This window comes from Oceanobacillus sp. FSL K6-0127 (assembly GCF_037983385.1).
Taxonomy (GTDB): domain Bacteria; phylum Bacillota; class Bacilli; order Bacillales; family Amphibacillaceae; genus Oceanobacillus; species Oceanobacillus profundus.
Window position 1 is genome coordinate 1,730,143 of the sequence record NZ_CP150287.1, and the last position, 461,373, is coordinate 2,191,515.

The 461,373-nt window shown below is 37.6% G+C and carries 445 protein-coding genes, 16 tRNA genes, 3 rRNA genes, 1 other RNA gene, 5 pseudogenes, 9 riboswitches and 2 other annotated features (2 of these 481 cut by a window edge); of the genes and pseudogenes, 347 read left to right on the forward strand and 123 right to left on the reverse strand.

The genetic code is table 11. The features are described 5' to 3' along the window. From MHH64_RS08670 to MHH64_RS08780, 23 genes are all read left to right on the forward strand, one after another. Nucleotides 1-959, forward strand: a 16S ribosomal RNA gene (locus MHH64_RS08670) (it extends 603 nt beyond the left edge of the window). A 258-nt stretch (nt 960-1,217) separates the two neighbouring features. After that, nucleotides 1,218-4,136 (forward strand): 23S ribosomal RNA (locus tag MHH64_RS08675). A gap of 152 nt (nt 4,137-4,288) precedes the next feature. Then, nucleotides 4,289-4,404 (forward strand): 5S ribosomal RNA (rrf, locus tag MHH64_RS08680). The 16S, 23S and 5S rRNA genes sit together here with 14 tRNA genes alongside, the layout of an rRNA operon. Nucleotides 4,405-4,523: 119 nt before the next feature. Then, nucleotides 4,524-4,598 (forward strand) — tRNA-Asn (locus MHH64_RS08685). A 3-nt stretch (nt 4,599-4,601) separates the two neighbouring features. Further along, nucleotides 4,602-4,693 (forward strand) — tRNA-Ser (locus tag MHH64_RS08690). Between the two features lie 16 nt (nt 4,694-4,709). Then, a tRNA-Glu gene (locus MHH64_RS08695) sits at nt 4,710-4,784 on the forward strand. A gap of 4 nt (nt 4,785-4,788) precedes the next feature. Continuing rightward, nucleotides 4,789-4,864, forward strand: a tRNA-Val gene (locus MHH64_RS08700). Between the two features lie 28 nt (nt 4,865-4,892). Beyond that, a tRNA-Met gene (locus MHH64_RS08705) sits at nt 4,893-4,969 on the forward strand. 5 nt (nt 4,970-4,974) lie between these two features. After that, a tRNA-Asp gene (locus MHH64_RS08710) sits at nt 4,975-5,051 on the forward strand. A 19-nt stretch (nt 5,052-5,070) separates the two neighbouring features. Continuing rightward, nucleotides 5,071-5,146, forward strand: a tRNA-Phe gene (locus MHH64_RS08715). 17 nt (nt 5,147-5,163) lie between these two features. Then, nucleotides 5,164-5,248: transfer RNA gene (locus MHH64_RS08720), tRNA-Tyr, on the forward strand. A 14-nt stretch (nt 5,249-5,262) separates the two neighbouring features. Continuing rightward, a tRNA-Trp gene (locus tag MHH64_RS08725) sits at nt 5,263-5,336 on the forward strand. 14 nt (nt 5,337-5,350) lie between these two features. Beyond that, nucleotides 5,351-5,423: transfer RNA gene (locus MHH64_RS08730), tRNA-His, on the forward strand. A gap of 26 nt (nt 5,424-5,449) precedes the next feature. After that, a tRNA-Gln gene (locus MHH64_RS08735) sits at nt 5,450-5,524 on the forward strand. A 3-nt stretch (nt 5,525-5,527) separates the two neighbouring features. Further along, nucleotides 5,528-5,602, forward strand: a tRNA-Gly gene (locus MHH64_RS08740). Nucleotides 5,603-5,612: 10 nt separating this feature from the next. Next, nucleotides 5,613-5,686: transfer RNA gene (locus tag MHH64_RS08745), tRNA-Cys, on the forward strand. A 7-nt stretch (nt 5,687-5,693) separates the two neighbouring features. Further along, nucleotides 5,694-5,777, forward strand: a tRNA-Leu gene (locus MHH64_RS08750). 573 nt (nt 5,778-6,350) lie between these two features. After that, a complete protein-coding gene (locus MHH64_RS08755; RefSeq protein ID WP_339317260.1) occupies nt 6,351-6,953 on the forward strand; it encodes a peptidoglycan-binding domain-containing protein in 603 nt (200 codons plus the stop codon). A gap of 576 nt (nt 6,954-7,529) precedes the next feature. Then, on the forward strand, nt 7,530-8,003 hold the full coding sequence (locus MHH64_RS08760) for a VOC family protein (protein WP_095310043.1): 474 nt from the start codon (nt 7,530-7,532) through the stop codon (nt 8,001-8,003). Nucleotides 8,004-8,291: 288 nt separating this feature from the next. Further along, nucleotides 8,292-8,681 (forward strand): hypothetical protein, encoded by a 390-nt coding sequence (locus MHH64_RS08765; protein ID WP_095310041.1) that lies wholly within the window; start codon nt 8,292-8,294, stop codon nt 8,679-8,681. A gap of 909 nt (nt 8,682-9,590) precedes the next feature. Beyond that, nucleotides 9,591-10,283: a hypothetical protein gene (locus MHH64_RS08770; RefSeq protein ID WP_340003076.1), complete on the forward strand. Its 693-nt coding sequence runs from the start codon at nt 9,591-9,593 to the stop codon at nt 10,281-10,283. A 212-nt stretch (nt 10,284-10,495) separates the two neighbouring features. After that, nucleotides 10,496-11,080, forward strand: coding sequence for a GNAT family N-acetyltransferase (locus MHH64_RS08775; RefSeq protein WP_095310036.1), 585 nt, complete (start codon nt 10,496-10,498; stop codon nt 11,078-11,080). Nucleotides 11,081-11,317: 237 nt separating this feature from the next. Continuing rightward, nucleotides 11,318-12,109 carry a phosphotransferase gene (locus tag MHH64_RS08780; protein WP_095310034.1) on the forward strand — a complete coding sequence of 264 codons (792 nt, stop codon included), beginning with the start codon at nt 11,318-11,320 and terminating at the stop codon, nt 12,107-12,109. A gap of 304 nt (nt 12,110-12,413) precedes the next feature. On the opposite strand, the gene MHH64_RS08785 is transcribed toward MHH64_RS08780, so the two are convergent. The 3 genes from MHH64_RS08785 to MHH64_RS08795 form a co-directional block, all read right to left on the reverse strand. After that, on the reverse strand, nt 12,414-12,956 hold the full coding sequence (locus MHH64_RS08785) for a VUT family protein (RefSeq protein WP_118888613.1): 543 nt from the start codon (nt 12,954-12,956) through the stop codon (nt 12,414-12,416). Between the two features lie 2 nt (nt 12,957-12,958). Continuing rightward, nucleotides 12,959-13,618: a 7-cyano-7-deazaguanine synthase QueC gene (gene queC / locus MHH64_RS08790; RefSeq protein ID WP_095310030.1), complete on the reverse strand. Its 660-nt coding sequence runs from the start codon at nt 13,616-13,618 to the stop codon at nt 12,959-12,961. 578 nt (nt 13,619-14,196) lie between these two features. Further along, nucleotides 14,197-14,793, reverse strand: a complete 597-nt coding sequence (locus tag MHH64_RS08795) for a TetR family transcriptional regulator C-terminal domain-containing protein (protein ID WP_251661533.1) — start codon at nt 14,791-14,793, stop codon at nt 14,197-14,199. A gap of 91 nt (nt 14,794-14,884) precedes the next feature. Here MHH64_RS08795 and MHH64_RS08800 point away from each other — a divergent pair, with 91 nt between their 5' ends. The 5 genes from MHH64_RS08800 (at nt 14,885) to MHH64_RS08820 (ending at nt 19,627) form a co-directional block, all read left to right on the forward strand. Next, nucleotides 14,885-15,424, forward strand: a complete 540-nt coding sequence (locus tag MHH64_RS08800; RefSeq protein ID WP_095310026.1) for a hypothetical protein — start codon at nt 14,885-14,887, stop codon at nt 15,422-15,424. A gap of 178 nt (nt 15,425-15,602) precedes the next feature. After that, the gene (locus tag MHH64_RS08805) at nt 15,603-16,037 is read left to right on the forward strand and encodes an HXXEE domain-containing protein (protein ID WP_340003077.1); all 435 of its coding nucleotides are present in this window, start codon (nt 15,603-15,605) and stop codon (nt 16,035-16,037) included. Between the two features lie 177 nt (nt 16,038-16,214). Beyond that, nucleotides 16,215-16,595: a cupredoxin domain-containing protein gene (locus tag MHH64_RS08810; protein ID WP_340003078.1), complete on the forward strand. Its 381-nt coding sequence runs from the start codon at nt 16,215-16,217 to the stop codon at nt 16,593-16,595. A 581-nt stretch (nt 16,596-17,176) separates the two neighbouring features. Continuing rightward, on the forward strand, nt 17,177-18,298 hold the full coding sequence (locus MHH64_RS08815) for a winged helix-turn-helix domain-containing protein (protein WP_340003079.1): 1,122 nt from the start codon (nt 17,177-17,179) through the stop codon (nt 18,296-18,298). A 48-nt stretch (nt 18,299-18,346) separates the two neighbouring features. Next, a complete protein-coding gene (locus MHH64_RS08820; protein ID WP_340003080.1) occupies nt 18,347-19,627 on the forward strand; it encodes an MFS transporter in 1,281 nt (426 codons plus the stop codon). Nucleotides 19,628-20,256: 629 nt separating this feature from the next. Here MHH64_RS08820 and MHH64_RS08825 read toward each other — a convergent pair. After that, on the reverse strand, nt 20,257-20,670 hold the full coding sequence (locus MHH64_RS08825; RefSeq protein ID WP_251661526.1) for a helix-turn-helix transcriptional regulator: 414 nt from the start codon (nt 20,668-20,670) through the stop codon (nt 20,257-20,259). 323 nt (nt 20,671-20,993) lie between these two features. Then, nucleotides 20,994-21,272, reverse strand: coding sequence for a hypothetical protein (locus MHH64_RS08830; protein WP_340003081.1), 279 nt, complete (start codon nt 21,270-21,272; stop codon nt 20,994-20,996). A 306-nt stretch (nt 21,273-21,578) separates the two neighbouring features. Here MHH64_RS08830 and map (MHH64_RS08835) point away from each other — a divergent pair, with 306 nt between their 5' ends. From map (MHH64_RS08835) to MHH64_RS08905, 15 genes are all read left to right on the forward strand, one after another. Beyond that, the gene (gene map / locus MHH64_RS08835; protein ID WP_095310018.1) at nt 21,579-22,319 is read left to right on the forward strand and encodes a type I methionyl aminopeptidase; all 741 of its coding nucleotides are present in this window, start codon (nt 21,579-21,581) and stop codon (nt 22,317-22,319) included. A gap of 313 nt (nt 22,320-22,632) precedes the next feature. Beyond that, nucleotides 22,633-24,003: an FAD-dependent oxidoreductase gene (locus tag MHH64_RS08840; protein ID WP_340003082.1), complete on the forward strand. Its 1,371-nt coding sequence runs from the start codon at nt 22,633-22,635 to the stop codon at nt 24,001-24,003. 249 nt (nt 24,004-24,252) lie between these two features. Next, on the forward strand, nt 24,253-24,483 hold the full coding sequence (locus MHH64_RS08845) for a hypothetical protein (RefSeq protein WP_095310014.1): 231 nt from the start codon (nt 24,253-24,255) through the stop codon (nt 24,481-24,483). 155 nt (nt 24,484-24,638) lie between these two features. Beyond that, nucleotides 24,639-24,899, forward strand: a complete 261-nt coding sequence (locus MHH64_RS08850) for a hypothetical protein (RefSeq protein ID WP_340003083.1) — start codon at nt 24,639-24,641, stop codon at nt 24,897-24,899. Between the two features lie 288 nt (nt 24,900-25,187). Continuing rightward, a complete protein-coding gene (locus MHH64_RS08855) occupies nt 25,188-26,012 on the forward strand; it encodes a class I SAM-dependent methyltransferase (protein ID WP_340003084.1) in 825 nt (274 codons plus the stop codon). 315 nt (nt 26,013-26,327) lie between these two features. Beyond that, nucleotides 26,328-26,888, forward strand: coding sequence for a biotin transporter BioY (locus MHH64_RS08860; protein ID WP_095310008.1), 561 nt, complete (start codon nt 26,328-26,330; stop codon nt 26,886-26,888). A 7-nt stretch (nt 26,889-26,895) separates the two neighbouring features. Next, nucleotides 26,896-28,341 (forward strand): AMP-binding protein, encoded by a 1,446-nt coding sequence (locus MHH64_RS08865; protein ID WP_340003270.1) that lies wholly within the window; start codon nt 26,896-26,898, stop codon nt 28,339-28,341. Beyond that, a complete protein-coding gene (locus MHH64_RS08870; protein ID WP_340003085.1) occupies nt 28,338-29,432 on the forward strand; it encodes an acetyl-CoA C-acyltransferase in 1,095 nt (364 codons plus the stop codon). The genes MHH64_RS08865 and MHH64_RS08870 overlap by 4 nt, the downstream gene beginning before the upstream one ends. Continuing rightward, complete coding sequence (locus MHH64_RS08875) at nt 29,429-29,770, forward strand: hypothetical protein (RefSeq protein ID WP_095310002.1); 342 nt, start codon at nt 29,429-29,431, stop codon at nt 29,768-29,770. The genes MHH64_RS08870 and MHH64_RS08875 overlap by 4 nt, the downstream gene beginning before the upstream one ends. Next, nucleotides 29,737-30,111 carry a MaoC family dehydratase gene (locus tag MHH64_RS08880; RefSeq protein WP_340003086.1) on the forward strand — a complete coding sequence of 125 codons (375 nt, stop codon included), beginning with the start codon at nt 29,737-29,739 and terminating at the stop codon, nt 30,109-30,111. The genes MHH64_RS08875 and MHH64_RS08880 overlap by 34 nt, the downstream gene beginning before the upstream one ends. A 77-nt stretch (nt 30,112-30,188) precedes the next feature. After that, nucleotides 30,189-30,929 (forward strand): pirin family protein, encoded by a 741-nt coding sequence (locus tag MHH64_RS08885; RefSeq protein WP_303451142.1) that lies wholly within the window; start codon nt 30,189-30,191, stop codon nt 30,927-30,929. Nucleotides 30,930-30,973: 44 nt separating this feature from the next. Next, a complete protein-coding gene (locus MHH64_RS08890) occupies nt 30,974-31,252 on the forward strand; it encodes a hypothetical protein (RefSeq protein WP_095309996.1) in 279 nt (92 codons plus the stop codon). Between the two features lie 63 nt (nt 31,253-31,315). Next, complete coding sequence (locus MHH64_RS08895) at nt 31,316-31,999, forward strand: YitT family protein (protein WP_340003087.1); 684 nt, start codon at nt 31,316-31,318, stop codon at nt 31,997-31,999. Nucleotides 32,000-32,056: 57 nt separating this feature from the next. After that, a complete protein-coding gene (locus tag MHH64_RS08900; RefSeq protein ID WP_095309994.1) occupies nt 32,057-33,019 on the forward strand; it encodes a cation diffusion facilitator family transporter in 963 nt (320 codons plus the stop codon). A gap of 255 nt (nt 33,020-33,274) precedes the next feature. Continuing rightward, on the forward strand, nt 33,275-33,877 hold the full coding sequence (locus MHH64_RS08905) for a hypothetical protein (RefSeq protein WP_340003088.1): 603 nt from the start codon (nt 33,275-33,277) through the stop codon (nt 33,875-33,877). A 172-nt stretch (nt 33,878-34,049) separates the two neighbouring features. On the opposite strand, the gene MHH64_RS08910 is transcribed toward MHH64_RS08905, so the two are convergent. Further along, nucleotides 34,050-34,193 (reverse strand): hypothetical protein, encoded by a 144-nt coding sequence (locus MHH64_RS08910; protein ID WP_158586198.1) that lies wholly within the window; start codon nt 34,191-34,193, stop codon nt 34,050-34,052. Between the two features lie 205 nt (nt 34,194-34,398). On the opposite strand from MHH64_RS08910, the gene MHH64_RS08915 reads away from it, so the two are divergent. Next, nucleotides 34,399-35,853 (forward strand): SulP family inorganic anion transporter, encoded by a 1,455-nt coding sequence (locus MHH64_RS08915; protein ID WP_118888623.1) that lies wholly within the window; start codon nt 34,399-34,401, stop codon nt 35,851-35,853. A 33-nt stretch (nt 35,854-35,886) separates the two neighbouring features. After that, nucleotides 35,887-36,309 carry a universal stress protein gene (locus MHH64_RS08920; RefSeq protein ID WP_340003271.1) on the forward strand — a complete coding sequence of 141 codons (423 nt, stop codon included), beginning with the start codon at nt 35,887-35,889 and terminating at the stop codon, nt 36,307-36,309. Nucleotides 36,310-36,385: 76 nt separating this feature from the next. On the opposite strand, the gene MHH64_RS08925 is transcribed toward MHH64_RS08920, so the two are convergent. Together MHH64_RS08925 and MHH64_RS08930 are read right to left on the reverse strand one after the other, a co-directional pair. Continuing rightward, nucleotides 36,386-37,504, reverse strand: coding sequence for an FAD-dependent oxidoreductase (locus MHH64_RS08925; protein ID WP_340003089.1), 1,119 nt, complete (start codon nt 37,502-37,504; stop codon nt 36,386-36,388). A 1-nt stretch (nt 37,505) separates the two neighbouring features. Then, nucleotides 37,506-37,961, reverse strand: coding sequence for a DinB family protein (locus MHH64_RS08930; RefSeq protein WP_303451123.1), 456 nt, complete (start codon nt 37,959-37,961; stop codon nt 37,506-37,508). A 272-nt stretch (nt 37,962-38,233) separates the two neighbouring features. Here MHH64_RS08930 and MHH64_RS08935 point away from each other — a divergent pair, with 272 nt between their 5' ends. Next, nucleotides 38,234-38,794, forward strand: a complete 561-nt coding sequence (locus MHH64_RS08935) for a hypothetical protein (protein WP_340003090.1) — start codon at nt 38,234-38,236, stop codon at nt 38,792-38,794. Nucleotides 38,795-38,967: 173 nt separating this feature from the next. Then, nucleotides 38,968-39,897 carry a manganese-dependent inorganic pyrophosphatase gene (locus tag MHH64_RS08940; protein ID WP_340003091.1) on the forward strand — a complete coding sequence of 310 codons (930 nt, stop codon included), beginning with the start codon at nt 38,968-38,970 and terminating at the stop codon, nt 39,895-39,897. A gap of 108 nt (nt 39,898-40,005) precedes the next feature. On the opposite strand, the gene MHH64_RS08945 is transcribed toward MHH64_RS08940, so the two are convergent. Beyond that, nucleotides 40,006-40,206 carry a cold-shock protein gene (locus MHH64_RS08945; RefSeq protein ID WP_067724698.1) on the reverse strand — a complete coding sequence of 67 codons (201 nt, stop codon included), beginning with the start codon at nt 40,204-40,206 and terminating at the stop codon, nt 40,006-40,008. 306 nt (nt 40,207-40,512) lie between these two features. Here MHH64_RS08945 and MHH64_RS08950 point away from each other — a divergent pair, with 306 nt between their 5' ends. Next, on the forward strand, nt 40,513-40,665 hold the full coding sequence (locus MHH64_RS08950; protein ID WP_095309980.1) for a small acid-soluble spore protein P: 153 nt from the start codon (nt 40,513-40,515) through the stop codon (nt 40,663-40,665). Between the two features lie 132 nt (nt 40,666-40,797). Beyond that, nucleotides 40,798-41,175, forward strand: a complete 378-nt coding sequence (mscL, locus tag MHH64_RS08955) for a large conductance mechanosensitive channel protein MscL (protein ID WP_095309977.1) — start codon at nt 40,798-40,800, stop codon at nt 41,173-41,175. 10 nt (nt 41,176-41,185) lie between these two features. Here mscL and yidC read toward each other — a convergent pair whose 3' ends face one another. After that, nucleotides 41,186-42,001 carry a membrane protein insertase YidC gene (gene yidC / locus MHH64_RS08960; RefSeq protein ID WP_340003092.1) on the reverse strand — a complete coding sequence of 272 codons (816 nt, stop codon included), beginning with the start codon at nt 41,999-42,001 and terminating at the stop codon, nt 41,186-41,188. Beyond that, nucleotides 41,893-42,309, reverse strand: coding sequence for a hypothetical protein (locus MHH64_RS08965; protein WP_158586199.1), 417 nt, complete (start codon nt 42,307-42,309; stop codon nt 41,893-41,895). The genes yidC and MHH64_RS08965 overlap by 109 nt, the downstream gene beginning before the upstream one ends. 630 nt (nt 42,310-42,939) lie before the next feature. Between MHH64_RS08965 and MHH64_RS08970 the strand changes: the two genes are divergently transcribed. The 12 genes from MHH64_RS08970 to ade all read left to right on the forward strand — a co-directional run bounded on the left by MHH64_RS08970 (nt 42,940) and on the right by ade (nt 51,956). After that, the gene (locus tag MHH64_RS08970; RefSeq protein WP_118888626.1) at nt 42,940-43,923 is read left to right on the forward strand and encodes an ABC transporter ATP-binding protein; all 984 of its coding nucleotides are present in this window, start codon (nt 42,940-42,942) and stop codon (nt 43,921-43,923) included. After that, nucleotides 43,901-44,674: an ABC transporter permease gene (locus MHH64_RS08975; protein ID WP_095309968.1), complete on the forward strand. Its 774-nt coding sequence runs from the start codon at nt 43,901-43,903 to the stop codon at nt 44,672-44,674. Before MHH64_RS08970 ends, MHH64_RS08975 begins: the two co-directional genes overlap by 23 nt. A gap of 118 nt (nt 44,675-44,792) precedes the next feature. After that, nucleotides 44,793-45,215: a spore coat protein gene (locus MHH64_RS08980; RefSeq protein ID WP_095309964.1), complete on the forward strand. Its 423-nt coding sequence runs from the start codon at nt 44,793-44,795 to the stop codon at nt 45,213-45,215. A gap of 118 nt (nt 45,216-45,333) precedes the next feature. Beyond that, a complete protein-coding gene (locus MHH64_RS08985; protein ID WP_095309957.1) occupies nt 45,334-45,888 on the forward strand; it encodes a DUF1273 domain-containing protein in 555 nt (184 codons plus the stop codon). A 91-nt stretch (nt 45,889-45,979) separates the two neighbouring features. Beyond that, nucleotides 45,980-46,642, forward strand: a complete 663-nt coding sequence (locus MHH64_RS08990; protein ID WP_340003094.1) for an SIMPL domain-containing protein — start codon at nt 45,980-45,982, stop codon at nt 46,640-46,642. 567 nt (nt 46,643-47,209) lie between these two features. Further along, nucleotides 47,210-47,698, forward strand: coding sequence for a GNAT family N-acetyltransferase (locus MHH64_RS08995; protein WP_095309954.1), 489 nt, complete (start codon nt 47,210-47,212; stop codon nt 47,696-47,698). 28 nt (nt 47,699-47,726) lie between these two features. Then, a complete protein-coding gene (locus MHH64_RS09000) occupies nt 47,727-48,263 on the forward strand; it encodes a GNAT family N-acetyltransferase (protein WP_095309952.1) in 537 nt (178 codons plus the stop codon). 231 nt (nt 48,264-48,494) lie between these two features. Next, nucleotides 48,495-48,617 carry a hypothetical protein gene (locus MHH64_RS09005; RefSeq protein WP_303448680.1) on the forward strand — a complete coding sequence of 41 codons (123 nt, stop codon included), beginning with the start codon at nt 48,495-48,497 and terminating at the stop codon, nt 48,615-48,617. After that, nucleotides 48,614-48,793, forward strand: coding sequence for a hypothetical protein (locus MHH64_RS09010; RefSeq protein WP_340003095.1), 180 nt, complete (start codon nt 48,614-48,616; stop codon nt 48,791-48,793). The genes MHH64_RS09005 and MHH64_RS09010 overlap by 4 nt, the downstream gene beginning before the upstream one ends. After that, a complete protein-coding gene (locus MHH64_RS09015; RefSeq protein ID WP_340003096.1) occupies nt 48,793-49,281 on the forward strand; it encodes an 8-oxo-dGTP diphosphatase in 489 nt (162 codons plus the stop codon). Before MHH64_RS09010 ends, MHH64_RS09015 begins: the two co-directional genes overlap by 1 nt. 16 nt (nt 49,282-49,297) lie before the next feature. Beyond that, complete coding sequence (locus MHH64_RS09020) at nt 49,298-50,128, forward strand: GNAT family N-acetyltransferase (protein ID WP_340003097.1); 831 nt, start codon at nt 49,298-49,300, stop codon at nt 50,126-50,128. Nucleotides 50,129-50,213: 85 nt separating this feature from the next. Beyond that, nucleotides 50,214-51,956: an adenine deaminase gene (gene ade, locus MHH64_RS09025; RefSeq protein WP_340003098.1), complete on the forward strand. Its 1,743-nt coding sequence runs from the start codon at nt 50,214-50,216 to the stop codon at nt 51,954-51,956. Between the two features lie 61 nt (nt 51,957-52,017). On the opposite strand, the gene MHH64_RS09030 is transcribed toward ade, so the two are convergent. Next, a complete protein-coding gene (locus MHH64_RS09030; RefSeq protein WP_095309942.1) occupies nt 52,018-53,550 on the reverse strand; it encodes a DHA2 family efflux MFS transporter permease subunit in 1,533 nt (510 codons plus the stop codon). A 172-nt stretch (nt 53,551-53,722) separates the two neighbouring features. On the opposite strand from MHH64_RS09030, the gene MHH64_RS09035 reads away from it, so the two are divergent. Together MHH64_RS09035 and MHH64_RS09040 are read left to right on the forward strand one after the other, a co-directional pair. Further along, on the forward strand, nt 53,723-54,628 hold the full coding sequence (locus MHH64_RS09035; RefSeq protein WP_340003100.1) for a TetR/AcrR family transcriptional regulator: 906 nt from the start codon (nt 53,723-53,725) through the stop codon (nt 54,626-54,628). Between the two features lie 344 nt (nt 54,629-54,972). Continuing rightward, nucleotides 54,973-55,449, forward strand: coding sequence for a GNAT family N-acetyltransferase (locus tag MHH64_RS09040; RefSeq protein WP_303448667.1), 477 nt, complete (start codon nt 54,973-54,975; stop codon nt 55,447-55,449). Nucleotides 55,450-55,537: 88 nt separating this feature from the next. Here the strand turns inward: MHH64_RS09040 and MHH64_RS09045 are convergent, their stop codons facing one another. Continuing rightward, the gene (locus MHH64_RS09045) at nt 55,538-55,969 is read right to left on the reverse strand and encodes a DUF6376 family protein (protein ID WP_251660529.1); all 432 of its coding nucleotides are present in this window, start codon (nt 55,967-55,969) and stop codon (nt 55,538-55,540) included. Nucleotides 55,970-56,201: 232 nt separating this feature from the next. Here MHH64_RS09045 and MHH64_RS09050 point away from each other — a divergent pair, with 232 nt between their 5' ends. After that, nucleotides 56,202-56,762, forward strand: a complete 561-nt coding sequence (locus MHH64_RS09050) for an NADPH-dependent FMN reductase (RefSeq protein WP_340003101.1) — start codon at nt 56,202-56,204, stop codon at nt 56,760-56,762. Nucleotides 56,763-56,840: 78 nt separating this feature from the next. Here MHH64_RS09050 and MHH64_RS09055 read toward each other — a convergent pair whose 3' ends face one another. Together MHH64_RS09055 and pdxK are read right to left on the reverse strand one after the other, a co-directional pair. Beyond that, nucleotides 56,841-57,398 (reverse strand): YusW family protein, encoded by a 558-nt coding sequence (locus MHH64_RS09055; protein ID WP_303448663.1) that lies wholly within the window; start codon nt 57,396-57,398, stop codon nt 56,841-56,843. Between the two features lie 233 nt (nt 57,399-57,631). Then, nucleotides 57,632-58,444: a pyridoxine/pyridoxal/pyridoxamine kinase gene (pdxK, locus tag MHH64_RS09060; RefSeq protein ID WP_095309930.1), complete on the reverse strand. Its 813-nt coding sequence runs from the start codon at nt 58,442-58,444 to the stop codon at nt 57,632-57,634. A gap of 170 nt (nt 58,445-58,614) precedes the next feature. Between pdxK and MHH64_RS09065 the strand changes: the two genes are divergently transcribed. Beyond that, a complete protein-coding gene (locus tag MHH64_RS09065) occupies nt 58,615-59,139 on the forward strand; it encodes a nitroreductase family protein (protein ID WP_340003102.1) in 525 nt (174 codons plus the stop codon). A gap of 61 nt (nt 59,140-59,200) precedes the next feature. Here MHH64_RS09065 and MHH64_RS09070 read toward each other — a convergent pair whose 3' ends face one another. Continuing rightward, a complete protein-coding gene (locus MHH64_RS09070) occupies nt 59,201-59,464 on the reverse strand; it encodes a hypothetical protein (RefSeq protein WP_095309926.1) in 264 nt (87 codons plus the stop codon). A 175-nt stretch (nt 59,465-59,639) separates the two neighbouring features. Next, a riboswitch (Lysine riboswitch) is annotated at nt 59,640-59,817 on the forward strand. A gap of 108 nt (nt 59,818-59,925) precedes the next feature. Between MHH64_RS09070 and dapA the strand changes: the two genes are divergently transcribed. The 6 genes from dapA to cydC all read left to right on the forward strand — a co-directional run bounded on the left by dapA (nt 59,926) and on the right by cydC (nt 66,006). Then, a complete protein-coding gene (gene dapA, locus MHH64_RS09075) occupies nt 59,926-60,819 on the forward strand; it encodes a 4-hydroxy-tetrahydrodipicolinate synthase (protein WP_340003103.1) in 894 nt (297 codons plus the stop codon). A gap of 331 nt (nt 60,820-61,150) precedes the next feature. After that, nucleotides 61,151-61,585, forward strand: coding sequence for a universal stress protein (locus tag MHH64_RS09080; RefSeq protein ID WP_340003104.1), 435 nt, complete (start codon nt 61,151-61,153; stop codon nt 61,583-61,585). A 24-nt stretch (nt 61,586-61,609) separates the two neighbouring features. After that, on the forward strand, nt 61,610-61,840 hold the full coding sequence (locus tag MHH64_RS09085) for a PC4/YdbC family ssDNA-binding protein (RefSeq protein WP_095309920.1): 231 nt from the start codon (nt 61,610-61,612) through the stop codon (nt 61,838-61,840). 85 nt (nt 61,841-61,925) lie between these two features. Next, nucleotides 61,926-62,312, forward strand: a complete 387-nt coding sequence (locus MHH64_RS09090; protein WP_118888632.1) for a hypothetical protein — start codon at nt 61,926-61,928, stop codon at nt 62,310-62,312. A gap of 242 nt (nt 62,313-62,554) precedes the next feature. Next, the gene (gene cydD, locus MHH64_RS09095; RefSeq protein ID WP_340003105.1) at nt 62,555-64,288 is read left to right on the forward strand and encodes a thiol reductant ABC exporter subunit CydD; all 1,734 of its coding nucleotides are present in this window, start codon (nt 62,555-62,557) and stop codon (nt 64,286-64,288) included. Then, nucleotides 64,285-66,006, forward strand: coding sequence for a thiol reductant ABC exporter subunit CydC (gene cydC, locus MHH64_RS09100; RefSeq protein ID WP_340003106.1), 1,722 nt, complete (start codon nt 64,285-64,287; stop codon nt 66,004-66,006). Before cydD ends, cydC begins: the two co-directional genes overlap by 4 nt. Nucleotides 66,007-66,157: 151 nt before the next feature. Here cydC and MHH64_RS09105 read toward each other — a convergent pair whose 3' ends face one another. Both MHH64_RS09105 and MHH64_RS09110 read right to left on the reverse strand, forming a co-directional pair. Then, nucleotides 66,158-67,183 (reverse strand): cytochrome d ubiquinol oxidase subunit II, encoded by a 1,026-nt coding sequence (locus MHH64_RS09105; protein WP_340003107.1) that lies wholly within the window; start codon nt 67,181-67,183, stop codon nt 66,158-66,160. After that, the gene (locus MHH64_RS09110; protein ID WP_340003108.1) at nt 67,180-68,520 is read right to left on the reverse strand and encodes a cytochrome ubiquinol oxidase subunit I; all 1,341 of its coding nucleotides are present in this window, start codon (nt 68,518-68,520) and stop codon (nt 67,180-67,182) included. The genes MHH64_RS09105 and MHH64_RS09110 overlap by 4 nt, the downstream gene beginning before the upstream one ends. Before the next feature lie 376 nt (nt 68,521-68,896). On the opposite strand from MHH64_RS09110, the gene MHH64_RS09115 reads away from it, so the two are divergent. The 3 genes from MHH64_RS09115 (at nt 68,897) to MHH64_RS09125 (ending at nt 72,272) form a co-directional block, all read left to right on the forward strand. Beyond that, complete coding sequence (locus MHH64_RS09115; protein ID WP_251660539.1) at nt 68,897-69,406, forward strand: YfiT family bacillithiol transferase; 510 nt, start codon at nt 68,897-68,899, stop codon at nt 69,404-69,406. Between the two features lie 506 nt (nt 69,407-69,912). Further along, nucleotides 69,913-71,028 (forward strand): glutamate 5-kinase, encoded by a 1,116-nt coding sequence (proB, locus tag MHH64_RS09120; protein ID WP_095309906.1) that lies wholly within the window; start codon nt 69,913-69,915, stop codon nt 71,026-71,028. Beyond that, complete coding sequence (locus MHH64_RS09125; RefSeq protein ID WP_095309904.1) at nt 71,025-72,272, forward strand: glutamate-5-semialdehyde dehydrogenase; 1,248 nt, start codon at nt 71,025-71,027, stop codon at nt 72,270-72,272. The genes proB and MHH64_RS09125 overlap by 4 nt, the downstream gene beginning before the upstream one ends. A 298-nt stretch (nt 72,273-72,570) precedes the next feature. Here MHH64_RS09125 and MHH64_RS09130 read toward each other — a convergent pair whose 3' ends face one another. Then, complete coding sequence (locus MHH64_RS09130) at nt 72,571-72,696, reverse strand: hypothetical protein (protein WP_340003109.1); 126 nt, start codon at nt 72,694-72,696, stop codon at nt 72,571-72,573. A 25-nt stretch (nt 72,697-72,721) separates the two neighbouring features. After that, the gene (locus tag MHH64_RS09135; protein WP_340003110.1) at nt 72,722-73,300 is read right to left on the reverse strand and encodes an SCO family protein; all 579 of its coding nucleotides are present in this window, start codon (nt 73,298-73,300) and stop codon (nt 72,722-72,724) included. Nucleotides 73,301-73,577: 277 nt separating this feature from the next. Here MHH64_RS09135 and MHH64_RS09140 point away from each other — a divergent pair, with 277 nt between their 5' ends. From MHH64_RS09140 to MHH64_RS09205, 14 genes are all read left to right on the forward strand, one after another. Next, a complete protein-coding gene (locus MHH64_RS09140; RefSeq protein WP_340003111.1) occupies nt 73,578-75,224 on the forward strand; it encodes a sensor histidine kinase in 1,647 nt (548 codons plus the stop codon). Further along, nucleotides 75,217-75,936, forward strand: coding sequence for a response regulator (locus MHH64_RS09145; protein ID WP_340003112.1), 720 nt, complete (start codon nt 75,217-75,219; stop codon nt 75,934-75,936). The genes MHH64_RS09140 and MHH64_RS09145 overlap by 8 nt, the downstream gene beginning before the upstream one ends. 173 nt (nt 75,937-76,109) lie before the next feature. Further along, nucleotides 76,110-77,441: a citrate:proton symporter gene (locus MHH64_RS09150; protein WP_118888635.1), complete on the forward strand. Its 1,332-nt coding sequence runs from the start codon at nt 76,110-76,112 to the stop codon at nt 77,439-77,441. A 188-nt stretch (nt 77,442-77,629) separates the two neighbouring features. Next, complete coding sequence (locus MHH64_RS09155) at nt 77,630-77,887, forward strand: hypothetical protein (RefSeq protein WP_340003113.1); 258 nt, start codon at nt 77,630-77,632, stop codon at nt 77,885-77,887. A gap of 438 nt (nt 77,888-78,325) precedes the next feature. After that, nucleotides 78,326-78,679: a hypothetical protein gene (locus MHH64_RS09160; RefSeq protein ID WP_340003114.1), complete on the forward strand. Its 354-nt coding sequence runs from the start codon at nt 78,326-78,328 to the stop codon at nt 78,677-78,679. A gap of 98 nt (nt 78,680-78,777) precedes the next feature. Continuing rightward, nucleotides 78,778-78,954 (forward strand): hypothetical protein, encoded by a 177-nt coding sequence (locus MHH64_RS09165; RefSeq protein WP_168927275.1) that lies wholly within the window; start codon nt 78,778-78,780, stop codon nt 78,952-78,954. Nucleotides 78,955-79,613: 659 nt separating this feature from the next. Further along, entirely contained in the window at nt 79,614-79,823 is a 210-nt protein-coding gene (locus tag MHH64_RS09170; RefSeq protein ID WP_095309888.1) for a hypothetical protein, read from the forward strand. Between the two features lie 259 nt (nt 79,824-80,082). Beyond that, the gene (locus MHH64_RS09175; RefSeq protein ID WP_118888637.1) at nt 80,083-80,346 is read left to right on the forward strand and encodes a CPCC family cysteine-rich protein; all 264 of its coding nucleotides are present in this window, start codon (nt 80,083-80,085) and stop codon (nt 80,344-80,346) included. Nucleotides 80,347-80,553: 207 nt separating this feature from the next. Further along, nucleotides 80,554-80,652, forward strand: a riboswitch (purine riboswitch). A gap of 218 nt (nt 80,653-80,870) precedes the next feature. Continuing rightward, nucleotides 80,871-81,803, forward strand: coding sequence for a nucleoside hydrolase (locus tag MHH64_RS09180; RefSeq protein ID WP_340003115.1), 933 nt, complete (start codon nt 80,871-80,873; stop codon nt 81,801-81,803). Nucleotides 81,804-82,303: 500 nt separating this feature from the next. Further along, complete coding sequence (locus MHH64_RS09185) at nt 82,304-83,146, forward strand: MurR/RpiR family transcriptional regulator (protein WP_340003116.1); 843 nt, start codon at nt 82,304-82,306, stop codon at nt 83,144-83,146. A 64-nt stretch (nt 83,147-83,210) separates the two neighbouring features. Further along, on the forward strand, nt 83,211-84,335 hold the full coding sequence (locus MHH64_RS09190) for a M20 peptidase aminoacylase family protein (RefSeq protein ID WP_303448626.1): 1,125 nt from the start codon (nt 83,211-83,213) through the stop codon (nt 84,333-84,335). A 17-nt stretch (nt 84,336-84,352) separates the two neighbouring features. Continuing rightward, the gene (locus MHH64_RS09195; RefSeq protein WP_303448623.1) at nt 84,353-85,150 is read left to right on the forward strand and encodes a GNAT family N-acetyltransferase; all 798 of its coding nucleotides are present in this window, start codon (nt 84,353-84,355) and stop codon (nt 85,148-85,150) included. Nucleotides 85,151-85,228: 78 nt separating this feature from the next. Beyond that, nucleotides 85,229-86,344 (forward strand): o-succinylbenzoate synthase, encoded by a 1,116-nt coding sequence (gene menC, locus MHH64_RS09200; protein WP_340003117.1) that lies wholly within the window; start codon nt 85,229-85,231, stop codon nt 86,342-86,344. Nucleotides 86,345-86,440: 96 nt separating this feature from the next. After that, nucleotides 86,441-87,493: a hypothetical protein gene (locus MHH64_RS09205; RefSeq protein ID WP_303448620.1), complete on the forward strand. Its 1,053-nt coding sequence runs from the start codon at nt 86,441-86,443 to the stop codon at nt 87,491-87,493. Nucleotides 87,494-87,581: 88 nt separating this feature from the next. Here the strand turns inward: MHH64_RS09205 and MHH64_RS09210 are convergent, their stop codons facing one another. From MHH64_RS09210 to MHH64_RS09220, 3 genes are read right to left on the reverse strand one after another with little or no spacing between them, the layout of a single operon-like run. Beyond that, nucleotides 87,582-88,688 carry a 5-methyltetrahydropteroyltriglutamate--homocysteine S-methyltransferase gene (locus tag MHH64_RS09210; RefSeq protein WP_118888641.1) on the reverse strand — a complete coding sequence of 369 codons (1,107 nt, stop codon included), beginning with the start codon at nt 88,686-88,688 and terminating at the stop codon, nt 87,582-87,584. Between the two features lie 43 nt (nt 88,689-88,731). Beyond that, a complete protein-coding gene (locus MHH64_RS09215; protein WP_303448616.1) occupies nt 88,732-89,835 on the reverse strand; it encodes a 5-methyltetrahydropteroyltriglutamate--homocysteine S-methyltransferase in 1,104 nt (367 codons plus the stop codon). 21 nt (nt 89,836-89,856) lie between these two features. Then, nucleotides 89,857-90,609: a cyclase family protein gene (locus MHH64_RS09220; protein WP_340003118.1), complete on the reverse strand. Its 753-nt coding sequence runs from the start codon at nt 90,607-90,609 to the stop codon at nt 89,857-89,859. A gap of 99 nt (nt 90,610-90,708) precedes the next feature. Continuing rightward, nucleotides 90,709-90,811, reverse strand: a riboswitch (SAM riboswitch). A 180-nt stretch (nt 90,812-90,991) separates the two neighbouring features. Here MHH64_RS09220 and MHH64_RS09225 point away from each other — a divergent pair. The 10 genes from MHH64_RS09225 (at nt 90,992) to MHH64_RS09270 (ending at nt 100,365) form a co-directional block, all read left to right on the forward strand. Further along, on the forward strand, nt 90,992-91,921 hold the full coding sequence (locus MHH64_RS09225; protein WP_303448611.1) for an MBL fold metallo-hydrolase: 930 nt from the start codon (nt 90,992-90,994) through the stop codon (nt 91,919-91,921). Between the two features lie 71 nt (nt 91,922-91,992). Continuing rightward, the gene (locus tag MHH64_RS09230) at nt 91,993-92,730 is read left to right on the forward strand and encodes a CBS domain-containing protein (RefSeq protein WP_251660570.1); all 738 of its coding nucleotides are present in this window, start codon (nt 91,993-91,995) and stop codon (nt 92,728-92,730) included. A gap of 25 nt (nt 92,731-92,755) precedes the next feature. After that, nucleotides 92,756-93,370: a 3'-5' exonuclease gene (locus MHH64_RS09235; protein WP_340003119.1), complete on the forward strand. Its 615-nt coding sequence runs from the start codon at nt 92,756-92,758 to the stop codon at nt 93,368-93,370. Between the two features lie 169 nt (nt 93,371-93,539). Continuing rightward, nucleotides 93,540-95,144: an acyl-CoA synthetase gene (locus MHH64_RS09240; RefSeq protein WP_340003120.1), complete on the forward strand. Its 1,605-nt coding sequence runs from the start codon at nt 93,540-93,542 to the stop codon at nt 95,142-95,144. 67 nt (nt 95,145-95,211) lie between these two features. Further along, nucleotides 95,212-95,352 (forward strand): small, acid-soluble spore protein L, encoded by a 141-nt coding sequence (gene sspL, locus MHH64_RS09245; protein ID WP_095309871.1) that lies wholly within the window; start codon nt 95,212-95,214, stop codon nt 95,350-95,352. Between the two features lie 73 nt (nt 95,353-95,425). After that, a non-coding RNA gene (ssrS, locus tag MHH64_RS09250) (6S RNA) lies at nt 95,426-95,611 on the forward strand. Between the two features lie 152 nt (nt 95,612-95,763). Beyond that, nucleotides 95,764-96,135: a VOC family protein gene (locus MHH64_RS09255; protein WP_118888645.1), complete on the forward strand. Its 372-nt coding sequence runs from the start codon at nt 95,764-95,766 to the stop codon at nt 96,133-96,135. 138 nt (nt 96,136-96,273) lie between these two features. Continuing rightward, nucleotides 96,274-96,375: riboswitch (purine riboswitch) on the forward strand. Between the two features lie 127 nt (nt 96,376-96,502). Continuing rightward, on the forward strand, nt 96,503-97,090 hold the full coding sequence (locus tag MHH64_RS09260; protein ID WP_251660576.1) for a xanthine phosphoribosyltransferase: 588 nt from the start codon (nt 96,503-96,505) through the stop codon (nt 97,088-97,090). Further along, complete coding sequence (locus tag MHH64_RS09265) at nt 97,087-98,376, forward strand: nucleobase:cation symporter-2 family protein (protein ID WP_251660579.1); 1,290 nt, start codon at nt 97,087-97,089, stop codon at nt 98,374-98,376. Before MHH64_RS09260 ends, MHH64_RS09265 begins: the two co-directional genes overlap by 4 nt. 561 nt (nt 98,377-98,937) lie before the next feature. Next, the gene (locus MHH64_RS09270) at nt 98,938-100,365 is read left to right on the forward strand and encodes a DHA2 family efflux MFS transporter permease subunit (RefSeq protein WP_118888832.1); all 1,428 of its coding nucleotides are present in this window, start codon (nt 98,938-98,940) and stop codon (nt 100,363-100,365) included. A gap of 19 nt (nt 100,366-100,384) precedes the next feature. Here the strand turns inward: MHH64_RS09270 and MHH64_RS09275 are convergent, their stop codons facing one another. Next, nucleotides 100,385-101,347, reverse strand: a complete 963-nt coding sequence (locus MHH64_RS09275) for a multidrug resistance efflux transporter family protein (protein ID WP_340003121.1) — start codon at nt 101,345-101,347, stop codon at nt 100,385-100,387. A 183-nt stretch (nt 101,348-101,530) separates the two neighbouring features. Between MHH64_RS09275 and MHH64_RS09280 the strand changes: the two genes are divergently transcribed. From MHH64_RS09280 to MHH64_RS09370, 19 genes are all read left to right on the forward strand, one after another. After that, complete coding sequence (locus MHH64_RS09280; RefSeq protein ID WP_095309861.1) at nt 101,531-101,953, forward strand: hypothetical protein; 423 nt, start codon at nt 101,531-101,533, stop codon at nt 101,951-101,953. A 77-nt stretch (nt 101,954-102,030) separates the two neighbouring features. Beyond that, complete coding sequence (locus MHH64_RS09285; RefSeq protein WP_340003122.1) at nt 102,031-102,534, forward strand: DNA-deoxyinosine glycosylase; 504 nt, start codon at nt 102,031-102,033, stop codon at nt 102,532-102,534. A 578-nt stretch (nt 102,535-103,112) separates the two neighbouring features. Then, nucleotides 103,113-103,381: a binding site (T-box leader), on the forward strand. Between the two features lie 206 nt (nt 103,382-103,587). Next, entirely contained in the window at nt 103,588-104,427 is an 840-nt protein-coding gene (locus MHH64_RS09290; protein WP_339317219.1) for an S-adenosyl-l-methionine hydroxide adenosyltransferase family protein, read from the forward strand. Nucleotides 104,428-104,501: 74 nt separating this feature from the next. Continuing rightward, the gene (locus tag MHH64_RS09295) at nt 104,502-105,806 is read left to right on the forward strand and encodes a M20 family metallo-hydrolase (RefSeq protein WP_303448591.1); all 1,305 of its coding nucleotides are present in this window, start codon (nt 104,502-104,504) and stop codon (nt 105,804-105,806) included. 9 nt (nt 105,807-105,815) lie between these two features. Then, nucleotides 105,816-106,892: a sensor histidine kinase gene (locus MHH64_RS09300; RefSeq protein WP_340003123.1), complete on the forward strand. Its 1,077-nt coding sequence runs from the start codon at nt 105,816-105,818 to the stop codon at nt 106,890-106,892. Nucleotides 106,893-106,902: 10 nt separating this feature from the next. Beyond that, a complete protein-coding gene (locus MHH64_RS09305) occupies nt 106,903-107,538 on the forward strand; it encodes a response regulator transcription factor (RefSeq protein WP_340003124.1) in 636 nt (211 codons plus the stop codon). Nucleotides 107,539-107,651: 113 nt separating this feature from the next. Continuing rightward, nucleotides 107,652-108,458 (forward strand): cytochrome c oxidase assembly protein, encoded by an 807-nt coding sequence (locus tag MHH64_RS09310; RefSeq protein WP_303448588.1) that lies wholly within the window; start codon nt 107,652-107,654, stop codon nt 108,456-108,458. A 522-nt stretch (nt 108,459-108,980) separates the two neighbouring features. After that, nucleotides 108,981-109,913, forward strand: a complete 933-nt coding sequence (locus MHH64_RS09315) for an ABC transporter ATP-binding protein (RefSeq protein ID WP_303448586.1) — start codon at nt 108,981-108,983, stop codon at nt 109,911-109,913. Nucleotides 109,914-109,925: 12 nt separating this feature from the next. After that, nucleotides 109,926-111,197, forward strand: coding sequence for an ABC transporter permease (locus tag MHH64_RS09320; RefSeq protein WP_303448584.1), 1,272 nt, complete (start codon nt 109,926-109,928; stop codon nt 111,195-111,197). Then, nucleotides 111,194-112,294 (forward strand): ABC transporter permease, encoded by a 1,101-nt coding sequence (locus tag MHH64_RS09325; RefSeq protein WP_303448582.1) that lies wholly within the window; start codon nt 111,194-111,196, stop codon nt 112,292-112,294. The genes MHH64_RS09320 and MHH64_RS09325 overlap by 4 nt, the downstream gene beginning before the upstream one ends. Nucleotides 112,295-112,507: 213 nt before the next feature. Next, complete coding sequence (locus MHH64_RS09330) at nt 112,508-115,240, forward strand: GTP-binding protein (protein ID WP_303448580.1); 2,733 nt, start codon at nt 112,508-112,510, stop codon at nt 115,238-115,240. Nucleotides 115,241-115,531: 291 nt separating this feature from the next. Continuing rightward, nucleotides 115,532-116,491, forward strand: coding sequence for an alpha/beta hydrolase (locus tag MHH64_RS09335; RefSeq protein ID WP_095309839.1), 960 nt, complete (start codon nt 115,532-115,534; stop codon nt 116,489-116,491). A 188-nt stretch (nt 116,492-116,679) separates the two neighbouring features. Further along, nucleotides 116,680-117,720, forward strand: coding sequence for an N-acetyl-gamma-glutamyl-phosphate reductase (gene argC / locus MHH64_RS09340; RefSeq protein WP_340003125.1), 1,041 nt, complete (start codon nt 116,680-116,682; stop codon nt 117,718-117,720). Nucleotides 117,721-117,732: 12 nt separating this feature from the next. Continuing rightward, complete coding sequence (gene argJ, locus MHH64_RS09345; protein WP_303448574.1) at nt 117,733-118,953, forward strand: bifunctional glutamate N-acetyltransferase/amino-acid acetyltransferase ArgJ; 1,221 nt, start codon at nt 117,733-117,735, stop codon at nt 118,951-118,953. Between the two features lie 9 nt (nt 118,954-118,962). Beyond that, complete coding sequence (gene argB, locus MHH64_RS09350; RefSeq protein ID WP_095309834.1) at nt 118,963-119,769, forward strand: acetylglutamate kinase; 807 nt, start codon at nt 118,963-118,965, stop codon at nt 119,767-119,769. Beyond that, nucleotides 119,762-120,964, forward strand: a complete 1,203-nt coding sequence (locus MHH64_RS09355; protein WP_340003126.1) for an acetylornithine transaminase — start codon at nt 119,762-119,764, stop codon at nt 120,962-120,964. Before argB ends, MHH64_RS09355 begins: the two co-directional genes overlap by 8 nt. Continuing rightward, nucleotides 120,961-122,058, forward strand: coding sequence for a carbamoyl phosphate synthase small subunit (locus tag MHH64_RS09360; RefSeq protein WP_340003127.1), 1,098 nt, complete (start codon nt 120,961-120,963; stop codon nt 122,056-122,058). The genes MHH64_RS09355 and MHH64_RS09360 overlap by 4 nt, the downstream gene beginning before the upstream one ends. Continuing rightward, nucleotides 122,045-125,290 (forward strand): carbamoyl-phosphate synthase (glutamine-hydrolyzing) large subunit, encoded by a 3,246-nt coding sequence (carB, locus tag MHH64_RS09365; RefSeq protein ID WP_340003128.1) that lies wholly within the window; start codon nt 122,045-122,047, stop codon nt 125,288-125,290. Before MHH64_RS09360 ends, carB begins: the two co-directional genes overlap by 14 nt. Nucleotides 125,291-125,545: 255 nt before the next feature. Then, nucleotides 125,546-126,262 (forward strand): response regulator transcription factor, encoded by a 717-nt coding sequence (locus MHH64_RS09370; protein ID WP_095309824.1) that lies wholly within the window; start codon nt 125,546-125,548, stop codon nt 126,260-126,262. Here MHH64_RS09370 and MHH64_RS09375 read toward each other — a convergent pair. Beyond that, nucleotides 126,221-126,412, reverse strand: a complete 192-nt coding sequence (locus tag MHH64_RS09375; protein ID WP_340003129.1) for an anti-repressor SinI family protein — start codon at nt 126,410-126,412, stop codon at nt 126,221-126,223. The genes MHH64_RS09370 and MHH64_RS09375 overlap by 42 nt on opposite strands. Before the next feature lie 127 nt (nt 126,413-126,539). Here MHH64_RS09375 and MHH64_RS09380 point away from each other — a divergent pair, with 127 nt between their 5' ends. Next, nucleotides 126,540-131,747 carry an ATP-binding sensor histidine kinase gene (locus MHH64_RS09380; RefSeq protein ID WP_340003130.1) on the forward strand — a complete coding sequence of 1,736 codons (5,208 nt, stop codon included), beginning with the start codon at nt 126,540-126,542 and terminating at the stop codon, nt 131,745-131,747. A 59-nt stretch (nt 131,748-131,806) separates the two neighbouring features. Here MHH64_RS09380 and MHH64_RS09385 read toward each other — a convergent pair whose 3' ends face one another. Then, a complete protein-coding gene (locus MHH64_RS09385) occupies nt 131,807-133,810 on the reverse strand; it encodes a S9 family peptidase (RefSeq protein WP_251660605.1) in 2,004 nt (667 codons plus the stop codon). A gap of 207 nt (nt 133,811-134,017) precedes the next feature. Beyond that, nucleotides 134,018-134,893 carry a D-amino-acid transaminase gene (gene dat / locus MHH64_RS09390; protein ID WP_303448561.1) on the reverse strand — a complete coding sequence of 292 codons (876 nt, stop codon included), beginning with the start codon at nt 134,891-134,893 and terminating at the stop codon, nt 134,018-134,020. Between the two features lie 290 nt (nt 134,894-135,183). Here dat and MHH64_RS09395 point away from each other — a divergent pair. From MHH64_RS09395 to MHH64_RS09465, 15 genes are all read left to right on the forward strand, one after another. Continuing rightward, nucleotides 135,184-135,257 (forward strand) — tRNA-Gly (locus MHH64_RS09395). 153 nt (nt 135,258-135,410) lie between these two features. Continuing rightward, a complete protein-coding gene (locus MHH64_RS09400) occupies nt 135,411-137,114 on the forward strand; it encodes an ABC-ATPase domain-containing protein (RefSeq protein ID WP_340003131.1) in 1,704 nt (567 codons plus the stop codon). 16 nt (nt 137,115-137,130) lie between these two features. Then, nucleotides 137,131-138,267, forward strand: coding sequence for a tRNA epoxyqueuosine(34) reductase QueG (gene queG / locus MHH64_RS09405; protein WP_118888668.1), 1,137 nt, complete (start codon nt 137,131-137,133; stop codon nt 138,265-138,267). A gap of 74 nt (nt 138,268-138,341) precedes the next feature. Beyond that, nucleotides 138,342-139,193, forward strand: a complete 852-nt coding sequence (locus MHH64_RS09410; protein WP_095309812.1) for an amidase domain-containing protein — start codon at nt 138,342-138,344, stop codon at nt 139,191-139,193. Between the two features lie 201 nt (nt 139,194-139,394). Continuing rightward, on the forward strand, nt 139,395-139,868 hold the full coding sequence (gene trmL, locus MHH64_RS09415; RefSeq protein WP_340003132.1) for a tRNA (uridine(34)/cytosine(34)/5-carboxymethylaminomethyluridine(34)-2'-O)-methyltransferase TrmL: 474 nt from the start codon (nt 139,395-139,397) through the stop codon (nt 139,866-139,868). 522 nt (nt 139,869-140,390) lie between these two features. After that, nucleotides 140,391-143,258, forward strand: coding sequence for a 2-oxoglutarate dehydrogenase E1 component (locus MHH64_RS09420; protein ID WP_340003133.1), 2,868 nt, complete (start codon nt 140,391-140,393; stop codon nt 143,256-143,258). Further along, on the forward strand, nt 143,245-144,507 hold the full coding sequence (gene odhB / locus MHH64_RS09425) for a 2-oxoglutarate dehydrogenase complex dihydrolipoyllysine-residue succinyltransferase (protein WP_340003134.1): 1,263 nt from the start codon (nt 143,245-143,247) through the stop codon (nt 144,505-144,507). The genes MHH64_RS09420 and odhB overlap by 14 nt, the downstream gene beginning before the upstream one ends. A 301-nt stretch (nt 144,508-144,808) precedes the next feature. Then, a complete protein-coding gene (locus tag MHH64_RS09430) occupies nt 144,809-146,098 on the forward strand; it encodes an NCS2 family permease (RefSeq protein WP_095309804.1) in 1,290 nt (429 codons plus the stop codon). Nucleotides 146,099-146,325: 227 nt separating this feature from the next. Further along, entirely contained in the window at nt 146,326-147,513 is a 1,188-nt protein-coding gene (locus tag MHH64_RS09435) for a nucleoside transporter C-terminal domain-containing protein (RefSeq protein ID WP_340003272.1), read from the forward strand. Between the two features lie 426 nt (nt 147,514-147,939). Next, a complete protein-coding gene (locus MHH64_RS09440) occupies nt 147,940-148,692 on the forward strand; it encodes a DUF3888 domain-containing protein (protein WP_340003135.1) in 753 nt (250 codons plus the stop codon). A gap of 190 nt (nt 148,693-148,882) precedes the next feature. Beyond that, on the forward strand, nt 148,883-149,401 hold the full coding sequence (locus MHH64_RS09445; protein WP_251660616.1) for a DNA topology modulation protein: 519 nt from the start codon (nt 148,883-148,885) through the stop codon (nt 149,399-149,401). Between the two features lie 123 nt (nt 149,402-149,524). Continuing rightward, nucleotides 149,525-149,878 (forward strand): VOC family protein, encoded by a 354-nt coding sequence (locus MHH64_RS09450; protein WP_095309795.1) that lies wholly within the window; start codon nt 149,525-149,527, stop codon nt 149,876-149,878. A 138-nt stretch (nt 149,879-150,016) separates the two neighbouring features. Further along, nucleotides 150,017-150,994 (forward strand): aldo/keto reductase, encoded by a 978-nt coding sequence (locus MHH64_RS09455; protein ID WP_340003136.1) that lies wholly within the window; start codon nt 150,017-150,019, stop codon nt 150,992-150,994. Nucleotides 150,995-151,446: 452 nt separating this feature from the next. Beyond that, complete coding sequence (locus MHH64_RS09460) at nt 151,447-152,025, forward strand: AAA family ATPase (protein ID WP_340003137.1); 579 nt, start codon at nt 151,447-151,449, stop codon at nt 152,023-152,025. A gap of 337 nt (nt 152,026-152,362) precedes the next feature. Further along, nucleotides 152,363-152,785, forward strand: a complete 423-nt coding sequence (locus tag MHH64_RS09465; RefSeq protein ID WP_118888678.1) for a DUF1801 domain-containing protein — start codon at nt 152,363-152,365, stop codon at nt 152,783-152,785. A 570-nt stretch (nt 152,786-153,355) separates the two neighbouring features. Here MHH64_RS09465 and MHH64_RS09470 read toward each other — a convergent pair. After that, on the reverse strand, nt 153,356-154,726 hold the full coding sequence (locus MHH64_RS09470; RefSeq protein WP_340003138.1) for an MATE family efflux transporter: 1,371 nt from the start codon (nt 154,724-154,726) through the stop codon (nt 153,356-153,358). Nucleotides 154,727-154,845: 119 nt separating this feature from the next. Here MHH64_RS09470 and MHH64_RS09475 point away from each other — a divergent pair, with 119 nt between their 5' ends. Next, nucleotides 154,846-155,916, forward strand: coding sequence for an undecaprenyldiphospho-muramoylpentapeptide beta-N-acetylglucosaminyltransferase (locus MHH64_RS09475; protein ID WP_340003139.1), 1,071 nt, complete (start codon nt 154,846-154,848; stop codon nt 155,914-155,916). A gap of 56 nt (nt 155,917-155,972) precedes the next feature. Here MHH64_RS09475 and MHH64_RS09480 read toward each other — a convergent pair whose 3' ends face one another. The 3 genes from MHH64_RS09480 to MHH64_RS09490 are packed head-to-tail and all read right to left on the reverse strand — an operon-like array spanning nt 155,973 to nt 159,751. After that, nucleotides 155,973-157,127, reverse strand: coding sequence for a Ger(x)C family spore germination C-terminal domain-containing protein (locus tag MHH64_RS09480; protein WP_340003140.1), 1,155 nt, complete (start codon nt 157,125-157,127; stop codon nt 155,973-155,975). Then, the gene (locus MHH64_RS09485) at nt 157,124-158,239 is read right to left on the reverse strand and encodes a GerAB/ArcD/ProY family transporter (RefSeq protein WP_340003141.1); all 1,116 of its coding nucleotides are present in this window, start codon (nt 158,237-158,239) and stop codon (nt 157,124-157,126) included. The genes MHH64_RS09480 and MHH64_RS09485 overlap by 4 nt, the downstream gene beginning before the upstream one ends. 9 nt (nt 158,240-158,248) lie before the next feature. Continuing rightward, nucleotides 158,249-159,751 carry a spore germination protein gene (locus MHH64_RS09490; RefSeq protein ID WP_303448535.1) on the reverse strand — a complete coding sequence of 501 codons (1,503 nt, stop codon included), beginning with the start codon at nt 159,749-159,751 and terminating at the stop codon, nt 158,249-158,251. Nucleotides 159,752-159,931: 180 nt separating this feature from the next. On the opposite strand from MHH64_RS09490, the gene MHH64_RS09495 reads away from it, so the two are divergent. Next, on the forward strand, nt 159,932-161,356 hold the full coding sequence (locus tag MHH64_RS09495) for an SLC13 family permease (RefSeq protein ID WP_340003142.1): 1,425 nt from the start codon (nt 159,932-159,934) through the stop codon (nt 161,354-161,356). Between the two features lie 108 nt (nt 161,357-161,464). After that, nucleotides 161,465-162,484: a DUF3231 family protein gene (locus tag MHH64_RS09500; protein WP_095309772.1), complete on the forward strand. Its 1,020-nt coding sequence runs from the start codon at nt 161,465-161,467 to the stop codon at nt 162,482-162,484. 167 nt (nt 162,485-162,651) lie between these two features. Here MHH64_RS09500 and MHH64_RS09505 read toward each other — a convergent pair whose 3' ends face one another. Further along, on the reverse strand, nt 162,652-163,203 hold the full coding sequence (locus MHH64_RS09505; protein ID WP_095309769.1) for a carbonic anhydrase: 552 nt from the start codon (nt 163,201-163,203) through the stop codon (nt 162,652-162,654). A gap of 173 nt (nt 163,204-163,376) precedes the next feature. On the opposite strand from MHH64_RS09505, the gene MHH64_RS09510 reads away from it, so the two are divergent. Beyond that, nucleotides 163,377-163,613 carry a FeoC-like transcriptional regulator gene (locus tag MHH64_RS09510; RefSeq protein ID WP_095309766.1) on the forward strand — a complete coding sequence of 79 codons (237 nt, stop codon included), beginning with the start codon at nt 163,377-163,379 and terminating at the stop codon, nt 163,611-163,613. Nucleotides 163,614-163,743: 130 nt separating this feature from the next. Here the strand turns inward: MHH64_RS09510 and MHH64_RS09515 are convergent, their stop codons facing one another. Further along, nucleotides 163,744-164,547: a TIGR00266 family protein gene (locus tag MHH64_RS09515; RefSeq protein ID WP_251660634.1), complete on the reverse strand. Its 804-nt coding sequence runs from the start codon at nt 164,545-164,547 to the stop codon at nt 163,744-163,746. Nucleotides 164,548-165,087: 540 nt separating this feature from the next. Here MHH64_RS09515 and MHH64_RS09520 point away from each other — a divergent pair. The 6 genes from MHH64_RS09520 to MHH64_RS09545 all read left to right on the forward strand — a co-directional run bounded on the left by MHH64_RS09520 (nt 165,088) and on the right by MHH64_RS09545 (nt 172,941). Next, nucleotides 165,088-166,836: an ABC transporter transmembrane domain-containing protein gene (locus tag MHH64_RS09520; RefSeq protein ID WP_340003143.1), complete on the forward strand. Its 1,749-nt coding sequence runs from the start codon at nt 165,088-165,090 to the stop codon at nt 166,834-166,836. Continuing rightward, on the forward strand, nt 166,836-168,875 hold the full coding sequence (locus MHH64_RS09525; protein WP_118888685.1) for an ABC transporter ATP-binding protein: 2,040 nt from the start codon (nt 166,836-166,838) through the stop codon (nt 168,873-168,875). Before MHH64_RS09520 ends, MHH64_RS09525 begins: the two co-directional genes overlap by 1 nt. 401 nt (nt 168,876-169,276) lie before the next feature. Further along, nucleotides 169,277-170,098 (forward strand): serine protease, encoded by an 822-nt coding sequence (locus tag MHH64_RS09530; protein WP_118888686.1) that lies wholly within the window; start codon nt 169,277-169,279, stop codon nt 170,096-170,098. 68 nt (nt 170,099-170,166) lie between these two features. Further along, nucleotides 170,167-170,901, forward strand: coding sequence for a PRC-barrel domain-containing protein (locus tag MHH64_RS09535; RefSeq protein WP_118888687.1), 735 nt, complete (start codon nt 170,167-170,169; stop codon nt 170,899-170,901). 502 nt (nt 170,902-171,403) lie between these two features. Beyond that, on the forward strand, nt 171,404-172,135 hold the full coding sequence (gene sigI, locus MHH64_RS09540; protein WP_095309754.1) for an RNA polymerase sigma factor SigI: 732 nt from the start codon (nt 171,404-171,406) through the stop codon (nt 172,133-172,135). After that, on the forward strand, nt 172,132-172,941 hold the full coding sequence (locus tag MHH64_RS09545; protein WP_118888688.1) for an anti-sigma factor domain-containing protein: 810 nt from the start codon (nt 172,132-172,134) through the stop codon (nt 172,939-172,941). The genes sigI and MHH64_RS09545 overlap by 4 nt, the downstream gene beginning before the upstream one ends. Nucleotides 172,942-172,977: 36 nt before the next feature. Here MHH64_RS09545 and MHH64_RS09550 read toward each other — a convergent pair whose 3' ends face one another. Then, nucleotides 172,978-173,211: a YhdB family protein gene (locus MHH64_RS09550; RefSeq protein WP_095309750.1), complete on the reverse strand. Its 234-nt coding sequence runs from the start codon at nt 173,209-173,211 to the stop codon at nt 172,978-172,980. A gap of 182 nt (nt 173,212-173,393) precedes the next feature. On the opposite strand from MHH64_RS09550, the gene MHH64_RS09555 reads away from it, so the two are divergent. The 16 genes from MHH64_RS09555 (at nt 173,394) to MHH64_RS09630 (ending at nt 186,606) form a co-directional block, all read left to right on the forward strand. Further along, a complete protein-coding gene (locus MHH64_RS09555) occupies nt 173,394-173,999 on the forward strand; it encodes a YhcN/YlaJ family sporulation lipoprotein (protein ID WP_095309748.1) in 606 nt (201 codons plus the stop codon). Between the two features lie 173 nt (nt 174,000-174,172). After that, complete coding sequence (locus tag MHH64_RS09560) at nt 174,173-174,811, forward strand: class I SAM-dependent methyltransferase (protein WP_340003144.1); 639 nt, start codon at nt 174,173-174,175, stop codon at nt 174,809-174,811. 22 nt (nt 174,812-174,833) lie between these two features. Beyond that, nucleotides 174,834-175,295: an S-ribosylhomocysteine lyase gene (locus MHH64_RS09565; protein ID WP_303448511.1), complete on the forward strand. Its 462-nt coding sequence runs from the start codon at nt 174,834-174,836 to the stop codon at nt 175,293-175,295. A 33-nt stretch (nt 175,296-175,328) separates the two neighbouring features. Next, a complete protein-coding gene (locus tag MHH64_RS09570) occupies nt 175,329-176,249 on the forward strand; it encodes a cysteine synthase family protein (RefSeq protein WP_340003145.1) in 921 nt (306 codons plus the stop codon). Between the two features lie 19 nt (nt 176,250-176,268). Beyond that, nucleotides 176,269-177,423: a bifunctional cystathionine gamma-lyase/homocysteine desulfhydrase gene (locus MHH64_RS09575; protein ID WP_340003146.1), complete on the forward strand. Its 1,155-nt coding sequence runs from the start codon at nt 176,269-176,271 to the stop codon at nt 177,421-177,423. Between the two features lie 225 nt (nt 177,424-177,648). Next, a complete protein-coding gene (locus MHH64_RS09580; RefSeq protein ID WP_340003147.1) occupies nt 177,649-177,924 on the forward strand; it encodes a hypothetical protein in 276 nt (91 codons plus the stop codon). 140 nt (nt 177,925-178,064) lie between these two features. Beyond that, a complete protein-coding gene (locus MHH64_RS09585) occupies nt 178,065-178,469 on the forward strand; it encodes an HIT domain-containing protein (protein ID WP_303448502.1) in 405 nt (134 codons plus the stop codon). Nucleotides 178,470-178,976: 507 nt separating this feature from the next. Then, on the forward strand, nt 178,977-179,240 hold the full coding sequence (locus MHH64_RS09590) for a hypothetical protein (RefSeq protein ID WP_095309734.1): 264 nt from the start codon (nt 178,977-178,979) through the stop codon (nt 179,238-179,240). 187 nt (nt 179,241-179,427) lie between these two features. Then, nucleotides 179,428-179,474, forward strand: a riboswitch (PreQ1 riboswitch). An 88-nt stretch (nt 179,475-179,562) separates the two neighbouring features. Further along, complete coding sequence (queD, locus tag MHH64_RS09595) at nt 179,563-179,997, forward strand: 6-carboxytetrahydropterin synthase QueD (RefSeq protein ID WP_095309732.1); 435 nt, start codon at nt 179,563-179,565, stop codon at nt 179,995-179,997. Beyond that, nucleotides 179,994-180,719: a 7-carboxy-7-deazaguanine synthase QueE gene (gene queE, locus MHH64_RS09600; protein WP_095309730.1), complete on the forward strand. Its 726-nt coding sequence runs from the start codon at nt 179,994-179,996 to the stop codon at nt 180,717-180,719. Before queD ends, queE begins: the two co-directional genes overlap by 4 nt. Before the next feature lie 211 nt (nt 180,720-180,930). Further along, on the forward strand, nt 180,931-182,301 hold the full coding sequence (locus tag MHH64_RS09605) for a dipeptidase (protein WP_303448493.1): 1,371 nt from the start codon (nt 180,931-180,933) through the stop codon (nt 182,299-182,301). Nucleotides 182,302-182,393: 92 nt separating this feature from the next. After that, nucleotides 182,394-183,137 (forward strand): (S)-benzoin forming benzil reductase, encoded by a 744-nt coding sequence (locus MHH64_RS09610; RefSeq protein ID WP_095309726.1) that lies wholly within the window; start codon nt 182,394-182,396, stop codon nt 183,135-183,137. A 92-nt stretch (nt 183,138-183,229) separates the two neighbouring features. Then, a complete protein-coding gene (locus MHH64_RS09615) occupies nt 183,230-183,367 on the forward strand; it encodes a YjcZ family sporulation protein (RefSeq protein ID WP_095309724.1) in 138 nt (45 codons plus the stop codon). Between the two features lie 214 nt (nt 183,368-183,581). Next, nucleotides 183,582-184,667 carry a transposase gene (locus tag MHH64_RS09620; protein ID WP_340003148.1) on the forward strand — a complete coding sequence of 362 codons (1,086 nt, stop codon included), beginning with the start codon at nt 183,582-183,584 and terminating at the stop codon, nt 184,665-184,667. A 394-nt stretch (nt 184,668-185,061) separates the two neighbouring features. After that, nucleotides 185,062-185,817 (forward strand): type I methionyl aminopeptidase, encoded by a 756-nt coding sequence (gene map / locus MHH64_RS09625; protein WP_340003149.1) that lies wholly within the window; start codon nt 185,062-185,064, stop codon nt 185,815-185,817. 27 nt (nt 185,818-185,844) lie between these two features. Continuing rightward, nucleotides 185,845-186,606: a cobalamin-binding protein gene (locus MHH64_RS09630; protein WP_303448484.1), complete on the forward strand. Its 762-nt coding sequence runs from the start codon at nt 185,845-185,847 to the stop codon at nt 186,604-186,606. A 148-nt stretch (nt 186,607-186,754) separates the two neighbouring features. On the opposite strand, the gene nhaC is transcribed toward MHH64_RS09630, so the two are convergent. Beyond that, nucleotides 186,755-188,125, reverse strand: a complete 1,371-nt coding sequence (gene nhaC / locus MHH64_RS09635) for a Na+/H+ antiporter NhaC (protein WP_340003150.1) — start codon at nt 188,123-188,125, stop codon at nt 186,755-186,757. 578 nt (nt 188,126-188,703) lie between these two features. On the opposite strand from nhaC, the gene MHH64_RS09640 reads away from it, so the two are divergent. Together MHH64_RS09640 and MHH64_RS09645 are read left to right on the forward strand one after the other, a co-directional pair. Beyond that, nucleotides 188,704-189,429: an AzlC family ABC transporter permease gene (locus MHH64_RS09640; RefSeq protein ID WP_240033740.1), complete on the forward strand. Its 726-nt coding sequence runs from the start codon at nt 188,704-188,706 to the stop codon at nt 189,427-189,429. Next, on the forward strand, nt 189,426-189,719 hold the full coding sequence (locus MHH64_RS09645) for an AzlD domain-containing protein (RefSeq protein ID WP_118888694.1): 294 nt from the start codon (nt 189,426-189,428) through the stop codon (nt 189,717-189,719). The genes MHH64_RS09640 and MHH64_RS09645 overlap by 4 nt, the downstream gene beginning before the upstream one ends. Before the next feature lie 57 nt (nt 189,720-189,776). On the opposite strand, the gene MHH64_RS09650 is transcribed toward MHH64_RS09645, so the two are convergent. Further along, a complete protein-coding gene (locus MHH64_RS09650; protein ID WP_095309713.1) occupies nt 189,777-190,649 on the reverse strand; it encodes a cation diffusion facilitator family transporter in 873 nt (290 codons plus the stop codon). 428 nt (nt 190,650-191,077) lie between these two features. On the opposite strand from MHH64_RS09650, the gene MHH64_RS09655 reads away from it, so the two are divergent. Next, a complete protein-coding gene (locus MHH64_RS09655) occupies nt 191,078-191,311 on the forward strand; it encodes a hypothetical protein (protein ID WP_118888695.1) in 234 nt (77 codons plus the stop codon). Nucleotides 191,312-191,502: 191 nt separating this feature from the next. Continuing rightward, on the forward strand, nt 191,503-192,807 hold the full coding sequence (locus MHH64_RS09660) for an MFS transporter (protein WP_118888696.1): 1,305 nt from the start codon (nt 191,503-191,505) through the stop codon (nt 192,805-192,807). 153 nt (nt 192,808-192,960) lie between these two features. Here the strand turns inward: MHH64_RS09660 and MHH64_RS09665 are convergent, their stop codons facing one another. Then, entirely contained in the window at nt 192,961-193,875 is a 915-nt protein-coding gene (locus MHH64_RS09665) for a zinc dependent phospholipase C family protein (RefSeq protein WP_118888697.1), read from the reverse strand. 248 nt (nt 193,876-194,123) lie between these two features. Between MHH64_RS09665 and MHH64_RS09670 the strand changes: the two genes are divergently transcribed. The 4 genes from MHH64_RS09670 to MHH64_RS09685 all read left to right on the forward strand — a co-directional run bounded on the left by MHH64_RS09670 (nt 194,124) and on the right by MHH64_RS09685 (nt 198,495). After that, nucleotides 194,124-194,804, forward strand: a complete 681-nt coding sequence (locus MHH64_RS09670) for a FadR/GntR family transcriptional regulator (RefSeq protein WP_118888698.1) — start codon at nt 194,124-194,126, stop codon at nt 194,802-194,804. Between the two features lie 142 nt (nt 194,805-194,946). After that, complete coding sequence (gene ilvD, locus MHH64_RS09675) at nt 194,947-196,617, forward strand: dihydroxy-acid dehydratase (RefSeq protein WP_251660642.1); 1,671 nt, start codon at nt 194,947-194,949, stop codon at nt 196,615-196,617. Between the two features lie 158 nt (nt 196,618-196,775). Continuing rightward, nucleotides 196,776-198,161 (forward strand): class II fumarate hydratase, encoded by a 1,386-nt coding sequence (gene fumC, locus MHH64_RS09680; protein ID WP_340003151.1) that lies wholly within the window; start codon nt 196,776-196,778, stop codon nt 198,159-198,161. 136 nt (nt 198,162-198,297) lie between these two features. Beyond that, the gene (locus tag MHH64_RS09685) at nt 198,298-198,495 is read left to right on the forward strand and encodes an alpha/beta-type small acid-soluble spore protein (RefSeq protein ID WP_340003152.1); all 198 of its coding nucleotides are present in this window, start codon (nt 198,298-198,300) and stop codon (nt 198,493-198,495) included. Nucleotides 198,496-198,572: 77 nt separating this feature from the next. Here MHH64_RS09685 and ugpC read toward each other — a convergent pair whose 3' ends face one another. Continuing rightward, a complete protein-coding gene (gene ugpC / locus MHH64_RS09690; protein WP_340003153.1) occupies nt 198,573-199,670 on the reverse strand; it encodes a sn-glycerol-3-phosphate ABC transporter ATP-binding protein UgpC in 1,098 nt (365 codons plus the stop codon). A gap of 83 nt (nt 199,671-199,753) precedes the next feature. Then, entirely contained in the window at nt 199,754-200,653 is a 900-nt protein-coding gene (locus tag MHH64_RS09695) for a helix-turn-helix domain-containing protein (protein WP_340003154.1), read from the reverse strand. Nucleotides 200,654-200,811: 158 nt separating this feature from the next. Between MHH64_RS09695 and MHH64_RS09700 the strand changes: the two genes are divergently transcribed. Beyond that, entirely contained in the window at nt 200,812-201,168 is a 357-nt protein-coding gene (locus MHH64_RS09700) for a YlbF family regulator (RefSeq protein WP_095309693.1), read from the forward strand. A 106-nt stretch (nt 201,169-201,274) separates the two neighbouring features. Here MHH64_RS09700 and MHH64_RS09705 read toward each other — a convergent pair whose 3' ends face one another. Continuing rightward, the gene (locus MHH64_RS09705) at nt 201,275-201,460 is read right to left on the reverse strand and encodes a YhzD family protein (RefSeq protein WP_095309691.1); all 186 of its coding nucleotides are present in this window, start codon (nt 201,458-201,460) and stop codon (nt 201,275-201,277) included. 369 nt (nt 201,461-201,829) lie between these two features. On the opposite strand from MHH64_RS09705, the gene MHH64_RS09710 reads away from it, so the two are divergent. From MHH64_RS09710 to MHH64_RS09725, 4 genes are read left to right on the forward strand one after another with little or no spacing between them, the layout of a single operon-like run. Continuing rightward, nucleotides 201,830-202,039, forward strand: coding sequence for a helix-turn-helix transcriptional regulator (locus MHH64_RS09710; protein ID WP_095309685.1), 210 nt, complete (start codon nt 201,830-201,832; stop codon nt 202,037-202,039). Further along, on the forward strand, nt 202,032-202,349 hold the full coding sequence (locus MHH64_RS09715) for a DUF3796 domain-containing protein (RefSeq protein WP_251660647.1): 318 nt from the start codon (nt 202,032-202,034) through the stop codon (nt 202,347-202,349). The genes MHH64_RS09710 and MHH64_RS09715 overlap by 8 nt, the downstream gene beginning before the upstream one ends. A gap of 56 nt (nt 202,350-202,405) precedes the next feature. Next, nucleotides 202,406-203,305, forward strand: a complete 900-nt coding sequence (locus MHH64_RS09720) for an ABC transporter ATP-binding protein (protein ID WP_118888704.1) — start codon at nt 202,406-202,408, stop codon at nt 203,303-203,305. After that, a complete protein-coding gene (locus MHH64_RS09725; protein WP_340003156.1) occupies nt 203,298-204,551 on the forward strand; it encodes an ABC transporter permease in 1,254 nt (417 codons plus the stop codon). Before MHH64_RS09720 ends, MHH64_RS09725 begins: the two co-directional genes overlap by 8 nt. Before the next feature lie 63 nt (nt 204,552-204,614). Here the strand turns inward: MHH64_RS09725 and MHH64_RS09730 are convergent, their stop codons facing one another. After that, complete coding sequence (locus MHH64_RS09730; RefSeq protein WP_340003157.1) at nt 204,615-205,838, reverse strand: MFS transporter; 1,224 nt, start codon at nt 205,836-205,838, stop codon at nt 204,615-204,617. 112 nt (nt 205,839-205,950) lie between these two features. Between MHH64_RS09730 and MHH64_RS09735 the strand changes: the two genes are divergently transcribed. Beyond that, nucleotides 205,951-207,672 carry an ABC transporter substrate-binding protein gene (locus MHH64_RS09735; RefSeq protein WP_340003158.1) on the forward strand — a complete coding sequence of 574 codons (1,722 nt, stop codon included), beginning with the start codon at nt 205,951-205,953 and terminating at the stop codon, nt 207,670-207,672. Between the two features lie 69 nt (nt 207,673-207,741). On the opposite strand, the gene MHH64_RS09740 is transcribed toward MHH64_RS09735, so the two are convergent. Further along, nucleotides 207,742-209,787 carry a catalase gene (locus MHH64_RS09740; RefSeq protein WP_303448461.1) on the reverse strand — a complete coding sequence of 682 codons (2,046 nt, stop codon included), beginning with the start codon at nt 209,785-209,787 and terminating at the stop codon, nt 207,742-207,744. A gap of 158 nt (nt 209,788-209,945) precedes the next feature. Between MHH64_RS09740 and MHH64_RS09745 the strand changes: the two genes are divergently transcribed. The 8 genes from MHH64_RS09745 to MHH64_RS09780 all read left to right on the forward strand — a co-directional run bounded on the left by MHH64_RS09745 (nt 209,946) and on the right by MHH64_RS09780 (nt 217,821). Further along, nucleotides 209,946-210,158, forward strand: a complete 213-nt coding sequence (locus tag MHH64_RS09745) for a helix-turn-helix transcriptional regulator (RefSeq protein WP_095309670.1) — start codon at nt 209,946-209,948, stop codon at nt 210,156-210,158. After that, nucleotides 210,155-210,544, forward strand: a complete 390-nt coding sequence (locus tag MHH64_RS09750; protein WP_118888708.1) for a hypothetical protein — start codon at nt 210,155-210,157, stop codon at nt 210,542-210,544. The genes MHH64_RS09745 and MHH64_RS09750 overlap by 4 nt, the downstream gene beginning before the upstream one ends. 386 nt (nt 210,545-210,930) lie before the next feature. Further along, nucleotides 210,931-211,836: an aminoglycoside phosphotransferase family protein gene (locus MHH64_RS09755; protein WP_095309666.1), complete on the forward strand. Its 906-nt coding sequence runs from the start codon at nt 210,931-210,933 to the stop codon at nt 211,834-211,836. Between the two features lie 166 nt (nt 211,837-212,002). After that, nucleotides 212,003-212,242, forward strand: coding sequence for a hypothetical protein (locus tag MHH64_RS09760; protein ID WP_095309689.1), 240 nt, complete (start codon nt 212,003-212,005; stop codon nt 212,240-212,242). A gap of 151 nt (nt 212,243-212,393) precedes the next feature. After that, nucleotides 212,394-213,614, forward strand: a complete 1,221-nt coding sequence (locus MHH64_RS09765) for a DNA repair exonuclease (RefSeq protein ID WP_095309664.1) — start codon at nt 212,394-212,396, stop codon at nt 213,612-213,614. A gap of 5 nt (nt 213,615-213,619) precedes the next feature. Continuing rightward, nucleotides 213,620-216,568, forward strand: coding sequence for an AAA family ATPase (locus MHH64_RS09770; RefSeq protein WP_340003159.1), 2,949 nt, complete (start codon nt 213,620-213,622; stop codon nt 216,566-216,568). Between the two features lie 31 nt (nt 216,569-216,599). Then, nucleotides 216,600-217,547, forward strand: a complete 948-nt coding sequence (gene yhaM / locus MHH64_RS09775; RefSeq protein WP_251660665.1) for a 3'-5' exoribonuclease YhaM — start codon at nt 216,600-216,602, stop codon at nt 217,545-217,547. Between the two features lie 73 nt (nt 217,548-217,620). After that, nucleotides 217,621-217,821 carry a sporulation YhaL family protein gene (locus tag MHH64_RS09780; RefSeq protein WP_095309658.1) on the forward strand — a complete coding sequence of 67 codons (201 nt, stop codon included), beginning with the start codon at nt 217,621-217,623 and terminating at the stop codon, nt 217,819-217,821. Between the two features lie 61 nt (nt 217,822-217,882). Here MHH64_RS09780 and MHH64_RS09785 read toward each other — a convergent pair whose 3' ends face one another. After that, nucleotides 217,883-218,779, reverse strand: coding sequence for a peptidylprolyl isomerase (locus MHH64_RS09785; RefSeq protein WP_251660667.1), 897 nt, complete (start codon nt 218,777-218,779; stop codon nt 217,883-217,885). Nucleotides 218,780-218,977: 198 nt separating this feature from the next. Beyond that, a complete protein-coding gene (locus tag MHH64_RS09790; protein ID WP_095309655.1) occupies nt 218,978-219,163 on the reverse strand; it encodes a hypothetical protein in 186 nt (61 codons plus the stop codon). A gap of 376 nt (nt 219,164-219,539) precedes the next feature. On the opposite strand from MHH64_RS09790, the gene MHH64_RS09795 reads away from it, so the two are divergent. Further along, nucleotides 219,540-219,899 carry a DUF1878 family protein gene (locus tag MHH64_RS09795; protein ID WP_240033724.1) on the forward strand — a complete coding sequence of 120 codons (360 nt, stop codon included), beginning with the start codon at nt 219,540-219,542 and terminating at the stop codon, nt 219,897-219,899. Nucleotides 219,900-219,965: 66 nt separating this feature from the next. Here the strand turns inward: MHH64_RS09795 and MHH64_RS09800 are convergent, their stop codons facing one another. From MHH64_RS09800 to MHH64_RS09810, 3 genes are all read right to left on the reverse strand, one after another. After that, complete coding sequence (locus MHH64_RS09800) at nt 219,966-220,325, reverse strand: YtxH domain-containing protein (RefSeq protein WP_095309653.1); 360 nt, start codon at nt 220,323-220,325, stop codon at nt 219,966-219,968. A 270-nt stretch (nt 220,326-220,595) separates the two neighbouring features. Further along, a complete protein-coding gene (locus MHH64_RS09805) occupies nt 220,596-221,117 on the reverse strand; it encodes a tryptophan transporter (RefSeq protein WP_118888711.1) in 522 nt (173 codons plus the stop codon). A 266-nt stretch (nt 221,118-221,383) separates the two neighbouring features. Beyond that, a complete protein-coding gene (locus MHH64_RS09810; RefSeq protein ID WP_095309649.1) occupies nt 221,384-221,809 on the reverse strand; it encodes an HIT family protein in 426 nt (141 codons plus the stop codon). A gap of 677 nt (nt 221,810-222,486) precedes the next feature. On the opposite strand from MHH64_RS09810, the gene MHH64_RS09815 reads away from it, so the two are divergent. Together MHH64_RS09815 and MHH64_RS09820 are read left to right on the forward strand one after the other, a co-directional pair. Further along, on the forward strand, nt 222,487-223,233 hold the full coding sequence (locus tag MHH64_RS09815) for an ABC transporter ATP-binding protein (protein WP_095309647.1): 747 nt from the start codon (nt 222,487-222,489) through the stop codon (nt 223,231-223,233). After that, complete coding sequence (locus MHH64_RS09820) at nt 223,226-224,440, forward strand: ABC transporter permease (RefSeq protein ID WP_095309645.1); 1,215 nt, start codon at nt 223,226-223,228, stop codon at nt 224,438-224,440. Before MHH64_RS09815 ends, MHH64_RS09820 begins: the two co-directional genes overlap by 8 nt. A gap of 48 nt (nt 224,441-224,488) precedes the next feature. On the opposite strand, the gene MHH64_RS09825 is transcribed toward MHH64_RS09820, so the two are convergent. The 4 genes from MHH64_RS09825 to MHH64_RS09840 form a co-directional block, all read right to left on the reverse strand. Continuing rightward, nucleotides 224,489-225,670, reverse strand: coding sequence for a M20 family metallopeptidase (locus MHH64_RS09825; protein WP_118888712.1), 1,182 nt, complete (start codon nt 225,668-225,670; stop codon nt 224,489-224,491). 267 nt (nt 225,671-225,937) lie between these two features. Then, on the reverse strand, nt 225,938-226,780 hold the full coding sequence (locus MHH64_RS09830) for an aldo/keto reductase (RefSeq protein ID WP_095309641.1): 843 nt from the start codon (nt 226,778-226,780) through the stop codon (nt 225,938-225,940). 107 nt (nt 226,781-226,887) lie between these two features. Further along, nucleotides 226,888-228,114 (reverse strand): MFS transporter, encoded by a 1,227-nt coding sequence (locus MHH64_RS09835; RefSeq protein ID WP_095309638.1) that lies wholly within the window; start codon nt 228,112-228,114, stop codon nt 226,888-226,890. Between the two features lie 627 nt (nt 228,115-228,741). Then, nucleotides 228,742-229,176 carry a ferritin-like domain-containing protein gene (locus MHH64_RS09840; RefSeq protein WP_340003160.1) on the reverse strand — a complete coding sequence of 145 codons (435 nt, stop codon included), beginning with the start codon at nt 229,174-229,176 and terminating at the stop codon, nt 228,742-228,744. Between the two features lie 133 nt (nt 229,177-229,309). On the opposite strand from MHH64_RS09840, the gene MHH64_RS09845 reads away from it, so the two are divergent. From MHH64_RS09845 to MHH64_RS09870, 6 genes are all read left to right on the forward strand, one after another. After that, nucleotides 229,310-229,951 (forward strand): phosphatase PAP2 family protein, encoded by a 642-nt coding sequence (locus MHH64_RS09845; RefSeq protein ID WP_340003161.1) that lies wholly within the window; start codon nt 229,310-229,312, stop codon nt 229,949-229,951. 139 nt (nt 229,952-230,090) lie between these two features. Beyond that, on the forward strand, nt 230,091-230,867 hold the full coding sequence (liaF, locus tag MHH64_RS09850) for a cell wall-active antibiotics response protein LiaF (RefSeq protein WP_340003162.1): 777 nt from the start codon (nt 230,091-230,093) through the stop codon (nt 230,865-230,867). A 13-nt stretch (nt 230,868-230,880) separates the two neighbouring features. Further along, on the forward strand, nt 230,881-231,942 hold the full coding sequence (locus MHH64_RS09855) for a sensor histidine kinase (RefSeq protein ID WP_251661647.1): 1,062 nt from the start codon (nt 230,881-230,883) through the stop codon (nt 231,940-231,942). A 28-nt stretch (nt 231,943-231,970) separates the two neighbouring features. After that, complete coding sequence (locus MHH64_RS09860) at nt 231,971-232,597, forward strand: response regulator transcription factor (RefSeq protein WP_118888716.1); 627 nt, start codon at nt 231,971-231,973, stop codon at nt 232,595-232,597. Between the two features lie 301 nt (nt 232,598-232,898). Next, nucleotides 232,899-233,333 carry a disulfide oxidoreductase gene (locus MHH64_RS09865; protein WP_303448023.1) on the forward strand — a complete coding sequence of 145 codons (435 nt, stop codon included), beginning with the start codon at nt 232,899-232,901 and terminating at the stop codon, nt 233,331-233,333. A gap of 4 nt (nt 233,334-233,337) precedes the next feature. Next, nucleotides 233,338-233,817, forward strand: coding sequence for a thioredoxin family protein (locus MHH64_RS09870; protein WP_118888718.1), 480 nt, complete (start codon nt 233,338-233,340; stop codon nt 233,815-233,817). A gap of 114 nt (nt 233,818-233,931) precedes the next feature. Here the strand turns inward: MHH64_RS09870 and MHH64_RS09875 are convergent, their stop codons facing one another. After that, the gene (locus MHH64_RS09875; RefSeq protein WP_340003163.1) at nt 233,932-235,707 is read right to left on the reverse strand and encodes a dihydroorotate dehydrogenase; all 1,776 of its coding nucleotides are present in this window, start codon (nt 235,705-235,707) and stop codon (nt 233,932-233,934) included. Nucleotides 235,708-235,973: 266 nt separating this feature from the next. On the opposite strand from MHH64_RS09875, the gene MHH64_RS09880 reads away from it, so the two are divergent. Continuing rightward, nucleotides 235,974-236,348, forward strand: coding sequence for a YbaN family protein (locus tag MHH64_RS09880; RefSeq protein ID WP_240033726.1), 375 nt, complete (start codon nt 235,974-235,976; stop codon nt 236,346-236,348). A 90-nt stretch (nt 236,349-236,438) separates the two neighbouring features. On the opposite strand, the gene MHH64_RS09885 is transcribed toward MHH64_RS09880, so the two are convergent. Then, nucleotides 236,439-236,939 carry an antibiotic biosynthesis monooxygenase gene (locus MHH64_RS09885; RefSeq protein ID WP_340003164.1) on the reverse strand — a complete coding sequence of 167 codons (501 nt, stop codon included), beginning with the start codon at nt 236,937-236,939 and terminating at the stop codon, nt 236,439-236,441. A gap of 170 nt (nt 236,940-237,109) precedes the next feature. Between MHH64_RS09885 and MHH64_RS09890 the strand changes: the two genes are divergently transcribed. From MHH64_RS09890 to hemY, 4 genes are all read left to right on the forward strand, one after another. Beyond that, the gene (locus tag MHH64_RS09890; RefSeq protein WP_340003165.1) at nt 237,110-239,281 is read left to right on the forward strand and encodes a transglycosylase domain-containing protein; all 2,172 of its coding nucleotides are present in this window, start codon (nt 237,110-237,112) and stop codon (nt 239,279-239,281) included. 122 nt (nt 239,282-239,403) lie between these two features. Further along, on the forward strand, nt 239,404-240,438 hold the full coding sequence (hemE, locus tag MHH64_RS09895) for a uroporphyrinogen decarboxylase (protein ID WP_118888723.1): 1,035 nt from the start codon (nt 239,404-239,406) through the stop codon (nt 240,436-240,438). 303 nt (nt 240,439-240,741) lie between these two features. Then, nucleotides 240,742-241,677, forward strand: coding sequence for a ferrochelatase (gene hemH / locus MHH64_RS09900; RefSeq protein WP_118888724.1), 936 nt, complete (start codon nt 240,742-240,744; stop codon nt 241,675-241,677). After that, complete coding sequence (hemY, locus tag MHH64_RS09905) at nt 241,677-243,083, forward strand: protoporphyrinogen oxidase (RefSeq protein WP_340003167.1); 1,407 nt, start codon at nt 241,677-241,679, stop codon at nt 243,081-243,083. The genes hemH and hemY overlap by 1 nt, the downstream gene beginning before the upstream one ends. Before the next feature lie 241 nt (nt 243,084-243,324). Here the strand turns inward: hemY and MHH64_RS09910 are convergent, their stop codons facing one another. The 3 genes from MHH64_RS09910 to yhfH form a co-directional block, all read right to left on the reverse strand. Then, nucleotides 243,325-243,957 carry a GyrI-like domain-containing protein gene (locus MHH64_RS09910; protein ID WP_340003168.1) on the reverse strand — a complete coding sequence of 211 codons (633 nt, stop codon included), beginning with the start codon at nt 243,955-243,957 and terminating at the stop codon, nt 243,325-243,327. A 358-nt stretch (nt 243,958-244,315) separates the two neighbouring features. After that, nucleotides 244,316-246,127: an oligoendopeptidase F gene (pepF, locus tag MHH64_RS09915; protein WP_340003169.1), complete on the reverse strand. Its 1,812-nt coding sequence runs from the start codon at nt 246,125-246,127 to the stop codon at nt 244,316-244,318. A 222-nt stretch (nt 246,128-246,349) separates the two neighbouring features. Then, nucleotides 246,350-246,481: a protein YhfH gene (gene yhfH, locus MHH64_RS09920; protein ID WP_095309598.1), complete on the reverse strand. Its 132-nt coding sequence runs from the start codon at nt 246,479-246,481 to the stop codon at nt 246,350-246,352. Nucleotides 246,482-246,592: 111 nt separating this feature from the next. On the opposite strand from yhfH, the gene MHH64_RS09925 reads away from it, so the two are divergent. The 3 genes from MHH64_RS09925 (at nt 246,593) to MHH64_RS09935 (ending at nt 249,193) form a co-directional block, all read left to right on the forward strand. Next, nucleotides 246,593-247,324, forward strand: coding sequence for an MBL fold metallo-hydrolase (locus tag MHH64_RS09925; protein ID WP_251660506.1), 732 nt, complete (start codon nt 246,593-246,595; stop codon nt 247,322-247,324). Between the two features lie 81 nt (nt 247,325-247,405). Beyond that, nucleotides 247,406-248,401: a lipoate--protein ligase gene (locus MHH64_RS09930; RefSeq protein ID WP_340003170.1), complete on the forward strand. Its 996-nt coding sequence runs from the start codon at nt 247,406-247,408 to the stop codon at nt 248,399-248,401. Nucleotides 248,402-248,674: 273 nt separating this feature from the next. Continuing rightward, nucleotides 248,675-249,193, forward strand: coding sequence for a competence protein ComK (locus MHH64_RS09935; protein ID WP_095309592.1), 519 nt, complete (start codon nt 248,675-248,677; stop codon nt 249,191-249,193). Here MHH64_RS09935 and MHH64_RS09940 read toward each other — a convergent pair. Further along, nucleotides 249,141-249,530 (reverse strand): hypothetical protein, encoded by a 390-nt coding sequence (locus MHH64_RS09940; protein ID WP_118888730.1) that lies wholly within the window; start codon nt 249,528-249,530, stop codon nt 249,141-249,143. The genes MHH64_RS09935 and MHH64_RS09940 overlap by 53 nt on opposite strands. Before the next feature lie 305 nt (nt 249,531-249,835). Between MHH64_RS09940 and MHH64_RS09945 the strand changes: the two genes are divergently transcribed. The 7 genes from MHH64_RS09945 to MHH64_RS09975 all read left to right on the forward strand — a co-directional run bounded on the left by MHH64_RS09945 (nt 249,836) and on the right by MHH64_RS09975 (nt 261,934). Then, entirely contained in the window at nt 249,836-250,492 is a 657-nt protein-coding gene (locus tag MHH64_RS09945; protein WP_095309588.1) for a TVP38/TMEM64 family protein, read from the forward strand. A 53-nt stretch (nt 250,493-250,545) separates the two neighbouring features. Beyond that, nucleotides 250,546-251,103: a signal peptidase I gene (gene lepB, locus MHH64_RS09950; protein ID WP_095309586.1), complete on the forward strand. Its 558-nt coding sequence runs from the start codon at nt 250,546-250,548 to the stop codon at nt 251,101-251,103. A 551-nt stretch (nt 251,104-251,654) separates the two neighbouring features. Next, on the forward strand, nt 251,655-255,122 hold the full coding sequence (gene addB, locus MHH64_RS09955; RefSeq protein WP_340003171.1) for a helicase-exonuclease AddAB subunit AddB: 3,468 nt from the start codon (nt 251,655-251,657) through the stop codon (nt 255,120-255,122). A 102-nt stretch (nt 255,123-255,224) separates the two neighbouring features. Then, complete coding sequence (gene addA, locus MHH64_RS09960) at nt 255,225-258,947, forward strand: helicase-exonuclease AddAB subunit AddA (RefSeq protein ID WP_340003172.1); 3,723 nt, start codon at nt 255,225-255,227, stop codon at nt 258,945-258,947. Nucleotides 258,948-259,040: 93 nt separating this feature from the next. After that, the gene (locus tag MHH64_RS09965) at nt 259,041-260,219 is read left to right on the forward strand and encodes a DUF418 domain-containing protein (RefSeq protein ID WP_340003173.1); all 1,179 of its coding nucleotides are present in this window, start codon (nt 259,041-259,043) and stop codon (nt 260,217-260,219) included. A 3-nt stretch (nt 260,220-260,222) separates the two neighbouring features. Beyond that, entirely contained in the window at nt 260,223-261,425 is a 1,203-nt protein-coding gene (locus MHH64_RS09970) for a DUF2157 domain-containing protein (RefSeq protein ID WP_340003174.1), read from the forward strand. Nucleotides 261,426-261,427: 2 nt separating this feature from the next. Further along, nucleotides 261,428-261,934, forward strand: coding sequence for a GDYXXLXY domain-containing protein (locus MHH64_RS09975; RefSeq protein WP_303448007.1), 507 nt, complete (start codon nt 261,428-261,430; stop codon nt 261,932-261,934). Between the two features lie 68 nt (nt 261,935-262,002). On the opposite strand, the gene MHH64_RS09980 is transcribed toward MHH64_RS09975, so the two are convergent. Continuing rightward, on the reverse strand, nt 262,003-263,193 hold the full coding sequence (locus tag MHH64_RS09980) for an ornithine--oxo-acid transaminase (protein ID WP_118888736.1): 1,191 nt from the start codon (nt 263,191-263,193) through the stop codon (nt 262,003-262,005). Between the two features lie 221 nt (nt 263,194-263,414). On the opposite strand from MHH64_RS09980, the gene MHH64_RS09985 reads away from it, so the two are divergent. Both MHH64_RS09985 and MHH64_RS09990 read left to right on the forward strand, forming a co-directional pair. Further along, nucleotides 263,415-263,789, forward strand: coding sequence for a YisL family protein (locus MHH64_RS09985; protein WP_095309575.1), 375 nt, complete (start codon nt 263,415-263,417; stop codon nt 263,787-263,789). 168 nt (nt 263,790-263,957) lie between these two features. Next, the gene (locus MHH64_RS09990; protein ID WP_340003175.1) at nt 263,958-265,451 is read left to right on the forward strand and encodes an alpha-amylase family glycosyl hydrolase; all 1,494 of its coding nucleotides are present in this window, start codon (nt 263,958-263,960) and stop codon (nt 265,449-265,451) included. Between the two features lie 59 nt (nt 265,452-265,510). Here MHH64_RS09990 and MHH64_RS09995 read toward each other — a convergent pair whose 3' ends face one another. From MHH64_RS09995 to MHH64_RS10005, 3 genes are all read right to left on the reverse strand, one after another. After that, nucleotides 265,511-266,383, reverse strand: coding sequence for an SDR family oxidoreductase (locus MHH64_RS09995; RefSeq protein ID WP_118888738.1), 873 nt, complete (start codon nt 266,381-266,383; stop codon nt 265,511-265,513). Nucleotides 266,384-266,499: 116 nt separating this feature from the next. Beyond that, the gene (yppF, locus tag MHH64_RS10000; protein WP_095309567.1) at nt 266,500-266,697 is read right to left on the reverse strand and encodes a YppF family protein; all 198 of its coding nucleotides are present in this window, start codon (nt 266,695-266,697) and stop codon (nt 266,500-266,502) included. Nucleotides 266,698-267,029: 332 nt separating this feature from the next. Continuing rightward, nucleotides 267,030-267,896 (reverse strand): DegV family protein, encoded by an 867-nt coding sequence (locus MHH64_RS10005; RefSeq protein ID WP_095309565.1) that lies wholly within the window; start codon nt 267,894-267,896, stop codon nt 267,030-267,032. A 166-nt stretch (nt 267,897-268,062) separates the two neighbouring features. On the opposite strand from MHH64_RS10005, the gene MHH64_RS10010 reads away from it, so the two are divergent. Then, entirely contained in the window at nt 268,063-268,905 is an 843-nt protein-coding gene (locus MHH64_RS10010; protein WP_095309563.1) for a YitT family protein, read from the forward strand. Nucleotides 268,906-268,919: 14 nt separating this feature from the next. Continuing rightward, entirely contained in the window at nt 268,920-269,306 is a 387-nt protein-coding gene (locus MHH64_RS10015) for a hypothetical protein (RefSeq protein WP_095309561.1), read from the forward strand. Nucleotides 269,307-269,369: 63 nt separating this feature from the next. On the opposite strand, the gene MHH64_RS10020 is transcribed toward MHH64_RS10015, so the two are convergent. From MHH64_RS10020 to MHH64_RS10035, 4 genes are all read right to left on the reverse strand, one after another. Beyond that, nucleotides 269,370-269,633, reverse strand: coding sequence for a NifU N-terminal domain-containing protein (locus MHH64_RS10020; protein WP_095309559.1), 264 nt, complete (start codon nt 269,631-269,633; stop codon nt 269,370-269,372). Between the two features lie 219 nt (nt 269,634-269,852). Then, nucleotides 269,853-270,044 (reverse strand): DUF3813 family protein, encoded by a 192-nt coding sequence (locus MHH64_RS10025; protein ID WP_095309557.1) that lies wholly within the window; start codon nt 270,042-270,044, stop codon nt 269,853-269,855. Beyond that, nucleotides 270,045-270,194, reverse strand: a complete 150-nt coding sequence (locus MHH64_RS10030) for a hypothetical protein (protein ID WP_251660500.1) — start codon at nt 270,192-270,194, stop codon at nt 270,045-270,047. Between the two features lie 162 nt (nt 270,195-270,356). Then, nucleotides 270,357-271,193, reverse strand: a complete 837-nt coding sequence (locus MHH64_RS10035) for a Cof-type HAD-IIB family hydrolase (protein WP_095309555.1) — start codon at nt 271,191-271,193, stop codon at nt 270,357-270,359. A 138-nt stretch (nt 271,194-271,331) separates the two neighbouring features. Between MHH64_RS10035 and MHH64_RS10040 the strand changes: the two genes are divergently transcribed. Then, nucleotides 271,332-272,093 carry a prolyl oligopeptidase family serine peptidase gene (locus MHH64_RS10040; RefSeq protein WP_095309553.1) on the forward strand — a complete coding sequence of 254 codons (762 nt, stop codon included), beginning with the start codon at nt 271,332-271,334 and terminating at the stop codon, nt 272,091-272,093. Nucleotides 272,094-272,187: 94 nt separating this feature from the next. Further along, nucleotides 272,188-272,499, forward strand: coding sequence for a metal-sulfur cluster assembly factor (locus tag MHH64_RS10045; RefSeq protein WP_095309551.1), 312 nt, complete (start codon nt 272,188-272,190; stop codon nt 272,497-272,499). A gap of 355 nt (nt 272,500-272,854) precedes the next feature. Here the strand turns inward: MHH64_RS10045 and MHH64_RS10050 are convergent, their stop codons facing one another. Then, nucleotides 272,855-273,676 (reverse strand): undecaprenyl-diphosphate phosphatase, encoded by an 822-nt coding sequence (locus MHH64_RS10050; RefSeq protein WP_118888742.1) that lies wholly within the window; start codon nt 273,674-273,676, stop codon nt 272,855-272,857. Between the two features lie 99 nt (nt 273,677-273,775). Between MHH64_RS10050 and MHH64_RS10055 the strand changes: the two genes are divergently transcribed. Beyond that, nucleotides 273,776-274,096: a hypothetical protein gene (locus MHH64_RS10055; protein WP_095309547.1), complete on the forward strand. Its 321-nt coding sequence runs from the start codon at nt 273,776-273,778 to the stop codon at nt 274,094-274,096. Between the two features lie 49 nt (nt 274,097-274,145). Here the strand turns inward: MHH64_RS10055 and MHH64_RS10060 are convergent, their stop codons facing one another. Continuing rightward, entirely contained in the window at nt 274,146-274,322 is a 177-nt protein-coding gene (locus MHH64_RS10060; RefSeq protein WP_095309545.1) for a DUF2929 family protein, read from the reverse strand. 372 nt (nt 274,323-274,694) lie between these two features. On the opposite strand from MHH64_RS10060, the gene MHH64_RS10065 reads away from it, so the two are divergent. From MHH64_RS10065 to MHH64_RS10090, 6 genes are all read left to right on the forward strand, one after another. Continuing rightward, nucleotides 274,695-275,312, forward strand: a complete 618-nt coding sequence (locus MHH64_RS10065) for a hypothetical protein (protein WP_118888743.1) — start codon at nt 274,695-274,697, stop codon at nt 275,310-275,312. Between the two features lie 93 nt (nt 275,313-275,405). After that, complete coding sequence (locus MHH64_RS10070) at nt 275,406-276,362, forward strand: BMP family ABC transporter substrate-binding protein (RefSeq protein WP_340003176.1); 957 nt, start codon at nt 275,406-275,408, stop codon at nt 276,360-276,362. Between the two features lie 126 nt (nt 276,363-276,488). Further along, the gene (locus MHH64_RS10075) at nt 276,489-277,427 is read left to right on the forward strand and encodes a beta-ketoacyl-ACP synthase III (RefSeq protein ID WP_095309541.1); all 939 of its coding nucleotides are present in this window, start codon (nt 276,489-276,491) and stop codon (nt 277,425-277,427) included. 31 nt (nt 277,428-277,458) lie between these two features. Next, on the forward strand, nt 277,459-278,697 hold the full coding sequence (gene fabF / locus MHH64_RS10080; RefSeq protein ID WP_095309539.1) for a beta-ketoacyl-ACP synthase II: 1,239 nt from the start codon (nt 277,459-277,461) through the stop codon (nt 278,695-278,697). Nucleotides 278,698-279,023: 326 nt separating this feature from the next. Next, nucleotides 279,024-279,224: a hypothetical protein gene (locus tag MHH64_RS10085; RefSeq protein WP_095309537.1), complete on the forward strand. Its 201-nt coding sequence runs from the start codon at nt 279,024-279,026 to the stop codon at nt 279,222-279,224. Nucleotides 279,225-279,307: 83 nt separating this feature from the next. Then, on the forward strand, nt 279,308-280,069 hold the full coding sequence (locus MHH64_RS10090; protein WP_095309534.1) for a YjbA family protein: 762 nt from the start codon (nt 279,308-279,310) through the stop codon (nt 280,067-280,069). Between the two features lie 75 nt (nt 280,070-280,144). On the opposite strand, the gene trpS is transcribed toward MHH64_RS10090, so the two are convergent. Then, complete coding sequence (trpS, locus tag MHH64_RS10095; protein ID WP_095309531.1) at nt 280,145-281,134, reverse strand: tryptophan--tRNA ligase; 990 nt, start codon at nt 281,132-281,134, stop codon at nt 280,145-280,147. 69 nt (nt 281,135-281,203) lie between these two features. Further along, nucleotides 281,204-281,378 (reverse strand) — a binding site (T-box leader). Between the two features lie 1,304 nt (nt 281,379-282,682). Here trpS and MHH64_RS10100 point away from each other — a divergent pair. Further along, nucleotides 282,683-283,894, forward strand: coding sequence for a putative glycoside hydrolase (locus tag MHH64_RS10100; RefSeq protein ID WP_118888745.1), 1,212 nt, complete (start codon nt 282,683-282,685; stop codon nt 283,892-283,894). 110 nt (nt 283,895-284,004) lie between these two features. Further along, a complete protein-coding gene (locus MHH64_RS10105) occupies nt 284,005-284,598 on the forward strand; it encodes a GNAT family N-acetyltransferase (protein ID WP_095309502.1) in 594 nt (197 codons plus the stop codon). A gap of 108 nt (nt 284,599-284,706) precedes the next feature. Here the strand turns inward: MHH64_RS10105 and MHH64_RS10110 are convergent, their stop codons facing one another. Then, nucleotides 284,707-286,083, reverse strand: a complete 1,377-nt coding sequence (locus MHH64_RS10110; protein ID WP_340003177.1) for an ammonium transporter — start codon at nt 286,081-286,083, stop codon at nt 284,707-284,709. Nucleotides 286,084-286,413: 330 nt separating this feature from the next. Beyond that, the gene (locus MHH64_RS10115) at nt 286,414-286,755 is read right to left on the reverse strand and encodes a P-II family nitrogen regulator (RefSeq protein ID WP_095309498.1); all 342 of its coding nucleotides are present in this window, start codon (nt 286,753-286,755) and stop codon (nt 286,414-286,416) included. A gap of 381 nt (nt 286,756-287,136) precedes the next feature. On the opposite strand from MHH64_RS10115, the gene spxA reads away from it, so the two are divergent. The 6 genes from spxA (at nt 287,137) to pepF (MHH64_RS10145) (ending at nt 294,144) form a co-directional block, all read left to right on the forward strand. Further along, nucleotides 287,137-287,532 (forward strand): transcriptional regulator SpxA, encoded by a 396-nt coding sequence (spxA, locus tag MHH64_RS10120; RefSeq protein WP_095309496.1) that lies wholly within the window; start codon nt 287,137-287,139, stop codon nt 287,530-287,532. A gap of 346 nt (nt 287,533-287,878) precedes the next feature. Next, nucleotides 287,879-288,280 (forward strand): thiol-disulfide oxidoreductase DCC family protein, encoded by a 402-nt coding sequence (locus MHH64_RS10125; protein WP_340003178.1) that lies wholly within the window; start codon nt 287,879-287,881, stop codon nt 288,278-288,280. Nucleotides 288,281-288,737: 457 nt separating this feature from the next. Continuing rightward, complete coding sequence (gene mecA, locus MHH64_RS10130) at nt 288,738-289,430, forward strand: adaptor protein MecA (protein ID WP_095309492.1); 693 nt, start codon at nt 288,738-288,740, stop codon at nt 289,428-289,430. Between the two features lie 146 nt (nt 289,431-289,576). Then, nucleotides 289,577-290,869, forward strand: coding sequence for a DUF5068 domain-containing protein (locus MHH64_RS10135; protein WP_340003179.1), 1,293 nt, complete (start codon nt 289,577-289,579; stop codon nt 290,867-290,869). 175 nt (nt 290,870-291,044) lie between these two features. Further along, the gene (locus MHH64_RS10140) at nt 291,045-292,238 is read left to right on the forward strand and encodes a competence protein CoiA family protein (protein ID WP_340003180.1); all 1,194 of its coding nucleotides are present in this window, start codon (nt 291,045-291,047) and stop codon (nt 292,236-292,238) included. A 94-nt stretch (nt 292,239-292,332) separates the two neighbouring features. Next, nucleotides 292,333-294,144: an oligoendopeptidase F gene (gene pepF, locus MHH64_RS10145; RefSeq protein ID WP_340003181.1), complete on the forward strand. Its 1,812-nt coding sequence runs from the start codon at nt 292,333-292,335 to the stop codon at nt 294,142-294,144. A 47-nt stretch (nt 294,145-294,191) separates the two neighbouring features. Here pepF (MHH64_RS10145) and MHH64_RS10150 read toward each other — a convergent pair whose 3' ends face one another. From MHH64_RS10150 to MHH64_RS10165, 4 genes are all read right to left on the reverse strand, one after another. Beyond that, complete coding sequence (locus tag MHH64_RS10150; protein ID WP_095309486.1) at nt 294,192-294,377, reverse strand: hypothetical protein; 186 nt, start codon at nt 294,375-294,377, stop codon at nt 294,192-294,194. A gap of 385 nt (nt 294,378-294,762) precedes the next feature. Continuing rightward, a complete protein-coding gene (locus MHH64_RS10155) occupies nt 294,763-295,656 on the reverse strand; it encodes a ClpXP adapter SpxH family protein (RefSeq protein ID WP_095309484.1) in 894 nt (297 codons plus the stop codon). Nucleotides 295,657-295,674: 18 nt separating this feature from the next. Then, nucleotides 295,675-296,061: a globin gene (locus tag MHH64_RS10160; protein WP_095309482.1), complete on the reverse strand. Its 387-nt coding sequence runs from the start codon at nt 296,059-296,061 to the stop codon at nt 295,675-295,677. An 84-nt stretch (nt 296,062-296,145) separates the two neighbouring features. Then, nucleotides 296,146-296,718 carry a CYTH domain-containing protein gene (locus MHH64_RS10165; RefSeq protein ID WP_118888747.1) on the reverse strand — a complete coding sequence of 191 codons (573 nt, stop codon included), beginning with the start codon at nt 296,716-296,718 and terminating at the stop codon, nt 296,146-296,148. Nucleotides 296,719-296,945: 227 nt separating this feature from the next. On the opposite strand from MHH64_RS10165, the gene MHH64_RS10170 reads away from it, so the two are divergent. The 3 genes from MHH64_RS10170 (at nt 296,946) to MHH64_RS10180 (ending at nt 299,352) form a co-directional block, all read left to right on the forward strand. Next, nucleotides 296,946-297,554 (forward strand): GTP pyrophosphokinase family protein, encoded by a 609-nt coding sequence (locus MHH64_RS10170; RefSeq protein WP_118888748.1) that lies wholly within the window; start codon nt 296,946-296,948, stop codon nt 297,552-297,554. Between the two features lie 100 nt (nt 297,555-297,654). Continuing rightward, a complete protein-coding gene (locus tag MHH64_RS10175; protein WP_095309476.1) occupies nt 297,655-298,464 on the forward strand; it encodes an NAD kinase in 810 nt (269 codons plus the stop codon). A gap of 15 nt (nt 298,465-298,479) precedes the next feature. Further along, entirely contained in the window at nt 298,480-299,352 is an 873-nt protein-coding gene (locus tag MHH64_RS10180; RefSeq protein WP_340003182.1) for an RluA family pseudouridine synthase, read from the forward strand. A gap of 5 nt (nt 299,353-299,357) precedes the next feature. Here MHH64_RS10180 and prpE read toward each other — a convergent pair whose 3' ends face one another. Beyond that, nucleotides 299,358-300,098, reverse strand: a complete 741-nt coding sequence (gene prpE, locus MHH64_RS10185) for a bis(5'-nucleosyl)-tetraphosphatase PrpE (RefSeq protein ID WP_340003183.1) — start codon at nt 300,096-300,098, stop codon at nt 299,358-299,360. 293 nt (nt 300,099-300,391) lie between these two features. Between prpE and mgtE the strand changes: the two genes are divergently transcribed. Both mgtE and MHH64_RS10195 read left to right on the forward strand, forming a co-directional pair. Further along, nucleotides 300,392-301,777: a magnesium transporter gene (gene mgtE, locus MHH64_RS10190; RefSeq protein ID WP_095309527.1), complete on the forward strand. Its 1,386-nt coding sequence runs from the start codon at nt 300,392-300,394 to the stop codon at nt 301,775-301,777. 128 nt (nt 301,778-301,905) lie between these two features. Then, nucleotides 301,906-302,412, forward strand: coding sequence for a CotO family spore coat protein (locus tag MHH64_RS10195; RefSeq protein WP_095309470.1), 507 nt, complete (start codon nt 301,906-301,908; stop codon nt 302,410-302,412). A 50-nt stretch (nt 302,413-302,462) separates the two neighbouring features. Here MHH64_RS10195 and MHH64_RS10200 read toward each other — a convergent pair whose 3' ends face one another. Beyond that, a complete protein-coding gene (locus MHH64_RS10200) occupies nt 302,463-302,948 on the reverse strand; it encodes a CotY/CotZ family spore coat protein (protein WP_095309468.1) in 486 nt (161 codons plus the stop codon). A gap of 234 nt (nt 302,949-303,182) precedes the next feature. Between MHH64_RS10200 and MHH64_RS10205 the strand changes: the two genes are divergently transcribed. After that, nucleotides 303,183-303,434 carry a hypothetical protein gene (locus MHH64_RS10205; RefSeq protein WP_340003184.1) on the forward strand — a complete coding sequence of 84 codons (252 nt, stop codon included), beginning with the start codon at nt 303,183-303,185 and terminating at the stop codon, nt 303,432-303,434. 43 nt (nt 303,435-303,477) lie between these two features. Here MHH64_RS10205 and MHH64_RS10210 read toward each other — a convergent pair whose 3' ends face one another. The 6 genes from MHH64_RS10210 to MHH64_RS10235 form a co-directional block, all read right to left on the reverse strand. Further along, a complete protein-coding gene (locus tag MHH64_RS10210) occupies nt 303,478-304,185 on the reverse strand; it encodes a DUF421 domain-containing protein (protein WP_095309463.1) in 708 nt (235 codons plus the stop codon). Between the two features lie 195 nt (nt 304,186-304,380). Further along, nucleotides 304,381-304,803, reverse strand: a complete 423-nt coding sequence (locus MHH64_RS10215; RefSeq protein WP_095309461.1) for a GNAT family N-acetyltransferase — start codon at nt 304,801-304,803, stop codon at nt 304,381-304,383. Beyond that, on the reverse strand, nt 304,800-305,318 hold the full coding sequence (locus MHH64_RS10220) for a YjcG family protein (RefSeq protein WP_095309459.1): 519 nt from the start codon (nt 305,316-305,318) through the stop codon (nt 304,800-304,802). The genes MHH64_RS10215 and MHH64_RS10220 overlap by 4 nt, the downstream gene beginning before the upstream one ends. A gap of 95 nt (nt 305,319-305,413) precedes the next feature. Continuing rightward, nucleotides 305,414-306,139: an alpha/beta hydrolase-fold protein gene (locus tag MHH64_RS10225; protein WP_095309457.1), complete on the reverse strand. Its 726-nt coding sequence runs from the start codon at nt 306,137-306,139 to the stop codon at nt 305,414-305,416. Between the two features lie 137 nt (nt 306,140-306,276). Next, nucleotides 306,277-308,094 carry an ABC transporter ATP-binding protein gene (locus MHH64_RS10230; RefSeq protein ID WP_340003185.1) on the reverse strand — a complete coding sequence of 606 codons (1,818 nt, stop codon included), beginning with the start codon at nt 308,092-308,094 and terminating at the stop codon, nt 306,277-306,279. Beyond that, the gene (locus MHH64_RS10235; protein ID WP_340003186.1) at nt 308,084-309,814 is read right to left on the reverse strand and encodes an ABC transporter ATP-binding protein; all 1,731 of its coding nucleotides are present in this window, start codon (nt 309,812-309,814) and stop codon (nt 308,084-308,086) included. Before MHH64_RS10235 ends, MHH64_RS10230 begins: the two co-directional genes overlap by 11 nt. 251 nt (nt 309,815-310,065) lie before the next feature. Here MHH64_RS10235 and MHH64_RS10240 point away from each other — a divergent pair, with 251 nt between their 5' ends. The 10 genes from MHH64_RS10240 (at nt 310,066) to MHH64_RS10285 (ending at nt 321,114) form a co-directional block, all read left to right on the forward strand. Next, nucleotides 310,066-311,328 (forward strand): lactate racemase domain-containing protein, encoded by a 1,263-nt coding sequence (locus tag MHH64_RS10240; protein WP_340003187.1) that lies wholly within the window; start codon nt 310,066-310,068, stop codon nt 311,326-311,328. Between the two features lie 259 nt (nt 311,329-311,587). Then, the gene (locus tag MHH64_RS10245) at nt 311,588-312,595 is read left to right on the forward strand and encodes a TAXI family TRAP transporter solute-binding subunit (protein ID WP_118888753.1); all 1,008 of its coding nucleotides are present in this window, start codon (nt 311,588-311,590) and stop codon (nt 312,593-312,595) included. A gap of 32 nt (nt 312,596-312,627) precedes the next feature. Beyond that, the gene (locus tag MHH64_RS10250) at nt 312,628-314,616 is read left to right on the forward strand and encodes a TRAP transporter permease (protein WP_240033730.1); all 1,989 of its coding nucleotides are present in this window, start codon (nt 312,628-312,630) and stop codon (nt 314,614-314,616) included. A 21-nt stretch (nt 314,617-314,637) separates the two neighbouring features. Next, complete coding sequence (locus MHH64_RS10255) at nt 314,638-315,366, forward strand: FadR/GntR family transcriptional regulator (RefSeq protein ID WP_340003188.1); 729 nt, start codon at nt 314,638-314,640, stop codon at nt 315,364-315,366. 125 nt (nt 315,367-315,491) lie between these two features. Continuing rightward, entirely contained in the window at nt 315,492-316,229 is a 738-nt protein-coding gene (locus MHH64_RS10260; protein ID WP_340003189.1) for a FadR/GntR family transcriptional regulator, read from the forward strand. Next, the gene (locus MHH64_RS10265; protein ID WP_340003190.1) at nt 316,219-317,631 is read left to right on the forward strand and encodes an FAD-linked oxidase C-terminal domain-containing protein; all 1,413 of its coding nucleotides are present in this window, start codon (nt 316,219-316,221) and stop codon (nt 317,629-317,631) included. The genes MHH64_RS10260 and MHH64_RS10265 overlap by 11 nt, the downstream gene beginning before the upstream one ends. Next, on the forward strand, nt 317,624-318,904 hold the full coding sequence (locus tag MHH64_RS10270) for a (Fe-S)-binding protein (RefSeq protein ID WP_118888756.1): 1,281 nt from the start codon (nt 317,624-317,626) through the stop codon (nt 318,902-318,904). The genes MHH64_RS10265 and MHH64_RS10270 overlap by 8 nt, the downstream gene beginning before the upstream one ends. Before the next feature lie 239 nt (nt 318,905-319,143). Further along, on the forward strand, nt 319,144-319,596 hold the full coding sequence (locus MHH64_RS10275; protein WP_251660474.1) for a DUF4429 domain-containing protein: 453 nt from the start codon (nt 319,144-319,146) through the stop codon (nt 319,594-319,596). A gap of 777 nt (nt 319,597-320,373) precedes the next feature. Further along, nucleotides 320,374-320,772, forward strand: a complete 399-nt coding sequence (locus MHH64_RS10280; protein WP_303447981.1) for a MarR family transcriptional regulator — start codon at nt 320,374-320,376, stop codon at nt 320,770-320,772. Continuing rightward, entirely contained in the window at nt 320,773-321,114 is a 342-nt protein-coding gene (locus MHH64_RS10285; protein WP_303447980.1) for a DUF3147 family protein, read from the forward strand. Between the two features lie 80 nt (nt 321,115-321,194). Here MHH64_RS10285 and MHH64_RS10290 read toward each other — a convergent pair whose 3' ends face one another. Then, nucleotides 321,195-322,034 (reverse strand): tyrosine-type recombinase/integrase, encoded by an 840-nt coding sequence (locus tag MHH64_RS10290; RefSeq protein WP_340003191.1) that lies wholly within the window; start codon nt 322,032-322,034, stop codon nt 321,195-321,197. A 222-nt stretch (nt 322,035-322,256) separates the two neighbouring features. On the opposite strand from MHH64_RS10290, the gene MHH64_RS10295 reads away from it, so the two are divergent. From MHH64_RS10295 to MHH64_RS10355, 13 genes and pseudogenes are all read left to right on the forward strand, one after another. Next, nucleotides 322,257-322,688 carry a GNAT family N-acetyltransferase gene (locus MHH64_RS10295; RefSeq protein WP_303447978.1) on the forward strand — a complete coding sequence of 144 codons (432 nt, stop codon included), beginning with the start codon at nt 322,257-322,259 and terminating at the stop codon, nt 322,686-322,688. A 172-nt stretch (nt 322,689-322,860) separates the two neighbouring features. After that, a complete protein-coding gene (locus tag MHH64_RS10300) occupies nt 322,861-323,031 on the forward strand; it encodes a hypothetical protein (protein WP_303447977.1) in 171 nt (56 codons plus the stop codon). Nucleotides 323,032-323,043: 12 nt separating this feature from the next. Beyond that, a complete protein-coding gene (locus tag MHH64_RS10305) occupies nt 323,044-323,559 on the forward strand; it encodes a hypothetical protein (RefSeq protein WP_340003192.1) in 516 nt (171 codons plus the stop codon). Nucleotides 323,560-323,712: 153 nt separating this feature from the next. After that, a complete protein-coding gene (locus MHH64_RS10310) occupies nt 323,713-324,198 on the forward strand; it encodes a hypothetical protein (RefSeq protein ID WP_251660463.1) in 486 nt (161 codons plus the stop codon). Between the two features lie 121 nt (nt 324,199-324,319). Next, nucleotides 324,320-324,654: pseudogene (locus MHH64_RS10315) on the forward strand (alcohol dehydrogenase); the annotation flags it as partial. A 146-nt stretch (nt 324,655-324,800) separates the two neighbouring features. Further along, nucleotides 324,801-325,379 carry a glycerol-3-phosphate 1-O-acyltransferase PlsY gene (gene plsY / locus MHH64_RS10320; RefSeq protein WP_095309430.1) on the forward strand — a complete coding sequence of 193 codons (579 nt, stop codon included), beginning with the start codon at nt 324,801-324,803 and terminating at the stop codon, nt 325,377-325,379. A 406-nt stretch (nt 325,380-325,785) separates the two neighbouring features. Continuing rightward, nucleotides 325,786-327,039, forward strand: a complete 1,254-nt coding sequence (locus tag MHH64_RS10325; protein WP_340003193.1) for an aminopeptidase — start codon at nt 325,786-325,788, stop codon at nt 327,037-327,039. 261 nt (nt 327,040-327,300) lie between these two features. Next, complete coding sequence (locus tag MHH64_RS10330) at nt 327,301-327,606, forward strand: hypothetical protein (RefSeq protein ID WP_118888761.1); 306 nt, start codon at nt 327,301-327,303, stop codon at nt 327,604-327,606. Between the two features lie 430 nt (nt 327,607-328,036). Next, nucleotides 328,037-328,448, forward strand: a pseudogene (locus MHH64_RS10335) (NUDIX hydrolase). A 429-nt stretch (nt 328,449-328,877) separates the two neighbouring features. Beyond that, on the forward strand, nt 328,878-329,150 hold the full coding sequence (locus MHH64_RS10340; RefSeq protein ID WP_118888763.1) for a hypothetical protein: 273 nt from the start codon (nt 328,878-328,880) through the stop codon (nt 329,148-329,150). A 104-nt stretch (nt 329,151-329,254) separates the two neighbouring features. After that, nucleotides 329,255-329,596, forward strand: a complete 342-nt coding sequence (locus tag MHH64_RS10345) for a metalloregulator ArsR/SmtB family transcription factor (RefSeq protein WP_251660452.1) — start codon at nt 329,255-329,257, stop codon at nt 329,594-329,596. 22 nt (nt 329,597-329,618) lie between these two features. Then, the gene (locus MHH64_RS10350) at nt 329,619-330,131 is read left to right on the forward strand and encodes an SRPBCC domain-containing protein (protein WP_340003194.1); all 513 of its coding nucleotides are present in this window, start codon (nt 329,619-329,621) and stop codon (nt 330,129-330,131) included. Between the two features lie 169 nt (nt 330,132-330,300). Further along, nucleotides 330,301-331,110 carry a helix-turn-helix domain-containing protein gene (locus MHH64_RS10355; RefSeq protein WP_118888766.1) on the forward strand — a complete coding sequence of 270 codons (810 nt, stop codon included), beginning with the start codon at nt 330,301-330,303 and terminating at the stop codon, nt 331,108-331,110. Between the two features lie 18 nt (nt 331,111-331,128). On the opposite strand, the gene MHH64_RS10360 is transcribed toward MHH64_RS10355, so the two are convergent. After that, nucleotides 331,129-331,767, reverse strand: coding sequence for a GNAT family N-acetyltransferase (locus tag MHH64_RS10360; RefSeq protein ID WP_118888767.1), 639 nt, complete (start codon nt 331,765-331,767; stop codon nt 331,129-331,131). Nucleotides 331,768-332,050: 283 nt separating this feature from the next. Here MHH64_RS10360 and MHH64_RS10365 point away from each other — a divergent pair, with 283 nt between their 5' ends. Next, the gene (locus MHH64_RS10365) at nt 332,051-332,365 is read left to right on the forward strand and encodes a hypothetical protein (protein WP_118888768.1); all 315 of its coding nucleotides are present in this window, start codon (nt 332,051-332,053) and stop codon (nt 332,363-332,365) included. Between the two features lie 279 nt (nt 332,366-332,644). Here the strand turns inward: MHH64_RS10365 and MHH64_RS10370 are convergent. After that, nucleotides 332,645-332,717 (reverse strand) — tRNA-Val (locus tag MHH64_RS10370). A 342-nt stretch (nt 332,718-333,059) separates the two neighbouring features. Between MHH64_RS10370 and ectA the strand changes: the two genes are divergently transcribed. From ectA to MHH64_RS10390, 4 genes are all read left to right on the forward strand, one after another. Then, nucleotides 333,060-333,575 (forward strand): diaminobutyrate acetyltransferase, encoded by a 516-nt coding sequence (gene ectA / locus MHH64_RS10375; protein WP_118888770.1) that lies wholly within the window; start codon nt 333,060-333,062, stop codon nt 333,573-333,575. A gap of 41 nt (nt 333,576-333,616) precedes the next feature. Then, nucleotides 333,617-334,864, forward strand: a complete 1,248-nt coding sequence (ectB, locus tag MHH64_RS10380) for a diaminobutyrate--2-oxoglutarate transaminase (protein ID WP_095309519.1) — start codon at nt 333,617-333,619, stop codon at nt 334,862-334,864. Between the two features lie 26 nt (nt 334,865-334,890). Further along, entirely contained in the window at nt 334,891-335,277 is a 387-nt protein-coding gene (locus tag MHH64_RS10385) for an ectoine synthase (protein ID WP_095309412.1), read from the forward strand. 214 nt (nt 335,278-335,491) lie between these two features. Then, nucleotides 335,492-336,214, forward strand: coding sequence for a sulfite exporter TauE/SafE family protein (locus MHH64_RS10390; protein WP_095309410.1), 723 nt, complete (start codon nt 335,492-335,494; stop codon nt 336,212-336,214). Between the two features lie 91 nt (nt 336,215-336,305). On the opposite strand, the gene MHH64_RS10395 is transcribed toward MHH64_RS10390, so the two are convergent. After that, a complete protein-coding gene (locus tag MHH64_RS10395; RefSeq protein ID WP_095309407.1) occupies nt 336,306-337,118 on the reverse strand; it encodes an alpha/beta hydrolase in 813 nt (270 codons plus the stop codon). A 149-nt stretch (nt 337,119-337,267) separates the two neighbouring features. Here MHH64_RS10395 and MHH64_RS10400 point away from each other — a divergent pair, with 149 nt between their 5' ends. Beyond that, nucleotides 337,268-338,323: a M42 family metallopeptidase gene (locus MHH64_RS10400; RefSeq protein WP_340003195.1), complete on the forward strand. Its 1,056-nt coding sequence runs from the start codon at nt 337,268-337,270 to the stop codon at nt 338,321-338,323. A gap of 670 nt (nt 338,324-338,993) precedes the next feature. Here the strand turns inward: MHH64_RS10400 and MHH64_RS10405 are convergent. Then, entirely contained in the window at nt 338,994-339,350 is a 357-nt protein-coding gene (locus MHH64_RS10405; protein ID WP_340003196.1) for a DUF393 domain-containing protein, read from the reverse strand. A gap of 320 nt (nt 339,351-339,670) precedes the next feature. Here MHH64_RS10405 and MHH64_RS10410 point away from each other — a divergent pair, with 320 nt between their 5' ends. Then, on the forward strand, nt 339,671-340,204 hold the full coding sequence (locus MHH64_RS10410; protein ID WP_340003197.1) for a dihydrofolate reductase family protein: 534 nt from the start codon (nt 339,671-339,673) through the stop codon (nt 340,202-340,204). 473 nt (nt 340,205-340,677) lie between these two features. Here MHH64_RS10410 and MHH64_RS10415 read toward each other — a convergent pair whose 3' ends face one another. Together MHH64_RS10415 and MHH64_RS10420 are read right to left on the reverse strand one after the other, a co-directional pair. Then, nucleotides 340,678-341,154, reverse strand: coding sequence for an SRPBCC domain-containing protein (locus MHH64_RS10415; protein ID WP_095309392.1), 477 nt, complete (start codon nt 341,152-341,154; stop codon nt 340,678-340,680). 252 nt (nt 341,155-341,406) lie between these two features. Continuing rightward, a complete protein-coding gene (locus MHH64_RS10420; protein WP_095309391.1) occupies nt 341,407-342,054 on the reverse strand; it encodes a hemolysin III family protein in 648 nt (215 codons plus the stop codon). A gap of 136 nt (nt 342,055-342,190) precedes the next feature. Here MHH64_RS10420 and MHH64_RS10425 point away from each other — a divergent pair, with 136 nt between their 5' ends. The 4 genes from MHH64_RS10425 (at nt 342,191) to MHH64_RS10440 (ending at nt 344,835) form a co-directional block, all read left to right on the forward strand. Further along, nucleotides 342,191-342,784: a DUF1836 domain-containing protein gene (locus MHH64_RS10425; RefSeq protein ID WP_095309389.1), complete on the forward strand. Its 594-nt coding sequence runs from the start codon at nt 342,191-342,193 to the stop codon at nt 342,782-342,784. Then, complete coding sequence (locus MHH64_RS10430) at nt 342,774-343,754, forward strand: LLM class flavin-dependent oxidoreductase (protein ID WP_340003198.1); 981 nt, start codon at nt 342,774-342,776, stop codon at nt 343,752-343,754. The genes MHH64_RS10425 and MHH64_RS10430 overlap by 11 nt, the downstream gene beginning before the upstream one ends. Nucleotides 343,755-343,819: 65 nt before the next feature. Continuing rightward, entirely contained in the window at nt 343,820-344,089 is a 270-nt protein-coding gene (locus MHH64_RS10435) for a GlsB/YeaQ/YmgE family stress response membrane protein (RefSeq protein ID WP_095309385.1), read from the forward strand. Between the two features lie 134 nt (nt 344,090-344,223). Next, nucleotides 344,224-344,835, forward strand: a complete 612-nt coding sequence (locus MHH64_RS10440) for a DedA family protein (RefSeq protein ID WP_095309383.1) — start codon at nt 344,224-344,226, stop codon at nt 344,833-344,835. A gap of 74 nt (nt 344,836-344,909) precedes the next feature. Here MHH64_RS10440 and MHH64_RS10445 read toward each other — a convergent pair whose 3' ends face one another. Further along, nucleotides 344,910-345,092, reverse strand: coding sequence for a hypothetical protein (locus MHH64_RS10445; protein WP_340003199.1), 183 nt, complete (start codon nt 345,090-345,092; stop codon nt 344,910-344,912). 133 nt (nt 345,093-345,225) lie between these two features. Between MHH64_RS10445 and MHH64_RS10450 the strand changes: the two genes are divergently transcribed. The 5 genes from MHH64_RS10450 to MHH64_RS10470 all read left to right on the forward strand — a co-directional run bounded on the left by MHH64_RS10450 (nt 345,226) and on the right by MHH64_RS10470 (nt 348,838). Further along, the gene (locus MHH64_RS10450) at nt 345,226-345,576 is read left to right on the forward strand and encodes a flagellar basal body rod protein (protein WP_095309379.1); all 351 of its coding nucleotides are present in this window, start codon (nt 345,226-345,228) and stop codon (nt 345,574-345,576) included. A 69-nt stretch (nt 345,577-345,645) separates the two neighbouring features. Next, nucleotides 345,646-346,278, forward strand: a complete 633-nt coding sequence (locus tag MHH64_RS10455; protein WP_095309377.1) for a PspA/IM30 family protein — start codon at nt 345,646-345,648, stop codon at nt 346,276-346,278. Between the two features lie 157 nt (nt 346,279-346,435). After that, complete coding sequence (gene liaF / locus MHH64_RS10460) at nt 346,436-347,164, forward strand: cell wall-active antibiotics response protein LiaF (protein ID WP_118888774.1); 729 nt, start codon at nt 346,436-346,438, stop codon at nt 347,162-347,164. Next, on the forward strand, nt 347,161-348,213 hold the full coding sequence (locus tag MHH64_RS10465) for a sensor histidine kinase (protein WP_303447946.1): 1,053 nt from the start codon (nt 347,161-347,163) through the stop codon (nt 348,211-348,213). The genes liaF (MHH64_RS10460) and MHH64_RS10465 overlap by 4 nt, the downstream gene beginning before the upstream one ends. After that, the gene (locus MHH64_RS10470; protein WP_095309371.1) at nt 348,206-348,838 is read left to right on the forward strand and encodes a response regulator transcription factor; all 633 of its coding nucleotides are present in this window, start codon (nt 348,206-348,208) and stop codon (nt 348,836-348,838) included. Before MHH64_RS10465 ends, MHH64_RS10470 begins: the two co-directional genes overlap by 8 nt. Nucleotides 348,839-348,850: 12 nt before the next feature. Here MHH64_RS10470 and MHH64_RS10475 read toward each other — a convergent pair whose 3' ends face one another. Next, nucleotides 348,851-349,894: an aromatic acid exporter family protein gene (locus tag MHH64_RS10475; protein ID WP_118888776.1), complete on the reverse strand. Its 1,044-nt coding sequence runs from the start codon at nt 349,892-349,894 to the stop codon at nt 348,851-348,853. Between the two features lie 204 nt (nt 349,895-350,098). Here MHH64_RS10475 and MHH64_RS10480 point away from each other — a divergent pair. The 8 genes and pseudogenes from MHH64_RS10480 to MHH64_RS10515 form a co-directional block, all read left to right on the forward strand. Then, a pseudogene (locus MHH64_RS10480) lies at nt 350,099-350,179 on the forward strand (YhfH family protein); the annotation flags it as partial. Nucleotides 350,180-350,254: 75 nt separating this feature from the next. Continuing rightward, a complete protein-coding gene (locus MHH64_RS10485) occupies nt 350,255-350,389 on the forward strand; it encodes a hypothetical protein (protein WP_340003200.1) in 135 nt (44 codons plus the stop codon). Between the two features lie 109 nt (nt 350,390-350,498). Further along, nucleotides 350,499-351,176, forward strand: a pseudogene (locus MHH64_RS10490) (malate synthase A); the annotation flags it as partial. After that, nucleotides 351,176-352,453, forward strand: a complete 1,278-nt coding sequence (gene aceA / locus MHH64_RS10495) for an isocitrate lyase (RefSeq protein ID WP_340003273.1) — start codon at nt 351,176-351,178, stop codon at nt 352,451-352,453. The pseudogene MHH64_RS10490 and the gene aceA, both read left to right, overlap by 1 nt. Before the next feature lie 364 nt (nt 352,454-352,817). After that, a complete protein-coding gene (locus MHH64_RS10500; protein ID WP_340003201.1) occupies nt 352,818-354,086 on the forward strand; it encodes an NlpC/P60 family protein in 1,269 nt (422 codons plus the stop codon). A 283-nt stretch (nt 354,087-354,369) separates the two neighbouring features. Further along, nucleotides 354,370-355,869, forward strand: a complete 1,500-nt coding sequence (locus tag MHH64_RS10505; RefSeq protein ID WP_095309364.1) for a BCCT family transporter — start codon at nt 354,370-354,372, stop codon at nt 355,867-355,869. 387 nt (nt 355,870-356,256) lie between these two features. Continuing rightward, nucleotides 356,257-357,552 carry a hemolysin family protein gene (locus MHH64_RS10510; RefSeq protein WP_095309362.1) on the forward strand — a complete coding sequence of 432 codons (1,296 nt, stop codon included), beginning with the start codon at nt 356,257-356,259 and terminating at the stop codon, nt 357,550-357,552. A 158-nt stretch (nt 357,553-357,710) separates the two neighbouring features. Further along, the gene (locus tag MHH64_RS10515; RefSeq protein ID WP_118888779.1) at nt 357,711-358,517 is read left to right on the forward strand and encodes a VLRF1 family aeRF1-type release factor; all 807 of its coding nucleotides are present in this window, start codon (nt 357,711-357,713) and stop codon (nt 358,515-358,517) included. Nucleotides 358,518-358,625: 108 nt separating this feature from the next. On the opposite strand, the gene MHH64_RS10520 is transcribed toward MHH64_RS10515, so the two are convergent. The 7 genes from MHH64_RS10520 to MHH64_RS10550 all read right to left on the reverse strand — a co-directional run bounded on the left by MHH64_RS10520 (nt 358,626) and on the right by MHH64_RS10550 (nt 363,076). Next, complete coding sequence (locus MHH64_RS10520; protein WP_118888780.1) at nt 358,626-359,072, reverse strand: SH3 domain-containing protein; 447 nt, start codon at nt 359,070-359,072, stop codon at nt 358,626-358,628. A 196-nt stretch (nt 359,073-359,268) separates the two neighbouring features. Next, complete coding sequence (gene crcB / locus MHH64_RS10525) at nt 359,269-359,613, reverse strand: fluoride efflux transporter CrcB (RefSeq protein ID WP_118888781.1); 345 nt, start codon at nt 359,611-359,613, stop codon at nt 359,269-359,271. Further along, complete coding sequence (locus MHH64_RS10530; protein ID WP_316246651.1) at nt 359,610-360,014, reverse strand: CrcB family protein; 405 nt, start codon at nt 360,012-360,014, stop codon at nt 359,610-359,612. The genes crcB and MHH64_RS10530 overlap by 4 nt, the downstream gene beginning before the upstream one ends. Next, a complete protein-coding gene (locus MHH64_RS10535) occupies nt 359,990-360,403 on the reverse strand; it encodes a Fur family transcriptional regulator (protein WP_095309354.1) in 414 nt (137 codons plus the stop codon). The genes MHH64_RS10530 and MHH64_RS10535 overlap by 25 nt, the downstream gene beginning before the upstream one ends. Nucleotides 360,404-360,443: 40 nt before the next feature. After that, nucleotides 360,444-361,274 (reverse strand): metal ABC transporter permease, encoded by an 831-nt coding sequence (locus tag MHH64_RS10540; RefSeq protein WP_251660442.1) that lies wholly within the window; start codon nt 361,272-361,274, stop codon nt 360,444-360,446. 16 nt (nt 361,275-361,290) lie between these two features. Continuing rightward, nucleotides 361,291-362,046: a metal ABC transporter ATP-binding protein gene (locus tag MHH64_RS10545; RefSeq protein ID WP_095309350.1), complete on the reverse strand. Its 756-nt coding sequence runs from the start codon at nt 362,044-362,046 to the stop codon at nt 361,291-361,293. A 64-nt stretch (nt 362,047-362,110) separates the two neighbouring features. Further along, on the reverse strand, nt 362,111-363,076 hold the full coding sequence (locus MHH64_RS10550; RefSeq protein ID WP_340003202.1) for a zinc ABC transporter substrate-binding protein: 966 nt from the start codon (nt 363,074-363,076) through the stop codon (nt 362,111-362,113). Nucleotides 363,077-363,365: 289 nt separating this feature from the next. Here MHH64_RS10550 and MHH64_RS10555 point away from each other — a divergent pair, with 289 nt between their 5' ends. The 18 genes from MHH64_RS10555 to MHH64_RS10640 all read left to right on the forward strand — a co-directional run bounded on the left by MHH64_RS10555 (nt 363,366) and on the right by MHH64_RS10640 (nt 383,158). Further along, the gene (locus MHH64_RS10555; RefSeq protein WP_340003203.1) at nt 363,366-365,753 is read left to right on the forward strand and encodes a 3-hydroxyacyl-CoA dehydrogenase NAD-binding domain-containing protein; all 2,388 of its coding nucleotides are present in this window, start codon (nt 363,366-363,368) and stop codon (nt 365,751-365,753) included. A gap of 18 nt (nt 365,754-365,771) precedes the next feature. Then, complete coding sequence (locus MHH64_RS10560) at nt 365,772-366,947, forward strand: acetyl-CoA C-acetyltransferase (RefSeq protein ID WP_303447940.1); 1,176 nt, start codon at nt 365,772-365,774, stop codon at nt 366,945-366,947. Between the two features lie 174 nt (nt 366,948-367,121). Continuing rightward, entirely contained in the window at nt 367,122-368,906 is a 1,785-nt protein-coding gene (locus tag MHH64_RS10565; RefSeq protein ID WP_095309342.1) for an acyl-CoA dehydrogenase family protein, read from the forward strand. A gap of 272 nt (nt 368,907-369,178) precedes the next feature. Beyond that, entirely contained in the window at nt 369,179-369,652 is a 474-nt protein-coding gene (locus MHH64_RS10570) for a DinB family protein (RefSeq protein ID WP_340003204.1), read from the forward strand. Between the two features lie 169 nt (nt 369,653-369,821). After that, on the forward strand, nt 369,822-370,178 hold the full coding sequence (locus tag MHH64_RS10575; RefSeq protein ID WP_095309338.1) for an arsenate reductase family protein: 357 nt from the start codon (nt 369,822-369,824) through the stop codon (nt 370,176-370,178). Between the two features lie 103 nt (nt 370,179-370,281). Further along, complete coding sequence (gene gcvH, locus MHH64_RS10580; RefSeq protein ID WP_095309336.1) at nt 370,282-370,662, forward strand: glycine cleavage system protein GcvH; 381 nt, start codon at nt 370,282-370,284, stop codon at nt 370,660-370,662. A gap of 437 nt (nt 370,663-371,099) precedes the next feature. After that, on the forward strand, nt 371,100-371,456 hold the full coding sequence (locus MHH64_RS10585) for a toprim domain-containing protein (RefSeq protein ID WP_095309334.1): 357 nt from the start codon (nt 371,100-371,102) through the stop codon (nt 371,454-371,456). A gap of 74 nt (nt 371,457-371,530) precedes the next feature. Further along, entirely contained in the window at nt 371,531-371,845 is a 315-nt protein-coding gene (locus MHH64_RS10590) for a thioredoxin family protein (protein ID WP_303447937.1), read from the forward strand. Between the two features lie 216 nt (nt 371,846-372,061). Then, nucleotides 372,062-372,164, forward strand: a riboswitch (SAM riboswitch). A 147-nt stretch (nt 372,165-372,311) separates the two neighbouring features. Next, nucleotides 372,312-373,343 carry an ATP-binding cassette domain-containing protein gene (locus MHH64_RS10595; RefSeq protein ID WP_095309332.1) on the forward strand — a complete coding sequence of 344 codons (1,032 nt, stop codon included), beginning with the start codon at nt 372,312-372,314 and terminating at the stop codon, nt 373,341-373,343. Beyond that, nucleotides 373,333-374,001 carry a methionine ABC transporter permease gene (locus MHH64_RS10600; protein ID WP_095309330.1) on the forward strand — a complete coding sequence of 223 codons (669 nt, stop codon included), beginning with the start codon at nt 373,333-373,335 and terminating at the stop codon, nt 373,999-374,001. Before MHH64_RS10595 ends, MHH64_RS10600 begins: the two co-directional genes overlap by 11 nt. Before the next feature lie 69 nt (nt 374,002-374,070). Continuing rightward, entirely contained in the window at nt 374,071-374,928 is an 858-nt protein-coding gene (locus MHH64_RS10605) for a MetQ/NlpA family ABC transporter substrate-binding protein (RefSeq protein WP_095309328.1), read from the forward strand. 210 nt (nt 374,929-375,138) lie between these two features. Further along, nucleotides 375,139-375,309: a hypothetical protein gene (locus MHH64_RS10610; RefSeq protein WP_251660511.1), complete on the forward strand. Its 171-nt coding sequence runs from the start codon at nt 375,139-375,141 to the stop codon at nt 375,307-375,309. A 220-nt stretch (nt 375,310-375,529) separates the two neighbouring features. Beyond that, a complete protein-coding gene (sufC, locus tag MHH64_RS10615; RefSeq protein WP_340003205.1) occupies nt 375,530-376,315 on the forward strand; it encodes a Fe-S cluster assembly ATPase SufC in 786 nt (261 codons plus the stop codon). 16 nt (nt 376,316-376,331) lie between these two features. Continuing rightward, entirely contained in the window at nt 376,332-377,642 is a 1,311-nt protein-coding gene (gene sufD / locus MHH64_RS10620; protein ID WP_095309324.1) for a Fe-S cluster assembly protein SufD, read from the forward strand. Beyond that, nucleotides 377,642-378,862 (forward strand): cysteine desulfurase, encoded by a 1,221-nt coding sequence (locus MHH64_RS10625; protein WP_095309322.1) that lies wholly within the window; start codon nt 377,642-377,644, stop codon nt 378,860-378,862. The genes sufD and MHH64_RS10625 overlap by 1 nt, the downstream gene beginning before the upstream one ends. Continuing rightward, entirely contained in the window at nt 378,852-379,286 is a 435-nt protein-coding gene (sufU, locus tag MHH64_RS10630) for a Fe-S cluster assembly sulfur transfer protein SufU (protein WP_095309320.1), read from the forward strand. Before MHH64_RS10625 ends, sufU begins: the two co-directional genes overlap by 11 nt. 318 nt (nt 379,287-379,604) lie before the next feature. Beyond that, nucleotides 379,605-381,002 carry a Fe-S cluster assembly protein SufB gene (gene sufB / locus MHH64_RS10635; RefSeq protein ID WP_095309318.1) on the forward strand — a complete coding sequence of 466 codons (1,398 nt, stop codon included), beginning with the start codon at nt 379,605-379,607 and terminating at the stop codon, nt 381,000-381,002. A gap of 423 nt (nt 381,003-381,425) precedes the next feature. Further along, a riboswitch (glycine riboswitch) is annotated at nt 381,426-381,527 on the forward strand. Nucleotides 381,528-381,754: 227 nt separating this feature from the next. Further along, the gene (locus MHH64_RS10640) at nt 381,755-383,158 is read left to right on the forward strand and encodes an amino acid permease (protein ID WP_340003206.1); all 1,404 of its coding nucleotides are present in this window, start codon (nt 381,755-381,757) and stop codon (nt 383,156-383,158) included. Between the two features lie 343 nt (nt 383,159-383,501). Here the strand turns inward: MHH64_RS10640 and MHH64_RS10645 are convergent, their stop codons facing one another. After that, complete coding sequence (locus tag MHH64_RS10645) at nt 383,502-384,803, reverse strand: S8 family peptidase (protein ID WP_340003207.1); 1,302 nt, start codon at nt 384,801-384,803, stop codon at nt 383,502-383,504. 484 nt (nt 384,804-385,287) lie between these two features. On the opposite strand from MHH64_RS10645, the gene MHH64_RS10650 reads away from it, so the two are divergent. The 4 genes and pseudogenes from MHH64_RS10650 (at nt 385,288) to MHH64_RS10665 (ending at nt 389,044) form a co-directional block, all read left to right on the forward strand. Continuing rightward, nucleotides 385,288-385,671, forward strand: coding sequence for a MarR family transcriptional regulator (locus MHH64_RS10650; RefSeq protein WP_340003208.1), 384 nt, complete (start codon nt 385,288-385,290; stop codon nt 385,669-385,671). Between the two features lie 13 nt (nt 385,672-385,684). Next, a pseudogene (locus tag MHH64_RS10655) lies at nt 385,685-386,883 on the forward strand (MFS transporter). A 494-nt stretch (nt 386,884-387,377) separates the two neighbouring features. Beyond that, nucleotides 387,378-388,847 carry an alkaline phosphatase family protein gene (locus tag MHH64_RS10660; RefSeq protein ID WP_095309508.1) on the forward strand — a complete coding sequence of 490 codons (1,470 nt, stop codon included), beginning with the start codon at nt 387,378-387,380 and terminating at the stop codon, nt 388,845-388,847. A 20-nt stretch (nt 388,848-388,867) separates the two neighbouring features. After that, a complete protein-coding gene (locus tag MHH64_RS10665; RefSeq protein WP_187393130.1) occupies nt 388,868-389,044 on the forward strand; it encodes a hypothetical protein in 177 nt (58 codons plus the stop codon). Between the two features lie 114 nt (nt 389,045-389,158). Here the strand turns inward: MHH64_RS10665 and MHH64_RS10670 are convergent, their stop codons facing one another. Beyond that, nucleotides 389,159-390,760 (reverse strand): glutathione ABC transporter substrate-binding protein, encoded by a 1,602-nt coding sequence (locus tag MHH64_RS10670; RefSeq protein ID WP_095309310.1) that lies wholly within the window; start codon nt 390,758-390,760, stop codon nt 389,159-389,161. A gap of 194 nt (nt 390,761-390,954) precedes the next feature. Here MHH64_RS10670 and MHH64_RS10675 point away from each other — a divergent pair, with 194 nt between their 5' ends. From MHH64_RS10675 to MHH64_RS10715, 9 genes are all read left to right on the forward strand, one after another. Further along, nucleotides 390,955-392,076, forward strand: coding sequence for an amidohydrolase (locus tag MHH64_RS10675; RefSeq protein ID WP_095309308.1), 1,122 nt, complete (start codon nt 390,955-390,957; stop codon nt 392,074-392,076). 244 nt (nt 392,077-392,320) lie between these two features. After that, a complete protein-coding gene (locus MHH64_RS10680) occupies nt 392,321-393,256 on the forward strand; it encodes a DMT family transporter (protein WP_340003209.1) in 936 nt (311 codons plus the stop codon). A gap of 166 nt (nt 393,257-393,422) precedes the next feature. Further along, nucleotides 393,423-394,244, forward strand: coding sequence for a sulfite exporter TauE/SafE family protein (locus tag MHH64_RS10685; RefSeq protein ID WP_303447922.1), 822 nt, complete (start codon nt 393,423-393,425; stop codon nt 394,242-394,244). 12 nt (nt 394,245-394,256) lie between these two features. Beyond that, nucleotides 394,257-395,663, forward strand: coding sequence for a bifunctional UDP-sugar hydrolase/5'-nucleotidase (locus MHH64_RS10690; protein ID WP_303447921.1), 1,407 nt, complete (start codon nt 394,257-394,259; stop codon nt 395,661-395,663). Nucleotides 395,664-395,738: 75 nt separating this feature from the next. Next, entirely contained in the window at nt 395,739-396,047 is a 309-nt protein-coding gene (locus MHH64_RS10695; protein ID WP_095309296.1) for a DUF1805 domain-containing protein, read from the forward strand. A gap of 107 nt (nt 396,048-396,154) precedes the next feature. Further along, nucleotides 396,155-396,931, forward strand: coding sequence for a sporulation protein YunB (yunB, locus tag MHH64_RS10700; protein WP_240033736.1), 777 nt, complete (start codon nt 396,155-396,157; stop codon nt 396,929-396,931). 206 nt (nt 396,932-397,137) lie between these two features. Then, nucleotides 397,138-397,543, forward strand: a riboswitch (Lysine riboswitch). A gap of 175 nt (nt 397,544-397,718) precedes the next feature. Beyond that, nucleotides 397,719-399,275, forward strand: coding sequence for a Na+/H+ antiporter NhaC family protein (locus tag MHH64_RS10705; RefSeq protein ID WP_303447919.1), 1,557 nt, complete (start codon nt 397,719-397,721; stop codon nt 399,273-399,275). 376 nt (nt 399,276-399,651) lie between these two features. Next, the gene (locus tag MHH64_RS10710) at nt 399,652-401,175 is read left to right on the forward strand and encodes a sodium-dependent transporter (RefSeq protein WP_095309281.1); all 1,524 of its coding nucleotides are present in this window, start codon (nt 399,652-399,654) and stop codon (nt 401,173-401,175) included. After that, entirely contained in the window at nt 401,172-401,279 is a 108-nt protein-coding gene (locus MHH64_RS10715) for a methionine/alanine import family NSS transporter small subunit (protein ID WP_118888790.1), read from the forward strand. The genes MHH64_RS10710 and MHH64_RS10715 overlap by 4 nt, the downstream gene beginning before the upstream one ends. 72 nt (nt 401,280-401,351) lie before the next feature. Here the strand turns inward: MHH64_RS10715 and MHH64_RS10720 are convergent, their stop codons facing one another. Next, the gene (locus tag MHH64_RS10720) at nt 401,352-402,317 is read right to left on the reverse strand and encodes a M23 family metallopeptidase (RefSeq protein ID WP_285844997.1); all 966 of its coding nucleotides are present in this window, start codon (nt 402,315-402,317) and stop codon (nt 401,352-401,354) included. Between the two features lie 36 nt (nt 402,318-402,353). Continuing rightward, on the reverse strand, nt 402,354-402,914 hold the full coding sequence (locus tag MHH64_RS10725; protein WP_095309279.1) for a YhcN/YlaJ family sporulation lipoprotein: 561 nt from the start codon (nt 402,912-402,914) through the stop codon (nt 402,354-402,356). A 195-nt stretch (nt 402,915-403,109) separates the two neighbouring features. Between MHH64_RS10725 and MHH64_RS10730 the strand changes: the two genes are divergently transcribed. Next, nucleotides 403,110-403,385 (forward strand): YutD family protein, encoded by a 276-nt coding sequence (locus tag MHH64_RS10730; RefSeq protein ID WP_095309286.1) that lies wholly within the window; start codon nt 403,110-403,112, stop codon nt 403,383-403,385. Nucleotides 403,386-403,412: 27 nt separating this feature from the next. On the opposite strand, the gene MHH64_RS10735 is transcribed toward MHH64_RS10730, so the two are convergent. Together MHH64_RS10735 and MHH64_RS10740 are read right to left on the reverse strand one after the other, a co-directional pair. Then, nucleotides 403,413-403,682 carry a hypothetical protein gene (locus MHH64_RS10735; protein WP_095309277.1) on the reverse strand — a complete coding sequence of 90 codons (270 nt, stop codon included), beginning with the start codon at nt 403,680-403,682 and terminating at the stop codon, nt 403,413-403,415. Nucleotides 403,683-403,810: 128 nt separating this feature from the next. Next, nucleotides 403,811-405,253 carry an amidase gene (locus MHH64_RS10740; protein WP_340003210.1) on the reverse strand — a complete coding sequence of 481 codons (1,443 nt, stop codon included), beginning with the start codon at nt 405,251-405,253 and terminating at the stop codon, nt 403,811-403,813. A gap of 134 nt (nt 405,254-405,387) precedes the next feature. On the opposite strand from MHH64_RS10740, the gene MHH64_RS10745 reads away from it, so the two are divergent. Genes MHH64_RS10745 through MHH64_RS10755 form a run of 3 tightly spaced genes read left to right on the forward strand, consistent with a single transcriptional unit; the run spans nt 405,388 to nt 407,282 of the window. Then, nucleotides 405,388-405,825, forward strand: coding sequence for a DUF86 domain-containing protein (locus MHH64_RS10745; protein ID WP_251660433.1), 438 nt, complete (start codon nt 405,388-405,390; stop codon nt 405,823-405,825). Nucleotides 405,826-405,835: 10 nt separating this feature from the next. Beyond that, nucleotides 405,836-406,471 carry a DeoR family transcriptional regulator gene (locus MHH64_RS10750; protein ID WP_095309271.1) on the forward strand — a complete coding sequence of 212 codons (636 nt, stop codon included), beginning with the start codon at nt 405,836-405,838 and terminating at the stop codon, nt 406,469-406,471. A 40-nt stretch (nt 406,472-406,511) separates the two neighbouring features. Next, entirely contained in the window at nt 406,512-407,282 is a 771-nt protein-coding gene (locus tag MHH64_RS10755; protein ID WP_340003211.1) for a TIGR01457 family HAD-type hydrolase, read from the forward strand. 251 nt (nt 407,283-407,533) lie between these two features. Here MHH64_RS10755 and MHH64_RS10760 read toward each other — a convergent pair whose 3' ends face one another. Then, complete coding sequence (locus tag MHH64_RS10760) at nt 407,534-408,049, reverse strand: phosphatidylglycerophosphatase A (RefSeq protein ID WP_095309267.1); 516 nt, start codon at nt 408,047-408,049, stop codon at nt 407,534-407,536. A gap of 82 nt (nt 408,050-408,131) precedes the next feature. Here MHH64_RS10760 and MHH64_RS10765 point away from each other — a divergent pair, with 82 nt between their 5' ends. Next, nucleotides 408,132-409,100 (forward strand): hypothetical protein, encoded by a 969-nt coding sequence (locus tag MHH64_RS10765; protein WP_240033737.1) that lies wholly within the window; start codon nt 408,132-408,134, stop codon nt 409,098-409,100. 114 nt (nt 409,101-409,214) lie between these two features. Continuing rightward, entirely contained in the window at nt 409,215-410,180 is a 966-nt protein-coding gene (locus MHH64_RS10770; protein WP_118888792.1) for a D-glycerate dehydrogenase, read from the forward strand. Between the two features lie 38 nt (nt 410,181-410,218). Here MHH64_RS10770 and MHH64_RS10775 read toward each other — a convergent pair whose 3' ends face one another. Further along, complete coding sequence (locus MHH64_RS10775; RefSeq protein ID WP_095309261.1) at nt 410,219-410,443, reverse strand: NifU family protein; 225 nt, start codon at nt 410,441-410,443, stop codon at nt 410,219-410,221. Nucleotides 410,444-410,835: 392 nt separating this feature from the next. On the opposite strand from MHH64_RS10775, the gene MHH64_RS10780 reads away from it, so the two are divergent. The 3 genes from MHH64_RS10780 to MHH64_RS10790 all read left to right on the forward strand — a co-directional run bounded on the left by MHH64_RS10780 (nt 410,836) and on the right by MHH64_RS10790 (nt 412,467). Next, on the forward strand, nt 410,836-411,165 hold the full coding sequence (locus MHH64_RS10780; RefSeq protein ID WP_095309259.1) for a YuzD family protein: 330 nt from the start codon (nt 410,836-410,838) through the stop codon (nt 411,163-411,165). 15 nt (nt 411,166-411,180) lie between these two features. After that, nucleotides 411,181-412,047: a diaminopimelate epimerase gene (gene dapF, locus MHH64_RS10785; RefSeq protein ID WP_095309257.1), complete on the forward strand. Its 867-nt coding sequence runs from the start codon at nt 411,181-411,183 to the stop codon at nt 412,045-412,047. A 63-nt stretch (nt 412,048-412,110) separates the two neighbouring features. Then, complete coding sequence (locus MHH64_RS10790) at nt 412,111-412,467, forward strand: iron-sulfur cluster assembly accessory protein (protein WP_095309255.1); 357 nt, start codon at nt 412,111-412,113, stop codon at nt 412,465-412,467. Nucleotides 412,468-413,664: 1,197 nt separating this feature from the next. Here the strand turns inward: MHH64_RS10790 and MHH64_RS10795 are convergent. Continuing rightward, nucleotides 413,665-414,651, reverse strand: a complete 987-nt coding sequence (locus tag MHH64_RS10795; protein WP_118888793.1) for an NAD(P)/FAD-dependent oxidoreductase — start codon at nt 414,649-414,651, stop codon at nt 413,665-413,667. 481 nt (nt 414,652-415,132) lie between these two features. Between MHH64_RS10795 and MHH64_RS10800 the strand changes: the two genes are divergently transcribed. From MHH64_RS10800 to MHH64_RS10810, 3 genes are all read left to right on the forward strand, one after another. Further along, nucleotides 415,133-416,347 (forward strand): NAD(P)/FAD-dependent oxidoreductase, encoded by a 1,215-nt coding sequence (locus MHH64_RS10800; RefSeq protein ID WP_095309251.1) that lies wholly within the window; start codon nt 415,133-415,135, stop codon nt 416,345-416,347. Nucleotides 416,348-416,512: 165 nt separating this feature from the next. Continuing rightward, the gene (locus MHH64_RS10805; protein ID WP_095309249.1) at nt 416,513-416,824 is read left to right on the forward strand and encodes a YuiB family protein; all 312 of its coding nucleotides are present in this window, start codon (nt 416,513-416,515) and stop codon (nt 416,822-416,824) included. 161 nt (nt 416,825-416,985) lie between these two features. Further along, the gene (locus tag MHH64_RS10810) at nt 416,986-417,651 is read left to right on the forward strand and encodes a 3D domain-containing protein (protein WP_118888794.1); all 666 of its coding nucleotides are present in this window, start codon (nt 416,986-416,988) and stop codon (nt 417,649-417,651) included. An 81-nt stretch (nt 417,652-417,732) separates the two neighbouring features. Here MHH64_RS10810 and MHH64_RS10815 read toward each other — a convergent pair whose 3' ends face one another. The 3 genes from MHH64_RS10815 to deoD all read right to left on the reverse strand — a co-directional run bounded on the left by MHH64_RS10815 (nt 417,733) and on the right by deoD (nt 419,750). Then, nucleotides 417,733-418,209, reverse strand: coding sequence for a divergent PAP2 family protein (locus MHH64_RS10815; RefSeq protein WP_095309245.1), 477 nt, complete (start codon nt 418,207-418,209; stop codon nt 417,733-417,735). A 122-nt stretch (nt 418,210-418,331) separates the two neighbouring features. Continuing rightward, nucleotides 418,332-418,925: a biotin transporter BioY gene (locus MHH64_RS10820; RefSeq protein ID WP_303447905.1), complete on the reverse strand. Its 594-nt coding sequence runs from the start codon at nt 418,923-418,925 to the stop codon at nt 418,332-418,334. A gap of 117 nt (nt 418,926-419,042) precedes the next feature. Then, complete coding sequence (gene deoD / locus MHH64_RS10825; RefSeq protein ID WP_095309241.1) at nt 419,043-419,750, reverse strand: purine-nucleoside phosphorylase; 708 nt, start codon at nt 419,748-419,750, stop codon at nt 419,043-419,045. A 212-nt stretch (nt 419,751-419,962) separates the two neighbouring features. Here deoD and MHH64_RS10830 point away from each other — a divergent pair, with 212 nt between their 5' ends. Beyond that, nucleotides 419,963-420,226, forward strand: coding sequence for a phosphocarrier protein HPr (locus MHH64_RS10830; RefSeq protein ID WP_095309239.1), 264 nt, complete (start codon nt 419,963-419,965; stop codon nt 420,224-420,226). A gap of 81 nt (nt 420,227-420,307) precedes the next feature. On the opposite strand, the gene kapB is transcribed toward MHH64_RS10830, so the two are convergent. Further along, nucleotides 420,308-420,715, reverse strand: a complete 408-nt coding sequence (kapB, locus tag MHH64_RS10835) for a sporulation phosphorelay system protein KapB (RefSeq protein ID WP_095309237.1) — start codon at nt 420,713-420,715, stop codon at nt 420,308-420,310. A 119-nt stretch (nt 420,716-420,834) separates the two neighbouring features. Between kapB and MHH64_RS10840 the strand changes: the two genes are divergently transcribed. The 5 genes from MHH64_RS10840 to MHH64_RS10860 all read left to right on the forward strand — a co-directional run bounded on the left by MHH64_RS10840 (nt 420,835) and on the right by MHH64_RS10860 (nt 426,002). Further along, nucleotides 420,835-421,029: a hypothetical protein gene (locus MHH64_RS10840; RefSeq protein ID WP_095309234.1), complete on the forward strand. Its 195-nt coding sequence runs from the start codon at nt 420,835-420,837 to the stop codon at nt 421,027-421,029. Nucleotides 421,030-421,135: 106 nt separating this feature from the next. Then, nucleotides 421,136-421,717, forward strand: a complete 582-nt coding sequence (locus tag MHH64_RS10845; protein WP_095309232.1) for a superoxide dismutase family protein — start codon at nt 421,136-421,138, stop codon at nt 421,715-421,717. Nucleotides 421,718-422,047: 330 nt separating this feature from the next. Next, the gene (locus MHH64_RS10850) at nt 422,048-423,484 is read left to right on the forward strand and encodes a spore germination protein (protein ID WP_240033738.1); all 1,437 of its coding nucleotides are present in this window, start codon (nt 422,048-422,050) and stop codon (nt 423,482-423,484) included. Nucleotides 423,485-423,685: 201 nt separating this feature from the next. Further along, nucleotides 423,686-424,864, forward strand: a complete 1,179-nt coding sequence (locus tag MHH64_RS10855; protein ID WP_251661370.1) for a Ger(x)C family spore germination protein — start codon at nt 423,686-423,688, stop codon at nt 424,862-424,864. Nucleotides 424,865-424,901: 37 nt separating this feature from the next. Beyond that, on the forward strand, nt 424,902-426,002 hold the full coding sequence (locus MHH64_RS10860) for a GerAB/ArcD/ProY family transporter (protein ID WP_118888797.1): 1,101 nt from the start codon (nt 424,902-424,904) through the stop codon (nt 426,000-426,002). 200 nt (nt 426,003-426,202) lie between these two features. Here the strand turns inward: MHH64_RS10860 and MHH64_RS10865 are convergent, their stop codons facing one another. Next, nucleotides 426,203-427,381, reverse strand: coding sequence for a MalY/PatB family protein (locus tag MHH64_RS10865; RefSeq protein WP_340003212.1), 1,179 nt, complete (start codon nt 427,379-427,381; stop codon nt 426,203-426,205). Nucleotides 427,382-428,043: 662 nt separating this feature from the next. Here MHH64_RS10865 and MHH64_RS10870 point away from each other — a divergent pair. Together MHH64_RS10870 and MHH64_RS10875 are read left to right on the forward strand one after the other, a co-directional pair. After that, nucleotides 428,044-428,595, forward strand: a complete 552-nt coding sequence (locus MHH64_RS10870) for an RNA polymerase sigma factor (RefSeq protein ID WP_251661368.1) — start codon at nt 428,044-428,046, stop codon at nt 428,593-428,595. Continuing rightward, nucleotides 428,588-430,126 (forward strand): hypothetical protein, encoded by a 1,539-nt coding sequence (locus tag MHH64_RS10875; protein ID WP_340003213.1) that lies wholly within the window; start codon nt 428,588-428,590, stop codon nt 430,124-430,126. The genes MHH64_RS10870 and MHH64_RS10875 overlap by 8 nt, the downstream gene beginning before the upstream one ends. A gap of 56 nt (nt 430,127-430,182) precedes the next feature. Here the strand turns inward: MHH64_RS10875 and MHH64_RS10880 are convergent, their stop codons facing one another. The 4 genes from MHH64_RS10880 to MHH64_RS10895 all read right to left on the reverse strand — a co-directional run bounded on the left by MHH64_RS10880 (nt 430,183) and on the right by MHH64_RS10895 (nt 433,838). Further along, entirely contained in the window at nt 430,183-431,529 is a 1,347-nt protein-coding gene (locus tag MHH64_RS10880) for a glucose-6-phosphate isomerase (RefSeq protein WP_303447902.1), read from the reverse strand. A gap of 149 nt (nt 431,530-431,678) precedes the next feature. Further along, nucleotides 431,679-432,047 (reverse strand): S1 domain-containing post-transcriptional regulator GSP13, encoded by a 369-nt coding sequence (gene yugI, locus MHH64_RS10885; RefSeq protein WP_095309214.1) that lies wholly within the window; start codon nt 432,045-432,047, stop codon nt 431,679-431,681. 105 nt (nt 432,048-432,152) lie between these two features. Continuing rightward, nucleotides 432,153-433,151, reverse strand: a complete 999-nt coding sequence (locus tag MHH64_RS10890; protein WP_118888801.1) for a potassium channel family protein — start codon at nt 433,149-433,151, stop codon at nt 432,153-432,155. Nucleotides 433,152-433,283: 132 nt separating this feature from the next. Then, nucleotides 433,284-433,838: a thioredoxin family protein gene (locus MHH64_RS10895; protein WP_340003214.1), complete on the reverse strand. Its 555-nt coding sequence runs from the start codon at nt 433,836-433,838 to the stop codon at nt 433,284-433,286. A gap of 311 nt (nt 433,839-434,149) precedes the next feature. Between MHH64_RS10895 and MHH64_RS10900 the strand changes: the two genes are divergently transcribed. From MHH64_RS10900 to MHH64_RS10930, 7 genes are all read left to right on the forward strand, one after another. Next, a complete protein-coding gene (locus tag MHH64_RS10900; RefSeq protein ID WP_118888803.1) occupies nt 434,150-435,208 on the forward strand; it encodes a M20/M25/M40 family metallo-hydrolase in 1,059 nt (352 codons plus the stop codon). Between the two features lie 568 nt (nt 435,209-435,776). Beyond that, the gene (locus MHH64_RS10905; RefSeq protein ID WP_340003215.1) at nt 435,777-440,066 is read left to right on the forward strand and encodes a S8 family serine peptidase; all 4,290 of its coding nucleotides are present in this window, start codon (nt 435,777-435,779) and stop codon (nt 440,064-440,066) included. 214 nt (nt 440,067-440,280) lie between these two features. Next, nucleotides 440,281-440,427: riboswitch (FMN riboswitch) on the forward strand. A 150-nt stretch (nt 440,428-440,577) separates the two neighbouring features. Then, the gene (locus MHH64_RS10910) at nt 440,578-441,162 is read left to right on the forward strand and encodes an ECF transporter S component (protein WP_095309203.1); all 585 of its coding nucleotides are present in this window, start codon (nt 440,578-440,580) and stop codon (nt 441,160-441,162) included. 300 nt (nt 441,163-441,462) lie between these two features. After that, nucleotides 441,463-442,062, forward strand: coding sequence for a class I SAM-dependent methyltransferase (locus MHH64_RS10915; RefSeq protein WP_118888805.1), 600 nt, complete (start codon nt 441,463-441,465; stop codon nt 442,060-442,062). 126 nt (nt 442,063-442,188) lie between these two features. Then, nucleotides 442,189-442,611, forward strand: a complete 423-nt coding sequence (locus tag MHH64_RS10920; protein ID WP_118888806.1) for a VOC family protein — start codon at nt 442,189-442,191, stop codon at nt 442,609-442,611. A gap of 8 nt (nt 442,612-442,619) precedes the next feature. Then, nucleotides 442,620-443,402: a DNA alkylation repair protein gene (locus MHH64_RS10925; RefSeq protein WP_118888807.1), complete on the forward strand. Its 783-nt coding sequence runs from the start codon at nt 442,620-442,622 to the stop codon at nt 443,400-443,402. Between the two features lie 14 nt (nt 443,403-443,416). Continuing rightward, complete coding sequence (locus tag MHH64_RS10930; protein ID WP_118888808.1) at nt 443,417-444,004, forward strand: TetR/AcrR family transcriptional regulator; 588 nt, start codon at nt 443,417-443,419, stop codon at nt 444,002-444,004. A 147-nt stretch (nt 444,005-444,151) separates the two neighbouring features. On the opposite strand, the gene MHH64_RS10935 is transcribed toward MHH64_RS10930, so the two are convergent. Then, nucleotides 444,152-444,310 (reverse strand): hypothetical protein, encoded by a 159-nt coding sequence (locus MHH64_RS10935; RefSeq protein ID WP_168927280.1) that lies wholly within the window; start codon nt 444,308-444,310, stop codon nt 444,152-444,154. 184 nt (nt 444,311-444,494) lie between these two features. Between MHH64_RS10935 and MHH64_RS10940 the strand changes: the two genes are divergently transcribed. Further along, complete coding sequence (locus MHH64_RS10940; RefSeq protein WP_095309180.1) at nt 444,495-444,935, forward strand: cell wall hydrolase; 441 nt, start codon at nt 444,495-444,497, stop codon at nt 444,933-444,935. A gap of 106 nt (nt 444,936-445,041) precedes the next feature. Here the strand turns inward: MHH64_RS10940 and MHH64_RS10945 are convergent, their stop codons facing one another. Both MHH64_RS10945 and MHH64_RS10950 read right to left on the reverse strand, forming a co-directional pair. Next, the gene (locus tag MHH64_RS10945; RefSeq protein ID WP_118888809.1) at nt 445,042-445,395 is read right to left on the reverse strand and encodes a hypothetical protein; all 354 of its coding nucleotides are present in this window, start codon (nt 445,393-445,395) and stop codon (nt 445,042-445,044) included. A 131-nt stretch (nt 445,396-445,526) separates the two neighbouring features. Further along, on the reverse strand, nt 445,527-446,462 hold the full coding sequence (locus MHH64_RS10950; protein ID WP_118888810.1) for a 1,4-dihydroxy-2-naphthoate polyprenyltransferase: 936 nt from the start codon (nt 446,460-446,462) through the stop codon (nt 445,527-445,529). 272 nt (nt 446,463-446,734) lie between these two features. Between MHH64_RS10950 and MHH64_RS10955 the strand changes: the two genes are divergently transcribed. From MHH64_RS10955 to ytkD, 9 genes are all read left to right on the forward strand, one after another. Then, nucleotides 446,735-448,120 (forward strand): isochorismate synthase, encoded by a 1,386-nt coding sequence (locus MHH64_RS10955; protein ID WP_340003216.1) that lies wholly within the window; start codon nt 446,735-446,737, stop codon nt 448,118-448,120. A gap of 6 nt (nt 448,121-448,126) precedes the next feature. Then, nucleotides 448,127-449,881 (forward strand): 2-succinyl-5-enolpyruvyl-6-hydroxy-3-cyclohexene-1-carboxylic-acid synthase, encoded by a 1,755-nt coding sequence (gene menD / locus MHH64_RS10960; protein ID WP_340003217.1) that lies wholly within the window; start codon nt 448,127-448,129, stop codon nt 449,879-449,881. Between the two features lies 1 nt (nt 449,882). Continuing rightward, nucleotides 449,883-450,689 carry a 2-succinyl-6-hydroxy-2,4-cyclohexadiene-1-carboxylate synthase gene (gene menH, locus MHH64_RS10965; protein WP_340003218.1) on the forward strand — a complete coding sequence of 269 codons (807 nt, stop codon included), beginning with the start codon at nt 449,883-449,885 and terminating at the stop codon, nt 450,687-450,689. Nucleotides 450,690-450,900: 211 nt separating this feature from the next. After that, nucleotides 450,901-451,719, forward strand: coding sequence for a 1,4-dihydroxy-2-naphthoyl-CoA synthase (gene menB, locus MHH64_RS10970; RefSeq protein WP_340003219.1), 819 nt, complete (start codon nt 450,901-450,903; stop codon nt 451,717-451,719). Nucleotides 451,720-451,836: 117 nt separating this feature from the next. After that, entirely contained in the window at nt 451,837-453,276 is a 1,440-nt protein-coding gene (locus MHH64_RS10975) for an o-succinylbenzoate--CoA ligase (RefSeq protein WP_340003220.1), read from the forward strand. A 79-nt stretch (nt 453,277-453,355) separates the two neighbouring features. Continuing rightward, nucleotides 453,356-454,969, forward strand: coding sequence for a mechanosensitive ion channel (locus MHH64_RS10980; RefSeq protein ID WP_340003221.1), 1,614 nt, complete (start codon nt 453,356-453,358; stop codon nt 454,967-454,969). Nucleotides 454,970-455,064: 95 nt separating this feature from the next. Next, complete coding sequence (locus tag MHH64_RS10985; RefSeq protein ID WP_340003222.1) at nt 455,065-455,385, forward strand: hydrolase; 321 nt, start codon at nt 455,065-455,067, stop codon at nt 455,383-455,385. Nucleotides 455,386-455,539: 154 nt separating this feature from the next. Next, on the forward strand, nt 455,540-456,100 hold the full coding sequence (locus tag MHH64_RS10990) for a hypothetical protein (RefSeq protein ID WP_340003223.1): 561 nt from the start codon (nt 455,540-455,542) through the stop codon (nt 456,098-456,100). Between the two features lie 286 nt (nt 456,101-456,386). Beyond that, nucleotides 456,387-456,860: an RNA deprotection pyrophosphohydrolase gene (gene ytkD / locus MHH64_RS10995; protein ID WP_095309155.1), complete on the forward strand. Its 474-nt coding sequence runs from the start codon at nt 456,387-456,389 to the stop codon at nt 456,858-456,860. A gap of 184 nt (nt 456,861-457,044) precedes the next feature. On the opposite strand, the gene MHH64_RS11000 is transcribed toward ytkD, so the two are convergent. The 4 genes from MHH64_RS11000 to pckA all read right to left on the reverse strand — a co-directional run. Then, a complete protein-coding gene (locus tag MHH64_RS11000) occupies nt 457,045-457,845 on the reverse strand; it encodes an ABC transporter permease (protein ID WP_095309153.1) in 801 nt (266 codons plus the stop codon). After that, a complete protein-coding gene (locus MHH64_RS11005; RefSeq protein WP_118888818.1) occupies nt 457,838-458,635 on the reverse strand; it encodes an ABC transporter ATP-binding protein in 798 nt (265 codons plus the stop codon). The genes MHH64_RS11000 and MHH64_RS11005 overlap by 8 nt, the downstream gene beginning before the upstream one ends. 13 nt (nt 458,636-458,648) lie before the next feature. Beyond that, nucleotides 458,649-459,638, reverse strand: a complete 990-nt coding sequence (locus tag MHH64_RS11010) for an ABC transporter substrate-binding protein (RefSeq protein ID WP_340003224.1) — start codon at nt 459,636-459,638, stop codon at nt 458,649-458,651. A 399-nt stretch (nt 459,639-460,037) separates the two neighbouring features. Further along, nucleotides 460,038-461,373, reverse strand: partial view of a phosphoenolpyruvate carboxykinase (ATP) gene (gene pckA / locus MHH64_RS11015; RefSeq protein WP_340003225.1) — the 3' portion only. The gene runs 251 nt beyond the window's last position; the window shows 1,336 of its 1,587 coding nt (coding positions 252-1,587); the start codon falls outside the window, past its right edge; the stop codon is at nt 460,038-460,040.

Here is a 461,373-nt window from a genome sequence, read left to right on the forward strand (position 1 = left end):
GGCGGTCTTTTAAGTCTGATGTGAAAGCCCACGGCTTAACCGTGGAGGGTCATTGGAAACTGGAGGACTTGAGTACAGAAGAGGAGAGTGGAATTCCACGTGTAGCGGTGAAATGCGTAGAGATGTGGAGGAACACCAGTGGCGAAGGCGACTCTCTGGTCTGTAACTGACGCTGAGGAGCGAAAGCGTGGGTAGCGAACAGGATTAGATACCCTGGTAGTCCACGCCGTAAACGATGAGTGCTAGGTGTTAGGGGGTTTCCGCCCCTTAGTGCTGAAGTTAACGCATTAAGCACTCCGCCTGGGGAGTACGGCCGCAAGGCTGAAACTCAAAAGAATTGACGGGGGCCCGCACAAGCGGTGGAGCATGTGGTTTAATTCGAAGCAACGCGAAGAACCTTACCAGGTCTTGACATCCTCTGATACCTCTAGAGATAGAGTTTTCCCTTCGGGGACAGAGTGACAGGTGGTGCATGGTTGTCGTCAGCTCGTGTCGTGAGATGTTGGGTTAAGTCCCGCAACGAGCGCAACCCTTGATCTTAGTTGCCAGCATTCAGTTGGGCACTCTAAGGTGACTGCCGGTGACAAACCGGAGGAAGGTGGGGATGACGTCAAATCATCATGCCCCTTATGACCTGGGCTACACACGTGCTACAATGGATGGAACAAAGGGAAGCGAACCCGTGAGGTCAAGCCAATCCCATAAAACCATTCTCAGTTCGGATTGTAGGCTGCAACTCGCCTACATGAAGCCGGAATCGCTAGTAATCGCGGATCAGCATGCCGCGGTGAATACGTTCCCGGGCCTTGTACACACCGCCCGTCACACCACGAGAGTTGGTAACACCCGAAGTCGGTGAGGTAACCTTTTGGAGCCAGCCGCCGAAGGTGGGACTAATGATTGGGGTGAAGTCGTAACAAGGTAGCCGTATCGGAAGGTGCGGCTGGATCACCTCCTTTCTAAGGATTATTACGGAACCCTACCTTCGGGTAGGAAGGGCATACTGTGTTGTTTGGTTCAGTTTTGAGAGAGTAAAAAAGATCTCTCAAAGGATTGAAGGATCTTCTGTTAAAACCCGTCACGTCCTGTGACGAACACAGAAGTCACCACATCCTGTGGAAGCTTGTACCTTGAAAACTAAATAAGAGTAACAACGACATCAATATTTTTAAATAAAAGCAAGGCTAATAAATTAGTACGCTTATTTACTGTAACTTAGTTAAGTGAATAAGGGCGCACGGTGGATGCCTTGGCACTAGAAGCCGATGAAGGACGGGACTAACACCGATATGCCTCGGGGAGTTGTAAGTAAACTTTGATCCGGGGATTTCCGAATGGGGGAACCCACTGTTCGTAATGGAACAGTACATGCATCTGAATACATAGGGTGCATGAGGTAGACCCGGGGAACTGAAACATCTCAGTACCCGGAGGAAGAGAAAGAAAAATCGATTTCCTGAGTAGCGGCGAGCGAAACGGAAAGAGCCCAAACCAGAAAGCTTGCTTTCTGGGGTTGTAGGACACTCCACTCGGAGTTACCAAGGAATTCTTTAAATGAATCGACCTGGAAAGGTCAGCCACAGAAGGTAACAGCCCTGTAGTTGAAAAAGAATTCCCTCCGGAGTGTATCCTGAGTACGGCGGAACACGTGGAATTCCGTCGGAATCCGGGAGGACCATCTCCCAAGGCTAAATACTCTCTAGTGACCGATAGTGAACCAGTACCGTGAGGGAAAGGTGAAAAGCACCCCGGAAGGGGAGTGAAATAGAACCTGAAACCGTGTGCCTACAAGTAGTCGAAGCCCGTTAATGGGTAACGGCGTACCTTTTGTAGAATGGACCGGCGAGTTACGATCGTATGCAAGGTTAAGTGGAAGACACGGAGCCGCAGCGAAAGCGAGTCTGAATAGGGCGAATGAGTATGCGGTCGTAGACCCGAAACCGTGTGATCTACCCATGTCCAGGGTGAAGGTCAGGTAACACTGACTGGAGGCCCGAACCCACGTATGTTGAAAAATGCGGGGATGAGGTGTGGGTAGGGGTGAAATGCCAATCGAACACGGAGATAGCTGGTTCTCTCCGAAATAGCTTTAGGGCTAGCCTCAAGAAATAGAGTACTGGAGGTAGAGCACTGATTGGACTAGGGGCCCTCACCGGGTTACCGAATTCAGTCAAACTCCGAATGCCAGTTACTTTTACTTGGGAGTCAGACTATGGGTGATAAGGTTCATAGTCGAAAGGGAAACAGCCCAGACCGCCAGCTAAGGTCCCAAAGTATACGTTAAGTGGAAAAGGATGTGGAGTTGCCCAGACAACCAGGATGTTGGCTTAGAAGCAGCCATCATTTAAAGAGTGCGTAATAGCTCACTGGTCGAGTGACTCTGCGCCGAAAATGTACCGGGGCTAAACGTATCACCGAAGCTGCGGATTGTTCTTACGAACAATGGTAGGAGAGCGTTCTAAGTGCTGTGAAGTCAGACCGTGAGGACTGGTGGAGCGCTTAGAAGTGAGAATGCCGGTATGAGTAGCGAAAAAAGAGTGAGAATCTCTTTCACCGAATGCCTAAGGTTTCCTGAGGAAGGCTCGTCCTCTCAGGGTTAGTCGGGACCTAAGCCGAGGCCGAAAGGCGTAGGCGATGGACAACAGGTAGATATTCCTGTACCACCTCATGATTGTTTGAGCGATGGGGGGACGCAGTAGGATAAGGAATGCGCACTGATGGATATGTGCGCCCAAGCAGTGAGAAAGTCAGATAGGCAAATCCGTCTGGCAATTTCAAGCTGTGATGGGGAGGGAAATTTAGTACCGAAGTTCCGGATTTCACACTGCCAAGAAAAGCCTCTAGTTAGATCATAGGTGCCCGTACCGCAAACCGACACAGGTAGGCGAGGAGAGAATCCTAAGGTGAGCGGGAGAACTCTCGTTAAGGAACTCGGCAAAATGACCCCGTAACTTCGGGAGAAGGGGTGCTTCATTTACATGGAGCCGCAGTGAATAGGCCCAAGCGACTGTTTAGCAAAAACACAGGTCTCTGCGAAGCCGAAAGGCGAAGTATAGGGGCTGACACCTGCCCGGTGCTGGAAGGTTAAGGGGAAATGTTAGCCGCAAGGCGAAGCTTTGAACCGAAGCCCCAGTAAACGGCGGCCGTAACTATAACGGTCCTAAGGTAGCGAAATTCCTTGTCGGGTAAGTTCCGACCCGCACGAAAGGTGCAACGACTTGGGCACTGTCTCAACGAGAGACCCGGTGAAATTATACTATGCGTGAAGATGCGCATTACCCGCGACAGGACGGAAAGACCCCGTGGAGCTTTACTGTAGCCTGATATTGAATGTCTGTGCAGCTTGTACAGGATAGGTGGGAGCCTTGGAAACCGGAGCGCTAGCTTCGGTGGAGGCATCCGTGGGATACCACCCTGGCTGTATGGACATTCTAACCCAGGACCGTGATCCGGTTCGGAGACAGTGTCAGGCGGGCAGTTTGACTGGGGCGGTCGCCTCCCAAAAGGTAACGGAGGCGCCCAAAGGTTCCCTCAGAATGGTTGGAAATCATTCGTAGAGTGTAAAGGCACAAGGGAGCTTGACTGCGAGACCTACAAGTCGAGCAGGGACGAAAGTCGGGCTTAGTGATCCGGTGGTTCCGCATGGAAGGGCCATCGCTCAACGGATAAAAGCTACCCCGGGGATAACAGGCTTATCTCCCCCAAGAGTTCACATCGACGGGGAGGTTTGGCACCTCGATGTCGGCTCATCGCATCCTGGGGCTGTAGTCGGTCCCAAGGGTTGGGCTGTTCGCCCATTAAAGCGGTACGCGAGCTGGGTTCAGAACGTCGTGAGACAGTTCGGTCCCTATCCGTCGTGGGCGTTGGAAGTTTGAGAGGAGCTGTCCTTAGTACGAGAGGACCGGGATGGACACACCGCTGGTGTACCAGTTGTTCCGCCAGGAGCATCGCTGGGTAGCTACGTGTGGAAAGGATAAGTGCTGAAAGCATCTAAGCATGAAGCCCCCCTCAAGATGAGACTTCCCATCACTTCGAGTGAGTAAGATCCCTCAGAGACGATGAGGTTGATAGGTTCGGTGTGGAAGCGTGGTGACACGTGGAGCTTACGGATACTAATCGATCGAGGACTTAACTAAATTCTTTATTTGATGTCTTGTTTACTCTTATTTAGTTTTTAAGGTATAAACCTTATAAAAACCTAACTTTATACTTGATTTTTTTTCAAAAACGATTATAATATTGGTTGTCACTGATTTTCTTGAGGTTCACTTGGGTGATAATTATATTGTCTGGTAGCAATAGCGAAGAGGTCACACCTGTTCCCATGCCGAACACAGAAGTTAAGCTCTTCAGCGCCGATGGTAGTTGGGGCTTTGCCCCTGCAAGAGTAGGACGCCGCCAGGCAAGTAAATTCCTTACCATACAAGAGCTGTATGACAGGAATGAAGCTACTCTAAAATATCTCATTTGGTGGGACGAGCAATTTATGTTTGAAAAACCAAATAGATTTCATTTTGGATTATTCCACAGTAGCTCAGTGGTAGAGCAATCGGCTGTTAACCGATCGGTCGTAGGTTCGAATCCTACCTGTGGAGCCATACGGAGAGCTGTCCGAGTGGCCGAAGGAGCACGATTGGAAATCGTGTAGGCCGTTTACGCGGCCTCGAGGGTTCGAATCCCTCGCTCTCCGCCACTATTACATAAAATAAGGCCCGTTGGTCAAGCGGTTAAGACACCGCCCTTTCACGGCGGTAACACGGGTTCGAATCCCGTACGGGTCACCAATATGGAGGATTAGCTCAGCTGGGAGAGCACCTGCCTTACAAGCAGGGGGTCGCAGGTTCGAGCCCTGCATCCTCCACCATATTTCATCTTAATACTTTATTTCATACCGCGGGGTGGAGCAGTCTGGTAGCTCGTTGGGCTCATAACCCAAAGGTCGTAGGTTCAAATCCTGCCCCCGCAACCAAAAATGGTCCGGTAGTTCAGTTGGTTAGAATGCCTGCCTGTCACGCAGGAGGTCGCGGGTTCGAGTCCCGTCCGGACCGCCATTTAAAATATTTTAATTATGGCTCGGTAGCTCAGTCGGTAGAGCAACGGACTGAAAATCCGTGTGTCGGCGGTTCGATTCCGTCCCGAGCCACCATTTACTTCAATTTAGTTGGAGGGGTAGCGAAGTGGCTAAACGCGGCGGACTGTAAATCCGCTCCCTCAGGGTTCGGCAGTTCGAATCTGCCCCCCTCCACCATTTTAATAAATAATAGGGGTATAGTTTAACGGTAGAACTACGGTCTCCAAAACCGTCAATGTGGGTTCGATTCCTACTACCCCTGCCATTTACAATTATATGGCGGTCGTGGCGAAGTGGTTAACGCACCGGATTGTGGCTCCGGCACACGTGGGTTCGATCCCCATCGATCGCCCTCATATAATTAACAAATTTATTGATTGGGCCATAGCCAAGCGGTAAGGCATCGGGTTTTGATCCCGTGTACCCTAGGTTCGAATCCTAGTGGCCCAGCCATATGCGGAAGTAGTTCAGTGGTAGAACATCACCTTGCCAAGGTGGGGGTCGCGGGTTCGAATCCCGTCTTCCGCTCCATTTTATTTTTGGCGGTATAGCCAAGTGGTAAGGCAGAGGTCTGCAAAACCTTTATCACCGGTTCAAATCCGGTTACCGCCTCCATACCTATGCCGGTGTGGCGGAATTGGCAGACGCGCGGGACTCAAAATCCCGTGTCTTCACGGACGTGTCGGTTCGACCCCGACCACCGGTATCGATATTATGATTTAAGTAAATTACAAAAGGATTTTGGCTCCTAAACCTTTATATCTAAGGGTTTAGGAGTTTTTTTGTGGATTTTAGAATCTAATAGTAAAAAATCTTTGTTAGATTCAAGCAATAGAACGAGATAACTAGATGTTCTTGTATAATCTACCTGGTAAGCTACTATTAAGAAAAGCAACATTCGAATGATAGATAGGAGAGATAGCGGTTGGCAAATGTATGGCCATTTTGAGGTTTCATAGATAATATTATTGATAAAAATAAAAATAAGTACACAATAAAGTGTTTCACACATTTTTAATAGGGTATATGTAAAATATTCAATTAATTACCTCTTGGAATAAGAAGGCGAAGGAGGTGGTCGAGAGCGAAAGGAAAAAGGGAAATAGACCTATCGCTTGTGACCAAACTGGCCTCACCATGCACCATCTGTATGCAGACGTCGATACATCGGGATAATAGTGCGGGCTATCAGCTGAGGATAACAAAAGATATGACAAGGGATCGACTGTCGTATCTGCCTATGCGACTGCCGAAGTCTATATTATTTTAGGAGGAGATTATGTTGAAAAAGAAATGGTTAGCAGTAATACCTGCAGTTATGCTTGTAGCAGTGCAAGTTGTTCCCTTTCAAACTGTAGACGCAGCCTCGGAAAATGATTCGATTCAACTATCAGAATCAGAAATACCACCAGGATACGAAGCGATATTAAATTGGCCGCCTGAAGAACAGCCGATTGTCAAACAGGGTAGCCAAAGTTTTGAAGTTGAATTTATACAAGTGATGTTAAATCACTTTGGACATGAAACAGAAGTCGATGGAAATTTTGGCCCACATACAGACCAACAAGTCCGTGAATTACAAGCAGAGCATGGTTTAGTCCGGGACGGGATTGTCGGTGTTGATACATGGACACTACTACTTGACGAATATCAAGCAGAGTTGTTTACAGTAGAAACAGCGATTGCTTATGCAGAGGATGCCCTTGATAATGATGATTTAGTATTTAGTAGCGCTGGCGAGCTTCATGAGGACTCAGACGGCAACTTATTTTATTCTTTAAGAGCACAAAGTCAGGATTTTATTGATGACGGAGGTACTGGCACGGTTGGATTCTATGATGTTTTTCAAAATGGAGATGTTGTGGAATCGGAACCAAGATAGACATCGACTTAATAGATTGAATTTTTAATAGAAAGTCCCTGATTATATCTCTCGGGGCTTTGACAAAAGCTTTTTAAATCAGTGTTTTGATATAATCTACGACCCCGCACATTGGTATCTATCACTTAGGCTATCAAGGCTTTCAACGTTTATGTTGAGAGCCTTTTTTACGCAGTAATTATAAATAATGATCAGTTATTTGTAATGAACTTCAACAAGAGTTTAAGCTTGTCATCAATCATTTTCTCTTGATTCCTTGACCTGTAAAATGTCCCCATATTCCCTCGATAGGATTTAAAAAAGCAATAGGTATAAGCCTAGTCTCGTATTCTTTATCGTTAGCTGTGCAGAAGAGATGCATGTTCTTTTACATAATGCAGGTACGTGCTTTAATGCTTGGATTGCCTTATCGAAATCCCTATTAAAGGAGGGATTTACGCTAATATGTGAAGGAGGCATTCTTAGCCATTAATCTGTAACAGGTTAAGAGCCTTACTACTTAAACCGTCATTTTAACAAAATCCGGGGAGTGACAGCCACTTACAAAGGGAATTAGCTTATCAGGAGGGATTTATAATGACAGCAATTACACATATAGGTTTATCCGTTCCCGATATTGAGGCAGCTATCAAGTGGTATGGGGAGGTCTTGGGCTTTAAACTAATTGCTGGGCCATATACCTTTGTCTCAGAATTAGAAAAGGAACATAATATGACCAATGACTTATTGGGTAAAAACATCAAAAAAATGAGGAATGCGCATTTGGTTTCGCAGAATCAGGTTGGTCTCGAGCTTTTTGAATTTCAAGAACCAAAAATGGAAGAAAGAAGAAAGCAGGATTATCAAGGCTATTTTCATATTTGTTTAATAGCAGATGACTTGGAAAAACTTGCGGATAAAATTGCAAATTCAGGTGGGGAAAAGCGGAGTGAGATCTGGAATACATGGAAAGGGAAGCCTTATTATTTAGTTTATTGTGAAGATCCATTTGGAAATATTATTGAACTTTACAGTCATAGTACGGAGACTATGTATGCCAATAAGGAATAAACGTTACAGCAAATTTACTTGTATTTAGTAATTTTTAAGAATGAAAGATTATTAAGGGCGAGATTTGATTAGAACTCGCCTTTTTGTATGTAAAGGTTCTGATATTATGTCTAAGCTGTAATTTTTAAAAATATGACTTAAATGTAATGATAATATATGGTAAGATAACTTTGTGAAATGATGTACTTAATGCAACGGGCAGGTTAGTGTAAGGAGAATATTGGCTCTTTCTTATTGAAGTATAGGAGTAGGTTTGTTAAAGATTTATTTTGGATAAGAGGTTAAATTTTGGCTGTTTACGAATTTATCGCTTGTAATCAGAAACTAAAATCCTTTGAAGAAGCATTATCAGATGAAGAGATAAAGTCTTACAACGAACTACTTAAAATAGGATTTAAAGAGGAACAAATACAAATTCGTGTAATTGATCTAAGTAAAATAGATCGTAATAAGAAAGTATTTTTAATTAATCTCCCAGAGGAGCTTCAAAACAGTCCGTTGGTTATCGAGGAGGATTTCCATAATCCTTATGCTCGTTTTTTAACGGATAAGAAGTTTATTTATAAAGTAACAAATGCAGAAAAGGTAGTTTCCCATCTTGCAGCATATTTCGGGGATTTTCAGATACATGGAAGGAACTTGAGCTTTGGCGAGTATTACAAGATGACTATAGTGTAGATAGTTTTGAAGTTCCCAAAACAGTTATAAACTTGCATAACCTGAAATTGGAGAAATTAGAAGCATTTTATGAAAGAGCAGTACCTAATCAAATGGTACTTTTCAAAATTAAAATTGTGTTTAGTTAAGGGTATTAATGATATTGTTTAATCAACTAAATGGACTGTCCTAAAAGAAGGATATGCACTCTTTTTTTGTTGAATTTTTAGAGAGCAATAAGGGGATATAGATGACCTCTACTAAAATAATGTTACTGGGTATTGCACGGATGCTTGTTGCGTACTATGTACCACATAAAGCGGGTTTTAGAATAAGTGGCTATGAAATTTATCTATTGGTTTGGGATTTATTTTTGTAATAGTTGGTCTCATCAAAAAGGATAAGCAAGTAAATTCATAGATAAGTTACTAAAGTAGCTAATGCGATAGGTAATTCAATAAGAATGATAATATTGTATTAATGTTGGTTAAGAGGTGATTATATTAAATTTTTACGAATTATACTACCAGTACTTCCAATTCCATTCCTATTTCATTTTTATGAATATAATAGCCATTTGACGAGACAAGAGCCAGTTTTCCTATTCCCAGGATTCTTACTATTCATAATAATTGTTGGATTACAGCTAAGAAAGGTTAAACTACTTCGAATATTCCTATCAGTCATTTTTATGACCATCCTTTCATTGTTATTAAGTTATTTCTTTATATCTGATGACGGAGGCTGGTTTAAACCCTTTGGAAGAGATACTGTGGTTTTAGGTACTTCAGTAATTTATATTTTAGGGCAGGTTATAGTAATCTCGATCAGTAACTGGAAGACTACTGGAAAAAAGTAAAGTTATTCAACTAATAGGTAGCATAGTATGACTAAGAACTTGTAGAATTCACGTTAGAAATAGGAGGGAATATGAAATATAGAAAGATCGTTACCGTTTTAATAATTCTATTAATATTATGTTTTGGATTTTATCAATATATGGATAAACAACACTATGTAAGGTATATGTCTCATCAGTTATCAGGTGCTGTTTCGGGTATGTCTTCTGCTTTATATAATAACCAAATAATGTATGAAGAAATTCTTGATTCCAGAAGCATTACATTGGAGCAAATGGATATGATCTTGAGTTATAATGGTAGTTTCGGAGTAAAAGTTCGGGAATTAAAAATGATAGCGGTTAACTTTTTTGAACGTGCATCGGATGAGGAATTAAATTCCATAACTGCATTTACAGCGTCTGATATTAATTCATTTTTTTATGAAATACAGTGGGATATTGTCTATGAAGAAAAACTTGATAATTTATCAGATTTGACGACTATACTGAGTAAAAATGAAAGGATTAAATTGAATGAGGATGAACTAGAGCACATACATACTATCCAGGCATTAAATTCCTTATGGAGGGAGGCCCTGATTAATAATATAAATGGAATAAATCCAGATACAGGAACGGTAAATACTGATTTATTCTTCGACATATACCGTGAAAAAGGATTTATAAAGGATGATTGGATAAATCTACTAATAGATTTTGACTCAATTACAACGGAGTTTTTAGAAGAACACGAAAAATTTGAAGCAACGATTACGAAGTAAAAAAATTATCAGGTTGCCTTAAATTATGTATTAAACGATCTGGTGCACGAGATAAATAAGGCAACCAGAATGTGAAATTCTTTTTTTAAATAAACGGATTTTAAGCTATCGAGGCAGGTTTATTGTGTAGAACTATTTTTTATATAGGGTGTTATATTTTTCACTTCAATTATGAGGGTCTTAAATTCTGTATCGATGGGAGAAAATATAAAATGTTTATTCGTGAATATAAAGATACTGATGAAATCAGTTGGGTTCGATGTAGAACCCTATCATTTTTAAATACAGCCTACTTTGATAATGTGTTAAATAAAAAAGAAAAATACGAAAATCCTGCAATTGAATTAGTAGCCGAATTAAACGGACAAATTATCGGGCTCATTGATGTAGAGTATGAAAAGAAAGAAAAGACTGTCTGTTCAAGAGGACAAGGCTTAGGGGGGATGATTTGGCATGTTGCAGTACATCCAGACTACTATCGCCAAGGAATTGGAAAGCAACTTCTTCAAGAAGCAGAAAAGCGAGCTACTAATTTAGGATTAAATCGATTTGAAGCATGGACTCGAGATGATTGCTGGGTACGGAATTGGTATGAAAAAGTGCAGTTTAAAAAAGTCTATTCCTATTACCATATTTACTTCGAAGGATATGAAATGAAAAATCGAATTCAAAGTACCATACCTAATCTCCACCTAGTAAATACATTCGCTCACTATGTAGGAGAAGATATTGAGCAATTTGAATCAGACAACGAGCGAATTTATGAATGTGTTTGCTATGAAAAATATTTTAAGTGATTTTAAATAGCAAAGATAATTTTTCTATAGTTTATTTTAATTTATATAGTACTTTTTCAACTATAGCGTGCAAGAGTACAAAAACGATCCTAGAACAATCACCATGTTTAAAATCTTTATTTTGAATGTTGCGTTATTATTAAAGGTGGAGTTAATAAACGAAAGAGGTAGGACTATTGGAAATCAGGATTTGTTTTGAGAATGTCTAGTTGTCCCAATAATGGAGGGGGTTCTCAGGTGTCAAATTATGAAAACGAAGAAATGCTAACTGGAGGGAACGTCTCAAAAGTATATCGTTCAGGGGATACTGTTCGACGAGAATTAAAGCGAGAAAGCACTAAAACTCACAAGATATTAAAGCATTTGGAAAACAAAGGATTCAGCTATGCACCAACGTTTCTAGGTATTGATGAAAAAGGTAGAGAGATATTATCATTTATTGAAGGAGAAGCTGGCAACTATCCTTTAAAAAAATACATGTGGTCTAATGATGTTTTAAAGGAAATAGCGAAAATGCTTCGTCATTATCATGATGCCGTGAGTGATTTTTTAATTGAAGCGAGTTGGCAATCAATAGATAATACCCCCCAACCATTTGAGGTACTATGCCATAATGATTTTGCAATATACAACATTATTTTTAATCATAAAAGACCAGTAGGTATTATTGATTTTGACCTTGTTGGTCCTGGTCCAAAACTTTGGGACATAGCCTATACTCTTTACACGTGTATCCCATTAAGTAGATTTTACTATTCTGAAGCAGGTGAGGCAGTTCATTATAATTCCTCACTGCATGCCGATCGTATAAAACAAAGAATTACACTGTTTTTTGAATCCTATGGTGAAGGAATTGAGGAAGGTTATCTGGAAATGGTATTACTACGATTAGAGGGGTTATGTCAAACAATAAGAAGAAAAGCCAAAGAAGGCGATATTTCTTTTCAAAAAATGATAGAAGCAGGGCATCTTGAACATTATCATAATGATATTAAATTTATTCGTGAAAATGGAAAGGAGTGGATTTAAGAGGAATTTTTTTGAACTAACGAGGTTTCTTTAGCTTCATAAGAAATTGTTGTATGAATAAATAACGGTACTTCCTAAATGACAATGCAATTGACATCGATTTGTCTGTGCGTAATAGCTATATATTATCTGAAAAGAACTTTAATATTTTGATGGCAAAACAGCCTGAATTAGCTATTAAACATTGAGATAACAGCCCAAATGACGTAGCCAATTCATACGTCATTTGGGCAATTTCATTTTATATGATATGGCACCTCAAAATATATTCCTTTGAAACTCCTAACCCCCTGTTTACGTGAATTTAGCTTGCTGTTACCCTTCTTGCTCTCATCACATACACTTGATTTAGTGCCAGAGCTCCAATCAGCTGAATAACGGTTTTCGCAATTACCTGGCCTGTAATTGCTGCTGGAACGGCCCCCCAAGGGATAAAACCTGCACCTAGTGGACTTAATCCAACAATTACGAAAACAACGGAATCTAGTAATCCACCAACAATTCCGCTATAAAATACGCGCCATGCGATTGGCAGTTTTAACCTCGTATAAATCTCTGTATCTGCCGTTTCAGAAATAATAAAGGATAGGGCGGAAGCTGCAACAATCATTAATGTATCTCCCAGTAAAGAGGAGACCACACCGGATAATATCAATGCGGTAAGAATGAATAAATAGGTCTTTGCTCTTCCGTACTTGTTTTGCACCAAGTCACGAAAGATAAATGTCGCACCGATTAGAAATGTTCCCATAGGAATAATAAATATACCAATCTCTAAAGGCATCATTGCCGCAGTAATAACATTAGCCGTGACAATTGAAATTAAATAAAAGAATACACGTAACATATTTATTTCTCTCCCTTTTTCAGCAAGTATTGCTCTAACCCATTATTTCGAAGCTTGCAAGCTGGACATGCTCCACAGCCATCAGCCTTTACACCGTTATAGCAAGTCAGTGTCTTTTCCCGAATGACATTCAATACGCCTAACTCATCTGAAAGCCCCCAGACTTCCTCTTTATCCAACCACATTAGCGGTGTATGGATTACAAACGGTTCATCAATCGCCAGATTTAGCGTTACATTTAATGACTTGATAAAACTATCTCGACAATCTGGATAACCACTAAAATCCGTTTCACTAACCCCTGTCACTAAATGCTTAGCACCAACTTGTTTTGCCAACACACCAGCGAAGGATAGAAAAAGTAAATTTCTTCCTGGTACAAAAGTGTTTGGTAGCTCCGTTTCATCTCCATCAGCTACCTCAATATCGTTTCGCGTTAAGGCATTTGGTGCAAGTTGATGAAGCAGCGACATATCTAAAATATGATGTTTTACACCAACGTCTTCTGCAATCTCTTTCGCACATTCAATTTCTAATTTATGGCGTTGCCCATAATCAAACGTAACTGTTTCAACTTCTCTAAATTGTTCCATTGCCCAGAATAAACAGGTCGTGCTATCCTGTCCTCCGCTAAAGACAACAATGGCTTTATCTTTTTTCATGTAAAAACTCCTTTTAAAAAGAAAATACAGCACTAAGAAAGGCTGTTTTCTTAGTTTTTTTAAGAGGGTAGCTAAAAACCTCTTTTTATTCGTTTTAAAGATTATATTCTTCTCGGAATATGTATGACCATACCTTTGTATAACCTAGATTTTAAACAGGAAAGGACCAGTCGAAATACTTGTTTGTCTAATTCTTTTAACTCCTATATATGCCTATTTCCAGACATGAAAAAACCTCCCCGTATTTTTCAAAAACACTAAGAGAGGCTATAGCAAACTACGATTTTAACAAAAAAAGCCACATCCAATATGGACATGGCTAATCGTCAATGTATCCATAGTTTTTTATAGAGGGTATCAGCTATGAACCTCTTCCGATTCTGTGTTTCATTCCTAATTATCATAGCTGAGAAAGCGGAGGGTGTCAATATGGTTGGTTGAGGTGAGCACTATTAGTAGGGTGAAATTGCTAAAAAGCTGATGATACCTGGCGATAGCATTCGTTATCGTCGTAACAGTTCATCAGCTTTTTACGGTTTAGGCGGTATTGTAATAAATAAACTAACGAATTGAATAACTTATTTGCAAAGTGATTGAAGGTGATAGTTTAAAGTCTGGATCATTTTTTCTTGAGTAAGTTGCTTCGAATTCAATACGTGATGCATAGCCATACCGTCAACGATTGCATGAAGCCTGTTTACTTCCATATTGAGATCAAGTTCGTCCTTTGCAAATTGTAATAATTGCAAGGTCTCTATGACTTTCTTAAATCCTTGATGCATGTCGTTGTACATTTTATTGCTCAGTTCATGGAGGGTGTTATCGACAAGAACTTTTGCAGAAAAAGCCAGCCATACCTCCATTTCTATCTTTCGCTCATCATCGATGGGTAGAACTTCACACACACCATCTGCAATAAATTCCAACGATACCGGACCCTTTGGAAATTTTCTTGTTTTTACCCGTTGCTTGACACGAACTGAAACCAATTCCATGGAAAAGCGCAGCAATTCTGACTGTGATGCAAAATAGTGTCTTACCGCACCAACGGACAGTCCAGTAGTCTCGGCAATTTTCCTTACTGTTGCTTGTTCGATTCCCTCCTCTACAATGACTTTCCATGTAGCTTCTGCGATCTGAATTTTTCGTTTATAATGATCAACTATTTTTGGCATATATTTATTTTAACACACTTGTATTAAATAAACCATTCTGTTATTATTTTAATGCAAACGTATTAAATAAAATGTAGAGGAAGTGTTCCTGTTGATTGGTTGGTTGATTATAGCCTGTGAGATTGGATTTTGGGTGTTTGTTTTAGCTGGATTGACATCTAGATATATTTTTAAGAAAAAGCGATTGGGAACATTTTTACTCATTTGTTCACCAATTGTCGACCTCATATTGCTTATTGTAACTGTATTTGATTTGAAAAATGGAGCAGTTGCGACTATCTTCCATGGAATTGCTGCGATTTATATTGGAGTAAGTGTAGCCTTTGGCCATCAAATGATTAAATGGGCGGATGCGCGTTTTAGTTATCGATTCGGAAATGGTAATGAACCGATGAAAATAAAATATGGAAAAGCACATGCCAGAAAAGAACGGGAGGGATGGTATCGTCATTTGTTGTCCTGGTTAATCGGTGGGGGAATATTAGTGGGTATTATTCTTTATATCAACGATCATTCACAGACTCAAGTATTGTTACGTACCATACAGTTCTGGACGCTGGTTTTGGTCATTGATTTTATAATAAGTATCAGCTATACGTTATTCCCGAAAAAGCAAAAAGGCACAATGTAAAAAATATTTCGACTGAATTGTAAGAAAGCAGTACTTGGCTATTTGTTTTACAATTATGATTGCCGTTAATCCAATGAATAAAATTACTTTTAAAGGTGGATGTCTGTGGATATCAATCTATTAATTTGGTCCTTTTTAATCATCTTCATGCTTCATAATTTTGAAGAAATTATCCTGATTGAAAGATGGTAAAAAAACATACCCAGTTGTCCGTGAGCGAATACTTCCGTTCGTCAAAAGAGAGATCGATCAATTCGAAACAATGACTGCAGCTCGTTTTTCCTTGGTTGTGGGTATACTCTTTATTCTCGCATCTGCTTTAATAACAATAACAACCAATCAATCAATATTACTTATTCCTAGGGTAGGGATCAACATTATTTTTGCTTTAAATATCTTTATCTATCCCCTTCAGGCATTTGTATCAAAATGTTATGTTCCAGGATTATGGACAACAATATTACGTATTATTCCATATAACATCATCTTTTTTCACGAACTGTATCATCAAGAAATCTTTGATTTGACTACAAATTTAAAAGCTTTAGTGGTGATTATACTATTTATACCAGCCTTTATAATGAGTCATAAAATAGCGGAGAAGTGGGTTTGAATCGTATGGAATCATGTTAAAAGGGTTTATGTTAAGGTAATCAATAACATTAAGAAATCCATTTTAAATTTTATTGCTCTTTTTAAAATCCCTAAATACCATTCATGTTTCCTAAAATAAATATCCTAATAATTTGTAATAACTTGAAGAAAATAGTGTAAGGAAAGGAGGGATTATATGTCTATCAAAAAATCCTTAGCTGGATTACTTGCGTTAATGATGGTTATGTCTATTTCAGTGCCACTCCATGTGTTTGCAGCAAGCGGGGCTGGAACAGAGCCAATGGAGCCGGTAAATGAGATGATAGTCGAGTTGCACGATGATTTCTTTAATCCAGATGCGATTACGATTGCTAGTGGGGAATCGACAGAACTATTATTGGAAAATGTAGGTCAGAAGCAACATACCTTCACCGTGGAAAAGCTTGGTATTGACGCCGAGCTTCAGCCGGGAGAACAGAAAACCATTACCATAGAACCGCAAGAAGCCGGTACATACGAACTTATTTGTCGGTTTCATGAAAATGAAGGAATGGTTGGAGAAGTAATCATCAAATAATAAGCAGGATTAAATGATCTTACTTTTTGTTAATACACATTAATAAGCGATAGTCTAGCTTGAGAGCTATTCTATCGCTTTATTTTTTATGTCTTCTTTACCATACGTTTTCGATGCAAATTTGGGTTTAATTTCTGTGATTTAATTAGCGGCTATAATAAGACTAGTACCAGTAATCTTATTCATGTAAGCATCACATGTAAAAATAGGAGGGACAATATCATGCCAAAAAATGATTCGCTAATCGCTTCTTTTGTTGCAGTTGTAGACTTGAAAGCAATATCCCTGACAAATTGAGCATACTGTTAAGTAGATGATGGAATATAGTGTTTCTTTTTCAAAGGTTGTTGGAATATCGCTTTGAATAAAAATCTAGAAAGACGCCATATATCAGTTTATAATTGCTATTAAATTAGAATTTGAATATTATATTAATATTTTTTGTTAGAAAGTGAATTAAGTAAGGTTCTAGCTATATTACCAAGAAACCTAAGTTTAAAATATTGAGAATTCTAGCTAGTAGTTTCCTTCTATTACAAATTTCGGTAATAGAATAATGTATATATTTGGAGGGGGAAATGATGAGGTTTTTCGAGGAGAATTATTCCATAGCTTTTGATGGTACGAAAGTTACTTTACTGAGGAAGGAATTCTTTCTTCTAAAATATTTATATGATAATAGCGGGCGAGTTTTTTCCCGTAATGAACTGCTGGACGCTGTCTGGCCATTGGAGAATCCGACGGACCGTACGGTTGATGATCATATTTATAGACTTAGAAAAAGTTTATACCCTTTTCGTGAAAGTCTATCCATTAAAACAGTGAAAGGATTAGGTTATTATTTAAGATTAGAGGAAAAGGATAATGAATTATCGATACCTATTCCCGAAGAGATATCCCAGCAGGCAAACCAATTATTTGATACATATTATAAATACGGTCAAGGAAAAGCATTAAAAGAATGGATGACAAATAAGTCATTGGGCTTCCCGATAAATGAGAAACGAGAAATAGTACTTTTATGGCTTCGAAGTGATTTTGATTCACTCTTAAAAAAACTGGACACAACGGCGAATATCTTCTTCTCTTTACTGCTTTATGGATTTGTTGAAAGTAATGCAAATAAAGTAATTGAGATGTATGAGAAAATTCTTCAAAAGAATATTTTGAATGAAAATGAGCGAATGGATATAACTTGTTTCAGTTTGCCGATGTGGTATATGAAAATAAATAAACCGGAAATTTCTATGCAGCTTGTACAAAAAGAACTTAGTGCCATAAAAACTAGCGATCATGGGTTTTTACCATTCTTAAATATGATGAAAACGATTATTCTCTTTTATGAAAACAGGATGGAGGAAGTGGAAGAAGGACTTAACACGGCAGAAAATATGTTAGTACGTTTACCGTTTTTAAGAGAACAGGGTGCCCAGAAGGTAGTACAAGGGTTATTTCTTATAAAGAAAGGAAGGGAAAAGGAAGGGGAGAATACGATTAATGAAGGGATTCATATTATTCATCAATCAGGACACACTTCCTATTTTCTGTTAATTTATCAAATCCTGAATCTGTTATTTCCTAAAGCAGGCGCAAAGAAAGAACTGATCCATCATTATAGAAAAGAAGAAGCCAGCTATTACAGGAATACGAACTTAAACAAGTTAAAGACAGAGATTAAAAAACAAATTCGAGCCTATCTCTGATATTCCTCTGATATTCATCACTTATCCTGTACGAAGGAAGGTGATGAAATGGAAGATCAAACAGTTGAAAAAATGGCAATTTGGAAAAATCGTACGTATGTTATGTTATTCAGTTCATATGCTATCTCTACGTTCGGAAGTTTTTTCGATATGCTGGCTGTCATGTTGTTGTTTAGCTATGTGTGGCAATCGGAACCATGGATGATTGCACTTATACCTGTTGTATATGCTATTCCTTATGCTTTATTCAGCCAGTTTGCGGGCGTTTTAATTGACAGAAGTAAAAAGATTAGGATTATGCTCCTGGCTGATTTACTGACAGCACTTTTTACTTTTGCCCTTATTTTCATATCCAGTCCATGGGGTATGTTAGGAATTATTCTTTTACGCTCTTCAATTAATGTGGTCCACTTTCCTGCCCAGCAGGCACTTGTCAGGCAGGTAGTCCATCCAGATCTAATTTTAAAAGCTATCACATTAAACGGTACCGTTAATCAGTTATCAAAAGTAATTGGTCCTTTCCTCGGGGCTTCAATTGCTACAGCATTTTCACCAAGGATGAGTTTTATCGTTTATGTAGCTGCTCTTCTGGTTTCTGTATGTATTCTTTTATTTTTACGTCATGTGGACACGGACGAAGCCACAATTACACTTGAAGGAGAAAGGACTGAAAGCGATTCTTTCTGGAAAACATGGCGGGAAGGCTGGGTGATTATACTCCACTCAAAAGTATTAGTGACAAGCTTTTCTTTTTCGCTTATTGCGTTTATGTCCATCCAATTAGTAGATGCACAATTTGCTGTATTAACTCGAGAGCTTTATTCAGACAATCCTTCTGTTTTAGGCTGGCTGCTATCTACAGTAGGGGTTGGAGCGATAGGTATTATTATTTATTTGAATCAATTAAAAAATATCAGAAAATATGGCTGGTTCCTGGGCAGCTCGATACTTTTCATTGGTGCCGGTGTTTTTATAATGGGGATGCTATGGCCTGGGGTGAGTTATTGGTGGCTGATTGGAGCCTCGCTTATAATAGGTGTAGGAACTGGTATATTTAGTGTAGTTTTTAGTTATATATTACAAATGGAAAGTCCAGATGGAAAGGTAGGTCAGATGTCGGGAATGTACAATTCCCTGAACGGAATCATTTTACTGGTTGCCCCCATTACTGGTGGATTCCTTGTACAATTATTTGGGGTGTTCACTATTTTCCAAGTGATAGGAATGATTACAGCACTGATTGGGCTTTTTGGTATTGTGATGCAGAATGTGTTATGGGGAAGACGGGACACTGAAAAATCAAGTAAGGAAGAACGAGACATTGTTTAATTTCATATTATCTATATAATCATCTAATTTAGTTTTACCATGTCATATTGTATTATACCCGTAGAGTAGGTGATTTAAGGCAAGTTCAATGAGCAACAAACAATCTCCTCAGCAAAGTTTTTTTAAAGCCTAAAATCGGGTATCAATATATATCTATAGTCATACAATATAAAAAAGGCTTGGTGCTGTAACACCAAGCGGGTTTGTGCAGTAGCTTTTTAAAGGGCAGCTCACAAATCAGCGAAAAATAACCACACGAATTGCTAGCTGGGCGATATGGGTGGTTATTTTTTTTGGTGAAAAGACAGTACGGATACGATCAAAGAAGCAAATGACATACAGATGACCAAGCTTTCAAATACCGTCATTATCTCAGCCCCTTTCTTCTTGAATCAGAGGGATGAGCCACCAGGTAAAGTCCTGCACACATTAAATTTATCTAGAATCTTCAAATTGCTGTTGCTGCAATAAAACCACAGTGATTCAATTAGTTAATAAACCCCTGAAGTTTAATCATTAGAAACTTTTGCTTTGTTTTTATTTAGTTTAGTTAAACGTATGGTGAGGGTGACTTGTACTATTCCAAAAAAATAAAAAAAACGAGTTTTTTTACTCGTTCTATCTCCATCTCAGTCGGATTTTTTAATATATAAACACTCATGAATAGGTGGACAGCCTAATGCCAGCCAAATAGCAAAAAAAGTGTCCGCTCTTAACGTTTTTTCATTATTAAAGATCAAACTAAGGTTTGCCTTTTTAAGTCCAGTCCTTTTACAAATATCAACTTGTCTAATTTTCTTTTCTTTCGCAATGTCCTTAAATCGATTTTTAACTTCTAAACTATCCAAGCCCTCAGAATTTAGTACAGGGGACATTGCTTCAACATCCAATAATTTAGAAATGGCTGCTCCTTTTATAAAATCCTCAATTTTGGCTTCTGGAGTATCACTTCTCCCACGGAATGAATTATCTAAATTAATCCAGTCAATTACATTCTTTATCTTTTCATACGTTTCATCTTTCATTTCAATTTCTATTCTCATGTATAAAAACCTCTTTTCAAGTACATGATATTCAATAATTAAAGGCTTTAAAGGAGTTGTACCCTGTGTTTTGTAAAAATAATGATGATTTAAAGGAATATGTTGAAGACATATTAGATAAGGGAAGAAAAGGATGAATTCCATTTAACTATATGAGTGATTTTGTTTAACTATGCTAAACTTTTTTGATAAAAAATATAGCGAAATTGAAGATGATGACGTCTTTTATCATGAAATTTAAATTTTGTTTCCACTAGCCCCTGTTCTAAAAAACAAAAACAGAGGCTAGTGAATTTTGCTTAGTTTATTTAATAACAGCAATTTTATACCGAATTACTTTTGAATAGTCTAATCAAAAATAAGAAGAATAATCCGATTGTGACGCCTGTAATATCAAAACCAGCAATTTTTCGAAGCATCGGCTCAATAAATGTATAAGCGGTAAAAATCCCCGAAAGACCAAACACCATAATCGCAATCACCATGATGACATTTCTATTTTTTAAGTTTCTAAGTTCCTTTTTCAAATTTGCTGTTATAAAATACAATAAATGCAACACGAAAAGCTGATGACACCTGGCGATAGCGTTTGTTATTGCCATTAGATCCATCAGCTTCTTTTGGGATAATTCCGTTTTGAGGCGTACATAAAGAATCAAATTAAATGGAACGATCAAATGGCTAATAAAAGCTGCCTGAAATTAGACAGCTTTTATAATTATAATGACAGGAATGTTAAGTTTTTTTATAATTAAAGACATGAAATTGTATTTATCCTGACAACGAAGGTTATCTTAAGAGTGTTGTTTAACTTGTGTTCAACTATCGGCCACATTGAAAAAGAAAGGGCAGTTCCATTTCTGCTAAAATTTAAAATTATAAAATACTTAAAGAAGTGAGGATCCACGATGATTGCAAAGACGGAAGAGGATTTTAATGGACTAAAAGAAATTGGTAAAATTTGTGGAGCTATTCGAGATGAATTAGTTCAATGTACGAAACCTGGAATTACGACAAAAGAACTCGATGAAATTGCTGAGGAGATGTTTAAAAAGGCAGGAGCTCAATCTGCGCCAAAAGGAGAATACGATTTTCCAGGGATTACGTGCATTAGCATAAATGAAGAAGTAGCGCATGGGATTCCCAGTGAGCGGATCATACAAGAAGGGGATCTTGTAAATATTGATGTTTCAGGCTCTAAAAATGGATATTTCGCAGATACTGGTATTTCCTTTGTTGTTGGGAAGGGAGATAAAACTTTGCAGAAAATATGTGACGTTGCTAAAGAAGCATTCGACGCTGGACTTGAGAAGGCAAAACCGGGTTCGAAAAAAAGTGCTCTCGGAAAAGCTGTACATAATGTAGCGAAAAGGCATGGCTTAACTGTCATAAAAAATCTTACTGGGCATGGTGTTGGGCGCTCGATTCATGAAGCACCAGAACATATTTTCAATTACTTCTCTCGTTGGGATGACGAAATTTTACAAGATCGTATGGTAATTGCCTTTGAACCTTTTATCTCTACATTTGAAGAAGAAGTTTTTCAATCCGAAGATGGATGGACCTTCCTAACTGATGAAAGCTTTGTAGCTCAATACGAACATACGATTATTCTTACGAAGGAAGGACCGATTATTACTACATTGTAAGAACTTAATACAACACAATTGGCTCTCTGTTTCTTCTTTAGAAACTAATATGCCGATATAATTAGGAATATCCTGGATTAAGATAAAAGGCAGTGAATGAAATAGAGAATTTAAATGCAGGTGGTTTAGATTCTCTTATTGTAAACGATGTTAGCAAAGACAAAATTGATGATGTCTATGTGTCCGGCAGCATAGACGTGACATTCAAAAAAAATTTCTCATCACCACTTGTGAAATGATGAACAAAGTGATATAGTATATTTACGATGCGAATATGTGAAGTATTGAACAAACAATTGGAGGATGATGAATAATGAAAGTAGCAGTTATTGGATGTACACACGCTGGAACAGCAGCGATTAATAATATAGTGAACCTTTACCCAAACGCACAGATTGATGTTTTTGAAAAAAATGATAATGTTTCATTCCTTTCTTGCGGTATTGCTCTTTATGTAGGTGGTGTCGTGAAGGATCCGAATGGACTGTTTTACGCTTCTGTGGAGCATTTCGAGCGACTTGGTGTAAACATGCATATGAATCATGAAGTAACAGCCTGCAATCTAGATTGGAAACAAATCCAGGCAAGAGATATGAAAACAGATGAAACAAAAAGCTATAGTTATGATAAATTGATTATCGCTTCTGGTTCTTGGCCTGTAACACCGCCAATTCCAGGATCTGATTTAGAAAACGTATTGCTATGTAAGAACTTCGAACATGCAAAAGAGATCATTAAATGTTCTGAATCTGCTCGAAATGTTGTCGTTGTTGGTGCAGGATACATTGGTGTGGAACTCGTTGAAGCGTTTGAAGAAAACGGAAAAAACGTCACATTGATCGATAGTGAAGAAAGAATTCTAAATCGTTATTTAGATGACACATTCACTTCCCCTGTGGAAGCAAGCTTCAAACAGCGGGGCATTGAACTTGCTCTTAACCAAACAGTTTCCCAATTTGAAGGAACCGGGACTGTTAAAAAGGTAATCACGGACAAAGGAGAATATAACGCAGACTTAGTTGTAATGTGTGTTGGATTTAGACCGAATACAGGACTATTTAAAGGGCAAATAGAGATGTTGGATAATGGAGCAATTATCGTTGATTCGTATATGCGAACAAGTGTGCAAGATGTGTATGCTGCGGGTGATTGTTGTGCTGTGCCAAATAATGCAACAAAACAGCATAGCTATATTCCATTGGCAACGAATGCAGTAAGAATGGGTACACTTGTGGCTCATAATCTGTTGAATCCTATCTTGGAACATCCTGGAACACAAGGAACATCTGGATTGAAAATATACAATCATAACATTGCTTCAACAGGATTAACCGAAAGTGCTGCAAAATTAGCAGGATTATCTGTAGCAAGTGCCACTATGGAAGATAATTATCGTCCGGAATTCATGCCGGAAAATGCGGTGATCCAAATAAAGCTTGTGTATGAAACAGAAACACATCGTATTGTTGGGTCGCAAGTCATTTCTGATGCCGACTTTACGCAGGCAATCAACACGATAAGTGTTGGTATTGCCAACCATATGACGATTGAACAATTGGCATTAACCGATTTCTTTTTCCAGCCACATTACAATAAACCAGTAAATTTCCTAAATCAGGTAGCACTGAAAGCAATGGCTAAGGAAACTGAAAAGGTTAGGAAACAAGAACAAATATTAGTGTAAATACAAATCTAACCCGAGCATGCGAAGTCACTTTGCATGCTCGGGTTTTTATTTTTGAATATATTAAAAACTTTAAATATATGATAAGCTGAACAAAATACTGTGAAAAAGATGTACTTATAGTATATGGTGCGTTAATTAAAAAGGATTAACGCTAATTGACATAGAAGTTATTGTACGAACGGGGGAGGATAATTGAATATAGAAGATTGAAAGGAAAGTAATTCACAACAAAGGGAGGTATAAAAGGTGGACTTATTACTCTGGATAACTATTGGTTTCATAATAATCGGATTTGTTGTTCTTACTTCTATGAAAAAAGGTATGGAAAGTAAGCTCGCTTTTATAACAACAAGTATGGAAGACGAGGAAAGTTCAACAAAAGCTACATCCATAATTTGGTGGATAGTGAGTACCACAGCTTGGGGAATAGTGAGTATGATTCTTATTGTTTGGTGGTTTCATAATCACTTTGGATAACTGTTGGTTTCAAAAAGAACTTAAACAAATGGGTGCGATCCTATCCTATTTTGTTGAATATTTATAATCAATCAGACAGGTAATTTTAAACATCTTTTGATATTGCACCGTCTAATACGAAAAGGAGGCAAATTGACTGTAAAAGACTTATTTTCTTGATCATTCTTTTATTAATTACAGTTGGGTGCGGTCATGATGTTTCAGAACCTAAAATTACTCAAGCCAAAGCAGAAGCAATTGTTTTGCAACATCTTACTGAAGACCGAAACAAAGTCGAAATTAAAATAAAATCAGTGAGCAACAGTAGAGGAAAGTACATCGTTGAATGGGAAATCGATAAGAATTGTGAGTTTGGTGCTGTTCAAGTAGATGACCAAAGCGGTGAATTACTAGAAGCTGAGGAAACAAATTGTTAGGGTAAGGAAAATTTAAAGAAGATATTTTTTAACTAACATCTGTGGTATTACCAGCTAAAAGCAGAAAAAGACTTCAAGAACTGGGCACGATTGTGAAATAAACTTCTCTTTCCTACTTCAACTATACGGTGCTTTAACGAAAGATCGATTGACGTTCGATTATTGTACTAAATGGCAGGTTTGTTTTAACAAGGGGATTACTGTTTAGTGAATGACTATAATATTTGTCTAAAGTGCTTGAAATTATCTAGAAACAGAATAAGTCACTAAGTAATCTGGAGGTGGACAATGACATTTGTTGAGTTAAACAGTAAAACAACAACGTTTTTATCTAAATATAAGCTCTTCGAAACAGATAAAATACAACAAGTCCAACTGCAACACCGTTTGGATTTAATGGAAGCATTTGAAGTTAAAAAGGGAATGAGTGTACTAGAAATTGGCTTTGGACAGGGTGATACATCCGTAGCATTAGCAGATACAGTAGGAGATTATGGGAAAGTTATCGGCATTGATATTGCCAGTCGGGACTATGGAGCTCCGTTGACATTAGGACAAGCAACAGACGTAATCAAGAGTTCTGTATTGGGAGAGCGTATTACATTCCATTTTGAAGTGGATCTTGAATCATTTGAATCAAGTGAAATATTTGATGTGGCAGTGTTGTCTCATAGTTCCTGGTATTTTAAAAGACCTGAAGATTTACTCCGTTATTTTAAGAAATTGCGTAGAATGACGAAATGTATATGCTTAGCAGAGTGGGATCTTGACTTTACTCACATATCGCAGCGTGCCCATTTTTGTGCGGCTTCCATTCTAGCCTTGTACGCGAATTTTGTGGGAAATGATGGAAATGTACAAAACGTGTTTCATAAAGAACAAATTCGGAAGTTGCTTGAAAAGGCAGGTTTTCAAATCGTTAAACAAGGTATGGTCGATGCCTCGTATTTACAGGACGCACAGTGGGAAAAGAGTTATGCCAATAGCATTCGTAAAGAGTTCGCCAATGTCCCCTCGATGATTCAAACATTGGTTACCAGCTATTATGAACTGATGAATGTGTCAAATGAAAATGAGAAGTCATTAAACAGTTTCATTCTATATGCAAAGTAATTGGATGATTAAGGAACATTGCAACTAAAGACCAAATGAGCCTTATTTTCTTATTGTATTAATTGGTGCAAGAGTTGAAGATAAGATCAAACTGCAGCTATTGTGCTAAGGCGACAGGTTACTTGAAGAAATAGTTAAAATACAAACGTTGAAGATAGTGTAATTCAATATTTAACAAAGGAAAAGAATATATTAAAAGTTCACCATCGTAACGCTTATTTATAATGCATCAAAATTAGCAAGTGGTCGTATCAATTTACTAAAAATGATATTTATACTACACTATTGTTAACTTATAATCAGGAGTGGTTGACAATGGATGTAAGAAAACTTGTATATGTATCATTATTTGCAACAGTCATTGGGGTATTAGGGTTATTTCCTCCGATTCCATTGGGGTTTTCACCAGTTCCGATAACGCTGCAAACATTAGGTGTTATGCTTGCTGGAAGTGTGTTAGGTGCTCGTTTTGGACCCAAGTATGCTTCGTATAGTTTAATTTTATTTTTATTATTAGTTGCTACAGGACTGCCATTATTGTCAGGTGGCAGAGGCGGTCTGGGCGTGTTTGTTACACCCTCAGGTGGTTTTCTCATTGGCTGGGTTGCTGGTGCATTTATCATTGGCTACATATCCTATAAAATGAAAGAAACATCCTTATTTAAATTAATGGTAGCTAATCTTGTTGGCGGTATGTTGGTTATCTATTTGTTTGGGATACCGTTTCAGGCTTTTGTGATGGAAATCTCGATTGGGCAAGCAGCTCTCTTAAATTTGATCTATCTACCAGGTGATTTCACAAAAGTCATGATTGCTTCGTTACTAGCTATTAAATTACAGAAGCGTGTTCCGCTTTTAAAGGAGGTCAAAGCTTAAGTTGAAAGTGACGAGTACATATAAAAAACATAACGAATTATACCCTAATAAGCCTGCAATTATTACAGAACAAAAACATCTGACCTATGGGGAATGGTATGAATCCGTACAACGAACAGCAGCCGCTTTTTCGATGGAAGCGGGCACAACAAGAAGGGTTGCACTTTTTTTGCCAAATGATGACGTGTTTTTACAAGTATTTGCAGGTGCATGTGAGGCTGGCTGGGCTAGTATTATTGGTGATATGAGATGGAAAAAGAGAGAAATAGAAGCACGATTGAAACAAACGTCACCCGATTTCATTATAGCTGATAAAAAAATGAGAAAGATTCTGGCTGATTACCCTATCAAGGTTGTGTTTTCCGATGATTTGGCTCAATGGGTAAATAGTAAAAGTCTTCAAAAGGCAGATTTAGAAGAAAATGTCCCATTTTATATTGGATTTACTTCCGGCTCAACTGGAATGCCAAAAGCTTTTGTACGTTCGCATGCTTCGTGGATTGAGACATTTACATGCAATCGAGAAGATTTGGGGATGAATGGAAGTGAACACGTACTGATCCCTGGGTCATTTGTAAATTCAACGTTTCTTTATGGGGCAATAAGTACGCTCTTTGATGGTGGTACAGTTTATTTGCTGAAGAAATTTAATGCTCAATATCTGATGAGGACCATTGATATATATCCTATATCGACAGTTTATGTTGTTCCGACAATGATACAGGCAATGATAAATGAAGGATATCAAAGTGACAGAAAGGTGACCATTATTTCAACGGGGGCCAAGCTGTTGCCAAGTGTGAAGAAGGCGTTTCGAAAACAATTTCCCAGTGTGCTCATTCATGAATTTTATGGTGCGTCAGAGCTTAGTTTTGTTTCCCTTATAAAAGACGATGCGAATGAAAAATATGATACATCTGTTGGCAAAGCTTTTCATAACGTAGAGATTTGCATCATGAAGGAAGATGGTAAAAAAGCGGAAGTGGGAGAAGAAGGAATATTATATGTGATAAGCAATATGTTTTTTGATGGATACATTGATAATCCAGGCGAAACGAAAAAGGTTCTTCAAGGAGATTGGGCTACAGTGTATGATGTTGCCAAAATGGATGAAGATGGGTATATATACATTCTTGGTCGGAAAAATGACATGATTTTATATGGAGCGTACAACATTTATCCACAGGAAATAGAAAAGATGCTTAAAAGCCATCTTGGTGTAAAAGAGGCTGCAGTCATTGGAATCAGTGATGTGTATTGGGGAGAGAAGGTGGCTGCTTTTATCCAGGGCGATGTTTCGATCCAATCCTTAAAAAACTATTGTCTTAAAAACTTAGCGGCATACAAGATACCTAGAATTTGGAGGAAAATCGACTCTTTTCCGGAAACAGCTGGTGGCAAAGTTTCCCGTCAAGAATTGAAAAAGCGGTTCGAACAAGGTTTTTATGTATGAGAAATGCAGTGATTGTAAATGCGAAACGAACGGTAATTGGAAAGAAAAATGGTGTTTTGAAACACTATTCTCCAGAACAGTTAGCATCTTTTGTTATCCATGATCTTACAAAAGAACTTAACGAATCAGTTGATGATATCATTTTAGGAAATACGGTTGGTCCAGGTGGAAACCTTGGGCGACTTTCAGCATTGGAAAGTGGTCTGCCATACATGGTTCCAGGATTAACAGTTGATCGGCAATGTGGTTCCGGGCTAGAAGCAATCCGTCTTGCCTGTCATCTCATTCAGGGAGGCGCAGGCGATATCTATATTGCTGGTGGTGTGGAAAGTGTGAGCACGTCCCCCTTTAAAAGTCGAGCTCGTTTTTCGCCAGCGTATATCGGTGACCCTGATATGGGGATTGCAGCCGAGAATATTGCTGAAAAATACAGGATTACAAGAGAAATGCAGGATGAATTCGCGAATTTAAGCTATCAGCGATCACTTGATTCCCATGAAAAAGGATACTTTTCTGATGAGATGGTCCGGATTGCAGATATTTCGTTTAGAGATGAAGAATTAAAACCAGATTTGAATTATGAGCGGATGTTAAAGCGCGTGTCCCCCTGTTTTAAGAAGAATGGAACGGTAACAGCGGGCAATTCTTGTGGCGTTAATGATGGGGCGGCAGCTGTTCTAATTATGTCAGAAGATAAAGCAAAGGAGCTAAATCTGCAACCAATCCTTCGCTTTGTAGATAGCAGTGTAATCGGAGTCGATCCGAACTACCCTGCGTCAGGTCCGATTCCAGCCGTTTCGAAGCTCCTATTTAAAAATAAATTATCCATAGAAGACATTGATCTCATTGAACTAAATGAAGCATTTGCGGTGAAGGTTGCATTATTTGCTCAAGCGCTTTCGTTTTCGTATGACCGTATAAATCCAGAAGGCGGTGCGATTGCGTTAGGACATCCATACGGTGCATCAGGAGCGATTCTTGTGACAAGATTGTTTTATGAGGCACAAAGACTTGAGCCCAATTACTGCATTTCAACTATTGGAATTGGCGGTGGCCTTGGTATAGCGGTGCTCTGGGAGAGAATAATATGAAATCAAAAAGGGTTTGTGTGACGATTACTGAAAAAATGGTGGAAAGGTATGAAGCGATTTTTGGCAAACAAAAACAATTGCCACCGACTTTTCCGATGTTATTTTATAAGTATATCGAAGTACCATGGAAATACGAAGCAGAACCTATTCATCGAAAGCAAAAATGTGTTTGTCATTCTCAACTTATGATTGGCGAAAGTTACGAATGTGAAGTTTTGCTTGATCGAAAAGTGAGAAGAGGAATGAATACATTTTATACACAAACCCTTGTAGGTTTCGACTTAGAAGGAAAGGAGAGCTTTCGATGTGTATCCGAACTAATTGTAAGGTCATCTTAACAGAAGAAAAAGTAAAACAATATACGCTATTATCAGGTGATCAAAATCAAATTCATCATGATGAAAAGATTGCAAAGCAATACAAGTATAGGCAGCCGATTGCCCATGGAATGCTAATCATGGGTATTGGTGCTGCGCTTTGTTCTAGTCTTTTGGAAAGCAATGTGATGATTTCCGATTATGAGATGAATTTTCTGCAGCCAGTATATGTGAATGATGAACTGCAACTGATTGTAGAAGAGAAAAACGATTTACAATGGCTTGAAGTCAAGGGAACAGTCCAAGATGTACAGGTGGCACGAGGGAGAGTGCAATTTCAGAAGGCAGATAAGAATATATAATTGTTTCAGGTAGCTCTAAAATCGTTATAGTTTGCTATAATAATAGCAGAATGTATAAATGAAAAGGAGGGCTTTGGATGCTGCAAAAGTTATTCGCAGACAAACATAAACAGCCCTACAAAGGCTATTTCACAATAACTCGTGTGCATCCAGGCGATATTGTTGATCAAAAGTTTCATGATACTGCATTTGGTCCTTTAAGCGTTATTGATCATGCTGTTATGAAAAAAGGGTTAACGATAAAAATGCATGAGCATATGAACGATGAGATACTAAGTTATGTTTATAAGGGGACATCAAATCACAAAGACTCATCAGGGTTAGACGCTCCAATATTTCCTGGGAAACTTATGATGATGAATGCTGGTTCTAGCTTTTGGCATGAAGAGAAAGTAAAAAATGAAGACGTAGAGATGCTGCAAATTTTCGTGCGGCCGAGAGAAGCAGACCTGGAACCTAGAATTCAATTTCATGAGAAAGAGGTAGCTAATCGAAATTGGTATGTGATGGTAGGGCCAGAGGATAGTCAGACACCGTTGTATGTTAGAAATAATGTATATATTCTTGACGCACACCCAAAAAAGGGAGATGTCTTGGATATTCCTGTTTACCCAGAGCTCGTGCCTTTTTTATATGTACTAGATGGAGAAGTTGCAATCGATGATGTTCAGTTAAATCCGAAGGAAGCGGTAACAGACTTGGATAACCCACTTCCAGCCATTACAGCAATAGAAGACACGACTGTTGTTTTATTCTTTGTCGATATGGATGCAGCGATGACTATGTCTGGGACGATTAGTGGGAATGCAAGTAATTGATGAAGAAACTATATTCTATAAGAATTAATGAAAGGATAGGAAGTATGTTACAAAAAATGAAATCGTATAGTCAGCTTTTCATCGCAAAGAAATCGTTGAATACACTGTTAAAAACGAATCGTTACGAATCTGAAGCGCTCATGAGAAATTATCATACCATATTGGTGGAAAATAATCAGCTTCATGAGGATTTAACAAAAGGATCCGTCGAAGGCAAGAATAAGCTTTCCATACAGTTGATCGATTCTTTTATTAAGCTTCGTGACCATCGTCATGATGAAGATTTCTATACACAGGTAGCAAAGGAATGGGTAAAAAAGTAAAAAAAGATGAAGTAGCGCGGCTTTATATTTCGAGGAACAGACTCTACATTTGAAAAAAGGAGTATGGATATAAAGCATTTTTTATGGTCACAGATGGGGGAGGTTAAAATTAATTATCCACTTCGTTTAGCGTTTTATTTCATAGGTGTTATTGTGTTCAGTGCAGGTATTACATTAACAATTAATATGCAGCACTTGGGGATTCATCCGTGGGATGTGCTATGCGTCGCCTTTTTTGAAAAGGTGGGGCTATCGATTGGATCATGGAATATCATCATTTCTGCTGTATTAATCATAATAACCTGGATCATAGGTAAAAATTATATTAAGCTTGGTACGTTTTTGAATGCAATTTTAGTTGGTTTGTTTGTCGATCTGTATCGTTGGATGGATATTTTGCCAAACGCGACACATACATGGATTGATATTCTGTTCATCATTCTTGGTATTGTCATTATGGGATTTGGTGGTGGAATGTACAATGCGGCAGGCTTGGGGGCAGGACCAAGAGATGGCTTTATGCTTTCGATAGCAGAAAAGCTGGGAGCGCCGATTGGCAGGGTACGAATAATTACAGAGTGCAGTGTACTTGTTATTGGACTTTTAATTGGTGGACCAGTCTTTATTTTTACATTTATCTTTACGTTTATTCAAAGTCCAATCTTTCAATTTACATATTTAAGGCTTGGTAAGGTTGTGCTTCGACGGGATTATAAGCATCCGGAAAGAGCATCTAATGCAAAATAAATTCTCCTAATATAACAGGGCAACTATGGGTATAGCTATTTATATAGGAGGTATGTGATGGGTATTATTGAAAGATTGAAACAGGGAAATACATCATCAGGTATTGCTGCACTTGGAAATACGTTTCTTGCTGCTATCAAAGGTGTAGCTGCTGCGTTCAGTGGCAGTGGTACGATGTTTGCATCCGCAATGCATTCCTTAGCAGATGCGGTTAATCAAGGCTTTGTTTATTTTGGAAGTGTTCTTGCTGAATTGCCACCCTCGAAGCGTTTTCCAGCAGGATTTGGCCGTGTTATTAATATCTTTTGCATGATTGCCGTAGTTGTCGTTACGATAATGGCGTATGAAACAATTAAAGAAGGCTGGCATTTATTACAGCATCCAGCAGAATCAACGCACTTTTGGCTTAATCTAATTATTCTATTGGTTGCGTTATTGGTTGACGGGTTTATCTTGTATAAAGCAATGAAGGAAATCAGGATGGAGACTGGAGGCGACAAAGCTGTCGCTATCATTCCTTATGCATTTAAAAATGTAAATAAGGCTTCACCTGCAACAAGGCTTGTGTTTTATGAAGATTTGGTTGCTACGGCAGGTGCAGTATTAGCGATTATTGGGATTGTATTGGCGCAATTTTTCAGTATACTTGCCGCAGATGGAATAGCGTCTATGATTATAGGGATTCTAATGTTATATGTTGCCTTTCGGGTTGGCTATGATAACATGGTTGGTTTAATCGGTGTATCTGCTCCAGCGGAGATTCAGGATAAAATATATAACATCGTATTAAAAGATGAAGATGTCGTTGATATTAAACGGATACGAATGATACAAGAAGGCAGGCTTTATCATGTGGAAGGCACGGTTGAACTGAAAAAAGGACTAAGTTTAGATGAGGCGGATGATATTAAATATCGCTTAAGAGACGTTTTATTAAGGGAGCCAGAAGTTGCCGATGTTTTGTTAGGGATTGTCGAAACAGATGATATAAAGAATTGGAATCCAGAAGAAAAAAAATAGACATGTCCTGCATGTTTATTTTTTTTGCAATATAGAAAGCAAAGGCACACTCCTAAATGAATTAGATGCCAAGATACTGGAAATTTTATATAAAAGTTAAAAATTAATAACTTTTATTTATTGGAAATTTAATTTTAACAAAGGAAAGAATTCGATTTGGTAGGGATAAGCAAACTGATAATGATATTTACTATTCTGGAAATATATTTTAGCTATGCTAGAATGAAGGAAATAATTAAAGAGGGGGAGAGGTATGTGAATGTGGTTTATGATAGAGATAAGCTTACAGAAGAACTATATGGTATTCTAGACGATCTGTTATTCTTTGCTAAAGAACATTATCGAGTGCGCCTTTATAAGAAAATCGAATGGATGATCCTGCAACTTGGTATTCGTGAAGATTTTCAGGGCGGATTATTTAAATCATTTATCTGGATTGTTATTTTTTGCGATCGTGATGCAGATGGTTTAACAATATATCAGCATTATTTAAACAAAAGAAGGAATTGCTTGGAAGGTATCAATATAAAGCTGCGTAATGTTCTATTTAGCTGGCTTGAGCTGCGACCTGGTTTTTATCGTGTAACGGAAGCAGGCAACAGGAGTGGTAGTATCTTTATTTTTCAAGATGTGATTCATCAAAGGATAAGTGTTGTGTATTGTAATCACTATCCATCTCTGAAGAACGGGGATCTTATCAGTGGTTTGTTAATGCCATTTGGAGAAGACTTTTATTGTACGATCAGTAGTTCAATTGAGGTAAATACAGATACTCCAATACTATTGGATAAGGATTCTAAGCAAGCTGATATGAAATCGTTAAAAGAGTATATCAGGATAATGAAGCTCGCCTTATAACAGTTTTGGGGAATAATGAATTAACATTTGAAAAGTGTTGGATAATCGAGTGTTATTCAACGAAAGAATCGCAGTATTACCACAGGCATAATGATATTGGTTTTAATTAGAGTGTGCGGGTGGAAGAAGATAAAATCGAAAAACCAAAGAAATAAACACTTCTCTGGCTATCTCAAATGAAAAGCTCTGTGCTTTCTTCTAATGATTTTCTATCAACATCATAATCCTCAATGATATTCTCCATAAACCACCAGGTTAGAAGCATAGCAATTACAGTAACAAGCACAATGATAAGTATAACAACTTTACCCTTCATGGAAGACACCTCTTTCGTCTACAGATAGGTTATCAAATTCGTCATTACCTGTAAATATAAAATTCCGAACACGAAGAAATCACCCGTGTATACGCTAAATTATGACTTTGATAAGAAGCTTGTATTATGGTATGATAAGCTTTTGGAAAATGATAATCTAGGTAGTTTATAAGCAATAATATATAAAATAGAAAGAGGTAAAAAATTGAAAATTGAGCAATTAAAGCAAGAATGGTTTGGAAATGTGAAGGGTGATATTTTGTCTGGAATTGTTGTTGCACTTGCACTTATTCCAGAAGCAATCGCATTTTCGATTATTGCTGGTGTAGATCCAATGGTAGGTTTATACGCATCTTTTTGCATTGCGATTGTCATTGCCTTTGTTGGGGGAAGACCAGGCATGATATCAGCTGCAACAGGTGCGATGGCATTATTAATGGTAAACCTCGTAGCAGAGCATGGGCTGCAATATCTATTAGCAGCAACTATTTTAACAGGAATTATTCAAGTTGTTTTTGGGGTATGTAAATTAGCAAAAGCAATGAAATTTGTACCGCACTCCGTCATGATTGGTTTTGTTAATGCATTAGCTATCTTAATATTTGCAGCTCAGCTTGAGCACTTTGTCGGGGAAACATGGATTATGTATGCACTTGTTGGCTTAACGTTAGCAATCATTTATCTTTTTCCACGTTTTACAAAAGCAATACCTTCTACATTGGTGGCAATTGTAGTTGTGACTGCAATTGTGATATTCGGCAATGTTGATATTCGAACGGTTGGTGATATGGGGGCATTGACACAGCAATTGCCAGTCTTTCTGATTCCGTCTATTCCATTAACATTGGAAACATTAATGATTATTTTCCCATATTCTCTTGCATTGGCAATTGTTGGTTTATTAGAATCGCTTCTAACAGCGAATATTGTGGATGATATGACAGATACGGAAAGTGATAAGAATAGGGAAAGCCGCGGTCAAGGAATCGCAAATATCGTAACCGGATTTTTTGGCGGTATGGCTGGATGCGCGATGATTGGACAATCTGGTATCAATGTTAAATCAGGTGGAAGAGGTCGGTTATCGACATTTGTTGCTGGTGCATTTTTAATGTTTCTTATAGTCGTTTTGGGTGACCTTGTTGTTCAAATACCGATGGCAGCTTTGGCTGGGGTAATGGTGATGGTTTCCATTAGTACGTTTGATTGGTCTTCGGTACGCAATATTTTCAAAGTGCCAAGAACCGATGCGTTCGTAATGGTAGCAACGGTTATAATTGTTGTTGTAACGAATAATCTAGCCTTAGGAGTATTTGCAGGTGTAATATTAAGTGCAATCTTCTTTGCAGCGAAAATTTCGAAAGTAACGGTGACAGATAGTCTTGATGAGGCAGGAAATAAACGAATCTATCATGTAGTCGGACAATTGTTCTTTGCTTCTGTTAGTGACCTTCCAAAGCGGTTTAACTATGAAGATGCAGTTGAAAGTGTTGAAATAGATTTGCTGAATGCGCACTTATGGGATGATTCAGCAATAGCTGCATTGGATAAAATCGAATCAAAGTTTAAGGATGCTAACATTCGAGTTATGTATACTGGGCTAAACAAGGAAAGTATGCAGTTGAAAAACAAAATACATGGTATCTCTTCCGAATATTAAGCTGATTGTGCTATGATGGAAAAAACGGGGGTGGTGCGTTTGTTTAAACGAATTTTGCTAGCGGTTGATGGATCTGATCATTCCGTTCGCGCGGTAAAATATGCGATCGAACTGGCTGAAAAGTTTGATGGTGTCATTGAAACCGTTTATGTTGTAGACGAAAATACCGCTAAGAAAGATGTATTGTATGCTGCAAATAAGCTTGAAATTGAAGCGAAGCGGAAGGAAAAAATAAAACCGATTCGGAATTTATTGGAACAATCGAATGTTGTTTTTGGTACACACGTACTCCATGGAGAACCTGGCCCATGTATTGTTCAGTTTGCAGAAGAAAGAGAAGTTGATTGTGTGGTAATCGGAAGCCGCGGATTAAATCAAGTACAATCCTTTCTTTTGGGGAGCGTCAGCCACAAGGTTGCTAAACGAACAGCATGCCCGGTCTTGATTGTTAAATAATTATATTGAAAAACTGCCCTATCATGAGGGCAGTTTTTTGTTTATTGTTAGAAATAGGAAGGATTAAATACCCAACCTATTTAACAGCACCAGCTACTGGATAGTTGTCTAAATTAATTTCAGGCGGCTTCCCTAATGCCAGGCTTGCTAATTGGTTACCAATATAGGGTCCCATTGTTAACCCGGTAGAGCCTAGTCCATTGGCAAGCAGTAGCCTTTTAAAATTAGGCAGTTCCCCAATTACAGGTAGAAAACCAGGGGTAACTGGTCTAAAACCAACTCTTGTTTCTAATATGGTACTACTCTGTAAGCCAGGAGCTGCATCAATTGCTTTATTTAAAATTTCCTGTATGCCACCAGCAGTATTTCGATAATCAAATCCAGTGTCATCTTCGTATGTTGTACCAACCACAATTCGTCCACCATCAAATGCTAGCAAGTATTGGTTATTCGGAGGCATGACAACAGGCCATGTGGATGTATCCATATCAGGAACTGCTAAATGCATGATTTGCGCACGTTGTGGGGTAACTTGAAAAGTCACTCCAAGTGGTTCGATTAGTTCATTCATCCATGCACCTGTTGCTGCAATTACGCAATCTCCATCAATGTTTGTACCATTTACAGAAACTCCAGTAATTTCAAAGCCATTTCTAACAAGGCTCGCATTTCCAGTTATAAATTCAGCACCATTCTTTTTTGCAGCTCGAAGCAGCGCATCCCGTAGTTTGCGCCCATCGACTCTAGCTGCACCACTCACATGCACGGAACTATACGCTTCTGAAAGTAAAGGGAACATTGATGTAGTCTGTTTCGAATCAAGTAAGGTAATTTCACCAATTTCAGGGGCGGTCTCCCGGCGTTTAAGTGCTCGATCACGCATTGCAAGAAGCTTTTTTTCATCCGTATGGAGACTAATCGCACCGATTTGAGCATAACCAACGTCCTCTTCACCATCTTTTTGCAATTCATTGATTAACTTATGGTACATCCGCGCCCCGTTTTTCGCTAGATTATACCATGCTTTATTTCGGCGCTGGGAAAGCCAGGGGCAAACGATTCCCGCGGCGGCATCTGTTGCTTGCCCTTGATCATTTCGATCAATAACAATAACATTGACACTTTTTTGGGCGAGATGGTAGGCAGTGCTTGCCCCTAGTATTCCAGAGCCAATTATAATGCATTTCTTGACCATGTTACCCAGCTTTCACAACTTGGTGCATTGCTTTGATTTTTCCAATATGCTCTGCTTCATGATAAGCAAGCATGATTAACAAATCTCCATGTGTTTCGATGCTGCCAAACGGTACCTTAAACTTAACGTTGGATTTCCAAAATAAATCATCAAATTCATTTACACGATTTTGCTGATCTTCGAGTGCTTCAATTAATACATCAAGTGATGGTGCTTCTGAAGTCCAATCACTCGGCTTGGTACCCGAACTAAAAAGCTCTGCAAAAACCTTTGGAATATTTGTTGACTTTGCAGGATATCTAAATAAAAATTTCTCAGTTACAACAAGTGCATGTCCAATGTGCCAGCGAATCGTATTACTAAAGTATTCCGATTGGCGATCAATGGTAGATTCGTCTAGCTCTTTTATAAATGTCAGTAAAGAAGTTCTTGTTAAATTGAATTGTTTTCGTGACATATTTATCCCTCCAATAGTATTGATTATAATAGAAACAGCACTACTTTAACAATTATATGGATTTTATAAAGGAAATTGTAAACTTTTCAAGAATAATAAAAGAAGGGAGATGTTTTGATACAGATTTTTCAAGAATTCTTTTCCAATGACTTCCTTAAAATGGTGATATGTTACACGCATGAAAAATAAACAGGAAGCATAAGGAACGAAAGAAGCACTTGGATGGAGTGGAAAAACTGTATTTTATTAATTGCAACAAGGGGTGGCTTTTTTTGAAAAAGAGAAAACTGAAAATGGGTTGGTTTGGTTGGACGATGACTTGGGTCGTCGTAATTATAGTAATTGCATCTAGTCTCTTCTTTTTTAATGTATTCCATCTAGATATAAAGTCCCTATTCCAGGATGAGGATTTGGTTGGCTCAACTAATCAGAAGGATATTTCACAAGAGTCAATGGAAGAAATTGATCGGGTACGTGCTACCGTTGGGAGTGAAAATACGGAGATAAGCCGTTTTATTGCCACGATGCACGAGTTTTATAATAACACAACTGGATATGGTGGGATTAATAATCTGGATTGGGATGAGCAAAGGGGACAAGCAGAAACTGTCATCGATAAGATCGAACAGCTAAAAACAGAAGTTACAGATGAATCACTACTCGTGGATTTAAATCATATTGTTGATATAGCAAACCGTATATCGGATGAGCAAGATAGTGACATTGTTCGTGATTTGCATCGTTATTTTCATGATTTAGATATTGCACTGAATAATTACACAACCTTTGACCGAATCTGGAATGTAACGGAAACATTAAAAGACATAGAATAAGTCAAAAAATAACACATAGCGACAAAAAATATGGTACTCTAGTATTGGAAAACTTGATTGTTACCAAGAGTCTAGGTGGCAAACCTCAGTTGCACCTGTTTATGCAGTAAGAAAATATTGGACTTTCTTAACTGCCAAGAGAAAATTCACATTAAAGGAGTTATAAAAAAAGTATGACTAAACCATTCATTTTTGGACATCAGAATCCAGATACAGATACAATTTGCTCGGCTTTAGCTTTAGCGGATTTAAAAAATAAAATTGGCGAAGAAGCAATTCCGGTAAGACTTGGAGCCGTTAATAATGAAACGCAATTTGCATTAGATTATTTTGGTGTCAAAGCACCTGAACAGATTGAAAAAGTAGAAGACGGTGCGAAGGTTATCTTAGTGGACCATAACGAATTCCAGCAAAGTGTGGAAAACATTGAAAATGCGCATATTCTAGAAGTTGTCGATCACCATCGTGTCTCTAATTTTGAAACGAGAGAAGCATTATATTTTCGTGCAGAGCCAGTAGGCTGTACAGCTACGATTTTAAATAAGATGTATAAAGAAAAAGGTATTCCTGTTACAAAGGAAATTGCTGGTTTGCTTTTATCAGCGATCATCTCTGATTCTTTATTGCTAAAATCTCCAACCTGTACGGATGAAGATGTGCAAGCAGCACATGAGCTTGCAGAAATCGCAGAAGTGAACATTGAAACCTATGGTCTGAAAATGCTTCAAGCTGGAGCTGATCTAAGTGATAAGTCTGCACGTGACTTAATTACGATGGACGCTAAAGAATTTTCTATGGGTGAGGCAAAAGTCGAGATTGCTCAAGTAAATGCGGTTGACACGAGTGATATTTATAAAAGCCAGGACCAAATTGAAGCGGAAATAGAGAAGGTTGTAGAAGCGAAGGGATTGGATCTATTTCTATTTGTTGCAACGGATATTTTAAATAATGACTCCGAAGTACTTGCAATCGGTAGCGGGAAAGATAAAGTAGCATCTGGATTTGATGTAACATTTGCAGGAAACAATAGAGCAATGTTAAAAGGCGTCGTATCACGCAAGAAGCAAATTGTTACAACGTTAACAGACGAGTTTTTAAAATAAGTAATGGAAAGGGATCTCTGCTCCTATCTTAGGTTAGAGATCCTTTCTATTTAGTCGCATATAAAATAAAAAAGCTTTCCCAAATGGGAAAGCTTTTTTTATCAATACTTACGCTTTGTTAACGTTAGTAGCTTGTGGTCCACGGTTACCTTCTTCGATATCGAAAGTTACTGTTTGACCTTCTTCTAAAGTTTTGAATCCTTCGCCTTGAATTGCTGAGAAATGTACGAATACATCGTCTCCACCTTCAACTTCGATGAAACCGAAGCCTTTATCTGCGTTAAACCATTTTACTGAACCTGTGTTCATTAAAAAAACCTCCATGTGCATTTTGCACGTTTATTACTATTTTTGTTCAAGATACAACTCAAGACGAAATCACTAAAGAGATACTACTGTCTATCCTGTATTTCTCACGAACAACAATAATTATTTATATTATAGCATAGATTTCTTAAAAATATCCACTTTTTTTCAAAAAAGTTTTGAGGAGATTTATATTGTTACTTAAAGTACTGATATAGCAGTATTTTGCGTTGGTTTGCCAATTAAAAAATATGCATAATATCACACTTAAAATAGAAACTAAGAGAAAGGGGAAAGGAGTGATACATCATGGCAGGAAAACCAAAGGGACCAAAGCAGCAAGAGAAAGTGAACTTACCTAAAAGTCCAGTGCAGCCATATGGTGAGCCATTAAGTGGTTCTAAAAAGGATAAAAATGCAAATCATTCTAGACAAAATCATAATCCACACCATGGTTTATAATTGTTCTTCTTCTATTAAAAGAGCATAATCAGTTACGATTATTGCTCTTTTCCATTCTATCCCCTAAAATTATAATTGTGCTGCGAATTGATATTTAGTGGTATGTATACTTTTTAAAAGGAGAATTTATTAATGTGGAAGGATTTTAAAAAATTTGCTTTTCAAGGGAATATCTTTGACCTAGCTGTGGCAGTTGTAATTGGTTCAGCTTTTGGTGCAATTGTAACATCCTTTGTTGAGAATATTATTACGCCTCTCGTAGGAATTTTAGCAGGGGGTATTGATTTTACCGGATTAAGTATAACTGTTGGAAATGCGGAAGTATTATATGGCAATTTTATTCAATCCTTTGTTGATTTTTTGATTATTGCATTTGCAATCTTTATGGCAATCCGCGTCCTGTCTAAATTTAAAAAGAAAGAAGAAAAAGTTGTTGAAGAAGTAATCGATAAGCAAGAACAGCTGCTTACTGAGATTAGAGATCTATTAAAAGAACAAAACGTAAAATAAAACCTGCAGATTATGCTTCTGCAGGTTTTTCGCTGTTTTTATAAGAGTAGTACATTTTCTTAGCAATCAGTTGTTGCACAATCATGAATAGTCCACCAACTGCCCAGTATAGCGGCAATGCTGCTGGGGCATTTAACGAAATTACGCCGATCATGATTGGTGAGAGGAGCCCCATGATGGTCATCTGCTTTTTTGTTTTTGGGTCCATACCGAGTAGAGACACTTTGAACTGGAAATAGTAGATGACCACAGCCAGTATGGTTAGGATGATATCCGACTGCCCAAGATTAAACCAAAGAAAAGAGTGGGCTGCAATTTCAGGTGTTCGAAGAATCGCATAGTAAAATCCAATTAATATCGGAAACTGTATGATCATCGGTAAACATCCACCAAGTGAAGCTAATGGATTTACTTGGTGTTTTCCATAAAGCTGCATTAATTCCGCCTGCATTTTCTTCTGTTCGTCTAAATCCTGCTTGTTGCGGTACTTCACTTGTATTGCATCCATTTCAGGTTTTAATACATTCATTTTCTCTTTCATTGCAGTATTATTTTTAATTTGTTTTAGCATGATAGGCATCAATGCAAATCGAATAAATAGAGTCAATAGGATAATGGATAACCCGTAATTGTCATTGAAAAAACCGGCTAAACCCTTGATTAGTACAGAAAACGTATAGACGAAATAATGGTCAAACCAACCAGTGGAATTAGCGCTTATTGGCTCGGTTGTGCCTTGGCATCCAGCAAGTAATACAATTGATAAAAGCCCAAGTATGATGAAGCTATATTTTTTAATTTTGATGAATACAGAAGTTGTTTCCATTTTAGCCCTCCTAGATTTTTATAACGATAAAAAACTAGAGAAGAGCTGTCTTCTTCATTATCATCCGGTACCTCAATACGTTTCGTTCTATTGGTAATCCAATTACGTATATCCAGAGCTGTTGCCGTTAAGTCAGGTAAGGAAAGCAATTGAAATTGCAATGCATGTGATCTTCGAAGATACACATCTGTTTGATAAGTATTTGGTTGATTGTAAATTCGCAATGGAATGATGGAGAGCAATAAACCGATATAGAAATAGATTGGCGAGAACTCGTTAAATAATTCGGATAAGAGCTCGATAAGCATCTGTATTCACCCCCGTTCAAAAAGATAATATTAATACGTTTCAAAAGCGAGTTAGGTTTCACTTTTTCTTAAATAATGTCATTTAAGTTCTAGTAAAGTAACGTCTTGCTGATTTCGTACGATAAGTAAGATTGATTGATACCCAATTTCATGCCGTTCAGTCACCCATTAAGATGATGAGCGCCCCAAAAAAGGGCAAGCCAAGAGAATGGGTAACTCATAGAAGTGATCAGTGCCCCAAAAAAGAGAAAGCTAAGTAAATCGGTCACTCATCAAGGTGATGAGTGCCCCAAAAAAGAGAAAGCCAAGTAAATCGTTAACTCATCAAGGTGATGAGTGCCTCAAAAAAGAGAAAGCCAAGAGAATCGGTCACTCATCAAGGTGATGAGTGACCCAAAAAAGGGAAAGCCAAGTAAATCGGTCACTCATCAAGGTGATGAGAGCCCCAAAAAAGAGAAAGCCAAGTAAATCGGTCACTCATCAAATGAAGCAATTGCAATTAAACGAATCACTGCACTGCGTAATATGTGAATATCAGTCTTTAGACGTAGGTGATTTACAACTTCGGGTAGTGGATGCAGGGCCAATTCCTAATTAGAATGAAAATAGATTGAAGAAAGGATGAAATAAATGGAATCGATTATCGAAGTTCAGAATCTTAGGAAAACGTATAGAAAAAGAAGATCAAAAGAATATGTACACGCGGTCAGTGATATCTCTTTTAAAGTAAATCGAGGTGAAATTCTAGGCTTGCTAGGTCCAAATGGAGCGGGAAAAACGACGACAATTAAAATGATCTGCGGATTGCTGATACCTGATTCAGGTATGATTCGGATTAATGGAATTGATAATAAGGAGAAACGGCTGAAAGCATTACGGCATATCAGTGCAGTGCTTGAAGGGAATCGCAATCTATACTGGCGTTTGACTGTCAGGGAGAATTTGGAGTACTTTGCAGGAAATCGGGGAATGTCGCGGAAGGACGTCATTGATCAAGTTGAGGATCTGTTACTAAAATTCAATTTAAAGGGGAAGGAAAATGAACTTGTTAATCGACTTTCTAGAGGAATGCAGCAAAAGCTGGCAATAGCAGTGGCAATGCTGGCCGAAAGTGATGTTATTTTACTGGATGAGCCGACTCTTGGATTGGATGTTGAAACAGGCTATGAGGTACGAGAAATTTTAAAGGCGATTGTTCGGGATTACAATCGAACCATTATTATTAGCTCGCATGATATGGATGTTATTCAGGATATTTGTGAGCGCACAGTGATTATTAATCAAGGGAAAATTGTAACAGATGATCGAGTAGAAAACCTATTGAAATTATTTGAGATTCGCGCCTACACCATTACACTTGGTGACATTTTGAACAGTCAGCAACAACAATTACTTCTACAAAAATTTCCACAACATGACTATCAACAAGATACTTATCAATCCATTTTAAATATCGAATTAGCAAAAAGTGAAGGAATTTATGATTTATTCGATGTGCTCAAATTGAATAATACACCTGTAGAGGCAATTGATCGAAGAACCATTAATTTTGAACAAATCTTTATGAAAATTGTAAAGGGGGAAAAGCAGGATGCGTTGGCTCAATCTTCTTAAAGCAAATACAAAAAAGGAATATATTGAATTAAAGCGCTATTTACCAAATACAATTGCGATGCTGCTTACCTTTTACATTATTTTTGTCGGAATGTTTGCTGGAATTCAGCTAATTGGCGATCCAAGTACACAGGATAGCAACATCCAATATGCGATTGTAAATTATATTTTCTGGTTTTTATCCTTTATGGTTATCAATAGTATTGGCTATGAAATTATTAATGAGGCGATGAAAGGGACGTTGGAGCAGCTCTCGATGTCACCGATGGGAATGTGGCGTATTATGACGGTACGGCTAATTTCTACGACGTTCATAAATTTAGTTATTGTGATTGTGCTATTATATTTGTCGATGGCAACTGCGGGACAATGGCTGAATATCGATGTGATAACGATAGCTCCAATTTTATTGCTTACCGTGATTAGTATGTTTGGTGTAGGATTCATTATCGCAGGAATATCCATTATTCTAAAGCAGGTTCAAGCATTCTTACAAATCCTGCAATTTATTTTAATGGCACTAACCTTTATTCCCTTATCCGTGTCACCAGTTCTCGCTTTCTTACCTTTTGTGCAAGGGATTGACATGGTTCGTGAAGTGATGATCCATGGCGCTGCATTTAACCAGCTTCAAGTCGGAGATTTTATGATATTAGGATTTAATGCACTTTTTTATTTTGCAATAGGCATTGGGGTATTCTTATATTGTGAACGAGTTGCGATGAAGAAAGGATTAATGGCACATTATTAGTAGTAACAGAAAAGGCGTTTTCTTAGAAAAATTTCAGGAAATAGGTACATGTCTCATACAATCCGCGATTAACTAACATAGGTTAGAAGTGAACCAATAATAGAAAGGGGATTATTCAATGAGACATCGTCATGGACGTCATTGTGGTTGTAATTCTTGTAAAACAATTGTACATCCGACAAAGTATAATTGTGTTGATACTTTCTCACAAAGTACAGTTAACCATGTGCATCCTTCTCATACAACTGTTACAAACCATCATTTAGTTAAAAATAATCATTTCTTCCCGCACTCAACATCTTTTCAAAATACAACAAATAGTGTTGATGCATACGGTGGATCTTTCCAAGTTCCGGGCGGTCCGGGACAAGTAGCAGGAGCTATGTCACCAGGATATGGTCAAGGAGGCCAAGTTGCGGGAGCTATGTCACCGGGATATGGCCAAGGAGGCTATGGTCAAGGAGGCCAAGTAGCAGGATCTATGTCACCAGGATATGGGCATGGAAACCATAATTGTAAAAAGCCACAAAAATGGTGCTAACGAAAGAAAAGGGCTGGCAAATTATATGTTGCCAGCTTTTCCTTTTGACAAATTGGAAGGAAAGTAACTATCCTATTAATAAGTGTAAAGAAGGTATTTAAATGAGGTGTTCGTACATATGAAGATTTTAACCGTATCTGGATACAAACCAATGGAATTAAATATTTTTAAAGAAGATGATCCACGTATTACTTTTATAAAAGCAGCAATTGAAAAAAGGCTGATCGGCTTTATTGAAGAAGGCCTGGAATGGGTATTAATTTCTGGACAAATGGGTGTTGAATTATGGACAGCAGATTTAGTGCTCGAATTGAAGGAGATGTATGATATTAATATTGGTGTCTTTCCTCCATTTGAAAATCAGGATAACCGTTGGCCCGATTCTATAAAAGAAAAATACCAAGAATTAATGATGATTGCAGATTTTTATAAACCAATTTATCAAGGAGATTATAAAGGACCTTATCAATTCAAGGCCAAAAATATGTGGTTTGTGGACAAGAGTGATGGCTGTCTCCTTTTAATGGATGAAGAATATCCAGGAAGCAATCGATTCTTTTATGAAGCAGCAAAAAACGCAAATAAGGATTATCCTATTTTTACGATTACACCAGCAGATTTAGATGATGCTGTAGAGGAGATTCGAATGTCTGATCCTAACTACTGGGAGTAAGCATTGATAGTCAAATTAATTAAATTTAATCTTTTCCCTTTCCTTTGCATATTATCTATGGAAGCTAAAGATAATGAGGGGCGGGATAAGGATGTATTATTCGTATGGACCTCCATACAGACAGCCTGTTTCCAGGCAACAAGATCGTATGCTTATAGTGACTGGAAATGGTAGAGTTTCGGTTGAACCCGATATAGCGAGTATTCAGCTTGCTGTTATTACAGAGGATGAATCGTTAAGTAAGGCTCAACAGGACAATGCGCAAACAATGAATCAAGTTATTCAGTCGTTAGTAGATTTAGGTATACCAAGGGAAAATATCCGTACAACTTCATATCAAATATTCCCAAGGTATGATTTTGTAGATGGTGAGCAGTTATTACGCGGCTATGAGGTTACAAATCAGATTACGGTTCGTATTAGTCCGATTTCTGAGGTTGGAACAGTTATTGATACTGCAGTACAAAACGGTGTAAATCGGGTATCATCCATTCAATTTTCAGTTACGAATGTAGAAAACTATTACCAGCAAGCACTTACCCAAGCACTGGAAAATGCACAAGCAAAAGCTAGTACGATCGCGGAAAGCTTGCAAGTAGACCTTGATCTTACACCAATCAAAATAACGGAAGAAGTCTCAGAAACGCCTGCTACATTCAAAACAATGGCAGTTTCAGCAGAAAGCTTTTCTACACCAATTGAACCTGGTGAGGTTGGTATTAGGGCTGTTGTAGAAGCTCGATTTCATTACTAAGTAAAACAAGGGACTGAACGAACGTCCCTTGTTTAGCTGCTTTCACAGGTAGTTTATAATATCTTTATGAAATTGATTTCTATCCATAGTACAGATCTGGATCAAGATATACTAGTCATAAAGCTGAACAATTTCTGAATCTTCCAGGTTGTATGTAGTGGCTTTTTCCTTTGGAGTGACTTCATCCCGGGTATAAGCTATTATCTCTTTTAATGAGTTCTGATTCGGAGTTAATACTTTATTTACATTAATAGAGAAAATAGCATATAGTAATGCATTTACAGATGATTCTAATAAACATTCCCAATAATAGGTATTTTGAGATACATAGACGATATGAACTTCCTTTCTCTGCAGAGGTAATAGGTAACGGAAAAGCATTTGGAAAAAGGGAATAAAAAATAAAGAAAAATCGTTAATAGATTAAAGCATTGCAAACAGCTGCAATGCTTTTTGTATGTAAAAAATTGTGATTGCCTACTCCTTTTTAAATTAATTGATGATATAATGTTAGAAACTATTCGAATTAAGCAACAATTAAAAAGAGTGTTCAAAAGGATGAGTTTTATGGATTATTTGATTCGCAAAATGAAAAAGCGAGATATGAAGCAGGTGCAAGACGTTGCGAAAACAAGCTGGAGTGCCACTTACGAAGGGATTATTCCTATGGATATTCAAGAGCGCTTCCTAAAAACTGTTTACAGTAAGCAAAATTTAAAATGGCGTCTAAAAAACACTACCTTTTTTGTTGCTGAGATAAATCACCGAATAGTAGGGTTTGCTAATTTTTTTCAAGTTCCTGAAAGTGGGCGAGTAGAATTAGGAGCGATTTATATATATCCGGAGTATCAAGGGGCAGGAATTGGTACTGCGTTTTTAAGAGCCGGTATTGACCAATTTGGTTTGAGGGAACTTCATTTGAATGTGGAGAAAAATAACCAAATTGGAATGAATTTCTATCATGCTAAAGGATTCGAAGTGGTAGCTGAGTATGATGATAACTTAGAGGGGCACATGTTGAATACGGTTCGAATGGTATTGCGTCTAGGGAAATAACCTATCTAATTAAAGGGAGAGAGAAACAATGATGATAAGAAAAGCAACGATTGTTGATGCAGAAGATATTGCTAAAGTACATGTAGACAGCTGGAAGACAGCTTATAAGGGGATCTTACCTGACGAATTTTTAAATCGTTTATCCTATGAACAACGAACAATGCTTTGGGAGCGTAATACATTGGAACAGAATGTATACGTTGCGGAAAATGCTGAGGGCAAAGTTGTTGGTTTTTCTATCGGTGAAAAGGAAAGAACAGAAATGTATGACGGGTATGAAGGGGAACTTAATGCGATTTATATTTTAAAAGCATATCAGCGGCAAGGTATCGGAAAGTTGCTTATTCAACCTGTCGTGGAAGAATTGCTGCAAAAAGGAATAACTACAATGATTGTTAAGGTGATTGAAGAAAATCCATCAAGGGTTTTTTATGAATCATTAGGGGCGCATATTGTCGATCGTTTAGAAATCAAAATAGCTGGTGCGTTCATGCATGAAATTGTTTATGGATGGTCGGATTTGAAACAGTTGCAGAAGGTTGCTGAACGGGCGTATGAAAAGTGAATGGTTAACCTCTCTGTGTAATAATAGACGATAGAAGTTGTGCAAGCAGAAGTGAGATGTGATAATGATTGGTTTGTATGGAAACAGATGAATATTGAATCATGGATCGCAATTTAGGTGTTGCAGGTGCGGTTGCACTGATTTGGTAAACAGAAAAAGAAGAAAAAAAAGCGCTGCTCCTCTCTCTAAAACAGGAAGAGAGGAGCTGGTTGAGTAATCGGAGGGAAATAAATGATTTTACATACGGAAAAGTCAAGGGAAGGGGAAACGATTATTTTCCTGCATACAGCGCTACAGACAGGTGGAACGGAGCTTGCGGAACAAGCTGCTTATTTTCGTGGAAATATCAGGTGATTTTACCGAATTTATGTGGTCATGGTAAATCCGTTTCGGAAGCGTATGTGGATTATTTTAACGAATCTGCAAAGGTTTTGTTGGAGACGATGGATTATTTAGAAATCGACACTGCTCATGTTGCAGGCTGTTCACTAGGGGCACTCGTTGGTTTCAAAATGAAGGGAAATGAATAATGTTTAAATATACCATTTGTTTCATTAGACGGGGTGATGAACTATTAATGCTAAATCGAGAAAAGTCTATTTGGATGGGCAGGTGGAATGGTGTAGGAGGGAAAATCGAACCTGGGGAAACGCCAACTGATTGTATTTTACGTGAAGTGAGAGAGGAAACCGGAATCCTCTTATCAGTGGTTCAGTATAAAGGAACGGTTACATGGGGAGACAAGAGCCATTATTCAGGCGGCATGCACGCATTTATTGCAGAGGTGCCTAAAAATTATACTTATCAAACGCCATTCAAAACTGAAGAAGGAATATTAGACTGGAAAAAAATCGATTGGATTCTGCATCCCGAAAATACTGGCATAGCTAATCTGCACTATTATTTGTCGCAGATGCTAGAAGAAGAAAATACATATGAATATCGGTTTGCTTATGAAGGGGAAGACGTCATAGCATATAACGTTTTTCCGCTTGAAGAATATGTGCCAATAAGCTAGAAACATGGGGGAATATATGTTAACGACAAAACAATTACGTGATATCAAAGCGCTTCAGTATCTTTGTGAAGCAGACGATCAAATAACGTTAAAATTGAATTGGGATATGCTGCAAAATAGAGAGGCAAACGAAAAGAATGACTTTTTTTATTATGAAGATGAAGAACTGATTGCATTTTTAGGTTTGTATGGATTTGGGAATAAAGCAGAGATATGTGGAATGGTTAAGCCGGCGTATCGTAGGAAAGGTATATTTTCAAGGTTGCTTGATGAAGCACTTGCCATTTGTAAAAACCGGAAGTATAGAGAGATTTTATTGAATGCACCAGCTGCATCTGCAACAGCAAAGGAATTTTTAAAAACAATTAAATGTGACCATACATCAACAGAATATCAAATGAAGTGGTCGAATATGGACCTTCATGAAGACATAGAAGTTATAGTTAGACCTTCTCTATCAGAACAGGATTTTAAAACAGAAATACAATTAGATATAAGCTGTTTTAATTTCTTAGAAGACGAAGCAGTTGATTATAATCAGCGGATAAGGAGAGATGATAAACAGCGATTTTTTATCATTGAACATGAAAAGAGGTCCGTTGGAAAAATACGTATTTCTCATGAAGAGTCAGAAGCTTGGATTTATGGATTCGCTGTTTTTCCTGAATTTCAAGGAAAAGGAATTGGAAGAAGAGCTTTAAGGCAAGTAATAATGAATGAATATAGAAATGGTTACGATGTATTTCTAGATGTAGAAGCGAAAAATTCCAATGCGCTGAAATTATATGAATCCTGTGGCTTTCGAACATTTCAAGCGCAGGAATATTATACGTTGGGTACAAGTTGACGGTTCAATAATGAAAAAGCTATGATGGGGTTTAAATAGCTGTGACGAAAGAAGTATTTCCAGAACATGAATAGGAGTTGTTTTGATGAGCAATTCAGAAGCAATTAAAAAAAGAATAGCAGTAGCTGGCAAAAGAACTCCTGCCGATACCGTTATTAAAAATGCTGATATTCTAAATGTTTTTACAGGAGAAATGATGGATGGAGATATTGCGATTGTCGATGGCTATATTGCTGGAATTGGATCGTATGACGGAATGGAAGAAATAGATGCCAGTGGGAAAACAGTGGTACCAGGATTTATTGATGGTCACGTTCATATCGAAAGTACGATGCTCACTCCACGGGAATTTTCCAAGCTTTCGCTACAACATGGTGTAACGACAGTTATAACGGATCCACATGAGATTGCCAATGTTGCCGGAGCAGAAGGAATCCAGTTTTTTTTGAATGACGCCGAAGATCTGCCGATGGATATTTTCATCAATTTGCCATCCAGTGTACCGGCAACTATGTTTGAAAACAATGGTGCAACATTAGATGCGAAAGGTTTACAGCCCTTTTTGGCTCATCCAAATGTTCTGGGTCTTGCTGAGGTCATGGATTTTTCTTCTGTGAAAAATGGAGAGAAACAGATTATTAACAAGATAGCAATGGTTCAAGCGAATGGAGGAGTAATTGACGGACATGCAGCAGGAGTTGATAAGGAAGATTTAAACGTCTATATGGCTGCGGGAATTCGCACGGATCATGAAAGTGTAAGCAGTCAAGAAGGAAAAGCCCGTCTTGATTTAGGGATGTATCTAATGGTAAGAGAAGGTACTGTTGCCAAGGACTTAGAGGCATTACTTCCGATTATCACAGCACAAAATTCCAGAAGGTGTATGTTTGTAACAGATGATATATTGTTAGATGATCTTGTAGAGCAAGGAAGCATTGATCATATTGTCCGACTTGCAATGGAAAAGGGACTAGACCCGGCAATTGCGATTCAGATGGCAAGCTTGAATGCTGCTGAATATTTTGGTTTACGTCATATTGGAGCTGTTGCATCAGGATATCAGGCAGATTTTCTGCTGTTAGATGACTTACAGTCTGTCTCCATTCATCAAGTATATAAGGGTGGCAAGTGTGTTGTAGATAAGGGAGAAATTAATAAAGCATCATTTTCTGAGGTGCGATCAATTCAAAGCACGATGGCTTCTCTTCCCGCATTTCATACAAAAAAGCTAACGGAAAATGATTTAGAGTTTCCTCTTAAATCAACTGATTGTAATATTATCGAAATTATGCCGAACAGTATTGTGACGAAGCATTTAAAAGAAAGTGTACACGTAGAAAATGGATTGTTCGTTGCTTCAGCAAAAACTGATCATCTGAAGGTGGCTGTGATTGAAAGACATAAGGGTACCGGAAATGTTGGAATAGGGATTGTGAAAGGATTTCGATTGCAAAAAGGGGCAATTGCTACTTCAGTGGCACATGATTCTCACAATATTGTTGTTGTTGGAGTATCTGATAAGGAGATGCTTCGCGCGGTCGATGAAGTTTTAAAAACAAATGGTGGATTAGTAGTTGTAGATGGAAAAGAAGTGTTAGCTTCCTTATCTTTACCTGTTGGAGGATTGATGTCTAACACTACTTATGAAGATACTTACAAAACGCTACAAAAAATGAATGCTGCAACAAGCAAGTTAGGTGCAAGTGAATCATTTAATTTGTTTCTAACTCTATCTTTCTTAACCTTACCAGTAATACCTGAATTAAAGCTTACGGATCAGGGGTTATTCCATTTCGATTCCTTTTCCTTAATTGATATAGAAATTTAATGCATTAAAAATCCCTTGGAATTTAGTTGAATTTCAAGGGATTTTTTTGTTATATCAGTTATTATCCTGCAATTGCTTTATCCGCTTCCTTTTTCTTTACATTCCTTTTTTCAATCGTACCATCTGATTTAACACGACGAATAAAGAATGCCAGAACTAGTGCTACAGCTCCGATTATGGTGGAAACAAAGAAAGAAAAATTGATTCCATGAAGCATTGCTTCATTGATAATTTGTGCCTGTGCCTCTGCAATTGCTTGGTTAGATTGTGCTATACTAGAATCTATTGTTGCCATCGCATTTTCAGTTAATTCAAGTGCTTTTGCTTCTGTACGATTATTCATTAAGGTAACTAATAATGCAGCACCAATTGCACCAGAAACCTGTTGAAGCGTATTATTCATTGCAGTCCCGTGTGGGTTTGCTTCCATGGGTAACTGATTTAATCCATTTGTCATGACTGGCATCATTACCATAGACATTCCAAAGCTACGGAAAGTAAATAAAAGCATGAGACTCACATAGGACATTTCCATATCTAGTTGACTGAAGAAAAAGGTCGTTGTTACGACAATAATTAGCCCTATAATGGCAAGCGTTCTTGCTCCGTATTTATCAAAAAGACGGCCGGTGATCGGGGACATGAATCCCATTACGACTGCTCCAGGAAGCATGAGTAATCCAGCGTCCATTGGAGAAAAACCACGAATGGTTTGAATATAAATCGGTACTAATATCATCGCAGAGAACATTGCCATGGATAAAACAATGGAGATTGCTGATGATAATGCGAACATTGGATATTTGAATATCCGGAATTCGAGCATTGGGTCATCCATTCGAAGCTGACGAAGTATCAAGGCAATTAAAGCTATGATACCGACGATAATTGTGCTGTATACAAGTGGGTGATCCCATCCCTTGTCACCAGCTGAACTGAAGCCGTATAATAGTCCGCCAAAGCCGAAACTAGATAAAACAATGGAAAATACATCGAGCTTTATATGACGCTGTGGTGTAATATTTTTCAGTTTGAAAATGGAATAAATTAAGGTAAAGACAGCAAAAGGTAATACAATGTCGAACAGCATTCTCCAACTGTAGTGTTCAACAATCCAGCCAGAAAGTGTTGGCCCGATTGCTGGTGCCACAAACATAACCATTCCAAAGATACCCATCGCAGTACCTCTTTTTTCGATTGGAAAGGCAGTTAGCATGATATTCATTAACAATGGCATCATCATCGCTGATCCTGCTGCTTGAATCATTCTTGCAGTAAGAAGTATACCGAATGTTGGAGACAAGCTTGCAAGCAATGTGCCTATCGTAAACAATGTCATTGCAGTCAAAAATAGACTGCGATTCGTAAAACGTTGAATAAAAAATGCACTCGCAGGAATTAGAATTCCGTTAATAAGCATGTATCCTGTAGACAACCATTGGACAGCTGTAGGATTTACTTGAAATTCATCCATAATAGATGGCAGAGCAATATTTAACAGGGTTTCATTTAAGATGGAAACAAAGGCGCCGATAAATAAAATTGCAATCATACCATATGGAGGTTTATGTTGAATAGGATTTATTTCACTCATTATTCCTAATCCTTCTTTCTATAATTAAATAGTCCTGCATTTAGGACAAAGTATATTCTATACTCACAGTCTAATAATATCAAGTATATAATTTATTTTCTATGTAAAAATTGATATAACAAGTTTAAAAGGCTATATTATAACTAGACGACTATTATAAAAAGGTGATTAAATGAACCGTAAGAAAAAGCAAATTATAGATGCTGCACATCGTTTGTTTATTGAAAAAGGATTTGTAGCAACATCAATTCAAGATATTTTAGATGAAGCGGAAATTGCAAAGGGGACGTTTTATAATTACTTTACTTCAAAAAATGAATGCTTAATGGCAATATTGGAATTTGTATATGAAGAAACGAACCAAAAAAGAAATGAGATTGCGCATGGGAAAAATATAAATGATGAGAAGGTTTTAGCTGAACAAATAGCTATTCGGATGGATACGAATCGCAAGCATAGCATGATGGCGCTTTTTTCTTCGATATCGCTTTTGGATGATGAAGATTTACAAGCATTCATTGGAAAGCAACACAGAAGGGAATTACAATGGGTTGCAAAAAGACTAAAAGAGGTTAATGGAACGGATACAGAACGCTTTGCATTGGATCATGCTGTCATTCTTTTGGGGACTATCCATCACGCCGTTCATCTTTTGAAAATCAATGAGAATAAAGAAATAACGCCAAGAAAAGTGATACAATTTGCTATCGATTCTATAAAGCCCATTGTGAAAGGACACTCCCAGGAAGTGCTTTTTCATGCGGATATGATTTCAAACGTTTCAGAAGATATAGGTGAGAATATCATGTCTTTAAAAATACAAACAATTTCTCAGTTAGAGACATTACTTAAAGAAGTAAACAAACGAGAAGGGAATCATACAAAGAAAGGTGAATATCTGCAATTTTTAATCGGTGAATTAGAAATGGAAAAACCACGACTCTTTTTAGTAGAAAGTGTTCTCATGTCTTTGTCAAAAATAGTTGATGAACGAGAAGTAATTGGCAATGAACGACAAGTCTTCCAGCTGCTATGGACTTTCATTGAAAAAATTAAAGAAGCAGAAGCGGAAAAATAACTTCTTTATGTGAAATAATTAGATTAGTTTAATTATGTTGATTCAAAGGAATGATAATGATATAGGATTAAAATCGACTACTGTAAGGGAGATGCATATGAGCAGATTACTACGAAGACTTATTCGATATGGTCCGATTCTTTATCCAATCATTAGAAAACTGTGGAAAAATCGGAAAGCTAAAAGAAACTATAATTAATTGTTGTAGAGGTGGTTCAAATTGGGCCGCCTCTAAAATATTAATGGAGAGCTGGCTATCATTTTTTAGACAATCATCAATTCTCCTTGTTATAATTAAGTATATATTGGGATAATACATACCGCAGAAAAAGCGAGGAAATGACATGCAATATACGATAAGGAACATGACAGAAACGTATGCGATTGAGGTTCTTTGCTGGAAATATGAACGACCATATAATTTCTATAATCAAGTATTAACAAGTCATGCAATTATGGAATTGACGGGAAATAAATACTATGTTGTCTTTGACCAATACGATGTGTTGATAGGATTTTTCTGTGTTGGAGCTTCTGCTAAGGTGCCTGCTGGCTATCCACATGGTGCATATCAAGAAGCTTGTGTAGATGTGGGATTAGGTATGAAGCCAGCATTTACTGGAAAAGGGCTTGGCTTTTCGTTTTTTTCAGCTATTCTTGATTTTGTAGCAGAAAACTATGAAGGAATAGATATAAGACTAACCGTTGCTACCTTTAATAAACGAGCCATTCGTCTTTATGAAAAAGCGGGCTTTGTTGAACAAACTAAATTTCAAAGTGAGCGGGCCGAGTTTAGTACCATGATCAAGCGGATAGTCTAGCTGGGGAAATTTTATTTCTTTGGCATAAGACCAGATGAAAAATAAACCGGCTATGAACGCAGGCGATGCATCATAACCGATTCATATATTAAAATCCAAGGTCTTCGATTTGATTTTGGAGTTCAGTAATCGTTTCAATCGTTTGGAATAATTCCGATTCCTCTAGCTTCTCAACAGCTACTTCTCCATTTTGAATAACATTTGATGTAATGTCCAAGAGTTGTTGATTTTTTTCTGTGAAATTTTGATGCAGACCTTCTGCGAGTTCAGGAACATCTATGGCATTAAAATCAGCAATGGATTCCTCTAAGGCTATGAAATGACTTTTCAAATCTTCTTGTACTGCCGGGTCGGAAACTGCTTGATCTACAAGTCCTGGAACCTCTTCTGTAAAGCTGCTCAATTCATTTAAATACTCCGTTGCCTCTGTTGCATAGTCCAATGTATTATTCGTCTCCTCAATGAAGGAACAACCGGAAAGTACGGTCGATATTAATAAAAGCATTATTAATTTTTTCATATGAATCTCCTTTCAACTAGATTTATTTTAGCCTATTTTCTACAATAATTAAACATTACATTTTGTAAACGCTCTATTTTCATATCTGAAATAACAATTATTTTGAGTGAAAGCTGAAAGTGAGTTCGAGAAGTCACATTACTTGAATATATGACCTGAATTTGATAAACATATAGTTATGTAATTAAAGTATTACAATAAGATACGTAACTATAGATGGAGGAATTATAGAATGAAAATTGTTGCGATGGTAGGAAGTAACCGTAAAGAGTCCTATAACATGAAGCTTGTTCAATTCATGCAGAATAGATATGCAGGAAAAGTTGATATTGAAATTTTACCGATTGATCAGCTGCCGATGTATAACGAAGATGACGAACTAAATCCGCCAGAGGTTGTAAAAGAAATCCGTGCGAAAATAATGACAAGTGATGGAATCTTATTTGCAACTCCAGAATACAATGGCTCTATTTCTGGAATGCTAAAAAATGCAATTGATTGGTTTTCTCGTGTAGAAAAAGTAATGGTGAAAAAGCCAGCAATGATTGTTGGAGCTTCAATGGGGGCGTTAGGTACAGTGAAAGCACAACTGCATTTACGTCAAATTTTGAATGCGCCAGGAGTAGCAACATTGACATTGCCTGGAAATGAAGTTTTTGTTGGCTCTGTTCATGAAAAAATTGACGCACAAGGGAATCTGACAAATGAGCCAACAGTTCAATTTATTGATTCCGTTGTAACGAATTTTGTTAGCTGGACTGAAAGTTTTAAAGTAACTGCTGATGTAAAATAATGATTAATAGTAAACTCCGCTGCTTGTATCGTATACAAAACAGCGGAGTTTTTAGTTGAAGCTTATGCTGCAAATGGTTTACTGTTGATATTCGACTTCCGTACCACCAGCATACTCGATGTCTAGTTCAACATTCTGCGCGTCAGTTGGGATATTGAAAGCTTCAAGGACAGTACTTAGAACCTCTTCCTTTGGCGTATTTTCATCAAAGTCAAAAGTAGAGAAGATGCTATCAAGCTCTTGCATCGCTTCATCGCCTCGTAATTGAATTCCTTGTGTTTCATTTCGATAGGATGCTTCCGTTTCGTTCGTATCCTGCTCATATTCTACTTCGACAATATCTTCTGTTCCTTCGAAATCTGCTTCTAAATCAAAGCTAGTAAACGCGTAATCGGATTCCGTATCTGTTGTTACATTATCACTGTCATTCGTTGCATTATTATCTGTCGCTGAACCACTGTCTGTATTGCCATTATTTTGATCGTTAGAAGCATTATCTTGATCGTTTGTGGCGTTGTTTTCCGTCTCTCCCGCATTATTATCCGCTGGAGGATTTGTATCTTCTTCCGTAGTTCCACATGCTGCAATAAGAAAGGCTAATGTTGTTATTGTTATTAGTACCATAAACTTTTTCATGGTGCTCACTCCTATCTAATAGTTTATACCACTATATTGCCCAAAAGCCTAAAAACTAAACGATGTAATAGCATTTTGTATCTTTTCACCTATGGTAAGAATCTTAATTGTAGATTCGAATGATAGAACTAGAATATTCTAAGTAATTTGTATCAGGAAGTGATTGTGAATTCTAATGCTTATTAAAAGCCTTGAAAATCGAATGCAGTCGTTTCCAAGGCTTGTTCTAATATTTATTTGTTGTTTGTTACTTTGTTGTAGGCACCATGCATAACTGGGCCAACATATTCATTTAGCTTCCAACCATTAGCAATTGCTGCAGTAACAAAATCCTTAGCAGCAAATACAGATTCCTTTACACTTTTGCCATTTGCTAGATTTGCTGTGATTGCTGCAGCAAATGTACATCCAGCTCCATGATTATATGTGGTATCGACTTTTTCTTTTTCAAGTATTTCAAAGTCTGTACCATCATAAAATAAATCAATCGCTTTTTCATGATCCAGCGCCTTGCCGCCTTTAATGACAACATTCTTGGCACCGAGCTCGTGGATTTTTAATGCAGCTTGTTTCATATCTTCAATTGATTTTAAGGGCTTAGTCTGTGCTAATTGACTAGCTTCAAATAAGTTAGGTGTTGTAACGAGTGCGCGCGGAAGAAGATATTCACGCATTGCGTCTGTATTTTCCGGCTGTAATACTTCATCTTCGCCTTTACAAACCATAACTGGATCTAGTACGAAATTATTAATTTTATATGCATCGATTTTTTCTGCACCAAGCTTAATGATATCAACCGAGCCTAACATACCGGATTTCATCGCGTCTACTCCGACGGATAGAATCGTGTCTAATTGTCTGTTTACAAGATCCAGGTCAATTGGTGTTACGTGATGATTCCATCCCTCTGGATTCATTGTAACGATGCAGGTTAATGCAGTCATACCATATACATCATGCTCCTGAAACGTTTTTAAATCAGCAGCGATACCTGCACCTCCACTTGTGTCCGAACCTGCAAGTGTTAACGTTTTTTTCATTGTCATTGATAGAACCTCCTCTAGAATGCTAATTTTTATTATAGCACTTTTGAAGGGTCTGTCACTAAACACATACTCATGGATTGTTAAAAATAACTTGACGTTTGGTGGTCTAAATCATATTAGTTTGATATGATTAATACAGAAAATAAGAATAAAGGGAGAGAGGTTGTACGATGGATGTTTTTCAAGCGATACAAGAAAGGCGCGAAATTACTGCGTATGTTAACCGTTGCATTCCGAATGAAGTACTAGAAAAAGTCGTGGATGCAGGTTATTATGCACCATCAGGAAATAATCTTCCGTCAAAGTCGTTAATTGTAGTAAGGAATCGTTCTACCTTGGACAGTCTTGCTGCAACAACACCTTATATGAAATGGTTAAAAGAGGCACAGGCGGCGATTGTCGTTACGGGAAAGCCCCAAACAAGTAAATACTGGCTGCAGGATGCATCAATTGCTTGTGCGTTTATTTGGCTCGAAGCAGTTGAGGTTGGGCTTGGTGCAGCGTTTGGAGCGGTTTATCATTCCGAGGATGAGAACGAATCCATCGATAGGGAAAATCATGTGCGAAAGCTGCTTAGCATTCCGGAAGAACACCGTATTGTCGCTATTTTGGGAATGGGGTATCCTCAAGAAGCATTAAAACCGAAAAAACACCTAGCAAGAGAAGAAATTGTACATTATGATACATTTAGCTAAAATGCATGAAACTGTTCTCTAAACATAAGTTTGGACAACAGTTTCTTTGCTTAACATGCAACTATGACTTCCCGTGATTTTGATCTTGATATAGCATATCTATCTTTTTTTGCAAGTCTGTTATTTGCTGCTGCATCAATAGAATCTGCTGATCCATCTGTATCTTTTCCTGATTTACTTGTAGTTCCACTTCTTTTTCTTGTTCGTATGTGATAAAGGAACCAATAACTGCCAAATTACTTCCAATGGTACTAATTAAACCACCTACTAGAATTAGCTTATCACCGAAATTTGCAGGGAGGTCACGATATGAATTTCGCTCCATCTTAATTACCTCCTCAGAATTAAGTTATGTAATAGCGTATGTTTTGTTCGCTTATCCTGCCCATCATTTTGAAAGTAATGCTGTTCTTTTCTTGTGGTTCAAATGCTTGTTTTCTAGATATATCCCTGTTATAATACACATAATAATTAAATACTTTCTTATTTTAGATTTGTAAAGTAAGGGTAGAGGTGCAAAGACCATTAATACTTACATGGAGGAGAATGAGCTCTGAAGAAATGTGAGGAAAGGGGGATTTGCCGAAGTGGAAGAAGACTCATCTTCTGAAGCTGGGCCTGTTATCAAATAGATACGGGACTGTCATATAGGAAACTATATGGAGGGCTATCAAGCTTAGAACGGTAAATAATGTTCTATAAGCGGCAGCGAGCTCTCTCTCGTTGCTGCTTTTTAATTTGGTCCTAAAGCATCAATAAAATATTGGATGAAAAGGGTGTATTGATATGAATTTTGGTAATGTATTAACAGCAATGGTTACTCCGTTTAATGAGGCGGGAGAAATTGATTTTGAACGAACAAAGGGGTTAGTTAATTACTTGATAGCAAACGGTACAGAAGGTTTAGTTGTTGCTGGGACAACGGGGGAATCACCAACACTCTCTAATAATGAAAAAGTGAAGTTATTTCAAACAGTTGCAGAAGAAGTAAATGGAAGGATTCCTGTTATTGCGGGAACTGGTACGAATAATACAAGAGCATCTATTGAATTAACGAAAGAGGCAGCGGCTACAGGTGTTGACGGGATTATGCTTGTTGTTCCTTACTATAATAAACCGTCACAAGAAGGCATGTATCAGCATTTTAAATCGATTGCAGAAAGTACAGCACTTCCTGTCATGCTTTATAATATTCCAGGTAGAAGTGTGGTAAACATGGAATTAGAAACGATTGTTCGACTTTCTGGAATCCCAAACATTGTTTCACTAAAAGAAGCTAGTGGGGATTTAGATAAGGTTTCGGAGATTATAAGCCATACTTCTGATAATTTTACTGTTTACAGCGGGGATGATAGTCTGACATTGCCGACACTTGCTGTAGGTGGAACTGGGGTTATTTCTGTAGCATCACACATATTAGGTAATGAGATGCAAGAGATGGTAAAGCTTTTTCAGAATGGTGATGTAGCTAATGCCAGTGCTATACACCGACATATTTTGCCAGTAATGAAAGCATTGTTTTCAGCTCCAAGCCCTACCCCAGTAAAAGAAGCACTGAACCATATTGGAGTACCAGTTGGTGGTGTTCGTCTACCACTTGTACCATTGACGGAGTCAGAAAGAGCGTCTATTTGTAAACTAGTAGCGGCCTATGAAGTGAAAAACGCAATCGGATATTAAGTTAGAGAAAAGGAGTAAGCAGTGAAGCTTATTCCTTTTTTTGATACCAGGGAATGCTGTGGATAAATACCTTATGACACGATAACGAAGACTTACCGACTTGGGAAGACATAGATTAGTAGCACTTATACCCTGGAGTGAATCACCTGCGCAGGAATGTTCGATAAGTCGAACCTACTCCAAAATATGGGGCGCAGTCCGTACATCAGTGTCAACTTAACAAATATGAAGTCTGACGAAAGCCATTAAAAAATTAACCTCTCTAGACGTATCCATGTATAATAAATTAAGTGGATTAAGTAGCTAACCTTTAATAAAGTGAGGAATGCAAATGAATCGAAAAATTCTCGTATCGTATGATGGTTCAAATCGTAGTAAAAAGGCGATTAAAGAGGCAAAGAATCAGGCGTCAATTACAGAAAAAGCAGAAGTACATGTTATTTCTGTTGTGACACCGGGAATTAAAAGTAACGAGACAGCTATTGCAGGCAACATATCCATGGCAGATGCAGAATTTCTTTTACCGGAACTACATCAAATCAAGAAGGAAATGGAAGCATTAGGAATTGTTACGATAACGGAAATTCGGACGGACTTTTCACAGCGCAACCCGGGGAGAGCGATTTGTGAATATGCTTTAGCTAACGAAATAGATTTGATCATTGTAGGCAATCGGGGGCTTAGTAATATAAAAAGTCTTCTGTTAGGTAGTGTGAGCAATACGATTGTACAGAACGCCAAGTGCCCTGTTTTGATTGTTAAATAGAATGAAGCATAAAGGAGTATGAATATGGCTGAATTAAATTATAAAATTGTAGAAACAATTGCTGTTATTTCGGAGTCGCCAAAAGGATGGACAAAGGAATTGAATGTGATCAGCTGGAATGGTCGCCCACCAAAATATGATTTACGAGACTGGGCACCTGGTAAGGAAAAGATGGGTAAAGGTGTTACTTTAACAGAAGAAGAGATTGTCCAATTGAAGAAAGCATTGGCAAATTTAAACGCGCTTTCGGAATAGAACGATTATCTAAATTACTGACTTTGGGAGATGGCTGATGATTTGGATAAATTGTAATAAAGACAAATGAAAAGTGGGAGATAAAATGAGAGAAATCGTTATTACTCTTGCGGAAATTGTAAATAATATTCATGACATCCTTACAGACATGTTCGGTCTACATATGACAGATAAAGAACTCCATTTTTGGATTATGGGCTTTATGGGAATGACGATTTTCTTCTTTGTCTATATCTTTTTCAAGCTATTGGAAAAGCTTAAATGGAGTACGACGATATTTTCCTTTATCTATACGTTCACCATTATGGTTGTTATCGTTTTTGCAATTGAATTGCAGCAAGCAATTACGAATCGGGGAAACATGGAGTTTGCAGATGCAGTAATGGGACTATGGGGCTTTTTTGTCATGTTTTTCATTTATGCTGTAATTGCATGCGTTATTTACTTTGCTATAAAATTTATTAAGAAGTAGCTGACTGCCCAACAAAGTGAGACTATGCGATCGCTCGTTTTGTTGGGCAGTTTTTACGTGAATTCTACTTCCTCTTTTGGAGACGGTGAAAATTCTCTAACGTAAGGAGCAAGGTTAATTTTATCACCCTTAAAATCGACAACTATGTTAACACCCTAGCTATCCGTTTACTTCGGTATTTTAAATCATGTATACTTATGTGAAGATGTTCACTAAAATAGCTTTCGTTAGGGGGAGAATCAATGAATAGATTGAAGAATATAGCAGCAGAACAGAAAGGAAAGCTCATACTTTTTATTGTGCTTGCGATTCTTTCTGCGTTTGCTATTATCGGTCAAGGTTATTTATTTGTGATAATCATTGATCGTATTTTCCTAAAAGGCTATTCATTTTCAGAAATTAGCCCGTTAATTATAGGCTTAATCGTAGCGCTTTTTTTACGGACAGGACTAAATTATTTGAATGGAAGAGCAGGAGCAAGAATGGCTACTCTTGCTAAAAGAGAGCTGCGCAGGCTGTTTGTACATACATTTTCAAGAAATTCAATGCAAGCTTCATTGGAAGGACAGTCTGGCCAAAAGGTTGGGCTCCTATTGGATACGGTTGATGAAATAGATTCTTATTTTAGCAGCTATATTCCACAAATTATTCAATCAACGATTGTACCGCTTTTCATCCTTGTTGTTATTTTAATGGAACATATGGCAACAGGAATTATTATCCTAGTTACCGCACCATTTATTCCTATATTTATGATAATTATTGGCTTTAATACGAAAGACAAATCCGAACAGCAGCTAGATAAGATGAATGCGTTCTCCGGTACGTTTCTTGATACGCTGCAAGGGTTAACAACATTGAAATTATTTGGACGGTCTAAAGAGCAGGAGAAAACCATTCAAAAAAGCAGCTTAGATTTCCGTGATGCAACGATGGAAGTGCTTAAAATTGCATTTACGAATTCTCTGGCTTTAGAGTTTATTTCTATGCTAAGCATTGGGCTTATCGCGTTAGAAGTTGCTGTTCGAATGATTATTTTTCAAGATATCACGTTTTTTACTGGCTTTTTAATGCTTATTCTTGCTCCAGAGTTTTACACGAAATTAAAGGAGCTAGGAAATTCATTTCATACGGGACGGACGAGCATGGCGGCAGCGAATAAATTAGATATAGAGCTTTCTGCACTCGAAGATGATGAGACACGATGGGGAGAACTACCCTTGGCGAAAAATAAGCCAGTCCATATTAAAGTGGATGAAGCAGGATTTTCTTACAAGGAAGGCGGTTTTGCATTAAAGCATATTAATTTAGAACTCGAAGCTTTTGAGCAGATTGCGATTATCGGAAAAACGGGATCAGGAAAAACGACATTATTGCATATGCTAGCAGGGCTAGTCCCGCTAACGGAGGGAATGATTCAAGTAAATGAAACTTCCTTAAAGCAATACAGAGAGAAGGATTGGTTTGACCAATTAAGTTATATTTCACAGAATCCGTATATATTCTCAGGTACGATTGCAGAGAATATTGCAATTGGTTCTACAAAAAGCGCATATCAAGAAGAAATTATCAAAGCAGCTGAAAAGGCAGGGATTAATGATTTAGTGGATTCGCTTGAACATGGATATGACACGTTAATCGGTGAAGGAGGAAGAGGCCTTTCTGGTGGGGAGAAACAGCGAATAGCGCTAGCCAGAGCATTTCTCAAACGCCCATCTGTCATTCTTTTTGATGAGCCGACGACAGGGCTGGATTTGCAAACGGAACAAATTCTTCAGAAATCAATGGAGGAACTAGGAAAACATTCGACAGTTATTACGGTTGCTCACCGCCTTCATACGATTCAAAAGGCTGATAAAATCGTCCTTTTAGATAACGGTGAAATTAAGGCAGCAGGAACACATGATGAGTTACTAACAACGGTAGAAGCCTATCGGAATATGGTGACTGTACAGCAGGGAGGGATGACTAAATGAAGGGATTACGTTCTGTCATCAAGATCGTGTTGCAGGAAAAAAAAGATGTCATTTTTTCAATTGCTTGTGGATTTCTAGCTGGAGTAACTGCCGTCGGGCTATTCTCATCGAGTGGTTATTTAATTTCCAAGGGAGCCTTAGTGCCACCGATCTATTCCTTGATGGTACTTGTTGCGATCGTTAAGCTACTCGGAATAATATCGGCATTAAGTCGATATGGTGAAAGATATTTTTCACATCGAGCGACTTTTACAATGCTAAGTAATTTGCGTGTTTCGTTTTATAAAAAAATGGAGCCACTCGCACCAACTATTTTTCAAAGTCATCGCAGTGGAGACTTACTAGCAAGAATCGTTGGCGATGTAGAATCGCTGCAAAATTACTTTTTACGTGTTTTTTACCCACCGATAGTGCTTGTTCTTGTATTTCTTGTTACCATTCTTTTCACGGCTTATTTTTCCATTGAAGCAGCCTTGCTTCTGCTACTTGGATTATTATTAACCACTTTGGTTGTTCCGTTAGTCATCGGCATGAAGCAACGGAAAATCGATAATCGTGTTAGGAGTGAGCGAGGCAATTTATCAACGGAAGTAACAGAATTCCTGTACGGATTTCGTGATTTAAAAATATATCAGCAAGTAGATGACAAAGAGGAAGCATTATTAAAATCAGCTGATACGTATTTGTTGGAGCAGGAGCGGGAAAATGTGCATCGTTTATTTAGTGAATCGGCAAATACGTTTCTATCCCTACTTGTTTCCGTATCCGTGCTAACGGTAAGTGCATATTTCGTATCCGTACAGCAACTAGATGGTTTGTTTCTTGCCATGCTTGTGATGATATCCTTAACACTGTTTGAAAATACTTCTCCGATGGCGGCTTTTCCAAGCTATCTTCAAGAAAGTCGTCAGGCAGTAACAAGGCTAGATGAGGTAATGGAGAGGAAAGGAAATGAGGATGATTCGTTCGAAACGCTGCAAATTAAACGGGCTCCTTCCATTACTTTTCATGATGTGTCCTTTGCTTTTCCGACAGAATCACGTGATACATTAAAAGATCTAACGTTTCATTTACCTGCTGGTTCGAAAACGGCAATTGTCGGTCCAAGTGGGTCCGGGAAGTCTACCATTATGCAGCTTTTACTGAAATTGTACCAGGTACGAGATGGTGCTATTTCACTTAATGATCAATCGGTAGCCGATCTAAAAGCTGAGAGCATTTGGGAGCATGCGAATGTTATGCTTCAGTCGAACCATTTTTTCTATGGAACAATTCGAGATAACTTAGCGATTTCTCAGGATGGATTAGCTGACAGAGAGATGGAAGACATTCTGTTTCACGTACAGTTAAATCATTTTGGTTTGGATGATCAAGTTTTAGAAAAGGGAGAGAATCTTTCAGGCGGCGAAAAGCAGCGATTAGCACTGGCGCGAATACTGCTAAAACAAGCACCATTATGGCTGCTGGATGAACCAACCTCGTCCATCGATGCATTAACAGAGGAACAGCTATATAAACGGCTATTTGAAGTAGCTGAAAATGATACAGTCGTTTTAATTAGTCACCGTTTAACAGGGCTTGAGAAAATGGATCAAATTATTGTCATGGATCAAGGGGAAATTGCAGAAGCTGGCACCTTTGAAGAATTGATGAAAAGTAAAGGTTATTTTTATCAAATGAAGAAAATCGAACAAAGTGTCTTTTTGGCAGATCTGTAAAAAGAAAAAGAAGCTGACGGAGAAGATTAGTCCTCGTCAGCTTCTTTTGTTACAGGTTTATCCTTACCGGCTCCCCAAAATGCAACCGCAATCGCAATTAGAATAATGAGAATGGGAGCGACAAAGATTAGAAAATCATGAAACATTTAGCTCACTCCTTCTTATTCTTGATTCCTTGTACATAATTTTTATCGAACAGAAATAGCCGTAATAATAAATACAAGGAGGGAAGCAATAAGGCTAGGCCAAGAATAAACACGAATACTAATGAAATTGCCATCGCCGTATTAGTGAACCCTTCATAAATGGTAAGATGCGGGTAAAGCAAGTACGGATAATGGGAAACTCCATACGCGAAAAATGCCAGTGCAAATTGACCGACAAGCAGCCAGAATGCCATACCGTAGTTTCTTCTTTTCCAGATGAGCCATACTGTTGCAAACCATAATACAAAGGAAAGTGCAAACATCCACCACAAATCCATAATCCGTTCAAAGTGGGCTTCATTGTGAGAGCTTAATTCATAAACAATGCCACTAGCAGTAATAATCAATGGTAAAGCCCACCCAAGTGCGTATTTCCGCATCAAATCAGTTGCTTTTGTATCACCAGTTTTATATGCGTACCACGTAAGGAAGACAGCGGATATATATAAAACAGCAACAATGCTTAATGCCACAATAGACCAGGTTAATGGGCTAGTAAATAGAGCTGCGTAATCAAGCACTGGGTTATCGTTCACGATGGATACGAACCCACCCTCAGAGATGGTTAAGACAATCGACAATGAAGCTGGAATTAACAGTCCGGAAGCTCCATACATAAAGGCATATCCTTTATGACCTCGTGCTCCATACGATTCAAACGCATAATAAGAGCCTCGGATTGCCAGCAATACTAGCGCAATACTTCCTGGAATCAGTAAAATTGTTCCGAAGTAATATGCCGATTGTGGAAAGAACCCAACAATCCCAACGAAAAAGAAAACAAAAAATACATTCGTTACTTCCCAGACAGGAGATAGATAACGCTGAATAATTTTAGATAAAATATGTTGCTTACCAGTTATAATGCTTTGGGCGTTAAAAAACCCTGCACCATAGTCGATCGAGCCGACAATGACATATCCAAATAAAAATAACCAGAGTACGGAAATTCCTAGAACTTCTAAACTCATTCAGAATCACCACCTTGCTGTTTGGCGATCGCCTTTTCAATCGGATCGTTTTTAAACATTCGTCTTAGCACGACAACCGTACCAACACCTAAAACGAAATATAATCCTACGAAAAGGATAAACATATGGCCAACATAATCACTTGATGTTGCTGCTTGATCAACCGTCATGATTCCTCTGAGTATCCAAGGTTGACGACCAACTTCCGCCATCCACCAGCCAGCTTCAATTCCTAAGAATGACAATGGCCCACCAAGGACAATAAGTGATCGGTACCATGCTGTCTTAACGAAAGACCAGCCTCGTTTTGCTCCAACCCAATAGACGAATGAGAGAGCCAGCATGAACATACCGATTGTAACCATTAAATCAAAATAATAATGGATAATTAACGGTGGCTGTTCTTCTGCTGGAAATTGATCTAATCCAATTACTTCTGCATTTGGATAACCATGCGCAAGAATACTTAATCCAAATGGAATTTGCAGCGCGTAATTCACTTCCTGATTTTCATCAAGCATTCCATAAAGAATGAGTGGTGCAGCTTCCTCAGTTTCAAAATGCCATTCAGCTGCAGCTAGTTTCTCAGGCTGATATTCTGCCAAGTACTTTCCAGACAGGTCTCCAATTAACACAGTTGCAATGGAAAAGATAAGTCCGATTTTCATCGTCATAAACAAAGCTTTTTTGTGGTATTCATGTTTCGAACCTTTAAGCAATCTGAATGCAGCAATGGCTGCCAGCATAAATGCAACGGTCATATAAGCAGTAGCAAGTACGTGGGACACTTTCGTCGGCATTGCTGCAGTAAACATTGCTGCAATCGGATTTGCATTTACAAGTTGTCCATTCATAATGTCAAAACCTGCTGGGGCATTCATAAAGGCGTTGACAATCGTAATGAAGACAGCAGACATACCACCTCCAAGTGCAACCGGGATCAATAATAGTAAGTGTTTACGAGGGTTATCAAAACGATCCCATGTATACAAATAAATCCCTAAGAATATTGCTTCAAAGAAGAAAGCAAAAACTTCCATAAATAATGGCAATGCGATGATATTACCAGCAAGCTCCATAAAGTTAGGCCACAATAGTGATAATTGTAAACCAATTGCAGTTCCTGTCACGACACCTACGGCAACCGTCACGACAAACCCTTTTGCCCATCGTCTAGCCATCAGCATATAGTGCATATCGTTCTTCTTGATTCCAACCCATTGTGCAATCATGATCATGAGGGGCACCCCTACACCGATGGTTGCATAGATAATGTGAAACGAAAGGGTTAAAAGGGTTAATAATCTACTGGCAAATACCGGATCATCAAATAACAACGCAGATCCTCCTCCTTAATTTCACAAATAAACCACCTAAGATTAGGCTCTACTTAGATATGTAAAGGCACATCTAAGTTCATTCTAACGTGTTGACGTACCTAATTGGATATTAGATATGACAATATTTCAAACGGGAAATGAATTAATTGTGAACTCTTTAACAATCTTATAATAAATCGAGAAAATGACAACCAATATGTATTTTCCCCAAAAAAATCGTTGTTAATCTATATTTAATTGGAAAGGTATTTCTTGAAAAAGAGGACCATTTCTATGGAAAGCGTTTACTAGAGGGATTAGATAGATATGTTAAAATAAAAAGAGGATGATCTAATCAAATTAAAAATAACGAATAAAGGAAAGGGGATTAAAAATGGATGTCAAATATCCAATAGGGAAATTACAGGTTCCTGAAAAAGTAACATTAGAAAATACACATGAATGGCTAAAAGAAATTGAAACTTACACGATCCGTTTAAGGAAAGCTGTTGACTCATTAAGTAATGAGGAACTCAGCAGACAATATCGTGATGGCAGCTGGACAGTTCGTCAGCTTGTTCATCATATTGCAGATTCCCAGTTGAATATGTATCAACGTTTGAAGCTTGCTTTAACAGATGAAAATCCCACAGTACCAAATTTTGATCAAGACAAGTGGGCTATTCAACCGGATACAAAACTTCCTATAGAAAGTTCCATTAAAATGCTAGAAGGCATAAATGAACGCATCGTATCTTTAGGGAATAATTTAACTGAAGAGCAATTAAATCTGGCGTTTACTCACCAAAAAAACGGTAAAATCACGGTTGCAACAAAAGTTGCAAAATTAGCTTGGCACGAAGAGCACCACTTAGCCCATATAAAAATCGCTTTAGCAGAATAATACATTATATATGGAATTGGCTTATCGAGCTACGATAAGCCAATTCTTTAAAAGTGGGCTTAATTTTTTATTCATCCAGTAGAATCTTCTAGCTGTCTTTTTTTAGTATTATCGAGCAACACGTCCTTTACTTTCATAATAACCTTCATCAAATTAAAAATTACCAATAAAAAGAACTGAATATTTTACCTATTGACAACGGGATTTTTTCTCGCCATAATAGAAATCAATATATTGAACGTTAATAAAGGACTAGTATGCGGTACTTGCTATGAAAGAGAGCGGAATTTAGAAGCTGAAAGATTCCGTCATAGACAACCTGCAGAACCTACCTTTAGAGTCCCATGCCAATACATGGGCGCATTTCCAGCGTTATGGATGAAGTGGAATGTGCATACATTCAAGTAATGGTGGTACCGCGGAAGAGAGCTCTTTCGTCCTTATAATATAGGGCGATTGGGCTTTTTTGTGTACATAAGGAAATACGTTTAATGGAGGTAATCGAAATGCGTAAGCAACGAATCGTAGTCAAAATTGGCAGTAGCTCCCTAACAAATGATAAGGGTGAAATCGATCAGCAAAAACTAAATGATCATATTCACGCGCTGGCTGCGCTTCGAGAAGCAAACCATGAAGTTATTCTTGTATCTTCAGGTGCTGTTGCAGCTGGCTTTAGAAGGCTTGGTTATTCATCAAGACCCGTCACCTTAAAAGGAAAGCAGGCTGCTGCTGCTGTTGGGCAAAGCTTATTGATTCAAACTTATATGGAAAAATTCAGTGTCTATGGAATAACGGCGGCACAGCTACTATTAACGCGGGATGATTTTTCAAATCGAGAACGTTACCGGAATGCTTATGCAACCATGACAGAGCTGCTGGAAAGAGGTATTCTTCCAATCATAAATGAAAATGATACTGTGTCAATTGAAGAATTGACATTCGGTGATAATGATATGTTATCAGCTTTAGTTAGTGGGTTTATCCATGCGGATCAGCTCATTATTTTAACAGATATTAATGGAATCTATAGTGGGAATCCAAGAACGAATTCTTCGGCGGTAAAATATGATTTCCTGGATGAGATTCCAAATGAAATGATCGAAGCTGCAGGAACGAGCGGTTCAAAAGTTGGAACAGGTGGCATGAAATCGAAGCTAATGGCCGCTAAAACGGCAACAATGATAGGTGTTCCTGTCTTTATCGGTCATGGAAATGGCCATGATAAACTCCTTCAAGTGTTGCAAGGAAGCGGAGATGGTACGTATATTGCCGGTCATGCTAAGGAGCACATAAATACACGGAAACAATGGATAGCAATTCACTCCGAATCAATGGGTAAGCTTTATGTTGATAAAGGGGCAGAAGAAGCAATATCCCATCACGGTAGTAGTCTGCTTTCAGCTGGAGTACTAAGAATAAGCGGGACATTTGAAAAGGGTGATGTCGTCCAGGTTTATGGAATACATGAATTACTTGGCAAGGGAGAAATATGCTGTTCGTCCGTTGAATTACAAAAGGCAATTGAAGATCATATGGAAAATGAACGCATCACGCCATCTATAGAAGCCATCCACCGTGATGGCTGGGTGAGTGTACAAAAAATTGGGGAGGAACTGTCATGAGTGAAGTTATTCAAAAAGGGAAGGTTGCTAAGAAAACAAGTTATTTGATGACTGGAGTTACAACAAAAGAGAAAAACGAAGCATTAGCTTTGATAGCAGAGCAATTAATAATGGATCAGGAAATGATTCTTATTGAGAATAAAATAGATTTAGCAACAGGAAAAGAAAAGGGTCTGTCGGAATCTGTATTAGACCGGATTATGCTGAATCAAGAGCGTATTGAAGGAATTGCTGCTGCAATCCATCAAGTAATTGACCTCCATGATCCGATCGGTGAAATCTTAGAAACGATCAACAAGGAAAACGGACTCAACATAGAGAAAAAGCGAGTACCTATTGGAGTCATAGGTATCATTTATGAAGCTAGACCGAATGTGACAGTAGATGCCGCAACACTTACGTTAAAAACTGGTAATGCAGTTATTTTGCGAGGGAGCTCATCAGCTAAACATTCGAATATTGCATTAGTCAGATCAATTCATCGTGCGTTGGAGAATAGTGCTCTTCCAAAGAATGCTGTCCAATTAATTGAGGATACAAGCAGAGAAACAGCAGGAGAGTTGTTTCGTTTGAATGATTACTTGGATGTATTAATTCCTAGAGGCGGAAAAAACCTGATCGATACGGTTGTGCGTGAAGCTACAGTTCCAGTAATTGAAACAGGCGCTGGAAATTGTCATATCTTTATTGATAGGACAGCTGAGAAAGAAATGGCAGAGCAAATTGTACTGAATGCAAAGCTGCAGCGTCCCTCTGTGTGTAATGCGATCGAGTCTCTATTAATCGATGCTAATTGGTTCAATCAACATGGTAGTGACCTAATGAAAAAACTAGAGGATAACGGTGTACAAATTTATGCTGACGAGCTTGTTCGAAAAGTTATTCCAACTGCTATCGAAGCAACAGAGGAAGATTGGTCGAGCGAATACCTTGGACTTTCCATTAGTATTAAGGTAGTGGATTCGGTTGAGGAAGCAATCGGGCATATTAATCAATATGGAACGAGACATTCAGAGTCGATCATTACGGAGAACACTGCACATGCCGAAATGTTCCTGCAGCATGTCGATGCAGCGGCCGTTTACCATAATGCCTCAACCCGATTTACCGATGGATTTGAATTTGGATATGGAGCCGAAATTGGAATCAGTACACAAAAGTTACATGCTAGGGGTCCGATGGGACTTGCGGCATTAACATCAAGTAAGTTTCAAATTAAAGGTAGTGGTCAAATTAGAAATTAACACTGTCCATGTAAAGGGGCTGTTCCGTGCTGGAGCAGCCCTTCCTATTACTCGAATTATTGAATGGATGAAGAATGCTGTTTGAATTGGATTATCCAGCGCTTTCTTCTGACAATTATAAGGACGATGAACGGTTGGTATTTCATTTTGTAAAGGCTGAATAATTTCTTCCTTAAATCGCTCGTAGTGAACATTGCCACCAGGCTCAGACATCCGTTTTTCTGTTTTCATTTCAAAGGGAAGGAAAAGTCATCCATATGAAAAAGGGTACAATCGAACTTTGAGGCAAGTTGTTTTCCTAATGTCGTTTTTCCGCTTCCGCATCGTCCATCAATGGCATTGATTTTGGTTTATCTGTATGATCTAATTTTTCGAGTGTGCTATATAGTGTTGAATAGATTGCCTTGTATTCACTGGTCGGCAACTCATTTCAACTCCTTATATATGTGCTATTCCTTGGTTACAGCTCTCAAATCTCCTACGATAATATCAATTTCACTTGAGCTTATACCATCATACCCTTTAATAACCTCTCCCTCAGGATTAACAAGAAAGAATCTAGTCCCATGCATGACTTGATTATCTCCTTCTAGTGGTTCTTTGACCAAATTTTTAAAGGATTTGATTGATAATTCTTTGATTGTTTGAAAGTCATATCCAGTTAAAAATGACCAGTTTCCAAAATCTGCCTGATAACGCTCGCCATATTCCTTCAGAACCTCTGGTGTGTCATAATCGGGATCAACTGAAAAAGATACAAGCTGGACATCGAGGTTTTCGTCCTTCATTCTGGATTGCAACTCAGCCATATTTGCTGTCATTGGAAGACAAACAGTCGTACAATTCGTAAAAATAAAATCGGCTATCCACCATTGACCTTCCAAGTCTTTAAGGCCTAAGCTCTCATTATCTTGTGTTGTGAATTGAAAATCATCTACTTTTTCCGACATGTTTGTTTCAATAGCTTCTGAACTACAGCCGATAAGAATGAAAGCTAATAGTATATGTAGCAGGAGTATTTTCTTCATTTGAATGTCCCCTTTTATTTATGCTTCTTTTCGAACGATCAATCTATTATGTATGTAGCGCTATATAACATTATATCACGAATTAAGTGTTGGCGATTCAGTGAAACCATTGTGAACGATTTCTCGCTGGAGAATCAAAGAATTTGAAAATTTCAGAGGCATAACAGCCAAGTTTGATTTTATAGTAGCTGGTTAGTATTCTTAAAATAATGTGTTTTATGAAGAATGTTATAGTGGAGAAACAGTATATAAGGAAATTTCAAAAGGAGCGGGGAAAATGCGGAAGTCATCAGAGAAACAAAACATCCGCCCAAGAATAAGGATTAAGCTAAAAGCAAAAATGATTGCATTAATAAGTATCTTAATTGTAGGGGTTTTTATCATTTTCGCATTATTCCTTGAGAACTTTATTGAGGATACGATGGAAGAACAGATTGGGAAAAGAGCGCTCGGTGTTGCCACAAGTGTCGCAAACATCCCTGAATTGAGGGAAGCTTTTCAATTGGAAAATCCGGCAGCTGTCATTCAGGATATTGTTGCCCCCATTCGGAAGGGAACAGAGGCAGAATTTATTGTAGTTGGAAATACAGAGAGTGTTCGTTATTCACACCCCAGTACAAATCACATCGGAAAAAGAATGGTTGGAGACGATAATGAACGGGCCCTGAAAGATGGAGAGTCCTACGTTTCTGTTGAAGAGGGGTCGCTCGGATTATCCATTCGGGGAAAAGCGCCAGTTTTCTCTGATGAAGGAGAAATTATCGGAGTTGTATCGGTTGGATTCTTAAATGATGATATACAGAAAGTGATTGCAGATCAGAATCATTCGCTTTGGATTACCTTATTTCTTATAATATTGCTCGGTGTTCTTGGAGCTATTTTTATTTCACATTATATCAAAAAATTACTGTCCAATATGGAGCCGGAAGAAATATCACAATTAATGATCGAAAAGGAAGCTATCTTGCAATCAACACATGAAGGGATAATTGCTGTTAATAATAATGGGCACATTACAATGATGAATGCTCAAGCCCAGCAACTTTTATTTAAACAACGAGTAGGGGAAAAGGATTACAGTGGAAAGTTAATTCAAGAGATAATCCCTTCTTTAAATATACAAGATTTTCTACATCATAATAGAAGCTTCTATGACAGAGAAGCGATTCTTGGTGAAAAAGTGGTACTAATAAACCAAACCCCGATGTATAACAAGGAAACAATTATTGGAACCGTTCTGACATTTCGTGAAAAAACAGAGCTAGAAGGTGTTATCCATGAGTTATCGAGGGTAAAGCAGTATGCAAATACGCAACGTGCACAAACACATGAATTTTCCAATAAGCTTTATACCATTCTTGGTCTCCTGCAGCTGAATCAGAATCAGGAAGCAATTGAATTTATTAAAAAAGAAAGTAAACTAAGGCAAAAATGGCAGCGTTTTTTGACAGATAATATTGCAGATCCACTTATTCACGCCATTCTTCAAGGGAAATTCAATCAAGCGAATGAGCTTGGTGTGAACATGTCGATCCATCCAGATAGTCAGCTTTCCTATCGCTTTTCGGAAGAGGAAAAAGATGTATTATTAACTGCACTTGGGAATTTAATCGAAAATGCTATCGAAGCAGTGAAAGATCAAAAGCCTAATAATCGTAATGTATCCATTTTGTTTACAGATATTGGAGAAGATGTGTTAGTGGAAGTAGAAGATTCCGGCCCGGGTATTGCTGAATCAGATATTCCATGGATTTTCGAGCAAGGCTTTTCGACAAAGAATGGAACCCATCGAGGAATTGGATTAGCTTTAACGTATCAAGCAGTCCAACGGATTGAGGGTCAATTAATTCTAGAAGAAGGTGACCTGGGAGGCGCCTGTTTTATCATGATCATACCAAAGAAAGGGGAAGATACAGATGCATGAAGCTTATCGTGTCTTAATCGTGGAAGATGATTTTCGCATTGCAAATATAAATCGCCAATTTGTTGAAAAAGTAGACGGATTTATCGTAAGTGATACGGTAAGGACAGGGGAAGAAGCATTGGCATTCCTTAGTGAAGGTAATGAACTTCCGGATATTGTTCTTTTGGATATCTATATTCCGGATGTAGAGGACTTAAATTTATTCTGGGAGATCAGAAGCACATATAAAGAAATAGATATTATTGTTATCACAGCCGCAAAAGAAGTAGAGACAATTCAAGAAGTAGTTCGTGGCGGTGTGTTTGACTATATTATCAAACCAGTTGATGTGACTCGATTTGAGCAAATGTTAACGAGGTATAAAGAAAGAAGGCATTTACTATCATCTGTAAAGGAAATGGAACAAGGAGATATAGATGCAATGTTTTGGTCAAAGCCAGCTACAATACCAAAAAAACAGCGTGCTGGTCTGCCAAAAGGGATTGATGCGATTACGTTAAAGGAAATTACAAGCTTGTTGAAAACCGAACAATCTGGGGGGGTTACGGCTGTTGAGCTTAGCAAACAAATTGGGACGAGTCGTTCAACAGCAAGACGATATTTAGAGTATTTAGTCAGTATAGATCAGGTTGAAACAAGACTGAAATATGGGACTGTAGGAAGACCAGAGCGAAGATATTTCCCTTGTGAAACTTATGAACAAAATGATTAATATGAAAATTAGACCGTTTATGATAAGAAACTTCCTTCCTAAATTCATTTATGTTACTTTTTTCAATAAGTAAAAAATACACACTATTTTTACTTATACGTTTTGCTAACGCTTACATAAAGGGTATGGGAGATAAGATGATGTATTGCGTTTAGTTAGGAAGGGGAATTAGAGTGAGTTTAAGTATAATAGGTTTTTTGACGATTTTAATTATTGTGGTACTACTGATCAGCAATAAAGTAACACCAATTGTAGCCATGGTGCTCGTGCCATTAATCGGTGCGCTTATTGCAGGCTTTGGATTTTCAGAGATTGGAGACTTTTTCACAGAAGGTGCATTAACCGTAATTGAAGTTGCGATCATGTTTATTTTCGCTATTTTGTTTTTTGGCGTCATGCAAGATGCGGGACTTTTTGATCCTTTAATTCAAAATATGATACGACTTACAAGAGGAAACGTTATTACAGTTAGTATTGGTACAGTTTTTGTGGCAGCAATTGCACATCTGGATGGTTCTGGAGCTTCTACATTTTTAATTACAATTCCAGCACTTTTACCGTTGTATAAGCATTTGAAAATGAACCCGTATTTGCTTTTACTATTAATTGGTGGAAGTGCCAGTATTATGAATATGGTTCCATGGGCAGGTCCCTTAGGACGTACAGCTTCTGTACTGAATATGGATGTCACCGAGCTTTGGAGACCATTGATACCAATTCAAATTAGTGGTCTTGTGTTGATGATTGCTTTAGCCGCTTTCCTTGGAGTTATGGAAAAGCGAAGAATAAGCAAGCATTATGGACTGGTCAGTGCGAAAGAATCTGCAGCCGCAATTGAAAGAATAAATGGTGATTCGTCTTCTGCAAAAGATGAGGAGTCATTGACCAGACCTAAATTACTTTGGGTAAATGCGATTCTTTTTCTTGCCGTAATTGGCGTACTTGTATGGGGAATTATTCCAGCAGGCTTTGCATTTATGATTGGGCTTAGTATTGCCTTGCCGCTTAATTATCCAAATATGAAACAGCAATCGGAAAGAATACGCAGTCATGCACCTGGTGCTTTAATGATGGCAACGATAATTCTCGCAGCAGGCTCCTTCTTAGGTATTCTTACCGGAACTGGAATGCTGAATTCGATTGCAGAGGATCTTGTTACAATTATTCCAGCATTTATTGCACCATATCTGCACTTAATTATCGGATTTTTCGGAGTACCATTTGATTTACTGTTAAGCACGGATGCTTACTACTTTGCTTTATTGCCAGTTGTTGATCAAATTGCTACTGGATTTGGAATTGAATCACTTTCTACAGCATATTCCATGGTAATTGGTAATATTGTAGGTACCTTTGTTAGTCCATTTTCACCTGCACTTTGGCTCGCATTAGGCTTGGCAGGCCTTGAAATGGGAAAACATATCCGTTATTCTCTTTTATGGATGTGGGGACTAAGTATTGTACTTTTAATTATTGCTGTATTAATTGGTGTTATTGCAGTTTAATAGATTGTATCGATTAAATAAGGCGGAGCCCATTATTAAGTGGGCTTCGTTTTTTGCAGCAAGTGAAGTTACAAAAAATCAACAAAGCGGTAGAGAATAACAAGCGTTAAAGAAAATACTATATAATAGATTTGAAGTATTTATTAATTTTTTTGCTATTCAAGTGTGGTACGAATTAAGGAGGGCACATGGTGGTAAGTGCAGGAATGATTGTTCTTATTGGTGTTGTATGTCTGATTGCTATTGTATTGATTTTGTATGGAATGAAACAGGAAGAAGACAAACAAAAGAAGTATGAAGAAGCTGGAGAAGAGGCCGCAAGTGAATTAGAACGATCGCTTGAGTACGAGACAAAATCGCTAAAATCCAATTTGCCTTCACTCATTTGGATTTATGTGGTTACAATTAGCTTGTCATTATTTGCATTAGTATTATATATTTTTTAGTTCGAGTAAGGACAGCTATTAAGGTCAATCAGGTGGCGAGATGTATCAGCTAGTACAATAATTCTATCAATCATTATAGAATCCCCTGGTTGTATTTCCATTAGTTGTGATTCTGGCTGAATTCGTTTTTGGGTGTCCCGTGTTTTTCGTGATTAATTTTATCAAAGTTGTTTGCTAAATTTTTTAACTGCCTTTCTAATTTATATAGTGATCTCATATAGCCATATAAGTTAAAAGATATAACCCATCATTGCGATACATTCTATTTAGAAGGTAAACAATACGTGCTGGTAAAGAAATAAAAGAGATTACACTTGAGAATTTATTTCTTTAACGAAAAATATGTGATAAAAACTTTTTCAAACCTAAATATGGGCAAAAAGACTGGAAGAAAAAAGCTGGAGTAAATTATAATAATCAATAAGGAGCTGAATTTAGATGAAAACTTATACATGTCCAATTTGCGGATACGATGGGGTAGAAGATGAAACACCATACGAAGAGAATACCAATGCTCCTTCTTATGAAATATGCCCTTGTTGTCGTTTTCAATATGGGTACAGCGAAGATCATGATGTAGATTTAGGATATATTGTCACTCCAGATGAAATGAAAGAAGCCGCTTTTCAATTATATCGAAAACAGTGGATTGAAAAAGGTGCAGTAGTCGGTCACCCAGAAATCTATCCAAAAGCATTACAAGAAGATGGGAAAGTAAAACAAGAGATAGTCGTTAAACAATTAAAACGTTTAAATCTACCATTAGATAACCTCGCATTTCTTGATTTATAAAGACTAAGAAATAACTTCTCTATGAAGCAATACTTGATGGAATAAGATATGTTATAATAAACACAGAATATTTTAATTGTTAAAAAGGAGTGTTCTAGGTGAAAAAATACCAAAGACGTTCTGTTTATATTTCAATTGTAACACTTGCTTTCTTCTTAGTATTATCTTTAATGACACACCGTTGGGGATTCTTCTTATGGAGTTTATTACCTGTTTTTATAGTTTTGATGACTACGTTTACCCCAAAGATTGACACCGGAAATAATGAAAAATAAAGAAATCTTAGTAAACGAACTGCTGCTCTAATAAAAGGAGTAAAATATTACAACAAGAAAGAAAAAGACAATGAAAGCAAAAGGAAAAGCGCAATTTAGAAATGAGGGCGTTTTTAATAATTTTATCTGAGTGCACAAAAGGGAAGAAAGGTATGAACTCCCTTTAAGGAATTTACAATTTTAGTCATCCGTAAGTCAACCACCATAATAGCATATGCATAAGCCACTGCATGAGAAATGTCATACAAGTATGATATAAATTATAGCATATCACCTAATGCCACCCACATCGCTTCTTCGAAATCCTCATGGAATGCCATGGTAGTCCATCCATTTTTAGTTTTAGCTCTTGGTCTCTGTATTGGAAGATCGTCTAATATTTATTGCTGTAGATTATTTTTTGATTAAGTTATTTCAGAAAAAGAAATGAAAATATATAGTTACTAATTTTTACTTAATTAACTGGTGTAATTGTTCAATAAGAGCAGCCTCCTATTGTGCTATATGTCTGGATAGTTTAGTAAGATACCTTCCATCTGTTTAATTGTGTTTCAGCTCATGTTATAATGAGCATCTTAAGAGAATTACGACTTTTACTTTTAATAGAACGGATGCCAATAAAGCCTCCGCCTATCGATAAAATATGGAGGTGTAAGAGAATGAATAAACGATGGACGATTGATAAAATTAAAGAATTTGTTGAGAGCAATTCAGAAAGTAAGTTGCTAACGACGGAATATCACGGTTTTTCTCAAAAGTTACTATTGAAATGTGCATGTGGCAGTAACTTTGAAAAAACATTTAAGAAATTTAAAAATAATAACCAACGTAATTGTGATGTTTGTCAACCTCCAAATGCGTCACGCTAAACATATTGCTGCGAATAAATGAAGTTCCGATTTCTTTTAAAGAGAAGCCGGAACTTATTTCGGTTCTGGATTTTTATAGTATGGTTTGTACTCCAACTTATAATGAAAGAATTGAGTAAGTGAGCTCATCAAATGATGGTACATAACAGAGGCGTTAGTTCAAAAAGAAGTTATGATTAAGACCTACCGCAAAAGGGCGCGATTCCAGTGTAAAATAAAAGCTGTTATTATTACTGATTAACTTATTGAAGGTGATTAGATGAAATTTATTTGTCCCTGTTGTGGTTATAAAACATTAGATGATGAACCCCCTGGAACATATGCTATTTGTGAGATTTGTTTTTGGGAAGATGATGCGGTTCAATATAATGATCCTGATTATGAAGGTGGTGCAAATACGCCTTCTTTAAGGGAAGCACAGAGAAATTACATTGAATTTGGGGCATGTGAGAAAAGGTGTATTGAATTTGTAAGAAAACCAAACGAAAAAGATATGAAAGATCAAAATTGGAAACCACTATAACTTAATTTATAGCTATTCAACAAAAGGGCGCTTATCTTAGAATAGGGATAGGTGCCCTATCTTTGTTCTTGCGATTGTTCTAGAATGGTAGAGGATAGATCCGTGCAAGGAAAGCATTAGATTCAAAAAATGTGACCATTCTTGTTGAAATGGTACGATGATGTTCCCGATTTCCCTTATTATGTTATAGTAAAAGTAATAAAAGCTGAAGCTATAGATGATAAATATTAAGATCTGGGGATAGGGTCCAATAGTTTCTACCATGTTGCTGTAAATGGCTTGACTACGATATAAGTGTTAAATGTTAGAAACGATTGATTCTTCCTTTTGTATTTTACACATGCTTTAGTCAATGCTCTGGTAGCTATCGGAGCATTTTTTATATTATAAGATGTTATCATTAGCAGTGACGCGTCAGGCAAATGGGAAACAAAGAGTCATTTTATCCCGAGTGTTCAACAACAAAACAGTCCGGTAATCTCCAAGCAATTTTAAAAATTAATCATGAAGGGATTGAAAAAATTATGAATAGAAAGATTTACTTTAATCATGATGGCGGAGTTGATGATCTCGTTTCGCTATTTTTATTACTAAAAATGGATACGGTTGAACTCACAGGTGTTTCGGTCATTCCAGCAGATTGTTATTTAGAGCCAGCAATGTTTGCGAGCCGTAAAATTATTGATCGCTTTGGTTACGGCGGTCTTGATGTAGCAGCATCAAATTCTCGTGGGAAAAATCCTTTTCCGAAAGACTGGCGTATGCACGCATTTTATGTTGATGCTCTGCCGGTTTTAAATGAATCTGGAAAAGTTGTAACACCGGTGGCGGAAAAGCCAGCACATCTTCATTTAATAGATACGGTTTTAGCAACTGAAGATAAAACAACTTTATTATTTACAGGACCGCTCACTGACCTTGCTCGTGCATTAGATGAAGCTCCTGAAATTGAAGAGAAAATTGAAAAGCTTGTTTGGATGGGTGGTACATTCCGTGAAGCAGGAAACGTACATGAGCCTGAACATGATGGAACAGCGGAATGGAACGTGTTTTGGGACCCTGAAGCAGCCGCTCGTGTATGGGATACCAGCATAGAAATTGATTTAGTGGCGCTTGAAAGTACAAACCAAGTACCGCTAACCTTAGATGTGCGTGAGCGTTGGGCTAAAGAACGCAAATACCTGGGTGTTGATTTTCTTGGACAATGTTATGCGATGGTACCACCACTTGTCCACTTTTCAACGAACTCTACATACTATTTGTGGGATGTGTTAACGACCGCATTTGTTGGAAATCGTGATCTTGTGAAAGTACAAACCATTAACAGCATAGTGCACGCTGATGGTCCAAGCCAAGGCCGTACAGTTGAAACTGCTGATGGACGACCTGTTAATGTCGTTTATGATGTAAATCGCAATGCATTCTTTGATTATATGACTGAATTAGCAAAAAAGTAATAGAGGGGACTTCTGGATGTAGGCAAAAAACGAGCTATTATTGATACCGATACATCTTGGTGATGGTACGATTGCTTTAAGATGCTCTGTTTTTGCACTACAACAATAATCGAAAAAAGAAGCAAGTTCCAAACAACGGCCATTAGCGCAAAAAGCACTATTTCTTTAATAAGATTTTCCGCAACTATCAACGTTTTAATAGAGCAACCAAGAGCCTAATTTCTCAATATTAATACTGAGAAATTAGGCTCTTAATGATGGGAATTTCCTTCTGCTGTAAACACACATTTCCTGACACTGCCAAAAGGTCGTGCAAAATATTGTCTAAATTAAGTGCAAACTAACGTCAGCTGCCTGAAGCAATATAGTCTTTTTAAAATCAAATACAGGGTGACATACATTCGAAAATATGATAGTATAAATTAACTGAAAAAAGGAATTACTTCTTTTCTTTTGATAAATAAAGGAATTCCTTTATTCGCTGAATAATGAGGGATTATATGGAAAATATATACCAAAAAGTTTATGAACAAAAAAATACATTTACGAACAGTTTACAGAAGATTGCATCATATATCTTAGAGAATCCCAGGTTGTTTGCAGTTTCTTCTGCCACGGAAGCTGGAAAACAAATTGGAGTTAGTGAAACAACTATCATACGATTTTGTAAACAACTTGGATATAAAGGATATAAGGAACTTCAAGAGGAGGTTCAAAATATCCTATTACAAAGGAGTTCATTATCTGATTATGTAGAAGATAAAAAGGTTGATGGCGGAACAGAGAATTCCATTAAACAATTAATGGCGAGTGATGCAGGAAACATTCAAAAAATGATGCAGCAGCTGTCAGAGGAAAGTCTCTCAACAGCTGTAACGAAATTAACAAATGCAGATCGTGTTATTGTTGCTGGAGTTCGTTCCTCTCATGCACTAGCAAGCTGGTTTTCGTATTCACTCGACTTAATCCACGGAAATACAAGGATGTATAATCCTGGCACAGATGATATTCTATTGAGGCTAAGTGAGCTCACTGAGAAAAGTGTGTTTGTAGGATTTTCTTTTCATCGCTATGCTGTAGATACGATTAATATTGCTAAGCATGCTAAGGATAAGGGAGCGTTTGTAATTGGAATTACAGATTCAAGCTTTTCTCCAATTACAGCATATTGCGATTTAGTATTAAATGTGCAACTGTCTGGTAAATCAACATTAGATGCAGCACCAGCAGTGATGTCATTGTCAAACAGTATCATTGCTTCAATATCACTTGAAAATAACGAAAAAGTTAAGCAAAGAGTGGAATTGTTTGATTCTATAAATGGAAAAGATTTTTTTGACTGATAAGAACAGCTTTCTTATTTTGTACGACGCCAAGTTTTTTAAGCTTAGATGGGAGTTAATTAAAATGAACGCAACATTGAAAAAAATAAATCCATTATTAGAGGATATATTTAATCATTTACACGAACATCCAGAGATTAGCTGGGAAGAAAGGAAGACTACGGATTATATTGAACGGTTGTTTCAAGGGAAAAACTGCACGATTAAACGTTTTGAAGATTCGACGGGATTAGTAATTGATATAGGTAGTGGCAGTCCTGTTATTGCCCTCAGAGCAGATATTGATGCCTTATGGCAGGAAGTGAACGGGACATTCCAAGCAAACCACTCTTGCGGACATGATGCCCATATGACGATTGTCATTGGTGCTCTCCTTACAATCTTAGAAGAAAAGAAACAGTTTAAAGGAACGTTTCGGTTTATTTTTCAACCGGCAGAGGAGAAAGGCAATGGTGCGTTAGCTTTTGTGGACAAGGGTATTGTTGACGATGTGGATTATTTGTATGGAATGCATTTGAGACCGATAGAGGAGTTGGGATATGGACAATTTGCTCCGGCTATTGAGCACGGTGCAGCTAAGTTTATCCAAGGCCATATAAAAGGGCATGATGCACACGGAGCAAGACCACATTTAAATGCAAATGCCATTCAGGTTGGTACGGAATTTTTTCAAGCAATAAATAGCATTCATGTGAATCCAATGATTCCTCACTCTGCTAAAATGACTGCATTTCATGCAGGTGGAAAAAGCTCAAACATAATTCCCGGAAATGCTAGTTTTTCAATTGATGTTAGGGCTCAGAATAATGAGGTGATGGAAGAAATCACAGAAAAAATTTATCGCATTGCTTCATCGCTAGCACAGCTTCATGACGTGGAAATTGACTTGTCAGTTGGTGCAAATGTGGCCGCTGCGGTGCTTGATCAGGATGCAATATCTTTTATGAGACAGGCAATAGTTGAATGTGCGGGAGATGAGAATTTATCCCCGGTTATTACAACAACAGGTGGCGATGATTTTCATTTCTATACGATTAAACGCCCAGCTTTAAAAGCAACAATGCTGGCAGTTGGCTGCGATTTGGTGCCAGGTTTGCATCATCCTGAGATGACCTTTAATCATAACGCTATTCCAAAAGCAGTTGAAATTATAACATGCGCCTTATATAAAACAATGGAATCATTATAGTAGAAGGAGTCATTCTTGTGGTAAAAGGTAAACTCGAAATTAGGAAATTAACGACGCTGGATGAATTAAGAGAAGTTCAGAAGTTAGAAGAAACAGTTTGGCATATGTCGGCGATCCCGTTGCATCAAACATATACAGCATTAACGAATGGCGGCATTATTTTAGGCGCCTATGATTCCGAAAAGCTAATTGGTTTTCTATATAGCTTTGCAGGATTTGATGGGAAAAATGCTTACCTATGCTCTCATATGATGGGAATACTTCCAGCGTATAGGAAAGATGGAATCGGAAGAAAGCTAAAACTGAAGCAAGCAGTATTGGCAAGGGAAATGGGCTATGAAGTAATAACATGGACATTCGATCCATTGGAAAGTGTAAACGCCTATTTAAACTTGCATAAGCTTGGTGCCAAAGGAGTTTATTTTAAAGAAAATCACTACGGTGAACTAGGCGATGAGTTTAGCCAAGGCCTGCCATCTGATCGTTTTCAAATTATATGGGATATCAGTCAAACCTGCGAAGAGAAGGAAACCATATCAGTTGATGCAGTAAATATATTATTACAAATGGACTCTGAGCGTAAGCCTGTTCTAACAGACAATTATCATGCTAATGATAGTATGGAATGGGATATGTGGCTGGTTGCAATTCCAGCAAATTTTCAAAGTCTGAAAGAGGAAAACTTTAATCTTGCAAAAGAGTGGAGATTGACAACGCAAGAGCTCTTTCGAAGACTCTTCCAACATGGCTATCAAGCTTCCGACTTTATTCATTATGCTGAAGACTATAATTATTATGTTTTTCGCAAACAGTAAGTATTAAAGCAGGTAGAAGAGGTAAAGCTTTTCTGCCTGTACGATGAAAAGTTATGAATTTAAACAGGAGGATATACAATGACAATACCTATAAAACAGTTAAAAATACATAAATTGAATATGCGTTTAAAAGATCCTTTTACAACAAGCTTTGGTACCTTTCAGGATAAGGAATTTTTTATTACAGAGCTCATTGATGAAGACGGAAATCGCGGGTATGGGGAGTCTGTTGCATTTTCAAGTCCTTGGTACAGTGAAGAAACGGTAAAAACCAACTTGCATGTCATGGAAGACTTTCTTATTCCGATTTTAAAAGATAATCAAATTAGCCATCCGGAACAAGTATCTGATTTATTCCATCCAATTAAGCGTAATAATATGGCAAAGTCTGCATTAGAGGGAGCGGTTTGGGATCTGTATGCAAAACGAGAAAAACTCACCTTAGCTGCAGCTCTAGGTGGAGAAAGAAAACAAATTGATGTTGGAATCAGTATTGGAATCCAACCTACAGTAGATGATTTAATTCAAACGATTCAACACTTTGTTGATGCCGGCTACAAACGAATAAAAATAAAAATTAAGCCGGGTTGGGATGTAGAGGTACTTCGTGAGGTTCGCAAGCATTTTCCGGATACACCAATTATGGCAGATGCAAATTCAGCGTATACGATTGATGATATTGAACATTTACAAAAGTTAGATGATCTCAATTTAATGATGATTGAACAGCCATTGGAGCATGATGATATTGTAGACCATGCGAAGCTTCAAGCGGTTATGAAAACACCAATATGTTTAGATGAGAGTATCCATTCACTTGAAGATACGAGAAAAGCCTACGAGCTTGGCAGCTGTAAAATTATTAACATAAAAATTGGACGAGTCGGTGGATTAACCGAAGCGAAACGAATTCATGATTTTTGTATGGATAAAGGTATCGACGTTTGGTGCGGTGGAATGCTTGAAGCTGGTGTAGGCAGGGCGCATAATGTTGCATTAACAACATTAGCACAATTCGTGTTACCAGGAGATACAGCTGGTTCATCAAGATATTGGGAAAGAGACATTATTAAGCCGGAAGTAGTTGTAGAGAATGGACTGATAAATGTTCCAGATCAGCCTGGAATTGGCTATGATATCGACGAGAAAGCGATGGATGAATTTACGGAATGGGCAAGAGTCTATCATTTTTAATAAAATACGGTGTTATATAGAGGAGCGCATTGTAAGCTCTCCTCTTTTACAAGATAAAAATTCATAATATTATGATATATCGAAGGGGATTTACATATGAAAAAGAGTCTTCAGGTTGCTGGAGCTTATGTTGGATTAATTGTGGGAGCAGGGTTTGCTTCTGGTCAGGAAGTCATGCAGTTTTTTACAAGCTTTGGAATCTATAGTGTAATTGGAACCATCATCGCAGGGTTACTCTTTGCATTTCTAGGAATGCATGTGCTTCAGTTAGGAACTTATTATCAAACAGCATCACATCGTGAAGTAATTTATAAAATATGTGGAAGATATTTTGGCTTTGCAATCGATCTATTAATTACATTCTTTCTGTTTGGTGTTGCAGTTGTCATGATTGCAGGTAGCGGATCGATATTTGAACAACAATTCGGTATTCCTCCACTTGTTGGGAACTTAATCATGACTGTAGCTGTCATTGTTACACTTTGTTTGAATGTAAATAAAGTTATTGCGGTAATTAGTAGTATAACGCCTTATTTATTGGTATTAATATTTATTATTACAGGATATTCTTTATTTACGAGTGATGCAAGCTTTAGTCAGTTAAATGCATTGGCAGAAGCGCAGCCTGCTTCAGCCCCTAACTTTATTATAGGAGCATTGCTCTATGTTTCGTATAATCTTGCAGCAGGATTTGCTATGCTGGCCGTCATTGGCGGCACGATGAAGGATAGAAAAACTGCTGGCTGGGGTGGAATTCTTGGTGGAATCGGACTTGGGTTATTACTATTTCTAATTAATTTGAGTTTATTTATGAATATCGGGTCTATTCAAGAAGCAGATATGCCTACATTAGTACTGGCGACAGAGGTATCGCCAATTGTTGGTATCTTAATGGCAATTGCTTTATTAGGGATGATTTTCAACACAGCAGTAGGTATGCTTTATGCTTTTACTGCACGACTTGTGCCGCAGAATACGAGAACGTTTAAAGGAGCCGTTGTTATCATAGGTTTACTAGCTTTTGGTGTAAGCTTTATTGGCTTTACGACACTTGTAGGGACCGTTTATCCAATTACCGGATATTTAGGCTTTGTTTTAATTATTGCGGTTATTATATCTTGGGTTAGATTAAGAAAAGCACAATCATAAATGAGAAAAACGAACAGCAATTGCATGCTGTTCGTTTTTTTAGAAAACTTGGTATTCACCAAGTTTGGGCGATGCCAAGTCTACATGATTATTTCCAAATCTCTTTCGATAACTCAACAATATATTTCAATTTTGTCCATTGCTCATCCTCTGTTAGCTTATTCCCGTGATGCGTGGAAGCAAATCCACACTGTGGGCTTAAAGCAATTTGCTCTAATGGCACAAATCGTGATGCAGCTTCAATTCGCTTTTTGATCACTTCTTTATCTTCTAGCTCACCAAATTTTGATGTAATCGCGCCAATAACAACTTGTGCTCCACCTTTTGGAACATGTTTCAACGGTTCGAAGGTTCCAGAACGCTCATCGTCATATTCAAGGAAAAAGCCGTCCACTTTCTCTTTCGCAAAAAGAATCGGAGCAACTTCAGCATAACTGCCTTGGAATGCCCAGCTAGAACGATAGTTTCCGCGACATAGATGTGTTGTTACAATTAAATCCTCTGGTTTGTCTTCGAGTACACCATTTACAATACGAACTGCTAAATCGATTAATTGCTCTCTTGAATAGCCGCCAGTATCGATTAATTTAAAGTCAGAAGATGAAAGTCCAGCAATGTACACATCGTCTAGTTGTAAGTAACGCACACCAGCATCATAGAATGCTTTTACAGCATCTCGGTATGCTTGTGTAATATCGTTGGCATATTCCTCAATATCTGGATAAATTTCTGGGTTTCGTATCCCAACTTCAAATAGCTGGTTTGGACTTGGAATCGTTTGTTTCGGAACCGCACGGTCACCAACAATTTCCTTAAATTCAATAAAGTCCTTAATAAACGGATGATCGGCATTAAAGGAAATTTTCCCGGTGTTACGCACATGATATCGGTCTGTTTCTACGCCATCGAATTGATAGCCTTTTTCGGTGTTGTAGCCTTCAATCCCATTTAAATGCTCAAGAAAATCAAGATGCCACCAGCTGCGACGGAATTCACCGTCGGTTACTGCTTCTAATCCGACTTCAATCTGTTTATCAACAATACGTTTGATTTCCTTTGTTTCGACTTCACGTAATTCTGCTGCAGTGATTTTGCCTGTTTTAAAATCTTCTCTTGCCTGATGTAGGTTCTCTGGACGTAATAAACTTCCTACGTGATCTGCTTTGAATGGCGCTTTTACTAGCGTTTGTGTCATGATCTATTCCTTCTTTCTTTTATTTTAATAGTAGGTAGGAAAATTATCCCCAAATCTCTTTTGAAATGTCTACGATAAATTTCAGTTTATTCCATTGTTCTTCCTCTGTTAGCTTGTTACCATGATGGGTTGACGCGAATCCACACTGCGGACTTAAAGCTATTTGCTCCAACGGTACATAGTTAGCAGCTTCCTGAATGCGTGCTTTCAATGCCTCTTTATCTTCAAGCTCACCAAATTTAGATGTTACAGCGCCAATGACTACTTGTGCACCGCCCTCTGGGATATACTTCAAGGGCTCAAAGGTTCCAGAACGGTCATCATCATATTCTAAGAAAAAGCCATCTACTTTTTCTTTTGCGAATAATGTTGGTGCAATTTTTGCGTAGCTTCCTTCAAACGCCCAGGTAGATTGATAGTTTCCGCGACATAGATGTGTTGTTACAACTAAATCCTCTGGTTTATCTTCTAGCACTCCATTAGCAACACGAAGCGCTAAATCGATTAAATATTCTCTTGTTAATTTACTATCATTAAATGGAATCGTATCAGAGCTCAATCCTGCAATATAGACATCATCTAATTGCAGGTAACGACAGCCAGCATCGTAAAATGCTTTTATCGCATCACGGTAAGCGACGATAATATCATGTGCATATTCCTCAATGTCTGGATAGACATCTGCATTCCGAATCCCAGCATTGAATAACTGATTTGGACTTGGAATCGTTTGTTTTGCGACAGCCCTGTCACCAACAATTTCTTTAAACTCAATAAAATCTTTGATGAATGGATGGTCTGGGTTAAATGCTATTTTTCCAACATTGCGCACGTCGTATTTTTCCGTTTCCACGTCCACAAATTTAAATCCATGATCTGGTACATAGCCTTCAATACCAATAAAATGCTCTAAGAAATCTGTATGCCAAAATCTTCTGCGAAACTCCCCATCGGTTACAGCCTGAAGGCCAACTTCAATTTGTTTATCAACCACTCGCTTAATTTCCTCTGTCTCAATCGTACGAAGCTCACTTGCCGGAATAGCTCCTTCTTTAAAATCCTTTCTCGCTTTATGAACCCTTTCCGGTCGTAATAAACTTCCTACGTGATCTGCTTTAAATGGTGCTTTAATTAATGTTTTCGTCATGAAAATCCCTCCATATTTTTATTAAGGTAATATTGCAAAAGATCTTACTGGGAATCCAGTTGCTTTTTCTGGTTTGGCAACGATATTAAAGATATAAGCACCTTTTGTTGGTACTTTATCTAAATTGGTTAGAAGCTCGATTTGGTATGTATCTTGCTCCAGCACATAATACTCGCCAATGAGTGAGCCATTCTTTCGGACATCGATGGAGGAATCTGTATCAAATGTTTCATGACCGACAGCATTTACGTTTCTTTCTTCAAATAAAAATCGCAATGCGTCAATTCCCCATCCAGGCAAGTGACTATTACCAGCTTCGTCCTTATTTTCAAAAGCAGTTTTATCTGGCCAACGTTTACTCCAGTCGGTTCGTAACGCTACAAATGTACTTGCTTCAATCTCACCATTTATTGCTTCAAATGCTAGAATATCTTCTTTCGATAAGGTGAAGTCATTATTTTCTAAAGCTTCCTTTGACTTATCGATCACCACAAGCGGTAAAACAAGTTCCTTTAATTCAAGCTCTTCAAGATAACGTTGATCCTGTACAAAATGAATTGGTGCATCAATGTGTGTGCCGTATTGTCCAGGAAAGGTAAATCGTTGTGCGAAAAAGCCATCATCATGTGTGAAAAGTGTTTTGAATTCGGCATCGTCAAATGCTGCGAAATGTGGTGAGTTTGGCCCGAATGCGTGCGTGAGGTCTACCCAATTTTTCTTTTTCAGTAACGCAATTGCCTGTTGTAATTCTGTTCCTGCTTGAACCGTTGCCATTTAATCCCCTCCAGTAGTTTTTTAAAACTTCTTTAAAGAAAAGAAAAAACCTCTTCTTAAAAATAAGAAGAGGTTAGGCACCGTATCGTCTAATATCTCTTCTTATCTTCAAGCAATCATTGCTTCTGGAATTGGCACAGTACTTAAAAAGTCTGTTGCCGAGGTATCATAGGGCCAGTCCCTCCACCTCTCTGGATAAGAAAGTTTTTTGTATGAAATTAATAATTAGAATACTCCATACGATTCTGAATGTCAACCATTAAAATTAAGAATATTACATGTAGCGTGAAAAAAATTGCAAAAGTTAGAGATTCTTGCAATCTAACTGATCAACGCTAAAATTAATAGTATAGAAGGAGCTTTGTACAATGGGGATGATATTTTGTTAGTTAATGTAAGTGAGGGTATAGAAAAGCTAGTCGTTCGTTTTCCAGGAGGAATGCAAGAGGTAAATAGCTATCTTGTCAAAGGAGAGAATGGCTATACCGTTATTGATACAGGGATTTATTCAGAGGAAGCAATTGCGACTTGGGAAGCGCTATTTGATACTGGTGTTGAAGTGAAAAAGGTTGTTTTAACACATACACATCAGGACCATATTGGTCTAGCGAGATGGTTTCAGGAGAAAAAGGGAGTTCCCGTTTACACATCGAAACTCGGGTATAAGGAAATGCTGAAACATCGTGATAAGAAGAGAATTAAAGAAAATCTTGCTGATTTGCTTCATATGCATGGTGGGCCGAATTTGCCTGGCAGAATAGGTAATGATTCCTTTATCTATGAATTTGAACCAGATGGATTCTTTGATGAAACTGATACCATCCTGTTAGGGAATCAGTGTTTTGAGGTTGTTTGGACACCGGGTCATGCTCCGGATCACTATTGCTTTTATCAAAAAGACAGGAAGCTAATGCTAATTGGCGACCATATTTTAAATAAGATTTCTCCTGTAATCGGTTTGTGGACAGGGGAGGAATTCAATCCATTAAACGATTATTTTGCATCCGTTGAGCGGATGCAGCATTATCCGACAGCATTAGCCTTACCAGGGCATGGTGAGAATATCCATCGCTTGAGTGAACGTGTACAAACATTGATTCAAGGACATGAGCGTCGGTTAAATGAGGTTGAAAGCATTGTGAAAGCAGAGACTTTGACAGCAGCCGAAGTGTGTGAAAAAATTTATGGCAGCCTAAAATTTAGTCACTTTGTTAGCCCATTTATGGCGACTTTAACAAGACTAATATACTTAGAGTCTATGGATAAGATACACCGATTTTATGATAATGAGAAAGTTTATTTTCAGCATTAACCAGTCGTAATATTTGAGTGTACGAAATCACTGGTATGTAGAAGAGAGAAAAAGAATAAGGAGGGCGGAAAGTGAATCGTGTTAACAATCCGATACTAAAACAAAATGAAACTGTCGTGCATCGAAACTCAGATCGTTTTTTGACGGCGTTCAATCGAATCGAAAAGGGCTTAAAAGCTTTGCTTATTAAGAAAGAAATGGGGTTTTCAAGAGCTGTTAAAGTCCTGGGTAAATCAAATGCGTTGATAAAACAGTTTCAAGATGACCTGCTTGAATTTGCTGAGTTACGAAATGCTATTGTACATAACAAGACGGATCTCATGTATACTATTGCAGAGCCACATGATTCCGTTGTAGAACGGATAGAAGCAATTGAAATTGAACTTTTAAAGCCTAGAAAAGTAGACCCGCTTTTTATTCGTAAGGTCGTATGCTTTCAAGAAACCGAGCCATTATCGAATGTACTAGAAGTCGTTAATAAGCAAGGGATTACGAAGTTTCCAGTATACAGTGGTAATGTGTTTCAGGGGTTAATTACGCATAAAGGAATTACAAAATGGTTTTCGAAAGGTATCGAAAATCGATTAACCTCTCTATTAGATGCAAGATTAGTAGAGGTCTTGGAATGTGAAAAAAGGGATAACTTTAGATTCATATCAAAGGAGACATCTGTATATGAAGCAAAGGAAATTTTTAAGGAGCAAATTGGAAAAGGCAATCGATTGGAAGCATTATTGATTACAAAGGAAGGAAGCTCCAGTGGAGGACTAGTTGGGATTGTTACCAATTGGGATATTATGGAGATTTGAGTATGCAATACGAAAGGGGACAGCTATGGAGTTTGTAGCAATAGACTTTGAAACTGCTAATGAAAAACGTTTTAGTCCTTGTGCGGTTGGTTTAGTAGTAGCCAATGAGCATGGCATAATAGATGAATTCTACAGCCTTATCAATCCATTAATGGAATTTAAATCATTCAATACGTATATTCATGGGATTACTGAGCATGATGTTGCTGATGCTCCTACATTTGCAGAGGTTTGGCCGACATTGCGGAATTACTTAAACGACCACCTAACAATCGCACATAATGCAAGCTTTGATATGAGTGTGATTCGCAATACACTTGATTATTACAAGCTCTCATATCCTGACATGGACTACCTTTGTACCGTAAATATCGCTAAAAAGCTTTGGCCGGAATTGGAGAACCATAAATTAAACACACTTGCGAACTATCATAACCTTCAGTTTGAACATCACCACGCACTAGAAGACGCTAGAGTCGCTGCGCAAGTGATGATTCAAGCATTACGGGATACCAAAACAAACTCTCTTGACCGTTTTTTAGAAAAGTGCAGCATGACAAATGGAAAAATTTATGACCGTGGCTATTATCCGCCAAAAATGAAACGTGTAAAAGGAAGTACAAGACTATATTTAAAGTAAATTAAAAATGCTAGAATATCTGCAATGATTGTTCTAGCATTTTTTTATGCTTACGAATAAATATACTTGAATGAGTACTGCAACTTGCTATCTTTAATTAACTGAATTAAAATAATAGATAGAATATTCAACAGGCTTGCCATCATGATACCATTGAGGGAGTGGTAGGATGAATACCAATACAAATGTACAAACTGATTTGGATAAATTGCTGCAAAGAGCAAGAAGAAACACATTAGGAGATTTATTAGCTCGTACGAGAGAAAGAACCCCGACTAAATTTGCATTCGCTTATCAAAACAAACGGTTAACCTATGAAGAGCTTGATAACATTGTTAATCAGACAGCACATGCATTTTTAGCAGATGGCATGAAAAAGGGAGATATGATTACGGTCATGTCTAAAAACAGCCTTGATTTTGTTGTAGTAAATTATGCGCTTGCACGAATTGGAGCGGTTATGATTCCAATCAACTATATGCTTAATCGAGAAGATGTGCAGTATATTGTAGAGCATGCTGATGTTAATGGTTTTATTGCTTCAGAGGAATACGCAGGCTTACTCGATCACTCTGTTGGCAAACAGAATATTAAATACCGTTATCTGATGGATATAACCCTTCCTTATAATGATGAAAATAAAGGATGGAAGCCATTATCCCAAGCACAAGAAGGGATGTCCACTCAATTAATGGATGCAGATATTCTTGATGATGATCTCGTGCAAGTTTTATATACAAGTGGAACGGAATCAAGGCCTAAAGGAGTCATGCTTACACATAAAAGCCTTATTAGTGAATACCTCAGCAGTATTGTAGATGGTAAAATGGGGACGGAAGATATCGCAATCCATGCATTGCCGTTATATCATAGTGCACAACTGCATGTTTTTTTGGGGCCGAGCGTTTACCTAGGATCTAGTGGGATTATTCTAGGATCAGCAAGCCCGGAATTAATTTTAAGGACAATTGAGGAAGAAAAAGCAACACAGCTATTTTGTCCCCCAACTGTATGGATTGGATTATTACGCCATCCAGATTTTGATAAGCGTGATTTAAGCTCCCTTGAAAAGTGCTATTACGGTGCAGCCATAATGCCAATGGAAATTTTAAAGGAGCTCTCGGTACGTTTACCAAGCGCAAAGTTTTGGAACTTTTATGGTCAGACAGAAGTTGCGCCCCTTGCCACCGCACTTCAACCAGAAGATCAGTTACGGAAGTTGGGTTCAGCAGGCAAAGCGACATTAAATGTCCAGACGAAAATTGTAGATGAAGCAGATAAGGAGGTACCGCGCGGCGAGGTGGGAGAAATTGTCCACCGTACACCGCATGCCATGAAAGGTTATCTACACGAACCAGAAAAAACGGCAGAGGCATTTCGAAACGGCTGGTTTCATAGTGGTGATCTAGGTGTAATGGATGAGGAAGGCTATATTACAATTGTAGATCGCAAAAAAGACATGATAAATACTGGTGGAGTGAATGTTTCTTCCAGAGAAATTGAGGAAATCATTTATCAGTTAGAAGGGGTTTCAGAGGTCGCTGTAATTAGTATACCGGACGCTTATTGGATTGAAGCGGTGACAGCGATTGTTGTTCCAAAAGAAGGAGCAGAAGTAACAAAAGAAAGGGTAATTCAATTTTGTACAGACAAATTGGCGAAATACAAAGTTCCGAAGTATGTTGAGATTACGGACGAACTACCGAAAAATCCTAGTGGGAAAGTGCTGAAGCGTTCCTTGAGAGATAAATATGAAGGATTGGCAGCACAATAAAGGATTAGCCAAATTGTTCGTATACAATGAAACGAATTTGAAACACTAAATCTTGGAGGTGTTTCAAATGGCAAATAAAAATGAAAATTGGAGTAAGAAACGCGTTAATTCAAGTTTGAATCCACAAGGATATTCAGAAGACATAGCTGATCAGGAGCCGAAATCACAACTGGAGCAGCGTGCAAAGAAGAAAAATACAAAGATATAAGTTAATTTACACCTTGCATAAAATGGTAAGTTCTTACCATTGAATTTTTCCGTGAGAAGATGTAATATATAAATACAAGCTACAATGTTCGTATTTAATTAAGTTTTAACCTCTAATGAATGTATAGGGAGTTTTACATCGAAATTGGAATGTCGCGCCGCCAAAGAAGCGGAAGACAGGAAGGTTTCTGCGAACACCCACTTTGCGAAGTGGTGGTTTAAAACTTTTTATTACAAAATACGGCAATTGTGGCCTGTATACATAGAATATTATAGACCGACTTCCGCAATGGTAGTCGGTCTTTTGGTTGTGTGATAAGGTTAGCTTTAACAAATTGATTAAAAATCGGTATTATTCTAAGCTGATAAAAAAGGATAAGATAGAATTACTAATAAATCGAGGTGAAAACCGATGACTTTTCATTATGAAACGATTGATCATGTTCAATTAGCTGCACCTCCTGGCAGCGAAGAAGAAGCACGTATCTTTTATGTAAAAATATTAGGTTTTAGAGAGGTAGAAAAACCGGAATTGTTGAAAGCGAATGGTGGGGTTTGGTTTCAGGCTGGGACGATAAATATCCATATTGGTATTGAAAAGCCATTTGTTCCTGCGCAGAAGGCGCATCCAGCAATCTTAGTCAAAAATATTGAAAAACTAAAAGAATATTTAAATGAAAATCAAGTGGATTTCATAGTTGATTATAAACTGCCGAGTGCAAATCGTTTTTATCTATCCGATCCGTTTGGAAATCGTATTGAATTTTTAGAGTGGGAAAAATAGAATTATTTTACATGGGGGCAACATGATTTAAAAATATCTCTAAATTGTGCGAATGGTTTTATTTTTAAATTTGACTTGTAATAAGCGACTCACATGCTATACTTATAACAATCTAGTAGTGGTGCTATTAGTAGCATTTACAAATTGAATATGTTTTTTCATATAATAACAGGAATATGGCCTGTAAGTTTCTACCGGTTTACCGTAAATAAACCGACTATGAAAAGTAACGTAACAAATTGGGAACTCTTATTTGTGTGAGTCCATTTTGTTCTATTTCGAATTCGAAAGCTCGAGGTTTGCTTTTATCATAGTTATGGTAGAAAGCAGGCTTCCGGGCTTTTTTAAATTGTTAGGAGGACAAAAAATGGATTTATTGGAGCAAAAAATAAGAGATGAAGGAAATGTATTATCCGATACAGTTTTGAAGGTGGATTCATTCTTAAACCATCAAATCGATCCCAAGCTAATGCAGGCAATTGGGGAAGAATATGCAGCTCGATTTCGTGATAGTGGGATTACAAAAATTCTAACACTCGAATCTTCTGGGATTGCACCGGCAACAATGGCAGGTCTAGCACTCGGGGTACCGGTTATCTTCGCTAGAAAGCGCAAGTCATTGACCTTGATAAATGAATTATATTCAGCACAAGTATATTCATTCACGAAAAAAGAAACAAACAAAATTTCAGTGTCTAAAGACTATATTTCAGAGAACGATGTTGTCTTAATTATCGATGATTTCCTTGCAAATGGACAGGCGGTTTCAGGTCTGCTTGAGATTGTGGAGCAGTCAGGTGCAAAGCTTGCAGGAGTTGGAATTGTCATTGAAAAAGGATTTCAAGAAGGCGGGAAGCAAATTCGCGAGCGTGGTATTCGTGTAGAGTCGTTAGCAATTATCTCGTCTCTGGAAAATGGGAAGACAACCTTTGAGAAGGAGGCAGTTCCGAAATGAAAACTGCAGCATTAGGATTTCAACACGTTCTAGCAATGTATGCTGGTGCAATATTAGTTCCGCTTATTGTCGGAGATGCTCTAGGGCTAACGTCAGAACAGCTAACATATCTTGTTGCAATTGATATTTTAATGTGTGGGGTTGCTACGATTTTACAGGTCGTTAATAACCGTTTCTTTGGAATTGGGCTGCCTGTCGTTCTTGGCTGTACATTCACAGCGGTTGGACCAATGATTGCAATCGGTGGACAATATGGCATCTCAGCTATCTATGGAGCAATTATTGTGACAGGTATTGTCGTTGTGTTAATCAGCGGATTCTTTGGTAGTCTGGTACGTTTTTTCCCACCAGTTGTGACGGGTACAGTGGTTACGATAATTGGTATCACATTAATTCCTGTCGCTATTAATAATTTGGGTGGTGGCCAAGGTGCAAGTGACTTTGGATCGATTGCCAATATTTCTTTAGGTTTTGGAACGTTATTATTTATTATTTTATTGTATCGTTTTGCGACTGGTTTTTTAAGATCAATTTCTATTCTTATTGGTCTAATTGTCGGTACAGCTGTTGCTATGTTTATGGGAAAAGTAAATTTTTCAGCAGTAGCGGAAGCTTCCTATTTCCACATGGTAGAACCGTTTTACTTTGGCACACCGACATTTGAATGGTCTGCAATTTTAACGATGATTCTAGTTGCTATTGTATCTCTAGTTGAATCGACTGGTGTTTATTTTGCATTAGGAGATATTACTGAAAGAAAGCTAACGGAAAAAGATCTTTCAAAAGGATATCGCGCAGAAGGAATTGCTATCTTCCTCGGTGGAGTTTTTAACGCATTTCAATATACCGCCTTTTCTCAAAACGTTGGGCTGATTCAAATGACTGGTGTAAAAACGAGAAAAGTCATCTTTGTTGCCGGAGGTATGTTAATTGCTTTAGGGTTTGTGCCTAAAATTGCAGCATTGACAACGATAATTCCAACTGCAGTCTTAGGTGGGGCAATGGTAGCGATGTTCGGAATGGTTATTTCCCAGGGCATAAAAATGCTAAGCAGTGTTATATCGGATTCTCCGGAAAATTCAATGATTATTGCTTGTTCAGTTGGAATGGGGCTTGGTGTTACAGTTGTTCCGGAATTGTTCGCTCAATTACCATCTAGTATTCAAATTTTAACGAGTAACGGAATTGTTGCTGGTAGTGTAACAGCAATCGCACTAAATATTGTATTCCATATGCTGCCAACAAGAAAAACACATACCGTTTTAAAAGAACAAAAAGCTTCGTAAAATACATGTGCTTAATCCATGTTGCATTATTATACAAAACGCATAGATACTAAAGTCTATGCGTTTTGTTATTGAATCATTTTTTATATAAACTGTGGATTAGTGTATTTAAATGGATTGTGCGTCTACCCGCTCCGGAAATATACTTCGCTTTCCGTGGGGAGCTGGTGAGCCTCCTTGTGCTGTCGCACTGCGTAGTCTCACCGATGCTCTTCTTCCCACAGGAGTCTACGTATATTTCCTCCGCTAGTATATGCTCACCAATTATTACTTGTGGAATTAATAAAAACGATATCGATGCGATCCCGGACGGCGATTGTTCCACAGATTAAGCAAATAATCACTAGTTTGGAGTTTCTTTCAACTACGAAGAAATTACTATTTTGAAATAAACCAATGTACAGTAAGAGAGCGCGACTTTAATTGATAAATGAATATTTGGAAAACCGCCCCTGTTCGCACCCCTAAGTTTCAATAATAGACATTGTCCTCATACTCCCATATAATTCATTATAAACGATAGAAAATGATTCGAGATACGAAGTAAGGGGAGTGTGGCGTCTGAAGAATAATAACATCGAAAATATAGACAAGCTGAATAAATTTCCTATTGTTGCTATACTAATAACCGGAGCGTTTTTGGCAATTTTAAATCAAACATTATTGGCGACGGCGATTCCCCATATTATGCATGATTTGAATTTAACAGAGAACACCGCACAGTGGCTGACAACGATATTTATGCTAGTGAATGGAATTATGATTCCAATCACAGCTTTTTTAATTGAAACATTTACAACTCGCAGGCTATTTTTAACCGCAATGATCACATTTGCCGTGGGGACATTGATATGCGCCATTGCTCCAACCTTCATGCTCTTAATGATAGGGCGTATCATACAGGCTGCCGGTGCTGGTATTATGATGCCTTTGATGATGACAATATTTCTGCTAATCTTTCCAATTGAAAAACGTGGTACAGCGATGGGGACAGTAGGACTGGTAATTGGATTTGCACCTGCACTTGGACCAGTAATTTCAGGTTGGTTGGTCGAGCATTATCCATGGCGTGCTTTATTCTATTTGGTGCTGCCCCTTTCGGTTATAAATATCGTAATCGCATATTTTGTTATGAAAAATGTAACGAAACGAACCTTCCCAAAAGTAGATATCCTTTCTATTATTCTATCAACCTTAGGTTTTGGAGGATTACTTTATGGTTTTAGTAGTGCTGGGAGCTATGGTTGGACGAGTATAGCAGTTGTTAGTAGTCTTGTCATTGGAACTATTACACTTACTGGTTTTATTCTGCGACAATTCAAGCTGAAGCAACCTATTCTTGAGTTCCGGATTTTTAAAAATAAAATTTTTACATTGACAACCATTATCGGAATGATTGCTTTTATTGGACTGATTGCATCGGAGACGATTTTGCCAATCTACATGCAAAACATGGCTGGATTTTCAGCCTTGGAATCAGGGCTTATGATATTGCCTGGAGCTTTATTAATGGGATTTATGTCGCCGATTAATGGGAGGATTTTTGATAAAGTTGGTGCGAGGTATCTGCTGATTATTGGTTTAACCTTGTTAACCGTTACATCTTTTTTATATACAAGGTTAACTGAAGAAACGACGTTATCTTATCTCACGGTTGTGTTTGCAATACGAATGCTGGGAATATCGATGATAATGATGCCTGCGACAACGGCTGGGCTCAACCAATTACCGACTCGTCTGATTCCGCATGGCTCAGCAATGACGAATACGATGAGACAGGTAGCAGCGTCAGTAGGGACTGCAATTTTAGTGACAATCATGACTGCTTCTGCCCTTCGTACAGGAGAAAAGGCACTCCCAATGGAAATGATTCACGGTGTGAATGTTTCCTTTTATGTTGCGACTGTATTATCATTAGTCGCTCTAATACTATCCTTTTTCATCAAAGGGACAAGCCCTTCTAAAGATAGTAAAAGAATATCTGCATAGTAACAAATCTGGCATTCGTCTAAGGGTTTTGACGAATGCCAGATTTTTTAATAACTACAAGACTTTTGCGATTTCCAAGCGCAGAGACGATACTGTGCAGGATCATTCCAATGATTACAAACCCCATTCCTATAAAAGAAACAATACTTGGTAATGGGGCACTTAGAATAATGATTTCACCAATTAGTGCAAAGACAACCTCACCTGATTGAGTAGCTTCAACTCCAGCCATTTTTTGATTATCCTGCTGAACTATTTCCGTAGCGTAGAAAAATAAAGCAGTCGCAATAATTCCAGAAGATATCGCTACAACAAATGTTTGGATTATCTGACTTGAATTTGGTAATCCATGTGCTGTAAATCCATAAATCGAAAGAACAATCCAAAAAGGCAAGGAAGCGAGTGTCATACCGAGTATTCGCTGAAAGGTGTTTAATTCTCCGTTTACAACTTGCATCATTTTACGGTTGCCTAGTGGGTATGCAAATGCCGAAATGATTAAGGGAATAACGCAAAGCAAAACACTTATCAAAGGTACAGAAGAAGCATGTTCGAATTGCATAATGAATACCCCAGCCAAAATAATAAGGGATATAAAAATACTCTGAATCGGGATTTTTTGCTTTATTTTGTTGTTTAAAAATGGCACAAGTAAAGAACCAGCAATTATCGTCAGCTGAAATGTCGCTGCTACAAGCCAGCCGGGACCATAAATAGTTGCAAAAGTAAGGGGAGCATAAAATAATCCGAAGCCGACAGTACTCCACATAAACCAAGGAACGGGCCTAGCTATCATATGTTTGATTACAGGCTTGATATTTCGTTGATACCCTACAATTAAAATTAGAATAGGCAGCATAAAGAAAAATCGAAGCGTAGCACTCCAAACCCAGCTGCCGCCATCTAACTCCATGGAACGATTAAGTATAAAGGTAACGGAAAAAAACAATGCAGCCAAAATCCCAATTAAAATTGCTTTCAACCAAATCACTCCAATTAATAAACAATAATTACAATAATCATATCAGACATCAATTTAATTTGAATAACTTTTTTAAATTTTTTTAAATTTAATGTGTGACTAGGTAAAAAGTATTGAAATTGCAGGTTTTTTTGAAGCTTATGTCGAATTGTATACATATAGAAAGAAACGGGAGTGTGTCTGATGGAAACTTTACCAACTTGGTTTTGGGTGTGCTATTATATCTTTTTAATCCTAACATTAATTAGTGGCGTTATAAACTGGGTAAGGCAAGTATATAGTCCGTTAGCTGCCATAACAATCATATTCTCGCTCCTTGCTCCCCTTGTTGGATTTGTATACAGTATCGGAAGGTCAGAGGGACTGAACGAAATTCAATATGTACTGGAACAGTTTAAAACAAGAGATACGTTGTCTGTGTTCATTATTTTAGTACATGTTTATTTCGTCGTTTGGTGGTTTTTATTTTTGGATACTTGGAAATGGATAAAGAAGGTTCCATTTAATAAAATATTGGAAGGTAAAGCTGTCATAATGGAAAAAATGAAAAAAAGAAGTAAACAAATGAAAACAACAACGAATCATGAAGAAATAGAAAAGAAATGATCTACTGAGATTTCTAAAATGTGCAGTAGATTATAGAAGTAGGTTATACTTGGTATAATGATACTGGAGTGGGTGTAATGACAAAAAGACTGAATTCTTTTCCGCCGATAATACCAAAGGAGCCTAAAGTTCTTATTCTTGGTTCCATGCCGGGGAAAATTTCATTAGAAAAAGGCGAATACTACGGAAATGCCCGAAACCACTTTTGGCCAATTCTATTTAAATTGTTTAAGGTTGAACCTATAGAGGAATATGAAAAAAAAGTAGCATTCGTAAAAGAACGGGGAATTGCATTATGGGATTCGATTGGTTCCTGTTATCGAGAAGGAAGCTTGGATTCGAATATAATGGATGAGAATCCAAATGATATTACTGGGCTGTTAGACAAGTATCCAACGATACGTTTAATTGCATGTAATGGAACCAAGTCATATAATACATTTAAGAAAAATTTTAATTCAGAAGATCTTGGAGCGATTCGTATTATAAAATTACCGTCCACGAGCCCTATCCCGGGAAGGTATACGAAATCGTTTGAAGGAAAAGTAGTGTCTTGGAGTGAAATTTTAAATCATATCTAAGTACACTTCGTAATAAGATTGATAATGGGTCTTAAAGAGAAGTTTAGGTGAATCGAGTCGTAAGGGGGGACTTACGACTCGGACGGTTTCTTACAAGGTAGAGGTGGCCCTGACTAGGGTACGAAAAAAAGCAATTATCCTGAGCGATTGAATCGTCAGGATGATTACTTTTTTTCATGGCTGTTCACAATTAACAAGACGAGCGTAGCAAATGCGAACATTAACTCAAGCACTTTGTCAATTGGTATCACAGGCTTCAACCCCTTTCGTTAGGGTTTAAGCCACCATGTAAAAAAGTTGAACTTTTTTACTGCTTCTGCCTAAGCATACTCTGCAAGACCTATCTATTAGATTATACTATACAAATATTATAAAAAGTTTAAATTATTTAAAAATGATAACAATTTCCTAGAAATTAACAGCTATTTATGAGTACATAGTAGAAGTGAATGTTTATCATCTAGGTCTTGTTAAGGACAATATAAGGCAATTGGAATAAGCTTTCAATGGTTGTTTTTTTATAATCGCTTGATTTATTAAAAAATTATCCGTATAATGAATTTAATTTCGTAATAAATTAAAAAACGTTGATGGGGAAAAGTAAGATTTCCATTTTTTCAAAGAGAGCTCCAGCAGCTGAGAAGGAGCAAAAAAAGAAATCTGAACAATGGCCTCGGAGTTTCGTAGCTGAAACGATTGTTATAGAAGTAGGTTCCGGCGAGATTTGGTACTCGTTATCCATACCACAGTATAAAGAGCGGTTTAGCTTTTCGTACTTGATGAGGCTGTATGTGTGAGCATACGGTGAAGTAAGGTGGTACCACGTTCATTCAACCACGTCCTTACCGTTTATTCGGTAATGACGTGGTTTTTTAATGCGCAAATAGGAAAGTATAATGCACTTAGGAACTCGCTTAAAAGCTTGCAATCCAAAATATAAGGAATTCTAAGAAAGCAACGAACTTTTTCCAAGAATCCCTTTAACGAATGACAAGTTTTCTATTAAAAAAGTGAATAATTAAGCGTATAAACGATAAAATGGAGGGTCAGAGAATGAGCAAAAATTTAGTGTTGCAAACAGATTTTGGAGTAAGTGACGGGGCAGTAAGTGCAATGAATGGAGTAGCTATATCCGTTGATCCAGCTATTCGTATTTTTGATCTGACACATGATATTCCGCAATACAATATATGGGAAGCATCCTATCGTTTGTACCAAACGATTAGTTATTGGCCAAAGGAGACTGTGTTTATTTCCGTTGTCGATCCAGGAGTCGGAACAGATCGGATGAGTGTTGTTGTAAAAACGAAGGAAGGTCAATATATTGTAACCCCGAATAATGGAACCCTAACCCATATAAAACATAGCATTGGAATCTCAGAAGCACGAGTAATTGATGAAAAAATAAACCGGCTCCCGAACTCTGGAGAATCCTATACGTTCCATGGGCGAGATGTATATGCATATACTGGAGCAAGGCTCGCTGCAGGTGTTATTTCCTTTGAAGAGGTTGGTCCGAGTGTTGCTGCCCACGAAATAATTGAATTACCAAGGACAAAAGCTAGAATTAAGGATGATACAATTAAAGGAAATATTGATATTCTTGATGTTCGTTTTGGTAACCTATGGACGAATATTAATCGTGAACTTTTTATCGAAGCAGGAATTCAATATGGTGATACATTAGAAGTATCCATTCAAAACAATACACGACATATATATAAAAATATGATGCGATTTGGGCGTTCGTTTGCAGATAGTCGATTAGGCGAGCCGATTGTGTTTGTGAATTCATTAGATAAATTAGGGGTAGCTATTAATCAAGGTTCCTTCGCTAAAGCGTACCATATTGAGACCGGCGCAAATTGGATGATTAGCTTTCGTAAAGTTTAAACTACAAGTTGTTTGTGAATTTTCAAATGAATGTTTTTCTGATATGTTGTAAAAGAAAAAGGAGATGTTAAACGTTGACTAAAAATCTATCATTACAGGAACAATTGCTTGAGCAATATGATAAAAGCTATGAAGGACATGGAATATCGGGTGAACGAATCGCTCATCGTTTAAGTGAACTGTCAAAAATTGGCCTAACCGCCGATAATGGTTCCAACCGCCCAGGTTTTTCTTTAGCAGAAAAGCAAGCGAAGGAATTAATCAAAACATGGATGCTAAAGGCTGGACTTTCAGTTTCGGAGGATGGAGCTGGAAATGTGTTTGGCAGATTAACTGGTGAGGAAGATCATCTGCCGGCTATCATGAGTGGATCTCATGTTGATAGTGTTCCAAATGGTGGTCATTTTGATGGACCGCTTGGTGTTTTAGCTGCGCTTGAAGTGGTAGAAGCTTGGAAGGAAATTGACTATCGCCCAAGAAAGCCATTTGAGGTTGCTATTTTTACAGATGAAGAAGGCTCCCGATTTAACAATGGATTAAATGGTAGTGAAGCATTGATTGGGAAAGCGAATGTAGAGGAGAAAATAGAACTGCAGGATGAAGAAGGAAGAAGCTTTGCAGAGGTTTTACAGGATGTAGGATTATCTGTTCAAGGTTATGCAGAAGCGGGTCGGCAATTAGATGAAATCGAGTTGTTTGTGGAAGTACATATAGAACAAGGAAAACGATTAGAAAAGGAAGAGCTTCCATGTGGAATTGTTACAGGGATTGCGGGCCCATGCTGGCTTGAATTTACGTTTGATGGAGATGCAGGGCATGCAGGCAATACACCAATGGATGACCGGAGGGATGCGTTAGTTGCTGCAAGTGAATTTGTGATGAAAGTCAATAAATTGCCAAGACAAATAAATGATTCTGCAGTGGCTACCATAGGTAAACTACTGGTTGAACCAAACGGGGTAAATGTTATTCCTGGAAAAGTAACCCTCTATGTTGACATTCGGGATATATACAAAGAAACACGTGATGAGCTAGTAAATTGTGTTCTATCACTAAGTAAGGAAATTGCAGATACGTATCATATTCAAGTGAACCATGAAGAAAAAGTCCGTGTTCATCCGGTTCCGATTGCAGAAGATATTCAACAAGTTTTAGAACAAGCGTTATTGGAGCATGGAATTTCACCCTATAAATTACCAAGTGGGGCAGGTCATGATGCAATGATCCTAGGCGAAAAAATACCTGTAGCCATGATTTTTACACAAAGTAAAAATGGAATTAGTCATAATCCTGCTGAATGGTCGTCTTTAAGTGACTGTGTACAAACAGTTCAAGTGCTCAAAACATTTGTGGAAAGCTTGCAGCATGACAGAAGGTAGACTTGCTTAATGGACATTTTTTGGCTGCGTTTTGTACTGTTTGGCCTGATATGGATTATGATGATTTTGTTCGATAGTATTAATACTGCATATAGTATAGGACTCTTTGCCTTAGCACTTGCATTATACTTTTTGATGTCTCTTCATAAAGGATTGTTTTTCTTATTTATCTGTCTCTCTTTTATAATTGGAATACATAGCTTTCTTTATGTCGATACGGTGATGCTCACGATTGTATTGTACGGTTATTGTTTAGCAGATGCAGCGGTTCGTTTAAAGCGAAGGGAATTGATCTTGTATCTATTATTTACGATTGTCGTATCGGCCATCCCCATTTTTAAGCTTGATATGTTTGATGTGCGCTTTGCGCTCGTATATCTCCTATTCTCCATGCTGCTGTTTTTATTAAATCGCCTTATTTTGGAGCGGAATGAGCAATGGGAAATTTATGATCAGTTATTGGGAGAATATCGTAAATTGAAACGTATGAACCTGAAGGCAGAAGGCCATGCACGGCTAGAGGAACGGACTAAAATTGCCCGAGATATTCATGACTCTGTTGGACACCGGTTAACGGCTCTAATTATGAAATTAGAAATGCTCACTATTGAAAAAAAGGATAATAGCTTTAGCGAGCTTAAACAGATGGCGAAGGAAAGTCTAGACGAAACAAGGCATGCTGTTAAAGCATTAAAATCAGAAGAAAACGAAGGGATTGCAACCGTTGTTCATCTAATTCGAAAATTAGAGGCAGAAAGCCATATTCTAGTTCAATTTACAATGAAGCAAGGGGTATTATCGATCCCGCTTTCGAATGAAAAAAGTGTCGTTCTATACCGTGTTATCCAAGAAGCTTTAACGAATGCAATGAGACATGCCCAGTCAAGAGAAGTAAAAATTACGCTCGGAAAAACAGCAACAGAAGATATATCATTTGAAATTAGGAATGCTGTCTTTGAGCCAAAACCATTTCAGTTTGGATTTGGACTTTCAAGTATGAAAAATCGAGTGGAAGAAGTTGGGGGAAAGCTAACAGTATATCAAACGGAAAAGCATTTTATCGTATCGGGTATGATCCCAGGTTAGGAGGGGTATGATGTGGAATATTTTATTAGTTGAGGACCAGACGATTGTTCGTCAAGGGTTAAAGGTTATTTTAGAACAAGACGAAAGGTTCAACGTATCACATCAAGCAGAAAATGGACAGCAGGCAGTAAGAATAATGGAAAAGCATTTAATCGATTTTATTTTGATGGATGTGCGGATGCCTGTCATGAATGGAATTGAAGCAACGCGAATTATAAAAAAACGTTGGCCAGATGTGAAGATTTTAATTTTAACAACGTTTAATGATGATGAATATGCGGTGCAAGCCCTAAGAGAAGGAGCAAATGGTTTTTTATTAAAAACCTCTGAACCTGCAAAATTAATCGATGCTGTACACAGCTGTATGAGTGGTGGATTAACGATTCATGATGAAGTGGCAGCAAAGGTAATGCCGCGGCTATTGCAGACAAGTGAAAAACCGAAGCTTGATATTAATTTTTCAGAGAGAGAACTTGCGATAACAAAACTCGTCGGTGAAGGTAGAACAAATAAGGAAATTGCGGATGTTTTATATCTTTCGATTGGTACAGTTAAAAACCATTTGACCTTGATTTTACAGAAAGCAGGTTTACGGGACCGAACCCAACTTGCGATTTATGCGGTAACACATGGGATTACGGATTAATAGAAATAGAGAGCCTAAAATAGTGTCATGAGATTGTTATAACTCTCCTGACTTGTTAGCTATCATCTACTTTATAATTTAGGGTAGGGCGAACGAGAAAGGTGGGGTTATGGATGCTTGATATTATTCTGGATGAATTTCATTTTTCTACGTTGTGGAATGGTGGAATCTTTTTATTTACAATGTTTGCAGCAATTATTTATTTTTTTCTTTTGCCTACTTCAAAGAAACATAGATGGTGGAAGTCGCTTGCTTTTGTAGTAGGACTAATTGTTATTTTTATTGCTAGTGCTAGTCCATTAAATGTTACGGGTAGAATTAAGTTTAGCACGCATAGCTTGCAGTTGGTTTTATTACTGCTTATTGCTCCACCGCTTCTCATTGCAGGATTTAAAACGGAAATATTAAAGCGGATGAAATCAATTGGAGGCATTAAGAAAGTAATTGTAATGCTTACGCAGCCTATTGTAGCTACAGTTTTATTTCAAGTCGTTTTTTACAGTTATCACATTCCATTCATTTTTAATTTCGCAAGACTTGATCTTTATTTAAATTATTTCTTTTTACTTGCACTTTTTCTTTCAGCTGTATTGCTCTGGATTCCGCTTCTTTCATCAAATCAGTTGTCCCGTGGACAAAAGTGGAAGTATTCATTCGTGAATATCGTATTGCTAGCCCCATTTAGTATGATTTTATTCTTTGCAAAGACTGGACTGTATGCGATTTATTCGGATATTAACTTGTTCATGTCTGCACTTGCTCTTTGCTTACCTGATTTAACAGATGTTCCTCCTGAATTCTTTACCTCACTTCTGCCTTTTGATCCAGTTCATGAGCAATGGCTTGGAGCATTATATTTCTTTGGTGGCATTTTGATCAGCTTTACGATTGTTACTTTTCTGTCAACTAAAAGGATTTAATGAAGGGATCCGCTTAAGAACGCTTAAGTGGATCTCTTTTTTTATGCGTAACAACATACGATGCCCCCTGCGTAATACGGATACTCTGAAAAATGATAGTTCAAGCGTGTGCCTTGTGTTTCAGTAATGGGTATTGCACTAATCATATTTATCGCAATAATGATAAATCTCGTATTACCCTAAACAATAAGTCCGAAATTAAAAGGCAAACCGAGAGAAAGGCTGTCTCGGTCGAATAAAACGGAAAAACAAGCAGAATCAACCGAGAGAATGTTTATCACGGTCTATATAAAAAGAACTCGAGAAGAAACCGACCGAGAAGGAGGCCAAACTAGAAGTTTCTCGTTACCAGTTAGCAAGTACCATCCATAATTGCATATTACAGCGCGTTTCTCACAACCACGAATGAACCCGATATTTAAAGAGTGACTTAAGTCATTTTATTATTTTCCTATTTCATGACCTCAGACAGTATATTCCCTCCCATAAATTTCGTAAACTAAATTTATGGGAGGGATTTGCATGCTGGAATTAGTGGATTTGTCGAAGAAATTTAAACAAATGGATGCTGTGAAAAATTTAAATATGTTTATTGAAAAGGGAGAGATTGTTGGGTTGCTTGGGCCGAATGGTGCAGGGAAATCAACAGCCATTTCCATGTTGTCTTCCTTAGTTGAACCGACAAATGGTGATGTTCGTTTTCATAATAAAAGTATAATAAAGCATCCTGCACCACTCCGAAAAGTAATTGGAGTAGTACCGCAGGAAATCGCGTTGTATGAAGATTTAACGGCAGAAGAAAATATGCAATTTTTCGGAAGGATCTACCGCCTTAGAGGTGTGCAGTTAAAAAATAAAACAGATGAGGTGCTTGAGCAAATCGGGCTAACCGATCGCCGAAAAGATATTGTAAAAACATTTTCAGGCGGAATGAAACGAAGGTTGAACATTGGTGTAGCGATGTTGCATGATCCGGAAATAATTATTATGGATGAGCCGACCGTTGGGATTGATCCGCAGTCTCGAAACTATATTCTAGAAACGGTAAAAAGATTGAATGAAGAAAAGCAGATGACCGTTTTATATACAAGCCATTATATGGAAGAAGTAGAGTTTCTCTGTGATCGAATTTACATTATGGATCAAGGAAATCTTATCGCTTCAGGGACAAAAGATGAGATTAAGCGAATTCTCTCTGCAGAAAAGACGATATCTATTAAAGCGGACCGTTGGAATGATGCGTTTATTGAAGAACTAAAGCAGAATCCAACGATAAATCGTGTAACTATGGGAGAAAAGGAAATAACCATTATTGTCCCAAGAGAAGTCAACCTATTTTCTAAGATTATTCGAATGGCAGAGAATGCGGAGCTTGAGTTGAATTCTGTCGATGTACAGACACCAACACTTGAAGACGTGTTTCTACATCTTACTGGAAGAGCTTTGCGAGATTAGGAGCTGGGATAAATGATAAGTCAAATTGTTAAAAAACAAGCGTTATTATTATGGAGAAACCCTGTTCAAATCCTCCTGTTGGTTGGGCTGCCAATCATCTTAATTGCTATTCTAAGTACAGCGCTTGGCAGCATGATGATGAGTGGGGGAGCATCGAATATTAATATGAAAATAGCATTTGTGGAGCATGGAGATGAGGATGAAGAAATTCAGCGGTTTCTAGGGGATTTGGAAAATAGAGGAGTGCCTCCAAAAGTTGTTGAAGAAATCGAAGCTGGAATCGAGCAGCTCTCACCTGTACAAATTTTAAAGGACTCGGTTTTGGGAAGTGGAGAGGTGAGTGAGTTTATTGAAATTCATGAAGTGAAGCCTTCAGCACTAACTGATATATGGAATGATAATTCTTATACGTCTGTTATAGAAGTCCCAGAGAACTTCACCTATGAATCGTTAGAATACATGGTCCTCGATAATAAATCTCAGGCGGTACTTGAAATTTCACAAAATGATGATCATCAAATTGGTCCAATGATTGTAAATGACATCGTAGAACAATTTCAAGAGCAGCTCACATTGGGCACGTTTTTACAAAAAAATGGAATTGACCAACAAGCTATTCAATTGGAGGAAGGAATGTTAACTGGTGAGGTTCTAACATTGAATCAGAAAAAACCAATCGGATCGCAGGAATATTATGCAGTTGGTATGACGGTGATGAACGTGCTCTTTATAGCGTCAACAATTGGAACGATTGCCTTTATGGAAAAAAAGATCCATGTATTTGATCGGATCATTTTAGGGAATATCTCGCGGTGGGAATATTTTATAGGTGTATTAATTTCTGGTACATTATTCAGTTTTATCCATTTGCTGATTGTCTACGGATTTTCTTGGGTTGTCTATGGTGTCAGGTGGCCAGACCTGCTTTCCTTTTTTACGGTAACCGCGTCTCTTGCAATTGCAGTAGGTGGTATCGCGGTATTGCTTACGGCAATTAGCTATCGATTTAATTCAGAAGCGATCACGAATTTCTTCGCTGGTATCGTTGTAACTATGATGGCGGTATTAGGCGGAAGCTTCTTTCCAATTGGGGATTCGTCTGCCTTTTTTCGATCACTAGGGAACTTAACACCAAACGGTGCTGGAATGTCTTCCTACTTAATGATTTTACGAGGTGATGGGCTTTCTGAAATAAGTCATCATATCCTATTTCTCGTTTTGTTTGCAATCACATCGATTATCATCGCTGCAATTAGTTTTCCTAAAAGGGGGGCATCCGTATGATTGGAATCCTGCAAGCAAAATTTAAGATGTTTTTAAGAAATCCTTGGACGTTTGTGCTTTTTACCGGAATGTCAATTGGCTTCGCACTTATATTGGGCGGCAGTGGTCTGTCAACCATACGTGTTCCAATCTATGCGGAGGATGAAGCGATGCAGCAGTCATTCATTAGTGAAAAGCTGGAGGAGTCAGATGCATTCATATTTTCTTGGATGACAGAGGAGGAATTAAAAGACGAAATCTCAAATGGCAGAGCGGAGATGGGTGTTATTCTTTTAGAGGATGACTACCGCTTTATCGTTGGGGTGGATTCTCCTAATCGTTCAATGCTAGAACAAACGGTTAGAGCTGCGTATGTAGAGATGCTGCAACAGGAAAATATTTTAGCAGCTGCTGATGCAGATAAAGAAGTCGTTTTAGAAAACTTACAAAAAACAATGGCTTCGCCTGTATTCGAAATTCATCAAAGCAGCTTCAGAAACTCCGATGCATTTGTCTATGATAATACGTTTCATAGGTTATTTGGATTTACTTTGTTTTTCGTCATTTATACAATTTCCTACAATGTACTGCCTATATTAGTTGAGAAGAAAGACGGCTTATGGGATAGAATGATCTTATCGCCAGTAAAGAAATGGGAAATGTACGTTGCCAATTTAATTTATAGTTTTTTTGAAGGCTATTTACAAGTCCTCATTATCTTTCTCATTTTCCGCTATTGGGTAGGAGTTGACTTCCATGGCAGGTTTTTAGAAACGTTGCTCGTTCTTATTCCGTATGTGTTTTCAATTGTTGCATTATCGATTTTCATAACGGCATTGGTGAAAAACGCACAGCAATTTAACGCAATCATTCCAATTATCTCCGTGAGTATGGCGATGATTGGTGGTGCTTATTGGCCAATTGAAATTGTCGAATCTGAGTTTCTGCTTGCATTATCGAAAATTAATCCGCTCACTTACGGTATGGAAATTTTAAATGGAATTGCTGTTTATGGTTATCCTTTAGAGCAAGTATTGTTTCCAATCAGTATTTTACTTTTAATGGGAGTTGTCCTGATGGGAGTGGGGATTCACTTGATGGAAAGGCGTCATGTTTAGTTGGATAGGAAGCAGGAAGTTTGTCGCATGCAAGGTTGAAATTGTTTTCAGTCTATAGTCTCTAATACCCCTCAAATTTTGAGAACAATTACGAATAATATAGTATGAACTGTAATAAGAATAAATAGTTAGATTCCGAGTATTATGTGCTCGGAATCTAATTCATGTACTTCTATAAGAGGTTGTTCAATAAAAATAGTACGGGGGATAAAGATGACATTAGAGAAGCAACTAATTAATAAGTGCTATTATAAAACACTTACGGAGGGCAGTGAAAATGAGCATCCAATAAAGGTTTTGGGAGAATTGTCTATTCTTGAGCAACAGAAGGAAGTGAACGATTTATCCTATATCCGCTTTGCTCAGGGAGAGGTATATTTTCAAAATAAAGATTACGAAACAGCGATTTTTAAATGGGGAAATATTCATAATGAGCTAATGCCATGGGCGCAGAAAAATATTGCGGATGCAAATTTCGAACTGGATTTTCTTGAAATTGCGGAGGAATATTATAAACTTGTTGAAACCGATTCGGATGATTTAAAAGTGGAAGTGCTCTTGCAACTATTTTCATTATACATACAACGTGACAAACTTGAAATGGCAGCTGATTCAATAAAGAACGCAGTTGAATTAAACCCGGATTACCCGAATGTAACCGATATGGCGCGTACATTCTTTGAGGAACAAAAAGACTTTGCGAGCGGAGTTGAGTTAGCTGTAGCTGAAGCGATCCGAACAGAGTCTCTATTTTGGTTTGAGGTTTTGGAGGAGTATGTGAAAGATGGGCATACAACAGCAATAGCACCAGCGTATTTTCGGGAATTATTAATGACCTTGTATTTGGTCAATCAAGTGCGTTTCGAAAGTCTCGTTGCAGCGCTTTGGGACAGTTACAAACAGAATGATTTGTATTTCCAATGGCTGAAGGAAATTAACTATCTTCTGTTAGATATAAATCCAAGACGATCCTTGAATTGGCAAGAGCTTTCGAAGCAATATAAAGAAGCGTATCTGGAATTAATGAATGGTACTTATTTAATAAAGGAATTGTCTGATTATATACCTTTCCACTTAACCAATTGGATGAAAATAGCTACTGGTTCTGATATACTGGCAGCTTCATCGGCTGTGTTAGCATGGAATGAGCTGTTTCCTTTATTGATGGAGGATTCGGTAGTAAGTGAGGCTGAAGGCTTGGTAAGCCAGTCTTATAATAGCAAGCGTATGGGTGATATATTCCTTATTTTCGAATCCATTCGGAAGTGGGCGAATGGTAAGGACTTATCCATAGGAGAACGTGCAGAATCGATAATAGATGAGCTGCTTGATTCAAATAACTTTCACCTACTGGTTACAGGTAACGATGCATCCGGAAAAGCATCCATTGTAAATGGATTGCTTGGCAAGGAGATGACTGTAGCTTCCATCACCTCCACTGTCTTATTTAAACATGACGATCAAGAAGAAATTCATGTCATTACAGACCAAGAAGGAAAAAGAAAACTTGAGCTAGATGATTTCATGCAGATTGCAGAGAATGAACAGACACATATTCGCTGTAAAATGCCAATACCGTTATTGGATAAAAATAAACTTGCTTTAATTGATACACCGGTACTTGCCGATCAAAGAAAATCAAAAAAGGATGTAATTCCCTATCTTTATTTAGCGGATAGTCTATTGTTTGTTTTAAATAGCGATTCCATTTTGACTTATAATGAAATAGAGACGGTCGTCAAAATTAGGGAGCGTGTACCAGAGCTGCCGATTCATTTTCTCTTGCATAACATGGAGCAAAGCACGAACAAACTGGAGTCAGTGGAATGGATGGAGAAAACAACATCCTGGCTTCATACGTATTTTCCAAATGCTAAGATCCTCTCCTTCTCGCAATTTGAAGAGCATAGTAGCCAATTAGAAGCATTTATTCAATCCATTATGAATGGCTACAGCTTGGATGAGGGAAGCGAACGTAAAATTCTTTATTATAGTAAGCAATTGATTAAATTGCTGCCTAAAAAACGACTAGAATTGGAAAATAGCATTATAAATACAATAAAATGGAATGAAGAGATGATCACGAAGCTAGATGGTGCAGTTAATCAATTACGTGATACGGAAGAGGAAAAAACGCAGATTATTAAAAGAGATTATACTAAGATAGTGAATAAAGCAAGACAGGATTTGATGACAAGCATCCCTGATTTGCTGAAAGATTGCGCAGAATTAATTAAGGAAGACACAAATCTTGAAAATATACATGTGAAGCTAAATGATGAAATGAATAACCGGATTAATAAACATATTGATGAAACAGTCTTGCCTAAGTTACATGAAGAAATTCAAATATGGATTGCGAGTAGTGAAGGAGAATTCAGTGACTGTTGGGCATTATTAAATGAAACGAGCGTGAGTTTTAATCAGTTATATGAGGAAGAAAAGCTAAGTTTGGCCTGTGATTTTAAAGTGTTAGATGATTGGCGCCGTGATTTGGATCGCATGACGATGCGTAATGTACAATTGGAAAAGTTCGATATCATTAAAGGTTCTGCCTCATCGCAGTTATTTATGAAAAGTGCAGGAAAATTACTCGGCGCCATTTCACAAAATAAAGGAACGCTGCAAAATAAGTTTAAACAAAGCATTAAAAATAAGGATTACACAAAAGATGCACAATCAATTACAAATACGTTCATGCAGCAATTCGAGTTTTTTGGAAAAACACTGGAACGAGATATTACGATATTTTTCACAAACCCTTTTGACGAGCTGAATAGAGCGATAGAAGAAAACCAACAGGAGATTAAAGCTAATGAGGAGTCGCTTCATGATATGCGAAAAAATCCCGAGGTATATACCGATCCGCTTACACTATTTGAATTAAATATTCGTCAATATGAATGGATGAATCATTCGGATGAAAAAGTAGTTGAATATCGTTAAGCTTTTTATGCATTAAACATAACGCATGGGATTTCCAATGTTGGATATCTTATGCGTTATTTTGCCTATTCATAGTGTTGCAGCTCATGAAACAGGCTATTATCAATCTGGATATTTACAAACTATAAGACGCAAAACCGAAGGTGTACCAATATATGGTTATTCCATTACGAGAATTTTCTAGTATAATAGTCTTATAGTGCCTATTCAAAAAGGAGGATATATATTACAAAGTGAATTTCCATCCTTGTTTTGAACTTGTATATAGATAGAATCGAAAGGAGCGTTCGTGTGAAGTGGAAGAAACATTGGAAGAAAATTGTAACAGGAATCATTGTGATTCTGTTGATTATAGATGCTCTGGCAGGTTTATTCTTTTATAATCTGGCCATTGAACGAAATGTAAAAGATTTTTTAAATGGCAATGCGGACTTGGAAGTTTCTGCGGATACGATGGATGTTTTGCTTGCTGGGGATTGGCGTGATTGGTCGCGTGAGCAGGATTTTGAAATATGGGAAATGGAATCCCATGATGACCTGTCCTTGAAAGGCTATTATTTAGAGGCAAAGAAACCAACCAATAAAACAGTAGTATTTGCTCATGGCTACCTTGGTCTCGCAACGGACATGTCCTTATTTGGAGAATACTATTATGAAGAACTTGGCTATAATATGTTTACGCCAGATTTACGAGGTCACGGAGAAAGCGAAGGCGACTATATTGGATTTGGCTGGCATGATCGAATGGATTTAGTTGACTGGATTGATAGAATCATTGCAGAACTTGGAACGGATACTGAAATCGTCCTTCATGGCATTTCCATGGGGGCAGCTGCGGTATTGATGGCTAGTGGGGAAGAGCTCCCGAGTAATGTCAAGGCAATTGTTGCCGATAGTCCATATACGTCAGTGAATGATTTATTTGCCTATCAGCTTGACCGGATGTTTCACTTACCTGCATTTCCGATATTGCCAGCGACCAGCCTTGTTACGAATATAAGAGCTGGTTACACATTAAAAGAAGCTTCCGCGCTGGAGCAGGTGCGAAAAGCAGAGATTCCTATCCTTTATATTCATGGAAAAAGTGATACCTTTGTACCAACAAGAATGACGAAAGATCTATATGAAAATACAAATAGTGATGCTGAGATTCATCTTTATGATGATGCAAATCATGGGGAGTCTTTTGTTAAACATCGAGATTCATATATTGCAGTATTAAATTCATTTTTAGATCAATATATTCCATAAAAAAGAGGTTCTTCATAACGAGGACCTCTTTTTTTATGCATTCTATATACGTTTAATATAAAAAGATTTAAGGTATTTATAAAAATAAATGTATATTTATTAATATTTTTTTATAAATATACTTGCATAAAGATCGCGGTATAACTATAATAATGAATAATTCAAACTATATGAAGGAGCGGAATTAATTGAAGAAAGTAGCAATTATTGGTGGAACAGGTTATGGAGCAATTGAGTTAATCAGGCTGTTGCAGTTGCATGAAAAAATACATGTAAAGAAAGTTATTTCCCATTCTCAGCATGGAGATTCGCTTGCTTCCATTTATCCACATTTGACGGATTTTATTGAAGAACCAATGGATGAGCTGCAAATTGATAAACTCGAAGAAGAAGTTGATATTGTGTTTTTTGCAACACCAGCTGGGGTGGCTAAAGATATTCTGCCACAGTTATTTAATTCAAAATTACAATGTATTGATCTTTCGGGTGATTTGCGTTTAAGTTCTCCAACGGAATATGAAACTTGGTACGGAAAAGAAGCTGCTCCACAGGAATTACTGGACCAAGCGGTTTATGGCTTATCTGAGCTTTATGCGGAAGAAATTAAACAGGCAAGCGTTATCTCTAACCCTGGATGTTTTCCAACATCGGCTTTGCTCGGCTTAGCGCCAGCACTGGAGCATCAGATTATATCACCACAAGGAATTAGTATTGATGGAAAGACCGGCATATCCGGTGCAGGAAGAACACCGACAGCTAAAACACATTTTTCAGAGACAAATGAAAATGTTACACCGTATAAAATCGGACAGCATCAGCATATTCCGGAAATTGAACAGTACCTATCGGATAAAGCAAAGACGCCAATTGCCGTAGCTTTTGCAACACATCTTATTCCTATGACAAGAGGCTTAATTTGTACCATGTATGGGCAATTGGTGAAGGAGACAACAACAGAAGAATTGCTTGAAATCTATCAATCTTATTACGAAAACAATCCATTTGTAAGAATACGAGAAGCGGGAGTTTTTCCTGCGACAAAGGATGTGTATGCAAGTAATTTTTGCGATATTGGAATTCATGTGGATGAGCGCAGTAATCAAATTATTATCGCTGCAGCAATTGATAATTTGGTTAAGGGAGCTGCAGGGCAAGCAATCCAAAATGCGAATTTGATGAATGGCTGGGAAGAGACAATGGGATTACACACAATACCTGTTTATCCATAGGAGGCGGAAAATATGACAATTACAATAGAAAGCAAGCTGCACGTATTAAAAAACGGGCATGTTACAAGTCCAAAAGGGTTTACAGCAGGTGGTGTACATTGTGGCCTTCGCAAAACAAAGCTGGATTTCGGATGGATTCATTCAGATAATCCAGCTGCAGCTGCTGGTGTGTATACCTTAAACTCCTTCCAGGCAGCTCCATTAAAGGTGACGAAAGAAAGCATTGAAAAAGAGCAGCTTATTCAAACGATAGTTGTTAATTCGGCAAATGCTAATGCTTGCACGGGAGAGCAGGGGTATAAGGATGCACTGGAAACACAGCGTAAAACAGCAGAAAAAATGGGAGTTGCGACACGTCATGTTGCTGTAGCATCAACTGGAGTTATAGGCGTACCACTGCCAATGGAAAAAATGAAAGCTGGCATTGAATTGATGGATAATCAGCATAGCCCGGAGAAGTTCGAACAAGCGATTTTAACCACGGATACCGTAACAAAACATATTGCCGTTCAATTGGAAATAGATGGTCAAAAAATAACGATTGGTGGAGCGGCAAAGGGATCAGGAATGATCCATCCGAACATGGCGACGATGCTTTCATTTATTACGACAGATGCTGCTGTGGAAGCTGCTAGTTTACAAGAGGCACTGCGTGAAGTGACGGATCAGTCATTTAACATGATTACAGTCGACGGAGATTGCAGTACCAATGATATGGTATTAGTGCTCGCGAATGGCAAGCAAAATAACAATCTACTGAATGACCTTCACCCAGAGTGGCAATTATTTAAACAGGCGCTGCAATTTGTCAGTAAAGAGCTCGCAAAGATGATTGCTCGAGACGGAGAGGGTGCAACGAAGCTCATTGAAGTTCAAGTCAGTGGAGCTTCAACGGCAACAGCAGCCGGTCAGGTAGCAAAAGCAATTATTTCTTCTAATCTTGTAAAAGCAGCCGTTTATGGGGCAGACCCGAATTGGGGGCGAATTGTTTGTGCGATTGGCTACAGTGAACAGCCACTCGACCCGCAAAAGGTATGTGTCTCCTTAGGTGATATCGAGGTAGTAAGGAACGGGCTCCCAATAGATTTTGATGAAGCAGAAGGAGAACTCTATCTTGGCAATGAAACGGTCGTTTTAAAAATTGACTTGCAAAATGGACCACATGAAGCAACAGCATGGGGCTGTGATTTAACGTATGACTACGTCAAAATAAATGCTTCTTATCGAACGTGAGGTGTAGTAATGAATATTCTTGTTTTGAAAATGGGTGGCAGTGTATTAGCGAAGCTTCCGGACTCCTTTTATGAAACGGTTGTAGCTTTAAAGAAACAGAACATATGTGAGCCGGTTATTGTTCATGGTGGTGGTCCAGAAATTAATCAAGCATTAAAAGAACTTCATGTTGAGAGTAAATTTGTGGATGGTTTACGTGTAACGACGAAGGAAGTATTGGATGTTGCTGAGATGGTAATGAGCGGTTCGATTAATAAGAAAATCGTAGCTAATTTGCAAAAACAAGGTGGTACAGCAATTGGCATGAGCGGTGTCGATTGTAAGCTTCTGCAGGCGGAGCCTATTGATGCGGCAGGGAAGTTCGGCTTAGTCGGTCAGGTAAAAGAAGTAAATGTGTCGTGGCTTGAAACAATCATGGAGCATGGAGCGATTCCAGTTATTTCACCGATTAGTATCGATGCAGCTGGTGAGCGTTTAAATATTAATGGGGATATGGCAGCAGCAGCCGTTGCCGAAGCATTAAAAGCAAAGCTAGCGTTAATCAGTGATATTCCGGGAGTAATGGAGAACATATCTGGAAAAGAGATCGTACATGGGCAATTAACGAAAGTCGAGATTGAAGAAAAAATTGCTTCGGGAGTTATTTATGGTGGGATGATTCCTAAAGTTCTCTCTGCCTTAAAGGGTTTATCTGGAGGAATCAAGGAGTCAGTTATTTTAAATGGCTTAGCACCAGAAGATATCAAAAAGTATATCGAAGGAAAACAAGCAGGAACGAAAGTAGTCATGAAAAAGGAGGAAGAGCAACATGTCTGAAGCTATGATTCAACAAACAAACCATTCTGTAATGCATACATATCAACGCTTTCCACTATCAATTGCAAAGGGGAAGGGAAGTTATGTCTGGGATCAAGATGGAAATAAATATTTAGATTATACTTCTGGCATTGCGACGTGTAATTTAGGGCATGTTCCGGATTCCGTTCATCAAAAGTTAAGTAATCAGCTTGATAATCTATGGCACTGCTCGAACTTATATGAAATTCCAACGCAAAATGAGCTTGCAGCGTTGTTAACAGAAAACAGCTGCTTTGATCGTGTGTTTTTTTGCAATAGTGGAGCAGAAGCAAACGAGGCAGCTATTAAATTTGCTAAAAAATACGCAAAGGATAAAGGTTACACCGAGCGTACGGAAATTGTCACATTCCATCAATCGTTTCACGGTCGTACTGGGTCGACGATGGCGGCAACTGCACAGGAAAAAATCCATCAAGGATTTACTCCCTTAACACCAGGATTCAGATATTTAACGCTAAACGAGGATAAAGCACTTGAATCCGTGAATAATGGAACAACTGCAGCTGTTTTACTTGAGCTTATTCAAGGAGAAGGCGGTATAAATGCAGTAGAACAAGTCTGGATTGAAAAGCTATCTGCACGTTGTAAGGAAGCCGACATTTTATTAATGGTGGATGAGGTGCAAACTGGCGCAGGTCGTACAGGAACGTTATTTGCTTATGAGCAGTTTGGGATTGAACCAGACGTCATGACATCAGCTAAAGGACTTGGATCTGGTTTCCCAATTGGAGCGATGTTAGCGAAAAAAGAATGTGCTAGTACATTTAGTCCAGGGACACATGGTAGCACATTTGGGGGGAATCCATTAGCAGCAACTGCTGGTATTGCAACAATAGAAACGATACTTAAACAAAATATTTTAGAACAGGTTAAAGTGAATAGCAGCTGGCTGCAAGAACAGTTGGAAGCATTGCAAGCGAAAGAAGAAGTAATGGTTAGTGTGAAAGGAATTGGATTTTTAATTGGTGTTGAATTAAAGGAAGAGGCTAACTTTTTTATTAAAGCATTCCATGAAAAGGGAATTCTCGTTTTATCTGCTGGTTCGCACGTATTGCGTATTTTACCTCCATTAACAACGACAAAAGCAGAATTGACCCAATTTATCGAAGTATTTAAAGAGGTACTAGTAGAGATGAAGGGAACTACAGTATGACAAAGGGCTATCTCATTCTGGAAACTGGTGAAGAATTTGTTGGAGACTGGATAGGCACTGAACAGGAGGTTAGTGGAGAGGTTGTTTTTAATACGAGTATGACCGGATATCAGGAAATGATGACAGACCCTTCCTATGCAGGACAACTGCTCACCTTTTGTTATCCAATGATAGGGAATTATGGCATGAATGCTTATGATGATGAGAGTCAAGGATTGGCCGTTTCTGCTGTTATTGTTAGTGACATGTGTGAAGAACCAAGTCATTATCAAGCAATGACTTCTTTTTCCGAGAGATTAAAGGCTGCCAGTATTCCTGGGTTAATGAATGTGGATACCCGCGCATTGGTTGGCGTCATACGGAAAAATAAAACGGTCAACGGAAAAATCATTTCGGAAAAACAAAAGAATGCACATGAAATGAACTGGGAAGCGCCAGATTGGCTAGCGGTTATAGAACAAGTTTCTGTTAAGAAACCGATTTCTTATGGAAGTGGACAGCATCACATTGTGTTGGTGGATTATGGCTATAAGAAATCAATTCTCGATCAATTGCTTGCTCTAGGCTGTAAAGTGACAATCGTTCCCTTCGATACACCATTTGAAAAAATAAAGGAAATCGAGCCAGATGGGGTTTTACTTAGTAATGGACCTGGAGATCCGCTAGCATTGGCGCGATATTTTCCGGACATAAAGCGTATAACTAAAAACTACCCAACCCTTGGAATCTGTCTAGGACATCAGCTTCTAGCATTAGCCTATGGTGGAAAAACAAAGAAGATGCAATACGGTCATCGTGGAGGGAATCATCCAGTTAAAGATATGCAAACAGGGAAAGTGTGGATGACGTCACAAAATCATGGCTATGTCGTAGAGAAGGATAGTCTTTCCAAGCAAAACTTTGATATCTGGTTTCAGAATGTGAATGATCATTCGCTGGAAGGGATAAAACATCGGCAACTTCCGGTTCAATCTGTACAGTTTCATCCGGAGGCTCACCCTGGACCAAGTGACACAGCTTATATTTTTCTGGAATTTATTCAACAAGCAGCAGCTAATAGACAGAAGGGGGCAATTATTTATGCCGAAGCGTAAAGCAATAAACAAAGTAATGGTGATAGGATCTGGTCCCATTGTGATCGGTCAGGCGGCCGAGTTTGATTACGCAGGCACACAAGCATGTTTAGCTTTAAAAGAAGAAGGAATTGAAGTTATTTTAGTAAATAATAATCCTGCAACGATTATGACAGACGACGGGGTTGCAGATCGTGTCTATTTAGAACCACTCGATGTAGGTACATTGGAGAAAATTATTGCAAAAGAACAGCCAGATGGTTTAATTGGTAGTCTTGGTGGGCAAACGGGTTTGAATTTAACGGTTGAATTGTCTGATAAGGGAATTCTTGATAACTATCATGTGGAGCTATTAGGCACTTCGGTTTCTTCCATTAAGAACGGAGAAGATCGGGAATTATTTCGCAGGTTAATGATTGATATACAGGAGCCGATTGCAGACTCAAAAATCATTCAATCGGTTGAGGAAGGTCTAAGTTTTATCGAGGAAATTGGATTTCCGGTTATTTTACGTCCTGCCTATACACTTGGTGGTGAAGGCGGAGGATTCGCCTATCATAAGGGAGAGTTTGTGAGTTTGCTGAAACAAGGCCTTGCATTAAGCCCGATCCATCAAGTGCTTGTTGAAAAAAGCATTAAAGGATGGAAAGAAATAGAGTACGAAGTAATGCGCGATGAAAATGACACCTGTGTTATCGTATGTAATATGGAAAATTTTGATCCAGTTGGTGTTCATACGGGAGATTCGATTGTGGTAGCACCTTCTCAGACGCTCTCAGATGTGCAATATCAAATGCTTCGTACTGCATCATTAAAGGTTATCCGGGCACTTGATGTTGTCGGAGGGTGCAATATACAATTCGCACTCCATCCAACATCTAATGAATATATCATTATTGAGGTTAATCCAAGGGTTAGCAGATCTTCTGCATTAGCTTCGAAGGCCACTGGTTATCCCATTGCTCGGATTGCTGCTAAATGTGCGATTGGCTACACACTTGATGAAATTTTAAACCCGATAACAGGAAGTACATATGCCTCTTTCGAACCCGCATTAGATTACATCGTTGTAAAGCTTCCCCGCTTTCCATTTGATAAGTTTACGGAGGCGGATCGAACACTCGGTACACAAATGAAGGCTACAGGTGAGGTAATGGCAATTGATCGTTCGTTTGAAGGGGCACTTCATAAAGCAATTCGGTCACTGGAATTGAACTTATATAGTTTACATTTTCCTGGTATGGATCAGAAAAATATACAAGAACTTCTAGACCTGATTGAGATTCCTAATGACCTTCGGCTATTTGCTATCGCGGAAGCATTTAAACGAAAGATTTCAACCGAAACAATTATGGAATTAACGAAAATTGATTATTGGTTCCTGCAAAAGATAAAGCGAATCATTGATTATGAGCAAGTGTTAGTAGCATATCAATTAGCAACGATTCCAGTAGATGTGCTAAAAAAAGCAAAGCAATTGAATATGAGTGATCATCGAATTGCGGAATTACTCGGCACAACCCCGAAGGAATTAAGGGAAAAATATAAAGTGAATGGTATGCAGCCTGTTTATAAATTAGTGGACACGTGTGCAGGGGAGTTTGATGCAGTTACTCCATACTACTACTCCACTTGGCATGGTCATGATGAGGTCCTGACAACTGCTAACAAAAAGAAAATACTTGTTCTAGGTTCTGGCCCAATCCGAATTGGGCAAGGTGTTGAATTTGATTATTGTTCCGTTCATGCTACGTTAGCATTAAAGAAAATCGGCTATGAAGCAGTTGTAATGAACAATAATCCAGAAACAGTGAGTACAGATTACTCTGTGGCAGACCGTTTATATTTTGACCCGTTAGCATTGGAAGATGTGCTTGCTGTCATTGAAAAAGAGCAAGTAGCAGGGGTGCTTATTCAGTTTGGTGGTCAAACAGCTATTAATCTGGCAAATGATTTGAAAGATGAGGGTGTCCATATACTTGGAACATTACCAGAACATATTGACCAGATGGAAGACAGGGAACAATTTTATAACTTTTTGAATGAATTAAGAATACCCCATATTGCAGGACGAATTGTACATGAATTGGATGAACTTCCATCCCTAGTTCATGAACTAGGATTTCCAGTGCTGATTCGACCTTCCTACGTTATTGGCGGTCAGTCAATGTTTATTTGCTATAGCGAGAAAGAATTGTATCAATATACCTCAAGAATTCAACAGGATACGAATGATCGTTGCTGGCCGTTGTTAATTGATCAATACTTACCTGGCTTAGAATGTGAAGTTGATGTTGTAAGTGATGGCAAAGAGGTTGTGATACCAGGAATTGTGGAGCATATTGAGAAGGCAGGTATTCACTCTGGTGATAGCATAGGTGTATTTCCGCCTGTCACCTTAAGCGATAAGACGAAGGAAGCTATCGTGGAAATTGTCCAAAAGATTAGTAGTAATTTACCGGTTATCGGAATGATGAATATTCAATTTGTAATTCATCAGGATACGATTTATGTATTGGAAGTTAATCCACGATCGTCCAGAACGGTTCCAATCATAAGTAAAGTAACTGGTGTCCCAATGGTTGAATGGGCAGTAAGATCGCAACTGGGTATACCTCTAACGGAAATTACAGATGAAGTTAATTTAATGAAGGAACCAGAATATTATACGATCAAAGCTCCTGTATTTTCTGCAAGTAAGCTAAAGGGTGTAGACCATGTGCTTGGACCAGAAATGAAGTCAACAGGAGAAATTATCGGAATAGGATATGATAAAAAAGAAGCATTAAAAAAGACAATGATACGTACACATCACCTAGAAGAACTAACAAAGCCGTTCCAATTATTTGTCTCGATCTCAGATCGGTTAAAACAAGAGAGTCTTCCCATCATTCGTGAATTCTCTGATCGTGGTGCTATTATTACGGCAACAGAAGGGACGGCTAAGGTTATTGAAGAAAATGGAATGGTAACAAAAAGAATTGTCAAAAGCAAAAAAGATATTCTAAATCATTGGCAAGATAATCCACCGCATATTGTACTGAACATCCCGAATCAAGGAAGGGAAAAAGAGAAAATTGGCTTTTTAATTCGTGAATTATCGGTACGCTTTCAAGTTCCGTATTTTACGAGTCTTGAAACGTTAAATGTATTTGCAGGCGGGTTAAATCAAGCTTTACATGAAAAAGAGATATTATCTTTACAGGAGTATTTGAGTGAAAGTTTCCGACCGGAAAAAAATATAACAAAGTAAAGTTAGGGCAAGCAGTTGGTTCCTGAATGTGGGACCGACTGTATTTTTTTGACATGGAAAAGTATAAACAGTTATAAAAAATCGCTCTAACGAATGTCAAGTTTTCTAATTAAATGTGAAGTGATTTATCCATATTTTTACCTATTTATCTGTTGTGAAGGATAAATTTGTAGTATAATAGTTATGTTATTTTCAAATAGTTGTGAATTGTAGTAACTCTTTTAGAGCATTAACGATGAATGGAGGCGTACGTTCATGGCTAGTGAACGGATTTTACTTGTTGACGATGATACAGATATGCAAATGGTACTAAAACTGTATCTTGAAAAAAGTGGATATGTTATTTTTACAGCAGAAGATGGTATTCAAGCGATTGCTGTAATTGAGGATAAAAACCCAGAATTGATTATTTTAGATGTTATGATGCCAAACCTTGATGGCTTTGAACTATTACCAATCATTCGCAAACATACAGATGTACCAGTCCTTTTGTTTAGTTCAATCGACGACGACATGAATAAAGTGCTTGGTCTTGGAATAGGTGCGGATGATTATTTACCTAAAACAACGAGTATGCCTGTGATGATTGCGAAGATAAAGGCTCATTTAAGGCGCAGTCGAGCAGTTGAAGCGAAGGTAAGGCCAGTAGAAAAAACAAATTCCGCTATCATTAGCTATCCTGGACTTGAAATTAATTTGACAAGTGCAGTAGTTAAGGTGAACGGATCAATTGTGAAACTATCAGCAAAAGAATATCAACTATTATGTATTCTGGCACAAAATCCAGAGCGTATTTATACAGTGGATAAATTATTTGAACTCATTTGGGGTGAAGAAAGTCTAGGAGACTTTCGAACTGTCATGGTACATTTAAGTAAATTACGAAAAAAAATCGAAAAAAATCCAGATGAACCACAGTATATTCACACATTACGTGGGATCGGTTACAAATTCGCTGATCTTGCTCACTAAAGGTTTTTCCTCTTCTATCGCTAAATGTTTAAGCAGTTGACGCACTTCTGAAGGACTTAATCCTATATATTTTGCTTGTTTCATTAAATTAATCCAATCCTGGTCATACACGTTAGAATGATTTGACGGTAACTGTACATTATTTTCCAATGAAGACCCTCCTTGCACTTTATATAAACAGAATAATAGCAAGAGTATAAATTGCGTTAAAGATTAGTTGAAGTTTCCTTTAAGTTTTCTTAAATACCCCCTTAACTATAAAGGAGCGTGGATTACCATGTTTGAACTGCCTGGTTATCGGATTTTAAATGTACTGATAGACAATGAATCTTGGATTCTATATAAAGCTATTTCACTAAAAGATGAAAAAGTTGTCGCGATAAAGGCAGAAAAAAACCGTTCGAGAGTTGAAATTTCACATGATTTTTATATTGCAAAGGATTTAAATAGTGAGTATATTTTACGTCCACTTCATATAGAGAAATATGGAGAAGAAATGTATATCATCACAGAACCCATACAAGGTGAAACGTTAGAGACGAGAATAGAAAGAACAGCGGGTCCTTTTGATGTAAGGAGCTTTCTTAAGATTGCAGCCAAATTAGCTGGTGTTGTTTCACATTTACATCAAGCACATATTATACATAAAGCTTTAAAACCTCAAAATATTGTTCTTCAACCGAGATTACATGAAGTAAAATTAACCGGATTTCATCACGCGACAACATTTTCAAAAGAAATACAGCATACAAATGGTAGTCCATATCAATTTAGAGAGCTAATCACATATATGTCTCCAGAACAGACTGGAAGAATGAATCGTGCGTTAGATTATCGTACAGATCTTTATTCTTTAGGGATTATTTATTATGAGATGATAACTGGAAGACTGCCATTCTCATCAGAACACCCTGCTGAACTCATCCACGCGCATCTAGCGAAACTGCCAGAAAGTCCGCGTTCAGTTAATTCAGCAATCCCAGAACCAATTTCTGCTATTATCCTACGATTGTTAGAAAAAGCTCCTGCGTACCGTTATCAGCATGCGAAACGACTAAAAGATGACTTAGAAAAATGTCTAAAACAGCTGGATGAAACTGGTGATATACAAAATATTGAATTAAGTGATCAACGATCTGAGCGTATTTACGAAAAATCAAGAAGATTATATGGTCGTGCACAAACCATCGAGCAATTAATCAAAAGCTTTTATCGTGTTCAAAAAGGAAGAACAGAACTGGTGCTTATCCCTGGTCCGTCCGGTGTAGGAAAAACATCTGTTGTTCATGAGCTGCATAAGCCATTGGTAAAGGAAAAAGGATATTTCATTTCGGGGAAGTTTGAACAATTAGAAAAACAAATTCCTTATGCTCCAATTGTATATGCATTCCAAGGGCTGCTCCGTCAGATTGTATCAGAAGGTAAATCTAGTATGGAGCAGTGGGGGAGAAGATTAACGGAATCGTTAGGACCCTCTGCAAGCGTAATTGCGAATTTTATTCCGGAGCTTCGCTGGTTAATTGGGGAAAATGGCGAGGTTCCAGATTTGCCCCCACAAGGAGTTCATAATCGTTTTCGGCATGCGATCAGAAGCTTTGTGCGTGTATTTGCAACAAAAGAACATCCACTTGTATTATTTTTAGATGATTTGCAATGGGCTGATGAGGCAACATTGGATTTACTTGATTATCTAGTAAGCAATCCGGATGATCTGTATGTGTTAATTATTGCTGCATATCGAGACAATGAAGTTCATGTCGGGCATCCATTTGAAATCATGTTAAACAAGCTGCAGAAAAGGGATGTCGGCATTACCTTTATACGAATAGCGACATTACTTGCTCAGCATGTTCGTGAATGGGTTAGGGAGGCGTTTTCGTTAGGGGAGGATGACATAGACTTTCTTGTGTCATTTATTTATCGAATTACGCGAGGGAATCCGTTTTTCATCGTCCAAGTAATTCAAACACTTCTAGATGAAAAGGTAATTGAATTCCGAATGGAAAAGAGTGAATGGATACTCAACAGGGATGCAGTAAAGCAGATGCCGATGTCAGACTCGATTATTGATTTCGTATTAAAAAGTATTGGGAGATTACCAAAAGAGACGATTGCCATTTTACAATTGGCTTCCTGCTTTGGAAATCGATTTAACCTCAAGGCATTAGCCAAAATAGCAAACAGAACCTATTTAGAAGTGAGTAAAAGTTTAAGGGATGGACTGGAAGCTGGCCTTATCCTGCCAATCGATTCTAGCTTTAAGTGGGTCTATGAGGATGCTGATTCAAATATCGATCAGGGGTACCCTCCAAGCTATGTATTTGTACATGATAAAATTCAACAAGCCTTTTACACAACGCTTTCAAATGAAAAGCAAATGAAAAATCATCAGCTTATCGGTTTAGAGCTTGTCTATTTATATGGTAAAGCGGGACTAAAATCGCATATTTTTGAGATTGTTAATCATTTAAACCAAAGCAGAGTCCTTTTGACCGAAAAGCAAAAGTTAAATTTAATTGAATGGAACTGGATGGCGGGGGAGCGTGCTAAGAATAGAGCTGCATCTGAATCCGCATTGAATTTCTTTCGGATAGGCAAAGAATTACTTCCAGAAAAACGATGGAGCGCCGCTTATTATCCTTTAACATTTAAAATAATGACAGGGCTTGGAGAGGCCGAGTACTTAAATCATTTATTTCAAGAGGCCGAGAATACATTCGAGGAAATTCTAATAAATGCGAAGACAATTCAAGAAAAGTTACAGATTTATGACTTGAAAATATTACTGAATGTTCATATACACGAGGTGGAAAAAGCCACAAATGCTGGTCTGGAAGGATTGAGTCTAGGTGGGTGGAATTTCAAAAGTAATGCGACAAAGATGGATGTTGCAAAAGAATATCTACTCACGAAGCTTGCGCTAAGAAAGAAAAAGGAAACGGATTTACTGCAGCTTCCGGTTGTGGAAGATAAACTTGTGCATGCCTTGATGCGCACGTTAATTAATTCAAATGCACCAACCTACCATTGGAATCAAAACCTAGCCACCATCTTAATGCTGCGTGCACTGCGATTAACATTGAAATACGGAGATATGGATATTACGGCTCTTGTCTACAACAATTATGCTTTGACACTGAGTGCAGGATTTAACGATTATGATAGCAGCTATCGATTTGGCAAATTAGCCATGAAGCATTTGGAAAAGTTTCAGGATAATAGTTTAAAAGCCCGGGTTTACTTTGTATTTGGCAGCTTTGTTAACCATTGGAAGAAACCGATTCGCGAAAGTCTCGTCTATTTAGAGCAGTCACAGCAGCTTTGTATTGAGTCAGGTAATCTCCATCTTGCTGGAGCTAACAGCTCTTTTATTGCAATTATTCTATTGATAAAAGGTGATCATTTAAACGATGTAAAAAAAGGAATTAAACGGCAGCATGACTTTGCAAAACAAAATGAATATATCATTTCAGATGATTTTTTGGATGAAACCATAGATTGGATTGATGTATTAGCAACTAGGACTGATCCGGTAAACTGGGATTTTCCAGATTTTACAAATGATGTATCTGCAAAAATTGTACATTACACAATCAGGCTTCAAATGACATACCTACTGGATAATGAAGATGCTGCATTGGCTATTATGGAAAAACTAGAATCGATTGTCGATCGTACACTTATTCTTGTCATTGCCCCTGACTATTATTTTTATCACGCATTATGGTTAACGCGACTCATGAGAAGAGGAAAGTTGTCGAGAAATCAAGGACGGCAAAAGCTATTTAAAAGACTAAAAAAGATGAAAATGTGGGCAAAGAACTCCCCAGCTAATTATCGGCATAAATATTTACTATTGGAAGCTGAATGGTTGCACGTAAATAAAAAAGAGCGAGCGATTTATCTTTATAATCGTGCCATACGATTTGCGACGGAATCTGGGTTTATACAAGATGTGGCGATTATCAATCACTGTGCAGCAGAATTTTATTTAGCAAAGAATTTATCAAAATCGGCAAAACCATATCTCGTTGATGCGTATGTTCATTACTTAAAATGGGGTGCAAAACGAATCGCTCATAATTTAGCTGAAGCTTATCCAATCCTTAATCACCAGGAAGGAGAACGTACCTTTAACCTTGAACACCCTCATGAATCGATTGATATGAACACATTATTTAAAACCTCTCGGCTAATTGCTGATGAGGTAATGTTCGATCAATTAGTAGAAAAATTTATGGATCTAATGGTAATTAATGCTGGTGCCGAACGTGCTTTTCTTTTATTGAAGGAAGATGAATTACTTCAGCTTGTTGCAAAAAAAAATGTGCAAGATGAGATTACATTATATAAAAAACCAAAACGGGTGGAGATGTTCCGCGATTTTTCAGAAGCGATTGTTCATTACGTTGCAAATACAAAGGAAGTCGTTGTGTTGGACGATGCTATGAATCAAGGGGAATTTACGAAAGACCATTTTATTAAGCAAACAGAAGCAAAATCAATTCTTTGTTTACCAATTGTGTATCATCGTAAGTTGACAGGTATCCTTTATTTAGAGAACAATCAATCTACAAATGTATTTACTAGAGAAAGGGTAGTTTTGTTAACTTTATTGGCTTCGCAAGTTGCAATTTCTATTGAAAATGCTTATTTGTATGCGAATTTGGAAACCACAGTAGAGGAAAGGACTGCCTTGTTACATGCTGCAAATGAAAAATTAAAGAATGCTAATATTTCCCTAGAGCATGCAGAAGCAGAGCGTACTCGATACCTTTCAACTATTTCACATGACTTACGCTCGCCAATCGCTGCAATTCAAAACTACGTTGATGCCATTTTAGAGGGAATTATTGAAGAGGAACAACGTACAGAGTACCTTCAAATTGTTAAGAAGCGTGTAACTGCTTTAAATGGTCTTATTCAAGATTTGTTTGATTTAGCACAATTTGAATCTGGTAATGTCTCCTTTGCAATGGATGTGATTCCTATTGATAAACTGTTTCTTCATTTATGCAGTCAGTTTGAATTAGAGGTTAACATGAAAGGACTAACCTTTAGATCGGAATACTCTGGTCGCATAGGATCGGGCTATCCGCTAGTTGAAGTGGATGTACAACGAATCGAGCAAGTCATGGGGAATCTCATATCCAACGCAATGAAGCATTCGGACGAAGGTGAAATAGCATTAAGGCTATCATTAGAGAATACAGGTGAAGCCGTTATTTCAATTGCGGACGAAGGACGTGGTATTGCAGCCACCGATCTCCCTTATATATTTGATCAATTTTATACAAAAGCAAATGGAAGCAAAGGGGCAGGGCATGGGCTGGGATTAGTTATTTGCAAGGAAATTATGCAGGCGCATCAAGGAAGAATTTGGGTGGAGAGTGAAGAGGGAAGAGGAACAACATTTTATCTCTCTTTAAAGGTATGGGAAGGTTCGGAATCCGAAGAGGAGATGAAGGTGCTACAATTGGAATAGCTGATAAATAAATGCAGTGGTCCTCTTTGCGACACACTGCATTTATTTTTGCACCGTATTTATAGATATTTCTCAAACCAATGACAAATTTGATCAAGTCTTGCTATGCGCATGATAGGTTGACCACTTCTACTTAATTCATGAGTTGCTCCAGGGAAACGAACAAACTCCACTTCCTTACGTAGGTGCTTTAATGTAATAAAAAGCTGTTCACCCTGTTCGATTGGGCACCGGAAATCACGTTCACCATGCAGTATTAATAATGGTGTTTCGATATTATTTGCGTATTTTAGAGGAGAAATATCCCAAAGTTTGGTTGGATCATCGAGCAAGTTTAAGCCGTGTTCTCCTTTCGTGAAGAAATATCCAATATCACTCACACCATAAAAGCTGAGCCAATTGGAAATCGAACGTTGGGTGACAGCAGCTTTAAAGCGATTCGTATGACCAACAATCCAGTTTGTCATAAATCCACCATAGCTTCCCCCTGTAACGCCAAGTCTTGTTTCATCGATAAAGCTATAGTTTTCTAATACATAGTCCACAGCATCCATTAAATCCGAATAATCGCCTTTTCCATAGTTGAATCTAACGGCATCAACAAATTTCTGACCATATCCATGGCTTCCCCGTGGATTCGTATAAAGAACGACATAGCCTTTTGCTGCTAAAAGCTGCATTTCATGAAAGAAAGTTTGTCCATACATCATATGTGGCCCGCCATGGATTTCCAGGATGAATGGATATTTTTTCGTTTCATCAAAGTCATATGGGCATAATAACCATCCCTGGATTTCCAATCCATCTTGTGCTGTAAAGGTAAGTGCTTCTGGCTCGGAAATCGCTACTTCCTGAAGGAACTTCTCATTCGCATTTGTTAATCGCTCCAACTGTAAATCCTTGTTAAGCTGGTAGAAATTGCACGGATTAGTGGGCGTACTAATCCCAAGAATAAAAGACTCGGCTTCTGGGTGATACGTAAAACTAAATACATGATTATTATTTTTATATAGCACGTTTAAGTTTCCGTCCAATGTTGCTTGATAAAGACCTGTGGCGCCAAAGTCTGTTGCAATGAAAAAGATTCGATTCCCGTCTGCCGACCAGATGGGACCCGTTGTTGCCGCGCCAAGTCGTGTATCACCTACCATCACATCACCGAGTTGTATGTCCCAATCGTTGCTGAGGGGCGTACGGCTTTTAGTTGTTACATCAATTAGAAACAGTTTGCTTAACGTTGCAGTGCTGTATTCAAAATCGTGACCAAAGCAGGCAATCTTATTACCGTGAGGGGAAAATTTAGCGTTGTAATAACTGCTTTTTCCATTCGTTAATTTTGTTACTTCTTTTGTCTCCAAATGGAGTGTGAACAAGTCACTAAAACGTTCATAGTCGGCATCCGCATCGAAGTTAGCAGTAAATAAAATGGTGCTCGCATCTGGAGAACTATCTTGAAAACTGTGATCTGCATCTTTTGTCGTTAATTGTGTGAATGCTTTTGTTTCTAAGCTGTATTGGATAATTTGCGTTGTTTTATTATCGTGAAACCCGTTTGCATCTGACTTATATTTTAATCGATTGACGACAAGGGGCTGCTTCGCATTATGCTCCTTTTCCTTTTGTCGCTCTTCCGTTGTCAATTCTTTTTGGTCCTCAATATGATCTCCTTTGTCAAGAGAAGCATGAAAGAAGATGGATCTTCCATCTTTTGACCATAAAGGACTATAGGCGCCATGCTTAAATGCGGTTAATTGTTTTGCTTCTCCACCAGCTTTGTTTATTAGATAAAGCTGCGAAATACCACTGCGCGTTGATTGGAAGACCGCAATTTTCCCATCTGGTGAAAAATGAAGGTTATCGTTTTTAGTATTCTCAAAAGTCCATTGCTTTGCTTCAGTTTCGTCAAATTGTTGAAAATAAAGCTGTGATTGATACTTGTTTTCTTCATTAATTGTTGTGGAAACATATGTAAATGCTTTTCCATCAGGTGTATATTGTGGATCGCTGTATACTTCGATCTTTTTTAGGTCTTCTGATTTAATCGATCGTTTGGTATGAACCATAGAATTTCCCCCTAATTTAAAATTGTCATTCAAAGAGGAGAGAATGCTCCTCTTTGAATGAATTTTCACTTTATAAGAACTGTCTATTAGTTTAAACTATTTCGTGTTACGAATCAATTAGGAAATTCGGCGAATGAAGGTGACTATAAATGTGATGTATACTTATCATACATACGAAAAGTGACCCGAATCCGGGTCACTTATGCATTAAACTGTATGTTTTGTATTGTTTTCTTGTATCTTAGCATCCGTCTCATAAGCTTCTTGTAATTGCCGCGTTATCTTTCCTGGCTTTCCATCAGCAATGTCCAGATTATCTACTTTTACAATTGGTGTAATCTCAGAAGTGCTGCTTGAAAGAAAAAGTTCATCAGCGAGACTAATTTCTTCCACTTCAAAGCTTTCCTCAATGAAGGGAATATTTAATTCACCAGCAAATCTCTCAACTGCCATTCTTACACAGCCATGGAGAATATTTTTGTTAGCAGGGTGTGTATAGATCGTTCCGTCCTTTACCAAATATACATTTGAAGAGCTGCATTCGGTTACCAGCCCATCCTTATGGAGAATCGCTTCATAGCAGTTATTTTCCTTAGCAGCTTGCTTTGCTAATACATTCGGTAATAAATTTAAACTTTTGATGTAACAGTATTCCCATCGAATATCTCTTTGTGTAATTGTTTGAACACCATTTTGTAATAACTCCAAATTTCTCGGCTGGTCTCCTACATATGCATAGATATTAGGTAGAACATCAGCAGGAAAAATATGATCACGTGGGGCAGATCCACGTGTTACTTGTAAGTATACCTTACCGTCTGTAGTCATTTTATTTCGTTCAAGCAATTCTAGTAATAAATGTGTTATTTCTTCTTTATTGAATGGTAATTTTATTTTAATTGCTTCAGCAGATCGAAATAAGCGATCCACATGCTCATCGAGTAAATAGTAAGTTCCGTGATAGATTCGAATTACTTCATATATTCCATCCCCGAATTGAAGACCACGCTCTTCAAATGGATAATGTAAATTATCACGGTGTGTAAACTGGGATTGTGTCATAATAATAGGATAAACAGACATACATAAAAGCCCCTTTCTCTAAGTACGGGTTCAAGAAGGGCAGAGGACTAAAATGTTTCCTGTCACATACCTTTTGAACATCCGTTTTTAAAAGCCTATTCCTAGTTTATAGCCTCTATCCTCTAAAGTAAATAATGAATTATTAGAAATTATTTAATAAAGTTTCGTCTTTATAGCAAAGGTTTCTCTTGTCAATTAAATTTTTTGTAAAGAAATGTTGAAATTACTATTGATTTGTTAAGAAGAGGTTGTTATAATATTATCTGTTAGCGAAAAATGAATAATGATTTGCGGGTGTAGTTTAGTGGTAAAACCTCAGCCTTCCAAGCTGATGATGAGGGTTCGATTCCCTTCACCCGCTCCATACATATGTGATAACGCAGTGTTTCGTAAAAGTAGGATTACGAAGCGTTGCGTTTTTAATTTTCACGATATTTCCAACATCTTCATACTTGAATTTATCATTTTTTAAGTAGTATTCTATAGGAAATTAATATTTAAATGATGAGGGATCACGATGAAAAACTTGCTTCAGCAACTAAGACAACTGGATAATAAGAGCTATAAAGGTTATAAAAGCATTCAAGGTCATTATCAATTTGACGACTATGACTTATATATAGATTATGTACAAGGAGATCCATTTGCGACACCGTCCAAGATTCGGGTTGTTATATCAGGGAATAGACGTTCGATTCGTCCGGAATGGCTGCAAACCCGAACTCGAAAAGTAGCTGTAGAGGATGCAATTGCACGAGTTGTAGGGAAGGAAACGGATAGACAGTCTTTTTCCGTGAAAGGTTCAGGGAAAAGCGGTATGATTTTCTTTGATCGCCCTGGACAGGAAGTTTTAGAACGGACGGCATTGCAAATTAGTCCAAAGGCGATAACAATTTGTATTTCTGTTGGTCTACCCGCTAATGGTCGACGCATTAATGCAAGAGAAGCCGAGAAGCTTTTTACGGCAACAATCCCATCTATTATAAAAAATTCTATATTTAAAATAACAAATAGCGAAATAGAGACGGCGATAAAGCTGGCTGATCAGCAGGAAGCAATTCTTAATGAAATGAAGCGGCAAAATTGGATTGCTTTTATTGCGAATGGGTCCATACTTCCGCGGGAAAGCGGCATTCGGAATACACCGCTTAAACATGCTGTGCAGTTTCAAAGTCCGAAAGCGTCTGAGGTTTCTATAACAATTCCACACCAAGCACATCCGCTAAAAGGAATGGCGATTAAAAAGGGGATTACATTAATAGTTGGTGGAGGATATCATGGTAAAAGCACCTTGTTAAAGGCTATTGAACGCGGTGTGTATTTTCACCAAAAAGGTGACGGGCGGGAATATGTATTAACAGATCCAGATGCAGTGAAGATCCGTGCTGAGGATGGAAGACAGGTTACTGCTGTCAATATTTCCTCCTTTATTAATAACTTACCAAATGCACAAGATACAGTATGCTTTTCTACAGAAAATGCAAGCGGCAGTACCTCGCAGGCGGCTAATGTGATGGAGGCATTGGAGGCTGGGGCAAAAACACTGCTGATTGATGAAGATACAAGTGCAACAAATTTTATGATTCGTGATTATCGTATGCAACAGCTTGTTAGCCAAAATAAGGAACCAATTACACCATTTATTGATCGAATTAAACAGCTTTCTAATCAATTTGGTATTTCTACGATTCTTGTTATGGGAGGATCAGGTGATTATTTCTCAGTAGCAGATTCAGTTGTAATGATGGATGAATATGTCCCTTATGATGTAACAGATCGAGCGCGTGTGATTATAGAGAAGCATCCAATAGAACGTCAGGTACGTGCACAATCAGGTTTTAATGAAACAACCAATCGTTATTTTCAGCCTGAATCGTTAAAACTTGAAAAGGCAAATCGAATGAAAATACAAGCCAAAGGACTGTATCAAATTGTAATGGGGAAGACACCAATTACCTTTGATTATACAGAACAATTAATTGATTTATCGCAGACTCGTATGATTGCTGAAATAATACATTATTTGGCGCGTACAAATGACTTTAAGCATAAATCATTACATGAAGTCCTCGATGAGATAGAACGTCAGTTGGATGCTGTTGGTTTGGCTTCATTCACTGTATTTAAAAATCAGCATCCAGGGGATCTTGCACGTCCTCGCAGACACGAAATTGCGGCTGTGTTAAACAGGATGCGAACAGCAATTGTAAAACAAAAGTAGAAGGGAGGTTGTTCAGATGCGAACAGAGCAATTGAAACAGGAGATTATTGATTATGCGAAGGAGATTGGAATAGACAAAATTGGTTTTGCCTCAGCAGATGTATTTGGGGAGCTGAGAGAGCGATTAAGAAGACAGCAGGAATCGAACTTTCAATCAGGCTTCGAAAAAGGAAGTCTAGAAGAACGCACAGAACCACAACGTCTATTACCAGAAGCGCAGTCAATCATTTCCATTGCGATTGCCTACCCTTCTCGTATGAAAGACGCGCCAAGAAGTACAAAAGAGGAAAGGCGTGGATTGTTTGCCCGCGCCTCTTGGGGAATTGATTACCACGTTGTCTTGCGTGACCGTTTAGAAAAGCTCGCAGCTTTTATCCAAGAAAAGGTTCCGGAGGTTAGCAATAAAGTGATGGTCGATACCGGTGAACTTTCAGACCGTGCTGTTGCAGAAAGAGCTGGAATCGGATTTAGTGGAAAAAACACATCGATTATTACACCCGAATTTGGTTCGTTTGTCTATTTAGGTGAAATGATAACCAATATTCCATTTGTTCCAGATGACCCGATCGAGGATAGCTGTGGTGATTGCACGAAATGCATGGACGCGTGTCCTACCGGTGCACTTGTTGAAGGTGGTAGATTAAACGCACAGCGCTGCATTGCATTTTTAACTCAGACAAAGGATTTCTTGCCCGACGAATTTCGAACAAAGCTAGGAAATCGCCTATACGGCTGCGATACCTGTCAGCAAGTTTGCCCAAGGAATAAAGGAATTGATTCTCATATCCATCCTGAATTTGAACCGGAGCATGATTTGGCAAAACCCAAGCTTGAGCCAATGCTGCGGATTTCCAATCGTTCATTTAAAGAAAAATTTGGTCACATGTCCGGTTCGTGGCGAGGGAAGAAACCATTGCAGCGAAACGCGTTAATAGCACTTGGTCATTATAAAGATAAAACAGCCATCCCGGAAATGATTAGTGTAATGAAAGAAGATCCTCGTCCGGTGATTCGCGGTACTGCAGCCTGGGCTCTTGGGAAAATAGGAACTGTGGAAGCATTCCGAGCAATTGAGGCTGCTATGGAAAATGAAAAAGACGACCAAGTACTATTTGAAATGGAAAAAGGTCTAGAATTCAAGTATAAATCATGAATTAAATAATATTTTGTCATTGAAAGATTATGCCAAGCTTCCCCTCCATATACTTTTTGTGGAGGGGATTTTTTATGGAAGAAATAAAGCAGCTGTGGCTCGATTTTTTTCAAAATGAATCGGATGACGTTCCGGTTTGGTGGACACGTAAGCAGGCTTCTCTGAAAGACCGAGAAGCAGAAATAGTTCGGTTAAAAGTGAACGGAAAAATATTCCAAAGGCTCCATTATGATAACAGCACAAATTTCGATTATACATTACACCTTCGATATGTAATCAAACAAAAAGGACAGTTTCACGTAGAGGAGCAGCTTATACCATACCGCTTTCGATATGAGGATGGCGTTGTGAAGAATCACCAAGGAATTGAAAGAAAGACTGCTACAAATAGAAAAGGAATCGAACAAGAATTGAAAACGAGGATACAAGAGGGAGAAAGATTCGCTTATGATCGTTTAGCTGCTGTCCAATATGCGGAGCGTTGGTGGAATAGTTATAATCCAGAATATCGCGTTTTTGATGTTGACTGTACAAACTATGTATCACAATGCCTGCGTGCTGGAGGGGCACCAATGTGGGGAGTCCCTGTGAGGGAGCGAGGTTGGTGGTACCAAACGGATAATTGGAGTTTCAGCTGGGCTGTGGCTCATTCATTAAGATGGTATCTAAGTGGATCGAATCAGGGTTTAAAAGGAAAGGAAATGGAGCGAGCGGATCAGCTCATTCCAGGGGATGTAATTTGTTATGATTTCCAAGGAGATGGCAGGTGGGATCATAACACAATTGTTGTTGCCAAAGATGCCTATGGAATGCCACTTGTTAATGCACATACGGATAATAGCAGGAATCGCTATTGGTCCTATGAGGATTCAACTGCATGGACACCAGAGATTAACTATAAATTTTTCCGAATTGGGGATGATTAGTGCTATAATAGTAGGGTTAAAAATGAGGATGAAAATGACCGAGAAGTTTGAGGCGGCGAAGTTTTGAGTACCGGAACGTATGCAATTAATACGTGAGGAACGGAAAAGCAAGCCAACGAAGAAATTCGATGTGTCATTTTTACCGGAATTTTTTAACAACCTATAATAGTAGGGTTAATAAATTGTTAAGGAGAATGAATGTTGAGTTTACATGTCGTATTATATCAACCAGAGATACCTGCTAATACTGGAAATATTGGAAGAACGTGTTTAGCAACTGATACTACACTTCACTTGATTCGTCCACTCGGCTTTTCGACAGATGATAAGATGCTGCGTAGAGCTGGGTTGGATTATTGGAAACATGTCGATGTCCATGAGCATGATTCGATGGATCAATTATATGAGCAGTATCCAAAGGGTGTCTATTATTATATTGAAAACTTCGGAACAAAGCACTATTCTGATTTTGATTATAGCAAAAAAGAAGAAGATATATTTTTTGTTTTTGGAAGAGAATCAACTGGATTTCCGAAAGAGCTTTTAATCGGTAGAGAAGACCAATGCTTGCGAATTCATATGAATGATAAAGTACGGTCACTGAATCTGTCGAATACGGCCGCGATTATTATCTATGAAGCATTAAGACAGCAAGGCTTTCCAAATTTGATATAAGGTAAAAAAACCCGTTCGGCAAATAATGCTGAGCGGATTTTTTAGGATATGTTACTTTTACTTCATACCATTATTGGTTTTTCTTAGGCACCCCAGGTTTTGCTTCATAGCCAGAAGTGAAAAAAGAAACGACGAATGTTAGAATAACACCCATAAGTAATGCTAATTTCATGAGAATTTCCTCCTTATTATGAAAATAAAGCGTTTTAATTGAATATGCCCCTATTATAACGAAATTATTTCAATAAGGAAACTATCATCCAATTTATTTGGTTGATCCCTCTAATATAAGTACTTGGAAAAGGCATTTTTTCCGATTGATTCCAGTGATAAAATTTGATGAATTTCCTCCTGCAATTTAATTAAAATTTGGAATAAATAAATATATTGAAAAGTATGTACATATATTGTAAGTGGGCTAAAAATAAGGTATATTAGTTGATGAAACGTAGTTACATATCTATAATAAAATTGAACCGTTTACATGGCGGGGGAAGTTAACTTCTAATGGGGGTATCAGACGTGGCAGAAAATGGAGAATCTGTAGAGAGATTCTGGGGGCAATTTCATGGACCAAACTCGGGGTATTTAGAACAACAGTATGAATTGTACAGAGAAGACCCTGAAGCTGTCGAACCATCTATTAAAGAGATGTTCGATAAGTATGGGGCTCCTGCATGGATGTACCAACAAGAAAATGCAGGGCAATCCGTATCACAAAAGACATTAGCAAGTAGTGTAAAAAAATTAACCTCAGCGATGCAACTTGTTGAGGCTATTCGTCGTTATGGTCACACGGAGGCAGATATTTACTCGATTGGTGGCTATAAAGGAAGCAAAACGAACTTACTGGAATTGAAAACGTATGATTTAACGGAAGAAGATTTAAAAAGTATTCCAGCCTCCTGGGTATGGGATAAAGCTCCAAGTGATGTGGAGAATGGATTAGATGTTGTAAACCGTCTAAGGAAATATTATACGGGTACCATCACATTTGAATATGATCATGTGAATAACCATGAAGAACGAAAATGGCTTTTTGATTTAATTGAAAATGGAAATGCTAGACTTGAATTAACGGATGAGCAGCGAAAGGTAGTTCTTGAGCGGCTCGTAGATGTACAAGGTTTTGAACATTTCTTGCAAAAAACATTTGTCGGACAAAAGCGTTTTTCAATTGAAGGCTTAGAGGTAATGGTGCCGATGATTGATCGAATCGTACACTATGCAGCTAAGGATGGAATTGAAAATGTAATGATGGGCATGGCTCATCGTGGTCGTCTAGCCGTTCTTGCAAATGTTTTAGGGAAGCCATACGATAAAATTTTCTCAGAGTTTAACTACTCGAAAGATAAAGAATTGATGCCATCAGAAGGCTCAGCAGCAATTAATTATGGCTGGACAGGTGATGTGAAATATCATTATGGGGCAAAGCGAGAAGTCAGTAGCGGAGACGCGTTAAAAACCCGCATTACGTTAGCGCATAACCCATCACATTTAGAATTTGTGAATCCAGTAGTAGAAGGCTTCGCACGTGCAGCACAAGATGACCGGTCAGAAAAAGGTTATCCGAAGCGTGATTTCAATAAAGCGCTTGCTGTTCTTATTCATGGTGATGCAGCATTTATTGGAGAAGGTGTTGTTGCAGAAACGTTAAACTTAAGTGGGCTACCTGGTTACAATACAGGTGGGGCGCTTCATATCATTGCAAACAACCTTTTAGGCTATACAACTGACCGGGAGGATGGCCGATCCACTCGTTATGCAAGTGATTTAGCGAAAGGATTTGAAATACCGGTTGTCCGAGTAAACGCTGATGACCCAATTTCATGCTTGTCAGCCATAAAAATAGCTTATGCATACCGACAAAAGTTTCGTAAAGATTTTATGATTGATTTAGTTGGTTATCGAAGGTTTGGTCATAATGAAATGGACGAGCCAAGAACGACACAGCCAAAATTATATCAAGAAATTGATAACCATCCGCCTGTAGCAGAGATATTTGCTAAAGCATTGGAAGAGAAAAACATTATTGATTCAGGGGATTTCGAGAAACTGAAAGAGGATGTCGAAACAAAGTTAACCGACATTTATAAAAATATGAAAGAGCATGATATTGGTCAGCCAGAAGCAAAATTAATGCCTGAAGTGCTATTAAATGGGTTGGATCAGTTTGAAACTGCAATTGATCTGGAAACATTAAAATCCTTAAATAAAGATTTGCTGAAACGCCCGGAAGGATTTAATGGGTTCAAGAAAACAGAAAAGATTTTGAAACGCCGTGAAAAAGCTTTCGAAGAAGGAAATACGGCGGACTGGGGTACTGGTGAAACACTGGCATATGCATCTATTTTACGAGATGGAATTCCAATACGTCTCACTGGTCAAGATTCGGAGAGAGGTACATTTGCACACCGTCATATTGTGCTCCATGATACGGTAACAAATGAAAAGTATAGCCCAATGCACGGGTTAACCGATGCAAAAGCATCCTTTGATATTCGAAACAGCCCATTATCAGAAGCTGCTGTTTTAGGTTACGAATACGGTTATAGTGTTCATTCGCCAAACACGCTAGTTATTTGGGAAGCTCAATTTGGTGATTTTGCGAATGCTGGTCAAGTAATATTTGACCAATTTATATCATCATCACGTGCTAAATGGGGAGAAAAATCCAATATGGTTATCCTTCTGCCGCATGGTTATGAAGGACAGGGTCCAGAACACTCCAGTGCACGTTTGGAAAGGTTTTTACAAATGGCAGCGGAGAACAACTGGATTGTAGCGAACGTTACATCATCTGCACAGCTTTTCCATTTGTTACGCAGACAAGCAGCATTACGTGGGCGTGAACAAGCAAGACCTTTAATTCTAATGACGCCAAAAAGCAGTCTCATTCGTCATCCTAAAATGGGGGCGCCGGCAGAAGAGTTTACAACAGGGAAATTTAAAACGTTGCGTAACCAACCAGGTTTAGAGGTGTATAAAGAGAGTGCGACTCGTCTCTTAATCGGCAGTGGAAAAATCATGATTGATATAGAGGAAACAATGGAAACTTCAGATCAAAGCTTTGAATGGTTACGAGCTATTCGATTGGAACAGATTTATCCGTTCCCGAAAAAAGCATTGGAAGAAGAGTTAAAACATTTACCGAATCTAAAAGAAATTGTCTGGGTGCAAGAAGAGCCGAAAAATATGGGGGCTTGGAATTTTGTCGATGATTACTTACGAGAATTATTACAAGAAGGGCAGAAATTACGCGTAATTAGCAGACCAAGTCGTTCAGCACCAGCTGGTGGAATACCAAGTGTTCATAAAACAGCTCAAAACAAAATTATCAATCAAGCGCTAAACATATCTGAAGGGGGAAAATCCAGTGCAAGAAATTAAGATTCCAGAACTAGCTGAATCCATTACAGAAGGTACGATTGCAGAATGGCTCGTGAAAAAAGGGGATAAAGTAGAAAAGGGAGATCCGATTGTTGAGCTGGAAACGGATAAAGTAAACGTTGAAGTCAACTCTGATTTCTCTGGTGTTATTACCGAAATTCTCAGTGAAGAAGGTGACGATGTTTCCGTAGGAGATACGATTGCAAGCTTAGATGAGAATGGAGAAGCTGGCGGAAGTACTGCACCAGCTGAAACACCAAAGGAAGAGAAGCAAGAGGAAGCTGCGAAAGAGCAACCAGTAGAGGCTCCAAAAGCTCCAGAAGCAAATTCTGAAAAGGATTCTGAAGTGATTGCTTCTCCAGCGGCTAGAAAACGTGCGCGTGAGCTAAATATTGATTTGAGTAAAGTGAATGCCCGTGATCCGCTCGGTCGAATTCGTCCAGAAGATGTAGATGCCGCAGCACAAGCACCAAGTGAACCAAAAGCACCTAAGTCAGCTCCTGCTAAAAAAGAAGCGCCAGCAGCTGCAAATAAAACGGAGTTTGATAAGCCAGTTGAGCGTGTGAAAATGACCCGTCGACGTCAAACAATTGCTAAAAATCTTGTAAATGTTCAACACGAAACTGCGATGCTAACAACGTTTAACGAAGTGGATATGACTGCTGTGATGGATCTTCGAAAACAGCGTAAAGATAAATTTTTAGAGAAAAATGGTGTGAAGCTTGGCTTTATGTCCTTTTTTACAAAAGCTGTTGTAGGAGCACTAAAGGAGTTCCCATTACTGAATGCAGAAATTCAAGGTAATGAGCTAGTTGTAAAGAAATTTTATGATATCGGTATTGCAGTATCCACAGATGAAGGTCTTGTCGTTCCAGTAGTACGTGATGCAGATCGTCTTGACTTTGCAGGAATTGAAGGTGAAATTGTCAACCTAGGCAAAAAAGCGCGTGATAATAAATTAGGATTGAAGGATTTACAAGGTGGCTCATTTACTATTACAAATGGTGGTACATTTGGTTCTATGATGTCTACACCAATTTTAAATGCACCACAAGTAGGAATCCTAGGAATGCATAACATTGTTAAACGAGCAATGGTAATGCCGGATGATTCAATCCAAGTTCGTCCAATGATGTACCTTGCATTATCTTACGACCACCGAATTGTCGATGGAAAAGAAGCGGTTCAATTCCTTGTACGTGTAAAACAAATGCTAGAAGACCCATATGATTTATTATTAGAAGGTTAATAGTTGAATAGAATTAAAAAACCTTTGCTGTGAAAGTATCAGCAAAGGTTTTTTACGTGTTGTTTCACTGGAAGATCGCGATTACCATACGTCTCAAATTAATCGCTTAGTCCATATATCCACCTAATCCACAAATTGAACCATCTGCAATTTCTGCCCAACCATATCCCAATTTAAGAATAGTGATCGATGAAAAATCAATGACAATTGCTTTAATCTCAAGTTAACCATTGCAAAATAGTAGTGAAACGAATATTATAGTAAACGTTGGTAAAAATATACGGAAAGTAAGGGGTATTATATGGATAAGGGCTTTAAACTAAAACAAAATAATACAGATATCCGTACGGAGGTTGTTGCTGGTACAACAACATTTCTAACGATGGCTTATATTGTTGTTGTAAATCCTGCAATTTTATCTTCTGTAGGAATTCCATTTGAGCAGGTATTTATGGCAACCGTTATTGCTGCTATAGTAGGTACTTTAATTATGGGGATTTTCGCGAATTACCCAATAGCAATTGCTCCTGGTATGGGGTTAAATGCATACTTTGCGAGTATTGTCGCAACGCAAGGATTGTCCTATCAAGTAGTGTTTGGCACTGTATTTTTAGCTGGAATTCTTTTTATTATTCTTAGTTTGACAAAGCTACGTGAAACATTGATTGGTGCAATCCCGCCATCATTAAAATATGGAATTACTTCTGGTATTGGTTTGTTTATTGCTTTCGTCGGGCTGCGCAATTCAGGGATTGTTGTAGCGAATCCAGAGACGATTGTTGGGCTTGGTGATTTACATGATCCGATGATTGTATTAACCTTAGTTGGGTTATTAATCACACTAATTCTTTTTGTTATGAAGATAAAAGGTGCACTATTCATCGGTATGCTTGCTACGGCAATCATTGCATATTTTACAGGACAGTTAACGGTGACAGGTGTTCTATCTGCACCTCCTGCACCAGTATTTTTTGATATGGATATAGGTGGCGTATTCTCAAACGGTCTTTATACAGTAGTATTTGCCTTTTTATTAGTAACACTGTTTGACACTACTGGAACAATGATAGGAGTTGCCGAACAAGCAGGGTTTATGAAAGACGGAAAAATGCCGCGTGCAAAGCAGGCACTTTTAGCAGATGCAACCGCAACGACTGTTGGCTCGATGTTTGGGACAAGCCCTTCAACAGCTTATATTGAATCTACCTCAGGAGTTGCAGCAGGGGGAAGAACCGGATTAACATCGATTGTTGTGGCAATACTATTTGCGCTGTCGATTTTCTTTACACCTATAATTTCAGTAATCGCTGGTTTGCCAGCCATTACTTCACCAGTTTTAATTATTGTAGGGTGTTTTATGATGGAAGGACTGGCTAAGGTTAACTGGAAAGCATTTGATGAAGCTTTCCCGGCATTTGCAGTCATCTTAACAATGCCATTCACATCAAGTATTGCAACAGGAATTGCTATTGGGTTTATAACGTATCCAATATTGAAGCTTGTAAGTGGTAAAGGTAAGGAAGTGCATTGGATTTTATATGTGTTTGGTGTGATTTTTCTTATCCAAATGGCCTTTTTCCCAACGCATTGATTAGAAAACTTGGCATTTACCAAGCTTTTATGTAAATCCCATAGTTGCCCTTAGGCAATAAGAATGTTTAAGACATTCTTATTCTTATCTGCCAAATGAATACTGTCTCCACAACCGAAGGGAGACAGTTTTTTACGGCTCAAACAAACAGGAAATTTATATGTTAAAAAAGATAAAAATAGGGAAAAACTATTTTAATACTGTTTCTTAAAGGAGGCTTTACCGTGATGGGTATACTTCTCGGTATTTTAGCGATAATTATTACCTTAGGCCTAGCCTATTTAATGTCCAATAATAAGAAAATAATTAATTACAAGGGAATCGGCATTATGCTGGTTTGTCAGCTGTTAATAACATGGTTTATGTTTTCCACACAGATTGGAAAAGCAATCATTGATGGTATCTCTGCTGTATTTAATAAGCTAATTGAATTTGGTGTAGAAGGGATAAGCTTTGTGCTTGGCGGATTTGCGATAGAAGATGGTGGCGTATTCTTCTTCAACGTATTACTGCAAATTATCTTTTTCGCAACACTTCTTTCTGTGCTTACGTATTTAAAAATTTTACCATTGATAATTAAGTATATTGGTGCAGCTATTTCTAAAATTACAGGCTTACCTAAAATTGAATCCTTTAACGGGGTGAATAGTATCTTTTTCGGTCAGTCAGAGGCATTAATTGCAATTCGATCCCAATTTCACCATTTATCGGAAAATCGTTTGTACATCGTTTGTGCTTCTGCAATGAGTTCCGTTTCAGCAGCAATTGTAGGTTCCTATATTCTAATGCTCCCACCACAGTATATCTTAGTAGCCCTTCCTTTAAATATGTTTAGTGGTTTAATGATAGCTTCAATCATTGCACCAGTTCGAGTACCAAAGGAAGAGGATTATGTTGATATAAGTAATGTAACGCAGGATAAAAGTATTTTTGAAGCAATGGGGAACGGTGCATTAGAGGGCGGTAAAATTGCTTTGATTGTTGCTGCTATGCTAATAGCTTTTATTGCTTCATTATCCTTGGTTAACTGGATTATTCAATTTATCTTTGCAGGGGTAACATTGCAGCAAATTTTAGGTTATATTCTTGCTCCGCTCGGTATTCTAATGGGGATTGATCCAAGTGAAGTTATAGACGCTGGAGCAGTTATGGGTATGAAAATCGTTACCAATGAATTTGTAGCTATGCTTGAATTTCAACCGTTTCTGGATACAATGTCAGAGAAAACAATTGGTATTGTTACAGTATTCTTAACAAGTTTCGCTAACTTCTCATCTATCGGTATTATTGCTGGAACGGTAAAAGGTATCGATGCGAAAAAAGCAGTACAAGCTTCCGGATTTGGAATGAAATTATTAGCTGGTTCGATTCTAGCTTCGATTTTATCAGCAACTATTACAGGGTTATTTTTATAATGAAGACCTGGCACGAGGGTTGTTCGTTTCATCCAAACAACTGTAAAGGATTCGTTTTGAGGTGCATTTTCCAAAAATACACCTCAACTGACATTAAAATCGACCGTTAAAATTGGAAACAAAAGTAGACTAAAATGAACTGCACCTCAATTGGAGGTGCAGTTTTCTTATGAATAAAAGGTCTTGAACGAACGAGGCAGAATACTTGAAGAGTCGTGTTTAGCTTCTGTTCAACAATCGGACTATATCGCTGAATGATCAATTGTGAAATTAATGGATAGGTGGGCAGGTGTAACTAACTTGGAAGCCAGAAAACTCTACCGACTATTTATTGTCAAAAAAAATGCGTGGTTGCTCGACTTAAAGGGTTGTATTGTATTTTCAGTAAGGGAAATCCTAAACCTAAAGAATTTTAGGTGGGTGTATATGAAAAACAAATTGTGTTTTGTACTTTTAATTTTCTTGTTCATTATTCTTATCCAGCCAAATGAAACGAATGCCAAACAAAATAAAATAGAAAATAAATTGCTGCTCGACACATTGATTACTTTATTGGATCCGTATATATCAGAAGCAGTAGAACAGTATTACGGCTATCATAAATCGTATGGTTTGTACGATGCAAAAATACTCGGTATATCAAGAGAAAAAGACGGTGGATTTAGTTTTAAAGTCAAAGTTCAAGTAAATACCTTTGAAGAAGCTCATAATCCCCCTTACGGTAAAGAAACAATAATCCTTGGAGTGGAAGTAGACAAGGTCAAAGTCATTAAATTCATCCACGAGGGAGATGAAGAAGAAAGGAAAATAGCAAATTTTTATAATGAGACTATTACAGATATCAAAGAAACATTTAAAATAAACTTAAACTCCTTCAAAAAAATTAAATATGAACAACTATTATATAAATCGGAAAAACAAAAGGAATACAAATCTCTATCGGATATTGTAACGGACATCATAGTGAATGATTTAAATCCCGAAATAAAACCCCCATATAAAAATATTATAGAGCCAGTTACCTTTATTAAGAATAATCAAGGATACATTCTTTTTAAAAAGGCAGATGGAACTAACATTGTTTTTCAACTGTCTAGGTTAAATGGTAAATGGGTAGTTGTAAAGAAGGAAAGAAGACAAGGTAAAAAAATGAAAAATGATTTACTTTGGTATATGTGATTTATAGCTTGAACCTGTAACGGGTTCAGCGAATAACTCTTAGTTATTCTATTAAAGGGTGCATTGTTAAACAAGGCAATCATAAAAATGGTTGTCTTTTTCTTTTGGTAAATATTTTTGAATATTATGGTATTATTGAAAGAGAGATACTAAACAGATTATAAAACCTGTTAAGAGGTGGTGTCCTAGGATGAAAAAAATAATGGTAATTGGAGTTTCGGCAGGTGTTGGGAAGTCAACTTTCGCACAAAAGTTAGGGAAAGAGCTTCATATAAAAGTTAATCATTTAGACGCCTTATATTGGAAGCCAAACTGGGTAGAAGCCACATTAGAAGAGTTTTCGGAAGCACAGCAAGAGATTGTAAAACAAGGTCAATGGATAATTGAAGGAAACTATAGTAATACTATTCAGATTCGCGCAAAACACGCTGACACAATAATTTATTTGGAATTACCATTATATGTTTGTTTATATCGTGTTGTTAAGCGATGGCTAAAGAACATCGGCAAAACACGACCTGATATGGGAAATGGTTGTAAGGAAAAGTTAGATTGGAAATTCATTAGGTTTATATATACTACTTATTATCCTCGTAAAAGAAAAATGATCGAACAATTTCAGAACTTTCAAGCCTTAGATTCCAAAAAAGAGATTATTATTCTAAAGAGTAGACAAGAAATTAAGTCTTATTTAGACAATTGTACTTAAACGAACAGGTGTTTTAATATAACAATGAGCTAGTCAATGCGGCGGTCTTTTTTATTAAAGAAGCAGGGTTTTATCCTTAATATATGGAATATTTAATAAGGTTATTTAAAGGAGGAGTTTTTAATGGATAATCCTATCTTAAAACAAATAGGAACAGTATTCATCCCAGTAAGCAACATAGAGAAAGCTAGAGATTGGTACTGCGATATTTTAGGACTAGAAACAGATGGGGAGATTCAATTCGGTCATCTTTACGTTATTCCTATGGAAGGTACAGGGATTGTGTTAGACAGCAAGATCTATTCAGAAGATAGAATATTTAAAGTTCCAGCATTCCACTTCAATACAAAAAGCATTGAAGAAGCATTTTATTTTATGAGTAAAAAGGATGTTGATTTAATTACACAAATCGAACATAATCATTATTTTAATTTCAAAGATCCGGATGGAAACATCTTAATGATATGCAAATGCTAATATGAAGCTAACAGATGCTTTAATTAAAGTTTCTGATATCCTACGAACAGGACAGTTTAATTTAACAGAAGGTGCTATAATTCTGATAGAAAACAAACAAAATTATATTATGGATTTAGTAAGTCAGGAGGAAAATACATGAAAGTAATGCCTATTGAAAAAATGGGAATCACAACAAGCCGTCTCATACTAGGCTGTATGGGGTTTGGGGGAGACAGGGATCAAACTGCTTACACAAAAGAGGATATACTAAAAACAGAAAAAGCAATCGATGCAGCATTATCGCACGGAATTACAATGTTTGATCATGCGGACATTTATAATATGGGAAAAGCTGAAAAAGTATTTGGTGAAATCTTAAAATCGCGTCCGGAACTCAGAGAAAACATAGTACTTCAATCAAAATGTGGTATTCGATTTGCGGATGGCAAGAATCCAGGTCGCTATGATTTCTCAAAGGATTATATCCTGAATTCAGTCGATGGTATCCTAAATAGATTGAACACCGAGTATTTAGATATTCTTTTATTGCATCGTCCCGACCCCATAATGGAACCAGAAGAAGTAGCAGAGGCATTCGAAACATTGAAGAGGTCAGGAAAGGTTCGTCATTTTGGGGTATCTAATATGAGTGCTTCTCAAATCCAATTTTTGAATGCTTACTGTTCTGAACCTATGATTGTTAACCAACTGAATATGAGCTTACAGCAAGTTGATTGGCTAGAGCAAGGTGTTTTAGTGAACCAAAAGGAAGGGACAGGTGTGAATTTTCCAGATGGGACAATTGAATATTGTCGCTTAGCCAATGTACAAATTCAAGCATGGTCACCTTTAGCAAATGGAATCTATTCTGGTCGCTCCATAGATAATCCGTCAGAATCGGAGCTAGCCACGATAGAGCTGGTGAAAAAATTAGCACTAGAAAAAGAAACCTCCGCAGAAGCAATTGTGCTTGGATGGTTAATGCGTCATCCAGCTATGGTTCAGCCTGTCATTGGTACAACAAATCCAGATAGAATTGCTAAATGCCAGGATGCAATCCAACAGGCGGAGATTATGACTCGTGAAGAATGGTATTCTCTGTATACGGCTTCACGCGGTAATAAGTTACCGTAAAATTTTATGAACAGGATGATTATCTTACCCATATGAGTTTAGGTAAACTTTATTGTGGTTTGACTAAACAGGAATTGATATACATAGCTAAATTAGCGAAAGAAGGCACACTTCATATCCACCTTTTAAGGTTGTCTTTATTAAGCCATAGTGAAGGTTGAACAATGTAAGAAAGTAAGATAGTGAATGGAAAAACCAATTTCCAAGATCATGATAATCTTATTTATGACCTCGCATAAAAAGCTTGGGGAAAAATTAGAATTAATCTATTCCGAGGATAGCGATTATCTTATTAACTATATAACGAAGGTGAATCATTTCAGCATTTTTATTCAACTGGTGAGAGTTACGCAGTTGGGTATTAAGTCAATCGTCTTTTCTTTGCATTTATTGTTGGGCTTATAATCCTTTTTTCTCAAATATAATGAAGAGTGTGAGAGGAGACACGGTGAGTGGATCTAAAGGTTATAATTCATTTCAAAGGGCGTGATTTTTTGAATTCAAAAAGAACAGTCTTTTTGATAAGTGGTCCCCCTGGGGCTGGAAAGAGTACGTTGGCTGATAAGATATGTAAAAGTATGGATGGATTATGTGTACATATAGAGGGGGATGTGCTATACAATTTGGTAAAGAAAGGATGGGTACATCCTTGTGATGATCACGATAATTTTTTTCTGAATGTCTTATGGGACAATATAGTTGCTCTGGTTGAAAACTTTACACAAAATAATATGAATGTAGTTACTGATTATGTTTTTTCTAAAGAGCAGATATTTTCTGTTATAGATAGAATGAAACATTTAGATATTAACATTAAAATAATAGTAATTAAAAGTGATATAAATATCCTAATTAATAGGGATAGGCTACGAAGTGGAATTGCGTATGTAGGAGAAGAAAGAATTAGACAAATTGTTAGAGATTTTAATTCAAATTATTTTCCTGATGAGTTTATACTTGATAATAATGATGCTGATTTAGAGGGTCTTGTAGATGTCGTTTTGAAGGAAGACAGGTTTACCGTTAATTAATAAAACCTTTCTTAATTAATGGTGCAAGAGTTGAACAAGATATTAAACGGCACCTATTGTGCTCAAGGAGGCAATCTAAGTAAAATAGATCGCAATGAAAAAGTAAATTTAATTAATCTCACAGAGGAACTTCAAAACAGCCCGTTGGTTATAGAGGAGGGTTTCCATAATTCTTATGCTCGTTTTTTAACGGATAAGAGGTTTATTTATAAAGAAATGAATGTATAAAAAGTAGTTTCCCATCTTTATTGCAGGAAATTGGACTTGTATTCTAGAATGTAATAATGATGACAATATCGTAAGCAATTGTTTACTCAGAGAATTGGAGAGCGCATATATGTATGAACCGAAGATGAAAGAAACCGACAACAGTGTAATTGGATTTATTGAAAGTGTGGAAAATGAGAAGAAGAAGGCAGATGCCTATCAGTTATTGGAAATATTTGAAGAAGTAACTGGTTACGAAGCAAAAATGTGGGGGCCTAGTATTATAGGTTTTGGTAGCTATCACTATAAGTATGCATCAGGACGTGAAGGGGATGCGCCTTTAGTGGGTTTTTCACCAAGAAAAGCGAAAATTAGTCTTTATTTGGACTATGAAAGTGAGAAAAGGGAAAAATTATTAGAAAACTTTGGTAAACACACGAAGAGTAAGGCTTGTATTTATGTAAATAAATTAGCTGATATCGATACCAATGTTTTAAAGGATTTAATTAAACATACAGTAGAAACATATAAAGATCTTTATCCGAACGAATAAAGCTATTGGCATTGTTTTAAATCCGTGTCCTACTGACTATGCTTGTTTCACCATCTGTATCCATGCCTCGCGAGAATTTTAATAGTGCATTTTGACTTCAACAGGCTTGGATAATGAAGAAATATTCGATCGTGATCTTAATGTGTTGGACTAATTCCATTTAGATTCAAAAATGTTTTAAAGTTGGACGAGACGTTAGCTTTTTATAGTTCTGACTTTATTGCTCTCCCTCCATTTGTGAAGCAAATTATATTAAATTACGGGTGCTTTAGAATTTAGGAGTAAATTGAATCCATCGAGGGAGTTTAATAATAAGGAGAAATTGACCTGGATCTTTTAAAAGAGGTTCTTTTGTACTTTATAAACAAAGGTCTATTATTTAAATTGACAGCCAAATTGCCATCGTTTTTTATATGTACAATATCTTGTCCAATAAAAAATAAATGAGATATTCGGATGCCAAAAACCTAATTTAAGCATTAATCGTTAGAATAACAACAAAACTGACGTATGAATTGCCATACGTCAGTTTTGTTGTTTAACTAATATGCACTTATAAACGGAACCCTTTCATTCAACTGGATGTGCTTTTTTAGAAAACGCATATTTCTTCTGAATATAGAGAAGTCGCCATAATAATGCAACTGCGCCAGCGCTGAGGCCAACAATAATTCCAACCCAGTAGCCAAATGGCTCCAGAGCAGTGTAATTTGCTAATAACCAGCCAATTGGAAGCCCGATAGCCCAATAAGAGATTAATGCAATAATCAATGTCATATTTACATCTTTATAACCACGAAGTATACCTTGAATTGGAGCACCAAATGCATCTGCCAGCTGATAAAAAATAGCAAAATAAATAAATTGCTTCGTTAGCTCAATCACTTCTGGATCGGAATTGTAAAGGGCAGCTACAGGACCATTCAATAAATACAAAATAACTCCTGCAAAGAGTGCGATAAATATACCTCCGCTCATTCCGATGTATCCATATGCACGTGCATCTTTATAACGCTTAGCACCTGCTTCTAAGCCAACCGTAATTGTTAACGCCATCCCGACACTCAGTGGAATCATATACAAGAGACTAGCGAAGTTCAATGCCGCTTGGTGTGCCGCTATTGTATTTGTGCTGTAAACGCTCATCAATAACGTTACAGCTGAGAAAATACTTGTCTCAAAAAATATTGCTGCACCAATTGGTATACCAATCTTTAATTGGTTACGCCATTGTTTGAGGGAAGGTTTAAACCATTTAGCAAACACAGCAAATTTCTTGAAAGGCTGAATTCGATGAAGAAAGTAAAGAGCAATAATGCACACGATAAAATACGTAATCGCAGTTGCAATGCCTGCTCCTATACCACCTAATGCCGGCACCCCTAATTTTCCGAAAATAAATATATAATTAAAGATAACATTAAGTGGCAGGGAGATCAGAATGATGATCATGGAAATGCGTGTCTGTCCGAGGCCATCCATAAAACAACGAATTGTATTAAAAATAAACAAGGGAATAATACCAATTCCTAGTGTGAACAGATAATATTTTGCGACATGTCGCACCTCAGATTCCAGATCCATCATAGATAGTATCGGTTCTAAGAAAATCACACCGGCCACCATAATTAAGATAGATAAAATAATTGCCAAATAAATTCCTTGCTGAATAACTTTTGGTACTTCCTGGTCAGCTCGCCCGCCAATCAGATGTGCTATAATTGGCGTGATTGCCAGAACAATACCATTAATTCCGGTAGAGATCGGAACCCAGAGGCTAGCCCCAATTGCTACGCCTGCAAGGTCTGCAGCACTAGAACGGCCTGACATCATCGTGTCAAAGAATGTCATGAGGTTCATACTGATTTGCGTAATTAAGATGGGAATTAAAATGATGATAAATAGCTTCAGTTTTTCCTTAACTGTTTTTGTTTCATACATTAAAACTCTTCCTTTTTTGTATGTTTTCTAATAGGATAGAGAGTAGTGTAATCCTAATAAGACGTAGCCTTTATTATACTTGGTTATGCTGATTTGTGAAAGAAGGGAAGTACATTTCAATGAAAAAGAAAAGAATCCTTTTCACTGGTGGAGGAACAGCTGGACATGTGATTGTCAATTTAGCGTTGATTCCATTCTATCAGGAAAAAGGCTGGGAAATTGATTACATTGGCTCTTATAATGGTATAGAAAGAGACTTAATTGGACAGCTCGAAGGAGTAACCTATCATCCAATATCCACTGGAAAGCTTCGCCGTTACATGTCGAAAGAAAATATAAAAGATCCTTTTAAGGTGATAAAAGGTACAATGCAAGCGTATAAGATAATTGGTAAACGTAAGCCTGCAGTTATCTTTTCTAAGGGAGGATTTGTATCCGTTCCTGTTGTTGCAGCTGCAAAATTACGAGGCGTGCCATCCGTTATCCATGAATCAGATTATACACCAGGATTAGCAAATAAGCTCTCCATTCCATTTACGAAAAAAGTACTTGCGACATTTCCAGAAACGATGCAATATCTGCCTGAGAAAAAAGCGGAATATGTTGGCGCAGTTGTTCGCGATGAGCTTTTTAAAGGGGATAAGGATAGTGGCTTGAAATTTGCCGGATTATCGAAAAAATTACCTGTACTCCTCATCATGGGAGGTAGTGGCGGGTCATATAAGATCAACGAAACCGTGAGGGAAAGCTTGGATGAGCTTTTAGCGAACTTTCAAATCATTCATATCTGTGGACGAGACAAAATAGATCATTCGATTCAAAAAGCTGGATATGTGCAATTTGAATATATTAATGAAGAGCTAAAGGATATTTTTGCTGCTTCAGACTATGTGCTGTCTCGAGCTGGATCGAATGCAATCTTTGAATTTCTGGCATTAAGAATACCTATGCTGTTGGTTCCTTTATCCAAAGGTGCAAGCCGGGGGGATCAGATTATCAATGCGCAGTCGTTTCAGGAAAAACGCTATGCCAGGGTTATAGATGAGGAAAAACTAACAAAACAAACATTAAAAGATGAGCTTTTACAATTAAAAGAATATGCACCGATTATGATAGATACGATGAAGGAATATAAAAGTGAAAAATCGCGGGATCGTGTTATCGAAATTATTAATGCGACAAGCAAATAAAATATACTCCCTGGTTTGGACGCCAGGGGGTATATTTATTAGTCTGGATTTGTTTGTTACTGTATTGTTCCATAATGCATTAAATCTACATTTACATTGAAATCTACTGTAATGTTTGGGTATTTTTCCCTCCACTCTGTATCTGTTAAACGCTCCCCCTTTTTCTTTGTTCGATAAATTCCTCCAAATCCTAATGGGTCGGAATCCATCTCTTGGAGTTTGGCCAATAGTTCGTCATACTGTCGCATAAACTCTTTTTCAATTTCTTCTTCCAGTATGGCTGCTATTTTTTCATTTTTTACACCGAGTAACTCTGATGTTTCATATAGATCTACTTCTAAATGAACATTAGCCTCAAAGTGGAGATCATCGATGTTTTTTAATGTTATATCACCTTTACCTTTCGATATTCTTACTAGTATGGTCAAGTGTTCCTTATCTTCAAGTTTATCTGGTTGCATCGAATTCGTTTCGTTATTAAAGATAAAATCTAAAAATGGTTCTCGCGGAAGTGAAACTTCCATTGGAGTACCTTTAACATTTGTTAAAAAGGTATTAATTAGAAATGCTTGATCGATATGCAGCTCACCAACCAGCTTATCATTCGAAAAAGCGCCTATTCCGACAATCGCTGGTTTGTTATTTCGTAAACCAATTATTGGAGCGACGGGATCCTGTCCAATATCTGCTTCAATATGCAAAAAATTTTGTAAGGAGGTTTTTGGTATACTATACTCCCTTACTTCCTTTTCAATTAAACTTTGGATTATTTGACCGACATCGGTATTCAATTCTTCTTGCCCCACTGTAAGGACCTCATTTGCAGTAATATTACTAATAGCTACTAGCATTGTATCTGATACCCGTGCATCACGAACTAGTGTACTTAGGTATTCTAAAATTCCTTCCTCGGCAGTTTCCTTGCCATATAATTCAAGTCGTATTTGTCCGGGGCTTAACTCAAAATTTGTATTATAACCGGCATTCTCACGTGCTCCTTTAATTGTTTTCCCCACTCCAGTAATAGATGTCGTTATTTGTGGGTTTTGCGCATCGAATTGGTAAGCGATGATTGTCGTTTCAACACGATTGTTTTCGGTTACGTCTACACCACGAGTATTAATTATCCCTAGCTCCTCAAGTTGTTTATAGGGTACGCAGGAGGTAAGAATGACAGAGAAAATCAGCAAAAGAATTGTTTTTTTTATCATGAGGATCCAGCTCCTTTTCGCTTCTTCAATCTCTTTTTGAATAAAACCAATGGAAGTAGTACAAAAGGATATACATAAATAAACCAGAATCCAAACTGCTCAGCAAAATTAATGACTCGTTGCGTTTCAAAATGCTTTTCAAAGAAGAGCGTACCAATTAAAAATATAATGGCAGCTACATACAATGTTGGTTTTTGTTTGACCTTATATACTCTTTTCATACTGTATGTTAATCCCCACATAAGAAAGAGCAGGGATGGTACAACAACCATCATCAATTCAGCGACAACGATGTAATCAAACCGTTCAACAAAGGGAAAACTTTGGGTTTTAAATAATACAAGAACAGCCCACTCTCTGCGTTCAAGCTGTTCAGCACTGAAGAAACCTATCGCCAGCATTGTTGCGGATAGTACAAGGAGAGCAGACCAGGAGACAGCTAATAGACTCGTAATCCTAACTTTATTTTTATTTTGGATAAAAGGATAAACCAAAAATAGAATTTCAAATCCCATAAATGTATAGGAAGTAGCCCTTGCGCCTTTTAATATATCGACAAAAGGAGCTTGAAAAAGTGGCAAGTAATGATTAAAATCGATTTGCAGTGCAGGATGAATTAATAAAAATAGGATCCAATTAGCTAGGACCCCAAAGACGAAACTAACGCCTATAATAACTCGCAAGCCACCTAGGACACCATAAATAGTGAGAGAAATGAGCAGCAGCCCCATTACAAAATTGCTTACATCAGGAAATACAAATACTTTAACAACTTCGATATATGTTAATAGCACAGAGTAAAAAGCAAGCCCAAAATATAAGATGTAGACCGTGCTGAATATTTTCCCAAGCCACTTTCCAAAAATATCACGATGAATCCCGTGAATATCCGCATTATCATATTGTTTAAGAATGAGCAGCATTACCAATAACACGATAATAATGTAAGCAGCCGCCACTAAGATGGATATCCAGGAATCTTGCTTTGCCTCGCTAAAAACTAATCGTGGGACACCTAATATACCAACCCCGATTTGCATGGAAACGATAATAAAAAACAAATAAAATGCTTGAATACGCATATTTGGTTTTATTTTTACATTAATTTCCACAGGAGACACCTACTCATCAATATCTTTTTTCTCTTTAGCATTACGTTTAGAAAAACGAATGGAATCTTTTAAAGAAAGTGATATAAATCGTTTGTACTGAAAATTTTGAGGTAACCGATATAATGCTTTGTTTAAATCCTCAAAACGAATTGGGTAGATCGGTGACAGATATGGTCTGCCTAAGGATGTCATTTTTAATAAATGGATAATCAGCATACATAAACCGAACATAATTCCAATCAAGCCTAGAATACCTGCTAATACAATCATTGGAAAACGCAGCAGTCTGATGGAAGTACCCATTTGATAACTTGGTGCTGTAAAGGAAGCTAGTGCACTTATCGTTATAAAGATAATTAATATATTACTCGTTATTCCAGCTTGAACAGCAGCTGTTCCGACAACAACACCACCAACGATACCAATTGTTTGTCCTACCTTCGTTGGAAGTCTTGCGCCAGCCTCACGTAATAATTCAATCATTAGCTCAAGAAATAATGCTTCAAATACAGGAGGAAAGGGAACTCCTGCTCTTGATTGTCCAATTGAAATGAGTAGTTGCGTTGGTATAATTTCATAATGAAATGTAACTGCAGCAACATACATTGGGGTCAGAACGACCGAGATGAACATAGACATAAATCTTATAAACCTTAAAGGTGAACCTGAATTCCAGCGCATGTATAAGTCTTCCGTTGATTCAAAAAAACTAAAAAAGGTCGATGGCGCAATTAATGCCGACGGGCTATTTTCCATTAATACTGCAATTTTTCCTTTTAAAATGGCATATGAAGTACGGTCAGGCAACTCGGTTGTATGAAATTGTGGAAATATGGACGCAGAGTCGTCCTCGATGTATTGCATGAGTACATTACTATCTTCAACATTATCGACATCCAATTCATTTAAACGTTGTCTCATTGTGTCTACATCCGTATCGTTGGCAAGCGATTTCAAATAAATTAATCGGACCTCACGTGGAGCTCTTTTACCTATTGTTATCTCTTCTATTGCCAGATCTGGTGTACGAATATTCCAGCGAATCACATTTAAATTCGTAACCAATGATTCTGTGAAGGCTATTTTCGGTCCAATAACAACGGATTCCGTCTCGGCTCCTTCTAAGGAACGTTTTTCTTTGTTTAAAAAATCATAGGATACAACAGCTGCTTCATCCTCAATATAAATCATAACTTTACCGGTTATGAGTCCTGGGAGAATTTCATCCATTTGTTGATATTCTTTACCTGAATTTAACGGTATTTTATTAAGAATAGCAGTATTTGACCATTCTTCCTTACTCTCTAATAATGGTGTTAATAGCAGATTTTCTACTCTATCCGGCTGCACTTGATAGGGAATGAAAAATACTGCAATTTTTTTATTTTGATGTTCGTATTTGCTAAAACTTAAATCTGGGCTTTTATCAAACTCACTTCTCATTAGTTGCTCTAGTTCATCAATTTTCAGAGGAAACACGTTTTTGGATGAACGTTTCATTCTTTTTCTCATAGGTCGTCCCTCCATCACAGCTTAGCTTGACTTAGTATGCCGATAAATAAAAGAAATATGAGTAGCAATTGACGTTTATTTAAAAATATTTTTTTGTAAAAGTCTAATTGTGTTAATATTGAATTATCAGAATCTGATTTAAATAAATATACAAATATGTAGTAAAAAGGATTATGATTGATGAAATTTACTTTTAATACAGACTTACATAAGCAGATAAAAATAATTGTATATCTTTTTTTATTTACTTTAGCGGTTACAATTTTTTTGAGTGGAGGACTTTCCGCTTTAGAGGATTTTTCTGTTGATCAACAGTTAACCTTAGGGTTACTAGTATTTGCAGTCTATTTATGGATAGCGGCACCAATTCCAACAGGTGCGAGCAGCTTTTTAATACTGGCACTTATGCTTTTGCTGAACTTAGCAGATACAGTTGAAGAGGTATTGGCAGGTTTTTTATCTCCTGCCATCTATTTTATATTATTGCTATCCATCATTAGTCACGTACTGGTGAAAGTGGGTTTGGATCAGGTTGTTTCTCGATTTTTAATAAGATGCAGTAGGGGTGGTATTCGATTTATTATTATCGGATTGCCATTATTTGTATTGATCTCACCGATTATTCTGCCCTCAGCAGTAGCTCGGTTTAAGATACTTTTTCCATTGATTCAGAACATGAATTATTTATATGGATTTGCAGAGAAGAGTATTTTTCAAAAGTATAGTCTTTATATCATCGGGATGTTAAATCAAAATGTTACCACTGTTATTTTTACTGGTGGTGGCTTCCCGATACTCGCTTCTCAGTTGATTCGTGATTATAATATAGCTGATTTAGGGTGGGTGGAATGGTTTATAATGATAGCCCCTCCACTTTGGTTAGGTTCGATTTTTATGGTTTTATTTGTATGGTACTATCTAAAAATGACGATGCCCGATGAAAAAATAACGACCTTTTTGAACAAGGAAAAAGATATTAACGAGGAGAGAGGTGAGGTGTTTTCCACTAAGTTTTGGTTTGTATTAGTAAGCTTTTTTTTAATGATTATCGTTTGGATTGTAACAGATCAAGAGAAAGTTCCGCTCTTACTTCCACCAATGCTATTAGTTGCATTTTATGCTATTCCAAAAATAGGGTTAGTCACCAACCGTATGCTTCGAGATTATGATTGGGAAAACTTCTTATTGCTTGGTGCATCTTTTTCGTTGGGATTGCTATTAGAAAGTAATGGTACCGCAGAAGCATTAGCCAATTTACTAATTGGTTTTATTCCAGAAGGTACGAGTATTGTTATAAAAGTAGTGATTATTGCCTTGATTGTTTTTGTTTTGCGCTTTTTCTTTATTGTCCCTTCTTCAGCAATAGTTGTTATTTTCCCAATCGTTATTTCTTATTCAGAATTAATTGGAATACCGCCAATACAGCTTGCATTTTTAGTTGTCATGATTATTGGAGGGATGATGATTTTGCCTATTCATACAACAACAACTTATTTGGCATATGGAACGGGGATTTTTTCAAGAAGAGAGCAATACGTATTTGGGATGTTAACTAGTATTTTGTTTGTTATCATTGCTATTTTGTCAGTATTTTTTTATTGGTAATGTTGGTTCGTTTCATCCCTTCCTCGACGGATAACTAAACAGGAAACCTTTACATAAACTAAAATTGTTTGCGCATATTAAGTCTATCATCGCATTAGGAGGGCCAGAATGAGTGAAAAGAAAATATATTTAACATCAGGTGAAATTGCTTCACTTTGGACTGGATATATGAATGATAGTATGTCGAAGTGCGTTTTAGGCTATATGCTGAAGCATATCGAAGATCCAGATATAAAACCTGTTATTCAACTTTCCTATGACATTTCTTCCAAACATCTGGAACTATTGGTATCCATTTTTGAAAAAGAACAATACGCCATTCCAAATGGTTTTAACGAACAAGACGTTAACATTAATGCTCCATGGCTTTTTACAGATGCGTTTTGTTTAACCTATGTAAATCATATGTCTAAAGTGGGAATGTTGGCATACGGTGGTTTTCTTTCAATGAGTACAAGAGAAGATATATGTAATTATTTTTCGATGGGTTTGAGTAAAATCACGAATCTTTATAATGAATCACTTAAAATTGCTGTTAATAAGGGAATTAACGGCAGGCACCCATATATTGAAGTTCCGAAAGAAACGGATTATGTGGACAGTAAGAAATATTACAGTGGCTTCAATCCATTTAGTGACAAACGACCATTGAACGCAGTTGAAATTTCCCATCTATATATGAACATACTAACAAACGTGATGGGAGTAAAATTATGTCTTGCCTTTGCTCAAACCTCTCCATCCAAAGAAGTACAAGATTTTATGCTAAGAGGAAAGGAAATTTCGCAAAAACATACTAAAATTTTTGTGGATACATTTTTGAAGGATGATATTGATGCGCCGCAAGTACCTGATGTCTCTGTAAGTGATTCGACAACACAAACATTTTCAGATAAATTGATAATGTTTCATATGTCACTTATAAGTGCAGCGGGGATAGGGAACTATGCCACTGCTGCGGCTGCTAGTCAACGATTGGACTTAGCGGTCAATTACGAACGATTATCATTAGAAATTACCCGCTTAGCCAAAAGTGGAGCCGATCTTATGATTAAACATAATTGGCTGGAACAACCACCAGGAATTAAAGATCGGAAAAAATTAGCCAAAAATAAAGAGAAAAGCTGATCAATTTTGGTGATTAGCTTTTTTCTACGATTCTTTGCAATAAAAGTCTAAAGAACAAGCCCGCAAAGGCAATTGATATTGAAGGCAGATTGTACTTTATTTACTATCCTCAATAATATACAAATAGACTACTGCTTTAAAAGAAAAGCAGTAGTTAGTACCTATTTCTATTCTTTTGTAACAACATCTACTTTACCCGTATCAGGGTTAATAACTAGACCATGCACTTTTACTTCTTTCGGCAGCAATGGATGGTTTCGAATGATGCCAACACTTTGCATGACGGACTCTTCTACAGTTTCAAAACCGTGAAATTCCTCGTCAAGGCTGATTCCACTATGGGTTAATGTGTTTATTTTCTCTTCATCAATTCCACGATTTATCATTGTTTTCTTAAGGGCTTCTGTATCTACATTCGACATTCCACAATTATGGTGACCAATCACGACAACCTCTTCAGCTTTAAGGTTGAAAACGGCAACAAGAATGCTTTTCATGATGCTATCAAACGGCTTACGAATGATTGCACCAGCATTTTTGACCATTTTTACGTCTCCGTTTTGAATGTTTAATGCTTTGTGCAATAGTTCGACTAAGCGTGAATCCATACATGTAAAAACAATCATCCTTTTGTTGGGATATGTATCTGTTTTATATGCTGTATATTGTTTATTCTCCACGAATTGTTTGTTGAACTCTAACATTTCATCTAAATGCATCCAATCAACTCCTACTTTATCTTTTATAAAACTATATCAGTTTTTTGCGTAATAGGAAATAAAAAAGCTAAAAGGCATGACTAAAGCATTATTTTTCTAATAATTCCAAATTGTGATTGTTAGTTAAATAAATATGTTGTATTATGGAAGTAATACTTTAAAGGGGTGAGGAAATGAAAGAATTTGTTCGAAATTGTCGATTGTGCAAAGAACCGATGAAAAGCAGTCCGTTTATGATGTGCCCAACATGCTTAAGGGACAGTGAACAAGTTCGCAACTTTGTCCAGAAAAATCCTCATGTATCGCTTGTAGAAATTTCACGATACACCAAAGTATCGTTGGAAAAAGTAGAAGATATGGTCTATTTAGGCCATAATCGCAAGGGTGAATTAGAATCTGAATTACATTGAGGATCCCCCTTATAAAATATACCAAAAGAGAATAACTCAGATTATTGAGCCATTCTCTTTTTTCATGTAATAGATTTATATCGTGTGAAGTAATGTAAAACAGGTAGAAATTAGAAGAATGTCAATTATGTTATTTACGATCTCCACCTAATAAATCAAATAGTCCGCCTGCAATACTACCTTCCCCTTTAGAATCTGAGCCTGTTCGTTGAGGGGCTGCTGCAAATACTCTGCTTGCAAGTCTGCTAAATGGCAAGGATTGAATCCAGACAGTCCCGGGACCGCGTAAAGTAGCGAAAAATAAACCCTCACCTCCAAATAATGCCGTTTTAATGCCACCAACATATTCAATGTCATAATCAATATTGCCTGTCATCGCGACGAGACAACCGGTATCTACTCGAAGAATCTCACCTGATTTTAAATCTCTTCGATGAATGGTTCCGCCTGCATGGACAAATGCTAGGCCATCTCCTTCGAGCTTTTGCATGATAAATCCTTCCCCACCAAAGAAACCTGTTCCAATGCGCCGTTGTAATGCGATTCCAACAGATACGCCTTTTGCAGCTGCTAAAAATGCATCCTTTTGACAGATTAACTCTCCATTCAATTCACTTAGATCCATTGGAATAATTTTTCCGGGGTATGGAGAAGCAAACGAAACATGTTTTTTACCAGTTCCTTCGTTCGTAAATGTTGTCATAAATAAGCTTTCTCCTGTAACTAATCTTTTTCCAGCTCCGATCAGCTTGCCCATGATTCCACCAGTTTGCTTGGTGGAGCCATCACCAAAAATGGTTTCCATTCGTATTTGATCATCCATCATCATTAAGCTTCCAGCTTCTGCAATAACCGTTTCGGACGGATCTAACTCTACTTCTACAAACTGCATATCATCGCCATATAACTTGTAATCAATCTCATGGTTATTCAATTTTTCCACTCCCTTTTTATGAATTAACTGTAATACATCATAGAATACGAAAAGGATTCAAAAAATGATTTAAGCATTATATTTTTGTCCAATAATACAAATCCTATTTCGTAATCTCAAAGGAAATAAAAAATTTTCAAAAAACTATTGACGAAAAACTATCTTAATAATATAATTACTTGGGAATTGAAAATGAAACGGAAAAGGAGGTCACTACCATGGAAAAGGTAATTATCATAAACCGAATGAATTTTATATGTACTGTGACCTTCATGAAGGATGCGAATGATTCTTAGCTATTTAAGTATCGGATGAATCATTGAATGGTCACAGATGTCTGTGACCATTTGTATTATAAAGGGGTATTTCTTGTTAGGTGGAAAGTAAACATTTTCTGTCTGAATAAGGCTAACGAAGACACTTACTATACTCTAGTGAGACCTCTCGTTTTCTAACCTATTTATGTGCACACGTCATAGGCGTGTGCTATTTTTGTGTCTTAATGAAGGGAAAAAAACAAGTAGATTAGAAGGTGAAAAAATGTTTCAGGTATTCAAGAAATTGGATTGGTTTTTTAAGTATTACTGGAAGCGATATGTAATAGCAATTATCTTTTTAATTATTGCAAGTGCGATTGGACTTATCCCCCCGAAGCTTGTCGGGTTAACGATCGATCAAATCCAATTTGGTTCATTAACAATGCATTTATTAGTTGCACTTATTTTAGGATATCTCGTTCTTACTATTATCCATTACGCAATATCCTATTTATGGGATTATACGTTATTTGGCGGAGCTGTAATTCTAGAACGCTGGATGCGAAGTCGATTAATTTCACATTTTCTTAGCATGACGCCAACTTTTTATGGAAAGCATCGAACTGGTGATTTAATGGCAAGATCTACAAATGATCTGAAAGCAATTAGTCAGACTGCAGGATTCGGAGTGCTGACACTTGTGGATTCAAGTATTTTTATGTTAATGATTATTGCAGTTATGGGCTTTACAATTAGCTGGCAGCTAACATTAGCAGCATTGTTGCCGCTTCCAATTATGGCGATTGTCATGAATAAATATGGTTCAGCCATTCACGCGCGTTTTACAGAAGCACAAGCAGCTTTTGGAGAAATGAACAATGAAGTACTGGAATCAATTCGAGGAGTGCGTGTTATTCGGGCATTTGTTCAGGAAAAACAAGATGCAGATCGATTTGAAACCAGAACAAATCATGTATACGAGAAAAACATTGAAGTTGCAAAAATTGATGCATTATTCGAGCCAACGATGAAAATTTTAGTTGGGCTATCTTATACAATTGGAATTGGTTATGGTGCATTTCTTGTATTTGAAAGTATCATAACGCTTGGTGACCTTGTTACATTTAATGTGTATTTAGGCATGCTGATTTGGCCAATGTTTGCTGTTGGAGAATTAATTAACATTTTACAACGCGGTAATGCATCTTTGGACCGTGTAAACGCAACTCTATCCTACGAAGCAGATGTTAAGGAAACGACCGAACCCAAATCTGTTTCCGGTGTTCATTCCATCGATTTCCACAATGTATCTTTCTCCTATCCATCCGTTGAAAGAAAGCAATTGAGTGAAATACTTTTACAGGTGAAAAGTGGTCAAACAATTGGTGTTGTGGGGAAAACTGGAGCTGGAAAAACAACATTGTTTAAGCTTTTACTTCGGCAATATCCTGGAGTAGAAGGAGAGATTAAGGTTTCCGATATCGATTTAAATGCTATTCGTTTGGAGCAAATTAGAGACTGGATTGGTTATGTTCCACAGGATCAAATGATGTTTTCCAAATCAATTCGGGAAAATATTCAGTTTGGTAAAGCCGATGCAACCGATGAGGAAATTTTTCGTGTGATGGAGCTAGCGCATTTTCTCGATGATATAAAGCAGCTTCCGAATGGGCTGGACACCCAGGTCGGAGAAAGCGGGATTACTTTATCTGGTGGTCAGAAGCAACGTGTTGCGCTGGCGCGGGCTTTTATTAAGGACCCAGAGATTTTAATTCTAGATGATTCAATGTCTGCGGTAGATGGTAAGACAGAAGCGAAAATTCTTGCCCATTTAAGAACAGAAAGGCAGCATAAAACAACCTTCATAGCAGCCCATCGTCTATCTGCAGTGACACATGCAGATCACATTATCGTGTTAGAGGATGGAAGAATAGCCGAAGAAGGAACACATGAACAATTAATGCAGTTGGATGGTTGGTATAAAAAGCAGTACCAACAGCAACAGTTGGAGGATGGGGAGGTGGCGATGTAATGAAAAAGCCATCAACAGAAAAGCGATTATTTCACTATGCTTTACACTATAAAAAAAGAATTATCATTGGTTTGTTCTGCTTAATGATAGCTGTTGCGATGGAATTGGCTGGACCGTTCATTGCGAAAATAGTTATTGATGACCATATACTTGGTGTTGAAGGCTATTGGCAGGAAGTTGCGGAAAATGATGATCGCTATACGGTGGATTATGATGGCGGGTCTTTCAAGCGGGTAGACCGCTTAACTGCTTCTGATGAGACAATAGGCGAGGCTGTTACATTGCTTCAAATAGGCACAGCATATCATTTTATTCATGATAGGGCGCCATTAGATGGGAAACGAGATGCGAATGCGAATGATAATCAAATTAGCATTACAACAGCAGAAGGGACGTTTCATTATGGAGGGGAGCGTCTCGCCTTAACAGAAGCTTATCCTTTCTTTAAACCGGAACAACGGCCAATTTTACTACTGCTTGGACTATATATAGGATTGCTTGTCATTGCTGGGATATTTCAATTTTATAAAACATTTCTTCTGCAAAAAGCTGCAAATCAAATTGTTAAAAAAATGCGAACGGATTTATTTGCGCATACACAGCGAATTCCAATTGATTATTTTGTCGATCAGCCTGCAGGAACAATTGTTGCCAGAATTACAAACGATACGGAAGCAATTCGTGATTTATATGAAAGGGTATTAGCGATTATCGTGACAAGTGCGGTATACATGGGAGGGATTTTTATTGCCCTATTTATTCTAGATGCTAAGCTTGCGATGATGTGTCTGCTCATTCTCCCGTTGCTATATGGTTGGATGAAAGCTTATAAATACTTTGGAACAAAATACAATAAGGTTATCCGGAAAACGATCAGCCAAATAAATGGAAATATTAGTGAAGCTATTCAAGGAATGCCGGTAATTCAAGCGTTTAATCGTGAAAAGAAGACAAAAGAGGAATTTGAGGTATTGAATGAACGCAATTATACGTATCAGAAAAAGCTGATTAAATTGAGTGCGTTGACATCATATAATCTTGTAACGGTTATTCGAAATTTGACTTTTGTTGGTTTTATTTGGTACTTCGGCTCTTCTTCGCTTGAACTGACAAGTGTTATATCCATCGGTATGCTTTATGCATTCGTCGATTATATTACAAGATTATTTGAACCAGTTACAGATATTGTGAACCAGCTGCCGCTCTTAGAACAAGCACGTGTTGCTGGTGCGCGTGTATTTGAATTATTGGATCATGATGGAGAAGCTGTAGAGAATAAGCAAATTGAAAAATATCGCGGGAAGATTGTCTTTGATCATGTTTCATTTGCCTATAACGAAAAAGATTATGTTCTAAATGATATCTCATTTGAAATTAACGAAGGTCAGACAGCAGCATTTGTCGGTCATACTGGATCAGGTAAAAGCTCGATTATGAATTTATTATTTCGATTCTATGATGCGCAAAAAGGTTCAATCAGGATTGATGGATACAATACGAGAGATTGGGCGAGGCAGCAAGTAAGAAGTCATATGGGAATCGTTTTACAGGATCCATTTTTATTCTCGGGTACGATTATTTCGAATGTAACGATGAATGATCCGAAAATCAGCAGAGAAGCTGCAATAAGCGCTTTACATGCTGTCGGAGCAAACCGGTTTATTGATAAATTACCGAACACTTATGATGAGGTTGTTACAGAAGGAGGCACCACATTCTCACTAGGAGAACGTCAGCTTATATCTTTTGCACGTGCACTCGCCTTTGATCCGGCTATTTTAATTTTAGATGAGGCAACCGCAAATATTGATACGGAGACAGAGAATATTATTCAGGAAGCATTAAAAGTGTTGAAGGAAGGAAGAACAACACTTGTTATTGCACACCGTTTATCAACAATCCAACAAGCTGATATTATTTTTGTTCTCGACCATGGAACTATCAAAGAACAAGGAAATCATGATAAACTAATTGAACAGCAAGGTTTATATTATCAGATGTACCAAATGCAGCAAGGAAAGGTTAAAGCTGCTGTGTAAATTTGCGTTTGGATGTTCTAGTCCAGCTCCAGCGCTTAAGTGATAGCGAGATTTCCCTCACCTCATGAGACGATAAAGAAGACTTGCGACTGCAAGACATGAGGCTTAGTCGTATTTATACCCTTGTGGTGAAATCGGGAATCGACTCTAGGTAAAGGATGGCCAACTAAACCTTAGTTAAAGCCTACGTTGGCCTCTCCCCTTTACATGGCATGTTTCCTTTTAGATGAACTTGACTTTGCGCCCGTGAGAGCAAAAGTCTTAGATCATCTTATACTTTGGAGTGATCTCCTACGTAAAAATGTTCGATACCTCGAACCACCCTTAAAGTACGGGGCGCAGTCCGTACGTCGCTAAAACGGGCGCTTTTGTTTTCAATTATGTTTCACGCGAGGTGGCTTATGGATCATAAACAAGATAAAAAAGATGATCAACTTGATGGGGACTTATTTGAAGAGTTTGATGACGAGGAATTATATGAGCTTGTACAGGAAGAGCGTAGAAAGGCTTTAGAGCGAGCTCGTCGTTCTGAGGAAGAAAAAGCTCCAAAGCGTTCCTTTCCGAAATGGGCGTTTTGGCTGATCGCCTTCGCTTTAGTATTTAATCTCTTCGCCCTAATACCGCAAACCTTTTCGATACCTGCATTTGATTTTCTCGTTACATCTGCTAAGCTGTCAGCTGAAGAAGATATCCGAACGTTTAAAGAAGCTGTTGTCGTTGTAGAGACAGATAACAGCAAGGGAACCGGATTTTCTATTTCTGCAAATGGCACTATTTTAACGAACCATCATGTTGTTGAAGGAGAAGAGCAAGTGACTGTTGCATTCCCTGAGGATGGTTTATTTACTGCAGAAGTTACCGAACAATTTCCAGAAATTGATTTAGCCGTTCTTGAAGTGAATGAAACAGGACTGCCATCCTTATCATTAGCCCAAGATCCAAATATTCAAGAAAATGAACCCATTCGATTCATTGGTAATCCTTTGCGATTTAATGGAATTGCAAATGAGGGAACAATTATTGGCGATACCCAATTATCCGATTGGAATGAACGTGTATTTATGCTGGATGCTCCAGTCTATCGAGGAAATAGTGGGAGCCCTGTTATTAATCAGAACGGTGAGGTAATTGGTGTTATATTTGCAACGCTTGAACATGAGAACCACGGTAAAGTTGGACTGTTTATATCGATTGACTACTTTCACGAGTATGCCCAGGAATAAGTATTCCTGGGTTTTATTGTTTTTAAGAAGGGTATGTACCTTATAAAACCTTTTGGGGGGTAGACAAAATGATGCGCTTAACATCTCAATTAAAGCAATTTAATATTCACGCAACAGACGGTGAACTTGGAAAAATTAAAGACTTTTATTTCGATGATCGTAATTGGGAAATACGCTATGCAATTGTGGATACAAGGAAATGGCTTCCAGGTAGAAAAGTCCTCTTGTCACCGAATTCCTTTATAGAGGTAGATGAGACGAATGAAAGTGTCAATGTAGAATTCGATAAGCTGATGATCCGAAATAGTCCTCCTGTTCCAGAAAATGAGGATTTAACGAAGGATAAAGAAAATCACTTAATTGATTATTTTGGATGGAACAGTTATACGGATAATGCATTACCTCACGCAGAACGTGGACTGCTTGGTACATTTCCAATTATTGGATTAGAGAATGAACGGCCACCGGAAGAGCCGCATTTAAATCGAAATGGACGATATCATGAGCATGATAATTATTTGCGTAGTGAGGAAGAAACGAACGATTTTAAGGTACACGCGAAAGACGGTAAGATTGGCCGAATTGTAGATATGATCTATGATACGTCTCAATGGATAATCGAGTATATCGTTGTTCGGAGCAGTAAAAGTATTGTTGAAAATGAATTTTATATTTTTCACACTAGACAAATAAACACGGTGGATTGGTTTGAAAAAGATTTATATATCAATGATTCTCTTGAAGGTATTTTAAATAACAAGCCATTTCAGCAAAAAGAGGAGATTTTGGTAAGTTTTGAGTAATTTAGTGTCGTAACGGTAGAAATAGATTCCTTTTAAAGAGCACCTCCTAAGCTAGTAATATGCAGGTGTTCTTTTGTCCTGCTTTTATGAATGTATAATATGTTAGAATAGTTGGAGAAGTAAAATTTTTGCGTTTAATGTATTTAGTTACTGTTTTTTAAAGGAACTGTAATGGAATTGAGATAGCAACCTAATCGGCATTACGTTAACATGGATTAGACTAAAATAATTAGCATTATTTGTCGAAATATATAAAGAAACAAATTGAAAAATACAGATATCGATAATATATGTTTAGAATGATCGTTGTTTTGAAGTTGAATTTTTACCAGACTTTTTGAAATGATTGCTTATAAAATAAAAATAAAAATGAAAATGGTGGGGACATCATATGATACATATACATTGCACTAACGTTTTTAATTCAAATGGACAATTAGACAGCTACACCCAAAAAGGGTATTTAACATACGTATTTTATAATGGACGGAGGTGCTTTTAAATGATGGCAAGTACTTCGGTCCAAGAGCAACCCCTTGAAGAATTAGTAGCATCGATTCAACAAGGAGATACAGCAACACAAAATTATTTATTGCGTACGTATCAACCATTTATTGCAAAATGTGTTTCAGAAGTATGCAAACGATACATAGATCCAAAAAGAGATGATGAATTTAGTATAGGGCTTTCTGCGTTTAATGAAGCTATCTTTTCCTATTCTGCAGATAGAGGATGTTCATTTTTATCCTTTGCAAAGCTTGTTATAAAACGGAAGGTAATTGACTACATTCGGTTTAATCAAAAAAGACTCTCATCCATTTCATTTGATGAGAATTTTGATGAGGAACTGATGGAGAATCCGCTTGAGGTTGCCGTTGTAAAGGATAGGTATAATCAGGAATTAGATGCAGTTTATCGTAAGGAAGAAATTATGGAATTTAAGGAAAAGTTGCGTGAATATAAGTTGACATTGGTTGAACTGTCAGAGGCCTCTCCAAAACATAGAGATGCACGTGATTCTGCAGTCAAAACTGCAAGAATTCTTTATCACGATAAGCATTTAAGTGAATACGTATATCGAAAAAAGAAACTTCCGATTAAGGAGCTTGTAAAAAAAGTGGATGTCAGCAAAAAGACGTTGGAGCGAAATCGGAAATTTATTTTAGCAATATTCATTGTGTTAAGTGGAGACTACATCTATCTTAAGGATTATCTTAAGGGAGTGGGGCAATGAAAAAAGGAATTGTGATGGAACTCCATCGCAACTATACGATTATTATGACCAAAGAGGGTTTCTTTTTAAAAGCGAAGCCATGTAAAAAAGGTGTAATAATCGGAGAGGAGGTCGCCTACGAACCGCTAGATCTCGATAAGCGGCATATTTCCATTTTACAATCTTGGAAGATGTTGAATACACCGTTTAAAACTTTTTTCATGACATGTGTCATATTGTTGTTTTTTCTACCTTTCTATATGTTTTCGGGTGAGCGCGAATCTTATGCGTACGTGACATTGGATATAAATCCTAGTATTGAAATGGAAGTAAATGAGAAATTTAATGTGCAATCAATCCGAGCTTTAAATGACGAGGCTTCATTAATTGTGGAACAATTACCAAATTATCAAGATGAATTGCTGGAAGAGGTAATTGGCCGTATTTTAGATATCAGTGAGCAAACAGGATTAGTAAACGATGAAAAAAATATGATCGTCGGCTTTAGCTTTGCTGATGGGGTACCTGATCAAAACATCTTTATCCCTCTGGAATTGGAGGATTTTTTTCAAAGTATATCTGGATGGGAAATAGCCACATTGCTAATCCCGCAAAAAATTAGAGACCAAGCAAAGGAAGAATCTACTTCGATGAATGAAGTAATGGCATTAAAACTTTTAGAGAAAGATGCTTCAGCGAATGATTTAACATCGATTTCTTCCGATGATAGGGCAATTATTAATACTTTTTTTAACGAGGAAGATATAGATGATAAAAATTCGTCGCATCTGGATGATGAAAAAAGATTTAGTAGCCTGATGAATTAAGATAATGGAAAAGCACAACAAGTGCTTTTCCATTTTTTATACTTCCATCATGACTGGTGGGGTATATTTCATCGCATGGTCTATATAATAAAGCAGTGTATCATGCGTGTTTATTACTTTAGACTGATCCAGTGAATAGTGATAAGCATTTAAAAATTGTTCAATTTTTTTGGAAAGCATATCATCCTTTGTTCGAACCATTAGTACGAGTAGATCATCCCATTGGCCCCACAATGTATAATATAAAGCTTTGTCATAGTCTGGAATCAACTTTTCCCCCTCCTTTATTGAAGACACATTTGTTTAAAGGGTTACTAATTAGACTGCCCGCTTTTTATATATAATGCGTGTGATTTATTTGGTGTGAATGCCATTTAAAGGATGTAGATATTTAAGCATAGGAATGCTCCTCCGTTACATACTAAAAGCAAATCCATAAGGAGGGATTTAGGATGAAATGGAAAGTTTTAAGTATCGCTGCTGCGACTTTTTTAACTTTGACAGCTTGCCAAGCTACAGATAATAACGCTCGAGACAATGCGACTGGACCTAATGACAATATTGAACAAACCCGATTTTACAACAATGCTGGAGAGGGAATGACGAATGTTCGGAACTATACACTAGATCGAAATTCGGAGCAATTCCAAAATCGAGACAACGGGAACAATCGAGCAAATGAGCACAACCAATATGATATATCAGAAGAGGCTGCAGAGCGAATTACGAACGAAGTTAATGATATTGATCGAGCGTATGTATTAACTACAGATAATAATGCATATGTAGCTGCAATACTAGACACGGACAATCGTAATGCAAATCGCGGAACACGTGATAATGGTGGCGAACTTACAGATGAAGTAAAGGAAAAAATTGGAGATATTGTGAAGTCTGTGGATAACGGAATTGATAATGTGTATGTATCCACGAATCCTGATTTTATTGATTTAACGAATAACTATGTTGATGATGTTAATAATGGTGAACCGGTCGAAGGATTTTTCGATCAGATGGGGAATATGGTTGAACGACTTTTCCCACAAAATAGACGATAGTCATAAAGAGTGTTCCTGAAAGGAGCGCTCTTTTTCTTATGGATAAAGATATATCCGAATTGTGAAATAAAAAACTTTGTCATGAGTTGGAACCTGTGGTATAGTACATACATATAATCCTTAGTAATCTTAGTTAGTTACTTTGATTTAATAAACTTCGGAGTTGATCATATATGGGGAGAGAGTTTATTGAGCTATTTGAAGAGTGGGCGGAGGATTATGATAACAGTGTAGTGGGAGAAGACCCACAATATGCAGAGGTTTTTGCTAATTATGATGTAATCCTTGATGCAGTAGTGGATCATAGTGTTGGCAGGGTATTGGAATTTGGTGTTGGAACAGGTAATTTATCCAAGAAGTTGCTGCAAGCAGGGCATTCTGTAATAGGAATTGAACCTTCAAAAGAAATGAGAAACATTGCAAAAAGGAAAATTCCAGGTTTGACGATTCTGGATGGTGATTTCTTAATCTACCCGGCCCCCACTGGAAAGATTGAAACGATTACAAGTACGTATGCGTTCCATCATCTAACAGATGATGAAAAGGCGATTGCGATTAAACAATTTGCAGAGTTATTGCCACTGAATGGCAAGGTTGTTTTTGGGGATACGATGTTTAAAACGGAAGCCGATAAAAGGATGCAAATAAAAGAGGCAGTGGAAAAAGGGCATCATGATCTAGCAGAAGACTTGAATCGTGAATACTATCCCACATTGGATACAATGAAGAATGCTTTTGAAAAGCATGGATTTGATGTATCATTTAAGCAAATGAATGATTTTGTTTGGGTATTGACTGCAAACAAAAAATAAAAAAGTGGGGAGTAATGAAATAATGACTAAAAAAATGAATGTAGAAAGTTTTAATCTTGATCACACAAAAGTAAAGGCGCCATATGTAAGATTAGTTGGTGTAACAGAAGGTGCAAATGGAGATAAAGTACAAAAATATGATATCCGTTTTAAGCAACCAAATAAAGAACATATGGAAATGCCAGGACTTCATTCGTTAGAGCATTTGATGGCTGAGAATATCCGAAATCATGCAGATAATGTTCTTGATATCGGGCCAATGGGATGCCAAACTGGTTTTTATTTATCGTTAATCAATCATGATAACTATGATGATGTCTTAACAATGCTTGAAAAAACGCTGACAGATGTGCTCGACGCAACTGAAGTTCCTGCGTGTAATGAAGTGCAATGCGGCTGGGCAGCAAGCCATAGCTTGGAAGGTGCAAAGGAAATCGCTAAGGAAATGTTAAGCAAGCGTCACGGGTGGCATGAAGTTTTTTAATAACCTCTAAAATGTAATGTGAGGCGAAACGAAATGGCTCTTTATAATTCAATACATGAACTGATTGGGGATACCCCGTTATTAGAGATTAGAAATTTTAATCTGCCTGAAGCAGTACGTTTATTTGCAAAGCTTGAATTTTTTAACCCGGGTGGTAGTGTGAAGGATCGATTAGGTGTTGCCTTGATTGAGGATGCCATAAAACGTGGGGTATTACGAGAAGGCGGTACAATTATTGAGCCTACTGCAGGTAATACTGGTATTGGACTTGCAATTGCAGCCCTAAATAAAAAATTGTCTGTCATATTTTGTGTTCCAGAACATTTTAGCAAGGAAAAACAGCAGCTGATGCAAGCATTAGGAGCGGAAATTATTCATACACCGCGTGAACTGGGAATGAAGGGTGCTATTGAAAAGACCGAACAATTACTAAAAGAAATTCCAAATAGCTTCTCACCAAAACAGTTCTCAAATCCAGCTAATCCAATGACGTATTATCAGACACTTGCTCCAGAACTCTGGAGGGAGCTTGATGGGAAAGTGGATGTATTTGTTGCTGGTGCTGGGTCTGGTGGAACATTTACAGGTATAGCATCATTTCTAAGGGAAAAAAATCCTGCCGTTAAAACGGTAATTGTTGAGCCAGAGGGTTCTATTATCAATGGCGGCAAATCAGGCCCACATTTGACGGAAGGGATTGGGATGGAATTCCTTCCAGATTATATGAATCGCGAACATTTTGATGATATTTACACGATTACAGATAAGGATGCTTTTATGATGGTGAAGATGCTTGCGGCAAAAGAAGGATTGCTCGTTGGAAGTTCTTCGGGTTCTGCGATGGCTGCAGCCCTAAATGAGGCAAAACATGCCAAACCAGGAACTACAATTGTTACAATCTTTCCAGATTCGAGTGACCGTTATCTAAGTAAGCAAATATATGAACAATTTTAGAAATTAAGGGGGAATAATCATGCGTGCAAAAACGAAAATGATTCATGGCGGTATAACGGGAGATGAACAAACAGGAGCTGTTTCTGTGCCGGTTTATCAAGTAAGTACGTATAAGCAGGATGAAGTAGGTAAGCATCGTGGATATGAATATTCAAGAACAGGCAATCCTACTCGTCATGCACTGGAGACAGTCATTGCCGACCTTGAGAATGGTAAGGCAGGCTTTGCTTTTGGTTCAGGAATGGGTGCCATGACATCTGTTATGATGTTATTTAACGCTGGAGATCATGTTGTATTAACCGATGATGTCTATGGTGGCTCTTATCGTTTGATGTCAAAAGTGCTTAATCGTTTTGATTTAGAGCATACGTTTACCAATACAAGCTCTTCAGATGAAGTGGAGGCTGCTATACAAGAGAATACAAAGGCAATATTTGTAGAAACACCTACAAACCCATTGTTAAAAATTACGGATATTCGAAAGATGGCTGAGATTGCCAGAAAGCATGATATTCTTTTAATTGTGGACAATACATTTGCAACACCATATTGGCAGCAGCCATTAGATTTAGGAGCAGATATTGTACTTCACAGTGCAACGAAATATATTGGAGGACACAGTGATGTAGTAGCTGGATTAGTGGTTGTAAATACAGAGGAACTTGCAGAAAAGCTTCATTTCATCCAAAATTCAGTTGGTGCGGTACTTGGACCACAGGATTCCTGGCTTATTATGCGGGGGATTAAGACGTTGGCTATTCGTATGGAAGCAATTGAGGCAAATACGAAGAAAATCGTTTCGTTCCTGGAAAAACACGAGAGTGTCTCCACTATTTATTATCCTGGACGCGAGACTCATTCAGGACATGAAATTGCGAAGCAGCAGACAACTGGGTTTGGCGGCATGGTGTCCTTTGATGTTGGAAGTGCTGAAAAAGCAGATGAAGTACTTGGTAAGGTAAACTATTTTACATTAGCCGAAAGTCTTGGAGCTGTTGAGAGCTTAATTTCTGTTCCGGCTAAAATGACACACGCTTCAATTCCAGCTGAGCGTAGACAAGAGCTTGGGATCACCAATGGGTTAATTCGTATATCGGTTGGAATTGAGGATGCTGATGACTTGATTGATGATTTAAAAATAGCACTAAGCAATAAACAGGAACAACTCATTTAAATGTGGTTCCGTTTTGAGTTGTATTGACAAAAAATACAACTCAAATCACATTAGATTGACTAATAAATTAACAAACAAAACCGTCTAGTTCAGACGGTTTTTATTATTAAAATAACGAGGACATTATTGAATTTTTTAAAAGATTATTAATATATGGTAAGATAATTTTGTGAAATGTTGTTCTTAATGTAACTGGCAGTTTAGCGCAAAAAAAGTGGGGATAAATTGAAAAGTGATAAAACAACTAAAGCTTTAAGAGTTGGGACTAACACCTTGCTTATCTTTTTAATTATAGGTGCAATAACAATGTTTTTCGATGACGATTATAGAAATGACCATTTGGGTTGGATAATTTTGATAGCTTTTTGGATGTTTAGCAGTTTATATGGCTTGGTTATATGTATAAAAGAAGGTATGAAGAAGTTAGCAATCGTTAATTTATTATTAGTAGCTGCTGCTTTTTATTTTTTACTGACCCGCAGTATGGAATATTTCAATTAAATGGCACGATTGTTTAATAAGTTTCATTTAATGCCATTTAATGCTTCTTCAAATGATGGTGCTATAACTGAATAAATATGTGCTGGAATCGGGTTATGTAGAAGTAACTAAGAAGAGAAATAAAAAATGAGGAGATTACCATGGAAAAGTGTGTTTTTTGTAACCCCTATTCAGAACCTAAACAAAAAGTTGTTTTGAGTAATGAACATTGTCTTTTTTTACAATTAGACCAATCAAAAATAAAAGCTGGTCTACTTGAAGGAGCAGGGCTCATTGTTCCTAAAAATCATAGAGAAACTGCATTTGACTTAACCCAGGATGAATGGGCAGCAACTTACAGTCTTCTTCAAGAGGTAAAAAAATACTTAGACAAAGAACACGAACCTCAAGGATATAATCTTGGTTGGAACTGTGGTGAAGTAGGTGGTCAGCATATTTTTCATGCCCATTTCCACATTATACCAAGATTTAAAGACGAACCACTTGCAGGTAAAGGAATAAGGCATATGGTTAAAAGTAAAGAAAATCTAAGGAAAAGTTATTAGGTTATGATGCAAATGGTAGCAATGGTACTAACGGTGTAGGTTTAGTGTAAAAGGACACCGGCTCTGTCTTATTGAAGTATAGTAATAGGTTTGTTAAAGATTTATTTTCGAAAAGAGGTTAGATTTTGGCTGTTTACCTATTCAAAAGATACTATTTTTCCAAATTAAAGATTAGTTTACCTATGGAAGAGGTGATAATCCGATGAATATTTTCATCATTGGTGGTGCCATTTTAGTAGTACTTTTCATAATTCTCCCGTTTTTTAACATTGAAAGTTTCTTCTTATTTGTTTTAATTGAATGGATTACTAAATTTGTTTTACCTTGGATAGCTTTGTATTGGCTAATCAGAGGTGTAAAGGCATTAGAGAAAAAATAAATAATTCTTATTGAACGATCTGTTGCTACTCTTCAATTAGAGAAGTGGCTTTTTATCGTTTGCGGGGCGGGGTTGTTAAGTAATTGAAAGGGATATACCTGAGGAATTTTTTAGAGGGAAGGGTAGTTTTGAAGGAAAATAAACAAGCTCTTTATTTCAATATGACTTTGGGAACAATCGGCATTATACTCGTTGCTATAGCTGCAATGAGGTATTTGATTAAAGAAAATGATAATTTAGGATATGCAATTATACTTTTTGGTTTTATATTAACAGTTAGTTATATAAATTACTTAGAAAAAAGAGCAGGGATAAGTAAAAAATTGAGTTGGATTAGAATTATTGTATCTTCAATTTTATTTCTTATTTTTACATATTTCTTATATTTTTAGCTGTCTATTATTATAGTAAACTGATGCAAACGTTAAACAAGACGATCATCGGTTATCGTCTTTTCCTTTGAAACGTTTTTTGCTATACCATGAATGAATTCATTTCTATGTTGACATGTATTCTTTAATCTTAAACAAAAGATATGGTAAAGTAAGATGGTAAGTGAATAATAGAATCTGCGTATTGGCAGGAGAGGTTCGAAATTCCATCCCTCTATAAAAAACTAAGGAGCATGGACAGCATCTTCTTAGTGTTGTCCTTTTTTTATTTGGATGGATACAAGCTCCCAAAGATACAAAATAAACGAAGGAGTGATGATTCATGATGCAACAGATTTATCCAGTTACAGAACATCCCTATGCATATGAACTAAATAAAGATTTTCAATTTGCCGCAGCTCATTATGTACCACATGAGGATGCTGGGAAATGCCAAAATATGCATGGGCATACCTATTTTACAAATGTCACCATTGCTGGAGACGAGCTTGATCACACAGGTTTTTTGGTAGATTTTAAAAAAATAAAAGATTTAATTCATAAGCGATTTGATCATCGTATGATGAACGAAGATACCAAATTCTCCGACCAGGACGCTGAATATTTTCCAACAACAGAAGTGGTTGCCCGTACTATATATGAAATCATTAAGGAATACCTAAACACCCTGTCGAATAACCCAACTTGTGTTCAGGTATATTTAAGGGAAACGCCCACAAGCTATTGTATTTACCGACCGAAGGAGAAAACATTATGAGAAAAATACCTGTACTTGAAATATTTGGTCCAACCATTCAAGGTGAAGGAATGGTCATTGGCCAAAAAACGATGTTTGTCAGAACGGCCGGCTGTGATTATTCCTGCTCATGGTGTGATTCGAAATTCACTTGGGACGGTTCAGAAAAGGAATCGATTCAAATGATGGAACCGCAGAAAATAGTGGATGCCTTATTTGAAAAGGGCGATGGAAGATTTCAGCATGTTACCATCTCTGGAGGGAATCCAGGATTATTGGCACAATTGAATACATTGGTAGATTTACTTCATGAAAATAAGGTGAAGGTTGCATTGGAAACACAAGGTAGCAGATGGCAGAAATGGTTTACAAAGATAGATGATCTGACGATTTCGCCTAAGCCACCGAGCTCTGGAATGACTACAAATTTTGAAACATTGGATTTTATCATCCGTTCATTAGAGGAAAAGCAACAAGGCAATTTCAGTTTAAAGGTGGTCATCTTTGAGAAAGGAGATTTGCAATATGCCATCAACATACACAAAAGGTATCCTGATGTAGAATTGTTTCTGCAAGTGGGTAATGATGATTTGGAAACAGTAGAACAGGATAAGTTGTTACCATATTTACTTGAAAAATACGAACGATTGGTTGACCTTGTAATGAATAATTCAGAATTGAACGACGTTCGGGTATTGCCACAGCTTCACACTTATTTATGGGGGAATAAACGTGGTGTTTGATATAAGTCCCTTTAAAGTCCATTTCCAATAGCGAATGTGAAACTTTAATAGGTGATCTTGAACTTAAGGGTGCAAATCTTGAATAAAGAATTGTACCCTTATTTATTAATATATATCTAAAACGAAACCCATTAGTTTGACGAACTATTCCTTTTCATTTCCGTTATGCTAAAATAAACTATATATCAATATGATAGGAGAGGAATGTCTAATGAGTGAAAAAGCATTATACTATTTGAAGGACAACCGAGAACGTCTGCTAACCAAATTGAGTGATTTCCTGGCGATTCCGAGTGTGAGTACGGATAGTGCATACAAAGGAGATGTAACTCGTGCGGCAGACTTTATTGTTACATACTTAAAAGAGATTGGTTTTGACAAGGTAGAAAAGCAGGAGACAGAAGGTCATCCACTTGTATATGCTGCGTACAATGGGGCGGGAGAAGATGCCCCAACAGTGCTTTTTTACGGGCACTATGATGTCCAGCCAGTAGACCCGATAGACCAATGGAAAAGTGATCCTTTTCAAGCAGAGGTAAGAGATGGTCGCCTTTATGCACGTGGTTCAAGTGATGATAAGGGACAAGTATTTATGCACTTGGCAGTTTTTGAGGCTTATATGAAAACCGAAGGAAAACTGCCGCTCAATGTAAAGGTATGCATTGAAGGGGAAGAAGAGATTGGCAGCGAGAATTTGTACAACATTTTACAAGAAAAGAAAGAGCAATTTCAAGCAGATTTTGCAGTTATCTCTGATTCCGGTATGGCGGCGAAAAATCAACCAACCATTCTATATGGGTTAAAAGGATTTACGGGCATTGAAATTACCGTAAATGGGCCCGATCATGATTTGCATTCCGGTATGTATGGTGGTGCAGTAAGAAACCCGATTATCGCATTAAGCCACATACTCGCATCAATGAAGGATGAAAATGAAGTAATCACAGTAGATGGTTTTTATGACGATGTAGAACCACTGAGTGGTGCTGAAAGGAAATTAATGGAACAAGCTCCAAGTGAGGATTTTGTTGAAGCAACTGGTATACCTGAGACGGTATCTGAAAAAGGGTATACGGCTAAAGAACACACGATGGGACGTCCAACATTTGAAATAAACGGAATCTATGGCGGATATCAAGGAGAAGGAACGAAAACTATAATTCCATCTTCTGCAACTGCAAAAATAACCTGTCGACTTGTTCCTGGACAAGATCCTGAAAAAATTCAGGAATTACTAGAAGCACATGTCAATAAAGTTGCTCCTGCAGGTGTAACACTAGAAGTGAAAAAAGAAAAACTATCTTCTAAAGCATATAAAGTAGAGCCGAACCATCCACTCATTAAAAAGGCTGCTGCCAGTTATACGAAAGCTTTTGATAAAGAAACAATTTTCATTCGCATGGGTGGTTCGATTCCTGTCGTAGAATGGATTGAGGAAATTTACGATATGCCAATTGTTTTATTAGGATTTGGAACACCAGAGGATCGCTTGCATTCACCAAATGAAAGCTTCCCGTTAGATAGCTTTGATAAAGGGATGGAAACACTCGTATACTACTGGGATGAAATTAATAAGGAATGATTAAAGTACCCCGTTTCTCCTTTTCGGATTCGGGGTAATTCTGTATTAAGATAAATAAAAATATGAAAAACCGTTAAAAGGAGAGAGTGGAAATGAAATATGCCATTGTTACCGGGGTCTCGAAAGGGCTTGGAGAATCGATTGCCAAGTTGTTTATTGATTTAAATATTCATGTAATTGGACTTTCTCGTAGTACGAATAATCAGTTAGAAAATCACGGAGATTTATTCACGCATATCTCTTGTGATCTGGCAAATATCAATACATTGGATTCAGTATGTGATGAAATTAGCGATGTTATTTTCTGGGAGGAAGCGACAACGGTTTATTTAGTAAATAACGCTGCTACGGTTGAGCCAATTGCTCAATCGATGCATATAAAGACTACAGATCTTACAAAACATGTGAATCTCAATACGATTGCTCCGATGGCAATAACAAATTATTTCCTAAAAAAGACAACGGAAAAAGGGGTTCAGTTAATTAGCGTTGTAATCACTTCTGGTGCAGCTGAAAAGCCATCTTATGGCTGGAGTGCTTACTGTTCAACTAAAGCGAGTGTGAACATGTATACGAAAACTGCTGCACTTGAACAGGAAGAATTGAAGAATGGTCATAAAATAATCGCGTTTAGTCCAGGAATTATGGATACAAACATGCAAGAGAAAATACGTTCAAGCTCTGAAGATGAATTTGCCGATGTGGAAAAGTTTAAAGAATTTAAGGATAATAACTTGCTAAAAGATACAGATTTAGTTGGTGGAGTAGTGGTTGATATTTTAACAGATGATGATGTGGAAAACGGAAAAATTTATCATGTGCGTGATTATGTATAAGTATTTTTAGAAAAAAAAATGAGTAAATAGCCCTCCCAATTTGATGAACGCAGCATAAAGTAAAGTAGTCTTGAAAATAGGGAGGGAAAAAAATGAGTAAAGATGTTGGAGGTAAAGAGTTCGGCTCTGGCGGTTTCGCCTTGTTAGTCGTATTATTTATTTTATTAATAATCATTGGCACTGCTTATACAGGCGGGGGCAATGGAGGCTATGGTGGCTACTGCTGCTAAGAAATAGAATACAATAAGATGAGGTGCTTTCGCATTTCGTCATCATAATAAAAATGCAGCAGTTATCCTGCTGCATTTTTATTTGGAAACAAATACATTCCATGTTTTAAACTTTACAGTATTTGAGATTTTCCCTTAAACCCAATCTAAAAGTAACACTTAAACAGCACAAACGTTCCCTTTCGTGATATAATTTAAGCAGGAGGTGTATAACGTGCAAACGATCACACTTAAGCTGGAGCTACAAAAACCGACAAAAGAGAAAATGGCAATGTACCAAAAAATGACAGCGATTAATACCGCTTTTTCAAATTGGTTGTTGCATTTTGATGGAATTCAAACAGCTACTTCGAAAGTATTTAAACACTTTTCAGATAAGCCATTTCCTGCAGCTGTTGTCAATCAAACGATTCAAACAGTAAAATCGAAAAAGAAAAAACAGAAAACGAAAACTTTTCGCCGTATGTGGTGTGGATTCAATAATCAAAACTTTAAGGTTGAGAGAGAAAACAGATTATATAAAGTCTCTTTTCCAACACAAGAAAAGCGGATTGGTGTGCCAGTTGTCTGTAAAGACCATCAAAAGCCATGGCTTGACAAACTTTTGTCTAGTGAGGTTAAACAAGGCACTACAGAGCTTTTTGAAAAAAGAGGGCGGTGGTTTGTCGCAATCAGCTTTTCTTTTGAAGTAGAACAAAAGCAAGCCGATCAAGCTCAAGCCAAAACCATGGGCATTGACATCGGAATGCGCCAGCTTGCCACCTGTTCTATTGGGACGACTTCTATCTTTTTTCCAGGGAAGGAACTCGGATATCGAAGAAGACGTTTCGCTTCCCGTAGGCGAAAACTTGGCAGCTTGAAGAAGCTTGAAGCTATCCGTAAATCGAAAAACAAAGAATCCGACTGGGTGAAGGAAACAAACCATAAGATAAGCCGTCAAATTATCAGATTCGCATTGGATAACGGTGTTCATCTAATTCGAATGGAAGATTTGACAGGTATCCGGCATTTCAGAAAATCAAAAAAAGAAGCAGGTCGAACTTTGCATCGCTGGTCCCATTATCAATTGCAACAGTTTATTGCATACAAGGCACAAATGGCAGGACTCTTGGTTGAGTATGTGAATCCAACCTACACCTCCCAAATGTGCAAATGTGGACATGTTGACAAGCGAAATCGGGATAGAAATGCTTTTTGTTGTAGGAAGTGTGGCTACCGAAGCCATGCAGATATAAATGCCGCCATAAATATTTCGAAAGCAGTGAGCGGACTATCCGAGGAGAAATCTAAAAAGAATTAGTGTCGTGGTAATAGTGACACCGCCTGTTTTGGTACACGCCTATCAAAGATGGGTGGAACGAAACAGGGCGGGGCAATGAGATGCCCCTTAACTTGCAGGCTGTTCAAAAACAGAAATGGATTGCGAACGGTAAGTCATGCAAGAATCCCACCACTCGTTAAACCTCTAGGTATAGAGCTAGCGGCTTTAGCCTTGGGAGTCTCAAATAATGGTTTACAATGAAGGAAAGTGTTTGTCATGAATTTTATGTTTTGAATAATATAGTATAGTAGACTGTTACTGAAAGTAATTTTATTTTATGATAAAATTTATTTTGTATATTTCCTGTTATTAACCATAATGACTTAACAATAAGTGTTCGTAATGTTGACGATAAAAGAGAGGAAGATGACCAATGATTACACGAAAAAGTAAACGTGAGATTGAGCAAATGCAAGCTGCTGGTGATGTGCTTGTTGCGTGTCATAAAGCGATAGCTGATATGATAAAACCTGGGGTTACAACCATGGAGATTAATGATTTTGTAGAAAAGTTTCTATCTGAACGGGAAGCGACACCTGAGCAGAAAGGATATAACGGCTATCCGTATGCAATTTGTGCATCAATTAATGATGAGATATGTCATGGCTTCCCGAGAGAAGAAAAATTGCAAGATGGTGATATTGTTACAATAGATATGGTTGTGAATCTTAACGGTGGGCTAGCCGATTCAGCATGGACGTATGCAGTTGGAGAAGTTGATGGGGTAGGAAAACGCCTCATGGATGTCACGAAAACAGCTCTGTATAAAGGGCTTGAACAAGCCCAGGTAGGTAAGCGTATTGGAGATATTGGCCATGCTATTCAAACCTATGCAGAAGGAGAAGGCTTTTCTGTTGTTCGTGATTTCACTGGGCATGGAATTGGACCGACGATTCATGAAGATCCGCATATCCCGCATTTCGGCTTGCCTAATAAAGGATTGCGTCTTAAAGAGGGTATGGTGATCACAATCGAACCGATGATTAATGAAGGAAGCTGGGAAAGTCAAATGGATGAAAATAACTGGACAGCACGAACTATTGATAAAGGACGCTCAGCACAGTATGAGCATACAATTGTAATTACAAAGGATGGACCACTTTTAACGACGGATCAAGACAAGGAATAATAGTACGTTACGGGGAGACGATTGTCTATGCGTGTTGTATCAATCTGTCCGAGCAATACGGAAGTTTTAGCATATTTGGGAAAACTTGATGTGTTAGTTGGTGTAGACGATTATTCAGACTGGCCGAAGAGGGTATTGGATTTACCGAAAGTTGGGCCCGATCTTTCCATCGATATGGACAAAGTAGAAGCATTGCAGCCAGACCTCATACTAGCTTCTTTAAGTGTTCCTGGAATGGAAAAGAATATCGAGGAGCTAGATGCTAGAAAGCTCCCTTATATTATTTTGAATCCGAATTCTTTAGAAGAAATAGCAAATGATATTCGAGTAGTTGGAGAAGCTCTAAATGCTAAATCACTTGGAGATGTGAAAGCTCACGAATTCCTTGCTGAAGTGAAGGCTTATAAAGAAAAGGCACTCGAACAAGAACATAAACCAACCTTATATTGGGAATGGTGGCCAAAACCAGTTTTTACTCCGGGATATGTAAATTGGCTTACAGAAATAAGTCAATTGGCAGGAGCAGCAAACATTTTCGCAACGGAACATGTTGCTAGTTATCAAACAAATTGGGATGAAGTAAAAAAAAGAGATCCAGATCATATTTGTATGGTTTGGGTAGGAATAAAAGAAGATAAGATGCGACCTGAATTAGTAAAAAAGCGACCAGGCTGGAATGAAATGAAAGCAATTCGAAATAACAATATTCATGTTTTAGAAGAATCGCTCTTTTGCAGACCGTCACCAAGGTTGCTTGAAGGCTTAAGAAAGTTATCAAAAATAATATGAGGCTTTTCCTTATCGGGAAAGCCTCATATTATTTTTTTGAGGATAGGTAACTATAAAAATTTGAATGCTGTGGATTACATATTTACCGAAACAGCCATGTCCAGCTTCAGCGCCACGCGCTTTTGTTCAATCGAAACACATTAGTAACTTATTTTTTCAATGTTGCCGTTTTTGCTCCGAATAAAACCGTAATAACAGGGCTGAGCAGGCAGAAAAATGCGAATGGCAAATAATCAAGAACAGGTACATCAAGTACATCTGCAATAAATACACCACAAACACTCCAAGGAACGAGTGGATTAATCACGGTTCCTGCATCCTCCAGAGATCTAGAAAGAGCCTTTTTAGTTAGACCAGCTTTTTCATATACCGTTTTAAATGTTTCTCCAGTAAGTAGAATGGATAAATATTGTTCGCCAATTAGGACGTTGACACCAATTGCTGTAGCAGCAGTTGCAGCGATAATGGAACGTGCTTTTCGTAATTTTTCCTGAAAAGTGGCTAGCATCGTAGGAATAATCCCTGTTACAAATAATAGGCCACCAAAGCTTAAAGCTAAAATAACGAGTGAAATCGTGAAGAGCATACTGTTTATGCCGCCTTTGGAAAGCAACTCATTAACCGGTTCAAAATTTGTAGTCCCAGTATAACCATTAAACCAATACGCCCAAATTTCTGACCAAGTATGGTCACTTGTTATTCTTGCTATAAATGTTGCCACCAAACTGCTTACAGTTAAGGCAATAAAAGCCTGGACTTTAATAATTGTGCAAATAACGAGAACGATCAATGGAATCCATGATAACCAATGAATTAATCCAGAAGCTTGTAATGCTTCACGGTAGGATACGATACTTTGTAGAGACGTATTTTGTTCTGGCGATATTAAAACAAATAAAATTAACGAAATGATAAAAGCTGGTATCGTTGTTAAACTAATATGCTTTATATGGTCCAATAAATCTACTCCAACGATAGTTGAAGCAAGATTGGTTGTATCAGATAGCGGCGACATTTTATCCCCAAAGAAAGCACCAGAAACGATTGCACCTGCTGTAATTGCTAAGGAAGCTTCCATTGCACCTGCCATTCCAATAAAGGCGACGCCAACAGTTGCAGTCGTCGTTAAGGAACTACCTAGTGTTACGCCTATAATCGCAGTAACAGCAAAGACAATTCCATAAAACCAAGTTCCGCCAATGATTGTGAAGCCAGCATTGATTAGTGCTGGGATGGTCCCGCTAACCATCCAACTGCTAATTAGAATCCCAATAAGGAAGAATAAGAAAATAGCTCCCATACCTGATTGTGCTCCTGAAATCATGGCATCTTGTAGTTCTTTAAAAGTGATACGTTTAAATAAACCGTATGCAACAAGTATAAAAATCCCGAGTAAAATAGGTATATGTGGCACAGCTTCTAATCCAATGATAAAGTAGCTGATTAAACCGATAATCAGTAAAAAAAAGAAAATTGCTTCGATAAATGAAGGTTGATGCTTTGGGTTAATTGGAATCATGATGTTTACTCCTTTTGAAGATATTAAAAAACTTGGTCTGTGGCTGTTACCAAATACAAAAAAGCTCCGTCCCCTAAAAAAGGGACGAAGCTATACTCCGCGTTACCACCCTGATTGGTGAAATACAATTCACCCGCTCATTGTATGCAATCCTTTGAATAGTTCATGCTAACATTCAGCACATATCTAGACAGGATTTGTAATTCAACTATTTTCCGCCAAAGCTTGCACCACCCGCTTTGTCTCTATTCTTTGCTAAAAAATAATCTACTTCGAATCCCTAGGATAAATTGCGTAATTCAATTATGTAATATTGACTATACATGCTCCAATCTTCATTTGTCAACACCTCCTATAAGATAGAATCCTTCCATTTTAGGAAATATTCAGTTATACTATAAAGAATTTTATATGCGTTACCAGGCTGTAATTCCCATCACCACGAAGATCGAGAGCAAAAACAAGAGAAAGGGGAGGAAGACACTATATTCTGCCTTAGCTTTATTATGTTTTATCAACTAGCAATAGAGTACTGCTAAAAGAGGAAGTTTTATTTTACTTGAGGAGGCTTGTGAGACATTGTGTTAAAAGAAGAACAACATTCGTATACTTCTATACATATGATTCGAAAAGGGTTTGCAACAGGGTTTCCAATAATTCTTGGTTATTTGCCAGTTGCGATTACATATGGAGTTCTAGCCAAGCAAGCAGGGATGTCATTAACAGAATTAACATTGATGAGTGCTTTGGTCTATGCAGGTGCCAGTCAGTTTATGGCAGTGAATATGTTTGCGGTTGGAACAGGAGCATTGGAAATTATTATTGCAACCTTTGTCCTGAATTTCCGGCATTTTGTTATGAGTTTATCTTTTATGAATCAGCTCAAAAAAATTAAACTAAAATGGAAAATTCCATTAGCTTTCGGATTGACCGATGAATCGTTTGCAGTCTCTGCAATGAATTCGAAAGAAGCAAGCATGAAAAAGGGTGCTTTATTCTATGGCACGATTCTTGCTAGCGCATATTTATCATGGGTTTTTGGTTCTCTGCTTGGTGGTATGCTTGGAGATATCATACCCCAAAAACTTAGTCAAAGTATGGGGATCGCATTGTATGCCATGTTTATTGGACTGCTCATTCCATCCATTAAACAGGAAACAAGAATAGCTGCGATTGCAATTGTAGCAATGCTAGTCAACGCAGGATTTGTTCAGCTGGGGATGAGTACTGGTTGGGCAATCGTTGCTGGAACGATTATTGGTGGGTTTAGTGGCATTTATTTCCTAGGGGAGGAACGCACATGATTATTTTGATGATTATTGGGATGTCATTAGCCACAATGCTGCCAAGGGTTATTCCTGCTGTTATCATTGAAAAAATGCAGTTTCGTCCTTGGATTAATAAGTGGTTGAGTGCAATACCATATGCAGCACTAGGAGCTTTAATTTTTCCTGGTATTATGTCTGTTAAACCAGAAGAGCCTCATCATGGAATGATAGGTGGACTTGTGGCAGTTGTACTGGCATACTTTGGATTAAATATTATTTTAGTTGTCTTAGGAGCAATTCTTACTGTTTTTTTATTATCATTTTAAAAAAGCTCCTGATCAACAAACAATCAAAAAATAGGCTTAGCGATGATTTGCTAAAGCCTATTTTCCCCCATATGGTTCAATATGGATATGCGCATGTGTGATGCGATGCTTTTTAAATAAATAGTCTTCAATTCTTTCCGTAATGCGGTGACTTTCTGCTACATTCAAAGTTGGGTCAACTAAAATGGTGATCTCAATTAATGCTTGATTACCATGGACTCTCCCTTTGACATCAACGACTTCTATAACCTCAGGTACTTTGATAATGCTTTTCTTAATCATTTCCAGCTGTTCTTCATCGAATCCATCTGTTAGTGTGTGTGTGGCATCTTTAAAGATATCCCATGCTGTTTTACAAATAATAATTCCGACGACCATTCCAGCTAATGGATCGAGCCAGAAAAGCCCAAACTGTGCCCCGCAAATACCGATAAATGCCCCAATACTTACAAGCGCATCTGAACGATTATCCTGTGCAGCAGCGTTTAATGAGCTGCTCTCAATTCTTTTAGCAAGTTTAGCATTATAGCGATATACAAATAACATAACAACTGCAGAACCTAAAGCGGTCCATGCTGTTAACATGCTTGGCTGTGAAGCTTCAGCGGCAGCCATACTTTTCAATGTATCGTATATCACTTGTACGCCAATAAACATCATGATAAAAGCTGCAAATAATGCTGCAACGGTTTCAGCCCGGTAATGTCCATAGCGATGATCCTTATCTGGCGGCTTTCTTGATATTTTTAGGCCGATTAACACAGCAACAGAAGCAATTACATCCGTAATATTATTTAATCCATCTGCATAAAGGGCAGCAGAGTCACCAATTGTAGCGATATATAATTTAATAATGGCAAGCGTAATATACGCAAAAATGCTTAGCCATGCGCCTTTTTCTCCCATTTTCAGGTTTTCTGAATGATTCATCCTAAATGCCTCCACATTTAATTGTTTCCATTTTTATATAGCTTTAACAGTCTATCAGAGCAAGACATGGTGGGTCTAGAGAAACATTCAAGACCCTGGTTATATGTATTGAAGGGTGTGAAGGATGTTTACAGAGGGAAAAATTAGAAACGAAAGTGGAGTGTCCTTACAGAATACAAAATGCGATGTCCGATTATGCGTCTGTATTGTGGGATGATTTGACCAGGTGAACATGCTTAGCTTATGTAGGAAATGTTAAGGTAACATATTCCTTATGCCGACATTAGGTTTTAGCTAAGATTTAGTCGCAACTAGGTTACAACAGCATTTAAGTTTTTGTATCAAATCGCCTAAAAAAGTTGTTTTTAGTTGAAATTATTCTAAAAATTTAGGATAATAATAAAAAGGGAACAAAGGGGGCATGTTCCATGAAGAAGGAAAAAATAGTATATCGATTTTATCGCTATGAAGGTGAAAAGCTACAAGCAAAAAGAGAAATACCTTATGAATTAAGACTCTTTTCCCGATTGATTTTGGATGAGCTTTGTTTTAACTGGAATAAAAATCGATTAGAAGAAGACATCAATAGCTCCATTGAGAAAGGTAATAAAGAGGAATTTCTTAAAGCAAGTGAATCATACAGACACTTTATATGGGAGTAACAATACCAAGTCTTACCGTTATGGTGAGGCTTTTTCTTGCTGCTTCATTATAAAAATTCTTCTAAAGCTTTGGCTAACCTAGTTTTGGGAGCCTTTACTTTATTCCTACATATATTATTTTTGTAAATTTTACAATGTTGTTATTTCCAAACAGGAAAAGTTTGGTATGCTAACAAAAGGGGTGAAAATTGATGGGAAATAAAAAGAAAATACAACGCAGCTGGATGTTATATGACTTTGGTAATTCAGCATTTGCAACAACGATAATGGCGGCGGTACTTCCTGTTTATTATTCTAGTGTAGCGGCCTCTGGTTTAGAGGAAGGATTGGCTACAAGCTATTGGGGCTATTCGCAGTCCATTTCTGTTTTAATCGTGGCTGTGCTTGCGCCAATTTTAGGTGCCATTAGTGATTTCTCTGCAGCCAAGAAAAAATTTCTTCAGTTTTTTGCATTTATGGGTATCATAGCAAGTATTTTACTGTTTTTTGTTGGTGAAGGGGATTATATATTAGCCTCTGTACTATTTATAGTTGGTTCCATCGGTTTTTCTGGTGCGAACGTGTTCTATGATGGATTTCTTCCAGAAGTCGCCACGAAAGACGAAATTGATCGTGTTTCATCTGGTGGTTTTGCCTATGGATACATAGGCGGAGGAATATTGTTAGCGATTAATGTTTTAATGATTTTAAATCCTGGCTGGTTCGGGCTACCAGATACGGAGATGTCTACTCGAGTTGCTTTTGTCACCGTTGGGATTTGGTGGTTAATCTTCTCCATCCCACTCATTAAAAACATAAAAGAAGAAAAGAAAGTTGAAGTAAAACGTGATAGGTCATATGTTGCTATTGGTTTTTCCCGAGTAGGAAATACATTTAAAGAAATGAAGCAATATAAACAGCTGCTTATTTTCTTGCTGGCTTTCTGGCTTTATAATGATGGAATATCAACGATTATTCGGATGGCTACTGTTTATGGCAGTGAAATTGGGATAGCGCAGAATGATTTAATTGTCGCCCTATTAATTACACAATTTGTCGGAATTCCTTTTACATTTTTCTTTGGGTGGCTAGCTTCAGTCATTACAGCTAAAAAAGCGTTAAATATTACGTTATTCGTTTATCTTGGTATTGTCATAATTGGATACTTTATGACCTCTGCATTGCATTTTTATATTTTGGCTATTGTAGTTGGAATGGTCCAAGGGGGAGCACAATCCCTAAGCCGCTCCATTTTCGGTCGGATGGTTCCAGCAAATAAACATGCGGAATTCTTTGGATTCTATGGAATATCCTCTAAATTCGCAGCTGTGATTGGACCATTTATGTTTGCCTTTGTAGGTCAAGTAACAGGAAGCAGTAGACTTGGAATTGTTTCACTTATCGTATTCTTTATTGCAGGTATTATTATCCTGAGATTTGTTGATGTTGAAAAAGGAATGCAAGATGCGGAACGACTGACAAACCCTAAAGGTGTAGTAGAGGTAAAACCGAAATAGCATCATGTCATCAAAAATTGTTTGCTAGTAGTGCTGACAAAAATTAGGCTCGGGATATACAAGTTATTGTCTATCCCGAGCTATCTATATAGACCCTCTGAGTATATTTTACTCGAGGAATTTATTTTAATCGTGTAAAAACTATACTAATGTCTAAACAATTGGATCACTATATTTATTTTTAAGGCCGAGTTTTAACGGCTTACCAGTATCATATGAAATATTATCAATAAGTTCGCTTAATCGTTGTTCGGATGAGTTGGCACTGTTTTCCCAATAGTTTTGCAGCTGTGACAAAATTTCAATGCCTTCTACTCGCGCTTTATCGTATAGCTCAATAAAGCTATGGTTTGAGGCTTCATTTGTTGCAGGGTGATACCAGGTTGTATGATTTAAATTCAAGTAATCAACATTTGTTTTTACTGGTTGATGTGAATAGGATGAAATCAATGAGCGTAGCATGAAGTTTTTCCAACCATAAGGATCCATAAGTATCTTCAATGCAAGCAGCATATCTCGGTATGCTTTTTGAATATATTCAGATGTATCTCGATTTAATTCTGGATAGTGTTTCTTTATTGTTTCGTGAAGCAATTCTCGTACTTCGAGATTTAGTGTTCTGCCAACATCAATTTCCTTATATACAGGCGTTTTCCACGTTTTTAATTTATGGTATTTTTCCATCATTAACGTATCAATAATAATTTCCAGCTTTTGATGATTACTTCCCTCATAGCCAGCGCGATAATGAATATATGGATGCGTATTACGATCAAGGATATGGTGGGTGATAAATCCAGTAACATAGGCTTTTACCTCGCTACATTGGCCCTTCGCTTTTCGAATCAAATCCATTAGGAAATCGCCACAGCGTTCCGTATGAAGTGTCATACCGACTTCATGGACAGGTTCATCCTTTATCCATGGCCAGAAGTTATAATAGAAAAATGGATCTGGTCCTTGCGCGCCTAGTTTCATATAAGGTTCATATTGTGAAAATGGATAAGGCTGTTTGACGGAATCAATCACATCTTCGCAAAATAAAATATGTGTCCATGTATTTGGCATAGCGACATCCTCCTTCTTGAAGTATTTGGAAAACCTTTAGGACAGTGAAAAGTATGAAGTCTTCCTTAAATTAAAGCTATGTAACGTATTATATCGAAATATCAGTAGTTGGTGGTCTGTAGAGTAGTACAATTTTGTGTCATTACATATTTTTTCCAGTGTTTATGTTCATGTTTAGTATTCTAAATGATTAATAATGCAGTGTACATGGTGTGCTATACTATAAAAAAATAAGGATGATAGGATAGATGAAACAAATGAAGCGGCTTTCCGATAATATAGCAGAAGATATTTTATCAATGATTACGATCGAAGAAAGATTTTTACCAGGTGATAAACTGCCGAACGAAATTGAGTTATCAGAGGAACTTCAGATTAGCAGAACGACATTGCGTGAAGCGATTCGAATATTAGTAACAAATGGAGTATTGGAAATTAAACGAGGCAAAGGTACATTTGTGAAAAAGGAAGTTGATTTACATGATACCATGCAATCATTGAATGGTCTTTCCCATGCAAGAATAAATGCGAAAGACCTGTATGAAATGCGTCTGATTTTTGAGCCGGAAGCAGCCTATTATGCGACGTTACGAGCGAGTGATGCTGAGCTAAGTCGCATATTAGAGTATGGGAATCAGATTGAACAAAAAATTGACCAGGGTGAGGATCGGACAGATGTTGAACAGAAATTTCATAAATCGATAGCCAAGGCTACTCATAATGAATTTATCGACAAGCTTATGCCAGTTGTTTTTCAGGCAATTGATAAAGGAGTCCAATTGTCCCAAAAAAATGAGCAAGTCGTAAAAGATACGTTGAATGATCATAAGCTGATTATGGAATTTATGAAAGCCCGTAATCCTGAGGGAGCCAGAAGTGCAATGAAAATTCACATTTTACACGCGATGAAAGACTTAAGAATTGAATAACAGTTTATTAGGAGAAGTTCAGAAAGTCCGGTGAAATGTCACAGGAAGAGTTTTATTTAACTTGTCGTACAACTATATTGACAGCAGACAACTTAGGATTTAAAATAGATTTAAAATTTGAAATTATGGATGTGTTGTTCAGATGAGAAGCGATATGATTAAAATTGGAGTCGATCGTGCTCCACACCGCAGTCTTTTATATGCAACAGGAAAAGTAAAACCTAAAGATTTTGAGAAACCCTTTATTGGTGTTTGTAACTCGTACATTGATATTATTCCTGGTCATGTTCATTTACGAGAGTTTGCAGATGTTGTAAAAGAAGCGATTATTGAAGCAGGTGGTATTCCGTTTGAGTTTAATACAATTGGAGTAGACGACGGAATTGCAATGGGACATATTGGAATGCGTTATTCTTTACCAAGTCGTGAACTTATTGCAGACTCTGCCGAAACGGTAATAAATGCACACTGGTTTGATGGGGTATTTTATATTCCAAACTGTGACAAAATTACACCGGGTATGCTGATGGCTGCTGCTCGTACGAACGTTCCTTCTGTTTTTGTATCAGGCGGACCGATGGAAGCTGGTGTAAGTGCAACAGGAAAACAAATTTCTTTAACATCTGTATTTGAAGGTGTTGGTGCCCACAAATCCGGACAAATGTCTTCAGAAGAGCTGTTAGATATTGAAATGAATGCATGTCCAACATGTGGTTCATGTTCAGGTATGTTTACAGCAAATTCAATGAACTGCTTAATGGAAATGCTGGGAGTTGCACTTCCTGGTAATGGTACAATCGTTGCTACAAGTGAAAGGCGTAAAGAATTAGTACGCGAAGCGGCCAAACAATTAGTTCGTATGATTAAAGAAGATGTTAAGCCGCGTGATATCATCACAAAAGAAGCGATCGATGACGCTTTTGCACTTGATATGGCAATGGGTGGGTCAACAAATACCGTACTACATACATTGGCGATTGCGCATGAAGCTGGAATTGAGTACGACTTAGAAGTTATAAATAAAGTTGCAGAAAGAGTCCCGTACTTAGCAAAAATTATGCCGGCATCAGATCTTTCAATGGATGATATCAATAAAGCTGGTGGAGTAGAAGCAATTATTAATGAACTAACAAAAATCCCTGGGGCAATTCATCCGGAAAGAATTACCGTTAGCGGTAAAACAATGGGTGAGCTTGTAAAGGACCATCACATTACTAATCCAGAAGTGATTCGTACGAAAGACAATCCTTATAGTCCAGTTGGAGGTTTATCTGTATTGTATGGAAATATTGCTCCAGAAGGTTCCGTGATTAAAGTAGGTGCAGTTGATCCGTCAATCAAAACATTTACTGGTGAAGCAATTGTCTTTAATTCACAAGACGAAGCCCAAGAAGCGATTGATAATGGGACAGTACAAGCAGGTCATGTTGTAGTCATCCGCTATGAAGGACCAAAAGGTGGACCAGGCATGCCAGAAATGCTTGCGCCAACTTCAGCTATTATGGGGCGTGGACTAGGAACTAAAGTTGCACTCATTACAGATGGTCGCTTTAGTGGTGCATCTCGTGGTATTTCAATTGGTCATATTTCTCCAGAAGCAGCTGAAGGCGGTCCAATTGCTTTGGTTGAAAATGGTGATATAATCGAAATTGATTTACCAAGCCGGACAATGAATGTAATAGTTTCGGCCGAAGAATTAACAGAACGACGTAAAGACTTAAAACCATTTGAGCCAAAAATTAAAACTGGATGGTTAGCAAGATATTCCAAGCTTGTAACAAATGCATCTAAAGGCGGAATTATGAGTATATAATGAAGCATACACCCCTTTCTCAGTTATTGAGAGAGGGGTGTTTAACTGATAAGTCGTTACTTGCACTAAAAAAATAAGTCGATAACTATTAATTTATTTCAAAAATTTGTTACAATAGAAGAGGGTTTGAGTAATACATATTATAGGGAGGAATTAGAATGGGTTACCGTGTGGAAAGAGATACAATAGGGGAAATACATGTACCAGCAGATAAATATTGGGGAGCGCAAACACAGCGAAGCAAGGAAAACTTTCCAATTGGTTCTGAGACTATGCCTGCTGAAATTATTAAAGCGTTTGCAATTCTAAAGAAAAGTGCGGCAAAAGCAAACAGTGATTTAGGCTTGTTGGAAAGTCAGAAGGCAGAAGCAATTTCGTATGCTGCTGACCTTGTATTAGCTGATGAATTGAATGAACATTTTCCATTAGTTGTATGGCAAACGGGAAGTGGTACTCAATCCAATATGAATGTGAATGAAGTTCTAGCATTTGTCGGGAATAAATGGCTTGAAGGAAAAGGAAGCGAGCTAAGACTTCATCCAAATGATGATGTTAATAAATCTCAAAGCTCTAATGATACATATCCAACTGCAATGCACGTAGCATCTGTATTGAAGCTGGAAGATACGGTTATTCCTGCTGTACAGCAATTAAAAGCGACGCTGAAAGAAAAAATGGAAGCATTTTCTGATATCGTGAAAATTGGACGAACGCATTTACAAGATGCAACACCATTATCACTTGGGCAGGAGATTAGTGGCTGGCATCGCATGCTTGAAAAATCGGAAAAAATGATTACGGAAAGTACAGATTATCTAAGAGAATTAGCTATTGGTGGTACTGCGGTTGGTACGGGGCTGAATGCACATCCAGAGTTCTCAGAACGCGTTTGTGAGGCAATCAGTTCGTATACCGGGAAAAAATTTGTTTCTGCACCGAATAAATTTCATGCGTTAACAAGTCATGATGAAACGGTTTATGCACATGGAGCACTTAAAGCATTAGCTGCAGATATGATGAAGATTGCAAATGATGTTCGTTGGTTAGCAAGTGGTCCGCGTTGTGGAATTGGGGAAATTACAATACCTGCTAATGAGCCTGGAAGTTCAATCATGCCGGGTAAGGTAAATCCAACACAAAGTGAAGCTGTTACAATGGTTGTCACACAAGTTATGGGAAATGATGCAGCAATTGGATTTGCAGCAAGTCAAGGTAATTTCGAACTCAATGTATTTAAACCAGTGATTGCATATAACTTTTTACAATCTAGCCAATTATTAGCGGATAGTATTATTTCATTTGATGAACGCTGCGCGGTTGGAATCGAACCAAATCATGAACAAATTGAAAAATATTTAAACGATTCCTTAATGCTTGTTACGGCGTTAAATCCTCATATAGGATATGAAAATGCTGCTAAAATTGCTAAAAAAGCATTCCATGATAATTCAACGCTAAAAGCTACTGCAGTTGAACTAGGCTTACTGACAGAAGAAGAATTTGATAAGTATGTGAACCCGAAAGAAATGACATCCCCAAAATAAAAGATTCAAAAAAGCGCGCTGCAAATTGATGCAGCGCGCTTTTTGCTTGCCTGGAAGGAATCCTACAATTTACCAGTAAATAAAACTTATAAGTTTTTTGATAGTGCAAACAATAGAATTACAGGAGGTGATAAACATGGCTAACAACAACAGTTCAAATCAATTACTTGTTCCTGGAGTACAACAAGCTCTTGATCAAATGAAATATGAAATCGCTCAAGAATTTGGTGTTAACTTAGGAGCAGACTCAACTTCACGTGCGAATGGTTCTGTAGGTGGAGAAATTACAAAACGTCTAGTGCAAACTGCACAACAACAATTACACGGTAAATAAATTTCATAAATATGGATAGAGGAAAGTCTTTTGGGACTTTCCTCTTTAACATGATGAGAAGTTAGCTTATTCTATTCTTAGCGTATCCGTTCTTCCGTTTCTTTATCAAAGAAATGCACTTTATTCATATCAAAGGCGAGCTCTAAATTGTCACCGCCTTTGACGTCAGAGCGAGAATCAACTCGTGCTACAAAATCCTGTGAGCCTAATTTAGAATATAAAATGGACTCTGCTCCCATTAATTCAGCAACTTCAATATGTGCGTTAATTTTTGATTCTGGTGAAGCTTCAATGATTAGTAGCTCATCGTGGATGTCTTCTGGTCGAACGCCTAAAATAACTTCTTTGTTAATGTAATTTTGCTCTCGAAGAAGCTTCATTTTGCCTTCCGGAACTTTTAGTTTTATACCATCAACTTCAAAATAGCCCTCCGTTAGTTTACCTAGAAAGAAGTTCATTGATGGTGATCCAATAAAGCCACCAACGAATACATTTTCAGGATGATCATATACTTCTTTTGGCGCACCAACCTGTTGAATAACTCCATCTTTCATTACAACGAGGCGAGTTGCCATTGTCATTGCTTCGGTCTGATCATGGGTTACGTAAATCGTTGTTGTCTGCAAACGTTGATGCAATTTTTGAATTTCTGCACGCATCTGTACACGCAGTTTGGCATCTAAGTTAGACAAAGGTTCATCCATTAAGAAAACTTTTGCATCCCTTACAATTGCACGTCCAAGTGCTACACGCTGACGTTGTCCACCTGAGAGTGCTTTCGGCTTGCGGTCTAAATATGCCTCTAACCCTAAAATCTTTGCTGCATTCTGAACACGCTGGTCGATTTCGTCTTTCTTAAATTTACGAAGCTTTAAACCAAAAGCCATATTATCATACACATTCATATGTGGATATAATGCATAGTTTTGGAATACCATCGCAATATCGCGATCTTTTGGTGCGACATCATTCATTTTTTTGTCATCAATATAGAGCTCGCCACCTGTGATTTCCTCTAAACCAGCCACCATTCTTAGAGTCGTTGATTTCCCACACCCAGATGGTCCAACAAAGACAATAAATTCTTTGTCCTTAATATGTAGATTAAAGTCTGATACAGCAACCACATTTTTATCATACGTTTTTTGAATATGATCTAAGCGTAATTCAGCCATTATTACCCCTCCAAAATGTAAACGTTTTATATATTCATTGTATAGAAAGAAAGCGCTTTACATAATGGGGAATGTGCACAAATTTAGACAGGCTCTTTGTGCATGGTTGCTAGCAGTGATATATATACGGTTAAAGCTTGGTTAAACTGCCGAACATCAATCCCAGTTTTTTCGAAAAATTTATCAATGCGATATTGTAGACTATTCCGATGCATGTAGAGTTTTTTTGCAGTGAGTGAAATATTAAGATTGCATTGGATAAACGTCCAAATGGTTTGAAGCATTTCCTCATCGTTCTGGAACTCCTTAAGTACCAAATTGCTAATTTGGTTTCGTTGCTCAAAGGGTATTTGATTTACAAGTCGGAAGGGAATGGCATCCACATATGTAATAACAGGATTATCGGAATAGCTAGCTGATATTTTTGCTAATTGTATGAAAGATAAATACTGATTAGAGAGATCTTTGAAGTCCTCTAAATAAGGACCAATAAAGAACTTCGTTTTCACATAAAGATCACTCATCAGTGTATCAACAATTTGGTCATACGTGAGCGAATCTTCTAGCTGTACTCCCTGTTGTTCAATAAGAATTCCTTCCTGTTCATTTTCCCATAAAATAGGTATTGGATTAGAGAAAAATTCATACATTGCAGTTCTAAAAATGTTAGGCTCTATTTGATTTTTAGGAAAAGAAAAATAAACAAAGCGAAATTTTTCATGTGATGTCTCTGGCATAGAACTAGAATGATGAATTCGATTTTTCCATAATTTTTCTAAATCAGTCGGTTTTGGTATCGTAAGCTGGTATGGTGTTAAAAATGTTGAAAGCATGGCAGCATCCTTTGCGCTCAAATCGCTTTTAGCTATGCCGATAATTGTATTTGTATCTGTAACGAACCATTGATAGTCATCGGGTATTTCAGATATATTTTCATCATAAATTAAAAAAGTAGGGAAAAAATTTTTTAGCATTTTATACATCTTGAAATCTCCTTTTTCCTTATTCTATTGTTTAATTATAGCAGTCAAATACAAGTGTAAAAATATTTTTTCAAAAATAGGGTTTTTTCGTTGAGGGTATACACAGGATAAAAGCTCTGTTATAGTAACGTTAGTATTGATACTAAAGGAGGAACATCATGCCTAATATTTATGATAGCGCATATGAATTGGAAAAAGCTATTCGTGAAAGCGAAGAATTTAAAAGTTTGAAATTAGCTTATGAAACGGTAATGAATAATCCGAGTGCAAAGCAAATGTTCGAGGATTTCCGTGATACACAAATGAATTTACAAGAAAAGCAAATGCAAGGTTTGGATATTACAGAAGAAGAACTAGAAAAAGCGCGAGCGGTCGTTGAGGCTGTGCAAGAACATCAGGATATCTCTAAATTGATGGAAGAAGAACAACGTTTAAATCTTGCAATCAATGATATTAGTCGTATTATTACGAAGCCGTTGGAAGAACTATACGGTACTACAGATGAAACAAACTAAGAAAATACATAAAAAATCCGCAGTTAATATCTGCGGATTTTTTGATTAAATATTCTTATTTGAAAGTACGCAAAGAAGTTTTTTCCTTATTTAAGAGAATGGTGAATTACCTGTGAAATAAGACAAGCTTTGCTTCCGGGCTTACGCAGCGATGTGTATGTTCGCTGTATCCTTCTTTATCCAATCGTGCCTGTCCTACCTCTTTAGCTTCTGCATCATTTGCAGCAGTAAATGATTCATCCAGCAGTTTCTCACCCCTTGGGTCAAATACTGTTAAAGCATAGTTTCTCATAAAAAACTCCTCCTAATATTTATGTAATCTATATACTTAACTTTCTAGAAATTATTGCTTGCGTTGATATTGTTAATTGTTTTGTCTCTTTGTACCAGATATATAGCTAGACACATTTCGAGCATGCAGTTGCTTGTATTTGTCGCAATTGAAAGGAACTGAGACATAATGTGCAATTATGGTTAGAGCTTATCCTCGCTCCGCTAATCCCGGCTCCCTGTTTACCACTATAATAAGTCAGCTGTATATTCATTATAATCTAAATTTTAATACAAGTGAAAGGAAAAGGGTGTAAAGTATGGTTGACATTACTGGTAGTGTAAAGTAAACTGTACGTAAAGTTTACTTTACTAAAAAATAGGAGATAGCATGAAAACACTTATAAAGGAAAAACGCAAAGAGCTGGATATTACACAAGAAGAATTATCACAGAAATTAAAGGTTTCTAGACAGACGATTATATCCTTGGAAAAAGGCAAGTATAAGCCATCATTAATATTAGCACATAAGCTAGCTCAAACGTTTGACTGCACAATTGAGGAATTATTTATTTTTGAAGGGGATGAGAACATTGAGTGAGGACTTTTTAGCAAACCCATCCGGTATTTGGGGTTTAATTGCTGCCGTAATCGTATCAATTATTATATTTTTCATTAATCGGCGCATTGGTCGAAAGAAGCATTTATTTGATGAGCGCTATCAGCAGACAAATAACCGCTCAAAGGCAAGATCCTGGGATGCAATGATCGTAGTATACCTAATAGCCTGGTTTGTTGTCATCATATTTGATGGCATTGGCTTCAGCTTTTTTTTACTAACCGCACTCTATGCTCTGCATAATGTAACTGCAATTATTACAAATTTCTTTTTTTCAACAAAGCACGAATAAAAATGAATCAAATCTTATAAAGAATCGTATGAATACGAGAGAAGGGGGAGTTTTTTTTGACATTGGTATTAAAAGACGTCACAAAACGTTTTCAAGGACATACGGCAGTAGACCGACTTTCACTTGAAATTCCAGAGAAGGAAATGTTCGGTTTTTTAGGAGGTAATGGTGCTGGTAAGACAACTACTTTCAGGATGATTCTTGGGCTATTGGATAGCTCGGAAGGGGAAATTTCTTGGAATGGTAAGCCAATCGATTACGATAATAGTCATTTGATTGGTTATCTCCCAGAAGAAAGGGGACTTTATCCAAAACTAACCGTGAAAGAACAGTTGATTTACTTAGGAAAGTTAAGAGGAATGAAGAAGCAAGCAATTCTTACAGAGCTCGAATACTGGCTGGAAAGATTTAAAGTACCTGAATACATGACAAAAAAAGTTGAAGAGCTATCTAAAGGGAATCAGCAAAAGATTCAATTTATCTCAGCTGTCATTCACAAGCCCAAATTACTTATTTTAGATGAACCATTTTCAGGGCTGGATCCTGTTAATGTTGAAATGATGAAGGAGGCAGTAATTGACCTGAAAGATCAAGGAACTTCGATTGTTTTTTCATCCCACCAAATGCATCATGTGGAGCAGCTATGTGAGAATTTGTGCATTTTACGAAAAGGTACACCAGTTGTGCATGGATCATTAAAAGACATCAAACGCTCCTATGGAAAAAAGAACTTGATTATTCATGGAGATATCGACTTTGGTTTTTTAAAAAATTTCCAAGGTGTATCTGGATATCAAAAAGGTGCTCAAGGCTGTAAGCTGCAAATAGATAATGAGCAAGTATCCCAAGACATTCTTTCCGCAATCCAGGGAAAAGGTTTTGTTCGTAAATTTGATCTTGAAGAACCATCGCTTAATGATATTTTCATTGCGAAAGTAGGTGAAGCATATGAATAAATTCTGGACTGTTTTATCCCATACATACATTACGAAGGTTAAGACAAAGTCATTTATTTTCAGTACGCTCATTACTTTGTTAATTATCGCGGGTCTTGCTAATTTCCAAACCATTATTGACATGTTCGCTGGAGAGGAATCGGGTGAAATTGTGGTTGTGGATGAATCAGGTGTCTATACAGAAGCATTGCAACAAAGCCTTGCTGCAGCAGAAGAGGACATTGAATTAGTTCCATTTGATGGTACGGTTAACGAAGCGAAAGTGGCTGTACAAGATGGTCAATATGATGCAGTTGTGGAACTGACGGAAAACGAAGAACAAATTTTTGATGCAACGTATTTTGCGAGTACTATTACAGAGTCTGGAAATCAAATGATTATTGAACAGCATTTACAACAATTAAAGATTGCCATTGCAACACAAGCCTCTGGTATTGACGAAGCGAGGATTGCGGAAATTTATGCACCAATTGCATTTGAAGCAGTTGCGCTTGATGAATCAGCAAAAACAGAGGAAGAACTCAATCAAGCGCGAGGTATTGTCTATGTCATGCTGTTTGTACTTTATATGACTGTTATGATGTACGGTCAGATGATTGCAACGGATGTCGCTACAGAGAAATCATCAAGGGTTATGGAGATACTGATATCGAGTGCACCTCCAATTACACATATGTTTGCAAAAATAATTGGTATTGCATTAGTTGGACTGACGCAAATTGGATTATTTATTATAGTTGGTTATACGCTAATTCGTTCGAAACAGGAAGAGTTAGTCGGGGGAGTCTTCGAGTTATTTGGTGTTCAGGATACATCGCCAATGATTTTTGTTTACGCAATTGTGTTCTTTATTCTAGGTTATTTACTTTATGCAACATTAGCAGCAATGCTTGGTTCACTTGTAAGTCGAATTGAAGATGTGGGCCAATTAACGACGCCGATGATGATGTTAATTGTAATTGCCTTCATGATCGCTATTTTTGGCCTAGGGGCACCTGAGTCAACGTTTGTAACAGTAACCTCTTATATTCCATTCTTTACACCGATGATTATGTTTTTGCGAGTTGGAATGCTTGATATTCCAATTTGGGAAGTTGCATTATCACTGGGAATTATGGTTGGAACGATTGCCGTTCTTGCGTATATCGGTGCGAAGGTCTATAGTGGCGGCGTGCTGATGTATGGAAGATCTGGTTCATTGAAGGATTTAAAAAAGGCGCTTGTATTAGGGAAGAAAGAAAAGTAGGGCCGGAATGTAAGAAAGACCATTAAATCAAGTTCAGGTTTGATTTAATGGTCTTTTGATAAATTAAACTAAATTGCGAAATGGATGAAAGTAAAGGCGGATGAACAAAAGAGAAAATATTCCTGCAGATATAGCAAATAAAATTGGAATGGGTAGCCATTCTGCCCATAATCCAGAAATAAATAATCCAAATGGTAGGGTTAACTTCATGAGCATGGAGGATGTTCCTGCTACACGACCTAATAAATGGTTTGGCGTGAATTCTTGCCGAATCGTGAAATAGACAATATTAGAAATTGTAGTAGAAAAGGTCCGAATGGCAAGCGCAATTCCGATGGCCCACCATGTCGGTGCAAAGATAAGATAACTGACCCCGACGATATCAAAAAGTAAACAGAATGTATAAATATTGCCACGCCCAAATCTAGCGCGAATCTTACTGACTACAGCTGCACCTAAAAGGCCACCTACCGCTGAAATCGTAAACATCAACCCGATTTGTGCTTCCGTAGCACCAAGTTTGTCGGTAACATAAAAAATAAGCACGCCAATGACAAGGCTCGAAGCAAAGTTGATAAATAATACAGTAATTGTTGGTGTCAGTAATGTTTTATTACGAAATAGCTCATCAATCCCTTCTTTCATATCATGCCAAATACTGGTTTTTTCTCTGATCTCTCTTTCCGAAACAGGAAGTTTAAAGAATTGAACACATAGAAATAAAATGAATAAGCAAAGTAAATAGATTGATAATGTGGCTGTATAGGAGAAGGCGACTAAAAATGCTCCTGCAAGCCCTGGGCCAGCTGTTTGAATCAATGTACTTACAAATGATAATTTTGCATTGGCTGAGGTCAGTTGTTCCTTCGAAATAATTTGCGGTATAACGGAATGATGGGCATTTCCAAATGTATAGCCGGCGCAGGAGAGTATGAATCCAAGGATGTATAAATGCCAAAGCTGCAGACTATTTGTGAGTAATAGAAGTACGATGCCAAATACGGAAGTGAATTGAATAAAACTTGTCAACTGCATCATCTTTTTTCGGTTAAATCGATCGACAAGTACACCAGCAAGCATTCCGATGAAAATATTAGGGAAAAATTCAATTGCGCGCATGCTGCTCATTGCTAATGCTGATTGACTAATTTCATAAATTAATAAGGGAATTGCTATTGTGTACATCTGTGACCCGAAGCTTGAAATTATATTTCCTCCCCATAGAAGTAGAAAGTTTTTGTTTCTCCACAATGTGAGAATGTTGTCCTTGCTTTTAGCTGCTTCCATTGGCATACACTCCAACCTTTCATTGATTCTATTCCTAAAAGAAGTGTAAAATAAAAAAAGATGAATATAAAGTGAAGATTGTAAAAAAAAATGTTCACCTTTTGGAGGAAAAATGAAATATATTGAACATATGAAGGTGCTAACGCGTTATTTTAATAAAAAAGAAGAAGTAGAAACAACTGTCGCTCGATTAGCTGAAATTCTTAGCTGTTCTGAACGACATGTGAAAACGATTGTAAACTTCCTTCACCAAGCAGGTTACGTAGAGTGGAGAATCCAAAGAGGTCGTGGGAAGAAGCCGAAGTTAATGCTGAATTATACGCATGAAGAGGTGCATCTTAAGGAAGCGAAGCAAAGCGTAAAGATGGAAAAGTATCAAGCTGCATTCTTCATTGTGGGTCAATTAGAAAAAAAAGCACAATATACGTTCCAGGAATGGTTTAGAGGATATTTAGGAATGACCCATAAGAATATAGAGGACAATGATTTGGACATCCTGCGATATCCTTTTTACGAAACAAAGCTATCGATGGATCCATTGTTGATCATATCAAGACATGATGCACATATGGTTCAGCAAGTCTTTGAACGTTTAGTAGAATTTAATCGTCATACAGGACAACTGGTACCTAAAATTGCTCGCCATTTTGAAAGTCAAGATGGCAAACGATGGGTGTTTTATTTGCATAAAGGTGTCTTATTTCACCATGGGAGAGAATTGACAAGTGAAGATGTAAGCGCAACATTGGAACGATTTTTAAAGGAAGATAATATTAAAGGAAATGTAATACGTATGGAGTGTGTAACAAGATATAGCATTGTGTTCCAGCTTAAGCATGCTGATTATTTATTTCCGCGATATTTATCAAGCCTAAAAGCATCGATTATTCCGATTGAAGTTTTCAAGAAAGATGAAGAAGGATTTCAGAATTTACCTGTAGGTAGTGGTCCATTTCAATTAATTCGCAATGATAATGAAATGATTCGTTTAGATGTGTTTCAGCAGTATTATGGGTTACGCCCTTGGTTGGATCGTGTGGAGGTTATAAATACACCAGCATTATTTCAAGACGACCAATCCCATCCGTTTCGATTAACTGCACCAGATACTGCTTGGAAAGAAGTGCGCTCGATTGAAGAAGGCGCAGACTATATAACATTTAATTGCAGAAAAAGCGGGCCATTGCAGGACAGTGAATTTCGCCGGCGTATCTGCCAAATAATCGATCCTGAGCAATTTTGTTTAGAAGGAGAAATGGTTGCGCATAGTTTTCTAACGCAGAAGTCAAGAGAGCTTGACTTACCAGTAAGGAGTAATGCGAAGCAAAAGTTGGCAGGCAATGTTGAACTGAAAATCGCTGCACAGCAAATCCGAGAAGGAGTTAACCATGAAAGAGAAGCGATGATACTCAAACAGCAATTAGAGCAAGCAGGTATAGAAGCGGAAGTAGAAATTGTAAACGCAATCCAATTCAAGGATCCTCAGGTTATCGAGAAGTATGACTTGTTTGTTTCTGGAATTGCATTATCGGATGATCGATTACTTTCTGTTCTAACTTCCATTCATTCCAATCAATTATCCATTTTTCCATGTTTGGATGAGGACATGAAAGTATTTATTAATAAACAGGTTTCAAAAATGAAAACATTCCAAGATGAAACGGCTCGTTGGAATAGTTATTTTGAAATAGAAGATTATTTAAAAGCGCAGCATGCAATCATTTTTCTCAATCATCGTATTCATACAATTTACGAATCCGAATCAAGTCAATATGCAAATATCGAACTCGATAGTCATGGCAGAGTTGATTATCGTGCTGTATGGAAAAAATGAAATGTAACACTGCTCCCAAAGTAACGACATTGGGGCAGTGTTGACAGACTTTCTTAATCAATTCAAGTATCAAATTACCTTTCGATCCCAATGACGGTGTGCTGCGATAGCTTCAAGAAACGTCTCCAAGAATTGTTTGCCGCTTCCTTCAATAACACCTGGATCACCAATTATATTATTACTTTCAAGCCATTCAATTCCATCTGCTGTTGCGCCAATTGCTTTATAATGTTTATGAGCTTCTTTTACAAAGTCGCTTGCATTTTTGTAGAATGCGTCATCAACATTACTGCCACCGACAATATAAACGGCATCATACAAAACTGGGTGAGTTGTTGTGAAAGTATGAACAACTTGGAGGTCAACATTATTTTTACCTGATACGAAACCTTGTTTGTCGCTAATAATTTCGTATGCTACTCCAGCTATGTTCAATCCTTGTAAAATCTCTTTTACCTCCGTATCCTGAAAGCCATTGTGCAAAATCACAGCAATTTTACGACCAACTTGAGTTTTTATTGTGTTTTCTTGACTAAGTGCAGGGGAGGCCTTTGTTACAGATGATTCTTCTGCAGTAGGAGGAGTTACCCCGATGTTGTTCGCAACCTCTGTGGCCATTGCTAGGTCAACATTCCCAAACATATCAACTACCTGCTGTTGAACCGATTTATCTTTTACGCTCCCAACTTCAAAGCTAAAGGCATTAATAATATGTTGCTTTTCAATAGGACTCATGCTGTTCCAAAAAAGTTTAGGCTGAGAGAAGTGGTCATTAAAGCTTTCACTTCTAGTTCGAATGATACTGCCTTCGACTTTTTCTTGATAATGAACAAATCCTCCCTCTTCTTCTGTTGCTGGAGCGGGGGTATTTGCAGCCATTGAATTATTATGATAAGCTACCCTTCCTTTATTGATTGTTTGCCTATGGTAGCCATCTCGCTGATTATTATGGAATGGACACACAGGCTTATTGATTGGAATCTCATGAAAATTTGGTCCACCTAATCGAATAAGCTGTGTATCTGTATAGGAAAATAAACGTCCCTGTAACAGTGGGTCATTTGTAAAATCAATACCTGGTACAACATGTCCAGGATGAAATGCGACTTGTTCTGTTTCAGCGAAGAAGTTATCGACATTGCGATTTAATGTAAGCTTGCCAATTATTTTTAGCGGTACATCCTCTTCAGGCCAAAGCTTTGTAGAATCAAGAATGTCGAAGTCAAAGGCAAATTCATCCTTTTCCTCAATTATTTGCACACCTAATTCATACTCAGGGAAGTTCCCCATTTCGATCGCATCAAATAAATCCTGACGATTAAAATCTGGATTTTTACCGGCAATTTTTTGTGCTTCATCCCAAACGAGTGAGTGGACACCAAGCTTCGGTACCCAATGGAACTTAACAAAATGCGATTTGCCTTGCTCATTTACAAAGCGGAAGGCATGAATCCCGAATCCTTGCATCATTCTGAAGCTTCTTGGGATCGCTCTATCCGACATAAGCCACATTACCTGATGTGCGGATTCCTGGTTATTTGCAACAAAATCCCAAAATGTATCATGCGCAGCAGAAGCCTGTGGGATTTCATTATGCGGTTCAGGCTTAATAGCATGAACAATATCCGGAAATTTAATACCATCCTGAATGAAGAATACAGGCATATTGTTAGCTACTAGATCATAGTTACCCTCCTCGGTGTAAAATTTTGTAGCGAAACCGCGAACATCCCGGACTGTGTCTGCCGAACCACGAAAACCAACAACTGTTGAAAAACGTACAAATACGGGTGTTTTTACCTTTGGATCTTGTAAAAACTTTGCTTTCGTGTATGGTTTCATGGATTCGTAAAGTTCAAAGACGCCATGCGCAGCAGTTCCCCTGGCATGTACGACACGTTCTGGGATACGTTCATGGTCGAAATGGGTCATCTTTTCGCGGAAATGGAAGTCTTCCATTAGTGTTGGACCGCGTTTTCCGGCAGTTAATGAGAGCTCATCCTCCGATACTTTTAAACCTTGATTTGTTGTTAGTTTCTTATTCGTATCATCTACACGGAATTGCTCTAATTGCTCTTGCTTACTATTTTCATTAATTTTAGGGTTCTCACTCATTGACAAACTCCTTTCCTGTAGTTGTTAGTATGTAATATTCCCAAAAGAGAGCATTCTATCATATTCTTTTTTTTGAAAAGGTAAAGATGTCTTTACGTTAAAGGTTTGGTATGTTATAAAATATGTAAAGATATCTTTACTTACTAGAAGGTGAAATAATGCCGGTTAAAAACAACATACGGAAAATTAGGTTAGAAAGGGGGATAAAGCAAATTCAAATGGCTGAGGATTTGCAGGTAACCAGACAAACGTTCACAGCGATTGAAAAAAATAAATATAATCCCAGTCTTGAACTTGCACTTAAGATTGTAGAGTACTTTAATGTTCCGATCGAAGAAGTATTTACATTAGTGGAGGAGGAAGGCGAATGAAAAGAAGAAAAATGCACAAATGGAATTTTACGTTTGCAGGAATTGGAGGAGTCATTGGAATGACGATTGGGCAGTTGCTTGTAGGAAATCTGAACTTCGGTGGCATACTTGGATCCTTAACTGCATTATTACTTGTGGTTGGAATTGATGTAGCTCGAATGCGTTTTAAAAAAGACAAAACACCGGATTTTGATGAACGAACAGTGAAAAACATGCTTAAATTTTATGCTTATGCGGCAAATATCTTTATTGCGCTTCTTTTTATTGGGTTGGGAATTATTAGTTTCATGAATATAGAAAGTGTGGCAGTTTTCTATTTAATGATCCCATTTGCGGTATATTTTCTTTTAAGTGGTGTTGGAGCGCTTATTGTCAGTCGTAAGTAGGTAGTGAGCCAGGGAGAGAATTCGATGAAAACCATCAGCCAGTCATGCAGCTGGCATAACATATCCAAAATTTGTACACAAGGCTGATGGGCTACGTATGAAGGAACGCTTTTTAAGAGTCATACTTAACGACTGGAATGGTGACTTATTTGTGAGCATGGCGTCATAATCGGCTGGAATGGTGTGTTATTTGTGAGTATGGCGTCATAATCGGCTGGAATGGTGTGTTATTTGTGAGTATGGCGTCTTAATCAGCTGGAATGGTGTGTTATTTGTGAGTATGGTGTCTTAAGCACCGGAGATAGTGTCTTGTTTGCATGTATGGAGTATATGGATGATGCTTACATTTCATTGCCAACGCTAGAATACAGACAAGGAGTGATCAGATGGAAGAACAATGGAAAAAGAAGATTCCTTTTTTGCGATATTCGAAAGAAGTCGTTTCGTTGGACAAAGGATTTTCTTATGATAAGAAGTTTATTATTGATAATCAGTATCTGCTACGAGTTTTTTCGAATAAACAAATTCAACGCAGAAAAGAAGAATTTGTTACGGTAAACAAATTAGGTGCCTATTCAGATGCAATCCCAAAAGGAATTGAATTTGATGTGATAGAAGGAACTGATATGGCTTATATGATACTCACTTATCTCCCAGGAAAAGACGCTGAGATTGCTTTAAAGGAATTAACAAACGAAGAGCAATATCGAATTGGAATTTTAGCGGGAAAGGAATTAAAGAAACTTCATCGTTTTTCAGCCCCTACTGATTATCCAGCATGGAATACAATAAAAAAACAAAAGAGTGATAGGTACTTAATGGAGTTACAGCAGATTGATGTTGATAAACGGATAAAGGAAATGCTAGAAACCTATATTTGGGAAAATGAAATGCTGTTAAAAGGAAGGCCAAATACATTTCAGCATGATGATTTTCATCCTGCTAATATTCTAATTCATAACAGGACATTTTCTGGAATTATTGATTTCGGACGAATGGATTGGGGAGATCCGGTTCATGACTTACAGAAGCTCGGTTTTTTCTCCAAGCGTATAAGTATTCCGTTTACAAATGGGGTTATTGCCGGCTATCATAATGAGCAGCCTGTAGCGGAATCATTTTGGAAATTATATACATTATATAGTGCGATGCACGTTGCTTCATCGCTTGTCTGGGGACTAAAAAGAAGTCAAGCGCAATACGAAATAATGCTAAACTATTCGCTGGATGTAATAAGAGATCATGAGGATTTTACACGTGTCATCCCGAAATGGTATAAAGATGGAAGTTGAAAGCGACTGGAGCAAAACAATTCTTCAGGAAAGTTTTAAAAACTGTACATACGCCCAATAGTTACTTTAGGCATATGCATAGGATAATGGAGAGAGCAATAAAGAAATGAGGGGAAAATAGATGAGTGATGAACAAAATGAGACGCTTGTATCCGCGAATTATGACATGTCTCCCTATTTAGCTTATGTACCATATCCTTATTTTAGAAATGAACATGAATATCATGGTGATCAACGATTTTTTCCGTTCTTGCTGCCATTTCTAGGTGGTCTAGCCGGTGGTTTGCTCGCTGGTGCGGTATACCAGCCAGGACCGGCGTATTACCCCGTATATCAACCATTTCCAGTTTATCAACCGTATCCATATCCACCGTATGGCCCTTATTACTCGGGGTATAATTGGTGAAGTATCAGATGCCCGTATTTATTCAAATAATATGGGCATTTTCTCTTCTATTATATAGAACGTGCATTCTGTTTAGCGGTTTGGTAAAATGGGATTAATAATATAACGATTCAATAACGAAATCATTATGTGTTAAAAGGAGAGATCCGAAATGGCAGAAGAAATATCATTTATCCATGCAGCTGATTTGCATTTAGATAGTCCTTTTAAAGGATTGAGTAATCTACCGGAACAAATTTTTAATGAAGTACTTGAAAGTACATTTGCCGCTTTGGATCAACTAATTGAGGTAGCGATTAGCAAACAGGTGGATTTTGTTCTGATAGCTGGAGATTTATTTGATAATGAGAAGCAAAGCTTGAAAGCGCAAATTCGATTACGACGAGCTTTCGAGAAATTAGAATCGCAGTCAATTCATGTATATTTATCCTATGGAAATCATGATTACATAAAGGGCAATCGTTACCCAGTAACATACCCAGAAAATGTTTCTATTTTTCCAGGAGAGAAAGTGACCAATTTCACGTTTACCAAAGATGGAGCGGATGTAGCGCAAATCTATGGATTCAGCTATGAAAACCGTGCTGTATTTGAAAGGAAAGCGAAAGCATACAAAATTAGCGATGAAACAATTCCCTATCATATTGCAATGTTACATGGAAGTATTGTTAGCAACACAGAGCACGACGTATATGCCCCGTTTCAAATTTCTGATTTAGTAGAAGAAGATTTTAATTACTGGGCACTTGGTCATATCCATAAGCGAGAAATATTAAAAGACACTCCTCCTATCGTCTATCCTGGGAATATTCAAGGACGAAATAGAAAAGAAACAGGTGAAAAGGGATGCTACCATGTTATATTGAAGGACAAGCAGGCTGAGTTGTCCTTTATCCCATTACAGTCCATTGAATTTCAGTCGAAAAAAATAGATGTTTCTTCGTGTAAGCAGGTTCATGATTTAGAAAAGCAAATCTTAAGGGAGATCACTGGTACAAAAGGACCTCAATTAATTGAACTTACCCTAACAAGTGATGATCCAAGCTTGAAAGAGTGGGAGCGTCTAAAACATGTGGAAGATATTGTTGATCTTATCAATGAAACAACTGTTTCTGGAATGAATTGGAAATACATATTTCGTGTTTCAACAGATGTGAAGCAAGTTCTAATTGATGAAGCTATGGAGAACGGTAGTCATTTTATAGCAGAATTGTCTCATCACCTAAAGGAGACGGCTATACTTCCGTACATTGGAGAATTATATCAGCACAAACAGGCAAGGAGGTATTTGAAGCCATTGTCAAATGAAGAAGAACAAGAAATTAAAGAAGAAGCAAAGCAGCTCCTGATCCAGGAACTGCTGAAGGGGTGATTGATTTGAAAATCCTCGATGCCACAATTTATGGTTTTGGAAAATGGGTCGACTATAAAATTGATTTTTCAGATGCAACATGTATTTATGGAGAAAATGAATCTGGTAAATCAACGATTCAAAAATTTATTCTTTTTATGTTGTTTGGTCTCACACCGAAGCAGCGCACATTTTATCGACCGAAGACGAGCGGAAAAATGGGTGGTAAAATGACAGTCCTTCATTCAGAGATCGGTGAATTTCGCATTGAACGATTGGATGAAGTGAATAATGGTGCTGCTGCATGCTTTACGAAAGACGGAAAAACATATGACGAAGCATGGTTAAAGGAACAGCTAAATGGAATGACAGCAAAAACATACGAATCCATTTTTTCTTTCTCTGCACTAGACTTAACGGAAATTCGCAATATGAAAGATGAAGATTTAGGTGAAGTGCTACTTGGGATTGGGATGACAGGATCCAATAATATCTATGCTGTTGAAAAACAATTGGATGCGAAAATCGGTGAGCTGTTTAAACCAACTGGAAAAAAGCCACTAATGAACCAAAAAATTGAATCATTAAATCGGATTTCTGATTCCTTACAAAGCTTTCGGGAAGTGGAAGCTTCATATCGCGAAAAAAAAGAAACGGTTGCACAATTGGAGCAGGAGCTAACGCAATTGCAAATAGAGATGAAAGAAGAAAAAAAAGTAGCATTTACGATCGAAAAACAACTACATGCCCTACCGGTAATCCATGAATACCATAAGTTAAAAAAACAGCTTGAAGATTATCCAGAGACAATTAAATTTCCTGAAAACGGTGTAAGTCGTCTGGAAAAATGGAAGGAATCGCTATTGCCGCTCAAAAGTGAATGGAATATCGTCGCAGGTCATGAAAAGAAGTATAAGCAAAAGATAGCGACGATTGAGCAGGACTTACATGCAAAGGAAATCGGTCAAGAAGCAAAAGGGCTTCTTGACGAGAAGAAACGGATTCAATCGCAATGTGGTGAACTAAAAAAACTACAAACTGCGGTAAGCCATGATGAACTTCAACTAAATGAAGCGATGGATCGTTTACATCTAGGTATACAAGTAAAAGAACTTGCTAGTCTAGAGCTTCCCTTTTATTTAGAAAAGGCATGGACGCAATTAAAGAATGAAAACGAGCAGCTCAAACTTGAATCCGAACAGTTGGACAATGAACAGAAGCAGCTAGAGCAAGAGAAGCATTATATGAACAACCAAATCAAGCAGTTGAAGGAATCGATTTTATCAGATAGTCATGTACATGAGTTGCGTGATCGGTTAGATACTTTTAAATCAACACAATTAATGGATAAACTCAAAAGGGATGCAAAAAAAAGGGAAGAAGCGCAAAATAAAGAAAATCAACTAGCTTCAAATGTCCTTATAGGAAGTATTATTGTTGCAATCCTTTTAGGTATTGGCGCAATATTAACCGATTATAGCTGGCTCTATACGATTATGCTGCTGACACTTGTGTTGGGAATCGGGCAATGGTTGATGACGAAGCGAACAAATAAAGAGTTCGATCATGTACTTGAGGATTATCATGAGCAATCTGGTCAACAGGTTACGGAAGCAGAAAGAAGAGAAGCAGCGGAACTGCTAGAAATGCAGGAAAAGTATAAAAGTGAGCAGGCGGCCTTACAAGAGCAGTTGAAGCTTGCACACATCCAGTATATTAAATGGAATGAAAAACAAAACCTGTTAGCTGAACGGGAGCAGCGATTAGAGGAGCAAATTTGTCGTCATTATGAAAGCCATCCTTTCTTAAAGCAAATGGAAATGGCATACTGGCCTGAACTGTATCATCATTTAAAACATGTTTTGAAATTAATAAAGGATTGGCAAAAGCATATGGATGAGGTAGCTACGCTGGAAAAGCAATTGGCAATAGATCAGCAAAATCTTGAGCGATTTATAGAAAAGCTGGGGGTTACTAATTCAGGAGAGGATCTAGAAGAAAAGCTGCAAACGATAGAGCAAATTCATAATGTCCAACTAGAGAAACGTAAAGAGCTTAATTATTATAAGCAACTATTAGCAGATTTAAAGGAAAAACAACGTGAATTACAAGAAAGTATGCAAACATACGAAACGGAAATAGAGCGTTTGTTTAACCTGGCAGCAGTTGATACAGAGGAATTATTCTATGAAAAGGCGAGACAATCAGAGGAAAAGGCTACGCTTGAAAAGGAATTAGCAAAAACGACGACACAGCATAAAAACCTATTGTCAACGGAAGGCTTACAGCAATTTGGAAAAACGATGGTAACAGAAACAGAACTAGAATTGAATCGGCAACATACCGAAGAATCAATGCAATCACTGGAAAGCAAGCTAGAAAAGGTAAGAGAAAATTTAGCAGATACGAAAGCAGAGCTCGTTGCCATGGAATCAACGGAGTCTTATTCTACTAGTCTTCATCAGTTTGAAATGGAAACGGAGCATTTTAACCAGTTGGGTAAAGAATGGGCGGTTTTAAAAACTGCTAAAGAAATACTTACAGAGACAAAACGTAATTATCGAGCGAATTATTTATCGAAGGTCATTGAAGTAACAACTTTATATTTTAAAGAAATTACGGACGGGAAGTATGTTCAGGTCTATGCGCCAACAGATAGTAGTGTGTTTCAAGTAGAATCAATCGACAATATACGATACACTGTAAATGAATTATCTCAAGGAACAATTGATCAGCTGTACGTAGCATTACGTCTTGCAATAAGTGAAATAATGAGTGAAAAGCACGGATTACCATTTGTGATTGATGATGCTTTTGTGCATTTTGACTCTATTAGAATAAAGAAGATGATTGCTATTCTTCAGCAAGTTGCAGAAAAGCAACAAGTGATTCTGTTTACGTGCAGACAGGAAATCGCTTCTGCTGTAACGAAAATGAAGCAAATAGACATAACGGAAAAAGTCCAAAATATATAGTTTTCAGGAAATTGGAAAGGGCGGAGAATACATGAAAAGAGGAATAGGTTATAGCGCAGTAGGCGAGACGTTCGATGACTTTCTATTAATCAAGGAAGCTACTAAAGGAATGACGAGCAATGGGAAACCATTCCTAACCTTAATATTGCGTGATGAAACTGGGGAAATAGAAGCAAAGCTTTGGGATGCAACAAAGGATGATGAAACTCTTTTTATTGCAGAGCAAATTATTCGGGTGACAGGAGAGATCAACCAATTCCGAGGTAAGAACCAATTAAAAATCTTATCTGTAAGACCAGCGCAGGAAACGGACGGTGTGAAGATCTCTGATTTTGTAGAGAAAGCTCCTGTGGAAAGGGAATATTTGACGGAAAAGCTGACAGAGGCTATTTTTGAAATGAAGAATCCAGTCATTCAGCGGATAGTTAGAGCATTTATAAAAAAATACCAAGAAGGGTTGCTTACCTATCCAGCAGCATCTAAGAATCACCATGAATATGCATCTGGCTTAGCTCATCACATTGTAAGCATGTTACAAATAGCGAGAGAGCTATCCAAGCTTTATCCGCAGATTAATAAAGATCTTCTTTATGCAGGAATTATTTTACATGATCTTGGTAAACTGAAAGAACTTTCTGGGGTGGTGACAACTACATATACTTTAGAAGGAAAATTACTTGGGCATATCCCAATGATGGTGGAAGAAATTGGCTTGATGGCTAGAGAATTGCAAATTGAAGGGGAAGAAGTGCTCATTTTGCAGCATCTGGTTTTAAGTCATCATGGGAAGGCAGAATGGGGAAGCCCGACACCACCATTAGTGCGTGAAGCGGAAATTCTTCATCTTATTGATTTAATTGATGCGAAGATGAATATGCTGAATCGTTCTTTAGATAAGGTGAAGCCTGGTGAATTTACAGATCGGTTGTTTGCAATGGATAATCGGGCATTTTATAAGCCATTATTTGAAGAAAATTAAGCAATAGTTATTTTCCTCATTTTTGTTCATATATATAAAATAGAAAGCTTGGACAAGATTGGGGGATTTATGGATGACAGAAGCAATTCCATTATGGGTATTCGCGGTAATTATTTTGATTTTCCTCAGCGGTTATATGGCATTCCGAGCAATGCTTGCAGAAAGGAAATTAGATCAGCAGTTTATTGAACGTGAAGGACAAATCTATATGGATCGTATTCATGAAGATAAATTGCGACGAGAGTCAGAAAATGAGCAACAGCGCTCCAATTAAAATAGGCTGTCAGGTGGTTCGTTCACCTTGACAGCCTATGATATTTTTTCGTAATTGTCTCTTATCCTTTGGCTTCTTCTGATCCTTGACCTTCTGTTTCTGGTTTTTCAAGAAGGTCCTTGAATTCATCAATTTTAATATCGACTTTTGCATCCTCAATTAGCGAATCCATTTTTTCTTGAACTTTTGTAACATCCATTCGTTTTGTTAATAGTTCACGGCGCAGGTCTTCTTTTACATCTTCAAATTTACCGATGCTTTCTTCTTTATCACGAATATCATTTACTTTAATGATATGGAAGCCGAATTGTGATTGTACTGGATCACTGATTTCGTCTATTTCCATGTTGTAAGCTGCCTCTTCAAATTCAGGGACCATTTCACCAGTTGAAAAGTATCCAAGGTCTCCGCCATCCTCTGCAGAACCATCTGTTGAATATTCTTTTGCTAATTCAGCAAAATCTTCACCTTCATCCAGCTTTTGTTTTACTTCATTTGCAGTATCTTCATCTGCTACAAGAATATGCTGTGCTTCAATCTCAGTGTTTTGACGATTATATTCTTGCTCAAGATCTTCTTCTGTAATCTCTATATCTTCTGCAATTGCAGCTTCTTGCAATAAGCTTATGCGAATAATCTCGCGAAGTTCATCCTCACTGCCAAAGTTTTGCTCGATAATGGAATCATATTGATCACCATATGTATCTTTCATCGATTGAATCTCAGCATTCACGTCTTCCTCAGTTACTTCGTAATTATTCTCGAGCACCTTGATTGTAATCATTTCTTCAAGGATAGCTTCTCCATTGCGGCTTTTCAGTTTTTCATAAAAGTCTTCTTTTGTAATATCTCCTGCTTCTGATTCCACAACCACTTCAGAATCTGCTTCATTATTTGTACATGCTGCTAACGTTAGTGTACCAGCAGTAATAATAGCAGCAAAGGCTAATTTCTTCATCGTCTCTAAACACTCCTAATCTGTTTGTTGGTTCTAGTTTTCATTGGAAAACTTGGTATTCGCCAGGTCTTTTGGGCGGATGACTTCGTTGCACTTATGCAGATAAGAATGGTTTATACCTTATTATCTGCCAATGATAAATATAACATACTTCCTTTTAGAAAAAATAGTATTATGCAAAATACCTAAAAAATACCGTTAAACTGTCACATTCATGACACGTAAGTAGGAGCATACGAGCAATGCGACCATAATCATATTGATCACACGGAATATTTTAGCTTGCTTATGCTTGTCCATTTGCATTTTGATGCAGAAAGATTTTGTAAGGGTGTTGAAAATAAGCAATACAACAAAAGCAAAGCACATATAAAAAATGACCATGACTTGAACTCCTCTCATTCAATGTACACTTGTAATCTTACTCTACCAAAAGAAGTGCTGGATGAACAGAGGCAGGAGAAGAAAAATAGAGAAATGAATTATCATTTTTCCAGCTAGAATGATATAGTTACTGATATATATAAATCGCTGTGAATAAAGTGAAAGAAGCTTTTTTTGTTTTCCATGTTTCTGTATAATAGTAGAAAGACAAAAAATATATCAGAACGATTATAACAAAAAGTAGTTTCATGTATACAAATTATATAGATAGCAAATGAAAGCAATTCAAAAAACAGGTCGCTTGCTATTGATAGGAAACACAACTATATAGAGAAAACAGTGTTTAGAGAGATGCTATTTTAAGGGGGAAGCTGAGTTGGGGGAATTTGAAAATACAAATGACAGCTCATTATTTCATATACAATTACTTTCCAAAATAATAGATATGAATCAATACCCCGTCATCAAAATGATTATCGAACATAATCTTACCCGCAAGGAATACAACGAAATGATGGAGATGATTCAAAGCTTAAATGATGCGTATGAGCTTCAAAAAGAAGAGGGCTTGCTAGATTTCACATCATTGCTTATTCAATTTGCTGGTATGTTGAATGAGAAACTGGACCCAAATAAGACAATTGAAGCACTGAAATTAGATGGATGCTATCCAATGCTTATGTCGGAGTTCAGCAAGATATTGGAGGAATATGACAGGCAACATCGTAGAAGGTGAGTTGAATGATTCTGGAATAAAAAATGAGACAGCCCTAACCAAGCTGTCTCATTTTTAGTTCTAGTATTAATGATTTTTAACCTTATTTTCCAGGTCTCTCAGACTAGTTTCAATTTGTTCCAATGATTGATAAATACTTTCTTGATGGGGTTCAACCGTTTCTTTCCATTCCTCAACAGATTTTCTGATTTCGTCTGTTAAATCTTTAATGAGGACAGCACCCTCTTTGGACGTGTGTTTAATTTGTTGTTGTAGTCGTAAACCTTCTACTTTTAGTCGGTTGAGAAGAAGTTTTAATTCCAATCCCTGATCTTTTACACGAACACGTACATCTCTTCCTGATTCAGGTGTGCTTAATAATGTGACTGCTGCACTAACTGTTCCCCCGACAAGCAGTCCTAGAATAAATGATTTTCCTTTTGACATAGCTACGCACTCCTTTCTTGCTTCTATTATATCATTTCCACTTTTCATAGTGCTATCAAACATATTTATTAAGGAGGAATAAAAATATCCTGTTGCTATAGGATACTGCGACCTTAGCCGATTTCGGCCTCTACCTCCACTTTCTTAATCACGCACACATATGAAAAGGCTTCACTAATTTGATTATAAAAAATAAGCGGAAATAAAGCTACTACTAAGCAGAAAAACATAAAAAACCTCTGACATTGTTTTATCAGAGGTTTGTATAGATTAAGCTACTGTTATTGGTTTAGACCGTTTCATAATTCCTTGTACGATCGGATAAATAACAATCATGATGATGGTGTTTAAAGCAGTGGCAGGTAATACAATTCCAACAAACAATGCTAAGAATCCGCCTTCCATTAATCCGACAATGAATAATGCAACAGAAAGGAAGATCGAACCGCTAACCATTGTACCAAAAGCAGCTAAAACAGGTGCACTTAATGTAATCTTAACTTTATTTTTCACGAGTAAAAATAAAGCGAAAAATACAAAGGCTGTGATTGGTTTATCAATAATGTTGGCAATTTGTCCTCCAGGTGCAGATGTTGTTAAAGCGGATATGATACCTGTTGCTATGGATAGAATAAGTACATATTTTGCTTTAGGAAATAGTAAAATTCCTAGAAACATCATGGACAACAGCATATCAGGCTTCACACCAAAAAGCATAGGTGGTACAACTGCATGCAAAACAGCACCGATACCTACCAATAGGGATAAAATAATCAATATTCTCGTATTCATTTTTAACTCTCCTCATCTATTCTATGCTCAAGCTTTTTTATTTCCAACTGTACACTCGTTGTCAGTTGCGAAATGTTAGCAATAGTATAGCAGAATTTATTGAAAATTAAAAGGACTAATTTTTGTAAATGCTGGAATAGCGACGTCCAGCTCCAGCACGAAAGTTGTAGCAAGACTTCCATCACCTCATGACACGATAAAGAAGACTTACCGATTGGTACAGGGCGCAGTTCATACGTCGCTAACTGGACGTTTCCGCTTTTGTTTTAAATTGCGGCTTTAATTTCCTGGGCAATATTTTGCAGTTCTTCTGACGTATATTCGTCTGTATGTACAGTCCAGTTTGGTGTGTAGCCATCACCTTCGCCATATCTTGGAATTAGATGCAAGTGAAGATGGAATACAGACTGCTCTGCTGGCGCTTCATTATTGTTTAATACATTCATTCCTAATGGACTGTATGTTTTTTTAATCGCATTGGCAATGATTGGAACTCGAGCGAACAATTCTTTTGCAACCTCTGGTGGTGTTTCATAAATGTTTTTCGTATGTGTTTTCGGAACAATAAGTGTATGTCCTTTTGTTACCTGACTTAAATCCAGGAATGCATAAACATGCTCATCTTCATATACTTTGGCAGAAGGAAGTTCACCATTAATTATGTTGCAAAAAATACAATCGTCATGACTCATTTGTTATCTCTCCTTTTATAATTGTATATATTATGTTTATTGTAGTAAGTATTAGGGACAAATGTAAAGCTATTCCTCTTATTTTCTGAAAAAGGACAAGCGCAAAATAAATAAACAGGTCAGACCCGCATAATGCGGACCTGCCTGTTTTAAGAAGGAAGAGGATGTTTTAAACTAATGCTGGGGAACTGTAAACACCAGTAAATCATGCAAAGATGATTCGTCTATGGTTTACAAAAACCATTATACCAATTGTCCACTTCGTCTGAAGCGGAAGCTGGTAAAAGGGCTTTATATCATTAGTATGCCAACACTGACACCCCATCTCGCTTTTTTACGAAAAATCAGAGTAATTATCGAACACTAACACCTCATTTTGTGTTTTTTACACGAAATTACATTAGATATTCGATCGTCAACACCTCATTTGCGTATGACAAGATTTTGTTGTAGTGAGACATCCTCGTTTCTTCCTTTCTATTTTGTTCCGAAATAAATATCTTATACATGGATTTTTTAAAAATTTTGATTGGAAGTATGTCTTGTACTGAAACAGTAATGTTCGCGTATTATCTAAGGGCGTTCTGCGCTTTTGGTCAGAAAATGTCGTAAGGTTTGCCTTTGGCAATGTCCAGCAATAATGATAAAATCAAAAGTAATGACAAGGAGGGATTTTGATGGAATCCTTATTACATATTGATAGCCTTCATGGAGGGTATACACATAAAAATGTATTGCACGGTATTTCATTTGATGTTAAACCAAAAGAAATTGTAGGTTTAATTGGTTTGAATGGTGCTGGTAAAAGTACGACGATTAAGCATATTATTGGACTCATGCAGCCCAAAAAAGGAACCGTTCGCGTGAATGGAAAGAGCTACAAGGAAAATTCAGAAACGTATCGAAATCAAATGGCATATATTCCGGAAATGCCGATATTATATGATGAATTAACGCTTTATGAGCATCTGCGCTTAACGGCGATGGCATATGGAATTGCTGAGGATACATTCGAGGCAAGACTTCAACCGCTTTTAAAGGAATTTCGTTTAGAAAAAAAGCTAAACTGGTTCCCCGTTCATTTTTCAAAAGGGATGCGACAAAAGGTTATGATTATGTGCGCGTTCTTAATCGAACCACCGCTTTATATTGTTGATGAACCATTTGTAGGTTTAGACCCATTGGGGATTCAATCTTATCTACAACTGATGGACAGCATGAAAAATAAAGGAGCGGGTGTGTTGATGTCGACACATATTCTTGCTACTGCAGAGCGCTATTGCGATCGTTTTGTTATTTTGCATGATGGTGTTATTCGAGCGATTGGGACATTAGAAGAATTAAGAGAAAGCTTTAATATGCCTGATTCAACGTTGGATGATTTGTATGTGCAATTAACGAAAGAAGAAGATAGCCATGTTTGATTCGCATGAATTTTATAAAAAGCGTTTTTCATCTCACTTAAAAGAGACAGGCCGTTATTTGAAATATATTTTTAATGGTCATATGGCATTCGCTATCCTATTCTTTATTTCTGCATCTGCATATTATTACCAACAATGGTTGACGGAATTACCAGCGAATTTTCCGACGGCTTTGATAATTGGAATTACATTCGGGCTAATTGTGAGTTATAGCCCTGTAAGAACGTTATTAAAAGAGCCGGATCTTGTTTTTCTTATCGTAGCTGAGACAAAGATGGGGGCCTATTTCCGTAATGCGCTTATTTATAGTTTTGTCATTCAGCTTTATATGATTCTGCTTTTCGCTGCAGCATTTGGACCGCTTTATTTTGCTTCATATCCAGAAAGAGCGGGAAGTATGTATTTACTTACACTAGTTCTACTTTTACTATTTAAAGTTGCAAATTTATTTGCAAATTGGTGGATGCTGAAAGTTAGGGAGCCAGGAATTCGGAATATTGATCTTCTCATCCGCACGGTTTTGAATGGGGTTATTTTTTATTTTATCGTAAATGGTGACATGCTATTTGCAGGAATTACTTCGATTTTATTTGTCATCGTTTTTCTCTATGATTATTATTACTCCAATAAACAATCAGGGTTGGCGTGGGATTTGCTTGTTGAAAAGGATCAAAATCGCATGCAGACGTTTTATAGAATAGCCAATATGTTTGCAGATGTTCCACATTTAAAAAACCGCGTAAAAAAGCGTCAGTGGTTGGTTCATTTAGTTAACAGAGGTGTCCCAATTGAAAAGAAACATACGTATGACTACTTATTTCGAATTTCCTTTATTCGCAGTGGAGATTACTTAGGGATGTATGTGCGTCTCATCGTAATTGGAGGATTATTCATTTATTTCATTCCGAATGTATGGATGAAGATATTATTTGGAATTTTATTTCTCTATTTGAGCACATTCCAGATGATGCCCCTTTATCAACATCACCGAACGAATATGTGGCTGGATCTTTATCCAGTTGAATTAAATTATAGGAGAAGTGCTGTTCTCAAGATTGTTTATCAACTAAGTACAATTCAAACGCTCTTGTTCGCCTTGTTGTTTGTTCTGTTACAGGAATATTTGGGATTTGTTATTGTTCTTGGTGGTGGGTTGCTCTTTACCGTTCTATTTGTGAATGGTTATATGAAACCGAGGTTAAAGTAATACAATGAAGCAGACCAAATCTATTTTGATTTGGTCTGCTTCATCTGGTTAGAATTCGGAATTCGCTTTTTGATATTCAAAATAAGCTCCGATTAAGGTTTTAGCAGCAATTGGTAAAGCTTTCTCCTCAATATCAAATTTGGGATGATGGTGTGGATATGGATTTCCTTCTTTGTTCGCACCTGTAAAAAAGTATGCTCCTGGCTTTTCCATCATATAATAGGAGAAGTCCTCTCCACCCATTACCGGTAAAATTTCCTCAGTAGTATGAATCGCATCAATTTGTTTGCTCGCTTCGAGAACAATTTCAGCTCCCTCAGAATGATTGATTAATGGCGGATAGCCTTTTATATAATTTAATGTGTAGGATGCGTCGTTTGATATACAAATACCTTTAAGTATTTTTTCCATCTCATCCATAATTAGTTTTTGAACATCTGTATTAAAGTATCGTACCGTACCAACTAATTCTGCTTGATCAGCAATAATATTAAATGCATTCCCCGCTTGGAAAATTCCTGTTGTTAGCACTGCTGTTTGTAATGGATCTACTCTTCTGCTAACGATTTGCTGAAACTGTGTAATAACTTCCGCTCCGAGAACGATCGCATCCTTTGTTTCATGTGGGTATGCACCATGTCCACCTTGGCCTTGAATCTTTATCTCAAACCGATCTGCACCAGCCATAAATTCCTTTTTTGAAGTCTGGAGTACGCCTAGGGGAACGGTTGCCCACAAATGTGTTCCAAATACTGCATCCACTTCATCGAGTGCGCCTGCTTCTATCATAGGTTTCGCTCCACCTGGTGCAAATTCTTCCGCATGTTGATGTAAAAAGACAATCGTTCCTGTAAGCTCGGCTTGATATTTTTTCATAGCTTTAGCTAGTGTAAGTAGTGTTGCGGTATGTCCGTCATGGCCACAGGCATGCATGACACCAGGAACCTTGGATTTGTATGGTACATCTTTTTCATCTTGAATTGGCAGTGCATCGAAATCGGCTCTTAATGCAACTGTTTTACCTGGCTTTGCTCCTTTTAATGTTGCGATTACACCATTTCCACCGACTCCTGTTTGATAGGGAATCCCGAGCTCTTCATAGAAATCTGCTATGTATTTTGCTGTTTTTGTTTCCTGAAAAGATAATTCGGGATGCTGATGCAAATATCTTCTGATCTCTATCATTTCTGGATAGAGCTCATCAATTGATTGATGTATACTTTCTAACATTGATAACGCCACCTCTTAAATTAATTCACTTTTACGTTTATTCTATCATAACATGAGTTTCTATTCAGAAAATAAATTTTATATATTTTAAGTTGGGAACCACTACGATAATTGGAGGTTTAATATGAAGGTTAAGATAGTGAATTATCAAGGCACTGTTATGGAGAAGGAAAGGTGAATAAGAAGTAATCCGTTCATTAGAAATTAAAAACAAACGTGATGATAGTGCATCAAAGGCTCATATACGATGCGCTATCATCATGTGATTTAAAACTCTTCGTAAACAGCTGGGTCCTGATTTTTATTTCTGCCATCAGGGCGAGTCAACTCTCCAATGAGGTTCATTTCAGTTTCGTCCAGTGAAAAGTCAAAAATCGATATGTTTTCTAATTGTCTTTGCGGTGACGCTGATTTAGGAATAGGAATGGCATTCAACTGATAATGCCAACGTAAAATAATCTGTGATACAGTCTTGTTATGGTATTCGGCAATTTTTTGTATCACTTCATGTTGTAAAGCATTATTTGTGCGACCAATAGGACTCCAGGATTGAGTCTGAACTTGGTTATCCTGATGCCATTTTCGCAGTTGTTCTTGGTTGAAAAAAGGATGTAATTCAATTTGGTTCATGCTCGGCTTTACACCAGTTTCTTTTTCTAATCGCTCCATATGCTCCGGTAAGAAATTACAAACACCGATAGAGCGAATAAGCCCCCATTTTTTTGCATCAATTAATGCTTGCCAGGCTTCCATATAAATATCTTGGATTGGGTTCGGCCAATGAATAAGGTATAAATCATAGTAATCTAGATTTGCACGATATAATGACTCTTGAATGGTTGTAACGGCTTTATCATACTCATGGTAACGTCCTGGTAATTTGGATGTAATTCTTAATTCTTCTCTTGGAACAGAACTGCGTCTTACAGCTTCCCCAACAGTTCCTTCGTTTTCATAATTATAAGCTGTGTCAATTAGCCGGTAGCCGATGTCGATCGCACTTGTAATCGCATTTACACCTGCATTCCCATTAAGTTTATATGTACCCAAACCAATAACTGGTACGGTCATACCATCATGAAGCGTAATCTCTGGAATCGATTTACTCATTATGAACCACTCCCTTTCACTAATAGTTTAAGCGTATCACTATATGAACAAGTAATTCAAATAAATTAATCCATTATTAATATAAGAATGATTTGTTCAATACATTATTAAGCTGACCCTTTTAGCTTTTCTCCCACAGTTCTTTGCCTGCCAGATCCAATTCCAGCGAGCAGCAGCAATCCAATGATACCTATTAATAATAGTAACGGGATACTCCAGCTGTTTGCGATATCGTGTAGGGCACCAATAAGAACTGGTCCCGTCGCTGCTAACAGGTAACCAAATGATTGAGCCATTCCAGATAATGCTGCCGCTTGTTTTCCATCCGTTGTTCTTAATGTGAAGAACATCATGGACAAACTAAATGCACTACCAGAGGCTATACCAATTAGGATAGCACTGACAGGAACGATAGTTGGATGTCCGATTAACAATCCAAGTATGCCTGATGCATATAAACAAGCGGTTACGATGCTTAAACCGATTTGATTTTTCAAGCGCTCTGCAATAATTGGGATAATAAAGGTGATTGGAATAACAGAGAATTGCATTAAGAAAACCATCCATCCTGCTGCACTTGAACTATAACCAATTGTTCGTAATATATCAGGGAGCCAGGTTATTAATGTATAGAATAGAAAAGATTGACATCCCATATATAGTGTAACCTTCCAAGCTAATCCAGATTTCCATAAATGATTTCCGTTTTTCTTTACAGCGATCGTATTAGTAGTCCCTTTTCTTTGAAGTAATTGCGGGACCCATACAAGTATGGCTAAAAATGAAATACATGCGAAGACTGCTAATGCGCCTGGCCAGCCAAAACCTTGAATTGCAGCAAGAGGGACACTTAATCCAGAGCCGAGCGCACCAAATATATTCATCGATACAGCATACACACCTGTCATCATTCCGATTTTTAAAGGGAAATTCATTTTGATAAATCCTGGTAGTAACACATTGCCAAATGCTATTGCAGTCCCTATTAAGATTGTTCCAATGAATAAAAAGCCAACATCTGCTAATGAACGGACAATAATTCCAGTGGTTAGAATAAGCATAGAAAGAAAAATCGTCCATTCCATTCCAAGCCGGTTCGCTAGTTTTGGTACAAATGGAGAAAGAAGTGCAAATGCGATTAGAGGCAGCGTGGTGATACTTCCTGCTATGGCATTGTTCAGTGCTAAATCATCTCGAATAAAAGGGATGAGTGATCCGACAGAAGTTAGTGGGGCTCTTAAATTGGATCCGATTAGAATAATTCCGAAGATAAGAAGCCATGTTGTACGTTTATTTTTTTGCTGATTTTCTAATGATAAATCTTTTGTATTCAATTTTTATCCTCCATTAGTTATAATTGCGGTATGGTGCTTTTATATAAATGATGTTATACTTAACGTTGCGATGAGCTGATTTGTGTAAGTCAAAGCACAATGCAATAGATGTGAATGTGAACACATCGTGCTTTGCCGCAAATTTCGTGAAGGCGCCTGTATTGTATACGGGCGCCTTTTATATTGCATAAGAAACTATAAAATTTGAATGCTGTGGATAACTTAGATACTGGAGTGGCCGCGTCCAGCTCCAGCGCCCAACGACTAGCGAGACTTCCCTCACCTCATGACACGATAAGGAAGACTTGCCGATTGGCTGTGCCAGAGGCTTAGTCGCACTTATACCCTGGCGGTGAAAGTCAACATCGACTCTAGGTAAAAGGATGGCCGATTAAAATCAGGCTACGCCTAACATCGGCATACCCCTAAAGGGGCATGTTTCCTTTATCTCCTACGGCTCAGTCCGTACGTCGCTAACCGGGATCTTCCGCTTTTGTTCTATAGAAACCTGTTCAATTCTAATTTATTCATCATATCATGATTTTACAAGTAATAGATAAGTAAATTAGTGATAACCAATAAAAAAGGACAGCTATAGTTAGCCGTCCTTAAGAAAAAGGGAATCTATCAAGAAAGTCGAGGATCAGCAAGTAATCGTTCGATTTCTTCCTTATGGTGTGTTTCATCCGATATTAAATCCTCTAGCTTAACAACAAGCTCTGTTAACCCAAGGTTCTCTGCTTGTTTTTTTCGTTCTTCATAACGTTTAATTGTATCGGACTCAGCTTGAAGTGTTGCTTCAAGCATTGCTTTTACTTCTGTTGGTTGAGGTACATCAGCTGATTTGGTTGTTGGAGTGCCTCCAAGAGCCTTGATTTTTTCAGAAAGATAGAGTGCGTGTCCAAGCTCATCCGCAATTTCTGATTCGAAAAATGGTTTTAATGCTGATCGGTATAAGCCAGAAACAACAGATGCACTGTATGTGTACTGAATAGTAGCACCATACTCATGAGCTAAATCTTCATTTAAACCATCAATTAAATTTTGTAAATCCTTTTCCATTATTTATCTCCACCTTTTCAATAGTAAAACGTTAAGTATACTGATACAATACCCGCTCTAGTTTTGTTTAAACCTAAATCCCTGTATAATAACATTAAATTGAAATAAGAAGATAAAATGAAGGTGTGAAATAATGATGAAAAAAGATCGGACATTGCTGTTGTTTCTATTAATCGCAGTACTTATAATAACGGGAGTTTGGGTTGTACAAATTGTAAATGGTTATGTACCCTATATTGACACGTGGTCAAACCAATTCGTTGAAACCTTGCATAATTCCATTATTTATCAGCCATTCCGATTGGTTACAAATCTTGGATCAGAATTCTTTCTCGTACCATTCGTAGTTGTCATGACGATTGTGTTAAGTATTTTACTCAAAAAATGGTTTGTTGCTATTCTTTTTCCTGGTGGGATTTTACTGACACATCAATTGAATATACTTATTAAAAGTCTTGTTGTAAGGGAGAGACCAAGCATATCGGTTGCAGCTAATGCAGAAGGATACAGTTTTCCGTCTGGACATGCTATGATCTCAATGGTTTGTTATGGCTTGATTGCTTATTTATTAGTTAAGAAAATGAAATCGCATGTCCTAATCTTTATTACGCAAACAATGTTTGTCACACTTATATTTTTGATTGGGATCAGCAGATATGTAATTCATGTCCATTATATAACCGATATTGTTGCTGGATTTGCGCTTGGATTTATCTGTTTAATTGGACTCATATATGTGTATGAAAGGATGGAGTCAGTCTTAAGTCGGAGCTAAAAGCATCCTCTAGATGGTTTAAAGGGGGAGCAACTAAGTTTATGATAGGAGTAGTAACTTGCTTATGTACCGTGTTAAAAAAGAGGATGTGTAGAGCAATCTCCTATATACAGATTGACTCTGAGAGGATGACAGACAGATGAGAAATTTCTTTCGTTATTTCTTTGCGATTTTTTTAATCGTTATTGGCGTTATGCTTGTGATGGCTAATCTTGAAGTGATTGATTTCAATTTTAGTGTCGCATGGCATTATATTTATCCAATTTTCTTTGTTGTGATTGGTTTTATGAGCTTGATTCGTTATTTAGGAAGAAGAGGGGGAAGCTGGATTTTTGGATCCTTTTTCGCAATATTCGGTTCGTTGTTAATCATGGATCGGTTAGACTGGATGACATTTGCTTTTAAAGATGTTATTAATTTATGGCCATTGCTTATTGTATATATTGGATTTTCTCTAATTGGACGTAATCGGGTTACGATCAATTATTCTTTTGATGACGACAAGAATCATGATTATGATTATGATACAGGATGGCATAAAAAGTATTTTGATAATTCGATGTTTTCGGTTGGGAGCCAAACCTTCGATGAGCAGAATTGGGTAGTAGAGCCAATGCATTTAAAACATATGGCCGGAGACTTTTATTTTAACTTTTCGAAAGCTTTTATTCCTGAAAAGAAAATTCCAATTACGATTGATTCGCTTGCAGCAGATGTGAATATTGTGGTACCTGAAAATATTGATTTTCGTATCCATGCGAGGGTGAAAGCTGGCGGTATACAAGTGCTGGATCAAGCTTCGGATGGTATAAATCGCACATTCGTCTATCAAACGAATAACTATGATGCTGCTGTCAAAAAGCTGGATTTTTATATCAATCTAAAAGCTGGTAACATTCGTATCGATCGTGTGTGAGGAGGGCTGTATGATGAAAAACAGGTTTTCAAGTATCCGCTATATTTTTATTCGTTCCCATTTGTACAGTATGTTTTTAACATCCATCTTACTTCTTACCATTTTGTTATCTATCTATGTCTTATTTGAGCCAGAATGGTTAACTGTTCAAAGCATTTTTCTATTTGCAATTTTGTATGCCTCTATTGCCTTTGTTATTTCGCTGTACACTGGGTTTAAAGAGGTAGGGAATATGTTGAAAACCAAGCTGGATGGCATATCCCTTCTCATTACGCAATTTTCAAACGGAAATTATGATTCTTCTATTCAGTTCCCAAAGTCAATGAAAGATGAAGATGAGATTACAAGAATTGCAAAGGATTTAAATGAGCTCGGTAATAAATTAAAGAATCAGGTAAAGTCATTGCAGCGAATGGCGGATGAGAAAGCAGATTTTGCTAAGTCAGCACATAAAGCAGCTGTTATAGAGGAAAGGCAGCGGATTGCTAGAGACCTTCATGATGCTGTTAGCCAACAGCTTTTTGCTTTAACAATGATTTCAGAAGCTTCGATTAAGCAATTTGATAAAAATCCGGCATTAGCGAAAAAGCAAATGAAGGAAGTTGCTACGGCGGCATTACAAGCACAGACAGAAATGCGAGCGCTTTTACTGCATTTACGACCTGTTCATTTATCAGGAGATTCATTGGCAACAGGAATACATAAATTAATTGAAGAATTAAAGCAAAAGAGCTCAATTCATTTCCATCTCAAGATAAATGAGGAGCTAGAACTAAGTGAAACGATAGAAGAGCATGTATTTCGGATTGTTCAAGAATCGTTATCAAATATTTTAAGACATGCAAACGCGAACAACGTACAGGTAGAGATTTTTAAAAAATCAAACGAATTATTTGTACACATTCAAGATGACGGTAAAGGTTTTGATGTAGTAAATGATAAAGAAAGAAAAACATCCTACGGGTTGAAAACGATGCGAGAGCGTAGTGAGGAGTTAGGCGGGACATTTGTTATTCGTTCTAATCCCGATGAAGGAACATATATTGATATTCGGATTCCTTGTAGCGGAAAATAAATCGGTTTATTTAGTGGGGGGAATGGAAATGGTTCGTGTTTTAGTTGTTGATGATCATGAAATTGTACGAAAAGGAATTATTGCTTATTTACAGACGGAAGATGATATTGAAGTTGTTGGTCAGGCATCGAGCGGGAATAAAGGGGCTGAGCTTGTGCTTCAATTACGGCCAGATGTTGTTTTAATGGACTTAATTATGGATGATGGGACAGGAATTGAAGCAACAAAGCAAATAATGGGGGACTATCCAAATTGTAAAATTATTATTTTGACGAGCTATTATGATGATGAACAAATATTTCCGGCACTTGAAGCCGGGGCATTTAGTTATATATTAAAAACTTCCGCTGCACCTGAAATTGCTGCTGCTATCAAAAAAGCAGCCAACGGGGAAAATGTCATTGAGCCAAAAGTGGCTGGAAAAATGATGTCAAATTTCCGCGCTGAACAAAAAAAGCCCCATGATGAATTGACAGAACGTGAAATGGAAGTCTTACTCTGTATCGGAAATGGTATGACGAACCAAGAGATAAGTGATAAGCTCTACATCGGTATTAAGACGGTGAAAACGCATGTTAGCAACATTTTATCAAAATTGGATGTTAATGACCGGACGCAAGCAGCTGTTTATGTCCACCGTAATCAATTACTATAAGATTAGCTAAAAGCTGCTTAAGGTACTATGTTTAAGCAGCTTTTGTTAAAATAAATATAAAATTCACATTAATTCTCCAGAGCCGTTCTAATTCATACTCTCATACTTCGTGAAATAGCATGTCCATACTAGCATAGACCATTAATTTACTAACAATATTATAATGAAAACAGGAGTTTTTCTTTCGTGATTGTTCAATAATTTGTCATATTAGATGAAACAACCAAAGCTGTTTTATTGTTTTTCACTACAGGCATTTGTATAATACAAATGTATAAAAAGAAGAGAGGAATACTCGAATATGCGGCAGATGACTAAGAAAGCTGAGAATTTATTGTTGTTCATTTGGGTACAAGCATTTGTAGCAACGACAGGTAGTTTGTTTTATTCAGAAATAATGGGATATGTTCCATGTGAAATGTGCTGGTACCAAAGAATTCTAATGTATCCATTAGTCATTATTTATGGGACTGCAGCAATTAAGAAGGATATTTCAATTGCGCTGCCAGGATTAATTTTGAGTGTAATCGGATTGCCAATTTCAATTTATCACTACATGCTGCAAAAAGTGCCTGCAATGCATGAATTGGGGGGAGCATGTACTGGAGCAGTTCCGTGTAATGCTGTCTACGTCAATTACTTTGGCTTTATAACGATACCGTTTTTAGCTGGTGTAGCGTTTACGGTAATTATTGTTTTACATCTTATGCTTTTAAAGGAACAAAGGAGGAAATAAACGAATGGGAAAGAAAATGATAGCTATTATTGCGGTAATTGTTGTATTATTTATTGCTTTATTTTTCGTCCTCGATTATAAAAATAATCAAGCACTTAATAACAATGAAAATCCTTATGGAACAGAGGATTTGGATCAAGCTACAATTGATCAGCTAGACAATCCATTATATCAAAATCAAATTCTTCCAGATGAGTTAAGTGAAACGATTCAGAATGGAGATCCTGTTACGGTTTACTTTTATAGCCCAACTTGTATTTATTGTCAAAACACAACACCATATCTCGCCCCATTAGCTGAGAATATGGATGTCGATATGAAGAAATTCAATTTATTAGAGTTTGGACAAGAAGGCAATGCATATCGCATTGAATCAACTCCAACACTGATTCATTTTGAAGATGGACAAGAGGTTGCCAGGCTTGTTGGACAATATCCTGAAGAGGGTTACGAAACATTCTTTAATGAATATGTTGTGAATTAATATAAGAAGTAGTGGCTTCGTCAATGAAGCCACTACTTTTTTTGATATGATTGGACTATAAAATTTGAATTCTATCTACCGCTAAAAAGGGGAGTGAACACGCGAAAGAATCATTTAGTGTCGTGCTTCTGTTTTGTTAAAAAACGTATAAGAAAGAATTAATCCAATAAAATACAAGCCAAGTGCAATATACGCAGGTAACAGATGTATAAAAGTCGTATAGCCAATTGCAAAGTGAATATAGATTCCTGCCCAAAATGCTGGCAAGCCTCCTATTAAATAGGTCCACCATACCCACCGATTGCCTTGTTGGAATCCCCATAATGAGAGCATCAATACGAGTAGGCCAACACTTATTAAAGCACTGCCAAATCCAGCACGGTCATGTGCTAAAACAGGAAGCAAGTTCTCGTTAAACGTATTCATCATTTCAGCTGGCATGCAGATATAAGCCAAATCAGTTGGGACAAAGATGGTAGTCATTCCGATGGTGGAAATGATAATCCCTCCTAATACAAAAGAAAACCCTAATAATACAAAGGCTAATTGCCCGAATAATCCTCTTCTAAAGATGACATCATTTTTTCTGTTTTTAGAGGATGGCGTGCCAGTAACGCCTATGGATTTCATGTATCCATATATATAAACTGGAAGCAAAACAAGCCAAAAAACAAAATGAAGCCAGTCGAAATAACCGAATCCAATAAAAGCAAAAATACCCAGAAAGCCAATAATTGCAGCAATATCAATTGCCTGCTTTGCCCATTTTAATCCATGTTTCACTCCGTGTTTGGCTAACTGCATGTATACAATTCCACCAGATATCATGGTACCAGCTAGTGTCATACGATCATGTGCCATGAATAACATAATTCGCTCATTGAAGGTCATTATTGACTCGCGTTTCATTCCTAAAAACAGCTCATCATATGGTAGTACTACAGTTGTCATGCTAAAAAGAAGTGCCAGCAGTCCTCCAATCATAATAAATAAACCAAATAGCCAATAGGCAAACCATCCGTGTAGTTGTGGAGGGCTGTAATCAAGGCGATCTAAAAGTGCTTCGTTGATTCGCTTGGTTAATCCTGGGCCGGCAAATACATAGCCATCTGAAAGCATAATGAAATCAGCGCCAGCATCTAGCAGCTGTATTGCTTGTTCTGGTTCCTTGATCCCGCCTGAAGTTATAATGGTGCCTTTATAGCCGTTATTTCTTAGCTTCTTCACTTTTTCATGCAAACGAATATCTTTTTCCGTGTGTTCCAACACAATACCAGCAAAAGGACTATCTATAAGACTCTCACTTGGTGGAACGGTTGAGAAGAATATTGGCTTATTCGTTTCTTGAATTAATACTGGAAACGAAGATTCGATAATGTAACCATCAGCAAATTGTTCAAGCCGCTTTATCATAAAGCTTAGTTCTTCATATGTCCCACTTAGTCTAACAAATAGAGGTTGCTTCTTTTTTACCTTATGTAAATGATCGATTGTTTTTTCAATTCCAACGGATTCTACCTTAGCGGGAAATTGAATCGCTTCTGCCTTTCTATCAACTATTGGAGTCGTGAAATGGGTTGTTTGCTTCGCTGTCACAGGTCCAATTTCTAGAAAACCAAAGCCTAAGTTGGTAAAAGCACGTGTTCCAGAAAGAAAAGGATCGATTTTTCCAGATAACCCAACTGAGTTATGAAATGTTAATCCATGGTTATTTTTTTGGATGAGGGGAGAATTTTCTTCCCTTCCCAGGAAATGAATCACTTGTGGGCCAATCTGGAATGGAAGTGTAGCAATGAAACTCATTCCACGATGTATAAGTTCTCTTGAGACATTAGGCGGTAATATGTTCAATAGGGGACGAAAAATACCATGATAAGACCAGTCTGGCATGGTATCACTCCTTCCAGCTGTCTTTTCTCTCATTGTAGCATGGATGAGTTTGCAAAAGGAAGAAAGCTAGTGTTTGCCAATAGGGTATGGAAAAATAAAGTGTTCTATAGTAGAATTGCATTTTCAAATGAACAGGAGGTTGATATTTTTGAGGTAAAACGTAATAATTAATATGATTTTATACTCTAAATCGTATGCTGTTCCGTGTTGCCAAATTTATATAAGGTAAGGTGATTACCATTAAAAATATAAGAAGTGCCCTTTTCATGCTTCTAGGACTTATATCCTTTGGTATTGGTGTTGCTGGTACGGTATTACCAGTCTTACCAGGTGGACCGTTTTTTCTATTCTCCGCGTTTTGTTTTGGGAAAAGCTCGAAGCGTATTGAAAACTGGTTTAAGAGTACCATGTTTTATGAAAAATACGTTGTTCGAATCAAAGAAAACCGTGGCATGACCAAAAAAGAAAAAGTTCGAATAAACTTGATTGCTGACGCTTTTATTCTTTTTTCGATATTTTATGTGGATATTTTGTTCGTGAGGATAGTTTTGGTTATACTCATGTTCTATAAGCACTATTATTTCATAAAGAAAATAAAGACGATAACACCAGAGGAAGCAAAAATTAATGTAAGCAAATAAACTATCTTTGCGTAATCTGCTTATGGTAATGAATTACCTTGAAAAAATGCCCGAGGGATAATTTTCGAGCATTATTTCAAGTGTTTGATTCTAGTCCTCTTCCTCTGTATACATATTGCAAATCGTTAGAAACGGCCGTTCGAGAAAATTTGCTGGCTTTTTAGAACTTTGGTTTTTATGAGCTTCTTTAAATTGCTCCGATTCCTTCCAGTTTTCGAAGTCCTTGGCAGATTCCCATTGTGTGAATACAACATACGTATTGCTTTTAGTCGGCCTCAGTAAGCGAAAGGCTTGGAATCCGGGCATTCCTTCAACCGAATTAGTCCGGTTCTTGAATCGATATTCAAAACCGGGTTTACTTTCATCGGAAACAGGTATGTTGTTCATTACCACAAATCCTTCTTCCAGAATGTCTCCGGTTTGCATTAAAATTTCATATTCTCTTCCCGATTGGAATAGTTTCTTTTCATGATTCTCATAGTAAGCAATCCCGCCCGCACTATTATGCATAAGATGAAGGTTGATTTCTGGATTTTTTTTACGTAGCTTCAATAGGAACTCAACTGTTCCATTGGTCATATACGCCTTCATATAATAACCCCCTTTATCTTTTATAATATCATATTAACCATATTACCCTCTATTGACAACGATTACACAAATCCTATATTAAAATTATTATTAAATAATAGGGAGTATATTCTTTAGATTCGGCGAAAAATGTCGTATAATAAATAATGTAATTGTGTAGAGGTGAACATATGCGAAAAAAGGTAAAAAAAGAGAAGCGACGTTTAACAATTCTGCGTAGATTTAAAGTGATTTTATTTATGATCGTTTGTATGATCGTCATGGGACTTCTTGGATATGGTGCTGCTTTATTTGGTGGAAAGCTAATCGTTGATCAGGCAGGTATGGTATTAGATGAAACGACTATCATTGAAACACAGGATGGGGAAGTAATTGGAACGTTATACAATGAAAATCGAATTTATACCCCTATTGATCAAACGCCTGAGCACCTGCAGCAAGCTTATGTTGCAATTGAAGATAGACGTTTTTATGACCATTCTGGAATAGATATCAAATCAATTATTCGTGCAACCTACAAAGACATTATTGCAATGAGTAAGGTTGAGGGAGCAAGTACGATTACACAGCAGCTAGCGAAGAATTTATTTTTATATAATGATAAAACATGGTCACGAAAAATAAAGGAAGCAATGGCAGCTGTTTATTTAGAAAAAGAATTAACGAAGGATCAAATCCTAGAGTTATATATGAATGAAATTTATTTTGGTCATGGTTTATATGGAGTAGAAGTAGCTTCACAGTATTTCTTCTCGAAGTCGGTTGGTGATTTGACAATTGCAGAAAGTGCGACGCTTGCTGGGCTTGCTAAAGCCCCGAATGGATATTCACCGATTAACCATCCAGACAAAGCACTTAATAGAAGAAATGTTGTTTTACAGGCGATGGAAAATGCTGGATACATTACTGCTGAAACAAGGCTTGCAGAACAAGAAAAAACATTAGGCCTGGAAATACAGGAAAAAGAGGCCAAGTCTTGGACTGACAGCTATATTGACCTTGTGATGAAAGAAGCGGCAAGTGAGCATCAGCTTTCAGTTGAAGCTTTAAAGCGTGGTGGATATCGAATTATCGTTAATATGGATAGTACGATTCAAAAAATTGCCTATGATGAGTTTCAAAACGATGCATTTTTTCCGGGAAACACGGATGGAGTGGAAGGCGCCTTTGTGATGATGGAAGGTAAGACTGGAAATGTTGTTTCTGCTATTGGTGGTAGAAATTATCAGGTTGGTGATTTAAATCGTGCAGTAGTAAAGCGCCAGCCGGGCTCAACCTTCAAACCGGTTGCAGTATATGGGCCAGCACTCATGCAGGAGGAAAAATATACACCTTTTACACTTTTACCGGATCAACAAACAGATAAATATATGGTGTCGAATGTGGATGGAACGTACGCAAATGCAGTTACAATTTATGAAGCATTAATGAGTTCCAAAAACACATCGACCGTATGGCTGCTTGACCAAATTGGCATTGACTATGCGAAAGATTATCTAGAACAATTAGGAATGCCGATTGAGGATGAAGGATTAGCGATTGCGCTTGGTGGGTTAGCTGAAGGAGTTACACCGCTACAACTTGCCACCGGTTATCGTTCATTTTCTGCAGAAGGAAATGTCGTGGAAGCAACAACGATTAATCGCATTTTTGATCGAAATAATGAAATACTATACGAAGAGGAAGCTGTATCTACACCGGTTTTTAGTCCGCAAGTAGCATGGCATATGACGGAGATGCTAACGGAGACCGTTAATAATGGGACAGCAGCTGCTGGTGACTATACAAAAGCATTAGCTGGAAAAACAGGTACAACCCAACATCCCCATGTTGAGGGACAAGTCAAGGATGCTTGGTTTGTTGGATATACACCAGAATATGTAACTGCTACATGGATTGGGTATGATAAGTCAGATAAGGATCATTACTTAACTGGTGGAAGTTCTTATCCAACGAGATTAACGAAATCGATATTGACTGAGGTTGATCAGCAAACTGGTGGTGCACTCACAGCGGAATTTACAAAACCAGATGCTGTGAGTGAATTACCTAAGCCAATCAAGCTCCCGCAAATTACAAACCTTCGTGCAGAATATCAATTTGGTGGCTTTTCATTGGTACAGGGAAAGTTAAGCTGGGAAGGGTCAGATGATGAGCGTGTGCATTATAGAATCTATCAAGAGAAGCCTGGCATTGATAAACGCATTGATGAAGTGCAAGGAGAAACAGCATATACCATTAATCATGCACTATTTCGCGGAAATACGTATTATGTTGTAGCGTACGACCCCTTAACTAAATTGGAAGGTGGCAGATCGGAAGTTGTGAAAATGAATTGGTAAATAAATTAGACAAATTGATGACAATCAGCCACCGTTACTATACAGTAGGGCATGTAATCGCTATAGTTAGGTATGGAGATAGTATAGAGGAAACGCACAGTATGTTAAAAGGGTGAAAATTTATGTCAAAACGAATCAATGATACGATTTTAAAAGCTTACAAAGGGGAAGATACGGATTATACACCAGCTTGGTTTATGAGACAGGCAGGACGTTCCCAACCAGAGTATCGGGAGCTGAAAGAGAAATATTCGTTATTTGAAATTACACATCAGCCGGAATTATGTGCTTATGTAACAAGGCTTCCTGTTGAAAATTATGGGGTTGATGCCGCGATCTTATACAAGGATATTATGACCCCGCTGCCAGCAATTGGTGTCGATGTTGAAATTAAGGCTGGGATTGGACCAGTTATTGACAATCCAATCAGGAATCTGGCTGACATTGAGAAGCTTGGTGAATTAAATCCAGAAGCAGATATTCCATACGTGCTTGATACCATTCGTATCTTAACAGAGGAACAGCTTGATGTACCTCTGATTGGGTTCAGTGGTGCACCGTTTACACTTGCAAGCTATATGATAGAAGGTGGCCCATCAAAAAATTACAGCAAAACAAAAAGCTTGATGTACCGTGAGCCAGAAGCTTGGTTTGCTTTAATGGAAAAGCTCGCAGATATGATTATTACGTATGTGGATGCACAAGTAAAAGCTGGAGTAAAAGCAGTTCAAATTTTTGATTCATGGGTAGGTTCATTAAATGCTGCGGATTATCGTGTATTTATTAAGCCAGTAATGACAAGAATATTTTCAGAGCTAAAAAAGCATAACGTACCATTGATTACTTTTGGTGTTGGTGCGCGTCACTTATTGTTAGAGTGGAATGATCTCCCTGTTGACGTTATTGGTCTTGATTGGCGCACATCCATTGCCGAAGCACGTAAAATGGGTGTAACGAAGGTTGTGCAAGGAAACTTGGATCCAACCATTTTGCTGACGGACTGGGAAACAATTGAGAGACGAACGAAGGCAATTCTAGACGAAGGAATGCAGCATGGAAAGCACGTGTTTAATCTTGGACACGGTGTTACACCTGATATAAAACCAGAAACATTGAAAAAGTTAACAGCGCTTATTCATTCTTATACACATAAATAGATACAAGAGGTTGTTCAAAAAGTCCGGTGAAAATGACGCATCGAGAGCAGTAGACCTTCGACTAAGTACCGACACGTCCTGTGTCGAGAGTCGAAGTCACCACATCAGGCGAGAAGCTCGTTGGCTGCTTTTGCGCTACTCCTTGGAAAAGAAAATCACTTTTCCTGCGTGCAAGTGCGTCTGCTCAAAGCCACACCGTCTCGAACTTCGACGCACAGGACGTTGCGAGCTTATCCGTCCTCGGACCTTTTCATCCTCCTTTTGAACTCACACTTTAAATTTTCACAAAGAGGTGCAATAAAAATGGAAAAGAAAAAAATGGGATTATTAGTAATGGCATATGGTACACCAACGAAAGAAGAAGAAATTGAACCGTATTACACACATATTCGCCATGGAAGAAAGCCAGATCCTGAAGCGCTTCAGGATCTGAAAGATCGCTACAAGGCAATTGGCGGAACTTCTCCATTAGCAAAGATTACCGAAGAACAAGCATATGCAATTGAAAAGGGATTAAATGAATCGCAAAATGAATATGAGTTTAAAGCGTATATTGGATTAAAGCATATTTCACCTTTTATAGAAGACGCAGTACAAGAGATGGCAAAGGATGGGATCAAGGAGGCTGTTTCTATTGTACTGGCTCCACACTATTCAACGTTTAGCGTGAAATCTTATAATGATCGTGCAGCGAATGAAGCAGAAAAGCATGGTATTTCCATTGAAGCTGTTGAAAGCTGGTATAAAGAGCCTGGATTTATCCAGTTCTGGGTGGATGGAGTTAAAAAGATTTACAATGAAATGACTGAGACAGAACGTGAAAAAGCGGTGCTCATCGTATCTGCACATAGCTTGCCAGAGAAGATTTTACAAAATGGTGATCCATACCCTGAGCAGTTGCAAGAAACAGCGGATTTAATTGTTGAAGGTGCTGGGATTAAAAATTATGCAGTAGGCTGGCAAAGTGAAGGAAATACGCCAGATCCTTGGTTAGGACCTGATGTTCAGGATCTTACACGAAATCTATATAATCAGGAAGGCTACCAAGCTTTTGTCTATGCGCCAGTTGGGTTTATCGCAGATCATTTGGAAGTATTATACGACAATGATTATGAATGTAAAGTAGTGTGTGATGAATTAGGTGTATCCTATTATCGTCCACACATGCCGAATGTTCATCCTGACTTCATTGATTCACTAGTAAAAGTAGTATTAAGTAAAGTAAAGAGTGAAGTGTGATGGAACGTAAAAAAATTGTGATTGTAGGTGGCGGTATAACTGGTTTATCCGCCGCTTACTATTTGCAAAAGCAAATTCGTGAAAACCAATTAGCTGTTGATGTAAAATTGGTTGAAGCCACTGAACGTCTTGGAGGTCGAATTCATACAATTAAAAGGGATGGTTTTACGATCGAACGCGGTCCAGATTCTTTGTTAGCAAGAAAACCAGAAGCAATGAATCTTGTACAAGAACTAGGTCTGGAAGACGAGATTGTTTACAATGGTACAGGACAATCCTATATTTTAGTGAAAAATAAATTACATAAAATGCCTAAAGGTGCTTTTATGGGAGTGCCAAAAGAAATAAAGCCTTTGCTCGCATCCAATGTGTTTTCACGTAAAGGCAAGCTAAGAGCGCTTTGGGATATGGTACTACCGAAAAGCAAGGAAACAGGTGATCAATCGGTTGGTGCATTAATGCGTCGTCGCTTTGGAGACGAGCTTGTTGATTATCAGATTGATCCGCTGCTTTCAGGAATTCATTCTGGTGATATTGATCAAATGAGCTTACAAGCGACATATCCGATGTTTGATCGATTGGAGCAGGAACATGGCAGCTTAATCAAAGGTTTACAAAAAACAATGCCAAAGCCAGCAAAAAAAGCAAAAGAGAAAAAATCGCAAGGAATGTTTTTTTCTTTTGAAAATGGACTCGAGACATTAATCGATCGACTTGAAGAAAAATTAACTGATGGAACGGTACGTACGCATACTGCTGTTGATCATATAGAGAAGAAGGAACATGGCTACCATTTGTTATTAAGCAATGGAGAAGTGTATCGAGCAGATGCGATTATTATGACTGCGCCACATAATAAAGTTCCAAAGATGCTTTCACAATATGATTTCCTTAAAAACTTATATGATATTCCAGCAACATCAACTGCAAATGTTGTTCTTGCGTTCGATCAGTCACAAATAAAAAAAGATATCGATGGTACTGGTTTTCTTGTTAGTCGGGGTGAAAAATATCGAATCACGGCTTGTACGTGGACCCATCGCAAATGGCCAAATACAACTCCGGAAGGGAAAGCTTTATTCCGATGCTATGTTGGAAAACCCGATGATCAAGATATTGTCAATTTATCAGATGAAGAAATTACAGACATCGTTTTACGTGATTTGAATAAAACGATGAAAATAAAAGCAAGGCCCGAATTCAGCATTATTACACGCTTTAAACATGCAAGGCCACAATATCATGTCGGACATATAGAGCTTGTGGCAGATATCCGTGCAAATGCAGCAAGTGAATTGCCTGGTTTATTTTTAACAGGAAGCTCTTATGATGGCGTCGGAATCCCAGATTGCATTGGACATGGACGCAAGAGTGCTGAAGAGGTGCTCGGATTTTTAAATAAATAATGGTATGTAAGCTCTAGACGATTGTTGATCTGGAGCTTATTTATTTGCTTAGGAAAATGCACCTCTTGGGAAAAGCTGATAATTACTGTGAAAAGGCTGATATTTGGGTGAAAAATGCTGATGTTCACACTAAATTAGCTGATATATAAGAGAATTTGGCTGTTATTCGACATTACAGGAATCGAGCAATTTAATCCGGGGAAACACAAAAAAGTAGATGGTCTGCAATTAGTTGGATCATCTACTCAAACGATTCTATTTTCCGTTTTACCTTGTAACGAAGAACGGTTTTAAGCTTGGATGCTTCAACTTTTCGAAAATCGGATAGGTAAATTTCTTTATGTGTTAAAGACATTCTCTCAAGCTGATTGCTAGCTATAAATTCATCCATCTTCTGAAACGTTTTAGGTTCATCATCATATGGTCCGACGTGAAGCATTTGTACAGACAAACCCTCTTCCATTGAATCGAAAGTCACGTCATCTAGCAAAGGATGTGCTTTCTTCTTTCGTACATATTCAAATGCTCTCTCCACTACTTCTTCAGTTACAAATGTAGGTTGTTTAATCATAATGGTGTATAGCAATTCATCCTTATCCAGGGTATCTAGTTGTCTGCCTTTCTCCGTCAAATCCCATATTCCTTCTAATGGATAGACCGTATACTCAAAATATCCTTCAGGAGTATGTCCTTGTTTTGGCATCATCCGCACAGCATATGCTAACGAATAAAGGACATTTATTCTATTGGAAAATTCCTCGTCATTCCCATTTCCCTGAATCATAAAATAATGCTGTTCTGGAACGGTGACTAATTCGGGTTGTTGTTTCGGTATATATAAATCCTTTTCTTTTTTTCTCCACTCATATTTCATTTATTATCATCCTTTATTAATGGCTGGATTTTTACCTTCTAAATTATAAAAGGGATGAGACTGAGACAAAAGTATTTTTATGAAATAAAAACCGAACATGATTGGTGCAAATAACTCGATCCGGAAATATAATTCGCGCATCCAAAGGCGGATGGTGAGCCTCTTGTGCTATTGCACTACGGTGTCTCACCTATGCCTTACCTCCCGCTGGAGTCTACGTATATTTCCTACGCTAAGCTTTTGCATCGTTCGTTTTTAACATTAAACACTTTTGTTATGTCCCAGCCCCATCCTTAATCGTTAAGGTAGCATTATTTCATTGTTTAACTCTTATTTTGCTTCCAGCAGGTCGCAAACATCATTCGTAGGTTTTCTCCAATTCATCAACGAGTGATCCTACATAGTTAACGGCAACGCGAATAGCATCAGGATTTGACATATCAACACCAGCTTGTTTAATTAGTTCGAGTGGCTTTTTTGTTCCACCGGCTCTTAATACATCTAACCAACTGTCAATAGCTGGTTTACCTTCCGTTTTAATTTTTTCTGCTACTGCCGTGGAAACAGTTAATCCAGCTGAATAGGTGTATGGATAAAGCCCCATATAATAATGTGGTTGACGCATCCAAGTTAAGCCAGCACCTTCATCAAATACAACCTCATTTCCCCAGAAGGCTTCGAGTGTTTCTTTCTTCTCCTTGCAAAGTACATTTGCTGTAAGCGGAACACCTTGCTCAGCTAACGTATAAACACGGCGTTGATATTCTCCCTCTAACAGATGTGTAACAAAGTTATGATAATATGTTCCTAGCAATTGGGTAATCACCCAACGTTTCATCCGCTTGTCGTCATTGGTTTTCATCAGATGTTCTGCTAATAGCAGCTCATTTAAAGTGGATGGAGCTTCAATGAAATAAGTAGATGGACGTGTATTGACAAGGGATTGATTCTTTCCAGCGAGATAAAAATGACCTGCATGACCAAGCTCATGTGCTAATACGAAAGCGCCTCGCATTGTATCTGTCCATGTAATTAAGATATATGGATGAACACCATATGGACTGGAACAAAATGCTCCATTGGCTTTACCGACATTATCGGAACGATCAATCCAGCGATTAGAAATTCCTTCTTTCATAATCGCTGTGTATTCAGGTCCCATTACCTGCAATGCTTCAATAATCGTTGCCGTTGCATCTTCATAGGTTGTTTTTGGGTTAAATTCTGGGTCAAGCGGCGCTTTTAGATCGCAGTACTGCATTTCATCAAGCTGGAGCTTTTCCTTTTTTAATTTTGCAAACCGGCGCATATGTTGTGCCAGTTCCTGTTGAATTACATCTAACTGGTTATGATACATTTCTTCAGTTACTTGCTGTGGTGCTAACAGCATATCCGTTACAGACTTGTAGCCACGAAGTTTAGCCATCGTAACCTGTTTTGTCACTTCTGTTGCATAGGTGGCAGCAAACGTATTCTTATATTGATCTAATGTTTTCGTAAAAGACTTGTATGCTGCTCGACGCGTATTCGTATCAGCTGTAAATTCATAACGATCTTCATAAAGAGCTGCAGACATAGGTAACTCGACATTATCCTCATTCTTAATCGGGTCGAATTGCATATCAGCAGCTTTGCTGCGCTGATAAATCATATATGGCGCATTATGTACTTCGCTTAGTGCAGCTAGTGTCTCTTCTATCTCTGGAGCAAGGGTATAAGGCTTTGCTTCCATTAAATCATCTAGCATTTTTTTATAGGTTGTCAGTTCAGACTGTTCCCTAAGAAATTGATTAATCGTAGCATCCGAAAGCGTCAATAATTCGGATTGAAAAAAAGCTAGTTTTGCTTGAATAGAAGCAGTTGTAGCTGCTACTTTCGCGGAGTCTCGCTGGTTATCGGGATCTGATCCATCTGCACTTGAACGAAGCATTGCATAAACCGAAACACGCGTAAGTTTTTGCTGGAATGCTTCCAATGCCTGCAAAGCTTGTAATAACGTATTGGAGTCAGAGCCTAACTTGCCTTTATAGGCTGTAATTTCTGTAACGTCTTTTTGTAATTTCGCAAGCTCCTCATTCCAAGCGGTATGAGAAAGGAATAAGTCTTTTAAATCCCATTTCTGTTCTTCCGGTATGTCCGAACGATTTTTGGTTATTGTATGAATTGCCATTATTAATCTCCTTTACTAAATGTTTCGTATCTCTAAATAAATTATAATATAAATTGATAGCTATTAATAGAACCTTCTAAAATATTTTGAGTATTTTCTGTGCTTACAAAAAAAATACAGCTATAATAATAGCTGTAAGAAAAAGAATATTGTTGTAGTACAGATGATTTAAACTGATTTATTTAGGTTATACACATTAACAAAATTATTGACGTATTGCAGTTATCTTGCTGGGTGATCACACTCATCACAGATATTACCATAGCAGTCAGCTTTCTCGTGAATCATATCTTCACCGCATTGCTTGCACTTCTTTTTAGGCAGGTTTCTGAAAAACTCAACAATACTAGTCATGTGTATCCTCCTTTAATGTTAACGTATTTGATGTTAGATTCATTGTAATATAACAATATGTTATTTGTCAATGCTGTGTTACAACAAATTTTATAACAGGAGTGTTTTTTTATGAAATTAACGGTTATTGGTTGCTGGGGTGGGTACCCAGCAAGGGATGGTGCAACCTCATCTTATTTACTTGAAAAAGAGGGTTTTTCACTGTTGATCGATGTTGGGAGTGGGGCACTGTCGAAATTACAAAAATACAAAGCAGTTGCCGATCTCGACGCGGTTATCATTTCGCATTATCATCATGATCATATTGCTGATGTTGGTGTGCTTCAGTATGCAAAGTTAATTGAATACTACGTTAAAGGTGTAAATAAACGCTTACCGATTTATGGGCATACAGCAGATCAAGCTAGCTTTCAAGCTTTAACACATGACTATACAAAAGGTATGCCGTACAATCCAAAAGAAGAACTGAAACTTGGACCCTTTACGATTCAGTTTTTTGAAACGGTTCACCCAGTTACATGTTACGGTATGCGAATAACTGACGGTGAAAATGTTATTGTCTATACAGCAGACACAAGCTATAAATCAGAATGGAAGGATTTTGCACAAGGCGCGGATCTATTGATTGTTGATTGTAATTATTATGCTGGACAAGACGGGACAAAAGCAGGGCATATGAATAGTGAGGAAGGTGCAAAAATTGCGAAGGCTGCAGGAGTAGACACCTTAATGCTTAGTCACTTACCGCAATATGGCGATATTCACCAATTAGTGATAGAAGCGAAAAACCATTATAAGGGAAATGTACGGTTAGCAGAAGAAGGAACAATCTGGAAAGGCTAATTGTGATAAGCAATATCCATTGATTACTTGGGTCCTTTGGCTTAAAATTAATGGTAGAGGTAATGAAGGAGGTAACGATAAATGAAATTTATTGATAATAAAGGAATTACAGATCCAATGGTTAACTTGGCTATTGAAGAATATGTCCTTGAGAATTTTGGTGAAAAGGATACATACCTATTATTCTATGTGAATAAACCGTCTATTATTATTGGAAGAAATCAAAATACGATTGAAGAAATCAATACGGACTACGTCGATGATAAAGAAATTAAAGTTGTACGTCGTCTTTCAGGTGGTGGAGCTGTTTACCACGATGAACAAAATCTTAATTTCAGCTTTATAACAAAGGATGATGGCAACAGCTTTCAAAATTTTGCTAAATTTACAAAACCAATGGTTGATGCGCTGAATAAACTAGGTGTTCCAGCAGAAATGCAAGGGCGGAACGATTTAGCAGTAGAGGGTCGTAAAATTTCCGGTAATGCGATGTTTTCGACAAAGGGACGTATGTTCAGTCATGGGACCTTAATGCTGGACTCTGAGCTGGAAGAACTCACAAAAGCATTGAAAGTTAAAAAGATAAAAATTGAATCAAAAGGAATTAAATCTATTCGAAGTCGAGTCGCGAATGTTGCAGAGTATCTTGACGAGCCGATTACGATGGGTCAATTCAAAGAAATCATCTTGAAAAATGTTTTTGATGTAGAGGATATAAAAGATGTCCCACAGTATGTATTGACAGAAGAAGATTGGGAGAAGATTCACGAAATCTCTAAAAACCGTTATCAGCAATGGGCATGGAACTATGGGAAGTCTCCGGCATTTAATGTTCAGGAAACGTATAAGTTTGATGCAGGTCTTGTAGATGTCCGGTTAGATGTTAAAAAAGGAATCATTGAAAATTGTAAGATTTATGGTGATTTCTTTGGAGTCGGAAGTGTGACAGAGCTTGAAGATAAGCTAAAAGGTATTCGTCATGAACGAAGAGCGATTGAAGCTGCATTAGAAGATTTCAATGTATCGCACTACCTCGGAAGAATTTCCAAAGAAGATTTTATTAATTTACTCTATTAATTAAAAAACATAAAAAATCCTCCCCGTTGATTGAAAGTATGGGGTGGATTTTTTAATTTTTAATGTCAGGACACTATAAAAAGTGAAAGCTGTGGATAACGTAGCTGCCTAAACAGCCACATCCAGCTTCAGCACCCGGCGCTCCGTGCTTTTGTTATATCCCAAGTTAATTTTTCTCAATATTTGGTTTTTCACTACCATTATTTACACAAATATGGTAAATTAGTCCTTGAGCCACTTTCTTTTTATTTTTTAGAAAGGAAGAATCAATTAATGGAAAATTATTATTTTACCTCTCATGAAATAACTCCTGTTACAATGGCAATCTTATCTTTGCGTGACGTAAATGGTGATGCAGTTACACGTGTAATAGAGGAGGATGCAGAATATGTGGTTGATCACTCCCCCACAAAAATCATTGACAACGCATGCCGTTTTTTCGGTAGTAGTCTAAAAGGCAGGCAGGACGGAACAAGAGACATTAGCGGAATTACCCATAAAGCACCAATCTCCATCGACCCTTCAAGTGGAATGTACTTTTTCCCAACTACTTCACCTAGCAATCGAAGATGTTCTTGGATTGCGCATTCGTATATAGATAAAATAAGAAAAGCTGCTGATAGACATACTGAAATTCAGTTTACAAATGGCAGAAAGATTATCATTGCTACATCGTATGGTTCCATTATGAATCAATTACAGCGCACTGCTCAATTTCGCTACTTGCTGGATCATCGAATTAGGCTCTTTCAGCAGTATCAGACTGGTGCGGTAGGAGATCCTTCCCAATGAGTTCATCTAGAATAGCTTCCACTTTTTTACGAATTGCAGGGTTGAAATAATTTCGCTTTTCTTCCCGATTTTGACAAATAAAAAGGAACGAAGAAAACGAGTCATTTTTATTTAATGTAATTACCTGCATTCTCTTCTGCTTCATTGCTGCACGTAGTTCCCTTCTTTCATTGGTTGCCTTTTCTTCCATCTTCGTTAAAAGTTTCATATAAGGCTCCTTTATTTTGAAGGCGCCACGTTGAATATGATCCATGTCCTGTCTGATGACAACTATTGCCATTGATAAAAAAAGAAAGCGCGTGCCTAGTTCCAATTCCTCATCTGAAAGATAGCGCATTTCGATACCTCCTTTAAAACAAGAACATAAGTTCCGTTATTATTATATGCTAAAGTTTAAGCAATTACACTACCAAAATAAGAATACTTGCGTAATAAAAAGAAAGTGGCCAAATAGCTAATTTTAAATTATGCATTTTTCATTGTTTACTTTAGAATATATAATGAGATAATTGTATTTATAGGTAAAAGTAAAAAGGTGAATGAAAAGAACCGGAAAATTCAATGTGTCACTATCATCGGACTTTTTAAACACCCAGCTTTATAATCGAAAATTGCTTTTGTTAACGAGGGGAATTAGACTACATGTACTTGTCAAACATCACTTTTTCTAATTGGAAAAACGTTCTTGAAACGGAAGGACTAGAAAATTTTATAGAGCAATTATTGGAACAGTATGAAGGACTAGGGCCATTACCAGGGATAATATTACCATTTATAGAAGCTTTCTTGCCTTTCTTACCGTTAATCGTTTTTGTACTGGGTAATGCGGCGGCATATGGATTGCTGGAAGGATTTTTGTTTTCCTGGATTGGTGCCAGTAGTGGAGCAATCGTTGTATTTGTTGTTATCAGAAGGCTTGGAAACACAAAACTGTTTGTAAAAATTCGTAAAAACAATCAAGTAAAGAGGATTACAGCATGGGTGGAAAGACATGGATTTGGCCCGCTGTTTCTTCTGCTTTGTTTTCCGTTTTCGCCATCCGCTATTATTAATGTTGTCGCAGGGCTGTCTAAAGTTAGTACCCATCAATTTATTCTTGCTGTTTTTCTAGGGAAAGCAGTTATGATTTTCTCGATATCCTATGTTGGTTCCAGCATTATGGAATTCGCAAAAAATCCAGTTCGAACAATTGTTGTTGGTATTGGTATTTTCCTTTTTTGGATGTTAGGAAAATATCTAGAGCAAAAATTACAAAAAAAAGCTATGGATAAGGCTCGTCAAGATAGGAAGAAAGATTAAAAGGGCTTCCTCTAGGGTATGATAAGAATATAATATCCTGGAGGAAGATGAAGATGAAAAAAATTAATTATCGCAGACTCGTTCCTTTGGTCATACTTGTAGTTATATTTGCGGTAATTCTCAGATCAAGCATCTTTGCAAGTTATGTTGTTGATGGTGAATCAATGCAGCCGACGTTATATGATGGAAATTTATTAATTGTAAATAAAGTTGTATATAATATAAGAGATGTAGGTCGTTTTGATGTGATTGTATTTCATGCGAATGAAGAAGATGATTATGTGAAGCGAGTCATTGGCTTGCCAGGTGATGAGATTGAGTATACGAACGATAAGCTGTACATTAATGGTGAATACGTTCCAGAGAAATTCTTGCAAGTAGATGGTTATGTACAGGCGAGTGACAATCATCCATATACAAAGAATTTTACACTTACTGAAATAACAGGAGACAAAGTTGTTCCCGAAGATCAGTTATTTGTTATGGGAGACAATCGTGGTGACAGTTATGACAGCCGAGCATTTGGATTTATATCAATGGATCAGCTTGTTGGTAAGGTAGATATTAAATACTGGCCACTCTCCCAGACAAAGCTTAGTTTTGGTAAATAGTTATAGCTATATTGGAGCTTCTACTTTTGGTAAAATAGGTAGGAGCTCTATTTATTATTTGACTGTTTTTGTGAAATTTGTTGCTTCATAAGCTTCGTAGTTGGAAGAAACTGTGGGGTAATGTGCAATTACGGGTTGTGCGTATACCCGCTCCGGAAACACACTCCGCGCATCTTAGGGTGACCCGTGAGCCTCTTTGAACTCCGTTCTTCAGAGTCTCACTCTGGCCACGTATCCCGCAGAAGTCTACGTGTGTTTCCTCCGCTCATACTGGCTCATTGGCTATTACAAATATGTTTATCGAAACAAAAACGTTGCTCTAACCAGTCCGGGTGAGCGTAGGGCGGTGACTCCTGTGGGAACAGCACGTGTCTGAAGACTCGTAGGAAGTGATTTTCTTCCGAAGAGGCTGAAGCCGTGCCCACGGAAAGCATCCGCCCGAAGCGATCCCGGACGGTGGGGCTTACTCATACCTCAGTAGTTAATTCGAAGTTTATATTTATTGTGTCAAAAAGCAACAATCTTTTATAGTTTAAGGAGGGCTAACACCAATGGGATTACGATTTATCATGGGAAGATCTGGTACGGGGAAAAGCGGAAGAACATTAGATGAAATCAAAGAGAAACTGCTAGCAAATCCTCAAGGTTCTCCAATATTTTATGTCGTTCCAGACCAAATGACATTTCAGCAGGAATTTGCATTGTTTAATGATGAACATATAAAAGGAAGCATACGTGCACAGGTAGTAAGCTTTTCCCGACTTGCATGGCGGATATTGCAAGAGACGGGGGGAGGTACAAGACAATTTATAAGCTCAATTGGACTGCAAATGATGCTTCGCAAAATAATTGAAGAGAAGCAGGGAGAATGGCAGGTTTTTCAAAAAGCAATGGAAAAACAAGGCTTCCTGAATCAATTGGAGCAAATGATAACGGAATTTAAGAGATACCAAGTAACACCAGAGATTTTACACATGCAAATGGAGCATATGAACCAGTTTGTACATAAAGAACCTGGTGAAGTAGCTTTGGTGAATAAGCTTGATGATTTAGTATATATTTATGAAAAACTTATTGCGGCATTAAAGGATCATTACATGGACGGAGAAGATCAATTACAGCTATTAGCCGAGAAAATAGGTGAATCATCGATTTTAAAAGATGCAGAAATTTATATTGATGGATTTCACAGCTTTACGCCAAATGAGCTTGTTGTTGTTGAAGCCCTAATGAAGCAATGTCACTCGGTTACGATTACACTTGCAGTTGATAATCCGAATGATACGATTTCTGAGCTTGACCTGTTTCATCAAACATCGGAAACGTATCATATCCTAAAGCAAATCGCATATGAGAATTACGTGATGGTTGATGAAACAATCGTTATGCATCCAGCTAATGGCAGATTCAAGGATAGACCGTATTTTGCACATTTAGAACAAAATTTTGATGTCAGGCCGTCACCTGAATTCCATGGTGAAGTGCCAATTCAAATAGCTGAAGCGGTACACCCGCGCGCGGAGGTAGAAGGGGTTGCACAGGAAATATTGCGCCTTGTTCGAGAGGAGAAGTATCGCTTTCAAGATATTGCTATTTTTATTAGGCAAACAGATGTTTATCACGATTTAATTCAAACAATTTTCGATGACCATGATATCCCGGTATTTATCGATGAAAAAAGAACGATGCTGAACCATGCATTGATAGAATTTATTCGTTCCATGCTTGATATCGTCGAAGGAAACTGGCGATATGATGCTGTTTTCCGTGTGTTAAAAACAGGGTTTATTCCAGTATCAAACCAAAAATTTCCTTTAACAAATGATGCAATTGATGAGTTAGAGAATTACGTATTAGAATATGGAATTCGTTCACGAGAACGTTGGTTTAGTGATGAGGAATGGAAGTTTCAAAGGTTCCGCGGTTTTGACAATAATGTGCAAACCGATATGGAAAAACAAACCCAGGAGAGGATTAATGCATACCGAGCGCAAATTGTAAAGGCATTACAGCCATTTGATGAACAGATAAGAAAAGCGGCTACTGTAAGAGAATTATCTGAAATAACCTATTTGCTACTAGAAAAGCTTGGTGTTCCGAAGCGCCTGGAAGAAATGCGAACTTATTATGATGAACATGGCAAAATCGAAAAAGGAAGAGAGCAGGAACAGGTCTGGGCAGCGGTGATTCAGTTATTTGATGAGATGGTGGAAATGGCTGGAGATGAACCGATGAAATTGGCAACTTTCCGGGCAACGCTTGATGCTGGATTTGAAACGCTAAAATTTGCCCATGTACCTCCAAGCATGGATCATGTTATTGTCGGGACAGTTGATCGTTCACGGCTTAGTGGGGTGCAATGTGCATTTCTTCTCGGTGTAAACGATGGAATTTGGCCATTGAAGCCGCCAGCTGATAGCATGATTAATGAAGAAGAAAGAGCACTTTTAGCAGAAAATGGTATGAAGCTAGCGGAAAGCGGAAAGCGTCAATTATTAGATGATTGGTTTTATATGTATATTGCGTTTACAGCTGCACAAGACAGGCTGATGATTAGTTATCCATTGAGTGATGAGGAAGGGAAGGCCAAAATGCCATCGCAGCTTATTAAGCGTATTGAAGATTTATTCCCGTCTTGCTGTAATCATTTATTACTGCAGGATCCGGATGAATTAGCAGAAGCAGAACGCTTTATCACGGCACCAGTAAAAACAAGATCGGCATTGACAGCACAATTGGCAAGAAGCCAAAAAGGCTATCCAATACAGCCTGTCTGGTGGGAAGTGTATAACTGGTATGTGGAACATCAGCCAAAATATAGTACAACCTATAAGATATTACAAAGCTTATATTATGAAAATAAACCTAGCAATCTAGCGAAGGATACAGTGGAAGAGCTTTATCCGAAACAAGTGAAGGCAAGTGTAAGCAGACTGGAGACATATTACAGATGCTCGTATCAGCATTTTGCGAAATATAGCTTGAAGCTAGATGAACGAAGGACGTATAAATTAGATGCGCCAGATATTGGTCAGCTTTTCCATGAAGCGTTAAAAATCATTACCGATTGGATTCAAGGTGAAGGAAAAGACTTTGCACAGCTAACGAAAAAAGATGCAGATGGCTATGCCGGGAAGGCTGTATTTAATCTTGCTCCTATTTTACAGCATCAAATTCTTCACAGCTCGAATCGATATAAATATATTCAGCAAAAACTGCAGGAGGTTATCGCGAGAGCTACCTATATTCTAAGTGAACAAGCAAGACAGAGCAATTTCTCACCAGTTGGATTAGAGCTTGGCTTTGGTGACAAGGAAAAGCTTCCACCATTAAAAATGCAATTGTCGAATGGATATGAGCTTTTGCTTCGCGGAAGAATTGACCGTGTCGATAAGGCTTTGAATGAAGATAATCTATATTTGAGAATTATTGATTATAAATCAAGTGCGAAAGGCTTAAATCTAATGGAGGTTTATTATGGTATTGCATTACAGATGCTTGCTTATTTAGATGTCGTCTTAACGCATTCGGAACAGTGGCTTGGCACGAAAGCGAGCCCAGCAGGTGTTCTTTATTTCCATGTCCATAATCCAATGATTTCAAGTAAACAAAAAATGAATGATGATCAAATTAGTGAAGAAATCTTTAAAAATTATAAAATGCAAGGCTTGCTTTTATCTGATGAAGAGATTGTCAAAATGATGGACAATTCACTGGAGTCAGGATCCAGTCAAATTGTACCTGCTGGTATTAAAAAGAATGGCGGGTTTTATGGTTATTCCAAAATTGCGGATCAAGAAACGTTTTCCAGCTTACAACATCATATTCATCAATTAATGCGAAACGCAGGGCTTGATATGACATCTGGTGGCGTGGATTTAAATCCATACCAGCATAAAGAGCAGATTGCATGTACATTTTGTCCGTTTCATTCGGTTTGTCAATTTGATCCAGAATTACGAGAGAATAATTACCGGAAGCTTAAAGAGATAAAAGAACAGGATATTTTGGGCAAATAAGTAAGTATAAAACTTACCAATTTGCATAAGTGCAACTTTAGATTTCACCGAAAGGCTTGGTGCATACAAAGTTTTCTAAAAAACTAAGAGAGGAGTGAACATATGGTTAATTGGACAAAGGAACAGGAAGAGGCGATTTATACTGCCGGAAGCGATATTCTCGTAGCCGCAGCAGCGGGTTCTGGAAAAACAGCCGTACTCGTCGAACGGATTATTAAAAAGCTGTTATCTACAAGCAATCCAGTTGATATCGACTCTTTGCTTGTCGTGACATTTACGAATGCTGCGGCGCAGGAGATGCGTAATCGGGTCGGAATTGCACTTGAAAAAGCATTAGCAGCAAATCCGACATCCATGCATTTAAAGAAACAGCTTTCCTTATTGCAGCGTGCTTCCATTTCCACCTTGCACTCCTTTTGCCTTGATGTCGTTCGAAAATATGCGTATTTGATTGATATGGATCCATCTTTTCGAATTGCCGATGATATGGAAGGGGATCTTATCAAGCAGGAAGTTTTGGAGGATTTATTTGAAGAATGGTATGGGGCTGAACCGGGGGAACAACAAGCGTTTTTCGCGGTTGTCGACCGTTTTTCTAATGATCGAAGCGACCTTGAAGTGGAAAATTTAATCCTGGATTTATACACATTTGCAACACAGAATCCATGGCCAGAAAAATGGCTAGATAAGTTAGCTGAATCCTATCATATTCCGGAGGATTGGAAAGAGGAGGATTTAGCTTGGTTAACGATAATAAAACGGGAAGTGAACAACCAGTTTGAAGCAATCCGTCAAGAAATGGAGCTTGCTTTAAGCATAACCCGGGAAAATGATGGACCATACCATTATGCGGATACGATTGATACGGAAATTGCGTTGTTGCATGAAGCAATGAATTTGGTTGATTCATGGGATGAATTGCAGCAGTTCATGTCATCGAAGTCCTTCGGCAGGCTTTCGGGGAAAAAAGCTGACTGTAATGAGCAAAAGAAGGAAAAAGTGAAACAGCTAAGAAAAAGCTACAAGAAACGCTGGGACGATATGAACAGCGAATGGTTCAGGCGGAATTTATCCAGTCATATCGAGGATATGCGTGAGCTTGCACCAGTAATTAAACAGTTGACAGAGCTCGTAAAACAATTTAAAAACCGATTTACTGAACTGAAGCGTGAGAAAGCATTGGTGGACTTCTCGGATTTAGAGCATTATTGCTTGCAGCTGCTTGCCAGCGAGGCATCGACAGCAGATAACATCATCCCATCAAACGTAGCGATCGGGTTTCAAAAGCAGTTCAGCGAGGTTCTAGTTGATGAGTATCAAGATACAAACCTTGTTCAGGAAACGATTTTGACATTGATTAGCGATCGCTCAGAGGATGGAAACATGTTTATGGTAGGGGATGTGAAACAAAGTATTTATCGGTTCCGCCATGCAGAACCATCCCTTTTTATCGAAAAGTATAAGCGATTTGCACGAGAAGAAGAGCAAGCAAAACGAATTGATTTGGCAAGTAATTTCCGCAGCAGGGAACAGGTTTTAATTGGTGCGAACTATATATTTAGACAAATTTTAAATGAAGAGCTTGGTGAGATTGATTATGATCAGGATGCTGAGCTGATCTATGGAAATAAAATGTATGAGGATATGCCGTTTGATAAACCTTTTCCCGAGCTGCTGTTAATTGATCGAGAAACAGGGGAAGGGCATGCCGAGGTATCAGATGAAGAAGAAGATTTTCAGGATTTAGAAAAGGCGCAGTTAGAGGCAAGAGCGTATGCAGAAAAAATTAAAACTTGGATTGGTACAAAAGAAGGCACTAAGCCAATGCAGGTTGTTGATAAAGCGACCCAATCACAACGAGATCTGCAATACCGCGACATCGTGATTTTAATGCGCTCGATGACATGGGCACCAACAATTGTAGATGAGCTGAAAAAGCAAGGAATTCCAGTCTATGCAGAGCTTTCAACAGGTTATTTTGAAGCGATTGAAGTAAAGGTAATGCTTAGTCTGTTGAAGGCGATTGATAATCCAAGGCAGGATATTCCACTCGCTTCGGTTTTAAAATCACCGATAGTTGGTTTAAATGAGGATGAGCTTGCTGCAATACGTCTAGCAGCAAAACAGGATTCTTTTTACGAAGCTGTCCTTTCCTATTCAAAACAGCAAACAAATGAAACGGCCACGAAATTAAATCGGTTCTTAGAACAGCTTGAACAATTTCGCTTAGCGTCCAGACAAGGTGCATTATCAGAGTTGATTTGGGATATTTATCGGGAAACAGGCTACTATGACTTTGTTGGTGGGATGCCAGGTGGAAGACAGCGTCAGGCGAATCTAAGGGCACTTTATGATCGGGCAAGAGGCTATGAAACAACTTCCTTCCGAGGACTATTCCGTTTTCTCCGATTTATTGAAAGAATGGAAGAGCGTGGCGATGATTTAGGGTCAGCTCGGGCGCTTAGTGAACAAGAAGATGTTGTGCGTATCATGACGATTCATAAGAGTAAAGGGCTGGAATTTCCGGTTGTTATTGTTGGTGCAATGGACAAGCTGTTTAATCAGCGGGATTTAATGCAAAAATACTTACTGCATAAAGATTTAGGGTTAGCGAGTAAGTATATTGATCCAATCAAGCGCATCACCTATCCGACACTATTTTATCATGCTTTTAAGGAGGAAATGCGAAGGGAGCTGCTTGCAGAGGAAATGCGAGTGCTTTACGTAGCTTTGACAAGAGCAAAGGAGAAATTAGTAATGGTTGGGAATGTAGCATCTGTTGAGAAAAAGCTGCAAAAATGGCAAAAAATACAAAATCATCCAGACTGGGTACTGCCAGCATACTTCCGAGCGGAATCGAAAACATACTTGGACTGGGTTGGACCAGCTCTCATCCGTCACCAAGAATCAGAGGTGCTTCGTGAAGAGGGAATCGGCAATGGTGTTTTAGATGAAATCAAAGCAGATCCATCAAAGTGGGATATTTCGATTATCCATGCTAGTGAATTGACAAATTTGGAAGAAAGAACAGTCGAAACAGATTTGAATTTAAAAGAGAAGATTAACGAATGGCAGCCTGTACACATCGGGGATAAAACATTAGAAAAATTTGTTGATGAACGTTTATCCTATCACTATCCATTTAGCGAAGCGGCAAGGTCACGTGCAAAGCAGTCTGTTACAGAATTGAAGCGTCAGCAGGAAATGAAGGACGAATATAGTGATGATCGCTTTGTACAAGCCTTCCGAGCGCCAATTATTAAGCGGCCAAATTTCATGCAGCAGGAAAGACAGGTAACAGCTGCAGAAAAAGGGACAGCCTTGCATACGGTCATGCAGCATTTGCCAATACGTAAACTACTGAAGAAAAAGGAAATCGAGGAAACAGTGGAAATGTTGGCTGATAAAGAAATATTGACGCGTGTAGAAGCTTCTGTAATTGACAGTGAAGCCATTGAGCAGTTTTTCCATTCTGAAATTGCCGAACGGATAATGGAAAGTCCACAGGTCATTCGTGAAATTCCGTTTAGTTTAACGTTGCCTGCAAGCAAGGTTTATGCAAATTGGGAAAGTGAGACAGATGAGCAAGTATTGATTCAGGGTGTGATTGATTGCGTAATTCAAAGTGATGATGGCTGGATTATTTTAGATTATAAAACAGATGCGATTACAGCAGATGTTACAGAAGAGGTAAAGGTACAATTAGTAAGTCGATATGAAACACAAATGAAGCTTTACCGAACAGCATTAGAAACGATCTGGAAAGAACCAGTGAAGGAAACGTATTTGTATTTCTTTGCTAAGGATCTATTGCTCGAAGTGTAATCACAATTGGTTTGAAATTGCATGTAGTGGGGGATAATTCTCACTACATGCTAGTTTTTTTAGATAGAAACCGGAATTGAAAGGATATCGATGATGGATATAAATGCAGCACCAACTAAAGAGAAGAATCGGCTTGCAGCAATCGATGCTGCACGAGGCTTTGCTATTTTCGGTATATTCATTGTAAATATTGGAGCTTTCTCAGCTCCTTACTTTATCTATGGTGGTGCAACTGCGGTGTGGAATTCTACCGCTGACCGCTATACACAAGCATTGATTGATATGTTTTTTCAAGCAAGCTTTTATACGCTGTTTTCACTTTTATTTGGTTTTGGAATCCAATTGCTGAAGGATAGGCTAGTTGAACGAAATATTCGTGTAAGCCGCTTTTTGGCGAAACGGTTAACGATATTAGTAGGGTTCGGAGTAATCCATGCATTTGCTATTTGGCACGGAGATATTTTACTATCCTATGGTCTTATTGGTCTGCTATTACTATTGTTTCTAAAAGCTAGCAATACATCCTTGCTTGCATGGGGAGCAGCTCTTTTAGGTGGAAGTGTTGGTTTATTATCATTTGCTTTATATGGAACGCGAAGTGCTTTAGGAGGGTCAAACCAACTCGCTATTACGCAAGCTATTACAAGTTATCAAAGCGAGAGCCTTATTACGATTTGGGAGCAAAATTACAATGATTGGATGAACGCCAATGGCGGAATAGGGTTCTTCTTTCTTATTATGGTATTACTCCCATTATTTTTATTCGGCATGTATATCGCAAGAAAGCGCTGGCTGCATGAGCCAGAGAAGCATAAAACCATTTTGAGAAAGCTTTGGCTGGTGTCACTCATTGGTTTTATAGGGTTAAAAATTGGGCCGTATCTCGTTGGGAATCCACTTTGGCTATCCTACCTTCAGGATAATGTTGGCGGGACATTTTCGGCCATATTTTATATTATATCAATAACGTTTATAGCGCAGCGAAAAATTGGACAGAAAATCATCCAGCCCTTTGCGGCAGTTGGAAGAATGGCATTAACCAACTACCTCATGCAGTCAATAATTTGCTTTATTCTTTTTTATGGTATTGGTTTTGGTTTATATGGTTCGATTCGTCCGCTAGCTGGAGTAGGAATGGTGCTTGTTGTTTTTATTGGTCAAATCTTTCTTAGCAACTGGTGGTTAAGGCGATTTCGGTTTGGACCATTTGAGTGGCTATGGCGTAGTTTAACCTATGGAAAGCGACAGCCATTACGAAAGCTGGAGGGTTGACAGATGAATAGGCAAAAGCTAAAACGAGAAGCGAAAGCATGGGTGGAAGAAGGTATTATTTCTGACGAGCAATACGATAAGATTATAGAACGCTATTCTAAAAGTGGACCAAATTCAATTATCCTTCTATTTGCTATTTTACTAATGGCACTCGGATTTTTGACATTTATTATGTCTGACTGGGCGCGGGAACCGCATTTATCAAGGATTGTTATCCTTGCAAGCGTAACAACTGTGCTCTATGTATTAGGAGATATACGTTACCGAAAAAGTGCAGATTTAATAGCAATCAGCTTTATTGTGCTTGGCTATATTGCTTTCGGGGCGGGAATGCTATTAGCTATTGATATTTACAACATTCAAGTGACATTTGCTTGGCCCTTTATCATATGGGCAGTTGTAGGTCTTGGCGTCTATTTTATATATGAGCATAAATTATTGTTTTCAGTTGCAATTGCAGTAACAACGATTGGCCAACTATACAATGCGAGTATTAATTCAGCTTTTAGCTGGATTCTGCTGTTTCTATTACTGCTCGGTTTTGGTCATTTTGTCTATCACCATCGGAATTATTTATTCAGCTACCTGTTTAGTATAAGCTTTGTTTTGCAATTATTAACGCTTGTTTTTGCAGCGTCCCAGCAGTATTATTGGTTGATTTTGTACTTTTTAATTTTGTATGTTGCTGGTGATTTGATTAGAGAACAAGTTTATCGGAAGCCATTTAAAATGATCAGCTTACTTGCCATTTTTATATTCGGGATGTACCAAACTTTTATTCTCCAAGACGAATTTTACATGGATGATCTAACCCTTCAATGGAGCTTTATAATAGTTTGGTTCGTGTTGTTTGGTGCAGCAATAGCTATAAAAATAATAGATAATCGAAGCTATCAGCTGATTGACTTCGTTTTATTCTTACCAATCGCGTTTATACCATTTTCATATGGTATGAGTTTGATTGTTCTATTTATATTTTCGCTTGTCTGGCTCTTTATTGGCTATAAGCAGGACAATAGTGAGTATATTTTAATTGGAACGATCTCGTTTTTAGTCAGTGTTTTCACGGTGTATATTCAATTTGCATGGGATGCGATGAATAAGTCACTTTTCTTTTTAATTGGAGGAATTCTATTATTTTTAATTAGTTTTTTAATCGAGAAACAGCGTCGTACAATTGTTGATAAGCAAAAGGGGGGCGAGTAAGCATGAAACGTTTCTTATTCTATCTCCTGCTTTTGCTGCAAATTGCGATACTTTTTCTCTTAGGCGTACAATATTATTTTATCGATGATTATGGACGTACGGTACAATTGCTTAGTAAGCATGAGGAAATGACGGATACGTATGGAAGCTATAATCAGCATATGACATATATTGATTATGAGATTAATTTTATAGCAGAGGATGCTTGGGAAATTGCAGAAGAAGTAGATTATAATACGAAGATATATGTCTTGCTCGAATCTGATTCGGATGGTGTCTTTCATATTGTGAAAGCAAACGATCAGAAAATAGATGCTGAACAGGACCAGATCGTTCTCCAAGGGAGATATCAGTATTACAATGATATGCAGAAAGAATATCATGTCACCTATGGAATTGAATCGTTTCATCCTGATTTTGACTTTAATCGTTCAGTCAGAGACCGATCAATAATCACCATACAGCTTGCGCCATGGGGGCAAAAAAAGGTGACCGATATAGAAAACTGAAATAGCTTGAAAATAAAATCACAGAAACGTTGATGTATCGACATTTCTGTGATTTTTAATGTTATTTTTTAAGGCTGCAGTACATCCTTGATTCGAACTATAGCCCACTCTAAGTCTTTTTTAGAAATGACAAGCGGAGGGGCAAAGCGGATGACATTTTCATGTGTTTCTTTACATAATAGACCTTTCTCTTTTAATGCCTCGCAATATGGGCGAGCGCTTTCAGTAAGCTCGACACCAACAAATAACCCTTTACCACGTACTTCCTTTATGATTGGGTTATTAATTTTTCTAAGCTCATTGAGCATATGATTACCCATCTCAAGGGACCAATCAGCGAGCTTTTCTTCTTCCAGAACCTCTAATGATGCAATGGAAACAGCGCAAGCAAGTGGGTTCCCGCCAAAAGTAGAACCGTGTGAACCAGGATTAAACACGCTAAGAATGTCATTATTGGCAACGATACAGGAAATTGGGAAAACGCCGCCACCTAAGGCTTTTCCGAGAATTAAAATATCTGGAGAAACATGCTCCCAGTCGCAAGCAAATAGCTTTCCGCTTCGACCAAGTCCCGATTGAATTTCATCTGCAATATATAGGACATTATTTTCCTTGCACACGTTATAAGCTTCTTTTAGAAATCCATCAGGTGGAATAATAATCCCGGCTTCTCCTTGAATTGGTTCGAAAAGAAAACCAGCCGTATTCTCATTGATAGCATTCTTTAGAGCATCAATATCTCCGTACGGGATTAGTTTAATCCCTGGGAGCATTGGCCCGAAGCCGCGTTGGTATTCAAGTTCAGAAGATAAAGAAACCGCTGTCATTGTTCGACCATGAAAGTTGCCTTCGCAAGCGATGATTTCAGCTTTGTTATTTTCTACTCCTTTGACATCATACGCCCAGCGCCTTGCAGCTTTAATTGCTGTTTCCACTGCTTCGGCTCCAGTATTCATTGGAAGTGCCATATCTTTATTTGTCAGCTTGCAAATTTTTTCATACCACGGTCCTAATTGATCATTATGAAACGCCCTAGATGTTAGAGTGACATTGTCTGCCTGCTTTTTTAATGCTGCAATAATTTTAGGATGCCTGTGCCCCTGATTAACGGCTGAATAAGCGCTCAGCATATCCAAATAACGATTTCCTTCTGGATCCTCGAGCCAAACATTCTCTGCTTTTGAAATGACTACTGGAAGGGGATGATAGTTCTTCGCACCGAATTGTTGTGTCTGGTCGATAATCTCTTGACTTCTCATATTTTGACCCTCCATTATTGGAAAATTTAAACACCATGTTTAGTATAACAGCTTTAGAATTGAATTACTTCTCCTTAGAGCAAATAAATGAATTATTCTTAGTTCCATGATATGATACGAATAGAAATCGGTATATCAGCTCTAAACGATGTGTGCAAAAGGAAGATTTTTAACACCTTTTTGGACAACCTTAAATGCTGATATAAGGAGGTAGTATACTAATGACACATATGCACATTACAGGATGGGTATTAGGATTAATTTTGTTCATCGTTGCAATCGTAATGCAAAAACAAGGAAAAGCAAAACCAGCGAAAATCGTTCACATGATCTTACGTCTAGTTTATCTGTTTATTCTGTATACAGGTATTGTACTCGTGTTGGATTATTTCAGTGGCGGCTATCAAATGCCATATCCGGCTGAAGCTGCTACAAAGGGAGCTGCAGGAATCTGGCTTATTGCAGCAATGGAAATGATTCTTGTAAAGTTAGGCAAAGGAAAACCAACAAAAGGTGTTTGGATACAATTTTGGATTGCACTTCTCATTGTACTCGTACTTGGCTTTTTCCGTTTGCCAATGGGCTTTTATTTTTAATAGCGAAGGTAAAAGGCTGTCCATTTTGGGCAGTCTTTTTAAATGTATTTAACCCAATAATGTGAAGGCTTTTCAACAATCCAAGCAATGGGATTGACTATTTTTCTCCTTCCTTAATAATTAAGTAAAGAGATAGTTTACAGCTTGAAAAGCGATGGAGGATTATTTATGAAAAAAATAGCAGGGGTGTTTTTAGCAGTAGGTTTAATAGCTTTTATGACATTTGTTCCCAATGTTGCAGCTGAAAGAGAACGGGGACTAGAGGATGAAATTATATATAACATTTTGATTGATCGTTACAATAATGGCACACCGACTAATGATACTCAAGTAAATCTTGATGATCCTCAAGCATACCACGGAGGGGACCTTCAAGGAGTAATTGCAAAGCTCGATGACTTACAGGAAATTGGGGTTACAACAATCTCTTTATCCCCTTTGATGGAAAATAGTGACAATGGGTTCCATGGCTATTGGATTGAAGATTTTTATCAGGTGGAAGATCATATTGGAACAATGGAAGACTTACATACGTTGATTGAAGAAGCACATAATCGTGATATGAAAGTAGTTATAGAATTTGTTACGAATTATGTTGCTGCAAGTCATCCAATCGTCGATGATTCAGAAAAAGCAGATTGGTTTATTGACAATGAGTTGACAGAGCCGGCTTGGATGGAGAACACTGTTCGTTTAAATTTGGAGCATCCGGAGGTGGAAGCTTATTTACTAGACGTTGCTGCGTATTGGATGGAGGAAACAGCAATTGATGGCTTTAAGCTTCATGCAGTTGATCAAGCACCATTGACATTTTTGGAGAGCTTTACACAGTATATAAAAGAATTGAATCCTGAATTTTATCTGCTCGGTGATATCCTCGTTACGGATGCGGATAATGCTGAATTAATAAACGACACTGCATTGGATGCGGTAGGCAATATGCGCTTAAATGATGCAATGGTGGAGGTTTTTGCTGAACCAGACAATGCGGTGGAAAATATTTATGAAGTATGGCAAACAGCAAAAAATCAGCAGCCTTTATTGTATATGGATGATTTTAATTCAGAACGCTTTACACAGAAATTTTCTGAGAATGGAAGAAATACGCTAACAACGTGGTCATTGGCATTAACTTATATGTATACAACACCAGGAGTGCCAATGTTGCTTCAGGGAAGTGAACTTCCGATGTATGGCACAGAAGCAGAGGAATCCCAGCGTTTAGTACCATTTAATAGTGGAGAACCAGATTTAAAGGAATTCCATAATCGAATCTCAGCATTACGCAATGAGTTTCCAGTGCTGCGGTATGGTGATTTTGAAATCGTTGATTCTTCTGGTGCGCTAAGCGTCTTTAAACGAACCTATAATGATGAAACAATGTATATCGCAATTAACAATGGTAGTGAGTCAGCATATGTTGATGTTTCAGACATACCTTCAAATATGGAGTTAAGAGGATATCTCGGTGATAATCTAGTAAGAGAAAATGAAAATGGGGATTACCGAATTGGTTTAGCGCGGGAGAGTGCTGAAGTGTATACCGTTCAAACAGACGCAGGCTTTAATTGGTTATTTATCGGGTTTGTCGTCGGTGTGTTTGTTTTGTTTATTGGGGCAATTATATTCTTAAGTGCTAAACAAAAGAAGTCGAACATGTAATTGACATATGGACAAGGCTCTCCAAAAGGAACGTTCCTGGAGAGCTTTGTCGAATTTAGTTAGCCGTTTACAATTGTACCGCCATTAATGTGAATCATTTGGCCAGTAATATAGCTTGCATCTTCACTTGCTAAATAGACATACGCTGGTCCTAATTCTTGTGGCTGACCAGGTCGCTTCATTGGTGCATTTGCACCAAAATTACTTACTTTATCCTCCGTAAAGGATGCTGGGATTAAAGGTGTCCAAATGGGCCCTGGTGCAACCCCGTTCACTCGAATGCCTTTATCAACGAGGGAGCCGGAAAGCGATCTTGTAAAGGAAGTAATCGCTCCTTTTGTAGCAGAATAATCAATTAAATCTACATTTCCTTTATAAGCGGTAATCGAGGACGTATTAATTATGCTGCTACCTGATTTTAGGTTCGGTAATACAGCTTTTGTCAGATAAAACATACTGAAAATATTGGTTCGGAACGTTTTTTCCAGTTGTTCACTTGTAATGTCCATAATACTATTCTGTATGTGCTGTTCAGCAGCGTTATTAACGAGTATATCAATTTTACCGAATGTGTCTAATACCTCGGTAACAGCAGCCTCACAAAATGATTGATTCCCAATATCGCCGTTAATTAAAATACATTTCTGACCTTCATTTTCAATCAGTCTTTTTGTATCATTCGCATCTTCATGTTCATCCAAGTAAATAATTGCAACGGATGCACCTTCTCTTGCAAAGTGTACACTTACGGATCTACCGATTCCACTGTCACCGCCAGTAATAATGGCAACCTTATCCTTTAATTTATCACTGCCTTTGTATTCATTTCGAATATATGCTGGTTCTGGATTCATTTTTGCTTCAATTCCGGGCTGTTTGTGTTGTATTTGAGCCGGAGGGGTTTGTGTTCCGTTTTTTTGTTCCATTTCCATGATAAAAGTTCCTCCTTGAAAATTGCTTATTAACAATGTACCCGGATCGTGGAATTTCAATCATGGAAAATAGATTAGGAAGACTTGAGATTGGGAATTACAAACAATGGATACGGTTAAACTTTTTTCTCAATTGATATTTCATGTGCAGAAACAGCACCCTTTTCATGCAAACAATTATAAAACGCACGATATGTTTTAAAGTCAATTTCGCCATGGATATATTTTTTCTGGCAATAGTCTAATAAATTATCAATCGTTTGCGGGGCAAATTTGTGTTCCATCTCAAAGGCGTCCAATAATTCGTTCAGCATGGAAAACCTCCATCATAAGTTATTTATACATTCATATGTTGAAGGAGGCTCATTCATACTACTTTTTCAAGTTACTGCTGTTTGATGTCGCATGGGAAAGCTTCCATTACACGGTTATTCTCTACACTGTAAACACTATATTGATCGCAGGAAAAAGTATAGATTGTATTACCAATGGTAATAATCCGCCTTATTTAGACCTATTCAGGGTAATCTTGTTGTTCTTTAAGTTGATGTGTTTGGGAGTTAGTTCCCATTCTATATTTTAAACGTATCAATTTAAGGTAATAAAAAAAGCCTTTCCCATTTTACTGGAACAGACTTTAAGATTATCATTTGGTTGGTTTGTTTGAGAAGAATAACGCGATAGTTCCGGGTCCTGAATGCGAACCGATTGCAGAACCGACCATCTCAATCAGAATGTTTTCTTTTTCTACACCAAATTTTTCACTGATCATGGAAGCTAGCTTTTCAGCAGTTTCAAGGGCATCACCATGACTAATACCGATCGTTTGATTTTGAAAATCAGTTCCACGTTTTTCCATGAGTTCAAGCATTCTGCCAAGTACTTTTTTTGAGCCTCTAATTTTTTCAAGCGGGATTAATTTCCCGTCTTCAACATGGAGTAAAGGTTTGATTTTAAGTAATGTACCGACAAATGCTGCAGTTTTACTGACACGCCCACCGCGATATAGGTATTCTAAATCATCTACCGTAAAAATATGCTCCATATGTTCAGCTTGATAGGTAGCGGCTTCCATGATTTCTTCTAAGCTGGCACCATTTTGTGCAAGTTTTGCAGCGTGCAGGACAACGAGCCCATATCCAATTGAGGCGCATTTAGTATCGATAATGTGAATGGGCGCATCCGGGTATTCTTCCTTTACTTCCTGTTCCATCATTTTAGCAGTTTGATAAGTACCTGATAGAGCAGAAGAGAAAGCAATGTAAACCAGAGGCTTATTTGCTTTGGCATAAGTCGTGAAAACAGATTTAAATGTTTGTGGTGAGACCTGAGAAGTTTTCGGAGATTTCCCATCTCTCATTGCGTTATAGACACTTTTAGGTTCAATAGTTTTTCCGTCTTCGTATTCTTTTTCTTCTAAATGAACGGTTAATGATACCATTTCGATGTTAAATTCGTTATAATGTTTCAATGATAAATCACTTGCTGAGTCAGCGAGAATTTGTATCGTCATTTTTTCACCTACATTCTAAATTCTTTCTATGTCTAGTTTATAGCTATCTAGTGCTTTAGTCAAAGTATAATCCAGTAATAGTTAGAATTATCTACAATATTGAAGATGGTTGAAATTACTACTAAAGGTGTATGAAGTATATTAAAGAGGAGGTTGAAGTGCTACTATGTTTATGATGGAAGCAAAACGCATAATTGTTGTGATATTCGGTGCGTTATTAAATGCAATTTCGTTAAACTTTTTCTTAATTGGAGCAAATGTATATGCAAGTGGGTTTACCGGGGCAGCCCAGCTGCTATCAAGTGTGTTTAATGATTTTATCGGAATTGGTATCAGTACAGGGATCTTGCTTTTTGTACTAAATATTCCGGTTTTACTTTTAGGCTGGTATAAAGTTGGTAAAGGTTTTACGATTTACAGCATTATCTCTGTATTCTTCTCCACGCTTTTCTTAGAGGTTATTCCTGTAATCGAGCTTTCTGGTGATATTATATTGAACGCAGCATTTGGTGGGGTTATTGGTGGCGTTGGAGTAGGTATCACACTAAAAATCGGTGCTTCTACTGGAGGGATGGATATTGTAGCGATGATTTTATCGCGCTTGAAGGATAAGCCGATTGGTAATTACTTTTTAGTGATGAATGCCGTCATTATTTTGTTTGCTGGAATTTTATACGAACCTGAGAATGCGTTGTACACAATGGTTACGTTATATGTATCGACACGGGTAATTGATGCGATTCATACACGACATGAGAAAGTTACAGCATGGATTGTTACACTTAAAGCAGATGAATTACAGGAAGCAATTCATCGAAAAATGATTCGGGGTATAACAATTTTGCCTGCAAAGGGAGCTTACACGAAAGCAGACAAAAGTGTAATGTATCTTGTAATTACACGTTATGAGTTATATGACTTAGAAAAAATAATTAATGAGGTAGATCCAACTGCGTTTACAAATGTTGTGGAAACTGCAGGTGTGTTTGGTTCTTTCAGACGTGATTGATAGGAGAATGACAAATGAGATATTTCATGCTTATAATTATAGTTTTTTTGCTGGCGGCATGTGGAAATGAAAATCAAGCAGCAGAAAATAATAATTCAATCGTATTTCAAAATATTGATGTTGTATCAGATGCAAATGAATTTGTGTTAACCGGTGAAGTTGCTGCGACAGAAGGGGAATTTTTCTATGTTATCGAACAAGGGGACGAGCAAATTTCTGAAGAAAAACGAATTTCTATCGCACAGAAATCAGGTGATTGGGTGGAATTTGAAATTAAAGAAAAGCTATCTGAGGCTGTGATTGAAAGTAACAATCCACCAATTATGATGTTATATGGAAAAAATATGGACGATGAAATTGTAAACCCGAACTATATTCCAGTTGATATAAAAAAGGAATAAAATCGGTATCGTGAAATGTGTACTATTAAAGCAAGAGGTTGGTTAACCTCTTGCTTTATGTACTTAATATCCGTGTTTTTCAAAAATCTCTAGTACTTTTGGATTTAAAGTGTCCCACTCCACATCAAACTGTTTATTAACAGTGATGAAGTTTTGGTAGCCAAATACATTATCTACTTCTTCAAGTTCCATCAAATCATTTAAAATATCGTATTCGCTTGTATTGCCTGGCATAACGGAAACGCTATTTGTGCCTTCAAAAATTAACTTGTCCGTAGTAAATTTCATCGCATTAGGGTTAGGTGTAGCTTCTATGCGAACTCCCATAACAAAATCCCTCCTAAACATACTTACTTCTATAGTAGCAGAAATGTGTATAAAAAAAAAGAAAGACCCATGTGTGATGGTCGAATTCAAACAGTTTAAATGAATAGTGCAGAATAGAGCGCTTAAATAAAAAATCTCCCTGAACGACAGGGAGATTTTTCATTTAGCAAACCAGCTTCATTATTTTGCTTAATGAATTAGAGATTGCTTAAGAATTCATTACTGTAATTGATTGTGCTGTTTCAACTGCTGTTCAAGTTGTTGTAATTGATTGCGTTCCTCAGGTGTAGCCTCGGTGTAGGCTGCTTGCACTGCGTTTTGCGCAGCTTGCTTATCTTGGGAGTTAGCATTGCCTTGCATCATCATGTTTGAAACTGCGTCTTTAGCTTGCTGGAATAGGTTGTTTTGCACCTAAAACCCTCCTAGATTGTGGTTGTCTACTTCTTCATGCTTTCGTTCTTCGTCCGATAAAGTGGAACGATAGGTGAAAACCTCTGCATGTTTTTTGACAGAAGCGGCACCCTGATGAATGAAACGCTTCGATTTACTTCGTTTGCCCAAGACGAAAACCTCCTTGGATAATAACGAATTACTCGGAACAGATGCTAAAAGTAAAGCAAATCAAAAGTGAACGCATCATACGTTCACTAAGTAGTATGGACGATCGTCCATTTTATATAGCTGGTAAGTACTGGCGTATGAAGTAGTGTTCAAAAAGTTCAATTAAACTGTTTTAACTTTAATCTTTAAATACTCTTCTAGAAAAACACCAATTCCATCTTGTTCATTTGTTAAGGTCTGATATTTTGAAACGGACTTCAATTCATCAATTGCATTGCCCATTGCAACGCCGACACCTGCGTAATCAATCATCTCTAGATCATTATCCTCATCACCAAAGGCAATGATACGTTCTTTTGGAATACCGTAATAATCAGCAATTTTTTGTAACCCAACGGCTTTGTTTATCCCTTTTTTAATGATTTCAATGATATTCCAAGGTGCACCCCATCTACGGTGCTCAATAATCTCGGCATGATAATCATCCAGATGGTTACGCAATGACTCAATATGATCTTTTTTCGGGTAAATTAGGACAGAAGTTGGATCCTCTTCTAATTTATCTTTGATGTTTCCAATAATATAAGGTCGATCTTTTTGAGTTTGGTGGAAAATGTCAATGATCTCCTGGCTGTAATTATCAAGATAAACATCATCCATCACTTCAGCCAATATGTTATGAACCTCTAAATCATAGCAGGCATCAATTATGGTATGAGCAGTTTTGAGTGGCATTGGAGTATGCATAGCGAAATCCCATGTGCGATCTTGTGGGTGGTGGATTAATGCACCATTAAAATTAACCATGGGAGAGTTTAAGCCAAGTTCATTATAATAATGAATGCTTGCACGGTGTGGTCTACCAGTAGAAATCACAACGAGATGCCCTTCCTCCATGGCAGTTTGAATCGTTTGCTTCGTTCGAGCACTAATCTCTTGTTTATTCGTTAGAAGTGTACCATCAAGATCCAACGCAATTAAATGTTTTTTATTTTCCATAAAATTCACCTCGTATGTGATAGTGTATAGAGGAAAGCGAAATATGTAAAGTAATTTTTCCTTTACATTATTTGCAACAAGCTCAAGTTTACCCTTAAAATAGAACGTAGTATAAAGAGAAGGAGCGGAATAACATACATGATCGGAATCTATACAGAAACTATCCAAACGATACCATGCTTAGTCGTAGTAGACGCAGAAAAGAAAAACGAAGCATTACCAGTTATTACCTACTTTCACGGATTTACAAGTGCAAAAGAACATAATCTACCGTTAGCATATTTGTTAGCTGAAAAGGGCTTTAGAGTAGTTTTACCTGACAGCATGTATCATGGTGAAAGAGAGCCAGATATACCAAAATTAAAAAAACAGGTTTCTTTTTGGAACATCGTTATGCAAAATGTAAAAGAATTAGCCACTATTAAATCATTTTTCGAATCGAAAGGGTTGATTTTGGAAGACCGTTTTGGAGTGGCCGGAACAAGTATGGGAGGAATTACGACATCTGCCGCATTGTCACAGTATTCATGGATTAAAGTGGCAGCAATTTTAATGGGCTCTCCGAAAATTACAACTTATGCAAAGACATTGGTTGAGAGCTTTAAAAAAGTAGGGGACCTGCCGGTAACAGAGGAAATGATTGAGAGTCTCTATGAGCAATTAGAGAATTATGATTTATCAAAGCAACCAGAGAAATTAAATGACCGTCCGTTATTATTTTGGCATGGAGAAAGTGATTCAGTTGTTCCGTTTGATCATTCCTATACATTTTATGATGAAGTTCAAATGGTCTATCGAAATAAAGAGAACATTAAATTCATTAAAGAACCAAACCAAAATCATAAAGTAAGTCGATCAGCTATATTGGAAACAGTAAAATGGTTTGATAAACATTTATAATGATGATAGTGGCAGGAGGAATAGGTTAAAATCATTTAATAAAACCTGAATTTATGTTTAAATAGAAATAGATGAAGGATGGGAGGTAGAAGAGATGGATGAAGCGTTAAAAGAGAATTTACTTGGCGCATTAGAAAATGTAATCGACCCTGAGTTAGGCATTGACATTGTTAATTTAGGATTAATATATGATGTTGATTTAGATGAAGATGGGGTTTGTAACGTTACAATGACCTTAACGTCAATGGGATGTCCACTGGCTGCGCATATTGAAACAGATATTAAGCATGCACTTGCAGATATTCCAGAAGCGAAAGAAATAAAAGTAAATGTTGTATGGGATCCACCATGGGGTAAAGATAAAATGTCACGTTATGCTAAAATTGCCCTGGGAATTCCGGATTGATCTTAAATAATAAGAAAAAGCAGCCCGAAATGTAATGGAGCTGCTTTTTTAATTGCTTCGGAAACTATAAAATTTGAATGCAGTGGATAACTTAGTTGCCGGAACAGCCACGTCCAGCTCCAGCGCCCAACGACTAGCGAGACTTCCCTCACCTCCGTACGATAAGTCAACATCGGCTTCCTACGGTCGCCGTGTTTCCTTTATCTCCTGCGGCTCAGTCCAGTCCGTACGTCGCTAAACGGGCGCTTGCGCTTTTGTTCTTGCTTCGTGAAACTATACTAATTGAAAGTTGTGTGGATTACGTTGAGCCTTATTTACGAAGCGAGTCTCCTCGCATTACCAAACCAGGGCTTTTCTATAAGAAAAATATAACCAATAACCCTACGACAACACAGTAATAAGAGAAATATTTTAAATTTCCTTTAGCCATGATATTCATAAACCATTTTAATGCAAAGTAGGTTGCAATAAATGCCGTGATAAAGGCAATAATATTTGGAATGAGCATGGATTGAAATTCCGGACTGCTCACTAATTTAGGAACTTCAATTATGGTTGTTCCTAAGCTGACCGGGATATACAGCAGGAATGAAAAGCGAAGTGCGGTTTCTTGTCTCATTCCAACGAGCATCGATGCAACAATCGTTGATCCCGAACGACTAATCCCTGGTGTCACTGCAACTGCTTGCGTAAGTCCGACAATTAATGCATCCTTCAATGTTAGGTCGCGGTCGTTTTTTCTTCCCCTTAGATTACGAATCATCCATACAGCAGCTGCTGTAATTAAGAGTGTAACCCCAACTACATTTGTTCCGCTTAATGCTTCCCCAATTGCATCGCCAAACAACAAGCCAATAATACCAACTGGGATTGTTGCGACAATAAGATAAATGATAAATTGAAAGTCGCTTTTTGCCTCTGGATCCTGCTTTATTAAGTAAATAATGCCGTTTTTAATTAAACGAATAATATCGTTCCAATAAATGATGAAAACCGCTAAAAGTGAAGCGAAGTTCACAAATATCTCGAAGGATAACCCACTCGCTTCGATACCAAATAGTTCTCGGAAAATAATAAGATGTCCACTCGATGAAATTGGGATTGGTTCTGTAACACCTTGTACGAGTCCTAAAATAAAATACTGGATGATTGTCCATAATTCTGATACAAATTCCATTGTTTTCTCTCCTTATTATAGCCATTCATTTTCACCTGCAAACAAGTCACCAGATACTGCGCCTATGAATAGGCTGATGGTGAGAAGGAGGTTACGAAAATGAAAAGTGATACTAAACATATGTATGATTTATGTAAAAGCCATATGCATTCGTATGTGCTTGCACAAACAACGGATGGCTCAAGTTTTGATGCAATTATAACTGGTTTGGATGATGAATACGTATATTTTGCTATGCCAGTAGACCCAAATCAACAAGGCTACCAAGAACATGAAGATAGTAGAGGATTTGGCTTTGGTTTTCCTGGATACGGGTATCCAGGGTTTGGTTATGGATTTGGGCGACCACCGCGTAGATTTCAACGGTTAATTTTGCCACTGGCAGCACTCGCAGCCATAAGTATCCTACCTTGGTATTAAAAATGAAAACCCTTGCCGTCATTGCTAAAGGCAAGGGTTATTTCTGCATTTAATTACTTTTCTCTTTTAGTACGCCATCACCTAAAATGAAAGCAGCTACTACAAAAACAGCTGAAAGAATTAATGCTTCTGATAGGACGAAAGGTTCTCCACCCATACTAGTTAACACATAGGATACAGCAGCACTGATCAAAACAGCCCAAACAATCGTCATTATGTAACGCATAACTCCCACCCCACTTCTTATTCTATAAAAGGTTATAACAAAAAGAAGCACTTGAAACAACCTATTGTAAAAAAGTTTAGATCAATTTATTATTCGAACGATATTCATCTTTATATCCTCATATAGTTTATCAAATACAAACAAAAATGAAAAGGCTTGTCATGAAAATAAAATATTTAAAGTGCCTCTTCAAATAGGAGGATGAAAGCAAGCCAACGAGCTACCACAGGATGTGGTGACTTTGACGTTCGACATAGGACGTGTCGGTTTTTAGTCGAAGGTCTTTGTTCTCGATGTGTCATTTTCACCGGACTTTTTGAACATCCTCTTAAATGTAACGCAAAATATCCTTGATAAGGGAAGTGTTTACGAATGTCTATCTTGGTAATGGATTGCAATGATTGGAGAACCTATCATATTGTTGAAATGCTCTTAGAAAATGATTACAAAGTGGATGCTTTTTTAACTACAAATACCGAAGAAGATTTAAGTATGTTTTTTGTACGAAATAGTTCGTTTTCTATCGTTACAGAAGACGTTCAAAAAAAGTATGCTGTTGGCATCTTTTTAGGAGATATAGAAAGTGATATGCGTCATGAATTCGATCAATTAATTGTAATTAATCCAGCTAAGAACTCATTTCAATCCGACACACATACAAAATGTACTGTCATTCACACTCCGATTCTTTTTGGAGAGTGGATGCCAATGAAGGAAGAAGGGATATATAATGAAGACACATTCATACCTTTTGAATCCGAAACATTTGAGAAAAGTGCACTTTATATAGGCGATTTTACCAAGGCGCTCCTTCAGTGGCTACAAGTTTCCGATTTACCACCGATCCTATATGTGAATAATAAAAATGATGGAAAAAAGGGAGACTCGAAACTTGAAAAAAACGTCTTCATCCGTGACAATATACCTAAGCGAGAGAAGGTGAAATCTGTAATCGAGCATTATCGTTCCAAAAGGAATTTCAAGATTTGATATCAAAATGTAACATTGGATTCATTTACCGAAAAAAATGTAGCAGGTACAATGGAAGAAGCTTTGAAAATGTGGCAGAATGGAGGCCGGACCTTGAGGAATATCAAAATCATTCTATTATTCGTAGCAAGTGCATCAATTCTTTCAGGCTGCTCATACTTTAATACAGGTCAAATTCAAAATGTTGGTTTGCTGGTTGATACTGCCATCGATGAGAATGCATGGAGTGCTAAGGGCTATAAAGGACTTTCGCTAATCGAAGAGCGCTTCGATGTCCAAGTGTATTATAAAGAAAATATAACGACCGAAGAGGAAATTAACGAAGCCATTGATGAATTTGTACAAGATGGAGTGAACCTGATTTTTGGTCACAGTAACATGTATGGTGACTATTTTATAGATATCGCAGAGCTATATCCGGATGTCCATTTTGTATACGTTAACGGTGGTGAGAGCAGTGAAAATGTTACGAGCTTAAATTTTAATTCACATGCGATGGGTTTTTTTGCTGGAATGGTAGCAGGTGAGATGACGACTACAAATGAAATAGGTGTCATTGCTGCTTTTTCTTGGCAATCAGAAGCAGAGGGGTTCTATGAGGGGGTAAAATACCAAAATCCAAATGCTCATATCCGCGTAAATTATACAAACAGCTGGACGAATACCGATATAGCTACAGGCATTTATAAGACAATGCAGCAAAATGGTGTGGATATTGTGTATCCGATTGGAGATTCTTATAGTGAAGAGGTTATCCGAAAAGCCGCTGAAGATCAAAACTATGCGATTGGTTATATTACAGACCAGCTTTCCATAGCTCCTAACACAGTTCTAACAAGTACAATCCAACATGTTGACGAGCTCTATGAAAAAACAGCCGAGCAATTTAATGAAGGTAAGCTTGCAGGAGAGTTGATTACATTAGATTTTAACGACGAGTTTATTACTTTAGGTGAATTCAATGAAGCAATTCCAGAAGCTTTTCAGGAAGAATTACATGACCTCATTAAAGAATATAAAGAGACAGGACTACTTCCGAATGAACACTAATTAAACAGCGAAATATCCATTTTTTCTTGCTAAAAAGTGTATTTTACATTAAAATTAGTACCAAGTCATAATAATTGATATTAAAGTACAACCAATTAAACATGAATATATAAGGGAGCTGTCAATATGAACGTAGGTATATTGGGCACAGGTCATTATCTTCCAACTAGAGTAGTTACAAATAAAGATTTGGAAAAAATAGTTGATACAAATGATGAATGGATCCGAACACGAACTGGGATTGAGGAAAGAAGGTTAGCCGAGGACGATATCGATACATCGGATATGGCATACCATGCAGCACTTGGTGCACTTGAAGAAGCTGCAATCGATGCAGCTGATATTGACTTAATTTTAGTTGCAACTGTAACTGCAGATACGCCATTTCCATCTGTGGCATGTATGGTGCAGGAACGTCTAGGTGCGATGAATGCAGCTGCGATGGATATTGGTGCTGCATGTGCTGGTTTTATGTATGGATTAATTACAGCTAAACAATTTATCGAAACAAAAGCTTATAAAAATGTACTTGTCATTGGTGCAGATAAGCTATCTAAAATCATCAATTGGGAAGACCGCTCTACCTGTGTATTGCTTGGAGATGGAGCTGGGGCAGCGGTTGTTGGTGAAGTAACAGAAGGAAAAGGGATCCTATCTTTTGAATTAGGAGCTAATGGATCTGGTGGTAAAGATTTATATCAGAACGAAAATGATCAACTCGTTATGAACGGTCGTGAAGTATTTAAATTTGCAGTAAGACAAATGCCAGAGTCTACAGTTAACGTAATTAAACAATTGGGTTATAGTAAAGAGGATGTTGATTATTTGGTGCCGCATCAGGCGAATATTCGAATTATGGATGCTGCTCGTGAGCGTTTAGGAATTTCATCTGATAAAATGGCAGCGACAATTAGAAAGTACGGAAATAATTCCGCAGCATCGATACCTATGGCTTTATCGGAATCAGTAAAAGAAGGTAAAATAAAAGATAATGATTTAATTGTATTAGTTGGCTTTGGTGGCGGGCTAACTTGGGGCGCGGTTGCAATGCGTTGGGGCAAATAAGCCGTTAATTTAGTGAAAGGTGGAAAAGATAATGAAAGAAAACAGAGTAGTAGTTACTGGATTAGGGGCAGTAACACCTCTAGGTAATAATGTGGAAACGATGTGGGAAAACATCTTAGCGGGTAAATCAGGGGTTGATTTTGTAACGAAGGTTAATAAAGACCATTATCCTGCTAAGGTTGCCGCAGAAGTAAAGGACTTTGAGCCTACGGAATATATGGATAAAAAAGATGTACGTAAAATGGATCCATTCACACAGTATGCAGTTGCTGCAGCGAAAATGGCTGTTGAAGATGCAAAGCTTACGATAGATGATAGCAATGCACATCGAGTAGGCGTATGGATTGGCTCAGGAATCGGTGGTATGAAAACCTGGGAGGATCAGCATACAAAACTATTAGAAAAAGGTCCGAAAAGGGTTAGTCCATTTTTTGTCCCAATGATGATTCCGGATATGGCTGCTGGTCAAGTATCCATTCAATTAGGTGCAAAAGGTATCAACTCTTGTTCTGTTACAGCTTGTGCGTCAGGTGCCAATTCAATTGGTGATGCATTCAAAGCGGTTCAGCGTGGAGATGTTGACTATATTATTGCCGGCGGTACAGAGGCGCCAATCTCTGATATGGCCTTTGCTGGTTTCTCTTCAGCGAAAGCTTTATCTACAAATGAAGATCCAAGTACAGCTAGCCGCCCATTTGATAAAAACCGAGATGGTTTTGTTATGGGTGAAGGTGCCGGGATTTTAATTTTAGAATCATTGGATTCGGCAATTGAGCGTGGTGCAAAAATCTATGGAGAAATCGTCGGATATGGTGCTACAGGTGATGCTTACCATATTACAGCTCCAGCAGAAAATGGTGAAGGTGCAGCTCGTGCGATGCAGCTTGCGCTTAAGGATGCTGACATTGCTCCGGAAGAAGTAGATTACATTAATGCCCACGGGACAAGCACGAATTTAAATGATAAATACGAAACAGCTGCAATTAAGTCCGTTTTTGGTGATTATGCAAATAAGCTTGCTATTTCCTCGACGAAATCCATGACAGGACATTTACTTGGTGCAGCAGGTGGGGTAGAGGCTGTTATTTCGATTAAATCAATTCAAGATAGTATCGTCCCTGCGACAATTAATTATGAGACTCCAGACCCAGATTGTGATTTGGATTATGTCCCGAATGAAGCGAGACAACAGAATGTAGATGTTGTTGTAAGTAATTCACTTGGATTTGGTGGACATAATGTTGCGCTTGTATTTAAAAAGTATAAATAATTAACTATGAAAAGCTAAGAAGCTGGTAGCAATGGAACATTGCTAACCGGCTTTTTTGATGTTTTAAAAAGTTCATCTATTGACTTTAACTGAGTGCAGATTTAAGGGGGAATCCTGATGTCCAAAAGAATTGGCTGTGATTCAAGAATAAATTCTGATATTCACAAATGCCGCGCCAGTAAGTAAATTCTGGATTCAAATAGATACCTAACTTGGCAGGAGTTAAATTTTTTTTTGCTCGTTAATAACGTTAGATAAAATGACATGTTTTGAGTTAGCTAGCATAAAATGTACTAATAAAAACGGACAAGCTTAGGTGGGATATCATGGGATATATTTTTATCTTTCTCATTGGATTTGGACTAGCTGTTACTGGTGGCGTTACCATTATTGCATATATGAATTTTCTTCCAGCTGGTTTATCATGGTCGGATTACTTTATTTTTATTAGTAGCAGGATTGAATGCTATTTTCTATTAATTGGACTTGCTATCATGGCATTTGTGCTTTATCGTTATCCAAATTAATTTTAATGGAACTTCTCGAATATTTTTCACCGTGATGGTCATAATGTATTCTAAATCGGAATATGAAAAGTGAGGGTTGTTCTATGTTATATTTGCACGATGTATGGGTGAATTGGTTTGAAGGAGAAGAGAATGGCTACAGTGTCTGCCATTTCCATGAGTGGCGTAAGGAGGACGCAATTGAGCTGTTGGACCAAGTGCCGTTGTTATACATAACAGAAACACTATATAACTACATTGAAAATGATATGCATGATCTACCGAAAGCTTTGCTTGATTCGATCTACAAAAGAGCATATACACGCAAGGGACAAAAAAGATCGGTTGTGGAGTATGCATGTATCGTTACAGACGGTAATGATATACTTGCTTTTGATACGATTGGCTATTCGATACCTATTCGTAAAAGTAGATTAATACCGCGACAAGAACAGCTAGTATTTGATATGATTGCCAATACGAAAGCACAATCTTTTAAATTCGTTGAAAGTGATTACCAAAAAGAATACCATATGCTTTCCATGTCGCCTGAGCTGATCTTTGGACTGACAAGAAAAGAAAGACAACTCAAACAATTGCTCATGATTGGCTTGGATCAGTTGAAGACAACAAATAACCGCGAAGAATTGCGGTACTGGCTAACTGAATGGGATCCCAAGCAATATCCTGCGATTCGCTATATGGATGAGGATACGGTTTGGGAAACGTTGTATAATGGTGTGAAAGAGGGCTGGAGCCCAACCCATGAAGAACTTTGCATGAAATTGATTCGCGGACAGCCTTTTTTAGAGAAAATGTGGGAAGCTGAGATTGGGCCAGAACATGATACATCCAATCAAAAATAGATTTCAGTATATGCCATCGAATGAGCTAAAAGCAATGCGCTAAGCAGAAAAATCTGCCTAGCGCATTTTAAATGATTATTTTTTAACTCTTCCAAGTCCCATAGCTTTCTTTGCTTTGGCAACCGTTTTATTTGCTGTAAATGATGCCTTCTCTGCACCTTGATCTAAAATCTCATCAAGCTTTTTGGAATCAATTAATGCTGCATATCGATCCTGAATTGGTTTCAAAACACTAATTACGGCATCTGCAACGCCTTGTTTGAAATCCCCATAGCCTTTGCCTTCATATTTTGCTTCAAGTGCTTCAATGGATTCACCTGTGCAACTTGAATAGATCGTAAGTAAGTTAGAAACGCCAGGCTTGTTTTCTTTATCGAATTTCACAATACCTTCCGAATCCGTTACAGCGCTCTTAATCTTCTTCTCGATTTTCTTTGGTTCGTCAAGCATGGAAATGTAGCCTTTTTCATTTGTATCGGATTTACTCATTTTCTTCGTAGGATCCTGTAAGGACATAATCCGCGCTCCGACCTTCGGAATACGAATTTCTGGAATTGTAAAAATCTCATTAAAGCGATTATTGAAACGTTGTGCTAAATTTCGTGTTAATTCTAGATGCTGCTTTTGATCATCTCCAACAGGTACAACGTTCGTATTATAAAGGAGAATATCTGCTGCCATTAGTGACGGATACGTTAGTAGTGCAGAAGAAACTGCATCTTTCCCTTCTGATTTATCTTTATACTGAGTCATACGCTCTAGTTCACCAACATAGCTGATAGACTGCAACATCCATCCTAGCTGTGTATGGGCAGGAACCTCGGATTGAATGAACAAGGTTGCTTTTTCAGGATCAATACCTGATGCAAGATATAAAGCTGCAAGCGAACGAATATTTTGTCTTAATTTTAATCGCTCCTGAGGTACGGTAATTGCGTGTTCGTCTACAATGCAGAAGAAACACTCGTAATCATTTTGTAATTCAACAAACTGCTGGATTGCTCCAAGATAATTTCCAAGAGTTAATGTACCACTTGGCTGAATTCCAGAAAAAATTTTTTCCATGTCTTATCACTCCATCTTATCATTTTAAAGCATTAAAAAAGCATTAAAAAAAGCCCATTCTCCCTATAGAAAAGGGACGAATGAACCGCGGTGCCACCCTAATTATCTTAACTTTGTAAGATCACTTTAATTGTTATCAGCTCTAAAGTCCAATTCCAATTTACCTTGATGCTTGTTTCCACCAACCACAAGCTCTCTCAAATTCAGAGGATAAATTGTACTATATCTTTATCAACGCTAAATATATTAATTTTTAACTATTATATATATCCTTTTATTGAAATGCAAGGGGAAAGTTTATTAGGCGGGCTTTTAGTTCTTGATGAGTAACCGAACGCCGCAAAAAGCCAAAGTTTCGGTCACTCATAGAGCGGATGAAAGCCCGAACGCCGCAAAAAGCCAATGCTTCGGTCACTCATAGAGCGGATGAAAGCCCGAACGTCGCAAAAAGCCAAAGTTTCGGTCCCTCATAGAGCGGGTGAAAGCCCCGAATGCCACAAAAACCATTCTTTGGTAAATTATCAATAAAATAAAAAAGTTATAGGCAAGAATTAAAAAACCCCTCACCAAGACAGATGAAAGGCTGGATTTATGCTCCTAACGATTTTTTTTATTTGTAGTATGTCCATTGCTGTGACCCTACAGCAGTTAAGTTGCTTGATAGAATTCTTCTTATTGATTTTTTTGAATTCACTACTTGGCACCAATCGTGAATATTATTGGTAGTAATCTTTTCATTTGGGAATAGAATCTCAAATTCTTTAACGATTCTTAATACCGAACTGGTTAGAGATTCCTTATATCCGCATTCTTGGCAAACGCATTCTCTTTGTTTGACTGAAACAGAAAACGAATGGCATTTAAAACAAATAATTCCTTTTCGCAATTGACCATATTCATAAGATGGCAACTGGTTATAAGGAGACTCAGATAGATGTAATGATAGTAATCGATCTGCAAGTTTTCGATGTTTCTCCATTAATTTAGAAGGCATTTCATTTATACTTCTCATGTGTTGTTTTATTTGGGTTGGGAAAATAAAGGGTTTATCTAGAGGTGCTTGGTACAAGGTGAAGCTGGGGTTTATAAAGACTACTGAGGCATCGATTTGCGGGTTAAACCCAGTAGGAAGAAGTAACTGTCGTAGTATAGAATTTCTCCTTCATAACCCCTGTGTAAATTTAAATAGTATTGTTTTTCCTTGTTTGTTAATTTCTTTCGTTTGTTTAATAACTCGAGAATTCTTAATGCAGTCGGCTTCGAACGCAATTTGTAGGGCATTGTAACATCCTTTCTATTATAAATATTAAACTAAGTCAATTATACTGTAATATTTGATTTTGAAATAGAGAACTGAACGACTTTTTATCGCAAACCTTCGAAAAAAATATTCAAACAAAAAACGGTTTTATTTTTGTACTGGCGGGTAATTATACTTTAAGTTAATTGAGGTGAAAAGTATTTAAAACAAATAAGGAATATCCATTTAAATGAACGAACTTTTCATTTATACTTAACTTATTAACTTTAATAGGAGATTGATTCAACATGAGGAAAAGAAGGCGTAGTAAGATTATGGCATTCATTGGAATTCTTTTACTTAGTATTTCAATTCCAACGTTCGTAGCAGGTGAGGAAGCGGTGCAGGCGTCCTTGCATCAAGAGAGGCAGACAAACATAGAATTAATGGACATATTACAAAATGTGAAGCGTTTTACATATGACTCAGGGTTTCACTTTGAATATCCTGATGCTGTCAGAGGAATCTATGTAACTGGAAATTCCGTCGGGTCTAGCAATTTTGAAAACCTTGTAGAGCTGGTAGACACAACTGATCTGAATGCAATGGTTATCGACATTAAAGAAGATCATGGGCATTTAACGTTTAAGCCGGAAGAAGGATCTCCATATGAAGACATTGCAACCAATTATATTTCAGATCCTGAAGGGTTAATGGAACTTTTAGAGGAAAAGCAAATTTATCCGATTGCTAGGGTAGTTGTATTTAAGGATTCACTGCTTGCTAAGAAGCGTCCTGACTTATCATTTACACAAAACGGAGAAGTATGGGTAAACAATAAAGGGGAAGCTTTTGTCAGCCCTTTTGAAAAAGAGGTATGGGAATATAATGTCGAAATCGCCAAAATGGCAGCGGAAATGGGATTCCAGGAAATTCAATTTGATTATGTCCGCTTCCCGGAAGGTTTTGAAACGAAGGATGAAGAATTAGAATATACGCTCGGTGACTATAAGGATATGGACTTAAACAATATTAAAAAACGAGTTGAGGCAGTATCGGATTTTGTTGCATATGCAAGAGAAGAGTTATCGAATTATGATGTAGATGTGTCTGTTGATATTTTTGGTTATGCAGCAACGATTGAAGAAACACCTGGTATTGGTCAAAACTTCTCGAAAATTTCGGAGAACGTTGATGTCATTTCTTCCATGATTTATCCAAGTCATTGGACATCGTATTTTGGGATTGAAAATCCTGATGAAGAGCCATATAAACTTGTTTCAGAATATGCGAAGGTTGAAAATGCGGTATTAGGTGAGCTTGAGACACCGCCAGTATCCAGACCTTGGCTTCAAGATTTTGAAGCGCCGTGGCTTTACAGTGGACCTACGAAGCAGTATGGTAAAGCAGAAATAGAAGCGCAAATTAAGGCGCTGTATGAAAACGGGATTGATGAGTTCCTGCTATGGAATTCAGGTAATGTATATACAGAAAATGTTGATTATATGATTGGAAAATAATAACAGGAGGCTGTCTGTAAGGCAGTCTCTTGTTTTCTTTTCAGACCTTATTTAACAAATGCAACGTTTTTCGTTATACTAAGTGGGACTACGAAAAAAGGAGTAGATCCATGAATTGGTATGAAAAGCTTAATGAGTATTTTCCGATCGAAGAAATGAAATCAAAAAAGCATATGGAAATCCTGTTAGATGAAAAAGGGGATGTATACTATAAGGATGAAAGTCCGAAGCATGTACTGATGTATGCTGAATTTGAGACATTCCTTTTTATTGATTACCTATGGGTTTCGACACAGACGAGAGGACAAGGAATTGGTCACCAATTAATCGAGAATTTAAAGGCAAAGAACAAACCAATTATATTAGAAGTTGAGCCGATTGATTATGATGATTCGGATTCCGAAAAAAGGTTGCGTTTTTATAACAGGGAAGGATTTACCCATGCGCAATCAATCGGATATAATCGTAGGTCATTAGCTACAAATGAAGAAACACAGCTGGAAATATTATATTGGTCGCCAGATGACGATGCCGAAGCGATCATCTTTGAACAAATGAAAAAAATGTATAATGACATCCATACGTATAAGGATAAAGAAATATATGGAAAAGCATATCAACCTGTTGATGAGGTATTGAGTTATAATGAGAAGCGCGATTCAGAGGATATTTTAGAAGGAATAAAAAAGCCCGAAAAAGCATAATTGTTAGGTTTATTTCATTAAGTGGGGAAAGTGTTGACTGCAATTACGATAAGTAAAGAATGCGATGAAAGCTATGTTAGGCTTTCGTCGCATTCTTTTTTCTATAGGTCACGAACTTTGCTTAGATGCTGTTTCAAAGGGTATGTTTTGATTCAATCGATCGGCTAAGCCGAAGCTTCTTGTTGGAATTTCTGTGTTTTCATCTAATAGGTTATCTTTAAAATAATAAGCATTTGAACCATGTTCTGTAAAGTCGAGGCCAGCAATTTCCTCATCTCTTGAAACGCGAATCGGAGAAAATTTATTTAGCATATAGGTAAAACCACCAACTGATAAAGCAACCCAGCTAATTACGGCAACAACTCCTATAGCTTGAATACCGAGCTGTGAAAATCCATTCCCGTAGAATAAACCGGTTGAGGTGGAAAACAGCCCGATTGCCAAAGTTCCCCAAATACCGCAGATTCCATGTACTGCAATCGCACCAACTGGATCATCTACCCTAAGTTTGGTATCCAAGAAACGGATACCTTCCACTAGCAAGATTCCTGAAATGAATCCAACAATAAGAGCCCCACCAAGTGTGATTTCTGCAGCACCTGCTGTAATTCCGACGAGCCCACCTAAAACACCATTCATAGAAAGCGAAGCATCTACTTTTTTGAACCGAAGCTTTGTATAAAGAGCCGAAGCGCATAAAGAGGCAGAAGTAGACAATAAGGTTGTGCCGATAACCATTGGGACTAATGCTGGGTCAGCAGCTAATGTACTGCCGCCATTGAAGCCGAACCAGCCCAGCCAAAGTATAAATACACCAAGTGCGCCTAATGGTATATTATGACCCTGTATGACGTTAACTTTATTCCCTTTATATTTTCCGATACGTGGTCCCAGGATAAGCACAACCATAAATGCAGCAACTGCACCAGTTAAGTGAACGACCGTTGATCCCGCAAAATCACTAAAACCTAAGGCGGATATCCACCCATCTCCTTGCCAAATCCAGTGACCAACCACTGGGTAAATAAATGCGGTTATAGCTACAACAATAAATACATAGCTGCCAAGCTTGATTCGTTCAGCAACTGCCCCTGACATAATTGTTGCGCACGTTGCCACAAACATTGCTTGGAAAACAAAAAATCCAATGTCTTCCACACCACTGAGCATAAAGCCGTCGATTCCGATGAATGAACCACCAGAAGTGCCAAACATAATTCCGTATCCGACAATGAAGAATAATATTGCAGCAATGCTGATTGTCAGAAAATTTTTCATTAAGATGTTCAACGTATTTTTAGAGCGTGTAAAACCAGATTCAACCATTGCAAAACCGGCATGCATAAAAAATACTAGAACGGCTCCAAACATAAGCCACACCAGATTAACGGATAATTCTAGTGATTCAACTGTAGGGGATGCGGCATAAACTGGTGATGCAGTAAAAGATATCAATAAAAATAAAAGTAAACTTTTCTTAAACATATCATTTCCTCCCAGAATTTTAATGAATATACAAAGAAAGATTTATCTCTAAAATTTAAAGTAGCTAAAAGGATATGAAGAAGAGTAGATGCTGTCACATCCTTTTTAAAGAATGAATGTTGTTATCATGGTGTGAAGTTATTTTTGTGATCTAAAGATTACATGGAGAAGGTTACAAGATCATAACCTTATTTAAAAAATGAGAAAATACGAATCTTTAACTGTTAGGACAGATGCATTCCGAAATAAAACTAATATAGATAATTGGTATATCCAGTTTTACGGAACAGCGGTGAAAGAAATGTATCAGTGTATTCGAGTTAGTTATTGTCACATAACTGCTTCTACACCTCGTTCGCCTGTGCGAATTCGAATTGTTTCCTCGATTGAAGAAACGAATATCTTACCATCTCCGATATTCCCTGTGTTGCAGCTTTCAAGAATAATATCAATGATTTGTTCTAATTGATTTTCTTCCACGACCATTTCAACTTTGAGTTTCGATAATAATTGTATTTGGAATTCTGTTGATCTGTAGACACCAGTTTGCCCTCGTTGCTTGCCAGTTCCAGCAACTTCAGTCACTGTAAGACCATTGATTCCGATTTGTGAAAGGTTATATCGAAGGGTTTGAAATGTTTCTGGTCTAATAATGGACTCAATCTTTTTCATTGTTCCTCTTCCTTTCATTATATGTTAGGTTTCCTAACATTATTAGTTATGTTAATTATCATAATTGTAAATTTTAATCATTGCAAGTGTTTTTTTTATATATTTTTAGAAAATTTCGAAGTAAACGTTTGCAATTTGAAGGGAAATCTTTTTACTTAATAGGTTTAATTGAAATTGAGAATGGGTACATTACATAATGAGTTAAGATATTATCTAAAAATATTGTAAAACTTCCTGTTAAATCTAGAATATCCCCTACCTTTTGGTTGACAAATGTAGTATACTTATACATATGGGTAGTTTAAACTTATTTTAATTTAATAAGTTTACCGATGTTTATGATAATGATCTAACATACTTAAAAATGAGGAGTGAAGTTTCATGGTAACACTTTATACCTCGCCAAGTTGTACTTCTTGCAGAAAGGCAAAAGCATGGCTAGAAGAACACAACATACCGTTTACAGAACGTAATATTTTCTCTGAGCCGTTAACACTTGATGAGATTAAAGAAATATTACGTATGACTGAAGATGGAACGGATGAGATAATTTCGACGCGTTCGAAGGTTTTTCAAAAGTTGGATGTAAATATCGAACAACTTCCAATGAAGGATCTATTTAGTCTAATTCAAAAAAATCCTGGATTATTGAGAAGACCAATTATTCTGGACGAAAAGCGCCTGCAAGTAGGTTATAACGAAGATGAGATTCGCAGATTCTTACCGAGAACTGTACGTACGTTTCAATTGCGCGAAGCTCAGAGGATGGTTAACTAACTGTTTTTTCATAAATAAAATAAAAAACGCAGACTCCGTTATGGAGCTGCGTTTTTCTACTTATAAGTATGTATTCAAAAAGGGGATGAATAGGACTGAAGTCTGCTGAATTCGCAACGTCCTGTGCAGGCGCGGACACCAGCACGCTCCTGTGCGTCGAAGTTCGAGGCGAAGTAGCTCCCCGTACCGGGCTTACACAGAATGTGCTGACTTCTGCTTTCGACATAGGACGTGTCAGTTTTTAGTCGAAGGTCCTCTTTTCTCGATGTGTATTTTCACAGGAATTTTTGAACAACCTCTATAAGAATATCTTGTTGAGGTAGCATCAACGTAAGGAGTGAGTGCCGTGGAAAGATTAATATTATTTGATGGTGAATGCAATTTTTGTGACCGAGGTGTACAATTTATCATCACTAGGGATCCTAAAGGTCGTTTTAAATTTGCTTCGTTACAAAGTGATATTAGCAAAAATATCTTGAGAAGCCTTGATACTCCTAAAGATTTAGATAGTATGGTGCTTATTGAGGATAACAAGTATTACATTAAGTCTGCGGCAGCTCTTCGAATATGTAAGCAATTAAAGGGACCGTGGAAAATAGTCTATGGTTTTGTAATTATCCCAAGACCAATACGTGATTTTTTTTATGGAATTATTGCACGAAATCGTTATAAATGGTTCGGTAAAAAGAGGAGTTGTGAATTGCCTAGTCCAGAAGTTAGGAAGCGATTTTTGACAGACGAAAATTAAAAAAATGAAACTTTCCGTGACGTAAGGCTTAACAGATACCAATTTTTTCTAATAAGCTTGTTGTAATATTAGACCAAGATGCATCATGTTTTTGTGCTGAAAAATGTGATTATCTCATAGCGCGAAACGGGTGACAAAATAGGGGGAATGCTGTAAAATAGCATACTAACTATCCATTTCAATTTGGATGGAATGAAGAAATTCGTATGATAAATAGGCATATTAATTTCCAAGATGTCGTACACTATCATACAATAGAAGTAAACAGAGAATAACGATGGTTAGAGTCACCTTGAAAAGGGTACTACAAACTATAGAGTAGCATAATAGTTGAAATAAATAATTGGTGAAGATGTCTCTTCCACCTAACTGTTCTCCTTAATATGAAATGACTAGGCGATACTCCTGCAAGGATGAAACAGCAATTAATTTTTCAATTTGAAGGGAGAGAATTAAATTGGAAATAGAGAGAATAAATGAGAATACCATTAAGTTTTATATCTCGTATATTGACATTGAAGACCTCGGTTTTGAACGTGAGGAAATTTGGTATAACCGTGAACGTAGTGAACAACTTTTTTGGCAAATGATGGATGAAGTTAATTACAAGGAAGACTTCAATCCCGATGGACCATTATGGATTCAGGTGCAAGCAATGGAAAAAGGGCTTGAAATAGTTGTTACTAAGGCAAAAGTATCTAAAAATGGGGAGCACCTTGAATTAGATACAGAGGATGCAGATGATTACGATGTACCAGTTGAGGAAAAAATCGAAAACCTGCTTGAAGATAAATTTGGTAAGAATGTTTCGTCTTCAGAAGGTGATGAAGAAGATATGATTGAGGATAATTTGTGGATTATTGTAGAATTTAATGAATTTGAAGATGTCATTCAGTTAAGTCATTATTTCAACAACCTATCTCAATTTGGGGAAGAGACACTATACCATTATCATGATAAATACTATTTATACATGGAATTTTCTCACGAAATACTTGATGATAACAATCAGGAGAATATAATCAGTCAAGTACTAGAGTTTGCAAATGATTCCGATTTATCCATTCATTTATTGGAAGAGTATGGGAAAATTATATTTGAATCAGATACATTTTCACAAGTAAGATCATACTTTCCAGTTGAAGTATAGACATTCTGTAATAGGAATGTCTATTTTTTTATTTTCAAACGTTCTAATAACCTAGGAACAATGTATCATTTTTGCAATATTCATAGACTTTTCGGTTTGGTATAGTAATATAATAGTTGTGTCTAGTAAAGAAGGAGGATAACCACGTGAATCGAAAAGGACTTATATTTTTAATTACATTACTTTTATCAGCAATGGTACTAACTGCATGTGGTAATGGAGATGAAGAAAATGAAGGATCAGAAGCTAGTGCAGAAGAACCAGAGGAAGAAGTGATGGGAGATGAGACAGAAGAAGAGCCAGATCAAGCAGAAGAGGAAAAAATAGAGGAAAACGAAGAAGAGCCTGCAGATACGAATAAGGAAGGCAGTTTCAGTGAATTGATTACATATATGGAAGAGGAAACACAGGGTACAGCAAACGTACTATATGAAAATAATAATTCACAATCGCATGATATGGAAGGGATATCATTAACATTAGATGCCTATACATTGGTTGAATTAACGGATTTTCATAGAGATTTCGCTATCCCATTTGATGACCAAAATAATGGAGCGGTCATTATCGCACAATACACAGTGAAAAATGATACAGATGAAAATGTACATTATATGCCAAGTCTTTATATGACCTATGTTGGTGCGGATAAGGATTTAAATAATCATCGATACCTTTTGCCTGAAGAAGAACAATTACCAACGCTGCTTTCACCTAACAATGAATACTTATTAGAAGCGGGGCAGGAACTTACAGGTTACTATGCATATCCTATTGGAGAAGATCGTCTGATTGACGTATTAGAGGTTGGTGCGGTTGATGTTGGAGTTCCAAAACCTCAAACAGATAAAGATGATTTTTCTACTACTTTTGGTTCGGAAGGTAGATTCTCCTTCCCTCTTGATGCGGAAAATGCTGAAAAGGAAGAACAAACCGCAAGCCAGGGCTTCTACGAAGATAAAGCAACTGCTGATAATATGGGTGACAAAGAGATGTTAGAAAGTGAAGAAGGAATTGGAAAGAGTGAAGATGTAGACCAAGCAAGTGTGACATTAGAAGGCTATCAATTCACAAACTTTGTTCCAAATGCAGATGAAGCGCCGCGTTTTCAGTCTGATGAAGTAGTATTATTAACAGTTAGATTTACTATCGATAGTGGATATGATGAAGATATTTCCAAAAGCTCTATATCTTCTAATTTATACTTAAACGATGGTAAACAGTGGACATTAAATGAAGGAATGTTATTGCCGTATGGATATGGTGATGTTATTCCTGCTAACGATAGCGATGAACTGCTACAAGTTTTTCTTCTGGATCAAGAACAGTATGAAAAAATTTGGAAAGATAAATCATTTGAAATGGAAATCGGACCGATGCGCAATATAGATGGTGAAGATATTTCCAAAGGTGCAGAAGCGAAGTTTAAATTGAAATAAATAATGAGCGTATGTAACGAATAGTAGCCAACCAAACTAATTGGATACTATTCGTTTTTTTAAAGCTGATTTAAAAAAATCGTAAATATAAATTGGAGAGACCTTTAATTATATCCTAATAGAAGCAGGATTTTGTCATTCACTGTCGAATATATAGTTCGATGGAGGTGATGTAATGCTGCAAGCTAAAACAGCCGATGGTAGATCCGTCACGCTTGCAACCATGAATCGAGAAAGCATACTGGCATTGAAAAACACTGGCGTACTATTTTATTGTCCTGTTTGTGGTAAACAAGTAATTATGAAGGTTGGTGTTAAAATAATTGCTCATTTTGCTCATAAATCTACTGTAGATTGTCCGTCCTATGAAGGTGGAGAGGGGATGTATCATGAACAAGGAAAACTATTGCTATATCAATGGTTGAAACGCCACGATATGAAGGTGGAATTAGAAGTATATCTTCCTGAAATTCAACAACGTCCCGATATATTCATAACATGGAACAACAGACGAATTGCTATTGAGTATCAATGTGCTAGAATTTCAGGAGAAATAATAAGGAAACGTACTAATGGATATCGATCAAGAGGCATTATTCCAATATGGATTGCCGGAGCGACCCTGTTTACACGTTATCAAGCGAATAGCTTTCGAATTGATCAGTTTACGAAACAATTACTGCACCAATATAACCCGCGATTGCCACCTGTCCTATACTACTTTTGCCCATACACCTCTCAACTTGCAATCTTACAAGATATTTTCATTACCAAAAGCACACAAGCCATTGGTAAAATCCGCATTTCACCACTAAATAAACATAAATTTTCAGACCTGTTTCAATTTGAATTTTTTACAAATGCAGAACTACAATATTTATGGCAGAAAGAAAAGTTTAAATTTCGTCAAACACAAGGAATAAAACCTTATGGAAGTGAATTGAATTGGCGTAGATGGCTCTACTCCAAAGGACTGCATCTTGAAAACCTCCCATCAATTGTCCATCTCCCAATAACCTCGCAATATCGAATGAAAATCCCGCTATGGAATTGGCAGAGTAAAGTCTGCCTGGAGATTATTGATCCACTTCCCGTTGAAGGTGTTTTTTCTAATGCTGAATGTCAAGGTCTTTTCTTCCGGCGGCTATACAAATCAAAACAGTTTCCATTAATCCCTTCGCAAAGTAATCCAGTTCAAGAGTACCTTAGCTTGCTCGAGCAGCTTCAAGTGATTGAGAAAGTCTCTAGCGGTATGTATAAAAAACGCCAGCCAATTTCCTTTTATCATCATATTGAGCAAGCAGTGCAAGGAGACGAGCAGCTTGTAAAGGAATTATTTAGGCAAAAATCAAACATAATACGAGCATGAATTGGGAATAGTTCGTTATACTAAAGTATAGATGGAAGGATTTTATCTAGGAAATCTAGAAATAGTAAAGAAAGAATAAGGGAGGAATTTATTCATGGCAAAAACGACAAAGGAATTACCAAAACGCAGTGACATACCAGTTGAATCTACATGGAGATTAGAGGATATCTTTGCCACTGATGAATTGTGGCAGGAAGAATTAAAAAAATTGCAAAATGATATTCCAAAAGCAGAAGCATATAAAGGGAAATTATCAGAGTCTCCAGATGCCTTATATGATTTGTTGAAACTACAAGATGAACTTTTTGAGCGCCTTGGAAAATTATATACATATTCGCATATGCGATATGATCAGGATACAACCAATTCCTTTTATCAAGGCTTAAATGCTCAAGCGGATATGGTGCTAACTCAAGCTTCAAGTGTAATGAGTTATATTGTTCCAGAAGTGCTTCAAATGGATGAGGCTAAAATTAAGCAGTTTCTTGAAGAAAAAGAAGAACTAAATTTTTATAAAAAAGTATTGGATGAAATTAACCGCGGGCGTCCACACGCATTAAGCGAGAAAGAAGAGGCGTTGCTCGCCGAAGCATCCGAGCCTTTATCAAGCTCTTCGCAGACATTTGGTATGCTTAATAACGCTGATTTAACCTTTCCTTCAATTATCAACGAGAATGGGGAAGAGGTTGATCTTACACATGGAAGATACTCTACATTTTTAGAATCAAAGGATCGTCGTGTTCGAGAAGATGCGTTCACTAAGGTATATGACACGTATGGTAATTTTAAAAATACATTTGCTTCAACACTTAGTGGAGCAGTGAAAACCCATAATTTCTCTGCCAAAGTTCGAAATTATGAATCTGCAAGACAGGCTGCACTGGATAACAATAATATACCTGAACAAGTTTATGATAATTTAGTCGAGGCTGTTAATGAAAAGCTTCCATTATTGCACCGTTATACAGAGCTGCGTAAAAAAGTATTAAAGCTTGATGAATTGCATATGTACGATTTGTACACACCTTTGGTCAAAGAAGTTGAAATGAAGGTTTCCTATGAAGAGGCTAAAGATTTTATGTTTAAAGGGTTATCTCCACTCGGGAGTGAATATGGAGAAATTCTAAAAGAAGCTTTTGAAAATCGCTGGATCGATGTAGAAGAGAATAAAGGAAAACGAAGCGGAGCATATTCTTCTGGATCATATGCGACAAATCCATATATATTGATGAACTGGCAAGATGATGTGAACAATACGTTTACATTAGCACACGAGCTAGGTCATTCTGTTCATAGCTACTATACAAGAAAAACCCAGCCTTTCCGCTATGGAGATTACTCCATTTTTGTAGCAGAGGTTGCATCTACGACAAATGAAGCATTGTTAAATGATTATTTATTAAATAATTTAGAAGATGAAAAACAAAAGCTATATATTTTAAATCATTTCTTAGAAGGCTTCCGCGGAACGGTATTCCGTCAAACGATGTTCGCTGAATTCGAGCATGAGATCCATGTAAGAGCAAAAGACGGAGAAGCACTTACTGCGGATAAGCTAACCGAAATCTATTATGATCTAAACAAAAAATATTATGGAGAAGCAGTTGTTTCTGATGAAGCAATCGGACTGGAATGGGCAAGAATTCCACATTTCTATTACAACTATTATGTATACCAGTATGCAACAGGATATTCTGCTGCGACGGCACTTGCGAATAACATATTAGAAGGAAAAGAAGGTGCAGTTGAACGTTATCTTGATTTCCTGAAAGCTGGAAGTAGCGATTATCCAATCGAAGTGTTGAAAAAAGCTGGGGTTGATATGACTTCAAAACAACCGATTTTAGATGCACTTGATGTGTTTGAGGAAAAATTGAATGAAATGGAACGCATGTTATTAGGATAAGGCGTGCACAAATAAGAAAGGGGAATCAGCAAATCGCTGATTCCCCTTTACCTAAACCGCCGATATACATTTCGCTGGGTTAAGGAATGAAGCGTTACGTAGATGGATAAGAAAAATAATGGCAATGTGATAAAAAGTGGAATGAGCTTCATTAAGCCCAATAAATTTAAGAAAAAGGCAAAAACAGTTAAAGTGATAAATAAAATAGGATAAAACCGATAAATTCTTCGCATCTCAATCCCTCCAGTGACATCATCAATCGGCTCATTACACTATATGATTAGAAGTGCTCGTATAGAAGTGAACATTTTGTGAATATGTGCACATATAGGTTGAAAATCAAATTACTTCTTGTTATTATAAGATTGTAAGTTAAGTACAAACAAATACCCCTTTTGTTTGATCATGAAACTTTCTCCCATCCCCCTTTGTATAAATACAAAGTAGGAATAAGGATATACGCTGCCCCGTATATCCTTTATTTTTTTGTCTTTATTTAATTTTTCTAGTAAACGACCATAAATTTATTCTGAAGCCTACTGCGAAATACGATAAATTGTAGTGTATTTATTCCTATAGTTTAATGGCAAAAAAAAGCCTCTGTGTAAGGCTGAAAAACTAAAAAATATATTTCCAAAAGGATCCATATTTTGCTGGGATTTTTTCGACAACTTGCTGAAATTGTAGTTTTTTCATTTCTTTTTCTGTTTTGGCAAGTGACCAATCGTAAACAACCGAAATTTCCTTCGTGCCTACAACCTCATAATATTCTAAGAAAGTTTCTAGAGGTGGCTTTACGGAAGGTATGGGTGTTCGTTGCAGCATTTCTTTTAATACAAGCTCATAAATTTCATATGGATAAAGACCGGAAATTTTAATACCTTCCTCTTCAACAACTTGATTAAAGAATACAATTGTTGGAATATAATCTACTTCCATTTCACGTGTTAACTTCAAATCACATTGGTATGCTTTTTTTGCGGAGCCAGAGAACAGATCTCTCTCAAATTCTTCAACGTCTAACTTAGCTTCTTTCGCACATTGAAGGAGTACGTCTCCATCTGATATGTTCTGCTTCTTTAAGAAAAGATTCTCTTGCAGTTTTCGCAGAAACACCATTCCTGCTTTTTTACCTTGAAGCTCTGCCGCTTTTATTGCAAGTGATGCAATCCAAGGATAAGAAACTGGGTTTTCAATCCATAAATCTCCATCACAGCTCATACCAGTACGTTTTGCTGTTCTTTCCCACATATCTTTTAACTTTCTTGGTTTATCAAATGAATCGGTATTCAGTGCTCTTAGTTGGCCACTTACAATTTGACGTATGGTGAAAAAACGTCCATATTCAACGGACAATTTTTTTAGATAAGGTTCTAGGGACCAGCATTCCGCACACAGCGGATCAATAAATACAAAAATTTCTATCGGTTTTTGTACAATATCAACATAGCTATAGTTGGCCGATGTGTTTGTGTGATTTGAGCTTGTAAGCTCAGTTTGGTTCCAACTCACATCGAATTCTCCTTTCTCTTATTCAGGCGTGTTCATCATGTGGTTTGCAGTCAGGGTCAATTTCTCAAATATAGCCGTGCGGTATGGTTCCTCGATTTCTATTTCATCTAACGCTTCTGCCATACAATCTAGCCAAGCATCTCGTCTGGAAGGAGTTATTTCAAATGGTAAGTGACGTCTTCGCATCATTGGATGGCCGCGTTCTGCTTCGTAATTCCTCGGACCTCCGAAAAATTGTGTTAAAAAAAGACTCTGCTTTCTTGCAGTTTCTGTTAGGTCTTCTGGAAAAATTGGTATAAGTTTTGGATGCTTTCCTACTCGCTTATAAAAGGCATTAACTAGTTTGTCTATTGTATCGAATCCGCCAATGGCCTCATAAATAGTACCATGTACAATCTGTTCCATAATTATCTCCTTGGATGTTTGTATATATTGTAGCAACGGATGCCGAAATGAGCAACAAATCTGATTTTGACTAGATTGTATTACCTATTTTTCCAACGAGTGGAAAAACCGTTCGATTTTATTTGGTGTTATGCGTTGCTCTATCTTATTTTCTTCGAGCAATTGATGAAATATACGTAATCCATCTGCCTTTGTAGGCGCCTCTAGCTCTAATTCATAATCTGTTTTATGGTTGTACGTGCTGTAATCAAGTACAAGCAATACATCTTGATATGGGACTTCTCGCCTCAATGTGGAAAGACTGCCATAATAGGTTAGCTTTTCAGGTTGTATGTTTTTCTTCAGTAGTTGTTTTGATGTATTGACTTTCGGGATAATTGTTCCATTCATCCAATTTAATGCTTCTTGTTCGGTGAGTAAGTCATGAGTCTCAAGTAAACCATCAGGGTGCGGTTCTTTTAGAGTTAATGTATATTTCCCATCTTTTTCCCTTATTCGTATAGCGCATCCTAATTCTTTAAGCGAGAATTCCTTTGTCTCAAAGTAATGGTTTATTTGCAGTTTTCCTTCTGATGGAAAAGGGATGCTATTTAGTAATTGATCATACTCCTCCTTTTCTAATAAGTTTTTAAATTCAATTTCTATTTCTTGTGTCATAATCTATGTCCCCCAACTTGAAAATAGGTTATTATTAATTATGGCGAAAGATGAGCATGTATGCAAAGATTAGCCATTTTCGTCTGATGTGTTAAAATAGGGTTGATTCATAATAGTTATTCAAACATTGACAAGGTAATACTTTATTGTCAAGCTGGCAATTCGAGATGCTTTTTTATATGTTGAAGGCTGTTATGAACCTGAGATGAACGGTAAGGGTGATAACAATGAAATGGGAAGTAATCCTTGCTCCATATAAGCAAATTGTTGAAGAGCTAAAAGTAAAATTAAGAGGAATGCGCGCACAATTTGAACTCGAATCAAGCCATTCTCCAATAGAATTTGTAACTGGTCGGGTAAAACCGGTACATAGTATTATGGAAAAAGCAGAAATACGCGGAGTTTCACTAGATGAAATTGATACCGAAATCCAAGATATTGCTGGTGTTCGTGTTGTTTGTCAATTTGTTGATGATATTTATACAATTGTAGATATGCTTCATACGAGGACTGATTTTACGATAGTTGAAGAGAAGGATTATATTGCGAATAAGAAAACAAGTGGCTACCGCTCGTATCATATGATTATTGAATATCCGGTTGAGACAATCCATGGCACGAAGCTGCACCTAGCAGAAATTCAAATTAGGACGCTCGCCATGAACTTTTGGGCAACAAATGAGCATTCCTTAAATTATAAATATGAAGGCAAATTACCAGAAGAGGTAGAGTCAAGGCTACAAAGAGCAGCAGAAGCAGCATTTAAATTAGATGAAGAAATGTCGAAGATAAAAAGCGAAATTCAGGAAGCGCAACGAATATTCCACCGTAAGTAAAGTGTAAAGACTCGGGGCGACCAGTTAGCAACGTGCAAACTACTGCGCCTCGAACGTTTATGAAAGGGACTGTAATATAAGTAATAAGGGGAGAGAGTGGATGAAGTTTAAAATTGTTTCAAAAGGTGATGAGCGTTCTAATAAGATTAAAGCAACGATGAAACAATATTTGTCAGAATTTGATTTAGAATATGATAAAGTCGAGCCAGATCTCGTTATATCGGTTGGGGGAGACGGTACTTTTCTGGAGGCATTCCATCGATATAATCATCGGCTTGAAACAACTGCGTTTATTGGTCTCCATACAGGGCATTTAGGATTTTACACGGATTGGGTTCCGTCTGAAGTGGAAAAGCTAATTATTGAAATTGCCAAAACACCGTTTCAAACAGTAGAATATCCATTGCTAGAAGTAATTATTCGTGGGAAAACAGGGGAAAAGGAAGATCGTTTTTTGGCACTTAATGAAGCAATGATTAAAACTGCTGACGGTTCTTCAGTCGTTTTTGATGTGGAGATCAAGGGAGAGCATTTTGAAACATTCCGCGGGGATGGGATTTGTATTTCTACTCCTTCTGGAAGTACTGCGTATAATAAAGCGCTTGGCGGAGCAATTTTACATCCGTCACTTGAAGCGATACAAATAACAGAAAATGCATCAATAAATAACCGCGTGTTTCGTACAATCGGTTCGCCGTTGGTGTTGCCAAAGCATCATACGTGCTTCTTAAAACCAATGAGGGACAGCAGTTTTTTAATTCAAATCGATCATTTTATAAAAACATACACGAATGTGAAATCAATTCAATGCCGTGTGGCGAATGAAAGAATCCGTTTTGCGCGTTTTAAACAATTTCCGTTTTGGAATAGGGTACGGGATTCCTTTGTGGCGGATGATGATAATAGATAGTGAGGATTTTATAAAATGAATTGGGTAATTGAAAAAAAATACGTAGGATTAACTATTCGTGAGTATTTGCAAGGTATCCATGGTTTTTCAAGGAGAATTATTATTGCGATAAAGCAAGAGGGGAAGCTCCTTGTAAATGACTTGGAGAGAACAGTTCGCTATGTTCTGGCGGAAGGGGATGTGCTAGAAATTCATTTTCCAGCTGAAAAGGTAAGCGATAATCTTCAACCTGAAAATATCAATTTAAATATAGCCTACGAAGACCAAGCTGTAATCGTTATTGATAAACCGGCTGGAATGGCAACGATGCCGTCTAAAAACCATCCGTCAGGTACGATGGCAAATGGGCTAATTGGATATTACAGGAGAAATAACCGTATGTTTACTTTACATGTTGTGACACGGTTGGATCGCGATACTTCTGGTCTTGTGCTTGTTGCCAAGGATAGATATAGCCACTCATTGCTGGCAAAAGCGCAGCAATCGAATAAAGTAAAACGTACATATATCGCGTTTGTGGAAGGGATTTTAGAGGCGGAGAAAGGAACTATTGATGCTCCGATTGCGCGTAAACCTGATTCTATAATAGAACGTACTATTCATGAAAGTGGGAAACCAGCCATTACACACTATAAAAAGCGCTCTGAAATTGAGAACAGAACCATGGTTGAAATTGAGCTGGAGACGGGACGAACACATCAAATTCGTGTCCATTTCTCCCACTGTGGTCATCCGTTAGTGGGAGATGATTTGTATGGTGGCTCATTACAAATCCTCAATAGACAAGCATTGCATTGTAATGAGCTATCCTTCGAACACCCAATAACAAGAGAGAATATAAAGGTTCAATCGAAGCTTCCAGAAGATCTGCAAAAACTATTGAATTAACAACCTTATGTGAAATCAGTGAATTTATCTTCTAATAATGGTTGTCGGGATGGAACAGAGATTATTTTTTCTTCAGGTAGGCGAAATGCTGTTAATCGGTTGCCAAATACACATCCAGTGTCAATATTGATTGTTTTATTCTGGATTCGTGGATTCTTCACGGGTGTATGTCCGTAAACAATCCAATTATTTCCGTGATAGTCTTTTGCCCAATCTCTTCGAATCGGTCGTCCACTACTGTCAAACTCTCCGCTAATATCGCCATAGAGTACGAAGGTTTTTACTTTTTTATCTGTACGACCAATCAGACTTTCTTTAATCCCTGCATGGGCGATGATAACGTTTAGTTCCGGTAGCTGTAAATAAAGAGGAGCTTGCTCATACAACGTAAGAAATTGCCTTTGGACCAATTTCTGTTCTCTTGTTGGCATGGATTCATATTCAGCCACTGTCGTTTCTAAACCGTGTTTTCGTTGAACATTATTGCCTAGGAAATAACGATACAATTTATTGCAATGATTACCTGGAACATAAAGTGCTTTTTTATGTTTTACAACCATTTGATAAACAAGTTTGATAACGGCTATAGAGTTAGGCCCGCGATCGGTAATATCTCCTAGAAATACTGGGGTTCGTTTATGCGGATGAACATAAATATCTCCTTTATATTCATAGTCTAATGTATTAAAAAGCTTATGCAGTTCATCGATACAGCCATGTATATCGCCGATAATATCAATTTTCAAGGAAAACACTCCATTCAAAAAAGGTAAGATTATTTCAGGCTGGCTTCATATACTAACGAAGTACGTTCAAAGATTTTTATAAAAGTGCGTGTTCTAAAAGCAAGTAAACGAAGAAATTCAATGTGCCATTTTTACCGGACTTTTTGAACAACCTTTAAAAGTGTAATGGTATCCAGTGTACATTATATTGGTTTTATTTTGAATACAAAAGAAGCGGCATTGTTTTATTTATCTCCATCTAGGGAATTAATATAAGAATGATTGTTGCTTCGTTTGGGAAAGGAAGTGGTAAGATGAGCACGAAACCGGATAGACACGAGGAACGATATGAGGAAAAAGTGAGAGAACGATTTCAAGAAGTGCAAAGCCTCCTGCTAGATGAACAGATAGAAGGTTTTCGTACGAAATTTCTTGATATGCATCCATATGATCAAGCAATGTTTTTCCAGGAGCAAGATAAAACGAACCGAATGAACATTTATTCCTATTTATCTCCTGAAGAAATTGCAGAAGTAATGATTAATATAGAGCTTGAAGATGTAACAGCCCTTTTTATTGAGATGGATCCTCGCTATGCTGCAATGGTATTTTCGAAAATGCCTGCAGATGATGCAGTGGATGTGTTGAATGAATTAGACAAAGAAGAAGTTGCTAGTTTTTTAACGATTATGGAAAAGGAAGCAGCGGAAGAAATAAAACAATTGCTGCATTATGAGGAAAAAACTGCCGGTAGTATTATGACGACAGAATATGTCGCCATCTACCAAAATGAGACGGTAAAAGAAACGATGCAGCTTTTGAAAAAGGAAGCTCCAGATGCAGAAACGATTTACTATTTATTCGTCCTTGATGATTCCAAACGCTTAGTAGGTGTTCTTTCAATTCGAGATTTGATTGTCGCAGATGAGGATACACGAATAGAGGAAATAATGAGTGGGAGTGTTGTGGCAGTTTCTGTTGCGAAAGATCAGGAAGAGGTAGCACTAATGTTTCGAGACTATGATTTTCTTGCGCTGCCAGTTGTTGACTTTCAGTATCATTTATTAGGTATTATTACGGTCGATGATATTTTGGACGTTATGGAAGAAGAAGCAAGTGAGGACTATTCTCGACTTGCTGCGATGTCCGATACGGATAAACGGGATGACACAGCATTGACCTCAGCTAAACGACGCTTGCCGTGGCTTGTCATTCTATTGTTTTTAGGACTTTTTACAGCTAGCTTAATTGGCAGGTTCGAGGAAACATTAAATGAGGTGGCAGTGCTAGCGATCTTTATACCGTTAATTGCTGGGATGGCTGGTAACACAGGAACACAAGCACTAGCCGTAGCGGTGCGTGGTATCGCTACTGGTGATTACGATAAAGAAGGTAAGATGAAATTAATTTTACGTGAGGCCGTTACTGGATTAATTACAGGGACTGTATGTGGTATTCTTATAACAATCGTTATTTATCTATGGCAAGGTAATCTTTACTTAGGTTTGTTAGTTGGTGTTTCAATTTTAGCTTCATTACTTGTTGCAACACTTGCGGGTTCCTTGATACCAATGATTATGCATAAATTTAATATTGACCCAGCAGTAGCTTCGGGTCCATTTATTACAACAATTAATGATATTATTTCTATTCTAATTTACTTTGGAATGGCCACGACGTTTATGAGCTACTTAATATAGTTACTAAAATAACTTCTTCCGGTTGGGAGAGGTTGTTTTTTTATTTACTACCCTGTTTGGCTGGGCAACACATTTCATTTATTGGGTTCATATAATGGGGTGAGGAAAAAAGAAGGGGAGATAAATACATGAGTAAAAAAAAGTTTGCGAATGAGCCATTACTATACATCCATCAACCCACTATTGGAACGACAAAGGCACCAATGCAGCACAGTTATATGAGTGAAAGGAAAACAAAACAAAATCAAAGCAGTCCGGAAGTAATCCATTCTCCAAAAAGAGTTAATCGAAGACATCATGCATTCTTACAAGAGGAAACTACGGAAGAATTAGAAGAGACAACAGAAGCAAATGTTCAAGATAGTGAGGAGCAACAAGAAATTGAATTTTCATCACCTAGAGAGCGGCGTAAACAATTTAAGGAAATGAATACTCAAGAGCGAATTGATTATTTTCTTACACGACCCAAATTTGCCCCACAGGTTAGGTGCGAAATTAAAACAAAGGAAAAAACATATCGCGGTATTGTACTTGGAAAGAATGAAGAAGAAGTCGTTTTCAAAACTGGAAATCGTTCTGCGCCAATACAAATTGCTATCGATGAAATTACTGAAGTACAACTACTTGGATTTTAGAGAAAAACACCATTTAGTGGGAAATCCCTCTAAATGGTGTTTTTTTAGTATTAATCAAAGTCCCTGCTGAATGCATCAATTGCTGGTAGACAAGTTACATGGCAGAAGCAATCTAAGTCAACGGTGATACAAATACCTGTGGCACGCAATTTATCTGTACTTTGATCCGTAGGACATTTTAAATGCTCACATCCGGTGTTTTCACCTTCTCTTAGCAGCAGTTCAAGAACAGCACAATGATCATTGTCTATTTTTTTCACTCTGAAAATAAAGCTAGCAAGAATTGGTCCGATTTTATTTCTTCTCTCTTTTAGAGCACCAAATCCTTTAAATGGTTTACAGCCATCCTTGCAGTATAAAATAATCGGTACTGTATCTAAACCATTACTAGGTTCGTTCTCACCCAGTAGATCGCTAATCGATTCATCACAGCTAGTGTCACAGCAATTTTCTACGATATCATTTTGTGCGTCCACAATGTCTTTAAGGATATCTACAACACAATTACCTGATTCAAAATTTTTCCCACATCCCATGAAAATAGCTCCTCTCAAATGTAATTACTTTCCTTTATAGGATATGTGTCTTTAATTGGATTGTGTGGGCATTTAACCGGGTTTTTACTGATGAACGATAAAGTGAAAAAATAAATAAAGAGGTTTACGTTTATAAAAAAAGGGTAATACATATAAAAAGAATTTAAAGGACCGACAATAATAACATATTTTTAACGTATATATATTTAAAATAGTCTGATAAGGGGTGGGGGAATGAGTTATATTTTACCAGTAACGCACTTTCAGTATAATGATTATCAGAGACGAACCATTCAGGAAAAGGGGAATAAGCATTTTATTGAAAGTCCTTTTAAGGTAATTCTCGAAAAGGAGCATCAGGAAATTTCAACCAAATATGATGCAATTAATAGGGGAAGCAAGCGTCTATATGATACTCGAGGAGCAGACGAGGATATAGCTGGAGAGTTAACTGGAAAGGGCATGCACATTAATGACTATGTATAAGAAAACGCTACCTTATTGTAGCGTTTTCTTACTGTAAGGAGGTTTATGGTTCCCACTTTTGATGATTTCGATTAAGAAAAGGGAGCACAAGCAGTTTTTGATCTTTCATATATTCAGCGTAAAATACATCTTCCAGCTGATTATAACCTTGTTCGATTAATTGTTCCATTAACCATTCTTCACTTAGGTTCTTTTCTTCTAAATTATCGTATATAATTTCTCCATCGTTAATTAAGGTAGTTGATAAATCGACATCCTGTGCAGAAAGCTTCATGTCCTTTCTTGTGGGGGGTTGATAGTCGGACTTTTTTAGAACGGAAAGTGAACCATTTGCTTCTAAAATAGCAAACTCGACTTCCCGTACAGAAAATGTATCCTTCTCACGCAGTAAATGCTGCAATTGATCAATATCGAGTTTGTTTTTTTTCATTGTATCGCGAATCAATTTTCCATTATAAATAATAATGGACGGGTTACCTTCAATAAAGCTTCGAGTTCGTTTGAATTTTTGAGTTATAATTTCTGTAGTATACATCAATACACCATAAACAGTAACGACAAAAGCAATTTCCAGAACACCAGCATGTGGATCGAATAATGCATTACCGACAAGTTCTCCCAACAATAAGGCAGATATAAAATCAAATGCTGTGATTTGCGAAATTTGTGTTTTCCCTAATACCTTCGTTGCAATAAATAGAGCAAAAAAGCCGAAAACAAGTTCGTAAAACATCGTAAAATATTCTTGCATAATTATTGCCCCCTGTTAAAAGCATTTATCGTTTAGTGTATCCAAGTAAAGAGATATCATGTAAAAATGGAATTGGTCGCTAATGGAAAAGGAATTTGAGGTAGATGCCGCTTTCGGTGATAAAGATTTAAGGTGTGCAAATCTAAATGAGAAAACAATAAAAAACGCGCTACACAATTGTAGCGCGAAGATGTTTTAGAGTTCCTTTACCATGGTAATATGTGGAATTCCAGCATCCAGAAATTCTCCGGATACAGTTTTATATTCTAATTTCTTGTAAAAATCCTCGGCATGCGTTTGGGCATTTAATTTTGCCTTTTGATAACCTTTTTGAGCAATTGCTTTCTCCATTGCATCAATAAGTTGTTTGCCGCAAGATTTTCCACGATAATTTTTTACTACACAAATACGTTCTAATTTACCATATTCATCAACAAATCGAAGGCGACTTGCAGCAATAGGCTTATCCTGGTCATACATCACGAAATGTGTTGCGATTTTTTCAAATTCATCGATTTCTTCTTCTGGAGGAACGTTTTGTTCATCAACGAAGACCTCCATCCGAACATGATATGCATCTTGAAGTTCTTCTTTTGTTTCTACTGTTTTTAAATTCATACTTGTTCCTTTCCAAACACAAATGTTTCATAGACAGTCCATGATCCGTTATCTAATTGATACAGTAATTGGAAGCGGTCAATCGTATCTTCAAACTGAAAAGATTCCATTTTCAATCTGCCGAAAACATCGGAATATTCATCATGTACGAGGTCCTGAGCGATTGTAATGTGCGGGACAAATGGATGCTCATTATTATCCTCGAATTTATCTACATGCATTTTTGCTTGTAAATCCATTAAAGCTTGAACGGGTTCAACCTTAAAATAAATCGTATTCGTGACGGGCGAAAACGTACTGACTTTATTAATATGAATGGTAAATCGATCTGTCTCATTAGCAATATGTTTCATTTCCGTAATCAATTCATCCAATTTATCATCATTCGCTTCAAAAGACCTTTTAAGCGTGATGTGCGGTGGAATCAAAGCATAATGAGGATCATAACGTTTTCTGTATGCATTTGCTTGGTCTTGAATTGGTTTTGATGGGAAAATTGCAATACCATAGTTCATTAATAAAACCTCCTGCATTGTAGTTTATTTTATGATGAATGAGTGCTGTCAATATGTTTATCTTTTAGTATACCAAAAATTCTATAAGAAAAGAATTAATTAAACATTGTCGTGAGAACTCGTGTCATATCTTGTTGCCAATACTTCCACGTATGTTTTCCATTTTCTATCTCATCATAATAATAGGTGGATCCTTTTTCTTGTAGCAGCTGATTAAGCTTGCGATTTGGTTCTAAAAAATCGGCTTTATTGCCATCAGTCATATGAACTTCTGTTTCCAACTCTCCGATTGTATGATAAATGTCCATGGAGTCAAGAGAGCCAGAATTTGTTACAGCATCTAATACATAATTATCGACATACGGAGATTGCATGACGACTTTACCAAATGTATTTGGATATTTAATCGCGGTCATTAATGCAAGTGTTCCTGCTAAGGAATCACCCATCAACGCTCTTGACTGTCCCATGTGATAGCTCGGAATAAGTTCATCTAATAAGGGGACAACTTCATTAACCAGAAATTTTGTATAGGCTTCATTTTGTTCACCACTTGGATGATACTTTTTCCTGCGATCATGTTTATCCTGATAATGGATGCCGGCGAATACAGTATTGGTAATTTCGTAGCTGTCATGCAGCTTGTCGCTAAGTGTTGCAACCCTTCCCATTTGAAAATAATCATTCCCATCCTGCATCAAGCAAATATTATATTTGTAGAGGGGTGAGAATGATTCTGGCTGATAAATTTGAATAGACATTTTTTCATTTAGAAAGCGACTATCAATGTCTTTAACGAGCATTGTACCTTTTCTACCCAAAATATACACCTCATGCTTTCAGTTTATCAATCTGTACATATTTAACCATAGTCTATCACTAACGTGTAGCACCTGTCACCTAATGAAAAGAAGCCTAGAGTTATTCGGTTTCGGTTATGAAATATCATAGCAAGCGATCATTGCACTTGTCCTTTGTAAAGCTTGTAATAGCTGCCTTTTAGTTTGATGAGTTCTTCATGGCTGCCTTGCTCTATTATTTTTCCGTCCTCAAGCATGATGATTGTATCTGCCCCTTGGATTGTATTTAATCGATGTGCAATTACAAAGCTTGTTCTTCCAACCATCAGCCGCTTTAATGCAGCTTGAATTTTCAATTCTGTAATGGTGTCAATATTACTGGTCGCTTCGTCTAATATCAGGATGGAGGGAGCTGCAAGCAAAGCGCGTGCAATCGTTAATAATTGCTTTTGACCTTGGCTAATTCCACTACCATCTTGATCGAGGATGGTATCATAACCATTTGACAGCTTCATAATGAAATCATGGGCATTCGCATCCACAGCTGCATTTTCAACTTCTTTATCTGTGGCATGAAGTCGACCATATCGAATATTTTCCCGGACGCTGCCGTGGAAGAGAAAGGGATCCTGCAGTACAAATGCCATATGCTTGCGTAGACTGCTTCGTTTAATGGATTTTAAATCAATTCCATCTAATGTAATTTTCCCGGTATGATAATCATAAAAACGTGAAATCAAGTTAATAATTGTAGTTTTACCTGCTCCAGTGTGACCGACAAACGCTACAGTCTCACCAGGCCTTGCTTCAAAACGAATACCTTTTAATATAGTTGTATCCTCATAACCGAATGTAACGTTATCAAATTTAATATTCCCTTTCGTTCTTTTCACTTCAATTGAATTTGTTTCATCAGATTCTTCTTTTGTTTCGTCCATAACTTGAAACACCCGTTCAGCACCAGCGATAGCCGATAACAGGACATTAAATTGGTTCGATAGTTCATTAAGCGGACGTGTAAACTGACGTGCATATTCAGTAAAAATTACAATTACCCCAACGGTTACAAGCTGTTGGTCGTAAACAACAACAAGAATTCCGCCAACTAATGCGATTAAAGCAAAGCTAAGGAAATTGAGCATATTCATGATTTTTGGGATAAAACCGGCAATCGTAAGTGCCCAAAATCCAGTTCGTTGGAGGTTATGATTTCGTTCTTGGAATTCCCGAATTACTTTCTCTTCCTGTGAGTATGTTTTGACAATATGCTGACCGGAGACGATTTCTTCCACGTACCCGTTTACTTCACCCAGGTCATTTTGCTGTAATTTATATAATGGACCCGTGCGTTTTGTAATCCAGCGCATAGAGAAAAACATCGCTGGAATAACAGACATGGTTACAACTGTTAAGATTGGACTTAAATAGAGCATTACTGCGATTGTTCCAACCAATGTTAAGACACTAGCAAAAATCTGAATAACGGATTGATTGAGCGTGTTATTCACGTTGTCAATATCGTTGGTTAAGCGACTCATCAGTTCTCCGTGCTGTCGTTTATCAAAGTACGAAATCGGTAGCCGGTGGAACTGTTTGAAAAGGTCCTTCCGTAATGTATACACGGTTCTCTGCGCGATGCCAATCATCCAGTAATTTTGCAGGAAGATAGATAACGAGTGGAACAAATAAACAATCATTAAGCCTACTAGCAGCATCCCAAGACCACCAGCTTGACCGGTTACGATATAATCATCGATTGCCATCCCAACCATAAATGGACCGAGAAGACTTAGACCAGAACTAAGTGTAACCATAAGAATGACAAGAAACAGCTTTCCTTTTTCTACAGTTAAATAATTCCATAATCGTTTTAATGTGTTCCCCATATTTTTTGCTTTTTTCTTATTATCTACAGCTATATTTTCTAGCGGTATTTTTTCATATTGAAAAGGAGCTTTTAATTGATTACTGGACATGTTCATACTCCTTTCCAAATTGGGATGTCACAATATTTCGATAGATGTGTGAAGCTTGTATCAACTCCTGATGTGTTCCTATAGCAAGAATTTTTCCTTCATCAAGAAGCATAATGCGATCTGCAGTGCTTGCTGTAGAAATCTTTTGTGTGATGATAAATACAGTACAGTTATATGCTTCAATTGCAGTAAGCAGTTGAGATTCGGTTGCTAAATCGAGCGCACTCGTACTATCATCGAGCATTAATATTTTGGGCTTGCGAATCAAGGCACGTGCAATTGAAATACGTTGTTTCTGTCCTCCCGAAAGGTTAACACCTTTTTGCCCGACTCTTGTATCATATTGATTTGGGAGACCCATAATAGTTTCGTGAATTTGTGCATCTTTAGCAGCTTGAATAATCTCCTCTATCGTCGCAGCATTTTTTCCCCATACTATATTATCTTTAATAGATCCTGAAAATAACAGGGGACTTTGCGGAACATATCCAACGCTCCCGCGAATTTGGTCAAAACTATATGCAGTAATCGCATTATCATCGACAAGGATTTTTCCTTTGTTGACGTCATATAATCGTGGCAAAAGCTGGAATAATGATGTTTTACCAGAGCCGGTTGAACCAATGACAGCGAGTTTCTCTCCGGGATTAATCGTAAAGGAGATATCTTCTAATGCAGGCTTGGCTGCACCGGGGTAGGTGAATGAAACCTGATGATACGTTACTTTTCCTCGTATCACAGTCATTTGCTTATTTCCTTCTGTATGATCAGTAAGGTCGACTTGAAGAGATAGAACTTCATCAACTCGTATTGCGGAAGCTTTGGTTCGCGAAATTGCCATGATAATAAAGGAAAACATGGAAATTGCCATGGCTACACGTAAGGCGTAGTTAACCATTGTAACTACTTCGCCGACATTCGCATTTCCAGTAATCATTTGTTGATTTCCAAACCAGAGAATAACAAGGATGCTTACGTTCATAACAAATAAAAGTACAGGCATCGACGATTCAACAAAACGAAATGTTCTGCGCGTAGAATCTGCAAGCCCAGCATTTGCTTCCCTAAAGCGATTTTCCTCAAAGTCTCTTCGAGTAAATGCCTTTATTAGACGCATTCCTGCAAGGTTTTCTTGCATCACCCGATTTACTTGATCCACATAGCCTTGTACATTAGCGAACATGTTGCTAGCCAGTTTAAGCACGTATAATAAGAAGATAACAAGTAATGGCACAGTAATTAAGAAAATCAGTGCAAGCCTGGCATTTACGATGAAAGCCATTAACACACCACCAATTACAATTAACGGTGCTTTTGCCATAATTCGCAGTGCCATAAATATTGTGTTTTGAATTTGTCTAATATCATTTGTAAACCTCGTTACAAGGCTTGATGTTGGATAATGGTTCAGATTTGCAAATGAGAACTCCTGAATTTTTTCAAATAGCTTTTGGCGGATATCATAACCAAACGCAATACTAACGTGTGAAGAGAGAAAGGAGTTCGTAATCCCAGCTGCCAACGATAGAAATGAAAGACCAATCATAATAGAGCCCCACATCACAATTTTACTTAAATCTTGATTGACAACTCCTTGGTTAATCATTAAACCTAAAAATAACGGCAGAAGTAATTCTACTGCAAGCTCCATCAGCATTAGAATGAAAGCTATGACAGCAGGGAATTTATATGGTTTTAAAAAGGAAAAGACATTTCTCAATTGTGAGCCACCTACAATCACGGATAAAAACAATTTTCTTACTATTATAAAGTGAGGAGGGGATTTTATCCACTATTCTATTTCGAGTATCGAAATGTTGAAAAGGTTGTTTTATGCTAAAAATAATGAAGCCTGTTCCTAGATAATAAGTTTGTTTGCTAAATTAATCGACAATTCATATATTTGACTTGATTAATCAAGGATAGAAGATAAAATTAGAGAAATAGTGGGGAAAAGGAAGGGGACTCAATATGATTTTATACGAGATTGAACAGAAGTTTAAGAGGGAAAAACTAATTGATCTGAAAGGACAGGTAAGGTCTGAATTAAAATTGAACAAACAATTGAATTCGCTTCCAAAAAAAGCAGAAATTGCAATAACAGCAGGGAGTCGCGGAATCGACAATATTGTAGTTATTTTAAAGGAGATTATCAATTATCTACATCAATATGGTTATCGTCCATTTATTGTGCCGGCTATGGGAAGTCATGGTGGAGCAACGGCAGAAGGACAAATGGATGTGCTTCGCTATTTGGGTATTACGGAGGATGTCATGGGTGTGCAAATTCGTTCTTCGATGGAAGTGATCGATCTTGGTACAACTCCTGAAGGGTTGCCTGTTTATATGGATAAACAGGCATATCATGCTGATGGAATTATTGTTGTTAATCGAATTAAAGCACATACAGCATTCCGAGGCAGCGTCGAGAGCGGATTAAGCAAAATGGCTGCAATTGGTTTAGGCAAACAGAAAGGAGCAAGTTTTGTACATAGCGAAGGGGCAGCAAATATGGAACAAAATATTTTGGCTGTGTCTAAGTATGCTTTACACCATGCTCCAATAAGTATGGGGTTAGCAATCATTGAAAATAGTTATGATCAAACAGCTATTATTCAAGGGATAGACGTGGATAAATGGTTTGAACAAGAATCAGACCTTTTAAGAAAATCAAAGGATCTAATGCCGAGCCTTCCATTAAAAGAAGTTGATTTATTAGTCGTGGAGGAAATGGGTAAGAATTACAGTGGTACTGGGATGGACCCGAATATAATTGGAAGATGGCGTATTGATGGAGTAGATGAACCAAAAGAGCCAAGTATTAAGCGTCTGGCAGTACTGGATTTATCCGAACAATCATTTGGAAATGCACAAGGAATAGGGTTAGCAGATTTCACGACCGAAAAACTAATTAACAAAATAGACCAAGATGCTACCTATATGAATGCTCTAACAAGTACATTTTTACGAAGAGTAATGTTTCCGCTTTATTATGCTTCCGAGCGACAAGTATTAGAATATGCGTTTAAAAGCTTAGGACCAAAAGCAAAGTGGGAGGAGACCGATTACATCCAAATCCCAAATACGCTTCATCTAAATAAGATGTTAGTCTCAGAGAGTGTCTTACGTAAGCTAGATAGCAATGTTATAGATTATACAATCGAACGCAAGGTACGGTTGGATTTTATAAATGAAGAATTGAAGTACCGACTTTCAAATGTTTATATAACCTAACATATTGGTAGGTATAGAGGGTAGATATCTGAATTTGTAACTAAAGCTTAACGATGCTGCTAAGGATGATAACTTAGTAGCTTTTTTGTTTTAGGTGAGAGAATATCTATTATGATTTGTTTAGCAAACAAATTAATTTCAGATTTAAACAATAATAAATTATTTTCAGAAAAATATTGATTTTGAAAGTTATAATATTATATACTTGTAATACAAGTTTGCAAAATATATCGAATTTATATCGGAGGGGTTGGAAAAATTGAAAAAGTTAGTTATCCCAATTCTATTAATGTTAGCGCTTACTATTTCTGCTTGTGGGACAGCAAACAGTGGAACGCAGTACATCTCAATTGCAACAGCTTCATCAGGAGGTACATATTACCCGATTGGTGTAGGAATCGGAAACCTGTGGTCTGAAACCATTGATGGACTTAAAGCAACTGGACAATCCTCAGCTGGTTCAGTAGAAAATGTTGATTTGTTAAGGAAAAATGAGGCGGATTTAGCAATCTTGCAAGGTTTAATTGGAGCCCAGGCGTATGAAGGTACTGGTATTTTTGAGGATAATTCCTATAAGGATCTTCGGTCAATGGCAGTGCTTTGGCCGAATGTGGAACACTTTGTATTAATGAATAACAGAGTTAAAACTGGAACGATTGAAGATATTGCAGGTGATTCCTTTTCTGTAGGACCACAAGCAAGCGGTACAGAGCAATCAACATTAGTCATTATGCAAGGTATCGAATTAACAAAAGAGGATATAACTCCAGAATATTTAGGTTATGATGATACAATTTCAGCTATGCGTGATGGCCGTCTTTCTGGTGGGTCACTTCCAGCTGGTACGCCAGTTTCCGCAATTATGGATATGTATGCGAGCAAAGTGAATGCTAGTGTATTAGAAGTAACAGATGCCCAGCTGGACCAGATTAATAGTCTATCGAATGCATGGGTTCGTTACGTCATTCCAGCTGACACTTATCCAGGAGAGAGCGAAGAGATTCATACAATTGCACAACCAAATTTTATCGCTTTATCAAAAGAAATGGATGAAGATTTGGTTTATGAGCTTACGAAAACAATGTTTGAAAACCTTGAGAAAGTACATGAAATTCATAATTCAGCTAAAGATGTTTCTTTAGAAACAGCATTAGCTGGCTTGCCTGCCCCACTACATATTGGTGCTTACAGATACTTTGAAGAGCAAGGAGTAGAGATACCAGAAGAGATTATTCCTGTCGAAGTGAAGGAATCTCAAAGTGAATAAGAACTACTTTAAAAAGAAGGATGGTGGACTTTATGGAAAATAAAAAAATGGCTACAGATACACAAAATGTAGATGCGGACAAAGAGGGTGGCGGTGGCGCTAGAAAACTGAAAGGAATGCAAGCTTCCATAATTGCTGTAGTTGCATTAGGTTTATCCTTGTTTGCTATCTATGTAAACAGCTTTATGAACATCCAGGAAATTTACCGCAATATTGTTTTTCTAGGGTTTGTCCTTATATTAGGATTTTCCTTATACCCGGCAATGAAAAAGGGAGATAAATCAAAAATATCAACGATTGACCTCATTTGGATTATTGCAGGTTTGTCTGGAACCATTTATATTCTATTTAACTATATCGTCATTCATAGTGTTAGAATCTCTCAGGCGATTACAATCGATTATGTGTTTGCGGCAATTACAATAATTGCACTTTTGGAAGTGGCAAGAAGAAGTATTGGAATATTTATCCCACTGCTTTCGCTATTTGCAATTGTATACGCTTTATTTGGTCCATATTTCCCTGGGGTGTTAGGACATGCTGGATTTACGTTAGAGCGTTTATTGTTCCGTTTTTATATGACAACAGAAGGTATTTTCGGTATGACTTTATCGATTGCAACAACCTATATTATCCTGTTTATCTTATTTGGTGCTTTTTTAAATGCGAGTGGTGCAAGCAAGCTATTCAATGATTTGGCTATTGCCCTAGCGGGACAGCGACGTGGTGGACCAGCCCAAGTCGCAGTAATATCAAGTGCGCTAACTGGATCATTAAGTGGTAGTGCAGTTGCAAACGTAGCTACTACTGGTCCATTTACAATTCCATTGATGAAGAGTATTGGGTTAAATTCACGATTTGCTGGTGCGGTTGAAGCTGCTGCGTCAACAGGCGGGATGATTATGCCGCCAATTATGGGAGCAGCTGCATTTATTATGGCTGGATTTCTCGGTGTTAGCTATAACATCATCATTATTGCTGCTATCATTCCTGCATTGCTTTACTATGGTGGATTAGTAATTGCGATTGATATTGAAGCTAAAAAGCGAGGACTTAAGGGGATTAGTAAAGATTCCATTCCACAGGTCTGGTCTGTTTTAAAAGAAGGAGGCGTACTGCTGCTTCCGCTGATTGTTGTAATCGGGACTCTATTGAGTGGGAAGACTCCAATTGTAGCGGGATTTTCCGGTATTATTTCTGCCATTATTGTCAGCTGGTTAACGAAGGACAAGACAAATCGAATTACGTTTAAAAAAGCTATCCAAACATTAATAGATGGTGCAAAAGGAACCATTCAGGTTACGGTTGCCTGTGCCTCAGTTGGTATTTTAATTGCTGTTATAACGATGACAGGTCTTGGATCTACACTTGCATATAATATAATCAATATTTCTGGTGGGAATTTAGCAATTATTCTATTGCTGGTTATGGTTACTTGTATTGTACTAAGTATGGGATTACCTTCAACTGCACTTTATATTGTAGTAGCAGTTACAGCAGCACCTGCGTTAATTGAGGCTGGTGTAAATCCAATTGCAGCACACTTTTTTGTGTTTTGGTTTGGTGCACTTTCCAATATTACACCACCCGTAGCATTAGCTGCTTACACGGCATCCGGAATATCTGGAGGCGATCCGATGAAGACATCCTGGACTGCTTTAAAGCTCTGCCTGCCAGGTTTTATTATTCCGTTTATGATTGCATACAATCCAATCCTTGTTATGCAAACGGCTACAGGTGAGTTAGCAACCTTTATGGAAGGCTTAATCGTTTTTGTAACCGCATTACTTGGCGTATTTGCTCTATCCATCGCGACATTCAATTACTTTAGTATGAAGCTAAATATAGTTGAACGAATTGGCTTTTTTGCGATTGCATTTTTACTTATTAAACCAGGGATCATAACTGATTTATTAGGATTAGGAATTGGCGCAATTATTTTAACGTGGCATATTTTACGAACGAATAAAATAAAACAAAAACAAAATACGGCTAGTGGTGATAAAGTGATTGGTGTTTAACTAAAAGAAGGAGGGGTATGGTTGAAAATTGAAAGAAAGAAAGTATCCGAATTGGTGCTCGAGGAATTAAAAGAGATGATAAAGACTGGCAAATTTCCTCCGAACAGTCAATTGCCCTCTGAGAATGAACTCGTTAAGATGTTTGGAGTTAGTCGCTCACCTATACGAGAAGCATTAAGCGTATTAGCAGCAGGTGGTTTAATTGAGTCCAGGCAGGGTGGGAGAAGCTGGGTAAGAGAAGTGAATGTAGCTGAAATGTTAAAACAAGTACATTTTGAAATGATTAAAGTAGAAGAAGTACAAAATTTACTGGAATTACGTACCATTGTTGAATCAAATGCCGCTTATCTTGCTGCTAAGCGGCATAAGCAAGAGGATATAGTTGATTTAAAAGCAAGCCTTGAAGAGTTTAGTCAAACGGTTAAAGACCCCTATATAAATGGGTTTGAAGCTGATTATGCATTCCATCGAATTATCGTTCGCTCAGCTTATAATCCTTTTTTGACACAAACAATGGATAATATATCGGACCTCCACTTAAAAGCTGTCCAGTTTTCTTTATCCAAAAACCAAGGCTGGGAGGTTCGACGTAAAACCGTTTATGCTGAACATGAAAAAATTTACCTTGCGATCAAAAATCGAGATGCGCAAACTGCTATGGAAGCCGTTGCTGAACATTTAACGAATGCTCGGATTAAACTTGGAGATAAGCGTGTTACTGTAGAGGATAATACAAGTGAAATTCAGTAATTATATGGGAAATATCCATCATAATCGATTATATCTGATGAAATACGTGCAAATGTCTTAAATGGGTATTTGCATGTGTCCAGTGGACTGTCCACTAGACCAACAGCTGAGATGGAGGTAATTATTTGGAGTTTCAAGCAATACAAAAGAAGAAAAAAATCTATCAAACTATTATTGATCAAATTAAACATTCCATTGCTGAAGGAACTATTCAGCCTGGCGATAAATTACCGTCAGAACGCGCACTTGCAACGATGTTTAAAGTGTCAAGAACCTCTGTAAAAGAGGCAATGACTGTTCTGGAATCCTCTGGGATTATAACTGTCCGGCCAGGAGTAGGGATGTATGTGAACACGGAAGCTAATTACGGCACACTTCTTGAATTTTCCAACATGATAGGTGACAACCTATATGATTTTATGAATCTGATTGAATTGCGACAGACGATCGAAGGAGACGCTGCTTTTTATGCAGCGAAACGGATTACGAAGCCCCAAAAAGAACGGTTGGAATCGGACTATGAAAATTTAGTAGTACTAAGTCTCGAAGGCAAGATTGCGATGAAAGAAGATTACCAATTCCATTATACAATTGTTGAAGCTGCAAATAATCCTGTCATGTTAGAGATTATTAAATTAGTAGCTGATAAGATTTTAATCCATTTACGTGAGAGCCGAGCGTACTCCATAACTGATGATTCATTAAATGCCCAGGTTATAGAAGAGCATAAGCAGATTTTTCGTGCAATTATAGAAGGAAGACCAGATGCAGCAAAAGAGGCGATGTGGAAGCATCATCAAGGCATTAAATTGCGCCATCAGCAGTTTCGTATAAATTCAGGAGGGATACGGAATGATTCATGACACAATCATCCAGTTGTTAAAAGAGATTATAAAGGATGAAAAGCGAATATTAACAGACAAAGTAGACTTATATAGTTATTCCTATGACTCCTCGTTTGGGGTATATCTCCCAGATGTAGTTGTTCAGCCAAAGGAGACAAAAGAAGTAGCTGAAATGATGAAGCTGGCAAATAAATACGAAATACCTGTCTACCCTCGTGGGCAGGGCACAAGTTTAAGCGGCGGTCCTTTACCAGTGAAAGGAGGGATTGTTTTTGATTTATCCAAATGGGATAACAAATTAGTCATTGATGCTGAAGATATGGTAGCGGTTGTTTCACCAGGGGTTATAACGGCGGATATTAATAATGCCGCAATGGAAGCAGGGATGATTTATCCGCCTGATCCGAGCAGCTCAAACGTTTCAACGATTGGTGGTAACTTAGCCGAAAATTCAGGTGGCCCGCGTGGGTTGAAATATGGCGTTACGAAAGATTATGTCATTGGATTGGAGGTTGTAACACCAGAGGGAGAGGTAATTCGTACAGGTGGAAGAACTGTTAAAAATGTAACGGGCTATGACTTAACGAAATTAATCGTTGGTTCAGAAGGCACATTAGGGATTATTACGGAAGCGATATTACGTCTTTTTCCAAAACCACAAGCGACAAAAACATTGATGGCAGTTTTTGACGATATAGTAGATTCCGGTCGAGCAATTACAAATATATTGAGCTCAGGAATTTTGCCTTCCAAACTAGAAATAATGGATAACGCAACGATTAATGCCGTTGAAGCCTATGAACCACTTGGTCTGCCTATCGAAGCGGAGGCATTATTATTAATTGAATTAGATGGTCACCCAGCAGCAATTGAGGATGAAATTATTCGTGTTCAGCAGGTATGTGAATCTAGTCAAGCAAGTGAGGTGAGAGTAGCTAACACAGTGGAAGAGGCTAATGAGCTTTGGAAGGCAAGGAAACTTGTATCCCCTGCAATTGTTCGTGAAAAGCCTACAAAAATTTCGGAGGATGCAACGATTCCAAGAAGTAAGATTCCAGAAATGTTTAAGCGGTTAAAAGAAATTCGAGAAAAGTATCACATTCATTTAGTAGTATTTGGTCATGCAGGTGATGGAAATCTACATCCGAACATTATTGCTGATCAACGTGATCAAGAAGAGATGCGCCGGGTTGAAAAAGCAGTAGAGGAAATATTCGAAGCGGCTATTGAACTTGGCGGCACATTATCTGGAGAGCATGGTATTGGTACATTAAAAGCTCCGTTTATGGAAATGGAACTCGGTGAAATTGGACTGGATATGATGAAGCGAATCAAAGAAAGCTGGGATCCGAAAAACGTGCTAAATCCTGGCAAGATTTTTCCGGAGCCAGGTCAAAGGCTGGTGTTAACCAATGGCTGAGCTAGCATATGAAGAAACGTTTGATTGTGTACAATGCGGCTACTGCTTACCAGCTTGTCCAACATATATAACAATGGAGAAAGAAACGCACTCACCAAGAGGGCGAATCAACTTAGTGAAAATGGCAGCCGAAGGGAAAATTACGTATTCTGAACTAGAAGGACCAATTAATCTTTGCCTTGGATGTCGAGCATGTGAAGTGGTTTGTCCGACAAATGTACAATACGGGACGATTTTAGAATCAGCAAAAGAATTTATCGAAGAAAACAAGAAAAAAGAAACGCCAAAACGTGTGAAGTTATTTCGAGAATTTCTATTTAATAAAACAATCCCTAATAAGAAAATCTTGAATACTGTAGGCGGAGGAATTGCATTATACCAAAAATCCGGCTTGCAAAAGGTAGCACATAAAGCAAAAGCAACCAATATTTTACCAGAAAACCTACGTACGTTTGAGAAAATCCTTCCGAATGCAGAAGGCAGTATTAAACGCAGAAAACGGGAAGAATACTATCCGCCAATCCACCGTCCTGCATTTCGCATCGGATTTTTTACAGGATGTGTGATGGATACGATGTTTTCATCGATTAATACACAAAGCATTAAGTTACTCCAATTAGCTGGATGTGAGGTAACGGTTATTAAAGAGCAAACCTGTTGTGGTGCCTTACAAAGTCATAGCGGAGAAACGGAAATTACAAAAAGATTAGCGAAAGAAAATATTGAGGCATTTGAAAAACACAGCTTCGATTATATTGTAAACAGCATTGGTGGCTGCGGTGCTATGCTCGTCGAGTATGATAAATTATTTGCCGATGATCCGGAATGGGCGACCCGAGCAAAGCAGTTTGCAGAAAAGAATGTAGACATTAGCGTTATTTTAAGTCAGTTGAACCTACCATTTGAAAAGGAAATCAATAGAGCCGTGACATATCAACCATCCTGTCATATGAGCAATGTCCAGAAGCGGGTGAATGAACCGTTGCAATTATTAAAATCTGTACCAGGAATCACATACTTAGAGTTTCCAAAAAAGGATATGTGTTGTGGATCAGCGGGCATTTACAATATTGTAAATTATAATGAATCGATGGAACTTATTGATGAAAAGATGAAGCACTTGACCACTATAACACCAGAAGTAATTGTTACAACAAATCCGGGCTGTCACCTGCAGATGAAGGTTGGGGTGGAGCGAGAAGGATTGACGGATCAGATTCAGGTTGTTCATTTAATAGAATTATTGGCGGAAGCTTGTAAGGTTGAAGGTTGAGATTTATTGCTTGAGATTAATTAAATAAAGAGCTCTGGCATGGAACCAAAGAGAAATTATAAGCTCTTTTGCTCTACTAAGTGTGGTATAAGAAAATAAAAATAATTATATTTTCAATACAACACCTTCGAGGTAAGGCCTATTTATCCACTTTAATATAGCTAAGAGGATTCCTGGAATTTTTTAAATTGAAAAAACTTTCCACCTTACCGATAATAAAAAAGGAGGGAGTTGGCACTATGGCTGAATTTTATTTTAAATCAAATGGTAAGTTCATTGTCACCGTGGAAAATGGTTATCTGAGATGGAAAAGGAAAGGGTTTCAAAATTACTTAAACCAAGGTTCTAAAGGAGAGAAGAGTATACCGATCAAGAGCATAACGGCAATACAAATAAAAGAACCGCGCTTAACAACTGGATATATTCAATTCGCATACAGTGGAGCATCTGAAAGTAAAGGCGGTGTTTTAGACGCGGTCAAAGATGAAAACACCATTACTTTCTTAAAAAAAGAATTAGATCAGGCTATTGAGTTGAAAAATCTACTAGAAACCTTGCAAAATGAAGACAATTCGGTTATCACTAAATCAAGTGACGCTGAAGAACTAATTAAATATAAGCAGTTGTTGGATGATGGTATTTTAACTCAGGACGAGTTTGATGCTAAGAAAAAACAAATACTAGGATTATAAGCATCTCATAATGAGGTGCTTTTTATTATTGTAATAAGAGAATCGTTTGCAAGGGACACAATTGTACCCTGTACCAATCTAAATCCTTATATCCTTCGAGATTATGCAGTAAATGTAATGATTAGGGAGAGGTGATTCGTATTGGGCTTGAACCAACGACCTCTACCCTGTCAAATTAGTTTCTGAAGTAAATTAGAAAAAATGAATTCAAAGAAGTGCAGTTTAATAGGGGTTTGGGAGGCTTGAAAATCAAATAAGTTAAATAAATTTAAGCCAGAAAACTAATTCTGTGACTTTTTTGTGACTGATAGGTAAGCAAGTGGTCTGTACTAATATAAAGAACAGTTACTGTATATAACAGCAAATATCTTTTCCCTATGTTATTAGCATAATGAATGATACTTAATCATGTTACTTTTTTATTTGGTGTGTATCATTGAAGTGTTCTATTTTGAGATGTATTTTAAAAAATACATCTCAAATGATATTAAAATTGAGTAATAAAATTGCAATTTAAAGTCATCTAAATTGACCTATACTCAAATTTATTAGTTGTGGCTAACAATCGAGGTGCGTTCAAAACAGACGGCTTTTATCATATTGTTTTCCTTTTTTAAGATTATTAATAAATCATATTATAACTTTGTGAAATATTGTACTTAAACTAACGTGGCAGGTTAGTTTAAGAACTATTGAAAGCAGTCGGTAAATTTTTATTGCATTTATATCGTATAACACGATATAATCTATTGAAACGATGTATTGGAGGTATTTTATATGATTGATGAAATAAACAGATATTTTTCTAACATTTACTTTGAACTTCACCCAGTACAACAAGAATCCATTTCTCACCAAAGTGTCCGTATATTACAAATGGTACATAAAAAGCAGTTTGTAATGGTTCGAGATATTGCAGAACATTTATCTATATCACATAATACTGCTTCGGAACACGTGAAAAAGCTAGTAAGTAATGGATGGCTATATAAAGAAAGATATGAAAAAGATCAACGTAAGGTTTACTTACATCTTACGGAACTTGGTGTAAAGATAGTAAGGAAAAACACAGAATTAGATGAAGAAAAATTACAAGCAGCACTTGATAAGTTATCAGATAAAGAAAGGATACAAATTGTTAAAGCCTTTCAATTACTCAGTGAGGTATCAAAATAAATGTATTTATTCATAAAAATTGTAAGCTCCGCAGCCATTATTGGCATAGTTACCGAATTAGCAAGAAGATTTCCAGTGTACGGAGGAATTATAGCAGCTTTACCTTTAATCAGTATTCTAAGTATAATTTGGCTTACTGTACAAGGAGAATCCACAAAGACTATTAATGAGTTTACAGGTGGTGTGATAGCAGGTCTTCCAGCAACTATTGTAATGCTCTTGATAATTTATATGGCATTTAAACATTCTATTCATTTATCAGTAGCGATTTTATTTGGAGTTATTGGCTGGGGGTTCTTTTTAATCATTCAGAAATATATAATCGAAATATTCTTCTCCTAGAAAAGTTTTAAGTTCTTTAGCTAACTGGTGCAAAAATTGAAAAGAGCAACGAGATATTTATTGCGTTGCTCTTCAACAATCTAAAAATACTTTCTATAAAACTCTTGCCTAAGTCTCCCACTTAATTGAGCATAAATTCGTGTTGTTTCGCTTTTCTCGTGCCCTAGAAGACTTTGGATAACTTCAAGTGGAGCACCATTATTCAAGAGATGAGTAGCGTAACTGTGCCTTAATTGATGAGGATGAATGGTTTTATTAATTCCAGCACGATTAGAAATACGTTTAATTATGTATCTCATTTGAGCAATACTCATCCTATGTGGAGATCGTTCTGTAACAAATATAGCAGAATCATTGTCGTTCCTACTATTTAAGTATTTATTCAGCCATATATCAAAACGTATATTGAAATATACCTCTCTTTCTTTATCACCTTTACCTCGAACAATTGCCGATTGACTTCCCCAATTAATGCTGTTTCTGTCAAGTGTCACGATTTCTCCAATACGACACCCAGTTGAAAACATAAATTCGAATAAGGCTTTCTCCATTGGAGTAAAACAAGCATCTCGTAAGTGCTCAATCTCTCTTTCTGTTAAGAATTTTGGGATACGTTTCCCGATTTTTGGTTCTTTTATTTTACTAGCAGGGTTACTATCAATGATCCCTTCCTCGTGTGACCAACGAAATAAGGATCGGATAAATCTTATTCGATGAGACAAACTTGATGGCTTCAATTCATTGCTTGATTCAGCTAAATATTGCTTTAGATGCTGGGTTGTAATGTCATTCATTTTGGTATTACCTAAAAAGTTAACTAATAGCTTCGCTTGAAGTCTATAAGCATTTAAAGTTTGTGGAGAAAAGCCCTCAATTCTCTTATCTGCTTCATAAGATTTCGTAGCTTCTAACAACAGCAAATCAAATCACTCCCTAATTAGATTTATAACAAAGCATATCCAATCATCGGAATAAAATAATTTTCTGAATAATTTAGGGTGTTCTAAATAAAAAAGTGGAATTTAATGTTAAAATAAAAATATGTTATTAAGCTAAAGGGGCAGGTTAGTAGAATAAACGGTATTGAACTAACCTTATCTTAATAATGATTCATAAGTGCTGTAATTTGAAAGGGTGATAACGTGAACATTAGAAGAAACAAAAAAATAGAAGTTAATAAATTAATAAAAATATGGTATGAAGGTTCCTTAATAGCACATGACTTTATTGATAAGGATTATTGGAAATCACAGCAAAAGGATATGGAAGGAAAATATCTTCCAATGTCTGAAACCTATGTTATAAGTAATGAAATAGAAATTGTGGGTTTTGTATCATTGGTAGATGATTATTTGGCTGCACTGTTTATTGATGTTAAGCATCAAGGCCAAGGATACGGAAAAAGATTATTAAACTTTATAAAAGAACGAAGGGAAAATATACAACTGAAAGTGTACAAGAAAAATAGGAACGCCGTTAATTTTTACGTGATGAATGGTTTTGTAATAAAAAAAGAATTATTAGATGAACAGACTGTTGAGGAAGAGTTTTTAATGGGATGGGAAAGAGTTTAAGCTCCATTGGTTAAATCATATTATTACATAAAATAATCTCTTATTGTGCTAGCGGGTGCCATAGTTAAAGAATGAAATTGAACGGCAGTTATTGTGATAAAGCGTCAGGAGAGTTTCATAAAGAAAGATGGGGAGAAAAATGCAATACTTAAAATATAGGATGAAGTATTATGTGGCTATAATTGTGGGTTTGTTAATAGGCTTTTTAATTGCCCAATTGTTATTTGAAACGCCAGATTACCTAACTGGATTTATTGTTGCAACAATTGGGTTGGTAATAGGGGAATCTGTTGTTTCTTTTAGATGGTTACGTCGAAGCAAAGGTGCAGGGTTGTTTAAATAATGGTAAATAGTTTTGAAAAATAAACTGGTGAAGGTGGAGGTTATTATTAGACGATTTATGGTCATTTTAATGGTTATAGCTATTTTTTTCATATCTGCTTGTAGTGAAAAGGATAAGATAGACCACTTCTCTTCTAAAGAAGAAACTTTGGAACATTTTAGTGAGAAAGAAGATATTGAAGGGAATATTGATTTAATTATAACGACAAGAGGGGAAAAGTTATTAGTAGTACAGTCGAGAGAGGATGTATTTTTTGTTGGAGAATTAATCGAAGACAAGGAAGGATATTACGCAAAGAGAATATCAGACAGTGTTGGAGTAGGGATAGGTGCGAGTTGGGAATTAAATACAGTAAATAAAAATAAGTACACAATTTTTGAAAAGAATAAAGAAGATGCGTATTACATAAAGTTCTCTAATGGCGAATACGACATCTCCCTTGTAGAAGGACATACGATAAGTGAAAACGACTTAGTTTTAACAAGTGCGATAAAGGAAGTTGAAACAGTAAAAGATAAAATCAACTAACTGGTGCGATAGTGACTGAAGGAGATCAAAGTGAGATCGCCTTTTTCTTATGGTTAAAATCTTGATTTTATTATTGGAATATTATGTTAGTATTTAGGTAGAAGTTAAAGCTAACGGTAGGATTATTGAATAAGTCGAGTAGTAAAAAAGGGAATGAATAATCTGAATATAAAAATATTGTGTTTTAAGAAATTTAAAGGGAAAGAAAAGCCTGTTGACTATGTTAATTGGGCTTATAGTCTGTGGGAAAATGAAACTCGAACACCATCCGTAAATATCCTCGCTTCATTGAGAGAGCCACTAAATATTTTTGAAGTAGAAGACTATTTTAATAGAGCTTTAGGTGAATTAGGTATAAAGGAGCCTTCTTATGAAGAATGTGCAAAATGTTATATACGTTATTTATTAATGCAAATAATAGATGATCATAATAAAGCAATAAACTTGGCATATGAAATATATGAAGTGGTTCGTGAACACTTTACTAATGAAGAATTAGAGATATGGTTTGAAATAAGTGAAATGATAGATGACTTTCGTTATGGCGATAATATAAATAAATTTACCGAAGACTTCATAATAACTATTATTGTACAAGAAGCAAAGAAACAATTAATTAGCAAGTTCTTATTGAGCTAACGGGTGTGATAGTTAAACAAGGTGATTATTATATTTGATCGCTTTTTTCTGCTGGAAAAATTCAATAAAATGTTTAAAATATTATGCTATCATCGAAGTATAAGCTGGCAGGATAGTTAAAGTTTCGCTTAATGAAACAGTTATGTAATTAACAAATGGAGTGGGGGCAGATGCTGCTATCGATTCTGTTGGAGGCGCTGATGGGAATGAATTAGCTTTTAGTGTCCTCTGTAATGGCAATTTTTTAACAATTGGTCTTTTATCTGGGGTACAAGTAAATTGGGTAGAGATTGTAAACAAGGCAAAAGTAAATGCTAATATATTTCATTTACGGAATTGGAATAAAAATGTTTCAGCAAATAAATGGCAAGAAACTTTTCAAACGTAAAAAAGGCTGTTGAGGTTGTAGAGTCTTCTAAAACAACCAAGGGAAAAGTATTTTTAACAAGTTATTAAGTCTTATTAAGCAAACTGTTGCTTTTCTTGAAAAAAAATTGCAACTAGTGTCATTAAAGGGGTAGGTTATGTAAGAAGGATTGCAGGAAAATCATATGCAATAAATAGGCATACTTACTTAACAAACTATGTAAGGAGATAATAATTTGAACATTTTAACTTTGAGTCTAAGTTATTTAATTGGCTCAATCTCATTTGCTTTAGTAATCGGTAAAATATTTTATAAGAAAGATATTCGTGATTACGGTAGTGGTAATCTTGGCGCAACTAATGCTTATAGAGTTTTAGGCATAAAAGCAGGATTTATTGTTGCAATTGCTGATATATTAAAAGGTACATTTGCTTGTTTACTTCCCCAAATACTTGGTTCTACAGTTAACCCTATTGTATGTGGTTTATTAGCCATATTAGGGCACATATTTTCTGTTTTTGCTAGTTTTAAAGGTGGAAAGGCTGTTGCGACAGCAACTGGAGTCTTCTTGTTTTTGACTCCTTTAGGTGTTTGTGTTGGTTTTGTTGTGTTCGTGTTAACTTTGCTATTTACTAAGTATGTATCACTAAGTTCAATGTTGGCTAGTATAGCATTATTCATTTACAGTCTTATATTTGAAGATAAAGTTATCATAGCACTTTCTCTCCTAATAAGCGTATCAATAATTGTTCTACATCGACAAAATATAAAGAGAATTGTAAATGGAACAGAGAACAAAATAGTTGGAAATTAGTTATTGCTTGTTAAGCTAACTGGTACAAAAGTTGAAGATGTAATGAATAGCACCTATTTCTTACTTTTGGAACCAAATATAAAGAAGAGCAAGTAACCCTGCTCTTCTAAACGAATTCTATTGGTTGAATATAAATTCTTCAGTAGCGATGATCATTCTTTCATTTGTTGTTGGAGTGATTTCTACTATTTATTTTTATTGGTAACAGAGGGAATCGAAAAGCGTATAATACGTAATTGCTTATTAAGTAAACCAGCTAATAGAAGCTCGTTGGATACTGCACTATAGGGTGCGATAATTCAAGAAGGATTATCGCATTTTTTGTCGAAGTAGAGGGGTAGGATAGTTTAAGTACGTCTGGGGTCTGTAGCAAAATTATACAAGAACATCACAGGGGAGATATTAAATGAATAAAGGAATATATGAATTTATAAGTGAACAACAGTTAAAAATGTATGCAGAACTTGCTGTACGAACAGGTGTAAATCTGCAAAAAAATCAATTATTGATTATTCATAGTGATATACAAAATGCTACGTTTGCACGTCTAATCCAAACGATAGCATACGAGGCAGGAGCTTCAAATGTATTTATAGATTGGACAGATGAACAGTCAACCAAAGAATTTTACTTAAATGCAGCAGATAGTATCATCGATCACTTTCCTGATTGGCAGGCTGCCCGTTTTAAGGAGTGGGACGATGCAGGTGCTGCTTACATCCATATTATTTCTGAAAACTTAGATGTCTATAAGGAGGTTTCTACAGAAAGGATAAGTCGTTTCCAAAAAGCTTCTCGTACGAAATTGAGGGATTATTATGCGAAAATTAGATCCCACGAGGTACGCTGGTGTCTTCTAGCTGTCCCGTATGTTGTATGGGCAACTAAAGTATTTCCTAACCTAAGTAAAGAAGAAGCTTTACAATCATTATGGAAATTAATTTTAAAAGGATCACGGGCAGATGGGGAAAATCCTATAAAAGATTGGGAGAGTCACAATAGAGCCTTCGAGTCTCGAAAAAAAATCCTAAACGAGAGCCAATTTGAAGCCTTGCATTTTACAAATAGCGGTGGAACTGATTTATTAGTTGGTCTACCTAAAAATCATCACTATATCGGTGGGGGTGTCATAGATGAAAATGGAATACCTTTCTTTCCGAACATTCCTACGGAAGAAATATTTACTGCTCCCCATAAAAATAAGGTAAATGGCAAATTGGTAGGTACTAAACCTCTTATCTATGGTGGAAGTGTCATCGATGAATTTTATCTAATTTTTAAAGATGGACGGATTACCGACTATTATGCCGCAAAGGGACAGGAAGTGTTACAAAATATCATCGAAACAGACGAAGGTTCACATTATCTAGGTGAAATTGCCTTAGTCTCTAATAAATCTCCTCTTGCTCAGGCAGATACTCTTTTTTACAATACCTTATTTGATGAAAATACGACCTGTCATATTGGAATCGGAAATGCATCTCCCTCCAATATTCAAAATGGCATTGACCAATCTGAGGAAGAGTTGAAGGAAGCGGGTCTGAATACTTCACTTTTGTTAGTTAACGTAACCTTTGGTACCGAAGATATGAAAGTAGTAGGCATTAAAGAAGGTGGAACTGAAGTCCTGCTAATGAAGGATGGGGATTTCCAATTCTAAATTGTCTACAACTTAAAAACAGAGAAAACTGGTTTCTGATGGATTATATTTAGTGCAAGTTATAGTGAAAACAAACTGGGCAGCATTCCTGTAACAAATGAAGATTATGGGTTATGTTTGTGAAAGAATGTACTTAAACAAACGGATGCATTACTCAAAAGTGACTATCTTGTTAAAGGGATGGCAGTCGAAGATCAGTGGGACGGGAATGAGAATAGTAAAATGTGATTGTGGACTATAAATGATCGGGGTGGAAATTTAATGAAAAACAAGGATACTATTTATGATATTGTCGTGCATACTGTCAATTTAATTCTATTGGGAGCTATCGGTTTTCTTGCGTTTTTCTCTGTGGTAAATATTAGCCCACACCGAGACCCCGTCTCTGACATGTTTGGATTCGGTACAATTATTTTCCTGACTGTAATGTGGGCAATCAATTACTGGTTCCAATTCAAGAAAAGAAAATGGATTCTACCAATAGCCGGAACCGTCCTTTTCGTCGCCATCGCTTTGTTTATCTTGGATGTGGGCATACCATTCTTATACGACACTTTTATTAGATAAGCCCGCAACCATATAGAATAATAGAAGTAATAAATATTGTTTTTATCATTCTACTTTACTAACCGGTGCATTACTGATAGAAGGATAATGCTCCTCCTTATTCAAGTAACGCAACAGAATAAAAATAGCTTTGAGAGGATGATTAAAATTATAATACCAATTATAATTTTAATTGCACTTTGCTTAATACTCTGGTTTTTTAAAATAAACACATCCTATGTAATACCTAATTTAATAGAATGGGCTACAAAGTTCATTCTTCCTTGGATAACGTTGTATTGGATAATTAGGTTGGTTAAAAGTATAGAAAAAATAAAATAACAACTTATTCAAGTAACTAGTACATAGAAGATATTTTACTGGTGGGGCAGGGTAGCCGAAAAACATTCCGTAATAATTTAACGCTGAAAAACATAGGAGAGAGTTAGAAATGATAAGAGTCGATGTAACTTATGCATTTATTTATCAATGAGGATAAGAAAAAAATCCTTATGGTTAATAACAAGGGTGGAGGTTGGTCTCTCCCTGGTGGTGCAATGGAAAAAGGAGAAAATCTAGAACAAGCAGTTATTCGAGAGGTCAAGAAAGAAACAAGTTTAACAATTGAAGCTGGAGAAATTATAGCTGTCAATGAAGCTATATTTAAAGACAAGGGACATCACGCTATATTTATAACATTTAATGCAAAAGTAATCGGAGGAGAAATTTCCATTATAGACAAAGACGAAATTTCAGAAATAGAATGGGTATCCATACAAAGGGCTAATGAATTAATGCCTTATCATCTTAATGGAGTTGACAGGATATTTAAAGCCTCATCTCCTTATACATTTCAAGGATAATAAACCCCGGCCGATCTTCAACGTTAATTCAAGAAGGATTAACGTTATTTTACGTAGATGTAAGACATTTTTATGAAAAGAGTGGTTTCCAATCTTGCGACAAGGGATCTTTAGTAGCTTTCGCTATGTTGAGTTAGATGCATTAGTTTAAAAGGCATTTTGTTATGAAAAAACATAAAATAGGGAGTTGCACTTTAGACTAGGTGCAACATTTTATATAAAACAATGCGTATTCAATTAAGCAACAATTTCTGAATTATAAAAATATGAACTTAAAGTAACGGGTGCCTATGTTGAACAATGGGGTTGCTGCGGCAACCCTTTTTCTTATTCGACTAACTTGGAAAGATTGTTTAATAGTGAAACTATTTTTTTTTTAATCCGTACATAAGTTTAGGGAACAAATAATATATGGAGGTTTAAAAATATATGGAATACATTCTTATAATCATAGCTTTTCTTATAATAATAAATGTAACGGCTAAGGTGAATAAATTAGAAGGTCGCATAAAAAGAATGCAATATACCTTAGACCAAGTAACCAAACAATCGGGTCTGCCTGAAAATCCAATCAATGATGAACTACGTAAACTAATAAAAGAGGGCGAAGATGTAAAAGCAATTAAAAAAGCAAGAGAAACTTTGGGTCTTTCACTGATAGAGGGTAAAGAATATATTGATAAGTTGAAATTCAATGATTGATAATTCTTGATTTACCCACAAAAGCACAAAACGAAAGATCGGATATGTTTTTAATTTAACTAAACAGTTGAGTATAAATTGAGAAGTTTGTTATATTTAACCATATGGTTAATCAATATCAAGATAACTTAAATGAAATTTTTCATGCTTTATCCGATCCAACAAGGAGAGAAATCGTTTATATGATGTCTCAAAAGGAGAGGACAGTTTCAGAGTTAGCAGAGCCTTTTGACATGTCTTTAGCAGCTATTTCTAAACATATAAAGGTTCTTGAACGAGCAAATTTTGTGGAGAGGAATGTAAGAGGAAGAACGCATATATGTAGATTAAACGCAGCGTCATTGTCTCAAGTTTCTGAATGGCTTCGTTTTTATGAGAGGTTTTGGAGTAATCGTTTTGACCCTCTTGAGAAAGAGTTAATAAAGGCACAAAAGAAAGAACATTAAATTACATAAAGGAGTTTTTAATATGAACAACTATTCAACAACCACTTTAACAATGGTCAGAAATTTTGATGTAAAATCGGAAAGAGTTTTTGATGCATGGTTAAACCCAGAAATGATGAGAAAATGGTTTTTTACATTGGAAGGGACGAATAAGGTTGCACAAAATAATCCTGTAGTAGGCGGTACTTGGGAAATTGTTGACCATCGACAAGGAAAAGATTACCGTGCGATTGGGGAGTACCTCGAAATTGATCCTCCGAAAAAAATCGTGTTCACTTTTAAGATGCCTGAATTGACACCAGAAGGATTCAGCGAATTAGCAGATACGATTACAGTTGAGCTAAAAGAACTCCAGCAAGGCTGTGAGATGACTTTCACACAATTGATCCATGTTATTCATGAAGAAAATTGGACAGAGTCCGATATCGAAAAAGCTCATGATGAATGGCGTGATAGCACTGAACAAGGCTGGTATTATATGTTTATGGGTCTTAAAGAATTATTGAAGACAGGAAAAATTAGCTATAAAGGTTAAAAATCATTTTGGAGTTTCGAGATATATAAATCTACCTAAATAATAGGAAGACATTAAGGATACTCTATTAATGCCAATAATAATAACAAAAATTAATCAATAACGTGTGCTATTCTAAAATATAGGGGTGAAAAAAGGACTTCACGCATTAAACTTCTTGGAGGAATTTATGGTTAATAAAAGATACTTTTCAATTGGAGAAGTTTCTAAATTAAAGGATGTTACAATAAAAGCCTTGCGTTATTACCACGATATTGGCTTGCTTACGCCTGCCTACATAAACCCCGAAAATGGTTATCGGTATTATACAATTAACCAATTTTTTTACCTTGATATTATAAAAATATGTAGACAGGGTAATGTAAGTATTAGTGAAATTAAAGATTTATTTACTAATTCCGATACCAATTATCTTAAGTTTTACTTGGAACAGAAAAATGAAGAAATTCAGATGGAAATAAAAAAACTAATACAGTTTAGTAAACAAATAGAAATATTAAAGAAAGCTATTCATACATCTGAGGATGATCTTATGAATAAAGGCTTTAATATGCAGACCTTCGAAGAAAGATACCTTTTTAGTTCACCTACACAGGGTGGAGTACTTGATGAAATGCAGTCATTCGATAAATTAGATGAAGAATTAGAAAGATTTATAATGAATACATTCCAGTACGGACTAATTTATTCACGTCATAATGATATTTGGGCTATTAGTGATGCATTTCGTATAATAACAGCAGATGATTCTATTATGCTTAAAGATAATCCAAGTGTATCTAAGTTACCAAAGGGAGATTACTTAACTGTAAATTGTACAAGAGAAACTGAAATCGAAACATTTCAATTAATAAAAGAATATTTGGTGAAAAAGAGTTTGTCGTGTGATAAGATTTATTTATTTTATTTAGTTACAGATGTCTTTAATCAAAATAATCACTTTTCGCAATTTCAAATTAGTTTAAAGCCCACCCCCTAGCTAAGGTGGGCTTTAAACTTAAAATTTGTATTCATAAATAAAGTTTGTATTCTCGAATCTTCCTTCAGGTAAATTAAATACAGTTAATTCTTCCTCTAGGCGTTTAAAACCATTACAGTCGTAGAACCCATAGTTACTTATTGTATCTGTATATACATAGATTTTATTAACTTTTGTGTTTCTAAAGTAAGAAAATAGCTCATTCAATAATTTTTTTCCTACCTTTTTACCTCTCGACTTTTCAGAAACGGCAAAGAATTCTAAACAGCCTTGAAACTCATTTTCTTTTCCTCTAATTAACTTGCTATATGCATCATTAGTCTTTGAAGTAAATTCGACAAATAAGTTTCTTTCGATGTCGTTTAGATTTAAGATTTCTAACAGTTCCTTTGTATAATCCTCTTGTAATAATCTATAAGATCTTATCTCATCAACTCTTGATCCAAAAATTACACCAATGACCTCGCCGTCTAGTGTAGCTACTCTCCCGAAGGTACTTTTGTTTAATATCGGATTTATAAACATTAGCGTAATTGCTGCATCTAGTATATCTTCGTTTTCTACCTCTTCTATAAACCCTTTAGCAAAGGCCTCAGCAGTAATTACTTTAATAGGTTCTATGTCCTCTTTTTTAATGTCTCTAATTTCTAAGTTCATTTTGAATTCCTCCTTTAAATGATTAACTTACAAATAGAGTTTAATGTCTACCCTATAGGGGAGAGTCAAGAGTTTCTTTTTAATTTTCTTAGAGAATATATGCATTTCTATTATTCTACAACAATAATGTCCTGTTAGTTTAAGTGCATATTAACCTTACCATTTAATTGCAATATTTCAAATAATAAATCTAAATTAATGTAACTAATTATAATTTACTATTCCTTGGTCAAAATTAAAAGTAGACCACTTGCTTACCTTTACTAATAAGGAGGTAAGCAAAATGATAGGATCTATTCAAAAATATAAGAAAAAACAAGGGATTAGATATCGATATACCGTTGATCTCAATCAAGATGGGGTGCGTAAACAGAAAAAGAAATCCGGTTTTCTACTATCTAGCCGAGTCATCACTGAACTTAAAGAACACCGAAGAAATCAGGAGGGTCAGAAGAAAGCGGCTGGAGAAATGTACCAAGATCAAGATTTAGTTGTTTGTACAGAAAATGGGGCGGTCCAGGATCCGGGAAATTTGCTGCGGGTTACAAATAGAATCATTAAGCAGGTGGTGTACGTATCATTCGCTTTCACGATTTAAGACATTCGCACGCATCCATCCTGTTATCAGGAGGTGTAGATTTAGTCAAAGTTGCTGCACGTATGGGACATACCAGCCCCAAAACAACCTTGGAAATATACGCTCACCTTGTTCCTAACAACGATTATGATGTTGCCGATGTGTTTGAAATGGCTCTAAAAAATTCTGTGACTGATTTGTGACTGCTAACCAAATTGGGGTGAAAAACAAATCTTTACTATAAAAATAAAAAAGCCTGTACTCCTTGATATACAAGGGATACAGACCTCTGTTTTATGATGATTCCGATTGGGCTCGAACCAACGACCTCTACCCTGTCAAGGTAGCGCTCTCCCAGCTGAGCTACGGAATCGTATGTACGATTTGTACTTATTACTATACGTGTAAAATGCCGTCCTGTCAATATTAATTTGCTTTATTAGAGACTTGCTAAAAATACGACCAATAAGCAACCAACCTTCTGATTTAAAACTCTAAAAAACTCGAATTTTGCATAAACCGGATTATACCTCAGCATTTGCTAGCTTTTAATAGGCATCTTCAATCAAACTACCCACAGCATACCTCATCATGAATAATCTGTAAATTCCCGCCTTTATCAATTTTGACGAAATGGAAGCTTATTATTAATCTTATAGAGTACCAATTAAATAGCGCAGGAGGTGAGAGCATCAATACAAATGGAATTGCAGGAATGAATGCAGTAGCTGAAATTGAAACAGATTTTCATTTTCGTAAGCCAACCAAACACGATGGATCAGTGGTTTGGCAACTCATAAAAAATACAAAGGTACTTGATTTAAATTCGTCATATAGTTATTTAATGTGGTGTGAGATATTTTCTGATACATCCATTGTGGCAGAAAGAAACGGGGAGATTGTTGGGTTTATTTCCGGGTTTTTTCATCCGAATACAACGGATAAATTATTCATTTGGCAGGTTGCTGTTAATGAATCTGAGCGCGGTAAAGGTTTAGCAACAAAGATGTTGTACCAATTACTGAACCGTACAGCATGTGGAACCGTTCAATACATTGAAGCAACAGTTTCACCTTCAAATAAACCGTCACAATCATTATTTAAAGGTCTTGCAAAAAAGCTTGAGACAGATTGCAACATCAGTGATTACTTTCTCTCAGAGGATTTTCCAGCTGAAGGACATGAAGATGAATTGCTATTCAAGATAGGTCCAATAAAAAATAAAAGATAAAGGATGATTTGGTGACTACAGCTGTATTAAATGATGCGAAAATGAAAACATTTGAGGAATTAGAGTCTGCTGTAAGAAGCTATAGCAGAGGCTGGCCGACAGTTTTTAATAAAGCAAAGGGCTATAAACTTTGGGATACAGATGGCAAGGAGTATATTGATTTTTTTGCCGGTGCAGGAACAATGAATTATGGCCATAATGATGATACGATGCAGCAAAAAGTGATTGAATATATCCAAAATGATGGCATTATACATAGCCTCGACATGGGTACAACTCCAAGAAAAGAATTCCTTGAAAACTTTAAAGAAATTATTCTTACACCACGTAAGCTTGACTATAAAATTATGTTTCCGGGTCCAACTGGAACAAATACAGTAGAAAGTGCTTTGAAAATTGCTAGAAAGGTAACAGGACGTGAGACAGTTATAAGCTTCACAAATGCTTTTCACGGAATGACGATTGGTTCTCTTTCTGTGACAGGTAATTCCTTTAAACGCCATGGTGCAGGTGTGCCACTCCATCATTCGGTATCTATGCCGTTTGATAATTATGTGGAAAATCATGATTCCATCGCCTATTTGGAACGGTTTTTAGAGGATAGTGGAAGTGGTGTGGCATTGCCAGCTGCTATTATATTGGAAACGGTACAGGGAGAAGGTGGCATTAATGCTGCGCGAATCGAATGGTTACAAAAGATAGAGGAACTGTGTAAACGCTGGGACATTTTATTAATTGTAGATGATGTGCAGGCAGGAAATGGACGTACGGGTACTTTCTTTAGCTTTGAACCAGCTGGTATTGAACCGGATGTTGTTTGTCTTTCCAAATCGATCGGTGGTTTTGGTCTGCCAATGGCAATTACATTAATCAAACCGGAACATGACAAATGGGGTCCGGGTGAGCACAATGGTACTTTCCGTGGAAATAATTTAGCGTTTATTGCAGCGACGGAAGCATTAAGCTATTGGAAAAATAATGACTTCGAAAAAGAAGTTCAGGAAAAAGCAGAAATTCTAAAGACTGCTGTAAGTACTATAATTGAAAAATATCCTGAACTGAATGGAGAAGCAAGGGGCAGAGGATTGATGCAGGGAATTGCAGTAGAGGAAGAGGGTCTAGCAACTGAAATTTGTGCAGAAGCATTTCAGCGTGGCTTAATTGTAGAAACTTCCGGTCCTAAGGATGAAGTCGTTAAATTCCTGCCACCGCTTATTATTGACAAAGTGGGATTAGAAAAGGGATTTCAGCTATTAGATGACAGTATTAACTATGTCTTGAACAAATAATGAGGGATAAGAAAGGGGAATGCGCTATGATCGTTAAATCATTAGAGGAAATTATTGGAACAGAGGATGAAACTTTCAGTGAAAACTGGTCGAGCCGTCGATTTATTTTGAAAAAGGATGGCGTTGGCTTTAGCATGAACGATACCATTATTAAAGCTGGTACGGATAACTTTTTCTGGTATAAAAATCATATTGAAGCAGTTTATTGCATTGAAGGTGAAGGGGAAATTGAAAAAGTGGAAACTGGAGATGTTTTTCAAATTAAGCCTGGAACAATGTATTTGTTGAATGATAATGATAAGCATCGTCTTCGTGCACGTACACAAATGCGAATGGTTTGTGTGTTCAACCCGCCATTAGTCGGAACAGAAACACATAATGAGGAAGGGTATTATCCGCTTTTAGTTGAATAATAATTTGTTTTAGGCCATCTGATACATGTCAGGTGGCTTTTCAAAGGTTAGGTCCTTTTTAAAATCCATCGTAAAAGTCTGCTCTAAGTAGAATGTTAATCAGCGTATATCCTTTGTGCTATTTCGCTAAAAGTTGTCAGATGAAGAACAAAAAATAGGTGAACAATGCTATGATGAATAATACACAACATCACACAGGCAGAGGGTGTCTATTTTGGGAACGATATTTTTATTTATCACAATTATTTTAGTTGCTTCTATTCTTCAAACGAGCACTGGGTTCGGCTTTTCAATAATGGCTACACCATTCTTGCTCATGTTATTTTTGCCTCAAGAAGCAATTCAGATAAATATTATTTTATCTTTAATTATTTCAATTGCATTAGTCTATAAAATCAGAAAAGATATTGATTTTAAGATTGTAAAGCGATTTACGCTAGGAAGCTTAGCTGGTATCCCCGTTGGTGTTATCCTAATTATAACGATTGAAGATATGAACGTTTTCAAGCTGGGAATCAGTATCCTTATTCTGCTATTAACTGTATTGTTAATGCTAAACTTCAAAGTAAAACCAACTCCAATCAGAGATTTCATTGTTGGCGGGATATCTGGAGGGTTAACAACAAGTGTTGGAATGCCTGGACCGCCATTGTTGTTATATTTTACTGGAACAGATACGGAAAAAGCAAAGCTGCGGGCAACGACTTTAGGATTTTATCTTTTTATTTATCTTGTCAGTCTTATTACGCAAATCATCTTTACGGGTACAAATAAAGTTATTTGGGAATCGAGTTTATATGCGGTTCCGTTTGTGATTTTAGGATTATTCCTAGGGCAGCTACTTTTTAAATGGATAAATCAAAAGATTTTTAGGCTATTTACATACATTCTATTGTTATTTACAGGTGTCTTTCTGTTGCTGGAGAGTTTATTTTAAGGAATCTGGAGTAAGAATTTTAAACTTCTGCGTAAAAGTTAAACAAATACCTAGCATGTGATTCAGGATACGGTCACATGCTAGGTTATTTTTACGCCGTTAAAAATGTTAATAGTTCTCGATTAAATTTTTCTTGTTCCTCCCAAAATAATCCGTGTCCACTATGTTCAAACCAGATAAGCTTGGAGTGCTGTATTTGTTGATGCAGGACGGACGCAAGCTGGGGAAGGCAAATTTGATCATGTATTCCCTGGAAAATAAGAGTAGGTGCTTGAATGCTTTCCACATCAGCAAAGAGTACTTCATCTCTCAATGTGACTAAAATATTAGCTGTGGAATAACCACTTGCCACAATTCCTAATTGGAAAAACCATTCCTTAAAAGCTGGTGTCAGCGCTCTGTAGAAAAACATGTTCGTTAAATCTGCTAGCATTTGTGGACGATTATCGTACGTTTGTTGGATAAGCTGATTTACTTCATTAGCTTGTAAGCCATATGGAAATCCTGGTCGCTGGATGAAGCTAGGTGCTGCTGCAGCGAATAGAGCAAGCTTATCTACACCATATCCACGATGTCTGCCCATATATCGAATAACGATTGCACCACCAACTGAATGACCGGCAAGTGTAAAATGTTTTAAACCGAGTGTGTCAACAATAACGCGAATATCATCTGCAAGACGATCATAAGAATAACCTTCCCATGGTTTATCGGATTGACCAAAACCTCTTAAATCAATTCCGATACAGCGATAGCCCATACCAGGAAAAACATTAAATTGATATTCAAATAACCGGTGATTTGCTGGCCATCCATGCACAAACAGAATAACTTTTTCACTTGTTGGATTGATATCCTCCACATAAATGTTAACAGATGGTTCGACCTGTACATAATATCCCATTGTTTCTCCTCCTTGATTAAATCCCTTTTATACACATATTCTAAAGGAGGCTAGGATAAGAACTAATTCCATCAATAATGAAGTATATTTACTGTTCAGGCAGTGATGTTAACTGTAAAATTAGGATATCGATAAGAAGGGGTGATCAGATGACGCCATATCCGAATGTTAGCGAAACAAAGGAGCTAATTAGACAATTAGTATCAATTCCAAGTCCGTCTGGGTATACGTTTCAAGTGATTCAATTTGTAGAACAATTTTTACAGGATTTAAATGTAGAAACGAAACATAATCGAAAAGGAGCTTTAATCGCAACCTTGCCTGGTGCAAATAAGGATGAGCATCGCATGCTGACTGCTCATGTAGATACATTAGGAGCAATGGTAAAAGAAGTAAAGAGTGATGGCCGACTTCGTCTTGATTTGATTGGTGGTTTTCGCTATAACTCGATTGAAGGAGAGTATTGTGAGGTTCATACAGCGAATGGGGAAGTTATAACCGGAACAATTTTAATGCATCAGACCTCTGTTCATGTATATAAAGATGCCGGTGACGCCAAACGTGACCAGACGAATATGGAAGTGCGGATTGATGCAAAGGTTGAAAATGCAGAAGAGGTACGGACGCTTGGAATTGAGGTTGGGGATTTTGTTTCCTTTGATCCACGTGTACAGCTGACTGAAAATGGGTTTATTAAATCACGTCATTTAGATGATAAAGCGAGTGTAGGTATTTTATTACAGCTTATCAAACGAATCAAAGCGGAAGAGATAAGACTTCCGTATACAACGCATTTTCTTATTTCCAATAATGAAGAGATTGGTTATGGTGGAAATTCCAACATTACTCCTGAAACTGTGGAATATTTAGCAGTGGATATGGGAGCAATGGGAGATGGGCAGTCGACAGATGAGTATACTGTTTCCATTTGTGTCAAAGATACGACAGGACCATACCATTATGGTTTGCGAAAACACCTTGTTGAACTGGCTGAAGCTAATAACATTGGCTATCAATTGGATATTTATCCATTCTATGGTTCAGATGCTTCGGCAGCAATTCGTGCAGGCCATGATATTATTCACGGATTAATTGGACCAGGAATAGACTCATCCCATGCTTTTGAGCGAACACATGAAAGTTCACTTATTCAAACGGAAAATTTGTTATATCATTATGTACAATCAGAAATGATTGGTTATTAACTTTAAATAAACCGCCTTTCTAAATAAATCTAATTACAATATAGTTGAGAAATCCCACCTGCATGAAGTAGGTGGGATTTATTTGCACTTACTTCATAGAAGACTTCCAGATAGTTTCTCCTGTCAGTGCCCCTTTTAATAATAAAAGGATTGTTTTTATTACCCACCTTTTCAAATTCCGAGAGTTGTTTTAAGAAAACCGTTATTATCTTTCGATTCATGCAGTCTTAGTAGTGCTGCGTGATACTCCCTATATTCAGGGACCTCCATCTCCAAGCCGTTGTCGGAATCATAAAACGTTTCTAACGTATAGAAATAACTCGTTCTATCCTTCCAAGTGACTTCTAAAAGAGTTCCATTTTCGTAATTTAATAATTTCTTGACCAAAGAGCTAATATACACTATTTCACCACTTTTACAGGTAGTAGAAGCTTGTTTAGGTGATACTGCTATGGTAAGAAAAAAGTGAGTACCATGGCAACAATTATTCCGCTCGTTTTAGCTACTCCTGCCAAGTTTTTTGCGTTTGAGCATATTACTCCTCCTAATCATGATACAAAATGATGTACCACCATTTGGACCTAATTTGCTCATGATACATCGTCTTAATAATCAACTTTAATTGTATCTAGTCAGTGATATTTATTAAAATTATTCTTTTAGCATATGATTATAATGGTTTACGTCCGAACCAATCGTAACGATTTTTGGAAATCCACATGTACAGCGGAGATAAGAGCCTATCGATATATGGCAGATAAAATAACAAGCTGAAAGGAAAGGTTAATGGCAAAGCAGTTAATATTTTCCTTACAGTATAAAACCCTTCATACAAACGACCTTTGGATGAAAGCATTTGGATCTTATCGTATATATCCCGATTTTTTAAAAAATGGAATTTATAGCTCTCCTCAGCTACTTGAACCGGTATCCAATGAATTCGTCGAAACCAGTCTAATTTTTGAACAGCTATCTTCACAGTTGAACATAAAGGGCATTCTCCATCATAAAAAACTATATGTCTCATGTTGAACAACCTCCTATTATTTTTTACCCTTTCTAAAATAAGATAAAACCGTCTCTATATAATCGAAGCGAGCAGGAAGCGGTAACTAACCTTCGACATCTCACACAACCGTCTGCACGGTTCGGAATAGGGAGGTTTCATCTAATTCCAATGTGTTGTTTGAAATCGTATACGCAGACTTTTCAGTCCCTGTCTTTTCTCAATTCTCTCTACTCCATATGACCCTTGAGTAAGAAATATTTGCGAGTTATTTTGATAAACATGACAAAAGATGTCATGTTTATATTATATAGTTTACAGGTAATGAAAGGAGAGTTTTCATGAATCAAAGACGAAATACGGTATTGTTCATAGCGTCAAGTTTGGATGGATACATTGCTACGAAAGATGAATCTCTTGAATGGCTATTCAAGGTTGAAGGTGAAGGAGATAACGGCTTTGCAGAGTTCTATGAAACAGTTGATACAATTTTAATGGGAAAAAGAACTTACGATTGGGTAATGAAGCAAGATTTTGAAGAGTTCCCATATAAAAATAAGGAATGCTATGTGTTTACGAGATCTTCTTATGAGGATACCGAGAATGTGAAATTTGTTAAGGATGATGTAAATAATTTCATGAACAAGCTAAAAAACAAAGACGGTAATAACATTTGGGTGGTCGGTGGAGGTGAACTGCTAAATTCTTTTATGCAGAAAGATTTAGTTGATGAATTCATTATAACCATTGCACCAACTATAATAGGTAACGGGATCCCTTTATTTAAAGAAGGAAATCGACAATTAGACCTTTCTCTGAAAGGAACTAAGAAATTTAATCAATTTATTGAATTGCATTATGAAGTTAAAAAGTAAATTAACTAAGGGAATAAAAGGTCTAATAAAAAGTGTTGTTTTTCTTTATAAACTTCTTCCACAATTTGGGCCCATTAATGGAATAATACTTAATTTTATTGTATCCATAAAAATCCCTTTGGATAATGCAAAATCCAAAGGGGCAAAAATTCGCATCTTTTTTACAAACATCGCGACTTTATTTTAGGTCTACACAAACCACCATATGATGGTTTGTTATTATTTTAATATGAATCTATAGCTGCATTTGATGGTTGCGCCATTCTTAATTCGACTTCCTTTTTTACTCTTTCAAAGAGCCTGTCGATTATTTCTTTATTTACATCATTTTCAGTTATTTCTAATGAAAAAGGCACTCAACATATTTCGATCCATAGAATTTTTATGAAAAATATTGTTCATTTTCCGCTTGGGTTATTCGTTATAGCGCTCATTTGCTTAAGATTGATATCAGAAATGATTATTACAATTTGTTATTCAGTAAAGATAGCAAGATTCTCCAGCGTGGATCCTAAACCTGTGTCATGATCCTCCTTCCGTATTCCTTCAGGTACGTTTTCGCATACAATAGTAACCTTTGTGCCTTCTGAAACAGGTTCCAAGAGCCACTTCTGTATCATCTCGCCCGAGAATGATGGATCCTCGGAATCGAATTTTATTGATTGCACAATTCGTTTGTCTGGAACCAACTCCAAAAACTTCCCTTGGGCTACGTCAGTGTTTTCCGTAGTCTTTCCAGGGTTTGAGTGATCCATTTCGTATTTAAGAATCAGTTTATAAGTTCCGCCTTCACGGGGATCAAACATGTCAATATGACCCGACATTCCTTTCGGTGGAAGCCACGAAACCAATGATTCTGGGTTCAAAAACGCCTGATAAATAGTTTGTGGAGATGCCATAATTACTTTTGAAGCAGAATCTATTCTCCTATTACTTGATTTATTCGCCATGATAAAACCCTCCTTATAGTCATTCCCTTAATCTTTTTAATTTTACCACAATAAAAGCAACTAATTTCTTCTTGATTGCTAAAAGGTTATACTTTTATTCCTTTAACTGGCCTGATTGCTTCCAATTTATTAATCTTACGTTTTAACGATGCTATAATTGCCTCTTCACAAGGGTCTAGAAAACTTTAGAATAAATTAACATTTCAAAAAGGACTATCTCAAAAAAATGAAATAGTCCTTCAAATATATGTTTTATAATACGTACCCATAAATGCATATAAAATGAAATAGGGTGCCGAGCAAGATGAAAATATGAAAAATTTCATGGAAACCGACATGTTTAAAGCTTAAAAATGCGGGCTTCAGCCAATAAATAACGGCTCCAATTGTATATAGTAGACCACCAAGAATTAGGAAGAACATCCCGTTCGTTCCGATAATCGGTGCAAGTGATCCACTGAAAAACACAACAATCCAGCCCATGATGACATAGAGTGCAGTTGATAACCACCTCGGTGCATGAAACCAAACTAGTTTAAAAATAACCCCTGCAATCGCAAGTCCGCTGATGACACCGAATAAAATCCAGCCAGTTACACCATTTAAACTGATTAAACAAAACGGCGTATACGTTCCAGCTATGAGTACAAATATCATCGAATGATCGACCCGTCGTAAAAATGCGATGATTCGATCCCTTGCTATAACCATATGATATGTAGCAGACGCAGCATATAGCAGGATCATGCTAATTCCAAAAATAATGACAGCGGTTATTGCAAGCGCTGATTCTGTTGTATCTAGAGCCTTCATTATCAATGCAACAAGTCCCGCGATTGATAAAATTGCCCCGAATAAATGTGTAAATCCATTGATCGGTTCCCGAATGTAATTATTCATATTAACACCCCTATAATGATAAGTAGTTTTAAAAACTATATGTACATAATAAACGTATTATATGATGTAGTCAATGTTTACTTCGAGAAAATTTCGCTTTATAATGAACATACTATATATAAATGAGGTTGTTACAATGAAACATAAACATGAATGGATGGAAACACTCCATTTAGATAACCAGTTATCTATTGAGGATATCCCAGATTTAGATCTTTATATGGATCAGGTAATTCAACTATTTGAGAAGAAGTTTGTAGGTCAAAAGCGGAATGATGATGAAAAAGTACTTACAAAAACAATGATAAATAATTATGCAAAAGGGAAATTGTTTTTTCCAATTAAAAACAAGAGGTATTCGAAGGAACATTTAATGTTGATAAGCATGATATATCAAATGAAGGGTGCATTATCAATCAATGATGTAAAGCTGACACTTGAAAGGCTGAATACGAAAATAACGGACGAGTCCTTTGATTTACAACGATTATACAGTAGTTATTTGGAATTAATGAATGTAAACCATGCCATGTTTGAAAAAGACCTGCTCGAACATATGAATGAGGTTGAAACAGAAGTTGCTGAAGTGAATGATAATGATGAGCCGTATTTGGAACAAGTACTACTTGTGGCTACACTTACAAATATGAGTAATTTTTACAGAAAAGCAGCGGAAAAGCTTGTGGATGAAATGAATCAAAAGGAAGAGGGTGATAAGAATGAAGCTTAGTATTTTGGATCAAGCACCAATTGCAAAGGGGCATACTGCGAAGGAAGCATTAGACGCTTCTATTGAACTCGCTCAGCTTGCAGACCGCTTAGGATATAAGCGATATTGGGTAGCAGAGCATCATGATCTTGATGGATTAGCGAGTCCAGCTCCAGATATTTTGCTTGGAGTAATTGGATCGCAAACTGAAAGAATTCGTTTAGGCTCTGGTGCTGTCTTATTGCCGAATTATAAACCATATAATGTGGCAGAAAGATATCATATGTTAGCAACTTTATTCCCTGGTCGGATAGATTTAGGAATTGGCAGAGCGCCAGGCGGATCGGCTGAGGTTTCAATTGCTTTAGCTGGAAACTTCTTGGAGAAAGTGAAAAACATGCCTAAGCTTTTGGATGAATTGCTTCATTTTATCAATTGTGATTTTCCTGAAGAAAATATGTTTGCAAAAATTGCTGCCACACCAATTCCGGAATCAGCACCAATTCCATGGTTGTTAGGAACGAGTGAAAAAAGCGCATATCTAGCAGCTGAAAAAGGGTTGCCTTATGTGTTTGGCCACTTTATGAGTGATGCGGATGGCCCTGCGATCGTTAAAAGCTATTTCGATAATAGTACAACAAATAAAGCCAAAGCTATTGTAACGGTTACCGTCGTTTGTGCTGAAACAACAGAAGAGGCAGAAAAAATTGCTCAAAGTAATTTGCATTGGAAAGTGTTGCAAGCAAAAGGTGAGGGTAAGAACGGTGTACCTTCCATAGAAGAAATAGAACAATATCAGTATACGAATGAAGAAATTCAGATGATTGATAAACTGAAACAGAATCAAATTATTGGAAATCCACAGCATGTAAAAGAAGAGCTTAAGAATCTGCAACAGCGTTATGATGTCAATGAACTAATGATTGTTACTATTACCCATAGCTATGAAGCAAGGAAGAGGTCATATGAGTTATTAGCAGAGCTGTTTTGATTTTGTATGATACTGAAAAAGTTGGTTAAACTACTCCTGCAATAAATATGAAGGAGGAGTAGTAAATGGGATTTATTTGGTCATTAATCATTGGAGGAATTTTAGGTTGGATAGCCAGTCTAATAACCGGGCGTGACATTCCTGGAGGAGTTTTTGGAAATATTATCGCTGGTATTATTGGTGCATGGCTCGGAACACTCATACTCGGCCAATGGGGTCCAGTAATGGGAGGGTTCTATATTGTCCCGGCCTTGATTGGAGCAATTGTGCTCATTTTAGTTGTGAGCTTTGTCATGCGAAGTATGCGACGTAATACGAAATCAGCACAAAGCTAAAAATTATATGAAATAGTAAAAGAACCTTTTCAGAGAGGGTTCTTTTTTTTGTTCTTAATGAAATAAGCATAAAAAGCGATCTCCAACAATACATATTAATGGACAAGCATATGTACTTGAAGGTGGTGGTTATAATGGAAAATTGGGTTACGGATATCATGGAAAAACTTGGATATTTGGGAGTTTATCTAATGATGGTTTTAGAGAACGTTTTTCCTCCGATTCCATCAGAAATTGTATTACCATTCGGTGGGTTTCTGACGACATATACTGATTTAACAGTATTTGGTGTCGTCGTTGCTGCAACAGCAGGTTCGGTTATAGGTGCAATGATCTTATATAGTATTGGTATGCTGCTCGATGCAGAACGATTAGAAAAAATAATAAATCGCTGGGGACATATTCTGCGACTAAAAAAGGAAGATATTCGCAAGGCGGACGCATGGTTTGACAAGTATGGTTATTGGACTGTCTTATTCTGTAGAATGGTACCAATTGTTCGAAGCTTGATCTCGATTCCAGCTGGCATGGCCAGAATGAATTTTTGGCTATTCCTCCTTTTTACAACAATCGGCACAATCCTCTGGAATGTTATTCTTATCACATTAGGCTCAGTCCTTGGGGCAAACTGGCAAAAAATAATTGGATTCATGAATATCTATTCTGATTTCGCTTTCACTCTAATCATTATTGGGACGATTCTATTTATTATCTGGCTTATTAATAGGAAGAGAAAAAGGAAGTAGAGAAATATTCCATTTCCTTTTTCTCTTCCTATTATCACTCCGGCCAGTTTCCGCACCACGTTGTTTTAAAACCTCTAAAAAGTACCATCTTTCATCGCTAAGACACCACCCCGTCTGACATAGCACCACCTTTCATCGCTAAGACACCAAATCCGACTATAATAAGCACCATCCCTCGTCTCTAAGACACCAACCCCGTCTAAAAAAGCACCATCCCTAATCACAATGCCCCCAGCAACGGCAACAGCTATCAACACTACGAACGTTCACACCTAAAGGCGCACTCCACAATAAGCCCCGAGACCTAGTCCAAAATATTTCTCAGGCTCATTATCGAAAGTCTCCTAAACCGGTAAGATGGAATCAAGATAAAGAAAGGAGGCAAACGAAATGAAAAAATTTATGTTGTTTATTGGAGGGTTAATTGCCCTGTTCATATTAATAGCAAACATTGGACCAATGGTGCTCTTAGCACTTAGCGTTTGGTTGCTATACGTCTGCTTTAAGAAATTCGTAAAAACTGATTCAACACTAGCAAAAGTCGGCTGGGCATTAGTTGGATTGCTTGTATTGAGTATTACGTTCTCTAATCTGTATGCTGTAATGGGAGTAGCTGCAGCGTACGTACTTTACCTTATTTATAAAAACTGGAATAAAGAAGAAGACCCAGTTGTTCATGTTGTAGAGGATGATGATCCATTTACAAATTTTGAGAGGCAATGGGCCGAATTAAATAAGTAAAGCAAATGTCATAACAAATTAGAAACCACCACTATTTTAATAATCAAAAGAAAAAAAGGAGAGATTTTTATGTCAACTAACATTTTTACACGCATTAAAGATTCGATTTCAGCTGATCTTCATACAATGATGGATAAAAAGGAACAAAAAAATCCGATTGCTGCATTAAATCAATACTTGCGTCAAAGTGAGCAAGAGAAAGAAAAAGTTCGAAAGCTTATTGACCGTCAGTATAAATTAAAAGAAGAATTTTCACGCGAATATTTGAAGGCTCAAGAATTAGCTGACAAACGTCTAAAGCAGTCGGCAATCGCTGAAAAAGCAGAGGAACAAGCAATGCATGAATTTGCGTTGAAAGAGTATGAGGAGTATCAAGCACGCGCTGAACGTATGAAAGCTTCAAGGGAAGAAGCGATTGAACAGCTTGACACACTTGAGCAAAAATACGAGGATATGAAACATCGCTTAAAGGATATGCACTTGCGTCGTATGGAGTTAATGGGCCGTGAAAATATTGCAAAAGCAAACCATCAAATTAATCGAGTTGTTGAAGATACATCGGAGAAGCCATTCTCTAAATTCGATGAGATGGAGCAGTACATCGAGAATCTTGAATACAAAGTGAATAGCTCGTACTATCGTAGCACGTTTGATAGTAAGATTGCAGCACTTGAAAAAGAATTAAACGAAAAAGCAAATTAACAACGGTAGAACATACATGCAGAAAAAATAAAAAACATGATATACTAGTACAGGCGCAGAAAAAATCCTGCGTCTGTATTGTTTAGAGTTGCTAAAATAACGTAACGGTTTGTTTCATTTATATATAATATTACATACAACAAAGGAGGATTACAAAATGTTCAAAAGACTAACAACAGATTATTTCAACTGGATATTGATCATTGGTGTGATTCTCCTTATATTTGAGATTGCCTTTTTTTTCGGTGGCTCGATCATTCCAGCGTTATTTTCTGCATTGTTTATGTATATTGGCTGGAAAAATTTCCATAAATTATGGGGGAAAATTGTATTCTGGATAGCGCTTGTTAGCATGGTGTTTTCAGTGCTAAATCTACTTGCGGTACGCTTTTTGATTATCGCAGCTATTATTATTTTTATTATTAACTATTCAAAGTCTAAAAGCGAAGCAACTCAGTTTGATCCGATTCTTCCGGATGCCGAGAAGAATCATGAATCGATTTTGAAAGTAAATCCGTTATTCGACCATAAGTTATTTGACGACCAAATCACAGAAGATGTTGCGTACCAGTGGAAAGATGTAAATATCCACGGCGCATTTGGCGATCGGATTATTGATTTAAGTAATACGGTGTTGCCAAATGATACAGCTGTTATATCAATCCGGCACGTCATTGGAAATATCGAAATTTATGTACCTTATGAAGTTGAAGTAAGCATTCATCACAGCTCAGTGTTTGGTAAAGCTCATATATTAGGAAAGCATCATCTAAAATTAATGAATAAGTCGATCCACTATCAAACGGCGAATTATGATACAGCATATCCGCGTGTGAAAATAATTACCTCACTTTTTTCTGGAGATATTGAGGTGAAACGGATATGAATACAATTTTCAAGCATATTTTGATGGCCGTTGCTTGCAGCATATTATTAGCAGTTACGTTGGTGCTCATTACTTTTTTTGGCTTTTCACTTGATAAGGCAGAAGGCTGGGGATTGCTTTGGCAGCAGAAAATCGGTGATGTATCTTTCATACTTACGATTGTAATTATAGCGATCATGTTTGGTACAATTATTGGTTTTACCACAGGCTGGTATTGGAAGCAAAGACTAACCCAAATCGATCGAAAGCTTGATGTCATGATAAAGGGTGGGAAGCTGGGGGCGATTGAAGAATCATATAAAGAGTTGGATAGCATTGAACACCGGATGTATCAATTGCAGGAAAAAATTCGAAATCAAGCAGAGAATGCACAGCGAATTGCAACGGAACGAGCAAATGAGCGTGAGCAAAGCCTCCAAGAAATTGTTGTCCAAGAAAGAAACCGACTTGCACGTGAGCTGCATGATTCCGTCAGTCAGCAGCTTTTTGCAGCGTCCATGCTCATGTCTGCGATTAATGAAACAGGTTCACTAGAGGATCAAGGGTTAAAAAAACAACTGGAAATGGTAGAAAAAATGATTCATCAATCACAGCTGGAAATGCGGGCATTATTACTCCACTTACGTCCTGTTGCCCTAAAAGGAAAGACGCTGCAGGAGGGTGTTGAAGAGCTATTGCTTGAGCTGACACAAAAGGTTCCCATGGAAATTGAAACAAAGGTAGAAGATTTTAAAGTAGATAAAGGTGTAGAGGACCAACTGTTTCGTATTTTACAGGAGTCTTTATCAAACACGTTACGACATGCTAGGGCAACGACATTGCATGTCTTGCTGATTGAACGAGATGAAACCATTATTTTACGTGTTACCGACAATGGGATCGGCTTCAAAACAGATGCTATAAAAACAAGCTCATACGGGATGCAAAATATGCGGGAACGTGCCTATGAGGTTGGAGGTACTTTCAAAGTCATTAGTTTACCAAATGAAGGGACTCGATTAGAGGTGAAGGTTCCGGTTTTAAGGAAGGAGGAGGATGCACGTGATTAAAGTATTGTTTGTTGATGATCATGAAATGGTACGGATTGGAGTTTCAGCTTATCTTTCTGCACAGCCTGATATCGATGTTGTTGCTGAAGCAGATGATGGGGCTCCAGCTGTTGAGCTAGCACTGAAATTACGTCCGGATATTATTTTAATGGATCTTGTTATGAAGGAAATGGATGGCATTGAAGCGACCAAGAAAATTATTGAAAAATGGCCAGAAGCAAAAATTATAATTGTAACAAGCTTTCTCGATGATGAAAAAGTGTATCCAGCGCTTGAAGCAGGTGCAACCAGCTATATGTTAAAAACATCAAAAGCCAGTGAAATAGCAAAAGCAATCCGTGCTACACATGGAGGACAGTCAATACTTGAACCAGAAGTAACCGGAAAGATAATGAATCGTATGCGACACAAGCCAGAAGCAGCGCTTCATGAGCAATTGACGGAACGTGAAATGGAAATTTTGTTATTGATTGCACAAGGAAAAGCTAATCAAGAAATAGCAGATGAATTATTCATTGCCTTGAAGACAGTTAAGGTGCACGTGAGTAATATTTTAGGAAAACTAGAAGTACAGGATCGTACCCAGGCAGTTATATATGCCTTTCAAAAAAATCTTGTGAAATAAGAAGAGCTGCTCTTAGTTAGGAGTGGCTCTTTTTATTTTTACATGATCGAAAGAATAGAATCTTTCAACCATATGATAAATAGAAACAAGCTCATATAAAATAATTAATTCAGGTGGAAAATTCGTTAGGGATGTAGGATTGCTCCTTATGGTTGCTTCACTGTCTTCCCAAAATAAATCTGTGATTTCTTTTAATTGCCTTTGATGAACCGTAACGGCATAGGATTCATCCTCCTGTAAACGTTTTGTGACCCCATATACAGCTTTCATGATTGTATTTTTTTCCCGCTCTGTCCACGATAATTCAGTAATTGGATTACGAGTTAAATTATTCAAATGGTAATGTATAATCCGTAAGCTGCTTAATTGATGCTGTAATTGTTCAAACTGTTCTTGCTCCGATTTGAGAAGCGGATGGAATTTTGCTTCGTCTTTTTGAAACCGACTTAGTTGTTCGGTCTGCAGCACAGCATGATCCATTTTGCTTAAATTCTCCTTTACAGGGATGTTTTCTTGCTTACCCTCTAAGATAGCTTGGAATGTGTGTTCAATTAGGTTTGCAGTATCCATTCGTATTGTTGTAACCCTTTTAAAAATATGCAAACGGTATTTTGGCGGTAGAATAAACATGTTTACTAAGGTTGAAACAGCAAGTCCAATTGTTGTGGTCCCCAAACGAATAAAAAACGCAACAAGTAAGTTAGTATGGATGACTTCTACCATTGCAACAGCAGTTAGGGTGGCGACAAGCAAACCAGCATGAAGCTTCAAACGGAAACATGTTACGATTGTACATACTGCTGCAAGTGCATAGGTGAGCGCTGAGTTACCGAAAAGTGAGATAAATAACACCGCAAAAGCAGAGCCTATTGCTGATGCTGGAAAACGGATCAAGCCTTTTTTTATTGAATCGGATACAGTAGGCTCCACGGTTACAATGGCTGTGATAACAGCGAATACAGGTGGCCAGCCTATCCATTGGCACACTAGCGCAGTTAAGAAAACTGCAATACCTGTTTTAACAGTTCGATCACCGATAAATGAAAAGTATCTCACGACAACTCCACTCCAAATAAAAAGTCTTAAATGTTTATAACACGTATCTATTTTCTTACTTCTGATAAGAAATTTCAAATTTTTATAAAAAATGGTTGCATTATTTTAAAAAATCACATAGACTGTATTATAACAACAAACAATATTAAATATTGTTATATAAAAGAGAGGGGAGATAACATGAAAAAGTATGAAAAGCTGTCCTGTCCAGAATGTGGTAAAGAGGTTGATTCTAAAAGTTATACAATGGAATGTGATTACTGTTTGTCAAAAAAAGAGGATTAATTTTTTTATTGTTATTGTTATATAACAAAGTAAAGTTAATCTATTTATAATACAACAGCAAGGGGAGGAATGCTAATGAACCAAACCACCGTACAAATCAATCATGAAAATCAGTTTAACGAAATTTTAACACCTCAAGCATTAGAATTTCTGGAGAAGCTGCACAACTACTTTGAAGAACGACGTAAAAACCTGCTGGAAATTAGATAGCAAATTCAGGAGAAGCTGAATGAGGGAAAGCAGCTACAATTTCTTTCAGAGACAAAGCAAGTTCGGGAAGGGAATTGGACAATTGATCAACTACCAAGAGATTTGCGGGATAGAAGTCCAAACGTGCCATAAGCGTAATGCGATGGCGATCGGTGGAATGGCAGCTCAAATACCAGTTAAAAACGATGATGCAGCCAATAAAGTCGCATTTGATAAGGTTCGTGCAGATAAGGAGCGGGAAGCGGTTGATGGACATGATGGTACATGGGTTGCACATCCAGGTATGGTTCAGCTTGTTAAAGATATCTTTGATAAAGTGATGCCGACACCAAACCAAATTAACAAGAAACGAGTCGATGTGCGCGTATCGGCAGAAGATTTGGTCCGGTTACCTGCTGGCGAAATTACAGAAGGAGGCCTTCGAACCAATATTAATGTAGGTATCCAGTATATAGCAGCATGGCTAAGCGGGAGAGGAGCTGTACCAATCAACAATTTAATGGAAGACGCAGCTACTGCAGAGATCTCAAGAGCGCAGGTGTGGCAGTGGGTTCGCTATCCTAAAGGAGAATTTGTTGATGGCAGAAAAGTAACAATGGAGCTAGTTGAAGAAATCATGCAAGAGGAACTATCGGTGATTGAAGAACAATATGGTACGGATACTTACCGGAAAGGGAATTTTGGACAGGCCGCACAAATTTTTGATTCATTAATAAAACAAGATAGCTTTGCTGAATTTTTAACAATACCAGCCTATAAGGAATTATTAAAAGGGGGAAATGAATGATGTCAAATCAACGTGTTGAAAGTTTACAGAAGAGTTGGGAAAAGGAACTTCGTTGGGTAGATGTAGAACGTCCGTATACAGCAGAAGAAGTCATTCGTTTAAGAGGATCCATTGATTTGGAATATACTTTAGCAACAAGAGGCTCAAAGAAACTATGGGAATCAATCAATACGGAAGAATATGTGAACGCTTTAGGTGCATTAACAGGAAATCAAGCCGTTCAGCAGGTAAAGGCTGGGTTAAAAGCAATTTACTTAAGTGGCTGGCAGGTGGCAGCGGATGCGAACTTAGCGGGACAAATGTATCCGGATCAAAGCTTATATCCGGCTAATAGTGTACCAAATGTAGTTAAGCGGATTAATCAGGCATTACAGCGAGCGGATCAGATTCATTATTCGGAAGGGAATACAGATATTGATTGGTATGTACCCATTGTAGCGGATGCAGAAGCAGGCTTCGGCGGACAGCTTAATGTGTTTGAATTAATGAAGTCGATGATTGAATCTGGTGCAGCTGGCGTACACTTTGAAGATCAATTATCATCCGAAAAGAAGTGTGGACATTTAGGTGGTAAAGTCTTGCTGCCGACACAAACAGCAGTTAAAAATTTAATTGCAGCACGTTTTGCTGCAGATGTAATGGGGACCCCGACAGTAATTATTGCTCGAACAGATGCCAATGCTGCGGATATGATAACTAGTGATGTAGACCCGTATGATGCACCGTTTATTCAAGGGGAACGAACCTCTGAAGGATTTTATCGAACAAAGGCTGGTATTGATCAGGCAATTGCTCGTGGATTAGCATATGCACCATATGCAGATATGATTTGGTGTGAAACTTCAGAGCCGAATATGGAAGAGGCGAGACATTTTGCTAATGCAATCCATGAGAGATATCCCAATAAGCTATTGGCATACAATTGCTCTCCATCCTTTAACTGGAAGCATAAACTTTCTGATGAGGAGATAGCTAACTTCCAGAAAGAGCTTGGGAAAATGGGTTATAAATTCCAGTTTGTAACGTTGGCAGGCTTCCATGCTCTAAATCATAGTATGTTTGAGCTAGCAAGAAGGTACAAAGATGAAGGAATGGCGGCATACTCTAAATTACAGCAGGATGAATTTGCAAGTGAGAAATATGGTTATAGTGCAACACGTCATCAGCGTGAAGTAGGCACTGGCTACTTTGATGAAGTAGCACAAGTAATTTTTGGTGGCACTTCGTCAACAACTGCACTGAAAGGGTCGACAGAAGCTGAACAATTTACAAGCTAATTATCTTGAAGTAAATATAGTTCAAAATTCCTGACAAAACGAATTAAAATAATAAAAAAAATGCTTATCCTAAAGAAATAGGGTAGGCATTTTTTTGGTACTCGCTATTTTTATTGGATTATTTCGATAATTATATGAAGGTTTTGTTAAGATATGAAGCAAAATTAGGCGATTTATGTCGTTTTTGAAATATAATTGTAACATTACTATAATATGAATGTCATTTTACAATGCTATAATTCATATTGCCTAGAAAAATTAATACATAATTAAAAAACAATCACATAGTTTAGCAATATTTAATTCATAGAAGACTACATAAAAAGAGCTTTGCGGTGTGAAATGGGAAGCGGGGAAATGAAAGTTGAGAAAGACATTTATGGCGTTATCCACTGTTGCAGTGGTTGGTTTAGGTAGTACTTTATTCACTGTATCAGCCCAGGCAGAATCCATTCAAGATATTGAAAACAAGCAAGCACAAATTCAAGAAGAGCGAGATGCAATTAAAGCAAACCTATCTGATGCTGATAGTAAAATAGCAGAGGTTTTAATAGATTTAGAGAAATTAAATGAAGAAATTGAAAAGGTAAATAAAGCCTTAAAAGAAAACCAAAAGCAAATGGATAATACAAATGAAGCTATTTCTGAGAAAGAAGATGAGGTAGCTCAATTAGAAAAGGAAATTAAGGAACTAGAAAAAGCAATCGAAAAGCGTTTTGAAATATTGAAGGAACGCGCTGTATCCTATCAGCAAAGTGGTGGGGATATCAGTTACCTTGAAGTAATTTTCGGATCCCAAAGCTTTGGTGACTTTATTAGCCGTGTTTCAGCAGTAAATAAAATTTCAGAGTCTGATAGTTCATTAATCAAAAAGCAGGAAGAAGATAAAGCTGCTGTAGAAGAAAAACAGGATGCTGTACTTGCGAAATTAGACGAATTAAATGAAATGAAGATTGAAATTGAAGGAATGCTTGCCTTAGTTGAAGAACAAAAAGCATCAAATGAAGATAAAAAAGATACACTTAAAGCAAAAGAAAATGACTTACGCGTATTAAAAGATGAGCTTCAGGTAGAAGACTCTAAGCTTGCAACACTAGAAAAAGAAGTGAAAACTAGTTTACAAGCAGCAGTAGAGCCTGCACCAGAAACAGAAGTTGCAAGTGCTAATGCAACTGGAAATACAGATACAGGTTCATCTGAAAAAGCTGCATCTGGCGGAGAGTTACAAACTTTAAGCAAAGAATCAACATCAAGACCTGCAGCATCTGGCAATCTTAGTACGGCAATTAATGCTGGATTCTCTCATATTGGAACACCATATGTATGGGGAGGCAAAGGTCCAGGAGGATTTGATTGTTCTGGATTCGTATCCTGGGCATTTGCTCAAGCAGAAATTTCTATTCCATCAAGCACTACAGGATTAGCGACAACAGGTACAAAAGTTTCTTCTAGCAATATGCAGCCTGGAGATATCGTATTCTTTGACACCTATAAAAAGAACGGGCATGTTGGAATCTACCTTGGTGGCGGTAAATTTATTGGCGCACAAAATTCTACGGGATTAGCTGTTGCTGATATGACAAGTGGTTACTGGGAAAGCAAGTTCGCAGGTCATGTTCGCAGTGTAAAATAATAAAGTAATAGAAAAAACCATTCTGAATTCCTTCAGAATGGTTTTTTCTATGTACGGAAGTATTTAATCATTATCTTTTAGTAGACTTATTTTGGATTTCAAGTTTTCTAATGTTTTTTTCGTATATATTTAAGCTTGTTTATTGTTTTCTCCATGCTAATATCTGATTCCGCTTCGGAAAACAAAAAGTGGTTTAGACTATGATCAAGTAGGATATATTATATATGCTGTAATAGCAAGAGATTTTACAGTAAAACTTGCAGCTGACGAAAGGAACATACATATGAAAAATAGAGCATTTTTAAATCCGGTATTTTTTGTTTCAGCTATTGTTATTTTTTTATTAGTCATTATCGGAGCCGTTGCGCCTTCACGATTTGGCAAAGTCGCTGAGACGCTATTTAATTTTACGACTACGAATTTTGGATGGTTTTATTTACTTGCTGTATTTAGTTTTATTGCATTTTTAATTGTTCTTGCAATAAGCAAATACGGAAGGCTAAGGCTCGGAAACGCAAGTTCTCGGCCGGAGTATCCTTTCTTTACCTGGATTGGTATGCTATTCTCCACAGGATTTGGTTCTGGTCTTGTGTTCTGGGGAGTTGCAGAACCGATGAGCCACTTTTTAAACACACCATTTCCTGGACTTGATCCCCAAACTCCAGAAGCAGCGAGGGTAGCAATGGGGTATGCTTTCTTTAACTGGGGGATTAGCCAGTGGTCTGTATTCGCTATTGTTGGACTTGTCATTGGGTATGTTCAATTTAGAAAAGATAAAAATGGTCTTATTTCCACTTCGATTCGTCCTATAGTCGGATCGAAAAAAATAGTTGCAAACACAGTCGACTCATTTGCAGTTATAGCGACAGTCATGGGAGTTGCAACCTCATTGGGACTTGGGATTTTACAGATGAATGGTGGGATGACTTCGATATTCGGAATGCCGAATTCAATCGGAATTCAAATTGTTATTGCTTTAGTAATGCTCATTACTTACTTATCTTCTTCTATAACAGGTTTAAATAAAGGGATGAAATGGTTAAGTAATATTAATCTTGCAGCATGTCTATTATTGCTATTATTTGTTTTCTTTGCGGGACCAACAGTATTTATATTAGAAACCTTTGTTTTGGGGTTAGGAGATTACTTGACCAACTTTGTTCAGTATAGCTTGCGAATGACACCATATGAAGGTGGTACATGGGTACACGAGTGGACGATTTTCTATTGGGCATGGGCAATATCTTGGTCCCCATTTGTAGGTGCTTTTGTTGCACGAGTTTCGAAAGGTAGAACGATAAGAGAGTTTATTTTCGGTGTACTTGTAGTTCCCCCTGCAATTGCCTGTTTATGGATAGCTGTATTTGGAGGAACAACGCTCTACAGTGATTTAAATCTCGGAACACAAATAGCGGAGGCTGTAGATGTAGATTTAGCAGTAGCACTATTTGAAACCTTTGGGACGTTGCCATTATCGACAATTTCTTCAGCATTAGCTGTTCTGCTTATCTTTACATTTTTAGTAACCTCTGCAGATTCTGCAACCTATATAATAGGGAGTATGACCTCAAAAGGAAGTATAAACCCTTCTATTATTACGAAAGTGATCTGGGGTGTTTTAATTACCGCAATAGCTGTTGTACTACTGATGGCAGGTGGCCTGGAGGCATTGCAAACTGCATCATTAACTTCAGCATTACCATTAACGGTTATAATTCTTATAATGATGATCGCATTTCTAAGGACTTTATCGAAAGATTTTAGAGATAAGAAGAAGCGATGATTATGAAAACAGCTGGAATGTCCAGCTGTTTTTTTAGTAGGAGAATTGGCGTTTTCTAGAGAACTTAGTGTATAAACGGCATATCTATAGCGAAGAATGATTTCATAAGAATCGTTATACTGAGAGGCAGCAAAATGCTTTATAAAATTTACTTTGTTAATTGTTCGTTAAATATAGACTCATATTTTCAAATATATTATAATCATTTTAGGGAAGTGGGTGATTCATGTGGGAAGGTAAAACAATATAACAGATTCAGCAATGATTTGGTGAATGTATTTTTTACCTATGTGTTGAATCATCAATGTACGGAGTTTCAATATAATTATACTTAATTTTTAGAAATCAGGAGGTGAAGTCCTTGTGTGTCACACACAAGGACCTTAATTGGACATATCCACGATAGTGAATTTACTTGCAGTTGCTGTACTAATTGCAATGACCGCTTTTTTTGTAATGGCAGAATTTGCCATTGTAAAGGTGCGTAGTACACAACTTGAACCACATATTGAAAACGGTAAGAAAAAGGCGATTTATGCCAAACAGGTTGTTTCACATTTAGATGAATACTTATCAGCCTGTCAGCTTGGTATCACAATTACAGCATTAGGTATCGGGCGTTTGGCAGAACCAACATTTGAGCGATTGCTTCATCCGTTGTTTGGTGTTTTTGAAATTGGCGATGCACTAGTTACGACTCTTTCAATTATAGTTTCCTTTGCATTTGCCACATTTCTCCACGTTGTTATTGGAGAGCTTGCACCAAAGACATTGGCAATTCAAAAAGCAGAGCAGGTGACCCTCTTTGTTGCCAGGCCGCTAATGTGGTTTTATCGTTTACTCTACCCATTCATTTGGTTCTTAAACGGTTCGGCACGACTCTTAACACGGGCTGTAGGATTAAAGCCTATGAGCGGTCATGAAGAATCTCATAGTGAAGAAGAACTTCGCTTAATTCTTGCAGATAGCTATAAGAGTGGTGAAATCAATCAATCAGAAATGATGTACGTGAACAACATTTTTGATTTTGATGAACGTGTAGCAAGGGAAATAATGGTTCCTCGAACGGAAATGATTTATTTTTCAAAAGAGGACACTTTCGAAGCAAATCTTGATATTATGCGCGAGGGGCAATTTACGAGATACCCTGTAGCCGATGAGGATAAAGATAACATTATCGGATTAGTAAATTTAAAAGAGATTCTTACTGGTAAGTTTGATGAGCATCGACCAAATACAATTGAGAAATTTATTCGTCCAATTATCCATGTATCAGAAGCCACACCGATTAAGCAGCTTTTGCTCAAAATGCAGAAGGAAAGAATCCATATGGCTATTGTAAATGATGAATATGGTGGAACGGCAGGTCTTGTAACCGTTGAGGATATACTTGAAGAAATTGTGGGAGATATCCGAGATGAGTTTGACGAAGATGAGATGCCAGATGTAGAACAAGTCGACGAAAACATACATCTTGTTTCGGGAAAAATTAGCCTGGAAGAGGTAAATCAGCTTTTAAATATTTACCTTGCAGATGATGAAGTCGATACAATCGGTGGCTGGTTCTTTACAAATAACCTGGATGCCGAAGTTGGAACAGTAATGGAATATGATGGCTATGAATTTATTCTTGAAGAAAAAGATGGCTATCAGATTAAGCGAATTAAAATTGCAAAATTATAATGCATGAAAAGAAGGCAAGCTCTTTAAGGGTTTGTCTTTTTTGCTTGACGATAGATTTACCTGAACCGTTCTATTTTTATCCATAGCATATGCATTTAGGTTTAAATGAAGTTAATTTAGGTTAAAGGAATAGTACATTTTCTTTTAGGAGGTTGCCTATGGATATAAATGCTAAATTAAAAGAACTGGAAAGTGTAAATAGAGAAAATGGTAATAAGGTTTTTACAATGTACTTAAATACAGATCCAGCTGATCCAGATCAGCAAGGTGGAGAGTGGAAAATCCATTTCAAAAATGGCATGCGGAATTTTGAAAGTTATTTAAAAGAAGGGGATAATAAAGAGGAGCTAAACAATTTTCAAGCTGTAAAGAAAAAGGTAGATCGGTTTATTAAGGAAAACGAGCAACAGCAACAAAAAGGAATTATTGTATTTGCAACTGCTGATGAAGAAGTGTGGTATGCAGAAATCGTTCAAATCCGATTAGAGAATGAGTTTTATTGGCAAGAAACCCCAGAGTTAGATCAGCTTCGAAAGCTAAAGGAGAGTTACCCAAAAACAGGGATCATTCTCGTACAACAAAATCAAATAAAAATTATCGATTCTTATCTTAATCAAATTGAAGACACTTTCTCTTATGAACTTGATGTGGAAACAGACACATGGCGAGTCATGCAAGGTCCTCGTAAAGGTACTTCTGGAACGACAGGTCTAGGTTCCACTAATATGCAGACGGATAAATTTGAGGCTCGTTATGAAGTGAACCAACATCGCTGGTATAAAGAAGTTGCTTCCAAAATAGACAAGCAGGCAAAGGATAGAAATTGGAAGAAAATATATGTTGTAGGTGAGAATGGTGCATCCAACGTACTTACAGACCAAATGAACAAACCGGTCGATGAAATTATACAGAAAAATATGCTTGACCATGAGGAATCAAAAGTGATGCATGAAGTGCTAGGGTAGGGGTTGAACTGAACAAGTATATAAAAATGTCTAAGCGGATTTCGCTTAGACATTTTTTTGTGCGCTCTTATGCATTGTATAAATGAAATACGACGCTTACGATGAAACCTAATCTTCTTCACTCAGATATTTCTCATTCACATAGCCTGTAAAATCTGGGGTTGTTATTTTAACCCATTCGTTACCATCATCTTCAACTTCTACTTCTTGATCAAGTGTTACGAGACCAACAATATCATAATCTGCGCCAGGACCGCTGCGCGCATTTAATTGATCAGCTGTAACATAACGAGTTGAAAAGGTAGTCTCTTCAGGCTCCTCCTCATCCTCTAATTGCTTATTATCTTTGTTATCATTCGACTGATCAGAAGTATTATTTTCGTCGTCTTCATTTGTAGACGTTGTTCTATTGTTCGTAGCGTTCGCCATATCCTGATCTTCATTAGCAGCAAAGTCTGGGTTCATAAAATTATGCTGCATGATGGCAACAAACCCAATAAATAGTGCCGTTAAAATAAGTAATATTGTAAAAATAATTCCCTTTTTTCTATCCATTTCTCACTACTCCTAAAGCGGTAGTTCAAAAAGTTAGATGAAAATGACACTCGGAAACAGTGGACCTTTGATTAATAACCAAAATGTCTGCAGGCAGCCATGGTCCTTTTCATCCTTTCTTTGAACACACAAAAACTATTATCTAGAAGATAGTATACATTAAATAATAGAAAAAGGAAAAGAAGAAATCAAAGAATCAAAACAATCGAAGAATAATCAGAACTACGGCGATGGAAACAAAAAATGAACTGAAGACATAGCTGATAGCCTTCCAATATCTTTTTTTCACTAGAAGGTTTAATGTTTCATTGCCAAAAGTTGAAAACGTAGTATATGCTCCACAAAAACCTACACCGAGAAATAGCCAAATGCTATTAGAAATCATTCCATCTTGGTTGAATTTAAATAAAAACGCCAAAAACATGGAGCCACTTATGTTGACAATCCATGTAGAAAATATTCGTTTATTCAATTTAAGCGAGATAGAGTACCTAGCAATACTTCCGATAAAACCACCAAGTGCGACGAGTAATAAATTCATTCGTTTACCTGCTTTCTAGTAGAAATACGATAACCTAGAAAACATAATGCAAGCCCGATTAAAAAAGAAATCATAATATAACCAATAGCCATCGTAACACTTTCATTCCATAATCTAGCTGTTTCTACAGCTAGTGTAGAGAAGGTTGTAAATGACCCAATCAAACCGACAGTAAGTGCCGTTAATAATTCTGGTGCTAACTTTTGTTTGACATTTGGATGGTTTAAAAGGAAAGGAAGCAAAAAACATCCAATTAAATTTACAGTTAATGTAGCAAAGGGGTATCCGTCTGTATCTCCAAACAGCAAGGAAATACAATAACGCCCCCCTGTACCAAGCATACCGCCTGCCCCTACAAATAAGAACAGTTTTACACTCATGCGCTTTGGCATAGTGGACATAAACCGTAAATTTCAAACTTATGTCCTTCAATAGCATAGTTGGCAAGTGTTTGCTGCACTTCATCCATTGGACAAACTTCAATTTCCTTCGTTTTTCCACAGGCATTACAGATAAAATGGTGATGGTGATGATGTGTGCAATTCATACGGAATTGTTTCTCACCATTTAGTTCTGTTGTTTCAAGTATTCCTACTTCATTATATAAATGAAGGTTACGGTAGACTGTATCGAAGCTGATACCCTCATACGTTTCTTCCAAATGATTGATTAAATCCTTGGCAGTACGGTATCCATCAGCCTTTTCAAAAAATGCGAGGATATCTTTACGTCTCCCTGTTGTTTTATAGCCTTTATTTTTTAATAAATCAATCGCTTCATTGATGTTCACGCTAAATCCCCTCCTGTATTCGTTTGGGCTAAGAGGCAGTTCAAACACGAATTTTAAGTCGTTTTATTCCAATAGCAATTAATAAAATTATAATGGATACCATTACAATCGTACCACCTGGTGGGATGGATAAATAGTATCCCGATATGAGTCCAATAATGACGGATAGCTCTCCAAACAAGATCGATAAGAGCATCATTTGTTTAAAACCTTTAGCAAGTCGCATACTTGCCGCAACTGGTAATGTCATTAATGCGGAAACAAGCAGTACACCGACTATTCGTATCGATGCTGCAATAACCAGTGCAGTAAGCACGATAAAAAGTAAATGAATCTGTTTGGAATGTAGTCCTGATATCGTTGCATGCTCTTCATCAAAAGATAATGTGAAAAGCTCCTTATAAAAAAGTACTACTACTAGTATAACAAAAATTGCGATCGTAAGTATCATCAAAAAGTCATTTTGACTAACAGCTGAGACTGACCCAAATAGATAATTAAATAAATCCGTATTAAAGCCATCAGCAACAGAAATGAAAATGACGCTTAATCCAACTCCACTGGATAAAATAATTGGAATCGCAAGCTCCTGGAAAGCTTTATACACGGAACGGAGCTTTTCGATGAGAATGGATCCAAGAACGGAAAAGGCCATACCACTATACAATGGTCCAATCATTAGTCCAAACTTCTTTTCTGCCATTAGTCCAAAGGCGATTCCAGCTAAAGTTACATGGGACAATGCATCTGCAATTAAAGATAAGCGCCGCACTACGATAAAGGTACCGAGGAGCGGAGCGATAACCCCAATAAGCAATCCCGTTAAAAATGTGTATCGTAAAAAATCATATTGAAAAAAGTCTGCTAGCATAATAGTTCCTCCAAAATCAATGATTGTGGCTAACAATATTTACGGGATGACCATAAAATTGTGACAAGTCCTTTTCGGTTAAGGACGTATATTCTTCTGGTTTTCCATGAAAATGTAATGTTTTATTGAGACAAACGATATCTGTAGCATATTCTGTCATGGTGCCCGTATCGTGTGTTACCAGCAACAATGTTTTATTTTGTTTTTGATGCAATTGGTGCAATAGCTCATAAAATCGTTTAACATTTTCATAGTCGATACCAACTGTAGGCTCGTCCAGAATAATTAATTCGGGATCACTAACCAGTGCACGGGCAATAAAGATCCGTTGCTGTTGCCCTCCGGAAAGGTTGCCGATATTTTCATATGCGTAATCAAGCATTCCAACTTGATCGATTGCATGTAGTATTTTATCTTTATGTGTTTTATTAAAAAATTTGAAGTAACCGATTGTTGCTGTTAGCCCGGAGGAAACTACTTCATATACGGTTGCGGGAAATCCTTTATTAAAGGCGTTTGCCTTTTGAGAAACAAATCCAATTTTATTACGATCTTGAAGCTTTTCTCCGTTTTCATTAAAGATGTTAATGGATCCTTTGTCAGGCTTCAGTAATCCAAGAATGAGTTTAATCAGGGTTGTCTTCCCACCACCATTCGGCCCAACAACTCCCATGAAAGCCCCTTTAGGAACCTCAAAGTTAATGTGATCAAGTACAGTTTTATTTTCATAGGCGTAACTAACATTTTTCATTGTTACGGCAGGATATTCCATGTTGACACCTCTTTCTATTAAATGAAGGAAGCATCTGCATAGAAAACAGATGCTAATAAAGTGATTATTTTGTTGCTCGGTCAAGAACATCGAGATTATATTGCATTAAGGATAAATAATCCTCACCATTATCTAAATCATCCTCTGTTAAAACAGATAAATTGTGAATTATTAAGACGTCAGCACCAATTTCATTCTGAATAATTTCAGAGACACGGTTGGAACTGTTTTGTTCAAAAATAATATAGTCTAGATCATAGCTATTCGCTTGATCAATAATCTCAGTTAATTCTCTTTGCGAAGGTTCACTAGCAGAAGATAATCCATTAATTGAGATTTGCTCCATTCCATAGCGCTCTTCCCAATAGCCGAAAGCTGCATGCGAAACGAGAATGTGTTTATTTTCCTTTGCTTCTAATGTTTCTTGGAATGTTTCATCTAGTGCAAGCAAATCTGTTTTCAATGAAGTAAAGTTCTCATTGTAATAGGATTCCTTGTCAGGGTTAAGCTCAATTAGCTCGTCTTTTATAATGGCTGCCATTTCAATCATTCGAAGTGGATCAATCCAAATATGTGGATCATGATCACCGTGACTATGCCCATCGTGCTCATGGTCATGGCTCTCTTCTGAATCTGCATCGTGATCATGATGTGATTCTTCAACATGGAAGAGCTCTTCATGTTCTCCAATTTCAATTAATTGTACATCTTGAGAGGCTAGTGCATCTGCGGCACTTTCAGCGAAACTCTCCATTCCAGCGCCTAAATAAATGAATGCGTCACTGTCTGCAAGGGCAGTAATATCTTTTGTCGTAGGCTCATAGGAGTGCGCATCTACACCTGGTGGATATACGGTTTTAGCTTCTACTGTATCCCCGCCAATTCTTTCAATAGCGTATTGGATTGGATAGATGGATGTGTATATTTCAAGCTGTTCATTATTTGCTTTTGAGCTTTCGTCAGCTGAACTACAACCAGCAATAAATATACTTAATATAATGAGGAATATAAGATTTTTTAAAATTTTCATGTATACAAACCCTTCATAAACAATAAAATAAATAATTCTTTCCTATCATAACGTAATCATTACGCTTTGTAAATAGGAATGATTACGACGAGAATAAATTCATAGGTAAGGTTTGGGAAAACTCTAAACCTATTTAGCGCTTATGGTATGCTATAAAAAATTAATTAAATTTATTGCGAAATGTCAGATATTCGTTTATAGTATAAATTAGATGGATAGGAAACTGTCTTTTATTTTTTGGATTAAAATGAATGAGTATTCATTCAATATAGGATTGGGGGATGAAAAGTTGAAGCATTCAATAAAAACAGCAGCAGTTCTCGGTTCGGGTGTGATGGGATCTGGGATTGCTGCGCATCTAGCAAATTTGGGAATAGCTGTGACGATGCTTGATATTGTGCCACCAGATTTAACGGAAGAAGAAAAGCAACAAGGTCTTACTTTAGAAGACTCTGAAGTTCGAAATCGAATCGCGGCTCTAAGTAAAAAAGCATTGCTTAAGCAGAAACCATCGCCTATCACGACAAATAAAAGTCTGGAAAATATTACAATCGGAAACATGGAAGATGATATGGGAAAAGTTGCTGAAGTTGATTGGATTATTGAAGTAGTGGTAGAGAACTTGCAGGTGAAAAAGAAGGTTTTCGCTAGAATTGATGAGTATCGCAAAGAGGGAGCGATTGTAAGCTCCAATACATCTGGGATTTCTGTAGAAGCAATGATTGCAGATTGTTCAGAAGATATGAAGAAGCACTTTTTAGGAACGCACTTTTTCAACCCGCCACGCTATTTGAAGCTATTGGAGATTATCCCAACTGTTCATACCGCCCCAGAGGTTTTGGCTTTCATGAAACGTTTTGGGGAAGATGTGCTTGGAAAAGGTGTAGTCGAAGCAAAGGATACACCGAATTTCATTGCAAACCGGATTGGGACGTATGGCTTGCTAGTAACGGTAAGGGAGATGTTGAAAGGGAATTTCTCGGTTGGCGAAGTTGATTCTGTGACAGGAACGTTAATTGGTAGACCCAAAAGCGCTACTTTCCGAACGTTGGATGTGGTGGGGCTTGACACATTTAGTCACGTCGCAAAAAATGTATATGACCAAGTCGAAGGGCCCGAAAAAGCATTATTTACTATACCAGATTTTATGAATGACATGCTGGAAAAAGGCTGGTACGGCGCCAAAAGTGGTCAAGGCTTTTTTGTCAAAAAAGGTCGTGATATTTATGAATTGAACTCAAAAACGATGAAGTATGAAGAGCGTAAGAAGCTGAAAACTGCTGCTACAGAGATGGCTAAGCAAGCAAAGGGATCTCGAAATAAAATGAAAGCGCTTCTCTCAAATCCTGGTGATAAGGCAAGTGACCTTGTCTGGTCAGTTATCAAGCCAGTGCTACTTTATTCAGCAGAGCTTTTAGGAGAAATTGCGGATGACATTATTTCTATTGATCAAGCAATGAAATGGGGCTTCGGCTGGGAGCTTGGTCCATTTGAAACTTGGGACGCAATTGGAGTTCGTGAATCTGTAGAACGCATGCAAAAAGAAGGGGCAGATATACCCAAATGGGTGCATTCAATGCTTGAGAACGGAAAGGAATCCTTTTATCAAGAGAAGGAAGGAACTGTCCACTACTTTGATAATGGTGAATATAAGGAACAACAATGGAATCATAAAGAGATTCATATCAAACGCCTTAAACAAACGAATAAGGTTATCAAAAAGAATACAGGTGCAAGTTTAATTGATATGGGAGATGGAGCCTTACTATTAGAGTTCCATTCTAGAAGTAATGCAATCGGGCTGGATATCATTCAAATGGTGAACTATTCCATTGAAGAAGTTGAAAAAAATTACGAAGGACTTGTTATCGGTAATCAAGGAAAGAATTTCTGTGTTGGAGCTAATCTAGCAATGATGTTAATGGAAGCGCAGGATGATAATTTCTTTGAACTAGATATGGTTATCCGCCAGTTTCAAAATATGACTATGGCGATTAAGTACGCAGAAAAACCTGTAGTCACAGCACCGTTTAATATGGCGCTTGGCGGTGGTGCAGAGGTATCGCTGCCAGCAGCTGCAATACAAGCATCTCCTGAAACCTATATTGGGTTAGTAGAAGTTGGTGTTGGGCTTATCCCTGGTGGTGGAGGCACAAAAGAATTGTATTTAAAAGCGCTTCGCAATCTACCAAAAGGTGTGTCATTTGATTTAACGAAGGTTGCGAACGATGTATTTGAAAAGATAGCTACAGCAAAGGTTTCTACATCAGCTGCAGAAGCATTTGAAAATGGCTTCCTCGATACAAATGATCGTATTAGTACTAACCCTGGTCATCTTTTATATGATGCGAAGCAAAGAGTTCTGGGACTAGCGAGTGCAGGCTACCGGAAACCGCAGCGAGAAAAGGTTCCGGTAGTTGGTGACGCAGGTTATGCTGCCATGCTGATGGGAGCAAAAATGATGCAGTACAGTGGCTATGCATCAGAACATGATGTGAAAATAGCTGAAAAATTGGCCTATGTTTTATCAGGTGGACGAATTAAAGAGGGAACTGAAATTGACGAGCAAGTAATGCTAGATCTTGAACGTGAGGCATTTTTAAGTCTGATTGGCGAGCCATTAACACAACAGCGCATGCAGCACATGCTTGTTAAAGGGAAGCCATTACGTAACTAATTGAAAGGGGGAGAAACCGTGAAAGAAGCAGTAATTGTTGCAGGTGCAAGAACACCGATTGGAAAGGCGTTTAAAGGTTCACTTGCAAATACTAGACCAGATGATTTAGCTGCACGAACGATTAAAGAAACATTAAAACGCGCAGGAGGATATGCCGGAAATATAGATGATGTCATTATAGGCTGTGCAACCCCGGAGGCGGAGCAAGGTATGAATATGGCTCGAAATGTGGCTGCGCTAGCTGGATTAAAGCATGATGTGCCGGGCATTACGATCAATCGCTATTGTTCATCGGGATTACAAAGCATTGCCTATGCGGCAGAGAGAATTATGGTTGGAGCAAGCGATACAATTATAGCAGGTGGGGCAGAATCAATGAGTATGCTCCCAATGGGAGGACATGTGATTAAACCAAACCCAAAGCTTGTCCAGGAATTGCCTGGCTATTATATGGGGATGGGACATACAGCAGAAGAAGTAGCTAACCGCTTTACTATCTCTCGTGCTGATCAGGATGCATTTGCGGTACAAAGCCACATGCGTGCCGCAAAAGCGTTGAAAGAAGGTAAGTTTTCCGATGAAATTGTTCCAGTGGAAGTAACTGAACGCGGAGTCGGTTCGAACAATAAAATAGTGGAAAAACAATTTACGTTTTCAGTGGATGAAGGAGTGCGCCCAGATACAACAACAGAGATTTTGGCGAAATTGAGACCAGCCTTCCATGCAAAAGGTTCTGTAACCGCGGGAAACGCATCACAAATGAGTGATGGTGCAGCATCTGTGCTAGTGATGGATCGGGAAAAGGCTGAAGCAGAGGGGCTAACTCCAATTCTAAAGTTCCGCTCGTTTGCAGTTGCTGGTGTGGAACCAGAAATTATGGGTGTCGGACCAGTTAAGGCGATACCGAAAGCGTTAAAGGTTGCTGGGTTAGAGCTATCAGACATTGGATTATTTGAGCTTAATGAAGCATTTGCCTCTCAATCCTTACGCGTTATTCAAGCGCTTGATCTTGATCTGGAAAAAGTAAATGTAAATGGTGGAGCGATTGCGTTAGGACACCCGCTTGGATGTACGGGTACAAAGCTGACGGTATCCTTAATGCATGAAATGAAACGGAGAAACGAGCAATTTGGGATTGTCACTATGTGTATCGGTGGCGGCATGGGAGCAGCTGGGGTTTTTGAACTCTTGTAATTGAAATGAGCACTACTGAGGATCAAGGCGAAAAAGCTGAAGTTCTTAGCGGAATTACTGGAGTTAGCAGTGAAAATAATGAAGATTGCAGTAAAATTGCTGAAGTTAACAAATAAACATGATGTTGAAGTGTGCGAGATTGTTTAACACTCCATAATAGGAAGGAAGATTCGGATGAGTGAAACAAAGGACAAAATTTTCAAGGGTGGGGCATTTTTAGTTGAGGATTTAACTGGTGAAGATATTATTACACCAGAGGACTTTACGGAAGAGCATCAAATGATTGCCAAAACAACAGATGATTTCATTACGAGTGAAGTTTTGCCGAAACTTGATCAGTTGGAAAATCACGAATTTGAGCACTCAGTTAAGCTGTTAAAAAAAGCTGGAGAACTTGGTTTGTTAGGAGTTGATGTACCCGAAGAATACGGAGGTCTGGCACTTGATAAAATTAGCTCTTCCTTAATTACAGAAAGATTTTCACGTGCAGGCGGATTCTCGATCACACATGGTGCTCATGTAGGGATAGGATCACTGCCGATCGTATTCTTTGGAAATGATGAGCAAAAACAAAAATATTTGCCGAAGCTTGCGACTGGTGAATTAATCGCTGCTTACGCATTAACTGAACCAAGTTCCGGATCAGATGCACTAGGTGCAAAAACAACCGCCAGGCTAAATGAAGCTGGTACGCATTATATTTTAAACGGAGAGAAACAGTGGATTACGAACTCGGCATTTGCAGATGTGTTTGTTGTCTATGCAAAAATTGATGGAGAGCATTTCTCGGCCTTTATTGTTGAAAGAGAGTACCCAGGTGTTTCAACTGGTGTGGAAGAAAAGAAGATGGGAATTAAAAGCTCATCAACACGGACACTGATCCTTGAAGATGCAGAGGTCCCGATAGAAAATTTGTTAGGCGAAAAAGGACGCGGCCATATTATTGCTTTCAATATTTTAAATGTTGGCCGCTATAAGCTTGCAGTCGGTGGAGTTGGTGGTGCTAAGCGTGCACTTGAACTTGCTGCAGCTTATGTGAATGAGCGCAAGCAGTTTAATACACCTATTTCCAGCTTTTCTTTAACACAGGAAAAGCTGGCAACAATGGCTTCTGAAATCTATGCAAACGAAAGTGCGGTTTATCGTACAGTAGGATTATTTGAACAGCGAATGGGAGCATTAACGGAGGAACAATTAAAGGACGGACGCGAAGTAGCGCGTGCAATTGCAGAATACCAAATTGAGTGCTCCATAACGAAATACATGGCAACCGAATTGCTTGATTATACTGCAGACGAAGCAGTGCAGATGCATGGTGGTTACGGCTTTATGCAAGAGTATGAAGTAGAGCGTATTTATCGTGACTCACGAATCAACCGTATTTTTGAAGGGACAAACGAAATTAATCGCTTGTTAGTTCCTGGAACATTGCTGAAAAAAGCAATGAAGGGCGAACTGCCACTGCTGCAAAAAGCTCAAGGGCTACAAGAAGAGTTAATGATGATGATGCCAGAGGAAGTTGGTACAGAACCTTTGGAGCAGGAGAAGTATTTACTGCGTAACGCGAAGAAAATCGTCCTTCTTGGTGCAGGATTAGCTGCACAAAAGTATATGCAGAAATTAGAGAAAGAACAAGAAATCCTCGTCAATCTAGCTGATATGGTCGCTGAGGTTTACAATATCGAGTCGGCAATTCTTCGTACAGAGAAAGCAATTAACAAAGGCGGAGCAGAAAAGAGCAAGCAAAAACTGCTGTATACGCAGGTTTATGTACAGGAAGCATTTAATCGGATAGAAGCAGATGCAAAAGAAACATTAATTGCAGTCGAGGAAGGTGATACATTAAGAATGATGCTTTCGTCCTTACGTAAACTGACGCGTCATACACCAATTAATGTCATTGCTAAAAAGCGTGAGATTGCTAAAGGTATTATAAAAGAAGAGAAATATATCGTCTGATATTCTATGCCACTTCTTACCAAACAGGAGTGGCATTTTCTGTTTATTGACGGAACGAATTATTGTTAGCGTTTATTATTTGATGAAAAATAGTTGCACTGTTAATCTTGATAGAGAAATAGCTATTTGAGTTTTTCTTATTTGTAAGAAACTGCGCACTAATGTGCAGTAATAGATTGTGCGTATACCCGCTTGTAAACACACTACGCTGTGTATAAAAAGAAACCCGTGCAGTCTCAACTTAACAGAAATAATACAAAGGAGAGATAATCATGTATCGTACTGTAGAAGATTTTGTGAACGATTGGGATCATGCTGCAAATGGAACGATTGCAGTCCTTGAATCGTTAACAGATGATAAACTGAATCAGGCAATTGTAGAAGGCCACAGTACCTTAGGATGGCTTGGGTGGCATTTAGCAACAAGCCCAGTATTCTTTGCCGGTCTTGTAGGTGTGGAGATAGACGCTGGTAAAACTAAAAATGCTACCCCTGAAAAAGCAAATGAAATTGTACAAACATATAAAAAAGTAGCAACAGCAGTTAAAGTTCAAGTTGAAAAAACATTAACAAATGAAAAGTTGGAAGAACATGTAAATGCGATGGGAGGATCTGTCGCAAGAGGCGCTCTGTTACGTACACTCATTGACCATCAAACCCATCACCGTGGGCAGATGACCGTGCTATTGCGTCAAGCAGGATTGCGAGTTCCTGGTGTAATGGGTCCAACAAAGGAAGAACAATAAATGTCAAAGCCATGAAGGAAATCGGAAAGTTTTTTATCCGTTTTCTTCATGGCATATTAATTTTTACTTATTGGATAGTATGAATTGGATTGCTGAGCAGTTATACTAATATTTTTATACAAATCATGATAAAATAATTCCTAAACAGTTTGGAATGGAGGATTTGTACATGGCATTAACATTTTACTGGTACCCAAATTGCGGAACATGCAAAAAAGCGAAGAAATGGTTTGATGATCATAACATCGATTATACAAGTATACATATTGTAGAAGAAACACCTACAAAGGAAGAGTTGCTTGAATTGATTTCCAAAAGTGATTTACCTGCTAAAAAGTTCTTTAACACGAGTGGAAAGAAATATCGTGAGTTAAATATTAAAGAGAAAATAATGGATGCAAGTGTAGAAGAAATGGCAGGAATCCTTGCTTCAGATGGAATGTTAATCAAGCGTCCGATTGTCACAGACGGGTCAAAGGTGACAGTTGGATTTAAAGAAGAAACATTTCAAGAAAATTGGCTCTAGTTATTATTAATGAATAACCTTGGGTTCAAATTCAAACAAAGACTAGAAAAATACAAGGTTAAATTGTATAGTTAAATTGGAATGAATTAATGGAGGGATTACAATGAGTTTGCCACAAGATTTGCTGTATTCAAAAGAACATGAGTGGGTAAAAAAGGAAGACGGAAATGTACGTATCGGAATTACTGACTTTGCCCAAGATGAGCTAGGTGATATCGTTTTTGTTGAGTTGCCTGAAGTAGGAGACGAAATAACAGCTGACGAGCCGTTTGGTAGTGTAGAATCTGTAAAAACAGTTTCTGAATTATATGCTCCAATCAGCGGGAAAGTTGTCGCAGTAAATGAAGAATTGGAAGATAGCCCAGAATTTGTAAATGAATCTCCATATGAAAAAGCATGGATGGTTGTTGTTGAGCCCTCTGATGTAGCTGAGCTTGAGCAATTATTATCTGCAGATGCATATCAAGAATTAACTGAAGAATAATGCCCAAAGGCTAACTTACGCGTGTGAAAGTGTATAGTTAGCCTTCTTTCAATCATATAATGTATGTAAATAGATGCTGTTCAAAAAGTCCGGTGAAAATGAAACAATGAGATAGGTGTTCTTCGATTAACTCCTGACACGTGCTGTGTAGACCGTTGAAGTCACCGCTTCCTGTGGAACACGTTGGCGAAAGAAAACTTCCTATGAAAATTGTTCACGTCCCTGTAGAAGTTCGCATTCTGTTCAAGCTCTATACTTACGTATTAATTGCATTCGTTCCGTGACGAGAGTAACAACGTCACCGAACCTCGACACACACAGGACGTGTTCGTGTTGCGATAGGACATTGCAACTTTACCCGATCTCGGTCTTTTCATCCTCCTTTTGAACGCGAATTACGTAGGCAACTTTTTTGCTTGCATAAGGAGTGCTCATGTATGATAACTACTGAGTTTGAAAAAGTGATTATTGTCGAAGGGCTTACAGATAAGAAGCAAATTGAAAAAGTCATCAATGATGAGGTTACTATCGTATGTACAAATGGTACATTCGGTGTAGAACGATTTGATGAATTACTGGAAACATACGAATTGGATGAAAAGGATGTGTTTATTCTAGTTGACGAGGATAAATCTGGAATGAAATTGCGTAAGCAGCTGGCTCGTGAGCTACCGCATGCGGAGCATATTTACATTAGCAGTGAATATCGGGAGGTTGCAGCGACACCAGAGAAAATACTTGCAAGCACACTACTGAGTAAACATTTCTCTGTTCATCCTATATTTTTATTATAGTGTGTGTTCAAAAAGAGGATATTTACCGGGTTTTTTGAATATCCTCTTATAGATTGAACTTAAGGTGGTTAAAAATGCAGCAAATAACAGAAAAAAGTTTGGAACAGGAACGCATGTTAATTTATATTTATACACCTTTTTGTGGAACATGTACGGTGGCAAGATCAATGCTTGCTAAAATCGAGTCTGTTCATGGAATAGATATCTTTTATGAGATGAATGCGTCCTTGTATCCTGAATTTATGCAAGAAAATAAAATTGAAAGTGTTCCATGCCTTTTAATTAAAGAAGGTAATGAAGTGAAAGAAAAAGTTTATGCCTTTCAATCGACAGGTAATATATATAATTATTTGATGATATATAAGCCAGAATTATTTGCCACCCATTAAGGCTCTAATATCCCCCCTTTCTATGCGTGAGAGAGTTAAAATTAGAAGGTGGGGAAGGGCTTGGAGTCATACTCCTGTGGTACTATCATGCAGTGGAGAGAAAAAGCTCTTGATTGAAGTTTCACTTTAACAAAAGTTAATCCTATTTAGGATTGACACGCGTATTTTAGCATGCTACTATAGTGTCACTGAATTGCTAAATCAAATACGATCTATCTCTTATCTTGAGCGGTGGAGGGACTGGCCCTTTGAAACCGCGGCAACCTTCAATCTTTTGAAAGGTGCCAATTCCTGCAAAGTAAACTTTGACAGATGAGAGAACGTGAGACTTTTTAATGATATGACGTCTTTCTGTTCTCTTACAGAAGACGTTTTTTGTTTTTTGGTTAAAAAATGTATTGCAGCATTCATACAGTAAAGAATTTGTTTATAGGCACAAAAGTTAGAACGAAGAGGAGGACATAACGTGATTTCGATTGAGGGTTTACGTAAGGTCTTTAGACTAAATAATGATGACATAGCAGCTGTTGATGATTTGACCCTTACTATCCCTGACGGTGAGATATTCGGCGTGATTGGGTACAGCGGTGCAGGGAAGAGTACATTCGTCAGACTGCTTAACCGATTGGAAGAACCATCATCAGGACGAATTGTTATTGATGATGAAGAAATAACGACACTTAATTCAAAACAGCTTCGCCTTGCAAGACAAGGAATCGGCATGATTTTTCAGCACTTCAATTTACTTTGGTCAAGAACGGTAGAGGCAAATATTGCATTCCCACTTGAAATTGCAGGAGTCCCAAAGCAGGAGAGGCAAAAGCGAGTACAGGAACTCATTGATTTGGTTGGCCTTGGTGGACGGGAAAAAGCTTATCCATCCCAATTAAGTGGTGGACAGAAGCAGCGTGTTGGAATTGCTCGCGCACTTGCGAATAATCCAAAAGTGCTGTTATGTGATGAGGCAACCTCTGCATTGGATCCAGAAACAACGAATGCGATTTTGAATTTGCTGGTCGACATTAATAAAAAGCTTGGATTAACGATTATTTTGATTACACATGAAATGCATGTTATTCGAAAAATCTGTAACCAAGTAGCGGTCATGGAGCAAGGACGGATTGTTGAACAGGGAAATGTGCTTGATGTGTTTACCCATCCCGTACAAGACGTTACGAAAAAATTTGTTCAGCAAATTATGGGACCAAGTGACGAAGAGGATGATATAACCAATATTATTGAGAATAATGCAGATGGTATTATTCTTAAGCTTCAATTTTTAGGTGAGGCTACAAATCAAACCCTTATAAGCCAGCTGGCAAAGCGTTTTGATATTGATTTAAATATTTTACAAGGAAAAATCACCCAAACACAAGCTGGCGGATATGGCACATTATTCGTACAGGTTATTGGCGAACAAGAGGAATTCGATAGAGCATTAAGCTTTATACAGGAACAGACCTCGGTCGAAGTGGAGGTTATCCGGGATGTTAGCTGAGTTATTCCCAAATATTAAATACGAGGATTTAGTTGAAGCAACTTACGAAACATTTTACATGACAATTATTGCTATTATTGGTACATGTATTTTCGGTCTATTATTAGGATTGCTTCTATATTTAACGAAAAAAGACGGCATCTGGAAAAATAAGTATATTTATTTTGTTGTAGCGGCTCTTGTGAATATATTTAGAGCCATCCCATTTATTATATTGATCTTATTGCTATTTCCATTTACCGATTTCCTTATCGGAACGATTCGCGGACCAAATGCAGCACTGCCCGCATTAATTATTGGATCAGCTCCGTTTTACGGGAGACTCGTTGAAATCGCGCTTAACGAAGTGGAAAAAGGTGTAATTGAAGCAGCCAAAGCGATGGGGGCGAAAACACGTACCATCATTTTCCGTGTTCTACTCCCTGAATCAATGCCGGCACTCGTATCAGGCCTTACGGTTACCTCGATTGCATTAATTGGGTATACCGCAATGGCAGGTGCGATTGGTGCAGGTGGTCTTGGAAACTATGCGTATTATTTTGGATTCCAACGACGTGATTTTGATGTTGTATTTCTTTGTACGGTCATTATTGTAATTATCGTGTTTATTTTCCAATTTATTGGGGACTTTATTACAAACAAGCTTGATAAACGATAACATTATCAATAGATGAAAATAGGAAAACCTATTTCAATTATAAAAACAAGATGGAGAGGAAGAAACAGAATGAAAAAGCTTTTAGCCCTGGTAACATTCGCACTTGTACTTATATTAGCTGCTTGTGGCGGTGGAAATGAATCAGAAGATGGAGCCGATAATGGTTCGTCAGAAGGAACCGAAGAAACAAATGAAATCACTGTAGGTGCTTCAAGTGTACCACATGCGGAAATTCTAGAAGAAGCTCAGCCATTACTTGAAGAACAAGGTGTAACACTTCATATTGAAGAATATCAGGATTATATACTGCCAAATGATGATTTAGACAATGGCACGTTAGATGCGAATTACTTCCAGCACATTCCGTATTTGAATCAAACAGTGGAAGATACAGGATATGAAATTGAATCGATTGGAGCTATTCACGTAGAACCAATGGGTGTTTATTCAAAAGGAATTGCATCAGTCGATGACATTGCTGATGGAACTGAAGTTATTTTAAGCAATTCTGTTTCCGATCATGGGCGGATTTTGACTTTGTTTGAGCGGGAAGGTTTGATTACTTTAGATGAAAGTGTAGAAAAATCCGCTGCAACAATTGACGATATTGTTGAAAATCCTAAAAACTTAGTTTTCTCACCAGATTATGATCCGGCACTACTACCAGAGCTTTATAATTCAGAAGAAGATGTGCTTGCTGTTATCAACACAAACTACGCAATTGGTATAGGTCTTAACCCATTAGAGGATGCATTGTTTGTTGAAGACGAAGAAACTGACTATTTAAACGTTATTGCTGTAAGGTCTGAAGATGCTGATAAAGAAGCATTAAAGAAACTGGTTGAAGTACTAAAATCTGAAGAAATCCAAAACTTTATGATGGAGAACTACGATGGTGCAGTTCTACCAGTGGAAGGCGAAAAGTAATTATAATTTATTAATAGCATTTTAAAGGATACGTGCGTTATTTGCCATTATTTAATGTCGTTTCTATGTTTTCACGTTATGAATCATTCATATATAGAATAATCCAGTCATAGAGGTTTAAATCCGAATTGTAAAGGGAACCTTTCTAGTGTTACTATATTTTATGTAACCAAAACGAAAGGATGATTCACTATTGACAGTGGTCTGAGGTTGAATTACACTTCGGAAATGGAAAAAGGAATGACGAAGTCCCGTCATGTTTGCTACGAGGAGTACAGCAGGAAACTTGAAAAACGGCTGGAAGTAGAAAAACAACGAGAACGGGAATACAAAGAAGCGAAAATGCTAGTGGCAGGAATGGATGGTCAAATAGCTAAATAACAAACTTATAATTACCTTTGTGCTGGTGTCTTAATATGCGGACATCAGCACTATTTATTTGTACAATTATATCTAATTTGATATGGTGAAACAGTAATAAGCTGTGCGCTTAAAAGAGTTGATAATTAATTTGAAATGCTTTAAGATTGTAATGAGAATAAGTTGAGAATGATGTCAATTCATTTCATACTAGAAAATAGCTTACTTGGAGGTATGTTTTATGTCAGGATTAGTTTTAGAAATTAAGAATCTTCATGTATCGATTGAAGACAAAGAAATATTAAAAGGTGTAAACCTTACGATAAAGGGTGGAGAATTCCACGCAATAATGGGGCCGAACGGAACAGGTAAATCTACCCTTGCTTCAGCAATTATGGGACATCCCAAATATGAAGTTACAGAAGGAAGTATTATCCTTGACGGTGAAGATGTACTAGAAATGGAAGTAGATGAGCGTGCTCGTGCTGGTCTGTTTTTAGCTATGCAATATCCAAGTGAAATCAGTGGTGTAACAACTTCTGACTTCCTTCGTTCTGCAATCAATGCTCGTCGTGAAGAAGGCGATGAGGTATCTCTAATGAAGTTTATTAAGCAATTAGATAAAGACTTAGATTTACTTGAAATTGATCAAAACATGGCTACACGATACTTAAACGAAGGTTTCTCTGGTGGGGAGAAGAAACGTAATGAAATCCTTCAATTATTGCAAATAAATCCTGCTATTGCGATTTTAGATGAAATCGATTCTGGATTAGATATTGATGCATTGAAAATTGTATCTAAAGGAATCAATAAAATGCGCGGAGAAGACTTTGGTTGCCTAATGATTACGCATTACCAACGTTTACTTAACTACATTACTCCTGACTTTGTTCATGTTATGATGCAGGGCCGTGTTGTGAAATCAGGTGGACCTGAGCTTGCAAAACGTTTAGAAGAAGAAGGTTATGAGTGGATTAAAGAAGAGTTAGGAATTACAGACGAAACAGTAGAACAAAACGCGTAACGTTAGGAGGAGTAAAATGACTGTCGAAACAAAGCTGCCATTTGATAAAGACTATTTAGAACAGTTTTCAAAAGAACGAAACGAACCTGCGTGGATGTCTGAATTACGCGTGAGCGCGCTTTCTCAAGTAAACACGCTTGAAATGCCAAAGCCGGATAAAACCAATATCCGTAATTGGAATTTCAATACGTTCAAACATGAATTTACATCAGGTCAGGCTGTTACTACTACAACTGAATTGCCTGAAGAAATACAAGCATACTTTGATGAAGAAAATAAAGCAGAAAACTTGTTGATTCAACGAAATCATTCCGTTGCATTTTCTACATTAAATGAAGATTTAAAGGATAAAGGTGTTATTTTTACAGACATTTTTACTGCCTTGAATGAGCATAGTGATTTAGTAGAAAAATACTACATGAAAGAAGCGGTTTCTGTTGACCAGGATCGTTTAACAGCACTTCATGCAGCACTAATGAATGGTGGAATCTTTATCTATGTTCCTAAGAATGTTCAAATCGAAGCACCAGTCCAGGCAATCTTCTGGCAAGAGGATCCTGAAACAGCATTGTTCAACCACGTGTTGATCGTTGCGGAGGAAGGAAGCTCGCTCACCTATTTGGAGAACTACGTTTCTCACAATGAAGAGCAAAAAACGGTAGCGAATATCGTAACAGAAGTATTTGCTCATGATAATGCACAAGTTGCATATGGTGCAGTAGATCATTTTGCAGCAGGAACAACAACCTATGTAAATCGTCGTGGTGTAGCTCAACGTGATGCGAAGATTAACTGGGCATTAGGTCAAATGAATGACGGAAATACGGTTTCCGAAAACATTACCTATTTACTAGGTGATAATGCAACGTCAGAGGCTAAAGCTGTTACTGTTGGACGTGGGAAACAAACACAGAACTTTACGTCAAGCATTCGCCAATTCGGTAAACAAACCGATGCATTTATTTTACAACGTGGAGTTATGAAAGGTAGTGCGACTACTATCTTTAACGCGATTGGTAAAATTGAGCATGGTGGTTCGAAGTCGAATTCGGAGCAGGAATCACGTGTATTAATGCTAAGTGAAAAAGCACGAGGGGATGCCAACCCAATTCTATTAATTGATGAAGATGATGTAACTGCTGGTCATGCAGCTTCTGTTGGTCGTGTTGATCCTTTACAAATGTACTACTTGATGAGTCGTGGACTTACAAAGGAAGAAGCTGAACGCTTGGTTATTCATGGGTTCCTTGAGCCTGTTGTATCTCAAATTCCAATTGAGTCTGTTCGTAAGCAATTGACTCAAGTAATTGAAAGGAAAGTTAATTAATGGATGTTAAAGCCATTAAAGAACAGTTTCCCATTTTAAATCAGGAAGTTAATGGACATCCTTTAGTCTATCTTGATTCATCTGCGACTTCGCAAAAACCACTGTCAGTTATAGAGGCGGTTAACACGTATTACCGTGAAGATAATTCAAACGTACATCGTGGTGTTCATACGTTAGGAACAAGAGCAACAGATAAATACGAAGGCGCTCGCGAGAAGGTCCGTGAATTTATTAATGCACGCAGTACAGCTGAAATTATTTTTACTAGAGGAACAACGACAGCAATTAATCTTGTTGCTACCAGTTATGGGAGAGCGAATTTGAAACCAGGGGATGAAATTGTGATTACGCCAATGGAGCATCACAGTAACATTATCCCTTGGCAACAAGCTGCAAAAGCAACTGGTGCAACACTCAAATATATCCCATTGCAAAGCGATGGTACTATAACATTAGAAGCTGTTCGCGAAACGGTAACAGCAAATACGAAGATTGTAGCAATGACACAGGTTTCCAATGTGTTGGGTACAATTAACCCAATTAAGGAAGTCGCTCAAATTGCCCATGCTCATGGTGCGGTTATGCTTGTTGATGGTGCTCAAGGTGCTCCGCATTTAAAAGTAGATGTAGCTGATCTTGACTGTGATTTCTATGCATTTTCGGCTCATAAAATGTGTGGTCCAACTGGTATTGGTGTTTTATACGGAAAAAAAGAGCTTCTAGAAAATATGGAACCAATTGAATTTGGCGGCGAAATGATTGATTTCGTTAACCTTTATGATTCTACGTGGAAGGAATTGCCGTGGAAATTTGAAGGTGGTACGCCAATTATTGCAGGTGCAATCGGACTGGCTGCAGCAATAGACTTTCTGAATGAAATTGGTAATGAAACTATTTTAGATCATGAACAAAAATTAGCAGACTATGCAATGAAACAACTACGCACGATCGATGGTATCTCAATCTATGGTCCAGAAAAACGTGCTGGACTTGTTACATTTAATCTCGATGATGTGCATCCACATGATACAGCAACAGCACTTGATGCAGAAGGAATTGCTGTTCGTGCTGGACATCATTGCGCACAGCCACTGATGAAATGGCTCGATGTAACAGCAACAGCACGTGCCAGCTTCTATCTTTACAACACGGAAGAGGATATTGACCTGCTGGTAAATGGACTGTTGAAAACGAAGGAGTATTTTGGGAATGTCTTTTAATAACCTCGATACACTTTACAGACAAGTAATTATGGATCATTATAAAAACCCTAGAAATCGTGGACAAATTGAGGGTGATTCAGTAACAATCGACATGAATAACCCAACATGCGGAGACCGTATTCAATTGCAAATGCAAGTTGAAGATGGTGTTGTACAAGATGCCAAGTTTGAAGGGGAAGGCTGTTCAATCAGTATGTCGTCTGCTTCGATGATGACTCAGGCAATTAAAGGAAAAAGTCTTGAACAAGCAGTTAAAATGTCGAGAGCATTTTCTGAGATGATGCTTGGAAAAGAGATTGATACAGAAGGATTGGATATGGAAGACATTGAAGCATTGCAGGGTGTCTCCAAGTTTCCAGCAAGAATCAAGTGTGCAACCTTGGCATGGAAGGCAATGGAAAAGGGCGCACAACAAGATTAAATGAATTTAAAAATATAAAGTTTTGCTGGATGTTTTTCTTGTGCATGAGTAGCCACGTCCAGCTCCATCGCCCAGCGACTAGCGAGACTTCCCTCACCTCCGTACGATAAAGAAGACTTGCCGACTGGCTTTGACAGAGGCTTAGTCGCACTTATACCCTTGCGGTGAAAGTCAACATCGACTTCCTTTGGTCGTCGTGTTTCCTTTATCTCCTACGTAGGAATGTTCGAAGTCGAACCACCCCAAAGTACCGGGCGCAGTCCGTACGTCGCTAACCGGGCGATTCCGCTTTAGATAATACAATGAGGAGGTTATATAATGGCTAAAAAAATGCCTGAAATGGAAGAATATAAATATGGATTTCATGATAAAGACGTCTCTGTTTTCCGAACGGAAAGAGGATTAACACGTAAAGTCGTTGAAGAAATCTCTAAAATGAAAGAAGAGCCGCAGTGGATGCTTGACTACCGCTTGAAGGCATTAGAGCATTTTTACGAGCGCCCAATGCCGCAATGGGGCGGAGATCTTTCAGAACTTGATTTTGATGAGATCGTTTATTACGTTAAACCATCTGAAAAGCAAGGTAGAACATGGGATGAGGTACCTGCTGAAATCAAAGAAACATTTGATAAGCTTGGTATTCCAGAAGCAGAACAAAAATATTTAGCTGGTGTATCTGCACAGTACGAATCAGAGGTTGTTTATCATAGCTTGAAAGAAGATCTTCAAGAAATGGGTATCGTATTTAAGGATACTGATACAGCGCTAAAAGAAGACGAAGAGTTATTTAAAGAATACTTTGGAAAAGTTATTCCATATTCCGATAATAAATTTGCTGCACTGAACTCAGCCGTATGGTCTGGCGGATCATTTATCTATGTTCCGAAAGGTGTTCAAACATCAACACCGTTACAAGCATATTTCCGTATTAACTCGGAAAATATGGGGCAGTTTGAAAGAACATTAATCATTGTTGATGAAGGTGCATCTGTACACTATGTTGAGGGCTGTACAGCTCCAGTCTTTACAACAAACTCACTTCATAGTGCGGTTGTTGAAATCGTTGTTAAAAAAGATGCATATTGCCGTTATACAACGATTCAAAACTGGGCAAACAACGTATACAACCTAGTTACAAAACGTGCAGTAGTTGATGCAAATGGAACGATGGAATGGATTGATGGTAACATCGGTTCGAAATTAACGATGAAATACCCTGCGATTTTATTAAAAGGCGAAGGTGCACGTGGTAACACGCTATCTATCGCTATTGCTGGTAAAGGACAATTACAGCACGCAGGTGCAAAAATGCATCACTTAGCACCAAACACGTCTTCAACAATTGTTTCAAAATCAATCTCTAAACAAGGCGGAAAGGTTTCGTACCTCGGTCTTGTACACTTTGGACGTAAAGCAGACGGTGCACGTGCAAACATCGAATGTGACACGCTAATCATGGATAACGAATCGTTCTCTGATACTATTCCATACAATGAAATTTTAAATGATAACATTTCATTGGAGCACGAAGCGAAAGTTTCTAAAGTATCTGAAGAGCAATTGTTCTACTTGATGAGTAGAGGATTAACAGAGGAAGAAGCAACAGAAATGATCGTAATGGGCTTCATCGAGCCATTTACAAAAGAACTTCCAATGGAATATGCAGTAGAGATGAACAGATTGATTAAATTCGAGATGGAAGGCTCTATTGGGTAATATAATAGGAAACCCTCGCTACAATTATAATTGTGGCGAGGGTTTTTTTATTAAATGTTACGTAATTGCCCAATTTACGCCCTACTAATCTCTGTTCTGTTATTTTTTGACTGTTTACGTAGTTAGCTAATAACATCCATTCTTCTTCTTTTCTCAACTTTTCCGCACGAATCAAATGTTAAACTCTTTACATATTTGGCAGATTCAGACGTCGTGGACCTTTTTAATATTCTTGAAGGTTTACTGAACATTTTTTTGCTTTTTCCAGTGCTGCAGCACGATAATCGTTTTGATCAGGACAAGAATTTATATCTCGGAACTGCTTTAAATTTAATGACATTGATGAGATATCAAATAATATGCTATAATAAAAATTCTATTGTTATTACAATTAAGTATATTATACAGTTACATAACTTGCGGATGATTGTATTGGGAGAGAGCGAAGTATATCGCCACCGAAGGAGCAAGTTCCAAAAAAACCATTGGAATTAATCTCTCAGGTAAAAGCACCAATACAGGACGCTACTCTGGAGAGTGCAATTTATGCCACCAAAGGGGACCTTCTATTATAGAAGGATAAACTTTCAGGTAAAAGGACAGAGAATGGAAATAATATAGCCCTTCTCTATCCTTTTTTTAAATGTGGGATTTTTCAGTTATATAATTGAAATGATGATTTTATAAAAGACTGAAGAACTAGCAACTAAATCAATTAATAATTATCAAAAAGGTTGAGAGAAGGGAATTGTATGCAAGAACAAAAATTAGATAGGGGTTTAAAAAACAGACACGTACAACTGATAGCTATTGGTGGAGCAATTGGTACGGGATTATTTCTTGGTGCAGGAAAATCAATACATTTAGCAGGGCCATCCATATTATTCGCATACTTGATTACAGGTGCTGTTCTCTTTTTAATCATGCGTGCCCTTGGAGAATTGCTGTTAAGTAATTTAAGCTATCATTCGTTTGTTGACTTTGTAAGAGATTATTTAGGTGAAATGACAGCATTTTTAACTGGCTGGACATATTGGTTCTGTTGGATTTCCATTGCAATGGCTGACTTAACAGCAGTTGGCCTCTATACCCAGTATTGGTTTCCAACGATACCACAATGGATGCCAGGATTAATCGCGCTTGTTATTTTATTATGTATGAACTTGGCCACTGTAAAACTGTTTGGAGAAATGGAATTCTGGTTCGCATTAATTAAAGTCATCGCAATTCTAGCCTTAATAGTTACAGGTATTGTTATGATAATAAGTGGTTTTTCCACGGATGCAGGTGGAGCGAGTTTCACGAATCTATGGAACCACGGAGGCATGTTTCCAAATGGTGTAAATGGTTTCATCCTCTCTTTTCAAATGGTCGTATTTGCGTTTGTTGGTATCGAACTTGTAGGACTTACAGCGGGAGAAACAGAAAATCCAGAGAAAGTTATACCTAAAGCGATAAATAATATTCCTATTCGAATTATCATTTTTTATATAGGTGCACTTCTTGTTATTATGAGTGTGTATCCATGGACCGCTATCAGCCCAACTGAAAGCCCATTCGTCCAAGTCTTTACGGTAGTTGGTATCGTTGGTGCTGCTGGTATCATCAATTTTGTCGTTCTAACTTCTGCTGCTTCAGCATGTAATAGTGCCATCTTCAGTACAAGCCGGATGGTATATTCACTCGCTAAAGAGAAAAATGCACCGGAAAAATTTGCCAAGCTTGATAAAAGAAAGGTTCCTTCCAATGCACTGTTCTTTTCGACTGCAGTTGTTTTAATTTCAGTCGCATTAAATTATGTAATGCCAGAAGGAGTATTCACACTCGTTACAAGTATTTCTACAGTATGCTTTATATTTATTTGGGGGATTACGGTCATCAGTCATTTGAAATACCGTAAAACAAGACCTGATCTGGCAAAAGTGAATAAATTTAAGATGCCATTTTATCCATTTGCAAATTATTTAATCCTTGCCTTCCTGACATTTGTTCTTGTTGTGCTTGCAATTGCAGAAGATACACGTGTTTCGTTGATGATAACGCCCGTTTGGTTTATCGCGCTAATTGTGATTTATAAGGCACGCAAAAGAATCGTGCCCCATAAAGATAAGAAAAATGAGGAAGGATTAGTGGCGGATAAGGTTGAACGGGGATAATAATCTATATGTGGCAGCCGGGCTCATGTTTTAGTCTCATTATTAAAATTATTTGGCTCGTTTCAAATGGGTTAACATTTTTGAAGAAATACCTAAATTCCCTTTATCGCCCGGCTGATTTGGTCTGTAAGAAGCTAAGGGCAGTTGATGAGCTATTTTAAGAATCAGGTGAAAGTAAAAAGTAAGTCAAATCATTCCTATCTGAAAAAGCATAGGATGATTTGGCTTACTTTTTTTGCTCTTACACCATACATATAACTCTGCCTAATAGTATCTAGAGGAGACAGAGGGTTTGAAAAAGCAAAACAGTAAAACTTATACGAGTGAAGAAAAACGTAAGCCTCTACTCGACATTTGCAAAGTCCTCAATCAGATCACTAGCATTTAAATAACCAGCACCTTGAATATGTGGGGATTGTCCCAAATCGTCGCATGCATCCAAAAGCCTTTCTTTGACTTGATCAGGCGTAAGATTTGGATCACGTTGAAGCAATTGTGCAATTACTCCTGCACATATCGGCGTAGCCATTGACGTTCCGGATAAGGACATATAGTGAGTGTCCACACGTGCTGCTTTATTGGTTTTATCAAGGAAAGATCTGGGAGCTCGTAAAGAGATAATATCGACTCCTGGTGTTAATAAATCTGGCTTAATAAGCCCATCAATCGTCGGACCTCTACTTGAAAAATCAGCTACTGAATCATCGGATCGGTCAACGGTATTATTATCATCAGCTGCTCCGACTGTAATGACCTTTGGGCTTATTCCTGGACTTGCAATGGTTTGTTCTCCGGGACCAGAGTTTCCAGCGGCTACACAGACAACCATTCCGTTATCCCAGGCTATTTCAACCGCATTTACCACAGGATCATCTTCAGCAGGTGCTACAGCATCGGAACCGAGTGAAAGGGAAAGAATATCAATATTATATTCGGATTGATGTTGGATGCACCATTCGATTCCTTCAATAACAGTTGATAATGAACCAGCTCCCATCTTATCTAGTACTTTGACACCTACTAAATTAGCTTGGGATGCTGGAGCTTGATATTGTCCATTCGATAACAAGCCATTGCCAGCCGCATCTCCAGCACAATGAGTTCCATGACCGTTGTCATCATAGGGATCAGATTTCCTATTAACAAAATCCTTAAAGCCAATAATGCGATCTTGTAAATCTTCATGTGGATGTATACCAGTATCGATTACTGCAATGGTTACGCCTTCTCCTGTTAACCCATTATCTTTTAAAACATTTGCGTTTATTGCCGGGGAAGCGGTATCTAGTAAAGTTGTCACCTTTCTGTCTAAATAGACTTTTTGGATATGGTTGCAGTTCGTGATTAAATGTTCAATATTTTTTACGGATAATTTAGCTGAACAACAGGAAATAGAAGGGTATTCGCGAAGAGAACGACACTTTGTTTCCTTTACATCGTTTACCCCAGAAGAAAAGGAATCAGGGGCAAATTTTATTACGACGGGTAATTTCTTTGTTTTTTTTCTAACACGCTCTATGGAGCTTTGCAGGAAACAAGGGATATAACGAAAAGGCCGATAAAAGTTAACCATTTCTCCCCTTATATTTTTGTCAACCTTTTTTCCATTACGTCGGACCAAGTCAATCATTGAAAAATTTAACATACACTTTCTCCTTTCTTTGATTTACGATATTCTACGTAAACTGTCAGAAAGGAGCGTGATTAAATAGTATAGAAAATAGTAAAAAAGGTAGATAACTATATGGTTATAGAGTGAATTACTATGAGGAAAGGGAAATTAGAGAAACTGTTTTCTAGTAAGAGTTGTGTTTCGTTTTTATTTATTAGGTAGAAGAGGCTGGAACATAACTAAAATACTTAATGTTAAAGACGAACGATGTACAAACTTAGCGAATTATATTTCCGGAGCGAGTTATTTGCATCAATCATGTTCGGTTTTCACTTCATAAAAATACTTTTGTCCCAGCTTCTTTTGTTCTAGCAATAGTAACTTTAGCATTGTATAGACAAATTCCTGAAATTTTGTTATCATGGATAATGGTTACCTTAGGTAACTATTATCCATGATAACCATATAGGAGGCGTTTTCCATAAAATCTGCACAGAAATTTTTCCATCAATTAATTATGTTGTATCGCCCTTTTGAAAATAGACTTAATGTCTTGTTGAATAAACATAACCTGCATCGAGCACAGTGGACCATTTTGTATTACCTGTACAATTATGGAGCTTCAACACTTGTGGAAATTTCTCATTATCAAGGTGTGGAGAAGCCTACCATCACTAGAACCTTTGCCAGTTTAGAGGAAATGAGCTATGTCGAACAGGTGGCTGGAAGAGATAAGCGCGAAAAGCGCATGCAGCTGACTAGGCAAGGAACAGCTGTTTATGAAGAAGTACGTGTGACCATTGATCAGTTTGAAAAGGAAATTCTAAAAGACATCTCAGAATCAGAATTGATTGATTTTATTCGGGTGATGGAAGAAATTAAAAATAATATTAAGAAGTGAAGTGATAGAAACGGTGAAACAAACAAAATCTCAATTATGGACGAAGAATTTTATTATTATAGCAGCAGCAAATTTTTTCTTGTATTTCGTTTTTTACTTATTATTAGTGACCATGGCTGTTTATGCAGTCGATAAATATCATGTTTCAGAGAGTGTAGCTGGTCTTATAACAGGTATATTTATCATAGGAACATTAGTAGGGCGTTTGTTTATTGGACGAATGATCTCATCTATTGGGTACAAGAAAGTATTATATTTTGGGCTTACCTTTTTTATTTTGACATCCCTTTTATACTTTATTCATGCAGGGATAGAGATACTGCTTGTAACTCGTTTATTACACGGAATCGCATTAGGGGTGGCAAGTACAGCTACAGGAACTATTATTGCTGAGTTGATTCCTAATGATCGAAAAGGTGAAGGGATTGGCTACTTCAGTATGAGTATTACGCTGGCAACAGCCATTGGACCCTTCTTTGGACTATACATGAGCTCACATACGAGCTATCAAGTGATTTTTGGCTTTTGTCTTGCATTAGCGATTATTAGTTTTATCATATCTCTGTTTGTTAAGATACCATTTGCAGGAAAACCTGCAAATGTAGCTGAAAGAAGGAAAATTAAGTTTTCCGATTTTGTGGAACCAAGAGCACTGCCGATTGCATTCATTGTAATTATCGTATCACTTGGGTATTCAAGTGTTCTTTCTTTTATTAATTTCTATGCAATCGAGATTGGTCTTGTCGAGGTGGCAAGCTTCTTTTTCGTTGTTTATGCAGTAGCTATCCTAGTATCACGTCCATTTACAGGTCGTTAATGGACTTAAAAGGTGAAAATACTGTTATGTATCCAGCTTTTATTCTGTTTGGTGCAGGATTACTGCTTCTAAGCTTTACAACGAATAGTTTTGCTTTATTAGCAGCTGGTGTTCTTATTGGCCTTGGATTCGGAAACATGCAATCCATTACCCAAGCAATAGCGGTTAAAGTGACACCGCCAGATCGGATTGGATTAGCAACATCAACTTACTATATCGCGCTTGATGCTGGTCTTGGATTCGGTCCTTATTTACTTGGCTATCTGATTCCGCTAACTGGATATAGCAGCTTATATTTCATGATGGGGCTCATGGTTTTCGTTACGATAGTACTTTATTTCTTCATGCATGGAAAAAGGAAAGAGCGGATTGGCGAAAAAGCCGATGCCATGTAAATGTCAATAAAGCATAGATATTATAGATTATAAAGAAAGCAAGTTTGTTCGTAGTTCAAGGTTGTTATACCTTATGAGATAAAATTCTACTATAGAGGGAAAATGCAAACCCTTGTCACGATAATATCTGTGGCAGGGTTATTTTTATTTGTTCCTAATTGTTGAAAGTGATATGTAGCAGTTAATATTGATGCAATATCAAATCAATTCGAATGAGCTTGTTGAGCGCATGGCTGAGTAACTTACATTCATGAAATTATAGATATTGTGCAAAATAATAAAATAGGACCCAATTATTTTGGATTGAAAACTGCTCACGTTTTGGACAACGTCTCGAATTATTTCTATAAGCTAAACACATAGTAATCATTATTTTATAGTAGATTTTTGAAGCTTCTTGCTGGTCTTTGAATAGTTGCTTAAAAGAAAATAGAACCGATTCAGAGCAAAGAGGGGGAAATTCACATATTGAATCTCGTGCGAGGATGGTAATTATGAAAAAAAACACACAATCGAAAAAACCTGTAATCTTGCTGAACATCGATTCATTGATGTCTGAACCGCTGGAATTAGCTATTCAAACAGGACGAGCACCTGCTTTACAATTTTTGATGGAAAATGGTAGTTATTTTACGAATATGGTGACTTCATTTCCAACCATGTCGGTAACAATCGACAGCAGCCTTTTGACAGGTACTTATGCTGACCAACATCATATACCTGGTTTAACTTGGTTCGATAATTCCAAAAAAGAGATTATTAACTACGGTACTGGTTTTAGGGAAACGTTTAGGTTAGGGATTCGCAGAACGGTCCATAATATGCTTTTCCGACTGAATAATGAGCATCTGAGCAGTGAAGTCACTACCATTTATGAGGAATTAGCTAAAAGGGGGATGAATTCAGCTTCCATTAATTCCTTTGTATATCGTGGAAACACCCCGCAAAAGTTGCAAACACCAAAGTTATTCAGTGCCTTGACGCGATTTAAAAATGGAAAGTGGACAACGGAAGCAGCAAATATCTTTTCTTTGGGAACCTTTTCAAAAGTACGTCCATGGGGATTCGCAACGCAAATAGCTGCTGGAAACTATAAATATACTGCTCGGGAACTTAAGTATCTTATTAGAAAGAACAAACTTCCTTCATTTACCTTCTGTATATTTCAGGACATGGATGCCCGAATTCATTTAAAGGGGCCGATGGATATTAAAGGTATCACAAAGATTGATAAGGAAATTCAAAAAATATTGGATTTGTATCCAAGCTGGAAGGAAGCAATTAATCAAAATGCATGGCTAGTGATGGGGGATAATGGTCACTCTGCAACAGGAACAAATCATCGAGAATTTGTCATTGATTTAAGAAAATGGTTAAAAAAATACCGTATCTCCCGAATAAGACGCCCAGTACATAAGAAAGATCAGATCGTTCTATGTGTAAATCAGCGGATGTCTTATCTTTATGTACTGGATGACAGTCTGCCGTTGTCTGCTATTATCGAACAGCTCAAAAACGATGAGAGGATCGATATTATAGCCTGGAAAAATGAAAGCTCCATTCATGTAGAATCTGGTATGAAAGAAGGGTCACTGAAATATCGCCCTTCCGGGAAATTTATTGATATTTATAATCAATCATGGAGTATAGAAGGGGATGCTAAGCTTCTGGATTTAAATCTGACCACTGAAAAAAGAGTCACCTATGGTAACTATCCAGATGCGTTAGCTCGGTTGTATAGTGTTTTCAACTCCCATTCGGGGCGTTTCATTGTCGTCAATGCGAAACCGGGCTGTGAGTTTAAGGCGCAATCATCACCTGTCCATCTTTCTGGTGCAGCACACGGTTCCTTGCACAAACAAGAATCTCTTGTACCACTGATAATAACAGGAACCGAGGAGGAACCAATATATCCACGTGTTGTAGATATAAAGGAATTTATAATTCGGTTGCTTCAAGATTAAGGAGAGTTCAGCTGCAAACGATGGCAGCAAAAGGAATAATTCGTCCTTCTCGAGAATTTGGTATATTTAGTGAAAGAGAAACCATACTTGGATTAAATATGGCAGATCATCGTAACCTAACTGTCCATACGTATATTGAAGCGTTGGCGTTAGAAATTTTTGCAAGCTTACCTCAGTATCAGCTCTTGCGTAAGTGAGTGGAACGAATCAAAATTAAGATAGTGTAAGTACATGTATTAAACGTGTCGGGGTTATTTATTATATGAAAGGAGGTTGCCCGAACCCTCGGACAGCCTCCAAAGCAAATAAACTTATTCCTCAATAGATACTTCTTTCAAGTTTAGCAATTTTGAAGGATACATTGTTAATCCCTTCACTTCATCACGTACACCTAATAAATAATCTTTGTGCGTTAAGTAAGCCATTGGAGCAAGATCTACAAGCATTTCTTCTGCTTGTTTATAAAGCTCTAATTGCTCAGCTTCGTCTTGTGCTTGACGAGCTTCTTCAATTAAGGTATCTAGTTCACTGTTTTCAAAGAATACCGTATTTCCAGATGCTCCAAGATTATCACTGTGGAATAATGGATAGAACGTATTATCCGCATGGGCAGTACTGTTAGACCAACCTAAAATAAACATTTCCTGTTCGCCTGCATCCAGTTTTTCGATATATGCTCCCCATTCCAACACCTCGATTTCAACCGTAATTCCAATTTCTGCAAGCTGTGATTGAATATTCGTTGCAATGTCCATACGTTCACGCGTATCGTTTGTCATAAGAGTTGTTGTAAATCCATCCTGGTATCCTGCTTCAGCAAGTAATTCTTTTGCTTTACCTTGGTCACGGGATAGTCCTTCTACATTTTCATCATAACCATAAACATTTGGTGGTAGAGGACCTTCCGCAACTTGTGCATATCCCTCGTAGATTCCATTGATTATTTGATCTTTATCAATGGCCATTGTAATTGCTTGACGGACAAGCTGGTCATTAAACGGTTCTTTCGATGTATTAAATCCAACATAATCTAATGCAAGGCTTCCTTGTTGTAGAACGGATAAATTTTCTTTAGATTCGATCTGTGATACATCTGAAGAACTTAATGGATTAGAAATGTGGGTGTCTCCTGTTTCTAATTCAGCGATACGTGTTAAATCTTCTGGTACGACTTTAAAGGTAACCGATTCGATCTTAGCTGGTTCTCCCCAATAGTCTTCGTTTTTCACTAGACGGATAAGCTGTCCAGGCTGCCATTCTTCAAATTTTAAGAAGCCAGTTCCAATTGGATTTGCATTGATAACACTACCAACAGATTCTCCTTCTCCCATAGCAGCATAATCTTCCCTGATTTGTTCTGGTGAAATCATACCTGAAACCGAATGGCTTAGGTTGGATGGTAAACCAGAGTACGGGAATTCTGTTTTGAACTGAACGGTATAATCATCCACAACGACAACTTCGTTAATCATATCAAGTAAGTATGCTGCAGGGGCAGCAACTTCTGGATCATTGATACGTTCTATGTTCGCTTTTACAGCTTCGGCATTAAATTCAGAGCCGTCATGGAAGGTAACGTCTTCACGTAGTTTAAACTCCCAGGTTGTTTCGTCAATTTGTTCCCAGCTTTCTGCAAGTCCTGGTTGAAGCTCCATATTTTGATCGTAAGATACCAATCTTTCAAAAATATTGTTTTGAACATCGAATGAAGGAACATCATTCGCACCAGCAGGATCTAGTGATATTGCATCCGAAGCGGTAGAGATGACTAATTCTTTGCCACCTGCCGTTTCATCCCCTCCGTTTGAACTAGAAGAAGATTCCTCTGGTTCACTAGCACAAGCTGTAAGTAAAATAGCTAAGAAAAGGATACTAATCAAGGATAATGAGTATTTTTTTAATGATTCAAACAATTTTGTTTGCTCCTTTCGTGTCGGAATATGTCTAAATTTGTACAAAAGATATAATAATTAATATATAATAACTTTTAGAATAAAACAATAGCTTTCTAACGGAAATTATTTAAATAGTTAGGATAAAAGCCTTATAAGCTATTTTTTATGGGGAATTTAGAATTGTACCTAATAATATAGTAGGAGTGGTATTCATGTTGGCAATAACCAATGCAATTATTTATGACGGGAAAGGAAATAGATTCGAGGATCAAGATCTTATCATTGAAAATGGCAAGTTCGCAAAGCTTGTACCTGCAAGTAAGATCCCAGATTTTTATCATGTAATCGATGCACAAGGGAAAGTACTAACCCCTGGTCTTATTGACGTTCACACCCATTTAGGGATTTCTGAAGAAGGTGTTGGGTTAGAAGGAGCTGATTATAATGAAACGAGTAGTTCCGTTACCCCTAGCTTGCGTGCTATTGATGGAATTAATCCAATGGAAATAGGTTTTGAGGATGCTAGAAAATCTGGTGTTACCACGGCCCAAATCATGCCGGGTAGTGCCAATGTTATTGGGGGAGAAATGGTAATATTAAAAACCGCTGGAAATATTGTAGATGAGATGGTCGTAAAATCTCCATCAGGTATGAAGGCTGCCTTAGGAGAAAATCCGAAACGATTTCACGGTGGAAAAGGAAGAATGCCTGTTACGAGAATGGGTGTTGCTGCACAGCTAAGGGAGAAATTAATCGAAGCACAAAATTATTTACATAACGAGGAGAAGGAACGAAAGCTAGACTTAGAGAATTTAGCGAAAGTATTGAAGAAGGAGATTCCATTACGTGTTCATGCCCATCGCGCGGATGATATTCTGACAGCATTGCGTATCAAACGTGAATTTGATATCGATATGACTATTGAACACTGTACAGAAGGACATAAAATTGCAGCGTTCATAGCTAAACATGACGTGAAAGTATCCGTTGGGCCAACGATGTCTACACGTTCGAAAGTGGAATTAAAGGATAAAGGCTGGACTACAATTAAAACGTTAATGGATGCTGGAATAGCATGCTCGTTAACTACAGATCATCCAGTTGTTGGGATTGACTATCTTGTTACAAGTGCTGTTCATGCAATTCGGAATGGGCTAAGTGAACAGGAGGCACTTCAAACAATCACATTAAATGCTGCAAAACATCTAGGTATTGAAGATCGTGTAGGATCCATTGAGCCAGGGAAGGATGCTGATTTCGTTATTTGGAGTGGGAGTCCTTTTGATTTATTGTCTAAAGCGGAACATGTATATATTGAGGGGGAAGAGGTGTGAACAAATAGTTGTTAATATTTGATTGATTTGTATTACAGATATATAAGGATAGAGCAGTATTATATGGTATCGTAGAAGATAAGAAATAGTTACCAGGTCGGGCTAACTTAGGATGCTCGACCATATTTTATAAAAATCAGCCTTTAACTATGGTTCTGAAAAACGTAATACGGTAAAAAATCATCTATAATTAGCAGTGAATTTAGATAGCTATGGTTGCAAACGTAACGAAAGAAGGGATTAAATGGGGAATTCCCTAATGTATGGGCAACTTATTTTAGTAATGGTCATGTGGGGATTTAATGTAATTGCAATTAAAGTGATTGTAGGGCAATTTTCAGCAGTGACGATCACTTCTTTTCGCATTTTCTTAGCAGCTGTTGTTGTGTATTTAATCTTATGGGCAAGAAAACAAATACGTTTACCTAAAAAACAAGAATTATCTTACATTATTCTTGTTTCCGTTACAGGGGTAGTTGGCCATCATTTCTTTCTATCGGTTGGGTTGACGCAAACGAGTGCCTCTAATTCAGGTTTGCTTTTAGGGACAGTTCCGTTATTTACTTCCATACTTGCGAGTAAAATGTTAAAAGATAAGCTTTCCTTAATGAGGATAATTGGCATTATTTTTGGTTTGTCCGGTGTTTCTTTCGTTATTCTTGTTGGGAATATAAATGGTTTGACAATGAATATCGGTGATATTTATATTTTTCTTGCAGTACTATCTCAAGCGTTAAGTTTTATCTACATAAAAAAAGCAACAGAAACGATGGGAGCGAGATTAGTTACTGCAACAACTTTATTGATAGGATCATTTTTATTATTTTGTATCAGTTTCGTTTTGGAGCCAGAAGGAATATCGAGCTTGCAGGATGGGACGTTGGTTGGGTGGTCTATTTTCCTTGCTTCCGCTATTTTTGCAACTGCACTTGGTCAATTTCTGTACAATCATGCGATTCAAAATGTAGGGCCAGGGAAAGCATCGATATTTATGAATTTACAACCTTTCTTTGCATTGCTGGGATCTTTTTTATTTCTTGGTGAACAAATTTCAGTTGCTCATTTCTTTGGCTTTATTCTAATTGTAACGGGAGTTATTTTAGGATCTGGTATAATGGATCGGTATATTTATAAGAAGACTTTGACAGGCATTAATATAAGGAAACGTTACGATGACTAAGAAAAAGTATCGTGTTGTTTGTTGCTAAGTTAGTAATTCATTTGATACACAAGGTTTACTCATTCGTACTCGTATAATGAGAAATATTTTCAACAAGATACAATGCGAGTTTCATTCATCAATATGATAAGATATAGATACAATATTACAGATGGTAGGGGTTGTTTTGGTTTTTTTAATATGTTTAACGATTGGTCTGATTACCGCATTTGTTGGATCCATTATGGGGCTTGGCGGAGGAATTATTCTTATACCAACGTTACTGTTGGTTAGCTCGTTTTTAGATAGCTTTTCCTGGGTGACTCCACAATCCATTGTTGGGATTTCTTTAATTGCAATGATTGTTACAGCACTATCCTCAACACTGTCATATGCAAAAGTGAAACGAGTTGATTATAAAACTGGACTTTTATTTCTGACGGGAAGTATTCCAGGCGGAGCAATTGGTTCATGGTTAAATCAGTTTGTTGATTCGAAGTCATTTTTATTATATTTTGGCGTATTAATGATCGTTATATCCCTTCTTTTCTTTATTAAAAGGGATCGGAATCCTAAAAAGGAATTCACTGGGGATGAAAAAGGTGTCCGTACATTTGAATTATTCGGAGAAACATATCGATATCGTGTACCGATCTTAGGAGCGTTTGTGCTATCCTTAATTGTTGGGACGTTATCCGGGCTTTTTGGAATTGGTGGTGGTTCCATTATGGTGCCGGCAATGATTCTGTTGTTCGGGTTTCCTGCACATATTGCAACCGCAACATCAATGTTTATGATTTTCTTTGTTAGCATTGTTGGTGCTAGTACACATATTGTGCTTGGACATATTGCATGGGAATATGTGTTATTCTTTATCCCAGGTGCTTGGATTGGTGGGAAGTTAGGAGCAAAGGTGAATCAGCTTCTTCCTGGAAAAGTATTGGAATGGGGATTGCGCGTCATTTTAATTTTTATTGGATTGCGTATGATTTATCAAGGATTATCCTAAGGGGTTATGTAAATGGAAGAGAAATTCTACTTTTATTATACGAATGATTTACATAGTGATTTTAAACAATGGCCACGTGTTGTGACTTATTTAAAAGAAGCACGAGCGCTACGGAATCAACGTGGTGAATCAAACTGGACAATTGATATTGGAGATCATGTAGACCGATCTCATTCTATAACAGAGGCAACAATGGGAAAAGCGAATGTCAAGCTATTAAATGATGCAGGTTATGATTATGTTACCATCGGCAATAACGAAGGGATTACAATGTCTCATCAGGATTTATACCATTTATATGATGAAGCTGCATTCGAAGTCACATGTGCGAACCTGCATAGTACTGATAACATGCAGCCACCATGGTTACGTCCGACAGTAAATATTGAGACAAAGCATGGTGTGAAAATTGGTATGATTGGTTTAACTGCGCCATTTAATGCCTTTTATGAGCTGTTAAATTGGTATGTTTCACCTGAATTTGAAGTGTTGGATAAGTATATGAAAGATCTAGAGAATTCCGTTGATATAATCATTGTCATGTCGCATCTTGGTATTACCATCGATCAAGAAATTGCAAGAAGGTATGATGCTGTAGATGCGATTATTGGTGGCCATACACATCATTTGCTTCGTAGTGGCGAATATATCAATAATGCTGTGATTACTGCAGCAGGAAAGCATTGCGCTTATATAGGTGAAGTTATTCTTACTTGGGACCATAAGCAGAAAAAATTGGTGAAAAAAGAGGCATATACAGCTGACATTACGCATTTGGAAAAAGATGCTGAAACGGAGCAGACATTACACGTGATGCTAAATGAGGCTAATAGCTTGCTTGGTGAAACCGTTGTACAGATTGACAGTCCATTGACTGTTAATTGGTATAAGGATACACCAATCATGCAGGAGCTGACGAATACAGTTAAGGAATGGACAAAAGCCGATGCTGCGATGTTGAATAACGGTCTGTTACTGGAAAGCTTACCAGTAGGGGCTATCACGTATGGAGATATTCATCGGATTTGCCCACATCCAATTAATCCTGTTGTTGTGGATCTGAAAGGAAATGAATTGATCGAAGTTGTCCGTGTATCATTAACAAAGGAATTTATGCAGCTGGCATTGAAAGGCTTTGGATTTCGTGGGAAAGTACTGGGAAGAATGATGTTTGCAGGAATCCAGGTAGAAACAGGATTTCATAAAAATGGTGAGGAGTATGTGAAACAGGTTCTGTTAGAAAATGGAGAAGAGATCGATCCAGATCGAACATACTATATCGCGACTGCCGATACCTTCACATTCGGCCGTCTATTACCGGAGGTAGCGAAATCGGATTCGAAGCAATATTTTGTCCCGGAATTTTTAAGGGATTTGCTCGCAAAAACGCTTCGTGCTAAATTTCCATATTATTCCTAAGAGGCCGCTGCTTGTGACATGTTGGCCCCTTCATGCATACACATATATGGTACATTGCGAAGGGGGCAATTCATTATGATTACGGTAAATCCACTTGAAGTAGACGGCATGATTTTTATGGCAGTACGTGTTGAGCTTCCAAAAACGAATTTGCTGACGATATCCAATGACATTGGCTATATTATGTGTGCGGCATTGGATGTAGATATTTTTAATGAAGTTCCAAAATTAATGGAGCGTAATGTTATCGCGGGGCGTGCGATGGGTGTGCGAACGATCGATGAATTATTACACGCTCCATTACAGAAGATAACAGATGCTTCAAAAGCTTATGGCTGGGAAGTTGGTATGACGGGTAAAGAAGCTTTGTTAAGAATATCATAATTAATGCAAATGTCTTCCATTAGGGAGGCATTTTTATTATGTTTATAAATTACTTAGTCTACCCCCTGTGGAACAAGCATAGGATTATTCCAGAGGGGGTTCCTGAGTTGAGACATAAAAAACGTTTTCGCAAACGAACAGCATTGCCTCCAGGGAAACATATTTTAATCATAACGATGATTATTTTTGTAGTCTGTGTATTTTTAAGTATGCAATTAATTGATAAACGAATTGAACCAGTTCTAATGCATATAGCGGAAAGAAGAGTCGATGAGTTTGCAACGCGGGCGATCAATTCAGCCGTTCGGTATGTTGAAGATTATAGTTTTGATGACATGGTAAATATTACATATGACAATGAAGGGAATTTTTCAACGTATAACTGGAACAATTCTATCATCAGTGAAATTAATCGAGTCGCAACAGACAGGGTGGAAGAATTTTTCATCAACGTTAACCGCGGTGACCCATTGGAATTTGAAGATCCGCTTACCGAACCATATGAATATAGTGATGGTGCTGAAGATATGGCGAAACAGGATCCGACATTGGTTGAGATCCCTTTAGGGCAGGTTACCGGAAATACGGTACTTGCAAACCTAGGTCCGAAAATACCGATTAATTTCGAGGTTGTAGGGAATGTTCGGACAAATGTTGTACGTGAAATTGAGGAATTTGGTATTAATGGTGCTTGGGTATCGCTTTATATTAATGTAGAGGCGGATGTGCAGATTGTCATCCCATTTACATCCGATGTAACAACAGTTAATACGGAGATATACTTGGATGGTAGTGCCATTATGGGCAAGGTTCCAGATTTCTATGGTGGTGGCAGTGATGGTCCGTCAATTGCTATACCAAAAGACGACTTGCAGAATAACTAAAAATCTAGTATAGTATGGGAGTAACTATGTGTATTCAAAAGGAGGATAAAAAGGACCGAGAAGTTCGAGGCAGCGTAGCTTCCCGTACCGGAACGTATGCAATTAATACGTGAGGAACGGAAAAGCAAGCTAACGAAGAAATTCGAAGTGTCACTTTTACCGGACTTTATGAATATCCTTTAACTCAATAATAAACCTTATCAGATCGGTGAGGTAGAGGCGCAAATATTATAAGTAATCCACCGGAGAATGACAACAGTGATGGTTGGTGAAAGGGGTATTTGCCGAAGCGTAATAAGAGTCAAACTTATTATTTGCTGGTATATCTTTGAACAAGAGATGTACTGTCATGCTTAAAGTGAGAGTTCAAAAAAGAGGATAAAAAGGACCGAGAAGTTCGAGGCGGCGAAGCTCCCCGTACCGTAACGTATGCAATTAATACGTGAAGAACGGAAAAGCAAGCCAACGAGCTTCCACAGGATGTGGTGACTTCGACGTTCGACACAGGACGTGTCGGTACTTAGTCGAAGGTCTACTGATCTCGATGTGTCATTTTTACCGGACTTTTTGAACAACCGCTGAAATGGATGTGCATGGAGAACTACTGATCGAGATGGAGGATAACGTATATTGTAATTGTAAAAAACAATGATGGTTATTTTCTGTCATTGTTTTTTTGTGTGCTTTTTTAAGAAGCTAGCACGTACATATGTCGTAAACCAACATTTCATCATCAACTCGTTTATCTCGAAAACCACATCTGAGAAATAATTATGGGGGGATTACAATGGAAGGTACAATTTATTCGATTATTCCAGCATTAATCATGCTGGTGCTCGTTATTACAACGAGGAAAATTTTATTATCATTAGGATCAGGGATAATAATTGGAGCATTATTTATTCATGATTTTAATGTGTTGCAAGCAGTTAAGGAAATTTGGTATGTATTTTATGAAATTTTTGTTTCAGAGGGAGCACCTAATACAGGAAATATTCAGTTAATTGGATTTTTATTATTATTAGGTATCATGACTGCCTTTTTACAAGCATCCGGAGGAAGCAGAGCTTTTGGTGACTGGATGATGAAACGAGTGAAAACACGTAGAGGTGCACAGTTAATGACAGGCGTTTTAGGATTGATTATTTTTATTGATGACTATTTTAACAGCCTTGCAGTTGGTCAAATTGCAAGACCATTAACAGATCGTCACAAAGTGTCCAGAGCGAAGCTTGCCTATTATATTGATTCAACATCAGCCCCGATAACAGTTATTTCGCCTATCTCAAGCTGGGGAGCTTATATTATTGGAATTCTTGGTGGATTGTTTGCTGCCAATGAAATTACAGAATATCAGCCGATTGAGGCATTTATCTGGATGATTCCGATGAATTTTTATGCAATAGCAGCAGTCCTGCTTGTATTTATTGTAGCGTATTTTCAATTTAATATTGGTCCAATGCGTACACATGAAAAACGTGCGATGGAAACAGGAGAGCTTTTGAATCCAGAGCAGAATACGGTTGCAGGGGATTTAGGCGATGTGTTTAAGCCAAATCAAAACGGAAAGGTATACCATTTATTTATACCAATCTTAGTTCTTTTTGTAGCTACCGTTGTAGCAATGATAACTACGGGTATTCAAGCAACAGATGGAAATGCTACGATATTGGATGCTTTTGCGAATACAGATGTTAACAAATCATTAGCAATTGGTGGTATTTTAGCCGTATTGACTGCTTTTATTTTTCATTTAGTCCAAGGAAAGCCAAAAGCAAATTCTATGAAAATCTTTGTAGAAGGGACAAAAACGATGCTTCCGGCTATTTATATTCTCATTTTAGCTTGGATGATCGGTTCGGTAATCGGTACATTGGAAACAGGGACCTATTTAGCAAATTTAGTTAATGATTCCTCTATAGGTGTTAGCTATCTACCGTTAATATTCTTTGTTATTGCAGCGATGATGGCATTGTCTACTGGGTCTTCATGGGGTACATTTGGTATCATGCTTCCAATTGCAGCAGAAGTAATGAGCAATACAAATGTTGAGTTATTACTGCCGGCATTAGCAGCTGTACTTGCAGGAGCTGTATTTGGTGATCATTGCTCACCTATTTCCGATACGACGATTCTCTCCTCAACAGGAGCAGGGGCTAACCATATTGATCACGTATTAACGCAGCTGCCATATGCAATACTTGCAGCAGTTGTAGCAATACTAGGGTTTTTACTGCTTGGATTGACAGGGCAAATTATGCTTTCCTTGGCAGTTACACTTGTATTCCTTTTTGGGATTGTATTTGTATATCGTACTGTTTTAAAAAGTAAAACAGCGAAATAAATATAGGCTGAAAAATTTCTAAGATGTGTGATGACAGTAATGTCATCACACATCTTTTTTTGTTGCACCAGGAAACTATAAAATTTGAATGCTGTGGATAACTTAGTTACCTAAACGGCTACGTCCAGCTCCAGCGCCCAGCGACTAGCGAGACTTCCCTCACCTCCGTACGATAAGTCAACATCGACTCCCTGCGGTCGTCGTGTTTCCTTTATCTCCTGCGGCTCAGTCCAGTCCGTACGTCGCTAACCGGGCGCTTGCGCTTTTGTTCTTCGTAAGGAAACTATGTAATAAATATATCAGAAAAGAGTAATTATTGTAAACCTTCATAATATAAATAATACAGAGCTTGTATAAAAAAAGGGGAGGTTTGGTCATGGAAAATCGTTCTCAGTGGGGGACAAGGGCAGGTTTTATTTTGGCGGCAGCCGGATCGGCTATCGGCCTTGGGAACATTTGGCGTTTTCCTGCAGTTGCCTATGAAAATGGCGGCGGAGCATTTCTGATTCCTTATCTGTTTGCACTGCTCACCGCCGGAATTCCGATTTTGATATTGGAATTTACAATGGGACATAAGTATCGAGGTTCTGCACCATTAACGTTTAAACGAATGCATAAAAAAACAGAATGGGTTGGCTGGTGGGGAGTTGCAGTAGCATTTATTATTTCAACCTATTATTCGGTAATCGTTGCCTGGGCCATATCGTATTCTGTTTTTTCTTTTAATTTAGGGTGGGGAGAGGATACACAAGGATTTTTATATGGCGATTATCTAAATTTAGCAGAAGTCCCAGGACAGATAGGGAATCTGGTTCCTGGTGTATTAATTCCTTTAATCATTGTTTGGGCACTGGTATTAGGAATTCTATTTAAAGGTGTGAAGAAAGGGATTGAAATTGCAAATCGTATTTTTATTCCAGCATTAGTCATTATATTCCTCATCATTGTTATTCGAGCACTAACCCTTCCAGGAGCTATGCAAGGATTGGATGCGTTTTTTGCACCTGATTTCGGCCAAATTTTTTCACCGGATGTATGGATTGCGGCATATGGACAAATTTTCTTTAGTTTATCCATTGCTTTTGCAATTATGATTACGTACGCCAGTTATTTGCCAAAGAAATCAGACATTACAAATAACGCTTTTATCGTAGGATTTGCGAATTCTGGTTTTGAATTGTTAGCGGGTATTGGTGTGTTTGGTATTTTAGGATTTATGGCTTTACAGTCAGGTTTGCCGATTAATGAAGTTGTAAGTGGTGGAGTTGGCTTAGCATTCGTAGCATTTCCAGCAATCATTAATGAATTCACAGCCTTTAACGAACTTTTTGGGGTATTATTCTTTGTTTCGTTAATGTTAGCTGGATTAACCTCATTAATCTCAATTACAGAAACGTATGTATCTGGTTTGTCGGATAAATTCCAAATCTCAAGGAAAAAAGCAGTCCTAATAGGCGGTGGTTTAGCCGCTGTTATCTCGTTGCTGTTTGCGACACAAGGCGGACTGTTCTTCCTGGATGTAGTTGATTATTTTATTAATCAATTCGGTGTAGCGATGCTTGGGTTTGTTGAGGTTGTCTTAATTGCTTGGATTCTCCGTAAGGTTAAAATGTATAAAGATCATGCAGACGGGATTTCGGATATCCGACTTGGTTCATGGTGGACAATTAGTTTAGGGGTAATAACGCCTATCGTCATGGGATACATGATGTATGGTTTATTTAAGCAGAACCTCCTAAAGGAATTTGCAACGGACACAGGTAACTATGAAGGGTACTCCAATACATTTATCTTATATGGTGGTTGGTCGATCGCGATAGCAGCACTTGTAATTGGTATTTTGATGTCGTTAATCAAATGGAAAAAGGATATAGACGAGAAAAAGGAGGCTAACGAATGAGTGGTGCATCTATTTTTGTAATGGTGATTGGGATGATAATAATTTGGGGCGGTCTGATTGCGAGTGTATGGAACGCAATGAGAAAATCAAAGCAAACAGATTAAAGTGTTACAAAGGAGTAGTTATTACCGGAATGGTAACTACTCCTTTGCTTATACGTCGGATTTATGGTCCAACTATTGTTTATCTCTAGCCATGCGCTCCCATTTTCGCAAGTAAGGGTAGGGGTCAAAGGACCATTCACTATACCCATTATCCTTATACATCCCGTAGTGTAAATGGGGCGGGAATTTTCCAGATGTTCCTGGTGGACCATAGCCGGTTGATCCAACACTGCCGAGCACATCTCCAGGCTGTACAACTTGTCCAAGTTTTATATTATCATCATAACCACTCATATGCGCGTAATAATGATAAATATTAAAAATGTCACGTATTCCAATGCGCCAGCCACCGTATAGGTTCCAGCCCATCATTTCAATTACGCCATATGTGGTTGACTGAACAGGGACACCATAGTTTGCGAAAATATCTGTACCCTCGTGAATACGCAGCCCACCAAAGCCTCTTCGGTCTCCCCAAGTATTGCGATAACTGTAATTATGCTGAATCGATACAGGGAAGTCTCTATCTGTTAAATTGATATCTTGGAACGTTGCAAATACCTTTGCCGTATTCATGATAGTTTGAACGGTTAAATCACGCTGATAATGATTCCACAGTGCAATTTTAATATCATCCTCTGTAGGACCATATTCTAGAATTAGCATTGCCATCGTATAAAGAACATCTTCTTCATTGGCTGGATCTGCCTTTCCATCACCATTTCCATCTTTTCCTTCTCCATCGAAAGTGTCGATAATAGTTTCGTCCGTTATTTGTGAGCTATTCCCTGGGCCAAACCATAATTCAGAAGCGAATCCTATTGAGATTACTTGCTCAGGTTCATCACTGCTTTTTATGTTACGTTCATAATTATCAATAGCAGCAAAATAGTACCAAGGAATTTGTGTTAGTGCTTCAGTCTTTTTAAAAAGTGCCATTCGCTTATCATAAACGGATTCCTCATTCTCGGCATTGACTGCATTAGCGTTCAAGAAAAAGAAGGTAATAATAATGGAGAAGATAAGCCTGTTCGTCAATGTATTCACCTCCTATAATTAGTTTATTGATAATGATTATTCCACTGTTTCCCTATTAGGTGTTTTTTCCATTTCTTTTATAATGGCTTTTATTGTGTTATCATAATTCCGGTTTTCCGATGTGGATTGATGCAGACTTTGGATATCCTGCATGAGTGTTTCATTATCAGAAACATGGATATTAAAAAAACCTGGTAAAATAGATGCAGCGGTTTTCTTGCATAAATCGGATGCTTCCTCGGCAGAAAGTTCTTCATTTCTTTGGTAAGCAATTAAAACTTCCTTGTCCGTAACAAGTGTTGCAACTTCCTCAAAACCATTATTTCTAAGAATGATTTTCGTAATCATATCAGCCATTTCATTACGATCGATTGTGAGCTGCTGTTCACCGTTTTCCAGTTCATTATCCAGTTGATCCTTTGTGTAACGTACGTATCCCAGCTTTGAGCTAAGCTCATCATCCGTGGGTTCTGGCGCATTTCTTGTAGGATCCAATTCATCAAGTATTTGTTCACGATCACCTTCTGAGTTGTCAAATGTTGTACAACCTACAAGCATCGTAGTTATCGTAAGCATTATAATAAGGATTGCTTTCATGTTCTTCCTCCTACATATAAAAGGTTGTTCAACAGTCCGGTGTCATCCCCCTCTTGAACACGCAATTATAATTTGATTAGTCCTAGTTTCTTTAAAAAGGCGAAAATAATGCATGTAAATATTTCTGGTTTCTATATCCGAACGTATGGTAAACTAGAAGCAACTTATGTGTGCATGAAAAGTGGGGTGAATCGTTTGATTGAACTGAATGGTAAAAGCTATGAAATTGTGGAAAATATAAAAGATGGATTTCAAGAGGAAGCAATTAAAAATCGCTATTCCGAAATATTGGCTAAGTATGATTATATTGTAGGAGACTGGGGCTATGAGCAGCTTCGATTAAAAGGATTTTATAAGGAGAGAAATGCAAAAGCATCAATCGATTCGAAAATAAACGCATTAGATGATTATTTATTTGAATACTGTAATTTTGGATGCGCCTATTTTGTGTTGAAGAAAGTACATAAGTAAAAGGTAGCAGTTCAAACATTTGAGCTGCTACCTTTCGTCGCTTTCTGACTCGTCATGTGTCGGATGTGATCCATCTGCTTGTCGTGGGATGCCTGCATGCTGGTTTTTATCTGGAAATGTAAAGGCGCTTGTGCGATATTGTCCCTCGCCCCAAGGTTCAGATTTACTTGATACTTTTTCATTATCGTTGATTGCAGAACCAAATGGTCCTTCTGGAAATTCTTCAGGTATTAACTGATTACGTTGTTTGTCTACATTTGAGAAATCCGAAAAATGCTTATTCTTTTTCTCTGACATAATCGTACACCTCTTTCCAAAATAGATGTGATTTTGTGGATAGGAATAGTATTTGCTAAACGTTAAATCATATTCGATAAAAAACAGCTTATAAACAGTAAAAAAGTATAAAAAACAGTCATTCCATTTTATAAGAATGACTGTGCCACTTCATTATTGCAAAGCATATAACCTCTAAATTTCTTTTCAATTAATCTGCCTAGGCGGAATATAGCATCCTCATTACCAATGGCACTCATGATTTGAATACTAATTGGCATATTGTTTTCATCTGTTCCAACAGGAATTGTTAATGCAGGCAGTCCCCATACATTTGCATAGGCTACATAGGGCATATGCTGTAAGAATGTTTTTCGAATCGAGAATATTTCCTTAAACACTTGACCGTGGGGAAGAGCCCCAGAATGATAAACAGGAAAAATAAGAAGGCGATTCTTTAAATACGCTTTTAATAATTCGTCACCTTGTTCGATAATTGTTTCTACTTCACGAATGCGCTTTCTAGATGGGCGAAACATTTTTGCGCCCATAATCGCCCAGGAAAGATATGGATGCACCTTCGTTCGTTGTGTTAATTTTTCTTTAAAGAAAGAGGTATATACATTCGATCTGTCATTGTTATATGCTTCTTGTTCAATCAATTTACTTCCTTCCATCGATAAAATTTCCTGCCAAATTAGAGCGCTGTCTCTGAAGTAAGGAGGGCTGGATTGTTTCGTGGAGAACGTCTTCTCAAGAAAAAGCTCCGTTTGGTTAAGTATATGTTTTGTTTTCTCAGATAACGGATAATCAATTGTACTAGGTAAGATCTCCATTCGGAATCGATTTAAAGGTTTTAGTTCTAACGAAACACCGGAAAGAACCTTATAAAGCAGTCGCATATCTTGAACAGATTTTCCCATTGGTCCAATAGTTAGCATACGGGCTTGTAAATCATGCATAACAGCTGGGAAATGGCCATCATTAGAGATAGTGAACATCCCCGGCTTGAAACCGATGATGCCATTAAAATGTGCGGGAAAACGAATTGACCCACCAATGTCCGATCCAATGCCTGCAGCAGCTCCACCTACAGCAAGAAGGGCACCTTCGCCTCCTGAAGATCCCCCGGCAGTTCTATTTAAATCCCACGGGTTATTTGTTCTGCCATATAATTTATTATCTGTTTCCTGACAGAAGCAAAGTGCAGGGGTGTTAGTTTTTCCTAAAATTATGGCACCAGATTTTTTTAAACGTCCAACAACCTCGGCATCTTCCCTGGAAATTAAATCCTGCCGGTGCTCTAAGCCACCGGTCGTTTTCATTTCTGCGACATGTAGTGACTCTTTTACTGAAATTGGGACCCCATGAAGCGGCCCTATTACTTCCCCTCTAGCTAGCATTTGATCTAATTCATTTGCTTCATATAAAGCAGCTTCAAATCGGTCCTCAACCATCGCATTGATGTTTGGGTTCGTCTTTAAGATATGAGCAATATACGTTGAAACAACTTCTTTACTCGTAATTTGCTTATTTTGAATTGCACCGGCTATTGATGTTGCATCCATCGCAACAAGTTGACTTTCTTTCATTGTGCGTCCCTCATTATAAAATTGTAATTATTCATTTATACAAACCTTCATAGCTTAAATATACCATGTTTTGATTCATAAACATATGGAATATGATATGATAAAATTATAGACAGATATCGGGGGGAATATGTATGTATTTCGTGGATCGTAGCAAAATTGAAAATACGCTTTTATATTTAGACCAAATCTTAGAACAGTTAAAAAATCATCAAGCTACTAGCTTCACAGATAAATTAAGTTTGGAACGTATGGTTCATGTAAGTATTGAAGCAATGCTGGATGTCGGGAACATGATGATTGATGGATTTATTATGAGGGATCCGGGAAGCTATGATGATATCATTGATATTTTAGTCGATGAAAAGGTTCTGCCACAGGATGAGGAAGGAGCATATAAAACGTTCGTATCGCTTCGTAAAATGCTTGTTTCGGAATATACAAAAGTAAACCATAATGCTTTGTTAGAGGCAATACACGGATATCATCCAGTTTGGAGCCAGTTTAGCAGCAGAATTAGGACGTATTTGAATAATGAGCTAGGAGTAGCAAACGCATTTTCTAACGAATGAAGGTGGGATTATGAGTAAGCGCACGCCAACAAAACAGCGACTATTAACTATTTTAAAAAAGGCCAATGACCTTACAATTACTGAAATCATGGAGCATTTTACTATTTCTGAAATCGCTGTCAGAAAACAACTTCATGAGCTTGTCCAGCAAGGTTTTGTTAAGCAGCAGTCCCATAAGCAAAAGCTCGGTAGACCATATCTTACGTATGATCTTACACAAAAGGGTCATGAAACATTTCCGAATCAGTATAAATCAATTCCAGTGGAGCTCCTTGAAGATTTAGAAGAATTGCACGGACCTCAAGCTGTACGTGCGTTATTAGATAAGCATGGCGAACGGGAAAAAGCCTATATGAATAACGTAATACAGGAGGACGACCTAGATAAAAAAGTGGCGGAAATGGTTCGGGTTCAAAATGAAAGGGGATATATGGTGGAGGTTGAGAAGGTGGCTGAAGGAGATTTTGAGGTTAGAAATTACAATTGCCCGGTCGCTGCTATTGCCAGGTGCTACCACCAAATGTGTACAAACGAGCAAAAACTCTATGAGGAAATCTTTCCTGGAAGTGAAGTCAGCGCGTATTCCTTTATTACACAGGGTGATCATGTTTGTAAATGGAAAATAAAAAATCCGAATGGAAGGTGACTAGATCATCTTCTTTTTATTTCGAGAAGAGGTTTAATATATGAGAGATTATAAAGGTTATCTAATTGACTTAGACGGGACAATGTATCGTGGAACAGAAGCGATTGCAGGAGCAGCAGAATTTATTAATGAGCTCCACTTAAAGGAGATCCCTTATTTATTTGTCACGAATAATTCTTCTAAAACTCCAGAGGATGTAGCGAACAAATTAAATGCGATGGAGATTAAAGCTGCAGCCAATCAAATTGTAACATCTGCTACTGCAACAGCCAATTACATAAAATCCATCAAGGAAAAAGCCAGCTGTTTTGTTATTGGTGAAAAAGGATTGCTAGAAGCATTGGAAGCAAGTGGAATGATTATTACGGATACGGAGTGCGATTTTGTTGTAATGGGAATTGATCGCCAAATAACGTACGAAAAATATACAAAAGCTTGTCTTGCTATCCGAAATGGAGCAAAGCTGATAGCTACGAACGGTGATGTCGCTATACCTACAGAACGTGGTCTTCTTCCGGGTAACGGTGCTCTCGTTTCAGTTGTTTCGGTTAGCACTGGAGAAAATCCGCTATTTATTGGAAAGCCTGAATCAATAATTATGGAAGAGGCGCTTAAGCTATTGGGATTAACGAGAGAAGAAACATTGATGGTTGGTGATAATTATCAGACTGATATCTCAGCTGGTATCCGTGCAGGAATTGACACATTAATGGTTTTTACTGGCGTGACTCCATTTGAAGACTTAGTTAGCTTGGAGATTCCGCCAACATATTATGTCCACCAATTAACAGAATGGTTTGATAAAATTTAGGAAAGAGGCTGAGACAAAAGGTTTTTTCTGAAATAAAAACCGAACATGATTGATGCAAATAACTCACTCCGGAAATATACTTCGCGCATCCAGAGGCGGCTGGTGAACCCCTTGTGCTATCGCACTACGGTGTCTCACCTATGCCTTACCTCCCACTGGAGTCTACGTATATTTCCTAAGCTAAGCTTATGCATCGTTCGTCTTTAACATTAAACACTTTTGTAATGTCCCAGCTTCCTTTTCTTTATGCATTATGCATCAACATCATCTAGCGCATCTGCGTCACTATGTGCTAATCTGCTTGAGGCAGCTGCAGCGATTGCTCCAACAATATCATCGAGGAAAGTATGAATTTCACCGCTGGATTTATCGTTTAACTTTTTCAGAATTCCGGGCTTCTGTTTATCGATATAACCGAAGTTGGTCATACCAATTGATCCATATACATTAACAATGGAAAGTGCGATTACCTCATCAATTCCATAAAGCCCTTCATCCGTCTCAATGGTTTTTTGCAATGGCTGACTTAGTTTCTTTTGTTCTGCAAGCATATCAAGCTCAATACCTGTTAAAATTGCATTTTGTACCTCTCGTTTTGTTAATACACGCTCAACATTGTGCAGGCAATCATCCATAGACAAATCGTTATGATATTTTGATTGTAAATAATAAACAAGCTCAGCGATATCCTCTACTTTAACCCCGCGGTCTTTTAACGCTTTTCTTGCATTCACTTCAAGTTCGCTTTTTTTCGTATACTTCGCCATTTTAAATCACCTTTTCATTATTATAGTTAAAATATCTTTGGTACATTCATACACTTTAATAAAAGAAGAAAAAGGGGAGATCATGTTGCCACTAACAGGAATGCTTGCTATTTATTACCGTATCCATCCAGAGCGGAAAATATTATTTGGAAATAAAGAAGGATACAAGCAAGGTGATAGTATTTATTTTACCATTTCAGGAAGAAACAAGGAAACAATTCTTACTGAGCAAGCGGCAGTAACTTATTTTTTAAAGGAACAACCAGTGGAAATAATGACACTTCCAATCCCGAATTTACAAGGAGAATGGTTTACATCCTATGGTGAAAACATATGGATGGTTATCCAAATGCAGCAAGTAGATAATCGAGAATATTCCGCAAAGCCTGCGGGAATTCGACTTGCTGAGTTTCATCAGATTGGAACAGCATTTGGTTATGAACCGAAATCAATATCGAGCTATGGGAAGTGGAAAGCATTATGGATAGATAAATTAACAGCTTTTGAGACTGGAATTGAGCGCGAAGCAAAGGAAAAGCAGTCTGAATATAATCGAGCGCTGATGAATTTTTTGCCATATATAATTGGAATAAGTGAAAATGCAATTCAGTTTCTGCAAGAAAGTGAGCGGGAACGGCGAATACTTGAAACGGATCAAGGAACCATTACGTTTAATCGCTATGAATCATTGGATTTTCCAGTTATTTGGACAGATCAGCTTGTATATGATCATCCAGCAAGAGATATTGCTGAATATATACGTAGTGTCATTCTAAATAATGATAAAGTCGAAAAGACAATTGCATTTTTAAATGACTATCAACAAGTAGCACCAATTTCAGTTTTTGGTTGGCGTCTAGTATATGCGCGTTTGCTTTTTCCAATTCACTTGTTTGATTTTATTGAGCGAGGCTTTACCACACCAGATATAAAAGGCTTAGAAAAAATAATCGAACAGCAATCTGTGTTTGAAAGTTTTTTGAGTGAATTTTTTGAAATAACAGGCGTGGATGCTGAAACGTGGGGGATACCTATGGTACACTGGTTGTAATTGCTTATTAGAAAATGACTTAATCGGTCACTAGAGCGATTCATATACGGAACGCTTAAAAGTTGGATTGTAAGTCGTTGCGCAAGTACAATAGTTGGTAAAGAGAGGGACAGTATGGGAAAAGCTACAATTTATATTACTAGAAAAATTCCAGAAACATTATTAAAACCGTACCAGGAAAGCTTTTCATTCCGCATGTGGGAGAAGGAGGATGAACGTGTACCTCGTGATGTGCTGCTTGAAGAGGCGAGGCATGCAGACGGCTTGTTGACTGTACTTAGTGATAACGTGGACGAAGAGCTTTTAGCACAAGCGCCAAATCTAAAAGTCGTTGCAAATTTAGCAGTCGGTTTTGACAATATTGATGTAGATGCAGCGAGTAAACATCAAGTCATTGTTACAAACACACCGGATGTGTTATCCGAAACAACGGCAGATTTGGGATTTGGACTCTTAATGGCCACAGCAAGAAGAATTGTTGAGGCAAGTGCATTTATTGAACAAGATAAATGGAATGAATGGGCTCCATTTCTCCTTGCAGGAGCTGATATTCATCACAAAACAATCGGAATTCTTGGAATGGGGAGAATTGGTGAAGCGATTGCGAAACGTGCTACTGGATTTAATATGAACGTTCGCTATCATAATCGAAATCGAAAACCAGCAGTTGAAGAGGAACTCGGTGTTATTTATTCAGGGTTTGATGAGCTATTGAGTGAATCAGACTTTATCGTTTCCGTTGTCCCACTAACAGAGGAAACGGCGAATACTTTCAATCAAGAAGCTTTTGCAAAGATGAAAACAAGCGCGATTTTCATTAATATTTCCCGAGGTGGAGTTGTTGATGAGGATGCATTACTAGAGGCGTTGGATAAAGGTGAAATTCGAGCGGCGGGCCTTGATGTTTTTCGTGAAGAACCAATTCGATCTGACCATCCGTTCGTTGGAAGAGATGATGTCGTCTGCCTGCCACATATTGGATCTGCAAGTGTGGAGACACGCACGACGATGATTCAGCTTTGCTTGGACAACATCAGCGCAGTTCTGCGTGGGAGTAAGCCGATAACTCCAATCAAATAAAAAAAGGCAGACATCAGTCTGCCTTAAAGGATATATTATTAGAATACTTGTTCAAGCTCTTTAACGCCAGGAACTTCTGCGATTAACGCACGTTCAATTCCTGCTTTTAATGTAATTGTAGAACTTGGGCAGTTACCACACGCTCCCATAAGACGAACGAGCACTACACCGTCTTCATCTACATCAACTAATTCAACATCTCCACCGTCACGTAGTAAGAATGGACGTAATTTATTTAATACTTCTTGTACTTGTTCATGCATATCCATCTAACCCCTTTCCATACTCTTATTATAGAATGACTACCTATAAAAATCTATCTAAAAATTTATTAAGTTAGATCCAGTTATTTATATTTTATCTTTTTACGAGGTTTTTGTAAAATAAAAGAAACTAAGATAAACTATAAGTAAGTGTTCAAAAGGAAGATGAAAAGGACCGAGAAGTTCGAGGCGGCGAAGTTTTGAGTACCGGAACGTATGCAATTATTATGTGAGGAACGGAAAAGCTAGCCAACGAGCTTCACAGGATGTGGTGACTTCGACGTTCGACACAGGACGTGTGGGTACTTAGTCGAAGTTCTCCTGATCTCGATTTGCGTCATTTTTACCGGACTTTTTGAACAACCTCTATAATATAGAAGGGGTGGGGGAGTATGAATGCAAAAAAAGTGACCATAACGGTTTATGGAGCAGAGCAGATATGTGCAAGCTGTGTGGGAGCTCCTGGCTCAAAGGATACGTACGAATGGCTTCAAGCAGCGATTGCTAGAAAATATGTTGCTGACCCAATTACATATGAATACATTGATATTAATCAGCCACAGGATGTGGATAAACATAAGACATTCGTAGAGCAAATTTTTTCAGAAGATTTATTTTATCCGATTGTATTTGTAAATGATGATATGGTTGCAGAGGGAATTCCGCGCCTGAAAACAATTTATCAATCTTTAGATAAGTACGGTGTACAACTACAGTCATAGAAAGTAGGAGTATTAATGGAAATACCTTTTATCAAAATGCATGGGCTTGGAAATAATTATATTTATATCGATTTATTCCAATTTAACATAGAAGAAAATCTCTTTTCCGATCTTGCTCAAAAGCTAGCAAATGTCAATACTGGCATTGGTTCAGATGGCATGATATTAATTCATCCCAGCGAAAAGGCTGATGTTGGGATGCGGATTTTTAATAAGGATGGTTCGGAAGGGAAAAGCTGTGGAAACGGGCTCCGTTGTACAGCGAAATATGCATATGAACATGGAATTGTGTCAAATGAAAAATTCACAATCGAAACGCGAGCAAATATTGTGACAGCTGAAGTGACTGAAAATGACGCAGAACAGGTAGAACTAATAACAATTAATATGGGGCAACCACAATTGAAGCGGGTGAATATTCCTATGATGGGAAGTGATGATCCTAAAGTAGTTGCGGAGCCTTTTGACGTGAATGGTGAAAAATTAGAGGTGACAGCTGTATCGATGGGGAATCCTCATGCAGTGTTTTTTGTAGATGCAATTGATGCAGCACCATTGTATGAGCTTGGTCCTGTTATTGAGAGAGATTCGCGTTTTCCAGAGGGTGTTAATGTGGAGTTTGTTGAGGTTGTTTCTCCTCATGAACTGAATTTTCGTGTATGGGAGCGAGGCTCTGGTGTAACACAAGCATGTGGTACAGGAGCGTGTGCAGCTGTGGTTGCTTCAACTTTAAATCATTATTGTAATCAGAACGAAACAATCACCGTTCATTTAGCTGGCGGTGATCTATCGATTAAATGGGATGAGGCTGGAAACGTGTGGATGACTGGTGATGCACAGGTCATTGCTACAGGCGTATTCCAATATGCCGAGCAGAAATAGTTGAACAACTTGATTTCTCTTTGTATACTTAATATATAGTCTGAAATGAGGAGGTCCGTCAAAATGGTCATTACGTTGACAGATAATGCCAGCGCCCAAATCAAAGAGATGATGCAGGAAGAATCCGCGGGTGCACATCTGCGCTTTGGAATTAAGGGTGGAGGATGTAGCGGATTATCTTATTCACTAGGGTTTGAATATGATATAAATGAAGAATTAGACGTTGTAGAAGATATAAATGGAATTCCAGTAGTTTTTTTCAATCAGGACATTCCGATTATTGAAGGAACAACTATTGATTTTAAACAAAACATGATGGGTGGCGGGTTTGCAATTGATAACCCGAACGCTATTGTATCCTGTGGATGTGGTTCATCTTTCCGTACGAAGGATAAAGTCGGAACACCAGGAGATTGTTAAAGATTGCGGAGCGCTGACTGGTGCTCCGTTTTTTGTGGACTGGAGAGGGTACGTGGGCCTCTCTTTGCTCACGATCGAACAAGGATGAAATACAGTCCAAATAGGAGAGAATACAATCTGAATAAAGTAAAATATGATCCAATCACCAAATACGATCCAAATCCACAAACACCAAAACACAACCCACTCACGCCAATAAAGGGGCGCATAAAATACATCCCAAGCCCAACTAAGCATGCTTCTACATGTTGATTAGCCTTGATAGTGTCACAAAATAAAGCAGGTAGGTTCGGTTTTTATAGGTGCCACGATGCTTTAGTGGTAGTATGTTCAGTAATTTCGACGTTATCGACCTAGACGTCAGCAGGGCGAAATCTCTAAAGTGTTTGTTTTGTTTTTTATTTCCTGAACGATTAGAAGCAGATAATCCATCAGGGATTGGATATGTGCAAGCTTGTTTTCTGAGCCGCAGCGATTGCATTTCCAAGTTCCCCATTCTCGCTTCAACGGACGTTGGTTACATAGAATACCTTTGATTGACTGCGTATCGCGAATATGATACTTCGCTAATTCAATGGTGATTAAGGCTGTGTGATTTTTAAGCAGTAGAGAGGTTAGTTCATCAAACTGGTGATGGGAAGAATTTTTGGAGGAAAGCGGCTTTTCAAGCTGTTGATTTTTAAATGGTAGATTTGCTGATGGAACAACAAACTCAAAGATATGGGATGCATTTTTTGGTGCCTGTAATATAGAAGATGACTTGCTGGATTAATTGTTGTGCAGTATCGTCGAAGTAAAGCTCACCCGTTATATCCTTGACTTCTAAAATAAATATACGGAGGGGGAACAAGCAATAGGTCGATTTGGATATGGTAACCGTTTATCCATGGAAGCCGGAGGTGATGAAAATCGCGTAATAATCATCCGGGTAAAGTTCAAATGGAATTCTAATGAACGTTCGCCTTGATTGCCTGCATAAGCGATACTCAGATTTTGTTCGATTCTCTCCCTTTGGGGATGGGAAGCAGGCAATCTTCTCAGCAAAGCATCTTTCGTATAAATGGAAAATAGAGTCGTAAAAGCTTTTTTAAACAAGAACGCATCTCACAATCAGATATAATGCTCATTCGCTAACCCTCCCTCGAATCCCTGCCTAACACATAAAAAAGCCACCCAAATTCGGGTGACTTATATAGATTAAAACATTGCTGTTGAATGCTTTGGTTGAATACGCGCTTTTGGATCGATGTAATTTTTAGCGTTATTAATGGCTGTCGGTCCTTCTCCAAAACCAGTAACAATTAGTTTTACTTTTCCTTCATAAGTACAAATATCACCTGCAGCATAGATTCCTGGAATATTTGTTTCCATTTTCGTGTTAACTAGGATACTGTTCTTCTCAATTTCGAGCCCCCAGTTTTTGATAGGTCCTAAGCTGGAGATGAAGCCATAGTTACAAATAACATCATCTGCTTCTAATTCAACTGTTCGATCGCCTTTTACCTCTTGGAAAATAAGTTGATCGATTTTATCAGATGTAACAATTTCAGAAGGAGTAAATGGTGTTAATAATTCAACAGTTGAAGCTTTTAGCTGCTCTACACTATGTTCGTGTGCACGGAATTCATCACGCCTGTGAACGAGTGTCACTTTCTTGGCAACCTTTTCGAGCATAAGTGCCCAGTCCACTGCAGAATCGCCTCCACCTAAGAGAACGACATTTCTATCTTTAAATTGATTCATATCTTTTACATAATAATGTAAATTAATACCTTCGAAACGTTCGCTTTCACCAATATTCAGACGACGTGGCTGGAATGCGCCATTTCCTGCTGTAATGATAATTGTTTTTGTAAGGTGCACTTCACCTGTATTGGAAGTTAATCTAAATGAGTCATCCTCAAGCTTTTCAACAGTTTCAATAGCCTGGCCAAGCACAATCTCAGGATTGAACATGTTTGCCTGTTCTTCTAGTCTATCGACAAGCTCTTGAGCGCGAACCTTTGGAAATCCAGCTACATCGTATATATATTTTTCCGGATACAGGGCTGTAAGCTGCCCACCAGTATGTGGTAAGCTTTCGATTATTTTTACACTTGCTTGGCGCATGCCACCATAGAAAGCCGTAAATAATCCGGTAGGGCCCGATCCGATAATTGTGACATCATAGATTTGTTCAGACATGATAAAAAAACCCCCGATTTATTTCGATAAATATCAACATTTCTATCGTACCACAACCGGTTCGTGAAGTGTATAATTGAGAATGTTTTTATGAGTATTTAAGAAAAACAGTTAATAAATATACAATTAGGAAAATAACATATAGGGTTGAAAACATTCTTGAAAAAAGCTAATATAAATGAGGGAATATTACAGAATGATGACAAATTAGTTTTAATATAATTATAGAAAAAGAGAATCTGGATTGAACCTGGGTTTTATATAGGCAAATAATAAAGTATAGTCTTTCAGTTAAGGCGTTCAAACAGGAAGAGGCTTATACTTCAATGTAGTAAGAGGGTTCTAGGAAAGCAAGAACGCCTTCTTCAGTATCCTTTTAACGAATGTCAATGTTTCAAAGAGTAAATAGTGAAATATGTCACATAGGTTTTATTGACCTATGGTGACTACGTAAATTGAAATAATGGAGTAGTGAATAAGAATGAATAAACCACACATTGTAATTTTAGGTGCAGGATATGGTGGGATGATGACAGCTTCGAAACTACAGAAAACGATGCATATGAACGAAGCTGAAATTACCCTTGTAAATAAAAATGATTACCACTATCAAGCAACTTGGCTACATGAAAATGCTGCAGGAACACTTCACCCGGACCGCACAAAGATTAAAATAAAAGATGTTATCAATTCAAGAAAAATCAATATTGTTTTAGATGAAGTGATTAGCATTAAGCCTGAAGAAAAAACTGTGAAACTATCGAATACAGAATTGAAATATGATGTACTCGTTATTGGCTTAGGATTTGAATCAGCTACATTTGGTATTCCTGGACTTGAAGAACATGCATTAATGATTAATAACATTAATAGTGCTCGTTTAGTTAGAGAGCATTTGGATTTTAACTTTGCGAATTACCATAATGAAGCCGAAAAAAACGATGCACGCCTGAATATTGTTGTTGGTGGCGGCGGATTCACAGGAATAGAGTTTGCCGGTGAATTAATCAATCGAATTCCAGAACTATGTGCAGAATATGACATTGAAAAAACTCAAGTCAGAGTTATTGTTGTAGAAGGAGCACCAACAATTCTACCAGGGTTTGATGAAGAGCTTGTAGAATATGCAGTAAATTCCTTATCCGCTCGTGGTGTTGAATTTATTAATGGTGCAATGCTGAAGGAATGTAAGGAAGATAGTATTGTATATGAAAAAGATGGAAAGATTACCGAGATTCCGACAATGACAACGGTCTGGGCAGCGGGGGTGAAGGCAAATTCAATTGTTGAGCAGTCTGGATTTGCAACAAATCGTGGCAAAGTAGAAGTTCGGAAAGATATGCGTACTCCAGATTATGATGATGTGTTTGTCATTGGTGATTGTGCGTTAATTATGAATGAGCAAACAGGGAGACCATTCCCCCCAACAGCTCAAATTGCCATTCAGCAATCGGGCACAGTTGCGCATAATGTAAGAGCGGCAGTACGTGGAGAACAGCTACAATCTTTTGAGCCAAATCTATTAGGTACGATTGCTTCACTTGGTCATGATGATGCAATTGCTGAAGTTCTAGGACGCAAATTATTTGGTTGGAAAGCAACGGTTATGAAAAAAATGAGTGATAATCGTTACCTTCTTAAATTAGGCGGTATTGGTCTTTTAATGAAAAAAGGAAAATTTAACATTTTTTACTAGAATTAAATAAGGTAAGCTATAACAAAAAAAGCAAAGGAAGCGCAGAACCTTTGCTTTTTTTGTTGCGTCTAGCTCCAGTGTCCCCGGATGCTTGCGCTTTTGTTCTGTTTTAGTATAAAATGACAGTTGTATGCTAACATCGATTACATGAGGGGAGTTACTGGATTGATACAATTAATCGTTTCCATTATTTTATATTTTGTCATTTTTTTCGGAATCGCATTCATATTAAACATGCTATTAAGAAGGACATGGCTAATGGCATTCCTTTATCCGTTTGTTGTAATTATGATTATTGATAAACTATCAACAATGGAATATTTTACAAATACAAGTGCTGCATTTTCACAATTAGGACAAGAATTGTTGAGCTTAAAGATCGCTGATATCTTTATCCTTTCTTCCGGACTTGCTGGAGCAATTGTCTCAGGGATTGTTATAAAAATCCTGCGTAAAAGCGGCTATCAAATGTTTTAACAATCCACTAAGCAACTGTTTATAAAATGAATTTAATCCCATGTACATAGTTAAAATGAAGAAATCTTTTCAAAAGTTTGTGACATGCTAAGTAGTTTTCTAATAGGTTGATGAATAAAATTTTACTAGATTGGAAATGATGACATCCAAGAGGTGTTATTATGAAAATCAAAAATTTTATTTTGCATGTTGGAATGTTGACATTAATTATGATTTTGCTTGTTCAGGCTGTGACAATCATTTCAAATGCTGGGGAAGAACATCCGAAGTCGGGTAATGTGATGACGGCAAAGGCAGCAGAGCTCAGACAAACAACATTAAAACATAAGGGATTAAACGTTTCAAAAACGAAACAACGTTATATTTCAAGCGATGAAATTGCATCGCAGCAAACGATTGAGGAAGCAATTGACTTTGACCAATATCCTGTTGCAACAGTAGTAGCAACTGGTTATACGGCCGGAATCGAATCAACCGGGAAAACGGAAGAGCATCCAGAATATGGAATTACGTTTTCAGGAGTAAAAGTAAAGCGAGACTTGTATTCTACCATTGCTGCTGACTTGACGATTTATCCAATAGGAACAATTCTTTATATTCCGGATTACGGATATGGTGTTGTTGCTGACAAAGGTAGTGCAATAAAAGGAAATAAAATTGACTTATTTTACCACACGGTGGATGATGTATTCGCACAGTGGGGGAAAAAGGAATTAGAAGTCTATATTGTTGAAATGGGTAATGGTGAGTTGACAGAAGAACAACTCATTAAATTAAATGAAGATGAAGCCATGCAAGTATTCAGGCAACAATTTAACGAAGATTAATGAACTACAAAAAAACTCCCGAAATCTAACGAGCGGGAGTTTTTTATTGTTAACACAAAAAGCATCCTCTATTAATATGTGTCATTGAAAGAACGGATAGAGTAAGAAAGCAATACCGATTCCAGTTAACCCGCCAAAAAAAACTTCAATCGGCTGGTGTCCTAACAGTTCCTTCAATTCTCTGCGCTTTTCATATTCTTCTTTTTTATTCCAATCCTTCGCACTTTCTGTAAAGTATTGAAAGTCTTTAATTAATCGATTGAGCAAAGCTGCATGCTCCCCAGCCTGTCTGCGTACACCGGAAGCATCAAACATCGTAATCACGCTAAATATACATGCAAGCGCAAATACACTGGATGTGACACCTTCAATGATACCGATAGCAGTTGTCAGTGCAGTGACAGCAGCGGAATGACTGCTTGGCATTCCCCCAGTACTAAATGCAAGGCCTGGTTGGAACTCTCTTGTGAAAATCAATTTAATTGGAATTTTAATTACTTGAGCAAAAACAATTGCTGCTAAAGCTGCCCATAAAGGGAAATTTAAAAATAACTCCATAAGCTATAAAACATCCTTCCTACTGCAATTTACTGATCAAACCTGCATATTCGCTGGTGCCATATTGCTGTTATTTTACCATAGAGAATTGACTAGGTAAACGGATGTCTATAGCATAGACATTATTGTATATTTACATTCCTTAAGGTGGAAGGAATCCGTTTGGCAAGACTAAGCATGAAAAGAGCTGCAACAATTGATAATATCGCATCTTTAATCATAAATGGAATCATCCCTGCCCACGCAACGGGATAGGAGATCGATAAATCAAGCCATGTATTCATTGCCAAATACATATAGGTAGTTCCAACACCGTAATTAATCGCTAAACCAATAATTGCAACAAAGATAAAGTATGGAATCGAACGAGCTTTTCGATTCTCTGTCATCCAGCCAACGAAAAAGGCAATTAAAATAAAGGAAAGTATAAACCCTCCAGTTGGACTAATGAATTGAAAGAATCCGCCTTTTAAACCAGCGAATATCGGTAAGCCTGCTGCTCCAAGAAAGGCATAAACTACCATTGAAATGGACCCGAGCTTTCTCCCCAGCATCATTCCAGCTAAGATAGCGAAGAATGTTTGTAAGGATACAGGAACGGTTGCTCCTCCAATCGGAATCGCCAAAAATGGAAACCAAACAGTAATATTCGCCCCGATTGCCATTAAACAAACAAACATGGCCCCAAACGTTAAGTCAATTGGACGTAATCTCATGGATATTCCCCCCTTATAAGAAAATAATAAGGGCAGCTTTATATACTGTCAACCAATAAAAGGTTTGGGTGACAATGGAAAAGACAGCCTGTGGTTAGACTGTCCTAATAAATAGCTTTATTTAATAATTGCTTCCAAGGCGATTTCCATCATGTCATTAAAGGTTGTTTGACGTTCCATTGCTGTTGTTTCTTCTCCAGTTAAGATGTGGTCAGACACCGTAAGTACAGACAGAGCCTTGCGTCCGTATTTTGCTGCAAGAGTATAAAGTGCTGTTGATTCCATTTCAATTGCTAAAACATTATACTTCGCAAGCAACTCATTTACTTCTTTTGCATTATCACGATAGAATGTATCACTGGTAAAAATGTTACCAACACGAAGGTTAAGGCCTTTTTCAATGCCGGCATCATACGTGTTTTTAAGTAGCTCAAAATCTGCTATTGGCGCATAGTCAATGCCATTAAAAATTAATCGGTTCATTTGTGAATCCGTTGTTGCGCCTTGTCCTAAAATGATATCCCGAACCTTGACATCTTTTTGAATCGCTCCACATGTTCCGACGCGAATCAGTTTTTTGACATCATAGCTTTGAATTAGCTCATTAACATAAATAGAAATGGATGGTACTCCCATTCCTGTACCTTGTACAGAAACACGTTCCCCTTTATATGTTCCGGTATAACCTAACATCCCACGTACTTCGTTGTAAACTTTAGCGTCTTCTAAGTAAGTTTCTGCAATATATTTTGCGCGAAGCGGGTCTCCTGGTAACAGAATTTTATCGGCAATTTCACCCTGTTTTGCACCTATGTGAACACTCATTTAATTTCCTCCTTGTATCTGAAGCATTTCGTTTCAAAATAACGTTATCATAACAGGTAATGAAAGACAAATTTCGGCAGTGTACGATTTTTTTTAGCTTATTTCTTTCATTAATTTCTGTAATTGTATATAATAGATGTAGGTTTATGTGAATCACATAACATAAATGTTTGAAAAAATAGTATAAAATAGATTTGGAAGGATGATTTATAATGAAATCACAAACATTTACAATTACTGCTGAAACTGGTGTACATGCAAGGCCTGCAACTTTATTAGTTAATAAAGCTGGCCAATATGACTCTGAGGTTGAAATTTCATATAAAGGTAAGAAAGTTAACTTAAAATCAATTATGGGTGTTATGTCACTAGGTATACCAAAAGGATCTGAAATCGAAATCAGTGCTACTGGAAATGATGAGGAAGAAGCATTAAACGGTGTTGCTGAAGTAATTAAAGAACATTTAGGTGAATAAGATGAAAACAAGGTAAGCGACTACAAACTGGACAGGTATGGTGCTTACAGTGTACAGAAAAAAGCTAGATGATATTAATCTCTAGCTTTTATTTTTTTGATTGTACAATTTTCTGTAATACGTATTCTCCAAACTATCGAGTTTTTGACGTGCCAACTTGTTAAATGGAATATCCTCTGCTGCTAGTTTTTCCATATATTCCTCTACTGCTTCTTTTAAAGATTTACCGTAGTCTGGAATTTCACCCTCATACTTTTTAACTGCTGCTTTTTTAACGTTCATTTTTTCGTGAAAGGCTAATGCTTTTCGTTCATGAAAAAACACGTCATCTAGCTTTCCGTAATTGTGTAGGTCTCCCTGTAATGGATGTTTTTGGACAGCTAGAACTTCAACCAGATAGTTCTCGCCCCTAAGCTCATTTACAACACCAAGATATGTTCCTGAACGGTAATGCGCCTTTACCAAACTTCCAGTTGTAATTTCAGACATCAAATCACCTTCCTTAGCTCTAGTTTGCCAAAAATAGGGCGAATTTGCGAATATTTAATTCTGTTAGTTGGCTAATAGTAGAAGTTTGTTATAATTGATGGAGAAGGATGTGAAGATTGATGATGCCGTTTCTCTATTTTCCAGAAGATAAGACGGAATATATTCCAGCTGTTATTGCATTGACAATTTTTATCATTTTAGCAGTCGTTGCAATGTACCTGATGGTTAAAAAATCGAGAAAAGATGAACGAAAATTTAATAAGCAATATCAGCAACAATTGGAAAATAATCGACACACGACAGATCATACTTAAGTAAAAGCAAGGCCTCCTATTCTTTAAAAATAGGAGGCTTTTTTGTTTAGATTAATACCTTGTTGCAAATACTGAGTATAAAGGAATGCAAAAGGAGATTTTTTACATGCGTTTTATGGTTGTTTTCATTACCTTACTTTTGTTAACTGCTTGCCAATCCTCCGATGAAATTACGAGTAAGTCAGTTGAAATGTATAATGGCACCGGAGATAGAGTTGGAACAGCTTTGTTAAATGAAGCTGCAGAGGGTGTGCAAATCGAACTTACACTTGAAGGGCTGGCTCCAGGTTTTCACGGAATTCATGTTCATGAGTACCCGGCTTGTAAAGGACCGGACTTTAAAAGCTCTGGAAATCATTTAGATCCGGAAGGGAAAGAGCATGGGCTTATGCACCCGGATGGTGCACATCTTGGTGATTTGCCGAACATTGAAGCAGATGGTGCAGGACTTGTTGATGTAGAGCTAATGCTCGCAGAGGCGACATTGTTAGATGGGAAGAATTCGCTTTTTGAAAAAGGTGGGACCTCATTAATTGTTACAGAAAATCAAGATGATGGGGTAAGTCAGCCTAGTGGGAATTCTGGAGCAAGAATTATTTGTGGTGTGATTAAAAAAGAAGATGGAGCGGGGGAGTCAGAAGATGCTCCAACAGACCCGACAGAATTTAATGAGGAACAAGAGGAATAGTAGAAATATATTAATTGAATGAGAAAAATTAAAGAATCGATCGGCTTGTTATCCATTTTATTAGCAAGCCGTTTTTTTTGGCTACAAATAATGAGCAATTGAAATGTGACAAATATTGAACAGGATAAATGTTACACCACCATACATAATACCCCAAAAACAGGTAAGAATAATTTGTATGATTGATAGAGGGGGGATATTATCATTAAAAGTATTAATAAGCTATTTAAATTTTTTAACAGTGAACACCCTCTTGAAGAACAGTCGAGTCCATTTCAAAGCGAAGTACTTAAAGGTGAATTGGAGAATGATGTAAACGAGTTAAAGGCGGTGTTCGAAAAATCTTCGGATATCGTCTATCGTGAGCTGCATATCGGGAATAAAAAAGGAATGCTTATTTTTTTAGATGGGCTTGTCAACCAACAATTAATGGATTCCGACGTATTGAAACCGTTATTGAATTGGGATGAACAGGAGTTAAATGCGGGAATTACTTCAATTAAACAGCTGTTAGAACGAGTTGTTACTACAGCTGATGTTACTAGTAGTCAAAAACTGCAAGATGTTACCGATCATATTTTATCGGGAAATACGGTTTTATTAATTGATAAAATGCCAGATGCATTATTTATTAGTATAAAGGGATGGGAGAAACGAGCAATTGAACAGCCAGAGTCGGAGGTAGTAGTTCGAGGGCCGCGGGATGGATTTACAGAAAACTTAAGGACAAATACGAGTTTAATCCGTAGAAGGTTGAAAACACCTCGGTTAAAAATGGAACAAAAAAAAGTAGGACGATTATCGAAAACTGATCTCGTCATTACATATATCGAAGGCATTGCGGAAGATTCGTTAGTTCAGGAGATTCATGAAAGGATTGATCGAATAGATATTGACGCTATCTTAGAAAGTGGATATATCGAAGAGTTAATCGACGATAACCCATTTTCTGTTTTTCCTTTAGTTGGTCATACCGAGCGTCCGGATAAAGTAGTTGGAAGCTTATTAGAAGGGAGCGTCGGCATTATCATTGATAATACGCCTTTTTGCCTAATTGCTCCACAAACGTTTTTTCAATTGATTCAAAGTCCTGAGGATTATTATCAGCGTTATATTACGTCTTCGTTTATTCGAATGTTACGCTATTTGTTTTTAATTATCTCCCTATTGTTACCATCGCTCTATGTTGCTGTGACAACTTTTCATCAGGAAATGCTTCCAACCAGTTTATTACTTAGTTTAGCTGTTGCACGGGAGGCCACTCCTTTTCCTGCACTTATTGAAGCGTTAATTATGGAAGTTGCTTTTGAAGGATTGCGAGAAGCTGGAGTTCGCCTACCCCGAGCAGTAGGATCGGCTGTAAGTATTGTCGGGGCATTAGTAATTGGGCAAGCTGCCGTTGACGCTGGGATTGTCTCTAGTCCAATGGTCATTATTGTCGCAACAACTGGGATTGCTTCATTTATTATTCCAGGATATGAACAAGCTAACACTATTCGAATTCTTCGCTTTCCAATGATGTTTCTTGCTGGATTTATGGGTCTGTATGGAGTTTTTTTAGGTGTGATAACGTTACAAATATATATTTTACGACTCCGGTCGTTTGGCGTTCCATACTTTTCACCAGTTGCTCCGTTGGATACAACTAATTTGAAGGATATATTTGTTAGGGCACCATGGTGGGCGATGAACAAGCGCCCAGGCTATCTAGGGAAAAATAAAGCGAATCGTATTAAGCATAATTCACGTCCTGGTCCGAATCAATAAGAAAAACGCTAATGCGGCTTTCCAGATGTAGTAGATCAGATTGGAAGAAATCGGTGAAAAAACCGACTTTTTTTCAAAACCTCTATCCAACTTTGAGGGAAGCCTCTCTGAATAAGTGCAACTAAGGCATTCGCCTAAATAGACAAATGCCAAGTTTTCTAACCATTTAACAACTTATGTCGAAGCGGAAAGGAAACGTATATGAAACGAAAATGTAGGTTAATCTTACTTATCGTGATGATACCACTCCTTACGAGTTGCTGGGGTAGGACCGAGGTAATTGATATCGCCTTAGTCACTGGTATTGCAATTGATAAAGGGGAAAATAAAAATATTCTGCTTAGCTTACAAATTGCAGTTCCAAAAAACCTTGGCCCTCAAGCTGGTAAAGGATCTGGGGGATCTGAAACAACAATAGTGGTCTCGGAAGAGGGGCAAGATATTATGGAAGCATATCGACAAATTCAGTTGAAGTTGTCCAGAGAGGTTTTCTTTGGTCAGAGTAATGTGCTTATTATAGGGGAAGAGTTGGCAACGGAAGGTGTTTCTTCTGTACTTGATTTCTTCACAAGGTTCAGGCAACCGCAATTAGGTAGCACAATTTTATTTGCGAAGGGAAAGGCAAATGATAAGTTAAACTTAAAACCTCAGATTGAAAGTATGACGACAGAGGAAATTAGAGAACAAGAAAAAAGAGGGGCGGGGCTGGAAGTTAAGGTAAGGGATTTTTTGACCCGCATGTTAGCTGATGGTGATGAACCCTTTGCTTCAGAAGTTTCAAGTGAGCCATTAGAAAAAGAGAATAATTCCTCAGATATGGTTCCGTCGCTAAATGGCGCAGCAATCTTTAAGGGAGATAAATTAGTAGGATGGATGGATGATAAAGAATCTCGAGGTCTTTTATGGATGCGCGATGAATTTGTATCTGGAGCGATATCTCTGACAGTTCCAGGTAATGAAGGCGGAGGGCAAATAGGGGCAGAAATACTGCAAGTATCATCTAAGATTAAGCCAACTGTATCGAAGGATAACGTGAAAATAAAAGTCGATAGCTATGGAGAAGTAGAAATCTTTGAAAACTCCTCAACGTTCGATTTGAATGATCCAGAAAATATTCAAAAGGTTAAAAAAATGTTTGAAGATGAGGTTAAAGAAAGGCTTGAATTAACGGTGAATAAAGCTCAAAAAGAATTACAATCAGATGTCTTTGGCATTGGACATGCGGTTTATCGTTCGAATCCCAAACTGTGGAATGATATGTATAAAAGTAAGTGGGCAGAAGTTTTTCCTGAAATTGAAATCGAAATAGCAACTGAAATCAAGATAAAGGGTACCGGGTTTACTAACCAGTCAATAATATTCTCAAATCAGAAAGATTAAGGAGAATCCTTTACCGTCAAGTTCTTAGGAGGATCTTATGGAACGAATATCGGTGTATCAGCTTTTTACAATTACAGTGTTTTTCCAGCTTGGTTCATCTGTAATATTTGGGTTTGCTTCATCTGCTGGCAGAGATGCGTGGCTAGCAATTCTAATCTCTACTGCATTGGGAATTATGCTGATTTTAATGTATATTGCTCTAATGAAAATGAACCCAAGTTTAACAGTTGTGGAATGGTTTCCGGCACAACTTGGAAAATGGATCGGTATGCCGATTGCTTGGCTATATCCACTTTTGTTTTTGTATGTGGCAGGGCGAATTTTAGCCGATGTAAAGTCAATTATCCCTGTTACGATTCTTCCACAGACACCATCATGGTTCATTGTTCTCTCGCTTTTATTAGTTGTTTTGTATGGGGTTTCATCTGGAATTGAAGTTATCGCTCGACTAACCGAATACTTGTTACCGATGGTGTTAATAATCTTCATGATTGAGGTTATTCTACTGTTTTTTTCAGATGTTGTGAATATTAACTATATCCTTCCCGTGGTTGGACAAGGTTGGGGAAAGATTTGGACAGCCGTATGGCCGACAGGTATCACGCAAACATTTGCGGAGACATTAACATTAGCAATGATTTGGCCATTAGTCAAAGAAACGGAAAAGGTAATGAAGGTAACAATTATCGCAGCAATTGTATCCGGAATAACGATTGCTATACTTAGTCTGATGCAATCGCTCGTCTTCGGAGAAAGTATTTTAGAACGTACCCTATTTCCCGTTTATACATTAATGCAACAAATATCGATTGCTGATTTCCTTGACAACCTAGATGCAATCGTAAGCTTAGTTATGGTTCTCACTGCTTTTGCTAAATTAACGCTTTATTTTTTTGCGGCAGTTCGTTCGATGCAATTGTTATTGAATCTAAGTTCGAGCCGATATCTAATTTTACCTGTAGCTATCATTACCTACATGTTAGGAATGACGATGTCAACAAATTTAAGTGAACATATCTATGTCGGTATTCATATTTTTCCCCTTCATTTATGGGTTCCATTGTTAATTGTTTTACCATTTCTATTGCTGGTTGTGACTGTCATACGAAGGATATTTACTAAAGTCTCATCTAAATAAAGGAGTGTTATGGAATGAACAGGTTTCTCTGGCCATGGCAGTCTGATGTAGTGATCGAGTATCCATGGATTTTATTAGTGTTTTTTTTGATTCTTTCGCTTCCATTCTCTATTGTTTCTTGGGTGCGGTGGAAAAAATGATCGCCATTTTTTTAGCAAAAAACACATGATCAACTGGAGTGATCATGTGTTTTATCGTATTTATTTAGTTAATGTTTGTACGGCACCGATTATCCGTTTGACACCTTCTTCTAAAGTTGCACGTGGACAGGCGATATTCATACGCATGAATTGTTCGCCAGCTTCTCCATAAGATGCCCCAGTATTCAAGCCAACCTTTGCCTCTTCAATCATAAATTTATTCAAAGACTTACTATCCATATTTAGTGCACTGCAGTCAATCCAAAGAAGGTAAGTACCTTCCGTTTTCACAACTTTTAGTTCAGGTATATGCTGGTCGAACATTTCAGTTACATAATTGGTATGACTTTCAAGCAAGCTGTTTAATTCTTCAAGCCAAGGCTCGCCATGTGTATATGCTGCTTCCATTGCGGTATTTCCCATTGTATTTAATTGGTTATGAAAGCCTTGTTTATTAAATGATGCATCAAGCTTTTTTCGGTTTTCGGTATTGGTTGTAATCACATAGGATGCATCCAGTCCAGCAAGATTGAATGTTTTCGATGGAGCCATACACGTAATAGTATGATTGGCAACTTCTTCAGAAAGTGAAGCAATCGGGATATGCTTCTGCCCTGGGAACACAAGGTCCGCATGAATTTCATCCGAAAGAATCATAACATCATATTTCAAACATAACCTTGCCATTTCTTCCAGCTCATCTTGTTTCCACACACGACCAACAGGGTTATGTGGGGAGCATAAGATGAATGCTTTCACACCAAGTTTTAATTTGTTTTCAAAGTCTGCAAAATCGATTGTATAGTAATTATCCTTATTAACGAGTGGATTCTTGATTACTTCACGATCATGGGCTTCGATTACATTATAAAATGGTGGATAGACAGGAGTCTGAATGAGAATTTTATCCTGTGGCTCTGTGAAAGCTTGTACAGCAATATGTAGGCTTGTAACAACACCGTTACTGTAAGATAACCAGGCAGGATCAATTTTCCAGTTATGTCTTTTTTCTAACCAATTGACGATTGAGCCTGACACTGTCTCATCGATAATAGTATATCCGTAAATTCCATGCTGAGCGCGTTTTATTAGTGCTTCATTAACAGCTTCGGGAGCTTTAAAATCCATGTCAGCAACCCACATCGGTAGTACGTCCTCTGATTGGAACATTGCTTGCAGCATATCCCATTTAACAGATCTTGTATTTTTACGGTCATATAATTCTTCGAAAATACTCATAAAATGCCTCCTATAAAGTCGTTAATGCTATTATAATTAGTAATCTTGACATTTGCCAAGCTTTTCGGCGATGCTAGTTGCACTTGTGCAAGCAGGAAGTTTTTACTTTCTTACTTGCTAGAAAAGCTTAGAGGAAACGAAAAAAAAAGCAAAGCGTTAAACGCCTTGCTTACAGGGGGAATACGAGAAAGTCTTACAGTTATAGTATTACCCCGAAATAAAAAATATAAACAGGGATTTTTAAATTTTTTTATGTGAAAAATATAAACCGCGAACTAATTATTGTTTGTTAAGTTTTTAGTAGCTTCCGCCGCCCGGGCTGTTCGAGGCAATCGAACTTTTTGTGGGGACAGTCTCAGACACTTCGTGAAAACCATTTATTGGGGTACTCGAACGTGTGCTCTTGCCGCTGAGAATTCGGTAACTCATAGAAGAGTAAAACGAGACAAGGCTTATCACGATCGGTTTACAAAGGTAGCAGAAAAAATCAACCGTGATAACCTTTTTAAGAAGGAGATAAACTAGATATTTTCTGTTCTGCGAAATTTCCAGGAAGCACCAAACACATTAAACAATACCCAATTTTATAAAGTTAATGAATTAAGAAACATTTACCGAGAAACTTTCGTTACATACATAGTGGGAGAAAGGAGGGGGTATAGGTGGATGAAACGGAGCTAGTTAACGGAGCAAAAATTAAGGATGAAGATGCTTTTGAGCAATTAATAGATACATATAAACCTGTGATTGAACGATTTGCTTATCAATTTGGTGTTAAACAAGAAAATATTCCAGATATTGTGCAGGAAACTTTTATTAGAATTCATCGAAAATCACATCAGTTTCATAAAGGGAAATTTACAACCTGGGTCTATCAAATTACATTAAATGTAGTTCGAGACCAATACAGAAAGCAAAAACGAGACAGAAAGCTTATAGATAAGGCGAGGCAAAGCCAATTGCAAACAATAAAAAATAGCTATTATTTCGAAAAACAGGAGCATTTATTTTTGCATGAATGTATACAAAAACTGGATGCGAAATATAAAATCCCATTAATTTTATATTATTTCCATGATAAATCCTATGATGAGATCGCGCTTATTCTAAATATTAAACTATCCGTTGTGAAGACTAGAATTCATCGAGGCAAAGCGAAATTAAAGGAGATTTTTGAAACATCGATTGGAGAGGAGGTTTACCAGAATGGATGATAAGCCATTGGAAAAGATGCTTCACGAAATGAAAGATGACTATAACAAATTGCCGGAATATACAAATACCAAAACAGTTATGCATTCTATTTTTGCTAGGAAAAGGTCAAAGTGGGGACGGTTGTTGCCAACTGTTGCGATAATAGCGGGAATGCTTTTGTTTATGGTTGTTGCACTTCCTTTTATTAATGATGAACATCAAGGGGATAGAGAAGCTGAATATTTGAAACTTTATTTTCAGCAAAAGAAAGAAACTTTTCGCAAGGAACTTGGGATAGAAAGTGTGGAATCGTTTCGGGAGGTCAAACAGGCAGAACGTCTTGTGAAGCAGTTTGAATTAACAAGTCAACCAGAGTCGTTTGAACAGATAAAGTCGGAAATCGATTATTTATTTACAACTCCCGAGCAAGCAATTGAACAATTGAATGAAGCTGGAGAATCAATCGGGCAAAATTATGATTTCGAAAATAAAATGTACGAAATGGAAGCTTCATTGCAGGCATATATGAGTAAACTATTTGAAAAATATGCGTTTACTAGTGGTGAACAAAAGGCTTTACTAGAAGTACAGCATGATAAATTAAATTATTCAGGGCCTTCTGATATAAAGGCATTTTTAAAGTTGCTGGATGAACAAGGGTTTGTCCTCAAACCTGAAGAATTTGAATCGCCAGCAATAAAGGTTCAAATGGACTATTTCTGGATTATCGGAAATAACGAAAGGTTACAGAAAATGGAATGGTTTGAACGCTATTTAGAATTAGTAGAAACAAAAATTGATCTGTATGCACCTGGTATCTATAATGAACAACAAATTCCTTGGCATGAGTTTGACACAATCTTATTGGAAATTGAGGATCTGTTTAATGATTATCCAGAGGCGCAAAATGTTTTATTTGAAGAAACATTTTTGCGAAATGTTGTACATTGGTATTTAGAGGGCTATATCGAAGCTGGTGAGTATTCGTATCCTGCTACCCTAAATCAAGATGCAAGGGATGAGTTATTACATTTTGTTAACGAGCATAGGGACTCTAAGTATTGGGAGATTGTGAACGGAGCTGTTAAGTTATATGAAGCAAACGATTGGGAAAAAGGAGATCGTCTTTGGATTTTAACAAATAAACTATTCCTTTTTTTTGACGAAAAATTCGAAGAGTTACAGTTAAAGGATATTCATGAGGTGAATAGTTGGCCAATATTAAGTTCTACACCAAAGACATATATGGAATATGTAGAGGAACAAGATATCTCATTACTTGAAAAGCTCTCATCAATGGAGATTATCTCACTCTATTATTATGCAGTCGAAAGGAAAGCAGAAGAAGTTGTTAATGATATAGTAATTAATCTTGATTTTAACCTAAGTAAAGTAAATTCTAATGAATTGAGCTATATTATTCGAACGGATCATGCGACCAATCAAGAAACCTATCAATTACTAGGGGGGGACAACCATAAGATACTAGAAGAGGTGCGGTTGAGCAAGGAAGGAAATATGTGGAAGATTTCAAGCGTCGAATTATATTAATAAAAAAGCACCGTTCGCACTCTTAATTTGAGGCGACGGTGCTTTTCAAATATTAATTACAAGCGTTTCTCTAATGCTTCTTTTTCTTCTTCAAATCCAGGCTTGCCAAGCAGTGCAAACATATTTTTCTTATACGCTTCTACACCAGGTTGATCAAATGGATTCACACCAAGTAAGTAGCCGCTAATAGCACATGCTTTTTCAAAGAAGTAAACCATGTAACCGAATGTATAAGCATCAAGTGCAGGCAATTCCACGATGAGATTTGGAACATCTCCATCCGTGTGTGCGAGCATTGTACCTTGGAATGCTTTATCATTGATTTCATGAATGGTTTTTCCAGCTAGATAATTCAAACCATCTGAATCATTTTCTTCTGCTTCTAGTGTTAAATTCTTTTTCGCAGCATTCACGTGAAGAACTGTTTCAAATATATTGCGACGCCCTTCTTGGATATATTGACCAAGTGAATGCAAGTCTGTTGTGAAGTTAGCAGAGGAAGGGTAAATCCCTTTTTGATCCTTTCCTTCACTTTCGCCAAATAATTGCTTCCACCATTCGGAGAAGTATTGTAAGCTTGGCTCATAGTTAATCAGAAGCTCTGTAACCTTGCCTTTGTTATATAAAACATTGCGAACCGCTGCATATTGATAGGCTGGGTTGTTAGCCAGTGTTGGCTCAGCTAAGTCATGCATTGCATCCTTAGCACCCTGCATCATATCATCAATGGAAATGCCACTTACTGCAATTGGGAGTAATCCAACAGCGGTAAGAACAGAATAACGGCCACCAACATCGTCTGGAATTACAAATGTTTCATAACCAGCTTGGTCTGCAGAAGTTTTTAAAGCGCCTTTTGCCCGGTCTGTAGTAGCATAAATACGCGTTTTTGCTTCTTCAGCACCATATTTTTCTTCTAAGTATTTTTTAAAAATACGGAAAGCAACAGCAGGTTCTGTTGTTGTTCCACTTTTAGAAATAACGTTAATAGAAAAGTCCTTATCTTTTAATAGCTCTAATAGTTCACTCATATAAGTTGAGCTTAAATGATGACCAACAAAGATAACCTGTGGTACTTTTCGTTCCTCTTTCGTAAGTAGGTTTTGGAAAGAATGATTGAGCATCTCTAGTGCTGCACGTGCGCCAAGATAAGACCCGCCAATACCAATAACAAGCAATATGTCGGAATCATTTTTGATTTTCTCTGCACTTTTCTTTATACGTGCATATTCTTCTTTATCATAGTGTTCGGGTAAATCAATCCAGCCAAGAAAATCGTTACCCGGGCCAGTTTTTTCATGTAGCATATGATGTGCTGATTCCACAAATGGGCTTAAGTAATCAACCTCGTGCTGGTCGAAAAATTTTAGAGCTTTATCATAGGTAAATGAAACGTGTGACATTGACATCCTCCTTTAATTGCAATCAACTGCATAACTTAACTTTATCCGATAAGGATAGTGAAATCAAGAATGATGCAATTTGGATTTGCATACAAAAAAACATACACAACGAAGTTGAATCCTTCAATGTGTATGTTTTAATTTGTTTCTTATTTTTTTGCTGATTGATCGATCCACTCTTGCAGCTTATCTTTAAGTGTGTTAAATCCTGCTGTATCATTGTCTTGTTGGAAAGTAGGTTGTGCTTTTTTCTCTTTCGCAGGCTTCTTTGGTGCCTCTTCTGTAGCACGGATTGAAAGGGATACTTTGTTTTTTGCTTCGTCTACATTCATTACTTTTACTTTCACTTCGTCACCAACAGTTAAGTGCTCATTGATATCTTTCACATATCCGTGTGTAATTTCTGAAATGTGAACTAAACCTTGGTTTTCTTCATCTAAAGCAACAAATGCTCCGTATGGCTGAATTCCTGTAACTTTTCCGTCTATAATTTGACCAGCTTCAAATTTGTTTGTCATGCTGAACAACTCCTATATATAAATTCGTTTCTTTTTACACAATATACGATTATAGCACAAACTATTAATTCTAGCAAAAGAATACTTGAGAAATGATAGAAGTGGTTACCAATGTGTGATGGAGATTAATGTATCATTCCCTCTTAAGGTTTGGTTTGCATCAGGATGTATGTGGTATTTTTCATCACGAATAAATCCAAGCGTTAAGTATCCTTTTTTTAACAGATGGTTGGAAATCTGATGAAATGATTTGCCTTCTAACTCACGAGGCAGCAGTAAATGGGAAAATTGCTGCTGTGTCAATAATTGAATTACATCTTCAAATGGGGTGGCGGTTTTGGCATGGCTTAACTCATGAAAAAATAAACCACTCATAAAGTCATTCGAGCGGATAATTGTCGTTGCACCAGCTCGCAAAGCATTTTCAATTTGGATTTTGGACAAGATTTCGGCAACGATTGGTATCTTCCTATTATTTCCACGAATAGCAATTGTTGCTAGGATCGTATAATTATCTGCTTGACGCTCACTTTTATTTAATTCCGATGTTATTAGAACACAGTCAGCATAATCAATATTGGCTTTTTCTAATATTGTGTCTTCGCTAGCATCCCCATGAATAAAATGAACAGGATATTCCTGAAAGGTAAGGTGACGCAGCGTTCGGTCAATAAGAACGATACGCGTTGTTGGGTAATTTTCAGAGGCAATATGAATTAATTGTTTGGTGCGTTCATTCCAACCGATAAAGATAAAGTGATTCCTCCCTCTAAATGGGAGTCTTCCACTTTCAAGGTCCTGCTCATGTTTTACTGTAGCAGTAGATAATGAACTAATATAAAAGGCAATTAAACCACCACCGGAAAGAATAAGTAGGATCGCGATGATTCTCCCGGTCGGAGTTAGGGGAACATAATCACCGTAGCCAACAGTTGCCCCTGTAACAAAAGCCCACCAAATACCATCGAATATTGTTGGGAATTGGGCCGGCTCAAACAAGTGAATCATTGTTCCGAAGAATGTCATTAGAATAAATATGGTAACCAGGAGCTTAACGGCTGTCGGTAAACGAAAATAAATATATTTAAGAAAGCGAATACTCATAGCATCACCTTTAAGCGAAATGTATTTACAGTTTAGTATGAGCTAAGAGGGCAGGGTTATTCAAACTTATCAAGAAGAAAATCCCGAGTACTGACAATACTTATTCTTTGTCAGTACTCGCTTCACTAGAATCTATGCTTTCGCTAATGTTTCTTTTAAACTGTTATAAACGGCAAGCCAAAAATCTTGGTTATCCCGATAGGACTTAGATATAAATAAATACATTTCCTTTGCTTTTTCATCGTGATCCTGCGCATCCTGTGGGGGAAGGGAAGCACGAGAATGATCAACAAATTGTTGGAGTTCTGCTGCACGCGGTCCCCATTTAGCGACTTCTTCTCCATTTTCATTAATGAAAACGAAAATCGGAATAGAACGCGCTTTACCATTTGTTAAGTACTGGTCCATTAATTCTAAATTTTGATCACGCAAAAGCATCCGAACTTGCATATTAGCTGCCTCGGATAGTTTTAATAAAATTGGGATATTCAGCATCGCATCCCCACACCAATCTTCCGTCAACACAATAGCACGAAGATTTTTTTCTCGGATTTCATTAAAAAATGCGTCGTCAACTGGTAAAGAAAAATGATCATAAATATGCAATAAATCTTCCTTGTTCTTTTCCATGGATTCAATATAAGTGTCTGGGTTCATACCTCTTTCAAACCATTGATTAAGATGCATGAGCAATCACTCCTTTTACGAATTTGTACTGAGTAAAATTGTAAGGCTAAAATGATGATACGTAAACAAATGTGCTCTTTTTTGGTGGTAAGTTATAAAAATTTGACAGTAAACTTTATTTAGAGAGGTTGTTCAAAAAGTCCGATAAAATGACATATCGAGAACATGGATCTTCAAATAAAAACCGACATGTCATGTGTCGAACGCCGTAGTCACCAGTTCGTACGTTGCTAAATGGGCGCTTGCGCCTTTGATCCAAATTTTGCTATCATGGAAATTAGTTGGATGAATAGCCTGAGGAGGTAGTATAGATGACACAAATAAATCAGCAGTTTTTACTGGAATTATTAAACACGCCATCTCCATCAAGTATGGAAATGGAAATTCAGAAGAAATGGATAAACTATGTCAAGGATTTTGCCGATGAAATACGTACGGATAATGCAGGAAATGCTATTGGTGTATTAAATGCGAACGCTCCTTTTAAAATCTTGCTTGCAGGGCATTGCGATGAGATTGCGCTTGTTATTAACCGGATTGATGAAAATGGTTATTTGCATTTCGATAAAATGGGCGGTATTAATCCAAAAGCTGCGGTTGGTATGCGTGTAACTGTGCTTGGGTATAACGATAGCGTGACCGGTGTAATCGGTGTGAATGCACAACATCATGGCGGGCTGAAAAATGACTTTGACCTATCCGATTTGTTCATTGATTGTGGCTATAAATCCAAAGAAGAAGCCGTAAAGCACGTACAAATCGGAGATCTCTGTGTATATAAAACAGAACCTGAAATTTTAATGGATCGCTATATTGCTGGACGTGGCTTGGATAATCGGACTGGTGCATTTATTGTTGCGGAAGTACTGAGACAGCTTTCCGAAAAAGATATTAATGTTGGGGTATATGCAGCAAGCACGGTAAATGAAGAAACGAATATGGGCGGTGCATATTTTGCCGCTGCAGGTATTGAACCCACAATGGCAATAGCTTGTGATGTGACATTTGCAACAGATTACCCTGGAGTTAATCAAAATAAGCACGGAGATATAACATTAGAGGGAGGCCCTGTTTTTGCAAAAGGGGCACCAATCAACATTAAGATTAATCAGTTGCTCGAAAAAGCAGCGAAGAAGTTAAATATGGATGTGCAGTATGAGTTAACACCTCGTATGACAGGTACGGATGCCGATAAAATGCGACTTACAGGGAAAGGAGTGCCTGTTTCCTTGGTGTCACTCCCGTTGAGATATATGCATTCTCCTGTTGAAACAGCGAGTATCCAAGACATCGAACAAGAAATTGAATTAATTGTAACGATGATTGCTGATATGACAGGAGAAGAGAGCCTAAATCCATTGGATAATTGAGTTTACAATGAGTAGGGAAGATATAACTGTTTCCTAAAAGTGCCGATTGCCCTCATACGAGGAGCGGTCGGCTTTTTTAAACCAAAAAACAGATAAATTAAAAAGTCCTATATGTTATGAATAACTATTCCAAAATACCTCTTATTACAAATCCTAATCTGGTATATAGTCCCTGTTTTCCGCTTTATAGAAAAAAATACCATACGCCTCCTCATTTCCGTAGTAAATTAGATTTATTTTTCATATGAAAATGAATCTATTAAAACGTTCTACCTCAAAAAACCTTTTAATATAAAAGGTTTATTTATCTTCCTTGTAAAAAGAGAGCAAATAGTTATTGACATGAAATAGGAAAAATTAGTACTAATTATTCAATTATGAAAATTCGGATTAATTATGACAATAATCGACAAAAAACATTCTATCAATCTACTATACTGACATTAACAGCGAGATTCTACAACTATCGGAAATTGAAGGGGATCGACAAGTTTCTTGAAAAGGAGGGCAGGAGATTTTAGAAAGTTTAAGGGAATGTACTGTTCGAAAATTGAGGGGAGGAAAAGATTTGAGAACAAAGAAAAAGAGGCAGGTAAAGGCGTTCAGTATGGCAGCAACTTTTTTAATGGCATTTTCTTTAATTACACCAGGTGTGACATTAGCTGAATCGCAAAACAAACCGCATTATTCGCTAAATGATTCCAATAAGGTTGCAGAAGCAAAAGTAAGTGAACGTTTATTAACAGAATTTAAAGATGATGGAAAACAGACATTCCTTGTGAAGTTCAATGAAATCGCAGATGTAAAAAAAGTTGCTTCAGAAGCGAAAGAAAATGCTGCGAAGGCGAATCTATCCGCGCAAAAGGTAGAACATATCAGCCGATCCGCAGTTATCTCTGAGTTAAAAGCAACTGCTCTTAGCTCCCAGCAAAATGTAAAAGCTTATTTAGAGCAGGAAATAGAGAATGGAAATGCGGAAAATCTTAAATCGTATCATATTGTTAATGGAATAGCAGTTACAGCGACAAAGGAAGTTGCAGAGAAAATAGCAACATTTGCTGAAGTAGAGAAAATTCTTCCGAATGAAACGCGTGAGCTGTATACGACCGTTACAAAAGATGCAGAGACACCTAAATCTGAAATTGCAAATGTGGAGTGGAATGTTGAGCGTGTTGGTGCTCCAGCAGTTTGGGATATGGGATTTGATGGAAGTGGTGTTGTTGTAGCTAGTATCGATACAGGAGTACAGTGGGATCACCCAGGTTTACAAGATAAGTATCGCGGTTATGATGCTGCAACCGGTGATGTAGATCACACGTACAGCTGGTATGATGCAACTGCAAGTGAAGATGTGCCATATGATGACCAAGGTCACGGTACACATGTAACTGGAACAATGGTAGGCAGTGAGCCAGATGGAGCCAATCAGGTTGGTGTAGCACCAGGTGCCCAGTGGATTGCTGTTAAAGCATTTACAGCAGCAGGTGGAACCGATGTCGATTTATTAAATGCAGCCGAGTGGATTCTAGCTCCAAATGGTGATGCAAGCATGGCACCCGATGTTGTCAATAACTCTTGGGGCGGAGGACCAGGCTTAGATGAATGGTATCGTGATGTTGTTACTGCTTGGAGAGCTGCTGAAATTTTCCCAGAGTTCTCAGCGGGAAATACAACGCTATTTAACCCCGGTGGTCCAGGGTCAATTGCAACACCCGCGAACTATCCTGAATCGTTTGCAACTGGTGCCACGGATATAAATGATGCTTTAGCGAACTTTTCATTACAAGGTCCTTCACCATATGAAGGCGATATAAAACCGGATATTTCTGCTCCAGGTGTAAATATACGGTCAACCGTTCCAGGTAGTGGCTATGAAGGTGGATGGAATGGAACCTCGATGGCGGGTCCTGCTGTATCTGCAGTCGCAGCGTTATTAATTCAAGCAGATGCAAGCCTGTCGGTGGACGAGCTTGAAGAAATTTTAATGCAAACCGCAACGCCATTAACAGACGGCACATTCTCAGAATCACCAAATATGGGATATGGCTATGGATTAGTTAATGCTTATGATGCTGTGTCATCTGTCGTGACTGGTCTTGGCACATTAGAAGGGCAAGTTACAAAAGAGGGAGAAGACACGGAAGCACCTACATTTGAACACGAGGCACCAAGTGAAACGTATGCAGGAATGAATTTAGATCTTGCAATTAACGTATCTGATAATATCAGTGTTGCTTCGGTTGAAGTCGTCTATGGTGATGGAGAAACAGTAGAGGCTAGTCGTGTGTCAGGTGATTACAAATCTGGAGAATATGTTGCAACCATTCCAGGTGAAGCAATTTCAGGTGATTCGTTTACCTACCATTTAGTTATAAATGACTTCGGAAATAATGAAGTAACAAGTGATAGCTACGAGGTAACGGTCTTGCCAGGAATTACAGCAGGGTATTCGGCAGATTTTGAAACAGCTCCAGCAGGCTGGACAACTTTTGGAAACAATAGTAGCTGGGAAAGGGGTGTACCAACCTCTGGACCTGGAGAAGCAGCTTCTGGAGAGTATGTTTATGCAACAAACCCAGAAGGAACCTATAACAACAATGAAAATGGGACACTTATGATGCCGCCGGTTGATTTACCAGATGGAGATTCCTATCTACAATTCAATCAATGGTATAACATTGAAAACAACTGGGATTTTGGTCATGTGTTTATTTCCACTGATCAAGAAGAGTGGACACAATTAGCACGCATTACCAATACCTCTGACGGATGGGAAGCTGCTGAAATTGATCTTTCTGAATATAGTGGCGAGCGTGTCTATATAGGGTTTAATCTTACAACGGATGGCAGTGTACAACGGGATGGCTGGTATATTGATGATGTCACATTAGCTGATACATCAAACAGCAGCAGTGCATCACTCGATGTTGTCCCTGCTAAAGGAAAAGCAGCGGGCAATGCAAAAGCAGACAAAGATTCATTGAAAAAAGAAAAAGTAGACCCGAATAAAATAACACCAGAACAATCAACGAAAAAAAGTGCACCAATTAAAGATGAATCAATTCATCCGACATTGCTTCCACTAGGTGCTCAAGTAAGTGTGCTTGAAAGTGGACGTACAGTAAATACGGATCCAGCAACTGGAAGCTATTCATTGCTTCACGGAGCTGGTGACTTCACAGTAGTTGCCGAAGCATATGGCTTCCATTCTGAGGAGCAATCCGTAACAATTGAAAATGATAGTGTAGCAACAACAGACTTTACACTCGAAGAAATTGACCAGTATTCAGTCAGCGGTACAATCACGGATGAAAACACTGGTGAAGCAGTAGAAGGAGCAACAGTTCTGATCGTTGAGGATGCAAATATTGCACCGGTAGAAACAGATGCTTCAGGCAGCTTCACACTTACTGCTTATCAAGGTACGTATACCTTGAAGGTTCTAGCTGCAGGTTACCATGGTAAAGAAGTTGAAGTGGACCTAAATGAATCAGATGCAGAAATCAATGTAGAACTTGAGCCTTTCTATACGGTTCCGGGTGGAGAAATTGGTTACGATGATGGTACTGCAGAGAATGCACGTGCATTCTATGATGCGGGAAATGGCTGGGCTGTGAAAATGTCATTACCTGAAGGGCAAGAAACTGCACTTGTTACAGAAGGTGTCTTCCAATTCCATGATACGGATTGGCCAAGCCCAGGTGGAACAGAGTTCGCCGTTGAAGTATGGGATGCTAGTGGGCCTGATGGAACGCCTGGTGAGCGGCTAGCCGGTCCAGTTGATGCCGAAGCAATCAGAAGTCTGGATGAATGGACAGTAGTTGATTTATCTGAGCATGCAATTCAGGTTGATGGCGATTTCTATATGGTTTACATTCAAACAGGAGCAAATCCTAATGTACCAGGACTTGCAACCGATGAAAATGGACCAAATGCTGAGCGCAGTTACCAATATGTTGGTGGAGCTTGGTCACCATCACCAGCTGCAGAAGGTAACTATATGATTCGCGCACGTGTAGCATATGGTGTAGAAAATCCAGTGATTACTTCACCAGAAGAAGATTTCATTACAAATGAAACAGAACTAACAGTAGAAGGTACTGCTTCTGATACCACCACGGTTCAATTATTGAATAATGGGGAAGAAGCAGGCACTAAAGAAATCGGTGAAGACGGTACTTTTGCTCTACCAGTAGCGTTAACAGAAGGTGAAAATGAATTCCAAGCTGTCTCATTACTTGATGGTGTTCAAGTTGGGGAATCTGAAACTGTTACGGTAACCTTGGATACAGAAGCACCTGAATTAACAATCGATACTCCAGCTGATGGCGATAAAGTAAATCGTGAAAGTGTAACAGTAGAAGGTACAGTAGCTGATGAAAATCTTGAATTTGTCGAAGTAAATGGCCAAGAAGCGTCGGTAGAAGATGGCAGCTACTCGAAGCGAATTTTACTTGACGAAGGTGAAAACACAATTGAAGTTGCAGCAGGCGATTCAGCTGGAAATACAACAACTGAATCTGTAACAATTGCGGTTGATTTTACAGCGCCTGAACTTGAAAATCTAACACCTACAGAAGATGTCCATATCAATGCTGGTGAAAGTGTTAAGTTTGAATTTGATAGTGAGCCTGGATTAAAAGCAACCTATTTTATCCATATGCCATTAACAAATACAACGGCTAACGCAACAGAGCTACCAATGATGGAAACATCTGAAGGTCATTATGAAGGCTACTGGACAGCTACAAGCAGTGTTGTTGCTGAAGGAGCAGTTATTGAAGTGAAAGTAGTAGATGCTTTTGGTAACGAAACACGCGAACAAGCAGAAGGCAAGCTATTCATTAATGCAGAATAAGGAAAATGCGGGGCTCTGGTCCCCGCATTTTTTCTATGGCTGCTTGCCCAAACGTCAATCCTGCTCGTCAAAGGCACCGACGCATTAAAATCCATATCAATAAAGTACCCCATTTTATAATCTCTTATTATGTGACATTCATTTAATTCCGAGTTTTTTACCTTGCATTGATAGAAAAATAGTGTATAATAAATTTAACAATTAAATAATCGATTCCAATCTTCGGGGCAGGGTGAAATTCCCGACCGGCGGTAATAAGCAGAGATGCTTTAAGTCCGCGAACTGCATGGTTGATTGCCATGCGGTTGACCTGGTGCAACTCCAGGACCGACAGTTACAGTCTGGATGGGAGAAGATATCGAGCCGGATTTGGTGCCGTTATGCACCATTATTTGACTATCAATTAATTAAACCCTAAAGCCCCTCTATGCTTTAGGGTTTTTGTGTCTGTTAGGCTAGTGTCCTTCATCACGAGAGTGGAATCGATATAAAGATGAAGGAGGAATAGATGATGCGTAACACAAGCAAGCAATCATCAAATTTATTAAAACTTATTATTTTGGCTTTACTAGGGACAATTTCACTTTTATTATTTTTCTTGAATTTCCCACTGCCATTTTTACCACCATATTTAAAAATTGATTTTAGTGATGTGCCAGCATTAATGGCTTCACTCATTTTCTCACCACTTGCCGGTATAATTGTTGTAGCGGTGAAAAATTTACTTTATCTTGCGGTGTCTGGAGCGGGCGATCCAATTGGTGTTGCAGCAAATTTCCTTGCAGGAGTAATGTTTGTCGTGCCAGTTTCGATTTTATATCATAAATATAAAGGTGTTAAAAGCATTGTTTCTGGTTTGGTTACCGGAACACTTATTATGGCGATTGGAATGAGTGTATTAAATTACTTTATCATCCTCCCTGCATATGGATGGTTTATGGGATGGGAAATGACAAATCAAGTGATTTGGGCATCTGTTTTAGCAGGTGTACTGCCATTCAACATTATAAAAGGTATTATCGTAGCACTATTATTTGTGCCATTATTTATAAAAATGCATAGCTGGATCACACAGCAGCAAACGAAATTTATATAAATATTAAAAGCTAATCTCTGACTAGGGGGTTAGCTTTTTTTGTACGGAGAAAACAGAACTTGACCCCTGGTTAATTGAAACATCATAAAGTTTTTAGGGTTTGATTTTCCTTTGGTAATAAATAACTTCACAAGGATAGAACTAAACTTTTCAGTCGTGTGATTTTTTGTGATCTGAGATGCGCATTGATATAAAATTAACGAAAGCATTTGGTTATATATGTTAAAATATTATGGAATATTATAAATTTTCAAATTATGATGTATCTTCACATAAATTACTACGAGAAAGGGATAAGATATGGAGCGTAAATCCTTAATTAAAAAGTTTGATAAACAAGCAAATAAGTATAACAAACGCCGCAAAAACGATAGTGCTTATCGGTTTCGTGAGCGGATTTTTCAAGATGTAGAAGGAAAGGTTTTAGAGGTTGGTATTGGTTCTGGTCTTAATTTTCCCTTCTATAATAAAGACGTTGAATTGACTGGGGTGGATTTCAGTGGTGAAATGATGAAGGTAGCGCAATTGGCCGCAAAAGAATTTCCTTTTAAAGCTACATTCATAAAAGAAGATGTTGAGTCTGTGAAATTTAACGAAAGCATTTTTGATACGATTGTATCTTCAACAACTTTATGCGCGTATCAAAATCCTGTCATTGTCTTAAACAACTTTCAAAAATGGTGTAAGCCAGGAGGGAAAATACTTATGATGGAGCATGGAATCAGTACGAACAAACCATTATCATGGCTACAAAAATCATTGGATCCGTTGGCATTAAAATTTGTAGGGTGCCACCAGGACAGAAATATTAGTGAAATTGTAAAAAAATCTAGTTTACAACTTATTAAGGAAGAGCGTTATATGGCGGGTTGCCTATATTTGATATGGGCTAAACCATAAGGATTCAATGATCGCGTGAAGTTTTTATCAAACTTTATAGTTACAATAATCTATAAATGTAAACATTTACATACATATTGTATGTATGTTAAAATAAACTTAACTTATGATGAGGGTGTGAAGTGAATGAGACTAAGTAGTTTTTACCCCGTATTGATGACACAGAAAGTAAAGGAAACAAGTGCATTCTATCAACAGTATTTTGGATTCTCAAGTGTTTTTGAAGCGGATTGGTACATGAGTTTGAAGCAAGAAGAGACTGGTGATGAATTAGCAATCCTGCAGTCTACTCATGAAACAGTGCCCTCTTCTTTTGGAAATTCTGTACAAGGATTAATTCTTAATTTTGAAGTAGAAAATGTAGACGAAGTGTATCAGCAATTGATTAAGGAAGAACAGCTTCCATTACATCTCGATTTACGTAACGAGGCATTTGGTCAAAGGCATTTTATTACAAGTGACCCAAATGGGGTATTGATTGATGTCATTACCGTTATTACGGCTGATCAGTCCTTTCAAGATCATTACTTAGAGGAAGTGAGAGAGTAGGAGTCATTATGAGTGGATATACGCCATTAAAATATTACTTTGATAGGGAATTGGCTCTTCGGCTGGCATATTTAATTCAGGCGCAGTATCCTCATTTTACCAAGAAGTCTTTTGTGGATACTGTAGCCATAGAAGTTGAAAATATAGAATTAAAGGCTCGCGTTGAGGTAATTGCGGACACATTAAAACAACATCTCCCTACTGATTACAAAGAAGCTTTAGCTGTCTTGTTAAAGATTTTGGGACCAGAAAATAATACAGAAGAAGGCATGTTTACCAAGGGCTATTTTCTAATGCCGATCGCTAAATTTGTCGAAAGCTACGGACTGGAGCATTTTGACTTATCCTTAAATGCAATATATGAAATAACAAAACGGCATACATCAGAGTATGCTATCCGACCTTATTTACATGCAGATACTGATCGCTGTATGGCCTATTTTCAAGATTGGATAAAGGATCCTAATTCACATGTAAGAAGATTGGTGAGTGAAGGAACTCGACCAAGACTCCCATGGGCTAAAAAGATTCCTCCGTTAAAGGATAATGTCCAATACAATTTACGTTTGCTGGAGAATTTAATGCATGACAGCTCCCGCTATGTTCAAAAATCTGTAGCGAACCATATGAATGATTTAACAAAAGAAAATCCCGAAGCAGTCCTCAAATGGATACAAAGGCTTATATCAGATAGTAATGGTATAAACCCTAAAATTATTAAAAACGGATTAAGAACATTGATAAAATCAAAGGATGAACATGCGTTGGAGTTATTGCGTCAGGTGGAGTGAGGAGTGTAGACAGCATGAGAAAAAATAAAACGGAAACAGAACAAACAATACAAAATTTATTGGAAATAGCAAGACAGCATTTTATAGCGTGTGGATATGCGAACGTTACCTTAGAAGAGATTGCAAAAGAAGCAAATGTAACGAGGGGTGCCTTATATCATCATTTTAAAAATAAAAAAGGGATTTTTCTTGCCGTATTTGAAATGGTTCAAATAGAGATAAGGGAGTATGTAGAATCTGAGGCAGCAAAAAATAATGATAGCTGGCAGCAATTAATCAACGGGTGCCGGGCTTTTCTGGAAGGGGCAGTACAATCGCATAATCAACGCATTCTTTTAATTGATGGCCCGGCCGTTTTAGGCTGGGATACCTTTAGAATAATGGACGAAAAATATTCGATGAAATCACTGAAGGAACAATTACAGTTTATGCAGAAGCAGGATCTAATAAAGCCTTTTTCTGTAGAGGCAATGTCGCATTGTCTTTCTGGAGCAATGAATGAAGTGGTATTGTGGATTTCGGACCACCTTAATCAGAAAGACGTGATAGAAGAAGCAATGATTGTTTTACAGAACATGTTAGAAGGTTTGAGAAATAGGTGAACCTAAAAATAAGGAAAAGTGGTGCCTCATCGTCCCGGTATATTTGATTGCAAACGAGTAAAATCGCTAGGGGGAGACAGACAATCTAAAAACAGCAGCAAATTATTTGCAGGACAATCATATTAGTAGAAGAGACGACACTTACGTTTAATCTCTCATCGCTCCGGCCTCACGGGCAGTCATTGCACCTTGTCCTTCGCTCAAATCCTTTTGGATTTCTTGTTTTACTTTTTTAGTGTCAGTCCCGGCAAAACCTGGTTTCGTACTAGAATGCAACGTCTTATTAGCTTGTTGATCTTGTGGCATATTGAGCCTCCTAATTATATTGTGAAACAGTCTTATTATCTACAAAAAAGCGATCAGTATGTCCACATGATTTGAATATTACATTCGTTGCTTTTACAGAATGACCCTCATTTTCCTAAACATTCTTCAAAACAATGACATTAATACAAGCATTTCTATCATACTTTATTCTAGAGGTGGTAAAATGGCAAGAATCGCTTACCGGGATGCAGACGTTGACTTAATGGCAAGGATGATGAGAGCAGAGGCTGAAGGTGAAGGAAAACAGGGAATGCTCTATGTAGGGAATGTTATCGTTAACCGTGTTGTGGCAGATTGTCCGGATTTTAACGATTTAAGAAACGTTGAGGATGTTATTTTTCAAGTGCAAGGTGGTAATTATTCTTTTGAAGCCGTTCAAAAAGGGAATATGTTTTATCAAAGAGCAAGAGATTCTGAAAGACGGTTAGCGGAACAAAATCTGAAGCATTGGAGACAACACCCGGCGAAATATGCGCTGTGGTATTTTAACCCATATGGTCCATGCCCTCCAACATGGTATGATCAGCCTTTTTCTGGACAGTTTAAATTACATTGTTTTTATGAACCAGCACCTGGAACATGTGAAAGTGTATACATCGGATGACTGGATGTTAGAGAGGAAAGTTGGAAGTGGCGAACGAATTAAAAAGGCTCAGAGAACTTTATCTCTGAGCCTTTTGGTGGATATTATATCTGAAGGGTGAGGGTGATTATTCTTCCTCCACTAAATTCCGTGCAGTCGGCATTGCCTCTAATCGTTCAACAGGGATCGGTTTTCCTGATTTTTCACTAATTCCATATGTTCCATCTTTAATTCGACGAAGTGCATCATTAATTTCCTGGAGGCGATCTCTAAGCATGAGGTCGAATCCGGCATCAAGCTGTTGTTCAAATTGCTCTGTACCCATATCTGCTGGGTGATTATCATAATTTGCCAGTTCCCCGACCGATTCATTCGGACCGGTATTATTTTCGGCTTTAATTTCTTCTTCTGTTTCTTTCTTTAGCTGTAATAGCTGTTCTTTAAAATAACTCAATTTCTCTTTGCTTAGTGGGTTACTCATGTACATCCTTCCTTTCGTTGGCAGAGAGGCAAGTATATCCCATTCCTATCTGTGTAAGTTTAACTAACTATGGTATCAGCCTGAGAGCTCATGGCTACCAAGTTTTCTAGATGGGATGGTTACGGGTTAAGTTAGATGAGCTCTGCAAGAAGCAGTGAGATTCCTAATAAAAATCCATAAATGGTATTTGTTTTCGCAGTTGCTGCCATCGCAGGCATCATTTCAATTGCTGTCTGTTTTCCACGGAATTTACGGATTGCTTCACGCGCCTTCAAGCCACTTAAAAATGTTAATAATGACCATAATGGTAAGATACCCGTAATAAGGAGCAATGCTGTAACACCATATGCAACGAGCATTAATGTAGCAAGCAATGTGATTGATTTTTCCCTGCCGATAAGAACTGCTATTGTTTTTCTGCCGCCAAGCTTATCGCCATCACGATCACGAATATTATTGGAAAAATTAATGTTTCCGATTAATATCGTAATGGGAATTGAAATCCAAATCATGGATAGTGATACTGTGCCCGTTTGAATGAAATAGGTAATACCAATAATAACCATGCCCATTAGAACACCAGAAAATAATTCACCAAATGGTGTATAGGATATTGGAATAGGTCCTCCTGTATATAAATAACCGAAAGCCATACATATTAAACCAATAACGGCAATCCACCAGCTGGAAGCGATGCAAATATAAACTCCGATAAGAATGGATATCCCATAAAAGATGAAAGCTAAGTTGCGTATTTTTTTGGGAGCAATACCATCACGAACGATCGTCCCGCCAATACCAACAGAATTGTCGTTATCTAGCCCTCGTACAAAATCGTAATATTCATTAAACATATTCGTCGCAGCTTGAATAAGCAAGGATGCAATAAGCATTGCTGAAAATAACAGCCAATTGATCGCACCTTCATTAAAAGCAATCATTGTTCCGACAAATACTGGGACAAATGAGGCTGTCAGTGTATGTGGACGCATAAGTCTCCACCAGACGTGAAATCCTTCACGTTCATTTAAAGCATGTTTAATCGTTGTTTTTTCTGTAGATTGCATCAAATAGTTCCCCCTGCAAATTATCAATAGATATCATACTAATTTTAGCAAATAAAAGAAGGGTGTCAATGTCATCTAGTTGTTATTCGTGTCATATATTGGCAAGATGGGGAGGATTTATTCCTATACGTCTTGTATAAAGGCATTCATTAAAGCTTGGTGAAAGTCAAGTTTTCTAACTAAATCTAGATGCTTTCCTTGAGAAACTGGCGAGCATAGCATAAAATAGAAAGGATGACACCTTTAAAGCATCATTGTGGAGGTTTATATAAATGATTGAAATAAAAGAGGATCAACTTGCATCATTGCTTAATGGAGCAATCGAGCAGCTTCAGGCAGAAGATGATCGTAGACTTGTTAGTTTTACTAAAAAAATAGCGACCACAAATCCGCTGCAGTTTTTTGAAGCGGCAAAGCATATTTTTGAAAATCGTACGTTTTGGACAAGCTCATCGCAAATGCTTTGGCTTACAGGCGTTGGCAATGCGTTTGAAATGGGAGCAGATAAATCTCGATTTGAAGTGATTGAAGCAGCTTGGAACAAGATGCTAAACGAAGCATATATCCATAATCCATACGAGGTTCCTGGAACCGGGATTGTTGCCCTTGGTGGCATGTCCTTTGACCCAATAAATGCGCAGACAGAATTATGGAAGAAATTTCGACCCAGTCAATTTAGAGTTCCTGAATTTTTACTTACAAAATATGATAGTTCGTACTATTTAACGATAAATGTATGTGTAAGAAAAAATGATCATGCGAAACAACTAGCTGAAGAACTAAGGCAGATTGAACAAAAATTGCTTCTGGGGCAGAAGGTTCCAGATGATATACTGCATATTGTAGATGAAAGCGAAATGGACCCTGAAAAATGGATGGATATTGTTCGACAGGCCACAGATGAGATTCGTAACCAACACGTGGAAAAAATCGTGCTTGCTCGTGAATTACGCCTTACATTCAACCGTCACGCTGAGATTTCATCGATTTTAAATAATTTATTACAGACACAGCCAAATAGTTATATTTTTGCGTATGAAATCGGGGATGATTGCTTTGTTGGTGCTACCCCAGAAAGACTTGTTAAAGTGGAGAAAAACAAGCTTTTATCAACTTGTCTGGCAGGAACTGCACCACGTGGCAAAACGGAAGAAGAAGACATGAAAATTAGTGAAGCGCTGCTGAATGATGAAAAAAATCGTCAGGAGCATGATTTTGTTGTGCAGATGATTAAGCATGGAATAAAAGACTATTGTACAGAGATGACGATTCCGGAAGTTCCAGTTGTTCGCCCTTTTAAAAACTTACAACATCTTTATACTCCGGTTACCGCACAACTAAGGGATGGCTTTACAATATTAGATATTATTAAGCAACTGCACCCGACTCCAGCGCTTGGCGGAAGTCCAAAAGCAGAGTCACTTGCATTTATTAGGGAGCATGAATTACTCGACCGTGGCTGGTATGGCGCGCCAATCGGTTGGATGGACAGCTCTAATAATGGAGAATTTGCGGTTGCAATTCGTTCGGCACTAATCCAAAAGAATCAGGCATCGCTTTTTGCAGGTTGTGGAGTAGTGAAAGATTCAGATCCACAAAGTGAGTATGAAGAAACAAAAATTAAGCTTCTTCCTATGCTTACCGTTTTAGGAGGATAAAAGTCAATGGATCATATTGAAAAATTAACACGTTATACAGCTAATGTAGTTGATGAAATTGTAAAAAGTGGAGTAATCGATGTGGTTATTTCGCCGGGATCGCGTTCTACTCCGCTTGCATTAACCTTTACAGAGCATCCTGATATCAAAGAATGGGTTATCGTTGATGAACGGTCAGCTGCTTTCTTTGCAATGGGAATTGCGAAACAATTGGATCGACCGGTTGCGCTTGTCTGTACGTCCGGTACAGCAGCAGCGAATTATTTTCCAGCAATTGTTGAAGCTTACTATAGTAGGGTGCCATTAATTGTTTTAACAGCAGATCGGCCCCATGAGTTGCGTGATGTTGGGGCACCACAAGCAATTGAGCAATTAAAGCTTTACGGAGACTATCCAAAGTGGTTTCATGAGATGGCACTTCCTGAAGCAACACCAAATATGCTCAGTTACGCACGTAATAAAGCGGCTCGTGCAGTGTATATGGCAAACGAGGGAAACCCAGGCCCTGTCCACTTGAATTTTCCGTTTCGTGAGCCGCTTACACCCGACTTTTCATTGGAAAACATATGGGAAAACCCTGATGCGACAGATGAAATGCAAACCGTTAATACTTTTATGGACGGTGAGAAGCGTTTATCCGAGCAGCAGATAGAACAGCTTGTTCAGAAACTGGCTAATGGAAAAAAAGGACTTATTGTCTGTGGTCCACAAACAGATAAGCGATTTGCACAAGTGATTACGGAACTCGCATTGAAATGGAGGCTTCCGGTTTTAGCCGATCCATTGTCTCAAGTCCGCGCTGGCAGCCATGAGAAGGATCATGTGATTGAAGCATATGATGCTTTTCTAAGAAACAAAACGATACGAGAACAGTTGGAACCTGATTATATTATCCGTTTCGGTGCAATGCCAGTTTCGAAGGCATATCTTTTTTATGTGAAAGAGCATGCACATGTGAAACAATACATTGTTGAGGGCAGCAGCGGTTATCGAGAGCCTGCGGGAAATAGGACGGAGTTTATCTTTGCTGATCCAGTAATGCTGTGTCGTGCAATACAAGCAACTTCATCTATAAATGAGGTGGAGTTGAGCTGGCTAAATCGTTGGCAGGAAATGAATCAAATTTCAAAGAAGCATCTTTTAAGCGGCAAGGAGTCACAGGTAACAGAGGGAGAGGCCGTACGTGGTCTTTGTGAAGTTATACCGGATCAAAGCACGCTATATGTAGGAAACAGCATGGCAATACGCGATGTTGACACCTTTTTTATGACAACACCGAAGCAGGTGCAGGTTCTCGCTAACCGAGGCGCGAATGGAATCGATGGAGTCGTATCTAGTGGTGTTGGAGCTGCTGCAACAGGGAGAACAGTGACACTCTTAATTGGTGATCTTTCGTTCTTCCATGACATGAACGGGTTGCTTGCAGCGAAGCACTACAAATTAAATATAACGATTTTACTTGTTAACAATAATGGTGGCGGCATTTTCTCGTTTTTACCACAGTCCAATGATAAGCGGCATTTTGAAGCGTTATTTGGAACACCAGTCAATATTGAATTTAAAAAGGCGATTGAAATGTATGGTGGTGAATATATGCAAGCAATGACAGAAGACCACTTGAAGGAGCTGCTTGCTGCAAGTTACCTGCATGAAGGACTTTCTGTTATTGAAATTAAAACAGATCGTACAGAAAATGTGACATGGCATCGAGAAAAATGGAATGCAATTGAAAAGGAAATCTTACAGGATTGGGATGGGTGAATTGTATCACACGATTGGTCAAGCAACGTATTGGTATGAAGTAGATGGAGAAGGGACCCCGATCGTCATGCTTCATGGATTTACAGGGAGCACAAAGACATGGCAGCATGTGAAAAGCGCCTTCGGATCAGGCTATCAAATTATCGCCATTGATCTGCCAGGGCATGGAAAGACACAGGCTTCCCACGTTAGAACAATGGAAATGTGCTGTACAGATCTACATACGTTATTTCAATTTCTTGGATTAGAAAAAATCCATTTAGTTGGTTATTCAATGGGAGGACGAACGGCATTATCCTATGCATTAAACTACCCTGCAATGATTCAATCGTTAATATTGGAAAGTGCTTCACCAGGCATAGCAGACGAATCAGAGCGACGTCTGCGAATGGAGGCTGATGAAAAGTTAGCCGAACGAATTGAGCGGGATGGCGTACAAGCATTTGTTGATTATTGGCAGGATATCCCATTATTTGTATCTCAAAAAAGCCTCCCGTCCAAAGTGCAGGAAGATATTCGGCGTGAGCGTCTTTCACAAACAACAGAAGGTTTGGCGCAATCATTGCGTGCAATGGGAACAGGGGCTCAAGAACCGTGGTGGAGTCATCTAGAAAGCTTTGAATGTCCAGTGAAACTGATTGTTGGAGAACTTGATCCAAAGTTTATTGCAATGAATAAAAAGATGCAGAAGCACTTAAAATCAAGTAAGATGAATATATGTGATAATGCTGGACATGCAGTTCATGTGGAAAAACCTGAAATCTTTGGTAAACTAGTAAGGAAGTTTATCGCGCATAACAGAATGTAATACGCCAACTTTAAGTGTTGGAGAGACAAAGCGTAAAAATGGTGGTAAAACAGCCCGTAAATTCCTGGCTCTGTTCAAGGATCTTTAGGTCGTACCTAGCATTTAGTAGGTGAAGGGTCCTTACTGAATGAAGGTTCACTTTATCGATTCGGTTACAGATTAAAAGGAAGGGATAAACACTTTTAGCAGTAATTTTCAAGGAGGATTTAATATGACAGTGCAGTGGGAAAAAGTAAGAGAATATGAAGAAATTATTTATGAAAAATATAATGGAATTGCGAAGGTCTCGATTAATCGCCCGCATAAGCGTAATGCATTTACACCATTAACCGTACAGGAAATGATTCATGCATTTTCGGATGCTCGTGATGATTCTGAAATTGGCGTTATTCTTTTAGCTGGTGAAGGAGATAAAGCATTTTGTTCAGGCGGAGACCAATCCGTTCGTGGACATGGCGGTTACGTTGGAACAGATACAATTCCACGATTAAATGTGCTTGATTTACAACGTTTAATTCGTACGATTCCAAAGCCGGTAATTGCTATGGTTTCAGGGTATGCAATCGGTGGCGGACATGTATTGCACGTTGTGTGTGATTTAACAATCGCTGCAGACAATGCAATCTTCGGCCAAACTGGTCCGAAAGTAGGAAGCTTTGATGCAGGATATGGCGCAGGCTACCTTGCGCGTATGGTTGGTCATAAGCGTGCTCGTGAAATCTGGTACCTATGTCGCCAGTATAATGCAGAAGAAGCATATGAAATGGGGATGGTGAATACTGTCGTACCACTTGAAAAGTTAGAAGAAGAAACATTACAATGGTGTGAAGAAATTTTAGAAAAATCACCGACAGCACTACGCTTCCTAAAAGCATCCTTTAACGCAGATACAGATGGACTTGCTGGATTACAACAGCTTGGTGGAGATGCTACATTGCTTTATTACACAACAGATGAAGCAAAAGAAGGACGCGATGCTTTCAAAGAAAAAAGAAAGCCAGACTTCAAACAGTTCCCGCGTTTCCCTTGATCGGTGTTTAATCGTACAAAACCTTTGCTTCTAATGGCAAAGGTTTTTCACTTTATGTGATAGAGGTTGTTCAGAGAGCGAAACATGCTGAAATAATGTAGTTAAGGAGAATGAAAAATGACGGATACGATTCCGCATTGGTTAACGAAACAAGCAGACTTATCACCAGACCATCCAGCAATTGAAATGGACGACGGTACGATGGTTACATTTAATGAGCTAAGAGAAAGCAGTCAGCGTTTTGCTCGAAAATTAACATATCTTGGAATTGAAAAAGGAAGTCATGTTGGGATCCTCTCCACGAATCAAATTCCGATGTTGAATGCGATTCATGCATTAAGCTATCTTGGTGCAGTTGGTGTTCTACTCAATACAAGACTGACGAATGATGAATTAAATTATCAGCTGAAGGATGCAAATGCTACTTTCCTTTTAACAGCAGATTCGTTAAAAGAGCAAGCTTCCATGCTGCAAGTAGAAAAAATCCATTCCTTTTCCGATATTGATGTATTGCCAGAGAAGAAGGCGATATTAGAGACCGAACTGAATTTAGATGCTATTTTTACAATTATGTATACATCAGGAACGACCGGGTTTCCGAAAGGTGTTGTACATACATATGGGAATCATTGGTGGAGTGCAATTGGCTCTGCTCTAAATCTTGGCCTTGACAAGCGTGATAAATGGTTAATTCCACTGCCGATTTTTCATGTGAGTGGTTTATCAACCTCGATAAAGAGTGTAATATACGGGATGCCGATTTACTTACTAGAAAAATTTGATGTGAAGGCAGTTCACTACGCATTAATGGAAAAGGGTGTGACAATTGTTTCGGTCGTTACAATGATGGTTCAACGACTCCTCGATGAGCTTGGCAAAGCAAGCTATCCGAAGGAATTACGTTGTATACTGCTTGGTGGTGGTCCAGCGCCAAAAGCTTTATTAGAGCGAGCAAAGGAAAAAAACGTGCCAGTTTTTCAGTCTTATGGCATGACAGAAACGGCTTCCCAAATCGTTACACTGAGTCCAACGGATGCTCTGGAAAAGCTCGGTTCTGCAGGGAAGGCATTATTTCCAGCCCAGCTTAAAATTGAAACACAAGCAGATGATTCAATTGGGGAGATTCTTGTAAAAGGTCCAATGGTGACCAAGGGATATTATCATAAGCAATCTGCAAATGAAGAATCGTTTCAAGCGGGATGGCTAGCGACAGGTGATTTAGGCTATTTAGATGAAGACGGCTATTTATATGTCGTGGATCGTAGAAAGGACTTAATTATTTCGGGTGGGGAAAATATTTACCCCTCGGAAATTGAAGGTGTTTTAAGTGGGATGAAGCAAATTAAAGAAGCCGGTGTTACTGGAAAATCGGACGACAAGTGGGGACAGGTCCCGATTGCTTTTATCGTGAAAGAGATGGATGTAACTATTGAAGAAATTAAAGAATACCTCCAAACACGTCTAGCTAAATATAAGCAACCGAAGGAGTTTTATTTTGTCAATGATCTCCCAAGGAATGCAAGCAATAAACTAGTACGTAACAAGTTAAACCATTAATTTACTAATAAAAGATTAGGTTTAAAGATTGCTCCCTTATGGTATATATTATTAAATTCTGGAAGGGAGCATTTGTTTTATGGATAACTTTATGGATCAGTATGTTACATCAAGCTTTATGCAGGGTTTACAAAATTTTGTTGTAGCTCTTATTATATTGCTGGTTGGTTGGCTTATTGCTAAAGCAATCGGAAATGCCGTTGAAAAAGCATGTTCCAAAACCGATTGGGACGATAAATTAATTCATAAGTTTCGTATGAGTGATAAAGAAATAAAATCAGAGAAGGTAATTGGGAAAGTCGTATATTACATACTTCTCTTGATTGTATTTATCTTGTTCTTTAATGTGCTTAATCTGAATATGATTGCAAATCCACTTTCTGACTTGATATCCACGTTCCTGAGTATAATCCCAGCAGTTTTAGCTGCAGCGTTAATTCTTCTGTTTGCGTGGATTATTGCTAGCATTGCTAGATGGCTTATTGTTCAGGGCAGTAAAAAGCTTAACTTGCAGCATCTGTTTTTCAAGTTGAAAATCGCAAAAACAGAATCGGAAATTAAAAAATATATAGATACACTCGGCAATATTGCCTTTTACTTATTACTATTACTTTTCATTCCAGGTGTACTGGATGCACTAAATATTCAAGGAGTTGCAGAGCCGTTTAGTGGGCTGCTATCTTCCATTCTTGTATTCATTCCAAAGTTAGTTGCTGCTGCAATTATTTTTGCTGTTGGTTGGTTTGTCGCAAAAATAGTGAAAAACATTGTTACAAATCTCTTTCTAGCTGTTGGTTCAGAGAAGCTAATGAATCGTTTAAAACTTTCCAGGCTTTTTGAAGGAACAAGCTTTGCAGCATTTGTAGGGCAAGTCGTATTTATTGTCATTATGATTCCAATTGCGATTGCTGCATTGGAACAATTAGAGCTAAGAGGTATTACGGACCCAGCAATTGCTATGCTGCATACGGTTATGACGATGATTCCGAGTATATTGATAGCCATTGCCCTCATTCTTGTAGGTATCTGGTTAGGAAAACTAATTGGTGGATTTGTTGAAAATTACTTACAACGTCTAGGTTTCAACCGGCTAGCTTCACAACTGCATATTGGTGGAAAAAGCATTTCTGACAACAGAATGACACCTTCAGCAATTGCAGGGTATATCGTACAAATTTTAATTGTCTTTTTCTTAACGGTCCAAGCACTAAATCTGATAGAGCTTCATTTCCTAGTGGGAATTGCAGCAGCAATAACAGCGTATTTACCGAATGTGCTTGCAGCAGTTCTCGTATTAGGTGTTTCGGTTATCTTAGCGAACATCGTTCAAAAAGTGCTGGTTAATCTACTTGATGGTCCAGCTGCTAACCTGCTTACTGCGTTTGCGAAGTATTCGATTCTTGTGCTCGCAGGATTTATGGCATTAACACAATTAGGGATTGCCTCAGCGATTGTGAATGCAGCGTTTATCCTTATTCTTGGTGGCCTTGCGTTGGCATTCGGACTTGCATTTGGTTTAGGGGGAAAAGACTTTGCTGCTAAGTACTTGCGCAAGTTTGATAAAACTATTGATGAAACGATTGTAAAAGAAAAAAGCAATCGTCAAGCAGAGGATGACATCGTAGATACAGAAGTTAATCCAACAAAATATACAGAAGGAACGATTGATGACGCCGATCCGGAGCGACCATAAGCTGGATTTCGAAGAGAACATCTGCACGTATTGGAGATGTTCTTTTTTTGTTTAATTTTCTTTAGATGAGACAAATTAATGGTAGGAGGTGTCTTATGGAAAAACAAAAGTATTATGTATGTATACCAGCAGGTGAAATTTCACAAGTACGTTATGGGAATAATGATGACTATACAATTTATGCTACAACAGAGGAAGTAACAATGCTGCGAGCAAAGCTAGATAATATGGATAAGGCTGGATTGGATACGTATGTACGTGCGCATGTACCAATCATGCTTTATCACAATGATAAATCGAATGACGCTTATGATGATAGCATGACAAAGGTTTTTGAAATGATTTATAAGCTTGGAGATGAACAAAGCCGCTCTCATATTGAAGGAATGGGAATTTTAGGAGATAATCATATGTAGACAAGCAATGGAATATAATTTTAAAAAGTGTCCTTTTCAACAGATTTTTTGAACAATCCAATAAATGTGTTTAGGCCTCTTGAAAAAAAGGAATAGTTTACCACGAAACATTTTTTCATAACTAATCTATTCATAAAACAGGGAGGCTTTTTATATGAGAAAAAAGCGGCATAGCGTATTAAAGTGGAGCTTAACCATTGCAATCCTTACATGTATTATTATGTTCGGTAATCCAATAGAAGTAGAGCATGTAAATGCTGAAAACCAACAGAAAATGATATCCTATCAAATGAAGGAGAAACCTATTGCCCAGCAGGAACCAACCTTAACACATGAGAATGTCGTTTCGCTGACCAATACATTTATGGATATTCTCGTTCAAGATGTGGATAACGATTATAGAGTTATCCGGTTCCAGACAAAAGATGAGTTATTAGGGGCATTTGAGCAAGTTACTACAAAAGAAGTAGCCCAAGACTATGTTGAATTTTATTACTTGGAAGAATCGGATGGGATGTATATTTTACCAACTGAAACGCCACCATGGTTTATAGAAGAAAATGATTATGATATGATACCAGTAGATGCTTCGACCGTTAAGGTTATACAGGAGAACACAACAGAACTTTATGGTGATTATAAGGTGGAGTTTGAATTTACCTATGATAACGGTTGGAAAATAACAGATGTTAACTATCATCAGTTTTACGTATAAACGTGTTCAAAAGAAGGATAAAAAGACCGGGGTCGGGTATAGTCCCGTCTTGGGACTGTAATTACTCGCCCCATCGAAAAGCTGTGTTGCAATGCTGGCACTAGCACATCCTATGCGTCGAAATTCGAGGAGACGAAGTAGCCGTACCGGGCTTACACAGGATGTTATGACTTCAGCGTTCGACACAACACAGAACGTGTCGGTTTTTAGTCGAGAGTCCTCTGTTCTCGATGTGTCATTTTTACCGGACTTTTGAACTTCGTACAATAGAAGGCAGTTGAATGACTTGATAACATTTAGAGACTACTACAACAATGAAGTGAAGCTTTCCTTTGACGATCATCCTTTTTCTCAGGAGCCTAAGCATGTGTGGGTAATTTGTAAATACAAGGGAAATTGGTTGCTGACGAAGCATCGGGAACGAGGATTGGAATTCCCGGGTGGAAAGGTAGAAGAAGGAGAAACAGCGTGTGATGCTGCTATTCGAGAAGTAAGGGAAGAAACTGGTGGTAAAGTTCAGGAGATAAGCTATATTGGTCAATATAAGGTGAATGGTCGGAAAGATATTGTCGTAAAAAATGTCTATTATGCGATTGTGGACGAGCTTAAAAAGCAAGAAACCTACTATGAAACAGAAGGGCCAGTTTTGTTAAAATTTATCCCGAATAGAGTAAAGCAAATGAAGAAATATAGTTTTATAATGAAGGATGGCGTACTGGAAAACTGTATGGATTATTTGAAACATCATAAAGTCAAGTAAAAGAAGATTAAATCAGATGGTTTGATCTTTTTTTTATAGGCAGATCTTATCTGCATTAGTGCAACTAAGACATTCGCCTAAAGCTTTGCACGCCAAAATATAAAGGGATTCTTAGAAAGCAAAATACACTTTCTAAGAATCCCTTTAACGAACCCAAAAAATAAGAAACACACAGCAAAACTTGCTATGTGTTTCGATTGCGAATTAACCATCGCTCTAATTTCTCCACAACCTTATACATAATAGCTGCCAGTATCGCAATAATAACGAGACTTGACATAACAAGGGTGAAATCAAATACTTGGAATCCGTAAATAATCAAATAGCCAAGTCCTTGCTTGGAAACAAGATATTCCCCAACAATAACACCTACCCAAGAAAGTCCCACATTTACTTTAAGGGTAGAAATCATTGCTGGCATTGCCGCTGGAAAAATTGCTTCCTTAAAACATTGCCATCTTGTTGCTCCAAAGCTTCGGAGCACTTTCTCATAATTTGGATCCACTTCGTTAAAAGCAGAGTAGACGACGAGTGTAGTGACAATAACAGAAATAATAAATCCCATTGCAATAATGGATAAATAACCAGGACCAAGTGCAACAATGAGGATTGGTCCCAATGCAACCTTAGGCATTGCATTTAGTACGACGAGATAGGGACCCATAATTTTAGCAAATCGTGCAGATGACCATAGTGAGATTGCAATGAGAATTCCACCTATTGTCCCTATAATAAACCCGAGAATGGTTTCAAACAAGGTTACTTGTAAGTGATTGAAAATCGAACCATTTGCAAATCGTGTGACAAGTAATTCAAATACGCTGCTTGGTGAACTGAAAAGAAGCGGATCAATCCAGTACAGGCGACTAGCAATTTCCCAAAGTGAGAAAAATGAAAGGAGAATGGTAAGCTGCCAAAAGAGCACTATCTTTTTCTCTCGTTTTAATCCACGTTTGTAATTTTCAAATAAGTGGTGATCATTCATCTGGAATATCCACCACCTTTTGCTGTGATTCTTTTGATTCAAGAGCATCCCATATTTTATCAAAGATAAGTTGATATTTTGGATGTCTTCTTACTAGAAATGGTACTTCATTGCGAAGCTCGATTGGAACTTCATAAGTTTTTGCGATGGATCCAGGATTGGCATTCATCATAAAGATTCGATCACTCATTGCAATTGCTTCGCCAATATCATGGGTAACGAGTATCGCTGTTTTATGATAGCTTTTTAACAAATCGGAAACTAAATCCTCTAAGTTAAGCTTTGTCTGGTAGTCCAGTGCAGAAAATGGTTCGTCAAGCAACAGAATCTTTGGATTATTAATCAGAGTGCGGACTAATGCTACACGTTGACGCATTCCCCCAGAAAGCTCACTCGGATATTTCATCTCAACATCCTTCAGTCCAACCTCTTTTAATAGCTGAATCGCCTTTTTCTTCAGTTCATCTGACAGCGTATGATTGACTTTCGGTCCAAGTAAGACATTATCCAGGATTGTTTTCCATGGGAATAAATAATCCTGCTGAAGCATATAGCCAATTTCCATCTCAGATTCGGCAGTTGATTTCCCTTGAAGTGAAACCGTACCTTCTGTTTGTTGGATAATCCCTGCAATAATGGATAAGAGCGTGGATTTACCACAGCCACTCGGACCAAGCAGGGAAATAAACTCACCTTCTTTAACCGCTATGGAAATGTTGTCAATTGCTTTTGTATAGCTTTCTTTAGAAAAGTAATGATGGGAGACATGGTCCAACGTCAGAAATGACACAAAATCTCCTCCTTTAATCAGACATAACTCTTTCAGCGTAATCTGTGTTCACTAAATCAGTGTATGGAACATCTGCTGGAAGCTCACCAGCTTCATCCATAATTGATTTTAAATTTTCCCATTCTTCTTCATCTAAAATTGGATCGACCGCGAAGGAATCCTGGCTTTTATAACGATCAATCGATGCAGCAAGCATATCCAGATCTGTGTCTTCAAAATAAGGCTCAATAACTTCAGCAATTTCTTCTGCACTGTTTTCCGCGACCCAGTCTTGAGCTTTATAAATCGCACGGGTGAATTTCTCAACTGCCTCGTCATTTTCTTCCATGAAGCTCTGTTTCGTCATGAATACCGTGTATGGAACTGTACCGGATTCTTCTCCAAAGGATGCAACAATATGTCCCTGACCTTCTTTCTCTAAAATACTAGCGGTCGGTTCAAATAGCTGGACATACTCATAATCACCAGATGAAAATGCTCCAGGGATATTGGCAAAATCAATATTCTGTACGAGATCTAAATCCGCATGTGGATCAATGCCATGATTCTTTAATACAAATTCACCAACCATCTGTGGCATCCCGCCAACACGCTGTCCTAAAAAGTTACTACCCTCTAAATCTTCCCACTCAAAATCAGGTTGTGGCTCCTTTGCCACTAAAAATGTCCCGTCTGTCTGGGTTAACTGTGCAAAGTTAATCGCATAATCTTTAGAGTCCTGTGCATACACATAGATGGAAGTCTCCGATCCGACGAGCGCGATATCCGCTCCACCAGAAAGAAGTGCCGTCATTGTCGTATCTCCACCCCATGTTGTCTGAAGTTCTACCTCCAGTCCTTCTTCCTCAAAAAAACCTTTCTCGAGCGCTACATATTGTGGTGCATAAAAGAGGGAGCGAGTGACCTCTGCTAAGCTGATTTTAGTTGTCTGCGCTGAATTACAAGCAGAAAGGAAAATGAGGAAAACAACTGTTACAACAGCAATCAATTTAATTTCTCTCATACGTTTCGTTCCTTTCAGAATACGTGATCATTTATCAACACAGTTTATGCGAAACTGGAAAATGTGTGAATGCCTAGTTGAGGTGAGGGCGAGAGGGAATAGTAAAGGTTTTGAAACTGCAGATTTAAGTATAGTGGTGCGGGAATTTAAGGTTACAGAGCCTTAGTGCATGGGTCTGGACTAATAACCTGGGCAATAGAATAGCGTGTGTAAAATGGAGCAAAAATCCGAAATATACAGTTATAGTCAAAGGGGGAAATCGATCTATCGGTTATAAGTAAAAATTGGAGGGAGGAACATAAAAAGCCAGCCCATAAAAACAGGCTGGCTATCAGCATGTTGCTGATACTGACTCCACTCATATAAATAAAATCCTTTTGGGATGAGTAAACAGAATTATTACCCTTGGTAAACCGGGCCGGCTTCTTTAATTGCATCACTTGCATTATTGAATTTCTTGAAATTCTCATGGAATTTTAATGCTAGTGATTTTGCCGTCTCCTCATATGCTGTTTGATCATTCCATGTTTTTTTCGGAATGAGTACTTCATCTGGAACTCCTGGAACATGCATTGGAATTTCTAATCCGAAAATTTCATCTTTTACAGTTTCCATTGAATTCAGCTCGCCTTCTAGAGCAGAGTGAATCATTGCACGCGTATAGGATAGCTTCATACGGTTTCCAACACCGTAAGATCCGCCAGTCCAGCCAGTATTAACTAAGAACACATTTGAATTGTACATATCAATTTTTTCACCTAGCATTTCAGCATATTTTGCTGGTGCCAAAGGTAGAAAAGGAGAACCAAAGCATGCTGAGAAAGTTGCTTGCGGTTCTGTTACTCCGCGCTCTGTACCTGCAAGTTTGCTCGTATAGCCGCTTAGAAAATGATACATTGCTTGTTCTTTCGATAATTTACTGATTGGCGGCAGTGTCCCAGAAGCATCCGCTGTTAAAAAGATGATTGTATTTGGATGACCAGCAACGCTTGGTGACACAATGTTATCAATATTCTCAAGCGGGTATGCAGCACGCGTATTCTCTGTTAATGTCGTATCATCATAATCAGGAATTCGTGATTTTTCATTTAAAACGACATTTTCGAGTACAGAACCATAGCGAATGGCATTGAAAATTTGGGGTTCTTTTTCCTCCGATAGGTTAATACATTTTGCATAGCATCCACCTTCAATATTGAACACGCCATTCGGGCTCCAGCCATGCTCATCATCTCCAATTAGACGGCGGTAAGGATCAGCGGATAATGTTGTTTTTCCTGTGCCGGAAAGGCCGAAGAACAGGGCTACATCACCTTCTAGACCAACATTTGCTGAGCAATGCATGGACAAAACATCTCGCTTTGGCAGCAAGTAGTTCATCACTGAGAAGATAGATTTTTTTATTTCACCGGCATATTCAGTACCTCCAATTAAAACAACACGTTTCTTAAAGGAGATTAAGATAAATGTTTCCGAATTTGTTCCATCGACAGCTGGATCTGCTTTGAAATTTGGAGCAGAAACAACAGTAAACTCTGCTTGGTGATTTTCTAACTCTTCATCTGTTGGCGTGATAAACAATTGACGTGAGAAAAGATTATGCCATGCGTATTCATTGATGACTTGAATTGGCAGGCGATAATTTTTATCCGCACCAGCAAACCCTTGAAACTGATAAAGTTCATCTTTTTCTTTTAAATAATCTATTACTTTTCTGTAAAGATTATCAAATACT

Bases quoted from the DNA above. Each gene is read 5' to 3' on its own strand.
- MHH64_RS08755 (WP_339317260.1), top strand. From the start codon at position 6,351: ATGTTGAAAAAGAAATGGTTAGCAGTAATACCTGCAGTTATGCTTGTA.
- MHH64_RS08760 (WP_095310043.1), top strand. From the start codon at position 7,530: ATGACAGCAATTACACATATAGGTTTATCCGTTCCCGATATTGAGGCA.
- MHH64_RS08770 (WP_340003076.1), top strand. From the start codon at position 9,591: ATGAAATATAGAAAGATCGTTACCGTTTTAATAATTCTATTAATATTA.
- MHH64_RS08775 (WP_095310036.1), top strand. From the start codon at position 10,496: ATGTTTATTCGTGAATATAAAGATACTGATGAAATCAGTTGGGTTCGA.
- MHH64_RS08785 (WP_118888613.1), bottom strand. From the start codon at position 12,956: ATGTTACGTGTATTCTTTTATTTAATTTCAATTGTCACGGCTAATGTT.
- queC (WP_095310030.1), bottom strand. From the start codon at position 13,618: ATGAAAAAAGATAAAGCCATTGTTGTCTTTAGCGGAGGACAGGATAGC.
- MHH64_RS08795 (WP_251661533.1), bottom strand. From the start codon at position 14,793: ATGCCAAAAATAGTTGATCATTATAAACGAAAAATTCAGATCGCAGAA.
- MHH64_RS08810 (WP_340003078.1), top strand. From the start codon at position 16,215: ATGTCTATCAAAAAATCCTTAGCTGGATTACTTGCGTTAATGATGGTT.
- MHH64_RS08815 (WP_340003079.1), top strand. From the start codon at position 17,177: ATGAGGTTTTTCGAGGAGAATTATTCCATAGCTTTTGATGGTACGAAA.
- MHH64_RS08820 (WP_340003080.1), top strand. From the start codon at position 18,347: ATGGAAGATCAAACAGTTGAAAAAATGGCAATTTGGAAAAATCGTACG.
- MHH64_RS08825 (WP_251661526.1), bottom strand. From the start codon at position 20,670: ATGAGAATAGAAATTGAAATGAAAGATGAAACGTATGAAAAGATAAAG.
- MHH64_RS08830 (WP_340003081.1), bottom strand. From the start codon at position 21,272: ATGGCAATAACAAACGCTATCGCCAGGTGTCATCAGCTTTTCGTGTTG.
- map (WP_095310018.1), top strand. From the start codon at position 21,579: ATGATTGCAAAGACGGAAGAGGATTTTAATGGACTAAAAGAAATTGGT.
- MHH64_RS08840 (WP_340003082.1), top strand. From the start codon at position 22,633: ATGAAAGTAGCAGTTATTGGATGTACACACGCTGGAACAGCAGCGATT.
- MHH64_RS08855 (WP_340003084.1), top strand. From the start codon at position 25,188: ATGACATTTGTTGAGTTAAACAGTAAAACAACAACGTTTTTATCTAAA.
- MHH64_RS08860 (WP_095310008.1), top strand. From the start codon at position 26,328: ATGGATGTAAGAAAACTTGTATATGTATCATTATTTGCAACAGTCATT.
- MHH64_RS08870 (WP_340003085.1), top strand. From the start codon at position 28,338: ATGAGAAATGCAGTGATTGTAAATGCGAAACGAACGGTAATTGGAAAG.
- MHH64_RS08875 (WP_095310002.1), top strand. From the start codon at position 29,429: ATGAAATCAAAAAGGGTTTGTGTGACGATTACTGAAAAAATGGTGGAA.
- MHH64_RS08880 (WP_340003086.1), top strand. From the start codon at position 29,737: ATGTGTATCCGAACTAATTGTAAGGTCATCTTAACAGAAGAAAAAGTA.
- MHH64_RS08885 (WP_303451142.1), top strand. From the start codon at position 30,189: ATGCTGCAAAAGTTATTCGCAGACAAACATAAACAGCCCTACAAAGGC.
- MHH64_RS08890 (WP_095309996.1), top strand. From the start codon at position 30,974: ATGTTACAAAAAATGAAATCGTATAGTCAGCTTTTCATCGCAAAGAAA.
- MHH64_RS08895 (WP_340003087.1), top strand. From the start codon at position 31,316: ATGGATATAAAGCATTTTTTATGGTCACAGATGGGGGAGGTTAAAATT.
- MHH64_RS08900 (WP_095309994.1), top strand. From the start codon at position 32,057: ATGGGTATTATTGAAAGATTGAAACAGGGAAATACATCATCAGGTATT.
- MHH64_RS08910 (WP_158586198.1), bottom strand. From the start codon at position 34,193: ATGAAGGGTAAAGTTGTTATACTTATCATTGTGCTTGTTACTGTAATT.
- MHH64_RS08925 (WP_340003089.1), bottom strand. From the start codon at position 37,504: ATGGTCAAGAAATGCATTATAATTGGCTCTGGAATACTAGGGGCAAGC.
- MHH64_RS08930 (WP_303451123.1), bottom strand. From the start codon at position 37,961: ATGTCACGAAAACAATTCAATTTAACAAGAACTTCTTTACTGACATTT.
- MHH64_RS08940 (WP_340003091.1), top strand. From the start codon at position 38,968: ATGACTAAACCATTCATTTTTGGACATCAGAATCCAGATACAGATACA.
- MHH64_RS08945 (WP_067724698.1), bottom strand. From the start codon at position 40,206: ATGAACACAGGTTCAGTAAAATGGTTTAACGCAGATAAAGGCTTCGGT.
- MHH64_RS08950 (WP_095309980.1), top strand. From the start codon at position 40,513: ATGGCAGGAAAACCAAAGGGACCAAAGCAGCAAGAGAAAGTGAACTTA.
- mscL (WP_095309977.1), top strand. From the start codon at position 40,798: ATGTGGAAGGATTTTAAAAAATTTGCTTTTCAAGGGAATATCTTTGAC.
- yidC (WP_340003092.1), bottom strand. From the start codon at position 42,001: ATGGAAACAACTTCTGTATTCATCAAAATTAAAAAATATAGCTTCATC.
- MHH64_RS08965 (WP_158586199.1), bottom strand. From the start codon at position 42,309: ATGCTTATCGAGCTCTTATCCGAATTATTTAACGAGTTCTCGCCAATC.
- MHH64_RS08970 (WP_118888626.1), top strand. From the start codon at position 42,940: ATGGAATCGATTATCGAAGTTCAGAATCTTAGGAAAACGTATAGAAAA.
- MHH64_RS08975 (WP_095309968.1), top strand. From the start codon at position 43,901: ATGCGTTGGCTCAATCTTCTTAAAGCAAATACAAAAAAGGAATATATT.
- MHH64_RS08980 (WP_095309964.1), top strand. From the start codon at position 44,793: ATGAGACATCGTCATGGACGTCATTGTGGTTGTAATTCTTGTAAAACA.
- MHH64_RS08985 (WP_095309957.1), top strand. From the start codon at position 45,334: ATGAAGATTTTAACCGTATCTGGATACAAACCAATGGAATTAAATATT.
- MHH64_RS08990 (WP_340003094.1), top strand. From the start codon at position 45,980: ATGTATTATTCGTATGGACCTCCATACAGACAGCCTGTTTCCAGGCAA.
- MHH64_RS08995 (WP_095309954.1), top strand. From the start codon at position 47,210: ATGGATTATTTGATTCGCAAAATGAAAAAGCGAGATATGAAGCAGGTG.
- MHH64_RS09000 (WP_095309952.1), top strand. From the start codon at position 47,727: ATGATGATAAGAAAAGCAACGATTGTTGATGCAGAAGATATTGCTAAA.
- MHH64_RS09005 (WP_303448680.1), top strand. From the start codon at position 48,495: ATGATTTTACATACGGAAAAGTCAAGGGAAGGGGAAACGATTATTTTC.
- MHH64_RS09015 (WP_340003096.1), top strand. From the start codon at position 48,793: ATGTTTAAATATACCATTTGTTTCATTAGACGGGGTGATGAACTATTA.
- MHH64_RS09020 (WP_340003097.1), top strand. From the start codon at position 49,298: ATGTTAACGACAAAACAATTACGTGATATCAAAGCGCTTCAGTATCTT.
- ade (WP_340003098.1), top strand. From the start codon at position 50,214: ATGAGCAATTCAGAAGCAATTAAAAAAAGAATAGCAGTAGCTGGCAAA.
- MHH64_RS09030 (WP_095309942.1), bottom strand. From the start codon at position 53,550: ATGAGTGAAATAAATCCTATTCAACATAAACCTCCATATGGTATGATT.
- MHH64_RS09035 (WP_340003100.1), top strand. From the start codon at position 53,723: ATGAACCGTAAGAAAAAGCAAATTATAGATGCTGCACATCGTTTGTTT.
- MHH64_RS09040 (WP_303448667.1), top strand. From the start codon at position 54,973: ATGCAATATACGATAAGGAACATGACAGAAACGTATGCGATTGAGGTT.
- MHH64_RS09045 (WP_251660529.1), bottom strand. From the start codon at position 55,969: ATGAAAAAATTAATAATGCTTTTATTAATATCGACCGTACTTTCCGGT.
- MHH64_RS09050 (WP_340003101.1), top strand. From the start codon at position 56,202: ATGAAAATTGTTGCGATGGTAGGAAGTAACCGTAAAGAGTCCTATAAC.
- MHH64_RS09055 (WP_303448663.1), bottom strand. From the start codon at position 57,398: ATGAAAAAGTTTATGGTACTAATAACAATAACAACATTAGCCTTTCTT.
- pdxK (WP_095309930.1), bottom strand. From the start codon at position 58,444: ATGACAATGAAAAAAACGTTAACACTTGCAGGTTCGGACACAAGTGGA.
- MHH64_RS09065 (WP_340003102.1), top strand. From the start codon at position 58,615: ATGGATGTTTTTCAAGCGATACAAGAAAGGCGCGAAATTACTGCGTAT.
- MHH64_RS09070 (WP_095309926.1), bottom strand. From the start codon at position 59,464: ATGGAGCGAAATTCATATCGTGACCTCCCTGCAAATTTCGGTGATAAG.
- dapA (WP_340003103.1), top strand. From the start codon at position 59,926: ATGAATTTTGGTAATGTATTAACAGCAATGGTTACTCCGTTTAATGAG.
- MHH64_RS09080 (WP_340003104.1), top strand. From the start codon at position 61,151: ATGAATCGAAAAATTCTCGTATCGTATGATGGTTCAAATCGTAGTAAA.
- MHH64_RS09085 (WP_095309920.1), top strand. From the start codon at position 61,610: ATGGCTGAATTAAATTATAAAATTGTAGAAACAATTGCTGTTATTTCG.
- MHH64_RS09090 (WP_118888632.1), top strand. From the start codon at position 61,926: ATGAGAGAAATCGTTATTACTCTTGCGGAAATTGTAAATAATATTCAT.
- cydD (WP_340003105.1), top strand. From the start codon at position 62,555: ATGAATAGATTGAAGAATATAGCAGCAGAACAGAAAGGAAAGCTCATA.
- cydC (WP_340003106.1), top strand. From the start codon at position 64,285: ATGAAGGGATTACGTTCTGTCATCAAGATCGTGTTGCAGGAAAAAAAA.
- MHH64_RS09105 (WP_340003107.1), bottom strand. From the start codon at position 67,183: ATGAGTTTAGAAGTTCTAGGAATTTCCGTACTCTGGTTATTTTTATTT.
- MHH64_RS09115 (WP_251660539.1), top strand. From the start codon at position 68,897: ATGGATGTCAAATATCCAATAGGGAAATTACAGGTTCCTGAAAAAGTA.
- proB (WP_095309906.1), top strand. From the start codon at position 69,913: ATGCGTAAGCAACGAATCGTAGTCAAAATTGGCAGTAGCTCCCTAACA.
- MHH64_RS09125 (WP_095309904.1), top strand. From the start codon at position 71,025: ATGAGTGAAGTTATTCAAAAAGGGAAGGTTGCTAAGAAAACAAGTTAT.
- MHH64_RS09135 (WP_340003110.1), bottom strand. From the start codon at position 73,300: ATGAAGAAAATACTCCTGCTACATATACTATTAGCTTTCATTCTTATC.
- MHH64_RS09140 (WP_340003111.1), top strand. From the start codon at position 73,578: ATGCGGAAGTCATCAGAGAAACAAAACATCCGCCCAAGAATAAGGATT.
- MHH64_RS09145 (WP_340003112.1), top strand. From the start codon at position 75,217: ATGCATGAAGCTTATCGTGTCTTAATCGTGGAAGATGATTTTCGCATT.
- MHH64_RS09155 (WP_340003113.1), top strand. From the start codon at position 77,630: ATGGTGGTAAGTGCAGGAATGATTGTTCTTATTGGTGTTGTATGTCTG.
- MHH64_RS09160 (WP_340003114.1), top strand. From the start codon at position 78,326: ATGAAAACTTATACATGTCCAATTTGCGGATACGATGGGGTAGAAGAT.
- MHH64_RS09170 (WP_095309888.1), top strand. From the start codon at position 79,614: ATGAATAAACGATGGACGATTGATAAAATTAAAGAATTTGTTGAGAGC.
- MHH64_RS09175 (WP_118888637.1), top strand. From the start codon at position 80,083: ATGAAATTTATTTGTCCCTGTTGTGGTTATAAAACATTAGATGATGAA.
- MHH64_RS09180 (WP_340003115.1), top strand. From the start codon at position 80,871: ATGAATAGAAAGATTTACTTTAATCATGATGGCGGAGTTGATGATCTC.
- MHH64_RS09185 (WP_340003116.1), top strand. From the start codon at position 82,304: ATGGAAAATATATACCAAAAAGTTTATGAACAAAAAAATACATTTACG.
- MHH64_RS09190 (WP_303448626.1), top strand. From the start codon at position 83,211: ATGAACGCAACATTGAAAAAAATAAATCCATTATTAGAGGATATATTT.
- menC (WP_340003117.1), top strand. From the start codon at position 85,229: ATGACAATACCTATAAAACAGTTAAAAATACATAAATTGAATATGCGT.
- MHH64_RS09205 (WP_303448620.1), top strand. From the start codon at position 86,441: ATGAAAAAGAGTCTTCAGGTTGCTGGAGCTTATGTTGGATTAATTGTG.
- MHH64_RS09210 (WP_118888641.1), bottom strand. From the start codon at position 88,688: ATGACACAAACGCTAGTAAAAGCGCCATTCAAAGCAGATCACGTAGGA.
- MHH64_RS09215 (WP_303448616.1), bottom strand. From the start codon at position 89,835: ATGACGAAAACATTAATTAAAGCACCATTTAAAGCAGATCACGTAGGA.
- MHH64_RS09220 (WP_340003118.1), bottom strand. From the start codon at position 90,609: ATGGCAACGGTTCAAGCAGGAACAGAATTACAACAGGCAATTGCGTTA.
- MHH64_RS09235 (WP_340003119.1), top strand. From the start codon at position 92,756: ATGGAGTTTGTAGCAATAGACTTTGAAACTGCTAATGAAAAACGTTTT.
- MHH64_RS09240 (WP_340003120.1), top strand. From the start codon at position 93,540: ATGAATACCAATACAAATGTACAAACTGATTTGGATAAATTGCTGCAA.
- sspL (WP_095309871.1), top strand. From the start codon at position 95,212: ATGGCAAATAAAAATGAAAATTGGAGTAAGAAACGCGTTAATTCAAGT.
- MHH64_RS09255 (WP_118888645.1), top strand. From the start codon at position 95,764: ATGACTTTTCATTATGAAACGATTGATCATGTTCAATTAGCTGCACCT.
- MHH64_RS09260 (WP_251660576.1), top strand. From the start codon at position 96,503: ATGGATTTATTGGAGCAAAAAATAAGAGATGAAGGAAATGTATTATCC.
- MHH64_RS09265 (WP_251660579.1), top strand. From the start codon at position 97,087: ATGAAAACTGCAGCATTAGGATTTCAACACGTTCTAGCAATGTATGCT.
- MHH64_RS09280 (WP_095309861.1), top strand. From the start codon at position 101,531: ATGGAAACTTTACCAACTTGGTTTTGGGTGTGCTATTATATCTTTTTA.
- MHH64_RS09285 (WP_340003122.1), top strand. From the start codon at position 102,031: ATGACAAAAAGACTGAATTCTTTTCCGCCGATAATACCAAAGGAGCCT.
- MHH64_RS09290 (WP_339317219.1), top strand. From the start codon at position 103,588: ATGAGCAAAAATTTAGTGTTGCAAACAGATTTTGGAGTAAGTGACGGG.
- MHH64_RS09300 (WP_340003123.1), top strand. From the start codon at position 105,816: ATGGACATTTTTTGGCTGCGTTTTGTACTGTTTGGCCTGATATGGATT.
- MHH64_RS09305 (WP_340003124.1), top strand. From the start codon at position 106,903: ATGTGGAATATTTTATTAGTTGAGGACCAGACGATTGTTCGTCAAGGG.
- MHH64_RS09310 (WP_303448588.1), top strand. From the start codon at position 107,652: ATGCTTGATATTATTCTGGATGAATTTCATTTTTCTACGTTGTGGAAT.
- MHH64_RS09315 (WP_303448586.1), top strand. From the start codon at position 108,981: ATGCTGGAATTAGTGGATTTGTCGAAGAAATTTAAACAAATGGATGCT.
- MHH64_RS09320 (WP_303448584.1), top strand. From the start codon at position 109,926: ATGATAAGTCAAATTGTTAAAAAACAAGCGTTATTATTATGGAGAAAC.
- MHH64_RS09325 (WP_303448582.1), top strand. From the start codon at position 111,194: ATGATTGGAATCCTGCAAGCAAAATTTAAGATGTTTTTAAGAAATCCT.
- MHH64_RS09330 (WP_303448580.1), top strand. From the start codon at position 112,508: ATGACATTAGAGAAGCAACTAATTAATAAGTGCTATTATAAAACACTT.
- argJ (WP_303448574.1), top strand. From the start codon at position 117,733: ATGACAATTACAATAGAAAGCAAGCTGCACGTATTAAAAAACGGGCAT.
- argB (WP_095309834.1), top strand. From the start codon at position 118,963: ATGAATATTCTTGTTTTGAAAATGGGTGGCAGTGTATTAGCGAAGCTT.
- MHH64_RS09355 (WP_340003126.1), top strand. From the start codon at position 119,762: ATGTCTGAAGCTATGATTCAACAAACAAACCATTCTGTAATGCATACA.
- MHH64_RS09360 (WP_340003127.1), top strand. From the start codon at position 120,961: ATGACAAAGGGCTATCTCATTCTGGAAACTGGTGAAGAATTTGTTGGA.
- carB (WP_340003128.1), top strand. From the start codon at position 122,045: ATGCCGAAGCGTAAAGCAATAAACAAAGTAATGGTGATAGGATCTGGT.
- MHH64_RS09370 (WP_095309824.1), top strand. From the start codon at position 125,546: ATGGCTAGTGAACGGATTTTACTTGTTGACGATGATACAGATATGCAA.
- MHH64_RS09380 (WP_340003130.1), top strand. From the start codon at position 126,540: ATGTTTGAACTGCCTGGTTATCGGATTTTAAATGTACTGATAGACAAT.
- MHH64_RS09385 (WP_251660605.1), bottom strand. From the start codon at position 133,810: ATGGTTCATACCAAACGATCGATTAAATCAGAAGACCTAAAAAAGATC.
- dat (WP_303448561.1), bottom strand. From the start codon at position 134,893: ATGTCTGTTTATCCTATTATTATGACACAATCCCAGTTTACACACCGT.
- MHH64_RS09400 (WP_340003131.1), top strand. From the start codon at position 135,411: ATGAAAAACTTGCTTCAGCAACTAAGACAACTGGATAATAAGAGCTAT.
- queG (WP_118888668.1), top strand. From the start codon at position 137,131: ATGCGAACAGAGCAATTGAAACAGGAGATTATTGATTATGCGAAGGAG.
- MHH64_RS09410 (WP_095309812.1), top strand. From the start codon at position 138,342: ATGGAAGAAATAAAGCAGCTGTGGCTCGATTTTTTTCAAAATGAATCG.
- MHH64_RS09430 (WP_095309804.1), top strand. From the start codon at position 144,809: ATGGATAAGGGCTTTAAACTAAAACAAAATAATACAGATATCCGTACG.
- MHH64_RS09435 (WP_340003272.1), top strand. From the start codon at position 146,326: ATGGGTATACTTCTCGGTATTTTAGCGATAATTATTACCTTAGGCCTA.
- MHH64_RS09440 (WP_340003135.1), top strand. From the start codon at position 147,940: ATGAAAAACAAATTGTGTTTTGTACTTTTAATTTTCTTGTTCATTATT.
- MHH64_RS09445 (WP_251660616.1), top strand. From the start codon at position 148,883: ATGAAAAAAATAATGGTAATTGGAGTTTCGGCAGGTGTTGGGAAGTCA.
- MHH64_RS09450 (WP_095309795.1), top strand. From the start codon at position 149,525: ATGGATAATCCTATCTTAAAACAAATAGGAACAGTATTCATCCCAGTA.
- MHH64_RS09455 (WP_340003136.1), top strand. From the start codon at position 150,017: ATGAAAGTAATGCCTATTGAAAAAATGGGAATCACAACAAGCCGTCTC.
- MHH64_RS09465 (WP_118888678.1), top strand. From the start codon at position 152,363: ATGTATGAACCGAAGATGAAAGAAACCGACAACAGTGTAATTGGATTT.
- MHH64_RS09470 (WP_340003138.1), bottom strand. From the start codon at position 154,726: ATGTATGAAACAAAAACAGTTAAGGAAAAACTGAAGCTATTTATCATC.
- MHH64_RS09475 (WP_340003139.1), top strand. From the start codon at position 154,846: ATGAAAAAGAAAAGAATCCTTTTCACTGGTGGAGGAACAGCTGGACAT.
- MHH64_RS09480 (WP_340003140.1), bottom strand. From the start codon at position 157,127: ATGATAAAAAAAACAATTCTTTTGCTGATTTTCTCTGTCATTCTTACC.
- MHH64_RS09490 (WP_303448535.1), bottom strand. From the start codon at position 159,751: ATGAGAAAAAGAATGAAACGTTCATCCAAAAACGTGTTTCCTCTGAAA.
- MHH64_RS09495 (WP_340003142.1), top strand. From the start codon at position 159,932: ATGAAATTTACTTTTAATACAGACTTACATAAGCAGATAAAAATAATT.
- MHH64_RS09500 (WP_095309772.1), top strand. From the start codon at position 161,465: ATGAGTGAAAAGAAAATATATTTAACATCAGGTGAAATTGCTTCACTT.
- MHH64_RS09505 (WP_095309769.1), bottom strand. From the start codon at position 163,203: ATGCATTTAGATGAAATGTTAGAGTTCAACAAACAATTCGTGGAGAAT.
- MHH64_RS09510 (WP_095309766.1), top strand. From the start codon at position 163,377: ATGAAAGAATTTGTTCGAAATTGTCGATTGTGCAAAGAACCGATGAAA.
- MHH64_RS09520 (WP_340003143.1), top strand. From the start codon at position 165,088: ATGTTTCAGGTATTCAAGAAATTGGATTGGTTTTTTAAGTATTACTGG.
- MHH64_RS09525 (WP_118888685.1), top strand. From the start codon at position 166,836: ATGAAAAAGCCATCAACAGAAAAGCGATTATTTCACTATGCTTTACAC.
- MHH64_RS09530 (WP_118888686.1), top strand. From the start codon at position 169,277: ATGGATCATAAACAAGATAAAAAAGATGATCAACTTGATGGGGACTTA.
- MHH64_RS09535 (WP_118888687.1), top strand. From the start codon at position 170,167: ATGATGCGCTTAACATCTCAATTAAAGCAATTTAATATTCACGCAACA.
- sigI (WP_095309754.1), top strand. From the start codon at position 171,404: ATGATGGCAAGTACTTCGGTCCAAGAGCAACCCCTTGAAGAATTAGTA.
- MHH64_RS09545 (WP_118888688.1), top strand. From the start codon at position 172,132: ATGAAAAAAGGAATTGTGATGGAACTCCATCGCAACTATACGATTATT.
- MHH64_RS09555 (WP_095309748.1), top strand. From the start codon at position 173,394: ATGAAATGGAAAGTTTTAAGTATCGCTGCTGCGACTTTTTTAACTTTG.
- MHH64_RS09560 (WP_340003144.1), top strand. From the start codon at position 174,173: ATGGGGAGAGAGTTTATTGAGCTATTTGAAGAGTGGGCGGAGGATTAT.
- MHH64_RS09565 (WP_303448511.1), top strand. From the start codon at position 174,834: ATGACTAAAAAAATGAATGTAGAAAGTTTTAATCTTGATCACACAAAA.
- MHH64_RS09570 (WP_340003145.1), top strand. From the start codon at position 175,329: ATGGCTCTTTATAATTCAATACATGAACTGATTGGGGATACCCCGTTA.
- MHH64_RS09575 (WP_340003146.1), top strand. From the start codon at position 176,269: ATGCGTGCAAAAACGAAAATGATTCATGGCGGTATAACGGGAGATGAA.
- MHH64_RS09585 (WP_303448502.1), top strand. From the start codon at position 178,065: ATGGAAAAGTGTGTTTTTTGTAACCCCTATTCAGAACCTAAACAAAAA.
- queD (WP_095309732.1), top strand. From the start codon at position 179,563: ATGATGCAACAGATTTATCCAGTTACAGAACATCCCTATGCATATGAA.
- queE (WP_095309730.1), top strand. From the start codon at position 179,994: ATGAGAAAAATACCTGTACTTGAAATATTTGGTCCAACCATTCAAGGT.
- MHH64_RS09605 (WP_303448493.1), top strand. From the start codon at position 180,931: ATGAGTGAAAAAGCATTATACTATTTGAAGGACAACCGAGAACGTCTG.
- MHH64_RS09610 (WP_095309726.1), top strand. From the start codon at position 182,394: ATGAAATATGCCATTGTTACCGGGGTCTCGAAAGGGCTTGGAGAATCG.
- MHH64_RS09615 (WP_095309724.1), top strand. From the start codon at position 183,230: ATGAGTAAAGATGTTGGAGGTAAAGAGTTCGGCTCTGGCGGTTTCGCC.
- map (WP_340003149.1), top strand. From the start codon at position 185,062: ATGATTACACGAAAAAGTAAACGTGAGATTGAGCAAATGCAAGCTGCT.
- MHH64_RS09630 (WP_303448484.1), top strand. From the start codon at position 185,845: ATGCGTGTTGTATCAATCTGTCCGAGCAATACGGAAGTTTTAGCATAT.
- nhaC (WP_340003150.1), bottom strand. From the start codon at position 188,125: ATGATTCCAATTAACCCAAAGCATCAACCTTCATTTATCGAAGCAATT.
- MHH64_RS09645 (WP_118888694.1), top strand. From the start codon at position 189,426: ATGATTATTTTGATGATTATTGGGATGTCATTAGCCACAATGCTGCCA.
- MHH64_RS09650 (WP_095309713.1), bottom strand. From the start codon at position 190,649: ATGAATCATTCAGAAAACCTGAAAATGGGAGAAAAAGGCGCATGGCTA.
- MHH64_RS09655 (WP_118888695.1), top strand. From the start codon at position 191,078: ATGAAGAAGGAAAAAATAGTATATCGATTTTATCGCTATGAAGGTGAA.
- MHH64_RS09660 (WP_118888696.1), top strand. From the start codon at position 191,503: ATGGGAAATAAAAAGAAAATACAACGCAGCTGGATGTTATATGACTTT.
- MHH64_RS09665 (WP_118888697.1), bottom strand. From the start codon at position 193,875: ATGCCAAATACATGGACACATATTTTATTTTGCGAAGATGTGATTGAT.
- MHH64_RS09670 (WP_118888698.1), top strand. From the start codon at position 194,124: ATGAAACAAATGAAGCGGCTTTCCGATAATATAGCAGAAGATATTTTA.
- ilvD (WP_251660642.1), top strand. From the start codon at position 194,947: ATGAGAAGCGATATGATTAAAATTGGAGTCGATCGTGCTCCACACCGC.
- fumC (WP_340003151.1), top strand. From the start codon at position 196,776: ATGGGTTACCGTGTGGAAAGAGATACAATAGGGGAAATACATGTACCA.
- MHH64_RS09685 (WP_340003152.1), top strand. From the start codon at position 198,298: ATGGCTAACAACAACAGTTCAAATCAATTACTTGTTCCTGGAGTACAA.
- ugpC (WP_340003153.1), bottom strand. From the start codon at position 199,670: ATGGCTGAATTACGCTTAGATCATATTCAAAAAACGTATGATAAAAAT.
- MHH64_RS09695 (WP_340003154.1), bottom strand. From the start codon at position 200,653: ATGTATAAAATGCTAAAAAATTTTTTCCCTACTTTTTTAATTTATGAT.
- MHH64_RS09700 (WP_095309693.1), top strand. From the start codon at position 200,812: ATGCCTAATATTTATGATAGCGCATATGAATTGGAAAAAGCTATTCGT.
- MHH64_RS09705 (WP_095309691.1), bottom strand. From the start codon at position 201,460: ATGAGAAACTATGCTTTAACAGTATTTGACCCAAGGGGTGAGAAACTG.
- MHH64_RS09710 (WP_095309685.1), top strand. From the start codon at position 201,830: ATGAAAACACTTATAAAGGAAAAACGCAAAGAGCTGGATATTACACAA.
- MHH64_RS09725 (WP_340003156.1), top strand. From the start codon at position 203,298: ATGAATAAATTCTGGACTGTTTTATCCCATACATACATTACGAAGGTT.
- MHH64_RS09730 (WP_340003157.1), bottom strand. From the start codon at position 205,838: ATGGAAGCAGCTAAAAGCAAGGACAACATTCTCACATTGTGGAGAAAC.
- MHH64_RS09735 (WP_340003158.1), top strand. From the start codon at position 205,951: ATGAAATATATTGAACATATGAAGGTGCTAACGCGTTATTTTAATAAA.
- MHH64_RS09740 (WP_303448461.1), bottom strand. From the start codon at position 209,787: ATGAGTGAGAACCCTAAAATTAATGAAAATAGTAAGCAAGAGCAATTA.
- MHH64_RS09745 (WP_095309670.1), top strand. From the start codon at position 209,946: ATGCCGGTTAAAAACAACATACGGAAAATTAGGTTAGAAAGGGGGATA.
- MHH64_RS09750 (WP_118888708.1), top strand. From the start codon at position 210,155: ATGAAAAGAAGAAAAATGCACAAATGGAATTTTACGTTTGCAGGAATT.
- MHH64_RS09755 (WP_095309666.1), top strand. From the start codon at position 210,931: ATGGAAGAACAATGGAAAAAGAAGATTCCTTTTTTGCGATATTCGAAA.
- MHH64_RS09760 (WP_095309689.1), top strand. From the start codon at position 212,003: ATGTCTCCCTATTTAGCTTATGTACCATATCCTTATTTTAGAAATGAA.
- MHH64_RS09765 (WP_095309664.1), top strand. From the start codon at position 212,394: ATGGCAGAAGAAATATCATTTATCCATGCAGCTGATTTGCATTTAGAT.
- yhaM (WP_251660665.1), top strand. From the start codon at position 216,600: ATGAAAAGAGGAATAGGTTATAGCGCAGTAGGCGAGACGTTCGATGAC.
- MHH64_RS09780 (WP_095309658.1), top strand. From the start codon at position 217,621: ATGACAGAAGCAATTCCATTATGGGTATTCGCGGTAATTATTTTGATT.
- MHH64_RS09785 (WP_251660667.1), bottom strand. From the start codon at position 218,779: ATGAAGAAATTAGCCTTTGCTGCTATTATTACTGCTGGTACACTAACG.
- MHH64_RS09790 (WP_095309655.1), bottom strand. From the start codon at position 219,163: ATGGTCATTTTTTATATGTGCTTTGCTTTTGTTGTATTGCTTATTTTC.
- MHH64_RS09800 (WP_095309653.1), bottom strand. From the start codon at position 220,325: ATGTCAAAAGGAAAATCATTTATTCTAGGACTGCTTGTCGGGGGAACA.
- MHH64_RS09805 (WP_118888711.1), bottom strand. From the start codon at position 221,117: ATGAATACGAGAATATTGATTATTTTATCCCTATTGGTAGGTATCGGT.
- MHH64_RS09810 (WP_095309649.1), bottom strand. From the start codon at position 221,809: ATGAGTCATGACGATTGTATTTTTTGCAACATAATTAATGGTGAACTT.
- MHH64_RS09815 (WP_095309647.1), top strand. From the start codon at position 222,487: ATGGAATCCTTATTACATATTGATAGCCTTCATGGAGGGTATACACAT.
- MHH64_RS09820 (WP_095309645.1), top strand. From the start codon at position 223,226: ATGTTTGATTCGCATGAATTTTATAAAAAGCGTTTTTCATCTCACTTA.
- MHH64_RS09825 (WP_118888712.1), bottom strand. From the start codon at position 225,670: ATGTTAGAAAGTATACATCAATCAATTGATGAGCTCTATCCAGAAATG.
- MHH64_RS09830 (WP_095309641.1), bottom strand. From the start codon at position 226,780: ATGAGTAAATCGATTCCAGAGATTACGCTTCATGATGGTATGACCGTA.
- MHH64_RS09840 (WP_340003160.1), bottom strand. From the start codon at position 229,176: ATGGAAAAGGATTTACAAAATTTAATTGATGGTTTAAATGAAGATTTA.
- MHH64_RS09845 (WP_340003161.1), top strand. From the start codon at position 229,310: ATGATGAAAAAAGATCGGACATTGCTGTTGTTTCTATTAATCGCAGTA.
- liaF (WP_340003162.1), top strand. From the start codon at position 230,091: ATGAGAAATTTCTTTCGTTATTTCTTTGCGATTTTTTTAATCGTTATT.
- MHH64_RS09855 (WP_251661647.1), top strand. From the start codon at position 230,881: ATGAAAAACAGGTTTTCAAGTATCCGCTATATTTTTATTCGTTCCCAT.
- MHH64_RS09860 (WP_118888716.1), top strand. From the start codon at position 231,971: ATGGTTCGTGTTTTAGTTGTTGATGATCATGAAATTGTACGAAAAGGA.
- MHH64_RS09865 (WP_303448023.1), top strand. From the start codon at position 232,899: ATGCGGCAGATGACTAAGAAAGCTGAGAATTTATTGTTGTTCATTTGG.
- MHH64_RS09870 (WP_118888718.1), top strand. From the start codon at position 233,338: ATGGGAAAGAAAATGATAGCTATTATTGCGGTAATTGTTGTATTATTT.
- MHH64_RS09875 (WP_340003163.1), bottom strand. From the start codon at position 235,707: ATGCCAGACTGGTCTTATCATGGTATTTTTCGTCCCCTATTGAACATA.
- MHH64_RS09880 (WP_240033726.1), top strand. From the start codon at position 235,974: ATGCTTCTAGGACTTATATCCTTTGGTATTGGTGTTGCTGGTACGGTA.
- MHH64_RS09885 (WP_340003164.1), bottom strand. From the start codon at position 236,939: ATGAAGGCGTATATGACCAATGGAACAGTTGAGTTCCTATTGAAGCTA.
- MHH64_RS09890 (WP_340003165.1), top strand. From the start codon at position 237,110: ATGCGAAAAAAGGTAAAAAAAGAGAAGCGACGTTTAACAATTCTGCGT.
- hemE (WP_118888723.1), top strand. From the start codon at position 239,404: ATGTCAAAACGAATCAATGATACGATTTTAAAAGCTTACAAAGGGGAA.
- hemH (WP_118888724.1), top strand. From the start codon at position 240,742: ATGGAAAAGAAAAAAATGGGATTATTAGTAATGGCATATGGTACACCA.
- hemY (WP_340003167.1), top strand. From the start codon at position 241,677: ATGGAACGTAAAAAAATTGTGATTGTAGGTGGCGGTATAACTGGTTTA.
- MHH64_RS09910 (WP_340003168.1), bottom strand. From the start codon at position 243,957: ATGAAATATGAGTGGAGAAAAAAAGAAAAGGATTTATATATACCGAAA.
- pepF (WP_340003169.1), bottom strand. From the start codon at position 246,127: ATGGCAATTCATACAATAACCAAAAATCGTTCGGACATACCGGAAGAA.
- yhfH (WP_095309598.1), bottom strand. From the start codon at position 246,481: ATGACTAGTATTGTTGAGTTTTTCAGAAACCTGCCTAAAAAGAAGTGC.
- MHH64_RS09925 (WP_251660506.1), top strand. From the start codon at position 246,593: ATGAAATTAACGGTTATTGGTTGCTGGGGTGGGTACCCAGCAAGGGAT.
- MHH64_RS09930 (WP_340003170.1), top strand. From the start codon at position 247,406: ATGAAATTTATTGATAATAAAGGAATTACAGATCCAATGGTTAACTTG.
- MHH64_RS09935 (WP_095309592.1), top strand. From the start codon at position 248,675: ATGGAAAATTATTATTTTACCTCTCATGAAATAACTCCTGTTACAATG.
- MHH64_RS09940 (WP_118888730.1), bottom strand. From the start codon at position 249,530: ATGCGCTATCTTTCAGATGAGGAATTGGAACTAGGCACGCGCTTTCTT.
- MHH64_RS09945 (WP_095309588.1), top strand. From the start codon at position 249,836: ATGTACTTGTCAAACATCACTTTTTCTAATTGGAAAAACGTTCTTGAA.
- lepB (WP_095309586.1), top strand. From the start codon at position 250,546: ATGAAAAAAATTAATTATCGCAGACTCGTTCCTTTGGTCATACTTGTA.
- addB (WP_340003171.1), top strand. From the start codon at position 251,655: ATGGGATTACGATTTATCATGGGAAGATCTGGTACGGGGAAAAGCGGA.
- addA (WP_340003172.1), top strand. From the start codon at position 255,225: ATGGTTAATTGGACAAAGGAACAGGAAGAGGCGATTTATACTGCCGGA.
- MHH64_RS09965 (WP_340003173.1), top strand. From the start codon at position 259,041: ATGGATATAAATGCAGCACCAACTAAAGAGAAGAATCGGCTTGCAGCA.
- MHH64_RS09970 (WP_340003174.1), top strand. From the start codon at position 260,223: ATGAATAGGCAAAAGCTAAAACGAGAAGCGAAAGCATGGGTGGAAGAA.
- MHH64_RS09975 (WP_303448007.1), top strand. From the start codon at position 261,428: ATGAAACGTTTCTTATTCTATCTCCTGCTTTTGCTGCAAATTGCGATA.
- MHH64_RS09980 (WP_118888736.1), bottom strand. From the start codon at position 263,193: ATGAGAAGTCAAGAGATTATCGACCAGACACAACAATTCGGTGCGAAG.
- MHH64_RS09985 (WP_095309575.1), top strand. From the start codon at position 263,415: ATGACACATATGCACATTACAGGATGGGTATTAGGATTAATTTTGTTC.
- MHH64_RS09990 (WP_340003175.1), top strand. From the start codon at position 263,958: ATGAAAAAAATAGCAGGGGTGTTTTTAGCAGTAGGTTTAATAGCTTTT.
- MHH64_RS09995 (WP_118888738.1), bottom strand. From the start codon at position 266,383: ATGGAAATGGAACAAAAAAACGGAACACAAACCCCTCCGGCTCAAATA.
- yppF (WP_095309567.1), bottom strand. From the start codon at position 266,697: ATGCTGAACGAATTATTGGACGCCTTTGAGATGGAACACAAATTTGCC.
- MHH64_RS10005 (WP_095309565.1), bottom strand. From the start codon at position 267,896: ATGACGATACAAATTCTCGCTGACTCAGCAAGTGATTTATCATTGAAA.
- MHH64_RS10010 (WP_095309563.1), top strand. From the start codon at position 268,063: ATGTTTATGATGGAAGCAAAACGCATAATTGTTGTGATATTCGGTGCG.
- MHH64_RS10015 (WP_095309561.1), top strand. From the start codon at position 268,920: ATGAGATATTTCATGCTTATAATTATAGTTTTTTTGCTGGCGGCATGT.
- MHH64_RS10020 (WP_095309559.1), bottom strand. From the start codon at position 269,633: ATGGGAGTTCGCATAGAAGCTACACCTAACCCTAATGCGATGAAATTT.
- MHH64_RS10035 (WP_095309555.1), bottom strand. From the start codon at position 271,193: ATGGAAAATAAAAAACATTTAATTGCGTTGGATCTTGATGGTACACTT.
- MHH64_RS10040 (WP_095309553.1), top strand. From the start codon at position 271,332: ATGATCGGAATCTATACAGAAACTATCCAAACGATACCATGCTTAGTC.
- MHH64_RS10045 (WP_095309551.1), top strand. From the start codon at position 272,188: ATGGATGAAGCGTTAAAAGAGAATTTACTTGGCGCATTAGAAAATGTA.
- MHH64_RS10050 (WP_118888742.1), bottom strand. From the start codon at position 273,676: ATGGAATTTGTATCAGAATTATGGACAATCATCCAGTATTTTATTTTA.
- MHH64_RS10055 (WP_095309547.1), top strand. From the start codon at position 273,776: ATGAAAAGTGATACTAAACATATGTATGATTTATGTAAAAGCCATATG.
- MHH64_RS10060 (WP_095309545.1), bottom strand. From the start codon at position 274,322: ATGCGTTACATAATGACGATTGTTTGGGCTGTTTTGATCAGTGCTGCT.
- MHH64_RS10065 (WP_118888743.1), top strand. From the start codon at position 274,695: ATGTCTATCTTGGTAATGGATTGCAATGATTGGAGAACCTATCATATT.
- MHH64_RS10075 (WP_095309541.1), top strand. From the start codon at position 276,489: ATGAACGTAGGTATATTGGGCACAGGTCATTATCTTCCAACTAGAGTA.
- fabF (WP_095309539.1), top strand. From the start codon at position 277,459: ATGAAAGAAAACAGAGTAGTAGTTACTGGATTAGGGGCAGTAACACCT.
- MHH64_RS10085 (WP_095309537.1), top strand. From the start codon at position 279,024: ATGGGATATATTTTTATCTTTCTCATTGGATTTGGACTAGCTGTTACT.
- MHH64_RS10090 (WP_095309534.1), top strand. From the start codon at position 279,308: ATGTTATATTTGCACGATGTATGGGTGAATTGGTTTGAAGGAGAAGAG.
- trpS (WP_095309531.1), bottom strand. From the start codon at position 281,134: ATGGAAAAAATTTTTTCTGGAATTCAGCCAAGTGGTACATTAACTCTT.
- MHH64_RS10100 (WP_118888745.1), top strand. From the start codon at position 282,683: ATGAGGAAAAGAAGGCGTAGTAAGATTATGGCATTCATTGGAATTCTT.
- MHH64_RS10105 (WP_095309502.1), top strand. From the start codon at position 284,005: ATGAATTGGTATGAAAAGCTTAATGAGTATTTTCCGATCGAAGAAATG.
- MHH64_RS10110 (WP_340003177.1), bottom strand. From the start codon at position 286,083: ATGTTTAAGAAAAGTTTACTTTTATTTTTATTGATATCTTTTACTGCA.
- MHH64_RS10115 (WP_095309498.1), bottom strand. From the start codon at position 286,755: ATGAAAAAGATTGAGTCCATTATTAGACCAGAAACATTTCAAACCCTT.
- spxA (WP_095309496.1), top strand. From the start codon at position 287,137: ATGGTAACACTTTATACCTCGCCAAGTTGTACTTCTTGCAGAAAGGCA.
- MHH64_RS10140 (WP_340003180.1), top strand. From the start codon at position 291,045: ATGCTGCAAGCTAAAACAGCCGATGGTAGATCCGTCACGCTTGCAACC.
- pepF (WP_340003181.1), top strand. From the start codon at position 292,333: ATGGCAAAAACGACAAAGGAATTACCAAAACGCAGTGACATACCAGTT.
- MHH64_RS10150 (WP_095309486.1), bottom strand. From the start codon at position 294,377: ATGCGAAGAATTTATCGGTTTTATCCTATTTTATTTATCACTTTAACT.
- MHH64_RS10160 (WP_095309482.1), bottom strand. From the start codon at position 296,061: ATGGAACAGATTGTACATGGTACTATTTATGAGGCCATTGGCGGATTC.
- MHH64_RS10165 (WP_118888747.1), bottom strand. From the start codon at position 296,718: ATGACACAAGAAATAGAAATTGAATTTAAAAACTTATTAGAAAAGGAG.
- MHH64_RS10170 (WP_118888748.1), top strand. From the start codon at position 296,946: ATGAAATGGGAAGTAATCCTTGCTCCATATAAGCAAATTGTTGAAGAG.
- MHH64_RS10175 (WP_095309476.1), top strand. From the start codon at position 297,655: ATGAAGTTTAAAATTGTTTCAAAAGGTGATGAGCGTTCTAATAAGATT.
- MHH64_RS10180 (WP_340003182.1), top strand. From the start codon at position 298,480: ATGAATTGGGTAATTGAAAAAAAATACGTAGGATTAACTATTCGTGAG.
- mgtE (WP_095309527.1), top strand. From the start codon at position 300,392: ATGAGCACGAAACCGGATAGACACGAGGAACGATATGAGGAAAAAGTG.
- MHH64_RS10195 (WP_095309470.1), top strand. From the start codon at position 301,906: ATGAGTAAAAAAAAGTTTGCGAATGAGCCATTACTATACATCCATCAA.
- MHH64_RS10200 (WP_095309468.1), bottom strand. From the start codon at position 302,948: ATGGGATGTGGGAAAAATTTTGAATCAGGTAATTGTGTTGTAGATATC.
- MHH64_RS10205 (WP_340003184.1), top strand. From the start codon at position 303,183: ATGAGTTATATTTTACCAGTAACGCACTTTCAGTATAATGATTATCAG.
- MHH64_RS10210 (WP_095309463.1), bottom strand. From the start codon at position 304,185: ATGCAAGAATATTTTACGATGTTTTACGAACTTGTTTTCGGCTTTTTT.
- MHH64_RS10215 (WP_095309461.1), bottom strand. From the start codon at position 304,803: ATGAATTTAAAAACAGTAGAAACAAAAGAAGAACTTCAAGATGCATAT.
- MHH64_RS10220 (WP_095309459.1), bottom strand. From the start codon at position 305,318: ATGAACTATGGTATTGCAATTTTCCCATCAAAACCAATTCAAGACCAA.
- MHH64_RS10230 (WP_340003185.1), bottom strand. From the start codon at position 308,094: ATGTCCAGTAATCAATTAAAAGCTCCTTTTCAATATGAAAAAATACCG.
- MHH64_RS10240 (WP_340003187.1), top strand. From the start codon at position 310,066: ATGATTTTATACGAGATTGAACAGAAGTTTAAGAGGGAAAAACTAATT.
- MHH64_RS10250 (WP_240033730.1), top strand. From the start codon at position 312,628: ATGGAAAATAAAAAAATGGCTACAGATACACAAAATGTAGATGCGGAC.
- MHH64_RS10265 (WP_340003190.1), top strand. From the start codon at position 316,219: ATGATTCATGACACAATCATCCAGTTGTTAAAAGAGATTATAAAGGAT.
- MHH64_RS10270 (WP_118888756.1), top strand. From the start codon at position 317,624: ATGGCTGAGCTAGCATATGAAGAAACGTTTGATTGTGTACAATGCGGC.
- MHH64_RS10275 (WP_251660474.1), top strand. From the start codon at position 319,144: ATGGCTGAATTTTATTTTAAATCAAATGGTAAGTTCATTGTCACCGTG.
- MHH64_RS10280 (WP_303447981.1), top strand. From the start codon at position 320,374: ATGATTGATGAAATAAACAGATATTTTTCTAACATTTACTTTGAACTT.
- MHH64_RS10285 (WP_303447980.1), top strand. From the start codon at position 320,773: ATGTATTTATTCATAAAAATTGTAAGCTCCGCAGCCATTATTGGCATA.
- MHH64_RS10310 (WP_251660463.1), top strand. From the start codon at position 323,713: ATGAATAATCTGAATATAAAAATATTGTGTTTTAAGAAATTTAAAGGG.
- MHH64_RS10325 (WP_340003193.1), top strand. From the start codon at position 325,786: ATGAATAAAGGAATATATGAATTTATAAGTGAACAACAGTTAAAAATG.
- MHH64_RS10330 (WP_118888761.1), top strand. From the start codon at position 327,301: ATGAAAAACAAGGATACTATTTATGATATTGTCGTGCATACTGTCAAT.
- MHH64_RS10340 (WP_118888763.1), top strand. From the start codon at position 328,878: ATGGAATACATTCTTATAATCATAGCTTTTCTTATAATAATAAATGTA.
- MHH64_RS10345 (WP_251660452.1), top strand. From the start codon at position 329,255: ATGGTTAATCAATATCAAGATAACTTAAATGAAATTTTTCATGCTTTA.
- MHH64_RS10350 (WP_340003194.1), top strand. From the start codon at position 329,619: ATGAACAACTATTCAACAACCACTTTAACAATGGTCAGAAATTTTGAT.
- MHH64_RS10355 (WP_118888766.1), top strand. From the start codon at position 330,301: ATGGTTAATAAAAGATACTTTTCAATTGGAGAAGTTTCTAAATTAAAG.
- MHH64_RS10360 (WP_118888767.1), bottom strand. From the start codon at position 331,767: ATGAACTTAGAAATTAGAGACATTAAAAAAGAGGACATAGAACCTATT.
- MHH64_RS10365 (WP_118888768.1), top strand. From the start codon at position 332,051: ATGATAGGATCTATTCAAAAATATAAGAAAAAACAAGGGATTAGATAT.
- ectA (WP_118888770.1), top strand. From the start codon at position 333,060: ATGAATGCAGTAGCTGAAATTGAAACAGATTTTCATTTTCGTAAGCCA.
- ectB (WP_095309519.1), top strand. From the start codon at position 333,617: ATGAAAACATTTGAGGAATTAGAGTCTGCTGTAAGAAGCTATAGCAGA.
- MHH64_RS10385 (WP_095309412.1), top strand. From the start codon at position 334,891: ATGATCGTTAAATCATTAGAGGAAATTATTGGAACAGAGGATGAAACT.
- MHH64_RS10395 (WP_095309407.1), bottom strand. From the start codon at position 337,118: ATGGGATATTATGTACAGGTCGAACCATCTGTTAACATTTATGTGGAG.
- MHH64_RS10400 (WP_340003195.1), top strand. From the start codon at position 337,268: ATGACGCCATATCCGAATGTTAGCGAAACAAAGGAGCTAATTAGACAA.
- MHH64_RS10405 (WP_340003196.1), bottom strand. From the start codon at position 339,350: ATGAGACATATAGTTTTTTATGATGGAGAATGCCCTTTATGTTCAACT.
- MHH64_RS10410 (WP_340003197.1), top strand. From the start codon at position 339,671: ATGAATCAAAGACGAAATACGGTATTGTTCATAGCGTCAAGTTTGGAT.
- MHH64_RS10415 (WP_095309392.1), bottom strand. From the start codon at position 341,154: ATGGCGAATAAATCAAGTAATAGGAGAATAGATTCTGCTTCAAAAGTA.
- MHH64_RS10420 (WP_095309391.1), bottom strand. From the start codon at position 342,054: ATGAATAATTACATTCGGGAACCGATCAATGGATTTACACATTTATTC.
- MHH64_RS10425 (WP_095309389.1), top strand. From the start codon at position 342,191: ATGAAACATAAACATGAATGGATGGAAACACTCCATTTAGATAACCAG.
- MHH64_RS10430 (WP_340003198.1), top strand. From the start codon at position 342,774: ATGAAGCTTAGTATTTTGGATCAAGCACCAATTGCAAAGGGGCATACT.
- MHH64_RS10435 (WP_095309385.1), top strand. From the start codon at position 343,820: ATGGGATTTATTTGGTCATTAATCATTGGAGGAATTTTAGGTTGGATA.
- MHH64_RS10440 (WP_095309383.1), top strand. From the start codon at position 344,224: ATGGAAAATTGGGTTACGGATATCATGGAAAAACTTGGATATTTGGGA.
- MHH64_RS10450 (WP_095309379.1), top strand. From the start codon at position 345,226: ATGAAAAAATTTATGTTGTTTATTGGAGGGTTAATTGCCCTGTTCATA.
- MHH64_RS10455 (WP_095309377.1), top strand. From the start codon at position 345,646: ATGTCAACTAACATTTTTACACGCATTAAAGATTCGATTTCAGCTGAT.
- liaF (WP_118888774.1), top strand. From the start codon at position 346,436: ATGTTCAAAAGACTAACAACAGATTATTTCAACTGGATATTGATCATT.
- MHH64_RS10465 (WP_303447946.1), top strand. From the start codon at position 347,161: ATGAATACAATTTTCAAGCATATTTTGATGGCCGTTGCTTGCAGCATA.
- MHH64_RS10485 (WP_340003200.1), top strand. From the start codon at position 350,255: ATGAACCAAACCACCGTACAAATCAATCATGAAAATCAGTTTAACGAA.
- aceA (WP_340003273.1), top strand. From the start codon at position 351,176: ATGTCAAATCAACGTGTTGAAAGTTTACAGAAGAGTTGGGAAAAGGAA.
- MHH64_RS10505 (WP_095309364.1), top strand. From the start codon at position 354,370: ATGAAAAATAGAGCATTTTTAAATCCGGTATTTTTTGTTTCAGCTATT.
- MHH64_RS10515 (WP_118888779.1), top strand. From the start codon at position 357,711: ATGGATATAAATGCTAAATTAAAAGAACTGGAAAGTGTAAATAGAGAA.
- MHH64_RS10520 (WP_118888780.1), bottom strand. From the start codon at position 359,072: ATGGATAGAAAAAAGGGAATTATTTTTACAATATTACTTATTTTAACG.
- crcB (WP_118888781.1), bottom strand. From the start codon at position 359,613: ATGAATTTATTACTCGTCGCACTTGGTGGTTTTATCGGAAGTATTGCT.
- MHH64_RS10530 (WP_316246651.1), bottom strand. From the start codon at position 360,014: ATGTCCACTATGCCAAAGCGCATGAGTGTAAAACTGTTCTTATTTGTA.
- MHH64_RS10540 (WP_251660442.1), bottom strand. From the start codon at position 361,274: ATGCTAGCAGACTTTTTTCAATATGATTTTTTACGATACACATTTTTA.
- MHH64_RS10545 (WP_095309350.1), bottom strand. From the start codon at position 362,046: ATGGAATATCCTGCCGTAACAATGAAAAATGTTAGTTACGCCTATGAA.
- MHH64_RS10550 (WP_340003202.1), bottom strand. From the start codon at position 363,076: ATGAAAATTTTAAAAAATCTTATATTCCTCATTATATTAAGTATATTT.
- MHH64_RS10565 (WP_095309342.1), top strand. From the start codon at position 367,122: ATGAGTGAAACAAAGGACAAAATTTTCAAGGGTGGGGCATTTTTAGTT.
- MHH64_RS10570 (WP_340003204.1), top strand. From the start codon at position 369,179: ATGTATCGTACTGTAGAAGATTTTGTGAACGATTGGGATCATGCTGCA.
- MHH64_RS10575 (WP_095309338.1), top strand. From the start codon at position 369,822: ATGGCATTAACATTTTACTGGTACCCAAATTGCGGAACATGCAAAAAA.
- gcvH (WP_095309336.1), top strand. From the start codon at position 370,282: ATGAGTTTGCCACAAGATTTGCTGTATTCAAAAGAACATGAGTGGGTA.
- MHH64_RS10585 (WP_095309334.1), top strand. From the start codon at position 371,100: ATGATAACTACTGAGTTTGAAAAAGTGATTATTGTCGAAGGGCTTACA.
- MHH64_RS10590 (WP_303447937.1), top strand. From the start codon at position 371,531: ATGCAGCAAATAACAGAAAAAAGTTTGGAACAGGAACGCATGTTAATT.
- MHH64_RS10600 (WP_095309330.1), top strand. From the start codon at position 373,333: ATGTTAGCTGAGTTATTCCCAAATATTAAATACGAGGATTTAGTTGAA.
- MHH64_RS10605 (WP_095309328.1), top strand. From the start codon at position 374,071: ATGAAAAAGCTTTTAGCCCTGGTAACATTCGCACTTGTACTTATATTA.
- sufC (WP_340003205.1), top strand. From the start codon at position 375,530: ATGTCAGGATTAGTTTTAGAAATTAAGAATCTTCATGTATCGATTGAA.
- sufD (WP_095309324.1), top strand. From the start codon at position 376,332: ATGACTGTCGAAACAAAGCTGCCATTTGATAAAGACTATTTAGAACAG.
- MHH64_RS10625 (WP_095309322.1), top strand. From the start codon at position 377,642: ATGGATGTTAAAGCCATTAAAGAACAGTTTCCCATTTTAAATCAGGAA.
- sufU (WP_095309320.1), top strand. From the start codon at position 378,852: ATGTCTTTTAATAACCTCGATACACTTTACAGACAAGTAATTATGGAT.
- sufB (WP_095309318.1), top strand. From the start codon at position 379,605: ATGGCTAAAAAAATGCCTGAAATGGAAGAATATAAATATGGATTTCAT.
- MHH64_RS10640 (WP_340003206.1), top strand. From the start codon at position 381,755: ATGCAAGAACAAAAATTAGATAGGGGTTTAAAAAACAGACACGTACAA.
- MHH64_RS10645 (WP_340003207.1), bottom strand. From the start codon at position 384,803: ATGTTAAATTTTTCAATGATTGACTTGGTCCGACGTAATGGAAAAAAG.
- MHH64_RS10650 (WP_340003208.1), top strand. From the start codon at position 385,288: ATGTTGTATCGCCCTTTTGAAAATAGACTTAATGTCTTGTTGAATAAA.
- MHH64_RS10660 (WP_095309508.1), top strand. From the start codon at position 387,378: ATGAAAAAAAACACACAATCGAAAAAACCTGTAATCTTGCTGAACATC.
- MHH64_RS10665 (WP_187393130.1), top strand. From the start codon at position 388,868: ATGGCAGCAAAAGGAATAATTCGTCCTTCTCGAGAATTTGGTATATTT.
- MHH64_RS10675 (WP_095309308.1), top strand. From the start codon at position 390,955: ATGTTGGCAATAACCAATGCAATTATTTATGACGGGAAAGGAAATAGA.
- MHH64_RS10680 (WP_340003209.1), top strand. From the start codon at position 392,321: ATGGGGAATTCCCTAATGTATGGGCAACTTATTTTAGTAATGGTCATG.
- MHH64_RS10690 (WP_303447921.1), top strand. From the start codon at position 394,257: ATGGAAGAGAAATTCTACTTTTATTATACGAATGATTTACATAGTGAT.
- MHH64_RS10695 (WP_095309296.1), top strand. From the start codon at position 395,739: ATGATTACGGTAAATCCACTTGAAGTAGACGGCATGATTTTTATGGCA.
- MHH64_RS10705 (WP_303447919.1), top strand. From the start codon at position 397,719: ATGGAAGGTACAATTTATTCGATTATTCCAGCATTAATCATGCTGGTG.
- MHH64_RS10710 (WP_095309281.1), top strand. From the start codon at position 399,652: ATGGAAAATCGTTCTCAGTGGGGGACAAGGGCAGGTTTTATTTTGGCG.
- MHH64_RS10715 (WP_118888790.1), top strand. From the start codon at position 401,172: ATGAGTGGTGCATCTATTTTTGTAATGGTGATTGGGATGATAATAATT.
- MHH64_RS10725 (WP_095309279.1), bottom strand. From the start codon at position 402,914: ATGAAAGCAATCCTTATTATAATGCTTACGATAACTACGATGCTTGTA.
- MHH64_RS10735 (WP_095309277.1), bottom strand. From the start codon at position 403,682: ATGTCAGAGAAAAAGAATAAGCATTTTTCGGATTTCTCAAATGTAGAC.
- MHH64_RS10740 (WP_340003210.1), bottom strand. From the start codon at position 405,253: ATGAAAGAAAGTCAACTTGTTGCGATGGATGCAACATCAATAGCCGGT.
- MHH64_RS10745 (WP_251660433.1), top strand. From the start codon at position 405,388: ATGTATTTCGTGGATCGTAGCAAAATTGAAAATACGCTTTTATATTTA.
- MHH64_RS10750 (WP_095309271.1), top strand. From the start codon at position 405,836: ATGAGTAAGCGCACGCCAACAAAACAGCGACTATTAACTATTTTAAAA.
- MHH64_RS10755 (WP_340003211.1), top strand. From the start codon at position 406,512: ATGAGAGATTATAAAGGTTATCTAATTGACTTAGACGGGACAATGTAT.
- MHH64_RS10760 (WP_095309267.1), bottom strand. From the start codon at position 408,049: ATGGCGAAGTATACGAAAAAAAGCGAACTTGAAGTGAATGCAAGAAAA.
- MHH64_RS10765 (WP_240033737.1), top strand. From the start codon at position 408,132: ATGTTGCCACTAACAGGAATGCTTGCTATTTATTACCGTATCCATCCA.
- MHH64_RS10770 (WP_118888792.1), top strand. From the start codon at position 409,215: ATGGGAAAAGCTACAATTTATATTACTAGAAAAATTCCAGAAACATTA.
- MHH64_RS10775 (WP_095309261.1), bottom strand. From the start codon at position 410,443: ATGCATGAACAAGTACAAGAAGTATTAAATAAATTACGTCCATTCTTA.
- MHH64_RS10780 (WP_095309259.1), top strand. From the start codon at position 410,836: ATGAATGCAAAAAAAGTGACCATAACGGTTTATGGAGCAGAGCAGATA.
- dapF (WP_095309257.1), top strand. From the start codon at position 411,181: ATGGAAATACCTTTTATCAAAATGCATGGGCTTGGAAATAATTATATT.
- MHH64_RS10790 (WP_095309255.1), top strand. From the start codon at position 412,111: ATGGTCATTACGTTGACAGATAATGCCAGCGCCCAAATCAAAGAGATG.
- MHH64_RS10795 (WP_118888793.1), bottom strand. From the start codon at position 414,651: ATGTCTGAACAAATCTATGATGTCACAATTATCGGATCGGGCCCTACC.
- MHH64_RS10800 (WP_095309251.1), top strand. From the start codon at position 415,133: ATGAATAAACCACACATTGTAATTTTAGGTGCAGGATATGGTGGGATG.
- MHH64_RS10810 (WP_118888794.1), top strand. From the start codon at position 416,986: ATGAAAATCAAAAATTTTATTTTGCATGTTGGAATGTTGACATTAATT.
- MHH64_RS10815 (WP_095309245.1), bottom strand. From the start codon at position 418,209: ATGGAGTTATTTTTAAATTTCCCTTTATGGGCAGCTTTAGCAGCAATT.
- MHH64_RS10820 (WP_303447905.1), bottom strand. From the start codon at position 418,925: ATGAGATTACGTCCAATTGACTTAACGTTTGGGGCCATGTTTGTTTGT.
- deoD (WP_095309241.1), bottom strand. From the start codon at position 419,750: ATGAGTGTTCACATAGGTGCAAAACAGGGTGAAATTGCCGATAAAATT.
- MHH64_RS10830 (WP_095309239.1), top strand. From the start codon at position 419,963: ATGAAATCACAAACATTTACAATTACTGCTGAAACTGGTGTACATGCA.
- kapB (WP_095309237.1), bottom strand. From the start codon at position 420,715: ATGTCTGAAATTACAACTGGAAGTTTGGTAAAGGCGCATTACCGTTCA.
- MHH64_RS10840 (WP_095309234.1), top strand. From the start codon at position 420,835: ATGATGCCGTTTCTCTATTTTCCAGAAGATAAGACGGAATATATTCCA.
- MHH64_RS10845 (WP_095309232.1), top strand. From the start codon at position 421,136: ATGCGTTTTATGGTTGTTTTCATTACCTTACTTTTGTTAACTGCTTGC.
- MHH64_RS10855 (WP_251661370.1), top strand. From the start codon at position 423,686: ATGAAACGAAAATGTAGGTTAATCTTACTTATCGTGATGATACCACTC.
- MHH64_RS10860 (WP_118888797.1), top strand. From the start codon at position 424,902: ATGGAACGAATATCGGTGTATCAGCTTTTTACAATTACAGTGTTTTTC.
- MHH64_RS10865 (WP_340003212.1), bottom strand. From the start codon at position 427,381: ATGAGTATTTTCGAAGAATTATATGACCGTAAAAATACAAGATCTGTT.
- MHH64_RS10875 (WP_340003213.1), top strand. From the start codon at position 428,588: ATGGATGATAAGCCATTGGAAAAGATGCTTCACGAAATGAAAGATGAC.
- MHH64_RS10880 (WP_303447902.1), bottom strand. From the start codon at position 431,529: ATGTCACACGTTTCATTTACCTATGATAAAGCTCTAAAATTTTTCGAC.
- yugI (WP_095309214.1), bottom strand. From the start codon at position 432,047: ATGACAAACAAATTTGAAGCTGGTCAAATTATAGACGGAAAAGTTACA.
- MHH64_RS10890 (WP_118888801.1), bottom strand. From the start codon at position 433,151: ATGAGTATTCGCTTTCTTAAATATATTTATTTTCGTTTACCGACAGCC.
- MHH64_RS10895 (WP_340003214.1), bottom strand. From the start codon at position 433,838: ATGCATCTTAATCAATGGTTTGAAAGAGGTATGAACCCAGACACTTAT.
- MHH64_RS10900 (WP_118888803.1), top strand. From the start codon at position 434,150: ATGACACAAATAAATCAGCAGTTTTTACTGGAATTATTAAACACGCCA.
- MHH64_RS10910 (WP_095309203.1), top strand. From the start codon at position 440,578: ATGCGTAACACAAGCAAGCAATCATCAAATTTATTAAAACTTATTATT.
- MHH64_RS10915 (WP_118888805.1), top strand. From the start codon at position 441,463: ATGGAGCGTAAATCCTTAATTAAAAAGTTTGATAAACAAGCAAATAAG.
- MHH64_RS10920 (WP_118888806.1), top strand. From the start codon at position 442,189: ATGAGACTAAGTAGTTTTTACCCCGTATTGATGACACAGAAAGTAAAG.
- MHH64_RS10925 (WP_118888807.1), top strand. From the start codon at position 442,620: ATGAGTGGATATACGCCATTAAAATATTACTTTGATAGGGAATTGGCT.
- MHH64_RS10930 (WP_118888808.1), top strand. From the start codon at position 443,417: ATGAGAAAAAATAAAACGGAAACAGAACAAACAATACAAAATTTATTG.
- MHH64_RS10935 (WP_168927280.1), bottom strand. From the start codon at position 444,310: ATGCCACAAGATCAACAAGCTAATAAGACGTTGCATTCTAGTACGAAA.
- MHH64_RS10940 (WP_095309180.1), top strand. From the start codon at position 444,495: ATGGCAAGAATCGCTTACCGGGATGCAGACGTTGACTTAATGGCAAGG.
- MHH64_RS10945 (WP_118888809.1), bottom strand. From the start codon at position 445,395: ATGAGTAACCCACTAAGCAAAGAGAAATTGAGTTATTTTAAAGAACAG.
- MHH64_RS10950 (WP_118888810.1), bottom strand. From the start codon at position 446,462: ATGCAATCTACAGAAAAAACAACGATTAAACATGCTTTAAATGAACGT.
- MHH64_RS10955 (WP_340003216.1), top strand. From the start codon at position 446,735: ATGATTGAAATAAAAGAGGATCAACTTGCATCATTGCTTAATGGAGCA.
- menD (WP_340003217.1), top strand. From the start codon at position 448,127: ATGGATCATATTGAAAAATTAACACGTTATACAGCTAATGTAGTTGAT.
- menB (WP_340003219.1), top strand. From the start codon at position 450,901: ATGACAGTGCAGTGGGAAAAAGTAAGAGAATATGAAGAAATTATTTAT.
- MHH64_RS10975 (WP_340003220.1), top strand. From the start codon at position 451,837: ATGACGGATACGATTCCGCATTGGTTAACGAAACAAGCAGACTTATCA.
- MHH64_RS10980 (WP_340003221.1), top strand. From the start codon at position 453,356: ATGGATAACTTTATGGATCAGTATGTTACATCAAGCTTTATGCAGGGT.
- MHH64_RS10985 (WP_340003222.1), top strand. From the start codon at position 455,065: ATGGAAAAACAAAAGTATTATGTATGTATACCAGCAGGTGAAATTTCA.
- MHH64_RS10990 (WP_340003223.1), top strand. From the start codon at position 455,540: ATGAGAAAAAAGCGGCATAGCGTATTAAAGTGGAGCTTAACCATTGCA.
- MHH64_RS11000 (WP_095309153.1), bottom strand. From the start codon at position 457,845: ATGAATGATCACCACTTATTTGAAAATTACAAACGTGGATTAAAACGA.
- MHH64_RS11010 (WP_340003224.1), bottom strand. From the start codon at position 459,638: ATGAGAGAAATTAAATTGATTGCTGTTGTAACAGTTGTTTTCCTCATT.